At 41.4% G+C, this 461,373-nt stretch carries 342 protein-coding genes, 5 tRNA genes, 3 rRNA genes, 1 other RNA gene, 11 pseudogenes and 3 riboswitches (1 of these 365 running past the window's edge); of the genes and pseudogenes, 123 read left to right on the plus strand and 239 right to left on the minus strand.

Going from position 1 to position 461,373, the window contains the following annotated elements; translation table 11 throughout:
- Positions 1-102 precede the first annotated feature (102 nt).
- The 7 genes from NQ505_RS21580 to ccsA all read left to right on the plus strand — a co-directional run bounded on the left by NQ505_RS21580 (position 103) and on the right by ccsA (position 9,440).
- Positions 103-1,443, plus strand: a complete 1,341-nt coding sequence (locus tag NQ505_RS21580; protein ID WP_008999703.1) for a hypothetical protein — start codon at positions 103-105, stop codon at positions 1,441-1,443.
- 26 nt (positions 1,444-1,469) lie between these two features.
- Positions 1,470-2,624 (plus strand): imelysin family protein, encoded by a 1,155-nt coding sequence (locus NQ505_RS21585; RefSeq protein ID WP_008651745.1) that lies wholly within the window; start codon positions 1,470-1,472, stop codon positions 2,622-2,624.
- A 110-nt stretch (positions 2,625-2,734) separates the two neighbouring features.
- Positions 2,735-4,165 (plus strand): di-heme oxidoredictase family protein, encoded by a 1,431-nt coding sequence (locus NQ505_RS21590; protein ID WP_004303731.1) that lies wholly within the window; start codon positions 2,735-2,737, stop codon positions 4,163-4,165.
- Positions 4,166-4,192: 27 nt separating this feature from the next.
- On the plus strand, positions 4,193-5,407 hold the full coding sequence (locus NQ505_RS21595; RefSeq protein WP_004303732.1) for a porin: 1,215 nt from the start codon (positions 4,193-4,195) through the stop codon (positions 5,405-5,407).
- A gap of 23 nt (positions 5,408-5,430) precedes the next feature.
- On the plus strand, positions 5,431-6,144 hold the full coding sequence (locus NQ505_RS21600) for a hypothetical protein (protein ID WP_008999702.1): 714 nt from the start codon (positions 5,431-5,433) through the stop codon (positions 6,142-6,144).
- 21 nt (positions 6,145-6,165) lie between these two features.
- Positions 6,166-7,320, plus strand: coding sequence for a Rid family hydrolase (locus NQ505_RS21605; RefSeq protein ID WP_008999701.1), 1,155 nt, complete (start codon positions 6,166-6,168; stop codon positions 7,318-7,320).
- Between the two features lie 20 nt (positions 7,321-7,340).
- Complete coding sequence (gene ccsA / locus NQ505_RS21610) at positions 7,341-9,440, plus strand: cytochrome c biogenesis protein CcsA (RefSeq protein WP_008999700.1); 2,100 nt, start codon at positions 7,341-7,343, stop codon at positions 9,438-9,440.
- A 318-nt stretch (positions 9,441-9,758) separates the two neighbouring features.
- On the opposite strand, the gene NQ505_RS21615 is transcribed toward ccsA, so the two are convergent.
- From NQ505_RS21615 to NQ505_RS21630, 4 genes are all read right to left on the minus strand, one after another.
- Positions 9,759-10,367: a TetR/AcrR family transcriptional regulator gene (locus NQ505_RS21615; protein WP_004300131.1), complete on the minus strand. Its 609-nt coding sequence runs from the start codon at positions 10,365-10,367 to the stop codon at positions 9,759-9,761.
- A gap of 17 nt (positions 10,368-10,384) precedes the next feature.
- Positions 10,385-12,121 carry an ABC transporter ATP-binding protein gene (locus NQ505_RS21620; RefSeq protein WP_004300132.1) on the minus strand — a complete coding sequence of 579 codons (1,737 nt, stop codon included), beginning with the start codon at positions 12,119-12,121 and terminating at the stop codon, positions 10,385-10,387.
- Positions 12,114-13,886, minus strand: a complete 1,773-nt coding sequence (locus NQ505_RS21625; protein ID WP_032853656.1) for an ABC transporter ATP-binding protein — start codon at positions 13,884-13,886, stop codon at positions 12,114-12,116. Before NQ505_RS21625 ends, NQ505_RS21620 begins: the two co-directional genes overlap by 8 nt.
- A gap of 311 nt (positions 13,887-14,197) precedes the next feature.
- Positions 14,198-16,504 (minus strand): family 20 glycosylhydrolase, encoded by a 2,307-nt coding sequence (locus tag NQ505_RS21630; RefSeq protein ID WP_008999698.1) that lies wholly within the window; start codon positions 16,502-16,504, stop codon positions 14,198-14,200.
- 184 nt (positions 16,505-16,688) lie between these two features.
- On the opposite strand from NQ505_RS21630, the gene NQ505_RS21635 reads away from it, so the two are divergent.
- Positions 16,689-17,603: a cation diffusion facilitator family transporter gene (locus NQ505_RS21635; protein ID WP_008999697.1), complete on the plus strand. Its 915-nt coding sequence runs from the start codon at positions 16,689-16,691 to the stop codon at positions 17,601-17,603.
- 335 nt (positions 17,604-17,938) lie between these two features.
- On the opposite strand, the gene NQ505_RS21640 is transcribed toward NQ505_RS21635, so the two are convergent.
- The 14 genes and pseudogenes from NQ505_RS21640 to NQ505_RS21700 form a co-directional block, all read right to left on the minus strand.
- Positions 17,939-20,278: a TonB-dependent receptor gene (locus NQ505_RS21640; protein WP_008999696.1), complete on the minus strand. Its 2,340-nt coding sequence runs from the start codon at positions 20,276-20,278 to the stop codon at positions 17,939-17,941.
- 113 nt (positions 20,279-20,391) lie between these two features.
- Complete coding sequence (locus tag NQ505_RS21645; RefSeq protein WP_032853655.1) at positions 20,392-20,733, minus strand: hypothetical protein; 342 nt, start codon at positions 20,731-20,733, stop codon at positions 20,392-20,394.
- Between the two features lie 124 nt (positions 20,734-20,857).
- A pseudogene (locus NQ505_RS26275) lies at positions 20,858-22,174 on the minus strand (TonB-dependent receptor plug domain-containing protein); the annotation flags it as partial.
- 342 nt (positions 22,175-22,516) lie between these two features.
- Positions 22,517-23,179, minus strand: a pseudogene (locus NQ505_RS26280) (TonB-dependent receptor); the annotation flags it as partial.
- Positions 23,180-23,263: 84 nt separating this feature from the next.
- The gene (locus NQ505_RS21655; RefSeq protein ID WP_004317845.1) at positions 23,264-23,644 is read right to left on the minus strand and encodes a hypothetical protein; all 381 of its coding nucleotides are present in this window, start codon (positions 23,642-23,644) and stop codon (positions 23,264-23,266) included.
- A gap of 46 nt (positions 23,645-23,690) precedes the next feature.
- A complete protein-coding gene (locus NQ505_RS21660; protein WP_004303746.1) occupies positions 23,691-25,289 on the minus strand; it encodes an aspartate:alanine exchanger family transporter in 1,599 nt (532 codons plus the stop codon).
- Positions 25,290-25,397: 108 nt separating this feature from the next.
- Positions 25,398-26,237, minus strand: coding sequence for a ChaN family lipoprotein (locus NQ505_RS21665; RefSeq protein ID WP_232293024.1), 840 nt, complete (start codon positions 26,235-26,237; stop codon positions 25,398-25,400).
- 40 nt (positions 26,238-26,277) lie between these two features.
- Positions 26,278-29,142 (minus strand): M16 family metallopeptidase, encoded by a 2,865-nt coding sequence (locus NQ505_RS21670; RefSeq protein WP_008999693.1) that lies wholly within the window; start codon positions 29,140-29,142, stop codon positions 26,278-26,280.
- Complete coding sequence (locus NQ505_RS21675) at positions 29,129-30,325, minus strand: DUF4929 family protein (protein WP_008999692.1); 1,197 nt, start codon at positions 30,323-30,325, stop codon at positions 29,129-29,131. Before NQ505_RS21675 ends, NQ505_RS21670 begins: the two co-directional genes overlap by 14 nt.
- 28 nt (positions 30,326-30,353) lie before the next feature.
- Positions 30,354-31,799, minus strand: a complete 1,446-nt coding sequence (locus NQ505_RS21680) for a RagB/SusD family nutrient uptake outer membrane protein (RefSeq protein ID WP_008999691.1) — start codon at positions 31,797-31,799, stop codon at positions 30,354-30,356.
- 12 nt (positions 31,800-31,811) lie between these two features.
- Positions 31,812-34,877 carry a SusC/RagA family TonB-linked outer membrane protein gene (locus NQ505_RS21685; protein WP_008999690.1) on the minus strand — a complete coding sequence of 1,022 codons (3,066 nt, stop codon included), beginning with the start codon at positions 34,875-34,877 and terminating at the stop codon, positions 31,812-31,814.
- Positions 34,878-34,977: 100 nt separating this feature from the next.
- On the minus strand, positions 34,978-35,880 hold the full coding sequence (locus NQ505_RS21690; RefSeq protein WP_008999689.1) for a cation diffusion facilitator family transporter: 903 nt from the start codon (positions 35,878-35,880) through the stop codon (positions 34,978-34,980).
- 80 nt (positions 35,881-35,960) lie between these two features.
- Positions 35,961-36,341: a thioesterase family protein gene (locus NQ505_RS21695; protein ID WP_008999688.1), complete on the minus strand. Its 381-nt coding sequence runs from the start codon at positions 36,339-36,341 to the stop codon at positions 35,961-35,963.
- 18 nt (positions 36,342-36,359) lie between these two features.
- On the minus strand, positions 36,360-37,241 hold the full coding sequence (locus NQ505_RS21700) for a hypothetical protein (RefSeq protein ID WP_008999687.1): 882 nt from the start codon (positions 37,239-37,241) through the stop codon (positions 36,360-36,362).
- Positions 37,242-37,437: 196 nt separating this feature from the next.
- On the opposite strand from NQ505_RS21700, the gene NQ505_RS21705 reads away from it, so the two are divergent.
- The 7 genes from NQ505_RS21705 to NQ505_RS21735 are packed head-to-tail and all read left to right on the plus strand — an operon-like array spanning position 37,438 to position 47,225.
- Positions 37,438-38,334, plus strand: a complete 897-nt coding sequence (locus NQ505_RS21705; RefSeq protein WP_032853653.1) for a calycin-like domain-containing protein — start codon at positions 37,438-37,440, stop codon at positions 38,332-38,334.
- Between the two features lie 15 nt (positions 38,335-38,349).
- Complete coding sequence (locus tag NQ505_RS21710) at positions 38,350-39,033, plus strand: HmuY family protein (protein ID WP_008999685.1); 684 nt, start codon at positions 38,350-38,352, stop codon at positions 39,031-39,033.
- The gene (locus NQ505_RS21715; protein ID WP_008999684.1) at positions 39,030-41,177 is read left to right on the plus strand and encodes a TonB-dependent receptor; all 2,148 of its coding nucleotides are present in this window, start codon (positions 39,030-39,032) and stop codon (positions 41,175-41,177) included. Before NQ505_RS21710 ends, NQ505_RS21715 begins: the two co-directional genes overlap by 4 nt.
- A 38-nt stretch (positions 41,178-41,215) precedes the next feature.
- Positions 41,216-45,562, plus strand: coding sequence for a cobaltochelatase subunit CobN (locus NQ505_RS21720; RefSeq protein ID WP_008999683.1), 4,347 nt, complete (start codon positions 41,216-41,218; stop codon positions 45,560-45,562).
- Positions 45,563-45,568: 6 nt separating this feature from the next.
- Positions 45,569-46,282 (plus strand): hypothetical protein, encoded by a 714-nt coding sequence (locus tag NQ505_RS21725; RefSeq protein WP_008999682.1) that lies wholly within the window; start codon positions 45,569-45,571, stop codon positions 46,280-46,282.
- Between the two features lie 9 nt (positions 46,283-46,291).
- Entirely contained in the window at positions 46,292-46,900 is a 609-nt protein-coding gene (locus tag NQ505_RS21730; protein ID WP_007761763.1) for a MotA/TolQ/ExbB proton channel family protein, read from the plus strand.
- Positions 46,887-47,225, plus strand: coding sequence for a DUF2149 domain-containing protein (locus tag NQ505_RS21735; protein WP_004300151.1), 339 nt, complete (start codon positions 46,887-46,889; stop codon positions 47,223-47,225). The genes NQ505_RS21730 and NQ505_RS21735 overlap by 14 nt, the downstream gene beginning before the upstream one ends.
- Positions 47,226-47,810: 585 nt before the next feature.
- Here the strand turns inward: NQ505_RS21735 and NQ505_RS21740 are convergent.
- Together NQ505_RS21740 and NQ505_RS21745 are read right to left on the minus strand one after the other, a co-directional pair.
- Positions 47,811-48,479, minus strand: a complete 669-nt coding sequence (locus NQ505_RS21740) for a bifunctional 4-hydroxy-2-oxoglutarate aldolase/2-dehydro-3-deoxy-phosphogluconate aldolase (RefSeq protein ID WP_008999681.1) — start codon at positions 48,477-48,479, stop codon at positions 47,811-47,813.
- Between the two features lie 61 nt (positions 48,480-48,540).
- Positions 48,541-49,566, minus strand: a complete 1,026-nt coding sequence (locus NQ505_RS21745) for a sugar kinase (RefSeq protein ID WP_007752090.1) — start codon at positions 49,564-49,566, stop codon at positions 48,541-48,543.
- A 253-nt stretch (positions 49,567-49,819) separates the two neighbouring features.
- On the opposite strand from NQ505_RS21745, the gene NQ505_RS21750 reads away from it, so the two are divergent.
- The gene (locus NQ505_RS21750; protein ID WP_008999680.1) at positions 49,820-50,884 is read left to right on the plus strand and encodes a LacI family DNA-binding transcriptional regulator; all 1,065 of its coding nucleotides are present in this window, start codon (positions 49,820-49,822) and stop codon (positions 50,882-50,884) included.
- 30 nt (positions 50,885-50,914) lie between these two features.
- On the plus strand, positions 50,915-52,405 hold the full coding sequence (locus NQ505_RS21755) for a UxaA family hydrolase (RefSeq protein WP_008999679.1): 1,491 nt from the start codon (positions 50,915-50,917) through the stop codon (positions 52,403-52,405).
- A 64-nt stretch (positions 52,406-52,469) separates the two neighbouring features.
- Here NQ505_RS21755 and NQ505_RS21760 read toward each other — a convergent pair whose 3' ends face one another.
- From NQ505_RS21760 to NQ505_RS21775, 4 genes are read right to left on the minus strand one after another with little or no spacing between them, the layout of a single operon-like run.
- On the minus strand, positions 52,470-54,074 hold the full coding sequence (locus tag NQ505_RS21760) for an MFS transporter (RefSeq protein ID WP_008999678.1): 1,605 nt from the start codon (positions 54,072-54,074) through the stop codon (positions 52,470-52,472).
- Positions 54,071-55,141: an HlyD family secretion protein gene (locus NQ505_RS21765; RefSeq protein WP_008999677.1), complete on the minus strand. Its 1,071-nt coding sequence runs from the start codon at positions 55,139-55,141 to the stop codon at positions 54,071-54,073. The genes NQ505_RS21760 and NQ505_RS21765 overlap by 4 nt, the downstream gene beginning before the upstream one ends.
- A 14-nt stretch (positions 55,142-55,155) precedes the next feature.
- Positions 55,156-56,475, minus strand: coding sequence for a TolC family protein (locus NQ505_RS21770; RefSeq protein ID WP_008999676.1), 1,320 nt, complete (start codon positions 56,473-56,475; stop codon positions 55,156-55,158).
- Complete coding sequence (locus tag NQ505_RS21775) at positions 56,456-56,896, minus strand: MarR family winged helix-turn-helix transcriptional regulator (protein WP_004300160.1); 441 nt, start codon at positions 56,894-56,896, stop codon at positions 56,456-56,458. Before NQ505_RS21775 ends, NQ505_RS21770 begins: the two co-directional genes overlap by 20 nt.
- A 252-nt stretch (positions 56,897-57,148) precedes the next feature.
- On the opposite strand from NQ505_RS21775, the gene NQ505_RS21780 reads away from it, so the two are divergent.
- The 3 genes from NQ505_RS21780 to creD are packed head-to-tail and all read left to right on the plus strand — an operon-like array spanning position 57,149 to position 59,424.
- Complete coding sequence (locus tag NQ505_RS21780; protein ID WP_004303838.1) at positions 57,149-57,748, plus strand: hypothetical protein; 600 nt, start codon at positions 57,149-57,151, stop codon at positions 57,746-57,748.
- Positions 57,749-58,045: a winged helix-turn-helix domain-containing protein gene (locus NQ505_RS21785; protein WP_004300162.1), complete on the plus strand. Its 297-nt coding sequence runs from the start codon at positions 57,749-57,751 to the stop codon at positions 58,043-58,045.
- A 26-nt stretch (positions 58,046-58,071) separates the two neighbouring features.
- Positions 58,072-59,424: a cell envelope integrity protein CreD gene (gene creD / locus NQ505_RS21790; RefSeq protein WP_008999675.1), complete on the plus strand. Its 1,353-nt coding sequence runs from the start codon at positions 58,072-58,074 to the stop codon at positions 59,422-59,424.
- A 414-nt stretch (positions 59,425-59,838) separates the two neighbouring features.
- On the opposite strand, the gene NQ505_RS21795 is transcribed toward creD, so the two are convergent.
- The 13 genes from NQ505_RS21795 to NQ505_RS21855 form a co-directional block, all read right to left on the minus strand.
- On the minus strand, positions 59,839-60,360 hold the full coding sequence (locus NQ505_RS21795) for a DinB family protein (RefSeq protein WP_004308071.1): 522 nt from the start codon (positions 60,358-60,360) through the stop codon (positions 59,839-59,841).
- A gap of 61 nt (positions 60,361-60,421) precedes the next feature.
- Positions 60,422-61,102 (minus strand): RNA polymerase sigma factor, encoded by a 681-nt coding sequence (locus NQ505_RS21800; protein WP_032853663.1) that lies wholly within the window; start codon positions 61,100-61,102, stop codon positions 60,422-60,424.
- A gap of 9 nt (positions 61,103-61,111) precedes the next feature.
- Positions 61,112-61,555: a GNAT family N-acetyltransferase gene (locus NQ505_RS21805; RefSeq protein WP_008999674.1), complete on the minus strand. Its 444-nt coding sequence runs from the start codon at positions 61,553-61,555 to the stop codon at positions 61,112-61,114.
- Between the two features lie 264 nt (positions 61,556-61,819).
- The gene (locus NQ505_RS21810; RefSeq protein WP_008999673.1) at positions 61,820-64,117 is read right to left on the minus strand and encodes a glycosyl hydrolase family 95 catalytic domain-containing protein; all 2,298 of its coding nucleotides are present in this window, start codon (positions 64,115-64,117) and stop codon (positions 61,820-61,822) included.
- 38 nt (positions 64,118-64,155) lie between these two features.
- Positions 64,156-66,753, minus strand: a complete 2,598-nt coding sequence (locus NQ505_RS21815) for a glycoside hydrolase family 2 protein (protein ID WP_008999672.1) — start codon at positions 66,751-66,753, stop codon at positions 64,156-64,158.
- 100 nt (positions 66,754-66,853) lie between these two features.
- Positions 66,854-68,038: a family 16 glycosylhydrolase gene (locus tag NQ505_RS21820; RefSeq protein WP_008999671.1), complete on the minus strand. Its 1,185-nt coding sequence runs from the start codon at positions 68,036-68,038 to the stop codon at positions 66,854-66,856.
- Positions 68,039-68,066: 28 nt separating this feature from the next.
- The gene (locus tag NQ505_RS21825; RefSeq protein ID WP_008999670.1) at positions 68,067-69,737 is read right to left on the minus strand and encodes a RagB/SusD family nutrient uptake outer membrane protein; all 1,671 of its coding nucleotides are present in this window, start codon (positions 69,735-69,737) and stop codon (positions 68,067-68,069) included.
- Between the two features lie 24 nt (positions 69,738-69,761).
- Complete coding sequence (locus NQ505_RS21830; protein ID WP_008999669.1) at positions 69,762-72,527, minus strand: SusC/RagA family TonB-linked outer membrane protein; 2,766 nt, start codon at positions 72,525-72,527, stop codon at positions 69,762-69,764.
- Between the two features lie 32 nt (positions 72,528-72,559).
- Positions 72,560-74,404, minus strand: coding sequence for a RagB/SusD family nutrient uptake outer membrane protein (locus NQ505_RS21835; protein ID WP_008999668.1), 1,845 nt, complete (start codon positions 74,402-74,404; stop codon positions 72,560-72,562).
- Positions 74,405-74,415: 11 nt separating this feature from the next.
- Complete coding sequence (locus tag NQ505_RS21840) at positions 74,416-77,538, minus strand: SusC/RagA family TonB-linked outer membrane protein (protein WP_008999667.1); 3,123 nt, start codon at positions 77,536-77,538, stop codon at positions 74,416-74,418.
- Positions 77,539-77,867: 329 nt separating this feature from the next.
- On the minus strand, positions 77,868-81,815 hold the full coding sequence (locus NQ505_RS21845; RefSeq protein ID WP_008999666.1) for a hybrid sensor histidine kinase/response regulator transcription factor: 3,948 nt from the start codon (positions 81,813-81,815) through the stop codon (positions 77,868-77,870).
- A 227-nt stretch (positions 81,816-82,042) separates the two neighbouring features.
- Positions 82,043-84,106, minus strand: a complete 2,064-nt coding sequence (locus NQ505_RS21850; RefSeq protein WP_008999665.1) for a glycoside hydrolase family 16 protein — start codon at positions 84,104-84,106, stop codon at positions 82,043-82,045.
- 268 nt (positions 84,107-84,374) lie between these two features.
- Entirely contained in the window at positions 84,375-84,722 is a 348-nt protein-coding gene (locus NQ505_RS21855) for a winged helix-turn-helix transcriptional regulator (protein ID WP_008999663.1), read from the minus strand.
- 166 nt (positions 84,723-84,888) lie between these two features.
- Between NQ505_RS21855 and NQ505_RS21860 the strand changes: the two genes are divergently transcribed.
- The 20 genes from NQ505_RS21860 to NQ505_RS21955 all read left to right on the plus strand — a co-directional run bounded on the left by NQ505_RS21860 (position 84,889) and on the right by NQ505_RS21955 (position 111,534).
- Entirely contained in the window at positions 84,889-85,416 is a 528-nt protein-coding gene (locus NQ505_RS21860; RefSeq protein WP_008999662.1) for a DJ-1/PfpI family protein, read from the plus strand.
- A 497-nt stretch (positions 85,417-85,913) separates the two neighbouring features.
- On the plus strand, positions 85,914-87,545 hold the full coding sequence (locus NQ505_RS21865; RefSeq protein ID WP_008999661.1) for a GAF domain-containing sensor histidine kinase: 1,632 nt from the start codon (positions 85,914-85,916) through the stop codon (positions 87,543-87,545).
- Between the two features lie 220 nt (positions 87,546-87,765).
- Complete coding sequence (locus NQ505_RS21870; RefSeq protein WP_008999659.1) at positions 87,766-89,067, plus strand: Na+/H+ antiporter NhaC family protein; 1,302 nt, start codon at positions 87,766-87,768, stop codon at positions 89,065-89,067.
- A gap of 106 nt (positions 89,068-89,173) precedes the next feature.
- Positions 89,174-89,728: a 30S ribosomal protein S16 gene (locus NQ505_RS21875; protein ID WP_008999658.1), complete on the plus strand. Its 555-nt coding sequence runs from the start codon at positions 89,174-89,176 to the stop codon at positions 89,726-89,728.
- A gap of 177 nt (positions 89,729-89,905) precedes the next feature.
- Complete coding sequence (locus NQ505_RS21880) at positions 89,906-90,901, plus strand: GntR family transcriptional regulator (protein ID WP_008999657.1); 996 nt, start codon at positions 89,906-89,908, stop codon at positions 90,899-90,901.
- Positions 90,902-90,968: 67 nt separating this feature from the next.
- Entirely contained in the window at positions 90,969-92,744 is a 1,776-nt protein-coding gene (gene fucI / locus NQ505_RS21885; protein ID WP_008999656.1) for an L-fucose isomerase, read from the plus strand.
- Positions 92,745-92,874: 130 nt separating this feature from the next.
- Positions 92,875-93,513 (plus strand): class II aldolase/adducin family protein, encoded by a 639-nt coding sequence (locus NQ505_RS21890; protein WP_004308079.1) that lies wholly within the window; start codon positions 92,875-92,877, stop codon positions 93,511-93,513.
- A gap of 17 nt (positions 93,514-93,530) precedes the next feature.
- The gene (locus NQ505_RS21895; protein WP_008999655.1) at positions 93,531-94,961 is read left to right on the plus strand and encodes a rhamnulokinase; all 1,431 of its coding nucleotides are present in this window, start codon (positions 93,531-93,533) and stop codon (positions 94,959-94,961) included.
- Between the two features lie 6 nt (positions 94,962-94,967).
- Positions 94,968-95,360, plus strand: a complete 393-nt coding sequence (locus tag NQ505_RS21900; protein ID WP_008999654.1) for an L-rhamnose mutarotase — start codon at positions 94,968-94,970, stop codon at positions 95,358-95,360.
- A 19-nt stretch (positions 95,361-95,379) separates the two neighbouring features.
- Positions 95,380-96,690 carry an L-fucose:H+ symporter permease gene (gene fucP, locus NQ505_RS21905; RefSeq protein WP_004300178.1) on the plus strand — a complete coding sequence of 437 codons (1,311 nt, stop codon included), beginning with the start codon at positions 95,380-95,382 and terminating at the stop codon, positions 96,688-96,690.
- Positions 96,691-96,932: 242 nt separating this feature from the next.
- A complete protein-coding gene (locus NQ505_RS21910; RefSeq protein ID WP_032853651.1) occupies positions 96,933-97,484 on the plus strand; it encodes an RNA polymerase sigma-70 factor in 552 nt (183 codons plus the stop codon).
- Positions 97,485-97,540: 56 nt separating this feature from the next.
- The gene (locus NQ505_RS21915) at positions 97,541-98,527 is read left to right on the plus strand and encodes a FecR family protein (protein ID WP_008999652.1); all 987 of its coding nucleotides are present in this window, start codon (positions 97,541-97,543) and stop codon (positions 98,525-98,527) included.
- Between the two features lie 144 nt (positions 98,528-98,671).
- Positions 98,672-102,010, plus strand: coding sequence for a TonB-dependent receptor (locus tag NQ505_RS21920; protein ID WP_008999651.1), 3,339 nt, complete (start codon positions 98,672-98,674; stop codon positions 102,008-102,010).
- A gap of 4 nt (positions 102,011-102,014) precedes the next feature.
- Complete coding sequence (locus NQ505_RS21925) at positions 102,015-103,610, plus strand: RagB/SusD family nutrient uptake outer membrane protein (RefSeq protein WP_004300183.1); 1,596 nt, start codon at positions 102,015-102,017, stop codon at positions 103,608-103,610.
- A gap of 24 nt (positions 103,611-103,634) precedes the next feature.
- Positions 103,635-104,669, plus strand: a complete 1,035-nt coding sequence (locus tag NQ505_RS21930; RefSeq protein ID WP_004325674.1) for a glycoside hydrolase family 18 — start codon at positions 103,635-103,637, stop codon at positions 104,667-104,669.
- Between the two features lie 14 nt (positions 104,670-104,683).
- On the plus strand, positions 104,684-105,919 hold the full coding sequence (locus NQ505_RS21935; RefSeq protein ID WP_004317800.1) for a DUF1735 and LamG domain-containing protein: 1,236 nt from the start codon (positions 104,684-104,686) through the stop codon (positions 105,917-105,919).
- A 27-nt stretch (positions 105,920-105,946) separates the two neighbouring features.
- A complete protein-coding gene (locus NQ505_RS21940; RefSeq protein WP_004317799.1) occupies positions 105,947-107,500 on the plus strand; it encodes a BT_3987 domain-containing protein in 1,554 nt (517 codons plus the stop codon).
- A gap of 685 nt (positions 107,501-108,185) precedes the next feature.
- Positions 108,186-109,883, plus strand: coding sequence for a response regulator transcription factor (locus tag NQ505_RS21945; RefSeq protein WP_004300188.1), 1,698 nt, complete (start codon positions 108,186-108,188; stop codon positions 109,881-109,883).
- Between the two features lie 174 nt (positions 109,884-110,057).
- Positions 110,058-110,717, plus strand: coding sequence for a DUF4840 domain-containing protein (locus tag NQ505_RS21950; protein ID WP_004300189.1), 660 nt, complete (start codon positions 110,058-110,060; stop codon positions 110,715-110,717).
- Between the two features lie 124 nt (positions 110,718-110,841).
- Positions 110,842-111,534 (plus strand): DNA alkylation repair protein, encoded by a 693-nt coding sequence (locus NQ505_RS21955; protein ID WP_022199559.1) that lies wholly within the window; start codon positions 110,842-110,844, stop codon positions 111,532-111,534.
- Between the two features lie 121 nt (positions 111,535-111,655).
- On the opposite strand, the gene NQ505_RS21960 is transcribed toward NQ505_RS21955, so the two are convergent.
- Genes NQ505_RS21960 through potA form a run of 4 tightly spaced genes read right to left on the minus strand, consistent with a single transcriptional unit; the run spans position 111,656 to position 116,010 of the window.
- Positions 111,656-112,987, minus strand: coding sequence for an ABC transporter substrate-binding protein (locus NQ505_RS21960; RefSeq protein ID WP_008999650.1), 1,332 nt, complete (start codon positions 112,985-112,987; stop codon positions 111,656-111,658).
- A 31-nt stretch (positions 112,988-113,018) separates the two neighbouring features.
- Complete coding sequence (locus NQ505_RS21965; protein ID WP_004297655.1) at positions 113,019-113,813, minus strand: ABC transporter permease; 795 nt, start codon at positions 113,811-113,813, stop codon at positions 113,019-113,021.
- Positions 113,807-114,607 carry an ABC transporter permease gene (locus tag NQ505_RS21970; protein WP_004308090.1) on the minus strand — a complete coding sequence of 267 codons (801 nt, stop codon included), beginning with the start codon at positions 114,605-114,607 and terminating at the stop codon, positions 113,807-113,809. Before NQ505_RS21970 ends, NQ505_RS21965 begins: the two co-directional genes overlap by 7 nt.
- An 11-nt stretch (positions 114,608-114,618) precedes the next feature.
- Positions 114,619-116,010, minus strand: a complete 1,392-nt coding sequence (gene potA, locus NQ505_RS21975; protein ID WP_004297652.1) for a polyamine ABC transporter ATP-binding protein — start codon at positions 116,008-116,010, stop codon at positions 114,619-114,621.
- 138 nt (positions 116,011-116,148) lie between these two features.
- Here potA and NQ505_RS21980 point away from each other — a divergent pair, with 138 nt between their 5' ends.
- Positions 116,149-117,252, plus strand: a complete 1,104-nt coding sequence (locus NQ505_RS21980) for a TlpA disulfide reductase family protein (protein WP_004308092.1) — start codon at positions 116,149-116,151, stop codon at positions 117,250-117,252.
- A gap of 210 nt (positions 117,253-117,462) precedes the next feature.
- On the opposite strand, the gene NQ505_RS21985 is transcribed toward NQ505_RS21980, so the two are convergent.
- The 30 genes and pseudogenes from NQ505_RS21985 to NQ505_RS22140 form a co-directional block, all read right to left on the minus strand.
- Positions 117,463-120,027, minus strand: coding sequence for a glycosyltransferase family 1 protein (locus tag NQ505_RS21985; RefSeq protein WP_004297649.1), 2,565 nt, complete (start codon positions 120,025-120,027; stop codon positions 117,463-117,465).
- Positions 120,028-120,064: 37 nt separating this feature from the next.
- A complete protein-coding gene (locus NQ505_RS21990; RefSeq protein ID WP_008999648.1) occupies positions 120,065-121,726 on the minus strand; it encodes a glycogen/starch synthase in 1,662 nt (553 codons plus the stop codon).
- A gap of 202 nt (positions 121,727-121,928) precedes the next feature.
- Positions 121,929-122,393 (minus strand): V-type ATP synthase subunit K, encoded by a 465-nt coding sequence (locus NQ505_RS21995; protein ID WP_004297644.1) that lies wholly within the window; start codon positions 122,391-122,393, stop codon positions 121,929-121,931.
- A gap of 74 nt (positions 122,394-122,467) precedes the next feature.
- Entirely contained in the window at positions 122,468-124,285 is a 1,818-nt protein-coding gene (locus tag NQ505_RS22000) for a V-type ATP synthase subunit I (protein ID WP_008999647.1), read from the minus strand.
- Positions 124,282-124,887 (minus strand): V-type ATP synthase subunit D, encoded by a 606-nt coding sequence (locus NQ505_RS22005; RefSeq protein WP_004297640.1) that lies wholly within the window; start codon positions 124,885-124,887, stop codon positions 124,282-124,284. Before NQ505_RS22005 ends, NQ505_RS22000 begins: the two co-directional genes overlap by 4 nt.
- 116 nt (positions 124,888-125,003) lie before the next feature.
- Positions 125,004-126,323 carry a V-type ATP synthase subunit B gene (locus NQ505_RS22010; protein ID WP_008999646.1) on the minus strand — a complete coding sequence of 440 codons (1,320 nt, stop codon included), beginning with the start codon at positions 126,321-126,323 and terminating at the stop codon, positions 125,004-125,006.
- Between the two features lie 29 nt (positions 126,324-126,352).
- The gene (locus NQ505_RS22015; protein ID WP_004303858.1) at positions 126,353-128,113 is read right to left on the minus strand and encodes a V-type ATP synthase subunit A; all 1,761 of its coding nucleotides are present in this window, start codon (positions 128,111-128,113) and stop codon (positions 126,353-126,355) included.
- 17 nt (positions 128,114-128,130) lie between these two features.
- Complete coding sequence (locus tag NQ505_RS22020; RefSeq protein ID WP_008999645.1) at positions 128,131-128,973, minus strand: DUF2764 domain-containing protein; 843 nt, start codon at positions 128,971-128,973, stop codon at positions 128,131-128,133.
- An 11-nt stretch (positions 128,974-128,984) separates the two neighbouring features.
- The gene (locus NQ505_RS22025; protein WP_008999644.1) at positions 128,985-129,575 is read right to left on the minus strand and encodes a V-type ATP synthase subunit E family protein; all 591 of its coding nucleotides are present in this window, start codon (positions 129,573-129,575) and stop codon (positions 128,985-128,987) included.
- Between the two features lie 434 nt (positions 129,576-130,009).
- Positions 130,010-130,120: ribosomal RNA gene (gene rrf, locus NQ505_RS22030) — 5S ribosomal RNA — on the minus strand.
- Between the two features lie 77 nt (positions 130,121-130,197).
- Positions 130,198-133,077, minus strand: a 23S ribosomal RNA gene (locus tag NQ505_RS22035).
- A gap of 156 nt (positions 133,078-133,233) precedes the next feature.
- Positions 133,234-133,310, minus strand: a tRNA-Ala gene (locus NQ505_RS22040).
- A 58-nt stretch (positions 133,311-133,368) separates the two neighbouring features.
- Positions 133,369-133,445: transfer RNA gene (locus tag NQ505_RS22045), tRNA-Ile, on the minus strand.
- A gap of 186 nt (positions 133,446-133,631) precedes the next feature.
- A 16S ribosomal RNA gene (locus NQ505_RS22050) occupies positions 133,632-135,156 on the minus strand.
- The 16S, 23S and 5S rRNA genes sit together here with 2 tRNA genes alongside, the layout of an rRNA operon.
- 1,315 nt (positions 135,157-136,471) lie before the next feature.
- Entirely contained in the window at positions 136,472-138,532 is a 2,061-nt protein-coding gene (locus NQ505_RS22055) for a SusF/SusE family outer membrane protein (protein WP_232293036.1), read from the minus strand.
- Positions 138,533-138,589: 57 nt separating this feature from the next.
- A pseudogene (locus NQ505_RS26285) lies at positions 138,590-139,770 on the minus strand (metallophosphoesterase).
- Positions 139,771-139,786: 16 nt separating this feature from the next.
- Positions 139,787-142,936 (minus strand): annotated as a pseudogene (bglX, locus tag NQ505_RS22070) (beta-glucosidase BglX).
- 19 nt (positions 142,937-142,955) lie between these two features.
- Positions 142,956-145,619, minus strand: a complete 2,664-nt coding sequence (locus NQ505_RS22080) for a RagB/SusD family nutrient uptake outer membrane protein (RefSeq protein WP_009000087.1) — start codon at positions 145,617-145,619, stop codon at positions 142,956-142,958.
- 26 nt (positions 145,620-145,645) lie between these two features.
- Positions 145,646-148,474, minus strand: coding sequence for a SusC/RagA family TonB-linked outer membrane protein (locus NQ505_RS22085; RefSeq protein WP_009000086.1), 2,829 nt, complete (start codon positions 148,472-148,474; stop codon positions 145,646-145,648).
- A gap of 29 nt (positions 148,475-148,503) precedes the next feature.
- Positions 148,504-150,261, minus strand: a complete 1,758-nt coding sequence (locus NQ505_RS22090) for a RagB/SusD family nutrient uptake outer membrane protein (RefSeq protein WP_009000085.1) — start codon at positions 150,259-150,261, stop codon at positions 148,504-148,506.
- A 5-nt stretch (positions 150,262-150,266) separates the two neighbouring features.
- Positions 150,267-153,692: a TonB-dependent receptor gene (locus tag NQ505_RS22095; RefSeq protein WP_008025355.1), complete on the minus strand. Its 3,426-nt coding sequence runs from the start codon at positions 153,690-153,692 to the stop codon at positions 150,267-150,269.
- A gap of 148 nt (positions 153,693-153,840) precedes the next feature.
- The gene (locus NQ505_RS22100; protein WP_004310276.1) at positions 153,841-155,013 is read right to left on the minus strand and encodes a FecR family protein; all 1,173 of its coding nucleotides are present in this window, start codon (positions 155,011-155,013) and stop codon (positions 153,841-153,843) included.
- Positions 155,014-155,075: 62 nt separating this feature from the next.
- Positions 155,076-155,621: an RNA polymerase sigma factor gene (locus tag NQ505_RS22105; RefSeq protein ID WP_004296671.1), complete on the minus strand. Its 546-nt coding sequence runs from the start codon at positions 155,619-155,621 to the stop codon at positions 155,076-155,078.
- 57 nt (positions 155,622-155,678) lie between these two features.
- Entirely contained in the window at positions 155,679-156,869 is a 1,191-nt protein-coding gene (locus tag NQ505_RS22110; protein WP_004321143.1) for a clostripain-related cysteine peptidase, read from the minus strand.
- A 90-nt stretch (positions 156,870-156,959) separates the two neighbouring features.
- Positions 156,960-157,361, minus strand: coding sequence for a hypothetical protein (locus NQ505_RS22115; RefSeq protein ID WP_004296669.1), 402 nt, complete (start codon positions 157,359-157,361; stop codon positions 156,960-156,962).
- A gap of 77 nt (positions 157,362-157,438) precedes the next feature.
- The gene (locus NQ505_RS22120; protein WP_009000084.1) at positions 157,439-158,062 is read right to left on the minus strand and encodes a murein L,D-transpeptidase catalytic domain-containing protein; all 624 of its coding nucleotides are present in this window, start codon (positions 158,060-158,062) and stop codon (positions 157,439-157,441) included.
- Positions 158,063-158,196: 134 nt separating this feature from the next.
- Positions 158,197-159,057 (minus strand): RNA polymerase sigma factor RpoD/SigA, encoded by an 861-nt coding sequence (locus tag NQ505_RS22125; RefSeq protein ID WP_002561589.1) that lies wholly within the window; start codon positions 159,055-159,057, stop codon positions 158,197-158,199.
- 184 nt (positions 159,058-159,241) lie between these two features.
- A complete protein-coding gene (locus NQ505_RS22130; protein ID WP_004296667.1) occupies positions 159,242-160,777 on the minus strand; it encodes a trypsin-like peptidase domain-containing protein in 1,536 nt (511 codons plus the stop codon).
- A gap of 219 nt (positions 160,778-160,996) precedes the next feature.
- Positions 160,997-162,148, minus strand: coding sequence for a dipeptide epimerase (locus NQ505_RS22135; protein ID WP_004327219.1), 1,152 nt, complete (start codon positions 162,146-162,148; stop codon positions 160,997-160,999).
- A gap of 4 nt (positions 162,149-162,152) precedes the next feature.
- Positions 162,153-163,133: an NlpC/P60 family protein gene (locus NQ505_RS22140; RefSeq protein WP_009000083.1), complete on the minus strand. Its 981-nt coding sequence runs from the start codon at positions 163,131-163,133 to the stop codon at positions 162,153-162,155.
- A gap of 98 nt (positions 163,134-163,231) precedes the next feature.
- On the opposite strand from NQ505_RS22140, the gene rnpB reads away from it, so the two are divergent.
- From rnpB to NQ505_RS22155, 3 genes are all read left to right on the plus strand, one after another.
- Positions 163,232-163,617: RNase P RNA component class A (gene rnpB / locus NQ505_RS22145), an RNA gene on the plus strand.
- Between the two features lie 112 nt (positions 163,618-163,729).
- Positions 163,730-165,049, plus strand: coding sequence for a YihY/virulence factor BrkB family protein (locus tag NQ505_RS22150; RefSeq protein ID WP_004296663.1), 1,320 nt, complete (start codon positions 163,730-163,732; stop codon positions 165,047-165,049).
- A gap of 51 nt (positions 165,050-165,100) precedes the next feature.
- The gene (locus NQ505_RS22155) at positions 165,101-168,385 is read left to right on the plus strand and encodes a S41 family peptidase (protein WP_009000082.1); all 3,285 of its coding nucleotides are present in this window, start codon (positions 165,101-165,103) and stop codon (positions 168,383-168,385) included.
- A gap of 213 nt (positions 168,386-168,598) precedes the next feature.
- On the opposite strand, the gene NQ505_RS22160 is transcribed toward NQ505_RS22155, so the two are convergent.
- From NQ505_RS22160 to pstC, 6 genes are all read right to left on the minus strand, one after another.
- Positions 168,599-169,144: a nitroreductase family protein gene (locus NQ505_RS22160; RefSeq protein WP_008777194.1), complete on the minus strand. Its 546-nt coding sequence runs from the start codon at positions 169,142-169,144 to the stop codon at positions 168,599-168,601.
- Between the two features lie 32 nt (positions 169,145-169,176).
- Positions 169,177-169,779: a riboflavin synthase gene (locus tag NQ505_RS22165; protein ID WP_004303876.1), complete on the minus strand. Its 603-nt coding sequence runs from the start codon at positions 169,777-169,779 to the stop codon at positions 169,177-169,179.
- Between the two features lie 375 nt (positions 169,780-170,154).
- A complete protein-coding gene (phoU, locus tag NQ505_RS22170; RefSeq protein ID WP_004296659.1) occupies positions 170,155-170,844 on the minus strand; it encodes a phosphate signaling complex protein PhoU in 690 nt (229 codons plus the stop codon).
- Between the two features lie 55 nt (positions 170,845-170,899).
- Positions 170,900-171,658 carry a phosphate ABC transporter ATP-binding protein PstB gene (gene pstB / locus NQ505_RS22175; protein WP_004296658.1) on the minus strand — a complete coding sequence of 253 codons (759 nt, stop codon included), beginning with the start codon at positions 171,656-171,658 and terminating at the stop codon, positions 170,900-170,902.
- A gap of 8 nt (positions 171,659-171,666) precedes the next feature.
- On the minus strand, positions 171,667-172,542 hold the full coding sequence (gene pstA, locus NQ505_RS22180; protein ID WP_004321179.1) for a phosphate ABC transporter permease PstA: 876 nt from the start codon (positions 172,540-172,542) through the stop codon (positions 171,667-171,669).
- A gap of 1 nt (position 172,543) precedes the next feature.
- Positions 172,544-173,740, minus strand: coding sequence for a phosphate ABC transporter permease subunit PstC (gene pstC, locus NQ505_RS22185; protein WP_009000081.1), 1,197 nt, complete (start codon positions 173,738-173,740; stop codon positions 172,544-172,546).
- Between the two features lie 177 nt (positions 173,741-173,917).
- Between pstC and NQ505_RS22190 the strand changes: the two genes are divergently transcribed.
- The 4 genes from NQ505_RS22190 (at position 173,918) to NQ505_RS22205 (ending at position 178,747) form a co-directional block, all read left to right on the plus strand.
- Positions 173,918-174,730, plus strand: a complete 813-nt coding sequence (locus NQ505_RS22190) for a PstS family phosphate ABC transporter substrate-binding protein (protein WP_004310267.1) — start codon at positions 173,918-173,920, stop codon at positions 174,728-174,730.
- Between the two features lie 48 nt (positions 174,731-174,778).
- The gene (locus tag NQ505_RS22195; protein WP_009000080.1) at positions 174,779-176,518 is read left to right on the plus strand and encodes a glutamine--tRNA ligase/YqeY domain fusion protein; all 1,740 of its coding nucleotides are present in this window, start codon (positions 174,779-174,781) and stop codon (positions 176,516-176,518) included.
- A 102-nt stretch (positions 176,519-176,620) separates the two neighbouring features.
- Positions 176,621-178,072, plus strand: a complete 1,452-nt coding sequence (locus NQ505_RS22200; protein WP_117515045.1) for a tetratricopeptide repeat protein — start codon at positions 176,621-176,623, stop codon at positions 178,070-178,072.
- A 30-nt stretch (positions 178,073-178,102) separates the two neighbouring features.
- Entirely contained in the window at positions 178,103-178,747 is a 645-nt protein-coding gene (locus tag NQ505_RS22205; protein WP_004296652.1) for a DedA family protein, read from the plus strand.
- 170 nt (positions 178,748-178,917) lie between these two features.
- Here the strand turns inward: NQ505_RS22205 and NQ505_RS22210 are convergent, their stop codons facing one another.
- On the minus strand, positions 178,918-179,802 hold the full coding sequence (locus NQ505_RS22210) for a DUF3078 domain-containing protein (protein WP_004296651.1): 885 nt from the start codon (positions 179,800-179,802) through the stop codon (positions 178,918-178,920).
- 198 nt (positions 179,803-180,000) lie between these two features.
- Complete coding sequence (tpx, locus tag NQ505_RS22215; RefSeq protein WP_004296650.1) at positions 180,001-180,501, minus strand: thiol peroxidase; 501 nt, start codon at positions 180,499-180,501, stop codon at positions 180,001-180,003.
- A 137-nt stretch (positions 180,502-180,638) separates the two neighbouring features.
- Here tpx and NQ505_RS22220 point away from each other — a divergent pair, with 137 nt between their 5' ends.
- The 4 genes from NQ505_RS22220 to NQ505_RS22235 all read left to right on the plus strand — a co-directional run bounded on the left by NQ505_RS22220 (position 180,639) and on the right by NQ505_RS22235 (position 183,441).
- Positions 180,639-181,202 (plus strand): HdeD family acid-resistance protein, encoded by a 564-nt coding sequence (locus tag NQ505_RS22220; protein ID WP_009000078.1) that lies wholly within the window; start codon positions 180,639-180,641, stop codon positions 181,200-181,202.
- Between the two features lie 83 nt (positions 181,203-181,285).
- Positions 181,286-181,765 (plus strand): DUF4494 domain-containing protein, encoded by a 480-nt coding sequence (locus NQ505_RS22225; protein ID WP_004296648.1) that lies wholly within the window; start codon positions 181,286-181,288, stop codon positions 181,763-181,765.
- 6 nt (positions 181,766-181,771) lie between these two features.
- Entirely contained in the window at positions 181,772-182,440 is a 669-nt protein-coding gene (locus tag NQ505_RS22230; RefSeq protein WP_004296647.1) for a YggS family pyridoxal phosphate-dependent enzyme, read from the plus strand.
- A 23-nt stretch (positions 182,441-182,463) separates the two neighbouring features.
- The gene (locus NQ505_RS22235) at positions 182,464-183,441 is read left to right on the plus strand and encodes a dihydroorotate dehydrogenase-like protein (RefSeq protein WP_009000077.1); all 978 of its coding nucleotides are present in this window, start codon (positions 182,464-182,466) and stop codon (positions 183,439-183,441) included.
- A gap of 119 nt (positions 183,442-183,560) precedes the next feature.
- Here the strand turns inward: NQ505_RS22235 and NQ505_RS22240 are convergent, their stop codons facing one another.
- Entirely contained in the window at positions 183,561-184,886 is a 1,326-nt protein-coding gene (locus NQ505_RS22240; RefSeq protein WP_004296645.1) for a PhoH family protein, read from the minus strand.
- A gap of 131 nt (positions 184,887-185,017) precedes the next feature.
- On the opposite strand from NQ505_RS22240, the gene NQ505_RS22245 reads away from it, so the two are divergent.
- Positions 185,018-186,508, plus strand: coding sequence for a bifunctional folylpolyglutamate synthase/dihydrofolate synthase (locus tag NQ505_RS22245; RefSeq protein ID WP_009000076.1), 1,491 nt, complete (start codon positions 185,018-185,020; stop codon positions 186,506-186,508).
- On the opposite strand, the gene NQ505_RS22250 is transcribed toward NQ505_RS22245, so the two are convergent.
- On the minus strand, positions 186,476-186,850 hold the full coding sequence (locus tag NQ505_RS22250) for a RidA family protein (protein WP_004303886.1): 375 nt from the start codon (positions 186,848-186,850) through the stop codon (positions 186,476-186,478). The two genes, NQ505_RS22245 and NQ505_RS22250, sit on opposite strands and share 33 nt — an antisense overlap.
- Positions 186,851-186,945: 95 nt before the next feature.
- Here NQ505_RS22250 and NQ505_RS22255 point away from each other — a divergent pair, with 95 nt between their 5' ends.
- The 3 genes from NQ505_RS22255 to NQ505_RS22265 are packed head-to-tail and all read left to right on the plus strand — an operon-like array spanning position 186,946 to position 192,554.
- A complete protein-coding gene (locus tag NQ505_RS22255) occupies positions 186,946-188,562 on the plus strand; it encodes a formylglycine-generating enzyme family protein (RefSeq protein ID WP_009000075.1) in 1,617 nt (538 codons plus the stop codon).
- A gap of 21 nt (positions 188,563-188,583) precedes the next feature.
- Entirely contained in the window at positions 188,584-189,252 is a 669-nt protein-coding gene (locus NQ505_RS22260) for a hypothetical protein (protein WP_009000074.1), read from the plus strand.
- Between the two features lie 20 nt (positions 189,253-189,272).
- On the plus strand, positions 189,273-192,554 hold the full coding sequence (locus NQ505_RS22265) for a CHAT domain-containing protein (protein WP_009000073.1): 3,282 nt from the start codon (positions 189,273-189,275) through the stop codon (positions 192,552-192,554).
- Here NQ505_RS22265 and NQ505_RS22270 read toward each other — a convergent pair.
- From NQ505_RS22270 to NQ505_RS22295, 6 genes and pseudogenes are all read right to left on the minus strand, one after another.
- On the minus strand, positions 192,529-192,822 hold the full coding sequence (locus NQ505_RS22270; protein ID WP_009000072.1) for a RyR domain-containing protein: 294 nt from the start codon (positions 192,820-192,822) through the stop codon (positions 192,529-192,531). The two genes, NQ505_RS22265 and NQ505_RS22270, sit on opposite strands and share 26 nt — an antisense overlap.
- A 22-nt stretch (positions 192,823-192,844) precedes the next feature.
- A complete protein-coding gene (locus tag NQ505_RS22275) occupies positions 192,845-193,912 on the minus strand; it encodes a RyR domain-containing protein (protein ID WP_009000071.1) in 1,068 nt (355 codons plus the stop codon).
- Positions 193,913-193,916: 4 nt separating this feature from the next.
- The gene (locus tag NQ505_RS22280) at positions 193,917-194,489 is read right to left on the minus strand and encodes a sigma-70 family RNA polymerase sigma factor (protein WP_004327231.1); all 573 of its coding nucleotides are present in this window, start codon (positions 194,487-194,489) and stop codon (positions 193,917-193,919) included.
- Positions 194,490-194,493: 4 nt separating this feature from the next.
- Positions 194,494-196,752 carry a hypothetical protein gene (locus NQ505_RS22285; RefSeq protein WP_009000070.1) on the minus strand — a complete coding sequence of 753 codons (2,259 nt, stop codon included), beginning with the start codon at positions 196,750-196,752 and terminating at the stop codon, positions 194,494-194,496.
- Between the two features lie 127 nt (positions 196,753-196,879).
- Positions 196,880-197,385 (minus strand): annotated as a pseudogene (locus tag NQ505_RS22290) (DUF805 domain-containing protein).
- A gap of 137 nt (positions 197,386-197,522) precedes the next feature.
- Positions 197,523-197,882 carry a hypothetical protein gene (locus NQ505_RS22295; protein WP_009000068.1) on the minus strand — a complete coding sequence of 120 codons (360 nt, stop codon included), beginning with the start codon at positions 197,880-197,882 and terminating at the stop codon, positions 197,523-197,525.
- 152 nt (positions 197,883-198,034) lie between these two features.
- Between NQ505_RS22295 and NQ505_RS22300 the strand changes: the two genes are divergently transcribed.
- The 4 genes from NQ505_RS22300 (at position 198,035) to NQ505_RS22315 (ending at position 201,733) form a co-directional block, all read left to right on the plus strand.
- Positions 198,035-200,359: a DUF3987 domain-containing protein gene (locus tag NQ505_RS22300; protein WP_009000067.1), complete on the plus strand. Its 2,325-nt coding sequence runs from the start codon at positions 198,035-198,037 to the stop codon at positions 200,357-200,359.
- A 256-nt stretch (positions 200,360-200,615) separates the two neighbouring features.
- Positions 200,616-201,104 carry an HU family DNA-binding protein gene (locus NQ505_RS22305; protein ID WP_009000066.1) on the plus strand — a complete coding sequence of 163 codons (489 nt, stop codon included), beginning with the start codon at positions 200,616-200,618 and terminating at the stop codon, positions 201,102-201,104.
- 70 nt (positions 201,105-201,174) lie between these two features.
- Positions 201,175-201,273, plus strand: coding sequence for a smalltalk protein (locus tag NQ505_RS22310; RefSeq protein ID WP_004303901.1), 99 nt, complete (start codon positions 201,175-201,177; stop codon positions 201,271-201,273).
- Positions 201,274-201,289: 16 nt separating this feature from the next.
- On the plus strand, positions 201,290-201,733 hold the full coding sequence (locus NQ505_RS22315) for an N-acetylmuramoyl-L-alanine amidase (RefSeq protein ID WP_009000065.1): 444 nt from the start codon (positions 201,290-201,292) through the stop codon (positions 201,731-201,733).
- A 64-nt stretch (positions 201,734-201,797) separates the two neighbouring features.
- Here the strand turns inward: NQ505_RS22315 and NQ505_RS22320 are convergent, their stop codons facing one another.
- The 29 genes and pseudogenes from NQ505_RS22320 to dnaN all read right to left on the minus strand — a co-directional run bounded on the left by NQ505_RS22320 (position 201,798) and on the right by dnaN (position 234,315).
- Positions 201,798-202,031, minus strand: a complete 234-nt coding sequence (locus NQ505_RS22320) for a DUF4248 domain-containing protein (RefSeq protein WP_004296628.1) — start codon at positions 202,029-202,031, stop codon at positions 201,798-201,800.
- Between the two features lie 423 nt (positions 202,032-202,454).
- Positions 202,455-203,264 carry a glycosyltransferase gene (locus NQ505_RS22325; RefSeq protein ID WP_009000064.1) on the minus strand — a complete coding sequence of 270 codons (810 nt, stop codon included), beginning with the start codon at positions 203,262-203,264 and terminating at the stop codon, positions 202,455-202,457.
- A 196-nt stretch (positions 203,265-203,460) separates the two neighbouring features.
- Positions 203,461-204,171, minus strand: coding sequence for a glycosyltransferase (locus tag NQ505_RS22330; RefSeq protein WP_009000063.1), 711 nt, complete (start codon positions 204,169-204,171; stop codon positions 203,461-203,463).
- Positions 204,172-204,330: 159 nt separating this feature from the next.
- Positions 204,331-205,500 carry a hypothetical protein gene (locus tag NQ505_RS22335; protein ID WP_032853704.1) on the minus strand — a complete coding sequence of 390 codons (1,170 nt, stop codon included), beginning with the start codon at positions 205,498-205,500 and terminating at the stop codon, positions 204,331-204,333.
- On the minus strand, positions 205,481-206,326 hold the full coding sequence (locus NQ505_RS22340; protein WP_009000061.1) for a glycosyltransferase: 846 nt from the start codon (positions 206,324-206,326) through the stop codon (positions 205,481-205,483). The genes NQ505_RS22335 and NQ505_RS22340 overlap by 20 nt, the downstream gene beginning before the upstream one ends.
- A gap of 114 nt (positions 206,327-206,440) precedes the next feature.
- Positions 206,441-207,211: a glycosyltransferase family 2 protein gene (locus NQ505_RS22345; RefSeq protein ID WP_009000060.1), complete on the minus strand. Its 771-nt coding sequence runs from the start codon at positions 207,209-207,211 to the stop codon at positions 206,441-206,443.
- Between the two features lie 61 nt (positions 207,212-207,272).
- Positions 207,273-208,214 (minus strand): DUF6492 family protein, encoded by a 942-nt coding sequence (locus NQ505_RS22350; protein ID WP_157179088.1) that lies wholly within the window; start codon positions 208,212-208,214, stop codon positions 207,273-207,275.
- Between the two features lie 45 nt (positions 208,215-208,259).
- On the minus strand, positions 208,260-209,582 hold the full coding sequence (locus NQ505_RS22355; RefSeq protein WP_009000058.1) for a glycosyltransferase family 4 protein: 1,323 nt from the start codon (positions 209,580-209,582) through the stop codon (positions 208,260-208,262).
- Between the two features lie 145 nt (positions 209,583-209,727).
- The gene (locus NQ505_RS22360; RefSeq protein ID WP_009000057.1) at positions 209,728-210,687 is read right to left on the minus strand and encodes a hypothetical protein; all 960 of its coding nucleotides are present in this window, start codon (positions 210,685-210,687) and stop codon (positions 209,728-209,730) included.
- Positions 210,688-210,689: 2 nt separating this feature from the next.
- The gene (locus NQ505_RS22365) at positions 210,690-212,213 is read right to left on the minus strand and encodes a lipopolysaccharide biosynthesis protein (RefSeq protein WP_009000056.1); all 1,524 of its coding nucleotides are present in this window, start codon (positions 212,211-212,213) and stop codon (positions 210,690-210,692) included.
- A 6-nt stretch (positions 212,214-212,219) separates the two neighbouring features.
- Positions 212,220-213,140 (minus strand): NAD-dependent epimerase/dehydratase family protein, encoded by a 921-nt coding sequence (locus tag NQ505_RS22370; protein ID WP_009000055.1) that lies wholly within the window; start codon positions 213,138-213,140, stop codon positions 212,220-212,222.
- A gap of 2 nt (positions 213,141-213,142) precedes the next feature.
- Entirely contained in the window at positions 213,143-214,216 is a 1,074-nt protein-coding gene (gene rfbG / locus NQ505_RS22375) for a CDP-glucose 4,6-dehydratase (RefSeq protein WP_009000054.1), read from the minus strand.
- Complete coding sequence (locus tag NQ505_RS22380; protein ID WP_009000053.1) at positions 214,213-214,614, minus strand: WxcM-like domain-containing protein; 402 nt, start codon at positions 214,612-214,614, stop codon at positions 214,213-214,215. Before NQ505_RS22380 ends, rfbG begins: the two co-directional genes overlap by 4 nt.
- 3 nt (positions 214,615-214,617) lie before the next feature.
- Positions 214,618-215,394, minus strand: coding sequence for a glucose-1-phosphate cytidylyltransferase (rfbF, locus tag NQ505_RS22385; protein ID WP_009000052.1), 777 nt, complete (start codon positions 215,392-215,394; stop codon positions 214,618-214,620).
- A gap of 7 nt (positions 215,395-215,401) precedes the next feature.
- Complete coding sequence (locus NQ505_RS22390) at positions 215,402-216,460, minus strand: nucleotidyltransferase family protein (protein WP_009000051.1); 1,059 nt, start codon at positions 216,458-216,460, stop codon at positions 215,402-215,404.
- A gap of 17 nt (positions 216,461-216,477) precedes the next feature.
- Positions 216,478-217,106 (minus strand): annotated as a pseudogene (locus tag NQ505_RS22395) (acetyltransferase).
- A gap of 7 nt (positions 217,107-217,113) precedes the next feature.
- Positions 217,114-218,262, minus strand: coding sequence for a LegC family aminotransferase (locus NQ505_RS22400; protein WP_009000049.1), 1,149 nt, complete (start codon positions 218,260-218,262; stop codon positions 217,114-217,116).
- Positions 218,263-218,270: 8 nt separating this feature from the next.
- Positions 218,271-219,479 (minus strand): polysaccharide biosynthesis protein, encoded by a 1,209-nt coding sequence (locus NQ505_RS22405; protein ID WP_009000048.1) that lies wholly within the window; start codon positions 219,477-219,479, stop codon positions 218,271-218,273.
- Positions 219,480-219,700: 221 nt separating this feature from the next.
- On the minus strand, positions 219,701-221,107 hold the full coding sequence (locus NQ505_RS22410) for an undecaprenyl-phosphate glucose phosphotransferase (protein ID WP_259826282.1): 1,407 nt from the start codon (positions 221,105-221,107) through the stop codon (positions 219,701-219,703).
- A 16-nt stretch (positions 221,108-221,123) separates the two neighbouring features.
- Positions 221,124-222,248: a Wzz/FepE/Etk N-terminal domain-containing protein gene (locus NQ505_RS22415; protein WP_009000047.1), complete on the minus strand. Its 1,125-nt coding sequence runs from the start codon at positions 222,246-222,248 to the stop codon at positions 221,124-221,126.
- A gap of 14 nt (positions 222,249-222,262) precedes the next feature.
- Positions 222,263-224,677 (minus strand): SLBB domain-containing protein, encoded by a 2,415-nt coding sequence (locus tag NQ505_RS22420; protein WP_032853703.1) that lies wholly within the window; start codon positions 224,675-224,677, stop codon positions 222,263-222,265.
- Positions 224,655-225,251, minus strand: coding sequence for a UpxY family transcription antiterminator (locus NQ505_RS22425; RefSeq protein WP_004325374.1), 597 nt, complete (start codon positions 225,249-225,251; stop codon positions 224,655-224,657). Before NQ505_RS22425 ends, NQ505_RS22420 begins: the two co-directional genes overlap by 23 nt.
- Before the next feature lie 357 nt (positions 225,252-225,608).
- The gene (locus NQ505_RS22430) at positions 225,609-226,553 is read right to left on the minus strand and encodes a tyrosine-type recombinase/integrase (RefSeq protein WP_009000043.1); all 945 of its coding nucleotides are present in this window, start codon (positions 226,551-226,553) and stop codon (positions 225,609-225,611) included.
- 360 nt (positions 226,554-226,913) lie between these two features.
- A complete protein-coding gene (locus NQ505_RS22435; RefSeq protein WP_009000042.1) occupies positions 226,914-228,620 on the minus strand; it encodes a serine protease in 1,707 nt (568 codons plus the stop codon).
- Between the two features lies 1 nt (position 228,621).
- Positions 228,622-229,365 carry a 23S rRNA (guanosine(2251)-2'-O)-methyltransferase RlmB gene (gene rlmB, locus NQ505_RS22440; RefSeq protein WP_004297025.1) on the minus strand — a complete coding sequence of 248 codons (744 nt, stop codon included), beginning with the start codon at positions 229,363-229,365 and terminating at the stop codon, positions 228,622-228,624.
- Between the two features lie 41 nt (positions 229,366-229,406).
- Positions 229,407-231,068: a DNA repair protein RecN gene (gene recN, locus NQ505_RS22445; RefSeq protein ID WP_009000041.1), complete on the minus strand. Its 1,662-nt coding sequence runs from the start codon at positions 231,066-231,068 to the stop codon at positions 229,407-229,409.
- A 33-nt stretch (positions 231,069-231,101) separates the two neighbouring features.
- Positions 231,102-232,310, minus strand: coding sequence for a bifunctional phosphopantothenoylcysteine decarboxylase/phosphopantothenate--cysteine ligase CoaBC (gene coaBC, locus NQ505_RS22450; protein WP_009000040.1), 1,209 nt, complete (start codon positions 232,308-232,310; stop codon positions 231,102-231,104).
- On the minus strand, positions 232,310-233,089 hold the full coding sequence (locus tag NQ505_RS22455; RefSeq protein ID WP_004297028.1) for a 3'-5' exonuclease: 780 nt from the start codon (positions 233,087-233,089) through the stop codon (positions 232,310-232,312). The genes coaBC and NQ505_RS22455 overlap by 1 nt, the downstream gene beginning before the upstream one ends.
- 101 nt (positions 233,090-233,190) lie before the next feature.
- Positions 233,191-234,315 carry a DNA polymerase III subunit beta gene (gene dnaN, locus NQ505_RS22460; protein ID WP_009000039.1) on the minus strand — a complete coding sequence of 375 codons (1,125 nt, stop codon included), beginning with the start codon at positions 234,313-234,315 and terminating at the stop codon, positions 233,191-233,193.
- Positions 234,316-234,468: 153 nt separating this feature from the next.
- On the opposite strand from dnaN, the gene NQ505_RS22465 reads away from it, so the two are divergent.
- Positions 234,469-234,843, plus strand: a complete 375-nt coding sequence (locus NQ505_RS22465) for a DUF3127 domain-containing protein (protein WP_009000038.1) — start codon at positions 234,469-234,471, stop codon at positions 234,841-234,843.
- A gap of 104 nt (positions 234,844-234,947) precedes the next feature.
- Here the strand turns inward: NQ505_RS22465 and NQ505_RS22470 are convergent, their stop codons facing one another.
- The 5 genes from NQ505_RS22470 to NQ505_RS22490 form a co-directional block, all read right to left on the minus strand.
- The gene (locus NQ505_RS22470) at positions 234,948-236,522 is read right to left on the minus strand and encodes a DUF3352 domain-containing protein (RefSeq protein ID WP_009000037.1); all 1,575 of its coding nucleotides are present in this window, start codon (positions 236,520-236,522) and stop codon (positions 234,948-234,950) included.
- A gap of 83 nt (positions 236,523-236,605) precedes the next feature.
- A complete protein-coding gene (locus tag NQ505_RS22475; protein ID WP_009000036.1) occupies positions 236,606-237,364 on the minus strand; it encodes an MBL fold metallo-hydrolase in 759 nt (252 codons plus the stop codon).
- A 158-nt stretch (positions 237,365-237,522) separates the two neighbouring features.
- The gene (gene murB / locus NQ505_RS22480) at positions 237,523-238,515 is read right to left on the minus strand and encodes a UDP-N-acetylmuramate dehydrogenase (RefSeq protein ID WP_009000034.1); all 993 of its coding nucleotides are present in this window, start codon (positions 238,513-238,515) and stop codon (positions 237,523-237,525) included.
- Positions 238,516-238,562: 47 nt separating this feature from the next.
- Complete coding sequence (locus tag NQ505_RS22485) at positions 238,563-239,411, minus strand: DUF4348 domain-containing protein (RefSeq protein ID WP_009000033.1); 849 nt, start codon at positions 239,409-239,411, stop codon at positions 238,563-238,565.
- A complete protein-coding gene (locus NQ505_RS22490; protein ID WP_004311497.1) occupies positions 239,411-240,364 on the minus strand; it encodes an NAD-dependent epimerase/dehydratase family protein in 954 nt (317 codons plus the stop codon). Before NQ505_RS22490 ends, NQ505_RS22485 begins: the two co-directional genes overlap by 1 nt.
- A 136-nt stretch (positions 240,365-240,500) precedes the next feature.
- Here NQ505_RS22490 and kbl point away from each other — a divergent pair, with 136 nt between their 5' ends.
- Together kbl and NQ505_RS22500 are read left to right on the plus strand one after the other, a co-directional pair.
- Positions 240,501-241,694 (plus strand): glycine C-acetyltransferase, encoded by a 1,194-nt coding sequence (gene kbl, locus NQ505_RS22495; RefSeq protein ID WP_004304022.1) that lies wholly within the window; start codon positions 240,501-240,503, stop codon positions 241,692-241,694.
- Positions 241,695-241,896: 202 nt separating this feature from the next.
- Complete coding sequence (locus NQ505_RS22500; protein ID WP_004304023.1) at positions 241,897-242,304, plus strand: DUF2721 domain-containing protein; 408 nt, start codon at positions 241,897-241,899, stop codon at positions 242,302-242,304.
- A 31-nt stretch (positions 242,305-242,335) separates the two neighbouring features.
- Here NQ505_RS22500 and NQ505_RS22505 read toward each other — a convergent pair whose 3' ends face one another.
- From NQ505_RS22505 to purU, 10 genes are all read right to left on the minus strand, one after another.
- Positions 242,336-244,600: a sensor histidine kinase gene (locus NQ505_RS22505; protein ID WP_009000032.1), complete on the minus strand. Its 2,265-nt coding sequence runs from the start codon at positions 244,598-244,600 to the stop codon at positions 242,336-242,338.
- Between the two features lie 155 nt (positions 244,601-244,755).
- Positions 244,756-245,235 carry a ferritin gene (locus tag NQ505_RS22510; RefSeq protein ID WP_004304025.1) on the minus strand — a complete coding sequence of 160 codons (480 nt, stop codon included), beginning with the start codon at positions 245,233-245,235 and terminating at the stop codon, positions 244,756-244,758.
- Between the two features lie 141 nt (positions 245,236-245,376).
- The gene (gene lysA, locus NQ505_RS22515) at positions 245,377-246,537 is read right to left on the minus strand and encodes a diaminopimelate decarboxylase (RefSeq protein ID WP_009000031.1); all 1,161 of its coding nucleotides are present in this window, start codon (positions 246,535-246,537) and stop codon (positions 245,377-245,379) included.
- Between the two features lie 78 nt (positions 246,538-246,615).
- The gene (locus NQ505_RS22520; protein WP_009000030.1) at positions 246,616-247,935 is read right to left on the minus strand and encodes an aspartate kinase; all 1,320 of its coding nucleotides are present in this window, start codon (positions 247,933-247,935) and stop codon (positions 246,616-246,618) included.
- A gap of 13 nt (positions 247,936-247,948) precedes the next feature.
- Entirely contained in the window at positions 247,949-248,677 is a 729-nt protein-coding gene (locus NQ505_RS22525) for a cell division ATP-binding protein FtsE (RefSeq protein ID WP_004297044.1), read from the minus strand.
- Positions 248,678-248,718: 41 nt separating this feature from the next.
- Positions 248,719-249,330 (minus strand): bifunctional phosphoribosyl-AMP cyclohydrolase/phosphoribosyl-ATP diphosphatase HisIE, encoded by a 612-nt coding sequence (gene hisIE, locus NQ505_RS22530; protein WP_004304029.1) that lies wholly within the window; start codon positions 249,328-249,330, stop codon positions 248,719-248,721.
- Positions 249,331-249,394: 64 nt separating this feature from the next.
- Positions 249,395-250,147 (minus strand): imidazole glycerol phosphate synthase subunit HisF, encoded by a 753-nt coding sequence (gene hisF, locus NQ505_RS22535; protein ID WP_009000029.1) that lies wholly within the window; start codon positions 250,145-250,147, stop codon positions 249,395-249,397.
- A gap of 103 nt (positions 250,148-250,250) precedes the next feature.
- The gene (hisA, locus tag NQ505_RS22540; RefSeq protein ID WP_009000028.1) at positions 250,251-250,970 is read right to left on the minus strand and encodes a 1-(5-phosphoribosyl)-5-[(5-phosphoribosylamino)methylideneamino]imidazole-4-carboxamide isomerase; all 720 of its coding nucleotides are present in this window, start codon (positions 250,968-250,970) and stop codon (positions 250,251-250,253) included.
- Between the two features lie 18 nt (positions 250,971-250,988).
- Positions 250,989-251,579 carry an imidazole glycerol phosphate synthase subunit HisH gene (gene hisH / locus NQ505_RS22545; protein ID WP_008643438.1) on the minus strand — a complete coding sequence of 197 codons (591 nt, stop codon included), beginning with the start codon at positions 251,577-251,579 and terminating at the stop codon, positions 250,989-250,991.
- Positions 251,579-252,436, minus strand: coding sequence for a formyltetrahydrofolate deformylase (gene purU, locus NQ505_RS22550; RefSeq protein ID WP_004297049.1), 858 nt, complete (start codon positions 252,434-252,436; stop codon positions 251,579-251,581). The genes hisH and purU overlap by 1 nt, the downstream gene beginning before the upstream one ends.
- 442 nt (positions 252,437-252,878) lie before the next feature.
- Between purU and NQ505_RS22555 the strand changes: the two genes are divergently transcribed.
- Both NQ505_RS22555 and NQ505_RS22560 read left to right on the plus strand, forming a co-directional pair.
- Positions 252,879-252,952 (plus strand) — tRNA-Asp (locus tag NQ505_RS22555).
- Between the two features lie 55 nt (positions 252,953-253,007).
- Positions 253,008-253,081: transfer RNA gene (locus NQ505_RS22560), tRNA-Asp, on the plus strand.
- 218 nt (positions 253,082-253,299) lie between these two features.
- On the opposite strand, the gene NQ505_RS22565 is transcribed toward NQ505_RS22560, so the two are convergent.
- From NQ505_RS22565 to NQ505_RS22595, 7 genes and pseudogenes are all read right to left on the minus strand, one after another.
- Positions 253,300-253,722: a GNAT family N-acetyltransferase gene (locus NQ505_RS22565; protein WP_004311505.1), complete on the minus strand. Its 423-nt coding sequence runs from the start codon at positions 253,720-253,722 to the stop codon at positions 253,300-253,302.
- 64 nt (positions 253,723-253,786) lie between these two features.
- Positions 253,787-254,365 carry a Crp/Fnr family transcriptional regulator gene (locus NQ505_RS22570; protein WP_004321275.1) on the minus strand — a complete coding sequence of 193 codons (579 nt, stop codon included), beginning with the start codon at positions 254,363-254,365 and terminating at the stop codon, positions 253,787-253,789.
- 105 nt (positions 254,366-254,470) lie between these two features.
- Positions 254,471-255,034 (minus strand): flavodoxin, encoded by a 564-nt coding sequence (locus tag NQ505_RS22575; protein ID WP_009000027.1) that lies wholly within the window; start codon positions 255,032-255,034, stop codon positions 254,471-254,473.
- A 98-nt stretch (positions 255,035-255,132) separates the two neighbouring features.
- Positions 255,133-255,222 (minus strand): annotated as a pseudogene (locus tag NQ505_RS22580) (sugar O-acetyltransferase); the annotation flags it as partial.
- 39 nt (positions 255,223-255,261) lie between these two features.
- Complete coding sequence (locus tag NQ505_RS22585) at positions 255,262-256,089, minus strand: carboxymuconolactone decarboxylase family protein (RefSeq protein ID WP_009000026.1); 828 nt, start codon at positions 256,087-256,089, stop codon at positions 255,262-255,264.
- An 11-nt stretch (positions 256,090-256,100) separates the two neighbouring features.
- A pseudogene (locus NQ505_RS22590) lies at positions 256,101-256,469 on the minus strand (putative quinol monooxygenase); the annotation flags it as partial.
- 143 nt (positions 256,470-256,612) lie between these two features.
- On the minus strand, positions 256,613-257,176 hold the full coding sequence (locus tag NQ505_RS22595; RefSeq protein ID WP_009000024.1) for a response regulator transcription factor: 564 nt from the start codon (positions 257,174-257,176) through the stop codon (positions 256,613-256,615).
- Between the two features lie 334 nt (positions 257,177-257,510).
- A riboswitch (purine riboswitch) is annotated at positions 257,511-257,607 on the plus strand.
- A gap of 10 nt (positions 257,608-257,617) precedes the next feature.
- On the opposite strand from NQ505_RS22595, the gene NQ505_RS22600 reads away from it, so the two are divergent.
- Positions 257,618-258,151, plus strand: a complete 534-nt coding sequence (locus tag NQ505_RS22600; RefSeq protein WP_009000023.1) for a phosphohydrolase — start codon at positions 257,618-257,620, stop codon at positions 258,149-258,151.
- A gap of 56 nt (positions 258,152-258,207) precedes the next feature.
- Here NQ505_RS22600 and NQ505_RS22605 read toward each other — a convergent pair whose 3' ends face one another.
- Positions 258,208-259,206 carry an aldo/keto reductase gene (locus NQ505_RS22605; RefSeq protein WP_009000022.1) on the minus strand — a complete coding sequence of 333 codons (999 nt, stop codon included), beginning with the start codon at positions 259,204-259,206 and terminating at the stop codon, positions 258,208-258,210.
- Positions 259,207-259,231: 25 nt separating this feature from the next.
- On the minus strand, positions 259,232-259,798 hold the full coding sequence (locus NQ505_RS22610) for a flavodoxin (protein WP_009000021.1): 567 nt from the start codon (positions 259,796-259,798) through the stop codon (positions 259,232-259,234).
- 236 nt (positions 259,799-260,034) lie between these two features.
- Here NQ505_RS22610 and NQ505_RS22615 point away from each other — a divergent pair, with 236 nt between their 5' ends.
- The 3 genes from NQ505_RS22615 to NQ505_RS22625 all read left to right on the plus strand — a co-directional run bounded on the left by NQ505_RS22615 (position 260,035) and on the right by NQ505_RS22625 (position 266,409).
- Positions 260,035-260,934: a helix-turn-helix domain-containing protein gene (locus tag NQ505_RS22615; protein ID WP_032853721.1), complete on the plus strand. Its 900-nt coding sequence runs from the start codon at positions 260,035-260,037 to the stop codon at positions 260,932-260,934.
- A 639-nt stretch (positions 260,935-261,573) separates the two neighbouring features.
- The gene (locus tag NQ505_RS22620; RefSeq protein ID WP_009000019.1) at positions 261,574-265,785 is read left to right on the plus strand and encodes an acyl-CoA dehydratase activase; all 4,212 of its coding nucleotides are present in this window, start codon (positions 261,574-261,576) and stop codon (positions 265,783-265,785) included.
- Between the two features lie 3 nt (positions 265,786-265,788).
- Positions 265,789-266,409 carry a TetR/AcrR family transcriptional regulator gene (locus tag NQ505_RS22625; protein ID WP_004304037.1) on the plus strand — a complete coding sequence of 207 codons (621 nt, stop codon included), beginning with the start codon at positions 265,789-265,791 and terminating at the stop codon, positions 266,407-266,409.
- An 82-nt stretch (positions 266,410-266,491) separates the two neighbouring features.
- On the opposite strand, the gene NQ505_RS22630 is transcribed toward NQ505_RS22625, so the two are convergent.
- The 10 genes from NQ505_RS22630 to NQ505_RS22675 form a co-directional block, all read right to left on the minus strand.
- A complete protein-coding gene (locus NQ505_RS22630; RefSeq protein ID WP_032853700.1) occupies positions 266,492-266,914 on the minus strand; it encodes a pyridoxamine 5'-phosphate oxidase family protein in 423 nt (140 codons plus the stop codon).
- Positions 266,915-267,007: 93 nt separating this feature from the next.
- The gene (locus NQ505_RS22635) at positions 267,008-267,886 is read right to left on the minus strand and encodes a helix-turn-helix domain-containing protein (RefSeq protein WP_009000017.1); all 879 of its coding nucleotides are present in this window, start codon (positions 267,884-267,886) and stop codon (positions 267,008-267,010) included.
- A gap of 124 nt (positions 267,887-268,010) precedes the next feature.
- A complete protein-coding gene (locus NQ505_RS22640; protein WP_009000016.1) occupies positions 268,011-268,559 on the minus strand; it encodes a Crp/Fnr family transcriptional regulator in 549 nt (182 codons plus the stop codon).
- Between the two features lie 40 nt (positions 268,560-268,599).
- Positions 268,600-269,964, minus strand: a complete 1,365-nt coding sequence (locus NQ505_RS22645; protein ID WP_008648610.1) for an MATE family efflux transporter — start codon at positions 269,962-269,964, stop codon at positions 268,600-268,602.
- Between the two features lie 236 nt (positions 269,965-270,200).
- Entirely contained in the window at positions 270,201-271,766 is a 1,566-nt protein-coding gene (locus NQ505_RS22650) for an STM4011 family radical SAM protein (protein ID WP_009000015.1), read from the minus strand.
- Positions 271,767-271,777: 11 nt separating this feature from the next.
- Entirely contained in the window at positions 271,778-273,055 is a 1,278-nt protein-coding gene (locus tag NQ505_RS22655; protein WP_009000014.1) for an STM4012 family radical SAM protein, read from the minus strand.
- The gene (locus tag NQ505_RS22660) at positions 273,052-273,906 is read right to left on the minus strand and encodes an STM4013/SEN3800 family hydrolase (protein ID WP_009000013.1); all 855 of its coding nucleotides are present in this window, start codon (positions 273,904-273,906) and stop codon (positions 273,052-273,054) included. Before NQ505_RS22660 ends, NQ505_RS22655 begins: the two co-directional genes overlap by 4 nt.
- Complete coding sequence (locus tag NQ505_RS22665) at positions 273,893-274,903, minus strand: STM4014 family protein (protein ID WP_009000012.1); 1,011 nt, start codon at positions 274,901-274,903, stop codon at positions 273,893-273,895. Before NQ505_RS22665 ends, NQ505_RS22660 begins: the two co-directional genes overlap by 14 nt.
- 3 nt (positions 274,904-274,906) lie before the next feature.
- On the minus strand, positions 274,907-275,980 hold the full coding sequence (locus NQ505_RS22670) for an STM4015 family protein (protein WP_009000011.1): 1,074 nt from the start codon (positions 275,978-275,980) through the stop codon (positions 274,907-274,909).
- A gap of 202 nt (positions 275,981-276,182) precedes the next feature.
- The gene (locus NQ505_RS22675; protein WP_008774604.1) at positions 276,183-277,319 is read right to left on the minus strand and encodes an OmpA family protein; all 1,137 of its coding nucleotides are present in this window, start codon (positions 277,317-277,319) and stop codon (positions 276,183-276,185) included.
- A 430-nt stretch (positions 277,320-277,749) separates the two neighbouring features.
- Positions 277,750-277,971, plus strand: a riboswitch (cobalamin riboswitch).
- A 129-nt stretch (positions 277,972-278,100) separates the two neighbouring features.
- Here NQ505_RS22675 and nrdD point away from each other — a divergent pair.
- Complete coding sequence (gene nrdD / locus NQ505_RS22680) at positions 278,101-280,194, plus strand: anaerobic ribonucleoside-triphosphate reductase (RefSeq protein WP_009000010.1); 2,094 nt, start codon at positions 278,101-278,103, stop codon at positions 280,192-280,194.
- Complete coding sequence (gene nrdG, locus NQ505_RS22685; RefSeq protein ID WP_004297064.1) at positions 280,178-280,663, plus strand: anaerobic ribonucleoside-triphosphate reductase activating protein; 486 nt, start codon at positions 280,178-280,180, stop codon at positions 280,661-280,663. Before nrdD ends, nrdG begins: the two co-directional genes overlap by 17 nt.
- A gap of 90 nt (positions 280,664-280,753) precedes the next feature.
- On the opposite strand, the pseudogene NQ505_RS22690 reads toward nrdG, so the two are convergent.
- Positions 280,754-281,785: pseudogene (locus tag NQ505_RS22690) on the minus strand (alpha/beta hydrolase).
- A 12-nt stretch (positions 281,786-281,797) separates the two neighbouring features.
- Complete coding sequence (locus NQ505_RS22695) at positions 281,798-282,985, minus strand: aldo/keto reductase (RefSeq protein WP_009000009.1); 1,188 nt, start codon at positions 282,983-282,985, stop codon at positions 281,798-281,800.
- Between the two features lie 222 nt (positions 282,986-283,207).
- Between NQ505_RS22695 and NQ505_RS22700 the strand changes: the two genes are divergently transcribed.
- Positions 283,208-284,131 carry a helix-turn-helix domain-containing protein gene (locus NQ505_RS22700; protein WP_009000008.1) on the plus strand — a complete coding sequence of 308 codons (924 nt, stop codon included), beginning with the start codon at positions 283,208-283,210 and terminating at the stop codon, positions 284,129-284,131.
- Positions 284,132-284,190: 59 nt separating this feature from the next.
- Here the strand turns inward: NQ505_RS22700 and NQ505_RS22705 are convergent.
- Positions 284,191-284,702 (minus strand): annotated as a pseudogene (locus NQ505_RS22705) (alpha/beta hydrolase); the annotation flags it as partial.
- Between the two features lie 598 nt (positions 284,703-285,300).
- Here NQ505_RS22705 and NQ505_RS22710 point away from each other — a divergent pair.
- Both NQ505_RS22710 and NQ505_RS22715 read left to right on the plus strand, forming a co-directional pair.
- Entirely contained in the window at positions 285,301-286,173 is an 873-nt protein-coding gene (locus NQ505_RS22710; protein WP_232293031.1) for a cache domain-containing protein, read from the plus strand.
- Between the two features lie 96 nt (positions 286,174-286,269).
- Positions 286,270-286,521 (plus strand): hypothetical protein, encoded by a 252-nt coding sequence (locus NQ505_RS22715; RefSeq protein WP_198286893.1) that lies wholly within the window; start codon positions 286,270-286,272, stop codon positions 286,519-286,521.
- 212 nt (positions 286,522-286,733) lie between these two features.
- Here NQ505_RS22715 and NQ505_RS22720 read toward each other — a convergent pair whose 3' ends face one another.
- Complete coding sequence (locus tag NQ505_RS22720) at positions 286,734-287,114, minus strand: aldo/keto reductase (RefSeq protein ID WP_009000003.1); 381 nt, start codon at positions 287,112-287,114, stop codon at positions 286,734-286,736.
- A 317-nt stretch (positions 287,115-287,431) separates the two neighbouring features.
- Here NQ505_RS22720 and NQ505_RS22725 point away from each other — a divergent pair, with 317 nt between their 5' ends.
- The gene (locus NQ505_RS22725) at positions 287,432-289,189 is read left to right on the plus strand and encodes a 1-deoxy-D-xylulose-5-phosphate synthase (RefSeq protein ID WP_009000002.1); all 1,758 of its coding nucleotides are present in this window, start codon (positions 287,432-287,434) and stop codon (positions 289,187-289,189) included.
- A gap of 67 nt (positions 289,190-289,256) precedes the next feature.
- On the opposite strand, the gene NQ505_RS22730 is transcribed toward NQ505_RS22725, so the two are convergent.
- Positions 289,257-290,162, minus strand: coding sequence for a helix-turn-helix domain-containing protein (locus tag NQ505_RS22730; RefSeq protein WP_009000001.1), 906 nt, complete (start codon positions 290,160-290,162; stop codon positions 289,257-289,259).
- A 154-nt stretch (positions 290,163-290,316) separates the two neighbouring features.
- Here NQ505_RS22730 and NQ505_RS22735 point away from each other — a divergent pair, with 154 nt between their 5' ends.
- A complete protein-coding gene (locus NQ505_RS22735) occupies positions 290,317-290,988 on the plus strand; it encodes a YczE/YyaS/YitT family protein (RefSeq protein ID WP_009000000.1) in 672 nt (223 codons plus the stop codon).
- A 109-nt stretch (positions 290,989-291,097) separates the two neighbouring features.
- Here the strand turns inward: NQ505_RS22735 and NQ505_RS22740 are convergent, their stop codons facing one another.
- From NQ505_RS22740 to NQ505_RS22750, 3 genes are all read right to left on the minus strand, one after another.
- Positions 291,098-294,349, minus strand: a complete 3,252-nt coding sequence (locus NQ505_RS22740) for a S41 family peptidase (protein WP_008999999.1) — start codon at positions 294,347-294,349, stop codon at positions 291,098-291,100.
- Positions 294,350-294,366: 17 nt separating this feature from the next.
- Positions 294,367-295,188: an MBL fold metallo-hydrolase gene (locus tag NQ505_RS22745; RefSeq protein ID WP_008999998.1), complete on the minus strand. Its 822-nt coding sequence runs from the start codon at positions 295,186-295,188 to the stop codon at positions 294,367-294,369.
- 148 nt (positions 295,189-295,336) lie between these two features.
- Complete coding sequence (locus tag NQ505_RS22750; RefSeq protein ID WP_008999997.1) at positions 295,337-295,876, minus strand: flavodoxin family protein; 540 nt, start codon at positions 295,874-295,876, stop codon at positions 295,337-295,339.
- A 248-nt stretch (positions 295,877-296,124) separates the two neighbouring features.
- Here NQ505_RS22750 and NQ505_RS22755 point away from each other — a divergent pair, with 248 nt between their 5' ends.
- Complete coding sequence (locus NQ505_RS22755; protein WP_008999996.1) at positions 296,125-296,814, plus strand: Crp/Fnr family transcriptional regulator; 690 nt, start codon at positions 296,125-296,127, stop codon at positions 296,812-296,814.
- 151 nt (positions 296,815-296,965) lie between these two features.
- On the opposite strand, the gene NQ505_RS22760 is transcribed toward NQ505_RS22755, so the two are convergent.
- The 15 genes from NQ505_RS22760 to NQ505_RS22825 all read right to left on the minus strand — a co-directional run bounded on the left by NQ505_RS22760 (position 296,966) and on the right by NQ505_RS22825 (position 313,103).
- Positions 296,966-298,246, minus strand: coding sequence for an alginate export family protein (locus tag NQ505_RS22760; RefSeq protein ID WP_008999995.1), 1,281 nt, complete (start codon positions 298,244-298,246; stop codon positions 296,966-296,968).
- A gap of 29 nt (positions 298,247-298,275) precedes the next feature.
- Positions 298,276-299,067, minus strand: coding sequence for a cytochrome c biogenesis protein (locus NQ505_RS22765; protein WP_004297090.1), 792 nt, complete (start codon positions 299,065-299,067; stop codon positions 298,276-298,278).
- Positions 299,064-300,299, minus strand: a complete 1,236-nt coding sequence (locus NQ505_RS22770; RefSeq protein WP_004304069.1) for a cytochrome c biogenesis protein ResB — start codon at positions 300,297-300,299, stop codon at positions 299,064-299,066. Before NQ505_RS22770 ends, NQ505_RS22765 begins: the two co-directional genes overlap by 4 nt.
- Positions 300,300-300,311: 12 nt before the next feature.
- Complete coding sequence (gene nrfA / locus NQ505_RS22775) at positions 300,312-301,793, minus strand: ammonia-forming cytochrome c nitrite reductase (RefSeq protein WP_008999994.1); 1,482 nt, start codon at positions 301,791-301,793, stop codon at positions 300,312-300,314.
- Between the two features lie 39 nt (positions 301,794-301,832).
- The gene (nrfH, locus tag NQ505_RS22780) at positions 301,833-302,432 is read right to left on the minus strand and encodes a cytochrome c nitrite reductase small subunit (RefSeq protein WP_004297093.1); all 600 of its coding nucleotides are present in this window, start codon (positions 302,430-302,432) and stop codon (positions 301,833-301,835) included.
- A gap of 162 nt (positions 302,433-302,594) precedes the next feature.
- Positions 302,595-303,086: a DUF4625 domain-containing protein gene (locus NQ505_RS22785; RefSeq protein ID WP_004309723.1), complete on the minus strand. Its 492-nt coding sequence runs from the start codon at positions 303,084-303,086 to the stop codon at positions 302,595-302,597.
- A complete protein-coding gene (locus NQ505_RS22790; RefSeq protein ID WP_004326654.1) occupies positions 303,083-305,242 on the minus strand; it encodes a TonB-dependent receptor in 2,160 nt (719 codons plus the stop codon). The genes NQ505_RS22785 and NQ505_RS22790 overlap by 4 nt, the downstream gene beginning before the upstream one ends.
- An 87-nt stretch (positions 305,243-305,329) precedes the next feature.
- Entirely contained in the window at positions 305,330-305,644 is a 315-nt protein-coding gene (locus tag NQ505_RS26250; protein ID WP_004297096.1) for a hypothetical protein, read from the minus strand.
- A 145-nt stretch (positions 305,645-305,789) separates the two neighbouring features.
- A complete protein-coding gene (locus NQ505_RS22795; RefSeq protein WP_004326653.1) occupies positions 305,790-306,410 on the minus strand; it encodes a hypothetical protein in 621 nt (206 codons plus the stop codon).
- A 271-nt stretch (positions 306,411-306,681) separates the two neighbouring features.
- Entirely contained in the window at positions 306,682-308,928 is a 2,247-nt protein-coding gene (locus tag NQ505_RS22800) for a hypothetical protein (RefSeq protein ID WP_004326652.1), read from the minus strand.
- 213 nt (positions 308,929-309,141) lie between these two features.
- Positions 309,142-309,261: transfer RNA gene (locus NQ505_RS22805), tRNA-OTHER, on the minus strand.
- 198 nt (positions 309,262-309,459) lie between these two features.
- The gene (gene rsgA / locus NQ505_RS22810) at positions 309,460-310,548 is read right to left on the minus strand and encodes a ribosome small subunit-dependent GTPase A (RefSeq protein WP_004297109.1); all 1,089 of its coding nucleotides are present in this window, start codon (positions 310,546-310,548) and stop codon (positions 309,460-309,462) included.
- A 217-nt stretch (positions 310,549-310,765) separates the two neighbouring features.
- On the minus strand, positions 310,766-311,467 hold the full coding sequence (locus tag NQ505_RS22815; protein WP_004321318.1) for an SIMPL domain-containing protein: 702 nt from the start codon (positions 311,465-311,467) through the stop codon (positions 310,766-310,768).
- Between the two features lie 85 nt (positions 311,468-311,552).
- Positions 311,553-312,155 carry a DUF1062 domain-containing protein gene (locus tag NQ505_RS22820; protein WP_004304101.1) on the minus strand — a complete coding sequence of 201 codons (603 nt, stop codon included), beginning with the start codon at positions 312,153-312,155 and terminating at the stop codon, positions 311,553-311,555.
- A gap of 108 nt (positions 312,156-312,263) precedes the next feature.
- A complete protein-coding gene (locus NQ505_RS22825; protein WP_004326651.1) occupies positions 312,264-313,103 on the minus strand; it encodes an RteC domain-containing protein in 840 nt (279 codons plus the stop codon).
- Between the two features lie 393 nt (positions 313,104-313,496).
- On the opposite strand from NQ505_RS22825, the gene NQ505_RS22830 reads away from it, so the two are divergent.
- Positions 313,497-313,772: a putative quinol monooxygenase gene (locus tag NQ505_RS22830; protein ID WP_004297114.1), complete on the plus strand. Its 276-nt coding sequence runs from the start codon at positions 313,497-313,499 to the stop codon at positions 313,770-313,772.
- A gap of 67 nt (positions 313,773-313,839) precedes the next feature.
- Here NQ505_RS22830 and NQ505_RS22835 read toward each other — a convergent pair whose 3' ends face one another.
- The 3 genes and pseudogenes from NQ505_RS22835 to NQ505_RS22845 form a co-directional block, all read right to left on the minus strand.
- Positions 313,840-314,256 (minus strand): pyridoxamine 5'-phosphate oxidase family protein, encoded by a 417-nt coding sequence (locus tag NQ505_RS22835; RefSeq protein WP_004321324.1) that lies wholly within the window; start codon positions 314,254-314,256, stop codon positions 313,840-313,842.
- An 81-nt stretch (positions 314,257-314,337) separates the two neighbouring features.
- Positions 314,338-315,162: a helix-turn-helix domain-containing protein gene (locus NQ505_RS22840; RefSeq protein ID WP_004297116.1), complete on the minus strand. Its 825-nt coding sequence runs from the start codon at positions 315,160-315,162 to the stop codon at positions 314,338-314,340.
- Between the two features lie 37 nt (positions 315,163-315,199).
- Positions 315,200-315,370 (minus strand): annotated as a pseudogene (locus tag NQ505_RS22845) (ammonia-forming cytochrome c nitrite reductase subunit c552); the annotation flags it as partial.
- Positions 315,371-315,680: 310 nt separating this feature from the next.
- On the opposite strand from NQ505_RS22845, the gene NQ505_RS22850 reads away from it, so the two are divergent.
- Entirely contained in the window at positions 315,681-316,277 is a 597-nt protein-coding gene (locus NQ505_RS22850; protein WP_004297119.1) for a 3'-5' exonuclease, read from the plus strand.
- 74 nt (positions 316,278-316,351) lie between these two features.
- On the opposite strand, the gene uxuA is transcribed toward NQ505_RS22850, so the two are convergent.
- The 5 genes from uxuA to NQ505_RS22875 all read right to left on the minus strand — a co-directional run bounded on the left by uxuA (position 316,352) and on the right by NQ505_RS22875 (position 320,460).
- Positions 316,352-317,521 carry a mannonate dehydratase gene (gene uxuA / locus NQ505_RS22855; RefSeq protein WP_004304108.1) on the minus strand — a complete coding sequence of 390 codons (1,170 nt, stop codon included), beginning with the start codon at positions 317,519-317,521 and terminating at the stop codon, positions 316,352-316,354.
- 63 nt (positions 317,522-317,584) lie between these two features.
- Entirely contained in the window at positions 317,585-318,397 is an 813-nt protein-coding gene (locus NQ505_RS22860) for an SDR family oxidoreductase (protein WP_004304110.1), read from the minus strand.
- Positions 318,398-318,418: 21 nt separating this feature from the next.
- Positions 318,419-319,492 (minus strand): substrate-binding domain-containing protein, encoded by a 1,074-nt coding sequence (locus NQ505_RS22865; protein WP_008999993.1) that lies wholly within the window; start codon positions 319,490-319,492, stop codon positions 318,419-318,421.
- A 390-nt stretch (positions 319,493-319,882) separates the two neighbouring features.
- Positions 319,883-320,170, minus strand: a complete 288-nt coding sequence (locus tag NQ505_RS22870) for a YtxH domain-containing protein (protein ID WP_004297124.1) — start codon at positions 320,168-320,170, stop codon at positions 319,883-319,885.
- A gap of 44 nt (positions 320,171-320,214) precedes the next feature.
- Positions 320,215-320,460, minus strand: a complete 246-nt coding sequence (locus tag NQ505_RS22875) for a GlsB/YeaQ/YmgE family stress response membrane protein (protein ID WP_004304114.1) — start codon at positions 320,458-320,460, stop codon at positions 320,215-320,217.
- 207 nt (positions 320,461-320,667) lie between these two features.
- Here NQ505_RS22875 and NQ505_RS22880 point away from each other — a divergent pair, with 207 nt between their 5' ends.
- Positions 320,668-321,870 carry an MFS transporter gene (locus tag NQ505_RS22880; RefSeq protein WP_008999992.1) on the plus strand — a complete coding sequence of 401 codons (1,203 nt, stop codon included), beginning with the start codon at positions 320,668-320,670 and terminating at the stop codon, positions 321,868-321,870.
- A gap of 102 nt (positions 321,871-321,972) precedes the next feature.
- On the opposite strand, the gene NQ505_RS22885 is transcribed toward NQ505_RS22880, so the two are convergent.
- Both NQ505_RS22885 and NQ505_RS22890 read right to left on the minus strand, forming a co-directional pair.
- Positions 321,973-323,454, minus strand: coding sequence for a RagB/SusD family nutrient uptake outer membrane protein (locus NQ505_RS22885; protein ID WP_004326649.1), 1,482 nt, complete (start codon positions 323,452-323,454; stop codon positions 321,973-321,975).
- Positions 323,455-323,468: 14 nt separating this feature from the next.
- Positions 323,469-326,597, minus strand: coding sequence for a SusC/RagA family TonB-linked outer membrane protein (locus tag NQ505_RS22890; protein WP_008999991.1), 3,129 nt, complete (start codon positions 326,595-326,597; stop codon positions 323,469-323,471).
- Between the two features lie 157 nt (positions 326,598-326,754).
- On the opposite strand from NQ505_RS22890, the gene NQ505_RS22895 reads away from it, so the two are divergent.
- The 6 genes from NQ505_RS22895 to bioD all read left to right on the plus strand — a co-directional run bounded on the left by NQ505_RS22895 (position 326,755) and on the right by bioD (position 333,963).
- Complete coding sequence (locus NQ505_RS22895) at positions 326,755-327,864, plus strand: DUF4421 domain-containing protein (protein WP_004304122.1); 1,110 nt, start codon at positions 326,755-326,757, stop codon at positions 327,862-327,864.
- Positions 327,865-327,956: 92 nt separating this feature from the next.
- Positions 327,957-330,371: an adenosylmethionine--8-amino-7-oxononanoate transaminase gene (gene bioA / locus NQ505_RS22900; RefSeq protein WP_008999988.1), complete on the plus strand. Its 2,415-nt coding sequence runs from the start codon at positions 327,957-327,959 to the stop codon at positions 330,369-330,371.
- Positions 330,372-330,592: 221 nt separating this feature from the next.
- Positions 330,593-331,747, plus strand: a complete 1,155-nt coding sequence (locus NQ505_RS22905) for an 8-amino-7-oxononanoate synthase (protein WP_004326645.1) — start codon at positions 330,593-330,595, stop codon at positions 331,745-331,747.
- Positions 331,744-332,406, plus strand: coding sequence for a DUF452 family protein (locus NQ505_RS22910; protein ID WP_004297134.1), 663 nt, complete (start codon positions 331,744-331,746; stop codon positions 332,404-332,406). The genes NQ505_RS22905 and NQ505_RS22910 overlap by 4 nt, the downstream gene beginning before the upstream one ends.
- A gap of 64 nt (positions 332,407-332,470) precedes the next feature.
- Complete coding sequence (gene bioC / locus NQ505_RS22915) at positions 332,471-333,313, plus strand: malonyl-ACP O-methyltransferase BioC (protein ID WP_008999987.1); 843 nt, start codon at positions 332,471-332,473, stop codon at positions 333,311-333,313.
- The gene (bioD, locus tag NQ505_RS22920; protein ID WP_004297136.1) at positions 333,310-333,963 is read left to right on the plus strand and encodes a dethiobiotin synthase; all 654 of its coding nucleotides are present in this window, start codon (positions 333,310-333,312) and stop codon (positions 333,961-333,963) included. The genes bioC and bioD overlap by 4 nt, the downstream gene beginning before the upstream one ends.
- Before the next feature lie 106 nt (positions 333,964-334,069).
- Here the strand turns inward: bioD and NQ505_RS22925 are convergent, their stop codons facing one another.
- The 4 genes from NQ505_RS22925 to NQ505_RS22940 form a co-directional block, all read right to left on the minus strand.
- Complete coding sequence (locus NQ505_RS22925; RefSeq protein WP_008999986.1) at positions 334,070-336,427, minus strand: PAS domain-containing protein; 2,358 nt, start codon at positions 336,425-336,427, stop codon at positions 334,070-334,072.
- An 88-nt stretch (positions 336,428-336,515) separates the two neighbouring features.
- Positions 336,516-337,040 (minus strand): biotin/lipoyl-containing protein, encoded by a 525-nt coding sequence (locus tag NQ505_RS22930; RefSeq protein WP_004297139.1) that lies wholly within the window; start codon positions 337,038-337,040, stop codon positions 336,516-336,518.
- Positions 337,041-337,069: 29 nt separating this feature from the next.
- Complete coding sequence (accC, locus tag NQ505_RS22935) at positions 337,070-338,581, minus strand: acetyl-CoA carboxylase biotin carboxylase subunit (RefSeq protein WP_004304129.1); 1,512 nt, start codon at positions 338,579-338,581, stop codon at positions 337,070-337,072.
- Positions 338,582-338,659: 78 nt separating this feature from the next.
- Entirely contained in the window at positions 338,660-340,204 is a 1,545-nt protein-coding gene (locus NQ505_RS22940) for an acyl-CoA carboxylase subunit beta (RefSeq protein ID WP_004304130.1), read from the minus strand.
- 249 nt (positions 340,205-340,453) lie between these two features.
- On the opposite strand from NQ505_RS22940, the gene NQ505_RS22945 reads away from it, so the two are divergent.
- From NQ505_RS22945 to NQ505_RS22955, 3 genes are all read left to right on the plus strand, one after another.
- Positions 340,454-341,041 carry a DUF3575 domain-containing protein gene (locus NQ505_RS22945; RefSeq protein WP_008999985.1) on the plus strand — a complete coding sequence of 196 codons (588 nt, stop codon included), beginning with the start codon at positions 340,454-340,456 and terminating at the stop codon, positions 341,039-341,041.
- Positions 341,042-341,065: 24 nt separating this feature from the next.
- The gene (locus NQ505_RS22950) at positions 341,066-342,517 is read left to right on the plus strand and encodes a DUF3868 domain-containing protein (protein ID WP_008999984.1); all 1,452 of its coding nucleotides are present in this window, start codon (positions 341,066-341,068) and stop codon (positions 342,515-342,517) included.
- A 92-nt stretch (positions 342,518-342,609) separates the two neighbouring features.
- Positions 342,610-344,109, plus strand: coding sequence for an L-lactate permease (locus NQ505_RS22955; RefSeq protein WP_008999983.1), 1,500 nt, complete (start codon positions 342,610-342,612; stop codon positions 344,107-344,109).
- Positions 344,110-344,568: 459 nt separating this feature from the next.
- Here the strand turns inward: NQ505_RS22955 and NQ505_RS22960 are convergent, their stop codons facing one another.
- On the minus strand, positions 344,569-347,109 hold the full coding sequence (locus tag NQ505_RS22960; RefSeq protein ID WP_008999982.1) for a hypothetical protein: 2,541 nt from the start codon (positions 347,107-347,109) through the stop codon (positions 344,569-344,571).
- Positions 347,110-347,583: 474 nt separating this feature from the next.
- Between NQ505_RS22960 and NQ505_RS22965 the strand changes: the two genes are divergently transcribed.
- From NQ505_RS22965 to NQ505_RS22990, 6 genes are all read left to right on the plus strand, one after another.
- Positions 347,584-349,428: a collagen binding domain-containing protein gene (locus tag NQ505_RS22965; protein WP_232293030.1), complete on the plus strand. Its 1,845-nt coding sequence runs from the start codon at positions 347,584-347,586 to the stop codon at positions 349,426-349,428.
- Positions 349,429-349,550: 122 nt separating this feature from the next.
- The gene (locus NQ505_RS22970; RefSeq protein WP_032853697.1) at positions 349,551-352,730 is read left to right on the plus strand and encodes a SusC/RagA family TonB-linked outer membrane protein; all 3,180 of its coding nucleotides are present in this window, start codon (positions 349,551-349,553) and stop codon (positions 352,728-352,730) included.
- 36 nt (positions 352,731-352,766) lie between these two features.
- Positions 352,767-354,821 carry a RagB/SusD family nutrient uptake outer membrane protein gene (locus tag NQ505_RS22975; protein WP_008999978.1) on the plus strand — a complete coding sequence of 685 codons (2,055 nt, stop codon included), beginning with the start codon at positions 352,767-352,769 and terminating at the stop codon, positions 354,819-354,821.
- Positions 354,822-354,861: 40 nt separating this feature from the next.
- Positions 354,862-355,668, plus strand: coding sequence for a DUF3823 domain-containing protein (locus NQ505_RS22980; protein ID WP_008999977.1), 807 nt, complete (start codon positions 354,862-354,864; stop codon positions 355,666-355,668).
- A 95-nt stretch (positions 355,669-355,763) separates the two neighbouring features.
- Entirely contained in the window at positions 355,764-356,960 is a 1,197-nt protein-coding gene (locus NQ505_RS22985; RefSeq protein ID WP_032853696.1) for a glycoside hydrolase family 76 protein, read from the plus strand.
- 200 nt (positions 356,961-357,160) lie between these two features.
- A complete protein-coding gene (locus tag NQ505_RS22990; protein WP_008999975.1) occupies positions 357,161-358,810 on the plus strand; it encodes a glycoside hydrolase family 32 protein in 1,650 nt (549 codons plus the stop codon).
- Between the two features lie 411 nt (positions 358,811-359,221).
- Here NQ505_RS22990 and NQ505_RS22995 read toward each other — a convergent pair whose 3' ends face one another.
- Genes NQ505_RS22995 through NQ505_RS23005 form a run of 3 tightly spaced genes read right to left on the minus strand, consistent with a single transcriptional unit; the run spans position 359,222 to position 362,478 of the window.
- Positions 359,222-360,328, minus strand: coding sequence for an AAA family ATPase (locus tag NQ505_RS22995; protein WP_008999974.1), 1,107 nt, complete (start codon positions 360,326-360,328; stop codon positions 359,222-359,224).
- Between the two features lie 2 nt (positions 360,329-360,330).
- Entirely contained in the window at positions 360,331-361,038 is a 708-nt protein-coding gene (locus NQ505_RS23000; RefSeq protein ID WP_008999973.1) for an RNA ligase family protein, read from the minus strand.
- Between the two features lie 42 nt (positions 361,039-361,080).
- Positions 361,081-362,478 (minus strand): RtcB family protein, encoded by a 1,398-nt coding sequence (locus tag NQ505_RS23005; RefSeq protein WP_008999972.1) that lies wholly within the window; start codon positions 362,476-362,478, stop codon positions 361,081-361,083.
- A gap of 513 nt (positions 362,479-362,991) precedes the next feature.
- Here NQ505_RS23005 and trxA point away from each other — a divergent pair.
- From trxA to NQ505_RS23020, 3 genes are all read left to right on the plus strand, one after another.
- Positions 362,992-363,489 carry a thioredoxin gene (trxA, locus tag NQ505_RS23010; RefSeq protein WP_004300547.1) on the plus strand — a complete coding sequence of 166 codons (498 nt, stop codon included), beginning with the start codon at positions 362,992-362,994 and terminating at the stop codon, positions 363,487-363,489.
- Between the two features lie 216 nt (positions 363,490-363,705).
- Entirely contained in the window at positions 363,706-364,923 is a 1,218-nt protein-coding gene (locus tag NQ505_RS23015) for a radical SAM/SPASM domain-containing protein (protein ID WP_008999971.1), read from the plus strand.
- A gap of 19 nt (positions 364,924-364,942) precedes the next feature.
- Positions 364,943-366,193: a glycosyltransferase gene (locus NQ505_RS23020; RefSeq protein WP_008999970.1), complete on the plus strand. Its 1,251-nt coding sequence runs from the start codon at positions 364,943-364,945 to the stop codon at positions 366,191-366,193.
- A 108-nt stretch (positions 366,194-366,301) separates the two neighbouring features.
- On the opposite strand, the gene NQ505_RS23025 is transcribed toward NQ505_RS23020, so the two are convergent.
- The 10 genes from NQ505_RS23025 to NQ505_RS23070 all read right to left on the minus strand — a co-directional run bounded on the left by NQ505_RS23025 (position 366,302) and on the right by NQ505_RS23070 (position 380,825).
- Positions 366,302-367,450, minus strand: coding sequence for a metallophosphoesterase (locus NQ505_RS23025; RefSeq protein WP_008999969.1), 1,149 nt, complete (start codon positions 367,448-367,450; stop codon positions 366,302-366,304).
- 20 nt (positions 367,451-367,470) lie between these two features.
- Positions 367,471-368,637 (minus strand): metallophosphoesterase, encoded by a 1,167-nt coding sequence (locus tag NQ505_RS23030; RefSeq protein WP_008999968.1) that lies wholly within the window; start codon positions 368,635-368,637, stop codon positions 367,471-367,473.
- Between the two features lie 24 nt (positions 368,638-368,661).
- Positions 368,662-370,119 carry a RagB/SusD family nutrient uptake outer membrane protein gene (locus NQ505_RS23035; RefSeq protein WP_008999967.1) on the minus strand — a complete coding sequence of 486 codons (1,458 nt, stop codon included), beginning with the start codon at positions 370,117-370,119 and terminating at the stop codon, positions 368,662-368,664.
- A 26-nt stretch (positions 370,120-370,145) separates the two neighbouring features.
- Positions 370,146-373,523, minus strand: a complete 3,378-nt coding sequence (locus NQ505_RS23040; protein WP_008999966.1) for a TonB-dependent receptor — start codon at positions 373,521-373,523, stop codon at positions 370,146-370,148.
- 10 nt (positions 373,524-373,533) lie between these two features.
- Entirely contained in the window at positions 373,534-374,703 is a 1,170-nt protein-coding gene (locus tag NQ505_RS23045; protein WP_008999965.1) for a FecR family protein, read from the minus strand.
- A gap of 84 nt (positions 374,704-374,787) precedes the next feature.
- Complete coding sequence (locus NQ505_RS23050; protein ID WP_004304159.1) at positions 374,788-375,336, minus strand: RNA polymerase sigma-70 factor; 549 nt, start codon at positions 375,334-375,336, stop codon at positions 374,788-374,790.
- 64 nt (positions 375,337-375,400) lie between these two features.
- Positions 375,401-376,117: a LytR/AlgR family response regulator transcription factor gene (locus tag NQ505_RS23055; protein ID WP_004300562.1), complete on the minus strand. Its 717-nt coding sequence runs from the start codon at positions 376,115-376,117 to the stop codon at positions 375,401-375,403.
- The gene (locus NQ505_RS23060; protein ID WP_008999964.1) at positions 376,114-377,193 is read right to left on the minus strand and encodes a sensor histidine kinase; all 1,080 of its coding nucleotides are present in this window, start codon (positions 377,191-377,193) and stop codon (positions 376,114-376,116) included. Before NQ505_RS23060 ends, NQ505_RS23055 begins: the two co-directional genes overlap by 4 nt.
- Complete coding sequence (locus NQ505_RS23065) at positions 377,190-378,266, minus strand: sensor histidine kinase (RefSeq protein ID WP_008999963.1); 1,077 nt, start codon at positions 378,264-378,266, stop codon at positions 377,190-377,192. The genes NQ505_RS23060 and NQ505_RS23065 overlap by 4 nt, the downstream gene beginning before the upstream one ends.
- Positions 378,267-378,347: 81 nt before the next feature.
- The gene (locus tag NQ505_RS23070; protein WP_008999962.1) at positions 378,348-380,825 is read right to left on the minus strand and encodes a TonB-dependent receptor; all 2,478 of its coding nucleotides are present in this window, start codon (positions 380,823-380,825) and stop codon (positions 378,348-378,350) included.
- 278 nt (positions 380,826-381,103) lie between these two features.
- Between NQ505_RS23070 and NQ505_RS23075 the strand changes: the two genes are divergently transcribed.
- On the plus strand, positions 381,104-381,583 hold the full coding sequence (locus NQ505_RS23075) for a hypothetical protein (protein WP_008999961.1): 480 nt from the start codon (positions 381,104-381,106) through the stop codon (positions 381,581-381,583).
- Between the two features lie 135 nt (positions 381,584-381,718).
- Here NQ505_RS23075 and NQ505_RS23080 read toward each other — a convergent pair whose 3' ends face one another.
- The 12 genes from NQ505_RS23080 to NQ505_RS23135 form a co-directional block, all read right to left on the minus strand.
- Positions 381,719-382,309 (minus strand): sugar O-acetyltransferase, encoded by a 591-nt coding sequence (locus NQ505_RS23080; RefSeq protein WP_083852332.1) that lies wholly within the window; start codon positions 382,307-382,309, stop codon positions 381,719-381,721.
- Between the two features lie 20 nt (positions 382,310-382,329).
- Positions 382,330-382,872, minus strand: coding sequence for a hypothetical protein (locus NQ505_RS23085; protein ID WP_032853717.1), 543 nt, complete (start codon positions 382,870-382,872; stop codon positions 382,330-382,332).
- A 113-nt stretch (positions 382,873-382,985) separates the two neighbouring features.
- Positions 382,986-384,548: a calcineurin-like phosphoesterase C-terminal domain-containing protein gene (locus NQ505_RS23090; protein WP_008999958.1), complete on the minus strand. Its 1,563-nt coding sequence runs from the start codon at positions 384,546-384,548 to the stop codon at positions 382,986-382,988.
- Between the two features lie 11 nt (positions 384,549-384,559).
- The gene (locus NQ505_RS23095) at positions 384,560-386,737 is read right to left on the minus strand and encodes a BACON domain-containing protein (RefSeq protein WP_008999957.1); all 2,178 of its coding nucleotides are present in this window, start codon (positions 386,735-386,737) and stop codon (positions 384,560-384,562) included.
- Between the two features lie 20 nt (positions 386,738-386,757).
- Complete coding sequence (locus NQ505_RS23100) at positions 386,758-388,089, minus strand: sialidase family protein (RefSeq protein WP_008999956.1); 1,332 nt, start codon at positions 388,087-388,089, stop codon at positions 386,758-386,760.
- Between the two features lie 18 nt (positions 388,090-388,107).
- Positions 388,108-389,568, minus strand: coding sequence for a RagB/SusD family nutrient uptake outer membrane protein (locus NQ505_RS23105; protein WP_008999955.1), 1,461 nt, complete (start codon positions 389,566-389,568; stop codon positions 388,108-388,110).
- A 22-nt stretch (positions 389,569-389,590) separates the two neighbouring features.
- Positions 389,591-392,767: a SusC/RagA family TonB-linked outer membrane protein gene (locus tag NQ505_RS23110; RefSeq protein ID WP_008999954.1), complete on the minus strand. Its 3,177-nt coding sequence runs from the start codon at positions 392,765-392,767 to the stop codon at positions 389,591-389,593.
- A gap of 56 nt (positions 392,768-392,823) precedes the next feature.
- Positions 392,824-394,056 (minus strand): MFS transporter, encoded by a 1,233-nt coding sequence (locus NQ505_RS23115; RefSeq protein WP_004304167.1) that lies wholly within the window; start codon positions 394,054-394,056, stop codon positions 392,824-392,826.
- A 6-nt stretch (positions 394,057-394,062) separates the two neighbouring features.
- Entirely contained in the window at positions 394,063-395,703 is a 1,641-nt protein-coding gene (locus NQ505_RS23120) for a sialidase family protein (protein ID WP_008999953.1), read from the minus strand.
- 116 nt (positions 395,704-395,819) lie between these two features.
- Entirely contained in the window at positions 395,820-396,731 is a 912-nt protein-coding gene (locus NQ505_RS23125; RefSeq protein ID WP_008999952.1) for a dihydrodipicolinate synthase family protein, read from the minus strand.
- A 35-nt stretch (positions 396,732-396,766) separates the two neighbouring features.
- Positions 396,767-397,783, minus strand: a complete 1,017-nt coding sequence (locus tag NQ505_RS23130) for a hypothetical protein (protein ID WP_008999951.1) — start codon at positions 397,781-397,783, stop codon at positions 396,767-396,769.
- A 47-nt stretch (positions 397,784-397,830) separates the two neighbouring features.
- Positions 397,831-398,583 carry a FadR/GntR family transcriptional regulator gene (locus NQ505_RS23135; RefSeq protein WP_004304171.1) on the minus strand — a complete coding sequence of 251 codons (753 nt, stop codon included), beginning with the start codon at positions 398,581-398,583 and terminating at the stop codon, positions 397,831-397,833.
- A gap of 296 nt (positions 398,584-398,879) precedes the next feature.
- Here NQ505_RS23135 and NQ505_RS23140 point away from each other — a divergent pair, with 296 nt between their 5' ends.
- Positions 398,880-399,443: a prolyl-tRNA synthetase associated domain-containing protein gene (locus tag NQ505_RS23140; RefSeq protein ID WP_008999950.1), complete on the plus strand. Its 564-nt coding sequence runs from the start codon at positions 398,880-398,882 to the stop codon at positions 399,441-399,443.
- Positions 399,444-400,069: 626 nt separating this feature from the next.
- On the opposite strand, the gene NQ505_RS23145 is transcribed toward NQ505_RS23140, so the two are convergent.
- The 4 genes from NQ505_RS23145 to NQ505_RS23160 are packed head-to-tail and all read right to left on the minus strand — an operon-like array spanning position 400,070 to position 405,771.
- Positions 400,070-402,490, minus strand: coding sequence for an ABC transporter permease (locus tag NQ505_RS23145; protein WP_008999949.1), 2,421 nt, complete (start codon positions 402,488-402,490; stop codon positions 400,070-400,072).
- Positions 402,487-403,203: an ABC transporter ATP-binding protein gene (locus NQ505_RS23150; protein WP_004304173.1), complete on the minus strand. Its 717-nt coding sequence runs from the start codon at positions 403,201-403,203 to the stop codon at positions 402,487-402,489. Before NQ505_RS23150 ends, NQ505_RS23145 begins: the two co-directional genes overlap by 4 nt.
- A 12-nt stretch (positions 403,204-403,215) precedes the next feature.
- Positions 403,216-404,463: an efflux RND transporter periplasmic adaptor subunit gene (locus NQ505_RS23155; RefSeq protein ID WP_004300612.1), complete on the minus strand. Its 1,248-nt coding sequence runs from the start codon at positions 404,461-404,463 to the stop codon at positions 403,216-403,218.
- Between the two features lie 6 nt (positions 404,464-404,469).
- Entirely contained in the window at positions 404,470-405,771 is a 1,302-nt protein-coding gene (locus tag NQ505_RS23160) for a TolC family protein (RefSeq protein ID WP_008999948.1), read from the minus strand.
- A gap of 326 nt (positions 405,772-406,097) precedes the next feature.
- Between NQ505_RS23160 and NQ505_RS23165 the strand changes: the two genes are divergently transcribed.
- From NQ505_RS23165 to NQ505_RS23180, 4 genes are read left to right on the plus strand one after another with little or no spacing between them, the layout of a single operon-like run.
- Complete coding sequence (locus NQ505_RS23165) at positions 406,098-407,462, plus strand: sigma-54-dependent transcriptional regulator (RefSeq protein WP_004300616.1); 1,365 nt, start codon at positions 406,098-406,100, stop codon at positions 407,460-407,462.
- A gap of 5 nt (positions 407,463-407,467) precedes the next feature.
- Positions 407,468-408,721, plus strand: a complete 1,254-nt coding sequence (locus NQ505_RS23170; protein WP_008999947.1) for a sensor histidine kinase — start codon at positions 407,468-407,470, stop codon at positions 408,719-408,721.
- Between the two features lie 57 nt (positions 408,722-408,778).
- On the plus strand, positions 408,779-409,804 hold the full coding sequence (locus NQ505_RS23175; protein WP_004300618.1) for an AI-2E family transporter: 1,026 nt from the start codon (positions 408,779-408,781) through the stop codon (positions 409,802-409,804).
- 56 nt (positions 409,805-409,860) lie between these two features.
- Positions 409,861-411,033: a glycosyltransferase gene (locus tag NQ505_RS23180; protein ID WP_008999946.1), complete on the plus strand. Its 1,173-nt coding sequence runs from the start codon at positions 409,861-409,863 to the stop codon at positions 411,031-411,033.
- A gap of 30 nt (positions 411,034-411,063) precedes the next feature.
- Here NQ505_RS23180 and rimI read toward each other — a convergent pair whose 3' ends face one another.
- The 4 genes from rimI to NQ505_RS23200 form a co-directional block, all read right to left on the minus strand.
- The gene (gene rimI / locus NQ505_RS23185) at positions 411,064-411,513 is read right to left on the minus strand and encodes a ribosomal protein S18-alanine N-acetyltransferase (protein WP_008999945.1); all 450 of its coding nucleotides are present in this window, start codon (positions 411,511-411,513) and stop codon (positions 411,064-411,066) included.
- A 2-nt stretch (positions 411,514-411,515) separates the two neighbouring features.
- Positions 411,516-412,982 (minus strand): RimK family protein, encoded by a 1,467-nt coding sequence (locus NQ505_RS23190; protein ID WP_008999944.1) that lies wholly within the window; start codon positions 412,980-412,982, stop codon positions 411,516-411,518.
- Between the two features lie 130 nt (positions 412,983-413,112).
- Positions 413,113-414,357 carry an ABC transporter permease gene (locus tag NQ505_RS23195; RefSeq protein WP_004300622.1) on the minus strand — a complete coding sequence of 415 codons (1,245 nt, stop codon included), beginning with the start codon at positions 414,355-414,357 and terminating at the stop codon, positions 413,113-413,115.
- Between the two features lie 82 nt (positions 414,358-414,439).
- The gene (locus NQ505_RS23200; RefSeq protein WP_004300623.1) at positions 414,440-415,639 is read right to left on the minus strand and encodes a pyridoxal phosphate-dependent aminotransferase; all 1,200 of its coding nucleotides are present in this window, start codon (positions 415,637-415,639) and stop codon (positions 414,440-414,442) included.
- 180 nt (positions 415,640-415,819) lie between these two features.
- On the opposite strand from NQ505_RS23200, the gene NQ505_RS23205 reads away from it, so the two are divergent.
- Positions 415,820-417,055 (plus strand): fucose isomerase, encoded by a 1,236-nt coding sequence (locus tag NQ505_RS23205; RefSeq protein ID WP_008999943.1) that lies wholly within the window; start codon positions 415,820-415,822, stop codon positions 417,053-417,055.
- Between the two features lie 26 nt (positions 417,056-417,081).
- Entirely contained in the window at positions 417,082-417,297 is a 216-nt protein-coding gene (locus NQ505_RS23210) for a hypothetical protein (RefSeq protein ID WP_004304182.1), read from the plus strand.
- A 1-nt stretch (position 417,298) separates the two neighbouring features.
- Here the strand turns inward: NQ505_RS23210 and NQ505_RS23215 are convergent, their stop codons facing one another.
- The 4 genes from NQ505_RS23215 to NQ505_RS23230 form a co-directional block, all read right to left on the minus strand.
- Positions 417,299-418,138 carry a histidinol-phosphatase gene (locus tag NQ505_RS23215; protein ID WP_004304183.1) on the minus strand — a complete coding sequence of 280 codons (840 nt, stop codon included), beginning with the start codon at positions 418,136-418,138 and terminating at the stop codon, positions 417,299-417,301.
- Between the two features lie 155 nt (positions 418,139-418,293).
- The gene (locus NQ505_RS23220; protein ID WP_004300627.1) at positions 418,294-420,162 is read right to left on the minus strand and encodes an ABC-F family ATP-binding cassette domain-containing protein; all 1,869 of its coding nucleotides are present in this window, start codon (positions 420,160-420,162) and stop codon (positions 418,294-418,296) included.
- A 1-nt stretch (position 420,163) separates the two neighbouring features.
- Complete coding sequence (locus tag NQ505_RS23225) at positions 420,164-420,964, minus strand: DUF3805 domain-containing protein (RefSeq protein WP_004311244.1); 801 nt, start codon at positions 420,962-420,964, stop codon at positions 420,164-420,166.
- Positions 420,965-421,104: 140 nt separating this feature from the next.
- Complete coding sequence (locus NQ505_RS23230) at positions 421,105-422,298, minus strand: hypothetical protein (protein ID WP_004321364.1); 1,194 nt, start codon at positions 422,296-422,298, stop codon at positions 421,105-421,107.
- A gap of 241 nt (positions 422,299-422,539) precedes the next feature.
- On the opposite strand from NQ505_RS23230, the gene NQ505_RS23235 reads away from it, so the two are divergent.
- The 9 genes from NQ505_RS23235 (at position 422,540) to NQ505_RS23275 (ending at position 434,844) form a co-directional block, all read left to right on the plus strand.
- On the plus strand, positions 422,540-423,229 hold the full coding sequence (locus tag NQ505_RS23235) for a response regulator transcription factor (RefSeq protein ID WP_004300631.1): 690 nt from the start codon (positions 422,540-422,542) through the stop codon (positions 423,227-423,229).
- A 27-nt stretch (positions 423,230-423,256) separates the two neighbouring features.
- Positions 423,257-425,038 carry a sensor histidine kinase gene (locus NQ505_RS23240; protein ID WP_004321367.1) on the plus strand — a complete coding sequence of 594 codons (1,782 nt, stop codon included), beginning with the start codon at positions 423,257-423,259 and terminating at the stop codon, positions 425,036-425,038.
- A 156-nt stretch (positions 425,039-425,194) separates the two neighbouring features.
- Positions 425,195-426,139, plus strand: a complete 945-nt coding sequence (locus NQ505_RS23245) for a DUF5106 domain-containing protein (RefSeq protein ID WP_008999942.1) — start codon at positions 425,195-425,197, stop codon at positions 426,137-426,139.
- A 676-nt stretch (positions 426,140-426,815) separates the two neighbouring features.
- Positions 426,816-427,016: riboswitch (cobalamin riboswitch) on the plus strand.
- Positions 427,017-427,198: 182 nt separating this feature from the next.
- Positions 427,199-429,244 carry a TonB-dependent receptor plug domain-containing protein gene (locus NQ505_RS23250; protein ID WP_008999941.1) on the plus strand — a complete coding sequence of 682 codons (2,046 nt, stop codon included), beginning with the start codon at positions 427,199-427,201 and terminating at the stop codon, positions 429,242-429,244.
- 19 nt (positions 429,245-429,263) lie between these two features.
- Entirely contained in the window at positions 429,264-431,276 is a 2,013-nt protein-coding gene (locus NQ505_RS23255; protein WP_008999940.1) for a YncE family protein, read from the plus strand.
- A 49-nt stretch (positions 431,277-431,325) separates the two neighbouring features.
- Positions 431,326-432,636, plus strand: a complete 1,311-nt coding sequence (locus NQ505_RS23260) for a DUF5074 domain-containing protein (RefSeq protein WP_008999939.1) — start codon at positions 431,326-431,328, stop codon at positions 432,634-432,636.
- A 218-nt stretch (positions 432,637-432,854) separates the two neighbouring features.
- Positions 432,855-434,228: a tryptophanase gene (locus tag NQ505_RS23265; RefSeq protein ID WP_032853692.1), complete on the plus strand. Its 1,374-nt coding sequence runs from the start codon at positions 432,855-432,857 to the stop codon at positions 434,226-434,228.
- Positions 434,229-434,308: 80 nt separating this feature from the next.
- The gene (locus tag NQ505_RS23270) at positions 434,309-434,611 is read left to right on the plus strand and encodes a GNAT family N-acetyltransferase (RefSeq protein ID WP_004300639.1); all 303 of its coding nucleotides are present in this window, start codon (positions 434,309-434,311) and stop codon (positions 434,609-434,611) included.
- 8 nt (positions 434,612-434,619) lie between these two features.
- Positions 434,620-434,844 carry a (4Fe-4S)-binding protein gene (locus NQ505_RS23275; RefSeq protein ID WP_008999937.1) on the plus strand — a complete coding sequence of 75 codons (225 nt, stop codon included), beginning with the start codon at positions 434,620-434,622 and terminating at the stop codon, positions 434,842-434,844.
- 161 nt (positions 434,845-435,005) lie between these two features.
- Here NQ505_RS23275 and NQ505_RS23280 read toward each other — a convergent pair whose 3' ends face one another.
- The 4 genes from NQ505_RS23280 to mutY form a co-directional block, all read right to left on the minus strand.
- Positions 435,006-435,638 carry a 4'-phosphopantetheinyl transferase family protein gene (locus NQ505_RS23280; RefSeq protein WP_008999936.1) on the minus strand — a complete coding sequence of 211 codons (633 nt, stop codon included), beginning with the start codon at positions 435,636-435,638 and terminating at the stop codon, positions 435,006-435,008.
- The gene (locus tag NQ505_RS23285) at positions 435,616-436,971 is read right to left on the minus strand and encodes a gliding motility-associated protein GldE (RefSeq protein WP_008999935.1); all 1,356 of its coding nucleotides are present in this window, start codon (positions 436,969-436,971) and stop codon (positions 435,616-435,618) included. The genes NQ505_RS23280 and NQ505_RS23285 overlap by 23 nt, the downstream gene beginning before the upstream one ends.
- A 77-nt stretch (positions 436,972-437,048) precedes the next feature.
- A complete protein-coding gene (locus NQ505_RS23290; RefSeq protein WP_008999934.1) occupies positions 437,049-437,528 on the minus strand; it encodes a single-stranded DNA-binding protein in 480 nt (159 codons plus the stop codon).
- Positions 437,529-437,634: 106 nt separating this feature from the next.
- Complete coding sequence (mutY, locus tag NQ505_RS23295; protein ID WP_008999933.1) at positions 437,635-438,669, minus strand: A/G-specific adenine glycosylase; 1,035 nt, start codon at positions 438,667-438,669, stop codon at positions 437,635-437,637.
- Positions 438,670-438,880: 211 nt separating this feature from the next.
- Between mutY and NQ505_RS23300 the strand changes: the two genes are divergently transcribed.
- Together NQ505_RS23300 and NQ505_RS23305 are read left to right on the plus strand one after the other, a co-directional pair.
- Positions 438,881-439,156, plus strand: coding sequence for an HU family DNA-binding protein (locus NQ505_RS23300; protein ID WP_004300646.1), 276 nt, complete (start codon positions 438,881-438,883; stop codon positions 439,154-439,156).
- A gap of 283 nt (positions 439,157-439,439) precedes the next feature.
- A complete protein-coding gene (locus tag NQ505_RS23305) occupies positions 439,440-441,014 on the plus strand; it encodes a ribonuclease E/G (RefSeq protein ID WP_004304193.1) in 1,575 nt (524 codons plus the stop codon).
- Positions 441,015-441,057: 43 nt separating this feature from the next.
- Here NQ505_RS23305 and NQ505_RS23310 read toward each other — a convergent pair whose 3' ends face one another.
- The 3 genes from NQ505_RS23310 to NQ505_RS23320 form a co-directional block, all read right to left on the minus strand.
- The gene (locus tag NQ505_RS23310) at positions 441,058-442,614 is read right to left on the minus strand and encodes an ATP-binding protein (RefSeq protein ID WP_008999932.1); all 1,557 of its coding nucleotides are present in this window, start codon (positions 442,612-442,614) and stop codon (positions 441,058-441,060) included.
- A 450-nt stretch (positions 442,615-443,064) separates the two neighbouring features.
- Positions 443,065-446,022 (minus strand): hypothetical protein, encoded by a 2,958-nt coding sequence (locus tag NQ505_RS23315; protein WP_032853691.1) that lies wholly within the window; start codon positions 446,020-446,022, stop codon positions 443,065-443,067.
- A 396-nt stretch (positions 446,023-446,418) separates the two neighbouring features.
- Positions 446,419-447,363, minus strand: a complete 945-nt coding sequence (locus tag NQ505_RS23320) for a tyrosine-type recombinase/integrase (protein ID WP_004311304.1) — start codon at positions 447,361-447,363, stop codon at positions 446,419-446,421.
- Between the two features lie 202 nt (positions 447,364-447,565).
- Between NQ505_RS23320 and NQ505_RS23325 the strand changes: the two genes are divergently transcribed.
- From NQ505_RS23325 to NQ505_RS23350, 6 genes are all read left to right on the plus strand, one after another.
- A complete protein-coding gene (locus NQ505_RS23325; protein WP_004304199.1) occupies positions 447,566-447,835 on the plus strand; it encodes a DUF4248 domain-containing protein in 270 nt (89 codons plus the stop codon).
- Between the two features lie 461 nt (positions 447,836-448,296).
- Positions 448,297-448,920 carry a hypothetical protein gene (locus NQ505_RS23330; RefSeq protein WP_004304200.1) on the plus strand — a complete coding sequence of 208 codons (624 nt, stop codon included), beginning with the start codon at positions 448,297-448,299 and terminating at the stop codon, positions 448,918-448,920.
- Positions 448,921-448,924: 4 nt separating this feature from the next.
- Complete coding sequence (gene dnaB / locus NQ505_RS23335) at positions 448,925-450,304, plus strand: replicative DNA helicase (RefSeq protein WP_008999928.1); 1,380 nt, start codon at positions 448,925-448,927, stop codon at positions 450,302-450,304.
- Positions 450,305-450,491: 187 nt separating this feature from the next.
- Positions 450,492-450,998 (plus strand): HU family DNA-binding protein, encoded by a 507-nt coding sequence (locus NQ505_RS23340; RefSeq protein ID WP_004304202.1) that lies wholly within the window; start codon positions 450,492-450,494, stop codon positions 450,996-450,998.
- A gap of 120 nt (positions 450,999-451,118) precedes the next feature.
- Positions 451,119-451,412, plus strand: a complete 294-nt coding sequence (locus NQ505_RS23345) for a hypothetical protein (protein WP_004304203.1) — start codon at positions 451,119-451,121, stop codon at positions 451,410-451,412.
- Between the two features lie 18 nt (positions 451,413-451,430).
- Positions 451,431-451,880 (plus strand): N-acetylmuramoyl-L-alanine amidase, encoded by a 450-nt coding sequence (locus tag NQ505_RS23350; protein WP_004304204.1) that lies wholly within the window; start codon positions 451,431-451,433, stop codon positions 451,878-451,880.
- A gap of 147 nt (positions 451,881-452,027) precedes the next feature.
- Here the strand turns inward: NQ505_RS23350 and NQ505_RS23355 are convergent, their stop codons facing one another.
- From NQ505_RS23355 to NQ505_RS23385, 7 genes are all read right to left on the minus strand, one after another.
- Positions 452,028-453,362, minus strand: a complete 1,335-nt coding sequence (locus NQ505_RS23355) for an ATP-binding protein (RefSeq protein ID WP_008999927.1) — start codon at positions 453,360-453,362, stop codon at positions 452,028-452,030.
- Between the two features lie 275 nt (positions 453,363-453,637).
- Complete coding sequence (locus NQ505_RS23360; RefSeq protein WP_008999926.1) at positions 453,638-456,205, minus strand: zinc-dependent metalloprotease; 2,568 nt, start codon at positions 456,203-456,205, stop codon at positions 453,638-453,640.
- Between the two features lie 42 nt (positions 456,206-456,247).
- Positions 456,248-457,219 carry a fimbrillin family protein gene (locus NQ505_RS23365; protein ID WP_004326593.1) on the minus strand — a complete coding sequence of 324 codons (972 nt, stop codon included), beginning with the start codon at positions 457,217-457,219 and terminating at the stop codon, positions 456,248-456,250.
- 52 nt (positions 457,220-457,271) lie between these two features.
- Entirely contained in the window at positions 457,272-458,912 is a 1,641-nt protein-coding gene (locus NQ505_RS23370; RefSeq protein WP_008999925.1) for a PKD-like family lipoprotein, read from the minus strand.
- Between the two features lie 9 nt (positions 458,913-458,921).
- Positions 458,922-459,647 (minus strand): DUF4843 domain-containing protein, encoded by a 726-nt coding sequence (locus NQ505_RS23375; protein WP_004304209.1) that lies wholly within the window; start codon positions 459,645-459,647, stop codon positions 458,922-458,924.
- Positions 459,648-459,659: 12 nt separating this feature from the next.
- Positions 459,660-461,219 carry a RagB/SusD family nutrient uptake outer membrane protein gene (locus tag NQ505_RS23380; RefSeq protein WP_004304210.1) on the minus strand — a complete coding sequence of 520 codons (1,560 nt, stop codon included), beginning with the start codon at positions 461,217-461,219 and terminating at the stop codon, positions 459,660-459,662.
- Positions 461,220-461,227: 8 nt separating this feature from the next.
- Positions 461,228-461,373, minus strand: partial view of a SusC/RagA family TonB-linked outer membrane protein gene (locus tag NQ505_RS23385; protein WP_008999924.1) — the end only. It continues 2,992 nt past the right edge of the window; 146 of the gene's 3,138 nt are visible here — the last part of the coding sequence; its start codon lies beyond the right edge, outside the window; its stop codon occupies positions 461,228-461,230.

The following is a 461,373-nucleotide window of genomic DNA, read 5'->3' on the forward strand; positions in this document are numbered from 1 at the left end:
TACCTACATATACTGAATTTAAGAAACAACTATGCCTAATATTAGGTATTGCCACATTTTTTAACCTCATCTAACTTTGCAGCCGATAAAATTATTAAAAAGATGAGAAAAATAACAGCAATCGTTATTCTTAGTCTCCTACCTTCTCTTACAATTCGAGCACAGGAGACAAAAGAAATTTCCAAAAGTAGTAATTCTTCTTCTACAGAAGAATATACAAAATTCCGTTTTGGAGGATACGGTGAAATGGTCGCTAATTTTAAAGATTATGGCATCAACCGTTTCTATGGAGGAAACGATGGTAATCCAAAGAAAAACAGGAATACCATTTCAATTCCCCGTTTCGTTTTAGCTTTTGATTATAAGTTCAATTCCAAATGGATACTCGGTGCAGAGATTGAGTTCGAATCTGGTGGAACAGGTACAGCTTTCGAATTAGAAAACACCGAAAACGGTGAATACGAAACAGAAGTTGAAAAAGGAGGTGAAGTAGCTATCGAACAATTTCACATCACACGTTTAATTCACCGCTCCCTCAATGTACGTGCCGGACATATTATTGTTCCGGTAGGATTGACTAACGCACACCATGAACCGATCAATTTCTTCGGAACTTCACGCCCGGAAGGTGAAACAAGCCTTTTGCCTTCTACCTGGCATGAAAATGGTCTGGAAATCTTTGGTTCTTTCGGAAAAGGGTATGCAAGCTTCGATTATCAAGCTATGGTGGTAGCAGGCCTGAATCCTAATGGATTCGATCGTAACACATGGGTAGGTAGTGGCAAACAGGGAATCTTTGAGGAAGACAACTTCACTTCTCCCGCGTATGTATTTCGTTTAGATTATAAAGGAGTTCCCAATTTACGTGTAGGTGCATCATTTTATTATTGTGCAGATGCAGGAGCCAACTCTGATAAAGAACAGACTTATGCAAGCTATGGAAAAATTCCGATAAGAATCTTCACCGCAGATGCACAGTATCGCAATAAATATGTAACGGCACGCGGTAATATCTTATATGGAAATTTAGGAAATTCATTAGGAGTAAGTCAGGCAAATGTCAAATTATCCAATAAATCGCCTTACAGCCGTCTGGCTCCGGTAGCGAAGAATGCCGTAAGTTATGCAGCAGAAGCCGGTATTAATATCCGCTCGGTCTTCGGAGGCAATAAAAAGATTCCGGTAATCTATCCATTTGCCCGCTATGAATACTACAACCCACAAGAGAAAGGGGAAAAAGGGCAAACGATGGAAAAACGTTGCCAAGTAAGTATGTGGACAGCGGGATTAAATTGGTACGCTTTGCCAAACTTAGTGATAAAAGCAGACTATGCAACCCGCCAGATTGGTACAAATAAAGTTTTTGGCGTATCAAAGTCATACAACAGTGAAAACGAATTTTCTATTGGAATTGCCTATATAGGATGGTTTATTAAGAAATAACAAATAATCAATTATTTAATTTTTATATGATGAAAACAAAATTCTTTTATGTCGCAGCCCTAATATTGGGATTAGCATTCACAACAACTTCTTGCAGCAGTGATGATGACAACCCAACAGTAGATCCTGCTAATATTGATTACACTCCTGAAAATGCATCAAGCTGGCATAACTACATGAGAAATGTAGCAGCACTTCTAAAAACAGATGCAACCAATCTCTACAACGCATGGAATTCAAGCTATAAAGGAGGTGAAAGCTATGCTTCCCTGTTCAAGGCTCATAGTGCCTCTCCTTACGCAAGCGCCTTGAGCTGTGTGGAAGAAATCGTGGATAAATGCGCGGAAATTGCCAATGAAGTCGGTACAGCCAAAATTGGTGACCCATACAACTTGTATAAAGCCGGAAATACTGAAGAAGCATTATATGCTGTGGAATCCTGGTACAGCTGGCATTCTCGTGATGACTATACCAATAACATTTATTCCATCCGGAATGCATATTACGGTTCTTTAGACGGTAATATAAATGCTAATTCTTTATCTACTGTTATCGCCGGTGTTAATTCATCATTAGATACCAAGATAAAGAATGCTATCCAAAAAGCAGCAAAAGCCATTCAGGATATTCCGCAACCTTTCCGTAATCATATTCCCAGTAACGAAACGGTAGCAGCTATGGATGCTTGTGCAGAGCTGGAAAGTATACTGAAGAATGACTTAAAATCCTATATTGCAAATAATAGCAACAATATCAATACGGACGCAGTACTTAATCCTGTAGTAACACAATATGTAGATGCAGTAGTAGTGCCTACCTACAAAAGTTTGAAAGAAAAAAATGACGCTCTCTACAATGCAGTAATAGCCCTTGCAGACAATCCGTCAAATAGTGCTTTTGAAACAGCTTGTGATGCTTGGATCACTGCTCGTGAACCATGGGAAAAGAGCGAAGCTTTCTTATTCGGTCCGGTAGACGAAATGGGACTTGATCCTAACATGGACAGCTGGCCTCTGGATCAGAACGCTATTGTACAAATACTGAATTCTCAAAGTTGGAGTGATCTCGAATGGAGTGAAGGTGATGATGAAGCTGCTGTCGAATCGGCACAAAATGTACGCGGTTTCCACACATTGGAATTCCTTCTCTACAAAAACGGTGAACCACGTAAAGTACAATAAAGCTTTATCTTAGCTAAGATATTATTGAGAAGTAAAGGTTGGAATTCAATGATCCACCTTTACTTCTTTGGTATGTTTAAAACATATTATTGAAACAAAGTCAATAAACAATGAATCACTTTCTAAAATATTCATTCTCTTTCTTTTGCCTGTTGGCATGCTCTGCCTGTGATGATGACGGAATTGACATATTGGATATCGAGATTCCGGAGGGCTATGCTCTATCAGCCGGAACATCAACTATTTTCTTGAATTCGTCTGTTGCTTATGACACGCCTGCAGATTGGATAACAGGAGCATACGATGTACGTTTCACCCGAGGCGACAGGCTATATGACGATGTACGTACAAGCAACAACGGGCATGGCGGCGGACTTGGCCCCGTTTATGCCGGTTATTCGTGCGGCAGTTGCCACCGGAATGCGGGACGTACCAAACCCTCTTTATGGACAGAGGGTGGATCGGGCAGCTATGGATTCTCTTCCATGCTAGTCTACATATCCCGTAAAAACGGAGCTTTCTTTCAAGATTATGGACGTGTGCTTCATGACCAGGCAATCTATGGAGTGCAACCGGAAGGCAAACTGTCTGTGGAATACACTTACGAGACATTTTCTTTCCCTGATGGAGAAGCCTACACGCTTTGCAAACCCAATTATACTATATCCGAATGGTATGCCGAAGAAATCAAACCGGAAGATTTGTTTTGTACCGTACGTATTCCATTACGCCATGTAGGCATGGGGCAAATGATGGCACTAGATCCTGTTGAAATTGAAGCACTTGCAGCAAAAAGTAATTATCCCGAATATGGAATCAGCGGACGATGTAATTACATCACCGAACGCGGAGTGAGAAGTCTGGGATTGTCCGGCAACAAAGCTCAACATGCCGATTTAACTGTAGAATTGGGATTCTCCAGTGATATGGGCGTTACCAACAGCCGCTATCCGGAAGAAATCTGTGAAGGACAAATACAAGTAAACCAAGGCAGCATGATGGGGCTTTCTTACGACCAACTGGATGTCAGCACAGAAGAGATGGAAAACGTAGATCTCTATATGCAAAGTCTTGGTGTTCCCGCCCGGCGTAATGTAAACGATCCGCAAGTAATCAAAGGGGAACAGAACTTCTATAAAGCCAAATGTCATCTCTGTCATGTGACCACTTTACACACTAAGACACGTGGTAGTGTTTTATTAAATAATACTCAACTCCCGTGGTTAGGCGGTCAAACGATTCACCCTTATTCTGATTATCTATTACATGATATGGGTTCTGAAATTATGGGAGTCGGACTGAACGACAACTATGTAAGCGGGCTGGCACGTGGAAACGAATGGCGTACTACCCCTCTTTGGGGAATCGGCTTACAAGAAAAGGTCAACGGACATACTTATTTCTTGCATGACGGACGTGCCCGCAATCTGACAGAAGCCATCATGTGGCATGGCGGAGAAGGAGAAGCATCAAAGAACTTATTTAAGAATATGAGTAAGGAAGACCGGGATGCGCTGATTGCATTTTTAAATTCACTTTAAACTAAAAGTAGTATATATAAAGTAATTATGAAGAGATTTATAATCATTGCCATGCTGACTGCCATAATGCCTTTGGCCGCTATGGCACAACATGAAGAAGATACAGAAAATGGTGTAGTATCATTAGCTGGAAGAGAAGGATTCACTATCGAAACCAAGAAAGGAGATTTTGTATTCAAACCCTATCTGCTCGTACAGACCAGTGCAAACTTCAATTGGTACGACGATGAAGGACTGGATAAAGCATACAATCAAGATAACATAGCCAACTCCGGATTTTCAGTTCCTTACGCCGTACTCGGATTCACCGGAAAGGCTTTCGATAAAGTATCTTTCAACCTTTCCATAAATGCGGCAGCCAGCGGAGGTGCATTACTTCAACAAGCCTGGTTTGATGTTCAACTGAAAAAGCAGTTTGCCATCCGGGTCGGTAAATTCAAAACTCCGTTTTCACATGCCTACCTGACAACACTGGGAGAAACATTGTTACCTAGTTTGCCAGTATCACTGACTGCTCCCGTTATCCTCCCCTATTCTTTGAATGCGGTAACACCCAATATTGGCACCGGATTCGATTTAGGTGTAGAGATTCACGGTTTGGTAGCTGATAAATTCGGGTATGAAATCGGTTTATTCAACGGTACGGGTGCAGCAGTAAATACAGCAACAAAAACATTTAGTGATGACTGGCACATTCCGTCTTTACTGTACGCCGGACGTTTCACCTATATGCCTAAAGGAGTGATGCCCGCTACACAGGGAAATCCGAACAGGCTGAATGAAGACAAAATCATGTTTGGTATTTCTACCTCTATCAATGTAGAAAGTGAAAATGAAAGTACCAATGATTATCGTGCCGGATTGGAGTTTGCAATGCTAAAGAACAAACTTTACCTCGGTGCTGAAGTCTATTATATGAATGTTGGCTTCACAAAAAGACAAAAGATTTCCGAGTCATATAATTACCTGGGCGGCTATGTACAAGGTGGTTACTTCGTTGCCCCCCGTCTGCAAGCAGCTGCACGCTATGATTTCTTCAACCGTAACGGAATGGACACCAATGGTTTTCTAAATATGCCAGCCGTGGGTATGAACTATTTTTTCAAGAACTGTAATCTGAAGTTACAAGCGATGTACCAGTATATTGCCCGTAAAGGTCATGATACCCAACTTGATCGGGATAACGACGATTTAGGTTTGGCAGTACATTCGGCCAGTATTCTACTTCAGTATACATTCTAAATAGCACAAGAAAGGATTTGTTTATGAAAAAATACATTCTTTTCGGGGGTTATCTACTGTTATTGGCATACATCACATCATGCGATGACGGACGTATTTACGAAAAGACAGAGACCCTATCAGAAGAAGGACGCACGCTGAAGATGAGCGGTAAGATCAATGGTATCAGTAAATGGCCCGATGGTTATAGTGTTGTAGTGGCAGGCTTCAGTGATGAGAGCGAGTATGCCGTTGTCACCAAAACAATTCCGGCGGTCGAAGATGATGAGATCCAGGTTACGATGACAGGAGTCAGTGATAAAGTAACCACTATTGAATTGTGCGTTATTAATAAATTGAGAAAACGAGTTATCAGTTTTCAGTCAATGGACGACCTTACAGCAGTTGACGACACCATCCTTATGGATGTGGGAACTGTAAATGTAGGTATGTACCATGGCATTCAAGAAAAAGTATTTAATACGACATGCGCACACTGTCATGGTGGAGGTAGTTCGGCAGCAGCCAACCTGTATCTGACAGAAGGCAAAAGTTACGAGGCACTGGTCAACCGCCCGTCGAAGAAAGTAGATGGCATGTTACTCGTCAAGCCGGGCAGTGCGCAAGAAAGCGTATTGCACACATTATTAAATACCACTATTAGTTCAACCTGGGGATACGATCACTCAAAAGAAATAGTATCATCCCCGATTTTGACCCTTATTGACGACTGGATCAATAACGGTGCGCAAGAATAAATAGTTATTTACCCAACTGATATGAACAACAAAAAACAACAGAATATTCAGTCTGAAAAGACGCTAACAGAGATTTTTAAATATAATGCAGGAGGAGAAGCTTCAGAGTATCATATTATCATTCATTCTACTAAACCGGAAGATACATACGAAGAACAGCTGAATGCAGTATTAAACACCTACGATTATTTACTTACCCAAGAATTGAAAGGAGCAGTTGCCATCCTCAAACGTTATTTCCTTAGTGACGCTGCCAATCAGGCAGATACACTACTGGCATTGACAACCGAAGGTTCGGACTGCGCACTTTCCATTGTGGAACAGCCCCCGCTGGACGGAACAAAAATTGCCTTATGGGTTTACCTGTTGACAGACGTACAGACACAAGTCTTACATAACGGGCTTTTTGAGGTGAAACACAGTGCCTATCGCCACTTCTGGGGCGGTAGTGCATTCAATCGTGCCGCCAATTCGGAATACCAGACCCGTCTATTATTGAATGACTATGTGATGCAACTCATGGAACAAGGTTGTAAACTGGCAGACAATTGTATCCGCACATGGTTTTTCGTGCAAAATGTAGATGTGAATTATGCCGGAGTAGTGAAAGCACGTAATGAAGTTTTCGTCACCCAAAACCTGACAGAAAAAACACATTATATTTCCAGCACAGGCATCGACGGCCGGCATGCCGACCCGAAAGTACTGGTACAAATGGATACTTACGCCGTAGCAGGACTGCAACCGGAACAGATTCATTTCCTCTATGCTCCTACCCATCTGAACCCAACTTATGAATATGGAGTAAGCTTTGAACGTGGCACGTATGTAGATTATAGCGACCGCCGACAGGTATTTATTTCAGGAACGGCAAGTATCAACAACAAAGGCGAAGTGGTATATCCCGGCAACATCCGCAAACAGACAGAACGAATGTGGGAGAATGTGGAAACCCTGTTGAAAGAAGCGGACTGCACGTTTGAAGATTTGGGACAAATGATTGTATATCTGCGTGACATAGCCGACTATGCAGTTGTTAAAGCAATGTATGACAAACGTTTCCCACATACTCCTAAAGTATTTGTTCATGCTCCGGTATGCCGTCCCGGATGGTTGATTGAGATGGAATGTATGGGAGTGAAAGAATGTAAGAATAAGGAATACGCTCCATTTTAATATCATAAAAGATTATACAGTTGAAAAGGTTACTTATTATCTTATATATCTGTCTGGTGGGACTACTCGCTGTGACTACTTTCGTAGAACAAGCGTATGGGACAGATTTTGTAGAAAGAAATATATATCATACATGCTGGTTTTGTTGTTTGTGGGGAACAATTGCCACCATTGCACTTGTTGCTCTCATCCGACGCGCTTTATGGCGACGGTTCCCCATATTGTTGTTTCATGGCTCCCTCCTCGTTATCTTGGTGGGGGCCATGATTACGTTTATCGGAAGCAAAAAAGGATACGTACACTTGCTTCCGGGGGCAACAATAGACAGTTTCCAGGAATCGGAAAGCGGCAGAAAAGCTGATCTGCCATTCACAATACAACTAGATAGTTTCCGTATAGCATACTATCCCGGAACAGAAGCACCGGCAGACTACATCAGCTATATCACCTACTCTCTTCCCGGACAGAAAAATGTTCTATTACACGAACAGATTTCAATGAATCGTATATTTACATCACAAGGTTTCCGTTTCTATCAGTCATCTTTCGATGATGACGGAAAAGGGAGCTGGCTGACTGTCAATTATGATCCATGGGGAACAGGAGTGACTTATGCGGGATATATCCTGCTCGGTCTCTCCATGATTTGGCTACTATTTTCCCGCAGTAGTGATTTCCGACGCCTGCTAAACCACCCGCTACTTAAAAAAGGAGGTGTATTTATACTGTTTATTTTCTGCCTTGCAGGTAACATGCAAGCACAAAAAAAACTCCTTCCTGCATTGAAACGAACACAAGCGGACAGTTTAGCACAGGAACAGGTTATTTATCACGACCGGGTAGTACCTTTCAACACATTAGCCCGTGATTTCATTCAGAAACTGACAGGAGAAGCTTCATATAAAGGATTGACACCTGAACAAGTGATAGGTGGCTGGTTACTTTATCCGGAAGTGTGGAGAAATGAGCCATTGATATACATCAAAAATACAGAATTACAGCATTTATTAAACTTACAAACACCTTATGCTCGATTAACTGATTTATTTGACGGTTCTGTTTATCGTCTCCGTGAACATTGGCAACGTGAACAAGGACAACAAAGCAAACTCGCCAAAGCAATCCAGGAAACAGATGAAAAAGTAGGCCTGATCCTGATGTTGGAAAAAGGAACATTCATCCATCCATTACCCACTGATGGCAGCGTGCAACCTCTCTCCGAACTGGAAGTGAAAGCAGAATTACTCTACAACCGGATTCCGTTCAGCAAGATTCTTTTTATGATAAATCTGTCATTGGGAGTGTTGTCTTTCCTGCTTCTACTTCATAACAGCCTGCAAAGAAATATCCTCTCGCCCAAAGCCAAAACGATTTCCCGCACAGCAGGAACTTTCTTTTCTGTTGCACTCTATCTTGCTTTCATATTCCATTTAGCAGGATATTGCCTGCGCTGGTACATTGGCGGTCGTATTCCACTTAGCAACGGTTACGAAACCATGCAGTTTATGGCTCTTTGTATTCTTTTGATAGCCTGTCTGCTCCATCGAAGATTCTCATTTATACTTCCATTCGGATTCCTCCTCTCCGGCTTTGCTTTGTTGGTCTCCTATCTGGGACAAATGAATCCCCAGATAACCCCATTAATGCCGGTGCTCGTCTCTCCATGGCTAAGTATTCATGTTTCATTGATTATGATGTCTTATGCCCTATTGGCATTCATCATGCTAAACGGAATACTGGCATTATGCCTCCGGAAAAAAGAATCGGAAAACAATGTCTCCGGAAACGACGCTATACAAGACAACCGGATAGAACAGTTGACGCTAGTCAGCCGCTTGCTGCTCTACCCTGCCACCTTCTTTTTAGGAGCAGGCATCTTTCTGGGAGCAGTTTGGGCAAACGTTTCCTGGGGACGATACTGGGCGTGGGACCCGAAAGAAGTATGGGCACTGATTACTTTTCTGGTATATGGAGTAGCCTTCCATTCACAAAGTCTGCGCATTTTCCGCAAGCCTCTATTCTTCCATATCTATATGATTCTTGCTTTCCTGACCGTCTTAATGACCTATTTCGGGGTAAATTATGTTCTTGGAGGGATGCATAGTTATGCAAACGCCTGAACCACTATATATAGCTAGTAATTGATAGAAGAATACCCATTTTAGGGGATTGCGGGAAAAGCGGAAAGCCCCTATCTTTGCAGTATCAGAATTAAATTAATTAGTCATAATTATATTACGTAGCCACATTAAAAATACATAGAAATCGGCCGAAGTGATTCACCCGCATTTCTTTTATTTGGTTGTTAAGTTGAAAAAACCATATAATGTATTCATTTTGGAATATGAATAGATGACATATTCTAAAAGAGGCAAGGACGTCCGGCTTGTGAAAGCCGGACGTTTTTTTATATCAGTAAGAGAATAAAGTGAAAGAGCTCATGCATTCATGAGCTCTTTCCAACCAGCCGTTTCAAAAGCGATATACTCCGCTATAAACTTCTCCATCTCTTCTTTCTTCACAGGATGCAACACCAGCTCTTCGAGCAGGGCAAACAACCATACCGTATTCAGGTGAATAAAGAAGTTAGTTATTGCTATATTGATATGCGGATATTTCTGCTTCATCCCTTGAAAAAAAACAGAAATCGTACGCGTCATCAAATCTGTATATTCAGAACGGAAGTTCTCCAAAACAGAACCTTGTGCCTGAAAAAGCAGCAACCGCAAACGGTCACGATGTTCAGAGACCAATCTGATATATTCCCGTACAGACATTTTCTGATAATCCGAATCCATAAAGACGTCTATCGTCATCTGATCTGCATCGTGATTATAAATCATAGCATACAGATCATTCAATACCGGTTTCAGAATCGTACGGAATATCTCATCCTTATTGGTGAAATAATGATAGATATTACTCACCGTCACCCCTGCCCTCGAAGCTATTTCACGCATAGAGGCATCCTTGTATCCCTTTTCCAGAAACACTTCTTCGGCTGCCTTCAAGATTCCCTCTTGTATATCTCCTTTCAAAAATTGCATAGTATCGCTGCTATTTATCAATTCATATTTGTAACCTGTCTGTTCACCATCCGGGCAAATATACCATTTTTCTTTTTCAATTCCTCCGGTGTTCCCATTTCAGCAACACTTCCATTCTCCAATACTACAATTTTGTCGGCATTGGCAACGGTTCGCATACGGTGCGCAATAATCAGCACCGTTTTGTTACGTACCAATTCAGATATACCTGCCTGTATCTTGGTTTCATTCTCAACATCAAGCGAAGCCGTAGCCTCATCCAACAGAACGATCGGAGCATCCTTCAACAAAGCGCGGGCAATGGAAATACGCTGACGCTCACCGCCGGATAATGTTTCTCCATTCTCACCGATAATCGTCTGGTATCCCTGCGGCATTTTAGTGACAAACTCATCACATTGTGCCAAGCGGGCAACTCTCCGGACTTCCTCATCCGTAGCATCCCGTTTGCCAATACGGATATTATCCATAATGGAAGCATTGAAAAGAACTACATCCTGAAAGACAACGGAATAGTTTTTCAACAAAGTTTCAGGATCAATCCGACTGATATCCTGCCCGCCGAGGGTAATCTTTCCCGACTGGATATCCCAGAAACGTGCCGCCAACCTGGCCGCCGTACTCTTGCCACTACCCGAAGGACCAACCAAAGCCGTTTTTTCACCTTGTCGGGCAATAAAAGACAAGTTATTCAGAATTTGTTTTCCCTGCTCATAAGCAAAGTCTACCTGTCTGAATTCGATATCATAACCTTGAGGAGTGAATTCGGTAGTCCCGTTTTGTACCGGCAATGCTTCCATCTCATTCATTCTATTGATACGCACATCCAAATAGAACAAAGCGGCAATATTATTCATCACCTCACTGACCGGAGCATACACACGCGACCCGATAACCATAAATATAAGATAGGTAAACAAATCAACCGTACCCGAAGCCAAGAGATTGGCACCAACGATAATAACGCTTGCCAGTCCGAGTTTCAATACACTTTGGGAACCGTTTACCAACATGCCGAGCACCAGTTCATTACGAGTCAATACCTTTTCATAGGTATCAATGCTCGCATCCAGTTTTTCCAGATAGTCTCTCTCCTGATTGTAGGATTTTATCTCCTGAATGGTATCGAGTCCTTCCTGGATATGTTCGGTCACCATCCGCTTGTTCAGATAATTACTTTCATTGCTTTTCTGTATTTCCTTCTTCGAGAAAAGAAGGATTGCGGCGGCAAGCGGCACTACCCAGAACAAAGCAATCGTCAACTGCCAGTTATAAAATGCCATGCCGACGGTAATAAGCAGAATACTGATAATGGAAGCAAATAACTGGGGAACCGCATGCGAGAAAGTATGCTCGAGATCAGTGCAGTCATCCATAATCGTGGCGGTGAGGTCGGAAAGATTCTTTTCGCCAAAGAAAGCCAGAGGCAACTTGCGAAGTTTTTCCGCCAATGAGATACGCCGGTTTGCACTCTCATCATAAACGGTGGTATAGGTACTACGATATTGCAATACCGCAAATATATACATGACTATCATAAAGACAATACCGAGTATGCTATAATAGAGAATACCATGCGTCACCGAAGCCGAAGGCTGAAACACAGGACGAAGATATTCCTCAAGAAAGAGAAAAACAAATACCGCCGGCAACATCAATACAATATCGAGCAGTGTAGTGAAAAACACACCTTTACAGAAATCTTTCGCTCCTTTAGTTGAAAGGGCAAAACGTCTTTTTATTACTTCAATCATTAGAAACCTCCTTTCCTATTGTCCAGCGAACAGATTGCTGGTATTCATTCCACATACGATAATAGATGCCTTGTTTTCCAAGCAGGTTGGCATGTGTACCTTGTTCCGCAATCTTCCCCTTGTCAATGACGAGGATATTGTCGGCATCAGTGATGCTTGAAAGACGATGAGCAATCATCAATACGGTTTTTCCTTTTGTCAGTTCTTTCAAGGCTTGCTGGATGAGATGCTCATTTTCGGGGTCGGCAAAAGCAGTCGCCTCATCCAGTACAATGATGGGAGCATTTTTCAGGATTGCACGTGCCAGTACGATCCGTTGCTGTTCCCCGCCGGAGAGATATGTTCCCTCCGTACCAATCTTCGTATTCAGTCCGAGCGGAAGTTTATTGATAATTTCCCGGCATTGTGCCATATCTACTGCCCGTTCCACTTCCTCCATTGTCGCGTCGGGATTACCATATTTGATATTTTCGAGCAGAGAAGTCTTGAACAGCTTTGTACTCTGGAACACGAAAGAAATATATTTCATCAGTTCTTCGGGAGCGATTTCTCTTACATTGATGCCACCTATTAAAACTTTCCCTTCCGTTGCCTCCCAGAAACGGGGAACTAGACGGGCAATCGTTGTTTTCCCTCCGCCCGAAGCTCCGACAAGAGCTACTGTGTTTCCTTGCGGAATAGTGAAACTAACATCATCCACCGCCTTTTGATTAGCTCCCGGATAGCTGAAGGAAACTTTTTCGAACTGAATACTGAATTCCTTTACCGGTTGTGGATGCTCTACAACAGTCAGGTGCTCATAAGCAACCAGATTCTCAAGACGTCCGATAGCTTCACTCGCCTGCCCCAAAGCCTGATTGAGATACATACTCTTCATGATACTTTGGGAGAATACAGGAGTAATGAGAACAAACAGGAAGAAATTAAGTAATACCGATGCATAATTACCTGAATAACCAATCAGCAAAATAGCCAACGGAGCAAGGAAAAACACAAAACCATTGATTATTACGGTATAGAGCGACATCGGCTTCTCCCACATTCGTGTATAGCCGAATACCATTTTATTATAATTCATGATACAGCGGTGAAAGTTCTTGAAAGAGTAAATAGTCTGCTGGAAAACCTTCACTACGGGAATTCCTCTCACATACTCTACAGCTTCGGTATTCATTTCCTCCAGAGAAGTCATGTAGCTTTTCATAAACTGCCGTCCTTCCGCATTCATCATAAACCCCATAACCAGCATGGCAATAATTACAGGGACGATACATGCCAGACCGAGTATCCAATCGAACACAAAAATCAGTATGGCAGCTACCAACGGCACTAGAAAAGTAGCCGCAAGGTCGGGCAACTGATGTGCCAGAAAACTATGGGTAACCCCTGCATTGTCATCTATAATCTTGCGAATACGTCCGCTCGTATTAATGTCAAAGAAGCCGAGAGGCATACGCACTATCTGGCGCATGGCTTCTTTGCGCAAATTCGATTCAACCCGAAAAGCTGCAAGATGCGAAGACATCAATGCGGCAAAATAAAGGACGATGCTCGCCACGGCCATGCCTGCCGCCCACCAGGCATACATCACCACATTACCGGAAGAGGTTATCTCTCCGTGTTCAAGCAGTTCTCTCACAATCAGCCAAATAAGGATATAAGGCAACATGCCCGCCAGGGCACTTAGGGCAGACAGCAGTATTGCCGCAGGCAAAAGCACTTTCCGTTTACCCATGTAGTTCTGAAGTTTTTTCAATGTACTCATAACGTACGTTCAATCTATATTAAGTTCGACAATCATTTAACTTATCGCTTGTTTTCAAAAAAGAACAATATTCGAAATCGTTCAAAAAAAAGAGAGCTTATATTTCTATAAGCTCTCTTCATCCCATTCAATCCGGTGCATGTGCACCTTTGATATATGATTAATCTCGACTCGTCTCTCACTGATTCGCATAAGTTTTCAATTATTTTCTGCAAAGGTACGGCTCGTCGGCAAGACGGACAATACCTAAAAATAATGAAATTTGCTATTCAGACTATAACGAATAAGTAATGATTGAAACAACAGAATAGTTATTCATGTTTCAGCCATGCACTTGGCAATACTTCTTTTTCACCTTTTTCATTCACCAGTTCCATCTGCAATACGCCTCCGTTACAATCGAAGTAACGTACCTCTATCGGATGAAGCCCGGCTTTCAAAGCCTTCTGCACAATAATCTCTACCGGCGAATGTGCTCCATCATTATCTCCCAACAATTCACCGTCAAGCATTAATGTGCTACCGTCGTCCGAGAGAAGGGCAAATGTATAGATACCATCGGCAGGAACTTCCAGATAGCCGGTCAATACCAGACCGATATTTCCTTTCACCTCTTCGGGAATGGATACCGATTCCACCACATACTCCCCTTTGACAGGAGCTGCATCCATATCCGCACAAAGATTACCACGGAAATCGTGCCATACTGCTTTCAAACCGGACTGCAAAGCAGCCGGAGCAGTCACCGCCTCCGCATAAGGAGCCTTTACATACTTGGTACGCACCACATCCGAAGGAGAGCCATCCGGACGGAAAGTACGGAAAGCGAAATCCGTAGTCTTCCCAACTTCCAAAGCGCCGTTATAAAGAGCTGATTCTTTGGTAGGCATACTGCCGTCTGTCGTATAACGTATTTCAGTACCGGGTAACGGACAAGTCAATTCCACAGTTGTTTCATCAATAAATGCATTCACTTTATAGAATCCCTGCAAGTCAGGCACCCTATAATTTACCCTCATCACATCCATCCGCTTAAATTGCGGAACAAGCTGACGATAGAATTCTTCGAGACCCGGTTTAGCTGCCGGCTCCGCCCAAGCTATTTCACTCAACGCTATCATACGGGGAACAATCAAATATTCAATGCGCTTCATTGTCGGAATCCATTCAGCCCAGAGATTCGCCTGCACACCCCAGATATATTTCTTCTGTTCCGGTGATAACCGCTCGTCTGCACACGGATCATACGCAAGTATTTTCTTTACTGAATTCTGATCCTGCGCATAATCGAAATAGAAATATTCATTCGGACAAGCAATCACTTTCTGCTTTTGTGCAGTTGCCGTAGGCAATGCATCTTTCGCCCAACTTCTCCACCATGTAATGGCAGCATCGGAAGATAATCCGTCGGATACCACTTCATCCCAGCCTATGAGTTTCTTTCCATTGGCAAGGAAGAATTTCTCCATGTCACGTACAAACCATGCCTGAAGTTCTTCTACCGAACCCAGTTTCTCCGTACGAATCCGTTTCTGACAAAGAGGACATTTCTTCCAGTTGGCTTTTTCCACTTCATCACCACCCATGTGCACATATTCATAAGGGAAAAGTTCAAAAACTTCTTTGAACACATTCTGACAGAACTCCAGCGTTGTATCTTTGCCCGGACAGATAGGAGAAGAGAAAGTTTCCCCCCACCCGATTAATCCGTCGCACGCCAATTCCGGATATTGACCGATAGCTGCCAGGAAATGTCCCGGCATATCAATCTCGGGAATGACATCAATGCCTCTTTGCGTAGCATAGGCTACTATTTCTTTTATATCATCATGAGTGTAATAACCTCCATACAGCGTATCTCCTTCCACAATGCGTATCTTATCTTCCGGAATCAGGAAATCGGTATTATCTTCTTCTTTCGCACGTGCCATACAGGTACGATCCTGCGTATTGAATTTACGCCAGGCCCCTTTTTCTGTAAGCAACGGGTACTTCTCGATCTCTATACGCCAACCCTGATCGTCAGACAGATGCCAGTGGAACTTATTAAGTTTATACAAAGACATCAGATCTAATACATGCTTCACTTCTTTTTTATTCCAGAAATGGCGGGAAGCATCCAACATAAATCCACGCCATTCAAACCGTGGCGCATCTTCTATTTGCACGACAGGGATAGAATAATTCTGTTTCTCTCCCTGCACTTCTATCGTTGCTGGAAGCAACTGGCGAATAGTAGTAATAGCAGAAATAATACCTGAATAGTCAGTTGCCTCTACCCGAATATACTCCGGCGTAGACTCAAGTTTATAAGAGCCGGGCTTTCCAACAGTATCCTTCAACTGAAAATACATATCTACCTGACTCTTATCAGTAGTGACTTCAACAGAAGACGATATGACATTCCGAAGAATTTCCTGCAGGTATCCGGCAGCCGGAAACAACGACTGATCGGAAACTCCGATCTTCATGCCATCTTTTAAAACAAACGAGCCCGACTGCTCGGTCAGACTAACGGGGGTAGGCAAGATTGCAATTTCTTGCTTGACGGTAGACGTACAAGAAGAAAAAACACAAGCTGACACAATGAGTAAAGAGCTACTTAATTTTTTGAACATGCGGTTAACTATTTAATAAATTAATTGTCCTGTTTTTAATTGACCATCTATATATAATACAACTAAAACGCATAAACTACTAAAAAGGCGAAAAAAGTTTTTTGCGACTTCATATCACAAACTCCTATTAATGTTTATCTTTGCTCCCCAATCCCATTACAAACAACTATAAAGAGTCACTTCAATGTCAAGAGAGAAAATACTAATCACAACCTCATGGATCAGCACAATTGGCAATGCAATCCTGTCCGCATCCAAAATCATAATCGGTTTATTTGCCGGTAGTTTAGCCGTAGTCGGCGACGGTATCGACTCGGCAACCGACGTCGTGATCTCTATCGTTATGATTTTTACGGCACGCCTCATCAACCGCCCTCCTTCAAAGAAATATGTATTCGGATATGAGAAAGCGGAAGGGATCGCAACAAAGATTCTATCACTCGTGATATTTTATGCCGGCGTACAAATGTTGCTATCATCCACAAAAAGCATCTTTTCAGATGAAGTGAAAGAGATACCATCGGCTATCGCCATCTATGTCACTATATTTTCTATTATCGGTAAACTCTTACTGGCTTCATACCAGTACAAACAGGGAAAGAAGATCAACAGTTCCATGCTGACGGCCAATGCCATCAATATGCGTAATGATGTTGTCATCTCAACAGGGGTCTTATTAGGATTGATATTTACTTTCATCTTCAAATTACCGATACTCGATTCGATAACAGGATTGATAATCAGTCTCTTTATTATCAAATCTTCCATCAGTATTTTCATAGATTCGAATGTGGAGCTAATGGACGGAGTGAAAGATGTCAATGTATACAACAAGATATTCGAGGCTGTAGAGAAAGTGCCCGGTGCCAGTAATCCGCATCGTGTCAGATCACGAATGATAGGAAATCTCTATATGATTACCCTTGATATAGAAGTAAATCCGGAAATCACAATCACGCAAGCTCATGAGATTGCCGATTCGGTAGAGAAAAGCATTATCAATTCGATAGATAACGTATATGACATTCTGGTACATGTGGAACCCGCCGGTAAATGTCAGACAGGAGAAAAATTCGGGGTCGATAAAGATATGGTTTGATCCATCTCTACACAGAGTTTTTTTCACTTTCCTCTATCACCTATCACCTGCACTTCTAAAAGCCTTTATTCATGGCACTTTTAGGGATGGTGATAGGTTGCAAACAACCTATCACCACATCTGTCACCTATCACCGCCCGATCAATCAATGATTAATAAGGAGAAAAGTATGAATCTCTATACGGCATATTAGTTTCACCCGCTTGAAACTGTTAGTTTCAAGGCTTGGAACTACTAGTTTCACACTGGGAAACCATCAGTTTCACGGCTTGAAACTAATGGTTTCAACGCAGGAAACAAAAAGTTCCAAGCCATGAAACACTTTTTCCAACCGATTAATAACTAATCTTCACCCCGGCAAAGAAACTTCTCGGCAAAGAAGGGCCGTAAATATAACCGGAATCCCGGTTAGCTCCTCTGTCAAAGTCCTTCTGATAAGACTCAAAAATATTCTGAACTCCGCCGTTTAATTGCAAATCAACTGTTTTGTATAACTTGAAGTCATAAGCCAGTTTCACTCCCAAATCAAAGAAACGAGGTGTTCTGATTGCTTCCGCTTTTCTTTCAGGCATTTCACCCAGTTCGGCATTCTCGGCGGTGATATCCATACGTTGCACCAACATCCTGCCGGTATAGGTTCCTGACAGAGCGATAGATAAAGGTTTGATGGGGGTATAAGTGGCAGTGAAATAACCGTATGTATCGGGAGTACGGAAAATCTTCTTTTCTGCCGGTGCATCGTCATGCCACTTATGCGGTTCATCGTACCGGCTACGTTGTAAAGTTAATCCCGCTTGTATTTGCAGGATAGAAAGATAAGCCACTTTACCTTCCAGTGTCAATCCCATCACTTTAGCACCGGGGCCATTGCTACGTGTTTTCACTAATATACCATCACCACGGTCGTAAGGTTCGCCCAATACAAAAACATCAGTCAGTCTCGTATAAAAACCCTCAATCAACAAATTCGTTTGGAATGCTCCAAAACGATGATACATATCTGCCGAGGCACTGAAACTTTGGGATTTCTCTTCTTTCAAATCCTTTGCACGCTCGATCATAGCCACTGTTCCGCCCACATTTTCAATATGCATATCCTCATCAAAAGCCTGCGGAGCACGAAATCCGGAAGAATAGCTTAAACGCAGGTTAATATTCTGGGTAGGATTAAAACGCAAGTTGGCACGGGGACTAAAGATCACATTATCCACCATATTATGCTTATCCAGACGACCACCAATCAGAATCCCCCAACGGTCGTTCTTCCATTCGTTCTGCAGAAAAGCACTGTAAATATTCACCGTCTGATCCGTGTGACGGTTATATCCCCACATGTTATCTTTTAGGCGGTCACGGTTATATTCAAGCCCTGCCGTGAGATCAGAAGGCATAAAAAAGCACTTGTCAAACGTATGTACGTATTGTGCACCACCCATAGCGGTTAAATCCGTTGTCTTTCCATAGGCTTTCAGAGGATCGTTACCCGGTCCGTAATAACTGTCCCGATCTGTATTGGCAGCCGATGCAAAGACACTTAGACGGTTCTTTTCATCCGGAGAGAAATAATCGAATTTCAAACTTCCACCATCAATAGAATGTTGCAATTGCTCCGCAATATGCGCTTCGTGAGGAGGACGGTTCAACATATCCCCTCCACGACGGAATTCCTGCATGTGGTGATATTCAAAGGTCAGTTTGGAATAAGTACTTGTTTTCAGATAAGAGCGGAAACCCACTGTCTGATTCTTCAATTTGGGCAGTTCGGTAAATCCGTCTCCGTCATAATCATATCCCGACCGATAACGGTTCTGACCAAAGATATACAATCCGGCACGATGATCGTCCGTCACCAATGAAACATTCAGTGAGGTGTTGTTATCGAATGAGGAGCTTCCTCCTAAAGAAGTTATGGTGTGTGACAGCTGACCGGAATTGCGCAAAGGTTCTTTGGTGATTATATTAATGGTTCCTGCAATAGCCGAAGAGCCGAACAAGGCGGAGCCTCCCCCACGCATCACTTCTACACGTTCAATCATGCTGGCAGGAATCTGTTCCAGTCCATACACTCCGGAAAGGGCACTGAATACGGGACGCGAATCTATCAGAATTTGCGTATATGGTCCGTCCAGACCATTGATACGGACTTGCTGGAAGCCACAATTCTGGCAATTTGTCTCCACACGCACTCCGGGCTGGAAGTTCAGTCCTTGTGATAAAGTGGAAGAGTTAGTGGTTTCAAAGAGTTTCAGGTCGACAACATTCACCAAAGTAGGAGCCATACGACGTGTCGTTTCACTCCGGTTGGCAGAAACTACTACTCCGTCAAGAGCAATTGCATCCTCTTCTATTTCAAAATCTTCTTCCAGTGTCTTTCCTTTTTTCAGAGTTACGTTGCGGGTCACTGTCTTGTAACCTACTGAACTAACTTCCAGTATAAAATTTCCTTCCGGCAAATTCTTCAAAAAATAATGTCCGGTAGCATCAGTCACGGTTCCTATGGTCGTTCCTTTCAGTGCAATGGTGATGTACGGAAGATGTTCTTTCGTTTTTTTATCCAGTACATGACCTATTATATTCGCATCGGATTTCTTCAGTTCAGGGTAGTCCGGACGTTCAGCCAATGCGTATGACAAGACACAGCACAGGCCGACCAGGACTAAAAGATATTTCTTCATTGTCGTTAGTCTTTTAATGTTTTAATTCGAAAAATAATAATAAAGGGAAAGGGAAGCAGCGATCGTTAATCGTTGATCCTAATACATAAATACTGTTCCCCCAAAAAGATAAACTAAGCGACAGGAGGTGCTCTAAGAGATATTACGCCCGGACAAGAACGGTAAAATTGCTCTATTTGCGGGCGGACAAACAGGATGCATAATAGAGATAAAGCAGCAACAGAGAATGTTGGTATCAAACCGCTGTCGGTCACCAACACATGACTCAAGAGATGAATTAGTTGGAATTCAACCGTCGTATGGCTATGTTCGCTGCCTTTTTTAAATGGATGTGAATGGACAATTGTAACCCCGTTGACCACATGGGAGTGAGTAAACAAAGTAATTCCTGCCATGTACGAGATAAACAGTACAGGCAGAAACCACTTCATTATATGTAGGTACAATTGTTTCATTCGGTCATCTTGCACATTTATTCTGTGCACCTAAGTCAAGGTTTAGTTTGTTTTTTGCAAAGATAAGGATTGTCTCCATGCAAAACAATCCCTATTTATGACGATTTTAAATCTTAATCGAATTTTAATAACTTATCTTCACTCCGGCAAAGAAACTTCTCGGCAATGACGGACCATAGATATAACCGGAGTCACGGTCAGCCCCTTTGTCGAAGTCGTTCTGGTAGGCATTGAAAATATTCTGTACGCCGGCATTCACCTGCAAGTTCATCGACTTGTAAAGTTTGAAATCATAGGCAGCCTTCAAACCGATATCGAAGAAGTCCTTCGTATTCACCGTTATCGGTTTTTCAAGGAATCCCGGAACTGGTTCGTGGGGAACCAGCATCGAACCGGTATATGTACCGGAAAGAGCGATAGATAATGGTTTTATCGGGGTATAGGTTGCTGTAAAATAACCGTAAGTATTCGGTGTACGCATCATTTTCTTTACAGCCGGAGCGTCTGGGTTCCATACGTGCGGTTCGCTGTAATGGCTCTGCTGCAAAGTGACTCCTGCCTGAAGCTGGAATTTAGTCAGGTATGCCATCTTTCCTTCCAAAGTCAGTCCCATCACACGGGCTCCCGGTGCATTGTAACGTGTACGTGTCAGGATTCCATCCACTATCTCTCCGTCGGTAAGGGCAAATACATCTGATAATTTTGTATAAAATCCTTCTACCAGGAAGTTAACCTGAAACGCACCAAAACGATGATAAATATCTGCCGAGGCACTCAAACTCTGTGATCTTTCTTCTTTCAGATTATCGGCCAGTTCAACCATCGCCACATTACCGCCCACATTCTCCACATGCAAATCTTCGTCGAAAGCCTGCGGAGCACGGAAACCGGATGAGTAACTGAAACGAAGATTGATGTTTTCTGTCGGGTTATACCGCAGATTGGCACGCGGACTGAATATCACATGGTCAATCAGGTTATGTTTATCCAAACGACCGCCAATCAGAAATCCCCAATGCTCATTCTTCCATTCATTCTGAAAGAAAGCACTACCGATATTCACTTTCTGGTCTACTGTACGGTGGTATCCCCACATATTGTCTTCCAGTTTATCCTGATTGAATTCTATTCCGGCAGTCAGGTCAGCAGGCATGAAGATACATTTTCCGAAACTATAGACATATTGCGATCCTGCCATCCAGTTTAAGTCGGTGGTGTTTCCGTAGGCATTCGGATCTTGGCCGCCACCATAATAGCTGTCACGATTGATATGCTGCGCTGATGCAAACACATTGAAACGATGTTTCTCGTTAGGTGAGAAATAGTCAAATTTCAGTCCTCCACCATTGATCGAGTGTTCGGTCTGTTCCGCCACATTCGCTTCGTGAGGCGGACGGTTCAACAAGTCTCCTCCCCTACGGAATTCTTCCATGTGGTGATATTCAAAAGTTAGTTTCGAATATGTCGTTGTTTTCAGGAATGAACGGAAACCGATGGTCTGGCCGTGTATCTTGGGGATTTCAGAATATCCGTCACCATCATGGTCATACGCAGAACGATGGCGATTCTGACCGAAGATATACAAACCGGCACGCTGGTCGTCCGTCACAAGTGATGCATTCAGCGCTGTACTGTTGTCAAAAGCATCGCCATCACCAATACCTGTAATGGTATGCGACAACATACCGGAATTGCGCATCGGTTCTTTGGTAATGATATTGATTGTTCCGGCAATAGCAGACGAGCCGAACAAAGCCGATCCGCCTCCACGCATCACTTCCACACGTTCTATCATGCTGGCAGGAATCTGCTCGATGCCATACACACCGGACAGTGCACTAAAAATGGGACGGGAATCGAGCAGGATTTGCGTATAAGGACCATCCAGTCCATTGATGCGCACTTGCTGGAAGCCGCAATTCTGACAATTAGACTCTACACGGACACCCGGCTGAAAGCTCAATCCTTGTGCCAAAGTCGTAGAATTGGTATTCTCAAAGATTTTCAGGTCCACCACATTCACCAGTGTCGGAGCCAGGCGACGGGTAGTCTCGTTACGATTGGCAGATACTACTACGCCATCCAAAGCAACTGCATCTTCTTCTATCTCGAAATCTTCTTCCAATGTGCACCCTTTCTTCAGCGTCACATTCCGTCTGACGGTTTTATACCCCACCGAACTAACTTCGAGCACAAAATTGCCTTCGGGAAGATTCTTCAAGAAATAATGCCCGGTAGCATCGGTCACCGTTCCGATGGTCGTACCTTTCAAGGCGACTGTTATATAGGGCAAGTGTTCTTTGGTGTTTTTATCAAGAATATGGCCAACGATATTGGCGTCTGACTTACGTAATTCAGGATGATTAGGATATTCATGAGCTTGTCCTTCAAGGGCAGGCAACAATGTGCAGCACAGGCAGACAAGCGAAAAGATGTATTTCTTCATTTTTCGTTTGTTATTCGTTTTCGATAAGTATTCACATGGATAGACAGATAATGCCCTACCTCATGCAAGGTACGGTATCATCATTCAAAGAATGGAGAAACGAATAGCCGGAGGTGCTCTAAGTCCCACTACCCCATGATACGGACAGTGATAGTGAGCATACGGCGAACGGCCGAGCAACAAATACAATAAGAAAGGAATAAAAAGGGAAAGAGCAAAAACTACGGCTGCACCGTCTGCCGTTAAATGAGACAGAAAATGAATCAGCAGCAGTTCGACTGTAGAGTGTTTATGTGCCGCCCCTTTCTTAAACGGGTGTGAATGGACGATTGTCACGCCATTGACCACATGCACGTGGGCAAAGAATGTGAAGCTTACCAGATACGACACAAACAGTATCGGTAAGAAGTAGCGTGTAATATTCAATAACAATCGTTTCACCTCGTTTTTTCTTTGAGGCGGCAAAGATACGAACTATTTATTTAACAATCAATGAATCTACAAAATTCTGTTAATATACCGCCGAAGCTATGATTTGAATAAATAGAATCAGGAATACCATGGCAATCGGATAAACAGTTGCGTAAGCTACGCTCGGTATGTTACTGTCCACCATTGAATCGGCAGCAGCAAGTCCCGGAGTACTCGTCATACCTCCCGTTATCGTTCCCAGCAAATCGAGCAGACTGATTTTAAATACCAGACGTCCGACAATAGCGGCAACAAGCATCGGTACCAATGTAATGGCAGCTCCTACTCCGAACATCAGCAATCCGCTTTCCTGGAAAGTGGCTACCAGATTTTTACCGGCAGAAGTTCCCACTTCGGCTAGAAAAAGAAGCAGACCTAACTGGCGCAACAACTGATTGGCAGGTCCGGACATAGACCAGATGATGGGGCCTGTCTTACCAATCGCACTCAACACAAGGGCTACCATCAATACTCCGCCGGTCAGTCCCGGAGAGAATGACAGACTATCAGAGAAAGATATATTTATTTTGCCGAACAGCACTCCCAGTACAATACCCATTGCAATGGGAAAGAAATCCGTATCAGACAGTTTCTTCGCATTGTTACCCAACAGGCGGGCTACTCCTTTAAGTCCTTCTTTCTCACCGACAACCATCAATTTATCGCCAAACTTCAAAGCAAGATCGGGAGATGGAGACAAATCAATACCGCTTCGACGGACACGGGTCACTGTACAACCAAAGTTTTTCTGTAAGTTCAAATCACCCAGTTGTTTATTTATCATGTCCTTTTTGGTCAACAGTAAAGATTCTATTTCCTGCGTTTTATCCAAAGGCAGTTCGCCTTCTTCTCTCTTACCGATTAACACAGCAAGCTGATTCAATGATTCTTCGCTACCTACGGCTTGTATGTAGTCTCCTTCACGCAGCACTGTATGGGCTGTAGGAATAGATATTTCATCATTGTGCTTCAGACGGGAAATAACAGCGCCCGTCATACCGCGTGCATTAATTTGCATCAGGTTACGGTTGAACACATGCGAATTGGTGACACGGTAGATACAAGTAGTCAGTTCTGGAAATTGTCCGCGACGTTCTATCTCCAGGCGACGGGCTTCTTTATCCAAATCTACCCGCATAATTTTAGGTAACAGTTTGACAAACAGAATCACGCCGATTACTCCAAACGGATATGCGATACCGTAAGCAATGGATGCCAAAGGAGAATTGGTACTGTCAATAGCAACCGCCAGACCCGGCGTACTGGTCAACGCACCGGCAATCAGACCGACAATACTCGGTGTATCAATATCAAATGCGTACTTCAACCCGACTGCGGTCAGGCAGGCGGAACAAATAATAAGCATAGTAATGAGAATGAGCGTCTTTCCCTTACTACGGAAAGAATCGAAGAATCCGGGCCCTGCCTGAATACCGATAGTAAAAATGAAGAGCACCAAACCGAAGTTTCCTAATTCTTTAGGAATGATAACACCAAAATGCCCGAAAAGAAGGGCAATGAAAATAACTGCCGACACATCGAGAGATAATCCTCTGATTTTTATTCTTCCCAGCATAAACCCTAATGCGACAATCAGGAAAAGGGAAAAATAAGAGGAATGCAATAAGTCAGTAAACATAAAAATAAAGGTTAGTTAGTTTAAGGGCGCGAAGGTACAAAAAAGTCTCCAGACGCACAGCATCATGGAGACTTTTATGAGTTTTACTAACCTGATTCCTTTACTTTCTTAATAACTGGTTACCATATCTTCCGGTACACAGATATAGAAATCCGCACGACCTTTATTTTCTTCATCCAGTTTATCCGTGTTTTCCTGACGTACGGAAGTAACCGTCACAACGCTTGTCCCGGGACGATATTGAAGTAGATAGGGAATAATCCCACCTTTCCAATCGGAATGATAGCTTCCATTAATATGCAGAAATTTATCTTTCATATTGTGAGCTATAAACCACCCCATTGTAGCATCCTTTACAGCCTGTGCCTGTGCCAACTTATAATTATCTCCGGATTTTTGTCCTCCCATCATATTCATCATGCTAAAAGCTGCCTCACTCTCCTTTTCATCATAATTGAAAGAAATGGGCAAAGGGGCAATGTATCTTTTAGCCTCATCTGACAGTGAATCCAGCACTTCAAGTCCCCCGTTTTTCACTGCATTGGCATAACGGCGGGGTACATTTGTGGCAATAAACGGAATCTTATTCTCTTTAGCAAAATAGACTACCGGAGAATAATCCGTACTATAATTAGGCCACAAACGCGCCTCTTCTTCAAAACGATCGTAAGAAATTTTACGCTGCAAATATTCATTCAGGATCAGTTGGTTATCGCTCTCCATCATTTCTTCTCCCAACATCAGTTTATCCTTATGAATATGGTAAAGGGAACGGGTTATTTCAAATTCCATCCAGTGAGTGATAGGGCAATTATGCATCTCTCCTAGGAAAACGACATCATACTTTCCCAGTTGCTTTATCAACTGGCTGTAAGTAATTGCTTTCCCCGCATTATCATATAACACGTAAGCAGGCTTGTCCACTCCTACCTGTGCACAGGTAACCATTTGCAGGCAAAAACACCCCAAAAATATAACTAATAAACGCCTAATCATTTGTTGTTTCATTCTTTAATTTATTATTACTCAAATATAATAGCACATAATTATCCAAGTCAATCCATTCTTTGAAAGCTTTACGCAACTCAACCGGAGTTATCTCATCAAGACATTGTTCGTATTGTTCAAAGTCAGCTAATGATTCCCCATTTTTAAGTAATCCGACTAGTGTGGTACGCCATGCTGCCGGTGATTTTTCATTCAATGCTTCACGTTTTGCCAAGAGGAAAGAGCGCTTGATGGTTTGTAATTCCTGTATATCTACTTCTTCTTCCTTTAGCCTCTGAAGAATTTCTTTCAGCAAACGATCTATCTGCCCCATATTCCGATTATCAGCAGAAGCATTTATGTCAAAGTAGAATGTACCCCACGGGATTCCTTCATAAAACAATGAAATATAAGGAGAATAGACCAATGACTCCCGCTCACGCAAGACCGAAATCAGGCGGTTACGAATTACATCTCGCATCAATTTCAACATGAGTGTGTTCTTTTGGCAAGGCTGGTAATGACCGTAAAGTAAATAATCAAACAAGGTTTGCGTCTCGTTATCATTAGGAAATCCCTCTATAAGGGTTTTATCCGGCAATTCAAAATTAGGATAAGAGTATTGTACCGTATTTCCTGAAACCGGAATTCTTCCGAATACAGACACAAACTGGCGCATGAGCGAATCCGGATTGAAACTACCACATACAACATACGTAGTTCCTTCGGGACGTGTATACAATTTCTTATAAAATCCGGCTATAGAATCGAGGTTCAACCGTTCTGCAAAAGAGCGAATAGATGGACGCGTAATAGATGCTCCCATCAATTCATTGATACGGGCAGACAACTGACGCCCTGAATCTCTTTTCAGCATTTTCTCCAACATGGTTTCTTTCCCTTCATTCTGCATCAATCCCTGACGTATCTCTTCAAAATCTTCGTATTTCAGTTCAGGATCAAAAATCTTCTCATAAATCAAGTTGAAGAATTCCGGTGCATTAGCAGTGGAAGACATTCCCATAAAACCATGCCAATGATTTTCCATAGCTACAGTGATTGACATTTCTTTCTGAAAAAGATATTCGGAAAAAATCTGACCGTCTACTTTCGCAATACCTCCCATATCGATATATCCTCCAACCCCCTCTAACAAAGGATATTCTTCGTCGGACAAGGAAGAAGTGCCGAGTGGAGCGAAAGAAGTCAGATATAAGGTACTGTCAGCATCCTGTGTGGGCTTCATAATTAAACGAATGCCATTTTTCAGCTTTACTTCCCTAACCCCCATTTCATTATAGACATTGATATGAGCAATCATCGTAGCATCAAAAGGAGGGCGAATAGCCAAACAAGCGGGTGTTTCTACCGGCACTTCCTTTTTCTCTTCCTGGCGAACATAAGTATAAGGTGTACATGCTGCTCGCTCACCTTCTGCCCACGCTTCAGCTATTTCCTGTTTTGTCAATGGCATTCCCAAACCCGGATGAGAATTACAGGCAACAAGCATGGCTTGCTTCTGATAAATAAGCCATTCTTTTAACAGTAATTGCAAATCGTTATTTTGCACATGTAACATGGCTTCTTTCAATTGCTTCCGCTCCGCCGGAGCAGTCATATAACGATCACCTGATATCACATAATCAGTAAAATCATCGCAGAAATAAATAGAAGAACGCGCATCGTCAGGATTGCCTTCAGATAGCTGATTGCAGAATTGTGTACGGACATCTGCCAGTTCCTCCTTGTCCCATCCTTCACGAATCAAACAGTTTAATTCGGCTACGGCAGTAGTTATAATACTTAGTATTTCGCTCCTGTCATTTCCCTCTACTGCCAATACCAAATGATTCTTATCGCTCAAATACCAGGAATCAGATAGATCCGCTTTGATGTGACGCTCCCGAAAGCGCTGTGTTATTGCCCGAAGCAGTAAACGTCCGGTTTCTTTCTTGACAGCATCGTTTATAGTGCGTTCAACGACACAAGGATGAGGAATCATCAACTCCACTTTCGTATGGTTACGTAACGAATCTCTTACTTCCGATATTTGAATACCTTTCGCATACTCCAACGGATAAATGCGGAAATCTTTAGCCACACGTTTCTTTAATGAAGAGAGACCTGCTTTTATCTTAGCCTCTATCTCATTAGGAGAAATATCTCCCACTATCACTAATGTAGCCAGTGAAGGAGTATACCATTTATTGTAATATTCTTTGAGTACTTGAGGGGTCACTTTACGAATATCATCGGCAGTACCCAAAGGTATATGGTTTCCAAAAACACCCTGTCCAATCTTCAACTGATAGAAATCATCATTGAGATCATAACTTCTCAATTCCTCCAGAATGATTCCTTTCTCATTCTCCACTTTCTCCGGAAGAAAAGATATTCCGTCGAGCCAGTCGCGTATAATCAACAACGAACTGTCAACAACAGCCTCCTGCCCATGATCTGTGGGGACAGCAAACATATAGATAGTACGATCGTAGCCTGTGAAAGCATTGATATCAATTCCGTATTTCACTCCCTTAGATTCCAGATAACTCACCAATGAACGTTTGGGGAAATACCTGGTTCCACCAAATGCCATGTGTTCGAGGAAATGAGCACATCCTTTCTGATTCTCCGTTTCCTGAACAGAACCGACACGCATAATCAAACGGAACTCTACTCTTGAAGCAGGAACTGCGTTTTTTAATATTAAATAATGCAGTCCGTTAGGCAAATACCCCTCTACAGTTCCTTTTGGAAGGGAAATCGGAGCAGATTGCGCATACCCAGGTATATACACACACATAGCAGCTATTAAAATAGCTGCTATGGAAACATACTTATACAAGTTCTTATTATTTCTTCTCATAGGTCACTGTTACATGAGTATATCCACCGGCATTCGTGTGGTCTATCAAAAATTTAAAGGTCATCTTTTTAGCAGTAAAATCAATACTACCGGTAGACTCTTCAAAATTTTCCGGATCTCCCCAACCATCTTCGTCAATACCTGTATTGCACAAATAATAATCGGGTTCTGCCCTTCCCCCCTGTTCATAGATTTCTTGAGCAGTTGGATCTGTTTTCATCAACTCTTGTTGCCGGGTCCATGCACTAAAAGTATATGAGAACGGAACTGCTTTTATCGGATCACCATAAGAGTCTGTTCCTTCTCCTATATAGTCTACAGTGGCAGTAGAAGAAGTAATATCTTTAAGTTTTATACCGTTCAATGATGCGGAGAAGCTTTCATTGGTATCTTTATTCCAATTAATCTGTTCCATCAAGGTCTGTGATGCCGGTGACTCTGTCCAATACTCGGAGTCTTCGACCGTTTCGGCACGAAATACCCAATATAGATATTCGGTTAATCCCATCGGGTTGTCCACCATTTTCAACACAGGCATTTCAGCCGTAGCCTCCTCACTCAAAGTAATAATTGTTTTCCCGTCGTATTCTTTTGTGAACGCTTGAACAAAAGGAGTTAAATATCCATCTGCAGGACTATTTACCACTGTGTGACAAGAAACGATTCCCAGCCAGTCTGTCAAATCAATGTTATATTTAGTTTTATAGCCTTCAATCAATGCCAATTGTTCTTCGGAAAGTTCAGGTATCTGCGGATCGGGTTTCACACGCACACTTAACACTGCATTCAAAGCCATATTCTCTACAGGAATAGTAGAAATGCCAATCTGAAAATAAGTATCTACAGCCAACAGATTTTTCTGATTGGATACAACTTGAAAAGTCGCTTTCTTCTGACCGGCCTGAATAGTCACCGGATTATTTACCAATTTTAAAATACCGGCTTCGTCATCCAATACCTCAAAATTAAGTGTAACATCCTGCTCACAAGCTGTAGTAAGATCGACATTTACCGTGAGGGGAGTTGCTTCCGCTTCTTCAATCACCGGATTTTCTGCAGATAAATAAATCTTATTAACGCCTGTATACCCGGTATCTTCTTTATCATCTCCACACGATGTGACAAGAGACAACAGGAACATTCCCATTGTATAAACAAACAGTTTCTTCATTTCTTTTTTCATTTTATTGATTCGTTTATAATTAAAATTATCAGTTCTCTATTTTTGTCCAACCTTCATTCTGTGATACATTCTCATTATACAGATATTCTCCTCTCGGAATGGGGAAAGTCCAACGGTAATCATCCGCCTGAACACGTTTGTCTGTTGCCATCGTACCGGAAGTATTCCAATCGGACAGTACTCCCTTACGACATCGCTTCAAATCAAAATAGCGTTCTCCCTCTCCTACAAACTCTTTCCATTTTTCCTGAAAGATAGCCTTTAGTAGCGGCTCGCCGGACAACTGCGTATCCAGCAAAGTGGCATTACGCTGTTCCAAATACCGGTTCATCACCCCGACAGCTTGTCCATCGTGCCCCTTTCCGTCACGACAGTATGCTTCCGCCAGAATAAAACAGGCACCAGCCACACGATATTTATTGATATATTGCAGCTCTATCTTCTCCCAGTTCATTTTATTATATTTACCCAAGCAATTCTCCATCGTCGTGTTGCCCAATGCATCATCCGTCATTTCTTTGGTAAATACAGATGCTCCCGAACGAATATCTCCATCAGCATACAAGGTTATCAGGGAACTATTCACTGTCATGTAATCCCCTTTATGTGTATCATAATTTATACCGGTGTAATAGCTGCTGTTTGTAAACAAAGAAAATACCCGTTCTGCACAGGACGAATTGCTCCACAATGTAGCATACACCGTTTCACCAAGTACATCATAGCCACCTTTTTCATCGATCACCTTTTGTGCATACTCTGCCGCCTGCTCATAATTATGAGCATACAGTTCCAATTCCGCCCACATATAATAACCGCTATACTGTGAAAACCAATAAACATCCGAAGGATTGTTCTCCACCATCAAGGCCTCCTTGAGCAACTCACGAATAGCAGTCACACATTCCTCAATGCTCGACCGATACAGAAATCCCAATTCCAGCTGATCCTTCAATATGATTCCATCCTTTTCCGGCCCGTCTTCATAATCCGGTGCAAAAAGCCGGAGAAGATTGAAGTAACAATAAGCTTTCAACAATTTCGCTTCGCTCACCACTGCTTGCAGTGCTTTCGTCTCTTCAGTTGTAGATACCGATATGCCATCTACACGTTCCAACACTGCATTCGCTATAGCTACCGCTGCATAATAGTCAGACCAGATGGAAACGGCGAGATCTTCTATGGGTTGCGTCTGCCATTTATAAAGATTATTCAAACTCGCATCCCGGGAAATCCAGGAAGTTGTTTCAAAATCATCGCCTAATACCGATAAGTCAAATTCCGGACTTGGCAACTGCTTGTAAGCAGCAGCTAACAACTCACGGGCAGTATTCGGCGTTGTTATGGCATCCGGATCCGAAAACTGATTTTCATACGGAATATTCAATGAGCAGGCAGTGAAACAAAGTGTCAGGAAAAGACTGCCTATCACAGTTTTGATCCGACTTTTATTTATCATTTTTACAATCATCATATCCATCCATGTTTAGAAAGTCAAACTCAAATTAATGGTTAACACTGGCTGCATCGTACCCGCCAACGAACCTGTTTCCGGATCAGATTCCTTATAAGGAGTAATCATAAACAGATTGGATGCCTGGAAAGCAACGTTGGCATATTTAATGAAATTACAGTTCTTCTCCAGAAATGTGTGCGGAACACGATAGCGCAATGACACCATTGACAGTTTCAGATAATCACTCTTTCCAACAGTTTCCGTATTCGGATAATCCAGTGAGGCGATAGCCGAAGAACTGTAGAAAGGAGAATGGTACGTCTTCCCTTCATCTCCTTTCTCAAACCACATATTCTGCAATTGCCCTTTTATGGCATTTTTATTAGCGTCATCGGAAGAGCGGACGTATGAATAACTATAAGATTTAACTCCGCCAAATACATAATAGAAATCCATATCCAAATCAAAATCACGATAAGAAAAACTTAAATTGAATATACCACTGTAAGGAGGGGTCGCATGACCCAAAGCTACAATGTTCTCTTTCGACGGATTTTCCGTGGCTGGTATTTCGCGCCCGTCTGCTCCCTGAAATACGGGAAGACCTGTAATCGGGTTGATACCCAACGACTTCAATCCATAAATCATATCATACGATTTTCCTACCTCATAATCAGGAATAATAGCTTCTTCACTTGCATATAAGCGATCGGCATAATACAAATCGACTACCTTATTACGATTGTACGCCAGTGATCCGCGTAGCGAAAGACGCCAATCAGAAGTATCAAGTACTTTCAGGGAAGCACTCAATTCGTAGCCTTCATTACGCAACACGCCAATATTGCGTTTCATCGTGCTGAATCCATTAGACAGCGGAACCGGAACATCAAGCAAAGCATCGCTTGTCTCACGCCGGTAAATGTTGGCGTCCAAAGTCAGACGTTTGAATAGTTCAACCGACAAACTAATATCCGTAGATGCCGTCTGCTCCGCTTTCAGATCGGTATTATAAAGTGCGAGTAACTGCAGGAGACGTGCATTTCCATAATAATCAGTCGAATAAGAAAAAGTACCAATCGTTGATGAAGCAGACACTCCCGCCAGATTAGCCATTCGCCCGTAAGAAGCCTTCAAGTTCAAACGGGAGATTACATTATTATCTTTCAGAAAAGGATACTGGCTGATCGTCCATCCCAAACCGATAGCCCATGCGGCATTCCAACGTTTGGATTCAGGAAGGATAGAAGAAGCGTCCGCTTTGTAGGTCGCGAAAAGATCGTAAGTATTATCAAAACTATATCCCATCACCAGCCCCAACCCCAATTGGGCAGTCTTTTCCTTATAAGAACCGACCACTGGTTTTCTGTTACCGGAAATAGACTGGTTGATAGCGGATGGTGACATTTGCGTACCCACTCCGTATCCTGTAATAGAAATATTATCCGCATCCGTCATATAATAATCCATATTCCCGCCAATAGTAAAATCATGTTTCTCCGCAAATATCTTATTATAAGTGATACGGACATTCGATGAAACATTCGTTGTCACGTTTTTCTCTTTGGAGAGCTTTCCACGCTCTGCTTCATCCACCCCGCTGTTTCGTTCGCTGATAGAAGTAGAAGGCACCAGCGTCATGCCTTCATTCAAAAGCATATCAATACCTGCTACAGCATCGATACTCAATCCTTTCAGAGGTTCCAAATTCAAACTCCCACTTACTCCACCGCGTTTATCTGTCGATTTACTGTTGTACTGACTTAACAAATCATTATAAGTGTAATCTGAAGTTTCATTAGAAAAAGAAACTAATTTTCCCGTCTTTGTTTCATAAGGATTGAGTTGATAGATCAAATCGGTAGGAGAATATGAACTTCCATTCGGCGTATCTGTTTCAGAATATCCCGCATTGGCACTTAATGACAAATATCCCACCCTACCCAGTTGCTGGTCAAGGCTCATAGTGGCAGTAAAACGATGTGTATCATTCCCCGGCACACGTCCTCCTTGCTGGGCATAATTGGCGGATACATAATAAGACGTTTTTTCCGATCCGCCTCTGACACTCAGATTATGACGTTGATAGGTATTTAAATGAATCAGTTCGTCGAACCAATCAGTATGAATGGTGCGCAAAGAATCGAGTATTCCCTGCCCTTCGGCTATCATTTGGTTCAAATTCGGATCATTGGCGAAATACTTCCTATAGTAATCCTCACTGTACCGATAACCGGGAGTAGAACGATTTTGTAATCGGCGCTCCAGTTCCAGTTTCTCATCCGTATCCATCATCTCGACTCCCCTGCGTCCACGAGTAGTAATACCCATATTGAAACTGTAACTGGTAGTTGTACGTCCATCGGGATTCCCGCGCAAGGAAGTGATTTCTATTACTCCATTGGCGGCTTTGATACCATACAAGGCACATGCCACAGCATCTTTCAACACCTTAATTTCTTTAATGTCCGCCGGGTTAAGGGTCATAAAGGCATCGGATGAGATTACCTGTCCGTCCATTACATATAGTGGTTCATTTGCAGCATCCCCTTCACGGAAAGACGAGTTTCCACGAATACGAATTTCCGGCTTTGAGCCCAAATCACCTGTATTGGTAACAATCAGTCCGGGAACACTTCCTTGCAATGCTAACGACATATCAATCATAGGTTTGCTATTCAGACGTCCCATATCTACATTCTGCACTACACCGGATTTTGCACGAATATCCAACTCATTGATATTCTGCCGTGCCACCACGACCACCTCATCCAATGATTTGGCATCCTGCTGCATAGCTGCATCCTGTACATTCTGTCCCGTATACTTTTCACGGACATCTTTCATTCCGATAAAGGAGAAGATAATCATGTCTCCTTTTTTCCATCTTCCACGCAACTGATAGCGTCCGTTAGCATCAGTCACCGTACCAAATTGAGTATTTCCAATACGAACCGTAGCGCCAGGAAGTGGTTCTCCCTGATGATCTGTGACCATACCGGTCAGCACAATGTCTTTTTGTTGGGCATAGGTAGCTTGAAAACTAATGGCAGAAATGAAAATAACTACAAAAAAAGAAATAATAAATGCTCTCATTTTAGCGTTTTGTTATAAACAATTATCCGGACCGCAAAATTAAATACTTAATGCAGCCCGGACAATCACAACAAATTGCTATATTATTTCTTAGTAATACCTAATAACAGTTATTTTTAGTTTCACAAGAGATACTTTTATCTTCAAATTCGAGTGTCACATGATGAATACCCGCTTCTTCCAACTTATTTTTAATTGAACATTTTATTTCTTCCATTCTCTCTACGTCATCAATGACAACATGGGCTGTCAGAGCAGTTTCCGTTGTGCTCAATGCCCAGATATGTAGATGATGACAATTCTCCACACCGGGTTGTTCCATGATAAGTTGCTGTATTTTTTGAGCATCTATCCCCACCGGCACTCCATCCAATGACAACCGGAGGCTATCGTGAAGCAATCCCCAGGTAGAGACAATAATAATAACAGCAATGCCAAGTCCGATAATCGGATCAATGATGCTCCATCCTGTATACGTAATAATAATACCGGAAGCAACTACACCGACAGATACCAATGTATCTGCTGCCATGTGCAAATAGGCTCCCTTCACATTCAGATCCTTATCTTTATCTTTCATGAAAAGCCATGCAGTAAGCGCATTGATGACCACTCCCACCCCAGCTGTCCATGCGATAGCGGAACCATCAACCGAAACCGGATGAAACAATTTGTCTATGCTCTCGGCAATAATAATGCCAACAGCAACCAACAGTATAACTGCATTTAATAAAGAAACAAGTATCGTGCTCTTCTTATATCCATACGTGTAACGACTATTAGGGTGAACTTTCTCCAACCGGAAGGCCAACATGGCAAGTACCAGACTGGCTACATCACCCAAATTATGCCCGGCATCGGAAAGTAACCCCAAAGAATTATAATAAAATCCTACTCCGAATTCTACTATGACAAAAGTTATATTCAGAGCGATGCCTATGATAAAAGCTTTATTGAGCGATGTCAACCGATGACTATGTTCGTGGTGATGATGAGGTTCCATATTATATATTGTTATTATATCTAATATACAAAAAACATCTTACCCGAAGATTAGTTCATCCCTTTCCACTTTTGGCAGTATTAACGACTGGCTAGTTTTTCCATAAACTTATTCCGGTCTACCACATAACGTATATGTGTTCCTTCACCAATTTTACCCTGTGAATCAGAGGCTACTACGGAAAATGTTAACTTTCGTCCCTCTACCTCAAGAAGTGTGGCTGTTACAAGAACCGTGTCTCCCAATGCAGTGGGTTTAAGATGTGTAGACTGAATCATTGCTCCTACCGTTGTATTGCCTTCCGGCAGTTGATCTTCAACAGCAGACAAAGCTGCATTTTCCATGAATGCTACCATAGCGGGAGTAGCAAGAACAGGGAGATCGCCTGATCCCATTGCCACTGCCAGATTTTCCGGTTTAACCACTACTTCCTTTATAAATTGCAATCCTTTTTCTAACATAATTTCTGATTCTATATTTTAGTTATGACTATTCTTCTTTTTAGCAGACTGGTAGAACAGAAATACCAACAGAGCTAAGAAAGCCAAAAGTATCGTAATCATCTCTGTTGTATATGCCATTGGTTCTACCCATATTTCATGAAAGATATTCCAGCGTCCCAGTACTTCTACAAAAGTCCAGAACACTACTACCGTAGCAATAGAAAAGCGCATGGCATATCCCCATTGAGTGATTTTCAACAGGCGTTTAAACATAAAAAATGAACCTGCCAGACAGCCGAAAGCAACTATAGCAGTAACAGGGCTATGCTCGCCGACAAAATTCTCATCATAACAGAAAAGTAGCACGAGATAGCTCGTCCACATGATGAGATTTAACTCCATAAAAGTAACAATCGAGGTATGACGTGTCATCGGCCGTACTACAATCGTGGTGGTACTCTTACGGAAAAAGACTTTTTGAAGATAGGTAAAGAAGTCGCATCCGCTTTTTATACTGAAAATGTAAATCAGCATAAACATCACCCAAAAGCCGAAGGAGGAAGGCATGATTAAATATTCCGGTTTTGTCACGACTTCACCGGCAGCGTTCAGCAATGGTTGCACTTCATAACGATGTGCATAATATACGTAGATAAACTCTACCCATCCGGTCCAGAAGAGTAGTCCTCCGAATAATCCCCATAACGTCTGTCGTGTATCTCCTTTTGCAAACACTCCAATAATCACCATCACCAGACCTACTGCTCCCATCGTGAAAGCCGCATAGTGAAGAGCTGTGGATGAGAGCACATGCTCCATAAAAATCATTAATGCATGCCCCAACGGCATAGTAAACAATACAATCAGGAAAGAAGTAATCCCTGTCAATACACTTTTTCTACTGTAGCCGCCTTTCATTTTCTTCTCATTTTAATTTTTTAATCATCAATTTAGTAAAAGACTGCAAAAATAACGAGTTAATCCACTCCTCCCAATACCTACATATAATTAAAGCCTCTCATTTTTTCATTTCTTTTAGGTATTTCCCCCGTATATATATCCCCGTAACTTTGCAGCTGGAAATTTAATTAATCATTATCTATCAAAATTAAGTATGAAAATCTTAAACTTTTGGATGGTTGCCCTTATGGCACTATCTCTTTCTTCTACTTTCGTTTCTTGTAGCGACAACGACGACGATGAACCTAACCTTGCCAAAGAAATAGCAGGAGCTTATAAAGGTTATTCAGTCGGCGCATGCAATATGTTCTCTGATTATTTGTTGGGTGATGAATCCACAGCAACAATCACTGCCAACGAAGATGGTACCATCAATTTGGTATATAAATCCGGATCTGGAGATTTCACTCTGAATAATTTAAAACTTTCTTCTAATAAATCTTTCAGCGGTTCCGGTGAAGTTGCCATGTCTATGGGCGGCAGCACAGGCGGTAGCTACGACTACACATTAGAAGGTAGTGTAGATGGTTCTAAAGTGTTAAGTTTGAAAGCCAATGTTGATATTCCTGTACCTATGGGAAAAATGGAGATTGATTTCATACAAGGAGAAACTCCTGTTGGTTATTATATAAAAGATACTTATGAATACCAAACTAATTTATCCCTTTCAGTCACCACTCCAGGAGGAAATACCACTGAATCTACTGAGGATTGCAAAGTTATCATCGAAAACCCAACAGGCAGTACAGTAGATGTTACAATTAGCGGCTTCAATAACACAAGCGGTTCTATGAATTATTTTGAAAAGTTCACCGTAAAGGGAGTAAATGTTACTAAAGCAAACGACGGTAGTTACTCACTCAATATCGGTAGCTTTGAAGCAGACACCCAAAAGACTACAGGAGAAATTCTGGCAATCACCGGTACGAGTTTAAGTGGTACAGTTAAGTCAGACGGAACAACTACTATTACTGTAGTTTTTAAACCAGGAAGTATGCCATGGGACATTACAGCAGATTTTACTGGAAGCAATACTAACAGCGCACAATAAACGATTAAATAAGCAATGAAAAGAAGCAGGAACGCTATTTTCAAATATACTATAGTACTGGGAGCGGCAATGTCGCTCTCTGCTTGTAATGGAATATTTGAAAATATTTATGATGCCCCCATCGAAACGGAGATGGAAATCAAGGAGAATAGCTTTTCACAAGTCAAGACTGTTGAATATACAGAATGGGCCTACATTAACCTTTCGGAACGTACAGTTACCACCGTTAAAATCGGAGAGGAATATGAGAGTCAAATTCCTGATAAGTGGGATTTCGCTATTCATCGTTATGATATAAAAACCAACGAGGGTGCTGCCTACAAAACAACTTACACAAGTATCGACGAGTTTAAAGCAACAGGTAAACTGCCTAAAGCGGAAGATTTTGTAGAAGATGAATGGACAACCGATAAAATAGCCATTGACATGTCGGGCATGATGGACGGAAACATTATCTACACAGAGTCTTACCGTAATGCTGTTCTTTCCAGTTGGCTGGACGTTAATACCGCAACAATGCCTCCGGTATACACCATGTCAAACCAAGTTTTTTTGATACGTTTGAAAGACAATACATACGCAGCGATCCGTTTTACCAACTACATGAATGCCAGAGGTCTAAAAGGATATATTGACTTCGATTTCCAGTATCCGCTTGAGTTCGAGGACAACAACAATGAAACTAATCAACAAGAATGAAACCTACATTTATAATCTCATTATTGCTTTTTTCATTTATAGCAACTTGCACCACATTAGCACAACACTCAACTTATCACATCAGCGGACGTGTAACTGATACAGAAGGGGAACCTCTCCCCGGTGCAACGATTTCCATCAAAGGTAAAGGAACCGGAACCGTCACATCCGTCGACGGCACATATACATTACAACTCCCCGGAACCGGTACATACCTCATCACCGCCTCGTATGTAGGCTATCAACCACAAGAAAAAAGACTGACTGTAGGGAAAGAGAAAAGACTAAGTTTCCGCTTATCGGAAGATCAGTTTGACCTGGGGACAGTGGTTGTCACAGGTACACGTACTCCCAAATTACTGAAAGATGCTCCTATCATCACTCGTGTAATCACAGCAGACGATATTAAGAAGGTAGATGCAACCAACGTAGGACAATTATTACAATCGGAACTGCCGGGCATTGAATTTTCCTATTCAATGGATCAGCAGGTTTCAATCAATATGCAGGGATTCGGAGGAAACTCTGTACTCTTCCTGGTAGATGGCGAACGTCTGGCAGGGGAAACTTTAAACAACGTCGACTACAACCGATTGAACCTCGACAACGTGGAACGGGTAGAAATTGTAAAAGGGGCTGCCTCTACTCTCTATGGTTCCAGTGCAGTAGGTGGCGTAATCAACATCATCACCCGTGATTCCGAGGACCCATGGAATTTAAATGTAAACAGTCGCTTCGGTGAACATAACGATCAACGATATGGCGGAACTTTCAGTTTCAAAGCCGGTAAATTCAACAGCCAGACGAATGTGCAACACACAATGTCCGATTCTTACGACGTACCGGAAGGAGATGTGACAACCATCTTCGGAAACCGCACATGGAATGTGAAAGAACGTCTTGTTTACAGACCGATTGAACAGTTGAAACTGACTGCACGCGGAGGTTATTATTTCCGCGAACGGGATAAGACCGGAGACAGCAAAGACCGTTATCGTGATTTCAGCGGAGGTCTGAAAGCCAACTATGATTTCAACATCATGAGTAATCTGGAAGTTGCCTATACATTCGACCAATATGACAAAAGTGATTATCTGACCTCATACAAATACGATGTCCGCGATTACAGCAATGTGCAACATAGCGTACGCGCACTCTACAATTACACCTTCAACGATAAAAACATTCTGACCGTAGGAGGAGATTATATGCGTGACTATCTATTGTCTTATCAATTCACCAACAATGGAAGTTATACCATGCACTCGACAGATGCATTCGGACAATTCGACTGGAACCCGACCGAACATTTCAACGTAATCAGCGGGGTACGTTTCGACTATTTCTCACAATCTAACGTACGTCATATATCTCCGCACATCGGGCTGATGTACAAAATAGCCAACTGCTCCCTCCGTGGTTCATACTCACAGGGATTCCGCTCTCCTACCCTCAAAGAAATGTATATGAACTTCGACATGGCAAATGCCATGATGATTTATGGTAATCCCGACCTGAAATCGGAGACGAGCCATAACTTCTCGCTCTCGGCGGAATATACCAAGAACCGTTACAATTTTACCGTTTCGGGATATTACAACCTTGTCAATGACCGGATCGACCTGACTTCATTCCGCGACACTGACGGAAGATGGGCACAGCTATATATCAATACAGAGAAAGTAGACATCGCCGGTGTAGATATCAACGCCTCCGCCAAATATCCTTGTGGTCTGGGAATACGTGTTTCTTACGGATACCTCCACGAGTTTATGCGCGACGGACAAATGAAATTCTCCAGTACCCGCCCACATTCAGCGACCGCACGTATCGAATACGGCAAATCATGGGATAATTATCAATTCAATCTTTCCCTGAACGGACGTGCGTTATCCAAAGTAGAAACCAATAAATATGTGGGCAATAATCCGGATGAAGGGACTACCGGAGTGACTTATCCGGGATATACGATGTGGAACCTGACGTTGACACAAGGGATCTGGAAAGGAGTCAGCCTGAATATGGCCGTCAACAACATATTTAATTATGTTCCAAGCTATTATGACGCAAACTCTCCTTATACCCGGGGAACCAACTTCTCCATCGGACTTGCATTAGACGTAGACAGGTTCTTTAGAAAATAGAAAAGATAAAACTACATACAAAGCTAAAAATAAGAGAAATGAAAAAGAAAAGTAAAATCATCTTAGGTGTATGCATCGTTGCTGCAGCTCTGATAGGGATGTCCGTATGGAATACCTGGTTCAGTCCTACAAAGATTGCTTTCATCAACTTCCAGACCATACAGCAGGGAAGTATATCGAAAGCCAACGACAATTCATCCATCAAACTCAGTGAAGTATCGCTCGACAACCTCGACCGTCTGACCGGTTACGACATGGTATTCATCAACGGAATGGGTCTGCGTATCGTCGAGGAACAACGTCAACAGATACAACAGGCTGCCGACAAAGGTATTCCTGTATATACTTCCATGGCTACCAACCCGGCCAACAACATTTGTAATCTGGACAGCGTACAACAGAATCTGATACGAGGTTATCTGACCAACGGAGGAAAAACCAACTACCGGAATATGCTGAATTATATCCGTAAAGCTATTGACGGTAAAATCTCTTCCATACCGGAAGTGGAAGACCCGGCAGAAAGACCCAGTGACATGCTCTATCACGCCGGACTCACCAACCCGGATGATGAACTGGAGTTCCTCACCGTGGCAGATTATGAGAAATTCATGAAGGACAACCGTCTTTATAAAGAAGGAGCACGTAAAATCATGATAACCGGACAAATGGCTGATGCCACCGGACTTATTGAGGCTCTTGAAAAAGAAGGTTACAATGTTTATCCGGTTCAGTCAATGACGAAATTCATGTCATTTATTGACGAAGTGCAGCCAGACGCAATCATCAACATGGCACACGGACGCATGGGAGACAAAATGGTGGATTATCTGAAAGCTAAGAATATCCTCTTGTTTGCTCCGCTCACCATCAACAGTCTGGTAGACGAATGGGAGAAAGATCCGATGGGAATGGCAGGAGGATTTATGTCACAAAGTATCGTGACTCCGGAAATCGACGGTGCCATCCGTCCTTTCGCTCTCTTTGCACAATATGAGGATGAAGAAGGATTGCGCCATTCGTATGCAGTACCCGAACGCTTGAAGACTTTCGTATCCACAATCAACAATTATTTGAATCTGAATACTAAGCCGAACAACGAGAAGAAGGTAGCTATCTACTATTATAAAGGTCCGGGGCAAAATGCATTGACCGCTGCCGGTATGGAGGTGGTTCCTTCCCTATACAATCTTCTGGTCCGCATGAAACAGGAAGGATACAACATATCCGGTCTGCCTGCAAATGCTGAAGAACTGGGTAAAATGATACAGGCTCAAGGCGCTGTGTTCAACTCTTACGCAGAGGGAGCCTTTAATGACTTTATGCAAAAAGGACATCCCGAACTTATCACCAAAGATCAATATGAAAGTTGGGTGAAAGAATCACTCCGCCCTGAAAAATATCAGGAAGTGGTGGATGCTTTCGGCGAATTCCCCGGCAACTATATGGCGACTAACGACGGTAAATTGGGTATTGCCCGTCTGCAATTCGGGAATGTAGTCTTAATGCCACAAAATGCTGCCGGAAGCGGAGACAACTCCTTCCAAGTGATTCATGGCACTAATATGGCTCCTCCTCATACTTATATTGCTTCCTATCTGTGGATGCAACATGGTTTCAAGGCTGACGCACTGATCCATTTCGGTACACATGGAAGTCTTGAATTTACTCCCAGAAAACAAGTGGCATTGTGCAGCAACGACTGGCCGGATCGCCTGGTTGGAGCAGTTCCGCACTTCTATATCTACTCCATTGGTAATGTTGGTGAAGGAATGATGGCTAAACGCCGTTCGTATGCCACCATACAGTCGTACCTCACTCCTCCTTTCCTTGAAAGCAGTGTGCGTGGTATTTATCGGGAGCTGATGGAAAAAATCAAGATTTACAATAACTCTCACAAAGAGAATAAAGATCAGGCATCATTAGCTGTCAAAACACTGACTGTGAAAATGGGAATTCACCGTGATTTAGGTTTGGATAGCATTGCCAACAAACCATATACGGAAGATGAAATCGCCCGTGTAGAAAACTTCGCAGAAGAACTGGCTACCGAGAAAATCACCGGACAACTCTACACAATGGGAGTTCCTTATGAAGCGGAACGGATCACTTCTTCCGTCTATGCAATGGCTACAGAACCTATCGCATACAGTCTGCTGGCTCTTGACAAGCAACGTGGTAAAGCGACAGATGCCGTTAGCAAGCACCGCAGCCTCTTTACACAACAGTACTTGACTCCTGCTCGCCATCTGGTAGAAAAGTTGCTCGCTAATCCTGCACTAGCCACAGATGAACTGATTTGTCGTACGGCCGGTATCACCGCACAGGAACTAGCCAAGGCTCGTCAAATAGAGGCAGACCGCAATGCTCCGAAAGGTATGATGGCAATGATGATGGCTGCATCGGCAAAGAGTGAACAATCCGACGAAAAGAAAGCAGGTAAAGGACATCCGGCATCTGTCTCCAAAGAGGGTTCTCCTCATGGTCAAATGCCCGAAAGCATGAAAGAGGCCATGAAGAAAATGGGCGCCAACATGGATCCTGAAAAAGCAATGGAAATGGCTAAGTCTATGGGAGCAAGTCCGGAAGCATTGAAGAAAATGGAAGCCGGAATGAAAGCTAATAAAGAAAAGCCTCAAGGTATGGCTGCCATGATGGCCGCTATGGGAAAAGCTCCGAAAGAATACAGTAAAGAAGAAATCGAACTGGCACTTGCCATCGCTGAAGTAGAGCGTACAATCAAGAATGTAGGCAACTACAAGAACGCACTTCTGACAAGTCCCGAAGAAGAGTTAAGCAGTTTGATGAATGCATTGAAAGGTGGATACACCGCTCCTACTCCCGGAGGTGATCCGATTGCTAATCCGAATGCTTTACCAACCGGACGTAATATGTATGCTATCAATGCTGAAGCAACTCCTACAGAATCCGCTTGGGAAAAAGGTATCGCTTTAGCCAAACAAACGATTGATACTTACAAGCAACGTCACAATGATTCAATCCCACGTAAAGTGAGTTATACTCTCTGGTCTTCCGAATTTATAGAAACCGGTGGGGCTACTATTGCTCAAGTACTGTATATGCTGGGAGTAGAACCTGTTCGTGACGCATTCGGCCGTGTCAGTGATCTAAAACTGATTCCTTCAGCCGAACTGGGACGTCCACGTATCGACGTAGTAGTTCAGACTTCCGGACAACTCCGTGATATCGCCGCTTCCCGCCTCTTCCTGATTAACCGTGCAGTAGAAATGGCTGCGGCAGCGAAAGACGACAAGTTTGAAAATCAGGTAGCCGCCAGTGTGGTAGAAGCTGAAAGAGTGTTGACCGAAAAAGGTGTCAGTCCGAAAGATGCCCGCGAAATGGCTTCTTTCCGAGTATTCGGAGGTGCTAATGGCATGTATGGTACAGGAATTCAAGGAATGGTGGAATCCGGCGACCGCTGGGAAAGTGAATCGGAAATTGCAGATACTTATCTCAACAATATGGGAGCCTTCTACGGTGACGAAAAACACTGGGAAGTCTTTCAGAAATTTGCCTTTGAAGCAGCATTAAACAGTACTGATGTTGTCGTTCAGCCCCGCCAAAGTAACACTTGGGGAGCATTGAGCCTCGACCACGTATATGAATTTATGGGAGGTATGAATCTTGCCGTACGCAATGTTACCGGTAAAGACCCGGACGCTTATCTTAGCGACTACCGGAACCGCAACAACATGAAAATGCAGGAACTTAAAGAAGCAGTCGGTGTAGAAAGCCGTACAACGATTCTGAATCCTACCTATATCAAAGAGAAAATGAAAGGCGGTTCTTCTGCTGCAAGCGAAGTTGCCCAGACTGTAACGAATACGTATGGCTGGAATGTGATGAAACCTACTGCTATCGACAAGGAACTTTGGGATAACATATATGATGTATATGTCAAAGACGAATACAAACTGAATGTAAAAGACTTCTTTGAAAAACAAAATCCCGCAGCTTTACAGGAAGTGACTGCCGTGATGATGGAAACTGCCCGCAAAGGATATTGGAAAGCTTCTCCGGAACAACTCTCCAATATTGCCAAGTTGCATACAGACCTTGTCAGACAGTTCGGTCCTTCGGGTAGCGGATTTACCGGAGACAATGCCAAATTACAGCAGTTCATCGCCTCTCAAGTAGATGCGCAAACCGCAGCCAACTACAACAAAGAACTGAAACAAATGAAACAAGCCACCCTGGACGGAGAAGCAACCAAAGGAGGCATGGTATTGAAGAAACAATCGAGCGATGCCGTACAAGGAGCACAGGAAGAGCAAAACTCTTTGAATGGAGGCCTTATCGCAGGTATTGTTCTGGTAGCATTTGTTGTCATGCTGCTAATACTTAAAAAGAAACGGAAAAAGTAATGTAATATGGAGTTAATCATTCACATATTAATGCTGTTTATCGTGATTAACTGCAGTTTCAAACTCAGTTTCTGGAAACTTTGGCAAACCGTAATATACAGCCTGATTGCCGGTCTTTTTGTGACCGGCACCTGGCAGTATGCTATTCTCCAGTCAAAGACACAGATTGCTGATTATCTGCAGAACACGGAAGCATTGCAAAACATGGCTATTATCATAACGCTTGAGTCAGCACTCTGCTTCGGCTATTGCGTGGCTTTCCTGCGCGGACTTTATGGTAAGAAGAATTTATGGTGGGCGGAATTACTTCGCTGGTATCCCAGCTTGTTGCTCTTCCCCGTATTATTCTACTATCTCACAGAAGCTATCTTCCGGTTACCTGGCGTAGACTTTTCAGTGACAGCCTGGTCACTTGCAGGGATAGTGGTTATCGCCATCCCATTATTAAGCCGGCTGATGAAGTATCTTGTACCCGAAGACGATCTCCGGTTAGAAGTTCATTTCCTTGTCAGCTTATTCATCTGTATCCTCGGACTACTGACCACTGTCAATGGGAAAACGACCTATGCTGCCACCGAAGAGGCGCTCAACTGGAAAGCTATTATCTTGTCCATCGGTCTGTTCGTTGTCCTGTTTCTTATCGGATTCGCCTGGAACAAGCTGAAATGGCCTTTATTACAACGTAGAGAATTAAAAAAAAGAAGTAAAATCAATCAATAAAATATATATATGGAACTCATTTCTAAATTATTATTCTGGGTAGCAAACAGTTTACTTATACCCGATATCATTATTTTGCTGTGCCTGTTCGTTCGCTCACTTATTTTGATCGGAGGCACCTACAACATGTACATGACCAAACGTAAAAATGACAAAGCACTGGACCAACTCATTAAAGATGCACGGATAGACGATCTGAAAGCAGCTTTACCCGACAAAGACAATTCACTATATATGGGTTATCTCCGCGATCTTCTCTACCATCCGGCCAGTGCAGATTACTCAGACTTCCTGATAACAAAATTCGAGAATGAAGCAGAGAAAGATGTGTCTCTTTCTAAAATGTTGGCTAAGATAGGTCCGGTTCTCGGATTGATAGGAACATTGATTTCCATGAGTCCGGCACTTGTTGGACTTTCTACAGGAGACATCTCCGGAATGGCATATAATATGCAGGTAGTATTTGCAACGACTGTTGTAGGTCTGGTTATTAGTGCTGTAGGATTGATATCCATGCAGTTCAAACAACGTTGGTATGCCAAAGATGTCAACAACCTCGATTATGTATCAAGAGTATTAAACGAAACAACCGGAGAACCCAATAATGAAAAGAAATAGAAGAGTCAGCAAATTCCTCAAAGAAGAGGATACCGACCCGCTAAGTGTAGTAGTAAACCTGTTCGACGTGGCGATGGTATTTGCCGTGGCATTGATGGTAGCAATGGTGATGCACATGAATATGACGGAAGTTTTCGGACAGGAAGATTTCACCATCGTGAAGAACCCTGGTAAGGAAAATATGGAAATCATCTCCAAGGAAGGAAAGAAGATCAATACTTACAAGCCTTCCGGTCAGAAAGAGGAGGATTCAGGAAAAAGAGGAAGAAAAGTGGGGATAGCCTACGAACTGGATAACGGTGAGATTATTTATGTTCCGGAATAACCATTAATAAGTATATTTCCTACCAATAATCAATAGTATCGGGCAGGACAATCCTATTCAGGCATTGTCTGCCCTTTATTTCTTTCATTTTACATTGATAACTATCAGAACAAAACATGGTTTCTTCTTTATCAAAACCCGACAAAAGACATGCACATTATCGCAGAAATCTACTAATCATCTGCCTGTTATTAGGCATCGTCCTCTTTACTTTCTGCTTTTTGTTTTGCCAGCATGATAGTCAGAATATGGACTGCGATTGCTTAAGATGCTTGTTAAGTGCTCCTCCCCAAGAGGGAGAGTATCTCTACAACCGTTATCTGCTCCTCATCAGTGTTCTATGCTTCTTATTAATATTCCTGCCTATTTATATATTCGAACATCGGCAGCATATAAAAAGGAAATAAAAAAACAAGCCACCGAAATGAGTCACTCATTCCGATGGCCTATCCCCTTTAAACACCTTTAAACAAAATGAAAATATGCCTCATATACTAACTAAACTAACTAACCCTCGAGGCATATTTTAAAAGAGGCTGTCGCATCAACCTCTTTTTATTATAGATAAGCTTTCGCTCTCTAATCTTATTTACGAGCTTCGGCAATATAACCGAGAGCTTCTTTACATTTGGCAGTTACATAAGCCCAGTCTTCTGCTGCCACCTTATCATTCGGGAACAGTTTAGAGCCCATACCTACACAGAATACACCGGCTTTGATCCATGCAGTCAGGTTTTCCTTAGTAGGTTCTACCCCACCTGTTACCATCAGCTTAGACCATGGCATCGGAGCCATCAAGCCTTTTACAAAGTTAGTTCCATAAACATCACCCGGGAATACTTTGCAAAGATCGCAACCTACTTCCTGTGCAAAACCAACTTCCGATACAGAACCGCATCCCGGAGTGTAAGCAACCGAACGACGGTTACATACCTTAGCTATTTCAGGATTGAACAACGGACCTACTACGAAGTTAGCGCCCAGTTGCAAGTACATAGCAGCAGTAGCCGGATCAACGATAGAACCGATACCAATTGCCATTTCAGGACATTCTTTTGCTGCGAACTTAACGATTTCAGCAAATACTTCCTGTGCAAAGTCACCACGGTTTGTGAATTCGAAAGCACGAACACCACCGTCATAACAAGCCTTTACTACTTTCTTTGCAACTTCTGCGTCTTTGTGATAGAATACAGGAACCATTCCTGTAGAGCCGATCTTATTTAATACGGCTATTTTATCGAATTTTGCCATCTTATTATTTACTATTTTAAAATGAATTGACTTTATAAACTTTCAACTCTCTATTACCTATTTATCTCTGTACGCGACCGCTTGCGTCACCACCAGCCAATGCTTCTACTTCTTCTACAGAAACAAGGTTGAAGTCACCATTGATAGTATGTTTCAAAGCAGATGCAGCAACTGCAAATTCAAGAGCAGCACCCTGATTAGGTTTAGTCATCAAACCATGGATAATACCACCGGAGAAAGAGTCACCACCACCTACACGGTCGATGATCGGATCGATATCATAACGTTTTGAAGTATAGAATTCTTCACCGTTGTAGATCATAGCTTTCCAGCCGTTGTGAGTAGCAGAGAAAGATTCGCGCAAAGTAGAAACTACATATTTGAATCCGAATTCTTTCATCATTTGCTGGAAGATACCTTTGTAACCTTCAGCATCTGTGTGACCAGCTTCAACGTCAGCATCCGGTTTGAAGCCCAGACAAAGTTCTGCATCTTCTTCGTTACCGATACATACGTCTACAAACTGCATCAACGGTTTCATGATAGACTGTGCTTTTTCTTTAGTCCACAGTTTCTTACGGAAATTCAAGTCAACAGAAACAGTTACACCGTGACGTTTTGCAGCTTCACAAGCCAGACGAGTCAACTCGGCAGCCTTGTCAGAAATAGCCGGAGTGATACCAGACCAGTGGAACCAGTCAGCACCTTCCATGATTGCATCAAAGTCGAAATCAGCAGCGTCAGCTTCAGCAATAGCAGAGTGAGCACGGTCATAAATAACCTTGCTAGGACGCATAGAAGCACCTGTTTCCAAGTAGTAGATACCTACACGGTCGCCACCACGAGCAATAAAGTCTGTCTTTACGCCATATTTACGCAATGCGTTAACAGCAGACTGTCCAATTTCGTGTTTCGGTAATTTGGTTACGAAATAAGCGTCATGTCCGTAGTTGGCACAGCTTACTGCAACGTTAGCTTCACCACCACCATATACTACATCAAAAGAATCAGATTGAACAAAACGAGTATTACCCGGAGTTGATAATCTAAGCATGATTTCGCCTAATGTAACGACTTTCTTTCCCATAATCTTATGTTTTAAATTCTAAGTTATTAATATTATGAACTTTCAATTTATCATTTCAGCCCTATTTTAGGGGTTAACACATTGATTATATGACCGTTAATCTATAAGATAACTAACATCACATACCTTTCGTGTACGGGCACAAAGATACAACAATTTTCGTAATTACAAAAATTGTTATATATTTGTATCGAAAATATTAAGATTATTATTGTGTGCGAGCACAAAAACCTATATAAATAAAGGTTATCGTATGAATAAATTGCCCGAAAGGATCAGAATCAAAGACATCGCCCGTCTAGCAGATGTATCAGTGGGAACAGTAGACCGCGTTATTCACGGACGTAGCGGAGTATCGGAGGCCAGTAAGAAACGCGTAGAAGAAATTCTGAAGCAGCTTGACTACCAGCCCAATATGTACGCCAGCGCTCTGGCTTCCAACAAGAAGTATACGTTTATCTGCCTTTTGCCGGAGCATCTGGAAGGCGAATACTGGACGGCTGTAGAAATCGGTATTCATGAAGCTATCGCGACCTATTCGGATTTCAATACTTCGGTGAAAATCAACTATTACGATCCATACGATTATCATTCATTCGTCAACGCCAGCGAAGCCATCCTGGCCCTGCAGCCGGACGGAGTGATGGTAGCTCCTACCGCTCCGCAATATACGAAAGGATTCACCGATCAGTTGCAGGCACTGGATATACCTTATATATATATAGACTCCAATATTAAAGAGGTTCCTCCCCTCGCCTTCTTTGGTCAGAACTCACGTCAAAGCGGATATTTCGCTGCTCGAATGATGATGTTACTGGCACGGGAGGAAAAGGAAATTGTGATTTTCCGCAAAATACATGAAGGAATTGTAGGATCTAATCAGCAGGAGAACAGAGAAATCGGTTTTAGGCAGTACATGAAAGAACATCATCCGTCTTGTACTATACTGGAACTTGACTTGCATGCCGAACGCAACGACGAAGATAACGAGATGCTGGACGAATTCTTCCGCACTTATCCGATGGTTAAGAACGGAATCACTTTCAACTCTAAAGCCTACATCGTTGGCGAGTACCTGCAAAGCCGTGGAAAGAAAGACTTCAATCTGATAGGCTATGACCTTCTGGAACGGAATGTCACCTGCCTGAAAAAAGGAAGTATCTCCTTCCTCATCGCCCAGCAGCCGGAACTGCAAGGAGCCAATGGCATTAAAGCTCTATGCGATCATCTTATTTTCAAGAAAGAAGTGACTCGTATCAACTATATGCCCATTGATCTGTTAACAGTAGAGACAATAGACTATTACCATAGCAAATAACAACAAAGTACAACTTTACAAGTACATTACATGGAAACAAAGTATTTAAGAATTAATCCTGCCGACAACGTTGCCGTTGCCATTGTTAACCTCCCGGCAGGAGAGCATCTTTCTATAGATGGCATTGAGATTACATTGAACGAGGATATTCCTGCCGGACATAAATTCGCACTAAAGAATTTTGCGGAAGGTGAAAATGTAATCAAGTACGGTTACCCGATCGGACATGCACGAATGGCAAAGAAACAGGGTGACTGGATGAACGAAACGAACATCAAAACCAACCTTGCCGGATTGTTGGATTACACGTACAACCCGATTCAGGTTTCTTTAGATATTCCTCATAAAGATCTTACTTTCAAAGGTTACCGTCGCAAAAACGGTGATGTAGGTGTAAGAAACGAGATATGGATTATCCCGACTGTAGGTTGCGTAAACGGTATCATCGGACAACTAGCCGAGGGGCTGCGTCGCGAAACCGAAGGTAAGGGAGTGGACGCCATCGTCGCTTTCCCACACAACTACGGTTGCTCGCAACTTGGTGACGACCACGAGAATACGAAAAAGATTCTTCGTGACATGGTGCTCCATCCCAATGCAGGCGCTGTATTGGTAGTAGGCTTGGGATGTGAGAATAACCAGCCGGATATATTCCGTGAATTCCTGGGCGAGTTCGATGAAGACCGCGTCAAATTTATGGTTACCCAAAAGGTAGGTGACGAATATGAAGAAGGAATGGAAATCCTGCGTGATTTATATGCAAAAGCCTCTAAAGACGAACGTACCGATGTACCTTTGTCCGAACTTCGTGTGGGATTGAAATGCGGTGGTTCTGACGGTTTCTCCGGCATTACGGCCAACCCATTGTTGGGCATGTTCTCCGATTTCCTGATTGCACAGGGAGGTACAAGCGTATTGACTGAAGTTCCGGAAATGTTCGGCGCAGAAACGATCCTGATGAACCGTTGTAAAAACGAAGAGCTGTTTGAACAGACTGTCTATCTGATTAATGACTTCAAAGAATACTTCCTGTCACATGGAGAGCCTGTAGGTGAAAATCCTTCTCCGGGCAACAAAGCCGGTGGTATCTCTACTCTGGAAGAAAAAGCACTGGGATGTACCCAGAAATGTGGAAAGAGTTATGTATCCGGCGTAATGCCTTACGGCGAACGTTTACAGAAAAAAGGACTCAACCTGCTTTCTGCTCCGGGCAATGACCTGGTTGCAGCCACTACTCTTGCAGCAAGTGGATGTCACATGGTACTTTTCACCACCGGACGCGGTACTCCTTTCGGCACTTTTGTTCCGACCATGAAGATTTCCACCAATTCAACCCTGGCTAAAAACAAACCGGGATGGATTGACTTCAACGCCGGTGTGATCGTAGAAAACGAACCGATGGAAAAGACTTGTGAACGCTTCATTGATTATATCATCAAAGTGGCAAGCGGTGAATTCGTAAACAACGAAAAGAAAGGCTATCGCGAAATTGCTATCTTTAAAACAGGGGTAACCTTGTAAACAATGATAGAGTTGCTATCCTCCACTCAATAATAAGTTGAACGGGATAGCAACTCTTTTTTTGTTATACCATATCATCGCCTGTTTTCTTAAACGTAACGCGGATTGTTTTATGGAAAGGAATAAAACGAGAAATCACAGCTATGACAACAGATATAACCAACAAATAACCCAGAATCTCTTTCAGTGCCAGCAACAGGCTTTGTTGTTGTAGCGTATTATATAAGGAGTTGGTTGCCAACTGCGCAGCCTCATCATACGGATGTCCCTGTGTCATCGCATTGTTCAGCGACTGGCTATAGCGTGCTGACGACAATGGATCAGCAGCTGTTATAGTCTCCGACAAAGAATACATATATTTTTGTTGCAGTCGGTACAGTACATTACTATAAAAAGAAGTCGCCATGATAGGTGCCAACACGGAACGGAAAATAATCAGGAAGAAAGCATTCGACAATAAGTATTTCGGATTCAAGTCTTCCACGGCAAACAGGGCAAAAGCAATAATCAAAGTCAACATACCCAAACCACGAAAGAAGATAGGCAGGTAGAGCATCTCATACGTACTATCCGGAGAAATGCCAAAATACAAAATGGCAAAGAAAATCACAAAGCAACTCATTCCTCCCGCTATCAGAAAACGGAAACGCCACCGTTGCCAGCGAAACCACCAAAAACAAATAAAGGCACCGACTACATATCCCGGAAGCAAATAAATATAAAGAGAATAGGTATGCGTAGTATCTACTTTCAGAATAACAGTCAGATAGTTAGTCAGCAAAGTGGTTGATGTACTGAAAAACATCACGAGCATCATATAAAAATAGCCCACAATTGCTTTGGGTTGGAATAAAGGAGCCAGACTTACATAAGGATTCTCCGAACGGCTCTGATACCAGATGAACAGTGCAATCAGCATAGGTGCTATGATGATATAGGCACAGATCTTGCCGGAAGCCATCCAATTGAGCACTTTGCCATAATTGATAACGTACATCAACATCAGCAACCCGGCTGAAATAACAAACATCTCACGGATATGCAAATCAGACCATGCGACAGCTTTTATGGGACGGTTATGCCGGAAACAGATGATAACAAACAGAATGGAAATCAAGATCAATACCATCATAAAGTAGTACATATACTTCCAGTTATAATGATACGCCAGTAAAGCCGTTACCAGCATTGAAGCTTGTCCCCCACCGTAAACCAACGGATAAAAATAAGAATAGAACTCGCTACGCACATTCTTCGGACTGAAAATCTTCTGGGCATAACGAATAAACCACAACATAAGAAACCCTTTCAAGAAACCGACAGCAAAACTACAGACAATCAAAATATCTGCGTTTTGCGTACGTGCACAAACCCAACTCAAGAAGAATTGCAGTACCAAATCAATCAATAACAGAGATTTCACGGAAAAGGCTGCCAACACCTTAGGAATAATCGGGTATGCGATAGCCATACCTGCCGAAGCAGCGTAATACCCCATCGTAATATCTTCCGAATTAGTACCCAGCGTGTTCGACACTTCCAGCATACTGCCTGTATACGAGCCATTGAGCATAGTGACCGGAAGAATCACGATGAAAATGCTGATAAGCCCAAGCCAATCGGGCACCCATTGACGAACAGGTGCCTCCAATTCCTTCATGGTAATCATTTGCGTAAAGCTTCTGTTTCCACCATCATCCCGGCTCTCAACTGTGCCATTTCTTCCGGAGAAACATCTTCCAAGTCGATACGCACAGGGATTCGCTGCTGCACCTTTACAAAATTGCCGGCAGAATTATCTGTAGGAACCAAGGAATATTTAGACCCGGTTGCCTCGGAAATTGCAGTGACTTCCCCGTGAAAAATCTTTCCGGGCACTGCGTCTACTTTAATACGCACCTGCTGGCCAATATAGATATTAGCAATCTGCGTTTCTTTATAATTAGCGGTAATCCACTTGTCCTTGTTACGCACCAAATAAGAAATAGTCTGTCCGGTCTGCACATATTGACCGGGTTCAAGCGTACGCCTACCCATATATCCATCATAAGGGGCAGTGAGAACCGTATAAGACAGATTCAGCTTAGCCAAATCCAGGTCTGCTTCTTTACGCAAAATGGCAGCCTCCGTACCGGTTGTTTTCTTACTTGTCTCCGCATATTGTGATAATGCCGCCTGTTTCTGTGCAACTAATGCCTGATAACGTGCCTTTGCTATCTCATAAGCAGCTTTCGCTTGCTCATACTGTTGTTCCGGAACAGATTCTTCTTTCAACAAACGTTCAAAACGATGATAATCCTGTTCCAATTGCCAGAGTTTCGCTTTCGCTTCAGCGATGTTGGCATCCTGTACGGCAATATTCGTATGGGAAGTTTCAATACCCGAATGAAGAACATCCTGCGAGCCATGTGCATCCAACAATGCAGCTTCCGCTTCCTTTACCTTAATCTGATATTCACGATTGTCAAGCACCAGCAGAGTATCTCCCTGATGGACATATTGATGTTCCTTAAAACGAACCTCCTTGATATAACCCGAAGCCCGGACATTCAAAGGAGCTACATATTGATCTACAAAAGCATCATTAGTCACTTCGTAATTCACATAACGCCAGAAGTAATTAGCAGTCCACCAAAGTCCGGAGACAGCCAAACAGACACATACTAAATTTAAAACGATATTACGAACTCTTACTTTTTTCAGTTTCTTCTGTTTTTCTTTCCATTCAATTGCCATATCTGTTCTGTTTATTAAAGACGTCCACAAGCCTTCTGAAGTTGATAATAAGTATAAATCACACGAGTGCGTGCAGTGACCAACTGCAATTCCACATTCAAACGGACGGAATTCGCATCAAGTAAATCAGTCAGGATAGCCAGTTGATTCAGATAACGATTCTGCATAATACGGTAATTTTCTTCCGCTTGCCGGACAGACAGTTTTAGAGCCTCTACCCTCTGCAACGCTTCCCTGTGGCGTAAAAATGCCGAACGTACATCCATGCGGATTCCCTGCATTTTCTGTTCTTCTTCATTCTTCCGCAAAGACACCATCAGTTTGCTCTCTTTTACTTTATGATTGTTCTTGTACAGTGAAGATAAAGGATAGGAAACCGATACTCCCACATTCCAGTTATTGTTATACATATCCGCCAATGTACGTGAAACGGGACGTGCCAATGTATTCGATGCATATAGCGACACACTGGGAAGAGATAAGGATTGGGCAGAACGGATTTCATTCCTTGCCAATTCTGTCTGTGCGCGAAGCAGCCTCATCGCCGGATCATTTTCATACGCCTGAACAATATAGTCATCATAGGACTGCAAAGCAACTGCCTGATAGAGAATGGTTGTATCCGGTTGTAATAACAAGTTCTCATCCTGCCCCAACAAGATATTGAGTTGCTGCGATACAAGCGCAATGCTATTTTCCGCTTCCTCCAAAGACAGTCGGTCATTAGTCAGCTGCATTTCGCTCCGCAATACATCATTATTGGTAATCAGCCCCTCTTTTTTCATTCGCCGGATATCGCGTAACCGGAGTTCCGACTCTTCAATATTCCGTGTCAGTATCTCATGCTGCTTAAACAGACTAAACAAGTTCATATACTGATTGAGTAACCGTAACTTTATTTCCGCCTCATCAGTCAACGTTTGTAGTTCGGCAACTTGTTTTTCTATATCCGCTTTATGAATAGCACTTCGGATTTTACCACCCTGATAGAGAGGCTGTGCCAGATCAATCGCATAATTTTGTGACCAGTCCGGTGCTTCCGGATATGAAGGATCGGATAATCCCCGTTCCCAAACAACAGGCTGCCCTACAAATCCCCCTTTCAGTCCGATCTGCAGTTCCGGTAACTGTGCAAACCGTGCGGTCCGTATCCGCTCCTGCGCCATAGATTCTTTCATTACATCCGCCTGAAGTTGCAGACTATGCTGTACCCCCCGTTCAAAAAGCTGATCGATAGTGAGAAACAAAGAATCTGTTTGTGCATTTATGGATTGAGCAGCCAAAAACAGGCTAGATAAAACCGCCCCATACTTCTTATACATTTTCAAGTACATCGCATACACTCTTTAATTCAGACAACATAGTTTCAATGCTCTCTATACCAACAATTTTTTCTGCATATACATAAACCTGATCGAGAATCGGACGAATCTGTTCTTTAAATTCTTCCCCTTCGGGAGTCAGGAACACCAGTTTATTACGACGGTCGGCAAGATCTTCTTTCCGATGAACATACCCTTTCTTTTCCAGATTATTCATCAAATTGGTGAGACATGCCTTATCTTTTGCAATGCGTTCCGCCAATATCTGCTGACTAATTCCCTGCTCATGCCATAAACTACTTAATACCTGAAGCATCTCAAACGTAATACCCGCATTATTTTTTCTCAATGTCCGTTGCATAGACCGGCGGAAAGCCATACGGGTACGAACAATCTGCAACATGAGTTCTCTAAACTCTGCTCCTTCTCTCATTTTCTATACTCTTTTTACCTGTTTCGTTTCGGCGGCAAAGTTAGGTATTTCCTCCGAATTAGTCAAACGTTTGACTAATCTCATTTTCAAACCCTCTTTATATAATTTCTGACTATTCGTTCATTCACCTATTAAACAACTGTATATTAACGCCTTATCATACCATTCAAATATTTATCATTAAAATATTCAGGCAAAAAGTTTGTTCATCTGAAATCTTTTATTTTACTTTGCATTACAAAGTACTTTTATATGGATAAAGATAAAGCATTAGAATCGGTAAATGAGATAAAAGAGTTGATGGAAAAGTCGTCCAAGTTTATCTCTCTAAGTGGTCTCGCTGCAATCATGGCGGGCATTTACGCATTAGCTGGCGCATACATCGCTACACAAGTTATTACCCCGGGCACACATTTAATTGTTGCTCTCGAACTAATGGCTATTATAGCTTCGCTCGTATTGGTAGCAGCTGCGGTCACCGCCTGCATCCTGTCCTATTATAAATCCAAGAAGACAGGACAGAAATTTTTCAGCCGCCTCACCTACCGGGCATTGTGGAACTTTTCTCTTCCGATGCTGACCGGAGGTGTTTTATGCATCTCCATCATGATGCATGAGTATTATGACATCCTGGCTTCCGTCATGCTTTTATTTTACGGACTGGCACTGGTCAACGTATCCAAGTTCACTTACTCCAGTATCGTATGGTTAGGATATGCTTTCATTTGCCTGGGAGTCGTAGATTGTTTTTGGGAAGGTCATTCACTGCTGTTCTGGACCATCGGTTTCGGCGGTTTCCATATTCTTTATGGCATATTGTTCTATTTACACTACGAAAGAAAGAGATCATAAATGATAGAAGCATTCCAATATATTAATAAAGCATTCGAAAGCAAGGTCCGGCTCGGTATCATGGCTATTCTGATGGTAAATGAGGAAGCCGACTTCAATTTTCTGAAAGAGCAGCTCTCTCTGACAGACGGCAATCTTGCCAGCCATACCCGTTCCCTGGAAGAACTGGGATATATCGTATGTAACAAAAGTTTTGTCGGACGAAAGCCACGGACTGTTTTTCAGGCAACCCCGCAAGGCAGAGAAGCTTTCAAATCGCATATTGAAGCCTTAGAGAAATTTCTAAAATCAAAATAAATAATTCATCAAAACACTACTGGCTTATGGACGCTTTCAATGAAAATTCAAATGAGCAACAGGCACAGCAACCTATAGGATGCCTCCACCGTTTCTCCAAAACAATCAAGGTTGTCATCATCGGATTATTAATCCTTCTCCTGATGATACCCATGTTCATGATTGAGAATCTTATTTCCGAACGGGGACGAACCCAGGAAGAAGCTATCGACGAGGTAAGTGAAAAATGGAGTCTTGCACAGACCATCACTGGCCCTTACCTGAATCTCCAGTATCCGGTTGTCACTGAAAACAACGGCGAGAAGAAAGTTTCCATCAAAGACCTGATACTTTTTCCTGACGAGCTTATGGTCAACGGGCAACTGAAGACTGAAATCCTGAAAAGAAGTATCTATGAGGTCAATGTATATCAGTCGGAACTGACATTGAAAGGGTCATTCAGTTCGGAAGAATTGAAAAAGAGTAGAATAGACATGGACCAGTTGCAATTTGACAGGGCAGCTATTTGCTTGAACCTAACCGATATGCGGGGTATCAGCGAACAAATCAGCATCACCTTGGGAGATTCTGTTTATATATTCGAACCGGGTATGGACAACAGAGGAATAGCTAACACCGGAGTTCATGCGATCGCTAATTTGTCGGAATTGAAGCAGAATAAAAAACTCCCTTATGAAATAAAAATCAAACTGAAAGGTTCACAGTCACTCAACTTTATTCCGTTGGGTAAAACAACCCGTGTAGATCTGAAAGCCAACTGGAATACACCGAGCTTTACCGGAAACTATCTGCCTAACAACCGGAATATTACGGAGAAGGAATTTTCCGCGCAATGGCAGGTTTTAAACTTGAATCGGAATTATTCGCAGGTGATGGCTGACTACAACACCTCGAACATCAAAGATATTGAAAACTCCAGTTTCGGTGTGAATTTCAAAATTCCGGTGGAACAGTACCAGCAGTCCATGCGCTCCGCAAAGTATGCCATTCTGATTATCCTACTGACTTTCGGAGTGATCTTCTTCACTGAAATCATGAACAAGACCCGTATTCATGCCTTGCAGTATTTATTGGTAGGACTAGCTCTCTGTCTATTCTACAGCCTGCTCCTCTCTTTCTCAGAGCACGTCGGTTTCAACCCGGCCTATTTGTTATCTTCTGCACTGACTATTATACTGGTAGGCGGCTATATGTTCGGAATTACCAAGAAAAAGAAACCATCATTAATCATGTCCGGCCTATTGGCTATACTCTATATTTATATCTTTGTTCTTATCCAGCTGGAGACTTTCGCATTATTGGCAGGCAGCTTAGGACTGTTTATCATTCTGGCAATAGTGATGTATTTTTCAAAGAAAATAGACTGGTTTAATGAATAATCGGCTTTTCTATTGAAACGCTTGACAAATGGCTTTTTATTTTGTATCTTTGAGAAAACAAAAGCAATAAGAGAAATGAAAAATCTAGGAAAAATAGAGACATAAAGAACCTTTAAACTGATACATTTTAGTATTAGTACAGATATATCATAGGGCAATGATCTAACGATCATTGCCCTATTTTGTTTATATTTTTACTTAACTCATTCTATAGAATCTCTAAAAATGCTCAAAATAGTTTTTAATAAACTCTGATACCGTTTATTATAAACTATCAAAAAGTTTATTATAAACCGAAAGTACGTTTATTAAGAACGTAGTCTGTAATTGTAAAAAATAACAAACGTGTTTCATACAATAGAAGATTACAAATAAGCGAGTTTATTTATACAGTAATATAAATAAACACATTTCTTATTTCATCCAAACAATCGGATAACCTAAGTCTCTTTTGATAGCTTCCATTTCTGCACTGTGCCACATTTCATGTTTAAAGCTCCACGACAATGCTTCATATTTAGTTTCCGCAACAGGATGTTCAAACGGAAGAGGTTGCAAGCACTCTGCCAAAACATCATCATTCAGAGTTTCCAGATTTTCGATACAGATCTGATGAACTATTTCCATTTGTTCTCTCAATTCAGCAACAGAAATCAAGCCCTTTTCTATGGAACGATGTAATGTCCCCATGCCATTAAACATTCTATTATATTTTTGGATAGGCACTAATCGTCCTACCCTTTCGTTCACCCCGGTAATAGCTGTCAGTGTATGGAAATTCTGCGAAACAAGCAGATGTCCCACTTGCCAGATAAAGTTAGAATCTGTTCCTTCAGGAATAACATACCACAAATCTTCCGGCAATTCAGACATCAAACGATTCACAAATGTGCGAGCTTCTACAATCTGCTCCTTTAAAAAGTCAATTTTACTCATAACTATATGTTTTTAAATTATACATATAGTTAGTGGAAAGGTAAATGAGCTTTGTGACAACTTACTGCAAGAATTTCTCCCAATAATTTTTCCTCGGCAGTTCTTTTTCAAACTTCCTGTATAAATCGGCAAGCCTCATCATTCGTTGCACCATTGCATATTCTTTATCCATATCAATAGAATATACCGGTTTGCAAATACGGCATTTACAAGCACCATCGGGATTATACAACGGGCAAGTATCATTCATGAAAGCTGTGATTTTCTGAATGGAACGATTATAGACTTGCCGTACATTACTTTCTTTCCATTCCATGATTTCGCCAATCTGCCGATAAGGCAACCCGATGTTTTCTCTAAAGATAAAAATCAGACGAGCATCATTATTCAGACAATGATTTAAAGCGGTAATACACCAGTCGCACCTTTCTTTAATCCATTCCCGCTTCGCTTCTTCCCCACCGGAATATCCGATTTCCGGCAACGAACGGAAATATTCGATTTCCGACATTTTCACCTGCTTTTCACATGCTGCATATCTGCCAATAGTGCGACGAGCGACAGTATATATCCATGTAGAAATCTCCGAATCACCTTTAAAGCCACTGAAGCTTTTACAAAGTTCATACCACACTTCCTGTGCCGCTTCACGAGCGATTTCTTTATTCTGAATCATCCGGTGAGCAATCGTGGAAATCATATTTCCATATTCTTTCACCAAATAATTGATATCTATTTCCATCATCACACACTACAATGTTTTCTTCAAATATATCATATCCACCAACTGCATATCATCCTCATACATCGGATGATCGTAGTTATCTGTAAAGAAATTCTTTATCCGGTGAGAAATTGCAAAACCGCAATGTTCATAGAAAGATCTGGAAGAAGGCACATCTCCTGTACCCACCAACATTTCAGAACACTTCCCCTGATAATATTCAAATAAAAACTCGATTAAACGTTTTCCATATCCCTGGCGTTGGAAGAAAGGAACAGTAGCTATATTCTTGATTTCATAAATACCTTCCCCCTCACGTGTCACCACACAAAGAGCTTTCAGCCCGTCATCATAAAGAACAAACATGTCACCACGTTCCAAATATCGGTCAATCATACTTTCTTGTTCATCAGCCAAGAGTAATAAATCGAGGAATTCTTTTTTATCTGAAGTTATTAGTTTTATCTCCATATTTTAAAATATTGAACGTTGCAATAATCATGTATCTGTATCATTATATTTATTCAATCAATATAAGAGCTTGTTGCAAAGATATAAATTTTCATTTAATAAAACATCTAAGCAAGTTAGCATATACCAATGTATACATAACAAAAATCTCCACGTTTCATAAATTATTAATTCCTTTCAGAGGGAAAAGCTGTTTACTGAAACGTGGAGACATTACACTAAAATATATACTTCAAGATACTAATAAAGCTGATAAACAACCATTCAATATATTTTTGAAACTGAAATATTATAAATTTCCCCTTTCTTAGTTGGAAATTCAATCAACCCTCCTTTAATTAGAGAAATCGGAATCCTTTTCCCACTACTATTTTCTACTCTTGCAATTAGTCCTTTAGGAGAATATATTCTGCACTTAAGTCCCGAACCTGACAGGACAGAACATTGTGTAAGCCACCCTGCATTCCATTTCATTGTAAAAGTAAAATCTCCTTCTGTACGCAAGCCGGCCACACTTCCATCACTCCATGCCAAAGGCAATGCAGGCAGTAAATGAATAAATCCTTGATTACTTTGTAAAAGCATCTCTGCGATGCCGGCAGTAGCACCAAAGTTACCATCAATCTGGAAAGGTGGATGAGAATCAAATAAGTTTTCATACACTCCACCTTTAGAGTTATCCATGCTAATGACTGTCAAGGTAGAAAGACTAAGCGCGGACTTCAACAAACGATAAGCATGATCACCATCGAAAAGGCGTGCCCAACAAGCTATTTTCCATGCACGGCTCCAGCCTGTACCCATATCCCCACGGGATTGAAGGGTCACTTTTGCAGCGTCAGCCAATAAAGTATCCCGATGATAAGAAATTTGATTTCCGGGATACAAGGCTATCAGTTGTGAAAGATGACGGTGGTCATTCCCCTGAAAATCCAGTTTCCCCTTATCTTCTTTCCATTCTTTTATCTGCCCCCAAGAACCAACGGAGACCCCATTATCTAACTTCCGGAATTTGTCTGCCAATTCCGAAACAAACACATTATCTATCTGTATATCAACCTTTTTCAATGCTTCTACCGCATGTAATGTTTCATTAAAAAGTTGCCAGACAAGCTGTTGAGCATAAGCTACCCCATCTTCCCAAGGTCCTTGTTCGGGCGACCATTCATCGGGAGCAACCAATTTCCCGTCTTTATTTTCTTTCAACCTGTCAAACCAATACTTACAAGTACTTTGCATAACCGGGAAAGCAATATTGCGCAAATACTCCAAATCATTATTATAAGCATAATGTTGCCACAGATGTGTACAGTACCACGCATTAGCAGGACGATTGATATTCCAGTCAGAATAACCGAATATATTATTCTGTGTTTTTATCGTCCAACCTCTAAGTCCTTCCCCCTGTGCAATCCGCCGCCAGCTTCCATTGGGCTTGCCTACAGCTTCTACTGCAATATACTGCAAAAAAGGCAAATGACACTCCGGCAAATTAGTAATTTCAGCCGGCCAATAATTCATTTGAATATTAATATTACTATGAATATCACATTCCCAAGGTGGTGTATTATCAGCATTCCAGATCCCTTGTAAGTTATTCGGCAAGTTCATGCCTCGGGAAGAACCGAGCATCAAATACCGCCCGTATTGGAAATAAAGCATATCCAAATAACGGCTTTCTTTATGATTACGTACCAATTCATCTGTAGGATATTCCGGCATATCCGCTTGTAAATCCAACTTCACTCTGCTAAAAAGAGACTGATAATCCTTCAAATGGATATTCTTCAAAGCAGCATAGTTTTTCCGTGAAGCATTGGAAAGGCGGGTATATAGTTCCTTATGTAAATCCTCCGAAGATGTACCTAAATAATCTGTAGCTGAAATATTAAAGTTAGTACCGGCAACCAATAATATAGTCACCGCATCCGCATCACAGACCGTTAGCCGGTTATCCACGACAGATAGCTGTCCTTTCTCATTCAGGACTTTTACTTGAGCGTCGTAAGATAACAAATCCAGTTGTCCCTGTATCCCAAGAATATTCTTATTAACTGATAGCTGACCGAAATGAGAATCTTCCAAACGGACGGAAAGATTCAAACGTCCTTTCATCCCCGGTGTAGTAATACGCATCACAATCACCCTGTCCGGATAACTGGCAAAATACTCTCTGCGATACTTTACACCATTCATTTCATAACTTACCGAACCGATCGCATTATCCAAACATAACTCCCGACAATAATCAACTGCCTCCCCGTTATGTTCCGCAAAATCAATATATAAGTTCCCGAAACTCTGATAAGCCCCACGCTTCGTCTCACTTCCCGTCCAAAGGGTTTTCTCATTAAATTGGAGACGTTCGCACGCTATCCCGCCAAAAAACAGACCACCCAATTCACCATTTCCAATGGGCAAAGCAGAAGTCATCCAGTTTTGTGCCGGACGAGTATACCACAACTTCATAAGAGGCTGTTCCGCATTAAGCCAGAAAGCTGAAACAAAAGTCAGCAAAAGAGAAAACACACCTTTTAACATAAATATCTTATATTGCTTCATATATACATATTATTGCATCAAACAGAACTCTGAAAATATTACTCACGTACCACACCACTGACTTCTACTTCAGCAATAGCAGCGGGAGACTTATCGACAAAACTGATACGAATAAACCTCCCTGTAACAGGCGCCTCCTGAACACTAAATGTGATATCGGTTCTTTGCTCTACAACCCTACCGTTACGTCTATCCAGCACTGTCTTCCATTCTTTGTTATCATCCGAAACCTCTATCATATAGTGGTAAATAGCAGCTTTGGGGAAATGTACGCTGATAGTACGTAATGTCAGTCCCTTTTCTGTATCCAACATCCACCATGGCGAATAATCCTCACCAGTAGCTTCCCAGAAAGTATCCATATTCCCGTCGGCAGCAAAACCTGCACTTTGTTTCCCCCGCAAACTACTTGCGAATGTCGGATTGTTTCGTCCGAAAGTCTGTACAACCGTTTCATGATTTTCAGGTGCAAAACGTATATAAGGACGTTCTTTCACTGTTGGTGTCACTCCGGATTCATAAGCGTATTTACCTGCAAAATTTATCTCTATGCGTACCGACTGCAATCCGGGAGAAGTTGCCTCTATCACTGATTTTCCAGCATAATAGGAACGAAAAGCAATGGCCGCCTGTCCATCTATCATACGAATATCACTATCTTTCTCAAACAAAATAGAACTCCCTGTTGGAAATTCTCCCGGTCCGGAAATTAGTTTCAAATATACCGAAGGAGAATTATTCAACAGTTTTCCAGCCTCATCAAGGACGGAAACCGTTAACAAAACATCATCCGTACCGTCAGTAAGAACATTTTCCGTTTTTGTAGCTTCCAATTTCAGTCGCGCAGGTATGCCCTCCACAGGCCACACAGGAGGAGCCACTTGGGTATATTCATTACGATACCAGTACCATGAGCGCTTAGGAATACGGAAGTAATCCACAATCCCCATTTTACCCAAAGCACTTCCGGCAATGCTACCATGATCGAAACCGCACCAAATAGCCTGACCACTTCTCCATGAACGTCCCTTCCAACCATCATCTTTTTTCAAATCCCCCCACCCCGGTCCGTATTCTCCCGGACGGTCGGCAGTGGTGCTGCCATATTCGGACACAACATTAGGAATCCCCGGATTCTGAAAATCGGTCTGTGTCGCTCCGTCACCATTATATCCGGCAATGTCACCTATTTTATCAATACGTTCTTCCCCTAGCGGACGTTGTGCGCCTCCTACAGCCGCAGGTCGTGTAGGGTCTAACTGGTGTGTCAGGTCTACCATACGCTTTAATAATCTGCGTACTCCCGGCATTGTTTCCGGTGCAGAGAAAAAAGCCTCGTTACACATACTCCATACTATGATAGAAGGATGATTACGATGAATGCGTATCATCTCACGTAACTGCTGCAAGGCACTTTCCTCAAAACCCGCCTCATCTGATTTAGTCACAGGATATGCGCTCGAATTCCAATACCCGTCAGGTTTATAGCCTCCTATCCCCCAGAACGGAGCTTCCGCCCAGAAAAGCATTCCCAACTCGTCACAAGCTCTCGAAAACGCTGGTGCGTGCGGATAATGTGAACCTCGAATCAAATCAAATCCCGCCTCTTTCATCACGCTGACATCACGATACATAGCAGCTTCCGTCACGGCATCTCCCCAGCCTGCCTGATCCTGATGCACATTAACTCCGCGGAAATAGAGATGCTTACCATTCAAAAAGAAACCTCGATCAGCCGTCCACTCAAACCAACGAAAGCCAAAAGTCGTCTCCTCCTCATCTATCAATTGTTCCCCCTTATAAAGTTTACTGGCTATCTTATATAAAACAGGGGTAGACAGATTCCATAGTTGCGGTTTATCCAATGCTTCCGTAGTCTGTGATATTTGCCTGCTACTACGACCTGCAATGGTTTCCTTAGTTTCCACAGAAGTTACAATTTGACCATCAGGAGCAAGTACTTGTGTCAACAACCGGTAAGTACCCTCTTTTTCCTCACTGTTACACACCTCTGTCTTGATATTCACTGAAGATGATTTTCCCTGATTTTTAGCCAGGTCCGGCGTTGTTACAAAAGTACCATACCAATCAATATGCACCGGAGATTTCAAAACCAGCCGGACATTCCTATAAATCCCACCGCTGAAAACATGTTCGCCTGCACGAGGAGCCACATTAGGTTTCCAATAATTATTAACCCGTATCGCAAGTATATTATCACCAGCCTTTACCAAAGAAGAAATATCAATTGAAAAACCTGTATATCCTCCTACATGCTTGCCGGCCAGCTTTCCGTTAACAAAAACTTCCGCTTCCTGAAATACACCATCAAATTCAAGGAATATTTTCCGGGAAAGTTCGTTCGCTGTCAACTTCAACGATTTACGATACCAGCCATATCCCACATAAAAATCTTTCGACATAAAATATGGTATGCTGAAAGAATGGGGAAGTCCGACCTGCTCCCACCCCTCATCATTAAAAACTTGCCGTTCCGCTCCCTGATGGTCTCCCCGGGTATATTTCCACTCTCGATTCAGATTAATGATTGTTCGTGGCGAAAGGAAATTCTGTGCATAAAGCAAACTACTCAAAAACAGAGAAAAGAAAAAAAGAATCTTTTTAGTTATCTTCATCGAATCTTATTCTAGTTTAAACAATATGTTACCTTAAAAAAAGAGGGGGCAATCTTAATGACCGAAAATGCCCCCGCAAAAAATAATCTATAAAAAACAGTTACCTGAAAACAGACAAAGGTGTACATCTATCCGAGTAATTTCCGGCGGCGTCCAATGCTCTTACATAGTATTTTACCTTATCATCGGAAGATACACCGTCGATAACAAACTCACAATCAGTTGTTGAACCAACAAAACGACCTCCTTCCTTATAGATATCGTATCGATAAATTCCTTGATTATCAGTAGAAGGTTGCCATTGTAATGTACAGGTTGTGGCTGTTTGTTTCAAAACCTTAAGTCCTTCCACCATAGAAGGCTTCACTAAATCCGGCTTCTTCTGATATACCCTGAAATAGTCCACCTCAAATGCATAATCATCGACAAGCCCTGCACCATGATTCTTAATAGCAAGATTGAGCATCATAAATTGCGGATTGTGAAAAGCGATAGAACCGTCACCATTTCTGAATTCATCAATATTAATCCAATTTCTTAATTCATCATCGACATATAACGCTATCGACTCTTCATCCCAATCCATCCTGTAAACATGATATTTATTCATCCAATCTTTGTCTTTCTTCTGATAATAAGTGACAGGAGTGAAAACAGATTTCCAGTTCTGCGCCCATGCATCATGTGGATTATCCGAGCTTACACAAAAATTAGTGGTAAGCACAGGTTCCTTTCCATTCCCCAAATCAGCCAGATAATATTCCATCATATCAATCTCACCATTACTAGGCCAATTCTTATTGTACCCGCAAGTCCAGACAGCTGGAAACGCCCCGTCTGCCGGATGAATTCTGGCACGTACTTCGATACGTCCAAAAAGGAAATGACGTTTATCCTTTCCCAGAATGCTGGCAGACGTATATTCCGAATATTCCGTATTCTTCCGGTAATCACCGGAAGAAGCATCATAAAACTTATTCTTGACCCGTTCTTTTTTCCCGGTTATCAACAAACGCCCGTCTTTGACTACCGCATTTTCCCTGCGATAGTACTGTAACTCATTGCCGCGAATAAATCCTTCTTCAGCCTGCCACAAGTCAGGGTTTACTACCCCGTCAACATTGAATTCATCTCCCCAGGCATATTCATAACCGGCAATTTGCCGTATCGGATTCGGGTCAGGCTGATAGGGATTAACAGGCGGATTATCTCCATACGCAGAAAATGTACTGTTGAAGGCTCCACCAATCATCCCTAACGCTATTACCAATTTATATATTTTCATTTTATCCATATTTATAAAATCCAATCAATCATTCCCAACCCGGATTTTGAATCAGATTACGATTCTTATACATCTCCGATTGAGGTATAGGATAGAAATACATCTTATCCTCCCATATTCTGTCAGAAGTAGAAGTATAATCAAACAGATTACTGTTACCGTCTTTTGTCACTGTCACCCTTTTGATAGTCACACTTTCCGGCCCTATTTTCCAACGACGAATATCCCAAAAGCGATGATCCTCAAACGCCAGTTCTGCCATTCTTTCTTTGCGCAAAGCCCTTCTGAACAGTATTTTAGAAGACACATCTTCCGCCTTCAACAAAGCGATACCTAAGCCGCTACGGCCTCTTACTTTATTAATAGCTTCAAGAGCAGTCATATTCAAACCTTCCCCCGGTGCCATTCCTTCCGGACCATACGCCTCATTCATCGCTTCAGCATAAATGAGTAGAATTTCCGCATAACGGAATAAAGGAATCGAATGTCTTGCAGTAGTAGTACTGTTTGCCGTCAGACTGATACTCGTATTGACAAACTTACTCAAATAATAGCCGGTACGTGTAGCACCTTGTTGTGGTAAGCCATTAGCTCCTCCAATCGAAAGATCCACCTTTTTCCCATAAGCAGTATTACCTCCCTGATACAAGACCGTATATCCGAGACGAGGGTCACGATTTGCATAAGGATTCTCCTCTACCGGAGATTTTCCATCCTGCAAATCAAAAGCATCCACCAGATTTTGGGTCGGACAGTTACCTCCCTTGCCACCTTCCACCCCCACCGGAAAGTTGGTGCGTTCGAAATCATTGTTATCCCCTATACGTTTTGCCAGAATCATTTCCGCCTTCTTAAAGTTATCCGCCCCCAGCAATTCCCCAAAGGAAACCAACGATAATTTCCAACTGCCCGCATTATCAATCAGCACCTTGGCAGCCTTTGCAGCCTTTACCCATTTTTCAGGATTCGTTTCGGCTTCTGAATTATTCAGAGGGCTTGCCGCATATAACAAAGCTCTTGCTTTCAGAGCTAAAGCAAACTGTTTTGTCAAGCGCCCGGTTTCATTATCATAGTTTCCGTCATACAATGCCGGGAGTTTTCCTTCTGCCGCCACTTCATCACATTCTGCTACAATAAAATTGATAATTGTCTGATAGTACACAGGCTCCTGCCGATTTGCCTCCTCTTCTGTAAGAAGCTCTTTTATCAGAGGAATCTTATTATAACGCTTCACCAATTCAAAATAGAAATAAGCGCGGAGAGCTTTCACTTCCCATTCCAAATTCTTGTACTTACGCATTATCTTTTCGTAATTCTTATCGTATTGAAACTGTTCCCAAGTCTTACCTGTACCATTTTGCAAATAATCATTACACAGCCGAATTGCTTTATAATATGATTCCCATTTATCATCTACGGTATTCATAGCACTCCAGCTACCATCATAGAAACGTCGGATTGTTGACGAAGGCCATACATACTCTGCTTCATCACATCCTGCCGAACGCAAAGCACCATCCACATCAGATGTTCCACCAGGCAGATAAGCATAAATGCCCGTTACAAAATCTTCATTTGACCAAGTGATATTAAATACCGAATTCTGGTCGTAATCTGAATTTTCATTATAATCGAGGAAATCATTGCATGAAGAAAACAACACCATCAATGCTCCTGCTATCCATATATGTTTTTTCATATTCATTATATCTTTATAGTTGCATTAGAAACCGATTGAAAATCCTAATTGAACGGACGAAGGAATAGGAAGGGCATTCCCCATGGCCTCCGGGTCACAGATGTCAACATGGTCAAATAAAGTAAAATCAGAAGCTCTGACGTACAGTTTGACCGAATGTAAAGGTGTGGTTGCCAGCAGTTTCTTGGAAAATTTATAATATAGTTCTGCGTGACGCAGTTTCAAATATGATTTATCAGTCAACCACACTGTGTTGTTGGTGAAATTATTAGCATTGGCTCCTTGTGACAAACGCGGATATTTTGCTTGCTGGTTCTGGGGAGTCCAACGATTCTCATAATAATATTGCGTCAGTGACGTATTATTCGACAAAGGACGGAACAGACCAGCAGTAGAAGCAATATCGGAATAATTGCCAACCCCCTGAATCAAGGCATCTATACCAAAGCCCTTATATTCAACACCCAAATTCAGTGAATAATAAATTTCCGGTGCCACACTGCTATAACCAATTGCCTTCTTATCGCGTTCATCAATTATCTTATCTCCGTTCAGGTCTCTGAATTTAATATCTCCAGGCTTCACCTCTCCGAACATTTGTACAGGGCTATTCTTGATATCCTGTTCATCTTTAAAGAAACCGATAGCCTCGTATCCCATTATCTGCCCGACAGTTTGACCAGTAGTTCTCATCCATTCATACGGCTGGTACTCTTCCCCCATTTCAATTACTTTACTACGATTAAAGGAAAAATTGCCTCCAACATGAAAGTTCAAGTTACGAATCTGTTTATGATAATTAATTCCTGCCTCAAGACCTTTATTCTCAACTTTCCCTAAGTTCTTGTAAGCATTAGCAGCTCCCATCACGCTAGAAATATTCCCTGGTGTGATAAACATATCGGAACGTTTCTCCTTAAAAAATTCTACCGTCACGTCAAGAGCCTTGGCAAAAGAAAGATCCACTCCTATATTAGCTTTCGAAACCTTCTCATACGTCATATCCATAGTCGGCAAGTGCCCTTCACCTAATCCGCTGAAGCTACCAAATTCGCCTCCCAAGATATAACCGTTTGCCCAACCATACTTACGGTTCCACAACAAAGATTCCGGAGCAACATCACTACCTGTTAGTCCCCATGAAGCACGCACTTTCAACAAATCAATAAACGAAACGTCCTTCAAAAAATCCTCATTTGAAATAACCCATGCGGTAGAAACTGCAGGAAAATTTCCAAAACGATGAGAAGGCGGCAAGGCGTTAGAACCATTACGAGAAAAAGCGACGTCAGCAATATACTTACCATCATATACATAATGGACATGTCCCACCAAATTAATCTGGTTACGTGTATTATTCTGTCCGCTCCAAACAGTTTGCTCCCTCGAAGCAGCCAAAGTGAGGTTCACCCCATGCTTTCCCCACATATTATTATAATTGACCCGTCCCCACAAATTCAAACGACTTTTCTGTCCTCCTACCGAACTATTAAAGTTATCTGTCTTGTTTTGCCCCCGTAATGTATAGTCATCAGCAGAGGAAGGATGCGCTACATTAGCCACAGCATATGCATAACTCATCGGATAGTTATCCCAATATTCACAGAAATTATCATAACCGATACGCACATCAACAGACAAGCCTTTCAGCAACATCCCCAAATCCTGGCGGATAGTGGCATCAGCAAATAACTGGCGGGAATGACTTCGTGCATATCCTTTCGCCGCCACCTCCGCAACGGGGTTACGTGTCCACATATCGCTACCACCCCATTCTCCCTCGGGAGTCTTTACGGGAAAAGCAGCAGAAGGAGTAGTGTAAATCAATCCCATCAAATCGCCTGCTCCAATTCCAGGACGGTTGTGTTCGGACAACATACCGTTCATTTTAAAGAATAATTGCGTACTTGAAGTCAGATCTACATCTACATTGGTACGTACATTCAACTTCGAGTATTTATGCTGTGACGAATAATCCCCTTCTATGTTATCAGGCTTCATAAAACCTTTACTTTGCAAATAATCCACTGACGAGAAATACCTTACATACTTTCCTCCACCACTTAACGTAACAAAAACATTATCGATAGAACCGGATTTTTTCAATATTTCGTCCATCCAGTCAACGTTACCATAACGCGGATCACCATTCTTGATTCCATTAAGCTGGGTTTCATCATATCTGGCTCCCAGTCCGTCGTTTATCAATGCTTCATTCATGGCCAATGCATAGGTATATCCATCAGCCATTTTGGGAAGTCCGTGTAACATATTAAAATGATGCTCGTAGTTCACGCTGATATCTATTTTCTTTCTAGTTCCTGTTTTGGTGGTTACTACCATCACACCATTTGCACCCCGCAATCCATAAAGAGCCGTAGCTGCGGCATCTTTCAATATCTGCACACTCTCTATCTCTTCTTTCGTGATAGACCCCAAATCTCTTTCGAAACCATCCACTATGACCAAGATAGAATTACTTCCCGTAGTATTCACCCCGCGAATCATTGTTGTCGGTGTATTTTCCCAGATAGTTCCTCCGGCCTGAAGGACAGTTAGTCCCAGTCCTTTTCCAAACAAGGCATTCAATGGATTGGTAGCGGCACTCTTCATCAGCTCTTCTCCGGTAATTTCAGAAATAGCAGCTGAAGACTCACTCGCTTTCACCGTCACGCCATAGCCCAGATTCAACTGCCGTTCCTCCTTCTTTACAAAAGCACTGTCTTCCTGGGCATAAGCATTCAAACTGGAAAGCAGTAATAAACACGATAATTTATATATGTTTCTCATATAGCCAAATTCTTTATAATTATAACCATTGATTACCAACCTGGATTTTGATTCAAATATCCTTTATTTATTTCCACAAACGGGAACGGAGTGAGATACCACTTCGGGGTAAAATAAACCGTACCGTCATCGCCATCCTGAATATATCTTTTCTTAATCTGGAATTTTTCATAAGAATAAGATTTCTTATCATCGCCTCTACGAATACGAAGACCATGCAAGGGCTTACGAAAATCTTCCGCCATTTTCCAGCGTATCATATCATAGTAACGTACATCTTCAGCGCCAAACTCCCTGGCACGTTCGTCCAAAATCTCTTTCCGTAATTGTTCCTTACTCAATCCAGTCTGCAAGCCCGAAAGTCCGACACGTCTGCGCACTTTATTGATATACTCATAAGCATCATTTCCCAAAGCATCTCTTTCTGTTGCCCTATCCAACTCATTTAATGCTTCAGCATAACTCAGGAAAATCTCGGGAAGGCGTAAATAGGGCCACTGATCTTGTTTCCCATTTTGAGAACTCAAATCCAGAATATATTTGTAAATACGGAAGCCAGTAAACTTACTACCATCCGATACTGTCTCCGAAGACATACCTTCACGTCCGCCAATCCACAACTCTGCTGGATGATCTCTTCCGAACTCCGCATTATTCACTAAACAGTTCTCATATAAACGAGGGTCTCTATTTTTAAACGGGTCTTCCTCAATATATTTATCCTTACGCTGCTGTTCCCAAAAAGAGGCGTCAAAAGGAGTACCATCAGCATAAGGGAAAAGATTTACATATTCTAGTGTGGGAACGAGAGCGCCATATTGTCCGTAAAAATGCAAATAAGAACAGTTGTCATCCCAATTCCATGAAACCGTAGCACGTTGGCGGGTATCAATCAATAGTTCACCGTTTGCCCTCTTATAATAAGCATCCTGATATGCTTGGCGCGGATTGGACGCATTGGTTACCAATTGCCAGGGTTCGCCTTCCTGACTGTTACGAGACATAAACAAACTGCAAGCATCAACTACATCTCTCCATAGTTGGTCGTCTTTTCCACCAAACCATACTTGCTTTTCTGCTATGGCTGCCGCGCCTGCCTGTTCCGGATAAAAAGGTTGATTGTCATTATACAATGGACTAGCCGCAAACAGCAGTGTCCTGATTTTCAATCCCAGTGCAGCTGCACCAGTGAAACGTCCCGCCCAATTTTCCTGTTCGCTACTATCCAATGCCCACGGTAATACTTTATAAGCTTCATCACATAATTGAACTATAAAATCCAATGTTTGACGCAAGGTTGCCCGGGGAATCTTAAGTTCCTCATTCGGATCTAAAGCATGGTCGAGTAAAGGTACTCCACCGAAGTTCTTAAACATATCCGAATAATGGCAAGCAATAATCATCTTTGCCTCAGCCTTCAAACGCTCTTTTTCCTCATCAGTAATACCGGGTGTCTGACCGACATTTTCTATAAATAACCAAGCTTTACGGATTCCTGTCCACTGTTGTTCACCGTCCGAATAGGAATATACACAATCATTGGCAGCCGAATTAGAAGTAAACTGTCCTGTATAATATGTATTGTACACAGTACACCAAGTCAATCCACAGGTAAAACAGTCGGTCAAGGCATCTATTGCCCCCATCCCCACTCTGTTACCTTTCGCACTCCAATCCAGTACACGGCCATAATATAAAGTACGATATGCATTCCATAGAAAATCACGAGTATAGTCAGGATTACTAAATACATATTCTTTATCCTTGTCCACACTGGGAGCTTTGTCCAAAAAAGCATCTCCTACTTTAAATTCGTCTACACACGAAGTTGACAGAAGAAAAGATGCAAGGAGCAAACTATTCAATATTCTCTTCATAGTTATCATTTTTAAAAGCCAACATTTACACCAAAGTTAACAACACGCATTACCGGATACTTGGGCACATTACCATTCAAAGATTCGGGATCCGAAATCTTCAGTTTATCCAAAGTCAACAGATTATATCCTGTTATAAACACACGCAGCGTTTCCATTCCGATATGTTTCATAAAAGGTAACTGAAAGTTATATCCCAGTTCTATATTTTTCAAACGTAAGTAACTGGCGTCTTTGATCCACAATTCAGAATCGCGATAGTTATTATTCAATCCGTCTATACTGGCACGGGGCAGTTTTGCCGTAGCGGCTGTTTCTTCCGTCCATCTGTCATCATACATATACTTCAACAAAGCTCTATAATTGGAACCACCTGCCGGAGTTCGGAATTCATCACGCAATACACGGGAAGTTTTAGTCGCTCCACTCCACATCATACTAAAATCGAATCCTTTATATTCAAAACCGATAGTAAAGCCACCATTCAACAATGGATAATTCGGATATCCGATAGCCGTTTTATCATTGTCATCAATCACTTCGTCACCATTCAAATCTTCATAAACCACATCACCCGGTTTTAAAATATAGTTATGGTCGGCTACATTTTCCATTCCTTCATAATAAAGTCCTCTGACCTTCAGTCCGAAAGGCTGTCCCACTGGATGTCCGGTTTTTAATGTATATTCATAAGGTGAGGGAACTTCGTCCTGGTATACAATCTTATTCTTTGCATAAGATATATTAAAATTAGCCCAATAACGGAAGTTGTTAATCTTATGGTTCCATTTCAAGTTTACTTCCACTCCTTTGTTAGAAACCTCACCTAAATTCAAGACCGGTAATGCCATAGCATGAATGACGGGGTCTGTATTGGACTGTGCCAGGATGTTTGTACGCTTCTCTAGAAAATAGTCGACACTACCACTCAACTTTTGATTGAACAATGTAAAGTCGATACCATAATTCTGCTTTGCAGACTTTTCCCAACTTACCCCCGAATTACCGAAACTACTCTCATACGCACCATTTGTCCAACTCTTCCCGGTACCAAACTGATAACCATTTCCCAATTGATAGCTATTAGGCAAATACAGGAAACGAATCATATAATCACCGCTACTATAATAGCGGTCGTTACCTACAATACCATAAGATGCACGGACTTTTAAGAAATTAAGAATTGAATTATCTTTCAAGAAGTCTTCTTGTGTCAATACCCAACCGCCGGATACTGCCGGAAAGAATCCATAACGATGCCCCGGAGCAAAATTTTCAGAACCGTTATAACCGACATTACCTTCTATCAAATATTTATTGTCATAATCATATGTGACACGTCCTACCAATCCTACATATCCTCTGGGAATACCGGGCCATCCACTATTAGGATAATATGACTTACTCTGATTATATAACGCCAAAGCCGAGAAGTGATGCATTCCAAAATCACGTTTCCAGTCAAAACTAGCTTCAGCATACCAGTCACGGGCTTTTCCCAAACTTTCGCCATAGCTAATCACTCCTTCTTCACCGTTCTGTATATAAACTATTTCATTCGGATCACTGCCTGCAGGTTGTTCTGCCCATGTAATATCTTTCCTGTACCAAGGCTTATAATAAGGTGCGGAAGTCTTACGGGTTTTCGTTTGATTATAGCTACTATTATAAGCGAATTTAATTTTAAAGTTCAATCCTTTTGTCAGGAAATCCAGCTTTTGACTCAGAGCCAGGTCAAGGTTCAGCACATTTGTCGTTTTGGTACTATATCCCCTTCCGTACGTATTATACATTCCGTCCGCATAAGACACATTTTCTCCCAGTACCGGTATATACTGTTTATTTCCTGTAATCCATTTGCCATCAATAATACCCGGTCCGCCAAAAGGTAATGCCCAATAGATATGGCGGAATAAGTCATCCAAATTATCTCCTCCCTGCGGATAGTTCCTTTTCTCTACACGGCCGCCCAGGTTTACTGTCAACAAAGTGGTTTTAGTGAAATCGACGTCCAAATTGGCACGATAATTATAGCGGTTATAATTAAAGTTACCATCATAACGTGAGTCATAATTTTTAAAGAAACCTTTTTGGTCAAGCATACCCATCGATACAAAGTAACGAACGCGGTCTGTACCGCCTGATATATTCAGATTTGCCTGTGTTTGGGGAGAGGTAGATTCAAAAAGTACTTTCATCCAATCGGTATCCGGATAAAGAAGCGGATTGGAATGAGTTCTGAATGCTTCCACTACATCTGATCCGAATGGTTCCTGTTTGTCATCATGCCGATAAGCTTCATTTATAAAGTCAGCATATTCATAACTATTGGTGAACTCCGGCAAACGGGTAGGTGCCTGAATACCATAAGAAAACGAAGCATTAATTTTGGCCTTTCCTTCTTTACCACGTTTGGTAGTGACAATAATGACGCCATTAGCACCTCGTACTCCAAATACAGCTGTCGATGAAGCATCCTTCAAAATAGTGACACTTTCAATTTCATTCGGATCCATCTGAAAGAAATCACGCTCCACCCCGTCAACAAGGTACAGAGGTTTGGCATTTGCCGAATTGAGTGTACTCATACCCCGTACAAAAATTTCCGGGTCATCTCCACCCGGCTGCCCAGTAGATTGCACGGATGAAACCCCTGACATGGCACCTGCCAACATATTACCAATACTTGCTGTCGGAACTTTCAACAGGTCTTTCGTATTGACCGAACTAACCGAACCCGTCAGAGTTATTTTCTTCTGTGTGCCGTATGCCACCACTTGTACCTCGTCCAATAGCTGACTGGAAGATTTCATCGTCACTTTTAGCATAGTTTTCCCTTTTATCGGAACTTCCAAAGTTTCCATTCCTACAAACGAAAATTCCAATATTCCTTTCATGTCACTAACCTGCAAAACAAAACCACCAGTCAGGTCTGTAACGGTACCTGTCATAGCCCCTTTCAGACGAACAGTAGCCCCTATAACCGGCTCTCCGGTATCATCTATCACCTGACCGCTAATCTTAGTATTCTGTGCCCAAAGTGTTCCCGGCAGGATTATCATTAATAAACAAACTAAACGCATTTGCAGAAAGGCTTTATGCATATCAGAAAGCCCTAAATCCAAATATTTCATACATTATTATTTAAGATTAAACAATAGGTTTAAATCGTTGATTGTTTTGGGAAATACCCGATGAAATCTTAAAAGATTGTCCTTCATAAGAATTTGATTTTATTAATTAACAACTACACTCTTACTATCATTTTTTGGTACCATTTGCTCTGATAGCTGATTCAAAAGTAGGCATATTATAAAAAAGAAACAGGGCGAAATCTTCCTTTTTTGGGGTAAAATCCGCAATAATCAAAAAAAAGAAGCTGTAACAGTATCCGTTTTCACTTTGACCGCCACAGCTTCATTCCAGAAATCCGTCTTCTATCGGGATTAATCTCTCATCCTCGTTATAAACGCATTACATATTGCTTAGGAGACACCCCTACTTTCCGTTTGAAAGCTGCTCTAAAATTTTTCAAATCGTTGAATCCGCACTTCACTCCCACAGTACTTATATTCGTCTCTCCTTCATTGAAATATTGCACAGCCTTAAATATCCGGTACTCGTTAATGAATTCAATCACCGACATACCTGTCACACTTTTTACTTTTCGATATAAGGTAGAATGGCTCATTCCTAATTTCTCTGCAAAAGTCAACACATCAAAATCCGCATCAGTCAGATGATTATCAATTATCTCACGACATTTTAACAAAAAACGTTGTTCTTCTTTTGAATAATTCTTTTCTGTATTAGAGATATGGTTGACCACGGCAACAGACTCCGACTGAGACAAGAGGTTATCTATCCGTTTCCTTAAATACTTCAAAGAAACAGGTTTTGTCAGATAAGCATCAGCTCCACTGTCGAACGCAGCCATTTTATCATCTTCAGACGTTTTTGCCGTAAACATAATGACTGGAATATGAGAAAGTTTTTTATCGCCTTTCACCAAACTCAAAAATTCCATACCGTCCATCTTCGGCATCATCATATCACAAATTATAATATCAGGCAATGCTTCTTGAGCAATCGTCAACCCATCCACACCATTACTCGCCTTCAATATTTTAAAATCCTTAATCAGGAACCGTTCCAATATTTCCACAGTCTCCCGCTCATCATCAATTATCAATAACGAATGTATGGCAGTTGGCAATTGAGGAGATACAAGTTCATTCTGTCTTGAATCGGTTTCATTGAAATCAATAATGACAGATTTTTGTTCCAACTGCTCAACCACTTCTTCCACGTCCTTTTTGGGTATGCTAAACATGAACTTTGCCCCTCGCTCTGGCTGACTTTCCACCTTCACTGTCCCTCCATGTAACTCTACCAGATGCTTTACAAATGAAAGTCCGATGCCATCACCCATAGCAGACGCCCTCGAAGGGTCTACCTGAAAGAAACTATCGAAAATAACATCATGATATTCTTCAGGAATTCCGATGCCATTGTCTTCAATCGTGAACAGGACAGCATCTTCCGCATCATCAATAGAAAAAATGATTTTTCCTTCTTCGGAAGTATATTTAAAAGCATTGGATATTAAATTGGATAAAATAGATTCTAACTTCTCTGCATCAAAATCCAATTGAATCACAGTTTTCGACGGTTGGAAATAAAAAAGAATATTCTTCTGCTGACAAAGTGCTTCATAATCTATCGTCAGATCCTTACAAAAAGCAACCACGTTGAGCCGTTGGGTTTCCAACTTTAATTTACCGGACTCCAACTTACGGAAATCGATAATACGACTGATTAATTTATTCAACCGCATCGCATTACGATACATCGCTGACAAATATGACTTGGGTACCTGTACCGGTCCTTTAGCCGAAGACATCAATTCCTCTAAAGGTGCAGTAATCAAGAATATAGGAGTACGCAGTTCATGAGTAATATTAGTAAAAAAAATTAATTTAGCCTCACTGATACTCTTTGCCGTATTTTTTTCTATTTCTTTCAAGCGAACCATGTGCTTTATACTTAATTCATGCTGGTAAAACCATAATACGAGTACCAATATCCCCAATATAATGATTCCCCATAAACAGAAAGCCCATCCTGTCTGCCACCAAGGGGGAGTGATAATTATTTTAAGACAGGAAGCTTTTTCATTCCATTTCCCATTACTATCGGACGACTTTACATAGAATAAATATTCTCCGGGCGGCACATTAGTATAAGAGACTTGGCGATGATAGGATATTTCCTGCCAGTTTTTCTCAAAATTCTCCATAAAGCAAGAGAAATTGATTTTATCCGGAGATACCAGTTCAGGTGTCGAAAAATGAATAGTGAAGAAATTCTGATCGTAAGGAAGACGAATTTCCTGTGGATGATCGCCATATAGATTAATCAATTCTTTATCATTATTCAATAACTCAAGCCCTGTGAAATAAACGGAATTCGCACGTTGGCTGTATTCTATTTCCGAAGGATTAAACCAGACCAACCCTCCTGTTGTTCCAAAATATAATATATCCTCTTTACGGGAACAAGCATTATAATTGAACTGCACCAACGATAAATTATCTTCTTTGCCAAAACGCACAAAAGTTCCCGTAGCAGAACTATAACGAAATAAACCATTGTCTGTCCCTAACCATATATTACCGTACTGATCTTCCTGCATACTTACCGTACTTTGTGAAGTCAACCCAGTCGACTTTCCACATGAAGTTACTGTTTCTGTTGCTTCGTCCAATTTATAAAGCCCGGAATATTCTGTAGAAAACCACACACAATGATTTGAGTCAATAAAGATATACCGTATTATATTACTATCAATAGGAGTCTCCTTTGAATCTTTAAAATAATGCTTCAATATCTTTCCTGTTACCCTATCCATTTTGTACAATCCGCTATTTGTACAACTAAGCCAAGCCACATTATCATCAAATACAACCCCAGAAGCATAAACGCCATTTAACTCGCTGATTGTTATAAAAGTTTCTGTTTCCTTATTAAACAAATAGACACCTTCCCCAATAATCCATATATACCCCCGTCCATCATCTTTTATCTCCCAAATGCGATTCATGTTCATGCTCCCATCTATAGAAGGCAATACAAAGTTCTTAAACGAATGTCCTGCCAGAGAGAAACGGCACAATCCCCTTCCATAAATCCCTAACCAGATATATTGTTCATCTCCTGATATAGACAGTATGTTATTACCTGCTATCGAACTATTTCTAGTTGTATAGGCTGTCACCCGCCCGGTACTCTGGTCGTAAACATTCAACCCACCTCCGTCAAGCCCAATATACAAATGATCTTTTCCCGGATAAATAGCCGTCACCACATTATGTGTTATCTGTTTATTTGCCATCGTCAGAGTTTTGAACCAATTATAGTGAACAGAAAACAGGTTCACCCCTCCACGATAAGTTCCTATCCAGAGATTCTCATTACGATCAACAAACAAAGAATGAATGGCATCACTGCTAATATTACTGTTTTCAGGCGTATAAAAGTTTTCTTCCTTGGTAGAAAAAGTTGCTAATCCGTTCCCATCTGTACCGAAAACTGTTTCATCCTTATAATCGATAACAGACTTTACATCTGAAGGAACAGGTTCATCCAACTTCCTGATTTCCAGACTATCGTTAACACTAAATACTTCACTATTATATCCAATGCCGTAGCCTATATAAATCCTATTTTTATTCTTGCTATAATATATGACATTATCACTCGACATTTTTTGAGGAATATTCAACCGGCCCACAATTCTCCCTTTCTCAGGTTCAATCAAGCATATCCCTTTAGTCGTATGCGCCAGCAACATACCATCTTTGTATAGCGCAATGGCAAGACAAGCCATATTTGCTTCATAATCACACTTTTCAAATGTCTGATTATCTCTCAATACAAACAATTCACGGGAAACATTCAATACAAAAACTTTCCCTTTACTCATCACTATATTCTTAATCGGCCTTGTCATCAATTGGGTTTCTCCAGTAGAAGCACGTTGTATGCAAGGATAAAAGCGATTTTCTGTATATGAATAAAAATTTAATCCTCCCTCAGTTCCTACCCACATTCCGTTTTCTACAGGTAATAAAGCCTCGATATGATTATTGATAATGGAAAGGCTGTCATTTTGCTGATGAGTAAAAACAGCAAAATCAACTCCGTCAAATCTACATAAGCCATTAAAAGTACCCAGCCAAATAAAGCCCTGCTCATCTTGAATTATACATTTCACTGTATTATTCGGTAATCCGGTCGAAATATCAAACACTTTAAAATGCTTCGCAAATAATATAAAAGGGAATATCAAACAAATAAAGAATAAAAGACTTCTCCTCATTTTCAATATATCATTTATCGGTATTTTCATAGTATCTTTATTTATTCCCAAAAATAAGCATTTGATTCAATAAAAAAAAGGCATAATTCATCTTTTACAAGTAGAAAATCGTCATTATGACCAATTATTGGTATTTTTCGACGTATATTATTAAAGCTTATTTGAACTCCCCCTTCACTTTTTGGGAAAATTCAAACAAGCTTTTCCTTAATAACCTTACGATGGAATATTATCTGACTGATTCCATCTCAAATTACTTATTCTTTTTCATATAATTCCCAATTATCCATTTGTACTACAGTATTTGAAGACCAGTTATGAAGTGAACAATTTCCTGTGGAAGCAGTTTCAGCCATAAATTCCTGTTCAAATTGAATCCACTCACCCCTCGTATTAGGTATCGAAAGTGCCAAAGAACTATCACCAACTTTGACTTTACCTAAACCAAACTCAAAACCACTTCCAGTAGTTTTAATTTTAGCACGGAGTACATAAGTCGTATTTGGCGTCCAAGTAACCGGGAACTGCAATTCACCATTGCCACCGGTTATCTGAATATATTTACCCCAATAACCGCCAGTGAGAACACGTAAACTACCCCAACTAGCATTTCCCCATGAACCATCAAAACCTGGTAGAGATTGATCAAGTTCTATCGGCAAACTTTCCATAGTCCCATCAGGTACTAAATTACCTTCATGAAGTCCACCTCCTCCTTCTGGTCTCACTGTTACTTCATTCACATCCGAATAATTTCCCACTCCGTCCAACGCTTGAATATAATAAGTCATTTCCGCTCCCGGAGCAACTTCTACCTCCGTAAAACTTGTAGTAGTTGTTGACCCAATAAAATAACCACTACCGATGCCTCCTCTATAAAGATCATAACGCAACAATCCCGCACCGCCCGTATCTATAGAAGGTTTCCAACTTAAATTCACCAATCCATCTTTAGATTTTGCAGTAAAATTTGTAACTTTAGAAGGCTTCTGATGGTCAATCACTTTCTGATACAATCTGAAATAATCCACTTCGAACTGTATATTTTTAGTTTCACTCAGGTCTATTCCTCTACCTTGATCTTTCAAAGCCAGATTGAGCCACATATATTGAGGATTGTGAAAAACAATACTACCATCTTCATTCAGGAACTCTTCAACTTTTATACTATTCCTCAATTCATCATCCACATATAACTTGATCTCTTTTTCATCCCAATCCATACGATATACATGATACTTTTTAATCCAATCAGGATCTTTAAGTTCATAATAAGAAAGAGGTGTCCATCGCGAGTTCCAGATAGCCTCCCATGGCTGTTTCTTACCTGCTGCAAAATTACTGGTCAAAGATTGCTCACCATTATGTATATAGAACTCCATTATATCAATTTCTCCGTTTAAAGGCCACTCCTTATTATTTCCACAAGTCCAGATAGCAGGGAAAGATCCACTGGAAGGATCTATTTTAGCCCGCACCTCGGTACGTCCAAACAAGAAAAAACGTTTCTGATTTCCATTCATACTAGCCGAAGTATATTCTCCATACTCCCAGTTCATTCTATAATCTCCGGAAGTTGGATCATAATTCGGATTCTTACGTCTTTCTTTTTTCGCAGTAATCAAAAGCCGTCCATCCACAACGATAGCATTGTCTATTCCTTTCACATAGTTCTGTGGCTCATTTCCCCGCTTAAAGCCTTCTTCAAAAGTCCAAAGCTCTTCGTTCACAGAACCATCAATATTGAATTCATCCCCCCATGTATAATACAAACCATCTTTTATAGCCGGAATAGGACGGGGATCGGGCACATAAGCAAGTTGTTTGTCCAAATCATCCTTATAAACCGGCACATAAGCAGACATCAATAAAGTATTTCCCGCTTTGGCTGAAACGGAAAAGAAAAAAGGTTTTAACAAAGCCTCAAGTGGAAGTTTCATTTCAATAGTAATTAATCCCTCCGTCTCATTAGAGGAAACAACCTTTGTCACCTCTAAAGAAGAAACACTGGTAGTACGTGTTTGCACTTCTGTATAATCAGCAGTCACATTCTTGTCACCCGTTGCTTGATTCCACTCGTCTGCTATCCGTTCTGCGAGTCGGGCAGATAATGTTTTAAAATTTGCCGTGATATAAAATTCACCATCTTCCGCCCGATATTCAATAGAAGCTTTTCCATCCTCATAACGGGGCAAGAATACTAAACCGTTTTCCAAGTTTCCCAACTCATCAATACTGTTATTTACTACAGTATCATCATTATCACTGCATCCACAAAAGAACAGCACTATTAGTGCTACAATAAAAAATCTGTTTTTCATTGTGTAATAATTTAAGTTTTGAATCCGCTGAAACCAGCAATTCTAATAATAAATGATTGTTTTTAATTGTAATAGTCCACAACTTGAATCGTTGTGTTGCAATTGCGGTGTAAATATGGGAAAGATCAGGCTATAACGCGGGAAAGAAATATTCAAAAAAAAGGCTTTTTCCGTCATGAGGTATTTTTTCGCTATTTTTCTCTGAATACATAAATAAAAAAAGAAGAGGGCTACCCTAAATCAATGTTCTCAATCAATCTTTTACGAATCAATTATTGTTTCTATGTTTCAGGATAGTTTCCATATTCTCCAAAGCCCATCCCACCAGTCCTTCAATATGAGGAATCAATGTACCGCCTGTATCTGTCAGGCAATACTCCACACGGGGAGGTACTTCTGCATACACTTTCCGTTCAACCAATCCATCTGATTCCAAAGTACGCAATGTAACAGTCAACATTCTTTGAGAGACATCTTCTATCGTTTTATGAATATCACTAAAACGCATCGTACCATTGGCATTCAATGTAATAAGCACCAGCATCGACCACTTGTCTCCCAAGCGGCTAAGCACATCTCTTATCGGACAATTTCCCGTCGGATGAAAATTTTTCATTCTTTAACGTTTTGTATTTTATTGAGTTTCAGCAATAGTTACCTCTATGTAACTTCCTTATTTTCAAGTACGTTCTTGCATTTCTCAAACAAGAAAGATACATTTGCATCACAAAAGTAATAAACTTACTAATAATAACTATTGTTTCATTTAAATAATTATGATTATGGCAAAGAAAGTGGCAGTTTTAGCAGTGAATCCGGTAAATGGTTGTGGGTTATTCCAATATTTGGAAGCATTTTTCGAGAATGGCATTTCATATAAAGTATTTGCCGTATCGAATACGAAGGAGATTAAAACAAATTCAGGAATCAGCTTGACAGTAGATGATGTAATTGCTAATTTGAAGGGACATGAAGATGAATTTGAGGCACTCGTTTTCTCTTGTGGCGATGCAGTACCTGTATTTCAGCAGAATGCCAATAAACCTTTTAATGTAGATTTGATGCAAGTCATTAAAACGTTTGGAGATAAAGGGAAAATGATAATCGGACATTGTGCCGGTGCAATGATGTTTGATTTTACAGGTATAACCAAAGGGAAGAAAGTAGCAGTTCACCCATTAGCTAAACCAGCTATTCAAAACGGAACAGCTACTGATGAGAAATCAGAGATAGATGGTAACTTTTTCACTGCTCAAGATGAAAACACCATTTGGACAATGATGCCGCAGGTAATCGAAGCATTAAAATAATGTCGGCAACGTAGATGTAGAACAATAAATATAAACATTACTATATCAATCTACGCATCCCAATATGGAGAAGCATGTTCCTTTAAAAGAAACGGCGTGTTTCTCGGTGTGCAACGGGTCGTTTCTTTTAAAGGAACGACCCGTTGGTTTAAAAGGAAAAAAGCACATTTATTACGCATTAATAATCAACCATTTACGAATTCAAAAAAATCAAAGACTGACTAACTTCCTCAAACATTATTTAATTCAATAAATCTACACAAGTTTACCTCTTTATTTCTCTAATGATTGCTGTTAGTTTATTAAATTCCATGGGAAGTATCATTTATCACATTCTCTTTTCGTACCAAGAAAAAGAAAAACGGAACATTATAAAAAAACAAAAACAATATTCATCATTTTCTTTAAATCCGTATATTAGCAGCTTGAAGATTTGAAAGAGATAAACAGCATACTCCTTTCGAGCCTATATAACCAAACAAGATGCCAAAAACAATATGATCAAAGAGAGAGAGAATTACAATGCATTTTTACTTCATTTTTTAGAAAGATTGAATAGTTGTGACTCTATCGAGAAAAAAATCACAGAATCACTTACCGATATTTGCGAATACTATGGCTTTAAAAGAGGATTCATTTATCAAACTGATGGATTTCGCTACTTCTATTTAAAGGAAACTGTTGGAAATGAAGACAATATCCTGCGCCAGCGTTTTGAAATCAGTGAAATGAGCAGTCAACATGTTGCCCACGCAAATGGCAAAAACAAACCTTTTTATGCTTGCAGAACCCAAAAGGCTTCGTGGGATGATGTGGACATCATTGATTTTTATAGAGTCAATTCTCTACTGATCCGGCAAATTCAAGACTCCGAAGGAAAAATCATCGGATTTATCGGATTTGCAGACAAAGAACATGTAATATCTTTCACTGATGAAGAACTACAAGTGATTCACCTCATTTTAGGATCACTCTCTAAAGAAATAGCAGTACGGGAATATAAAGAAAGAGAAGTGCGGGCAAGCAAGACATTAAGCAGCATTATGAATAATATGGGAGTTGACATATATGTAAATTCTTTCGATTCTCATGATATGTTATATGCCAATGAATCGATGGCTGCTCCTTACGGAGGCATCGAACATTTTGAAGGAAAAAAATGCTGGCAAGCTCTTTATAAAGATAAAACCGGAGAATGTGAGTTCTGTCCTAAAAAACATTTAATTGACGAAAATGGACAACCTACCAAAGTCTACTCCTGGGATTATCAACGCCCGTTTGACAAATGTTGGTTCCGGGTATTCAGTGCAGCATTCGCCTGGATTGACGGGCAAATAGCGCATGTGATAACCAGTGTCGATATCAACCATCAAAAAACTATTGAAGAGGAACTAAGAGTAGCCAAAGAAAAAGCAGAAAACCTGGACCGCTTAAAATCAGCTTTTCTAGCTAATATGAGTCATGAAATCCGCACTCCGCTAAATGCAATTGTCGGCTTTGCAAGTCTGTTGGTCGAATCGGATAATAAAAAGGAACGCCAAGATTATGTCGACATTATGCAGGAAAACACGGAACTTCTTTTGCAGCTGATATCTGATATTCTCGATTTGTCAAAAATAGAGGCCGGAACACTCGACTTCACCATGGATCATTTGGGCATCAAAAGCTTCTGTGAAGATATAATACGCAATTACGATATAAAAGAAGACAAACCTGTACCTGTTCTGTTGGCTCCGGATTTACCTGAATATTATATTTATACAGATAAAAAGCGTTTAATGCAGGTTATTACCAATTTCATAAATAATGCTCTCAAATTTACGAATGAAGGGCAGATTGTATTGGAATATCACTATAAAGCAGAGAGCAATGAAATAGAATTTGCTGTTACGGACACAGGCATGGGGATTGCTCCCGATAAAGTAAATCAGGTATTCGACCGATTTGTAAAGCTCAACTCTTTCTCAAAAGGTACAGGCTTAGGCCTATCTATTTGCAGAAGTATCATTGAACATCTCGGCGGCACTATTGGTGTCGAATCCGAAATGGGAAACGGCAGTCGTTTTTGGTTTACACATCCACTGCGCTTAAATCAAAGAGAAAAAACAAAAGAAATCATCTCTAAATAAAAAGAATAAAGTTGAAAATCTGATAGATTGAAACCTTTTCAAGTCTCTCCTTGTTCTTCCTTATATGGTAATATATTAAGGTTAAAAACAAGGGGATTATTATGCTGCAACCCATAAATTATGAGTAAGGCTGCTTCATTTTTGCCACTTCCTACAAAAAACATTACTTTTGCACCGCTATTTTGATTTTAGAATAAAACAAATACCCCAACGTCTATTTATGACTGAAGAAAAAATACATAAAGACCGTCCCGGAAACTGGTGGGCATTGAGTCCGTTACTCGTATTCCTCTGCCTCTATCTGGTAACTTCTATTCTCGTCAACGACTTTTATAAAGTGCCTATTACAGTGGCTTTCCTTGTCTCTTCCTGTTATGCCATCGCCATTACACGCGGCTTGAAACTGGATCAGCGTATCTATCAATTCTCGGTAGGAGCCGCCAATAAAAATATCCTCCTGATGGTATGGATATTCATTCTTGCCGGAGCCTTTGCTCATAGTGCGAAACAAATGGGAGCAATTGATGCCACCGTTAACCTGACACTACAGATTCTTCCGGATAATCTGCTATTGGCAGGCATCTTCATTGCTGCCTGTTTCATCTCTTTATCTATCGGAACCAGCGTAGGAACTATCGTCGCCCTTACTCCCGTTGCCGTAGGACTAGCAGAAAAAACTGAAATAGCTCTCCCCTTTATGGTAGCCGTCGTAGTAGGCGGTTCTTTTTTCGGAGACAACTTATCTTTTATCTCCGACACCACCATCGCTTCGACCAAAACCCAGGAATGTGTAATGCGCGATAAATTCCGGGTAAATTCTATGATTGTCGTCCCGGCAGCCATCATTGTATTGGGAATTTACATATTTCAGGGATTGTCCATTACAGCCCCCACCCAAACACAGACCATCGAATGGATCAAAGTTATACCTTATATAATAGTATTAGGAACAGCCATCGCCGGAATGAACGTGATGCTCGTACTCATAATAGGTATATTGACAAGTGGCATCATTGGCATCGCGACCGGCAGCTTTGGAATTTTCGACTGGTTTGGTGCCATGGGAACGGGAATTACAGGAATGGGAGAACTGATTATTATCACTCTATTGGCCGGAGGGATGCTCGAAACCATCCGTTATAACGGTGGTATCGATTTCATTATCCGGAAACTCACCCGCCACGTCAATGGTAAAAGAGGAGCCGAACTAAGCATTGCCGCCCTGGTAAGTATCGCCAACTTATGTACAGCCAACAACACAATTGCCATTATAACAACAGGACCGATTGCCAAAGATATTGCCGTGAAATTCCATCTCGACCGAAGAAAAACAGCCAGTATCCTCGATACTTTCTCCTGCCTGATACAAGGGATTATTCCATACGGAGCGCAGATGCTGATTGCAGCGGGACTTGCCAGTATCTCCCCCATCAGTATCATCGGAAATCTCTACTATCCGTTTACAATGGGAGCATGCGCCCTGCTAGCAATTTTGTTCCGCTATCCGAAACGGTATTCGTAAAAAAGATGCGAAATGTTTGTCAATCAAAAGAAAAGCCGTATCTTTGTGCCCGCTATTACGAGATAATAGTATAATTCAAATCAATCATTAAAAACAATTATTTAAAATGGCAACTAGAATCAGATTGCAGAGACACGGACGTAAAAGTTACGCGTTCTATTCAATTGTAATTGCAGACAGCAGAGCACCACGTGATGGTAAATTTATTGAGAAGATTGGTACTTATAACCCAAATACCGATCCTGCTACAGTAGATTTGAATTTCGACGCTGCATTGGCATGGGTACTGAAAGGTGCACAACCAAGTGACACTGTACGTAACATCCTTTCTCGTGAAGGAGTTTACATGAAGAAACATCTTCTGGGCGGTGTAGCAAAAGGCGCATTCGGAGAAGCAGAAGCAGAAGCTAAATTCGAAGCTTGGAAAAACAACAAACAGTCAGGTTTGGCTACTTTGAAAGCTAAACAAGACGAAGCTAAGAAAGCTGAAGCTAAAGCACGTCTGGAAGCAGAAAAGAAGATCAACGAAGTGAAAGCAAAAGCACTCGCTGAAAAGAAAGCTGCTGAAGCTGCTGAAAAAGCTGCTGCTGAAGCACCTGCAGAAGAAGCTGCCGCAGCTCCGGCTGAAGAAGCTCCTGCAACAGAAGCTGCTGCTGAATAAAATTCAGCAGATTCCGAATAAGAAATTAGGAAAAAGCTATAATCCTCTCCGGTTCGCCGGAGGGGATTTTTTTATTACTTTATGCTATAAAACATAGCAAATAATTATTCTCTTTCAGAATAAAATGTCTTTCTTTGCATCAGCATAGTTCAGCACAGTATTACTCATTTTTACAGCATGAAACGAACTGATAAAAAGGCAACATTCGGACAACAGTCGAGCAAGGTTACGCAACTAGCGGATGCACTTAGCCAGGCAATCTCCAGGAAAGAATTTCTTGAAGGAGATTCTTTGCCTTCCATCAATCAGTTGAGTGCTCAATACGGAGTATCACGCGACACCGTTTTCAAGGCTTTCCTTGATTTACGCGAACGAGGGCTGATCGACTCCACTCCTGGAAAAGGATATTACGTGACGAGCCAGGTGACCAATGTTTTATTACTGCTCGACCAATACACTCCTTTCAAAGAAGCTTTATACAACAGTTTCGTCAGACACCTGCCTATTAATTATAAGGTAGACTTATTGTTTCATCAATACAACGAACGGCTGTTCAACACCATCCTCCGGGAATCCATAGGAAAATACAACAAATACATCGTGATGAATTTCGATAACGAGAAATTCAGCACAGTTCTCAATAAAATTAATCCCACTAAATTGCTACTTCTTGATTTCGGCAAATTCGAAAAAGAGAAGTATTCATATATCTGCCAGGATTTCGATGAATCTTTCTATCAGGCATTGCATTTGCTTAGGGAAAGACTGAAAAACTATCACCAACTTGTTTTTCTGTTTCCGAAAAGCCTGAAACACCCTCAAAGCAGCAAGGAATATTTCACCCGTTTCTGTCAAGAACAGGGATTTCTCTGTGAGGTTCAGGAGGACATCGAGAACCTGACAATACGCAAGGGAGTTGCCTACATAGCTATCAAGCAACAAGATGTAGTAAAAGTAGTGAAGCAAGGCAGATTGGAAGGACTGAAATGCGGAAAGGATTTCGGCCTGTTGGCATACAATGATATTCCTTCTTACGAAGTGATTGACGAAGGAATAACCTCATTGAGTATTGATTGGGAAATGATGGGAAATGAAGCAGCCAACTTCGTTCTCAATAATGTACCGGTACAAAAATTCTTGCCGACGGAAGTAAGGCTTCGAAAGTCGCTTTAATTTTTTTTGCAACATCGTCAGCACAGTTCAGCACAGACATTAATTAATCCTTTAATAGATAGAAACCATGAAAAAGTATCCGAAAATCGGGATTCGTCCCACAATCGATGGTCGCCAAGGTGGCGTTCGCGAAAGCCTTGAAGAAAAAACAATGAATCTGGCTAAAGCAGTAGCCGAGTTAATCAGCAGTAACCTGAAAAATGGTGATGGCAGCCCGGTAGAATGTGTCATTGCCGATAGTACTATCGGACGCGTAGCCGAAAGTGCCGCCTGTGCGGAAAAGTTTGAAAGAGAAGGAGTAGGTTCTACTATTACCGTTACTTCCTGCTGGTGCTACGGCGCAGAAACAATGGATATGAATCCTCATTATCCGAAAGCTGTTTGGGGATTTAACGGTACAGAACGTCCGGGGGCTGTATATTTGGCAGCGGTATTGGCAGGACATGCACAAAAAGGTCTTCCTGCATTCGGTATCTACGGACGTGATGTTCAGGATCTGGACGATAATACAATCCCTGAAGATGTATCGGAAAAGATTCTTCGTTTTGCACGCGCTGCACAGGCAGTAGCTACCATGAGAGGCAAATCTTACCTGTCAATGGGTAGTGTATCCATGGGTATTGCCGGTTCTATCGTCAATCCTGATTTCTTCCAGGAATATCTGGGGATGCGTAATGAATCAATAGACCTCACAGAAATCATCCGTCGGATGGATGAAGGCATCTATGACCACGAAGAATATGCCAAGGCAATGGCGTGGACTGAAAAACATTGCAAGACCAACGAAGGTGAAGACTTTAAGAACCGTCCTGAAAAGCGTAAAACCCGTGAGCAGAAAGATGCAGACTGGGAATTCATTGTAAAGATGACAATTATCATGCGCGACCTGATGACCGGAAACCCCAAACTGAAAGAAATGGGATTCAAGGAAGAAGCTTTGGGACACAATGCTATCGCAGCCGGTTTCCAGGGACAACGTCAATGGACGGACTTCTATCCTAACGGTGACTATCCGGAAGCTCTACTCAATACTTCTTTCGACTGGAACGGCATCCGTGAAGCATTTGTGGTAGCTACCGAAAATGATGCTTGCAACGGTGTAGCCATGCTGTTCGGACATCTATTGACCAACCGCGCACAAATATTCTCCGACGTACGTACATACTGGAGCCCTGAAGCTGTAAAACGTGTAACCGGCAAAGAGTTGAGCGGTGCGGCAGCCAACGGTATCATCCACCTTATCAATTCCGGTGCAACGACTCTCGACGGTTCCGGCCAATCATTAGATGCAAAAGATAATCCGGTTATGAAAGAACCTTGGAATCTGACGGACGCTGATGTAGAGAACTGTCTCCAGGCAACAACTTGGTATCCGGCAGATCGTGACTACTTCCGTGGTGGCGGCTTCTCGTCCAACTTCCTGTCAAAAGGTGGAATGCCTGTAACCATGATGCGTCTGAACCTGATTAAAGGCTTAGGCCCTGTCCTGCAAATTGCAGAAGGATGGACAGTGGAAATCGATCCGGAAATCCATCAGAAACTCAATATGCGTACAGACCCGACATGGCCTACCACCTGGTTTGTACCGCGCTTGTGTGATAAACCGGCTTTCAAAGATGTATATTCAGTCATGAATAACTGGGGAGCCAATCATGGCGCCATCAGCTATGGACACATCGGCCAGGACTTAATCACTCTTGCTTCCATGCTCCGCATCCCGGTATGCATGCACAATGTAGAAGAAGATCAGATGTTCCGCCCGGCTGCCTGGAATGCTTTCGGCATGGACAAAGAAGGATCAGATTACAGAGCTTGTGCAACTTATGGTCCTATTTATAAATAAACAAGTTTTTTCCGTCCTGTATAAATAAATATTTTAACTTTGCCGTTCGTAGGGACGGGGTCCCCCACCCGACACATAACAAATGTCGGGATAGCCCCGCCCCCCTACAGCGACTTAAATAAGTAACACTATGATTACTAACGAACATATTGAACAGTTCATTGCACAAGCACATCGTTACGGGGATGCAAAGTTAATGCTTTGCAGCAGCGGTAACCTTTCCTGGAGAATCGGCGAAGAAGCATTGATTTCCGGTACGGGTTCCTGGGTTCCCACACTTGGCAAAGAAAAGGTTTCAATCTGCCATATTGCCAGCGGCATTCCTGCCAATGGTGTAAAACCCTCTATGGAAAGTACATTCCATTTGGGGATTCTCCGTGAACGTCCGGACGTCAATGTCGTTCTCCATTTCCAATCGGAATATGCCACCGCTGTCTCCTGCATGAAGAACAAGCCGGCAAATTTCAACGTAACAGCAGAAATTCCTTGCCATGTAGGTTCGGAAATACCTGTGATTCCGTATTATCGTCCCGGCTCACCGGAACTGGCGAAAGCCGTGGTAGAAGCCATGCAAAAGCATAACTCGGTTTTACTGACCAACCACGGACAAGTGGTGTGCGGAAAAGACTTCGACCAAGTATATGAACGGGCTACTTTTTTCGAAATGGCTTGCCGCATCATTGTTCAATCCGGCGGTGATTATTCAGTGCTCACACCGGCAGAAATTGAAGACCTGGAAATCTACGTATTAGGAAAGAAAACCAACTAATATCCAGGCATATTACCATGAAAGATACCATCAAACACACTTATTTAGCAGCAGACTTCGGAGGCGGCAGCGGGCGAATCATCGCCGGCTTTCTTCTCAACGGCAGGCTGGAATTGGAAGAGATATACCGCTTCTCCAACCGGCAGGTCAAACTAGGCAATCATATTTACTGGGACTTTCCGGCTCTGTTCGAAGATATGAAAACCGGACTAAAACTGGCTGCACAAAAAGGATATGCCGTAAAAGGGATTGGTATTGACACTTGGGGAGTGGATTTCGGACTGATTGACAAACATGGAAACTTGTTAGGAAATCCAGTCTGTTACCGGGATGCAAGAACGGAGGGAATGCCGGCAGAAGTATTCAAGTGCATGGATGAACATCGACATTATGCCGAAACCGGTATTCAGGTGATGCCTATCAATACGCTGTTTCAACTTTACAGCATGAAGCAAAATCAAGATGCACAGTTGGAAGTTGCCCGGCAACTTTTATTCATGCCCGATCTCTTCAGTTATTTCCTGACAGGGGTAGCCAATAATGAATATTGTATCGCCTCCACCTCTGAATTACTCAACGCCAAATCACGCAACTGGTCATTCGATACCATACATAGCTTAGGTCTTCCCGAACATCTGTTCGGTAAAATCATTCTTCCCGGAACAATCAGAGGCACTCTGAAAGAAGATATCGCACGCGAAACTGGACTGGGTGCCGTAGACGTTATTGCCGTAGGTTCACACGATACAGCCAGTGCCGTAGCCGCTGTTCCTGCTGCAGAAAGTCCCATCGCTTTCCTTAGTTCCGGCACCTGGTCGCTACTGGGAGTTGAAGTGGACGAACCCATATTGACGGAAGAAGCAAGAAAAGCTCAATTCACCAATGAAGGAGGTGTAGACGGCAAAATCCGTTTCCTCCAGAATATAACAGGATTATGGATTCTGCAACGCTTGATGAGCGAGTGGAAAGCGTGTGGCGAGGAACAAAATTATGATATAATCATCCCGCAAGCAGCCGAAGCCGAGATTGATACAATCATCCCTGTAGACGACGCCATATTCATGAATCCGGAAAATATGGAGAACACGCTTATTCATTATTGCCGGAATCATGCTTTGCAAATTCCCCAAAACAAGGCAGAGACTGTACGATGTGTGCTCCAGTCATTAGCTTTCAGATATCGGCTGGCTGTGGAACAGCTCAACCGTTGCCTCCCCGCTCCAATCCGTCAGTTAAATATCATCGGAGGAGGATCACAAAATAAGTTGCTCAACCAACTGACAGCTGACGAACTCGGTATTCCTGTTTATGCAGGTCCGGTGGAAGCCACTGCAATGGGAAACATTCTAACGCAGGCAATGGCTAAAGGAGAAATTGCCAATCTTCGTGAATTGCGGGAAATTGTCACTCGCAGCGTTACACCACAAGTATATTATCCTAAAAAATAAAAGTATATGGAAACATCTAAAACCGGTTATCAGGTTCAATCTTATGACGTTCCCGTCAAACGATATTGCCAAACCCTTGATTTACGCGATTCTCCGGAACTAATCGCCGAATATCGGAAAAGACATAGCCAGGCGGAAGCATGGCCGGAAATTCTTGCCGGTATCCGGGAAGTTGGCATCCTGGAAATGGAAATTTATATCCTGGGAACCCGACTGTTTATGATCGTCGAAACTCCCCTTGATTTTGACTGGGACAAGGCAATGGAACGCCTGAACACCCTTCCCCGCCAACAGGAGTGGGAAGAATATATGGCTATCTTCCAACAAGCCGCACCCGGAATGAGTTCCGCCGAGAAATGGAAACCGATGGAAAGAATGTTCCATTTGTATAATACTTAAAAAAATACCAGAAACAACCATGAAACACACCAAGCAGTCCATCATTTCGAAAGATGGCATCAGTTATCTTATACCTTTTATTCTCATTACCTCCTGTTTTGCGTTATGGGGATTTGCCAATGACATTACCAATCCGATGGTAAAGGCATTCTCTAAAATCTTCCGGATGAGTGCCACCGACGGGGCATTGGTACAGGTTGCCTTCTATGGAGGCTACTTTGCAATGGCTTTCCCGGCTGCCATCTTCATCCGCAAATATTCCTACAAAGCAGGTGTTTTGTTAGGACTGGGTATGTATGCTTTCGGAGCCTTCTTATTCTTCCCCGCCAAAATGACAGGTGAGTACTATCCGTTTCTGATTGCTTATTTTATTCTGACCTGCGGATTATCTTTCCTCGAAACAAGCTGCAATCCGTATATTCTTTCCATGGGAACGGAAGAAACAGCTACCCGGCGATTGAACCTTGCACAGTCTTTCAACCCGATGGGGTCACTTCTCGGAATGTATGTAGCCATGCAGTTCATTCAAGCGAAATTGCATCCGATGTGTACCGAAGACCGCGCATTGCTTAACGACAGCGAATTTCAAGCAATCAAAGAAAGCGACCTTAGCGTCCTGATTGCTCCTTATCTCATTATCGGACTGATTATCGTAGCCATGTTGCTTCTGATACGATTCGTCAAGATGCCTAAGAATGGAGATCAGAATCATAGAATAGACTTCTTCCCTACACTGAAACGTATTTTCACCCAAACGCGTTATCGTGAAGGTGTGATTGCCCAATTTTTCTATGTAGGTGCACAAATTATGTGCTGGACTTTCATCATTCAGTATGGAACACGCTTGTTCATGTCACAAGGTATGGACGAGAAAAGTGCGGAAGTACTATCTCAACAATATAATATCATAGCAATGGTGATATTCTGTATTAGCCGTTTTATCTGTACGTTCATTCTGCGCTATCTCAATGCGGGTAAATTGCTGATGATTCTTGCTATCTTTGGAGGTATTTTCACTTTAGGTGTAATCTTCCTTCAAAATATCTTCGGAATGTATTGTCTGGTAGCAGTATCGGCTTGTATGTCATTGATGTTCCCTACCATCTACGGTATTGCCTTGAAAGGTATGGGAGATGATGCGAAGTTCGGAGCTGCCGGCCTCATCATGGCTATCCTGGGAGGTTCTGTTCTTCCACCGCTACAGGCGAGCATCATCGATTTGGAACAAATAGCGTGGTTACCGGCTGTCAATGTTTCATTTATTCTTCCGTTCATCTGTTTTCTCGTAATTATCGGCTACGGTTACCGCACAGTGAAAAGAAACTGGTAAAATACATATCTAAAAATAGTGACGGTATCACATTGGTATACCGTCACCATCTCACTCGAATAGTGACGCCATCCCTACTGGATAGCGTCACTATTTTTTTCCTTTTCACAGTTAAGAGTTCATAAAAACACAGAACTTGAAGTCGTTTTTTTAGTTTCCTTTTTCGCATACTAATCTTGGCTTCTTAGTATTGTTAAATTATTTACATACATTTGTCTCATACCAACAGACCTGATAAACCTATGAGCCAAAACCAAGACCCTATTCATCTAGCCCGCCAATTCGAAATTATATTTACCACGCACTATTCCGCTGTTAAATATTTCGCTATAAACTTGCTCAAATCTGAAGAGGACGCAGAAGATATCATTCAGGATGTGTTCGCTAAATTATGGACACAACCGGAGGTCTGGCTGGAAAACAAAGACATAGACCAGTATATCTACGCCATGACTAAAAACACAACTTTCAATTTCATCAAACGCAAAAGACTGGAACAATTCTATCAGGAACAATTATCGCAGAAATATCTAATCGAAGACTTACTAAAATCCGAAGATACTCTCGACCCTATCTATTATAAAGAAGCACTATTAATCATCCGTCTAATTCTCGACCGCCTTCCCGAACGCCGCAGAAAAGTTTTTGAAATGAGCCGCATCAACAATATGAGTAATATGGAGATAGCACAAGCACTCAATATTTCCGTACGAACTGTGGAACACCAAATCTATCTGACCCTGCTCGAAATAAAAAAAACTATTTTTATTGCATTTTTCCTGTGTTTCTTTTAAGTAATCCCCCATTTTCGATTGTGCTAATAGTGTAACCACTAAAAAGAACAGCGCAAATGAGGAACTTTTTTCAGAAAATACTGATATTATTTACCGGCAATAACTATCCGGAAGCTACTCAAAATGAATTCTATCAATGGCTGGTAGATGAGGATCATGCATCCCAGAAAGAAGATGCTTTGAGAGAGCTGTGGAACAAAGCGCAACGGCAAAAAAACGTGAAAGGAATGCAGAAGTCTTACGAGCGCCTGAAAAAACAGGAAGGTATTCCAACCGTACCCAAAGAGAGAAGAATTCGCCCAATACATATATGGCAATCCGCAGCTGCTATCTTATTCCTCCTGCTTGCCTCTTCGGTCTATCTATCGACTGTAGGCGCAAAAGCGGAAACCGACTTGTTACAGCAATATATCCCGATAGCAGAAATGAGAAGTTTGACGCTGCCCGATGGAACAAAAGTGCAACTCAACTCGAAAAGTACACTTTTATATCCGCAGGAGTTTACCGGAGATAGTCGTAGTGTATTCCTGTTAGGCGAAGCCAACTTCAAGGTTAAGCCGGACAAGAAACGTCCGTTTATCGTGAAATCCAATGATTTACAGATTACTGCGTTAGGTACGGAATTTAATGTATCTGCCTACCCTGAAAGCCAGGAAATAGCAACCACTCTCATTTCAGGCAGTATCCGTGTAGATTATAACAATCTGACAACAAGTGTCATTCTCCATCCCAACGAACAGTTTGCCTATAACAGAAACAATAAGAAATATGATCTCTCCAATCCGGATATGGACGATGTGACAGCCTGGCAACGCGGAGAACTGGTTCTGCAAAAGATGACGCTGACGGACATCATCAACGTATTGGAGCGAAAATATCCTTATACCTTTGTATATAGTATCAAGAACCTCAAAAACGACAGGTTCAGTTTTCGTTTCAAGGACAACGCACCACTCGAAGAAGTGATGGAAATCATCGTGAACGTGGTCGGACAAATGGACTATAGAATAGTAGAAGACAAGTGCTATCTGACAAGAATATAACTTTTTAACCTTATATGCCATGCAAAAAAATACCCGGAACAGAGGCCTCACTCCGTCCCGGATATGAAATCTGAATTCCCAATATTAGAGTTTACTCTACAAATTACCTCGAAATAATTTAGTCAATAACCTAATACTAAGAAAATGCTACAAATTTATAAATTTATAGTAGACAAGAAGACAAAGGGAAGAAGTTTTATGCTTTTTTTCTGTTTGATGCTCGCCACAACAGTTTCCCTTGCACAAAATGGCGCTAAAATCACTATTAAAAAGAATAGTATATCTGTGATTGAAGCACTGAAAGAAGTTGAAAAACAATCCGGTATGTCCGTAGGCTACAACGATTCCCAACTGAAAAACAAACCGGCCATCACCCTCAATATAGAGGCGGCTTCGTTGGAAAATGCGCTCGCTCAAATTCTCAAAGGTACAGGTTTCACCTATCAACTGAAAGAGAAATATATCATGATTATTCCGGAACAAAAGAAAGAAAGCAACCCGACCAAAAAGATCACCGGTAAGGTAGTTGATGAAAACAACGATCCCTTGATCGGAGTGAACATCAAAGTGGAAGGCACTGCCGCCGGATCTATCACAGACATCGACGGGAACTTCCTGATCGAAGCTTCCACCGGAAATACACTGACATTTACTTATATCGGTTATACTTCAGGAAGCATTAAAGTCACCAACCAGAATAATTACCGCATTCAACTGACAGCCGATACGCAACAGCTATCGGAAGTTGTAGTAACTGCTCTCGGCATCAAACGCGAACAAAAAGCATTGAGCTACAACGTCCAGCAAATCGGAGCAGACAAGATGCCGGAAATAAAAGACGCCAACTTTATCAACAGTTTGAGCGGAAAGGCTGCCGGCGTTGTCATTAATGCTTCTTCTTCCGGTGTGGGAGGTGCCAGTAAAGTGGTGATGCGTGGTACAAAGTCTATCGAGCAGAGCAGTAATGCGCTATACGTCATTGACGGTATTCCGATGTATAACTTCGGCGGTGGAGGCGGTACTGAATTTGACTCCAAAGGTGCTACGGAAGCCATTGCGGATATTAATCCCGACGATATTGAAAGCATCTCTTTCCTGACAGGTGCGGCAGCAGCCGCAATGTATGGCAGCAACGCTGCCAACGGCGCTATTGTAGTGACTACCAAGCGGGGACAGATAGGAAAACTGTCAGCTACTTTCTCAAGCAGCATGGAATTTATGAACCCATTTGTATTGCCCAAGTTTCAGAATCGGTATGGAACCGGTACACGGGGCGATGCGGAAGGTTCTCCCATATTAAGTTGGGGGCCTAAACTGAATCCGGCCAACCAAACAGGATATGAACCCACCGACTTCTTTGATACGGGAGCGGCTTACAGCAACTCCATCACCCTCTCGACAGGTACGGACAAGAACCAAACGTTCTTTTCTGCCGCAGCAGTCAATTCAGAAGGGATGATTCCGAACAATAGGTACAACCGATATAATTTCACATTTCGCAATACGACTCATTTCCTGAATGACAAGATGAAATTGGATGTAGGAGCCAGTTATATCATACAAAATGACCGCAACATGACCAATCAGGGAGTTTATTCCAATCCATTGGTTTCGGCTTACCTGTTTCCACGGGGCGATGACTTTTCTCTAGTAAAAGCCTTCGAACGTTATGACGAAGCACGTAAAATCAATGTGGCTTACTGGCCGCAAGGTGAAGGGGATTTGCGTATGCAGAATCCTTACTGGATTGCTTACCGGAACGTCCGCACGAATGAGAAAAAGCGTTATATGCTGAATGCCGGACTGACATACGACATTTTGGACTGGCTGAATGTATCGGCACGTATCCGCGTGGACAACACCGACAATACTTATCAGCAAAAGCTATACGCAAGTACGATCTCTACACTGACCGAAGGCAGTACCCAGGGACATTACACCATCCAAAAGGTGAACGAGACACAGACGTATGCCGACTTCATGGTGAATATCAATAAACGCATTGACGACTTCACGGTAGTAGTCAATGCCGGTACTTCATTGAGCGACAACTCCAGTGATTTACTGGGTTACGGTGGTCCGATTCGCGACACGGGAGTGCCCAACGTATTCAATGTATTTGATTTGGACAATGCCAAGAAACGGGCAACACAGGAGGGTTGGGAAGAAATGACGCAATCTATTTTTGCCAGTGCGGAAATAGGATGGAAAAGCATGCTGTACCTGACGTTGACCGGACGTAACGACTGGGCTTCCCAGTTGAAAGGCTCGAATCCTACTTCTTTCTTCTATCCATCGGTAGGTCTTTCGGCAGTAATCAGCGAAATGGTGACATTACCCAAAGCGATTGATTACCTGAAAGTACGCGGGTCATTCAGTTCTGTGGGTACCCCCTACCCGCGTTTTCTGGTACAACCGACTTACAGCTATGACCCTACCAAACAGGACTGGAACGCCAAAACCCATTATCCTATCGGCAAACTGAAACCGGAACGTACCGACTCCTGGGAAATAGGTGTGGACGGAACTTTCTTCAAGGATTTCAAAGTCAGTGGTTCATTCTACTATGCCAATACCTATAACCAGACATTCGACCCGAAAATCACCGTGTCTTCCGGCTATTCGACTCTTTATGTGCAAACCGGTTATGTACGCAATCTCGGTGTCGAGGGGCTACTCTCTTACGGACATACATGGCGCGACTTCGGATGGAACAGTAACTTCACTTTCTCCTGGAATAAAAACAAAATTGTGGAGTTGGTTAAGGACTATGTGCATCCCGAAACCGGAGAAATCGTCAACAAAGACCGCCTTGAACTAAAAGGACTGGGATATACCAAATTTATCCTGAAAGAAGGAGGCACACTGGGAGACCTGTACACGAATGCCGACTTCATACGTGACGATAAAGGCTATATCCAGATAGACAAAAATGGGGATGTCGCCAAAACGGATAATCTACCTGACATCAAATTAGGCAGCGTATTTCCTAAAGCAAACCTGGCATGGAACAACAGCTTTTCTTACAAAGGTATTTATGCGGGATTCCAATTAAGCGCCCGCCTGGGAGGTATTGTTTATTCAGCCACACAGGCTGCTCTCGACCAATATGGCGTATCCGAAGCATCTGCTGCCGCCCGTGACCGTGGCGGAGTACTCGTCAACGGACGTAGCTGGGTGAACGCACAGCAGTATTACGAGATTGTAGCTACCTCAAGCGGGCTGCCGCAATATTATACGTATAGCGCTACAAATCTGCGTTTGCAGGAAGCTCACATCGGATACACCATCCCCTGCAAATGGTTGGGTAATATCTGCGACATCAACGTCTCTGTAGTGGGACGTAACCTGTGGATGATTTATTGCAAAGCACCTTTCGACCCGGAAGCGATTGCCACAACAAGCAATTTCTATCAGGGAATCGACTACTTCATGATGCCCAGTACACGCAATTTTGGTTTTAATGTAAAGATTAACTTCTAAAACTATGAATACTCAAATGAAAGAATACAGAAAAGCAACCCTCCGACTGGCATACCTGCTAACGCTGATGCTATGGACGGGAAGTTGTATCGATATGGATATCAATCGTAATCCTTACGAGACAACGCAGGATGAACTGATGCGCGAAAACCATATCATCGGTTCGTCTCTAAAGAGCATGGAAGCATTGGTGGTCCCCACACAAGAGCATCTTTATCAATTTGTGGAAGCGATGTGCGGAGGAGCCTACGGGCGTTATTTTGGAGAGACGCGTGTGGGTTGGACTGAAAAATACTCGACTTATAATCCCAAATCGGACTGGTTGAAGGCTTCGTTCTCCGATCCTATCTCGGAAATGTATCCTTCCTACCGGGATATTATCAACCGTACCAATGACCCCGTCGCACTGGCATTCGCCAAGATTCTGCGAGTCGCTATCATGCACCGGTCTACGGATATGTTCGGACCGATTCCCTATACCAAAGTATTGGGAGATAAAACGGAAGGTGACGGCCTTAGTGCTCCTTATGATTCTCAAGAGGAGGTTTATGTGGCTATGTTCAAGGAATTGGAAGAAGCAGATGAAGCTCTGAAGGAGAATCTCGGTCTAAGTGCGGAAGGATTTAAGAAACTGGATAATCTTTATTATGGAGATGTGCGGAAATGGTATAAATACCTTCACTCGTTACAGCTTCGCATGGCCATGCGTATCGTTTATGTGAAACCGGAACTGGCCAGGGAAATAGCCGAGAAAGCCGTAGCCGCAGGTGTGATAGAGAACAACGAGGACAACGCACAACTGCATGTGGAGGAGAATCGTTCGGCTCTCTGTTTCAATGATTGGAAGGATTACCGGATAGCTGCGGAAATCGTTTCCTATATGCAGGGATATAACGATCCGCGTCTGGAAAAATACTTCACCCAGGGAAAGTATCAGGATGATACCGATTACTATGGGCTACGCATTGGTATTCTTCCTTCCAAAGTGACGGACGACGAGTTGATACAAACCTATTCCAACCGTTTGATGACTGCCAATGATACGTATATGTGGATGACTGCCGCCGAGGTCACGTTCCTTCGCGCCGAAGGTGCCCTGCGGGGATGGGCAATGAGCGGAGATGCCCAACAGCTATATGAGAAGGCGATCACCCTTTCCTTTGAGCAATGGGGCGCAAGCGGAGCAAGCGGATACTCCCAGAATAAAGCATTGGTGCCGGGGGCTTACAAAGACCCGAGAGGTACATACAGCGCCCAATCTCCGAGCAGCATCACCATTGCCTGGAACGAGGACAAGGAGAATACCCGTTTCGAAGAAAACCTGGAACGTATCATTACTCAAAAATGGATTGCCATGTTTCCTCTGGGCATTGAAGCCTGGTGCGAACATCGCCGCACAGGGTATCCTAAATTCCTTCCGATAATGGACAACAAGGGAGTGGGAATCACTAACCTGACACTGGGAATACGACGTCTCTCCTATCCTGCCGAAGAATATCAGCTGAATGCGGAAAATATGCTTGGTGCCCTGCGAAAGCTCAATGGAGAAGATAATGGCGCTACCCGCTTATGGTGGGACTGCAATCCGAATGTAAAATAATGTGGAACTTAAACCCAAGATACAATGAAACAGAATTCATTCATAAGTGTCATATTGACCGTAGCCTGCTCACTGATGTTCGTTGCCTGTAGCGACTGGACAGAACCGACACCGGTTGATTACAACCCTATATTTCCCGACGAACAAGACCACAGCTTGTATGAAAAATACGAGCAAAGTCTGAAAGAATACAAAAACCGGAAGCATACGTTAATGTTAATACGTTTTGCCAACAATCCGGGTACGACATTGGGCGAACAGGATTTCTTGCGTTCCTTGCCCGATAGCGTAGATTTTGTGGTGCTGACCAACGCTGATAATCTGTCCGTATATGATAAGGAAGACATATCCAAACTCAAACGAACCGGCACCAAATTTCTCTATTACAAGAATTTATCCGAATTCTACGACCAATGCGAAGAGACAGAAAACCTGGAAGAATTCAAAACGAAAATGAATGCGGCATTGAAAAACGGGGAGAGTGATGAATTTGACGGTTATTATGTGCAGTTTGGTCGTGCCGGAAGTATGATGCATGTCGATTTCTTCAATGAGGTAACGACGGCTATCCGGGAAAAACTTGCCGCTATCGGCGGTCCGAAAGCTAATAATGGAAAGTTGGTTTTCTTTGATGGCATCGTCACATTTACAGTGGATTATAGCGGAAGATACGAAGAGCCGTTCATCGATTTGGTAGACTATTTCGTGGATGGGCAAATTGTGTTGCTTGAAAGCTCACTCGAAATAAAACTGAATATGAGCCAACCTGTAGGTTTCTATGGAAAAATGCCCAAAGAGAAAGTGATAACGACAGCCACTCCTCCGACCGATGACGGTAAAACCGGTATCATCAGCCGGGAAGATTTGGATGTTATACAAACCTCGGAAGGGATGGCCTACATCATCAATCATTTCATCACAGGACTGGGTAACAATGGTCCGCTGGCAGGAGTTTCTATCTACAATGCCAATGAAGATTATCTCGCCACCGATGGGGTGACTAACTACCGCCGTATACGTGATGCTATCCAAAAACTGAACCCATCACCGATTAATTAATGAAAGGAGGAACTATGAAACGATATAAAATAATCATCTCTCTGGCTGCAATCATCTGCGGACTGATGATTGCCTGTGACAATACGGATTACAGTAATAAAGCACCATTCGACAACATGGTCTATATCAAGGAAGCCAGTAACAGCAATTCAGAAAGAGTGACTTTCCGAAATACGCTGAATGAACAGAAACGTGCCTTCAGCGCCAAGTTGACTTACCCGGCAGGAAAAGACATCGTAGTGAAGCTGAAAGCGGATCCCGGACTGATAAACGAATTCAATGCCCGGCACGGGACTGATTATGGAATGCTGGATAGTAAATATTATAGCCTGTCGAACAGCGAACTGATTATCAAAGCCGAAAAGAGTGAATCATTGATTGATACGATCTATTTTAATAACCTGTTAGATTTGGAGATTGATAAAACTTATCTGGTTCCGCTCACCATCTCTGAAACGTCGGGTGGCGTTCATCTATTGAACGGTTCGAAAACATTGTTCTATCTGGTGCGCCGTTCAAGCGCTATCACGGTAGCCGCCAACCTGAAAGACAATTATCTGGAAGTGCCTACTTTCCTCGACGAAGAGAAAAATGCCTGTCTGAAAGAATTAGGTCAGATTACCATGGAAGCACTGGTATATGTAGAGGACTTTACATACAGCGGACCAAGCAATACGGCCGGTGCATCGGATATCAGTACGATCATGGGAGTAGAACAGCATTTCTTAATGCGTATAGGTGATACAAGTTTCCCACGCCAACAGTTGCAGATGCAGGGACCGGACGGAGTCAAATTCCCCGCCGCCGACAGGGCTAAGTCACTGAATGCAATGACATGGTATCATATAGCGCTGGTGTACAACGCCAAGGAACATTTTATTGCCTATTATGTGAACGGACAACTGCAAAGTCAGGATATCTCTTATGGAAAAGGAGCTACTGTGGATATCTGTGGAACGCCGGATTGCGAATTCCAGATAGGACGCTCTTATGAAGATGAGCTACGGCAACTCAACGGTAACATCGCAGAGATACGTATCTGGAACACTTGCCGTACGAAAGAGGAAATCTGGACGAATATGTATAAAGTGGAAGATCCTGAAAACGAAGAAAGCCTGCTTGCTTACTGGAAATTTAATGAAGGTGAGGGAAACATTGTCAAGGACCATTCGAAACACGGATTCGATGCAGTATCTGCCGAACCTCTTGTGTGGCCGACGGGAATCGAAATTCCACAAATCAACAAGTAATCATTCACTTTAAAGATAACCATGGACATGAAAAGAAATATAAACTTCAAAAATGTTCTCTGCATGGCTGCCATTACATTAGTAACCGGCATGCTAGGAGGCTGCGAAGATAATTCCATTGCCACTCCCGTAGGTAAATTACCTAACGAGACGGCTTTAGATAATAACTTTGGCATGCTAAAATGTGATATGACAACCAGTGACCTGGAAATCACCATGACCAATACCAAGACTCCCGATTTTGCATTCTTCTACCAAACGGTGAAGCCGGTGGCACAGGACACCCGAATCACAATGAAAATCGACCTCGACTTAGTAGACAAATACAATGAAGAACACGGTACGGAATACCGGAAAATGTCTACTATCAGCATTGAGGGCATCAGTAACGATGGTGCAATGACTATTAAGGCAGGAGATACAATGTCGGATACTATCATGGTACGCCTGAATCCGCTAGGCACATTGCATGATTATTCTTTGCTCCCTATTACCGTAGAACTACCGGAAGAAAGCGGAATTCGTCCGTCACGGGATAGTAATGAAATCTATTACAAGATTTATTATAAACGCTCTACTTATCCGTGGTTGAGCCCGATGAAGGCTGATATGAAAAAGTACAAGATGGTAGGGTTTATTGATGGCGAAAAAGTCAACGCCTCCATTGCCAAAGAATTTATCATGGTATTATATGATAATGAAACATTCGGTCCCGGACATTATGAGTTATGGGAAACGTCGTGGTATGCCTATTTATATGACATCATTAATGTGAATGCCGCAACACTGGGATATGCGAATGGAAAAGTGACTCTGAACCAATCAGCCAATTTCAAAAAGCAGTTAAGCAATATGTCGTCACTCTCCAGCTATGGTATAAAGCGTTGCGTCACCCTTAAAGCAGAAGGGACCGGCTTGGGATTCTGCAACCTGACAGATGAGCAGATTACAGCCTTTGTAGCGGAAGTCAAGAAGCTCGCCAACTACCGTGTAGATGGCATTAATCTCATGGACGAAGGTGCCGAATATGGTATAAACGGACATCCGGCTGCCAATGCGACCTCGTATCCGAAGCTCATCAAAGCACTACGGGAATCTTTAGGCAAGACCAAACTGATTACAGTTACCATAACGGGTGATCCGGCCGGTTCACTAGCCTCCGAGGCTGCGGGTATCAGAGCAGGTGAATATATTGATTATGCCTGGACATGGGTAAATACCAAAATTATGAATCCATGGGAGGATAGCTCGATTGAAAAACCAATAGCAGGACTGGACAAATCTCAATATGGCGGTTTCAGCACCGACGAATATACGTTCGATTATGAAAATGACGAATCGTATCCGGAAACGTTACGAGAAAAGTTATATGACAAAGGTCTTGGCAAACTTTACATAATGCGTAATATCCCTTTCTGGTCGGACGCACTGGAAGCAACACCATATCATGCTAACATAAATGCAGGGGCAGCAGCCTTTTATAGAGTGGAAGGAGGCCATAAATATGAACCGGACATCAACTATTTGCATAATGGTAAATACAAGGATATGAAAGGGGATAAAAACTATTACGAGATGTAGAATTATCAATTAAACAGGGGAGGAAAAACAAATCCTTTCCTTACTAACAGGAGCTTATGCGCCTATTATCAGTAAAATAATATAACCGGAATTTTAACCATCTATTTGGTTAAAGTTCCGGTTTCACTATTTCCACCAAATATCATCAATTAAAATAATACAAAAACACAACACTTATCACCTACAAAACAACACCAAACAATAACAATACACCATTTGCCAATAACTCATCATTTATTTATTATACCAAATCATTACTTTTACTCCGCAAAAACAAACTATATTTCAATAAAGAAAATATGTTTACTTTACCTTAGGAATTACATATGAAAAAGCATATTGTGATACTGATAGCCCCAAAAGATTACAGTATCAAATACAAGATACGCCCACCACCGTCAAAGAATCTCTATTTAGTATTATATATTCAGAAAAAATGATCTATTAATTATTGTCACTTGGAGGAAATAGATATTCCTTAAAGAATGATTCAAGACGTAAGGATTTAAATCTGCATACGGAACTCGCTTTCTTAATATTGACCTTCAAAGAACAAATAATTTTGAGATTAGACTGTTTGAGTTTAGTAATGCCCTAAATCACACTCGTTGTGCATTTTCTCATCCCCCCTCAACTAAAAAGGAACAGAGGTATACAGTCCAAGTGACCTCAACAAAAAATAAATATGAAATACTTAATGATAACGTCACTATTTGTCTCTATTATAGATGCAAATATCTTTCACCAGTCTCACTTCTTCTTACTACTTACAGCCGGAGGTATTTCATTATATTGGCTCTTATCTCATTTTCTTACCCTCCATAAGGAAATCAAAATCTTAAAAGAAGAGCACCAATATTTCATGGATTCTTTTCAAAGCATTCGCAACCCTATCACACTCGTTCATACCCCTCTAAGAGCTGCTTGTGATGATAGTTGCCCCGAAGACATAAAGAAAATGTTATCACTAGTCATTCGTAATATAGACTGTCTTGATGAACACCTAACCAAATTAATGAATCTGCGACATCTGCTTATCTACTCCAAACAGATGGATATTGCCGAATATGAACTGGGAAACTTCATTAATAACAGAGTCCATTCATTGAAAAATTTCGCTACGGACAAGCGGATTAAGTTAGAAATAAAAACAGAGTTTAATTATGCCAGCGTTTGGTTCGATCAAAGTAAAATCTCTCCCATCATTGATAAATTCATAAAAAACGCAATAGAACATTCGAAACCTGAAGATAAAAGGATTATCTTTTCAATTTCTTCTAATTCCGAACACTGGGAACTTAAAACGTTCGATGCCAACAAGGGCAAATTGCTAACATGTTATAGGCGCCAAAAGTATCACTTGATTAAACCTAAACATAAATCAGAGTTCAAATATGCATTTGCCAAAAGTGTACTCTGCAAAAAATTAATGAAACTATGTGATGGGAATATTCTTATCAATCATTCAACCCACACTGTCTCACTAAGATTTCCTACAACAAATTCAGAAAGAAAGGTATCCGGATATAATATCATACACTCCGCAAAAAAGTCGGAAGAAAGAAAGACTGATACTTCATTGGGTAAGATTGCTCATAAAAAAAGTTCAATCAAGCCTACTGTTGTTCTCGCTGACAGTAATGAAGAATTCAAGTCTTATTTGGAAGAATGTTTATCAAAGGATTTTGATGTGAAAAGTTTCGGGAATGGCTCTGAAGCTTTAGAATGTATAAAAGAGAAATATCCTGATTTAGTGATTTGCGACCTTATGCTGCATGGAATGTATGGCTATGAACTGTCATCAAGACTAAAGACATCAGGAGAAACATCCGTTATTCCTATCATCCTTTACGGTTCACGTATAGATATAGGACAACGCAACAAAAGAGAAAGTTCCCTGGCCGACATCTTTTTATATGTGCCTTTCCACATCGAAGATTTAAAGATAGAAATGAATGTACTTATCAAAAACAACCGTTCTCTAAGAAGATCATTCTTGCAGACAGTTTTCGGAAAGCAGTTCTTGGAAAAGGAAGAAGAGAAAGTTTTAGATGATAGTAATTACACATTCATCAATCAAGTAAAAGAATTTATTCTAAAAAATATAGATAAGGAAAATCTGACGATAGATGAAATTGCCTCTGAACTGTATATGAGCAGAACTGCTTTCTTTAATAAATGGAAAGCACTGACGGGAGAAGCACCGAAGTATTTTATTTATCGTATTCGTATGGAAAAAGCACGTGAGTTATTGGAGAGTGGAAAATACTCTGTCCAGGTTATTCCTGAAATGATTGGATTGAAAAATCTTAAGAATTTCCGCCATAAATACAAAGAGTATTTCGGGATAACTCCAAGCAAGTCCATTACGAAAAAGCTATAAAATAAAAAGAATATTTTATAATTGAAGATCCCATGAACAGGGATCTTCATGGCAATACTCATATAAAAAAAAATATTCTATTTTTATTTCCTTATGCAGTATTTCACAAGTACCGGCATTTACTTTATGTACGTACACCTTAATTTTGAAATTAATAATCTAATTTAAAACAGTATGAAAATTATAACTGAAATAAAAAAAGCTTGTTGTTTTAATCGTTTTGCTTTCTTAGTAATGTCATTAGGCCTGATAGCCACTTTTACAGCATGTAGTAGTGATAACGATTCTGATATTCCCGTATATTCACTTAAAGATGTGGAAGGTAATTATTCCGGTAATATGCTGACAGAAACTGCTCCATCCGTCAATCCACAAAACTATTCCTTCAAAGAAGAACAGCCGCAAGGAGCCACAGTTACCGCTGAAGTAAAAGACAATCAGATTATGATAAAAAAACTTCCGGTTGACGATCTGATTAAAAGTATTGTCGGTGAAGAAATAGGCGAAATTATCATTGAGACTTTGGGTGATATCAATTACAACATTCCTTATACTGCAGCCTTTAATGATGATAGCAAAGGCTCCATTCTACTTCAATTAAAACCTGAACCTTTGGAAATAAAATACACGATCCCTACCCAAGTACAAACAGAGGGAGAGGAAGCTCCTCAAATTACTGTAAAAGTAACTATAGAAGCGGAAGAAAAGGGTCAATATACATATAAAGATAAAAAACTCACCTTTGTAATCAAAGCCACCCAAGTGGAAGTAGAAGGAGAGCCGCTTGAAAACTTTTCGGTTACCACATTCAGTTTCGACATGGTCAAAAAGTAACTGATCGGATAAACTTTCCCAACGTATTTTCATTATGATGGGAATTACCTCCAAAAAGAGTATGCCTGCACACAGCGCGCATACTCTTTTTTTATACCTTTGTGAAATAACCAACGATATGAAAATGACTACAACTGAAAATATCCGGAAAGAATTACAAACATTAGCAGATTCCAAATATCAGGAATTTCATTCTTCCCTCCTCCCGGGAGCAAACAACATTCTCGGCGTACGCATCCCCCAACTGCGGACAATGGCCAAAGAAATTATTAAGAAAGAAGACTGGCGTACATTTGTCGAATCAACCGATACGATTTATTATGAAGAAACAATGCTTCAGGGAATGATTATCGGACTGGCAAAAATGGAACTTGAAGAACAAATGAAATACGTAACGATGTTCATTCCCCGTATAGATAATTGGGCTGTATGCGACATATTCTGCAGTGAACTGAAAACTTCTGTGAAAAAAGGAAAAGAAAACGTATGGCAATTTATCCAACCCTATCTGAAATCCTCTAAAGAATTTGAAATACGTTTCGGAATTGTGATGCTTTTCCATTATGTAGATGACGCGCATATCGATTCGTTACTGAAATATGCCGACTCATTCAATCATGATGCCTATTATGCACGCATGGCTATGGCATGGATGATATCATTGTGTTTTATCAAATTTCCCCAAAAGACAATGGAGTATCTGAAACATAGCACACTGGATAACTGGACTTACAACAAGGCACTGCAAAAAACAATTGAGTCATTCCGGGTAGATAAGGACACCAAGGACATTCTCCGAGAAATGAAAAGACGATAAATACCAAGCACGGCGAACATCCTGCCATCAGCATTCTGTTCACCGTGCTTCTTATTTCTTACCGTAGATACCGCTTTTATTTTCCACCTAATTTATTTTTTGTTTGCAATCCGGAGAAACACTAATTCCTCCTGACCTTTTTCCTTCTGCTTCTACGTCTTTGTTGTTTCTGACGATTATAACGCTGCCACTTCTTATAAATCATCCAACCACTCATCAATGCAATAACGACGAAAATAAGAATAGTGATACCCACTCCCAAATTATCTCCTTTAATACGCGACCAAATATCAAGAACTTCTTTTGTCTTATCGCCAAAATCACGAATCATGGCACATCGTTCCACCACCTTACGATCCGGATATTGTATTTTATCAATCTGCACGCTGTCTGCACCCGGTCCGAAAAAGTAACTTAAATCGGAATAATAATGAAGAGTGGTGTCTATCTTCTCTTCCAGTATTTCGGGAGTAGCTATGGAACTTACATATCCGCAGAAATCCATATTCCGCAAGGCTATATCCGGACGACACATAAAGTTGATAAAATAACTGGCTGCTTCCGGATTCCTGGCATATTTCGGGATCACCCAACCGTCATACCAAATATTACTTCCTTCTTCGGGAACTTCATAATCCAAATCCACTCCTACCGCATTGGCCTCTTCAATCGCCCAGATTGCATCACCGCTCCAAGTCATATTCAGCCAAGCTTTATTTTTCGTCATCATTTCCTTGCCAAAGTCCGCTTCCCAGCCAGCAATGTTCGGTTTCAAGGCTTTTAAGTATTTTTCAGCCAGCTCCATCGCACGTGGAGAGTAGTCATTCATCAGTTCTTCCACTGTTACTGTTCCCTCCTTCAGTTCCTTTGCATGCGCATAGATCACGGCTGTTCCATAAGCATCACGATAACTATCCTTCATCAGGATCTTTCCGGCATACTTTTTATTCCAAAGGCAATCCCAGGACAGGGCTACCGAATCGGGCACATAAGCCCGGTTATACAGAATACCTGCCGTCCCCCACATATAACATACAGCATAGCGGCTGGCTTTTTCACCCGGCTGACTCAATTTATTAATCTGCTTACGAATAAATGGAGCCACATTATTCATGTAATTGGGAGAATGTGCAAAATTCGTGTCGATAGGTAGCAACAAATGCTTCTTCAGCATACGCTCGATGATGTATTCCGAAGGACAAACCACATCAAAATCTTCATGCCCCTTTTCAATTTTCGTCAACATGATTTCGTTGATATCGAATGTTTGGTAAACGATACGGATATTCTCACCGGTCTGTTCTTTATAATATGCCTGGAAATCCTCAAGTACACCTTCACCGATGTAATCCGCCCAGTTGTAGATTTTAAGAACCCGCTCACGAGGTTCACCGGAATTATAACATCCGGTCAAAGCCAATAAGAGTAGGATAGCAGGAATTATTCTTTTCATATTATTTACGTAGTAGCACATTTGTAGTCTATTAATCTTTTTTCTTCGTTTTTCCTGCCCGGTAATTGATTACAACCAATAACGCCAGTACCACGACAAAAATGATAGCCGAAAGCGGACGAAGTTCCGGAGTCAAACCTCCCTTGCGGGCATCGGCGTAAATATAAGTAGAAAGCGTTTCCAAACCTTGATTACCGATAGTGAATACAGTAACGGCAAAATCATCAATGGATAGTGTCAGTGCAAGCATAAAGCCACTAATCATTCCCGGACGAATCTCCGGAATTATGACTTTCCACAAGGCCTGCATAGGAGTAGCTCCCAGGTCGAGGGCAGCTTCATAAATATTCGGATTCATCTGCTTCAAACGGGGCAATACACTCAAAACAACGTATGGGGTACAAAAAGTAATATGAGCAAGCACTACGGTTGTGTAGCCTTGTGTGATCCCCAGAGATACAAACAAAAGGAACAAGGATATACCGGTGATAATATCACCATTCAGAATAGGAATGCTGTTCACAAATCCGATCGCTTTGCGTGAACGGGCTTTCAGATTGAATATACCGATAGCAGCGATGCTTCCTAATAACGTAGATGCCGTTGCAGCCAGTAGAGCGATAGTGATCGTATTAATCAATGCATTCATCAAAGAATGATGAGCACCGGTAGTGAATAACGAAGAATAAAGTTTGGTAGAAAATCCCGTCCAGTTACCCAACACTTTCGCCTCCGTAAATGAGTAGATCACAATAATCACGATCGGAGAATAAAGCAAGAGCAGCAATATCCACAAATAAGTCTGTGCAAATATCTTCTTTACCATAGCCCGCCTCCTTCATTTGAGTTTTCCTTATCATCGGTGCTGAACAGGGAAGTAGCAGCTATCAATAGCAACATAATGAGCGAAAGTGCCGCTCCATAGTTCCACATACTGTTATTGATATTTTCCTGAATCGTCGTACCAAAGAGTTTGATGTTATTCATCGTCAGCAACTCGGCAATGGCAAATGTCGATATAGTCGGCATGAACACCATCATGATACCACTCATCACCCCTGGCATGGAAAGCGGAAGGACTGCTTTCAGAAAGACTTGCACAGGATTGGCTCCCAAGTCTTGCGCCGCCTCGATATAGCTATGATCCATCTTCTGCAAAGTATTGTAGATAGGATAAATCATGAAAGGGATAAAGTTGTATACCATACCGAATATCAACGCTCCCTCGCCCAATGGCACACTGAAAAAGTCGAATAAAGCAACAGTAGCAAGGGTACGCACCAGAATATTTACCCACATCGGCAGAATAAACAGTACAACCATCGTCTTGGAACGGTTCAGCTTGCTGTTACTCAATATCCAGGCAGCAGGATAACCCAGTAAAATACAAACAAGGGTGGTAATAATGGCAATACCAATCGAATAGACAAAGGTATTGATTGCTTCGGGATGTTCGAAGAACTTCTGAAAATTGGCGAGTGTCAAATGACCGCTATCATCGGTAAAGGCATATACGACAATTAAGAACAACGGTATAATCACAAAGATCGCCGAAAAAATAATGTAAGGGAGAGTCCAACTCTTACGTGATGACAAAAAGACTATAAACCTCTTATTCACTTCCTTTCCTGTTAATCGGTTATTTTAACTATACGAATAGCATCTGGAGGGATGGTAATACCTACACGGTCACCGTCATCCCATACATCGTTCGTATCTACAAATACATTCTCGTCCCAATCTGACAATACAGTCAGATGATAATGGTCACCCTTGTAAAGGATGAATTTCACCTCACCCGTCAGCGTTCCGTCTTCTTCATTATCCTGAAGAATCACCTTTTCAAAGTCTACTTCCACTTTGACATTCGTATCGAAAGCGATTCCTTCCACCGGAACACATTCAAAGTTACAGCCCAGGAATTCCACATGAGTAGCATCCAGCAATTTTCCTTCGAATGTATTGCAAACACGCTCTTTCTTCATAATATGAATATCGAAAGGCTTCACCAACAAACCGACTTCAGCCCCTACTTCAAAATGATGGTAATCCTGCACCAAAAATTCATATCCGCCGCACAACACCGTCATTTCATAATGCACTCCTTTAAAAATAGAAGTCTCTACCACTCCTACTAACTGTGCCATTTCCGAAACGGGGAAAATATAAAGATCCTCCGGACGAATGACTACGTCCACCGGAACATTCTCGCCAAATCCTTCATCCACACATTCAAACTCCGTACCACAAAAACGTACGAGTTTATCATGAATCATGGTACCGTTGAGGATATTGCTTTCTCCAATAAAGTCCGCAACAAAAGCATTGATAGGTTCATTATAAATATCAATCGGCGTACCGATCTGCTGAATCTTTCCTTCACTCATCACGACAATCGTGTCACTTAACGTAAGTGCCTCCTCCTGATCGTGAGTGACGTACACAAACGTGATTCCCAAAGATTTATGCATTTCTTTGAGCTCCATTTGCATATCCTTACGCATTTTCAGATCGAGCGCTGCCAGCGGTTCATCCAACAACAACACTTCCGGCTCATTCACGATGGCGCGGGCAATAGCTACACGTTGTTGCTGACCACCGGAAAGAGAATCCACATCGCGGTATTCATAATCCGTCATGCCTACCATTTTCAAAGCAGCTTTCACCTTCTTCTCAATGGTCTGTTTCGGTGTTTTTTTCAGTTTCAGGCCGAAAGCGATATTATCATACACATTCAAGTGCGGGAACAAGGCATATTTCTGGAATACCGTATTCACCGGACGCTTATGGGGAGGAGTTTGTGTTATTTCCATCCCCGAAATTCGGATTTCGCCTTCCGAAGCTGTCTGAAAACCAGCAATGAGACGCAACAACGTGGTTTTACCGCAACCGGAAGGACCAAGGATAGTCACAAACTCGCCCTTTTTCACGTTCAGAGTCACATCATCCAATGCTGTTTTATCGCCAAAGTACTTCGATACATGGCTCACCTCAATGATGGATTTATCTTCTTGCATATTCATACTAAAGTTTGGGCTGCAAAGGTACACATTTCTGCGGTTTCCACCTACGTGTTAATCTAATATAACAGTGTTTTTCGATGCCCGACAGAAAAAAAATCTATCTTTGCATAAATATTTATTCACCAATTTTACAAAAGCATGAAAAAGTTTACTTATTTAGTTATTGCAACGGCAGCGTTAAGCATGGTAGCTTGTACTGGCGGAAACAAAGCCGGATACACTATTACAGGTACAGTAGAAGGTGCAAGCGATGGTGACACCGTTTATCTTCAGGAAGCCAATGGTAGAAATCTGACCAAACTAGATACAGCCGTTATCACCAAAGGTACTTTTACCTTTGAAGGCACACAAGATTCTGTGGTTAGCCGTTATGTCACTTGTGAAGTGAACGGAGAACCGTTGATGATCGACTTCTTCCTGGAAAACGGAAAAATCAACGTTGCCCTGACCAAGGATAATGACGCTGTTACCGGTACTCCCAACAACGATGCATACCAGGAAATCAGAGCTCAAATCAATGACATCAGCAAAAAAATGAATGCCATTTATGAGGCAATGGGTAATACATCTTTAAGTGATGAGCAGAAAGAGGCCAAACAAAAAGAAGGTGCTCAGCTGGAAGAACAATATGACAAAGCAATCAAAGAAGGCGTACAAAAGAATATCACCAACCCGGTTGGAGTATTCTTGTTTAAACAAACTTTCTACAATAACTCTACGGACGAAAATGAGGCTTTGTTGCAACAAATTCCTGCTAATTTCCAGAATGACGAAACAATCGTAAGAATCAAAGAGATGACTGACAAGCAGAAAAAGACTGCTGTAGGTACTCAATTTGTTGATTTCGAAATGCAGACTCCGGAAGGAAAGACAGTGAAATTGTCTGATTATGTAGGCAAAGGAAAAGTAGTATTGGTTGACTTCTGGGCTAGCTGGTGCGGTCCTTGCCGTCGCGAAATGCCTAACCTGGTAGAAACATACGCTAAGTACAAAGGCAAAAACTTCGAAATCGTAGGTGTATCTCTCGATCAGGATGGTGCTGCATGGAAAGAAGCAATCAAGAAGCTAGACATGACTTGGCCGCAAATGTCCGACCTGAAATTCTGGCAAAGTGAAGGTGCACAGCTTTATGCTGTAAACAGCATTCCTCACACTGTATTGATCGACGGTAGCGGTAAGATTATTGCTCGCGGTCTGCACGGAGAAGAACTTCAAGCTAAAATAGCAGAAGCCGTAAAATAACAAATCCAAAGAAAGGCTTTTCCAAAGCCCTTGAAATTTATACAAGGCTGTCTCAAATAGAAAATGAGACAGTCTTTTTTATTTGCGAGACTTTACGCCCCACTCTCCAAACAGATAAAAAAATTCAGCCCCTGCCATTCTCAAAGAATACAGGGGCTGAATATTATGTATGAAAGTGAGGGAGATATACTCCCCTACTTTTTCAAGCAATTAGATAAACCAACGTACGTAGCAGAAGTCCTGACGGTGTGGAAGTTCCGGATTCTTCGGGAACATACGGTAAGACACCTTGAAACTACCTGCATTTGACAAGCTGTGTTTAACCTGGAATGTATACAAGTCGCCTTCTTTCTTGACTACACTGAACGGTTCTACAGAGTAAACATGTTGTTTTCCATCTGCAGTTGTGTAAGTAGTAACCAATTCAAGTCCCACTGCATCATTCAAGCCTTTTTCATCGATAACGTAAGTAATAGTATATTCTTTTCCGCTTTCGATATCACCATTCTTCAGCTCTTCTACCTTGTCACAAGATACGATTTCAATAGAATCCCATTTAGCAACCACATCTTCTTTCCAAGCTGCGATTTCTTTTGCTTTTGCATTATCGTTAGCAGCCAAAGTCTGGAAACGTTTTGCCAGTTTGCAATAGAACTTGCTATAGTAATCATCCAACTGACGCTTCATGGTATAATGAGGAGCAATCTGTGCGATAGAATTCTTCACCACTTTGATCCAGCCTTCAGAATATCCCTTCTTATTACGTGCATAATACAACGGAAGGATTTCAGTTTCAAGAATACTGTAAATAGTAGCAGCATCCAGCTGATCCTGATGTTCCTGATTCTGGTAAGTACGTTTTTCAGTCAACGCCCAACCTGCACCTTCACGGTAACCTTCCAGCCACCATCCGTCTAATACGGAGAAATTGACAACACCGTTCATCAAAGCTTTTTCACCAGATGTACCGGATGCTTCCAACGGACGAGTCGGAGTATTCAACCAAATATCAACGCCGGAAACCAGACGACGAGCCAGTTGCATATCGTAATTCTCGAGGAAGATAATCTTACCCAGGAATTCCGGACGACGAGAGATTTCAATGATACGCTTAATCAAGCCCTGACCTGCTCCATCGTGCGGGTGAGCTTTACCTGTAAACAGGAATTGTACCGGATAATCAGGATTGTTCACGATCTTAGAAAGACGATCCAAGTCGGTGAACAACAAGTGTGCACGTTTGTAAGTAGCAAAACGACGGCCGAAACCAATCAGCAATGCGTTCGGATTGATCTTATCCATCAGTGAAACGATACGAGAAGGATCTCCCTGGTTCTTCAACCATGTATCGCGGAATGACTTACGGATATAGTCAACCAACTTATTCTTCATAGTCATACGAGTCTTCCAAATCTCTTCATCGGGCACATTGTAGATAGCTTCCCAAATCTTAGGATTAGACTGATCGAACCAGAAGTTTTCGTTGAAATATTTAAAGTATAATTCTTTCCATTCTGTTGCACTCCAAGTTGGGAAGTGAACACCATTCGTTACATATCCTACGTGGCTTTCTTCCGGGAAATAACCTTTCCAGATAGAAGAGAACATTTCTTGAGAAACTTTTCCGTGCAGCCAGCTTACACCGTTCACTTCCTGTGAAGTGTTACAAGCAAAAACAGACATACAGAAACGTTCGCCCTTGTCGCCCGGATTGTTACGTCCAAGATCCATCAAGTCATCCCATGAGATACCCATTCTGGAAGGATAACCACCCATATATTTGCCGAACAAACCTTCGTCAAAATAGTCGTGACCTGCAGGCACCGGAGTATGAACAGTATAAAGAGAAGAAGCGCGAACCAACTCAATAGCCTGGTCGAAAGTCAATCCAGTAGCTACATAGTCGCAGATACGCTGAACATTAATCAATGCAGCATGTCCTTCATTACAGTGATAAACATCTTTCTTGATACCCAGAGCTTTCAGAGTCAGGATACCACCGATACCCAACAAGATTTCCTGTTTCAAACGGTTTTCCCAGTCACCACCATAAAGCTGGTGAGTGATAGGACGGTCGAATTCGCTGTTCATTTCATTATCCGTATCAAGCAGATACAAAGAAATACGTCCAACATTCACACGCCATACGTTTGCATGAACAAAATAATCAAGATAAGGAACGTCAACTATCAACGGCTGACCATTGGCATCCATTACGCGTTCAATAGGAAGTTGACCGAAGTTCTGTGCCTCGTAGTTGGCAATCTGCTGTCCATCCATAGACAACGTTTGAGTAAAGTAGCCGTAACGATACAAGAAACCTACCGCACACAAATCAACATTGCTGTCGGAAGCCTCTTTCAGATAGTCACCAGCCAATACGCCCAGACCACCGGAATATATTTTCAGGACGCTGCTCAAGCCATATTCCATGCTGAAATAAGCTATAGATGGGCGTTGCTCATCCGGCTTCACATCCATGTAATCTCTGAATTTCGTATAAACTTCATTCATTCTTCTTAGAATCACCTTGTCTTTTGCCAGCGCTTCCAGCTTCTCATAGCTCATACGTTCCAACAACAGTACTGGATTCTGTCCACATTCTTTCCAAAGTTCCGGATCTAGATCTCTAAACAGTTCAGTCGCTTCAAAATTCCATGCCCACCAAATGTTGCGTGCGATTTCAGACAACTTCTCCAACTCTTCCGGTATACGTGATTTCACAGTAACCTCTTTCCAGTTGGGAGTATTCACATTACTAACTTTGATTTTCATAATGTTTTCGTTTACTTATTGATAAATAATTTCTTTCTTAACTCAACTGACGTATCCTTGCCTTACGCAAAGCGATATCATAAGCTTCATAATAATATTGTATAAAGTGCTTCCATAAAGCCTGCTCTGCAACTTCAGCAGCACGCTTACGGATTTCCTTCACCTCTTTATCAGTCTTATCCGCAAACAACGTAATCGTATCTTTGATACCATCCGCCACTTCCGAATAATTATAGTCCGAACGATGCAGCACTTCCACTCCATCATTAATGCCATGCTGGTTCTTCAGGCTGTTTACCCAAAGTCCGAATCCTGCCAGATCCGTAGTGATTGTCGGTACATGGAAAGCTACACTTTCCAGCGGAGTATATCCCCACGGTTCGTAATAAGAAGCATAGACACTCAAATCCTGCCCCAGCAATATATCATAATATTCTTTATTCATGATACCATCACGACCATCCAGATAACAAGGAACAAAAATCACCTTTACCTTATCTTCCGGACGATTGCCCATTCCCAGATATTTCAACATGTCCAACACCTGGTCATGAGTCATATTATGCAGCCAATGAGTGATAAACGGTACTTCGAGGGGAGTGTCGAACTTATCTTTGCTCTTCAAACGTGCCTGCAAATCCTCGCGAGGCTCTCCCACCCAACCGGGTACATTGATGAATGCCAACACATCCTTATGCAGTTTCTTATCCCTGTTCAAGCGGTTTAATGATTCCAAAAAAACATCAATACCTTTATTCTTAAACTCATATCGCCCACTGGTTCCGACAATTAACGTATCATCACCCAGATTTGTTCCCAATAATTTATTGGCAACACTAAGCATCAAGGTACGTGCGCGCTTACGCTTGCCGGTAAACGTGCTTCCTTTCGGCACAAAATCATCTTCAAAACCGTTCATCAGAACAACATCTGCCGGTTTATCCAGTAATTCCTTGCATTCATTATTGGTTATTTCACTCACCGTAGTAAAACAGTCTACATAATGTGCAGTCTGTTTCTCAATCGAGTGTTTCGATTGCATGTTCAGTTCCTGCGCCATCTGGTCGCCATTATAAGCAAACAGATAGTCATACAACGGCTTATGGTTACCGGCAATGGAACGACCGATAGACGTAGCATGGGTCGTAAAAATAGTAGCAACCTCCGGCACAGCTTCTTGTACATAAAGTGCTCCCATTCCAGTCATCCATTCATGTGCCTGATATACCACCTTATCCGTTTCCGTCAGGTTGTAGCGATAGAAACTCTCCACCACTCTTCCTGCGGCATAGGAAAACATAGAAGCCTCGTCGTAATCGCCATAGGCGTGTAACGAATCTACTTGATAACGATTCCACATTTCTGTGTATATATCGTCTTTCTTTTCAAAAAAAGGTTGGAAATCAACAAGAATGACTATGGGTTCACCGGGGATATTCCATCGTCCCACACGGACAGAAAGTTCGTCTTTCTCAAGCGCATGCTCTTTCCAAGCAGCACATAGGTTATCCGACTCGATGAATAGAGGGTTCTCTTTTCCTTGCCACACATCAGGACCTATGAAGAAAATTCTGTCGCGGAATTTTTCCTGTAATGTATTCGCCCGTGTCGACAAGACGGTATATATCCCTCCCACTTTATTACATACTTCCCAGCTGGACTCGAAGATATAATCGGGGGTTAATAAATCTTTTACCATATAATATATTAAAACTCTTTTTAGTATGCGAGTGCAAAAGTACACATTATTCTTTGAAAAATAATACTTTATACAAAAAATATGAGTTAAGAAGAGGAAAGAAACGTTGTCTAACAATGAAAAAAGAATATCCCCTTACACATGCAAAGCAGCATGTACAAGGGGATTGAAAGTCCTTTATAGGAAATATTCTTGCTAAAAATTATGCAACGAGTGCGCTACCAATCAAGAAGGTTGCAGCCAAAGCAACGATTGCATAGAGTTCGGGGAATACGGCAAGAATCAACGTATTGCTAAATACATTGTGTCCCTGTCCGATTGCTGCGATACCGTTTGCACAAACTTGTCCCTGACGGATAGCGGAGAATAAAGCAACCAATCCCAGAGCAATACCTGCACCAAGCACTGCTGATGCCTGGATAGGTGTAATTTCAGGAGTCAAAATACCGAAAATTGTCTGAAACATGAAATAACCTGCAAAACCATAAAGACCCTGTGTACCCGGAAGAGCTGTCAATACCAGGAAGTTACCGAATGCACTATCATTCTTCTTCAATGCTCCGATAGCAGCATTACCTGCAATAGTTACTCCGTAAGCACTACCGATGCCCGACAAACCAACCATAATCGCGATGCCAATGTAGGCGATAAACAAATTCATTTCCATAATCTTATTCTATTTTTTATTGTTTAATTCTTAAAATATTAATTCTCAATTTCTAATTCTTAATCTTCAAATTTTCAATTTCTGAACGGTTTGTACTCTTTGCCGCCTCCTTCATATCCGGAGTTCTTGAAGAACTCAACGAACGTCAGACGCATCGGGTGAACCATTGCACCCAGCACATTCATAAAGATATTGATGGCATGACCGATAACGAAAATCAGTACCATAACAATCGGGCCTGCTATTACATTATCCGGACTCATACCTACTGCCAGACTGTTGAATACTCCCGCCAAAATACCTCCGGAAAGTCCGAGGGCAAACAGACGAACGTAAGACAATACATCGCCAAGCAAACCGGTGACCATATTATATGAATCCCATAATCCCAGTCCGATATTCAGGAAAACATTCTTTCCCGGACTGTTATAAAGGAAGATCATAGCAGCCGAAACACCCAGAATAACCAAATGTACCGTACTTCCCATCGGCATTACCTCCGGCAACAAAGCCGAAACTGCCATGGAAACCAGCAGGATGATCCATCCGATAGTTGCCACTGCATATTTGAAACCAAACTGAATGGTCTGATTCACCGCCTTCAACACCATACCGAATAGTATCTGAATAGCTCCCAATATCAACGATAATTGGAACATATCATTGTTATCCATCAAGACGGCATGTTTCAGACGTTGAACAATCGGCCAGTTCAAATCGTAGATATTCGCTCCGAAGAACGTACCTGTCAGCAAACCGCAGAAGAATGTTGAAGCAGCCAATACCTGTATCAATGAAATGATCGACTTCATCGACGGAGTCACTTTCTTCGCCATCAACCGATAGGCCGTAGCTCCCAGGAACAGGAACACCCCATATCCGGAATCTCCCAGACAAAGTCCGAAAAAGACCATAAAGAACGGGGCAAAGAACGGAGTCAAGTCCAATTCATTATACTTCGGAAGCATATACAACTTACAGATCGGTTCGAACCAGGCAAAGAATCCCTTATTATTCAATCGAATAGGAACATTATCGCCCGGCATCGGATCGGTAATCTCATAATATACATGTGCGTCATTCAGGTAAGCCTCTATTTCCACTTGACTGAATGCAGGTGCCCATCCTTCAATTAACATCAGTTTGTCACCGGCAGTCTGTTCGGAACTTAACACCACCTTAGAGAACTCAATCTGGCTTTGCAGCTCTTTCAGAGCAGCCTTCAAGGAAGGAATTTCCGTTTCGGAAAGCGTAACCAGCTTCTTTTCATTCTCTTCAACGGCCTGTTCGGTCGTATTGTAAAGCGTTTCAAGGTGTGCCAAAGAGTATGCAGGTAATTTCGCCTGTTCTACATCCAAATCCACTTCCTGCCCGCCTTTCGTCAGAGTCACGAAGAATACTTTAGAAGAGATGCGGTTCACAATCATTGCATTGTATTCCGTTTCCCACTCTTCCTTGTAATTTCCTTCCGAACAGCTATAAAAACCGATTACATAACCGGCATTTTTCAGCTTCTGAACATTGTCCGGTTCAAAGTTGCCCCAGGCTTCCAGCGCTTCTTTCTCTTTGGCATAGCTTTGCAACTGCTGCGACAGCTTTCCATGCTCTGTTTGCAGGGCATCCACTTCATCCAGCACTTGCATACCACGGGCAGCCGTTCCGCCTTCCGTAGCAATTACGGCATTCTTTTCATGCTTCTGATTCTGAAGCAACTTCAAGGTAGCCGCCAAGCGATTGGAAAGACGAATATTCTCCTGCAACTCCGTGTTATCGGCAGCCCCCTGTTGTTTCTCCACAATATGGACTACCCCAAGTTCACGCAGACTGTTCAGGAATTCTTCATACTCTTTGTGATAAACCAGGAATGTGAGTTTCTTCATTTTTGTAATCATGCCTCTACCTCCTTCCTTTTTTCTTGATGGGACTTCATGATCTTTTGCGAAGATTTCGACAAGTTTTCTTCATCTTCCATGAATCGTTTGATCTTTCGCAATGCATCCTGATAGCCCGGTATCTGCACCTTCTCAAAAAGGTTCACCTTTTGAGTGGTCTTTTTCCTTGCATGTTCTAACAAGTTCAGCTTGGCGAGCATAAATTCACGTTCAATTGCCGTATGAGCCAGCTCTTCCAATAGATGGATACCGTCGGCATACCATTTGGGAGCATTAAACATACTGTACGGACGTATCTCGAATTCTACATTTTCGAGCAACGGTACGCGCACACCCGCAATCTTTTTCACGCCAAGATGAACATCATTCACCTTTATTAATGAAGCGTCAAACTCATTCCAAAGGGCGAACATGGCTTCATAGGCTTGAATTTGTTGTTCGAGCCTATCCTCCAGATCGGCAGCTTCCGTTTTACAGCGTTTCACTTCCATGCGGAGGGCGCTTTCCTTATTCTTAATAATAGGAAGCGTACGCACCCGCACTTTCAGTTGCTTTTCGAGCTGCTGAAGAGAGGTTTTGTTATATTGAAACTTTATAGCCATCTCGTTGATTTACTAATTTAACAATTTACGATCAGACGATTGAAATTACTTCTTATAAACATATATAATCCGTCCACTATCATCCTAATAGCAAATCGTCTAATTGTCTAATTATTTTATTTCTGCCAGTATTGATCCACCAAGTCTTTCTTGATATTCACTTCTTCCGGACGGAAATATTTACCGAACAAGCCCCAGGCAACGTCCAGCATTTCAGTAGTATCAAGATTGACATCAATAGCCAACAACTGATTGGAATAGTCCTTCGCAAAAGCCAACGTACGTTCGTCGTAGTTGGTCAGGTCAAAACCATTTTCCATCTTCGTCTTAGCGTTAGCGGCATCGGCATACAGACGTACAGCGGCATTCATCACTTGCGGATGGTCCTTACGTGTCTTCTTACCGGTTACCAGCTGTTTCAAACGAGACAATGAACGGAACGGGTCAACAATTACCTTACCGATATCACTATCACGACGCAGGAACAACTGACCTTCAGTGATGTAACCCGTATTATCAGGTACAGCGTGCGTAATATCTCCACCGGACAAAGTAGTCACCGCAATAATAGTGATTGAACCACCGGAAGGGAACTGCACCGCCTTTTCGTAAATCTTTGCCAAATCCGAGTAAAGCGATCCCGGCATAGAGTCTTTCGAAGGAATCTGGTCCATACGGTTAGATACGATTGCCAACGCATCCGCATAGCTCGTCATATCCGTCAATAGTACCAGCACTTTCTCATTATTATTTACTGCAAAATACTCTGCAGCAGTCAATGCCATGTCCGGAATCAACAAACGTTCTACCGGAGGATTTTCGGTCGTATTCATGAAACTCACGATACGGTCCAGCGCACCTGCATTAGAGAACACATTCTTAAAGTACAGGTAGTCGTCATTCGTCATACCCATACCTCCGAGGATAATCTTATCCGTTTCAGCACGTAAGGCTACATTTGCCATTACCTGATTAAAAGGCTGGTCGGGGTCGGCAAAGAACGGAATCTTCTGACCCGATACCAGTGTATTGTTCAAGTCGATACCGGCAATACCCGTTGCAATCAGTTCCGACGGCTGTTTACGTCGAACCGGGTTCACAGACGGACCGCCAATTTCCACTTCCTGTCCTTCAATGTCCGGACCTCCATCAATCGGATCACCGAAAGCGTTGAAGAAACGTCCGGCCAGCTGCTCACTCACTTTCAATGTAGGCGATTTGCCGAGGAATACTACTTCGGCATTGGTCGGAATACCCTCCGTACCTTCAAATACCTGCAAAGTGACATCGTCACCGGCAATCTTAACCACCTGTGCCAGTTTACCGTTCACAGTGGCAAGCTCGTCATACCCTACTCCTGTCGCTTTCAGCGAACAAGTAGCCTTGGTAATCTGAGTAATCTTGGTATATATCTTTTGAAAAGCTTTTGTTGCCATCTTTGATAATTAAAATTATAAATTAAAGATTATGAATTGACACTTCTTTCGGCAATCAATTCCTTCAGTTGTTTCTGGAATCCTTCATACTGTTCCGATTTAAACTTCGAGTAGTTCATCTGCTTACAGACATTAATCATCTTCTTGAAGTAATCCATTACTTCGTTGAAGTTATCAAAGTCAAATTCCGTATGACAGATGTCGATTATCATGTTCAGAATATCTTCCTGACGTTCCATCGGAGTTACCGCATCAATTTCATCAAAAGCATCCTGTTGCAGAATAACAAAGTCAATCAATTCTGATTTCCAGAAAATCACATGATATTCTACCGGTACACCATCATCACCGAGGATATTGATCTGTTCGGCAATTTCCTTACCGCGCTGTAAACGGGTTTTCAGTTCGTTTACCTTTCCAATCCATTCATCGTTGATATGACCTTTGATATACTCCTCAAATTCCGGGTATTCGATATATTTTGAATAAGAATCAATCGGATTCACTGCCGGATAACGTTTCTTATCCGCACGATCCTGCTCCAAAGCATAAAAACAACGAGCTACTTTCTTCGTATTTTCAGTCACCGGCTCCTTCAAGTTACCACCCGCAGGAGATACCGTACCAATAAACGTAATAGAACCCGTTTCGTCATTACTTAGTTTTACATATCCCGCACGACCGTAGAAGTTGGAGATAATAGCCGAAATATCCATCGGGAAAGCATCCGGCCCAGGCAATTCTTCCATACGGTTGGACATCTCACGCAAAGCCTGTGCCCAACGGGAAGTAGAATCCGCCATCAACAAGACTTTCAATCCCATGGAACGGTAATATTCCGCCAGTGTCATTGCTGTATATACAGATGCTTCACGGGCAGCTACCGGCATGTTGGAAGTATTCGCAATGATGATAGTACGTTCCATCAACTTACGTCCCGTATGCGGGTCTACCAGTTCGGGGAACTCGGTAAAGATTTCCACCACCTCATTAGCACGTTCACCACAAGCCGCAATGATAACGATATCCGCTTCCGCCTGTTTAGAGATAGCGTGCTGAAGCACTGTTTTACCAGTACCGAACGGACCGGGGATAAATCCCGTACCACCTTCCACAATCGGATTCAGCGTATCAATCACACGTACACCAGTCTCCAACAATTTGAAAGGACGCGGTTTCTCCTTATAATTCGTCATCGCACGTTTCACGGGCCATCTCTGAATCATAGTCACAGGAATATCATTTCCTTCTTCGTCTGTCAGGATAGCAATTGTATCTTCTATCTTATAATCACCTTCCGGCATGATTGTTTTTACGGTAGCCGTTCCTTTCATAGTGAACGGAGCCATAATTTTCAACGGCTGGAAGTTTTCATCCACCTGTCCCAACCATGCAGAAGCCTGCACTTTGTCGCCTACATTCGCCAAGGGTACAAAGTGCCATACACGTTCTTTATCCAACGGATATGTATATTGTCCTCTTTTCAGGAAAACTCCATCCATCTTGTCGAGGTCATTTTGCAGACCATCATAGTTTTTCGATAGCATACCCGGGCCTAATGTCACCTCAAGCATGTGTCCTGTAAATTCGGCTTCGGCGCCCACTTTCAGTCCACGTGTGCTTTCAAACACCTGGACATATACATGTGAACCTACAACCTTAATCACCTCCGCCATCAACTTATCGCCACCGGTCGAGATATAACAAATCTCATTCTGAGCTACCGGTCCATCAACGACGAGGGTCACCATGTTGGCAATAACGCCACTAACAGTTCCTTTTGTTGCCATATATTTTTTTTATTTTATTATCTGAATTCTGCAGGAATCTGCACTTCGTTCTTCAGCGATTCGATAATGCTTCTGAACAACTGATTACCTCTTTCCTTATCCAGTGAAATCCACCGTTCAATCATTTCCAGCTTCAGCAGGAAAGCGAAAATACGTTCGATAGTGAAATAGTCGAAGAAAATAGCATCCTCCATCCAATTCCACCGCAAAGCATCCAACTTCTTCTCACGCTCCACCAGTTCTGTAATCTCACTGATTTTCACTAACGATTCAAACACATCCACCTCACCAGACAATCCGAAATCGCGGGCACTCGATGTACGCAATGCTTCGCATACTTCCGTATTTCCCACAACGTTGGAAGCAATATCCCATTTAAATTTACGGCTAGTAAATGCAACAAGAATATTATTGATGTTCAGGTTGAATTCAAACCAGGCAGAAACGAACTTATTCCCACAGTTCATCGCATACTCATAATATAGAGCAGCCAGATGATCTTCGTGCAAAACCGTACTTTCAGCCGGAGTATTCAGATAATCAGTAATAAAAGTGGATAGATAGACCGGAAATTCTTTAGGACTGATTTCTCCGCCTTCTCTCAGAATAGAAATATATTCAGAGAGTTCTTCAGCAGAGTAGTTTCCCCGTTTGTCGATTTCCGCTTCTTTATCTTTGAGAAGTTTCAGCACATTTGCATTATCAAACTTCAGATAAAACAAGTCAATCAACTTCTGGTCTGAAGCAGACAATCCATCGTAGATTTCAGTTTTAAAATCGGCTACTGTATAGCTCAGTTTGCTGTCTTCCAACGAAAGTTCCGGCAAACCTGCTACCAAGTAATAGTACTTACTACTCATAGTCGCTTCTTTTAAAATAGCATTTCTACTAATTGAGGACGCAAGAACGCTTTGAAGTAATTCATGAATTCTTCTTCTCCGAAGTTCACCTTATACGAACCGTCCGCCGGAGAAACAGTGAACAGAGTTTTGATACCATTTACTTGCTGAATGGTCACCCCCTTGTCTAATAAAGCTTTTGCATGAGCTGCAAAATACTTTTTCAGTGATTCCGCATCGGCTGTTGAGATGACGATAGGCTCGTCTACACTCCATTTGGATGCCAATGCTACGATAAACGCATTCAGATAATCTTTATCCTGAGCGAAATCTTTCACGGAAGCGGTTATCAACTTGTCAGTTACCATTGTAGCCACCTCAGATTTGAGTGCATTCACAGCCTGACCGGCAAATAGTTTTAACTCTGATTTAGTATTCTCTGCCAACTCATCAGCAGATTTACGAGAGGAGTTTACAATTGATTCTGCCTCCTTGCGGGCATCCTCAATGATTTTCTTAGCTTCTTCCTGAGCATTCGCGATAAGTCTCTGCGCTTCCTCGTTTCCTTTTTCCACGCCTTCACGATAAATCTTATCGGTCAACTCTTGAATTTTGTTTTCCATATTAACAGGAGAATTTAGTATTATTACTATATTAACTTAACTGTGTGTCCTTTATCTGATTCTCGCCAAATTTACAAAAATCAATTTGATAAAAAAGAGAAAGAAGAAAAGAAAAAGAACCGTTTGCGAAAAAATCACAGTCCTACACCTATTTTGTTCCGATTTAGTCCTTTTCCTATTACTAAATGACACATTTACCGGATTTTTCAAGCCGGTAAACAAATATAAGAAATCCAAAAGACATTTGGAAACATGTAGATACTTAAAACGGCAAATGGGATATTAATACAAGATTAAATAACAAAAGCTATCGGTATTTCACCAAATTCATAAAAAACAGGAAAACAAGCTGGCGGAAGTTGAATATTAATAAAAACAGAAGTGATAAAACACAGAAAGCCCCTTGATTCATTTTGAATCAAGGGGCTTCTTAAAAACGGCGGCTACCTACTCTCCCACTGTTACGCAGTACCATCGGCGTGACGAGGCTTAACTTCTCTGTTCGGAATGGGAAGAGGTGGAACCCTCGTGCTATAACCACCTGAATAAGGTTATGACATGATGAAAAGTAAAATCCTAGTGTCTAGAAAGCTAAACGTATATACCCAACCGGTACATGTTCGAAAGAAAGTGAACGGGCAATTAGTAATGCTCGGCTTTGATGTTACCACCTTTACACCTGCATCCTATCAACGTCATCGTCTTTGACGACCCTAAGAAATCTAATCTTGTGGCTGGCTTCGTACTTAGATGCTTTCAGCACTTATCCAATCCCGACTTAGATACCCAGCAATGCACCTGGCGGCACAACTGGTAAACCAGCGGTCAGTCCAACACGGTCCTCTCGTACTAGTGTCAGAGCCACGCAAATTTCATACGCCCACGATAGATAGAGACCGAACTGTCTCACGACGTTCTGAACCCAGCTCGCGTGCCACTTTAATGGGCGAACAGCCCAACCCTTGGGACCTTCTCCAGCCCCAGGATGTGACGAGCCGACATCGAGGTGCCAAACCCCTCCGTCGATATGAGCTCTTGGGAGGGATCAGCCTGTTATCCCCGGAGTACCTTTTATCCTTTGAGCGATGTCCCTTCCATACGGAAACACCGGATCACTATGCTCTAGTTTCCTACCTGATCGACTTGTCTGTCTCCCAGTCAAGCGCCCTTATGCCATTACACTCTACGGACGGTTACCAATCGTCCTGAGGGCACCTTTAGAAGCCTCCGTTACACTTTTGGAGGCGACCACCCCAGTCAAACTACCCACCAAACAGTGTCCTCGTTTCTACGAGTTAGAACTCAAATAATCAAAGGGCCGTATTTCAACAGCGACTCCACAAATACTGGCGTACCTGCTTCAAAGTCTCCGGCCTATCCTACACATCAATTACCCAAATTCAATGTTAAGCTATAGTAAAGGTTCACGGGGTCTTTTCGTCCCATCGCGGGTAATCGGCATCTTCACCGATACTACAATTTCACTGAGCTCACGGTTGAGACAGTGTCCAGATCATTACACCATTCGTGCAGGTCGGAACTTACCCGACAAGGAATTTCGCTACCTTAGGACCGTTATAGTTACGGCCGCCGTTTACTGGGGCTTCAATTCAATGCTTCTCTTGCGATGACATCTCCTCTTAACCTTCCAGCACCGGGCAGGTGTCAGGCTGTATACGTAATCTTTCAATTTGGCACAGCCCTGTGTTTTTGTTAAACAGTTGCCTGGACCTATTCTCTGCGCCCAACTCTCGTTGGGACCCTTTATCCCGAAGTTACAGGGTCAATTTGCCTAGTTCCTTAACCGTGAATCACTCAAGCGCCTTAGTATATTCAACCCGACTACGTGTGTCCGTTTACGGTACGGGTACCTTAAAGATTAAGTTTAGCGGATTTTCTTGGGAGTATGTTTACACGCACTATTACCTTATTCCGAGGAATTTGGTATACTATCAGGTTCGACTCTTATCCTGGATTTGCCTGGGATAATCAACATCTACACCCTTCAACGGACTATTCCGTCAGTCCGCGGCGCTGTCACTCCTCCGTCTCCACGTCACTCTTTAAGGTAGTACAGGAATATTAACCTGTTCTGCCATCGGCCTCACCGTTCGGCTGAGCCTTAGGACCCGACTAACCCTGATCCGATTAGCGTTGATCAGGAAACCTTAGTCTTTCGGCGAGGGGGTTTCTCACCCCCTTTATCGTTACTTATACCTACATTTGCTTTTCCACACGCTCCAGCAAAGCTCACGCTTCACCTTCGACGCAGAGTGGAATGCTCCCCTACCGATCCTTACGGATCCCATAGCTTCGGTAAATTGCTTGATGCCCGATTATTATCCACGCCAAACTCCTCGACTAGTGAGCTGTTACGCACTCTTTAAATGAATGGCTGCTTCCAAGCCAACATCCTAGCTGTCTTAGCAATCTGACTTCGTTAGTTCAACTTAGCAATTATTTGGGGACCTTAGCTGATGGTCTGGATTCTTCTCCTTTAGGACATGGACCTTAGCACCCATGCCCTCACTCCTGGGATCGAACTACTGCGCATTCGGAGTTTATCAAGACTTGATAGGCGGTGAAGCCCTCGCATCTTATCAGTCGCTCTACCTCACAGTAGTAATTCCCAAGGCTGCACCTAAATGCATTTCGGGGAGTACGAGCTATCTCCAAGTTTGATTAGCCTTTCACCCCCACCCTCAGTTCATCCGGAAGCTTTTCAACGCTTATCGGTTCGGTCCTCCAGTTAGTGTTACCTAACCTTCAACCTGACCAAGGGTAGATCACTTGGTTTCGCGTCTACTCCTTCCGACTAATCGCCCTGTTCAGACTCGCTTTCGCTTCGGCTTCATGTCTTAAGACACTTAACCTTGCCGGAAAAAGTAACTCGTAGGTTCATTATGCAAAAGGCACGCCGTCACAACCGAAGTTGCTCCGACCGCTTGTAGGCGCACGGTTTCAGGGACTATTTCACTCTTCTATTCGAAGTGCTTTTCACCTTTCCTTCACAGTACTGGTTCGCTATCGGTCTCTCGGGAGTATTTAGCCTTACCGGATGGTCCCGGCAGATTCACGCAAGATTCCTCGTGTCCCGCGCTACTCAGGATACCACTACGCTTCGTTTAGCTTCGAATACCGGACTATCACCGTCTATGGTCCCATTTTCCAAAGGGTTCTTCTCACTAAAGTTCTTGCGATATCGTGGTCCTACAACCCCAATATTGCCGTAACAACATTGGTTTGGGCTAATCCCCGTTCGCTCGCCACTACTAGGGGAATCATTATTATTTTCTTTTCCTACAGGTACTAAGATGTTTCAGTTCCCTGTGTTAGCCTCTTGCTATGCAAGATGTCATTCCTTCAGAATGACGGGTTGTCCCATTCGGAAATCTTCGGATCAAAGGTTATTTGCACCTTCCCGAAGCTTATCGCAGCTTATCACGTCCTTCATCGCCTCCGAGAGCCAAGGCATCCGCCATGCGCCCTTGCTTACTTTCTTTCAAACGTTTTATTCTTATACTGGTATTGGTATGGGAATTGCTTCCTTCTATCAATATTGCGTACTCGAACACGTACGGTTTGATATATACTTTTAGCTCTTACTAAAATTTTACTTTTTGTACATCATGTCAAAGATCGTTTCTCTTTTCAGAGATGGTGGAGAATAACGGATTCGAACCGTTGACCCTCTGCGTGCAAGGCAGATGCTCTAGCCAGCTGAGCTAATCCCCCAAGAGGTTATCAAGAATTGCTGCATTCCGCTGACGCGTCATTCCTTCGTTCTTGAGCTTGGTAGTCCCAGGCAGAGTTGAACTGCCGACCTCTACATTATCAGTGTAGCGCTCTAACCAACTGAGCTATAGGACTAGTTCAACCTTGTCTACCTGTATGTTAGACTCGGCTTCTTTTTTCTCTTGTTTATCTCTATCTATACTTCTATAGATGGTTGATCTATATGTTATAAATAAACAAGTACCAGTAGTACAAAAAACAGAACCTTTAAAGTCTTTAAGTGGCTGTCACGTTTAGGTGACAGTTACGACATCGCTCCAGAAAGGAGGTGTTCCAGCCGCACCTTCCGGTACGGCTACCTTGTTACGACTTAGCCCCAATTACCAGTTTTACCCTAGGACGCTCCTTGCGGTTACGTACTTCAGGTACCCCCGGCTTTCATGGCTTGACGGGCGGTGTGTACAAGGCCCGGGAACGTATTCACCGCGCCATGGCTGATGCGCGATTACTAGCGAATCCAGCTTCACGAAGTCGGGTTGCAGACTTCGATCCGAACTGAGAGAGGTTTTTGGGATTAGCATCACGTCGCCGTGTAGCTGCCTTCTGTACCCCCCATTGTAACACGTGTGTAGCCCCGGACGTAAGGGCCGTGCTGATTTGACGTCATCCCCACCTTCCTCACATCTTACGACGGCAGTCTCTCTAGAGTCCTCAGCATAACCTGTTAGTAACTAAAGATAAGGGTTGCGCTCGTTATGGCACTTAAGCCGACACCTCACGGCACGAGCTGACGACAACCATGCAGCACCTTCACAAATGCCTTGCGGCTATATAGTTTCCTACATATTCATTTGCAATTTAAGCCCGGGTAAGGTTCCTCGCGTATCATCGAATTAAACCACATGTTCCTCCGCTTGTGCGGGCCCCCGTCAATTCCTTTGAGTTTCACCGTTGCCGGCGTACTCCCCAGGTGGAATACTTAATGCTTTCGCTTGGCCGCTTACTGTATATCGCAAACAGCGAGTATTCATCGTTTACTGTGTGGACTACCAGGGTATCTAATCCTGTTTGATACCCACACTTTCGAGCATCAGTGTCAGTAACAGTCTAGTGAGCTGCCTTCGCAATCGGAGTTCTTCGTGATATCTAAGCATTTCACCGCTACACCACGAATTCCGCCCACCTCTACTGTACTCAAGACTCCCAGTTTCAACTGCAATTTTACGGTTGAGCCGCAAACTTTCACAACTGACTTAACAATCCACCTACGCTCCCTTTAAACCCAATAAATCCGGATAACGCTCGGATCCTCCGTATTACCGCGGCTGCTGGCACGGAGTTAGCCGATCCTTATTCATATGGTACATACAAAATTCCACACGTGGAAAACTTTATTCCCATATAAAAGAAGTTTACGACCCATAGAGCCTTCATCCTTCACGCTACTTGGCTGGTTCAGGCCTGCGCCCATTGACCAATATTCCTCACTGCTGCCTCCCGTAGGAGTTTGGACCGTGTCTCAGTTCCAATGTGGGGGACCTTCCTCTCAGAACCCCTATCCATCGTAGTCTTGGTGGGCCGTTACCCCGCCAACAAACTAATGGAACGCATCCCCATCGATAACCGAAATTCTTTAATAAAAATATCATGCGATATTCGTATACTATCCGGTATTAATCTTTCTTTCGAAAGGCTATTCCGGAGTTATCGGTAGGTTGGATACGTGTTACTCACCCGTGCGCCGGTCGCCATCTCTTCTATTGCTAGAAAAATGCTGCCCCTCGACTTGCATGTGTTAAGCCTGTAGCTAGCGTTCATCCTGAGCCAGGATCAAACTCTTCATTGTAAAAGTATTTTTTATCATCGGTTAAGATGACTTTTTTGCTCTGTTCAGGACGCCGTAAATTTATTGACCTTATTCAAATACCTATTAGTCTTAACTGTATCGCTACTGAATAAGACAAGTATTGACGGTTCTATTTTTTTACTTGTACTACTTGTATTGTTTATCAATATTTCAAAGAACTTGTCGCTTTCGTTTTAAAAGCGGGTGCAAAGGTAAGGGCTTTATTTTTAACTACCAAACTTTTTCGGAAGTTTTTTTTCAGTTTTTCTTTTTACTCAATTTCTCTGGCTCTCTATGCGAAAGGGAAAGAATGTATGAAAGAATAACTCTTGCCAATTTTCTTTGCGAATCGGACTGCAAAGATAAGAACTTTATTTATTATAATCCAAACTTTTTCGGAAGTTTTTTGTTCTTTTCTTTAAGTATAATTCCACTTTTTCACTAAGTCAATTTTTCAAGGCTTTCTTCTCTTGGAAAGCGGGTGCAAAAGTACGCCCTTTTCGTATACACTCCAAATATATCAAACTATTTTTTCTAATTATTTTTGAATACATTTGCTAAAGTGCTGATGCATAACGATGTTGTAGAACATATTTTTTATGTATGGGGAAATTGTGTGCGGAAACGACGAGAGGGATACACATTATTATATCACACGCGGGCGCGTAAAGGCGAAAAAGGAAAAAGCAAGAAGATACCTGTAAGGGAAAAATCTGTTGTACGAAGGCTCACCAACTCAACCCATTTATTTAAACTTAGGTCAATACCTCCTTTTTTCAGATTACAGAGTGCAGAACGGAAATGTTCGAGAATAGTATACATTCTCGCTTAGTGATTAGTAAGGGCTCACCAATGTGAACAAATAAGCTATCAAATGTAGACAAACAAGCTCACTACTGTAAACAAGTCTATCTACTATAGTGAGCCCATAAGAAGCATTAAGAGTTTACAGAAAGATCATTAGGTATTAACCTATAATTGATGAAAGAATATAGAATAAGAGATGGTACTTCAAAAGCAGATACTAATGACACACTTTCGGCATTTATATGATAGAAAAAGGATCAAAATAGTGAGATATGAGATTAGTTGTTTACATCCAAACAGAAGTATATTTCACTATAAATCAACAAATTAAAAGTAAAACTAAAATAAAATAGGGTGAGGGTAAAAAGTTACCCTCACCCTACTACCACACGTTCCCTCACACCTTGCAACCACGATGAATAAAGGGATTGAACGAAGGTGTGAGGGTGTGAGGGTAAAAGTGATATAAAAATATAATCAGCTACAATTTTTCTTGGAGCAGACCGGGCTAAGGAACTACTATCGTTCCTTTCGCTGCCCTGAAATCAAGAGTTATTATAGTGTTGGCAGCCCATACATAATCTTTGTTCGGTTCATCCATGCCCTCTTTACGCAAATAGATTTCAAGAGTCTCCGGATTAACAGCATATTCGCGTTTCCAAGCACCAAATGAAGGATTAAGATTATCAAAAGCAGGAATATAAGGATGTATTCTGAAACGTCCTCCATTAGGTAAAGTAACAGAGAATGTTTTCCCATCGCTACTTTCCGTAAAAGGCAAGATCTTTTCGTTGTTTCCTCCGGCTGCCGTTCCATATCCATAGATTACAGGCTTTTGGATGGAGATGGTCTTCGAACCTAAATCAACGAAAATGATATAAGTACCACTCTGGGGGATAACCACCAGCCCTTCGTCAGAGATTTCGAAGCCCACATTATTAGTCAGTCCGGTAAACTCTCCATCACCAAATATCTTGGATGTAGAGAAACGAAGTTTAGTTCCGGCATTGAAATAATTAATATGTATCCATCGGTCGGCACTGTTCCAAACCTTATCTAATGAGATAACCCCATCCGAGCCCCAATTCATGTTTCCAAATTCATCGCCAACCATATAAATAGCCTTCGCTGTTGAGGGGACATCACTTGGAGAGGCAAAAGTCACAGCTATTTTACCTTTATCTTGAGAGAAATCAAGTTCTATTGGTATATTAGAAGCAACAGGAACCGGTTCCAGTGCAGCACCTACACCACGATAATAGATTTGTCCATTATAGATGTTGAATTCCATAGTGTTCCAGTCTCTATTGTTATAGTCGGAAGTTGCATACATCTGAAGATTGCCTTGTGTTGTAGTGACAGCAGAGAAATTCTGCCCGGAAAGATCGAACGATACTTCCTGTCCGTCAAAACACTCACCTATTCCATAAACGGCAGGTTTCTCAAAAGCTATAAGATTACGGTTCATATCTACATATACCAAATACAGGCCGCTTGTTTCTACCGTCGCTCTTCCGTTACTGCCTACAACATAATTGACATTTGTACCCAAAGAGGCAAAACTTTCTGCATCAGATTTTTCCGATGCCCATTTGATTCCCTGACCAGCATTGAAATACTTGATAGTCCAGAATGCACCATTGCCAAGCTGTCCCACAGGGGCCATCTCTACCACATTTGTCGAATTCCAGTTCCAGTTTCCAAATTCATCTCCAATCATGTATAGTTTCTCCGGATACCCCTCTGGTTCGGGTTCTATGATCTCATTGCCCGTCATCTTCGCAAAGAATTTGCCTGTCAAGACTTCATATTGAAGCGTTACTTTATACTCACCTTTGTTTTTAAGATTGAGCTGCACTTGCGACTGGTTGGTTAGTTCGGCATATTCTTCAGTTAAAACATTCATTTTTATACTTCCTCCCGTTCCGGTGTACATAGAAGAGAATGTATATTTCTCCGTATCTGTTTCCTTCACATCAAAAGATGTATTATCGGTATAATTAAACGAAAACTCTGCCGGTAATATCACTTCTAACTCGTCAGTGGACACCCAGGTAGCCACATGGTTAATATGGTCGTAAGACGGTTTTTGAAGAAAGAGTTCGTTTTCACCGTCTTCTGTCAGTTCGAATTTACTCGTCAAACGGAAATTGAATGGAACAATATTAACCTGTTTCAATATAGGATTCACAATTATCTGATACAATCCATCTTCCATTACTTTGAAACCGCCGGTTCCAAGAGCCAAAGAATAAGTTGACACCTCACTGTTGTCGTTTTGCAAAAGCGCTCCCTGCCCATAATAAACTGGTTGCCCATCCGGTCCGACTAAAGAGATATAAAAATCTCCGCCGGATGTCAGCCATGTGTTCAATGCGACCAAAGTGCCCTCTTTTATCACATTCATTTTACCATTGATTGCCTCTACCGAGAATTGGGACGCACTCCCCGTCAGATAGATACCTTCGGGAACATTGATTTCCCGTTCATAGTGTATCCCGTCGTCAGCACAACGACAGAAAATAAATGGCAACGAAAATACAAATAATAATTTTATTATAGTTTTCATCTTCATGATTACATTAAATTATAAATAACTATACTATTGGAATCTAATGGTATTTGACTAAAATTTCACATCAAACTGATGTTGCTTCTTGTCTTTTCCATTCGCTCCTACCACATCAATCACCATTTTTCCATCTTTTATCTTACAAAGCAGATAACTGTTATTATCATTGACAAGGATGGGAAAGTTGGCTTTATCGGGTTCTGATTCACGGAAATAATATTTATGAGTGTGTCCGGATAACATCAGATCAATTCCAGCCGTATTTAAAACGGGCAACAAGGTTTGCTGCAAATGATAGTTTCCATGCCAGTTGCCTATCGTCGGCGGGATGTGCAGGAATGCGATCCGAAGGGATGATTGCTTAAAATCGTTTTCTTCCACCACACTCCGCAACCATAGGGTTTCTTCTTCTCGGTAATTGTCATAGTCGGCAATACCGGCATACTCCAAATCCGAATCCGGCTTATCTTCACCGGAATCAAGAACAAGAAAACAAACCTTACCTATGTTGAAACGATAATAAAAAGTTCCGGTAGACGTAGGAAAATACTTTATCAACGCATCGGAATAAACTCCACGTGTTTCATGGTTTCCCCGATTGAAAACAATAGGCACTTCGGACGCAAACAATTCGACACAAGCATCAATATAATCTTTACATATCTGCTCCTGCCCTCTACCCATGACGACATATCTCCATTAAGCAAAACGAAATCAAGAGATTTGAAATCTACTTCCCGACACAGGGACTTCATATAGTCACTCCGTCCGTGAATATCATTTAATACCAGAAAGGAAATCTCTTTCTTCCGGTCGTCGAAAGTTCTGAATCTGAAAGGTTCTTGCTTGTATACATTTGAAGCAGCAATCAATCCATAAGTCACCCAGTCGCTCGAAGGCCAGGAGACAACTTCTCTCGAAAAGATCCGGTATCTGTATTCCCTGCCGGGTTCCAAATGTTTGATGCGTACACGGTGGATTGTATCATTGGCCCGCTTACGTCCGGACTCCGTATCGTAATGTCGCGGACGTTCCTTCCCATAGAAATGATCTTCACCGGCAGGTGCCACTTCCACCCACGAAAGGGCAGGTTTGTTTGTAGTCCATACCACTGTCACGCCGTCGGTACTCATATCACACAGGTAAGGACCGTGTGTGATCTTTATACTGTCACCGTCATGTGCGGAAAGCCGGGCGGCAAAGATGACAAAAAATACAATTATCCAATTTCTCATAGAACGGTTCCTCCTTCTAATTTATTAGTTTGACCGATATGGTTTGTAAATCATTACTGTTGCAGCCGGTCATAATTTCAAATTCACCGGGTTCTACCACGTAGTTCATGGCAGCATCATAAAAGCCTAAAGCTAAAGGAGAAATGTCAAACTGAACGGTCTTTGACTCCCCCGCTTTCAGGAATATTTTCTTGAATGCCTTCAACTCCTTTACCGGACGCACAACAGAAGCAACTTTATCATTCACATACAGTTGCACAGTCTCTTCGCCATCTCTGTCTCCGGTATTGGTTACTGTCACCGAAACGGAGATGGTCTCCTGTCGCGTATATTCTTTTTGGGTGCTCTGCGGAGCTGAATAACTGAATGTGGTATAACTCAAACCGTAACCAAAAGGATAGAGCGGAGCATTCGGAACATCGATATGCCGGGTGGTTGAGGAATGGGGCATATCTCCCGGACGTCCGGACTTCTTATAGTTATAGTAAACTGGTACTTGTCCCTCTACCCGTGGAAAAGAAATGGTCAATCTTCCGGAAGGATTATAATCACCGAACAGTATATCAGCAATAGCGGTTCCTGCAGAAGTACCTAAAAACCAGGTTTCGAGAATGGCCGATACGTTCTTGTCCACCCATTCGATAGACAGCGGACGCCCATTCATCAATACGACGACAACGGGTTTCCCTGTGGCAACCAGTTCTTTTATCAATTCTTCCTGCACACCCGGCAAATCCAGTTGGGCACGGCTTCTCGATTCGCCACTCATCAAAGCTTTTTCACCGACAACGGCAATCACCATATCACTTTTGGAAGCCAATTTCACTGCTTCTTTGAATCCTGACTTATCTTCTCCGTCAAAATCGCAACCACGGGCATATCCAACTTTCGTTTTGTTACCGCCGATTTTGTTCTTTATGCCCTGCAATACAGTCGTCACATGGCGATCTTCACCTCTTGCTCTCCACGAGCCCAGCAGTTCGGTCTGATTATCGGCCAGCGGACCTACCACGGCAATGGAACGGACATTTTTTGCCAGTGGTAATGTATGATTGTCATTCTTCAGCAGGACAGCCGATTTATGAGCCATGTCCAGTGCTGCATCCAGAAATTCTTTTTTCATGATTGTCTACGATTCGTATTCTTCATTACAGAATTTATATGGATCAGCAAACAGTCCCAAAGCATATTTGATATGCAGAATCCGACTGACGGAATTGTCGACATCTTCCATACTGATTTTACCGGCTTCTATCAGTTCTTTCATGTATTTATTATAGAGCCCATCCGTCATATCCATGTCGATGCCGGAATTGAAAGCCAGACGGGTAGCGTCTTTATCGTCTTCCGCCACTCCCTGCGCCACCAGCTGCTTCACTGCTTCCCAATCGCTTACCACAAAACCATTGAAATTCCATTGCCCTCTCAATAAGTCTTTGAGCAGGAACGGATGTGCGGACGCAGGAATACCATTTATATCATTGAAAGCACTCATAAAAGTAAGTACTCCCGCATCAATGCAAGCCTTAAAAGGAGGCAGATAAGTATCAAACAAAGTCCGTTCCGACATATCTACCGGAGCATAATCCCTTCCCGCCTGGGGAAGTCCGTAAGCTACCCAATGCTTTGCACATGCCAATACTGAATTATTCTCCCAAAGATTCCACTGAAAACCATTCACTCTTGCTTTGGCTATTTCACTTCCCAGGTAGGTGTCTTCTCCTGCTCCTTCCACTACCCTGCCCCAACGGGCGTCTCTTGCGATGTCGACCATAGGAGCGAACGTCCAATGTAGTCCGGCTGCCGAGGATTCAATCGCAGCAATCTTGGCAGCTCGTTCGATCGCTGCTAAATCCCAACTACACGATTCCGCCAAAGGAGTCGGAAAGATTGTCTTATATCCATGAATCACGTCCATCCCAAAAAGAATCGGTATCTTTATCCGGGAATGGCGCATATTCTTTTCCTGCAAATCACGCAATGTCTTTGCACCGGATATATTCAAAACAGAACCAACAAGTCCGCGTGCTATCAATGAATCGCTCAAATATTCTGATTCAGGACCGGTTAAAAGGGTACGGCCTACGTATTGGGATAACTGGCCGATCTTCTCTTCCACAGTCATCCGTGAGAGCAAATCTTTAACAAATGAATCCGCTTCCGGAGTATGAGGTAGTTTACTATTTCCGACGATCCGGGTATGCGGATCGCGAACATAAACTCTTATCCAATCAATATCGAAATCAAATTGCTGCAATTCCTCCGCAGGATAGCCGACGTCCAACTTGTCAAATGCTCCTACCTGCCCGGTGATAGCAATATCCCAAACTCTGTCCAGCCGATTCTCTTTACGAGCCTTAGTGATAAAATCAGTATATGCATCCCCCAACTGTGTACGGGTATGTATCTGGTAATTGACTTTATTATCTATCAGAAACGTAATGATGGCATGATTGTTATCAACAGGATCGGGATCTATCTGAACCGCATATACATGGAAATTATCTCCCGGCTTATCGTCTCCGATTTCAGTATATCGTATCTGACCTTTGGGTAGATTGATTCCCAACTTTTGCGTTTCCGAATTGAACAAATGCAAGGTTTGATTCGCTTTGGCCGGATAAGGATTTTCCCCGAAAGCTTTGGTAAAAAACTCCAGTATATCTATTTCGGCTACTCCAGCTCCTTTATAATGCCTCAACCAAAGTGCATTCCAAAGCCCATATAGATATGGGACTTTGGCTTTGATCTCTATGCGGCAGAAAAGAGGATAATATTTCTCCGTATCGGAATCTCTGCTGGACAGCGCTCCCGACCACCATCCGGTCTTGCTCTTCACACTGGGATGAACGGGACTGGGCGCATCTTTACTTTTGAATGAGCGAATTCGACAAATCTTCTCTCCTGTAGGAAGGGTTTCGATAAAGACCTGCTCCGGACGGTATGTCTGAAGCATGGCTTTATTTTCCTGATTATAGGTGGGTCGCCCCACTTTTTGGGAACCATATATTCCCCAATACCGGGAGTCAATCACATCTCCGTTAAACTCGTCTCCATCGTAATAAATCCATCCGGGAGGGGTTTCTGATGAAGGAGGAATAACGGTTTGGGCTTTCACCACCCCGATACAGCAAAATATGATTATTAGAATCTTTATTTTCAACATGATATTTCTTTTTAATGATTTACCAACCCGGATTCTGTTTCCAGTTCTTCAACTGCAGAATCTCACTTTCAGGTATGGGATACCAATACATTTTAGAATCAAACACTCTCTTTTCTACCACAGCACGGGAATAATCAAACTTCTCGACGGGATATTCCGGCTTTTCAGGAATCTCTGGTTCTGTTTCATCCCGGGTAAATACACGTACCCAATCTACATCCATCGAAACGTTTCTCAAATTGGCATTCCTGTCTTCGGGATAGCCGATACCATTTTCATTCTTTCCTCCGATTTGTCCGGTTATCGCAATGTCCCAGGTTCGCTTTTCTCTTCCCTCCGCTATTGCTTTGGTTATAAATGTATTATATCTGTCATCATAGTCAATCGTCTTGAATGTATTGGTTACTTTACCATCCAACAGGTAGCTGATGATAGCATGCTTATCCGGAGAAACCGGGTCCGGATCTACCTGAACGCCATACGTATGGAAGTCTGCTCCCGGATCAAAATCAAGCACTGTATGTCGTCCGTACCCATTCACGTTGATTCCCAGATTGCCTGTTTTATTATCATGCAAATGTAAAGCCTGGCTAAGCCGGCGGGGTGAAGCCGTATTCTCAAATTCCTTGACGAAAAACTCTTCAATGTCAAGTTCCGCAACACTGGCTCCTGCATAATGACGACACCACGGTCCCATCCATATACCATATATATAAGGTATTTTTGCACGAATCTCAATGCGGGAATGCAGAGGGTAATATTTCCCCTGATAACCATATTTGTCGGTATCCCGGCTGGACAAAGCTCCCGACCACCATCCTTCTCTCGTACTGGCAGTGCTTAATGTCGGAGCCGGTGGATTGTCGTCCTTGGTGGCTGCTATCCGGGCAAAGCTCAATCCGCCACTCCCTTTCTCAATCGTAATCTGTTTTTTACGATAAGTCTGGATATTTCCGGTGGGTTGTCCATACTGGGAGTTTCCTACCGGAGTGTCGCTTCCATACTGTCCCCAACATGAGTTGTTTATGACCAAATCATTGAATTCGTCCCCATCGTAATAATGCCATCCTTCCGGAACTTCGTTAGCCGGTATTACGGAATTCCGGGTAACAGCTCTTCGAGCCTGATTCTTACGGGTGATTTCAAGACCTAGCAAATCTCCTCCGAGTGTTTCTTGCGCAATCTTCCACCGTCTTACATCCCACGAACGATGTTCCTCAAATGCCAGTTCGACACGACGTTCACGCCGGATACGCTCACGCATTTCGTCTTGCGTCAATCCGGAAGGCAGATTCGGTTGTCCAGCACGGCTGCGCACTCGATTGACGTATTCTGCTATATCCGCATTTTCGGGATCGTACTCGTTCAAGGCTTCCGCATAATTCAGGTAAATCTCCGCTAAACGAAACAACGGCCAGATATGTCCCTGACTTCCTCCGCCGGTTTGGATATTCACATCTTCATTGAGGTATTTTTTCAGATAGAATCCGGTTTTGGTTGCATTGGTAACGCCCAGACCGTCTTTTCCACCGTCCCAATTCTCTACCGCCGTGCTTTTCCAAACGGAATCATTCAGCAGAATGGTAGCATTCAACCTGTCATCCCGGTAGAATTGCGGACGAACGGCATTTTCCTCATTCTCCCAACTAAAATAGCTACCATCTTTCATTTCATAAGAGTCTACCAGATTCAACGAAGGATTGATGCCGCCTACCCCACCATAACTGACAGGAAAGTTGTATTTTTCAAAGTCGGAACTGTTTCCGTAACGACGCATCAGAATAAACTCGGAATTCTGAAAGTTATTCTTGAATAAAGTGGCATAACTGCCATACAACGAATATATGCCCAGATCAATTACGTCTTTCGCAGCCTGTGCCGCAGCTTTCCATTTCTCCATATCGGAAGGAAGATCGCTTTCCGAAAGATTCTGCCAGTCCAGATACAAGGGACTGGCCGCATACAATAAAACTCTGCTTTTCAAAGCCAATGCGGCTCCCTTCGTTGCACGTCCCAAATCCGAATCGATTCCCCGTCCCGGAGTTAAATCGAGCACTTCGGCTACCTTATCACATTCGCTGGAGATGAATGAGATGCAATCGTCCATAGACGGGCGTGGAGTCTCCGAATAATCCGCATTGACGGATAGTGTAGAAGTAATCACAGGTACAGGTCCGAAACGCTTCACCAGCTCGAAGTGGAAAAACGCTCTTAAAAAACGGGCTTCATATTTCCACGTTTTCAAGTCATTCAGACGGTTCTGATATTCATTCTGATTATCCGGATCGAGTCTGTATTTATCCAGATTCACTCTGTCTACATTTTCTATAAATTCATTCGCAATACGAATTCCTGCGTAATACTTATTCCACAAATCATCCGGATTGGACCTTGAATTCCAGGCTCCGGTGTTGAAGTGCTGGATGTTGCAGGAGGCATTGGCATGTTCGGCATCATCGGTAGCGGCATCCAGCATAGCTTCGGAACCGATACGGTTGAAACCATCGGGCAGATACCGATAAGCATTGACCAGAAATTTGCTTGTACGTTCATAGGAAGTAAAGGTCATCTCGTTGTCAATAAACGAATCATACTCTCTGTCCAGATAATCACTGCATCCGGACAATATGCTGATAGCAGCAAGAGCATTCAATATGATAGATAAACCTATTGGGTATTTCATAATTATTATATTTTTGTTCTTACCTATTAAAAATCAATTTTTATTCCCAGGTTGTAGGAACGTGTCAACGGATATGTAATCAAAGAACTGCTTTCCGGGTCGGCCAATCCGTCAAGATGGCTCACGGTGAAAAGATTGCTCGCATTAGCATACACATACAATCTGGACAGTTTTATCGCTCTTGCTATTGACTGGGGGAAGGTATATCCAATCCGAATATTCTTCATTCTGAAGTAGTTTCCGTTTCTTTTCCAATATGTAGATGTCCGGTAATTGTTTTCAAATGTCCGGGTAGACAAACGGGGATAAGAAGCATTGGGATTCTCCGGTGTCCAGCTGTCGAGAGCCAGCTTTGAAGCAGAACCATTGTCGGTAAAGGAATAAGCCAACGGCCCACTCAAATAGATGTCTCTATTGGCAACGCCATGAAATAAAGCCTCAACGTCTATCCCTTTCCATTCAAAGCCTATTTTCAAAGCATAATTCCACTCCGGAATATTAGAATATCCCACAGGATAGGAGTCATTGGAATCGACTACTCCATCACCATTTTTATCGATATATTTTATATCACCGGGGTTTACTTCTCCAAACTGCGGTACCGGTAAATGTGACTTCAGACTTCCATTCGAGTCGAAATCACTCTCCTGATACAGTCCGTCAGCAACAAGTACAAAAGGAGTATTCACGGAACGCCCTTTACGATATTGATAATCGTAGAGTTTCACTTCTTCCGCCATATCGACAATTTCATTCTTTGCATACCACGCCGATGTTTCAACGTAATAGTTGAAGTTGTTTTTAAGACTGCTTTCGTACCTGATCGTACCCTCGAAACCTTGATTCTTTACTTTGCCTACATTCATATAAGGCAATATGTCGCCATAAGAGGCTCCAACAAATCCGGGAATAGTGGAATACGGCTGTGACAGGATATCATATCTTTCTTTATGGAAATAATCGAATTCTACCGACAGCCCTTTCAGTAAAACTGCATCCAATCCGATATTGAATACACGTTCCTTCTCCCAACTAATATCGGGATTGGCAATCATATCTGCCCGAAACCCGCCTGTTGATGACGACCCTGTACCTAAAAAATAGGAGCCGTTACTGCTATAAGTCTGGTCGAACAGATAACGTCCGTTCTCATTCTGATTGTTTCCAACCAGTCCGATAGATGCTCTTAGCTTCAAATATTCAACCCAGTTGATATTTTTCATGAAGTTTTCTTTCGACAGTATCCATCCGGCGGAGAAAGCGGGAAAGAATCCATATCTTTTTCCAGGAGCATAATCATCACAACCTGTATATGAAGCTGCAAATTCTCCTATGTATTTTTGATTATAAGAGTAAGTTACCCGCCCCGCATAGTTCAAGTATTTAATGTCATCACGACTTCCATATTTCTGATATAAATCAGACAGGAAAAAGATGCTGGCAGTGAGTTGATGTTGCTTGAAAACGCGATCATAATCCAACTGTGCCTTAAAGTTCAGACGACTCCAGTCTGTACGGAATCCTTCATCGGATTCCAAAGGAGAATCAGCGCCGTAGGGTGTATATAGCACCTCTCCCCCTGCTCCTTTGGAAAGGGAATAACGGGCATAATTCTGATTCTTTATAGATGAATCCGCCATATAGTTGTTGTAGGCAATACCGGCACTGACACTTAATCCCTTTGTCAGTTTCTCCAGATCGTATTTAGGCATAAAAATCAGTTGGAAAGTCCGGCTGTTTTCTTTATAAAGCCCTCTGCTGACGATATTACCGACCGGGTTGGTAAAAGCGGCATTTCCTCCATACGATCCGTCGGGGTTGTACACCGGAAATGCATTCGGAGCTGTTCTCCATATCGCTCCCAAAAGTCTGTTGGCAGAACTGCTGCCTCCGGGAATAGAGCGATTACCTACACTCCCGCTAAAATTGAGTCCGGTAGACAGGTGTTTGCTTATCTGGATATTCAAATTAGACCTGAAATTAAAGCTCGCATAATAGGCATTCGAGTTTTCCCGGCGTTTTTTATCGGTGTCTTTGTAGAAACCGATGTTCTGCAAAAGATTCATCATTACATAGTATTGCACCACATCTCCTCCTCCTTTAAAACTTAAATCAGCCATACTCAAAGGAGCTGTATTATTCAAAATGGCCTTTTTCCAGTTTACATTGGGGTAAAAGTAAGGATCGGTGTTGTTCTGATAGGCATTCAATTCCTCTGGAGTGTATAAACGAGGCAATCCGTCATTCACACGCACCTGATTGTATAAGGTGGCATAATCATACGCATTGATAGGATCGGGAACGCCCAACGGTTGTTGTATTCCCATTTGTAAACGGATACTGACTTGCGGAGCGGAAACGCATCCTTTCTTGGTTGTCACCAATAAAACACCATTTGCACCACGCATACCATATAAAGCCAGAGCCGAAGCGTCTTTCAATAATGTTACAGACTCGATTTCCGCAGTGGACAGACTTTCAATCGGGGCTTCGAAACCGTCGACATATACCAGCATTTTTTGTCCGCTTGCATAGGAAGTACGTCCCCGGAGGTAGAGATTCGCGATAGAGAAATCATAGCCGGGCTCTCCGCTTTGTTGCAACAATGTTAGTCCGGGAAGCTGTCCTTGCAGACTATTTCCCAAGCTTGCGGAAGTAGTTTTCAGCAAATCTTCCCCACGTATGGAAGAAATGGCACTTGTTCGCCTCCATTCCGGTTGTTGCCCATAGGCGACTTCTACAAGTGCAGAATCGGCTATGTGTTGAGCAAACAAAACGGGAGCATAAAAAGTGAGAATAGTAGTCAAAAGTATAGCATAACGCTTCCCTTTGTATATACTGTTTATTATTGTCATACCTTTTATTTTTAGTTGATTGAACATATTTACCATCCCGGATTCTGAAGCATATACCCTTTATCTATTTCGGTCTGCTTGATAGGATGTAAATAAGAACGGTCACTCCATAATCTGTTTTCAAAGACATAAGGTTTGTAATGTACTTTACCCGGTGCTCCTGTAACAGCGGAGAGCTGCAATCCATACATGGCACCTTTCATAACACCTTCATCATCGGCTATCAGCCAACGTCTTATATCCCAGAAACGATGATCTTCATAAGCCAGTTCCACGGCTCGTTCTCTTCGCAGTTTCTCCCTGAACTGCTCTTTATTCAAAGTGGAAGGAAAGCCCGGCATTCCGGAGCGTTCACGAACTTTCAGGACTGCATCGAATGCTTCTTTCGGGGGAGTTTCATAATATTCATTCAAAGCTTCTGCATAATTCAGATAGAGTTCGGCTACCCGGAAGACAATCCAGTCCATATTAGTGGAGTTGCGCGGAGCCGTTGCTCTTAGTACGCGAGGTACCCATTTGCGAACCAGGTGTTTCGTTTTATCATTGGCTACATTGTGAGCTCCACCGGGCAGAAAATTAAGAATTCCAATCTCTGTATTCCAGTTAGCTCCATGTGCTGCAATGGTTTGCGCAAAACGAGGGTCCAGTTCGTCGTACTTTTCAAGCAGATCATCGCCACCATCCATATTCCATGTTTGTTGGTTCCCGTCTTTTTTCTCATAGAAACGCACGAAATTGAAGGTTGTAAAAAGACCGCCGTCGCTCCAACTACTTCCCGCCCATGCCGGTATATTGCTTGTTATGGGATGACTGCTTGTTGTGAAATTCCGATATTTTTTGTTGGCCAGAATTATTTCTTTGTTATCGGGAGCAGTCCACACATGTTCGTAATTTGTTTCAGGTGTTCCCTCATCGTACAAGTCATAATAGCCAGAAGATTCAACAGCGGTAATGGCTGCCTTGGCTGCTTTAGCAGCTTCATTCCAGCGTTCTTTACTATAGTTTCCATATCCTATCAGGTCATTATTTCCACTTAAAGGAAGGTACGGATCGTCGGTATTGAACAAAGGACTCGCCGCATACAGGAGTACTCTGGATTTGAGGGCTAAGGCGGCTATCCTGTTTGCCCGTCCCACCAATATCGAATTCGTATAATAATCCGGTAATATGGAGGCAGCCCGGTCACAATCGACAAGAATGGAGTCTACACAATCGGAAAATGTATTACGGGGTAGTTTACCATCTTCCGACGGATTTATTCTACGGTGTATTATAGGCAGTCCACCATATCTATATACTCCTTCCCAGAAGACCAAAGCCCGCATAAAATAGGCTTCGCCTCTGGAACGTGTCTTAAAATCAACGTCTCCCGGATCATCGGGCACTTCGTCAATACGTTCAAGCACGATATTGCATTTTCGTAATGTCTGCCAACGGGTGTTGTGACGGGGGTCTTCATCCCAGTCTATGCTGCTGTTGTTATGATTGTCCACGTTCCACGAGGCATTGCCCTTCCCCCAGTTTGCACCTTGTTCGGCTTCATCACACGCTCCTGCCAGGGTTGAGGTTGCACACAATTTACGGTCGATCCCGCTACTTCCCATCGAGAACCCCAGCGGCATACCTTCTGCATAGATGCCTGTTATGTATTGTTCTGTCAAAGTCCTGTCGGCAAAGACACCGTCTTCATCCAAATCGACAGAGGGCGGAGCTTCCAGATAGTCACTACACGAAAACATCAATACAGACGACAGAAGTATTACACATATATATGTTATTCTTTTCATGATTATCAAAAATTTATATTAAGACCAATATTATATACTTTCTGCAACGGATATGTATTGATTTCAACATTTCCACTTCTCGAAGGTGCTTCCGGGTCCAGATCTACCACATCTGTCCACGTGAATAAATTGGAACCGTTGAAATATAATCTTACACTATTCAGGTTAAGCCGTTTGACAAAACCTCCGGTAAATGTATATCCTACTTCGAGGTTTTTCAATCGCAAATAACTGGCATCCCGTATCCAAAGAGTAGAAGGACGATAGTTGTGATCGGTTTCTCCGTTGGGATTCAGAGACAAACGGGGAAAGGTGATCTTTTCTCCTGCCTCATACCGTTCCTGTGTCCAACGTTCTTTTATCAGAGATTTCGCACTCTCTTCTCCTTTCGCGAAAGGCCACATCGACCGTCCGAAATATTTAATGGATACATTGTCGGCTCCCTGAAATAAGATGGAGAAATCAAATCCTTTATATTGCGCTCCGAATGAGAAACCGTAAATAATCTCCGGTACGGGGGTGTATCCTATCGGAACCATGTCGTAATCATCAATCACTCCATCCTGATTGACGTCTACATACTTGACGTCTCCCGGTTGCAACTGATTCCCGCTCCATGAACTTTTAGGACGGTCTAATGCATTGATTTCTTCCCACGAGTTATAGTATCCGTCAAAGATCAGTCCGAAAAACTGATTCTTTCTTCTTCCGGTAGTCATCTGATAATCATATCTCTTCTGCACTTCATCCATGTAGATGATTTCATTCCTCGCAAATGAATAATTGAAGCGTGCCCAATAATGGAAATCTTGTATATGATGTCTAAAATTAAGGTCCATTTCCCAACCGCGATTTTCCATTTCTCCAAAATTATATGCAGGAAGATTAGCACCTATAATCATGGGGGATGTTGATCTGTTGGCTAATATGTTATTTCGTTTTTCTTTGAATATATCAAATGAAGCAGTCAGACAATTATTGAACAGATTAATATCTACACCGACATTCATCTTTTTCGCCTTTTCCCAAGTCAGATCAGGATTACCGATTTTATTTTCAACAATCATCAGTGAAGTATACGGATTGGAAGCCAAACCGAAATTATACTTGTTCACACCCGAATCGCTCGCTGCTCCATAAGAAGACGGCAGATACAAAAATCGATCACCACCTATCTGATCGTTTCCTACCTCTCCGTAGGACCCTCTCACCTTTAGATATTTAACGATATTGTTTTTCGGAAAAAACTTTTCTTCACTGATGACCCAACCTAATGAAACAGCAGGAAAAAATCCGAACCGTTTGCCTTTGGCAAAATTCTCGGTTCCGTTGTATCCCATATTGAATTCTGCCAAATAACGGGAGGCATATTCATAGGTCAATCGTCCTACCAATCCCTGATAAGCATTAGGTACATAATATTGAAGGGAGGGGGAATAGTATTTACTCTGATTATACAGAATAAGTGCTGTCGTTTTATGAAGCCCGAAAGTTCTATTATAATCAATTCCAAACTCCATATATACTTTCCGGTTCTTATCCCATCCGGTACTTACAGACCAGATACTCTCTTCTGATTGGGGGATCAGATAGATGTAATCCGGATCTTCCGCATCACGGCGCGCAAGATAATAAGGAAAGGTTTTCGAATATTTCTTACGGCTGTAATAATAGCTATCATACGCGATACTCCCGTGTACGGACAAACCTTTGGTCAGCAAAGATGATAAATCATAATTCAGACGTAATGTTGTATTGATGTTATTTCTATTATCTTTCTGATAACCGTTGCTTAATAAGGTTTGCCAGGGATTGACGCTTCCCAATCCATCCTGTATGCGGACAATTTTATTGTCCACCAATCCCGGAGAGCTCAAGGGATTGGCGAAAGAAATAGCTTGCCAGATTCCACTGTTACCGGAGCCCGGAGTAATCACTCTACCTATCTGGGCGGCCATTTGAACAGTTGCCGAAAAGTCCCGCGTTATCTGAAAATCGAAATTAGTTCTGAAGTTATAACGGGTGTTACGGGGATTTACATCATGATCCGAATCTATCTTGGTATGTTTATAGATACCGGTCTGATCGAAATAACTTCCCGATATAAAGTATTTCACACGTTCTGTACCACCCGAAAGGTTGATGTTATGTTGAGTGCGGGTAGAAAACTTTCTAAGAAAATCGTCTATCCAGTTAGTGTTCGGATGCAAAATCGGATCAAAGCCATTTCTGTACAATTCAATATCTTTATCCGTGAATTTCGGTTGGTAGGTAGAACCCGAAACCCGGGAGTCATTTTCTAAAGCTTCATTGTATAAAGTTGCATAATCCGCACTATTCAGATAACTGGGGAGCTGGGTAGATTGCTGCAAAGCAAAATTACCCGAATAGCTCAACCGGGGACGCCCTCTTTCCCCTTTACGGGTAGTAATTAATACTACGCCGTTAGCTCCCTTTACTCCATAGATCGCTGTTGCCGAAGCATCTTTAAGTATATTCAATGATTCAACTTCATTCGGATCTATGCCGTCAAAATTAGTTCGTTCGATGCCATCGATCATTATTAAAGGAGCCGTGTTGTCTGTAAATGTACTGACACCTCTGATTAACAGACTGGAAGCGTCTTCGCCGGGAGCACCACTTCTTTGAAAAGCAATCAATCCCGGCATTCGTCCTACCAGCATGTTACTAATATTGGATTGTTGTGTCTGTACCAGTTCTTTCCTCGAAATAGAAGCGATAGATGCTGTCACACTTTCTTTCTTCTGCTTTCCGTAGCCGACAACAACGACTTCCTCCAGACTTTGCTCGGCTTCTTTTATTTCAATAGAAAGCACTTTATTGTCTTTTACAGGTACTGTCGTCGTGACATAACCGATATAACTGATTTCCAAAACTGCATTCGGATTTACAGATAAGGCAAAGCGCCCGTTTATATCGGAAATTATGCCGTTAAATGTACCGACTTCCTTGATATTGGCACCGATAATCGGTTCTCCTTTTGTATCGGTAATAGTACCGGTTATTCTCCGAGGCTCCTGTGGCTGCGAAGAAAGATTCTTTTTCACTGCCGTTTTTCTCTTTACAACAATCTGTTTTCCATTTATTTCATATACCAGATTTGTCTTTTCAAACAAGGCTGACAATTTTTCTGTGATTGTCTTCTTCCTGGATAGATCTACACTGACAACTTGATTTAAACTAGGTCGGATATCTTTCGAATAGATGAAAACGTAGCCTGTTTCTTTCTCTATATCTTTAAAATATTCCAGTAGAGTCCCTTTCTTTATATCATAGAGTTCGCTCGTTCCATTTCCATTAGCGAGAGTTACATTCGCTATAAATAGAAAAATAACAAAAAATTTCACAAACAGATATGATTTACAAAGAAAATATGCCCTATTTGCATGATTGTAATAGGAATTTTCCATATTTTTGCGTATCAATTTTTAGGTTTTTCATAAGTAATTGAAAAATTTAAATCTCACGGGTTCGGAAGAGTTGCCTCTCTTCCGAACTTCTTTTTTACAAAGGCTTCATTTCTGTGGTTTATTCATAGGCATTAATTTTTTAGGGTTATTACTCGATTTTTATACTTCCCGCTTCAATTGTACACTGGACATCGTACAGCAACGAGAAGGTTTTCATGACTTGTTCTATATCATCAAATAAGATAAGTTTTCCCATTGTACACTTTTGCGCAACTTCCGGCGTACATGTGATAGATACATTATAGTAGCGACTTAGCCGTTGGATAATATCTTTCATTGTCTCACCCCGGAACTGAAGTACGCCATCTTTCCATGAAATATAATCGTAAGCATTTACTTCGTCGATGCCGGATATTCCATCACTCAACTTAAAACGCTGATTAGGCAAAAGGACAAAATCTTCATTGGAGTTTGCTTTTACATTTACTTTTCCTTCTACCAACACCACGGATTGCAATGCATCATCAGCATAGGCAGACACATTAAACTTTGTTCCCAATACATTAACTGTCAGTTGGGGTGTCTCTACATAAAAAGGCCGGGAAGTATCTTTGGCAACTTCTATATAAATCTCTCCTTCTACTTTTATCCTGCGTTCGCCCGGACCAAAAGAGGAAGGGAAACGTAATTTACTTCCGGAATTAATCCATACTTTCGATCCGTCTGCCAATACAATGGATGAATGGCTACCATAAGGAACTATCAGTGTATTTTGTTTTCCGGGTTGAACCGCTCCCTCTTTGATTATCTCTGTTTCCTTACCATCGGATTGAATAGTAATATTGCTATCATAAGTAATGACGGCATTATTCTCTATCTGAATCGCTTCCGCATCATCTCTTATCAGCATTACTTTCTGATACAGAGTATCTGCTTTCACATTGACAAGCAGATCATCAGCAGTTCCGGACGTCTGAAAAGAATGAATCAACCAGAAAGAAACAATACCTAATATTAGTACACAGGCGGCAGCATAACGGGTAAATAAGATAAAACGATGTCTCTTATCACGACGCTCCATGCTTGTCTCTATACGTGCCCACAATCTTTCTGATTCTTCGGGTAAGCGCTGAACCGGATTCAGCCGGGCAGATAATATGATTTTGCGGGCCTCCTGTAGGGATGCTTGATCTTCGGGATGCTCTTTTTGATAATTAACCCACCATTCTTCCGATTCCTGGGTAGGAGCCAGACACCACAATATGAAGTCTTCATTTTGTAGCCATTGTTTTGTCGATTCGGGTATTCGATCTGAATGCATACTCGTTCTTTTTACGGTTTCACTTTAAAAACACGCAAAGAACAAAAATACCCCCACGAAAATTAAAGAAAATAACCGAAAAGGAAAAAATAAATAATTTGAGGCTGAATTTTACGCATTTGTTCGATAGCCCGATACACTAATTTCTGTGCTGCTTTAGGTTGTATTCCCATCAATTTCCCGATTTCCTCATAGCTAAGTCCTTGGGTATAACGAAGATATACAGCCTCCCGTTGCCGGTCTGTAAGGCTATCCAGCATCTTTTTCAGCTGTTTTTGCATAGCGGCTCTTTCTTTTTCTTCATCTATGAGTTCAAAGCCGTTCACTTCAATAAGGAAACTATAGTTATCAGAACCTTCTTCCAGAAATTCGGTATTCATTTCTTTTTTCTTAATGGTCCGAATCCGGTTCTTCAAACAGTTCAACAGATAGAACTTCATATTCTGACTTTCCCAAAGTTTGTGCTCACGCTCATATAAATGCAAAAAAACATCGTGAATGGCATCTTCTAAAAGTTCTTTACTAATGCCAAAAGCAATGCCGTATGAAAACAAATCGTTCTCATACGTCTCATATAACCACTTATATAAGGATTGCTTATTCTTCACACTATCTTCACAAAAAGTTAGAATCCTATCTTCTAAAGAATATTGAAATGGTAATTATCACCAGCCTGTCTCATCCCATCCGGCAGCGGAGTACCATTGTATCGACTGACGATAAAAAGGATTTATCTCCTCTTCATACGACTGACGAAATATATAAGTAGAAAGTCCTGCAGAGCCATTCATCGAGAAACTACCGCCATAACTGGAGTAATTATTAGGAGTAGTCTTCCAATAAACCACAGCAGCATCATAAGCAGCTTTCCAAGCCTCATATTCGCTAGTCTCACTACCTAAAGAACGTATTAATCCATCAAAATCATAATAATACTTACTGGACCGACAATCATAACAGAGTATGCCCGATGTGGCTATCGCTTGTCTGCCCTTAATATATTTCGGAATAATCTCACTACTGCTTTTAGCCAGTTGTTCCAACATGGAAGTGTTCACTACAGAAACAGAGACTCCTGCCGTCCAGGGATCACCTAAGCCCCAATTATATGGCAATTTGCCAGTATAAAGATTTTCATCTGCATAAAATTCAAAATATGCCTTTGCTATGTCCGTAGCCGATGCATTATTGGCAAACATAGCCGGAACTACTTTCTGATATGGAGCACCCGGTGCGGGTATCTCTGTCGGAGAGCCTATTATGTAATCCGCATGTTCCTTCAATTCATTGACCACCTCAACAGATTGCATAAAGCATGCATCGAAAAGAAGAAAACTCAAATGAGGCGCATTACGCAGAACATCTTTTAACTCGGAAATATCCATGTAATTTGAACCACCATCCTGTCCCCACCAACGGGTTTTATTCTGCGATTTTGCCAACCATCCTTCTCCATGAGACCACAAAACCAACCCATAACTCTGTGCCGGATATTCAGAAAATGCCGTGTTGATAACCTCCTTCATCTTAGAGACATCTACAGAGTTTCGTCCTTCATACGTAGCGATTACCTCCTGTACGACATTCTTCTTTTTATCCTTCTTCAATCGAATTAGTTTAGGACTTGATCCGGTATCAATGTATACGAGTAGGTTATAAGAGTTATCATCTACAGACTGCATTCCCTCTGTCATTTCCGCCAAATCCTCTGTGGCAAAGCTGCGAAGAGAATTGTCACCTGCTATATAAACAAGAACTGTACGCATCTGGACTCCTCTTTCATCATCGTCATTATGACAAGCGATTACCAGCATAGCCAAACACACAAACAAGGAGAATATTTTTATCTTTTTCATTAGATTTCAAGTTTATTACGAGGCAAAGATAAAAAAATAAGAGATGCAAAGCTGCATCTCTTATTATATTAACAATTTAACTATTGCTTATTATTCTTCCGGTTTCGTAAAGTGGAATTTATCAGAATCAATCCGCGACACCGTCATTCTATTATTTTTCTTGTATTTATTCAGAATCTTCGTTGCTTCTTTTTCTAATTTCTTCTTGTTTTCCGAGAAGTAAATCATACATGTACTATTCTGTTGCAACTGGTTATCCTCCAGATAATTCTTCAACTGATAACTATACAACTCACGGTGAGACAAGAAGCCTTCCTTGCTAACCTTCGCACTATCTAATATCTGAATGTCCGTGAAATAGACTACTGTATCCGTAAATGAGGCAGAAATTCCAAAAGCATAAACCGGTTTAGAGTGGTCTTTTTTCAAGGAAAAAGCGGAGCACATGGTAAACACAAGTGCAATTGCAAATAGTATTTTTACGTATTTCATATCATATAATTTTTAACCTTGCAAAGGTAACAAAAAAGAGGAGATTACCTCTATTTATCTCAAATAAATAGCATTTCTTAGTCATAGACCCATAGCAGGACTGGTTTCTTTTCCGCTTTGAGCAACCCGTCAACTTTCCTCATCACTTCATCGGATATTACAGGACACCCTTGACTGATTCCTAACGGAAGATGCAAAGGATACACCTCTGTTTCCGGCAACGGAGTATAAGAATGCAACACGATATACCGCTTGAAAGCATTATCATTCGTCGCTTCCAATCCATGTAATTTATAATGAATATTGATTCCCCACTTGCTATACGACCGGATACCCACCTTGTATTTCCCCAAAGAAGAGCAATAACTACCTTCCACATTGCTGAATACAGGCTTGGACACAGTGCTATTTTTCCCATATCCATGAGCACAGAGACTGGCATACTTCACGGAATCTCCTTTGAAATCCCATACAAAGAAACGCCTTTTACCAGAATGAATACTGAAATCTACCAGAAAGCAATAATTCGTATTATATCCGTTCTTATCACAATAAGCCTTTCCCGCCTGTGCTTTTTCCCGCAAACGCTGCTCTACTTTAGCAGGCACCGAATCAGAAGAGGATACCGCACATCTTGCATACGCCACCAGCCCTGCTCCCAAAGCAATAAGAACCAATGATATTAAAACTGACTTTTTCATAAAACTCACATAGTATAAGATTGAATTATAGAATGGGGCTTATGTAAAAAGTCGCATAAGTACATTCTTCTATATGAAAAGTGCGACTTATGCGACTCAAATTCTTTTTTCTTTCAGAAACTGATATTCCTTACTTATCCCAAGTAAGATTTGAGCAATTTACTACGATTACTTTGTCTAAGTCTTCTAATTGCTTTTTCTTTAATCTGACGAACGCGCTCACGTGTGAGGCCAAATTTATCGCCGATTTCTTCCAATGTCATTTCTTGCTGTCCGATACCGAAAAACATCTGAATGATTTCTTTTTCTCTATCGGTTAACGTAGAAAGAGCTCTATCAATTTCCCTCGCAAGAGACTCATTAACCAGAGAGCGGTCCGCCATTGGCGAATCATCGTTAACCAACACATCCAACAGGCTGTTATCCTCCCCTTCCACAAAAGGCGCATCCACCGAAATATGACGGCCGGATACCTTCAGCGTATCAGAGATTTTATCAACCGGAATTTCCAGTTCGTCTGCCAACTCCTCGGGAGACGGACGCCGCTCGTTTTCCTGTTCAAACTTCGAGAAGGCTTTGCTGATCTTATTCAGCGAACCTACCTGATTCAACGGGAGACGAACAATACGCGACTGCTCTGCCAATGCTTGCAGAATAGACTGGCGAATCCACCATACAGCGTAGCTAATGAACTTAAATCCACGTGTTTCATCAAATTTCTCGGCAGCCTTAATCAGTCCTAAATTGCCTTCATTAATCAAGTCAGGCAAACTCAAACCTTGGTTCTGGTACTGTTTAGCCACAGATACGACGAAACGAAGATTGGCACGTGTCAATTTTTCCAATGCTACACGGTCACCCTTACGAATGCGTTGAGCGAGTTCCACTTCTTCCTCGACAGTAATCAGGTCTTCACGGCCGATTTCCTGCAAATACTTATCAAGAGAAGCGCTCTCTCTGTTAGTGATACTTTTGGTAATCTTTAGTTGTCTCATTCTTTAAAAACAGATTTGGAGTGCAAAGTTACGACAAATAATTTGTTAACATACAAAATTAAGTAACTTTTACACTATATTTTTCATCTAATAAAACAAAAAGAGATGCCGACAAGTTGATTGGCGGCATCCTTTTTCTATTTCATTAGCTTATCCTGCAATCTTCTTACCTTATTTTTATATATTACTCTTGAGTCAGATCGACAGCGAAATATCCGCGTTTACCTGATGGGAACACACCGGTCAGGAATAATACCTGGTTCGGAGACTTAACAGCAGCTTTCATTACTTCTTCCAGATCGCTGACTTTGCGCATCGGCTGGTCATTAGCTTTCAGGATAATGAAGCCTTTACGAACTCCTGCATCTGACATCTTACCGGAAGAAACTCCTGTCACTTGCAGACCGTAACCTAGATTCAATTGCTTCTTCAAGTCATCCGGCAACTCTTTGAAAGCAGCTCCCAGGATTTCCATGCCTGCATCCTTCACGATCTTGGTAGTACCTTGCTCGTTCTTCAACGTTACTTCAACGGTCTTTTCCTTCTTATCGCGCATCAGTTTTACTTTCACCTTATCACCCGGACGATGTTTAGCAAGTGCTTCCTGCAAGTCAGCCATATTGGATACTTTCTTATTATCCACACCGATAATTACGTCATCGACTTTGATATCAGCTCCGGCAGCAGAACCATTCTCTACGATTTCAGAAACCCATACTCCTTCTACAACACCCAGTTCTTTAGCTTTATCTGCCAATGTCTTACCGGATTTGTCAATCGGTTGACGGTCGTCCATCAAACTGCTACCGATAGAGCCACCACGAATACCGAGCAATGCACGTTGTACTGTTCCATATTGTTTCAAGTCGGCAATTACTTTCGTCATAATGCTGGTCGGGATAGCAAAACCGTATCCTGCATAAGCACCTGTCGGAGAAGAAAGCACTGAATTGATACCAACCAATTCACCTTTGGCATTTACCAGTGCACCACCACTGTTACCCTGGTTGATGGCAGCATCCGTCTGGATGAATGATTCTATACCACCATTATATACTCCCAGAGAACGGGCTTTTGCACTTACGATGCCGGCAGTTACAGTAGAGTTCAAATTGAACGGGTTACCTACTGCCAATACCCACTCTCCTACTTTCAACGCTTCGGAATCTCCCACCGGAATAGTCGGGAAATCATCACCCTCAATTTTCACCAGCGCAAGGTCGGTGCTAGGGTCAGTACCAATCACGCGTCCCTTAAACTCACGGTTATCATTCAGTTTCACACTGATTTCATCCGCACCTTCAATCACATGATTGTTCGTTACGATATATCCATCCTTCGAGATGATTACTCCCGAACCAAAACCTACACGAGGTTGAGACTGTACCTGACGTTGCTGTCCGCGTCCATCACCAAAAAAGAAATCGAAAATGTCCGGCGCTTGCTGAACAGTTCTTGTTTTAGCTTCTTGAGTAGACCTTATATGTACGACAGCATGAAGTGAATTCTCGGCAGCCTGTGTCAAATCAACAGGTTGAGCGTTCACAGCGTCAAAAGCAGCCAATTTGACATTGGGATTCTGCTTGAACATCTCATTAAAAGATGTTTCTTTTGCAGATTCGTTAGATTGCAACAATTTGTAAGTTGTCAATCCTGCAACTCCTGAGCTAAGAAGAATGATTGCTCCTACTCCCAGAATGTTCTTTGTTGTCTGTTTCATGATTTATAATTCTTTAAATTGTTAATATTCGACATTGTTTTAACTTTTACGACGTTAAAATAATAACAAATATCGTTCACTTATTCTACTTGTCACTCTTTTTTGTCCACTTTTAACAGAGAATATTTAGAGCTTAACAGCGGTTAACGACAACACCTGACAAATTTACATTCGTTGTATGTCAGATGGCTTTAACACTCTGACATTCATTCAGTAAAGTCAGATTTTCATGACACCGATTCCAGGTAAGTCATTCAGAGTGATCTTTCCTTTCACCACTTCCACCCCTTTAAAGCGATCATTAGAGATAAGCAGGTTGCCATCCAGGTCGGCAAAATCCACTAATGGCGAGAACTGTGAAGCTGCAGAAATAGCACAGGAAGTCTCTGTCATACAGCCCACCATGACACGCATGCCGAGTGCATGAGCCAATGTCACCATCTTCCATGCTTCACGCATACCGGTACACTTCATCAGCTTTATATTGATTCCCGTGAAAGCGCCTTTTAAAGCGGCTACATCTCCCAGACGCTGCAAGGATTCATCCGCAAATATCGGTAGCGGGCTCTGTTGCGTTATCCAGGCAATATCCTCTAGCTTCTCCTTAGGCATGGGCTGTTCTATCATCACAACGCCTTTTTCTTTCAGCCAATGAATCATATCGAGCGCGTATTGGCGGTCTGCCCATCCTTGATTGGCATCTATCGCTATCGGAAGGTCTGTTACCGAACGAATGGTTTCAATCATCTCCTTATCATTGTCCCGTCCCAGTTTCACCTTTAATATATTAAACTGATCGGCACACTCTTTTGTTTTCGCCCGCACTACATCCGGCGCATCGATGCCTATCGTAAAGGTAGTGGAAGGTGTCTTTTCTTTGTTCAATCCCCATATCTTATACCAGGGAGCGCCTAATAGTTTCCCTACCAGATCATGAAGGGCGATATCTACCGCAGCTTTCGCTGCCGTATCCTTTGGCGAGAGGCTGTCAACGTATGACAAAATATCATCTAGCTGAAAAGGATCACTAAACTGTTCCAGATTCACTTTCCCAAGGAAATTCATCACAGACTCTACTGTTTCTCCCAAATAAGGAGGCATAGAGGCTTCTCCATATCCCGTCACGCCTTCATATTCTATTTCTACCTGCACATCGGGAGTTGTTATACGCGAATAAGTGGCAACTGTAAACACGTGCCTCAACTTCAATTCATAAGGGAAAAAAGTCATTTTCATCTTCCCTCCCAAACCGAGCTTATTTATATGAATGGTAGAAAGCAACGATTCTCCGGCTAGTGCCTGACGGGCTACTAACCCCGAACTGAAAGCAGCCAAAGCTGCCGTTTTCAAAAAATCTCTCCTGTTCTGCATTCTTTTATTGATAAAAGGGGTTCTTATTTGTGGTATTCATTCCTTTCTCCTTATTTATATAAGGTAAGAAACGGACAGCAAAAAGTAAACGCTTCGTGTTGAATTCATCATAGTTTTGATCCGCAGGATTCATGCTGCTGACGTGCACATCTCCCAATGCGTGGATAAACTGCTTGTTTCCGAGGTAAATGCCGACGTGAGAAATACCTTCTTTACGTTCCGCAGTCGCTTTCCGGCCGAAAAACACCAGATCTCCCCGTTTGACATTAGAGAAGTCAGGAGCAATATCGATATGTTCGCCCACATAGGCCTGTTGAGAGGCATCTCTCGGGATAATAATGTCATGCATAAAAAGTACGGTCCGTACCAGTCCGCTACAATCCACTCCCTTGGAAGAGGTTCCTGCCCATAGATAAGGAATTCCCATCATCGAGTAAGCTGTTTCAATGATACTTTCAACATCTTGTTTCAGTGAAGCTCGCCATTCCGCTTCCGGTTGGGAAATGGATTTCGAAAGATATGCTTTCCGTCCGTCGGGATAAGACACTTGATAGAAATGTCCTTTGCTCCCCTCCCACTTCAAACGATTGCCCGCAACAACATCGGATACGGGTTGGGAACTCTCATCCGGTTTCTCATACGCAAATCCGTAGTGCGAGGTAACCACTATCTTTTCTGCCCGATTCCATTCATCATACCGTTCTTTCGACATGGGGGTAATTACCATCCGGTGCACCCATCCGATATAATCATCCGGTGTTTGTATCTCGTACCAACCGTTATACTGAAGCACCTTGACCGGCATTCCCAACAATGCCTGCGTACTCATGCCGGAAGTAAATTTGCCTTCCTCGCGCAAATTGCAAACTGAAATATGTACTACCCCATAAGCCGAATCGGCAGGCATGGGACGTATTTCCTGTGCTTTCAGGCTAGCTGCCATCATCGCCAGGAAACAATAGAAAAGGAGGATATTCTTCTTCATTAAAATCTATTTTAATGATAGCAAAGTTAGAAATTATTTCTATTTGTGATACTTTCTTTGGCTAAAACAAAATAAATGACGTATTTTTGCAGTCTAAAGCAGTTGGCCGGTCTGTCGCGTGCATGTTTCGTGCAGGAGGAAAGTCCGGGCAACATAGAGCATCCTACTTCCTAACAGAAAGCTGTCCGCGAGGGTAGAGTAACGTAGAAGAAAATAACCGCCGCTCCTTTCGGGGAGAGGTAAGGGTGAGAAGGTGGGGTAAGAGCCCACCAGTCGCATGGCGACATGCGGGCTGTACGTCTTAGGAGTTGTAAGGTCATGTAAACCGGCGTTATGAGAGTTGCTCGCTCCATGTCGGAGGGTAGACCGCTAAAGTGTCGTGGTGACACGCCACTCAGATAAATGACAGGCACCTGATATAATTAAAGATTAATAATCGGAAATTATATGGGTACAGAACTCGGCTTATAGGCTGACTGCTTTTTCTTTTAATTATCCATTTAATTACAAATGACTAATGGATGAGGATCGACTGTTCGAGCAAGTCTGTTGTAATCAGTAATTAGTTGCTTGCAATTAGTAATTAGCGAAGAACTATGAAGAAGAAAATCACCGATATATGGAAGTTTCTTACGTATGACATCTGGCGCATTACGGAAGACGAAGTGACCCGAACCAAGTTCTCACTCTACAATATTATAAAGACCGTCTATCTTTGTATCAATCGGTTTACCAAAGACCGGATGGCCAATAAAGCTTCTGCACTTACTTATAGCACATTGCTTGCCATTGTACCGATACTTGCCATCCTGTTTGCCGTAGCGCGTGGTTTCGGGTTCGACAACCTGATGGAACATCAGTTCCGCAACGGTTTTGGAGGAAATACAGAAACAACGGAGGCCATTCTCTCATTTGTCAATTCCTATCTTTCACAGACCAAAGGAGGTATTTTCATTGGAGTTGGTTTGGTAATGTTGTTATGGACGGTTATCAATCTGGTCAGTAATATTGAAATCACCTTCAACCGTATCTGGGAAGTGAAAAAAGCACGATCCATGTATCGCAAGATTACGGACTATTTCTCCATGTTCCTGCTGATGCCGATTCTGATCGTGGTATCCGGAGGACTTTCTCTGTTTATGAGCACCATTCTCAAGCAGATGGATGATTTCGTCCTGCTCGCTCCTGTTATGAAATTCATGATACGGCTTATTCCTTTTGTCCTGACATGGCTGATGTTCACCGGGCTGTACATCTTCATGCCGAACACGAAAGTGAAATTCAAACACGCTCTCATTGCAGGTATTCTGGCAGGGTCTGCTTATCAGGCTTTTCAGTTCCTGTACATCAACAGCCAGTTGTGGGTGTCAAAGTACAATGCCATTTATGGTAGTTTTGCCGCACTTCCCTTATTTCTGCTTTGGTTGCAAATATCCTGGACAATCTGTTTGTTTGGAGCCGAACTGACGTATGCCGGACAGAATATCCGCAGCTTTAGCTTTGACCAGGACACCCGGAACATCAGCAGACGATACCGGGATTTTATATCCATCCTGATTATGTCACTCATAGCCAAACGATTCGAAAAGAACGAACCGCCCTATACGGCTGCAGAAATATCGGAGGAGCATCAGATCCCCATCCGACTGACAAATCAGGTACTTTATCAGTTACAGGAAATAGAATTGATTCACGAGGTTGTTACCGACGAAAAAAGCGAAGAAATCGGTTACCAGCCTTCAATGGATATCAATCAACTGAATGTGGCTGTCCTGCTGGACCGTTTGGACACATACGGCTCCGAGAATTTCAAAATAGACAAAGACGAAGAATTCAACGACGAATGGAAGGTGCTGACCGAATCCAGAGAAGAATACTATAAAAAAGCAAGTAAAGTATTACTGAAGGATTTGTAGGAAAGTCAAACCTTAAATCGCGAGAATGAACTTAACACAATATTAGAAAAAATGAAAAAGCTACTGCTAAGTGCATTTGTCATCTGTCTAGCAGGGACAAGCATTGCACAAGAATCTCCTTTATGGATGCGCCACTGCGCTCTTTCTCCAGACGGAACCACCATTGCATTTACCTACAAAGGAGACATCTACACGGTACCGTCAACCGGCGGACGTGCCACACAAATCACCACCAATCCGGCTTTTGATACGGAACCGGTATGGAGTCCCGACAGTAAACAAATTGCCTTTGCATCGGATCGCATGGGAAGTCTCGACGTTTTCGTCGTATCCAGTGAAGGAGGAGCACCCCAGCGACTGACCACTCATTCAGGCAGTGAGAAACCTGTTGCCTACAAAGACAACAAACACATTTTATTCACAGCCAACATTGCTCCCTCTGCCGAAGATGCCGGGTTTCCTTCCGGCCAGTTCCAGCAAGTGTACGAGGTAGCCGTGACGGGAGGACGCCCCGCTATGTTCTCATCCATGCCAATGGAGTGCATCTCTATTAATAAGGAGGGAGTGATGCTCTATCAGGACAAGAAAGGATACGAAGACTATTGGCGCAAGCATCAGGTATCCCCTATTGCCCGTGACATCTGGACATACACTCCCGGGAAAAAACCTGTTTATCAAAAACAAACTACTTTCGGAGGTGAAGACCGCGAACCGGTATGGAGTCCTGATGGTAAATCATTCTATTATCTAAGTGAAGAGAAAGGTTCCTTCAATATATTCCAACGTACTCCCGGAACCACCACTTCCCAACAAATCACTTTCCATACAAAGCATCCCGTACGTTTTCTAAGCATTTCAACCACCGGCACACTCTGTTATGGTTATGACGGCGAAATTTATACACTTACTCCGGGCAAACAACCCCAAAAGGTAAATATAAGTATCCTGGCAGACAAGAATGACAAAGATATTATCCGCCAAATCAAATCCAACGGGGCTACCGACATCGCTGTATCTCCCAAAGGAAAAGAAGTCGCATTCATTATGCGCGGTGATGTTTACGTAACCTCCATTGACTACAAAACAACCAAACAAATCACCAACACACCCGATCAGGAACGTAACATCAGTTTCGCTCCCGACGGACGCACACTCGTCTATTCTTCAGAACGCGATGGATTGTGGCAGCTTTACACTTCCACCATCGTACGCAAAGAGGAGAAACAATTCACCTATGCCACAGAATTGAAAGAAGAACGTTTGACAAACTCCAAAGTCGCTTCTTTCCAACCACAATTCAGTCCTGACGGTAAAGAGGTTGCTTTCCTCGAGAACCGTACCGCTATCCGTGTCATCAATCTAAAAAGCAAGGCTGTGCGCACAGTGATGGATGCCAAATATCAATATTCTTATGCCGACGGTGACCAATGGTTCCAATGGAGCCCTGACAGCCAATGGATTCTATCAGACTTCATTGGCATAGGAGGCTGGAATAATAAAGACGTCGTTTTGCTGAAAGCCGACGGAAAAGGCGAAATGGTCAATCTTACCGAAAGCGGATACAGCGACAGCAACGCCAAATGGGTGTTGGGTGGAAAAGCAATGATATGGAACAGTGACCGTGCCGGATACCGTAGCCATGGTAGCTGGGGAAGTGAAGACGACACCTATATTATGTTTTTCGACGTCGATGCCTACAACCGCTTCCTGATGAGCAAAGAAGATATTGCCTTACTTGAAGAAGCGGAAAAGGCAGAGAAAGCAGAAAAAGAAAAAGCCAAGAAAGAAAAGGCAGAGAAGAAAGAAGACACTAAAGACAGTAAGAAGAAAACGAACCAGAATGAGAATGCGAAAAAAGACAGTACGGAAGTGAAACCTCTTACATTCGATTTGGAGAATCGTTTTGACCGCATCGTCCGTCTAACTGTAAATTCTTCCCGCCTGGGTGACGCTGTCATGAGTCCGAAGGGTGATATTCTTTATTACCTGGCAGCTTTTGAAGGAGACTACGACCTTTGGGAGCATAAACTGAAAGAAAATACGACTAAAATATTATTGAAAGGAGTTGGCGGCGGCTCACTCATACCGGATAAAGAAGGAAAGAATATCTTTATGTGCACAGGTGGCCGATTGAAGAAAATAGAGATTGCCGGTAGCAAAATTACACCGATAGAATTTGAAGCATTCTTCGATTACCGTCCTTATGATGAACGCGCATACATCTTCGACCACGTTTGCCAGCAAGTAAATGACAAATTCTATATTGCCGACTTGCATGGAGTGGACTGGAAAGGATATAAAAAAGCATACGAACGCTTCTTGCCCCACATCAGCAACAATTATGACTTCACGGAAATGTTGAGTGAATTGCTTGGCGAATTGAATGGTTCCCATACCGGAGCCCGGTTTGCAGCAGGAGGCAGCGCAATGCCTACCGCTACTCTGGGAGTCTTTTACGATGAGTCATACGACGGTGCCGGGTTAAAGATCAAGGAAATCATGAAGCAAAGTCCTTTCACCCAGAAAAAGACAGAAGTGAAGGCAGGTTGCATCATTGAAAAAGTAGACGGCACAGCGATTGAAGCCGGTGCTGATTACTTCCCGTTATTTGAAGGCAAAGTCGGACGCAAAGTAGTACTTACCGTATACGATCCTTCTACTAAAAAACGTTTTGAAGAAGCAGTAAAAGCAATCAGCTATGGAACCCAAAGCGACCTGCTTTACAAACGTTGGGTAGAGCGCTGCGCCAAGAAAGTGGAAGAGCTTTCCGGCGGACGCATTGCTTATGTACATATTAAAGGTATGGACAGCCCCAGCTTCCGCAAGATCTATTCCGAACTACTCGGCCGTTATCGTAATAAAGAAGCCGTAGTGGTAGATACCCGCCATAATGGTGGCGGATGGCTGCACGATGATGTAGTCACCTTACTTAGTGGAAAGGAATATCAACGTTTCGTGCCACGCGGACAATATATCGGCAGCGATCCATTCAACAAATGGCTGAAAGCCTCATGCATGCTAACTTGCGAAGACAATTACAGCAATGCTCATGGCACTCCTTACGTATATAAGACTCTAGGTATTGGTAAACTGGTAGGCGCCCCGGTGGCAGGCACGATGACCGCCGTGTGGTGGGAACGCCAGATAGATCCGTCTATTGTATTCGGTATCCCGCAGGTGGGTTGCATGGATATGCAAGGCAACTATCTCGAAAATCAGACCTTGCAACCTGATATTCTAGTTTATAACGAACCGGCAGCCAGCCTGAAAGGAGAAGATGCACAACTGAAAGCAGCAGTAGACTACCTATTGAAAGATTTGTCAAAAAAGAAATAAATATAGCATTATTGATGCCGCCGGAAAAGCGGCATCAATAACACGCTAACTATCAACACCTTAAAAAAGCCATTTATTGGTTTTAAAGAAACAGGTCGTTCCTTTAAAAGGAAAGCATCGTTGGTTTAAAAGGAACGTCCCCTTCCTTTAAAACCAACGATGCTTTCTGTTATATGCTTATCCTAAAGGGCTAAGAATATAATTATTTTTCAATCAATAACGATTGTATGAAATCACCTTTTCTTTCGGCTTCCTTATCTTCTTACGTTTTTCCTTTGCCGGATAGCCAATGACAATATCCAGCAATAAACGTTTCGAAGCAGGAATACCGGCAAGCTGTTTCAGCTCTTTTTCATCGAACCAACCCAGAATACAAGAACCCAAACCTTCGGCTTCAGCTGCCAGAGAAATATGAGCAGCCGCTATTCCAATGTCGATCAACGGAAAATGCTTGCCTTTTACCTTTCCGCCAAGCAGGGAGGTTATATTAGCAGATTCTTCTACAACCAGAATATGCACGGGAGCATCTTTGGCAAACTTATTCATTCCCAAGCCAGCAGCAGCTTTCCCGGCTTTTTGAGCCAGTTCCTTGTCTGTGATGACCACAAACCTCCAAGGTTGTGCGTTGCAGGCTGAAGGCGCCAAACGTGCAGCTTCAAGTACCCGTTCCAACTTTTCCGGCTCCACCGGACGTTCTTTATCATACGAACGGTCACTTTGACGAGCCTGCACCAATTGAAGAAAATCAGTATATGCCATTTCCAATCCTCCAGTCACTTATTTATATTTTCTTATTTATATTGAATCATCCGGCTGATATACTTGCCGATAATATCGAATTCGATATTTACCACACTGCCAATCTCAAACGTATGGAAGTTCGTATGCTCGTATGTATAAGGAATGATAGCCACCTGGAAAGTATCATCCGTCGGATTACATACCGTCAGGCTAACACCGTTCACAGTCACCGAACCTTTATCCACGGTGATATATCCGCGTTTCGCCATCTCCTTGTCAAACGCATATCGGAATGTAAAATACCAGCTGCCTTCCGCATCCTTAATATCGATACAAGTAGCAGTCTGATCCACATGTCCCTGAACGATATGTCCGTCCAACCGACCGTTCATCATCATGCTACGTTCAACGTTCACCTTATCCCCCACTTTCAACAAACCGAGGTTAGAACGCTCCAACGTTTCTTTCATGGCAGTCACCGTATACGTATCATCCGTCAGAGTCACTACCGTCAGGCATACACCATTGTGAGAAATACTCTGGTCGATTTTCAACTCATTCACAAACGAACACTTAAATGTAAAGTGTATATTCTCCTGGTCTTTCACCAGTGCTACCAAAGTAGCATATTCTTCTACGATTCCAGAAAACATAATTCTATTTGCTATTTACGATTTTACAATTGAAAGTACTCTCTTAATGCAAGGGTCAAAGATACGAATAAGGAAGCAGCTTAGAAAATAAGAGCAAAAAAAAATGGGGCTTTTCACAAAGCTCCATTTTTCAGTTTTCAATAGGTATTAGTTTTTTTTTAAGGTAAAAAGATTGTTTTCAGGATAACGGTGCAAATATAGGCGGTTTTACCGATACTATCCAAATTATAAAACATGTCATATAACATCTTTTTGAAAATTCTTTAGATTTATTATCATTTGAAGCAAAATCTCCTGTAACTTGTCCGTTACAGGAGACAAATATAAGATAATTTTTTAAGGAGCCCTAATTTCTGTTTAAAAATCGGCAGAAAATTACTTTTCCGGGTAATTTTCATCGGTTTTTCCACGATGTTTTAACACTTTGGCATCAATGAAGAATACAATCTCCTCGGCAATGTTGGTAATATGATCTCCCGAACGTTCCAGTTTACGGAACACGCTGACTAAATCTACGCAAGTATGTACAGCTTCCGGATGTTCGATAATATAGTCTGAAAGAATCCCTGTTGCATCCGCATTGATTTCATCTAGCAAATTATCCTTAGCAAACACTCCTGCCGCCAAATCATTACTCTCTTCATTCAAGGCACGTTTTGCCAGTTCCAGCATCGACAACACCTCTGCCTGCATCTCTGCCAGGCGAAGACGAGACAACAGCTCCGCATCCAATACCGGTTCTTTGCAACGAAGTACAAAACGGGCGATCCCTTCCGCAAAGTCACCCAAACGTTCCAGATTTGTGTTAATCTTCAACATAGCCAACACAAAACGAAGATCAATCGCCACCGGATTATACAATGCGATAATATCTTCCACATCACTATCTATCTTCAATTCAAAAGCATTCACCCTGCGCTCGCGAACCATCACCTGTTGAGCCAGCTCCTTGTCAAGGGTCAACACAGCCTCTCCGGCACGGTCAAGCTGGTTGTACACCAAGGTCCACATTTCATCAATTTCCTTCTTCAATAGGATGAGTTCCGATTCTATAAACTTTACCATAGTCTATTATATATAAATGATTAATATTCTATCAATTGGGTTCCAGATACCCGGATTACCCAAAACGTCCCGTTATGTAATTCTGGGTAGCCTCTTTCTCCGGATTGGTGAATATCTTTTTCGTCTGATCGAACTCCACCATTTCTCCCATATAGAAAAACGCCGTCTTATCACTGACACGGGCCGCCTGCTGCATATTATGCGTAACGATTACAATCGTATAATCCTTCTTCAGTTCATGAATCAACTCCTCCACTTTCGCCGTAGAAATAGGATCGAGCGCAGACGCAGGTTCATCCATCAGCAATACCGAAGGAGAGACAGCCATCGCACGGGCGATACAAAGACGCTGCTGCTGTCCGCCGGACAGTGCATAAGCCGATTCCTTCAACTTATCTTTCACCTCATCCCAAAGAGCCGCTCCTTTCAATGTTTCCTCCACACGCTGGCGAATGAAAGCATTATCTTTTATTCCGTTCACACGAAGTCCGTAAGCCACATTCTCGAATATGCTTTTCGGGAAAGGATTGGGACGCTGGAACACCATTCCCACATTCTTGCGGAGTTCGTCCACTTCCACGCCTTTCGCATAGATATTATGTCCGTCGATACGGATTTCTCCCTCCAGACGGGTAGCAGGAATCAAATCATTCATCCGGTTGAAAAGCCGGAGGAAAGTAGATTTGCCACAACCGGACGGTCCGATAAAAGCAACAACCGATTTTTCCTCAATCTGCATGCTGATGCCCTTCAATGCATGAAAGTCCCCATACCAGAAGTTCACATCACGCGCATCTATTTTCACTGTATCCATATACTAATTTAGTTCGTTTTTACTCTTTTCTCAAAATACTTTCTCAAGGCATTAGCCAGCAGATTCACCAACAGGATAATCATAATCAATACCAATGCCGTGCCATAAGCCAGCGGCAGTTGTGCCTCCATATCCGTTCCACTGGTGGAAATCACATACAAATGGTAAGGCAAGGCCATACACTGATCCAAAATGCCGGTAGGAAGTTGCGGCAGGAAGTATGCGGCACAAGTAAACAGAATCGGCGCCGTCTCTCCCGAAACACGTCCCAAGGCGAGAATCAACCCAGTGATAATGTTCGGCATACCCATCGGCAGAATAACGTGCCATATCGTCTGCAACTTCGTCGCTCCCAATGCCCGGCTACCTTCACGCATACTGTCGGGAATGGCTTTCAAGGCTTCCTCCGTTGTCCGGATGACCAAAGGTACGCAAAGCAAACCTAATGTCAAAGAACCTGCCAGAATACTATCACCAAACCCCATATAATTGACAAACAGCGCCATACCGAACAATCCGAATACGATGGAAGGAATACCGCTCAAGTTATTGGTCATCACCCGGATAAAGCGTACCAACCTGCCTTTCGGCGCATACTCATTCATATAAATCCCACTCATCACCCCTATCGGAAATGCAAACAGCGCACTTCCCACCATCAGGTAGAAGGTACCGACAATAGCCGGCCAGATACCGCCACCTGTCATTCCGTCCGTAGGAGCCGAAGTGATAAAATCCCAACTGATAGCACCGATTCCCTTATAGATGATAAATCCCAGAATCGCAAACAATATCAATACAATGCAAAGACTCAACAACCGGAAAATCCCGAAAGCAAATTTCTGCGAACGGTGTTTAGCTTTATTATTACTCCGTATTTCCATCTTATTTACTACGTTTTAATCCTTTAGAAGAAATATATTCCACACTAAAGTTGATAATCAATGTAATGAAGAACAGTACGACACCCAACAGGAACAATGCCTGATAGTGCGGACCACCTGCAGGAGCCTCTCCCAGTTCGGCGGCAATCGTAGCCGGAATGGTACGTAAAGGCTCAAGAATAGTTGTCGGAATCACAGCCGCATTACCGGTCACCATCAATACCGCCATCGTCTCTCCGATAGCACGTCCGATGCCAAGTACCACGCCGGATGTAATACCCGAAATAGAATAAGGAATTACTACCTTATATATAGTCTGCCATTGAGAAGCCCCCAACGCCAGACTCGCTTCCCGCATTGCACGCGGACAGTTACGCATCGCATCTTCCGTCACCGTTATGATGGTGGGCAATGCCATAATGGCCAGTACGATACTCCCTGCCAGGCCGCTCTCTCCCACCGGAAGATTAAACAACTTCTGAATCAACGGAACGATGACAATCAACCCGAAAAAGCCATAGACCACGGAAGGAATACCGCTCAACAGTTCGATAATCGGTTTCAGCCAGTTCCGCACTTTCGGGTTTGCCACTTCAGACATATAGATAGAAACCGAAAGCCCGAACGGCAAAGCAAAAAGAATGGCGAACAGACTCACCCACAACGTACCGGTAATCAACGGCAGGAAGCCGAATTGAGCTGCCGGAGTGGCCGTAGGAAACCATTCGGCACCCGCAAATACATCTTTCACGGAAATGGTGTTATCCTCTATGAAATGCACCGCGTCCGGATGAACAATAAACTTCTGCGGAACAAAAGCTACGATACCCGGTGTTTTCTCCACCAGTTCCGTAATCTTGTCGCCTACATATTCATAAGCAGGTCCCAACTCCTCTTCCGTATAATATTGCGTTATATCCTCCAAACGAAAAACCCGGATAGGGAGATCTTCCCCACCGAGTTCCTTCCAGTTTGTGATCTCCTCATCAAAAACATTTTTTATCTGTGCAGGGCTCAACACACTAACTTTGTTGCTCTTATTCAGCGCCAACACATATCCCTCTTCAATCACCTTACTCTTGAACAGCCCGAAAGCTTCCGTGAAAAGGAAGAGTACAATCAGCAGAATAGTAATACTTGTCACGAAACCGCTACAAGTCAACATTCCTTCTATAATCCTTTCAAATACCTTTTTCATACCTACTATGATTTCTGATGCAAAGAAAGCGTCTCTTTATTAAGGAGGTGTGACTAACGTTTGAAGGAAATGTTTCAATCATGTTACGTTTGTGTTACAAGTATCATTTCCATTCCGGATGAAATGGAAATGTAATATCCGATTGCTTAATTTGCAAAGTCAATAAAAAGAAGAAATATGAAAGTGAGAAGAAACTTATTAATCGCCCTTTCCTTACTCTCGCTCGGTGCCAACGCACAACGTATAAAAGGTAGCGACACGGTACTGCCTGTCGCACAACAGACAGCAGAGCGGTTTATGAACCAGCATCCGGATGCCCGTGTCACTGTAACCGGTGGCGGAACCGGTGTGGGTATCTCCGCTTTAATGGATAATACAACGGACATTGCAATGGCTTCCCGCCCGATCAAGTTCAGCGAGAAGATGAAAATTAAAGCGGCGGGAGAAGAAGTAAACGAAGTGATTGTTGCCTACGACGCCCTCGCCGTGGTGGTACATCCCTCTAATCCGGTGAAACAGCTGACCCGCCAACAACTGGAGGATATTTTCCGGGGGAAGATAACCAACTGGAAACAGGTAGGCGGAGACAACCGAAAAATAGTAGTCTACTCGCGTGAAACATCGTCCGGTACTTACGAATTTTTCAAAGAGAGCGTACTGAAAAATAAAAACTACATGGCAAGCAGCCTTTCCATGCCGGCAACAGGTGCTATTATCCAGTCTGTCAGCCAGACCAAAGGAGCTATCGGATATGTAGGACTGGCCTACGTGTCTCCCCGTGTCAAAACGCTTTCCGTGTCTTATGACGGAAGCCACTACGCCACCCCTACGGTAGAGAATGCCACCAACAAAACCTACCCTATCGTCCGGCCGCTTTACTACTATTACAATGTAAAAAATAAGGAACAAGTTAGCCCCCTGATTCAGTTTATTCTTTCATCCGACGGACAGGACATTATAAAAAAGAGCGGTTATATTCCGGTTAAATAAAAAAAATGTCCTACTTTTGTAGCCTAAATACAGATAACATTAACCGTTATGACAGATATTAAAAACGAAGAAGCAGGCGAAAAGAAAAGCTTGAACTTTATTGAACAGGCAGTAGAGAAAGACTTGAAAGAAGGTAAAAATGGTGGAAAAGTGCAGACGCGTTTCCCGCCCGAGCCCAACGGCTATCTTCACATCGGCCATGCCAAAGCTATTTGCCTTGATTTCGGCATCGCAGAAAAACACGGCGGTGTATGTAACCTTCGTTTCGACGACACAAACCCTACCAAGGAAGATGTGGAATATGTAGAAGCTATCAAAGAAGATATCCAATGGCTAGGCTACCAGTGGGGAAATGAATATTATGCTTCCGACTATTTCCAGCAATTATGGGATTTCGCTATCCGCCTGATCCAGGAGGGAAAAGCATATATCGACGAACAGAGTTCCGAACTGATTGCACAGCAGAAAGGTACTCCTACCCAAGCGGGTGTGGAGAGTCCTTACCGGAACCGTCCTATCGAAGAGAGCCTCGAACTTTTTAAGAAAATGAATAGCGGCGAGATCGAAGAAGGCGCTATGGTGCTCCGTGCCAAGATTGACATGGCTAATCCGAATATGCACTTCCGCGATCCGATTATTTACCGTGTAGTGAAACACCCGCACCACCGTACGGGTACTACCTGGAAAGCTTATCCGATGTATGACTTCGCCCACGGACAGAGTGACTTCTTCGAAGGAGTGACTCATTCTCTGTGCACACTTGAATTTGTGGTACACCGTCCGCTTTACGACCTCTTCATTGATTGGTTGAAAGAAGGAAAAGACCTGAACGACAACCGTCCCCGTCAGACTGAATTCAACAAACTGAATCTAAGTTACACCCTGATGAGCAAACGTAACCTGCTCACACTGGTGAAAGAAGGATTGGTAAACGGATGGGACGACCCTCGTATGCCGACTATCTGCGGTTTCCGCCGTCGCGGTTATTCACCGGAGTCCATTCATAAGTTTATCGATAAAATCGGATATACCACTTACGATGCCCTGAACGACATCGCCCTGTTGGAAAGCTCTGTCCGGGATGATTTGAACAGCCGTGCTACCCGTATATCTGCAGTAATCAACCCGGTTAAACTGATTATCACCAACTATCCGGAAGGACAGGTTGAAGAACTGGAAGCAATCAACAATCCGGAAGATCCGGAAGCAGGAAGTCACCTGATCGAGTTTAGCCGCGAATTGTGGATGGAGCGCGAAGACTTCATGGAAGACGCTCCCAAGAAATATTTCCGCATGACACCGGGACAAGAAGTACGTCTCAAAAATGCTTATATCGTGAAATGTATCGGTTGCAAGAAAGACGAAAACGGTGTAATCACAGAAGTATATTGCGAATATGACGCAAATACCCGCAGTGGCATGCCGGATGCGAACCGCAAGGTGAAAGGTACGCTCCACTGGGTAAGCTGCAACCACTGCCTGCAAGCAGAAGTACGTTTGTACGACCGTCTGTGGAAAGTGGAAAATCCACGTGACGAACTGGCCGCCATCCGCGAAGCAAAAAAATGCGAAGCACTGGAAGCCATGAAAGAAATCATTAATCCGGATTCATTGAAAGTTCTGCCCAACTGCTACATAGAGAAGTTCGCAGCTACCCTGCCTCCACTCTCCTATCTGCAGTTCCAACGGATCGGTTACTTTAATATCGACAAAGAATCAACCCCGGATAAACTAATCTTCAACCGTACAGTAGGGTTGAAAGACACATGGGGTAAGATTAATAAATAACTAAGCTTTCAAGCTTAACTTTACAATGGGGCTGTGTCAAAAGGATCATCATCTGAACTTTTGCAACAGCCCCATCTTAGCAATTAAAAATCTAAAAGTAAAATGGGTAGAAAAAATTCGCCATCAGCAAAAAAGGAACTAGTCACACTAATCACAAACTACGAAGAAGCAAAAGCAGAAAACCGACAACTTTATCTGGATGCTGACCAATTGGCCGACATCGCCGACTGGTATGCCTCCGAGCGAAAATTTGAAGAAGCACAAGAAGTAATCACTTATGGACTTAAAATACATCCGGGAAACACAGATTTGCTTATAGAACAAGCATATCTTTACCTGGATACCCAAAAGCTGCAAAAAGCAAAAAAAGTAGCGGATTCGATTACCGAAGAATTTGATTCCGAAGTGAAACTGCTGAAAGCCGAGCTATTGCTGAATGGAGGAAAACTGGAGGAAGCTCAATGGCTGTTAAGCACAATAGCGGATGCCGACGAGCTGGAAACAATCATTGATGTTGTATTTCTCTATCTGGACATGGGATACCCGGACGCAGCCAAAGAATGGCTCGACAGGGGTAAATCCCGTTATGCCGAAGATGAAGAATACATGGCTCTCACAGCCGATTATCTGGCATCGACCCATCAGGTAGAATCAGCCATCACCTATTACAATAAACTCATTGACAAATCTCCGTTCAATCCGTCCTACTGGATGGGACTGGTGAAATGTTACTTTGTCCAGGAACAAATAGACAAAGCCATCGAAGCCTGTGATTTTGCATTGGCAGCCGACGATCAGTACGGGGAAGCTTATGCCTACAAGGCACATTGTTTCTTCTATCTGAACAATTCGGATGATGCCATCGAGAATTACCAAAAGGCGATTGAGCTCAAAGCCATTCCCCCCGAACTGGGTTATATGTTTATGGGAATATCCTACGGTAATAAAGAAGAATGGCAAAAAGCTGATGACTATTACGACAAAGTGATCGAACGTTTTGAAGAAGACGGAGACAAGCAGTCTATTTTATTGATAGACACCTATACCAGCAAAGCATTCGCCCTGTCTCACCTGGAAAGGTATGAAGAGGCTCACGAACTATGCGAGAAAGCCAAAGAGATAAACCCGAACGAGGGATTAATCTATCTGACAGAAGGGAAACTATACCTGGCAGAGGAACTGGAAGACGAAGCTGCCATCTCTTTCGAAAAAGCGATAGAGATCAACCCGAACATAGAAATGTGGTATATGATTGCCTCTGCTTATTCGGAAAGTGACTATCTGATCGAAGCGAAAGAATACTTTGAAAAAGTGTACCAGATAAATCCGAAATACGAAGATGTGACGGAGAAATTGAGTGTTCTTTGCCTCATGCACGGTGAAATCGACAACTTCTTTAAATATAATAAGGAATGTGAGCACCCACTGGAAGAAGACATGATCCTGGATCTGTTGAACAGCCCCGAACATAGAGAAGAAGACGAAAGGACTCTCAAAGAAGTGTGGGAACGCATGAAAAAAGAGAATAAGAAAAAAACAAAAGGAAAAAAATAAATCAATTTATAAATTCTATCCTCAAAAAACATGGAATCAGTAGCAGAACTTCTTAAATGGGTATTAGAAAACTTGAACTATTGGGTAGTCACTATTTTTATGGCTATCGAAAGCTCTTTTATTCCCTTCCCCTCGGAAGCCGTAGTACCCCCTGCCGCATGGAAAGCTATGGCAGACGACAGTATGAATATCTTTCTCGTTGTCCTATTTGCAACTATAGGAGCAGATATCGGTGCATTAGTTAATTATTACCTGGCACGTTGGTTGGGTCGTCCTATTATCTATAAATTCGCTAACAGCCGTTTAGGGCACATGTGCCTTATTGACGAAGAGAAAATACACCATGCAGAAGAATATTTCAGAAAGCACGGTGCAGCCTCTACTTTCTTTGGCCGTCTTATTCCGGCTGTACGCCAACTTATCAGTATTCCCGCAGGGTTAGCCGGCATGAAAATAGGTCCTTTCCTGCTTTATACAACTCTCGGCGCTGCTATATGGAACAGCATATTAGCTTTGCTCGGATACCTGATTTACCGTTTTACAGACCTCAAAACGACTAACGATGTCTATGTAATGGCCACCGAATACAGTCACGAAATCGGCTATGTCATTATAGCAGTGGTGGTAATTGTAATCGTTTTTTTGGCTTATAAAGGGCTGAAAAAAAGAAAATAAGTAGTAAAATACTCATTGCAAAGCCACAGAGGACGCAGAGAACACAAAGCAAGAACATAGAGTTACCGGGGCATCCATTATTGTAAATCGGCTATTACCCGTTAAATTCTTACTTCTTTGTGTATTCTACGTCCTCTGTGGTTTATTTTTTTGTGGTAGATAAGAGCTAATTAGAAATTAAACTGAACTCCTACTCCCAATATCTCTTTAAATTGCACACGAGCACCTTTTGTACCATCCTTTTGCACGATTTTCACATCATCGTCATACATCAGGTTAGTAGTAAGTGTGGTTGAGAACCATTTATTGATAATCATATTTACTTGTACTTCCCAGTTCACATCTATATTCAGCGGCTTATGCAGATAATCGGAATATAGATCCAAACGTGAATATACCGTCATATTTTTCAAGAATTCATATTTGGCTTCTCCTTTCAAGTTAGCACCGAAGCTGGATAATAGATGTTTGCCCGGATCCACTCCATAAGCTCCTTCGTCAGAGAGACGGTCATTGAGTACAAATGTTCCGCGCCACGCAGCAGGAGACAATACAACGGTAAATATCTTACCCGGATCATACGTAAAGCCCAAACCGGTAGTCAAATAGGCAGGAGCCATAAATTCGGAGATAGCAATGTCTTTATTGACGGAGTAGTCATATCCTGGAGAAAACTGTGTCTGGAAAGTGGCAAACGCACTGGCATACCAACTTTTGGCAATAGCATAGCCATAATTCGTATTCAAATAGATTTTATCATTTGCTTTCCTGGTTCCGTCGTCACCGGTCTTATTTAATCCATAAGCCAGTTCGATACGATTATTCCACAGATGTTTTCCTTTCTTATAATTAATCTGATAAGTGCCCTGCAAGTCAAAGGCAACGGAGTTATCACCTCCGGCAGCCCAATTAGTGAGGCTCACTTGCGTTAGTTTCAGTCCGGCAAATCCTTCTTTTGTCCAGGGAGAAATTTGTGTACTATCGGCAGTTTGGGCCGACAAGGTTCCAACGCCCATACATAACAGGGCGATGAATAGAGTTTTCATTTTGTTCATGATAGTTGAGGTTTAGTGTAGAAAAAACACAACCTAACAAGAACGGAGCCTTGGCAGTTTACCAAGCCTTTTTACCAGTTCCCATTAGGTCAAAATCTTTAAGATAAGTAGCAGGCTTAAGTATTAAGTATTAGCCATATTCGTTTATTAGCTGCAACTAATAGTTAATACCTAATACTTAATACTCCATATTCTATATTACTTTACAGCAGCTAAGGCTTTGTCATAATCAGGCTCCTGGGTGATTTCAGGAACAAGTTCCGTATATGCAATTTTGCCATCTTTGCCAATCACAACTACCGCACGCGCCAAAAGTCCTGCTAACGGACCATCTGCCATACGCACTCCGTAACTTTCGTCGAAATCAGAGAAGCGGAAATCAGACAATGGAATTACATTTTCAATACCTTCTGTCGTACAGAAACGGCCGTGTGCAAAAGGAAGATCCTTAGAAATAGCCAATACTACCGTATCTTTCAATCCGGCAGCCATTTTATTAAACTTACGTACAGAAGTTGCACATACGCTGGTATCCAGACTAGGGAAAATATTTAAAATCACATTTTTACCATTTAAATCTTTCAGAGAGAAAGAAGATAAATCTGTTTTTACCAGCTCGAAGTCAGGAGCTACCTTACCTACTTGTATAAATTCACCGATCAGTTTCACCGGTTGTCCTTTGAAATTTGTTGTTGCCATAATGCATGTATATTTAAAATTTACTTTATATAGGAAACAACTATTCCCCCAAATATGTTCACGGAAAACCTTTTCTAAATTCAATTTGTTATTCCTCAACGAAATCACTCTAGTGTTCAATTTAAAATATAAAATGTATGGAAACTGTATTCAATGAGATTCAACATTCAGTAAAAAATTGGTGGACTTCTCTTCTTTTGGGAATCGTGTATATCATTGTAGCCCTTTGGCTCATGTTCTCACCCGTAAGCACCTATGTAGCTCTAAGTATCATTTTCAGTGTATCGATGCTGATAAGCGGTATTCTGGAAATCATCTTTGCTCTTAGCAACCGGAAAGGTGTCCCGAGCTGGGGATGGTATATCGTAGGAGGACTCATCGACCTCGTTCTGGGTATTTACCTGATTGCCTATCCGATGGTCAGCATGGAAGTTATTCCTTTGATCATAGCCTTCTGGCTTATGTTCCGAGGGTTCTCCTCCACCGGCTATTCCATCGACCTGAAACGTTACGGAACCCGCGACTGGGGCTGGTACATGGCTTTCGGTATTCTTGCCATCCTGTGCTCTCTTTTAATATTATGGCAACCCGCCATAGGAGCGCTCTACGCAGTGTATATGATTTCTTTTGCTTTCCTCATCATCGGACTTTTCCGTGTCATGCTTTCATTTGAATTAAAGAATCTGCATAAAAGAAAATAAAAAGCTTTCGGCACTTACTTTGGGATTTTGTTTATCTTTGTAGGCAATTTACATAAATCAATTAATTAAAAAGGAAGAAAATTATGGCAATGCATACATGGTTTGAGTGCAAGATCCGTTATGAAAAAGTAATGGAAAACGGAATGCAGAAGAAAGTAACTGAACCTTATCTTGTTGACGCACTCAGTTTTACAGAAGCAGAAGCACGGATTATTGAAGAAATGACTCCGTTTATCTCCGGAGAATTTACCGTTTCGGATATTAAACGTGCCAACTATAGCGAACTTTTCCCTAGCGACGAAGAAAGTGCCGACCGCTGGTTCAAATGCAAACTTATTTTCATCACTCTGGATGAAAAAAGCGGTGCTGAAAAAAAGACTTCCACCCAAGTACTGGTACAAGCTGCCGACTTGCGCGACGCAGTCAAGAAGCTGGATGAAGGAATGAAAGGAACCATGGCAGATTATCAGATCGGTATGGTATCCGAGACTCCGCTCATGGATGTATATCCTTACAGCGCCGAACCGAATGACAAACCGGAATTTGATCCATCAAAAGCATAAGTAACAATGAGTATTGCTGACAATTTAAAGCAAGTGCTGGCCGAACTCCCTCAAGGAGTCCGGCTGGTTGCTGTCTCAAAATTCCATCCCAATGAAGCGATAGAAGAAGCATATCAGGCGGGACAGCGTATTTTTGGAGAAAGCAAAGTGCAGGAAATGACAGCTAAATACGAAAGTTTGCCCAAAGACATTGAATGGCATTTCATCGGACACCTGCAGACGAACAAAATCAAATACATGATACCATACGTAGCGATGATTCATGGAATTGATAGTTATAAACTGCTGGCCGAAGTCAACAAACAAGCTGTCAAAGCGGGACGTACAGTGAACTGCCTATTGCAGATTCACGTTGCGCAGGAAGAAACCAAATTTGGTTTCAGTCCCGAAGAATGTAAGGAGATGTTGAATGCCGGAGAATGGAAAGAGCTGACTCATGTACGCATCTGCGGATTAATGGGGATGGCCAGCAACACCGATTGCATTGAACAAATCAACCGGGAATTTGGTTTACTAAATAGGCTCTTTAACGAGATAAAAACAACTTGGTTCATCCACTCCGATACTTTCTGCGAGCTGTCGATGGGAATGTCACATGACTACCACGAAGCCATTGCCGCAGGAAGTACGTTGGTACGGGTAGGAAGCAAGATTTTCGGAGAACGAATTTATTAATCAGGAGTAAAAAACATATTGCTATGACCGATTTAAAAACTACTTTCGCAGGGCTTTCCCTTAGAAACCCTATCATCATCAGTAGCTCGGGGCTGACCAACAGTGCCGGCAAAAACAAAAAATTGGCCGAAGATGGTGCCGGTGCAATTGTTCTGAAATCACTGTTTGAGGAACAGATCATGCTGGAAGCAGACCAACTGAAAGATCCGGCTTTCTATCCGGAAGCCAGTGACTATCTGGAAGAATATATCCGTGAGCACAAGCTATCCGAATACCTGACTTTAATAAAAGAAAGTAAGAAGGTATGCCCCATTCCTATCATTGCCAGCATCAACTGCTACACTGATTCCGAATGGATTGACTTTGCAAAGATGATTGAAGAAGCCGGTGCCGACGCATTGGAAATCAATATCCTTGCCCTGCAATCGGAAGTGCAATATACATACGGTTCATTCGAACAACGCCACATCGATATTCTCCGCCACATTAAAAAAACAATCAAGATACCTGTAATCATGAAACTGGGTGATAACCTGACAAATCCTGTGGCATTAATCGATCAGTTGTATGCCAACGGTGCAGCAGCAGTTGTTCTCTTCAACCGTTTCTATCAGCCGGACATCAATATCGAAAAGATGGAGCATATTTCAGGCGAAATATTCAGCAATGCTTCCGACCTCGCCATTCCGCTTCGTTGGATCGGAATTGCGTCTGCAGTAGTAGACAAGATCGACTATGCAGCTTCCGGTGGTGTTGCCAATGCAGAATCAGTAGTGAAAGCTATCCTTGCCGGTGCTTCGGCTGTAGAAGTTTGTAGCGCAGTCTATCTGAATACAAATGCATTCATCGGAGAAGCCAACCGCTTCCTCTCTGCATGGATGGAACGCAAAGGATTCAAGAATATAGCTCAATTCAAAGGCAAACTGAATATTAAGGATGTTCAGGGTGTTAATACATTCGAACGTACACAGTTCCTGAAATATTTCGGAAAGAAAGAATAAGGAAAAAGTATACTAAATCAATAAAGAAACGGTGAACAAATTGTGCTATTTGCAACAGGATGTTCACCGTTTACTTTTTTAATCACTTATTAATTTATCTCGCTTAGCAGAGAAATCTGTTATAACAAGTTGCTTGCCAGTTCACTCAATTCACTTCGTTCACCTTTCAGCAAATTGACGTGTGCAAAGATATTCTGGTCTTTCATACGATCAATCATATATACCAGGCCATTGGACTGACTATCCAGATAAGGTTGGTCAATCTGCTGGATATCTCCCGTAAATACCATCTTCGTACCTTCGCCTGCACGGGTGATGATTGTCTTTATTTCATTCGGGGTCAGATTCTGCGCTTCGTCAATGATGCAATACATTTCGCTCAAACTACGACCACGGATAAATGCCAGAGCTTCAATCACCAGCTGCTCGCTTTTCTGCATATCTTCTATGCGCTTCACTTCGGTAGAGTTTGTAGCAAACTGACGTTTTATGACGTTCAGGTTATCAAACAACGGCTGCATATAAGGAGCTACTTTTTCCTGTGCGTCTCCCGGAAGGAAACCGATATCCTTATTGGAAAGCGCCACAACGGGACGTGCCAGCAAAATCTGTTTGTAATCCGTCAGCTTACCCAAAGCAGCAGCCAAAGCCAGCAATGTCTTACCTGTTCCCGCTTTTCCTGTCAGAGCCACCAGTTTGATGTTCGGGTCATTCAGAATCTCAAAAGCAAAACTCTGTTCCGCATTCCGTGGTTCGATTCCATAATTCTTACCCTTCATCACACGGATAATAGAATGGGTAAAAGGATTGTAGCGTGCCAATACACTATTCCGGTCACTCTTCAATACAAAACATTCATTGGGATGAATCAAATCCTTAAAGTCAAATTCACTCAAGTCAATGCCTTCCTTTGAAGAATAAATACGGTCGATCAATGCCGGATCTACATTTTCAAAAATCTCATTAGATTTCTCGAACACATCTACATTTACCACCTTATCCGTAATATAATCTTCGCAAAGCAGACCGATTGAACGGGCTTTCATGCGCAGATTCACATCTTTGGTCACTAAGATAGATTTCATTTTCGGATACTTGTCGGTCAGGTATTCGGTTGCCGCCAAAATCAAATGATCGGGTTTCTTTATAGGAAACGATTCCCACACTTTGGCAGCCGGCACATTACTTGTCACGACAAACAGACGTCCCAATCCTTCGCCAAGCTTCACTCCGTCGGAGAAAAGCTCGTCGCTTGTCAGCACATCCAATTCGCGCACGAACTCACGAGCATTGAAATTTATCTGCTCGTTTCCTTTTTTGAACTTATCCAGTTCTTCGAGTACAACAAGAGGGAGGTAAATATCATTTTCCTGAAAATTCTTCAAGCAATTGTAGTCGTGAAGAATAACATTTGTGTCTAGCACAAAATTTTTCTTAGTTCCCATGATTTCTTAGATTTAAATGTTGATATTTGCAATCTCATTCGCCAATCCCCCATTTATAGTCAGATTGACGGTTCTAAAGATAAACAAATTAGTGGGCAATAAAGATTGCCCGACGTTAAATATTATAAAACATGGACTATCAGAACACTTTAAAGTACTTATATGAGAGTGCACCAATGTTTCAACAAATAGGAGGCAAAGCATATAAGCCTGGTTTAGAGACCACACACCAATTGGACGAACATTTTGGGCATCCTCATCAACAATTCAAGACGATACATATCGCCGGAACCAATGGAAAAGGATCCTGTTCACATACCATCGCAGCCGTATTGCAGTGCGCCGGTTACCGGGTAGGACTATTCACCTCCCCTCATTTAATCGACTTCCGCGAACGTATCCGTATCAACGGTGAGATGATACCGGAAGAGTATGTAGTCAATTTCGTAGAAGAGCATCGCTCTTTCTTCGAGCCGCTGCACCCTTCATTCTTCGAACTGACCACCGCTATGGCATTCCGTTATTTTGCCGACCAGAAAGTAGATGTAGCAGTTATCGAAGTAGGCATGGGCGGAAGATTGGACTGTACGAATATCATCCATCCGGATTTGTGCATTATCACCAACATAGGCCTCGACCACACCCAATATCTGGGTGACACGCTGACGAAGATTGCCAAAGAGAAAGCCGGAATTATCAAAGAAGGAGTTCCGGTCGTTATCGGCAGAGCCCAAGGGGCAGTGAAACGTGTATTTACCATGAAAGCTAAAGAAAAGAATGCGCCCATCGAATATGCCCGTGAAAATGCCCGGTACTGGGACATGGAAATAGTTCCTTATTCGAAATTGCAAGAAATAAGACCGATGATGGACAACACAATTCAGAGCATGCACGAAATGATCGAAGCAATGGACGAACAATCAGAAGAAGAGGCAAACCAGATGCGGCAAGCATTACTCATGTTAGACCTGTCAGACAGTCTACATACGCTAGATCAGATACTCGACAAAAGAAAAGATGCTATCAAAATCCACAATGAGATGTTTCCTTTCGGACTTTTCACAGAGTTGAGCGGAGCTTACCAATTCGAAAATATGTCCACCATCCTAAAAGCCCTTGCGACACTGACCCGTCTGAACTACAACATCAGATCCCAGGACTATCGCGCAGGTCTTGCAAACGTATGTCAGCTCACCGGTCTGATGGGGCGTTGGCAGAAAGTACACAGCTATCCGGATATTATCTGTGACACGGGACATAATGTTGATGGAATCGAATATATCCATGTACAGCTCAATGCCATTCACAAAACCTTCGGTCAGGAGATCCATTTTGTATTCGGCATGGTCAATGACAAAGACATCCGAGGGGTTCTGCGAGCATTGCCGAAATATGCCACCTATTATTTTACCAAAGCAAGCGTTAAACGCGCGCTTCCGGAAAATGAACTACTGGCATTGGCAGAAGAAGCCGGATTGAAAGGTACCACCTACCCCACTGTTGTAGAAGCTGTACAGGCGGCAAAAAAGAACTGCCCCCCCAAAGATCTGATCTTTGTAGGAGGCAGCAGTTTCATTGTCGCAGATTTGTTAGCGAACCGCGATACACTCAATCTCTACTAACGCATCCTTTGGCAGAGCTTTTACGGCAACCGCCGAACGTGCCGGAAAGGCTCCGTCAAAATACGTGGCATACACACCGTTCATCCCTGCAAACAGGGACATATCCTGAAGAAAGACAGTGGTTTTGGCAATGTTTCCCATTGTCAATCCTGCTTCTTCAAGAATGTGTTTGATATTCTCCAACGACTGGCGAGCCTGTCCTTCTATCCCTTCAGCCATCTGTCCCGTAGCGGCATCAATAGGCAACTGACCGGACACAAATACCATACCATTGGCTTCTATCGCCTGACTATAAGGGCCGATAGCCCCCGGAGCTTTCTCACTGCAAATTACTTTTTTCATATATATTTCTTTTTTCTGTTTACCGAATTTCAAAGATAAAAATAAATTTCGAGTAAGATTGACAAATCTGTTTCTTTTTATTATCTTAGCAGCTGATGAGCAAGCATAATTACGACATATTCATAAGTTACCGTAAAAGATGTTCGGGCGACAAGCCTGAAATGCTACAACTGATGCTGGAAGAATCCGGATTCCGCAAAAGGGTGAGCTTTGATAAAGACAATTTAAACGGTCGGTTTGATGTTGAGTTGATTCGCCGTATTGATGAGTGCAAAGACTTCATTATGTTTATGGTGCCGGAGACGTTTACAACGATCCGCCCGCTCAATGAAGAAGCGGTCGAGACAGGCGAAAAAGCAACATGGGACATGGAAGAAGTGGCTTTCTACGAACGGATGGCATCCTTGACCTATGAAGAGTTTGAAACAGAAATTAAGCAGATCAGCCGTACCGGAGAAATCGATTTTGTCCGGATAGAATTAGGCCGTGCGTTACACCGCCGGAGTAGAAGCCCCAAACAGATAAATATCATTCCGATTGCTCCGCAGGAAAGTGAAAGCTATGATTTCGCCACCCTGCAACTACCACCGGACATTAGCGGATTAAAAGACTTTCAAGCTGTATTTTACAGTAACTCACGAGTAGCCCGATTCAAAGATATAAAGGGTGACCTCCTGAAACAAATGTTGTCAAAACCTTCTTATGTATCTGCTAAATGGCTTGTGATGACTTTCATTGCTCTATTATTAATAGTAGCAGGAAGCAAAACTTATACTTCCATCCAAAGAACGGCAGAACAAAAATTGGAATTCAAGGATTGTCGCACTTATGACGATTACAGTAGTTTCATAAAGAAAAACCCGGACAGTTCTTTGAAATCTACATGCGACTCCATCCTGCATGAATTCAATGCACTCCGAAATGACGGACGCGCCTCCGTAAACAACACCGGAAACAGGGATATAAAAGACAGAGAGAAAGAATGGGTAGACGTAAAATGGAATCCCACAATCACACTGCCCCAGCTCCGCTCCCTGGTGGACATGATGAATAATATGCTGCTGATTCCGGCCAAAAACAAAGAATTCATCATGGGGAAAACTATGGGAAAAGGATATGACTCACCGCAGCACACCGTTGTATTAAGTTCCGATTATTATATGTGTAAATACGAAGTAACACGTTCGTTGTGGTATGCCATTATGAATGACTCCATTGTTACGGAAGAAGGCATGCTGCCTATGACACATATAACGTGGAATGATGCAGAGGCCTTCACCAAGAAACTGAACAAGCTCACCGGTTTACCTTTTTCCCTCCCTACGGAGGCGCAATGGGAGTATGCAGCCGCCGGAGGCGAAAGCTATCCTTATGCCGGTTCAGACAACATTCGTGATGTAGCCTACTATGCCTCCAATGCCAATGAACGCCTGCATCCCGTTGGCGAGAAACGCGAAAACGGATTCGATTTATACGACATGTCAGGCAACGCCGCCGAATGGTGTACAGACTGGATGAGCCGGTATGAAAATACACGGGTCACAGATCCCCAAGGTCCGGCAGAGAATCCCGGACACCATAAAAAGATAGTGAGAGGAGGCAGCTACCTGGCCAACGAACGTGATATGGACATTCGCCATCGTAGCGTACAGACTTACGATACATCAGAACCACATATCGGATTTCGTGTGGTACTTAATCCTATTCAATAACACTATGAATGCAGAATAAAAATGAGCAGGAAAACTATTTTCAGAGTATTCATCCTCCTGTTTTTTTCCATCGGAGGGCAAATGAGTGCCAATGCACAGACAACGACACCCTTTGAAACGGTGTTCGACGCCTGTAAGAAAGCATGTGAAGCATTGGACGGCGGCTTTGCCAGTGGCGAACAACTGCTGGCAGTAAGCAAAACGCTGCGTGATGCAGCCCCTATCCCATTAACCGTCAAACAAACCCAGGGCGATGTTTTGAGCCTGAAAGGACATCTGGTATTTGACTACGAATTCATTCAAGCCTGCGTTGATAATGAAACAATCTATGAAATTGCGGACAAGTATGCAGCAGAAGCGAGGATGAGAGGTGATAAGGACTCCGCCAACAAAGTAAGATTAGATACCAAAATGGTGGCTGCCGGTCAGACCTGTACTTTCGAGATTCCGAGCTGTTCGGGAACCTCGCAGATAGGCTGTGTGGCAGAGGTGAATCGCTCTTTCAGTTGGAAAATAAAGACAATCGGTTATCAATCGAAAAGTGAACGGGAATACAAATGTAATGACAGTGTCCGGAAAGGTCTTCCTTTCCGTAAAGAAAAGGTTAGCTCGGACGAACGGTATAAAATCATCGTCTCGATCACCAATAAAAGCAAGAGAGACGGGAGCTTTGCCTTGATCTTATTTTAATCCACTAAAATCTCTATTATATGCGACAATTCATTCTATCTCTATTAGCCTGTCTATGTCTGACAGCCTACTCACAGACTGCAAGCCAAGCCGACCTACTGGTTGAAGAAGCTCAAAAACTAGAAAGTAAACAAGATTACCCAACTGCCATTACCAAACTGAAACAAGCGGACGAATTATATGTCAAAACGGGAAAGACACAGAGTGCGGAACGCGCTACCTGCCTGCACATTCTCGGCCGCTGTTATCTGAATCTGGAACGTCCCGAAGGACTAACCTATACACAAATGGCAGCAGATATGCGCAAGACCATACTGGGCGAAACAAATATCAAATACATTTCCTCCCTGAACAACACAGGACTCTACTACCTGACTGTTGCAAAAGACTATCCTAAAGCAGCAGAAATTCACAGCAAGACATGGGAATTGTGCAGTCGCATTCAACCCCGTCCCGAACAGGCATTCATGTTTCATATCAATCTCGCCCGCTGCTACATAGCTTTAGGAGAAATGGACAAAGCAAGTGCCATCGTAGAAGAAGAAGTAGCCATCAGTAAAAAGATGTATGGCGAAAAGTCCCTTTCAGTAGCCCGTCAACTCCAGCAGATAGGTTCGTTGTACTACCTGTCGGGACGTAAAGATGTAGGAGTCACTTATTATGAGCAGGCCTTCAACATCTTTCCTGACGATTCAAAAGAATACGAGCAACTTCTCGATTGGATATCATCCATCTACCTGGAGCTGAACAATCAGCCGAAAGTATTGGAATACATGAAATTGGCAGAAGCTCACAATAAAAAAGAATTGGAGAAGCCTTGCGACGAGCCCGTTTGCCTGACCGAACGTGCACAGTATTTTGCCAGTATAGGTGACAACGACAAGGCAAGGGCACATTTTCTGGAGGCTTTAAAGAAATGCGATGTGAATACCCATAAGGAGATCGTTTTTAAAGTACGCCACAACTATGCGCAATTTCTCTCCGGAATACAAGATCACGCATCTGCCGGCGAATACTACGAACTGGCAGCAGACATCCTTCGCAGCAATCCTGCCGAACAGACTAAATTTGCATTGGAATCTTATCTGGGCGGACTCAATTATAGCATTGCTGCCAAGTATGAGGCCTCCAATCGTATGCTCAATCAGGCACTGTCGGTTTATGCACAGATGTTGCCGGACAGACTGGACAAATATGTAGACGCCTCCATTGCATTGTGCCGTAACTACGGATTCACCAAGGAATATGGAAAAGCCCTCGAAATACTTGCAAAAGCCGAAAAACAGCTTCCGACGGGTGATAAGTCAGATAAGATGGGGGAAATCCTCCGTTCCAGAGGCAGTATCTTATACCGACAGAAACAATATGCAGAAGCAGCAGCAAACTACCAACAAGCTGCAGACATTTACAAAGTTCTTCCCGGCAGTGATGTAAAATATCAGGATGCACTTAGCAGTCTGAATCGTTGCCACACCATGATGGGCAATGAGACAGCAGCCAGGCAGACAGAACAGGATGCCGAACGTCAACGAATGGCGGTTTTAAACAGGCTATTGAAAGAGAATCTTGAACAATTGGACGCTTATCGCCTGCAATGGGGAGAAGACGGTTTGATGTATGTCTCCGCATTAGGGACTATCGCTGACATCTACTATACCCAAGGAGAGACCGACAAGGCATTAGCCTATATGGAACCTTTCCTCTCCGGTGAAACAACCGCACTGCGTAATCTTTTCCGTCTCTCGAAAGCCGATGAACGCCTGGCATTCTGGAAGGATATCCGTTCCTCACTGGACAGTATTCCTCTCAGTGCAGCTAATATCACCGCAACAGGTACACCTGAACAAAAACAACGTTTTGCCCGGTTAGGTTACGATGCATTATTGTTTTCGAAAGGTATTATGCTCAATTCGTCTATTGAACTGGAGTCTCTGATCCGCGCTTCGGGAGATAAATCCCTGCTCGACCAATACAACAAGGCTACCCTCATGGCGGAACAAATTTTATCCATGCAAAGTGAACTCCCGAATGCAGCCAATCAGACGGAAGCACGGAAAAATATTATCCGCCAGAAAGAGGAGTATGAACAGTTGCAACTGGACTTGATGCGAAAATCTACTGATTTCGGCGACTATACCCGTTATCTTTCCGTCAAATGGCAAGACGTACAAAAGCATCTGCATGGAAACTCCATCGCCATAGAATTTGCTCTCATAGACGATGAATTACTAGCTCCGGACAAACACCTGGCCGCTTTCGTACTTCGTCCGGGCGACGTGTCTCCCACCGCAATCAAGTTAATGAGTCAGGAACTGCTATCGAAAGAAATGCAATCACCTACGGCTTTTACCGCAACCGAAAACAGGGCACATTTCTGGAAAGCGCTGGATGAATATATCAGCAAAGCGGACACTATTTATTTTTCACCAGACGGGATACTTCATCAGCTACCCGTAGAATATCTTCCGTATGGAGCGGGTAACCTACCGTTAGCATTCCAGAAAGCCGTCTATCGTTTATCGTCAACAAAAGAAATTGCACTTGACAGAGCTTCGCAGAACTACTCATCAGCCGCACTTTTCGGAGGATTAGACTACGAAATGGCTTCAACCAAAGTTCGCAATATTGTTTCTACAGATCATAACTCCGGGAAATTCCGTAACGGACAGAATGGGTATCATGAGTTACCATATACGCTCAATGAAGTAAATAACGTAAATTCCCTGTTGAAAGAAAAGAAGATTAAAACCAATCTATTCGTAGGTGAAAACGGAACGGAAAAGCAGTTCCGGGCACTCGACGGCAAAGCTGTTTCGTTGATTCACATAGCTACTCACGGAGACTATAAAGAATTGAAGCAACGTGAAGCTGATGATGCGATGAAGCATTGCTTCCTGATTATGTCCGGCGCCAATGCCACGGAAGAGAATAACGACGGACTGCTCCGTGCGGATGAAATCAGTACACTAAACCTCCGCGGTTGTCGTATGGTTGTTCTTTCTGCCTGCAACACCGGTCAAGGTACTCTTGGTGCGGATGGTCTTTTCGGTCTTCAACGAGGCTTCAAAAATGCAGGAGTACAAACCATCCTCATGACACTTTCAGCTGTTGACGACCAGGCCTCCATGCTTCTCATGACTAAATTCTATGAGAACATCATTTCAGGGTTATCCGAACGACAGGCTCTTATCAAAGCGCAACAGTACCTTCGTGAGAACGGATATGCAGACAGTAAATATTGGGCACCGTTTATCTTGTTGGATGCAGGCAGATCGCCTATTCCTCATCCTTCGAGATCTTGAACCCTAGTTTCATAATCAGTCTCAAGGTTTCCACCGAAGAATTTCTGTCGTACACCTTTTCTTCTTCAGGTAATTCTTCATACGGAACCAGACACGGATGCTGCTTCAACACATCATCCCGCTTTTTTCCATACGTCCAACCTTGCTCTATTCTGGTTTTCGACCAGACTTCATGAACATTCTTAGCCATCTCTTCTACCAGGTATTCCAACTCCTTCGGGAGTTGGATATGTCCTGTATCCACCGGATTGGGAATATACTCTTTCATTTTATGATTCATTATTTATATATTAGCGGAACAATTTCCAATCTATCTTTTTACCACAATGACTGCAATAAATTTGGTCCATAAAAATAGATGCACCACATTCACAGACTTTGGCATCGCCTTCATTCTTCAATTTTCTCATCAGCTCATTATGAAGAGCCGTATCGCCCCGTTTGATAATACTATACCCCAGCTTTTTCATTAGCTTGATCGTATCAAACGCCATACGTCGATCATATTCTTTTTCCGAATAAGGAAGCATGGAATAAGGCACCATGTCCGGAGTCTCTTTCTTCTCGTCATCCCTCTGCGGTCCATAAGTCCATCCCTCTTCCTGGCGCTGGTCGGCCCAGACTTCGTGCGCATTTTCAGCAATGGCTTCACGCAATTCAATCAAATCAGTGCTCAATTCAACATCTTCCAGATCAATGGGACGCGGATTATAATCCAGATCAGGCACTTTCACCCTCGCCAAATATGCTTTCGCATCATTCCATGCCGCAATAAAGTGATCCTTGGGATAGGCCGTACTTTCCTCTCCTGTTGCAGGATCATAAAGCGTCACTTCCTCTTCATTTACGTCAAGCACTACTGCTGCATGATAAGCAATTTCCTCCTCGCTATTTCCCGGCAACCGGCAACTGTTTACCACCACAATCGCATCATGTCCGGCCTTGAGGGCACGTATGACACTGTCAATACTGGAACCATAACTGCGCATCACAATCAATCCGCGTTGTTCGAGCAGGCGACCTACACTATGCAAAGGAGTTCCCCTCTCCCTCAGCCAACTATTATTCCTGGCCTCCTCCGAGAGTTCGTCCGAATTATATTCAATCTTTCTACGTTTCAAAATAAACTGCTCACACTGGAAATCACAAAGATTACCTTCCGATTTGGCTGCCATCTGCGCCATTGGCAGGAAGTCCGTTTCTTCATCATCAGCTCCCATCATGGCATCCAACTGTTGGGACAAGATAAATTCCTCTTGCAAACTTTCATCAGTCGCCAGATATTCAAGTACCAAAGCTGTTTCTTCAGCATTCGTCTTACCTTCTTCAAAAGCAGCCAACAATTCTTCGGTTATCATATTTTTATCTTTTGTTTTCATACTTCTTCTTATCATTCATAGCTAAGTGAGCCAATGCTGCCAGCGCACGCTTTTTAATATTGTACAGATTAGCAACAGTTATTCCCATAGATAATGCTAAAAATTCAGGTTCGACCTCTTTGAGTACTAATTCCCTGATGACCATCACATACCGCTTATTCGACATCAGATCGAACAAACGTTCCAAATCAATCTTTGCGGCTATTTTCGATTCAGAGTCGTCTATTTCTTCTTCATGATTCTGCTCATAAAGAGGCTCTTTACTCTCGTCTTCTATCATCTGTTCACGTTTTTTCTGTTCCCGGAAAAAACGGATTGCCACAATCTTAATCCATGTTCCAATGGTGCTACGTCCCTCAAAATGACGAAGAACGGCAGCATCATTCTTCATTAGATGATAATAGAGTTCGCTGATACATTCATCGTAATCAACCTGGTAATCAAATATCAGCTTAATTACATTGATAAACAACGGACGATATTTTATGTTGAAAAACCAATCGGTGATTTTTTCATCCCGATTGATTAATCCGTCGACTATTTCCTGATCTGTCATATAGTTAGTTCTTTTTCAATCTAAAACTTAGCTCAACCACACACTGGTCATAAGGGATGGTTTCCGGATATTTACTTCTTAAAATATCATTATCGACGATGCATTTATGCTTCTTCTGCTGAAAGTCTTTATCTCCGTCACACGTTACAAATCCTTGCAGTTCCATACATGCATTCCAACGCAAATGTTCGCACTTACTCAAATTATCAAATAATGTACTGGAAACAACGTCACAAACCTTAGAATAGTTCAATGTATGGGCATCACGCTGCGTCAGCTCAACCATCTCTTTCAATCTTTCCTTATTATCTTTGCCATCCTCTCCCATGGCCCCGGCTAAAAACTTTTTGGTATCGATATGCCATACATTAGCCCTATCCTGCTCTTCCTGATAAGTCAATTTAATTTGTGCATCCAAGCAATGCTCGTCCCGCAATGCCTCTCTACGCGCATTCCATTCTTCTTCCGCTGTTTGCTTCAGGCTTTCCTTCGCTTTCTTCTTCTCTTCAATTTCCTTCTCATTCGTTTCAGGCATTGCGTCAATCATAATTTTCTGATATGCATAATAAAATTCCTTTGCCAATACTTCAAGCACATCTGTCGATACCACATCGTACGAGAATATTTCTTCCTGCGCTCCAAAAGTTATGATTACATCCCGGGTATTGCCATAAATATTAAAATACTCTTTTATTTGCTTCAGCTGAATGGTGTTGCAACTTCCATTGACGCGCAGATAAATCCTAAAATCATTGAAACAATCCTTTCTATATCGATAGGCATATTCGTAGAGATCAATCGCCAATGCCATCCCTTCATTATCATTTCCTATAGCAATTACAACATAGTTTAGATCATGAATGATTTCAGAGAATTTTTCCCAAAAACGTTCGGAATGGATAGACATTTCTTCACACCATTCCAACTCATTTTTCCTCTCCTTCAAGGCAGGTGCTTTCATTAAAAAATCACCTTTCAATTCATCTATATGTTCATCAACCACATATATTTTTTGAGGGTTCCTATTGCCATTTACATCGATCAATGCCCCAAACTCATATAGAAAACGAAATGCGTCACGTCCGGTTTCTCCAAAGCCAATAATCATCGACGTAAAAGGTTTCTTTACACAAGCCTTCGATGTATCGACATCTACAAAATTCACGGGGTGATTCCTCACATTCTTTTTTAATTGCAATACAGCAAGATTAGACGAGTCGATTATATGAATCTGATGTTTCAACCCATCACATATTTCCAACTTCTGGTTCTGGTTGTTCTTACGCGCATGGCAATAAATCTGAACCTGATTATGGACTCTATCTTCTTTACATTTCGCTATTTCCTTAAAAACAGACACCGCCTCCAAATTCAGTTCTTCATTGGGAGACAAGAAATAGAAAGTTGCCTGCGGGTACTTCTTGATTAGGTTTCCCAATCTCCTCAACCCGAGATATTTGTATAAATCAAATTCCGATTTGACTTTATCTATAACCCGGCCTGTGATTCCAAATTTAGAGTTAACCAGTATGCCGTCAAGCTCTTCTATCTTTTCTATGAATTTTTCAGTTCCGTCATGAGACGAATTAAAGAAATGACTGAATGTGAACCGGCCATGAGAACTGCTTTCATTAGCAGAAAGCAACCTCACAAAAATGAATTTACAATTCTCCCATCCTTCTTCATTCTTCCCCTTGGGCTCTGCCGCTTTTTTTCTTATGCTGTTAGCCAGCAATATCGCATTATCATTGACACCCCAGAAAATAAACAGCCGGCATTTCTTCTTTCTTGAAAGATTCGCCGCACATAACCGCACCCATGAGATGAATCTGAATCCTAACAGTTTGATGATAAAAACCGCACTCACTATAACGGCCAGGAAATGTATCACAGAAAATATCGTCATGTAGAAAGGATCATGATGCAGATCTTCAGGAACCTCCAAAAGATCGGAATGCGAAGCGAACATTTCCATAGAAGACAGAGCAGACCTAAACGCCAACGCTATCGAATTACTGTCACTCCCTCCCTCATTAAAAGCGTACCAATATATCAGGAAACCTGCAATAAATACCGTACCTGCAATCCATTTCAGGTTATCCACTAAGAATTTCCGTTTCTTAAAAAGCAGGTATACTAAACCTATCCCGATAATGATTAACAAAAGGGTAGAATATCCCCATTGATTTAAAAAACAAGGGTCTGTCGCGTGCTGTGCATTGCATTCACCAGTTTGAGAGATTACTGTGCTTAACATATACATATTCGATAGATTGATTATTTATTCTACAAATTTATACAAAATATTGAATAACAAACAGGTTAGTAATAAAAAAACCTCCTGCAAAACGAATTTTGCAAGAGGCTTTCTTATTTCTTCTTTAATAAGATTATTCAGCTTTTTCTTTATTCTCTTCCGCTGGAACTTCTGCAGGTGCGGGAGCATCTTCTACCGGCTTGTCAACTTTCACCTCTTCTCTTGAAACGTTTACAGTCACATTTACAGAAGCAGGCTGTGCCTGATATGGCATACGGTTTTTCGGATCTGCCCCATAAGGATTAGGACCTACCGTACCATCTGCAAACAACATATACAATGCAAAAATCCAACCAACGATAGGTACACAGCACAACAAAATCAGCCAACCGGATTTGTTTAAGTCGTGCAGACGTTTCACACCCTGTGCCAGAGAGAACCAGATGGAAGCAATCATAGCAGCAAGACCGATCAATAAACCAAATACTGATCCCCCGGCCGATCCGCTGGCAGCACCCAACACAAATGTACCTACACCTAGTGCCCATGCAATACTAGAAACTACACACCGATAATGCCCGACAGGAAATATTCAATTCTACGAATACGCCCGTCAAATGAGAAAGGAGCTTTGAACATAATTTATTAAGTTTATATGAATAAATAAGTGAGATATTCTCTGTGTTTCTCAATATGAAAGCAAAGATATAAAAAAAATTAAATAAAGAAAGAAATCAGGCAAAAAGAATAAAAAAATGCCCTATTTCCTGTAGAAATCACAATTTCACTCCATCCCAATGCATCACTGCCACCCATTCTGTCGGCTGACAAGTTCCGCAAGAACGGTGCGGAACCGTAGCGACCACCAAGTCACAATGGGAAAACAGTACGATTCTTAACTTCTTCAGCAACATATCCATCTGAATAATCAAATGAAGATATTTCGTCATACACCGGATCACCCGTACATACTGATAAATGCACATATCCTCTCCCCGCCTTATCTCCCCTAATGTTTTAGGAGAGACAGCGAATTCGCTTATGAAAAAACTGTTACTGAAAATACGATCCGCACTCATTAAAGTCAATACCAAATTGCTTAAGAACTCATAAGGTTCCTGTTTTTCTTTTGCCATGTTATTCTATGATTAATAAATTATAATATTTCATTTTTTATTTGCTTTATCAAGTACTATCCACATAGGGAAGCAACCCTATTTTTAATATCCCGACCTTTGTTCCCGTTATCTGATAATCAGGTAGCACAACCTTACAAAAACAATTTTATATGAAAGTTTTAGAAGAAATCAAAGTATCGGTTTACGAAAACGTGTATTCCAAAAAGCCTAAAGTCATGTCTTTCCTTGAGGTCATCATCATGTGTATTCATCCTGTTTATGCAACGATCATCAACTCTATCCGCCGATATCATGCGGAAGGCGACCATGCCGCCGCACAGAAATTGAAGAATCAACTCCCCTGCTTCACTCCGGCAGGCACATTTGACGGAGCGCATGCCATCAAACATTTTCTGCTCCCCAGCCATATTGTCGGGCTTGATTACGACCATGTAGCCAATCGCCTGGAAGTTATTCAACGATGCGCGGCAGATCCTCATACGGTGGCAGCAATAGAAAGTCCGACCGACGGTGTGAAAGTCTTCGCCTATGTGGAAGGTATCGGAGGCCGCCATCGTGAGGGGCAACAACTGGTGAGCCGTTATTACAACCAGTTGCTCGGATTGGAAAGCGATCCGGCATGTAAAGATGAAAGCCGCCTCTGTTATTTCAGCTATTCCCCCAACGGTTATATTGCCAGTCTCTATCAGGCATTTGTTCTGGAACCGCCTGTGAAAGAAGCAAAATTTCTTTCTGAAAATGAAGTACTCCCTCCCTTTCCTCTTCAAAATAATCCTCCGGAAAATGTATCTGAAGAAGAAATCTCTCAATTTATTTCGTCCTATATTTTCTTTCATCCGCTAACAGCCGGTCAACGCCATTCCAACGTCTTCAAACTTGCCTGTGAAGCCTGCCGCCGGCACTATCCCCAGAAAAGCATATTACGCGAACTTACCGCATTTTTCGAACACACGGATTTTCGTCCCGAAGAGCTAACAAGTGTTTTATCGTCTGGATACAAACAAGTTAATGAACATGCATTCACTTCCACCCCAGCCAATGAGCCCTCCTTTCAAAAGGACATAAGGACAAAAAGACCTTATGGTACTACAGAAAATTCCGATGCCGACGACGAAGCCTATTGGTTGGGAGAGGAATTCCGGAAGGGAACTCCTTTATTTCCCCGAAGTTTGTACAATAATCTTCCCGATTTACTGAATGACTGTATCATTGAAGACGGAAGCGAACGCGAACAAGATGTCGCTCTCCTTTCCGATCTCACAGCCTTGAGCGCAGCACTTCCACAGACTTTCGGAATCTATAATCATAAGAAATACTCCACGCATATATTCAGTGTCATACTTTCACCTGCCGCCAGTGGTAAAAGCATCGCCCAAACCGGACGATACCTGTTGGAGGAAATACATTCAGAAATTCTTGCCACCAGTGAATCCATGATGAAAAACTACCAGACTGTACATAGCAATTGGCAATCAGAATGTCAAAAACAGAAAAAGAAAGGAGATGCATGCTCCGAAGAACCGCAAAGGCCTCCTTTCAAGATGTTATTCATTCCTGCCACCACCAGTTATACCCGCATGCAAATGCAGATGCAGGACAACGGTCCACAGGGAAGTATCATTTTCGACACGGAAGCACAAACGCTATCCACAGCCAATCATCTGGATTGTGGCAATTTCGATGATATGCTCCGCAAGGCTTTTGAACACGAAAATATAGAGTCTTCCTACAAGGCCAACGGCCTCATTCCAATCTATATACGCCATCCCAAATTGGCTTTGCTGCTGACGGGTACTCCCGGACAAATAGACGGCCTATTGAGCAGCTACGAAAACGGATTGCCCAGCCGCACCCTGATTTACACTTTCCGAGAGGCTCCGCACTGGAAAGAGATGGGCGATGACTGCATCTCGCTGGAAGATTCTTTCAAACCGATCGCGCATCGTGTTTCTGAATTATATAACTTCTGCCTGGCTCATCCGGTTCTTTTTCATTTCAACCGCCTGCAATGGAACCGTCTGAATGAGATTTTCTCACGTATGCTGTCCGAGGTGGCATTGGAAGGCAACGATGACCTCCAAGCCGTAGTGAAACGCTATGCTTTTCTGGTGATGCGCATCAGCATGATCCAGACCCGTATCCGGCAATTTGAGGCAACCGATCTTTCTCCCGAGATTTATTGCACGGACGCTGATTTTGAGCGTTCTCTTCAAATCGTTCTATGTTGTTACGAACATAGTCGGCTGTTGCACTCATCCATGCCGTCTCCTTCGGTCCGTCCACTGAAGAATCCGGACACTATTCGTAATTTCGTTCAAGAGTTGCCCGACAGTTTCACGACAGATGAAGCGATTCAGATTGGCGCAAAATATGATTTCAACCATCGTAAGGTAACACGTCTGCTAAAATCGCTTAATGGAGTAAAAATCAATAAGATATCCCATGGTTCTTACACCAAGATGAATGAGCAATAGTCACATCTGTCCTTTTTGTCCTTTTGTCCTTTTGAAGAGTGCGGAAAAACATCGGGAGATTTGAAAAAAACATCTCAATGATTGAAATCAAACATTGGGAAGTTTCGATACAAATCTCCCGATGTTTTTTCTTTTTATCTGTGCGCCTGTGTGCGTCATTATGCGTCATGCCGCTTTCCCGATGTAGTACTTTTGTCATGTAATCGATTACAAGGCTATTAAACAATTAAAAATTAATGATTTAAAATTAAAAATTATGGCACAGAATTACACTCTCATGGCTCGTAAGAACCTATTGAAACCTAATGAAACTCCGAAGTTTTATGCAGTGGCACGTAGTGGTCGTAAAGTGACGGTCAAGGAAGTTTGCAAACGTATCACTGAACGTTCTTCTTACTCCAAAGGGGAACTGGAAGGTTGTATCGGTGAGTTTTTGCTCGAAATCGTCAACGTACTGGATGAAGGAAATATCGTCCAGATGGGTGACCTGGGTAATTTCCGTATGAGTATTAAGACCGGTACTCCTACCGATACGGCAAAGGAATTCAAGGCATCGTGCATCAATAAGGGCAAAGTGCTCTTTTATCCGGGTAGTGATCTCCGCAAATTGTGTAAGACGTTGGATTATACACTGTATAAGAGTGATTCTTCCACTGATTTGGATAAAGATCCGCTTCCTGATGATGGCGGTGATGATAATCAGGGAGGTTCCGGCAGCGGGGAAGCTCCGGACCCGGCAGCATAATCAACCGGTTGTTGACTGGTTCTTGAGTTCATAATGTATCAGTAGTATTTATTCTTTAATTCAAATTTATATGAAAAAGCAACTTTGGAAAAACATTCTCCAGTTTATCGTAACTATCGCGACTTCGATCATTTCGGCTATCGGTGTAACGTCCTGCGTGGGACATTAATCTCCTGCTGACCGATATGGAAAATTCAGAAGAAAGCTATCTCCCACGTGAGATTAAGTTGTTGGTGATTCATTGCAGCGCGACGCGCTGTAATGTTTCCTTCACCGTAGAGCAGCTTCGACAATGTCATCTACAACGAGGTTTCAAAGATATAGGGTATCATTTTTACATCACCCGTAATGGAGAACTTCATCATTGTCGCCCGGTATCGGAGCCGGGCGCGCATGTGCGAGGTTTCAACCGGCATAGTATTGGAATTTGCTATGAAGGTGGTTTGGATGAAGAAGGTCGTCCGGCGGATACGAGAACACAGGCGCAGCGCTTTGCGCTACTTGACTTGTTGACGATTCTCAAACATCAGTATCCGGATGCGCAAATCCTGGGACATTATCAGCTTAGTGCTTCGATTCATAAAGCTTGCCCATGCTTTGACAGTCGAAAGGAGTATATGGATATATAAAAAAAGAACTACGGGAGTTGGCGAAAGTGCAGTCTCCCGTAGTTCTTTTTTATGTTTATATCACTTATAGTTCTCCCGGCTTTCCCAAGTAATAGGTAATAAGCCGTACTTCTCTCACAGAAAATGCCTTTGTCTTCGGATGAAAGTCAGTAGATAGTATCTCATTCATCAGCGGCTTGCATCTCCGCATCCACCTCCGGAGTTTATTGACCGAAGCACGAATCGTCAAATCTGGAAAATACATCTGGGCTAACTCTTGTTTATTATAACATTTCACTACAAAGTCTGAATGTTCCATCGTTTCTTTATTACCGTTTTCTATGCTATAAAGTTACAAATATTTCAACATATAAACAAAGAAAACTGATATTATTATCCAGTATAATGAGAGTAAAAAAAATATCAACGATCTTCACAGACAGTTGATATAGTGGGAAATTCACATCGGCTTTAACCTCCGATGTCAGGGCGTAGATCAGAAATGTACCGTCGTACGATTTCCAATCCACAATGTAGGAGAATCATGCCCTTACAGCATGAAGCTAGGGACCTACATTTTTTTCATCTCACATACGAAACACTCACGTGTTTATTACATCTCAACATTTTATTTTATACCATATCTTATTAATTCATTGTATAATTATTAGGGCGGTGTCCATGATTACAGCAATCTGTCTTTTATCTCTAAAGTCCACGAAATAAAATAATCATGAAAAAATTATTTATAATGTAACTCCTTTAATAAATTACGATTCCATAGTTTACGCTCACAGTCAAATATCCACCCCCATTTATTGAAATACTTAATTGCATTCTGAATGTGTATCTTTAGCATTTTTTTATTCTTATAAGATGCCGCACGATGAGCATGTACAATAGTAACTTCCGGCCAAAACATCGTCCGATAATATTTATGCATTCTTCTAGTAATATCAATATCTTCAAGATACATAAAAAAGCGTTCATCAAATAATCCGACCTTATTAAAACAGTCTGTGCGGAAAAACATAAAACTACCTTGATGATAAGGAATATCTATGGCCTGCGTATGATCATTAAACTTTAGTAAATATCGTTCATCCATTCTACTTATCATCTTCTTTGGTAAAAACCTACGAAAAATAAGATTGACAGGTGTAGGTAATAATCTACATGTATATTGCATCTTCCCATCTGGATATATAATATTAGGCTGTACTTGAGCTACATCTAAATTCTCATTCATATACTCAACCAATTGTTCCAACACCTTCGGATCGAAGTAGACATCAGAGTTAAGAACTAAATGATAGATCGAACTTGAACTCAAAACTTTCCTCAAAACTTGATTATGTCCAGTACCATATCCCACATTCTCACTACTTATATATTCTACATTAGCATAATTCAAACAAAAATCCTGAATATACTTTTCATTTGAATTATCAACGATGTAAATTTTTAAAACAAGAGGAGATTTTAATGATTGTAGGCATTTAGTGAGTTCTTTCACATCGGTCTTATAAGTAACAATAGAAACTGTAATCATTTTATATAAGTATAGAATAATTCAACATCTGCAATCTATTTTTAGGGGATAAAAAAAAGAAAAATAAAAACATCACTTCATTACAAAAGCAGTGAGATCAAGAATAAGATAATGTAGATATATCACTAATAAGCTAGATTGTTATTTTCTACCACTACAACCAATTCTAAATCGATACCAATCAAAATATTCAATTTCATTTTGCTTTTATAATACGAAAAATTGAGTTATAAAATATAATCCATCGATACCTAATTCTAAAGCTCCATGACCACCCACTTTTTTCTCCTGATGACGACGCATTGTTACCGTGACGACGATACCACATTAATGACTCATCAATCAATATTCCACGGAATTTCAAATGGAGTATAGCAGCTGCCCACATATCGTGCCATAATATATTCTTCGGAAATGGAAGTATAAACTTCAATGTATCACTCTTGAACGCCATAGTACATCCCAAATAACGCATTTTCCACAAATTCTGCCAGTAGCCATATCTTGTCTTTCTCAAAGTAAAGAAATCTATACCTTGCGATATTAAATTACTATCAACCATTTCAGCATTATGAACCACAAAATCATAATTATCAAATGCCTCCATCACTCTTTTAACCTTCCCTGGCATCCATACATCATCTTGATCACAAAGAAATATATAGTCTCCCGTTGCATGTTTTATAGCGTTTTCAAAATTAGACACTACACCATGTTTTCCATCATTTTTATAAATCCTAATCCGAGAGTCATTAAAAGAAAAAAGAATATTCAAAGTAGAATCTCTACTTCCATCATCTGAAATAATAATTTCATCATTCTGAGATAGTTGTAATAAGATAGAATATATTTGATCTTTTATAAATGCTCCACCATTATAAGTAGCAATGCATACACTTATAGACATTTTTTATAAGTTTTAAAGTCCAACATAACCCTTCAACATTATGAATGACAGCAATTATCACAACGTAGAAAGATAGCAGCTAACTTTCATAAATACTAAGACATTAATATTTGTATTTTTATCAATATAGATATTATATGAAACGCTATAGAAACAATACTAATTTTTATCATATCGTCCATGCTCCATATAAGTATACATGTAAATTAGAACAATCATTCCTGTAGAATTAATCAAATAAGGATTAGTAGCAGATGCAAACATATAAATAGCCCCCCCTATAGAAATAGGAATTCCCAACGGATATACAGCCTTTTTTTTCCACAAAAAATATATTGGGTAAAAACAAACAAATAATATCACCAAACACCCTATACCATAGAAACGCAGTAATTCTAAATAAGTCCATTCCATCAGTGGAACTTCACTACCAAATCCTTTGGAATATACCATACCTCCTGGTCCCATTCCAGTAATATAAACCTGAGGAGATTTAGATAGTAACTGATAATAAGTCTCCATATGATCTAACTTAGTTTCGTTAGACGACTCTTCATCAGTCATCAGATTGTACATAAGCATAGCCAATATGCAAAACACAAATGGAATTATTATATGAAAGAGCCATCTATGTGTACACCAAATCCGATATAATAAAGCACCTCCAATAATCATTATTATCGACAATAAACAAGTTCTGTTTCCACCACAAAAAAGAGCTGTACAAAAAAGTAGAGATAGAAAGAAATTCATTAATCTATTTTTACGTTGATTGAGTAATTTAAAAACATTCACACAAGCTGGTATAACAATAAAAATCAATGGTGTATAATAAACAGACACAAACTCACGCCCCAAAAAAGTCCTTTCTGACAAATAAATAACAGGAGGTTCCTTAGAGTATGCAAACTCTTCAAGTAAAATTCTCAATTCTGGAAAGTTTAAAATAATAACATAACATATAATTGTTGCCACTGATAATAAAATGGAAGGTAACCAGATTATTTTATTAATATTAATATATTTATCCCATAACAACAAACTTAACAAAAAGAATGTCGTCAAATATTGTTGTAAGAAATTCACTTCATGGTTAAATCCATATAAGCGTCCCCAAAGAAAAGACAACAACGAAATACACTCTATTATGCATAAAATTTTTAAATACTTAATATTTATTTTTTTGCCATATAAAAGCAATAGACATAAAAGAAGAAAAAGAAACAAATTTAACTTCATTCCGGTAAAAATATTCGCAGCATCAAATATGGCAACTGTCACGAATAAATTCAATACGAAATTTAATATTCTATTTTTTCTTATTACCATGTAAATTTCCGATTTCGGATTTACCTAATAGATAGTTAGTCACATATACACTCAAGAAAGAAAAACTATGTGTTTGCCATAATAAATGAACAGTTCTCTTTATTGTGACAAAGAAATATGAAAAATAATCCAGTAGGTGTTCTCGTTTACAAGCCAAAGCACAATATAAGAATATTTTATACCTCATCATCAATTTACTTAAATTTTGCTCCTCAATGGAAAAGTCCTGTAAACACACAATTTCCCCGATTGCATAAAATTTTGGATAAATCTTTCTAAATTTCTCCATAAATCGTATATCTGAAAAATCTAGCATTACTTCCTCATCATAACAACCTACTTTATAAAAAGCATCTACATTAATCATTATCCCACTATTAATCGGAGCAGCTTCCTTAAAATCCAATATGCCTGATTTTATTATAGAAGAAGGATGAGATCCTTTACAAATATAACGGGTAGGTGAAATATAGCGACCATCAGAAATTTGATGAATAGGAACAAACATCTTTATAGCTGGATAGTTCATAATTGACTTGATATATACATCAATAGCTCCAAGTGGAAATGTAGTATCCTGATCCAAAAGCAGCAACCAATCAAAATGTGCATATCGTGCATATTGAGCTGCTGTATTATATGCCACACCCAATCCACGATTTTGAGGATCATGCACATATATTACATTCTTACCATGTACTTCTTGGGGAATAGAAGAATTATCATATACAAAGATAGGTTCATTTCTATCCTGCAGTAATGATTGATAAGATTTTGAATCTTCTAGTTTACATTTATAAAGAACTATTACATAAAGGATTTTCATCAAAATAACAAATATCTTAACAAGTTTATTTTCTTATCCAACATATATATTGCGCATTATAAATTAATGGATAGACTACTATCGCTACTAAAAACTACCACTCTCAAATCTTGTTTATTCTTTATTTTCAAGTCTCTTTTTATTATAAGTGCTTTTCAGCGATTCCTTAATAAAATACAAATTGCGAATACATTTTCCAATATAATACGCTAATCTCCCCACTGAACTAAACACTAGACCACGAAAATCTCTTTGAAAAATTTCATCATGAGCATTCGCACTTATCCCTGTCATATCATAAAGTGTTATGATCTCATCAACATATATAAAACAAACTTTCTCCGCCAATAAATTTAGATTATAAGCATAATCCGCATATATCCTATATTGAATATCATAAGAATGAGTAGTGTAAACCACCTTAGGGTAAAAAATAGCCTGATGTGAAACATTAGTAACAGCCCATTTTATTTTGTTAAATTGTCCCCAATGCTTTGTACCCCTTCCCTTAAATAATACACTCCCATAATACACTGCATCAAGATCTGTTATTTGGCTTACAACATTTTTAATCACATCATTCGTATAAAACAAATCATCAGCTCCCATAAAAATTAAAAAATCACCAGTAGCTACCTCAAGCGCTTTATTCATTGCATCGTAAATACCCTTGTCTTGCTCACTCAACCAATAACTCAATTTGTCAGCATACTTGCTAATAATATTCACTGTACCATCTGCAGAAGCACCATCAATAATGATATACTCTATATAAGGATAGCTTTGGTAAAATACTGACTGCATAGTTTCTTCCAATGTAGCCGATGCATTATATGTGACAGTTACTACACTAACTTTCATGATATACTTTCTCTCTATATCCACACAATAGACTTTATAGTAATTACAGATCTAAATGAAAATTATATATTTATATACAATTGGATTATTTCTTCTTAATCTTATTTTTCAAAATTTTCAATATTTCATGAGGAGAACCCGCCAAAAAAATATCACGCAACTTAATAATTCTAATTTTCTGTTTATACCATAAGAAAGGAATATTGTAAGGAAATACAGGTTGATCATATATTTCAAAAGATGCCATATCTAAATCCATACTAAGCCGACTCAATATATAGTCATTTATATAACGACCACGAATATATCCAGCTGCCCGAAAAGTATTCAGAGTTTGAACAGAATAGAAATTTGGATATTTAGACCATACAAAAGTACCATAAGTCTCAAATTCAGAAAAATAGGGTCCTTTCTCTCTATGTTCCAAATCAAATTCACATGCATTAATACATTTTTCTACCCAATCTCCACCTTCTACATCTTTATTGAAATTTATTACATTAAGTAATTCTTTCATAATTGTAGAGTTAAACATCATGTGTTCTGCGATAAAAGAAAAGGAAGCTATTTTCTCCAAACCAAGCAATCTCTTTAATGTATGAAAATAAGCTGGATGAAACTCACGTTTCATTGTAAATCTAGGCTTCCCCAGCTCATCAAAATACTGAATATGAGACAATGGCAAAGTATCTGCATCCCAAGACAAATAATACTCTTTAGCATACTCTGTTTGGGCAAACCCCATCTTTAAGAATTGCTGAAAATACCATCCCTGCCCCTCATAAACTTTTTTATTTGCTAAATATTGTTTTATCTGATCATACGAAAGTTCATTTATTATATTATTTTCATTTAGCAGCCTCACTAAATTATCCGATTTCAACAACTTTTTAAACCTTGAAAAATTCTGCTCATTCGTTATAATATAAATAAATTCAGCATCAGTTAGGTATTTCCTAATATAAGAAACGACACGAGGTAGAAAATCACAATCCTTTGTAGCAACAGGTATTATGATATCGTACATTTTTTTTCCCATATGCTTATCACAATGATATTATAGTTTTTCATATTAATATACTGATTCAACTAACTTTGCTGGTATCTCACTCCCATTATGAAAGTTTTCATAGACACTATGATAAATATCTGTTAATCGATGAGTAGCTTGGTTAAGCTCCCAAATATTAGTATAGAATTCACGAGCTTTTTTAACCATAGACCTTCCTAATGTTTCATCATTAACTAAACGAAGCATATTATTTGCCATATCCTGATAATCACCTATATCTGAAAGTAAAACAGCCTCACCATTATCATTAATTCGAGGTGTACCTTTAGTTTTAAATGTAACCACAGGTAATCCCAATATAATACACTCTATTATTGTACCTGATATTAAATCTATTTTAATAGGAACTAACCCATAACGCGACTTGATAACTTGCTTCAAAGCATCAACATGTGTTGGTAAATAGCCACTAAAAGTAACGTTTTTTTCAATACCCAATTCTTTAACCCTCTCCATTAATTGTACATAAGTAGATACTGAATAATCTCCAATAATATTCAATGTTAGATTAGGATTATCTTTATATGCTAAACCAAATGCCTCTACGGCATCAGCTCCTGCTTTGGAAATATTAGCTGCATAATATACAAAATCAAATTCTTTTTTTACATTAGTATCAATGTCATATTTCGGCATAAAAAATGTATAACGCAGAAATTGGGCAGTCGGATTGTATCCAGCTGCAACCTCCCTATACCAATAAGAATCGTGAGCGATATAATGACAATGCTTAAATAATGCTTGTTCTACCTGCACATTCTCCTCATAAATACGAGATTCCATAGGATAATTCTTTAAAAAATCAGGATCAGATAATGCAGTCTGCAACGTTAATATAAATGGCACTTTATTAATATCAAACTCCAAACCTACAAGAGTATAAAAGGGACACTCAGCACCAATCATATTTATAACATCAGGATGAATCTCATTAACAATCTTCTTTATCATCGAGACATTATGACGAAATCTTTTAAATATATCTTTTTTAATATGCCCTACAGACATTATTTTCGCCCAAATTCTTCCTCCCCCTGTTTGCCTAAAGCAGTGATAATGTATATTATTCACAACAAAATCGGTACGCTTTCCTTTTAAACCTGGATGCGGAATAACGGCATGCAGTTCTATATCATTAACTCCTTCAAATTGTTGAAATAACAATGTATTCCAAATACTATAATCGCGATAATTACTTATCGGAAGCCCTAACAGTCGTTTTATTATATTCTTTAGTTTCCAATTATCCAAAGAAATATGTTCTCTGATAGTAATATTAGAAACATGGCATATCAATGCTACCTTTAGTTTTTTTCTTTGCATGAATCTTATTTTATTCCTAACTCTGTAGATAAGATCTTTGAGAAATTGTCACTTCCGTCGTGAAAAAGATGACAAGAATCCCAACAATCACAATACTTTTTAATGTTTCCAAAATGATAAAGAGAATAAACCCATTTAAGCAATATTATTTATAACAAGAAAAATATTTCAATATTCCTTTTATTGGTCTTACAACTGGTCTAACCAATCTTTTCATCCGACTTTTCAAGCTAAAAGGATAGTTGAATAGTATATTAAATGACAACTCGTCATATACTTTATTAGGAATTACATTTATTATTTTATTAGTAACTTGATAATTTTTCTTTTCTAAATCAATAGATTTATTTGTAGCATTCTCTTTTCCCGGAGCATGTGTTCCAACAATCCCAACATTTTGAACAAGATGTTCTATTGGAGCTACAACATAAGTTTTTTGTCGAATACAATTCAAACTAAACATGTAATCCCAACAATGTGTCTTATTTAAAAAATCATATATATTTTTATAATAGGACTTCCAAAACTTTACTTTCCTAGTATCGCCTATAAAGTATTTCTCAAATATATGTTCATTCTCAATTATATGCTTAACGTCAATATTAAAATCTGCATTTATCCAACGATCACGCCATGAAGCCCATCCAAACATAAAGAAACTAGAAGTAATGACATGATCAGCCCCATCATAATCTAACCCTTCAACATAATTATCTCCAGATATAACACAAATGCGCTTATCATTCTTGTACTTATTAAGAAAATGTTCGCAATACATAAAAAAGGCTTGGGATGGCACACAGTCGTCTTCCAGTACTATTGCCTCTTCCTCATTTCTAAATACCCAATCTATAGCACCAAAGGTAGAAACATAGACATCAACATATTCATCACGAAAAAAAGTATATAATTCACAATCCCAATCAATCTCTTTTACCCATGAACGAATTTCTTCATTATTCTTCATTTCTTCAGGATAACCGATTCGTGCTTTATTACTATAAAAATATAATTTCTTAGGTTGTGCTTTTTTTATTTGCTCAAACACTTGCCGCGCATATTTTGGACGAGCAAAAGTTTCAAACAAAACCGCAGTATTGACCATAATTACAAGTGTTTATTCAAAAATTTATTATTGATAACTGACAAGATTAAAGCTTTCTCTTCAGCTGACAAGCCGAAAGAATAGACCGTAAAACATGTATAGGCAAATGAAATCAACGTTGCAAACAAAACGTTCAAATTTTCCTCTAACAACAAATAATGTAAAATACCATAAGGTAACACTATCATGGCTATTCTTAAAGAAGGGTATATTGTGAACATCCAATAGCTCATAAAATCAAATGCAGATATTTCTCGCATAATAAAGCACTGGCAAATGAGAATTATAACATACATAAATACATTCATCACCATAAGTAGATAAGGCGGATAACCAAAGTGAAATAATATTGCACTGATAGGAAGTGCTATTAGCGTGAGTGTACTATAAATAATCTGATTTTTACGAATTTTACCTGATGCTTGTATTGCAGCATCAAATCCATTCGCCAAACACCAAAGCATACCATTAACTATCATAAGAATAGTAAATTCGTAAACATATTCAGGTACCTCAACCAACCATATTTTCAATATACCTTGTAAATTAAGAATAATCGGTACTATAATCAAACTAAATAGCAAAAATGAATATTTAGAAATGCTATAAACAATTGAAATGGATTTTTGTGCATTAGTCCCAGCTTCCTTCATTATCTGCGGAACAGCAGCTTGAGATAAATTACGAACAAACAACATAAGGTAGCTATATACCTGATTTGCTATACCAAATGCAGCATTAAGTGCTAGACCAAAATATACATTTATAATATTTGATGCTACCTGTACTTGTGCCACACAGGCTATTGCTCCCAAAATAATCCATATAGAATAACCTGCAACCTCTCTATATAGTTTTTTGTCTGAAACCCACTTATACCTGATATCATCCTTATTAAAATGTAAATTATAAAGAATATTAGAAATAAAGATAATTAAATTGCTGATGAATATAATCACACAATATAATCGCAAATGATTATAATCGGAATATGACATCCAAAGGATTAGGGAAAATTGAATAAACGTGCGCACTATTTCAATTCCAGAAGTAAAAAGAAACTTTTCTTTTACCATAATAAGGCTGGAATATGGAATACCAATAAGTGAAATAATGGCAGTCAACAGACTAAAATAAAAAACAAAATAAGCATCAGCAGGTACGGCATTCTCCAAATTCATATAATGATTAATGTAATAAACACCGCTTGGACCACCTATAAACAGTAGAAATATAGCCATGAGTATAAAAATATTTATGCTCAGAGAAAATACCTTTGCTACATCTTGATTATTCTTTTTTCCTAATTCTACTGCCAAATATCTATAAGAAACTGATTGTAGAGCAATACCTGCAGAATTAATCATTACGACAATACTACCTACTACATTATAGAGACCATAGTTGGTAACACCAAGTGCATTAAGTACAATTCGAGAAGAAAACAACCCTACAGCTATAGACACGAAAAGCTTAACATATAATGCTATCGTATTAACTGTTATTCGTTTGTTTTCTGGAGTCATGCAATACTATTGTTTTTGTTGAAGTGCCTCTACAAGCGTAGTTGAAGGTAACATATTCAATGCGTTTTTTAGTTTCATGGCATTCAAACGTAAGCATCTAATATTTCCATCTCTACGCGCTTCTTGTCCAAAATAAGAATCTTTGCAAGGAACATCAAAAAAGTCAAACAATGTTTCTATAAGTTCACGAATAGACTGAAACTTTCCTCCTCCCATATTATATACCCCCGATGGTAAACCTGAATTTATGGATTTAGAAATGATGTTGAACACATCTTCCATAAGGATAAACTCTCTCGTTTGGGTTCCTGCACTAAAACGTGGTTCTTCCGGATTCAGTCCCTGCTTATATGCCTGTAAATATTGTAAAACGTATGGAATTAAGCGAGTACCTGGTTTAAAATCATCATACGAAAACATATTAGGTAAAATGAAATGCCAATAAGTAAAATCTCCCCAAAAACTTGCCATATAACGACTATACAAACGCTTAGAAAGTGCATAATCATTGGTTACTGGCAACAAGCTACAAATAATCTCTTCTTCCGTAAAAGCCTTTCCATCCTCATTATTCACACCTATTTCCATGTAAGAACCAAAAGATATATAAACACCATTATAACTCTGTTTTTTTAGATTAAGCGTGATATCAATGGGCACTTGTACATTTAGTTGATACATTAGCTCAGCATCTGTATTAAGTGCAGCTTGAACACCCGCACCAGCTGCATAAATAATCACATCAGAATCTATCAAAGGTATTACATCTAACGAAACTTTCACTAAATCAACATGTGTAAAAGTTGTACATGAATATCCTATGGGGGTACCCAATCCATAAACATCAACCTCATTCTTCAAATCCATAAAGTATTTGGTAAGAGCAACAGACAGCATACCATTAGAACCAATAATTGCTATTTTCATAATTACTTTAGAAACGTATTAATTTCCTTAACACATAGTTCGTAAACATCTTCGTGCATATAATTCTTATACCAATCGACTACAAGCTTTATGCATTGGTTCATGTCCATTCGGGGGGTCCACCCTAGACGAGTCTTAACCTTATTAATATCAAGCATCAGAAGACTTGCCTCATGCAAAGCCCCCAAATTAGAAGAGTCACGAAGTTCACCTCTCCCATAATTCTTAATAATCTCTGTTGCTACTTCCCAAACAGTAGCAACAGAATCTGTTTCCGGTCCAAAATTCCAACCTTCGCAGTATTCTGTAGGTGCATTCCACATCTTTTGTGCAAGAAGCATATAACCGCTCAATGGTTCTAGTACGTGTTCCCAAGGACGCACAGCTTTAGGAGAACGGATGTCAATTGGAGTTCCTTCTTCAAGTGCCTTGATGCAGTCAGGAATTATTCGATCAAGAGCCCAATCACCACCTCCAATTACATTACCAGCACGGACACTAGCTATCGATTTCCCATGTTTATCATACTGTGCCGGATTAAAGAAACTTCTCCGCCATGAAGAAATTGCTATCTCACAAGCTCCTTTTGATGAACTATAGGGATCATATCCACCAAACGGATCATCCTCTTTATAACCATCACACTGTTCCTTATTCTCATAACATTTGTCAGTAGTAACCATTACACCTACTTTCACACTATCAGTTGCTCGAATAGCTTCCATTATGTTGATGGTACCCATTACATTTGTTTCATAAGTTTCAACTGGAATATCATAGCTTAGCCGTACTAAGGGTTGAGCTGCAAGATGAAACACAATATCCGGCTGGTATTTTACAAAAATTTGTTTCATCTTCTCACCATCACGAATATCAGCACGGATATCAGCCGAAATTTTATTACCGATTTTACTTAAAACGTAATTATCACGATTTGTAAGTGGTTCCTTAGCTATACCAATAATCTCCGCACCCAATTCATGCAACCAAATACTCAGCCATGAACCTTTAAAACCGGTATGACCTGTTACAAGAATTCTTTTATCTTTATAAAAACTATTGAATATATCGATCATAATTGATAAGTTATAGTATCAGAAGGGTTATATAAAAGATCTGTGTAAGCCAATACGATAAAGTTATCATTACTTACATTTTCAAATATATGTGCTACATTATTGGGTACAAACACCAAAATAGCCTCTTCAAGAGACATCATTATTTCCATCTTTTCATGTGTCTCTATATCTTCAAGCTTCAGTTTAGCCTTACCCTCAATAACTGTAAACCATTCTACAGCTCTTGGATGATAATGCCCTCCTTTTGCCTGCCCCTTTGTACCCATAGTTAAATAAACTTCTCCTGTATGAGAAGGTATATTCTCTTCTGTTCCAGTAATTGCCTTGAAGAACCAACCCCTTTCATCTTTAATAAGACGACGAGGAATAATTTTTATTCTATCTTTCAACATCATATATTACCACTTTTTCCAAGGAGCCCTCTCTAAATCAAGAAGCTTCTCAAGCATTTCCATCTCACGTTTGTTGTCCATACACTGCCAAAATCCTTTGTGACGATACGACATTAATTCCCCCTTTTCTGCTAGTTTAACAAGAGGATCACGCTCAAATACTGTAGAATCATTTTCGATATAGTCAAAAATCTCTGGATTAAGAACCATATATCCAGCATTGATAGAAGCTCCATCAGAAATTTCTTTCTCACGAAAAGACTTCACTGCATTATCACCACCAATATCAAGCACTCCCTTCTCCTGTCTCAGTACAACTGCTGTTAGACTCGCTATCTTTCCATGCCCCTTATGAAACTCCAATAATTTATGAATATCCACATCGCAAACAGCATCTCCATAAGTCATAAAAAAAGATTCATTGCCTATATATTTTTGAATTCTTTTGATACGCCCTCCTGTCATAGTGCTAAGACCTGTATCAACCACTGTTACTTTCCATGGTTCACAATGGCTCTCATGAATAGTCATTATTTTTTTTCCTTCAGTATAATCAAAGGTAACATCACTATTATGTAAAAAATAGTTAGCAAACCATTCCTTTATATATTGCTGACGATAACCTGCACAAATTATAAACTCAGTAAATCCATAATAGGCATATTCTTTCATTATGTGCCATAAGATTGGTCTACCACCAATCTCAATCATAGGCTTGGGTTTAAACTGCGACTCCTCTGAAATACGTGTGCCAAACCCTCCAGCTAGAAGAACAACTTTCATATAGGTACTATTGATTTATCATTTTTAAATACTCCTTCCAATCCCCCATATCCATCCAATCTTTTTGGCTAACAGGATATACACCTACACGCCTATCTTCATTCTTAAGCTTCTTAATTAAATGCGTTATATGAAAGAAGTCATCTGGAATATCATTTAAAAGGCTTGGCTCTAAAATATAAAGTCCAGTGTTTATTTTGAAAGTCAAATTAGGTTTTTCTTCGATTGTCTGTAATAGTCCATTCTCTCCAGTTACAATAGTACCATAAGGAATAGAATATGTCTTTAAAGCAGCAACAACAGTTAACTCATTCTTATTCTGACGATGATAATCAAGAATTGAAGCATAATCTTCATCTATCATAATATCACAATTAGAAACAAAAAAAGTCGAACTTATTTGATCTTTTAATAACCTAAGACTACCAGCAGTCCCCATTGGTTTATCTTCTTGAAAATAAATCAATTCATAATCTGGATTAGCTAAAAAATCAAAGTAGTTCTTTATAACATCAGCTTTATAATTTACAGAAAAGTAAAACTTATGACATCCATACGAAACAAAATGATCCATAATGCTTTCCACAATTGTTTTCTCACCAATTGGAATTAAAGGTTTTGGATAAATATTAGTCAAAGGCTTCAATCTTGTCCCCTTCCCTCCCGCCATAATTACAACAGGCAAGTTGATATTTACAGATTTAAAAGCACGAGTTTGAAACAATTCTTCCCACAAAATAACATCTACCAATTCTCCATTCTCATCCAGGACAGGCATACATTCTATACGCTGCTCGATCATCTTATTTTTAATATCTATTTTTTCATCACTAATGCTTGCATATGTGAATTTATTACGCATTACTACTTCAATAGATGAATTCATTGGAATATTTTTTATAACAGCCCTCTGTATGTCTCCAATACTTACAACACCTTTAAAACTATTTTCTTTAAAAACTAAAAGTAATTTTGTCGATATGCGTTCCATTAGTAGCAAGCTATCTATTATGCTTTTATTTATATCGATAACTCGTTGCTCTATTTTTTTTGAATACTTTTTCATCTAATAATCATAATAAATTAAAGTATACTCATTGTTGAATTATTAATATAAACACCTGCCTTCAAGATATTTTTTCGTATAAAGCTATCAGCACTAATAATTACTTTATCACATATTGCAATACCATTGATCAGTACTGAATGGCTGCCAATAAATGAATTTTTACCGACTTTACAATCTCCATTCACCATTACCCCTGTGGAAATATGACAATAATCACCAATCACAGTATCGTGTTCAATATTGGCAAATGTATTGATAATGCACCCTTTTCCAACTCTAGCTCCAGCATTAATACAAGCCTGATGTAATACCACGGTACCTTCACCTAATTTTGCATATCTTGAAATATGAGCAGTGGAAGCTATAACAGTAGCTAAATGTCCTCCTGCTTTTTCTATCTTATCATGAAGGTGAATACGAAGAGAAGCGTCTTTTATAAATCCTAAAGTTACTATAAAATCACAATCTTCTGTATATAAGAAAATATCATCATCTGTACCTATAATAGTATAATCAAGAACTTTCTCTCCTACACGAGAAGAAATATCCAATATACCTTTAATAGTATAACCTGCACTTTCAGCAGCTTCTATCACAGATTTACAATGACCACACCTCCCACTAAAATCAAAGAGCGCTCCATTATTCTGTTACAATCTAACACTACTAGGTATATTAACAACTCTATCTGCAAACCAAATAGTGTTTCTCAAACCGTCATTTTCACAGTTCTTAAACATTGGAAGTCGAGTCATTAATTCCCAAATTGGACGGGTCATTACTCCATTATCGTTTGTATATTCCAAAAATTCTAACTGGGCAGATTTGTCTTTTAGAATAACCACATTCAACCAATAATTTGAAAAACAGCCTTCCGGTTCTTCAAAAAAATCGATACCATCTACTTTTTTAAAAAAATCAGCATATTCTTTAGCAATCTTACGCTTACTTTTTATAAACTCATCCAAACATTCCAATTGTGCACATCCAATAGCTGCATTAATATTTGGCATACGATAGTTGTATCCAATTTGATCATGAACAAACTTCCAACGGTGAGGAACCTTTGCTTGAGTGGTAATATGTTTTGCCAATTTACCCAATTCTTCATCTTGGAAAAGTATCATTCCTCCACCTCCTGTTGTGATAGTTTTATTCCCATTAAAACTAATAGCGCCTACTTTTCCAAATGTTCCTGTATGTTGACCTTTATACTTACTTCCTATACTTTCTGCAGCATCTTCCACTAACTCTAGATGATATTCAGCACAGACTTGCACCAATTCTTCTATACGAACAGGATGCCCAAAAGTATGCATAGGAACGCATGCTTTCACTCTACGGCCTGTATTCTTATTATAGCATTCACCATTTCTAATCACGGAATTTTTCCTTAGCCATTCCTTCATAGAATCAGGAGATAACCCCATTGTTGACTTATCTACATCTATAAAAACAGGATATGCCCCTATATAGCTTAGAGCATTACAAGTAGCAACAAATGTCAAAGCCTGTGTTAAAACCTCATCATCACGTTCAACTCCACAAAGCATCAAAGATATATGGAGAGCATTTGTTCCACTAACGCAAACCACAGCTTTCTTTGCCCCGGCATATTCTGCCATTTCTTCTTCAAAACGGTCAACAAATTTTCCAACACTTGAAACAAATGTAGTATCTATACAGTCTTCCAAATATTTCTTTTCATTACCAACAAATTTCGGTACACTCAAAGGAACAAAGTCTTTTGTACCATAAAGCTCATGAATAAAATCTACTACTTTAGCAAGGTTTACCATAACTTCAATTACATTTTTTGGTCCAAATTCTTACCTTTTTCTTCATGCTCAAAATTGGGGATGAAACGTTTTATAGCTTTTACCACTTCCTCCTTTGTAAAATCAGGATCAGCAAAAATGGTCTTCATCTCATCAAAAAAAGTTTCAATTTCAGACATTGGCCTTTTTTCAACTTCTTCAATTACCCCTAAGCTAGCAAAACGATCCATATTGATTTTTTCTCCTGGCACATAAAATTCTTCATATGTTTTTTCACCTGTGGTATCACTTTTGAAAAAAACAACAGGATACTCTTTATCATTAAATTCCATTTTAGATGCAAATTGCTTTGCTTCTTCATCTGTTACAAAATCTTTCTTATCATACCCGATTGCCTTTATATATTCATCACAAATTGAAGAGAAAGTCAACATCTGTTTTTCTCCCAATTTAGGGAAAAAGATTTCACCATTCTTACCCAATATACAGGCTAACATACATATTTGCCCACTCTCTTCTGGAGAAACAAAGTAACGTTTCACATCGGTAGGTGCAGCTAAAGGTTGTTTCTTCGTGACACGCTGTAACCATCCATCTGGTAAAGATCCATTAGAGAAAGCTACATTTGCAAAACGAGCTGTTGTCACTTTAAATTTAGAAGTATACGCCATAATCATATCTTCCATAATACGTTTGCTAGCTCCCATTATATTAACCGGATTAGCAGCTTTGTCAGTAGAAACACAAAAAAAATGCTTTGGGGGATAAATTGTCAATAAATCCAAAAATCTTTTAGCTTTAATATCATTATTCTCAATAAGTGCTTGTACTGAATACTTATCCTTTTCACTACGAACATGCTTATGAGCAGAGAAATTAGCTACAATATCAAAGCCTTTTTCATGACAAAATATTCGTTCAAAAATAGGATCGTCAAAGTTCAGTGTATATGTCCGATATTCAGTGGGAATATACATTCCATATGTTGAACGTAAATCACGCGTCAATTCCACTAGTCCATTTTCATTCAGATCAATCACTATTAATTTAGACGGTTTAAAAGGTAGCATAGCCCTAATAAAAGAAGAACCAATAGAACCAGCTCCGCCAATTACACAAACACTCTTATCTTCGATCTCTGTTTGAAGTACTCTTTTATTAGCTTCAATATCTACAGCAAATATGCTTGTCGAACGGCAAACAACATGATCTGCAATAAATTTTTTCAAATCAAACATATATTACAATTTTATTTTTTGTAGACAACCAATCACTTTATGTCCTGGATTGATAAATCTCATATCCTCAACAAAAGACTTTTTTGACAACAAAGAAATGTTAATTTTCCATCGATAATATTCAATATATATTTGTCTACGTTAAACATTATCTTCAAAACAGCAAACTATAAATTGTATCAATAAATCCAACATTTACCATAAAATTTTTCATTTCCTCTCTAGTATGCATTCTTTTCTCCTAAGGCCACATTTACTATAGTCTTATAAATTATATATAAATCTAGAAATATTGTCCAATGCTCCATATACCAAATATCAGCCTTCACACGACCTTCCATCTGTGATAGTTCTTTTGTTTCACCACGAAAGCCATGCGTTTGTGCCCAACCTGTCACACCAGGCTTAATAAAATGACGCACCATATACTTATCAATCAGCTGTGCATAGGTTTCCGTATGGACTAACATATGAGGACGAGGCCCTACTATCGACATATCACCTTTAAAAACATTAATAAGTTGTGGAAGTTCATCAATATTAGAACGTCTAAGAAAGTCTCCAAATCGTGTTTTTCGCGGATCATTTACAGTTGCCTGCTTGCTATCTGCTTCCTCATTCACCCTCATGGACCGGAATTTATAACACTTGAAATCTACCCCATTCAAACCAGTCCGCATTTGTTTAAATAATACAGGACCAGGAGAAGTCATTTTTATGACGATTCCTACAATCAGATAAACAAGTGGGAAAATTGTAACTAAAAAAATCCCTGATAATACAATATCAAATATCCGTTTTAATAAACGATTCTCCATTTTACTAAGTGGCTCATATCTCAAATTCAGAATTGGCATATTACCTACCATACTATGCCAGATACGGCGAGGGAAACCTTTACAAACATTAGGAACACCATGGAAATAAAGCAAATGATTCTCACAATAATTCATAACAGAAACATTATAACGCCCCTGATCCATTGATAATGAACAGAACACATGCTTTATTGCTTTTTTTTCGGACATAAAATCTATAAAACTATCAGGGTTACCTAAATAAGAACATTGAGATGAAAGAGCATCATTAGGTCCAATATCAAAATAGCCTACAACCTCATAAATAGATGCCAAAGAACTCTCCATTTCTTCATAAAGCATTTGCATATTATTACCTCCACCAATAAAAACGGCATAACGCTTGTGTTTACCTTTGGTACAATAACTAATCAGTGAATGACGAATAATGATACGATAAATACTCAGAACGACAAAAAGTATAAAAAAATAAATAACAAAAAAAAGAGGAGAAATGATCGAGATTCCACTAAATGCCATGATACATGCCCAGAATACTGAAAATGTTACAATATTCTTCAGTACACGTAGTACAAGCTGATCAGCACGAATTTCCCTGCTATCCCAAGCTTTCCCACGAGATGCAGAACATGCCAAATAACAAAGACTAAGTGAAGTCATCATCAAAGAAACTGTACAAGAAAAAGGCGAATATCTGAATGTCTTCTCCCAAAAGAGAAAAAGAAAAAACAGACTGAAATTCAAGATAATCAAATCTCCCAAAACCGCAATAAGCTCTACTACTTTATTTATCTGATTAGTTGATGCCATATCTCAACAATTGATATTAAGCTCGTATTTCTTTAAACTTATTCAAAAAAAATTCTCCAAACAACTTCCCTAAAAGGACAATACAAACAGATAGGAACATAAACACCAATACATATACCTTTTTACTAGTCCCTGAAGATTTCAACGGTACCACTGCTGGCTCTACAATAGCAAATACGGGCTTCTCCTCCTGGACTTTAGCTCTGGCAACCTGAAGTTGATTTGCAACTTGACTATAAACCTGATAAGCAAGGGTCATATCGTTTTGCAATCGTTCTTGTTCTGCACGTACACTTTGCAAAATGATATCATCGTGAGAATCTATATAGTTAGCATATGTTTTTTGTGCAGCATAATACTCCTGCTGTCGCTCTTTGAATAGTTTTTCCAAATATGCACAATCCTCTTTTGCCTTAAAAGTACGGTAACCTATGATATATTCCTGTAATTTCTTCACAACAGAATCGGCAACTATTGCAGCTACCTTAGGATTTTGCAACGTTACAGTAACAGAAGTTATGGATGTCTTCTTATCTACAGAAGCAGTAATCATATTTTTCAAGGCTTCTATTTTTTGAAACTCTTTATTAGATAGTTCAATTGTACCTCGATTTAATTTATTAAAAGCAAATGATTTATTTTCCTCAATAAATAACGACTTTACTCCACCAATTATCATACCAGGGAATCCGATTACATAATTCCACCAAGGAGAAGATTCCTCATCCAAATAGGTGTTTAAAGTCATAGGTTCGTCTTTCAACGTAGGTATTTTCATTGTAGAAAGCTCTAATAAAAAAGGAGTAGAAGAGACAATATCAGCAGACAAAGAAGCATTTAAAGCATCAGTTCCATCACTTGCAGTAACTCCATTTCCTAAAAAAGAAGCAGCTAAGCCTGATAAACCAGCACCTTTACTACTTCCCATCTCTGGAGAAAGAGTTACTCTAACTGTATACTGTTTGGGAACACTAAATGCTATAATAAGGCCAATAATCCCCCCTATTCCTACTGCTTTATATATTGTCCTACGAAAACTTATAATCTTACGAACAATCTCCTTCAAATCAATCTCTATTATCTCATCTTTGGATTTATTAGATTCAAAAGACAATTTATTATCTATTCGTTGGTCCGTCATAAGAATATAATATATTATTTCTTTATTAAGTTAGCAATAGAAGCAACCATCATTCCCAAAGTACTAAATGTAGTAGCATAACCTAAAATATTACCCATATTAGTCTTTTTCTTGGCTTTACTAGGCACAATTATCTCACATCCCGGTTCGATCTGCTTCTTACCACTACCTTTCACCTTAGTTACCTGACCATTCATATAAACGATGAATTTCTTACTCTTCTTTGCATTTTCAGAATAGCCACCGGCCTGATTCAAGTAATAATCCATATCTTCACCCTTTATATAAGAAACTGTATTCGGAACCATTACAGCACCATTAATTGTAACCGTATTATTATTTTTCGGAATGGAAATCACATCACCCTCACGCAAGACAATATCTGCTGTACTTCCAGGGTTAGCCAATGCTTTCTCCAAATCAATACCGACTGTAAAATGGTCCTCTACACGAACACCCAAAGAGTCCATCATAGCTTCACCCAACTGTCGACTCATCAAGCGGATCACATCACCCATGCGTTTCTTTTCACTTGCATTGGCCACACGAGTCAATTTGGCACCACGTAAATAAGCATAATTCGTTGCACCTCCCGCTTTATTGATTAAGTCCGAAAGACGTTCTTCACGACTGGTCATAGCATAAGAGCCTCCGAACAGAATTTCACCTTCAACAACTACATTCTGTTGAGCCTGATAACCCGGACTACGACGTACATAAACTTCATCGTAAGGTTGAAGGACAAAGCCGGGAGTTCCATCTACAATAAAACCTTCTTTTAGGGAGAATGTATATATCTGGCCGATAGTATCATTATCCACTGTACTACGAGGATTCTTAATTCTACGGGATACATCTACACGAACTACAGAAGCGGCTTCACGTAATCCACCTGCCTGAATAATCAAGTCTTCAAGGGTCATGTTATCCGCATAAGGATAAGAATCCGGTTTGGCTACTTCACCGTGGATTACGACGTTGCCTCTGTCTTCCAGGTCATGAATACTCGGAATATAAAGGATGTCGTTTTTCATCAGGATGATGTTTTGGGAAGTACCGTCCATGATGGCTTTAATGTCTACTGGAACAACTTCGGTAGTCAGATCTTCACGCTGGCGGTAGAGAACGGCACGGTTTAAGAAGGCATCACCGGTCAGACCTTGAGCTTCGTTTACCAGTTCACGGACAGTATTCAGTTTTCCATTCAACTGGTAGATGCCGGGACGATAAACGGCTCCGCGAATTTCAAGTTTGTTGATGAAGCGGTTAAGGATGGCTTCAGCGGTCACAACATCACCGTTTCGCATTTTATAGACACTATAGTCAAGGTCTTTGACTGTGTTTACTTCATATTCCTGTCCGTTCTGACGTACGACACGCAAGGAACGGGTGTAGGCGTCGGCTTCAAAGCCACCGGCATAGCTGATAAGAGTGGATAGACTCTCATCCTTTTTCATTTCGAAACGCATTGGGCGTTTCACTTTTCCGTCGATCTTAACCAATACGTCATAGGCAGGAACTATTACTACATCGCCTTCCTGAAGACGGATATCATCCTGAATGTTTCCTTTCATGATAAATTGGTAGACGTCGATCGTGGCGATATTTTTGCCGTTACGTACCAGCTGCACATTGCGAAGGCTTCCTATGTCACTGACTCCACCTGCACGGTAAAGTGCATGAAAGACTGTGGCAAAAGAAGAGAGGGAGTAAGTACCTGGTTGGACAACCTCACCCATTACATTGATCTGGATAGTACGTATGCTGCCCAAAGTCAGACGGATGTCCGAAGTGGGATCATTCGCATTATTAAGACCATTATATATCTTGTTTAATGTCTTTTTGAGATAGTCATTGGCTTCAGCAATGGTCAATCCGTTCAGGTTGACAGGACCTATTTTTTGAATATTGATCGTGCCGTCAGGAGAAATCTGTTGGCGGATAGTGTTCTGGCTGGCTCCCCAGATATCGATAATCACTTCATCACCGGGACCCAGACGATAGTTCAAGGGAGTGGCGATGTTGACGCTGGGTTCAAAAGTCAGGTTACGGGTGTTGAAAATATTTCGTCCGAAAACCTGATTGCCACGTGCGAGGTCTTGAGTGCTCGGGTGGTCTTCCAGCATATCGGAAGTGTTTTCTTTCATTTCCTCACGAAGGCGTGATTCATTGACATCGGTACCCGTTGCATTGGAAGCATTAACATTGTTTTGTTGTTCATACAGTTGCTTCACACGAGTTGCCTGTTCTTTGGTCACACCTCTACGTGCCAGTTCAGAAGCTAGTTGTTTTTGTTCTTTACCTTGGCGGATGCCATCCTTTACATATTCAAGAACTTGGGAGTCGCTCATGCTTTGAGCCATTAAAGGAGAAAAAACTCCCAACAACAGAATGAATAGAAATACGTTAAATTTTCTTCGTGTTGTCATTGGTGATCTTTGTGGGTTCTACATAACCGATTGGCATATCTACACAAGCACAGCCAAGCATATTTAAACGAACGGCAATCTTACTCTTCCCGCCTACAGTCACAAGTTCGCCAACAAGTCCACTCAAAGGACCTTTTATGACACGAACTTTCTCACCACGCGCTAGTGGAGTATCATTCATACAGACTGCTTCTTCGGAATAATCGAGCATGAAACGGAAACGTGCCATCTGCTCGTCAGGAATAACGGCAGGAGTGCTCTCTCCACGCATCACCATATAACGGCTGACCGTAGAAAATGAAAGGACTTCCATACGTTCTTTTGGATTGACATGTACAAAAACCATCATTGGGAGTAAGACCGTATCAACCATCTTACGACGGTCACTCCATTGATGAATTTGCTGCTGAACGGGAACAAAAGAATCAATTCCCATCTTAGATAAACGCTCGGCAACTTTCTTCTCGTGGTGCATTCGAACGAGTGCTACATACCAGCGTTTTGAGTGTGCTACGCCTTCCCCTGTCCCACTACTAGGCCCGGCATTTACTGATTTCGGTTTCGTTAAAATCATATTTTTTTACCCCATGTTCATCCGTTACTTCTTAGGTAACGGACAACACACATATAGAATACACATCGCTGTGAAAAAAGGAAAAAAATCGATTATGAGGGAATATAAAAGCGGGCACCTAACATTCAATATAAAACATTCTTGAATTTAGGTAATAAAAAGCCTTTGAGCATGAAGATGTTATCCTTCATGTTCAGATAGATTCATGTTGCATATTTTAGAGAAAAAGGAAAAAAAGAAGTTTATTGTTTGTTTGCTATTAATATTTTTACCTATCTTTGTAGCGAATATAATTCCGTTACCTAAGAAGTAACACCAGCATTAAGTCCCTAATCCATAATGCTTTAATAATATAAATCAGAGCATTTTAAAATTACAAACGTAAGAATAATTCAATTTATTTACTTTTGTTCTTTCTTCCAATTCAAAACCCTTTAAATATATCTGTGTTGTTTTAATAGATTTGTGTCCTAGTGATTCGCTAATCATTTCGATAGGTACACCTCTGTACTTAGCAGTCGTAGCCCAAGAATGACGAAGCGTATACGACGTGACGGGCGAATGTAGCCTTAATTTTCTGGACAGGCTTTTCAACTCATTATTAAAACGTCTCAAAGCTGACTGATACTCACGATAGGCTCCTTCTTCATTCCGCTTGTACGCTCCGCTTAATATCCAGAAAAGATAATCTGGATAGCCGGAACTCCGGGCGTCAGATTTATTATACAATCCCCCAATTGCATTCTGCGCTGACTCCAGCACTTCTATACTCATAGGAGTACCGGTCTTGGTACGATTGTACTTCAAAAGCCCCCGCTCCAGATTAGACTTTTCCAAATGGGCTAAATCAGAAAAAGGCATTCCACAAAACTGAAATAACAGATTGGCAATGGCCTGCGTCCGACGAAGCTTTTCCGATTGAGGATCTTTGTTTAATAGCATGTGAAGTTCGCCGATCGGGATAGCTTTCTTCTGACGTGTGTCCACCCCGGTAAAAACATCCCGGAACAAACCATGTACATAAGGAGCCTGATGCATATCGACACCACGATTGTAGATACTACGCAACATACGCATATACGTAGAAATCGTATTGGGCTTCAAACGGGAAGCCATCAGATAGTTGCTATACCTCTTTAGAGTTTCACGGTTTATCTTACTAAACGTGATGGATTGAGTTCCACAAAACTGCGAAAAAGAACGAATAGCGTGTTTATACACATGGGCCGTAGAATAACGACCCTCTTGTCGCAAACAATCGATGTAATTGTTTGCACAAATAGTAAATCGATTTTTTTCCATAAATTATAACTTATCTCATACGTGTTATTAAAAACGTGCGGAATATAGTAAGATTATAGATAAAATGAACCACAATTTTAAATTTACTTACTGTTTTAGATAGAATTTCGAATTATTTCTAAAAAAAATAAGTGAAGCCATGCAGTATTTTCAATAACCGTGCATTTAACTTATAAAAGAGGAAAAAAAGAGAAATCAAACCATATATCATTAAAACCTACAACCTGAGCTTAACAAGTGAAGTGGGGAAAAATAAAAAGAGAGAGAGTTTTTTATACAACGTCCCCAAAAACGAGGAATCCCTGCCAATTTTCGAGTTGGCAGGGATTCATTTTTTTTATCTTCAAGAAGATGATCTTTTTACTTGCAGTATTTGGTTATCAATTCATCTGCATTCGGATCACCCAATTCTTTCGCTTTCTTAAAGTTGCCGCAAGCTTCATCTGTCTTCTTCAGCTGTATCTGGCAAAGTCCCAATAAACGGTAAGCCTCACCATATTTGGGATCAGTCTTCAATATATTATTCAAAATCTGAATAGCTTCTTCATACCGTCCTACACGGAGGTTTATAACTGCATGCTCTGCCTGATAGGTGAGGTCTGTCGGATTCATCTCGATGGCCTTGGCAATATCGTCTAAAGCGCGTTGAAACTGACGGGCTTTCAAAGCTGCCTGTTCGCGATAATAATAGAACACGTCGTTCACTTCTCCCTTGACTGCCGTATGGTAAGCATCATAATCGAGCATTGCATTTCTTGCCTGGTCGGCATTCATATTCATCTGTGCACGTTCCAACAAGTATGGAGCAAAGTCGGCTGTAATTGGTTGCGGGCAACGGGCAATACAGCTATCCATTAAGGCCACCACTTCTTTCGGATCCCCTTTCAGCAGTTCCTTCGTTTTGGCAGCACTAAAGAAAGTGGCCGGAGAAGCAATATTGCTGGCATTTACCTTTTCATAAGCAGCCAAAGCACCGGCATAGTCTTGTTGGGCAAACAGTATATCGCCTTCCATTTGAGTGTAAATTGGCAGCGGATCAATAGCAATTGCCTGACGGACATTCTTCAAAGCGGTGTCATACGTCCAGTCTTTGTAAGTTTTCTCCGGCTTCGATAATTGATAAGCATACATTAGCTTACCTATATTATAATATACATCATCTTTCTTCTGGGCTACTTTCAGAGCCTGATTAAAGTCGGCAACGGCTTTATCATACCAAGTCTGGTCGTCTTTACCTTTAGATGCATAATAATTGGCACGACGGAGATAACCATCTGCATTGGCAGGGAACTGGCGGATGAAGTCATCCAACAGCTTTTCATAGTCCTCGCCCGAAAGGCTCGAAGAGGCCATGAACAGATATACTAATGCCTGATCTTCCGTTTCGGGTAAACCTTTCCGGATACCAATGCTTTTCAAGGCAGCGTCTCCCAAAGAAAGAGCACTGATTTTCTGCGACATGGCAAAAGCTGCTCCCGCCGCATAGCAAGTAGTCACCGTATCGATACCGGATGATTTCTGCGCAATACCAAATACCTGACCTTCCGCATTCATCACCGGACAGCTCACCATCTTATCTTTCATATGCATGCTCAATGTATAATAATGGTATTCTCCGGCTACTTTGGAAACATCTTTCACCTTACCATTAACACAAGCAATGCTTTTCTGCGTAGAATAAGGAAGCATCCATGCTTCGGCTCCTGCCACCGGGGCTGTTTTGGCAACAATCAGCGCAGGCACTTTCTTCTCGGTGATAGCCACACGGAACTTAATGACATCATACATATCATTCGCTCCAAGTATCAGGCTGACCGGCATCTGCTTGCCTTCGGAAGTAATCACTACCGCACGTTCAGCTCCTTTAAAAAGAGTATAATCTGATAAAGCCAATCCGTCTTCGGACACAAAGAATCCGTTTCCCGTATTCAGCATTTTATCATTCTTGTCATAAGTCACTATTGAGAAGACTGCACGTTTTGCCTTCTCTACCCATTTTGGGGTTTGTGCCATGCTTCCTTGTACCAGAAAGAAAAGCAGTAAAGGTAGAATTAAAATCTTCTTCATATCAGTCATTGTTTCTTTGTTTCACAGCTTCGTAAATCAAGATACCGGCAGCTACAGAGACATTCAAGGATTCGATAGTGCCCAGCATCGGAATTTTTACCCATTCATCACAGAGGGCAAGGTTCTCATAAGAAACTCCTGTATCCTCCGCTCCCATTATGATGCAGAGGGGACCTGTATAATCGGCCTTGGTATAGTCATAATCTCCTTTTTCGGTAGCAGCCACAATGCGGAAACCACTGTCTTTCAGATATTGCAGAGTCGAACGGAGGTTCTGTTCACGGCATACCGGAAGAGTATGTAGTGCTCCTGCCGATGTTTTCACGGCATCAGCATTGACCGACGCACTACCCCGGACAGGAATAATCACAGCATCGACAGCTGCACATTCGCAGGTACGTGCAATCGCCCCGAAATTGCGTACATCAGTCACTCCGTCGAGCATAACAAAAAACGGATTTTTTCCTTGCTCAAACAAGAAAGGAACAAGATCCTCCGCTTTCTGATAAGTCACAGAAGAAATGAAGGCGATCACTCCCTGATGATTTTTCCGGGTAATACGGTTGATACGCTCTACCGGAACACGCTGAACAGGTATCAGCGTACCTTTCAAAGCTGCAAAAAGCTCCTTGGAAAGATCACTTTGAATATCTTTCTTCACGAGGATCTTATCTATCTCTTTTCCAGCCTGAAGGGCTTCTATCACGGCACGAACGCCGAAAATCATTTCACTTTTATCTAACATCTGGTTGATTTTCTATTTTACTATTTACTATTCACTATTTATCAGTTGCGGGCAAGCAGGGATTTGGCATTGCTAAGGGCAGCTTCGGTGAGAGTGGCGCCACTAAGCATGTGAGCTATTTCCTCTACTCGTTCTTCGTCAGTGAGACGGCGGATATGGCTGTTGGTTTCCGTATCGCTATCTTTCTTGTATACCTTATAATGAGCACGCCCACGGGCAGCAATCTGCGGCAGGTGGGTGATACTGATTACCTGACGGTTGCGGTCGCCCATCTCCTGCATCATGTCCGCCATACGATCGGCTATTTCACCGGAGACTCCGGTATCTATTTCATCAAATACGATAGTCGGCAGCTTGACGGCCCCGGCAATCATTGCCTTGATAGAAAGCATGACACGGGCAATTTCGCCTCCTGAAGCTACGGAAGAGATATTCTGCAAGGTGCCGTTCTTATTGGCGGAAAACAGGAAGTTGACTGTATCTTCTCCTTGCAATCCCGGCTCTTTCTTCAGTCCCATTTCTATCTGGAAACGAACATTCGGCATTCCTAATGGAATCAACCGGGCAGCCAGCTGTTTTTCTACTTCACGAGCAGCTTTCGTACGGGCTTTGGTCAACACTTCTGCCTGTTGTTTCACTTGTTTATATTGTTCCTCTTTGCGAGCAGTCAGTTCGGCGATACGCTCATCATAGGAAGTGATGTCCGACAATTTGCTGCGGTATTCATCCGTTAGCGTTATCAATTCGTCAAGGGTTTGTGCCCGATGTTTCTGCTGTAAGGAATAAATCAGATTCAACCGTTCATTCACTTCGTCCAGACGGACCGGATTGAATTCAACGGAGTCACTTTGTAAAGAGACTTCGTGCGAAATATCTTTCAGTTCGATATAAGCGCTCTCCATACGTTCGGTAAGTTCCTTGGCCGGCTGATATACTCTTTGTAGATTATTCAGTGTATTCAGACTGTCTTTCAGATAAGAAAGCAATCCACCTTCATCCGAAGCAAACGACTGTTCCACCCGGTAAAGTCCGGCTTTTATCTCTTCTGCATGACTTAATGTTTCAGCTTCCTGCTCCAGTTCTTCCTGTTCGCCCTCCACCAAACGGGCTTCTTCGAGCTGTTCGAGTTGGAAGCGAATATAATCTTCATCGGAGCGGCTTTTCTCTGCCAGCGACACTAATTCAGCGAGTTCGCGATCTGTCTGTTTCCATTCGTCATAACACAGATGGTATTTCTCCAATGCAGCATCATTATGTGCCAGAATATCAAGTACATTCAACTGAAATCCTTCTTTATTAAGCAGCAGATTCTGATGTTGCGAATGAACATCTATCAGTTGTTCGCCCAGCTCTTTCACTTGTGCCAGCGAAGCAGGAGTATCGTTGATGAATGCCCTGCTCTTACCGGAAGACTGCACTTCACGACGCAAAATGCACTCTTCATCATATTCCAGCTCATTTTCTTCAAAAAACGGGCGCATACCATAAGCAGATATATCAAAACGTGCCTCTATGATACACTTGGAAGCTCCGTGGCGAATCGCTTTCACATCGGCACGCTGTCCTAGCAGGAGTCCGATAGCTCCCAGAATAATTGATTTTCCGGCTCCCGTTTCACCTGTTATAACGGAAAAGCCTGTTTCAAAACTGATATCCAGTTTTTCTATCAATGCGTAATTCTGAATGTATAGTGAACGTAACACCTTCTATTTTAATTAAAAATTAAAGATTAAAAATTAAAAACCGGGAGACAGGGTGGCTACCAGACGGTCGATGATGTCTTGGGCTACTTCCGTCTTCGGCTTCAGAGGATAGTCTGTACGACCTTTCCTGTCGATGATACTTATTTTATTGGTATCATGGCGGAAACCGGCTCCAGCATCATTCAACGAGTTGAGCACGATAAAGTCGAAGTTTTTGCGTTCGAGCTTTCCTTCGGCATTCTGCTGCTCATTATTGGTTTCGAGGGCAAAGCCAACCAATAACTGATTTTTCCCTTTCATTGCTCCTAAATTGGCAGCGATGTCTTGTGTTGCCTGAAGATGGAGGGTTAGTTCCTCTTCTTTCTCCCGCTTTATCTTCTTGTCGGCCACTGTTTCCGGACGATAATCGGCTACTGCCGCGCAAAGAATACCTGCATCAGCATCTGGAAAATAAATTTGTGCAGCCGCATACATTTCTTCTGCTGATTCCACATCTACACGCCGGATACGGGAATGTTTCGTTTTGAGCTGCACAGGACCTGTTATCAATGTCACCTGTGCTCCACGACGGGCACATTCTTCTGCTAATGCGAATCCCATCTTTCCGGAAGAATAATTGCCTATGAAACGCACCGGGTCAATCTTTTCGTAAGTCGGTCCGGCTGTAATCATCACTTTCTTCCCGGATAGTTCGTCACTCGAAGCGAAGAATTCATCCAATACCCGGATGATGTTTTCCGGCTCTTCCATACGTCCCTTTCCTACCAAGTGGCTGGCTAATTCTCCTGTTCCCGGCTCGATAATGTGATTACCGTAGGAACGCAGTATATCCAGATTTTTCTGGGTGGCGGGATGGGCGAACATATCGAGGTCCATTGCCGGAGCAACAAACACGGGAGCTTTTGCCGAAAGATAAGTTGTTATGAGCATATTGTCGGCTATTCCATTGGCCATTTTGCCGATAGTAGAGGCAGTGGCAGGTGCAATCAATACAGCATCCGCCCACAATCCGAGATCGACGTGGCTATTCCACGTTCCGTCACGCTGGGCAAAAAACTCACTGATGACCGGTTTGCTGGTCAAAGCCGAAAGAGTGATGGGAGTAATAAATTCTTTTCCCGCCGGAGTAATTACGACTTGCACTTCCGCTCCCTGTTTTATCAGTCCGCGAATGATATAGCACGCCTTGTACGCGGCAATACTGCCGGTAATTCCAAGAATTATTTTTTTTCCTTTTAGCATTATTTTGTAATCAAATTACTCATTTCACGCAAACGGATTTTTGTCAATGCCGCCTTAGTGTTCAGCGTGAAATCACTATTCAAAATCCAACTGTAATATCCGGGATCTTTCTTCAAAACCTCGGCTACAGACATTCCTTTATATTTTCCGAAGTTGAATACTTCCACCCCATTATCATCGTACACCATGCGTCCGGCAAAGTCTACATTCTTGCTGAAACTTGAATAATCTGCCAGGAACGCAATATCATTCTGAAGATCGGAGTAACGGTCGAGTTGTGCTTTCAACACTTCGTAAGTGGCCCGTGTATCTGCTTCGGCAGTGTGTGCATCTTCCAGATTTTTGTCGCAATAGAATTTGTACGCAGCAGACAGGGTGCGTTGTTCCATTTTGTGGAAGATCACCTGCACGTCTACAAATTTGCGTTTCGTCATATCAATGTCCACTCCGGCGCGAAGGAACTCTTCGGCAAGGACAGGAATATCAAAACGATTGGAATTAAATCCTGCCAAATCGCAACCTTCAATGTCCCTGGCTATGTTTTTCGCCACTTCTTTGAAAGTAGGGCAATCGACTACATCGGCATCATAAATACCATGTATAGCAGAAGATGCTTCCGGGATATGCATTTCAGGGTTGATACGTAATGTTTTTGCTTCTTCATTTCCATTCGGATATACTTTCAGATAGCAGATTTCAACAATTCGGTCTGTGTTGATATTGGTTCCAGTTGTTTCTAAATCAAAAAAAACAATGGGATTTTTCAGGTTTAATTTCATTTCTAATTATTTTTTCCACCACAGAGTAACACAGAGTTCCACAGAGTGTTTTATGTATTTATTGCTCTGTAGAACTCTGTGTTATTTTGCGGTGATTACTATTAATCATTTAGCATCATCGGCATCAGCAGCATCAGCAGGTCTTCGTTTTCTTCCTGCTCTACCGGGATGATTACTCCGGCACGTGAAGGATCTGCCAGTTCGATGATTACTTCGTCTGCTGAAATATTGTTCAGGATGTCGATGAGGAATGTCGATTTGAAACCGATGCTCATTGCTGCACCTGCATACTGGCAAACTTGTGTTTCTTCAGCAGAAGTAGAGAAGTCAATATCTTGTGCGGAAATCACAATCTGGTTTTCCTGCATACGGAGTTTAATCAAACTGCTTGCCTGCGATGAGAAAATAGACACACGACGCAAAGCTCCTACCAACTGTTGACGGTCTACGGTCACTTTGTGCGGGTTGTTCTGCGGAATTACCGAGTTGTAGTTCGGGTAACGTCCTTCAATCAGGCGGCAAACCATCCGGTAGCTTTCGAGCATGAATACAGCATTACGTTCATCGAATTCGATCGTCACTGTGCCTTGTTCTTTCGGCAAAAGATTCTTAAGCAAGGTAGCCGGTTTCTTCGGAAGGATAAAGGCTGCACGCTCGTTACCTTTGGCTGCCAATGTCTTGCAACGTACCAGTTTATGACCGTCTGAAGCAACCATTGTGATGTCTTCTGTGGTAATATCGAAATAAATACCGTTCATCACCGGACGAAGTTCGTCATCGGCAGTAGCAAACACCGAACGGTTGATACCTCCCAGAAGTACACTTGCCTCCATTTCTACACGGACTGCATTATCACCCAGTGTAGCCGATTGCGGGAATTCATCCGCATTCTGCCCCATCAGGCTGTATTTTCCGTTCTGGTACTGCACTGTTATTTCATAATTATCCGGATTGATTTCAAATGTAAGTGGTTGTTCCGGGATTTCTTTCAGTGCATCAAGCAATGTTTTCGCTACTACGGCAAAACGCCCGTTCGTATCGCTTTCATTCACTTCTACGGTAGTCACCATCGTTGTTTCACTGTCGGATACAGTCACAGACAATGTTCCGTCTTCCAATTCGAAGAGGAAACAATCGAGAATTGGCAGCGCATTTTTTGAATTAATCACACGGCTGATGGCCTGTAAATGGCTGGAAAGAGCAGTACTTGAAACGATAAATTTCATATATTTTCGTGTATTTAAGTTTTAAATGTTCTATCGCACAAAGTTACGAAAAAAGATTTGGGCTGCCCAATAAAACAAAAGAAAAAAACAGGCATTGTGTGAGGGATATTACTAAAAAATTGTAACTTCGCCCCAGAATTTAAAATTATCGCAATGGAATTTACAGGAAAAATCATCGCTATCCTCCAGCCCAAAGGAGGAGTTTCAAAAGCTACCGGCAACGAGTGGAAAGCGCAAGAGTTTGTTATCGAAAGTCACGACCAATATCCACGCAAAATGTGCTTCGAAGTATTTGGGGCAGATAAAATAGATCAGTTCAACATTCAAATGGGCGAAGAACTGACTGTTTCATTCGACATCGATTCTAACCAATGGCAAGACCGCTGGTTCAACAGAATCCGTGCATGGAAAGTAGAACGTGTCAGCGCAGGTGCCCCAATGGCTACAGGCGGTTCCGTTCCTCCCGCAGCTCCGTCGGCAATGCCGGAATTTACTCCGGGCGACGCAAAAGACGATCTGCCATTCTAAACCGAAAGTCATTCGTCGGACGAATAAGCATAAAAAAACTCCCGATAGAATTTAATTCTGTCGGGAGTTTTTTTTATAGAATGATTGTATATAAACCACGGTTTTTATTCTGATTTATATTTCAAAACAATATTGGGATATACTACTCCATCGGTACAGGCAAACTGGACAAAGAGTGTAAAATTACGGAAAAAGTCTGCATTGCGTAGGAAGAAATCCGGTACGAAACGGACGTGATTTTCCGATTGCCGGAACACGTGATCGAAATCCGCCATTAGCATAAAATGATATGAATCGGACAGGTGATCCATGCCCGTCTGATAAGCCATTGCCCCATTAAGCACTTCCCCTTTATCCAGTTGGCGAATATAATGCGACAGGCTATCCTCATCCGGAGCGAGTAACAAACGTCCGCCATAAAATGCTGCATACACATCCAAAGTCGGTTCAACAAAACTGGTCAGTTGTTTAAACAATGTTGTTTGAGGCAACCGATAGACCAAGTATGCCTTATTTACAGTATAACAAAAAGTAATACGGGGAGTTTTTCTTCCTTCATCTGCCGGAGCAGTATTGACAAGGGCACGAAGCATCCTTTCAGCTTCCGTCACATCTGCCACAGACAGGCTCAAGACTGCCGCTGCATCCTGCAACGTATCTTCACGCTGGAAGAGACAGACAACCAGGTCTTGCCCGGCATTTTCCATCAGATAGCGAGAAAATTCCTTATCTCTATTCTGCACTTCACTCGTGCGGACTGCCCCGTTCTGCTCCTGCGCATTTCCATAAGAAAGCAAAGACGCCCAGTCCGTAATTCCCTGTCTGCTAAAATAGAAAGCAGTGGAGGGCAGTGCTTCACCCGGGAAGCCTTTGACTGATTGCTGCTGGCGAAGTTGGTTTATAAAGGCAAAGCAAGTGTCTGCATCATGAGTGATGCCAGAGAAATAGATAAAATCATCTTTCATCTTCATGTCAAATTCCGTCCATCCCATCATCCCTTTCATACGGGTATAGATTGTGGCGGCCGCTGCACTTTTTTTCGGAGCACGCACTCCTGTAAAGGTAGGGTCATCCGCCAATGATTTGTCACTCTTATATGCATCAATAACGTTTTCAATCAGTTTTTTCTGAAAACTTAATGTCATAAAATCAGACGTCAGATAGCAGGCTAGAAAATCACCATCTGCCATCGGGTAAATGATTATTTCCTCTCCTTTGTAAACAAACGTTTTCGGTGGATAAAGCGAAGATATATATTTACGCACAAACCTGTTCACCAATTCCTTATCCCCATTTCCCAATCTACAATAAAGTACCTGGTTCCGTTCGCTATCCGGTTCGTGGAAACTAATCAGCATCTGATTCATTTGCCGACTCAAGCCATGGGGAGTATCTTCCGAGAGGGCATAAAGGCTTTGTTTCAGATAAGAAAAAAGTTTGGATACATAAAGATATTGCTGATTTTTACTACAAGTCAGATCATCGACCTCTGCTACAAATTCGAGCACATCATCGGTAACAAATACGGCTGAAGTGGTGGATGGAACCAATTCATAAAGATTAAAATCTTTCTGCCCTTCGGCTGCCGACAGTCTAAAAAAAGAGTACAATGCGAAACCTGAGCACAAAAGTACAACAGAAGACGTGATCGCTATTTTCACTATCGTACGAAGTTTCATAATATTCGCTGTTTATCGGCTAGGTGCAAAAATAATAATTTCTACAAAGAAAACAAAACTTTTGCTAAAAATTTCACCGATAATCAAAGATAGATATCCAATCCGTCGAATGCCAGGTGAATATTTTCCGGAAGGCTCTTTTCAACCTTCGCATGCAAGCCCATATCATGACTCATGTGTATAAAGTACGTCTTCTTTGCCTGAATGCACCGCGCCACTGCCAATGCTTCTTCCAAATTCTGATGAGTAGGATGCGTGGCAATCCGAAGTGCATTCACTACCAAAACATCTATTCCCGCCAATTGTTCATAAGATTCTTCGGGCATGGTCAGCATATCAGTGATATAACCTAATTGCCCGATACGATACCCCAGAATAGGCAATCGGCCATGCATCACACGTAAAGGAAGCACCTCCGTGTGGTTAACAGAAAAGGCCTGCCCCACCGCGATTTCCTGCAAAGGAATGTCAGGAACTCCCGGATAACGATGGTCAACAAAGCAATAGGGCATACGCAAGCGCAAGCCTTGCGCCACATAATTTTCCGCATAAATAGGCACTGAACCAAATCGGCAAAACGGACGCAAATCATCCAACCCACCCACATGGTCATAATGTTCATGCGTAATGAGCACACCATCTATCTTCTCAAAAGGAAGATGCAATACCTGTGTCCGGAAATCCGGACCGCAATCTATCAAAATCCGCGCATCATCTGTCTCGACAATAGCAGATGCGCGCAATCGGTTATCTTTCGGATCGGTAGAAGTACAAACCGGACATGTACAGCCGATTTGGGGGACTCCCGTCGATGTTCCACTTCCAATGATTCTTACTTTCACTTGTTTAATTGAGAATTGAAAATTGAGAATTAAAAAATAATAGTTGAGAATGAGAAATTTGGAATTGAGAACGAAAAAAAGAAAGGTTATAGAGTATTTCTACACCTGAACACTTTTCATTATTCATATAGCTATTCTTCATTCTCAATTTTTACTTCTCAATTTATTAAGTTAACTTCCGGATGAATATCAATGCCGAACTTCTCACGGACAGAGGCTCGAACTGCATCTGAAAGCGCAAGGATATCGCTACCTTTTGCTCCACCAAGATTCACTAACACCAATGCTTGTTTATCATGCACGGCAGCCGGGCCTAAAGCCTTACCTTTCCAGCCGCATTGGTCGATCATCCATCCTGCCGGAATTTTTACCCGACCATCCGCCAGTTCATAGTAAGGTATCCGGGGATATTCCTGCTGCAGGGCTTCCAGTTTTTCTTTCGGCACAATGGGATTCATAAAGAAGCTGCCGGCATTTCCCATTACCTTCGGGTCGGGCAACTTGCTCTCACGAATATCAATTATCACTTTCCGTACAACAGAAAGCGTCAATGCCGGATATTTTTCAAGCTCCTGACGAATGGTTCCATAATCTAACGTATAATGTTCTTTTTTACTAAGTCGAAAACGGACATAGGTGACAAAAGCCGACTTATTTTCCGGACGTTTAAAGATACTGTTGCGGTAGGTATATCCACACTCTTCCACCGAATAAACGCGTTCTTCAGCTTGAATGTTCACCGTTTCCACAGCTGTTATCAGATCTTTCACTTCAACACCATAAGCTCCGATGTTCTGTACCGCGCTCGCTCCGACCTCACCGGGAATGAGTGACAGGTTCTCCGTTCCATACCATCCATGTTCTACGCAATATGCAACGAAGTCATCCCATACTACCCCCGCTCCCACTCGTACCGATACAGAGTGTTCATCTTCCTCCGTCACTTCGATTCCTTCAATGCGGGAATGGAGTATCAATCCGTCGTAATCTTTGGTAAACAGCAGGTTACTGCCGCCACCAATATGCAAAAAAGGTGTCACAATGGCACCTTGCACAATCAGCTTCTTCAGTTCTTCAACCGAAGAATATTCTAAAAAACGAGCGGCACTGACATCGATGCCGAATGTATTGTAGGGCAAAAGAGAATACATATATTTTTAGTTATAAGTTATACTGTTATAGTGCGTCGTAACCTGTATCAGATACTTGTATCTTCAAACTTATACAATTCCCATTCTCCGGCTTTCCGGCGGAAATAAAGGATATTGGAAAAACCATTCCCGATACCTTTCAACGCCAGGATTTTCGTGGGCGAATCATCGTCATTCCGCTGTCCGTAATTAATATTAGAAAGGCGGTCGACAGGAAGTACCGGTTTGAAGGCAAACCACTGATTAAGGTCGAGGGTTGTCTCCAGAATAGAGAAATCATCGTCCGGATCGGTGGTTACAAATGCCAACGGCTCCCGCACACGCTGACTCTGAAAAAGACTATCCGTTGCAAAATGTCCGAAAAACTCAACAAAGTTTTCATTATCACTTTGCTCAATGGGCCGCAGGTTGATTGCCTCCAGTATCCATGCACCTTTGATACGTTCAAAATAGTATCTTTTCACCATTCGTGTTTTCACGAACATCCACTCTACCTGCACAGAAGTGAGGGAGGTATCTCCTACTAAATCCATGTCTTCTTCTCTATCAAACAGCAGTGTATAATAATGCTGTTTGGTAAACAAGTCATCATGCTTCCAGTTGCGTTCCTCGATGTTTGACTTCTTATCTCCATTGTAGTAGGGCAATGGAAATTTCACACGCTGACGCTGTAACACATCATCGGAAGCAAAATTGTAAATAAAATCATCGAAAGATTCATCCGCCCGTATAGGCTGCGGATCTTCCGGCGATTTATCATGGTGGCTAGAATCGGCTATCTGCCGGACTGAATCCACCTCTTTAGTAATAGATGCGAAGGGGTCAATATTTGTTTTCTTGTTTCCACAAGAGCTCAATATACCGAGCAGTATGACCCCTGCAATTAGTTTTTTCATTATTTCAGTTTCTCTCTTAACTTTTCAAGCATATCCACCGTCATGCTTTCCAAATTGTAGGCCGGCTTCCATCCCCACTCTTCACGAGCACAGGTATCATCCAGACTATCGGGCCAGCTATCGGCTATGCGCTGTTTCAAAGGATCTATATCATAGATCATCTCAAACTGCGGCACATGCTTCTTGATAGCTTGATATATCGTTTCCGGGTCGAAACTCATGGAAGCGATATTGAAAGCATTGCGGTGTATCAATCTTGCCGGATCGGCTTCCATCAGTGTGATTGCTGCATTCAGCGCATCCGGCATGTACATCATATCCATTAAAGTGCCTTGCTTAATGGGGCACACAAACTTTTCTCCTTTCACTGCCGAATAGTAAATATCGACAGCATAATCGGTCGTACCTCCTCCCGGAGGGGTCACATTCGAAATAATGCCCGGAAAACGGACAGCACGGGTATCGACACCGTATTTATTAAAATAGTAATCACTCAACAACTCTGTCGTTACTTTAGTGACTCCATACATGGTACGCGGACGTTGAATGGTGTCCTGCGGTGTTTTCGTGTGAGGCGTACTAGCTCCAAACGAACCGATAGAACTCGGAGTAAACACTGCGCACCCTTGTTCACGTGCCACTTCCAGCACATTCCATAATCCATCGATGCCTATTTTCCAAGCCAGCTTGGGTTTCGACTCGGCAACTACGGACAACAGAGCAGCCAAATTATAAATCGTATCGATGTGATACTCTTTTACTACAGATGCAATCGCCTCGCCGTCCGTTACATCAGCTATTGCCGACGGTCCCGACTCCTTTAATTCCCCTTTAGGTTCTGCACCCGGAATATAACCAGCTACTACATTTGCATTTCCGTAACGTTTCCGTAGCTCCATCGTTAGCTCCGACCCTATCTGTCCGGTAGCTCCAATAATCAAAATGTGTTCCATTTTTTCTTCTGACTTAGAATATCAAGCTTAAATAGTGCGCAAAGTAAGCACTTTTTTTTCAGATTTTAATCAAAAAGACATTGTTATTCCAAGAAAAATTGTGTCCTTTGCAATATAACTTAATCACCCAAACACTATGTACGGTAAAATGCAAGAATATCTCCGCCAAACATTGGCTGAAATCAAGGAAGCCGGACTTTATAAAGAAGAACGACTGATTGAAAGTGCGCAGCAAGCTGCCATCACTGTAAAAGGTAAGGAAGTATTAAACTTCTGCGCAAACAACTATCTAGGATTGTCCAATCATCCCCGATTAATCAAGGCTTCGCAGGAAATGATGAATAACCGTGGATACGGAATGTCGTCCGTCCGTTTCATTTGTGGAACACAAGATATACACAAAGAACTGGAAGCTGCCATCTCGGACTATTTCCAGACTGAAGACACAATTCTGTATGCTGCCTGCTTCGACGCTAACGGCGGTGTATTCGAACCACTTTTCTCTGAAGAGGATGCCATTATCTCGGACTCGCTAAACCACGCTTCTATCATTGACGGGGTACGTCTTTGCAAAGCGAAACGTTACCGTTATGCCAATGCTGACATGAAAGACTTGGAAAGATGTCTGCAAGAAGCGCAGGCACAACGTTTCCGTATTGTTGTTACGGACGGTGTGTTCTCAATGGATGGCAACGTAGCTCCGATGGATCAGATTTGTGATCTTGCCGAGAAATACGATGCGTTGGTAATGGTGGATGAATCCCACTCTGCCGGTGTGGTAGGTGCCACTGGTCATGGCGTAAGCGAGTTGTATAAGACTCACGGACGTGTAGATATTTATACCGGAACGTTAGGTAAGGCTTTCGGCGGTGCACTGGGAGGATTTACCACCGGGCGTAAAGAAATCATTGATTTACTCCGTCAACGTAGTCGCCCGTATTTGTTCTCCAACTCATTGGCTCCGGGTATCATCGGTGCAAGTCTTGAAGTTTTCAAGATGCTGAAAGAGAGCAATGCATTACATGATAAACTCGTCGAGAATGTAAACTACTTCCGCGATAAGATGACGGCTGCCGGATTTGATATTAAACCGACACAAAGTGCTATCTGTGCTGTTATGCTGTATGATGCGAAGTTATCCCAGATTTACGCTGCACGTATGCAGGAGGAGGGCATCTATGTGACAGGTTTCTACTATCCGGTAGTGCCGAAAGATCAGGCCCGCATCCGTGTACAGATTTCTGCAGGACACGAAAAAGCACATCTTGACAAGTGTATCGCTGCCTTTATCAAGGTAGGTAAAGAGCTCAACGTATTGAAAGCGGAATAACTCCGAAACAAGGTTTCCTTGCGGAATCTATATTTTAGGCGCGGATTACACGGATCGCACAGATTTCACGTATCTTACACAGTTGCTTTATAACAAGCTTCATTCTAAAAAACGTATAATACGTGAAATCTATGTAATCTGCACCTAAATTTTCTTTTATAAAATGAATTTTGAACCGCTACTTGACTACAAAAAATAGATTATGGAAGAACTGACCCTCACTACTCCCGCCCTACTTTTCTCGGCAGTTTCATTGATTTTGTTGGCTTACACCAACCGTTTCTTATCGTATGCCCAACTTGTGCGCCAACTGCGTGACCGCTACGTGGAGAACCCTTCGGATATCACTGAAGCTCAAATCGAGAATTTACGGAAACGGTTGAACCTGACCCGTACAATGCAAGGACTGGGTATTGCAAGTCTTTTTCTTTGCGTAGTCAGTATGTTTCTTATTTATATCGGACTGCAATTATTTTCTGCTTACGTATTCGGACTGGCACTGATTCTGTTGATAGCCTCTCTAGGCGTATCTTTCCGCGAAATACAGATTTCCACCCGTTCACTGGAGATTTACTTGGGAACGATGGAGAAAGGGAAAAACAAAAAATAACACGGTTGACAATCCCTCCTATTAAGTTTTATCAAGACACTACCCGGCAAGGAAGGACGACCGTAAAGCGACTTCCCTTGCCTACTTCGGATTTGAGTTCAATCCTTCCACCCAGTTTTTCTATAATTACCTGACAAATAGAAAGCCCCAATCCTGCTCCCTGTGAGAATTCGTTCTGTTTGTAGAAACGGCTGAAAATCATCCGTTGTTCTTCGCGTGGAATACCTCTCCCAGTATCTTCTACGTAAATCCGCACACGCCCCTCATCCGGCAGATAAATATACCCTAATTTGATATATCCGGTTTCCGTAAATTTACTGGCGTTATTCAAGAAGTTTGTTAGAACTTGTATCAAGCGCTCTCTATCCACATTAATTTCCAAAGGTATATTATCCACTTCTTTCAGGAATTCCAGGCGTGGAGCAATCAATACCTGATGAGTCATATAAATGTCATCAATCAGCTCTCTCACCCTACATTTCTTAAACGAGAAAGACATATAGCCTGATTCGATACGAGAAAGCTCCAGAATATCGTTAATCAATTTGAGCAGCAACTCGCTGTTCTTATTAATAGTGCCGATGTATTCTTCGCGTTCTACAGAACTCAATCCATCTTCCAATGCCAGAATATTGGCAAAGCCAACAATCGAATTAAGTGGAGTACGTATCTCATGGCTCATATTTGCCAGGAATGATTGTTTCAATTCTGCCTTTTCAGCGAGTAAGCGTGCAGCTTCCAGTTCCTCCTCACGATCTTTTATATCTTGTATGTTAAGCAGCAAACCTGCTGTTTTATATTCACCACCCGAAAGCTGTTTAGTAGTATAACGAAACTCCCACCACTGATAGCCTTTACCGTCGAAGTTACAAAGTTCCTGCACAATTTTTTTATGAGCACTTTTCAGATTTCGCCAGTTGAACTTCACTCCCTCCCAATGATCAGGATGAATAAAGCTCATGAATTCCTTAAACGAAAGTTGTCTAGGATTTAGCCCTTGCGACGCCCAGAATGCATCTTCAAAAACAAAACAACCCTTATCCAATCTCCAAGCATACGTCATTCCACCCTCAATGGCTAATGACAATGTTTCTTTTTCATCAGCCAATGCTATAAGAGCCTGTTTTTTCCTCATCTGTTCCCGAAGATATAGCCACCAAAGAGAAGCAAAAAGTAAAATCAGGAAAAGAACAAATGAAGCAACTAAGGCTCCCCACAAAAATGGATATTCATCTCTGAACGGAATATTGATAATACGATATTTAGCAGGAATACTTTCCTTACTCAAACCAATTTGCGTCATTGTATTCCAGTCTACGACATACTCTTTCCGGCTTTCAACAATGGGTATATCCGAGGGACTTGCGCCCTGCAATATGCGAACGGCAGTTTTCACCTCTTCTTCTACCTGAATAGGCAGCGAAGTGATATATCCACCCAACAACTTCTCACCAAACCCAAAGGCTTCATTAATGGCTGTCAGACTAGGACTACCACAGATACTCCCAATATTAATAGTGGTGTAATCACGTTTCAACTGGATATAACATTGATCGCGGTAACTCCTGTTCAAAACCCACATAAAAGTAGCATCCGAATGATTTCTGGCATTACGCAAAGGAATAGCCATGAAACGGGTATAACCATCTTCCTGTACCAAACGTATTTGTTCTTCAGGAGAAAGCTCGGGATTATCTATGAATCCGGTCACTTTATGTCCTTTAAACTGCTCCTTTGCATCTCTTCTGATTTGTCTGTCGATATAGGTAGTATCGAGCATGGTAAACAAACGAACGTGCTCACCGAAAAGCTCTTTTGCCACACTGATATTCTCATTAAAGGCTATCTTGTCATGGAAGCCTGTCACGTTGGGATGATGTTTCAGTAATCCCCAATTCGGATAATTGACACCACCAAAAACCACAGGCACTTCTTTCGCCAACTGAATTCCGCATTTCATCAATGAATAAGTAGCCTGGTCTTCATTCACCAGAATCACTTCCGGCCGCCAGTCTTTCGATACGGAATCAACCAGAAAGCGCATCCGTTCGAGTTCCGGTTCCTCCCAATAGGACTCACAGTCTAAATAAACGGTACGAATATCAGCATCAATTTTCTCTTTTTCAAATTGCTCCGCTATCATCCGGTTAAATTCCGGATAAGCCGCATAAGTCTCCTCATAAGAGTGGACAACTAAAATACGTCGTTCCTCTTTTTGAGAACAACTACTCACCCCTAAAAGGAGCAATAAAGATAAAAGGAGCAATCTTATAATTCCTCTGTTCAAACCATTCATTTATAATAACTGGGATTAATTTCTCTCTGACTCGTAATACAAAGGTAGTTTATTTTCGAACATAAGCCAAATAAGTGAAAAAAAAGAAGCTGCCTGAAAAGGAATTCAGGCAGCTTCTATCATATATTAAAGAACTATTTTTCAGAGTAGCATCATTAACGCTGTCCCAATTGTGAGTCTACAAAGAAAATTCCGGTATCACCAGCTTTCTTGATTTTATCAACAATGCCTTGCGCAGTAGCTTCTTCTTCTACTTGTTCGCGAACAAATCCCCACAAGAAATCCTGTGTTGCTTTATCCTTTTCAGCAGCAGCTACGTCTACCAGCTTGTCTACCAATTGAGAAACATGACATTCATGTTTGTATACGTGTTCGAATACTTCCAGAGGAGTACCCCATCCGTTAGGAACAACATCTATTTTATCTACTTTAGCAGTTCCTCCACGTTTGATGATATAATCTGCCATTGCATAAGCATGTCCCATTTCTTCCTGGGACTGCTTTTTCATCCAATGAGCAAAACCGCTGAAACCTTCTTTCTCAAAATAGAAAGACATTGCTAGATACAGGTTAGCAGACCACATTTCAGCAGTAATCTGTTCGTTAATTGCATTCTGTAATTTTTCTGAAATCATAATCGTATTTTTTATTAAGTTGTTAATGTAGTTTCTTTTTGAACTCATTACAAAAATAACAAGCTTTCAGTTAAAATTGTTCCATGCACCCTATATTTTTAAACTACATTCACATTTTGATTGTAGCGGTTCATTTTTTACTTACACCAGTTCGTCGGAAGTATATCCTTTCGGCAGTTCACGACAGTTGTATCTGGAAGCCATTATTTCACCATAAGCACCAGCAGAACGAAGGGCTATCAAGTCACCACGCTTCACTTTGTTCAGGTCAATCGCTTTTCCGAAAACATCCGACGATTCACAGATCGGTCCTACTACATCGTATGCTTCCAACGGTTCTTCGGAAGTAATATTCTCCATTTTATGGAATGCCTGATACAGAGCCGGACGGATAAGATCGGTCATACCTGCATCCAGAATGGCAAATTTCTTCCGTGTGCCTTGTTTTACATACAGAACCTTAGAGATTAAGGAACCGCACTGTCCTACAACTGCACGCCCCAATTCAAAATGCAAGGTCTGATAAGGACGCAGTTTCAGTTGTCCGGCATAGGTAGCGAAGTAATCTTTGAAGTTCGGGATAGCCTGACGATTGGGATGTCCGTAGTCAATTCCCAAACCACCTCCTACATTAATATGTTCCACCAGAATTCTGCGAGCTTCCAATTTATCCTGTAATTCATTGACACGATTACAGAGAGCTACAAAATCGCCCATATCCAGAATCTGTGAACCAATGTGGAAATGAAGCCCGATAAACTTTACGTTTTTCATCTCCTGTGCCACATCTATCACCTTGTCCATATCCTGCATGCTGATACCAAATTTATTTTCTGCCAAACCGGTAGTGATATTTGCGTGAGTATGTGCGCCTACATCCGGATTGATACGGAAAGCAACATTAGCCACCTTATTTTGAGCAGCAGCCAATTCATTGATTACTTCCAGTTCGGGAATAGACTCTACATTGAAACAGAAGATGCCGTACTCCAGCCCGAGATTGATTTCCCAGTCTGCTTTACCTACTCCTGCAAAAACAACTTTATTGGCCGGAAATCCTGCACGGATAGCGGCACGAATTTCTCCACCGCTCACACAGTCGGCTCCCATTCCGCTCTCACGGATGATGGTAAGTACTTTCGGGTTAGCATTTGCTTTAACAGCGTAATGCACTGAATAATTAGGATATTTGGCAACCTCATGGTTAATAGCCGACAATGTATCGCGCAGCACTTTGGTATCGTAATAATAGAAAGGTGTCTGCAAAGTGCGGAATTTATCGATTGGAAATATTCCCTTCATAATTCGAAAAACTTGTTTAGTTGGTTAAAAAAGAGCGCCTTTATCAGTTCGGTAAAAGCGCTCGTGTTATTTGTGGAATTACTTGCCGTTGAAAAGCATATCGCTCAACGATTGTAAAGCTACTTTCTTATCACACTCCCGAATGAGGAAGGAGATGTTGTAGTTACTTCCTCCAAACGAGATCATTCGCACCGGTATATCGCGCATCGCATCGAGTGCTTTTGCTTCAAAACCGACATTTTCCCATTCAAGATCACCTACAACGCAGATGATACACATTTCTTTATCAACGGTTACTGTTCCGTATTTCTTCAGGTCGTCCAGAATCTCATTAAGATGTTTCGTGTTATCTATCGTAACAGATACCCCGACCTCTGACGTACAGATCATATCGATAGATGTCTGATAGCTTTCGAAGATTTCGAACACCTTACGCAAGAAACCGTGAGCCAATAACATACGGCTGGATTTGATCTTAATAGCGGTGATATTATCTTTTGCAGCTACTGCCTTGATCTTGCCTTTTTCCGTATCGTTAGAAATCAGCGTGCCCGGAGCATCCGGATCCATTGTGTTCAACAAACGAACAGGGATATTGGCATATTTAGCCGGCTGGATACAAGTAGGGTGCAGGATTTTTGCACCGAAGTAAGCCAATTCGGCGGCTTCTTCGAAGTGAAGCTGACGAACCGGAGCAGTCTTGTCAACAATACGCGGGTCGTTATTGTGCATACCGTCGATATCTGTCCAAATCTGGATTTCGGAAGCGTTTACTGCGGCTCCGATCAGAGAAGCAGTATAATCACTACCACCACGTTGCAGGTTGTCTATCTCACCGTAAGCATTGCGACAAATAAAACCTTGCGTAATGTAGATTTCCGTATCCGGATAAAGATCCAGTTGAGCACGCAATTTATCCTTAATATATACGGGATCCGGTTCTGCGTTCTTATCAGTACGCATGAATTCCAAAGCCGGAAGCAACACGGACTTCACACCGCATTCCTGCAGGTAAAAGTTTACCATCGCCGTAGAGATAAGCTCTCCCTGTGCCAAAACCACTTTCTCTTCGAACAAAGTGAAAAGGTCTTTAGTATAGGAGCGGATGTAGTCGAAGTGGGATTTGACAACTTCAAGACCTTTCTGTTTATATTCCTGGGTTGCAAAAAGCTCATCAATATGCTGTTTATATTTTGCTTCCAGCTTATTAATAATCTCGTTGGCACCCTCCGGATTCTTCTTATACAGATAGTCCGAAATTTCCACCAATGTGTTTGTTGTTCCTGACATAGCAGAAAGAACAACAATCTTCTGTTCACCATCGGTAATCAATTTGGCTACTTCCTTCATGCGCTGAGCAGAACCTACGGAAGTTCCTCCAAACTTTAAAACTTTCATTTTCGTTACTGTTTTAGTTATCTATATTTAAATCTATTTCTATTGTTCTCTGTCTGGGCATATATTCATCAGTCACATCTACAATCTGATGGTCGGCACAACGATATACCCTGCCCGGATAATCTTTCAACAGTTGCAAATTGTGCGTCGTCATCACTACCGATGAGCCGGATTCGCAGATATTGTGCAACAATTCAACGATGGCTTTACCTGTTTCCACATCCAGATTTCCTGTTGGTTCATCCGCCAGGATGATAGCCGGAGAATTGAGTACGGCGCGTGCAATCACAATGCGCTGCTGTTCGCCACCGGAAAGTTCGTTCGGAAGTTTATAACCTTTGTTGGACATTCCCACCAGTTGAAGCACTTCTTCAATACGCTCCTGTATCTCCTGTTTGTTTTTCCAGCCTGTGGCACGAAGCACAAATTCCAGGTTATTATATACAGTACGATCTGTGAGCAGCTGAAAATCCTGGAATACAATGCCTAACTTGCGGCGCAGTTGCGGGATATGCTTACGTTTGATAGATCGCATATTATAACCCAGCACTTCCGCTTCACCGTCAATTACATCCAGTTCGCCATAAAGAGTCTTGAGCAGACTCGTTTTTCCCGAGCCTACTTTTCCGATCAAATAGACAAACTCTCCTTTGTGCAATTCCAGATTTACATCACTTAGCACACAGAGTTCCTGTTGATGGATTTCTACGTTCTTATATTGTATCAACGCCCCGTCATCCATGCCGACTCCCGTTTTAATTTTTAATTTCTAATCTTTACTTATTAATGCTTCTTCCATGTACTGCTATGTCTTTCCTGCAGTTCACGTGCAAGATCTTCGATGCGATAGCCTTTTGAAGCAAGCAATACAATCATGTGATAAATGAGGTCGGCTCCTTCGTAGATCAAACGTTCGTCAGTACCGTTCGTTGCTTCGATCACTGTTTCCACAGCTTCCTCACCTACTTTTTGAGCTATCTTATTGATTCCCGACTCAAACAGACTGGTCGTATAAGAACCTTCGGGCATCTCTTCGTGACGCTTGTCTATGAAGTCCTGCAATGCTTTCAGGAACATGACCGGTTCTTCGTTTTTCTCCCCCCAACAAGTATCTGTGCCTGTATGACACACAGGACCTACCGGATCTACTTGAATCAATAATGTATCATTGTCGCAATCAGCCTTTATAGATACAACATGAAGGAAGTTACCGCTTTCTTCACCTTTTGTCCATAAACGATTCTTCGTACGGCTAAAGAATGTAACTTTTCCGGTTTCCACCGTTTTATCATAAGCTTCTTTATTCATGAAACCCAGCATCAAGACCTTACGTGTCTCATTGTCCTGTATGATAGCCGGAACGAGTCCGTTCATTTTATCGAAATCCAATTCCATTTTTATATAAGTTCTAATTACTATTTCAATTTACAATTACTATCTATCGCCTACGAATGTTTTTTTACCTGATGGTAATTCCTTCGCCGCAAAGATACGATTTTAATTCGGGAATTTTAATTTCTCCGAAGTGAAAAACACTGGCAGCCAATGCAGCATCTGCCTTTCCCTGTAAAAAGACATCACGGAAGTGCTCCTTACAGCCCGCACCTCCCGAAGCTATGATGGGAATGGAGAGTTGATCCGCTAAAGCGGCAAGTGCTTCATTTGCATAACCGGCTTTTACACCATCGTGATTCATGCTTGTGAAGAGTATTTCTCCTGCTCCGCGTTCCTGTGCTTCTTTAGTCCACTCGAACAGATCTTTATCCGTTTCGATGCGTCCTCCGTTCAGGTAACATTTCCAGCCGTTTTCGGTCTGTTTGGCATCTACAGCCAACACACAAACTTGTGAGCCGAAATTCTTTGCTATCTCGTCAACCAACCGGGGATTGCGGATAGCGGAAGAATTGATAGAAATCTTATCTGCCCCTGCATTCAGCAGACGGTCTACATCACTTAATTCATTGATTCCACCACCTACGGTAAATGGGATATTGATATTAGCAGCAATCCGTTTTACCAATTCCGTAAAAGTCTTACGTCCTTCATGGCTTGCAGTAATGTCCAGGAAAACAAGTTCATCCGCTCCCTGTTCACTGTAAGCACGACCTAGCTCCACCGGATCACCGGCTTGGCGCAAGTTGACAAAATTCGTTCCTTTCACGGTTTGTCCGTCTTTTATATCCAGACAAGGTACTATTCTTTTTGCTAACACAATCCTATTTTATTTATTGTTCAACAATTTATAATCTATATTCCTGAAGCTCGATTCTTATCTTCCTTATAATAAAGGTATCTTATTTATTCCGATACGCTCATTATAGAAAGATTCTCAAATCTTGTAAGGTGATATGTCCTTCGTATAATGCCTTACCGAAAATAACTCCGGGAACACCGGCCTCATCCAAGGCAACAATATCATCCATCTTGCTCACCCCGCCACTAGCCATCAGATAAAGGTCAGGGAATTTTGCCAGCATCTCTTTATATAAATCGATAGAAGGGCCACTCAACATTCCGTCACAGCTAATATCCGTACAGATTACTTTTCGTATACCTTTATCTATATAATTTTCGAGAAATGGAAAAAGTTCACAGGCACTTTCATCTTTCCAACCATTGACGGCTATCTTATGTTCTTTTACATCTGCCCCCAAAATAATCTTCTCACTGCCGTATATTTCCAGCCAATGACAGAATAATTCCGGATCTTTCACTGCAATGCTTCCTCCGGTTACCATCTGCGCACCGCTCTCAAAAGCAATTTTCAAATCTTCATCACTCTTTACTCCCCCACCAAAATCTATGACGAGAGAAGTGCGTGCAGCAATCTGTTCCAACACCCGATAGTTAACGACATGATGAGAAGCAGCACCGTCCAAGTCTACCACATGAAGCCTGCGAACACCGTTCGCCTCAAACTCCTTAGCAACTTCCACCGGGTTCTCATTATACACCTTTTTACTATCGTAATCTCCCTGGGAAAGGCGTACGCACTTTCCGTCAATAATATCAATGGCTGGAATAATTTCTATCATCTATTTACTATTTGTATCTTAGAGGTTTAAAAAGTTTGTCAGAATCTTCTCTCCTGTCTTACCACTTTTCTCCGGATGGAACTGGGTAGCATAAAAGTTATCTTTATGCAGCGCAGCACTGAACGGGTGAATATAGTCAGTTGTAGCAGCAGTAAAGTCGCAGGTCGGCACATAGAAGCTATGCACAAAATAGACAAACTCTTCTTCGGTGAACCCTTCAAACAATTTGCTATTCGTTTTTCCAATGGTGTTCCATCCCATGTGCGGCACTTTATCCTCATGTTTCTGCGGGACAAAACGTTTCACATCCACATCAAAGATATTCAAACAATCGACTTCTCCTTCTTCGGAATACCGACACATCAACTGCATGCCGAGACAAATTCCAAATACAGGCTGACGGAGATTCTTTATCAGTTCGTCCAGTCCCGTTGCTTTCAAGTGGTTCATGGTAGTTTCCGCCTCTCCCACTCCGGGAAAAATAACTTTATCAGCCGACTGGAGTTCTTCTTTATCAGCAGTAATCACCGCTTCTACCCCCAACCGTTTTAAAGCATAATCCACAGAACGAATATTGCCGGCATTGTATTTTACAACTGCTACTTTCATCAGCTAAATATTACTGTTTTATTTTTATAAGCCAAAACTTTGCGCTCGATGTGCTTCTGCACTGCACGCGAAAGAACGATTTTTTCCAAATCCTTTCCTTTATTTACGAGGTCTTCAATAGCATCTTTATGAGTAATGCGCACTACATCCTGTTCAATAATCGGTCCGGCATCCAGTTCTGTCGTTACATAATGACTAGTTGCACCAATAATTTTCACCCCTCTCTGGAAAGCTGCGTGATAAGGCTTCGCCCCTACAAACGCAGGAAGGAAAGAGTGATGAATATTGATAATTTTATTCGGATAAGCATTAATCATCTGTTCGGAGATCACCTGCATATAGCGTGCCAATACAATAAATGTAATCTTATGTTTGGCAAGCAGTTCCATCTCTTTGCGCTCCTGTTCTTCTTTCGTCTCCTTGGTGATAGGGAACAGATAGAAAGGAATTCCGAAACGTTCTGCTACGTGCTGCAAATCCGGATGGTTACTTATAATAAGAGGTATCTCTACATTCCACTCTCCTGCCGTATACCGGGCTAGCATATCGAAAAGACAATGTGACAGCTTGGATACGAAAATAGCCATACGTGGTTTTACATCAGAAAAATAAAGACGAAAATCCATTTCATATTTTTGCCCGTAGAGTGTTCTGAAATAATCTTCAATTTTTTCCTGTGGAACCAGAAAATCTTTCAGTTCCCATTCAATACGCATGAAGAAGATGTTCTCTACATGATCTACATACTGATCCAGATAGATAATATTTCCTTTGTTTACCGTAATAAAGTCTGTCACTTCCGCAAGGATTCCCGGTTTGTCGGGACAGTGCAATAACAGTTTGGCTGTTGTCATCATTCTTTTTACTAATTAACGATTCTAGGCAGATTATTTTCTACCTTTCTAATTTTAGTCCGCAAAAATAACGATTTATTGCAAAATTACGAATTATTCAAGCAGAAAGTTGATATAAAAACGGTGATTTCTTACAGATAGAAAGATATCGGGAGCTATTTTCAATGAAAAGAATGACAAACTTTAGGATAGTGACGCCATTGCCTTCGGATAGTGACGGTATTCCATCGTGATAGCGTCACTATAATGACCGGATACCGTCACTATCCGAAGAGAAGAAAAATGAATATTTTTTTTCATTACAAAAGTACTCAAAATGAGACACTAAGCATTTTTCTCGTTTTTTCTTGAAAAAAACTTTTCTCAAAACGCTTGCAGGTTTACAAAAAACAACTACCTTTGCACCCGCAATCGAGAGAGATGCAGATTAATAAATTGAAATTCTGGTGCGTTAGTTCAGTTGGTTAGAATACATGCCTGTCACGCATGGGGTCACGGGTTCGAGTCCCGTACGCACCGCTTCTTTCACTAAGAAGCAGAGAGAAATATAAATGAGTTAATCCGATTAAAATTTGGTGCGTTAGTTCAGTTGGTTAGAATACATGCCTGTCACGCATGGGGTCACGGGTTCGAGTCCCGTACGCACCGCGAAAGCAAATAGTAAATTAAAGCAAAGCTCTGAAATTCAAGAATTTCAGAGCTTTTTTCTTTTTCTTCACTTCATTTAAAACAGAGTTTAAGTAGGCGATAGATGTGTCCATTCAAACTCTACAATGATTTTTTAACCAATCATTTTATTCAAATGTAACATTACATCTTCAATTAAAGGTACCTATACTAAGCATCTGTTTATAATTGAACAGAGACTACAACTGCATGTGTAAAATAGGATATTCCTTACCTTCTCCGTCCAAATTCGACCTTTTATATATGTTAAAACCCATATATTCATAAAAACCGACAGCTTGAACATTTTGCTCATTCACATCAACTTTAGTTACTTGCAAATTATCTATGGCATAAGTTATTAATTTTTTTCCGATTCCTGCGCCTCGATACTTATTGTCAATAAATAACATTTCAAGATTTCCTTCTGCAATTCCCATAAATCCGATTAAGATTCCCTCTTGTTCAAATCCGAATAGATTAACATACTGAAAATATACCGGAAGTCGTTCCTTATAATATAGAAAATCTTCCTCTTTAAGAAAATCATGTGTACTCAATACTGCACTTTCCCAAATTTCCATCAAACGTGGATAATCCGTAACTTTAATTTTTCTAATCATACTTGTAATTGCAATTTAAAGCCGCAAAGTTCGTTACTTATACATTCAAAACACTGAACCCAAGTTAAAAAATACGTTTACGGATTCTGCTTAGTGCTTGCGGTGTGATACCCAAATAAGAAGCTATATCTTTTAATGGTATATAGTTTAATGTAATACCATATTCTTCCATCATCTGTAGATAATACTGTTCAGGAGAATATTTAATCAAGTCGATATTTCTTTTCAAAAGTTTATTCAACAATATAGCATTTAAATCTTCAAATACAGTTTTTACTTTAGGGATAGCGGTATATAGTTCATTTACTTGCTTCTTGTCTATTCGGTAAATAACACTATCTACAATTGTTTGCACATTAAATGCAGACCTAGTTTGTAATGTAAAAGATATGTTTGACATTGAAAACGTACCCTCTTTACAAAACCAGAAAGTTTGTTCTTCCCCGTTATGATTTAAAAGCCAACAACGTAATATTCCATCAAAAACGAAATAACTATACCTCTCTGTTTCTCCTTCCTTAATCAAAAATGTACCTTTACTAACTAATATTCGTTCAAAATATTGGTCGAATAACTTAAACTCTTCCCAATTAAAAATATTAGTACTAAAATTAAATTCTTTAAGTAGTTTTTCTAAAAGCATAATCTAAATATGATTCGTAATATACTTACTCATTTAATATATTCACTATTACTTCCGCCCTATTTAACTTCTCATATTTAGTGAATATATTTTCAGTAGCCATCTTTATATTACTCCTTTCGCCCACTCTCCGGCCTGCTTGACACTTCCGTTCAACAATCGGCTTTCTCCCCATACGATTTTTGGATAAAGTTTCTTGAGTTGTTTTACACTATTAGTTATCGAGCTTCCTCCGGAAGTAGCAAATGGAATAACGGTTTTACCGGAGAAATCATATTTCTCAAGGAATGTATTGACCGGACGCGGACATAAATTCCACCATATCGGGTAACCAAGGAATATCACGTCGTAATCTTTCAGATTAAGCACTTCTCCCCCCAATTCCGGACGTGAATTTTCAGTCGTCATTTCAATTGAACTACGGCTACTCTTGTTGTTCCAGTCGAGATCTGCCGAGGTATAGGCTGTAGCGGGAGTTATCTGATAAAGTTTGCCGCCAACCGTTTTTGCAATGGCATCGGCGGCTTTTTCTGTAGTTCCAGTACAAGAGAAATAGGCAACCAGGATTTTCTTATCGGACTGTACATTAGTATCCGCTGTCTGATTCTGCGCTTTTGATGAGCAGCTAAAGCAAAGGAGACTCATAAATATGAATATAATCTGTTTCATTTTATTTTGATTTTAAATATTTCTTATCATTAATTAGTTTAGACATTATCACGATGGAGTAACCCCACAGGCGTTTTCATTCTTCCATTACTTTGATAATTGCTCATATCGTCCATCAAACGATGTATTTCTTCTGTATTAAGCGCTTTGCGCGTCTTTACATATTCCTTAAATTCCTCGGTAGTCATATTATTTCCTTTCAAAAGATAAAGCAGGATTAGCAAAAATCATCGTTTAGTCTGTTTGAGTTTGTTATACTCGTCATCTGTAACCGGTTCAAGCCACTCATTGTAAGTGTTTTCACCGGAAACTTCGAAAGCCAGATGAGCAAACCAACTGTCGGCAGCAGCTCCGTGCCAGTGTTTCACATTGGCAGGAATATGGATAACCGTACCAGGCAGAATCTCTACCGCCGGTTTACCTTCTTCCTGATACCAGCCTCGACCGGCTACACCGATAAGCATCTGTCCGCCACCTTTCGTTGCACGGTGAATATGCCAGTTATTGCGGCAACGCGGTTCAAAAGTAACGTTAGAGATATTCACCTGCTCGCGCGAAACCGGAGCAAGATAACTGTTACCAATAAAATACTGTGCATAGGCTGTATTGGGTTCGCCAATAGGGAAAATCATCTCACGCTGGAAAGCTGTTTTGGCATCCTCACCAACAATATCTTCAGACCATACTCCTTTTGCCAAATTGAACGCTGCCCACGCTTTCGGCCAACCTGCATAGAAACCTATATGAGTGATAATCTCTGCGATCTCCGTGCGAGTGATGCCGTTCTTCTTCGCCGACTGAAGATGATAAACGAGCGAATTGTCCGTGATTCCCATACTGATAAGGGAGGTAATGGTTACTAAACTGCGGTCACGCAGACCGAGTTTGTCAGTGCGGCTCCAAACTTCTCCAAAAAGAACATCGTCATTGAGTTCCGCAAACTTGGGGGCAAACGTTCCTAGCTGGTCACGTCCTGCCGTCTGTACTATCTTTTCTTGTGCCATAACATTGAGTGTTAAAATACTAAATACTGAAAATAAAAGGAGTTTATTCATAATCATTTCGTTTATTGAATGAAGTTATTAATGCAATTTGCGGGGTTAAGCGGCGTTTGGTCAGAGAGTACGAGAGTCTTAACCATGTGCAGCGTTCCTTGCTTGTACTTTTGAAAATGCTCCGATGCAATATGAGATTTATAAGCCTCCTGACTCGCGTAAGTTTCAAGAATAGTTATCCTGCCAGGATTCTCTTTTTCGCTGACGGCATACATAGTCAGCACTCCCGGTTCAGTACGCAAGGAGACTTCACCCACTTCGGTCGCATATTTCATATATTCTTCAAGATACTCCGGATAAACCTCGATTTTCGATAGCCGCACAATACCGTCAGCCGCCATAGGTAATTTGGCGCACATACCAGGCTGCTGTTTTATATCCTTTTTCCCTGTCATACTGCATGATAACATAACGAATAAAGACAAAACACTTAGAATTGTTTTTATCATCATCTTCTATCTTTTCATTGTTAAACTTCTGATTGCAAATTTACTGCGATAAAATGAATGGAATTGTATATCAATTACGGATTTTTGTACCCAAATCCCCGATTCTGCAATAAAGAACCGTACATAATTCGAATGAAATGAATTATATTGCCAATAAAAAACAACAACAGATCATATTCCGATTTGGTAAGCTCCACCTGCGTGTCGTTCACCATAGCCAACTTATTCAATAAATCAATCCGGATTCCGTTACTCTCCAATATATTATTTGCCGAGAACTCTTTTCGACGAATGATAGCATAAATACGCATACTCAATTCAGGCAAATGGAAAGGCTTGGCAAGATAATCATCCGCGCCTATCTCCAACCCTTTCACCTTGTCGTCGAGCGAGTCTTTTGCCGATACGATTATCACGCCTACCGGATTACGCTGCTTCCGAATATCACGCAGAATGTCGAGACCATTTCCACCCGGTAACATCAGGTCTAGCAATATGCAATTATACTCATACATATTTACTTTCATTTTAGCATCCTCATACGTGAACGCCTGCTCACACAAATACTTCTCACTGCTGAGATATGCTACGATGCTGTCCGAAAGGCTCCGTTCATCTTCTATAATCAATATCTTCATAGCTTCTGAATTTCATTAACAATATCACTCTTTGCTATTACAAATTTAATTATTTATTATCGGTTCGTTCTCTCTTTTTATAAATTAACAATATCATACCCGGCAATACCAGCAGAAGCAAGGGCAGCCCGACAGTAAATCCGCCTATAACAGGCCACTGCCAACAGTTGCTGTATTTGTGCACCAAGGTCGATACCGAGAGTTAGAGACATGAGTAGGAGTAGGTCTGCACAATCGTTCCTTCAGCCAGATCTTTCGGACGTAACTGCTTCATAGTGTCCTATAGCAAAATGCAACACAGGTAAGAGTAACATTAGAGTTATACCAACTAATTATTATATCTTTGCACCCATGTTATATATACTTGTAATTGGACAAGCGTTTCTACAAACTACCGTAAATAGTTACTTATAACAGTCAATTCAAAAAAATACTATAGTTATGAGTTACATTACAACTTTTACGGGGAAGCATTTCGACCCCATCCACCCTGTTCCTGAAAAAATTGATATGAAAGACATCGCTCATGCCTTGTCTTTGATCTGTCGTGCAAACGGTCATACCCGTTTCTTTTATTCTGTTGCCCAACATTCTATCACATGCTGCAAAGAGGCTAAAACACGAAGGCTTTCCAACCGTATACAGTTGGGGTGTTTGTTGCATGACAGCAGTGAAGCTTATATGTCAGATGTGACACGTCCGATAAAAGCCAAACTTACTGAATATCTTAAATTCGAAGATCACCTGCAAAATATGATTTGGAATCATTTTATTAGCGAACCTCTCTCGGATACAGAAAAGAAAGCAATATTTGAAATTGACGACGAGATGCTTTCTTATGAATTCATACACCTTTTGCCTGAAAGTATTTCTGACGATTATAAATTCATTTTATCCAGACCAACATTAGAATTTATAAACCCTACAATCGTTGAGGATGAATTTATAAACTTAGCTTCAGGCATTCACTTATAGAAATGAAAAGTTGAAATATCTCGCAGACAATTTCAAATAAGTAATTCTGCTTAATCCTATCTCCCCACCCGTGACTGCAACTCTGCCGGATAGCGTTCTCCCGAAAGAATGATCCGGCTAAGGCCGTCATTTATATGCTCCATTTCTTCTTGGGTATATTCCACATCAGCAGCAGCTATATTTTCCGTCAGATGTTTCAGACTACGACTACCCGGAATAGAAACAATCCAAGGCTTTTGTTCTTTCAGCCAGGAAAGGGCAAGCTGGGCCGGAGTAACACCTTTTGAAACTGCCACTTCTTTAATAAAATCAACTAATTGTAAATTTGCGGCAATATTCTCCGGAGTAAAACGAGGCACAATCGTACGGAAATCTCCCTGCCCGAATTTAGTATTCTCATTGATAGCCCCAGTAAGAAAGCCCTTTCCAAGCGGACTGAACGGAACAAGACCGATACCCAATTCTTCAAGAACCGGCAACAAATCAGTCTCGGGATTTCTCCAGAACATGGAATATTCACTTTGAACAGCAGTCAAAGGTTGTACAAGATGAGCACGTCTGATAGTCTGAACCCCGGCTTCAGAAAGTCCCCAATGTAGGATCTTTCCCTCCTGAATAAGTTCACCGATCGTACCCGCTACCTCTTCAATAGGCACTTCCGTATCTACCCGGTGCTGATAATACAAATCAATACGGTCAGTACGCAGGCGCATTAATGAACCTTCTATCGATTTCCTGATTTGTTCGGGGCGACTGCTTTGATATTGCTTGCCTTGTTCCGAAAGGTAAATTCCAAATTTAGTAGCAATTACCACTTTATTGCGGATGGGAGCCAATGCCTCTCCTACCAGTTCTTCGTTATCATGAGGGTTATCCACTGTTCCATAGATTTCTGCTGTGTCAAACAAAGTCACACCTTGTTCATACGCCTGACGAATCAGCGAAATCATTTCTTTTCTATCAGATGCCGGACCGTATCCATGACTCATTCCCATGCATCCCAAACCGATAGCAGACACCTGAAGTCCACTATTTCCTAATTCTCTATACTTCATAACACTATACTATTTATATCTGTTGTTATTTTATTATTCCAATTTCCCTCAACCAACCTTTCGCTCCACTTGTACTGCCCGTAGAACCAAAACCTTTCAGATGTTCAGAATCCGGAGTAAGTTCTACTATTTTAGCCAAGGTTTCATCACGGTAAGTGGCTGCATAAGTACAGAAGGGTACAATGATTTTTCCCTCCAAATTGTATTCTTTACTTTCAAGAAATGACCATATCGCCATTGGAGCCGTATGCCACCACACCGGACAGCCAACAAAAACAATATCATAATCATCCATATTCTTAACAACGTCTTTTAATGGAGGACGAATACCCTTTTCCAATTCCTCTTTTGCCACCTCCGTACAAGGAGTATAATCCGTTGGATAAGGCGTAACGGTTTCAATAGAAAACAAATCGCCACCTGTAAGTGAAGCAATCTCCTCCGCCAAACGTTTTGTAGTACCTCCCCAGCTAAAGTAAGCAACAAGGATTTTCTTTCCACTCACCTGGGTGACCGGTTCATCACTTTGGGTACATGAGTAAGAGCTTAATGCTACTAAACACATCAACATAATCAATACTAATTTTCTCATCTTCAATTTCATTTTAGTTATTACCTTTCGATGATGCAAAGTTACCGGGATAGAGAAAGTAACACAATAGACAAATTACTGATATTATAACCATTTTTACTAAGCACACGATATTGCAGATCAGCACACTAACACGAATTACAGAATATCAAACACAAATTACTGTTTATGGCATATCCCGTATGGTATTCTCATTGAAAACCTTTATTTTTGTTGTGAAACAAAAGAATATGAATATGGAGAATATAATTAAACTGGAAACTATCCAGGAATATAACAGACTTCTAGGTGCAGAGACCCTGCATCCTCTGGTTAGTGTAACCGATTTCTCTGCACTCCAATCCCTCAAGCACTATCGAAAGAATTTCGGCTTTTATTGCGTCTTTTATAAAGAACTAGGTTGCGGTGTGCTCCAATATGGCCGTAACAAATACGATTATGAAGACAGTACGTTAGTTTTCATCTCTCCGGGACAAATAGCCGGTGTGAATGATGGCGGTGAAACTATAAACCCCAAAGGTCTTGTGCTTATGTTTCACCCCGATTTGTTATATGGTACTCCCCTTGCCCGCAGAATGAAAGACTATACTTTTTTCTCTTACGAATCTAATGAAGCTCTTCACATGTCTGACCGGGAACGCCGGATCATCTTGAACTGTTTTCATGAAATACGGGAAGAATTGGAAAATGTAATCGACAAGCATACCAAACAAATTGTGACTTCCAATATAGAGACCTTGCTCAATCATTGCGTGCGTTTTTACGAACGCCAGTTCGTCACTCGTGAAGTAGTCAACCATGATTTACTAACCGAATTCGAACTGATACTTCAGCAATATTTCAATTCGGACAAACCCTCCGAGATCGGTTTGCCCTCCGTACAATATTGTGCTGAGCAGATGCACCTTTCTCCCAATTATTTTGGAGATCTGGTAAAAAAGGAAACCGGAAAGTCCGCACAGGAATATATCCAACTGACCATAATGGAAAGAGTAAAAGAACTATTGGTTGAAAGTAACAAAACAATCAGCGAAATAGCATACGAACTCGGTTTTAAATATCCCCATCATTTAAGCAGGGTATTTAAGAAAGTCATAGGAACTACTCCCAATGAGTACCGCGCACAAGCTGGATAAAAATCAGATATTAGAAGTAAAGTTATTCATCTGTTTTAAGACCGATAAACTACTTTTCTCATCAGACTCTTGACAAAGGACTTTTTATGTTGTATCTTTGAGAAAAGAAAAAGTATAAGCAACATGAAAATAGTAAGAAATAATCATACATAAATCATAAATAATCTGATATTTTACAATACCACTCCTATACGATATGGGGCAATAGTCGAATGATTATTGCCCCATTTTGTTTATAATTCAGCTTAAAATCTCTCGTCTGATTCTAAAACTGTTCTACAATAGTTTATAATAAACTCGAATACCGTTTTACTAAAACTATCAAAAAGTTTATTATAAACAGAATCCGGGTTTATTAAAAGCCACGTTTCCTTTTGTCAAAAATAGAGTAAACAAGATTTCTAGGATTCACCATAAAAGATCTGCTACAACCTTACAAGTAATATAAGCATACAATCATTCATTTACTTCTTTATTTACACAATCGTTTTCCTCCCTCACATTCCATCTTTCTTTTTTCCCAATTCGTTAATTAAACCCAAAACTTCAATTACGATTTGCCGTATCTACCATATTTTTACATACATTTGCGTCTGACACAGGTGTCAAACATGAGGTCTAATTTAAGATGTTTGGTATATGAATGCATATAAAGTGGGTTTAGATATAGGCTCTACTACCGCCAAGATGGTAGTATTGGACAAAGATGGAACTACAGTCTTGTTTTCCGGATACAAAAGGCATCAGGCAAAAATACAAGAATGTTTACTCGGATTTCTTTATCAAATAAAGGAACAGTTGGGTGATATTCCTTTATCTTTCCATATTACGGGCTCTGTTGGAATGGGAATTTCAGAGAAATGCTCTCTGCCGTTTGTGCAAGAGGTTGTAGCTGCAACAAACTATGTGCACCGGGAGCATCCGCACACAGCCACTATGATCGATATTGGAGGAGAAGATGCGAAAGTTGTTTTCTTTCAGGACGGACAGGCTACAGACCTGCGCATGAATGGAAATTGTGCCGGCGGAACCGGGGCTTTCATTGACCAGATGGCTATTCTGCTTGGAGTCTCCATCGACGAATTGAATGAACTAGCACTTCGTTCCAATCAGGTATACTCTATCGCTTCACGCTGCGGAGTATTCTGCAAAACGGACATACAGAATCTGATAGCCAAAAATATATCTAAAGAAAATATAGCAGCTTCCATTTTCCATGCAGTAGCCGTACAGACCACTGTCACACTTGCACGCGGTTGCAATATCGTAGCTCCGGTATTACTCTGCGGTGGCCCATTGACTTTTATTCCGGCCCTTCGGAAAGCATTTGCCAACTATCTGAATCTGTCACAAGATACAGATTTCATATTACCGGAAAAAGGAAATCTGATCCCTGCCTGGGGAGCAGCATTGGCAGAGAACAATGAAGAAAGTATTCATCTCTCCAACCTGATACAGGTAATAGAAAACAAACTAAGTGTTACCTCACCTTTCCAGAGTGATCTTTCTCCTATATTCGACAGTGAGGAAGAATATCGGTCATGGAAAAAAGAAAAAGACCAGTATAAAATTCAATATGCCAGTCTGCGTCCCGGATTACAGGAAGCAACTATCGGCATAGACTCCGGCTCTACTACCACCAAAATCGTAGTACTCGACAACAATCATCGTATCCTTTACTCCTATTATCACGACAACAACGGAAACCCTATAAAAACAGTAGAGAACGGCTTGCAGAAACTATATGAAGAATGCCGGAGACGAGGAACTACCCTGCGCATAAAAGGAGGATGTTCTACCGGTTACGGAGAAGATCTGATAAAAGCGGCTTTCCACATGGATGCGGGAATCATTGAAACCATCGCTCATTATGCTGCTGCCAAACATATCAGCAAAGAAGTTTCTTTTATCCTGGATATTGGAGGGCAGGATATGAAAGCCATCTTTGTGAACGACGGAGTAATCAACAGAATCGAAATCAATGAAGCCTGTTCCTCCGGTTGCGGTTCTTTTATCAGCACATTTGCGCAATCGCTGGATTACAGTGTGGAGGACTTTGCCAAAGCAGCTTGTTTTTCGCAAGCACCATGTGATCTGGGTACACGTTGCACAGTCTTCATGAACTCCAAAGTAAAACAGGTACTTCGGGAAGGAGCGTCCGTAGCGGATATAGCTGCCGGATTATCTTATTCCGTTGTTAAAAACTGCCTGTATAAGGTTCTGCAATTAAAAGACACGGAGATACTTGGCGACCATATTGTCGTGCAGGGAGGAACCATGCGTAATGATTCCATCGTACGAAGTCTGGAAAAGCTGACCGGGAAACAAACCTACCGCAGTAACTGTCCTGAATTGATGGGTGCTCTTGGTTGTGCCCTATATGCCAAGCAAATCGAAAATGCCCGGGTGACGAAGCTGAACGAGATGCTCCAATGGGCACAATATACTTCCAAGCAACTTCAATGCCGGGGGTGCGAGAACCAGTGTGCCATCATGCGATATACGTTCAACAGTGAAAACCATTACTTTTCCGGCAACCGATGTGAGAAGGTGTTTTCCAATAAAGGAAGCCATGCGGACAAAGGCATCAATACGTATGATAAAAAGCTGGAATTATTATTCGACCGGAGCGCAGACATTCCACAACCCCTATTCACCATAGGCATTCCACGTATTCTGAACATGTATGAGGAATACCCTTTCTGGCATACCTTATTTACTGCTTGCGGCATTCAGGTACAGTTGTCGGAACCTTCTACATTCAGCAAATACGAGACTGCTGCCGGCATGGTGATGTCTGATAACATCTGTTTCCCTGCCAAACTTGTGCACAGTCATATCCGTAACCTGACGCAACAAAACGTCAACCGGATATTTATGCCGTTCGTCGTTTTCGAGAAAAAGGATAAGCAACAGCAAAACAGCTATAATTGCCCCATCGTTTCCGGTTATTCGGAAGTCATCAAAAGTGTACAGGAAGAGAATATACCGATAGATGCTCCGACTATCACCTTCAAAGATGAAACGTTGCTGTATAAACAATGCAATGAATATCTAAAATCTTTGGGTATCAGGGATGAGGTATGCAAAAATGCCTTCTCACGCGCATTACAGGAACAATATGCCTTCGAAGAAAAAATTGCTGCCTATAATCAGGAAGTTCTGAACGAGGGACGGGAAAAACACAAACTGATTATCTTACTCGCCGGACGCCCTTACCATAGCGATCCACTGATACAGCACAAAGTTTCGGACATGATTGCTGCGATGGGAGTTTATGTGATAACTGATGATATTGTCCGTCAGCAGGAGATTTCATTGGAAAAAACTCATTACCTCTCTCAATGGGCATTTACCAACCATATTCTGAAAGCAACCAAGTGGGCGGCAATGCAAGAGGGTGATATACAATATATGCAGATGACTTCTTTTGGCTGCGGTCCGGATGCTTTTCTTATAGATGAGGTGCGTAACTTGCTGAAACGATACGGCAAGAATCTTACTTTGCTCAAGATAGACGATGTTAATAATATCGGCTCCATCAAATTACGAGTCCGCTCGTTGGTGGAAAGCTTGAATTTCAGTTTGAAACATTCTCAAGCGAAAGATCCCGAGCCATTTGTTTCAACTGCTCCTTTCACCAAGAAAGACAAAAAGAAGAAAATCCTCGCTCCATTCTTTACGCCTTTCATTTCACCACTCATTCCGTCCATCATGAAAGTGGCCGGATATGAAATGGAGACTTTACCGTTGAGTGACACCGCATCTTGCGACTGGGGATTGAAATACTCCAATAATGAGGTATGTTATCCGGCAACATTGATTGTCGGCGACATAGTAAAAGCCTTTAAAAGCGGACGTTATGATCCTGCCAATACGTGCGTTGCCATCACACAAACCGGTGGACAATGTCGTGCCAGCAACTATATTTCACTGATAAAAAAGGCATTGATTGAGAATGGATACACCAATACACCGGTGGTATCACTTGCTTTCGGCAGTGGTATTGAAAATGAGCAATCCGGTTTTAAAGTAAACTGGCTCAAGGTTTTGCCAATCATACTTGCGTCTGTGTTATACAGTGATTGCATTGCCAAATTCTATTATGCAGCTGTCGTTCGTGAGAAAGAACGGGGACAGGCCGCCCGTCTGCGCGATCTTTATCTGGATACAGCACAGCCCATCATCCAGAAAAATAAACCGGAGGACTTGTTGAGCTACTTATATCTCGCTGCCAGAGACTTCAACAAAATCTGTGAACAGAGATCCTGTCACAAAGTAGGTATTGTTGGGGAAATATTCCTGAAGTTCAACCCTTTTGCTCAAAAGGACGTCACCTCATGGCTCATCAACCAGAAGATCGAAGTGATTCCGCCACTGATAAGTGATTTCTTCATGCAGGGATTTGTCAACCTGAAAGTGAGACAGAACCAACACTTGCAGCGAAAACTCACTCCCGACTTTGTTATCGACTGGTTATACAAGAAAGTCCAGAAGCAGATTAATAAAGTGAATGAAATCGGCAAAAATTTCAATTACTTCACGCCGTTCGAATCAATCTTTGAAAAGGCAGAAAAAGCTAAACAAGTCATTTCCCTGGGCACCCAGTTTGGAGAGGGTTGGCTGATATCCGGTGAAATACTATCCTTTGCTTCCCAAGGAGTCAATCATGTCATTAGCCTGCAACCTTTCGGGTGCATTGCCAATCACATTGTAGAAAAAGGAATAGAAAAACGTATAAAATCGCTGTGCCCTCAAATGAATATACTATCTTTAGACTTTGACAGTAGCGTCAGCGATGTGAACATAACAAACAGATTATTACTTTTTATTGACAACATAAACAACTAAATTATGGCTACAACGGAACATAGCGATTTAGAGCAGCAAATAATAAAAACTGCCCAACAACTTTTTATAGAAAAAGGATTTGTGGAAACCAGCATGAGTGATATTGCTGCAACGGTAGGAATCAACCGGCCCACTTTACATTATTATTTCAGAACCAAAGATAAGATGTTCAAAGCCGTATTCGGCTCGATAGTCATGTCTTTAATGCCGAAAATACAGGATATAGTAAAACAGGATATCCCATTTATGGAGCGACTGAGCATGATTCTGGATGAGTATATTGAGCTTTTCACAAGTAATCCCTGTCTTCCCAGATTCATTTGTGGGGAAATACAGCGTGATGTAAACCACTTGCTTGCCACTGCAAAAGAACTTCAGTTCGGAGATGCTTTATCCCAAGTGAAAGACAGTATACTGACAGCAATGGAAGACGGTAAACTTAAAAAGGTTCCGATACATATTGTATTTCTGACTGTCTACAGCCTATTGAGCTATCCATTTCTTGCCAAGAACCTGATAGTATCTTTATTCTTGGAAGATGAAGCCGCTTTTGCAGATTTCCTGCAAGAATGGAAACAAAACATCATCAACCAATTGCAGAACTTATTGTGTTATGAGGAATAGTATAGACACTATAAAAACAAAAAGAGACTGAATATTCAGTCTTTTTTTGTTTATTACCATTCCAATCATCCCATCTTACACACTATCCGACCACAAAATCTTCCGATTTAAAATTACTATAGAAACGTCCTGAAACAGCAGTAAACTTCAATACACAGTAATCAGGATCCGTCACTCCCTCCGGATAATACATGGTATCTCCCTCCTGCCAGATCATCTCTTTACTGGCACTATCCGTCAAGACCTCCATCATACCGCGTAGCATAACCCCTCTAAAGAATCTCGTATCACAGAAGTAGATACATGCATGGTTGTTCTCCCGGTATTGCGCCACACGCATGGACGAAGTATTTGTTGTCAGATAAATCGTTTTTATCCCCTTTCTTTTTCTGGGTTGCAACATTGCTTTGATGGTAGGAAATCCTTCACCGTCTATCGAACCGATAAAAGCTGTTTTCAGCTTATCAATCATGTTGCCTACTGTTTTTTCCGCGTCTCTCATCATTTTACTTTTTTATTATTGGTTTATTATCTGATGCGAAAGTAGAGAAATGCCAGGAAAGCAATGCAATAAAAAGAAAGGTAGAAATAGCACTTTTTACGGTTTGTGTGCCTTACGATATAATAATGGAGTTTCTCCCGTATGCTGCCGGAAGCTACGGATAAAATAAGAAACCGTTGAAAAACAGAGTTCAAATGCAATATCAGCTATAGGAAAGTCCGTATAAACAAGCAGCCTTTTAGCCTCTTCCATCACCTTGCCCTGAATATATTGTTTTGCGCTGAACCCCATGGTCGAGGTTATCATCTCATTGAGATAGTTAGGAGTAATGCAGAGCTTATCCGCATAATATTGAACCGAATGTTGCTCTTTTGCATGTGTCGCAACCAAATTCATGAATTTACTTACATGATTATTGGAAACTTCCCTACTTCTGCCCTCCTCCATCGAAGTCATTTTAAGATAAGCACGATCCAACAACATCAGGACTTCATAAAGCAATGCTCTCAAAACGTGTACATCGCCCTGTTGATACGAATCAATCTCCATCTTTATATCATGCAAGGTTTCAAGTATGCGTGTATAAAGCTCATCAGACAAATGTAGTCGCGATGAAAAACTTTCTATCTGAAAAAACGAAAGATGCCGTACAAACAAAGAATCTTTAAAGAGGGAAGACAAAAATTCTTCTTCGAAAATCAGAGCATACCCATTGATGATATGATGAGTATCCCAGTTCCGGATTTCCCCCGGTTTAGAGAAAAGGACGTCACATGGAATTGCTTCATAGGTTTGGTTATCGACTGTAAAAGCTCCCTTACCTTCTGTTATGAAAGTAATATCATAATAGTTGAGAGTGTGGACAGTACTTTTAGCCAGGAACTTCTTCACATACTTCAGTTCTACTACATCGACCAAAAGTTCACTCCCATACTTATGCTTATAAAAAGTATATCGAGGTATTGAGTTTTGCATTCAGAATACAAAAATAGTATTCCTTACCAAATAATCCAAAGACTTTTCAAAATCGATTCGATCGAATAAGCCATGAACCATCTGATAAGGAATACATAGAAAAAATATGTCTAGGTTATATTTCCTATTTAGAACTTCCGGCCAGATACCCCAAACTGGTTACATCTACCCCCAAGTAATGATTAATGTGCTTCAATGGCACCCTGTACAGAATATCCGGGATTTCCGCCAATAAAGAGAGATACCTTTCCCTTACTGTCAGTTTGCGGGCACTCATATCCTCTTCCTCTTTAAAGTAAAACTGATACTCCATCAGTTGACGGACCAGATTCGCAAATGAAATTGAAGATGCACACAACTCTTCAATCTCCTCTTCACTGATGTAATAAGCAGCACATTTCGTCAGTGTCTTGATAGAATACTGACTTGAATTATAGCATAACACAGCATCACCCGCAGAGAAAAACCGGTTGGTTCTCTCCTCTCCTTCATGAGTGGTATATGTATGCAAAATACCGGAAACAATAATGTACAAGCTCTGCTCCGGCATTGTGGCAGAAGCAATCGTTTCTCCTTTATCCAGATACACCATTTCCATTCGAGCCAACAGCTCTTTCACTTCTCTTTCATCCACCTGATACTCAAAACAGAGTTTCTTCAAATAAGCTTCCATACAAAATAGATTTTAGTTAATATATGTCACTTAAAAACACCTAATTCGACATAGCAGGCATCATTGTGCCTCTCAAATATAATTTCCTTTGGGTATATCGTAAATACCAGATACAAATCAATAATGAAACGACCGTTGAAATGGGTGGAGCAAATCCCATGATAAACAGCGACGAGCTATCTATCTGGCTGAACCAGTATGACAACGGTATACGGAACAGGAAAGTGGCTATCAGACTGTGAATCATCGGGAATAACGAGTTTCCTTGTCCGCTGAAATAAGAATTAATGCAGAACACGAAACTAACCACGATACAGTCGATGCTATACCCTCGCAAATAATCTGCCGCCATTGCCACCACAGCAGCATCTTTTGTAAAGAAAGCAGTAAGAGTCTCCGGCAGGAATTGCGAATACACGCAAACTGACACACCGAAAACAAGAGCAATCCCAATCCCCGAAGCCAGACATTTATTCATTCTCTTGATAAGTCCCGCTCCATAATTCTGTGCAGTCATGGTTGCCACAGCCGATGATATAGCCATCGGAGGCAGCATAGCAAACACGATGATTTTCTCAACAACACCCAGGGAAGCAGATGCAATGACTCCCATCTGATTGACAATGACAGTGATAATCAAAAAAGAAACATTGATTAAAGCATCCTGCAAAGCAATAGGTGCTCCCAACACCAAGATCTTTTTAGACAGATTCCGGTTCAATCGAATATCTTTCCGTGAAAAGTCAAAATGGAATCCGTGCCGGTATAAGAACCAGAGCGCTATTCCAAAGCTGACTCCTTGTGCAGTTACAGTAGCGATAGCCGCTCCCGTAGCCCCCCAATGGAAATAACCGACCAATATAAAATCGAGCACTATATTTATCACACATGCCAGCCCAACAAAATAAAGTGGTGTTTTAGAATCACCCAGTCCACGCAAAATACCACATACAACATTATATCCCACTATAAACAGAATACCCAGAGAGCATACCAAAATATAGCTTTTCGTATCTGCCATAGCTTCTACGGGAGTATGCATCAGTTCTGCTATCCGACCATGAAAAAGTACCATGACCAAAGTTAGCACTACGCCGGTTATTGAAAACAACCATACGGAAGACCCGATAGTAAAAGCTACTTTCCGATTGTCTTTGGCTCCGGTAGCAATAGCAATCAGCACTGTTGTCCCGGTGGTAATACCCAGAATAATACCTGTTATTGTCTGCATCACCTGACTACCAATAGCTACGGCTGCCACACTTGCCGAATCATCATATTGTCCGACAACAAAAAGGTCAGCCCCGCCATAAAGTGCCTGAAGTACATTAGCAATTAAAAAAGGTACTGCAAACTGCAACAATACCTTCGGTACGCTTCCTTGTGTCAAATCTAACTCTTTCATAGTTTCTTCGATACTTTTCCTCTTTATCTTATTTTGTTACAACATAAAAAAGTGCCGGACAAGCGAATGATTTGCACCATTCATCTTATCCAGCACTATAATTATTATTATAGCACCCTCCGATGAGGATTTTTATGCCTGTCCCTATTTCAGGGCTGCAAATATGGGCTTTGTTTTCATAATTACCAAATTTTAACCGGTTTTTATTTTCTTATGGAGGTGTAACTAGCTATATATCAACTATTATCAGACGAGGTTTGATCTATAGGATCTCCGTTAGAAAAACGAAAGAAAGCTGCCAACCGATCCGGATTCAGCGTATAACGTGCGCGTTCTTTTAATAAGGGTTCCGCATTCATTACGGCACAGGAATGAGAAACCACGGACATCATCGGCCAATCCTTTAACGAATTTCCTACAACTAAAGTGTGTTCAGAAGCTAAACCCAAAGCCTTACATAACTGAATCACCCCCTCTTTTTTACTTGCTTCAGGATGAATGACTGTTATCAGCGGAGCTTTATGAAAAATCTGGCAGGGATTCTCTTTCAACCGGGTAAGAATAGCTTCTCTCTGTTCTTTATCACGTACCAATATACTATACTTGTAAACCACTCCTTCATAACTATGAATAGTGACTTTTGCAGATTCTCCATATACCTCCGGATATACTTTCACCGGCAAACACCTGATCTGGCCCGAATAAGATAATAAACCTCCATCTGCAAACACTCCTCCCCTGAATAAATCGAAAAGAGCCTTTCCCAGCTTTTTCTTCGCCTGCTCCATCGACAGAGAAGTGGCAAGATATAAGGAAACGGACTGTGCCATATATCGCAAAGCGTTAGCATAACTTTCAGGAACTTTTCCCTGTGAATCAGTCAGTGTTCCATCCACATCAAAGAAAACAGTCGTAATAAGTGGCTTGTCAGGTATTCGCCAGAACGCCCCTTCTCCCATGATTCGATGTAAAGGGTGATTGTTCAGGTTACTAAACGCAATATAACAATCACAAACCTTCCTCTCGCAAGATAGCGGCACAACAGCTCCATCACCTTGATAAAAATTACCAATCTTCACCCGGCTTCGGGGACAAGCATACATATCCCCTTTCCAATCGATAAAACAATTATTCCTTCCTCCTGCACAAACTTCCCATTGTGCCGGAGCATTTTTCAAGTCATACTCAAAAAGATTATCCAGTTGACTGAAAAACTGAATATCTTCCTGACTTAATGGTGCCCTTAACCCCTGCATAGCATTAATGAATAAATAAATATCCGGCAAAAGAGTATTCCGTAAATCATTGAGTACGGCCTTTGCAGAGGGATTTCCTACCGCTCCGGCACATACCTGTATTCCCGCATGATGGAGTATATGAATCTGATGCGCAAATTTCTCTACCGAAGTCATCTCTGGATGAAAACTGGCCCAGAGCCTTATCTTACTTATCATCGTGGGAGTCACACGAATCTCATCAAGCCAGTGTTTAGCCGGAAAAGAAAGATTAGTCTGACAGGAAATTCCAGCCACCTGTGGCAATGCTGTCAAATGCATCATTCCTTTCCGATAATAACGATGGATCAATGCTTCACCGTAAGGAATAATAAATAACTGCAACGGCTCCCCTTTCCATTGTTCAACAGCTGCTATAAAACGATTCCATGCCTGTTCATCCTGTGTCGTATCTGCCAGATGCGACTTCTTGCCGAAAGGGCAATAAGAACAGGTATAGTTGCAGCTATTCAATTTGCCGCGATAATATATACGCCTGAAGGAAAGTAAAGAGCCTTCGTTTTCCATTTCTATTTCGTTCAATAAGAATAAGTTTCCATCAGTTCTCTTATTTCAGGAGTAATAAACAACTGACCAATATAATCGGAGTATGCCATTCCTTCGGAGGTCAGACAAACACGACCGTTATCCGTATCTTCTATCCATTGCCGTTCAGCTAACTGTCGGAACAACGGCACATTATCCGGTGATTCTCCAAAGCGACGCTTATATTCGGCCTTATCAAGCCCCATATAATACATCAGATTTTTAATGATGAAACGTTGTCGCTGTTCTTCCTGCGAAAGAATAAATCCATTACGAGCCACTGTAAAATCAGTAGTGCCCATATAATCATCTATCTCTCCGGCAATACAACGCTGGCAAACAGTATACCGGGTGGCATAATGCAAATTACCCAGGTAACTGCGTCCACCGGAGCCACACGACAGCATCACTTCATCCCCACATGAGATTTCCGCATCAGTAGACGGATGATGAATAAAACGCCGCATCGAAGTTTGTAGAAAACCTCTGTCTTTCAACAAATCACAAGCGGCACAATACATCTGAAAACAGACATCGTCGGATTCCCGCTCCGTGATAGCCGTTCCCGGTCGTACATATAGCGGATAGATAAAGAGTTCGTTAGGCTGAAACAGAAGAGCCTGTTCCAATGAATAAAGAAAACTGGCTACAGTTTGTCCTTTGATTCCGTAAATCAAATCAATATTAAAAAATGGGAATTGCCTCTTCCGGATAGCCTCCAGCGCCTGATTAATCATGTCTTGCCGGGGACGTCTTTTCAAAGCTGTTAATTCTTCGTCAAGGAAACTCTGTACGCCAATACTCACACGAGCCACTCCTGCTTGCTTCAACAAGTCCAAACGAGCAGGATCGGCATATTCCGGCGATGTTTCTACGGAAGTAAAGGTATGTGAAGGATGCACTCCGAATAAGGCAGCCGTATCCAATAGGTATTCCAGTTGAGGAACAGTGAGGAGCAACGGTGTGCCTCCTCCAATGGCGAAACTATCAAATGTCAGTCCGATGGTGAGTGGAGACAACTGTTGCGCCTGCTTGTGAAGAGTTTCCAAATAAGTTGCGATATAATCCGCACGATTTGTTTGCAGAGAAAACAGATTGCAATATCCACATTTATGACTACAAAAAGGAATATGGAAATAAAGCGATGCTTTCTGTCCTTCCACCTGTTTCAGGTAAGGAACCAGCGAAATCGGGGACGGAAAAGAACGATAAGCAGTTTTATGTGGATAACTATACATATAGTCTACATATCGTGGTAGCGGTTGATTCATTTTTTCGTTAAAATAAAGTGTTTGTAAGGGACTGTATAAACCGTTTCGTGAGATATGCAATGATATTCATATCCATCCTCTCCATAGCAAGTGCCATGATCGGAAAGAGCAATCACCAGCGTATTTCCCCGTTTCTGAAAGGCCTGAAATAAACGGGGTAGCTGACTGTCGACATATTGCAGCGCGGCAGCGTGTGATTCCTTATCATCCTTCATTTTGCCTTCCACATAATGACAGTTCGGATAATGAATAGCAGAAAAATTGATATACATAAAAATCCGTTTGTCCTCCGGATAGTTTTCGAGTTTCTTCAATGCAAAATCAATTTGTTTTTCAGTACTATCGGGTGCCGTGCATCCAAAGGTCGGCAGCCAATAACTTTTAGTAAAGTAACCGGGAAACACACGCCCCAGTTCATTACGCTTGCTGAAGAAGTTCACCCCTCCTATACAAATCGTTTCATAACCTACATTGGCAAGGCTTTGCACAAAAGTTGCTTCCGTAAACGGATAACTTCCCGCAGGCGGAATACGTCCCGTACCAGCTTGCACAGGGAAAAACAACCACTTACGGCTGCGTAGCGAATGAGGTTCCGCCGGAGAAGGCAGAAATCCTGCAAAGATGGCAAAATGAGACGGGTAAGTAAAATTTCCCGGCGCATGTCTTTTTTCCCATTCTCCTCCGTGACTGTTCAGTACCGGTGTTCTTCCTGCCGCTTCTTCCTCCTTGCTGACATCATAACGCAAGGTATCAAAGCAAAGCATCAATATATCATGAGTACCCACCACCTGATTCATATCCAGATTCGGATTTTGGATCTGTTCGCCAGCCGGCAGTTCATCTATTTGCATGGTTATATCTCTTTTTTATGTTTTTTATCTGTTGAATATAAATAGAATTATGAGCAAACATATCCTGATACACATGATCTCCCTGTCCGTTGACTTCTATTATATAAGGTATATCTGTTCCTCTCTCCATCAGGACATCCACTCCGGCATACTGCAAATCCAAGGATTGAACCGCTTCCTGACACTGAAAATAGACTTGTTGCCGCACTACTTCCGGCAAAGACAATTCGTTCCACCAATGTGCCTTATTGTTCAGATGCAGATTGGTTATGCTTCCTTTACTACATCTCACAACGATATAATCAATTTCAGATTCCCGGCACACTACCCGGAGATCATAATTCTCTCCCTGCAACTGCTCTTTAGGAATCCATTCTTCTAAAATAGCTTCTGTTTGCATCACCGCTTCCGCCAACGGGATCATCTCTTTTTCCGTACTCAAACGGTGGATACGTTTGGTGTTATGAATGACTCCATCCACTTGTTGCAAGGTAGTATAGACTACCCATTTATTCCGGTTGGGTTGATAGCGAACAGCCATAATGCCTCCCGCCCCCGAACCGTAACGGGGTTTCAAAAAGCATCCTCTACCGCAACCGGCAAGAAGCTCTCTCAACTCATCAAAAGAATGGGGAGAAGGTAACATCGGAGTCACTTTCAAACCTCTGTCCATCAGCACTTGTTTAGTCTCCTTTTTATCAAGAGCACGTAACAAAGCATGGGGAGTATTCAAAAAGGACACGTCATCAGATAGCCTCATCTCGCCCAAACGTTGCAGTGTTTCCTTATATGCCTGATTCAACAGCGCATATTTCTGGAAATCCGTTTCATCGCTTACACAAGGTTCCAGTTTGATAACTGCCTGCCGTAATTGCGGCAAGCAGTTAAAAAGTTCCCCGTAAGTCATAAAACGAACTTCCGTCTGCAAGTGTTTGCCTGCTTCAATAAAGTATTCTATACGTTTGGACAGAGAGTTGCTGACAACGATTATCTGCATCTCCTATTCTGTAATCATCGGGTAATACCACAATTCACCATCATATTCATCCACCTCTTCAGTTTCAGCAATATCTATTTTCATAGGAAGATTCTGCAGCTGTTTCTTCATATCCTTGCTCAAATAATTGTAGCGCATATTGATAAACTTCAAATGAGCGATCTTATCCATATTATCCAGCAATAATTGGGCACCTTCATCTTTGAGAGTACCGGCCGAAACATCCATTGTTTCAAGTTGGGGAAGAATATCCGACTCCAGGAACATTTCTACAATCTTGTCCTGTTCTTCAGAATTGACGATCCCCAGATAAGTCAGCTTCGGGAAACGTTCTTTGGAGAACAACGGACGGAATATCTCAATATCAGCTTCAAATCCATAATCTTCCACACCAACATATAGAATCAGTTTTTCCAGATTGGGGAAATCAGAACCAAGAATATCTTCTACCACTTCAGTAGGCAGGCCACCACTGATAATTTCCAGTGACCGCAACTCCGGCCGTGAAGTCTTTCCCAAACGCAGATTATTGGTTCCTTTGATTTTCAGATCCTTCAATTTAGGCATGGCATCGAGCAGCGGACTAATATCAGCTTGTTCAATCCATGAAATCTCCTGTTCTTCCTGCTCAATATCTCCCCAGAACAAGCCTTCTATTTGTGCGAACTTCTCCTTATTTTCAATCATTCCCTGTAATAAGGCAGAACAGTCGCCACCCTCATAATCCCAACAACCGATTGTTATTTGTTTATATTCAGAGAGATGTTTATCTTTCAATATCTTATCCAGAAGATTCACATTGTTTTCATACTCATCGTAACTCAAAGTATATTTCTTGGCTTCCACTTTCATTTCACGTGCGGTTTCTTCAGTAGTTTCCACATACCCTTTTTTGGTCTTTTCCGCAATCAGTTTGCCGGCTGCTTTTTCAGCCTCTTCAGTCGTTGCGTAGTTTTTCACTTGTGTTTGTCCATCGGTCCCCAACTTACCATAGTTTACAGTAACATCTGTTCCGACTACATCTATACTCCAGAATTTCTGCGATTTAAAATCTTGAAAAACGAATACTCTCTTCATAATACAGTTTTTAATGGTTGATATTTGCACACTCAACACAGAACGCGCATGAACAATACCTGCAAAAATAACCATTTTATGTAATGTACAAAGAAATCTGTTTACTAAACTTTCAGAGTATTCAAAAAATACAACCCAAGATATGCAACAAAGGCTGCCTTTTGGGGCAGCCTTCATTATTCTATTTCTGTAATATATCAGTTTAATCTTCAATAGTACATATACTTACACGGTTCCAATCCGGTTCAGTAAACATATCGCCTACACCCTGACCTTCGGCAGTGATACGAGATGCACTGATTTTATACTTGTTGACCAGGATCGTTTTTACAGCTTCTGCACGTGCTGCGGCAATTCTGGCATTCACTTCAACACTACCTTCCGGAGAAGCGTATCCCTTAATAACCACTTTAGAATCAGCATATTTCTTCAGGTAAGAAGCTACACGTTCCACATTAGGAAGTTGTGAAGCGTCAACTGACGATTTACCTTGTCTGAAAGTAATTATAGATTCGGGTACACGGGCGGTTTTCACTACAGTCTCCACCGGAACCACTTTTGTGCGGCATGCTTCAAGTTCTTCCTGCAATCCGTTGATACGTTGGTTTGCATTGCTGATCTCACCATCTTTGTTGTTTACATCTGCACGAAGTGCATTGATTGAAGAGTTCAGTCCGTCAATTTCGGCTTGATTATATACTCTCACTTTGGCAAAATGATGTGTTCCGTTACTTGTCTTAAAGTGATATGTCAATCCGGCTGTCAACTCAAAACCTGCGTTATTAGCATTGAAACGGCTCTTTGTTTCAGGGTAAGTACCTTGCATATCATACACAATGGCAGGTTTGATTCCTAATGTCCATGCTTTACTTTCACCCAAGTTGAAATTGAAATTCAATCCCAAACGCGTAGACCAAGAGTTCTGATCGCCATCGCCATTCACATAATAATGTAACCAACCCATTCCGGCCACAGCTTCCACTTCAAACAAACGAGGTTCGCCAGTGTAACTTGCAAATAGATTCATCAAATTGACTTTACCCAATACGCTGACATCCGAAGCATCGAAAGCCGTTTTACTGGATGTGGTATTGATATATCCCATTCCTTGGAATCCCAAACCGAAGATAGGAGTTAATTGCTTTGAGACTCCCACTCCAAAAGTGGGACGCATACCTTTAAAGAAAGCACTGTGAGTAAGGGGAGTGACTCCACCGGCATTTACTCCGACAGACCAATTATCTGTAAGTTTGGTACCTTCTACAACTGATTGGGCATTTGCTACTGTAAAGCCACCCAATATAAAAGCTAATAAAATAATAGATTTTCTCATATTCATAAGTTTTAAATGTAATGTTTTATCTGCTAAATCATTAGAAATGTATTGTTTGTTCATGTCTAACTTTCTAGTTCATTTTTTAATTCGTTATTCACTTTAAACAACATATCGTATCAAATATTAGTTCGCAAGCCATAAGCCCTATTAACATCTATTATGCTTTCGAAAAATCTAAAATATGGAAACATCAATGCAAACGCCTCATTCCCTGAAGAGAAAGGGATCCCAACATCGCTAACCATTATGCATCTTGTTTCGTTATTCTACACTTTCATTCATCCATCAGGCAGGAAATACATAAACCGGACTCTACTAAAATACGAAGAATAGAACATAAACGGAAAGTTATCAGGTTGTTAATGCCATATATCGTTCTGATAAAGAGCGAATATTTTTCTTCCTTTTCAATTGGAATCTTGATTTAATTTCTAACTTTGCCGCCAACATCGGTTTCCGAAATGGCATTATCACCAGACGGAATTAAAAGGGAATCCAGTGAAAATCCGGAACTATCCCCGTAGCTGTAAGTTTTATCTCTCTCATAAAAAAGAGAAATGTTATGGCATTCATTTGCCACTGATTCATGAAACGGATCGGGAAGGCGCCACAACAAAAACAAGTCAGAAGACCTGCCGATAAAATTTCCGTTATTCCAGGCTTTCGGGTGAAAGGCAATAGAACGAATCGTATAGGTCCATTTTATTACAAGTCTCCAGAAATTGTCGTGCATGAATAACTATGTAGGCACTAAATCTATTTTGTTAATTCTTAAAATATAGGTATGATTAGTTCGGAGATATTCATTATCAAAAGAGACGGGAAAAAAGAAGCTTTTTCCCTCGACAAAATCAAAAATGCCATATCCAAGGCATTTTTATCAGTAGGTAGTTTTGCTACGCAAGATGTGATAACCAATGTGTTAAGCCGTGTCAGTATCAGTGACGGAACAAACGTAGAGGAAATCCAAAACCAGGTGGAAGTCGCCTTGATGGCAGAACATTATTACAGCGTGGCCAAAGCGTATATGCTGTATCGTCAAAAACATTTGGAAGACCGTGAAGTCAGAGACAAACTTAAATTCCTCATGGATTATTGCGATGCTTCCAACCCTGCCAGCGGTAGTAAGTACGATGCCAACGCCAATGTGGAAAACAAGAATATCGCCACACTGATAGGAGAACTGCCCAAATCCAATTTCATCCGCCTCAACCGCCGCCTGCTGACAGACCGTTTGAGAGATATGTATGGTAAAGAGGCTTCCGACCGTTATTTGGAACTCCTGAATCATCACTTCATCTACAAAAATGATGAAACCAATCTGGCGAACTACTGTGCCAGTATTACCATGTATCCCTGGCTGATAGCAGGAACAACAGCAGTAGGAGGCAATTCTACCGCCCCGACCAATCTGAAATCCTTCTGCGGAGGATTTATCAACATGGTATTTATCGTATCCAGTATGCTAAGCGGCGCATGTGCCACTCCTGAATTCCTGATGTACATGAACTATTTCATCGGTTTGGAATACGGACAGGACTATTATAAACACCCTGATAAACTGGCAGACTTGTCTCTGAAACAAAGATCGATCGATAAAATCATCACAGACTGTTTCGAGCAAATCGTATATTCCATCAACCAGCCTACGGGTGCCCGCAATTTCCAGGCAGTTTTCTGGAATGTGGCTTATTATGACAAGTATTATTTCAATAGCCTTTTCGAGCACTTTGTTTTCCCCGACGGAAGCAAACCCGACTGGGATTCGCTTAGCTGGTTGCAGAAGCGTTTTATGAAATGGTTTAATAAGGAGCGTACACGCACCGTTCTGACATTCCCTGTAGAGACAATGGCACTCCTGACCAAAGACGGCGATGTACTGGATAAGGAATATGGCGACTTCACCGCTGAAATGTATGCCGAAGGACATTCATTCTTCACCTATATGAGTGACAATGCCGACTCTTTGAGTAGCTGCTGCCGTCTGCGTAATGAAATACAGGACAATGGCTTTAGCTATACATTGGGAGCCGGAGGAGTCTCTACCGGTTCGAAGAGCGTGTTGACCATCAATCTGAACCGTTGTATACAGCATGCTGTAAAATCAGGTATTCTCTACCCTTTCTTCTTGGAAGAAGTAGTAGACTTGGTTCACAAAGTACAGCTTGCCTATAATGAGAACCTGAAATTATTGCAGGCAAAGGGTATGTTGCCTTTGTTTGATGCAGGCTATATCAATATGAGCCGCCAATATCTGACTATCGGTGTGAACGGACTGGTGGAAGCAGCCCAATTTATGGGAATCGACATCAACGACAATCCGAAATACGAGGCTTTTGTGCAGGAGATTCTCGGCATGATTGAGAAATACAACAAAAAGTATCGTACCAAAGAAGTACTTTTCAACTGCGAAATGATTCCTGCCGAAAATGTGGGTGTGAAACACGCGAAATGGGACAAGGAAGCCGGATTCCAGACTTACCGCGAATGTTACAACAGCTATTTCTATATTGTAGAAGACAAATCGCTGAACATTGTCGATAAATTCCGCCTGCACGGGCATCGTTATATCGAGCATCTGACGGGTGGTTCGGCTTTGCACATGAATCTGGAAGAGCATCTTAGTAAAGAGCAATACCGGCAGTTGCTTCGTGTTGCCGCTACCGAAGGTTGCAACTACTTCACATTCAATATTCCGAATACAGTATGTAACAAATGCCATCATATCGACAAACGATATTTGCATGAATGTCCCGAATGTCACAGCGAGAATGTGGATTATCTGACCCGCGTCATCGGATATATGAAACGTATCAGCAATTTCTCCCAAGCACGGCAAAAGGAGGCCGATTTAAGATATTATGCTTCGGTACGCTGATTATGATATTGTTTTTCAGGAGATACCGGATGAGGTGACATTAGCCATCAACCTCTCCAACTGCCCCAACCATTGTAAAGGGTGCCACAGTGCATATCTGATGGAGGACGTAGGAGAACCGTTAACGGAAGAAAGTCTCTCTACCCTGCTCGGTAAATATGGAAAAGCGATCACCTGTGTCTGTTTCATGGGCGGTGATGCTTCACCCGCAGAAGTGGAACAACTAGCTGCTTTTTTACACAAGCAGACCATCACTCCGGTAAAAGTCGGATGGTACTCCGGGAAGAGCAAGCTGCCGGAGCACTTTGATGTATCTCATTTCCAATATATAAAGTTGGGACCTTACATCGAGTCTCTGGGAGGATTAAAATCTGAAACGACCAATCAACGGTTGTACCACATAGAAAATGGAATAATGGAGGATATAACTTATCGTTTTCTCCCCCATCATTCCAAAAAGATTTCTTAATAAGAGAAACGCTCAAACGGATGCTGTTTTTACCGTTTGGGCGTTATTTTTTATATTTTCATCGGCTTATGTGTTAAGCTGCTTGTAAATTCAATCTAATCCTTTTTCATGTAACCATTTTGAGAGATGATTGGCTACTTCAATGTTGTTTAGGTCGGAAAAAGGAAAATGTGTATTACCATACAATCCCACTTCGGGCAAATGAATAACCGTTACATCGCCACCAAAATCATTCAGCATCTTTGCCCATTTGCGCATAAGATGCAGACGACGTGTCCATTCATATAATTCGGGACGTTCATTCGTTTCCGGCAAATTATCGCCGAAATAAACGATAATTGGAATCTTCGTAAACTTCATAAAGACGGACATCGGCACTTCAACTCCTTCTGTCTTTCCTGATAGTGTCATCACCTTCCCTTCTTCCGGCATTTCTCCTTTTGGGAAAGGGACATTTGTTCCCGGTTCATAAGCGACAATTGCCTTTATATTTTTTGTTTTGGGAAGTGTCAGCCAACCGACACCACCACCCTGTGAATGAGTTACAAGAACGGCTGTTCCTATTTGATCGAATAGGGCAGCGTAAGCATCCGAGAAAACATCGAGGTCAATAGAGCCTATTGTAGGCGTCATCTGGCGAAAGTATTGATTGAGCGCCTCTTTGTCGTGACTGAACTGCACGCCCTCGAAATAGTCGGGATATATTCCCACCCGAAAGCGGTTGAACCATTCCTCTTCGTCAAATACAGGAGACAGAGTAACGGTTTCCGTGCTACGTCCGGCATTACCACGCCGCGGCTGGTCTACCAAATAGGTAGAAAATCCACGCTACAAAAAGATATTCTGAAAACCCTCCCGTCCATCAGGAGTAGTTTCCCACGTTTTGGAAAACTGACCTATACCGTGTGCAAATACAAGAGGATATTTTCGCGCATTCACAGGTTTCTGATAGAACACATAGGCATGGTCGCCATGATAATTCCGTCCCAAAGAATCTGTCATGACAGAACCACCCACTGCGAAACTGCCTTGCTCCTCTATCAGCAGTATATTTTCATCACGAGCTTGACACCCCCACAGCAGAGCCATCATAGCCATACATAAAATGATTGTCCATCGCATAACTTTTCCCTATTATTTCTGTACTTTCGATTCTTGTAAAGCATCATATCTGCTACCCACCACAGGAATAGCGGCAATGGCATTTTCTAATTCCTTCATTTCTTCCGGTGTGAATAGAATCCCCGATGCCCGCAGGTTCTCCTCTAAATGCGAAAGTTTCGTTGTACCGGGAATGGGCACAATATATGGTTTCTTATTCATCAACCAAGCTAATGCCACTTGCGCAGGGGTAATGCCTCTTGTTCTGCCAAAAGCATTCAGTATCTCTACAATACGCATATTTTGCCGAATGGCATTAGGTTGGAAACGAGGTAGAGTTTGACGGTTGTCGTTCGTTGGATCAAACATCGTATATTCGTTTATCATGCCTCCGAGAAAGCCTCGATTGAGTGGACTATAAGGTACAAAACCAATACCCAGTTCTTCACAGACAGGTAACACGCTCTCTTCTACCGTGCGGTGCATAAAATGGTATTCGCTCTGAATAGCTGTAAGCGGACATACAATATGTGCACGACGAATCGTATCTGCATTCACCTCACACATCCCCCAATGCAGAATTTTCCCTTCCTTTATCAGTTCCTTAATCGTCTCGGCAACCACCTCAACAGGTGTATTCGGGTCACTTCTGTGCTGATAAAATAAGCCGAGTGTTTCTACTCCGAGATTGCGCAGAGAATTTTCACATACACGGCGGATATTAGCGGGCGAACTATCCTCTTCTGTTTTCACCTGCACACCATTCACGAACTTATGTCCGAATTTCGACGAAACGAACACACGACTGGTATAACCGTTCAATGCCTTGCCTATCAGGATCTCGTTCTTGTGATAACCGTAACTTTCGGCTGTATCAAACAGGGTTACCCCCCGTTCTATTGCCTCGCGAACCAATCGGATACAAGCCTTTTCGTCGGGTGACTGACTACGGTGATGATTCAGTCCCATGCAACCGAATCCCATAGCTGAAACGGTAAACGCCGCATTACCATCGCCCAACGTGCGGGTTTCCCGAACGGTAGCCAATATCGCCGGAATCTTTGCCGGAACGACCGATTTGCCATTTATAGCCTTCTCAGCCGCCGTTACTTTCTCAAATGTCGGAGCGATGCAAATTGCCGCACCCGCCAATACCGTTCTTTTCAGAAATCCGCGACGGCTCATTTCCATATTACTGATACTGTCTTGTTCCTTTTTCATGCCTTTATTCCTTTAATTATCAATTTTATATCGGCAAAAGTACAGCATTGATACTATCTAACGTGTATCAATTCTACAGATTAAAAGACCAATTTTATCGCTTAAAACAACCTATCTGTAAATTTGGTAATAATCTTCAGAATTTTGATACATTACGTCTTATTTTTATATACTACTTTTGCCGGAAAAGAAGTAATTTTGCATATAAGTAAACGATAGGTTATGAGTGGAATAATGAAAATAGATACCGTCCAGCAGTACAACGATTATTTCGGAGTAGAAACCTACCACCCGTTGGTTAGTGTGATTGAAGGAAAGAAAGCGAAACCATTACGATTTTGCAGAAAATTATATAATGTCTATGCCATATTGCTGAAAGATACAAATTGCGGTAATCTGAAATACGGACAGAGTATCTACGACTATCAGCAGGGCGCAATGTTATTTCTTGCTCCCGGTCAGTCAATGGGTTCAGAAGATGACGGTCTGTTACATCAGCCGGAAGGATGGGCATTGGTTTTCCATCCTGAACTTCTGCGAGGTACCCACTTGGCGAATATAATGAAAGAATATACCTATTTTACATATAATGCCAATGAAGCCCTACACTTGTCAGAACAGGAGCGTCGAACGGTTATTGAGTGCATGGAGAAAATTCGCACCGAATTACAATTTCCCATAGACAAACATAGTAAATCGCTGATTATAGATAATGTCAAACTGTTACTTGATTACTGTATCCGTTTCTATGACCGACAGTTTATTACTCGTGAAAATGCCGATAAAGACATTCTGACCCGCTTTGAGAATCTTTTGGATGATTATTTTTCATCCAACGTACCGGCAGAGCAAGGTATGCCGACGGTACAATATTGTGCGGATAAGCTTTGTCTTTCGGCCAACTATTTCAGTGACTTATGCCGTAAAGAAACAGGAGTATCCGCTTTGAAACACATTCAACAGAAAGTACTTGACGTGGCCAAAGAGCAGGTATTTGATACAACCAAATCCATTAGCGAAATATCATACGAATTAGGATTTCCATACCCACAGCATTTCAGCCGCTGGTTCAAAAAGATGACAGGGTGCACACCTAATGGATACAGACAAAATCCAATCCAATTAAACATCTCACCGACAAAGTAACACTGCTAACTTTACATACTCAATAAACTGACAATTATTTTATTATTTCAAAGCCCGCTTCAACCTATTCGTCTATCAACCGCTGTCGCGGACATGCAATATTGATACGAATAAATGAAAAATTCCAGCTTATTAAACGGGATAAGACTCACACGGTCGTAAAGATCTACGTGTTCGGCACCGGGTACTATGTACAGCTCTTTGGGTTCAGCGGCCAATTGATAAGCGTCTTCACTAAATTCACGTGAGTGGGCATTCTCTCCGGTGATGAAAAACATGGAGCGGGGTGAAATAGTTTTAATATCTTCGAAAGGGTAGAATTCATAAAACTCCCGTTCGATCGGACTGGACGTTATTGTCAACTGATGTACAGCGTCACTGGTATATTTAGTTTCCCCACCCAAAAAATCTGTATAACGCTGTTCTGCCGCTTCAGCCATTATTACTTTCTCTGTTCCAACGTCAATGAGTGATTTAATCCATTACGGTTGGCCGCCCCCATATCATACATACTGATTGTTGCAATGGCCTTAAGACTAGGGGCTATTTTCGCTGCACTGATAGCAAAAGTTGTTTTTAATTACATATCCATATCATGAGTTAAATATATCACTTTAAAATTTTCGAATATTAAGCATGGCTTTGCCACATGTTTTTTAAGGAGCCACTCGTTCCTTTAAAAGGAAGAGGGTGTTCCTCGGTGTCGAACGGGTCGTTTCTTTTAAAGGAATGACCCGTTGGTTTTAAACCAAAATCCACGGATGTAACCAACTGGTTCTCAACTTCTTATAAAATCATATTTCCGTCTACACAAGCCATGGGATCTTATTCAACAAGCGAGACGGAAAATGCTGTTAAAGGCAGCATTCGACATATCATAAATTTAAACATTAAAAAGACATTTCCATTCATCTCACCCACTTCACACTCATCTACCACTTCTTACAACAGTTATCCTCCCTCATCCGCAAGGTGTCTCCTGAAGAGAAAGTGGAAATACAGCATTAACTGTAGTCCTATACGCCCCCAGAAAAGATAAGAAACCCAAAAAAAATTCCAAAAAAGTTTCCTGATTGAATTTAACTATACAAAATAGCAATTTTCGGGTCGTTAAAGAAAAATGGTTGTCGTAACTTTGCATCATCGAAATAGAGAACCACTATTGCATCATGAATAAAAAACTAATTATCATGTTGTTGGCTATGCTTATAGCCGAAACGAACAACTTATTTTCGCAGAGTATGAGCAAAAGATTAGAAGAAACCCCGCAGTCAGTTATTGCCAACGTGCATAAGGCTGCCCGATTGCTAAAAGAGAAAGGTAGTGAGGCTCTCGCCGTACTTACCGATCCGAAGTCCGAATTCAATGACAGAGATGCGTATCTCTTCATTATTGACGTGGATAAAAGCCTCGTAGTTTCCAATCCCCGCTTTCCGGAACGTACCGGAGGCAATATCCGCGAGCATCTCGACTGGTCGGGAAAGCACTACGGTGTAGAGCTGTGCGAGATCGCTATGTGTGGTGGTGGCTGGATAGAGTTCGTATGGCCGAAGCCGGGAACGGAAGAGGGCACGCGCAAGGTGTCCTATATCTACCCGATTCCGGGTATGCGCTACACGATATGCGCAGGCATCTATAACAATACCATGACGCTCGACGAACTGAACACCCTGACCGGACATGGAAAAAAGAAAGTGGCGGTCATTTTCGAGGTGATGCCTACTGCCAAAGGAAAAGCGAACTATTTCAAGATGGGTGCAGCCTTGAAGGAAGAGTTGCTACGGATGCCGGGCTTCATCAGCGTGGAGCGTTTCGCCAGTGTGAACAACGAGGGCAAGTTCCTTTCGCTATCGTTCTGGGAGAGTGAAGAAGCAGCGGCAGGCTGGCGCAATCAAGTGAATCATCGTCAAAACCAAAAGATGGGACACGATAAGCTGTTCGATAACTACCGTATTTCCGTAGGTAAAATCGTGCGCGAATACACCGACCAAAACCGTAGCGGGGCTCCCGACGATTCCAATGAATATCTTGGTATCAAATAACGTATGGAGCAATTTTTTCTATACGGAGAAAGGGAAATCGCCTATCTTAAAAGCAAGGACAAACGGCTCAGAGAGGTAATAGACAAGGTGGGCATAGTGAAAAGGCGGGTAATACCCGACCTTTTCACTGCGCTCGTTCATTCGATTGTGGGGCAGCAGATTTCGACCAAAGCGCACGAAACGATTTGGAGGAAGATGAGCGATGCGCTGGGCGAGGTCACTCCCGAAAAGGTGCTCAACCTCCCGCCCGAAGCTTTACAGGCAATGATAAAATATGACAGTGGTGATGCACCACGAATACAGCATTTCATGAAAGTTCATGACTTTGCTGCAACCATAGATGTGTGAAAACTTGGCTGAAGAAACGCAACTCATCCTCGAAGCCGCTTCGATACTCTGCATTATTAGGATGCTCGCTACATGCTATCCAAACGAAAGCTAGCAAAACGACAAAAGAATATATTAAAAATAGTTTCAGGCTGATTATTGGTAGCCAAATCTTTCTATTTACACACATACTCTTATCTATTTACTTGACTATAAAACTATTACTTTGAAGTTTAAAAGTCATATTTCCGTGTACATAAATCATACACAAAATCCGGGTTGTCAAAGTCATCGGCAACAGGTTTTCCTATATCACAAGTGGCAAGTAACTCCATATCTTCATCCAACAATCTAAAATCCAACGAATTGAAATTTTCTTCTATTCGATTTCTATGTACTGATTTAGGGATAACAATAATCCCTCGTTGCGTCAACCAGCGTAACTCAGCTTGAGCAACAGTCCTATTATATTTTCCAGCCAATGCAGTCAGCACTTCATTCCTGAAAAAGTCATGTTGCCCCTCGACAAAAAGTGACCATGCTTTTATCTTGATTCCTGTCCAATCTGTATAATCTTTCATTGCTTTCTGCTGATGAAATAAATGCGTTTCCATCTGAGATTAATAACCGGAACAATTTTATGATGGACGATCAAGTCTACCAAACGGGGAATATGCAAATTACAAACTCCAATAGCACGTATACGTCCCTCATGGTACAACTCCTCCTATTCAAAAAGCGTGTTGGTTGCACGCCCAATGAATACAGAAGCCAGGTTTTAGCTCTTAAAAATTAGTACCTTTATTGAAGGGGAACTGTAATATGGGTAAATTAATCCGTAATTCATATACAAACAGATTTCAATTCCTGCAGTATCTTTGCAGTGTCATAAAGAAATAAGTAAAAACATTATTTAGAAAAACTGTTTGATATGTATTTAGAAAATATTTATTCTCCTGCAGATGTTAAGAAACTGTCGGAAAAAGAACTAAACGAGTTAAGTGGAGAAATCCGTGCAGCACTCCTGCAAAAATTAAGTGAACATGGCGGGCATTTCGGACCTAATTTCGGAATGGTGGAAGCAACGATTGCTTTACATTATGTATTCAATTCGCCCAAAGACAAAATTGTATTTGACGTATCGCACCAGAGTTATGTACACAAGATGCTGACCGGTCGTAAAGATGCGTTCCTTCATCCGGAAAAATACGACAACGTATCAGGTTATACCGAACCGCAAGAAAGTGAACATGACTTCTTCATCATCGGACATACTTCCACTTCTGTCAGTCTGGCCAGCGGATTGGCAAAGGGACGTGACCTTACAGGCGGCAATGAAAATATCATAGCCGTCATAGGGGATGGTTCTTTAAGCGGAGGTGAAGCTTTCGAAGGATTGGATTATGTAGCAGAGCTTGGTACTAACATGATTATTATCGTTAATGACAACCAGATGTCTATTGCCGAGAACCACGGAGGATTGTACAAGAATCTGAAAGAATTACGTGACAGTAACGGCCAGTGCGAATGCAACTTCTTCAAGGCAATGGGACTGGATTATATGTATGTAAATGATGGTAATAACGTACAGGCATTGATTGAAGCTTTCTCTAAAGTGAAAGATATTCAGCATCCGATAGTAGTACACATCAATACATTAAAAGGTAAGGGTTATGCACGTGCCGAGCAAGATAAAGAGACTTACCACTGGCGTACTCCATTCAATGTAGAAACCGGAGAAGCAAAAGTGAGTTATGAAGAAGAAGATTACAGCGAGGTAACCGCCCAATACCTGCTGAAAAAGATGAAGGAGGACCCGCGTGTGGTAACAATCACTTCTGGTACTCCCACCGTTCTGGGATTTACTTCGGACCGCCGTCAGGAAGCAGGCAAGCAATTCGTAGATGTAGGCATTGCCGAGGAACACGCAGTAGCTCTTGCTTCGGGCATCGCAGCCAATGGTGGGAAACCCGTTTACGGAGTATATAGTACATTCATCCAACGCTCCTACGATCAACTTTCACAAGACCTTTGTATCAATAACAATCCGGCTGTTTTGTTGGTCTTCTGGGGTACGTTATCCGGAATGAATGATGTGACTCATCTCTGTTTCTTCGATATTCCGCTTATCAGCAATATTCCTAATATGGTTTATCTGGCTCCGACTTGTAAGGAAGAATATATTGCCATGCTGGAATGGAGTATCCACCAGAATGAACACCCGGTTGCTATCCGTGTGCCGGCAACAGATGTAATCAGTAGTGGAGAACCGGTAGATTCCGATTACAGCATTCTCAATCGTTACAAAGTTACTCATCGCGGTTCGAAAGTGGCCATTGTGGCTTTGGGTTCATTCTATGGATTAGGACAGTCGGTTGCATCACTTCTGAAAGAAAAAGCCAATGTCGACGCAACACTCATCAATCCGCGTTACATCACCGATGTAGACAACGAACTGATGGATGAACTGAAAGCAGATCACGAGTTAGTGATAACATTGGAAGATGGTGTATTGGATGGCGGTTTCGGTGAAAAAATTGCCCGCTACTATGGTGCTACAGACATGAAAGTCCTGAACTATGGAGCTAAAAAAGAATTTGTAGATCGTTTTGATTTACAGGAGTTTCTCCGTGCCAATCACTTGACAGATGAGCAGATTGTAGAAGATATCACAGCACTTATCGGTTAAAATCAAACCCATTCACTATATATCCAATAGGTTGATGTATATTGTCGGTTAAGACAATTACATCAACCTATTTCATTTCGATATGAAGTAACAATCCTTTCCGATAATTCAACGGAGTTTGTCCTGCATTCCTTTTGAAGAACTTACAAAAAGCTGCCGCATCACTAAACCCTAACTTGGAAGCAATCTCACCAACCGTAGATTTTGTAGAACTCAACAAGGTACGCGCTTCCATAACCAACAATTCGTTTATAATACTATTGATAGTCTTACCTGTTCCAGCACGTACAATACGGGCCAGGTACTGCTCACTGATAGCCAGTTTATCCGCATAAAAGCTCACAAAATGTTCTTCCCTGAAATTCCGGGTAACCAATGCATGAAACTCCTGTAAAACGTGGTCTTTACGGCTGACCTCTTTTTTAATAATTGTCTTTCGGGAAAGAAAATCAGCTATATCAAGAAATAAAGCATTGCACGCTGCCTGTATGCGCCGGAAAAGAAAATGATGTTCAATATTCAGCAGGCGCATCAGCACTTCCAGTTCCTTACGGATGATTTGGGCTTCGTACTCTGTCAACTGTATCGTATATTGTTTATTCTGCCTCATTGTCGCCAATAAGATGGCCGTTATTTGTGTCAAATAAGAATCGTCTGTCCGCATAGATTCGGAAAGGGCAAGAGTAATAAACTGAATATCACGGCTTGAGTAAAGATGCTCCGTGAGGTAATTTGCTCCATGAATAAGCAACATATTCGGCTCTATCGCAATAAACTCTCCATTCAGCAGAATCTCCGAACGGCCTTCAAGAACGAATATCATATAAAGTTCCCGATTGAAATAACATTCATTTGCCGGATAACTTCTGTCTTTATATTCACTCCTAAAACAGACTACCTCCTCTTTATAATGAGGAAGTTCCGGATGCTCCTTCAACAGCTGCGTATTATCAAATATACGAGATTTTACCATTTACATCTTCTTTTTATGACGTAAAAATACGATTTGTTTCGGATATGACAAAAAGTGTACGGAATTAGATAATCTATTTCAGAGTAAAAAACGGGACCTTTGCATATCCTTTTCAATGCATGAAAGGAAAATAAATAAAGGAGGTCAAAAAGGTATGGAAATGAAAGATGTTTTCAAGAGGTATTTAGTATTTGTTATCGGACTCTATTTTTTAGCGGCAGGCATTGTATTGATTATACGCTCGGCACTAGGAACTACTCCCATATCGAGCATCAATTATGTATTAAGCTTGAATAGTCCTTTGTCATTGGGTACTTGCACCTTCATCATCAACATGGTTCTTATCCTGGGGCAATTCTGGTTAATCCGAAAGAACAGAACCCGGCAGGATATTATTGAAATTCTTCTTCAAATGCCGTTCTCTTTTATCTTTTCGGCATTCATTGATTTTAATATGATGCTGACAAGTGAACTGCATCCCGCCAATTATGGCATGTCAATCGCTTTATTACTTACAGGATGCATGGTGCAATCTATCGGAGTAGTTCTCGAACTTAAACCGAGAGTAGCCATGATGAGTGCAGAAGCATTCGTGAAATATGCGTCCCGCCATTATAACAAGGAGTTCGGAAAGTTCAAAGTCTATTTTGATATTACTTTGGTTACGTTGGCCGTAATTCTCTCTCTCTTACTGACACAAGGTATTCAAGGAGTACGTGAGGGGTCGCTCATTGCAGCCTGCATAACCGGATATATCGTGAGTTTCCTGAATCAAAAGATAATGACGAGAAAGACCCTCCATAAATTATTACCAGTCTGGAAGTAAATCCTGCGTCAGTTTTAAATAAACACCTTATAAAAAAGTCGCTTCTTTGAAAGATTCAAAATCTTTTCAAAGAAGCGACTTTTTATTTCATCTATAATTATACTTGTATTTACTTCTTCTGCTTATCTATTTCTTTCAGAAGTTCATCGACAGCCACTTTTAATTGGGTATCCTCTCCCTTAACGACCATCTCCGGATCATTAGAAACCTTCACATCCGGTTCCAACTGGGTGTTTTCCAAATAACTGCCATCAGGCAAACGATAGCCAACGATAGGAATACCAAAGACGAGTGAAGGATCTTGTAAAGTTTCCCAAGACACGCTCGTCATTGTACCCGGAACAGGCATACCGACAAGTTTTCCTATATTTTGATGTTTATATACCCATGGAGTTCCATGTGCATTCGAATAGTTGGCTTCACATTGCAGCATAATAGACGGCTTGTTCCAACGACGGCTTGGCATGTCACACGCTTCACGTCCGCGGACTACTTGAGTGAAATATTTCTGACCGCTGAACAGTATTTCAATATCTTCGTGCAAACGACCACCACCGTTGAACCGGGTATCAATCACAATTCCATCACAGTTGTTATATTTTCCCAGAATATCCGAGTAAACGGTACGGAAACTGTCATCTCCCATGGATTGAATATGAACATATCCCAAACGTCCTTTCGACCATTTCTCAACATCTGCCGCCCGCTGTTTCACCCAACGTTTGTATAACAACCCATTCAGCTGACCACTCGTAACCGGCATCACTACTTCTTCCCAACGTTCTTTATTTTGCGGATTGTAGATTGAAATCAAGGTCTTCTTCCCTGCTTTATTATTCAATAGACAAGTGATGTCATGATCGGGAGTTATTTCCTCACCGTTAATCTTTTCAATGATACATCCCGCTTTTACTTTGGTACGCGAATGGTCGAACGGACCTTTCTCGATAATTTCGGCAATCTGCATCCCTTTTCCCTGATAATCCCAGTCGAACAGAAGCCCCAGATTGGAAGTAACATCACCTTTACCTTTGGGAGAATAGCGTCCTCCAGTATGTGAAACATTCAACTCGCCCAACCATTCACTCAATAGTTCTGCAAAATCATAATTGTTATCAATGTGAGGCAGGAACTTGCGATAAGCATTAGTCATGGCATCCCAGTTTACCCCGTGCATATTGACATTATAAAAACGTTTCTGATGTTGTTTGTACACATGGTCAAACATCGCTTCACGTTCAGCTGCCAAATCCATTTTCATTTCAGCCTGATAACTGATTGATTTCAAAGCATCCGACTTGGCATCCATCTTTTGCATATTACGGCTTCCCAACAAGAAAATATCTCCTTTTTTATCCAGCATCAGCGATGCCCATCCGGTATTGAGTTTATGCAGACGCTTTGTCTCTTTCTCACGGAGATTCATTTTCCAAAGGTCATATCCATCTTCGAAAGCAGAGAAATAGTAGAGGTCCTCTCCATCTTTGGATAGTATGGCACTGCCTAAGTCAGAAGAGTTGGGAGTCAGACGTACGATACGGTCTTCAATACCGTTAAGCTCGACTACTATATCTTTCTGGTCTACTTTTTCCTCATCCGCCTTCTCCTTATCACCGTCTTTCTTCTTGTTATCATCTTTCTCCTTTGCTTTCTTTTGTTCCTTTTCAAGTTCCTTGAGCAATTCGAAATCTTCCTTGCTCAAACGGTAACGATCATAAGCATCCTGATTGAGGAATACCAACATAACATCCTGTTGCGATCCCCAGGAAGCATGTGCACGCATACCATAACGTTCGGTCTGGAAAAGAATGGCATTTCCATCGAGTACCCAACGCGGAGAACCGCTGATGTATCCGCTATTAGTCAGATTGGTTATCGCTCCTCCCTGTGCACTGACAATACCTATATCCGAATAAGGATCGTGACGGTTGCCGATAAATTCAAGAGTAAACCATTTGCCATCCGGTGACCATTCGTAGTCAAATCCACCTCCGGTATTATACCATGTAGAACCGTCCGTCACCTGACGTACTTTCTTCGTTTTCAAATCGAGTACCATCAAACGGTTGCGGTCTTCGATAAAAGCCAGCTCTTTACCATCCGGCGAATATTGCGGATAGGCACGTTCTACCGTTTTGGACGGTAATAAAACTTCCTCCTCAATAAGAGTGGCATTAGGGAAATTAGGGTCTTCCTTACGGCTTATTTTTGCAGTGTAAAGTTGCCAATTACCGGTGCGTTCACTGGCATAAACCAGCGTCCGGTTGTCCGGAGCAAAAGAGACGGAAGCTTCTTTTGCAGGAGTATTTGTGATTTGCTTGGTTGTAGCATAGTCAGTTGAAGTTACAAAGACGTCACCACGTACAATAAAAGCAACCTGTTTGCCATCCGGAGATACGGAAGCGGAAGTGGCTCCCTGTGAGAATTTAAGTGCAGCAACCTGCTCATCATCGTCACGGACAAGTTCTACTTTTACTTTTTCCGGACGGGCACCGGGTTTCTGGGTATAAAGCTCACCGTCATAGGTATAACACAAAGTTCCTTTATCGCTGACAGACAAGAAACGTACCGGATGAGTCTTAAAAGTAGTGACAGCCTTTACTTCTTGTGGAGTATTCAATGGGAAAGTATACACATTAAAAGAACCTCCATTACGTTCACTCAAAAAATAGACTGTATTACCATCAGGTGCATATACAGGATTACGGTCCTCCCCTCCCCGGTTTGTCAGGTTCGTATGTTTTCCGGTTTGGGTATTGTATAACCAAATATCTCTCGTAATGGATGAAGTGTGATGTTTTCTCCATTCATCCTCAAAACCTTTGCGGTCCTGATAAAGAAAGTTCTTTCCTGCTTTATCAAAACAAACGAGTTCGGCGGGAGTTGCCAATACTTGTTCGGTACGCCCTCCGTCTACAGAAACTTTGTATAATTCTGTCATTGCTCCCGTAGGAAACAAAGCGCTGTTTGCAGGATCTTGTATGGAAGCGGAGAAAAGGACATACTTTCCATCCGGTGTAAAAGCCGAGGGAATTTCCGATGCGGAATGGTAAGTCAGTCTCCGGGCGACACCTCCGTCGGCAGGCATGATGAACAGGTCGAAATTTCCATTCCGGTCACTGGCAAATGCGATTTGTTTTCCGTCGGGAGACCAGACGGGATTGGCTTCATAAGAGGCTTGTGTGGTAAGTTGAACGGCAGTTCCTCCTTGTGCGGGAACTTTATAAATATCTCCTTTATAACAGAAGACAATCTCGGTCCCATCCGGTGAAATACGTGCATCACGCATCCACAAAGGAGTAATTGCATAGCTGGATAATGCTGATAATACCAGTGCTAACGAAGTTATTAGTTTCTTCATATCAATTTATTATATATTTATTCCGAAAAATCAGTTTGAATTAGTTTTCCCGTGTAATTATAGAATGCTTTGTCACCAAAATCTTTGAAAAAGAAAGCGTATTTATCCACTCCCGTACAATGACAAACGCCAATTTGCCGGGGAAGGTATTCCTGCAAATAATCTGCAATGATCTGATATTTTTGTTTTTCCGCATTATGAATGTGAAAACCTCCGAGAAGTAACTTGCAGGGAGATTCAGGAAATGCAGCCCGAACGGTACGCAAGATATTGGTGATCCCCCGGTGAGAACAGGCGCTCAACACAGAAACTCCTTCCGGTTCCACTAACACCATTGCCAATTCATCCTGAAAGGTATCCGGTATTTTGCAACCATCTTCTTTCTGAACCCAGAAGCGTTCAAAATGGGTATCCTCCTCATTGATAATATCAATAGATGGAAAAAGAAAGACTCCGGGAAGCAGTTCGGTCTGCTCTGTGATAAAGCGAAAACGGGAAAGATCAAGATTTTGCGTATGCTTCATTCCATTCTCGCGTTCATCCTTGAATTTAGGAAAAAAGATTTCACGTTTACAGACAACGGTTGCCTGTGTATTCAATTCCAGAAAATAACGCAGTCCACCCGTATGGTCACTGTGACCGTGAGATAATATTAAATAATCAACTTTTTGTAAATCAATGTGCAACAGACGGGCATTACGGATAAACAAGTCAGATGCTCCCGTATCGAAAAGAATTCTATTCCCTTGGAACTCAATATAGAGAGAAAGACCATGCTCTGCCTGCAATTTACGTCCATAGACACAATTCTCCACAAGAGTCGTTATTTTATAGCTCATGACGTTTAGTTATCAAACAAATAATGTAAAATAAAAAGTTCTGCCACAAAATTATAATAATTCTGTGGCAGAACAAGCAATCTAATCAATTAAAATTCTTGACTTTTCAATCTTTCTGATTGAATCCTTATTTTTATCCTTCAAAAGGTTATACCATTTTTCCCATCTTGTAAGCTTCCTGCATATAGGGAGTATCTTTAATTTCCCCTACCTTCCATGCACCAATTCCATAAACCGTTCCCTTTTCCTGCGGTCCTTCCAGACAATCGAGGAAGCCACGGAAACCATCAATGGTACGTTCCATCATTGCTTTATCGTTTTCCGCAGCCGCAATAATGAAATAAAATTCCTTATTGGTTATTTCCGTATAACGTGCACAGCAGCGGTCGATCATAATCTTCATCTGTCCGCACATGGTATAAAAATAGACCGGAGTTGCCATCACAATCACATCTGCAGCAATCATCTTCTCTACAAATTCCGCTGCATCATCTTTCTGCGGACAAGGTTTGCCGTACATACTGCAAACACTGCACCCCGTACAAGGATGAACTGTTTTGTCTTTCAGAAAAATCTTCTCCACTTCATTACCTGCTTCGAGAGCACCTTTCATAAATTCATCACATAATAAATCAGAATTACCACCTTTACGTGGACTGGATGAAATAATCAAAACCTTTTTAGCCATAACTTTACTTTATTACTTTTTATTTTCAGAATTCTTTCTATCAACGATTCACTTTGCAAAAGTAGAGAAATAAAAGTATATCGAATGTAGATAAATTACAGAGAAAGATACCTAAATTACAGTTTCCATATTTTACTGGTACTTTTTCTCTGTCTCTTGTATATATTTATTCAATAAATAGATCTGAAAGTTTTTTTCACTAATATATAATTCATATCTTTGTTCAGGATACGAACAATATAATACTAATGAAGAAAATACTACTGACCGACTCACATAAAGAAAAGCTGTTTCAAATCCCTCTCTTCCGGGACTTACCTCTGAACATCAAACTTTCTTTGCTTGAAAAGCTGGAATTTGTAGTCTATGCAGCAGAAAAAAAAGAGATCGTTGTAACACAAGGTACTCCATGCAATAAACTATACGTATTATTGGAAGGCAAACTACGCACAGACATTATTGACGGACTTGGAAACGAGGTGATGATTGAATATATTATCGCTCCACGCACCTTTGCCACTCCGCATCTCTTCAGTTCAAACAATACATTGCCCGCCACTTTTACCGCTCTCGAAAACAGTGTGGTATTGATGGCAACCAAGGAATCGACCTTTAAGGTTATCAGTCAGGATCCACAGGTTCTTCATAATTTTCTTTGCATCGCCGGTAATTGTAATATCTGCACAGTGTCCCGTCTGAAACCTCTTTCACGTAAAACAGTGCGGGAAAGATTCATTGTTTATCTATATGAACATAAGAAAAAAGATTCATTGGTGGTAGACATCATGCATACTCAATCCCAACTTGCCGAATACTTAAATGTATCACGTCCCGCTCTATCTAAGGAAATCAATAAGATGATTAAAGAAGGACTTGTCACTATGGAAGGAAAACGAATAGTGATTTTAGATCAAATAACTTTAGAGAAATATCTGTAATAATCTATTCCATAACAATAAAGATAATTATCAGGGAAATCTCTAAAACAAAAAATCATCCTTACTGCAATATGTGTAGTAAGGATGATTTTATAAACTCAAAACTTTTCAAAAATTCTCTCTCTATTTAATTCTTATTATTTCCTTGGAGTTACCATTTTACAAACAATATTTTCGGATTGATATTCAATGATACCCAACCCCAGTCCTGCCAGCTTTTATGATTGCCCGTTTTCACAGCATCCATTGTCTTCGTGCCACGCATAAAAGAATATCCGGCAGAGAGTTTCACATCTTTCATGATTGACCAGTTAATCTGATAATCAACTTCCGAACCTAATGATTTCTTTAAGTCCTGAACTTTAACTGCTGTACTAAAGTAATGGTAATTAAGTTCCATATCTACCTTGTCAGATAGACGGAAACGACCTCCGATACGAGCATCCATCAATCCCGGTGCATAACCGTTTGCAAATGTAGAAGCATAAAAATAATCCATTGCTCCATAGAATTTATGATGGGTTCCATAAAGAGGATCAAAAGCCTTATACTTACCGCCATTTCCTTTATCACCGCTTAAATAATCAAAACTAGCCACGGCTCCCCATGTCTGATTAAACGTATAGGCGGCTTGTATGCTTCCCATCAAAGCTGAAACTTTCTCCGCAGCTTTATTCTTACCCATCTGATAGTAGAAAGCACCATCCAGATTCCAGTTACTATTCTTATAAGTGAGGTAAGTACCCATTGTTTGTAAATAGCGGGTATGAGAATCATCCGTGGCTTTATCCCCCGTTTCCAATCCCAGATTCATAAACAATAAAGAAGCTCCGAACGGAACATTGTCCGCTTTATAATGATACCAGACGGTTTGCATATTCTTATAAGGCTGTCCGGTAGAAGAATCATAGTAAGTACCTCCACTTGTTCTATTGTCATTATTCTGGTTAAAAGCAAGAATCAGATGGACTTCATTATTTTTGTTGGCATATCCCAGCTTCAATGCATCGTGGTAACGGCCCGCTACATTCCAATCCAGTCCTCCCAAAATACGTTCATCATCATAAATCAATGACTGACGTCCCAGTTGAGCAAAGAACCCTTCACCAAAGTTCAGTTTCGCCCAAGCCTCATTCAACATAAAACGCCCATTCTTCTCAATCTGCGGGTCTTGTCCCCAAACCCCGACATGCTGTGCCGACATCTTTAGTTCCAGATCCGAACGTTTATAATCCATCGAAAGGCGTGCACGGTTATTGATGAAAGATGTAGGAGCTACCCCTTCATCCCGTGGAGTCAATGCACCATTCCGATACTCCGCACGAGGTCTGATTTGCATAGACATCGTAAATTCATTCTCTTTCTCCGTGTTTTGTGTATATGCCATGCTTGGCAATAGCATAAGCAAGAATGACCAATAAAGTGTTTTCATTGATATTGAAGTTTAAGTGATTCGATATTTCAATTTAAATTATAAGTATGCACACTGACTCCTTGCGCGGCCGGAAGGTAATTGATTCCATACCAGCACATTTGCAACAGGACAAATGATACTAACAGAATAATCAACGCAGGACGTGCCTTCAATGGCTTGCCCAATCTGAAATGGATATACACCAGATAAGCGAACCAGGTAGCTGCCGCCCAAGTCTCTTTCGGGTCCCAAGCCCAGTAATGTCCCCAGGCTTCTTTTGCCCAGATAGCTCCGGTAAGCATACCTAATGTCATAAATGCCAGACCTACATAGGTGAGGTTGTCACACAAATCCATTTCTTTCCGTTCAATCTCCTTCTTTTTGAACCAAAGCAGATAGACGGCCATCACCGTCGCCGCTCCCAACATAGCATAAGCAAACATATACACAATGACATGAGGGGCAAACCACGGGCTTTGCAAAGCAGGCATCAACGTCTTATTATGAATCTCCGGTTTGAAGATATTGATACAAATAAAGACCAATGAAAGGATGCAACTGAAACTTAAAATCCATTTATACTTCCAGCGTGCATAGGTTATCAATCCCGCCAACGGAAGGAAGAAAGAATACCACAGCCGTGTCTCTCCCATTGTCCGCATCGGAGGACGTTCTAATGAAATCCACATTCCGATAATGAAACTGAAGAAAATAGCCAGACCTAAGAAAGTAAATCCATAAGCCCATCCCGTTTTTGTACCTTTCCAGGCAGCAAAAGCTCCCAAAGCCCAACAAACCAGTGCGGCTATTGCAAATAGTATAAAGTATTCCCAACTCATGCTTTGTCCTCCTCTTTCCTCTTTTGTGCGCTGACAAACAGACAGATGGCTCCTGCCATCATCATTATTATTCCTGTGTAAACAACCGGCAACCACGGATCGCGAACCAACTCGAAGACACTGATATCGCTCCATCGTCCCTTTGTTTCATCGTAACTAAGTTGATAAATTTTCCAACCTTCTATCTCCATCGGGCGGTTCACTTCAATGGTTCCTCCCGTGATCGTTCCTTCTTGTGTGTAAATCTTCACTTCCGATACAAATCGCTGCGGTTCCCGTTCCGGCATTACAATACTGGTTAAAGAATCCAGCCGGATTGCCTTATAGGGAAAAAGAAAACTACCGCAACTTACCCATCCCTCTTTGGTTGTTTGATTCTTCTGATTGACTGCTTTCAGATAGACAGCATAAGTCGCTCCCATCGAATGAAATTCAGTAAACTTCAAAGTATCTTCGGTAGCCACAGAAGCAGCCATCGGAATAGATTGCTCAATAGTTAGCTGCCAGTCCTGCAAGCTGCCATTTGTCACTCCCTCTTCCAACAATACATGTACAGGAGATTTTTCGGGAAGCGTACGGCCGGTTTCATTATCAATCAACATCAGTTTCGGAGGATATTCGTCGATAGTGAAATCCTTCAGTTCGATAGCCAGCGGAAGTTCAATCAGTTGACCTTTATCATCCGTAGCCCGCCATTCGGCACTTCCCATCCGGGTTGTCATTTTCAACCTTTGCATATCGGCATTTCCCAAAGTGGCTGTTATCAGTGCAATAAACAATCCGATATGATTCAGTAGGAAAGAAATCCTGCTGATCTTCAAAGAGAAACCGGTGCGAAGGATTGTCAGCCCCAAGGCGGTGACCATCCAAAAGTAGAGCAGGACAAAAGGCCAGGAAGAAATCATCTGCGAAAATCCCAGCAGATCAGCCGGAGCATGACCGGAAGGAGCCTGCCGGATCAGTCCCATCACTACCGTCATGCCGACCACCCACAATAGAGACGAGACAGCAGCGGAATAATGACTCAACCATCCGAATAAATAGACACGTTTGCGAAGAAGGTGCATGGCTACCAAAGCAATGATATAAACCACTAACACAATCACATTGACCGGACAGGCAAACAGGTCCCAATGTATGGCTCCCACTGTCATTTGCAGCAATAGCCCTATCACCAGTAATCCTGCGCCAATCACCAGCCCTTCTTTATAACTCCATGGTTTGCTCCACATATATAAATTCTCTTATTTCTGTGCCAGACGGCCGTTTTCTTTCGCTTTCTCCAACCATGCCGGAACAGTTGTTTTCAGGAATTTCTCCTTAGCCGCTCTTTCAGCATCCATATCCAAGCCGATATATTCCTGTGCTTTTGCCTTTGTTGAAATGTCCGGCATCGGAACATCTCCCGTATATCCATTCTTTGCCAATACTTTGGATACAGCCAGACGGGCTTGCATGGCACGATCCAATCCATGAGAAAGAATTCTCTGAATTTCCTGCGGTGCGTGGAAAGAACCTCCGTGTGAAGCTACTCCGAAATCCCAACGCCATTGTGCCTGACGAATCAGTGCGAGCACATCTTTCATCTGTGTTTCTGTAGCACCCTTGTCCCAGGCAAATTTAGCTTCGATATGTGCTTTTGCCAATTCCTGTTCCAGACGGTTACGGATTTCATTCGCTTTACGTTGGCGTTCGTACACATTATTACGTAAAGTCTCTTCACTTTCGTGGTGACAAACCTGACAGGTGCGGTCAATCATAGCCAACGGGCTTTGGATATGGTGATCGCTGAATTTCACACCACCTTCACTCTTATACGGCATGTGACAATCGGCACAAGAAACACCTCTCTGTCCGTGGATACCCATCTGACAAATCTCATAGTCAGGATGCTGTGCTTTCAGAATCGGAGTACGGCTCAATTTATGAATATAATCATAGAAACCGGCCTCATCATAATAAGCCTCCATATCTTCTACCGTAAAACCTTTGTCCCATGGGAAAGTCAGATACTTACCATCCCCTTTGAAATAATATTCCACATGACATTGTGCACATACCAATGAACGCATCTCCTGCGGAGTAGCTTTAGTGATGTCTTTACCCTGACGTTGGAAAGCCTCTATCAAAGCGGGACGACTGATATGAAGATTCATTGTTTCGGGATCATGACAATCGGAGCATCCGATAGGATTCACAATTTCAGCGCCCATAGCCCCCCATTTATTGTTATAGAAAGAATCGACACCTAATGCCTCCATCATACGGGGAACATCCGGACTCTTACAAGTCCAGCAGGTAGACGGTTGAGGACCTTCAGTCGGGCTCATGGGCGAACCGGTACGCAAAGATGCCGTAATATCCTCAATGGCATGCATGTGTCCCCGTGGAGTGGAATAATCTTTTGAGAAAGCATATCCCGCCCATAGAATCACCATTTCAGGACGTTTTTCCAAAGCATCTACAGCAATATTCCCATTAAATTCACTCTCAAAGTCAGTCTTTGCAGTCTCCGTCCAAGTCTGGTATTCACGGGGAAAGTCATCCTTAAACAGTTCATTTCGTGCTTCAATCCCTTTGATAACGTTTTTACGGTTATTGAAAATGCTGGCAACTTCCGCCCTCCGTTCCATCAACGCAGAAACGCATAATCCCAAAACAAATACAACGACCATTGAACCTCCGAACAACAGCCATCCTTGCCATGATTTTAATTTCTTTTCCATTGTATATCGGTTTTATTATTTTATTACGTATTTCATTTCTTATTTATCTTTCTGATTCACCATCTTCCGGAGCCATTCGGGAACAGGCGATTCCGGAAGAGGAACAATCGCTCCCGGAGTACCGGACAGGGAATTCTTTCCACCATGAGGAACATCACGATGGCAATCCCAGCAAGCCTTCCCCTCTCCTACCTGTGACATCATATAATCAATCTTCCCCGTCTTCACAAATTCCGTATTGAGTTGTGTATGACAGCGGATGCAATTATTCATAATCACTTCGGAACTGGCTTCATGAGCCTGAATGACCTGCGGCTCGCTTTTGGTAAGAAATGCAGCCACGTGTTTCATACCGTCCATACCTTTAAAGGTCCATTTCTTCACAGCATTTTCATGCGGCACATGACAATCATTGCAAGTGGCATTCCGGGCATGTGAACTATGGAACCAGGTTGCATAGTAAGGAGTCATAATGTGACAATTCACGCATGCAGCCGGGTCATCTCCAAGATAGGTATGCGCCCGGAGCATATACATAAACAGTGCTCCTCCACCCACAATAACACCGCCAATGATGACAGCCGCTACCTTCCATTTATAAGAAGGAAAGAGTCGATTTATTATTGGAAACTTCATCATACGAAAAAGTATTTTTCACAAAAGTAAAGGATTGGAAACAAAAAAGGTGTAATAGATATTACACCTTTCGAAAGAAAAAATACTCATTACGTAAAAAAACAGAATGGGAATGTGTCAAACGTCCCTTTTTGACCTCACCTCATTCTTTCTCTATGTATTGTCTTATTCATCATGGTGATGGTCTTCGTCTTCCACCTCATTACTTAATTTGATATTGCGTGCGATATAAGATTCGTTACCTGCGGCATCCGTGCAATAAACCATCAAATGATAATCTCCTGCAGTAGCATTGGCCGGTATTACAATATCGTGATGATGAATATGGGCGGTTTTCTGTCCGGACACATCGTAGGATCTGTTGAAACTAAAATCTACTGTTTCCTGTGCAGCCCTGCTATTACCTCCGTGTGAATGGTGGTCGAAATTACTATGAATTTCAATCTTATAGGATTTCAGCATGACATCATCCGACAAATCCATTTCAAAATGAACCCCATGTTCGTTTCCTATCTCCAAAGCCTGACCTTCTTCCGGTTCGTGAAGTTCAATCAGAGGTTTGGTCGTATCACTGGAGTCATCATTATCACAAGAGGAAAACATGAAAGTAACTGTTGCCAAAAGGCTAATCATTGGGAGATAAAATTTATTTTTCATTTCAGTAATTTTTTAAATGGAACTTTGATTAATATCTGGAAGTTACGTCCCGGTTCGGGGATTTCAACTTTCCTGTAAAAACTAAGATGATTGTAATATCGGGTATCGAATATATTCCGGGCGGTCAGGGTTATTTCAATCTCATTGTTTCCACCTATCGGAATATTCAATGAACCACCCAGATGAAAGAGATTTGCTCCGGCTGTACGGTCTTCGTTACGGTCCACTCTATTTTGCCGGGCAATGCTCTGCCATTCTGCATACAACATATACCAATTCTTTTGCCAGGTTAATGTATTGCGCATAACAGGAGGTGGCGAGAAACTCAATGGAATATGTTCATCACAATTATAGGTGTAAACGTATTCAGCGGAAATCCGATAATTGAAGTTGCGCAGAAAATCAACATCTACGGTAGCTTCAGTTCCTGCAAATAGCGCTTCTGCTCCGGTATAGCGATAGATTTGTCCGGCATGAGGCAATACAGACCACTCTCCAGTAGGACGCAGAAAGATGTAATTGCTGAACCAACTGACAAATGGAGAGACGGAGAAAGAAATTCCCCGGTACTTCAGATGATAAGAAGCGTCCAGTTGCCAGCCTTGTTCGGACTTTAGGTTTGCATCTCCCTGTTCATGGCGGAAAGTGCCGTGATGTACACCGTTGGCAGCCAACTCATTCGCACCGGGCAGGCGGAAACTACGCCCGATATTCACCTTTACCAGATGTTTGTCGGAGGGAGTCCATACCAATCCCAGAGAAAGAGAATAATCACCGTAGTGCTTATTCACAGAGTGACTGTTCCACTTGTAGAAGTCTATCTGTTCCGGATCATAGCCCTGTTTCCGAAGATAATCGGCAAGGTAAGTATCTTCATGCGAAGAGATATTCATATATCCGTAGTCATATCGCACTCCTCCGCTGACTGAAAACACATTGTTGGGTCTGTATGTCGTAAGCCAAAGCATTCCGGTAGTGGAACGGCGATATTCAGGCAGTAAAAACGAATAGCCGGAAATGTCGTTCCGTTGATGTTGTCCATCCCACCCCAATATATGTTCCCACGAAGAAGAACCAATAAAACGAGCTTTCACCGAAGCACTGAAAGTGTTCAGATTAAAAGCAAGTTCCTTATCGGGGTCTTTCTCCGGTGCGGGTTGCGAACCATAGTGAGTATGGAAAGCACTCCACTCTTCACGGTGATTGTTCTGGAAACCTAAATCGCCTGACAAGATCAGTTTCTCCCATGCATATTGCTGGTGGGTGGTCACTTTCAGGTGATTCACTTTACTGAATGGCAATTCAATATTACGGCTGTCTCCATCATCTTCCACACGTGACGCATCGGGTATGCCATGTGCCCCCGGAAAGAATCCCGTCTTTTGATATACATTACTCACAGCATAATTCGCTTTATAGGCTCTTCGTTGATATTGGGTAAAAAGTCCGATATTGCGTTCAATGCCTGCTGTATTCTTGAGTTTACGCCCATATATGGGAATTCTTTGTGTCAGGTAGACAATAGAATCCGTCGGAATACGATAGTCACCGAAATGTTGTTCCGAATAACGAATATGGGAGTACCAGGCATTCTTCCTGATTCCCAGCATCAGTGATCCTCCGATGGTTCCATTGACTGATTTACCCAGCAGTGTGACATCTCCGAATACACGATTATCAGCAGGAACAGCCGACGGAACAACATCAATCACTCCTCCCATTGCATCACTGCCATAAAGCAGTGAGGAGGGTCCTTTCAATACATTGACTGCTCCGATATTGAAAGCATCCAGTTCTAGTCCGTGATCGGCTCCCCATTGTTGTCCTTCCTGTTTGATTCCGTTTTCCAATACAGCAATCCGGTTGAATCCCATTCCGCGAACCATCGGTTTGGAGAAGCCCGAACCAATATCCATTGCCTGTACTCCGGGAATATTCTCCATCGCCTGCATGAAGTTTCCTGTAAAATGTTTGCGCAAAAAATCCTGATCGGCTACATCAACCGTAAGGGCAGACTTTTTCGCTTGACGTTGCTGGTACGTTTCGGTTACCACAACATCAGGCAAAAGCATGCTCTTGATTGAATCGGATTTCTGTGCATGGACGGATAAGGTTACAAATAGCCCTATTACGCCCGAAATAATTCCGATACGCATCAATTACAATCTTTTATTTAATGTGTAAAATGAATGTAAGGATAGATTGAAAGCCAATCTATCTCCATTGAAAATATGAGTATGTAATCATGCGACCGGAGGCCCGCGTAAATGATGCGAATAAGTTCGTTTGCAAACAACCTTATCCTGGTAAATAATCGGCTCGTAGGGCACGAGCGTCAGTGTGCAATGAAATTCTATCGGTTGAGGTTCAGTAAAGAAAGAAAGGGAGTATTGGCAGATCGCACAATCATCAGATGATTGGTGAGAATGCTTTGCATGGGAACACGACTTTTCATCCTCACTTCCATGATAGTGAAAGGTCTTCACTACAAAGAAGGGAATGAATGTCATGAATAACATCCATGCTATATATACCCTTATATTTTTCTTTTGATACATTCTCCCTCTATTGATTAATAGAATAGCGGGACAAATATAACAGTATGAAAAATAATCAGCAAGTTATACATCTTAATATGTGTTACCGTGAATGACAAAAAACACAAAGCTGTCAGTAACAGCACGAGGATTTTTTAGTTGATTATCATTCTTCATGTTGCCAGACATAAAACACGGTTCTTCCAGCTCCACGTTTACGAAGAATCCCTTTCTCAATGAAAATATTCAAATCATCTATTGCTTTCAGCCGGGAAAGTCCGGTCAGGCTACTATATTCCAATCGGGTAATACCACCATTTTTCTTTAGAAATTCCTGTAAAAGCTGTTGGCGTTGCTCCATAGAAAATTCCACTTTTTGAGAAGAGTGTTTGGATTTGTCCACACGTTCCAACTCTATTTCACGCTTAATCTTCCTTTTGAACCCTTTGGAAGTGCGCAAATGCACGTTATCAAAACAGATTGATTCGGCACGAATCTCACGTTTAGTCATTACTTTATGCGTACATTTCAAAGAGATGCTAAAATGCCCGAGTTCGCCAAGTTCTACAACATATCCTTCTGATAAAGCTTCGGCAAGTTCATCGATCACAATTCCTACCACTGCATCTATCACATTATAATTAAATGTTTGGGAAGAGTGGGACACACGTTCCAGAAACTCTTTTTTCGAGTAGGTTCCGCTTGGGACAATGCGGGCATGAAGCGGTTGTTGTTCTCCTGTATTCTGAACGTCCGGTGTCTCATATAAATCATACTTTGCACTCATAAGTATCTTCGTTTTATTAGGTTTATGTATTTATACTCCTTTTGACTAACATTTAATCTCTTCAATACGAGAAGTTAGTCCTAACTATACATAAAATTAATCGTCTGACTATAGTTTCTCTTTCGTCTGACTATAGTTAGACGAAAATTAAACTACAGTCAGACGAAAAGTACACTATAGTCAGACGATTAATCTATCGCATACAAAGGTATAACTTTATGCGATACGACCTTTAAATCTTAGGAGGAAAAAGACAATTCCTCCCAAGAATTTAATCACCCAACAGTAATTTAGTCACAGCGGCAGTATTCAATGCCCATTCACGAGTATATATCTCGTCCGCTTCCGGAATATCAACTAACTTCAATCCCTGTGCCTGTGCTTTGACAGCTAACAGTTCACCAACAGTTGTTTTCGCTTCCAGCTTATCCAGATACTTTTCAATGGTCTGTGTATCCAAAGAAAGAATCGTCTGTCCACCAAAAGGTATTTCCAGCCAAACGATTTCCCGTTCTTTCACTTTCAGAACTCCGAAAACAAGCCCTTTCTGCAAACTTTGGGAAATACGTACCTGATGTTGTACGCAAGAAGGATCGTAAGCTACTCCTGTTCTTTCCGATATCTTCATTGGATAGGCAGAGTTCATCCAACCTACCACCAGATTAGGAGAGATAGTCCCGTTGCTATATGCATTGCAAGTGAAAGCGACATATTCCGCACCTACACGGTTCAGTTCATTCAAATCCAGCTCGATATATTCAGCAGTACCTTTCTTATTAGGAATACTTCGGATATCCCCGCTATGTTTAGCGCCAATAGCTTGCAAGTTGAAGAAGGAACAAACTTCTGTTGTGGAAGGCAAAGTGATATGACAACTCAAGTCCATGTCAAGATGCTGTGCCGGAAGCCCTTTTCCCCACTGCATAAACAATCGCACTTTATCCCCCTTTACCGGGAAACGCGTTCCCTGCAAAGCACAGGAAGTATCCTGAATTGTTTCGCTACGATCGCCGATAGCCAACGGAATATGGAACAACATAGGGTCAATATACATACTTTTGTTTTCACTTTCGACAGTTGCACTGGCGAAACGGGCAGCTACGACTTCCTTACACAAATCCTGTACATCCTTCACCATCGCTTTTAGCTGATCCTCCATATACAGACCCACCAAATAATGTGGTTCTATCAAAAGAGCATTCCCCCCTAAAGGTTTCACCATTCTCTTACGTCCCGGTTCAAAGTAGCTCTCCGCATACATACCCAAAGTAACTACCAAACGTGCCGGCAACAAATGAACCACTTCTTTAAATGCAGCCAACGTCTCTTCCGCTCCGAACCAAAGCATATTCGCAAATAAAGAACGTGCAAACATACCCGGTCGCTGCTTTAACAAAGCAAATGTCTGTTCCGCATCCGCCTTCAAACGGTTGCGCTCCACTTCTCCCTGCCAAACGGTATATGCCTCGCGGTAGAATATATCCATCAATTCCTTCAAATTTCCGAATTCCGGCTTACGGGCATATTCCGCCAGACGCAACGCACGTATCATACGTACCCACATCTCTCTTTTCGGATGCATGATTTCGCAAGCCTTCTCCGGAGCCATTGTCAGGTTGTTCAACCAAAGAGCTACCATTTTACATTCACGACGCGTATATTTCAACTTCAACTCCTCACGCTTCGCTTGAGCTGCCGAACGACTTTTATCCAAAACTCCACATATATGTGTGTTGTTTCTACCTGTTTTACGGATAATAGTCTTAGGCTCTATGATTTGCAGGAATCCGGTTTTCTTATACCACAGATAACGCAATATATCATTCGGAGTAGAGAAATAGATTTGCGCTTCCTGCGCTCTATCCTGTTCCACCAATGTATCTATCACCAACATCAATGTCTCCTTCATTTTGATTCCGACTGCCGGTAACGGAAGTTCGCCAAGCATTATTTTCAAGCTATCCGCTTGTGTGGTATCAAGAGCTGTACGCGATTCAAGCAAGTCACAGAAAAAAGCATTCAGCTCCTTGTCCTGCCAAAGTTCCAGCACTTTCAGTTTACTTCCCTGTCCGAAATATTCCATAGTAGCCGTTTGGAACGGGGTTCCGCAGAACGGACAACCATTGTATCGTTCCATAGGGAATGTATTATCAGGGATCACGTGTCCGCAAGGTAGTTTAACGCCTTTCTGGCTATTAAACAGGTTAGCGATCCATGTAACCAGATGATCCAAGCGCGTTTCTCCGGTAGGTACATCCCACCCTTTCACCAATGGAGACCAGTTTAGCGTCACGCCCAATGCTTCTTTCATCACCTGAAGAATCATCATCTGTTGAGTCGGATATAACTGATTAATGGCATGCAGCAGTTCTTCGGACAAGCTATATCCTACTTTACGGAGTTGGGCTACCAATGCAATGGTAGTCGAAGTCAACTCTTCCTGCTTTTTCTCTTCTTCTATCAAAGGCAAATAGATTGCATTCTGCCTGATAGACACTTTCAACAAATCTTTATTCATAACTTTGTTTTTTTAAGTAAGGTAATCGGAAGACTGTGAATCAATGGAGCATTCCTGCGGTTTTGAAGTAAGTCTTCCTTGACCTTAGTTGATAAAAAGAGGTAGAACAGGCCGGATTCGAACCAGCGTTATCCACCGTTAAGAAGTAAGCCCCGGTTGACCTCATTTCAGATAATCCCGAAGCTGCTGTCCTACCTCTATATTTATTTTTTGTGGAGCAGGCCGGAGTCGAACCGACGACCGTCACAGGATAGAAGTAAATCTTAATTGACCTTTTTCATCAGGATAATCTCAAGATTATGTATGATGCTCTACCCACTGAGCTACTGCCCCTTTACGAAACAGGAAAACTGATAATCGTATGAGTCAATATCTTAACAGGATGTATGGAAGTAACCCGTACTTGACCTGTTTTCTTGTTTCTTCGACAAAGATAGATGCAGTGGTGCGCAGCCTTTTTGCGCAACTAAAACTTTTTTGCTCTTTTAAAGAAAAAAATAAATTCCAATACCTGCATCGTTTAAATAGAAATCAGCGATTTGCCTTACGATTCTTTACTTCTTCTACAAGTTTTGTAAAGGACTTCTCCTTTTTACGTTTCTCATGTTCGGAAGCTGAAAAGTGCCACGCTTCCCGGCGAAGTTTCAGATAGCTTGCATAAACTTTATAATCTAACACACCGCTATTGACTGCTTCTAAAACAGCACAACCCGGTTCGTTGATATGCTTGCAATCTTTGAAACGGCACGATTCTGCATAGTCAGAGATTTCAAGTACTTCGGCCAGTGAGTCTGGATTGTCGATAACCAAGCCAAATTCACGCACACCCGGAGTATCGATTAAAACACCCGAATCATTCATCAATACCATTTCCCGACGGGTTGATGTATGCCGGCCTTTTCCTGTGGACAGGCTTATATCGGAGGTAAGCAACACAGATTTTTCACAGAGTGCATTTACCAGAGAACTTTTCCCGACACCCGAAGAACCGACAAACACAACAGTTTCTCCCTCTGATATGGATTCCCGCAACCGGAGAATCGTTTGGGGTTGATGAATGCTCGTAAAAAATACGGGTATCTGATTGGAGATATGATTTATTTGTTCTTCAACACTCTGCCTGTCAAAATCTAAATCGGATTTATTAAGTACCAATACAGGCTTGATGTTTTCTTCTAATACCTGAACCATAAAACGTTCTACTCTGCGGACATTGAAATTATCGTCAAGACTCTGCACAATAAATGCTTTATCGACGTAAGAAGCAATGGCCTGCTTATCGGCAACTGTACCACTTTTCTTGCGATACAATGTCCGCTCACGAGGTAGCATATAGACAATAATCCCTTTATTCTCATCAAATGGTTGAAAAAGCACCCAATCACCCGTACAGGGTAATTCAGCATCAGATTTCCCATACATCATGTTTCCCGTGAGTTCACACTGAAACAATCCGTTTTCGGAAACGACCTCGTAGCAGGTACGATGTACTATGGATATACGTCCATGAGGAAGAGTGCTGTAGAGTGATTCTTGTTTTAGTTGGCTTAGTTTATCATTCCAGCCATACCAGTTTAAATTAAAGTCGAATTTGTGAATTGTTTGATTTTCGTTATTCATGATCTTAATGTATACAGCGTACACGTTACAAAGCACCACGATGCTTTTAGCACCCTTGTACGCAAGTTAAAAATTGAAATTATAAAGACATAAAGAGTACTCCCGGAAGGAATCATCCGAGAGCAAACGAAAGGACAATCTGTATCAGAAACACAGATTGTTTACTAAACCAAATCCGATTTATTATTTCTTGTCATGCGACAAAGATAGACTATTTTTATTTAATGGCAAAACGAGCCATCATTTCATACCGTAGCTTGATAACCCGGTACTGCTCGGTAGCTGCCGCACCCATGCTTACATTGCTCTGCGCTTCGAAAGGAAGATAACGGCTTATGTTATTATCGGCAGGTTCGATGATACGAATCACTTCACCCAACTGCTGCCCCATCGCTTCCACCAGATAAGATGCTTTCTCACGGGCAGCCTTCAGTGCTTCAATCTTACCTTGTTTCCGATACATTGGCAAATCCTTATGTTTGAGTTCTCCGATGCGCATGGACTCAATTCCCCACGTATTGACTGAACGAATAATAGAGTTAATCTGCTCAAAATCCGTAAGCCGGATATCCAATTGCTTACCTATCAGAAACTCCTTTCCTCTCTGACGCCAATAATCTCCTATTTCCTGTGTGCGGATAGCATCATCCGTTATTCCTATTTTGCGCAAACTTTTACGCAAATCTTTCTCTATCATTGCCAATGGCACTTTCGTATGAAAATCTTCTTCTTTTTTTGATTTACCGGTGTATTCTTCTTGCCAATACTCCTTAATCTGAACCAGAAAATGAATCTCATCCGGAACGACTTCTATTTCAGAAGAACCGGTCACTTCAACGTATCGTCCATCACTTTCCTGTGCATTCACAACGATACTCCAAGTAAACAAAACAAAAGCTAATAAACATACCTTTTTCATATCTTCCATCTTAATAGTACAACCTCTTTTACAGAATGCGAATTATCATTTCACAAAGCTATTAAAAAAAACTGTAAAACCGATTTTATCCCAAGAAATCAATCAGGCTTTTTCGATCCATCAAAATAGTATCGCCATTCTTTACCTTACACTTGGAAGATGTTTTGCCGGAAAGTAAAGAAATATACCCTTTTTCAAACAGCAGCTTCAAGCGGGTACTGGAAAGAGGCAGACATCTTTTTATCAATGAGGATAATTTAAGGCTCAAGTCGAAATCACACTTGACTTGGATACTTATGATCTCACTACTCATATTCAGGATGTCTTCTAAAGAGACGGTATTTATCACCTCATATTCAACACTGTCATAATCTAATTGAAGATTATTCCTACTTGCCACTCCGGCAGAAAAGGCATATTGCCAGGCAACTTCCCTGTCATTCATAGAAAAGCTGTGAAAGAGCTTTTTATCAATCAAGTCGGGTTTAGTTCGTGACAACAGAGTCATATTACAAGTGTTATCACATTTCACACATCTATAAATCAGCCAGACATCAATGTTTTTCTTCTGTGCATTCATCCTGAACTTATCACTGCAATAAAAGCGGTCACTATCACAGTGACTGCATTTCTTAATTAATAAGGGGCAATTCTTCACCCTTATCTCCCATGTAAATGTTGTTTCCATAACTATACAAAAGCGATTATCTTTCTTTGTGAATCAATTATATTTCTCCGCAAAGTTGGATAATAGCCATTTGTATAATTCACAAGATGTCACAAGACGCCCTGAAATTTATCTGTCAAGCTCATCCATCATCTTTATAATCTGTTCTTTCAACTTATCCAGAAATTGGGTTCTGCTTTTCTTTCTATTCCTGATTTCCAAGAATATACGATAAAAATCACCTATCTCGATATTAAACAGTGTTTCGCAACAAAAAGCAATGTCTTTCAAACTCGTATTTCCATTACTAAAGCATTTACCTGCATACAAGGCGTAGATAAACTCAACCAAAGCAACTTTACTGTCCGTCCATTGCAACAGTTTACTGTCTACAATGGAAGTGAATTTAAGATGAAGTTTCTCTGTCAGCTGCTCTATTTCCTCCGACACATATTCTATCAAGCGATTATTCGCCAGAATTTCTGCAACACTCGAGTCATGCAAGGTGGTAAAAGAAATATCTCTATCCAGTAGATGACAATGTATATCAGAAAGAATATCATAATTCTCCCGAATAAAATAGCGGTTATCAAGCTCTGTTCGACCGGCACGGTAATATTCATAAAAGTCATTATTCAAAAATGATTTTTGCAGGTTCTCCAATTCAATCTTCAGATATCTGCATTGGGATGACAGAGATTTGTCGATACGATTCTTTTCAATCTGATACAAACGGACATAAAACATCAACAGACCGGAAATCTGCGGTTTCGAGACTTTAAAGAAAAGAATCTCTTCTTCAGCACTTCGAAACTGATATCCGGCAACAGTTGTTTTCAGCGAGGTCAGTGAAACCTGTACGACACCAATGATCTGCCTGATTCTATCCAAAGGATCAACCGTCTGAAGCTCAATCCTTTTTATTTCTTCTTCTATGTTCAGCTTACTATTTCTTACGAAATTTTCCATTCATTCTCAACGCACCCACCACTCCCATCTGATTAGCATAAACCGGACTAAAAGCCTGAATACCTTAATTGCATCAGTTTTGAAAAACGATGCAGTGAATAATAAAAATGATAAAATGAAAAACCTGTTCAAGTATAGAACTACTCAAACGAAAGAAATTAGCCTGTGGTTTATGAGGCTAATATTAAGCTATAACAAATTTAAGAATTGTGCCCAAAATCATTGCTTTTAGAATTCAGATGCAAATATAATTGTTTTTTTAGGATGACATGAAGTTTATATGAATTTTTGAAATAAACTCACCAGAAGTATAGAAAAATAGTATCTTTGCCTCCGACTTTTCACAGATACTGTGAGAAAGCAATTCTTTTAATTATATAAATAAAAAAGACTATGATCAGATTAAATGTTTTTGTTCGTGTAAACGAATCCAACCGCGAAGAAGCAATAAAAGCGGCAAAAGAACTGACTGCCTGTTCTTTAAAAGAAGAAGGATGCATTGCTTATGATACTTTCGAAAGCAGCACGCGTCCTGACGTTTTCATGATTTGCGAAACTTGGCAGAATGCCGAAGTATTGGCAGCACACGAAAAATCTCCTCATTTCGCTCAATATGTAGGTATCATTCAGAAATTGGCTGAAATGAAATTGGAAAAATTTGAATTCTAAATGAATTACGAGGCTGTTCGAGAACAGCCTCATTAAATCCGCTATTCCTCTATCTTTCCGAGTAGAATTAGTCGAGTTTCTTATGGATAAATGTTCCTTCAATCCAATAAGTTGCGTGATTCGATTCAAATTTCAACAAGACATAGCCGGGATCAGTGGGACCACCGGGAAAATGATCGATAAACCAATCCTGCCAAAGTTCCTGCTTCATCTTTTCGTCAGTTACAACTTCCACTTTCCCCGTTAACGCCACGCTGTCTCCTTTATCCTGAAAGCATAATCCTGCTTTCGGATTCGATAAGAAATCAATTGTTTTTAGTGAATCTGCTCCGGTAGACATCCAGATAGTGGAAATTCCTTCTGCCAGGATTTTGCTCATCGGCACAGGACGGGGATAACCTTCTTTATTCACAGAAGCAAGGGTAACTACTTCACATCTCTGCAACAATTCTGTTGCTTTCTCTTTCATTGTTTTTGTGGTCATAAATTGATTGTTTTTTATTAACCTTGCAAAGGTAACGGCATATCTTCCCATTCTATTGTAAAAAAGCGACTTTTACCTAATCTATCTTTGTGGTTCGATATAAGTAAGTGTGGTTTCTTCCGGAACGGTTAGGGAAAGAAAAGACGCAGGAGTATTGCCGGACATCGACTTAATCTCTTTTGAAAAATGCGCTAAATCATAGTATCCTGCATCAACTGCCGTAGTCAACAGATTGGCTGATGTTGTGGTTCTCAACAATTCCACAGCATTCTTAAATTTAACAATACGGCTGTATTCTTTAGGAGTAAATCCGGTATAATGCTTGAACTTTCTCTCAAAATGACGCTGACACAAACAGACATCATCCATCAAGCTGCGAACTGAACGTTTTCCTTTGGAATGATTAATCATGTTCACTGCCATAGCGACATGAGAATCGGCAGGCTGATAATGACGCGCCAAATATGCCAGCAAATATTCTTCCACTACTCGTATTCGATCTGTGACATGCTTCTGCTCACCTAATTTTTCAATAAAAGTGTCATCAAAAACAGCCTTCATCTCATTAGTACTGACTCTGCTATTCACAAATTCGTGTAGAGGCAGGTTTGTAAAGCAAGACAAACCACAAGGTAAAAAACGAACGCCAAACATGTGAATCGATTCTGTATAAGTGACGAGTTCCGAATATTTTGTCATAGGTCCTACAAAATAGGAACGATAGGGTTGCATAATCAGACTCCCTTCTTCAACAGCATTAGCCACCTCTCCCAGCGTAAATATAAAATCGGTACAACCATCCGGCAGAATATGGATGCGCATACCATAATCCGGATTGCCCTTAAACTCCCAATAGCTATCAATGTAGGGAACAAGTAAATGAGAAGGCTGATATTCTGTATACATGGATCTATTTTGTACGCAAATATAGCGAAAATAAATTCTAATCAACGATGCGTCCGTTTGCCTTTGCCTTTTGAAGCCATTCAGGGACAATTTCTTCGAGAAATTTATCTTTGCCTACCTTTTCGGCAGCCATATCCAAACCGATATATTGCTGCGCCTTTTCTTTCGTTGTGATATCCGGAAGCGGAACATCACCAGTATATCCGTACGTTCAATTTGAAGGGGTCACTTTCAGCTGGACAAAAGGGATCAATTTAGATTGGATTCAGGGGATCAATTTGATTTGGACAGGAGGGGGCAAATGGTCCCGGATTTTCCATTTTGTCCATGCCTTTGGTTTATGTCGAACAAAAATAGTGTAAATTCTTTAAAAGAAGAGTTTTTTATTGGAAATGTTTCCCCAAAGTCCATTTTAATTCAATTTTTAGTAAAAGGTTTCTATTTGCCAATCCTGTTACTATATTTTCTCCAACCTCATTTTTTATGCTATATTTGTATCCGAAAAAATAATAGAAACGATGATAAACTTTGCAGCTATCGACTTTGAAACAGCCAACGGCAAACGTACCAGCGTATGCAGTGTTGGGGTTGTCATCGTAAGGGAAGGAAAAATAACGAATAAAATCTATCGTCTGATCCGTCCCCGCCCCAATTATTATACGCAATGGACCACAGCTGTTCATGGCTTAACTTACGACGACACGATGGAAGCCGACGAATTTCCGGAAGTATGGGCGGAAATCAAACCATTGATAGACGGTCTGCCACTTGTAGCGCACAACAGTCCTTTTGATGAAGGTTGTCTCCGGGCGGTTCACGAATTATATGACATGACTTATCCTGATTATAAGTTTTATTGTACTTGCCGTACTTCGAGGAAAGTCTTTGGAAAAGATTTGCCCAATCATCAGTTGCATACGGTAGCAGAACGATGCGGATATCATTTAGAGAATCACCACCACGCACTGGCAGATGCAGAGGCTTGCGCACAAATAGCTTTACTTATTATTCCCGAACCGAAAAAAGAAAGAAAAACAAAGAAAGCTGATAAAGATATACATGTTGGAGATTTATTCGCTTCACTTATTCCTCAACCAGTGAAAAAGAGCAAATGAAAAACACTACAACTATTATTTCAATCAATAATAGCCGTAGTGTTTGATAATAAAGTGCTAACTATGTACTTCGATTAGAGGATAGATTTTGCAATACCCATTTCCAAGCCGCGAAGTTCAGCCAATCCGCGAAGACGGCCCAGGCAAGAATATCCCGGATTCGTTTTCTTTTTCAAGTCATCAATCATTTGATGTCCGTGGTCGGGACGCATAGCGATAGAGCATTTACGACGCTGTTGTAGAAGAATAAGGCTCTTCATTACGTTGTACATGTCTACATTTCCTTCCAAGTGATTAGCTTCGTAGAAGTTTCCTTCCTCGTCACGTTGTGTACTGCGCAAGTGTACGAAGTTCACACGGTCGCCAAAACGCTCCATCATACCTGCAAGATCATTGTCGGCACGCACACCGAAAGAGCCTGTACACAAGCAGAGGCCATTAGATTCGTTAGGTACGGCTTCAATCAATTTCTTGAAATCCTCTTCCGTACTCAAAATACGAGGCAAACCTAAGATGGTATAAGGAGGATCATCCGGATGAATCACCAGTTTCACTCCTACTTCATCGGCAACAGGAGCAATTTCTTTTAAGAAAAAAATCAGGTTGGAACGAAGCTTCTCTGCATCAATATCGTCATAACGATCTAATGCTTGCTGAAATTGTTCTACCGTGAAACTTTCTTCCGAACCCGGAAGTCCGGCAATCATATTACGAACCAACAATTTCTTGTCGTCTTCGCTCATCTGCTCAAAACGAGCTTTCGCTTTAGCTATTTCTTCCGGAGTATAGTCTTTTTCAGCATTCGGACGTTTCAAGATGAAAAGATCGAAAGCTACAAAAGCTGCTTTTTCAAAGCGGAGTGCTTTAGAGCCGTCCGGCATTGTATAGGCAAGATCTGTGCGGGTCCAGTCCAATACAGGCATGAAGTTATAAGTAACTACCATCACGCCACACTTCGCCAGATTACGGATACTTTCCTTATAGTTTTCGATGTATTTCATAAAGTCGCCCGTCTGTGTTTTGATATGCTCGTGTACAGGTACACTTTCTACCACAGACCATGTCAGACCCACTTCTTCAATCATTTGCTTACGCTTCATGATCTCTTCTACTGTCCACACTTCACCATTTGGAATGTGATGAAGAGCATTTACTATACCAGTAGCGCCTGCCTGCTTAATATCCCACAAGCTAACCGGGTCGTTAGGACCATACCAGCGCCAAGTTTGTTCACATAAATACATATTATTCTTTCCTGATTACAAGTTACTAATTATGATTAAAAACAGAATGATATCATCCCAATATTAGATAGAGAATGCATCAAATCCACCGTCGATAACAGCTACTGTACCTGTTACGAAGTTAGAAGCATCGCTAATCAAATAATGGATTGTTCCATAAAGGTCTTCCGGTTCACCGAAACGGTTGAATGGAGTATGAGCGAGAATGGTCTTTGAACGATCGGTCAGAGAACCATCCGGATTAGTCAATAATGCACGATTCTGATCGGTCAGAAAAAATCCCGGAGCGATGGCATTTACACGCAGACCGTTACCGAATTTCAAAGCCAGTTCACCAGCCATATATTTAGTAAAGTTGGCAATAGCTGCTTTTGCCGCACCATAACCTACCACACGGGTCAATGGACGAAGAGCCGATTCAGAACAGAAGTTTACAATAGAACCTTTCTTCTGTTCTACCATAATTTCAGCAAATACCATTGTAGGCAATACTGTACCGAAAAGGTTCAGATCCACCACTTTCTTGAATGCATCAATCTGCAAATCGAAGAAAGTCTTATCCGGAGCGATAGTTGCACCTGCCATGTTACCTCCGGCAGCGTTCAACAATACATCAATACGGCCATAAGCCTTCATGATTTCTACTTTGTTACCTTCCAGCACTTCCTTATCCATTACATCCGTGTAAAGGAACATAGCTTCATTTCCTTCGGCTTTGATACTGTCTACCAATGCTTTTCCTGCTTCTTCACTTCTATCGAGCACAACTACTTTTGCACCTTCCTTTGCGAGATACGCAGCAATACCTTTACCTAAAATACCAGCTCCACCGGTGATAACAACTACTTTGCCTTTTACGTTAAATAATTCATTCATAGTTCTTACAAGTTTATATGTTTATAATTTATTGTTCAGATAATATTTCAGATTCTCTTTAAAGAGAATATCGATAGGCATCAAATTAACCTTTTCACTGCCCTGTTTGAACAACAGATGATTACACAATGATTTAATACCATCATATCCCTGACGCTCCGGACGCTGCGCAATCAATGCGGTTATCACACCTTCGGAAAGCAACTGTGTATTTCTCCCGATAAGGTCATAACCAACCAGTTTGACAGACTGCATTCCTCTCGCTTTCAGGTAATTCCCTAAAATATAGCAAGTTGAATTAAAAATAACAGCCCCATTTATATTCGGATTAGCTTCAAATATTTCATCCAGCTTCATGAAGTTATACACTGAATCATTTATTTTCAGCTCTACTTCATGCAGATTTCCGTTGAACCCTGTTTCCGTGAGATAATGGCAGAAACCTTCGCGCCTGTTCTTTCCCTGATTAGAGTCATTCTTCCCACTATGAATAATTCGCGCCATCAATATATCGGAAGACGAAGAAAGCCGGTCCATCAACAATCTGGCAGCAATCACTCCGGCATCATAAGACTCCGTTCCGAAATAAGCCAGTTGATGTTGCCCTCCAATGTTGGAGTCAACATACACATAAGGTATTTCATTCCTGTCAAGTTCCTGCGAAAGCCGGATAACAGAATCCGTAAACAAAGTCGCAATCAATACACCATCTACTTTCTCATTCAGCAGATTACGGATGATATCATCAAAAGTCTTGTTATTATATTGATCGAAAAAGAGTTTGGTAATGGTGATGTTATACGATTCCATTTCCGACGCTGCTTTATCTATACCTTCCGAAATAGCTTCCCAATACTCTCCCTGAACAAAAGAAGGAGTAATCGCTAGAAGATGATATTGCTTTTTGGAGGCCGCCAATGAACGTGCCATCAGATTGGGCTGGTAATGTACCATCTCCAGAATCGCCTGTACCTTTTTCCTGTTTTCTTCAGATACCCTGCCACGATTATGGATTACACGATCTACCGTGCCAACAGAGACACCTGCCATCTTAGCAATGTCTACAATCCGAATATTTGAAAACTCTTTATCCATTTATTGATAAGTATCTTGTTTTTCATCGACAAAAGTAAAATGAATTATTGAATTAAGCAATAGTGTGTGCGCACACACATAATATACAACAAAGAACATATTATTAATAATCAACTAGTTAACTAGAACAACCAGGAAGTATACATGTTGTTAAACATAAGAAAAAGTAAAGATAGTATAGAGAAAAAAGCATTTATCAGATGAGAAATCAGAGGGAAAATAGCTTTTGATTCTTGAAGGAAGTGAAAATAATGGGGAAGATACACCAATATGTGTTCGTGCACACATCATTCAGATAGTGACTGATGAGGCTAGAAATAAAAGATTAAACGTATATAAAATAAAACAGGTAACCGATTCTATTTAAATCGATTACCCGTTTTGGAGTTCTTATTTCCCCCACTTATCTTTTGCTTTTCCGGCCACTTTATCGGCTTCATCTGCTACTTTATCAGCAATTTCCGCACCGGCTTCTACTGCTTTAAGTCCAAGATCCACTGCTTTTCTTTCAGCATGAGCAGCAGCTATTTCAGCATCACGACCTATGCGATGGATAGCATTATAAATTTCACTTTCTAATTGTTTTGCTTTTGCTGTACGTGAAAGACGATAAGCTACTGCGCCAAGGATTGACCCAATTCCGAGTCCAATCCAGAAATTTCCATGTCTACATTCCATAATCAAGTTCTGTTTTTAGGATTAAAAATAAATTATATAAATATCTATTTAGATTTCGAGAATAAAGAAGCAATCCACAATACAAGGATAGCTCCTACGGTGGAAGTTATCAAACTTCCGATCAGTCCTGAAGCTGCCAGTCCGAAAAGGGCAAACACCCAACCGCCCAGTACACCTCCAAGAATACCAAGTAATAAATTTATAACAAGACCAAAACCTCCGCCGCGCATTATTTTACCTGCGAGGAATCCAGCCACAATACCAATAATGATATACCATATAAAGCCCATATAATCCTCCTTTTTTATTTAACAACAGTAGGTATGAAGAATAGTTCAGTCACTCAAAACTGAATTAACGACAATTTACAATCCTTAGTCTTAGAGCTTTATTCCTATCATATTGAATTAATCACAGCAAATATATATTGAGAAACGGGAAGTTTCCGTACCTTTGCAGCCGATTTTTCAGGAACACTTCAATAGTAAATAGGTATTATGGTACAGAATCAGGAACAACCCGTAGGAAAAATTACATTTTCCATTTTGATTGCATTGAGTCTTTCGCATTGCCTCAACGATCTTTTACAGTCGGTGCTATCAGCATCTTATCCTTTATTTAAAGATGATTTAGGACTTAGTTTCGCGCAAATCGGACTTATCACACTAGTCTATCAACTTTCCGCTTCAGTTTTTCAACCGATTACCGGAATTTTCTTTGATAAGCATCCCGTCGCGTGGTCATTGCCTATCGGAATGAGCTTTACACTGATTGGTTTGATAAACTTAGCATTCTCTGATAATCTATACTGGATATTAGCCTCCGTATTCTTAATCGGAATTGGCTCTTCCGTACTGCATCCGGAAGCCTCCCGTATCACGTTCCTTGCCTCCGGCGGAAAACGTGGACTGGCACAATCACTCTTTCAGGTAGGTGGTAACTTCGGAGGTTCATTAGGCCCTTTGCTGGTTGCTCTGTTGGTGGCTCCTTATGGCAGGCAACATCTCATCGTATTTGCATTTGTGGCTTTAGCTGCTATCGGAGTGATGTACCCAATTTGCAAATGGTATAAATCATATCTAAACCGGATGAAAGCACAGACTGTCAGTGTCAGAAAACCAGTTCATCTTCCTTTGCCTATGGATAAGACAGCCCTTTCAATCGCGATATTGCTGATTCTGATTTTCTCCAAATATATTTATATGGCAAGTCTCACCAGTTATTATACTTTCTACCTGATTCATAAATTCAATGTAAGTGTACAAGATTCGCAGCTATATTTATTTATTTTCCTGGTAGCTACTGCTATCGGAACATTAATTGGCGGACCTGTCGGTGACCGTATCGGTCGGAAGTATGTGATTTGGGCTTCTATTTTAGGAGCTGCCCCATTTAGCTTACTAATGCCACATGCCAATCTGCTGTGGACTATTATCCTTAGCTTCTGTGTGGGATTAATGCTTTCTTCCGCTTTTCCTGCCATATTGCTTTATGCACAGGAATTGCTTCCTACCAAGCTCGGATTAATATCAGGGTTATTCTTTGGATTTGCATTCGGGGTGGCTGGTGTAGCATCTGCTGTACTCGGTAATTTAGCGGATAAAACGAGTATTGAATATGTATATAATATCTGTGCTTATATGCCGCTGCTGGGATTAGTCACGTTCTTTTTGCCTAATTTAAAGAAGCAGAAAATATAAATAAAGCTCTTTATAAAAAAGAAAGAAAACGACCGGTATGCATCGTCACGACGTATACCGGTCTACAAGTTAAGGTCAAAGTCAAAAAATTAAGAGAGCTATTTATATGTTAGGGTTAGCGTTTATTTCTTTCTGGGGAATAGCATACAAATAATAGGTGCTATTTACTGTAAACGGTTTACCGTTCGGGAAGTTAAGGAACCAATGTCCCAGAGGATTTCGTTTTTCAAAGCTACCACCCTCCTGCCAGCAATCGACTTCAGTCTTCTGCATTTCATCAGATAAAGCAGTACGTACTACGGAACCCTGTGTACGAAGTACATCTGTAATACCGAATCCCTCTCCCCAAAGTTCGCGGCGACGTTCCATCAGAATCTCATTAAGAACATCTTCCTGTGATTTCCCTGTCACGTCATAATCTCCCACTCCACGGGCATTGCGCAACGTATTCAATGGAATGACAGCCTGATTCAAAGCTACTCCATCACGAACTTTCGCCTCCGCTTCTATCAAATACATTTCAGAAGCACGCATCAAGACCAGATCAGCTGTATCATCTGCACGCATGTGGAATTTCTTATATCCCAGATACCCTTCACGCATCCACTGAAACAAAGGCAGACGAATGTCACCCTCAATAAAGGTATCTTTTAGATGAGGATCGGCCATAAAGCTACTATAAGCTCCGACGTATGTTGCATCCAGATAATAGAAGTTGTAGCTGGCATCCGATTGAGAAGGTATTTGAGGAAATCCCCATATCCATTCTTTATTGGAAATATTATTGAAGCCTTCGTATTCGGCTGTCGTTGTCATCAACGTATATCCTGTACGTGCGGCTTCAGCTGCTTTCGCTGCTTCTTCCCACTGCCCTGTCAACAGATAAGCACGAGCCAAGAGGCCATCCACTACGGCAACATTCGGTTTGAATTTCTGGTTATCACCACTCCTTACATAGTTCTTCAAATAATCCTGTGCCAGGTTCAGATCATCAAAAATACGCTGATAAACCTGTGCCACTGTTGATTTTCCTTTCGGAACTGTCGAACTATTACTCGGTTCGGTATATATAGGAACACATGGAGCATCTTTATCTTTCAGATAAGTAAATTGATAATGCTGCACCAAGTGTAAATAACAGAAAGCACGCAGCGCCAATGCCTGTCCCTGCGCCTGCCGGAGTTCCTCCGAATCTCCCTGAATGGAAATGGCAGTATTACAGTTATCGATCGTTTTATATATCAGATACCAAGCAAATTCTGTTCTATTGTTTGAAGGTAACGCTATATCGTTAAACTGATACGAAGAGTTGAAACCGTATTTCGGACGGGAAACAATATCACTTGCCATCATGTCATCCAGACACTGAAGCGCCCGATAACCGATATTGGCATAAGTACTTGAATAATCAAACAGATTATACCAGGCACCATTCACAAGTGCCGCTGCATTTTCGGGCACAGGTACTTTTTCTGAACTTACCGCATCCGTTGGGTCCGTATCCAAAAAACTGCTGCTACAACTCGTTGCCAGGAAAAGTCCGGCAACTGCGGCAAGAATGGATTTAATTTTTATTTTTCTCATAATTTAGTCTGAATTTAGAAAGAAACGTTGATACCTCCGGAGATCGTTCGCATAGCCGGATAGCGATAATAAGTGATACCGGTAATTCCCTGTTCAGGGTCTAGTCCCTGATTCCGGTGAATGGTAAACAGATTATCTCCTTGTACATATACCTGTACACTGCTCAATGATAACTTACTAATCCACTGTTTGGGTAAGTTATAGGAAAGAGTCAGGTTTTTCAATCGCATATACGAATTATTCTGCAAAAAACGGGTAGAAGCCGAGTTCCAGTTATTAGTGGTAGTACTCAAAGCGGGAACATCTGTATTACGATTGTCGGGAGTCCATCTTTTTAGAATCTCCGTCGACCAGTCACGTCCTTCCAGACTTCCGTTGTGCAGGATCATTGTTATATCACGATTGTAGATATATCCACCGATACTATAAGCAAAGATGGCAGAAAGATCAAATCCTTTCCAGGAAAGAGAGGTATTGAATCCACCGTATACCTTCGGGAGAGATGATTTATTGACGTAATAATAGTCAGCCGAACCGTAATCGTTTGTTGTGACACGTTTTCCGGTCGGATTGTGATTTTCATCTTCTTCATCCATATACCACAACGGATCTCCGTTCTCCGGATCTACTCCCGCCCACTCTATCATATAGAAATCATAAACAGAACGGCCTACCTGCAACTTGTTCACACCACTTTGCGGCATATCTTTCAAAGGAAGATCCGTCACCTTATTCTTATAATGTGTCAGATTCATACCCAGTTTCCATACCCAACCATTCTGATTGATAATCGTTCCGTTCAACACCATTTCTATACCTGTATTCTTCAAGGCTCCTACATTCTCGTCAATAGAACCATATCCCAGGGAAGGAGCTATCGGACGTGAGTAAAGCAAATCTTTCGAACGACGTGTAAAGAAGTCAAACGAACCGGAAAAACGGTTGTTGAACAGGGAGAAGTCGATACCCACGTTAAAGTTGAGGTTCGTTTCCCATTTCAGGTTCGGGGTCGCCATACGGTCGGACACTAACGCATTTTCTCCCAGATTGGAAACAATGGTATAAAGCCCTTTACTCGCATAATACGTACCCAAGTTATCGTTTCCCTGTGCACCATAGCTCATTTTCAGGGTTAAGGCAGATAACCAGTCGGAAGTGCTTGCCATAAACTCTTCCCGGTCGATACGCCAGGAAGTACCCAGCGACCAGAAATTTCCCCAGCGGGTTTCGGGTGCAAAACGTGAAGAACCGTCGCGACGATAAGATGCCGAGAAGAAATATTTATTCTGATAATCATATAACGCTTGCGTCAGATAACCCACCAATGCATAGTCGATGCGATATCCCGAACCTCCGGTCAGCTGTGAACCGACTACCAATTCCGGCATATCAGGCTGCGCCATTTTGGAACGTGATGCCGTCAGTTCATCGTAGCGGTAAGAATAAGCCTCCACACCGGCAAGAACATTAAAATGATGTTCACCAATTGTCTTGTCATACGTAGCGATATTGTTCCACGTCCAGGAGAAAGTGCGGGTATTCATCCTGCTGACACCGCCTCCGTTCTCTTTAGCCGGACCTAACTTCGGATTCGTATAATCCAATGTATTATAATTAATCAAGTCAAAGTTAAAACTTGTCTTGAATTTCAGTCCTTCAATAATCGTAGCTTCCAGAAAAGTACGACCGGAAACTTCATCTTTCATTCGTTCCGATTTATCCAAAGGCAAAGTAGCCGGAAGGTTCCAGTTTGCCATCGAACCGGAAGGACGATAAGAACCGAAGTCATAAATACGATCTCCACTCTCATCCAATTTGTAGCTACCATCCGTATTCATTTCATAAATGGGATAGAATCCCGGCATGGTACGTCCTGCGGTAATCACATTACTGGTTTTGGAGTCGGATGAAACTGGATAGTTCTGCATGGAATGTGCGAAACTCAAATTGACGCCTCCTTTCAACCAGGAAGTCATCTCGCTGGTGATATTGGAACGGAGATTGAAACGCTGGTAACCGGATTCGAGTGCAATACCTTTATCATTCAGGTATCCGGCAGAAAAGAAATACTGATTCGCTTTTCCACCTCCGGAAACACTTAGATTTAACTCTGTGCGAAGTGCCTGTTGCTCCATGGCGTCACTCCAGTCAGAATTCCATAACGAACGGGCACCTGCCACCAGCTTTCCATCTGTACCGACCGGTTGCGCATATTGAGGACCATAGGGGTTCGGGCCACCTCCCATTAATTTCGTTACCAAGTCTTTGGATGCTTGCGTGGCGGCAGTTGCCGGAGTATAATCCGCACTCTTGGCATACTGATTGCGAAGTGCTTCCCAATATAATTCAAAATATTGGTCGGTACTGACACGATCATAATCACGCACGGCACGGTTGGAACCTCCTAAGGAAGCTTTCACCTTTACCGTTGCTTTGGTATTTTGATCTCCCTGCTTGGTGGTGATAATAATCACTCCATTCGCACCACGGGAACCGTACAAAGCAGCAGAGGCCGCATCTTTCAATACTGTCATCGAAGATATGTCATCCGGATTGATAGAGTTCACACTACCATCAAACGGTACACCGTCCACTACATAAAGCGGAGCGCTGGAAGCGTTGATAGACCCGATACCACGAATACGGATTTCCGCATCCGTACCCGGCTGCCCACTTGCCGCACTTGCCTGTACTCCGGATACCGTACCCTCTAATATACGTGATATGCTGGAAGTCTGTAACTTTTCAATCTCACCTGCTTTCATCGTCGAAGCTGCTCCGGTAAAACTATACTTTTTAGCGGTAGCATAAGCTACTACCATTACTTCTTCCAGTTCCTTACTTTCCGATTCCAACGTGACATTAATCACACTCCGGTTATTCACCGGTTGTTCTACTGTTCTCATTCCTACAAAACGGAACACTAAAGTACCGGTAGCAAGAACCTCAATCGAATACTTTCCATCAATATCGGTAATGGTGCCGGAAGATGCTCCTTTCAATTGTACGGAGACACCAGGCAAAGGTTCTCCTTCAGAAGTCACCGTGCCTGTCACGCGTTTCTCCTGCTGTGCTTCCGCATATACTATATTTCCTACAAAAAGCAGAAGAGACACGACTAATAAACGTAAATAGATTCTCATAATTTTGTGGCTTAAGATTTATTTGCTTGTTGTAACTAACAGTACATTGAACTTTTTTGTTTAGGAAACGAAACATTTTTTAGAAGATTGCTAGTATAAATCAACGAAAGGTAGTACATTCGTGAAACAAAAAATATCTATACCAACAAAGAACCACATGGGGAAACGGGTTATTCTATATCTTTTTCTGTTATTTTCACTGTCCTTACAGGCACAGACTGAAGAGAAAGTCTCTTTAGGCAACGATAGTACAGAAGTAGATTCCACAGCAACCGCCAAGCCAAGTGCTTTTAAAAGAGCGATCAAGAAGTTTATGAACTTCAGTGATTTCGATACGCTCTATATCAGTCCCAACCGTTATAACTATGCGCTGATGGTTACTCATTTCAGCAACTTTGAGTATTATTCTATCACCAGTGAATTGCCGCAGCCACAGAAACTTAGTTTTTCTCCCAACCCGCACAACAAGATAGGATTGTATTTCGGCTGGCGATGGATTTTCCTGGGATGGTCTGTAGATGTGAACGATATTTTCAAAAAAGGTACCCGAAAGAACAGAGGAACAGAATTCGATCTTAGCCTATACAGTTCCAAACTGGGTGTGGATATCTTCTATCGCCGCACTGGTAATGATTACAAAATACATAAAATCAGAGGATTTTCAGACGATATCCCCTCCAACTATTCCGAAGATTTCAGCGGAATAAAGGTAGATATCAAAGGACTGAATCTATATTATATCTTCAATAACCGTAAATTCTCCTATCCTGCCGCATTCAGTCAGTCCACCAATCAACGACGCAATGCAGGTACATTTATTGCAGGTTTTTCCATTTCAAAGCATCATCTCGACTTCGACTATACAGCACTTCCGGGATTTATCCAGGAGGCGATGAATCCTGCCATGAAAGTCAAGAATATTAAATACACCAATGCCAATATCAGTTTCGGCTACGCCTACAACTGGGTCTTTGCCCGCAACTGTCTGGCATGCCTGTCTCTCACCCCTGCCATTGCCTACAAAGCTTCCGATGTGGACGCAGAAACAAATGAAGCAAAAGCATGGTACGGTAAATTCAATCTGGATTTTCTGGTTCGGGCAGGGATTGTCTACAACACAGGCAAGTATTACGTAGGTACTTCTTTTGTTGGAAAAAACTACAATTATCATCGCAACAATTTCTCTGTCGACAATGGATTCGGTACTCTCCAAATATATGCCGGATTCAACTTCAACACCCGCAAAGAATACAGGAAAAAGAAATAATTCCACAGAAACTAGAAATCATCAACTTGCTTGCTTATCCAAAGAATCTTTGTACATTTGCCACGTTCTAACGAACAAAAGTAAAAAAATCAATGAAGCAACAACGCCACATACAGACCACACGCGCTCTTCTTTCCCGCTTTCGCTACTGGGGAAGAAAGAACTATGCTGCCTTTGCAAGTATGGGACGCGAATTCCAAATCGGTCATCTGCATACCAATGTAGTAGACGTTGCTCTTCGTAAGCAGAATGCTGCACAAACTATCCCTTATCATACATTTATGACACTTCAGGAAATCAAAGACCAAGTGTTGGCGGGTATCGACATATCACCCGACCAAGCTGCTTGGCTAGCCAACATGGCTGACAGCGAGGCGCTTTATGCCGCCGCGCATGAGATTACCGTCGCGCGTGCTTCACACGAGTTCGACATGTGTTCCATCATCAACGCCAAGTCCGGCCGATGTCCGGAAAACTGCAAATGGTGTGCACAATCCTCCCACTACCGGACTAAAGCCGAGATTTACGATCTCCTTCCCGCTGAAGAATGTCTTCGACAGGCCCAATACAATGAAGCCCAGGACGTCAACCGATTCTCCCTCGTTACCAGCGGACGAAAACCATCTCCCAAACAGATTACCCAACTTTGCGATACAGTCCGTTATATGCGTCGACATTCGTCGATTCAACTTTGTGCTTCTCTGGGACTGCTCAATGAAGAAGAATTGCGTTCCCTGCATGAAGCAGGAATCACCCGTTATCACTGTAATCTGGAAACTGCCCCGTCTTATTTTTCCAAACTCTGCTCTACGCATACGCAAGAACAGAAACTGGCTACTCTCGATGCAGCCCGTCGTGTAGGCATGGATATCTGTTGCGGAGGTATCATCGGCATGGGAGAAACGATGGAACAACGGATTGAATTTGCTTTCACATTGGCAGAACTGAATGTTCAATCCATACCTATCAACCTGCTTAGCCCGATTCCGGGAACTCCACTGGAAAATGAGCAGCCTTTAAGCGAAGAAGAAATACTCAAAACCATCGTTATCTTTCGTTTTATCAATCCAACCGCTTTTCTGCGTTTTGCCGGAGGACGTTCACAGCTTTCTTCCGAAGCGATGCGCAAGGCATTATATATCGGAATTAACTCGGCTATCGTAGGCGACCTATTGACAACACTCGGCTCCAAAGTATCGGAGGACAAAAAGATGATTCAAGAAGAAGGTTATCATTTCGCCGGTTCCCAGTTTGACCGCGAACATATCTGGCATCCGTACACTTCGACTACCGATCCGCTTCCTGTCTACAAAGTGAAACGGGCAGACGGAGCAACCATTACCCTCGAAGACGGACGGACACTCATTGACGGAATGTCTTCCTGGTGGTGTGCAGTGCATGGATATAATCATCCGGTATTAAATCAGGCGGCAAAAGAACAATTAGATAAAATGTCTCATGTCATGTTCGGAGGACTGACGCATGATCCGGCCATTGAACTGGGGAAACTATTATTGCCTTTGGTTCCTTCCTCCATGCAGAAAATATTCTATGCAGATTCCGGTTCGGTAGCCGTAGAAGTGGCACTGAAAATGGCTGTACAATATTGGTATGCCGCAGGAAAACCGGAAAAGAACAATTTCGTGGCTATCCGTTCCGGCTATCACGGTGATACGTGGAATGCCATGTCTGTATGTGATCCGGTGACGGGTATGCACAGTCTTTTCGGTTCGGCATTGCCTGTACGTTATTTTGTCCCGTCCCCCACTTCCCGGTTCGACGGAGAATGGAATCCGAAAGATATACTACCTCTACAAGAGATGATTGAAAAACATTCAAAAGAGTTAGCGGCGCTTATTCTGGAACCGGTGGTACAGGGAGCAGGCGGGATGTGGTTTTATCATCCGCAGTACCTGCGCGAAGCAGAAAAGCTTTGCCGGAAGCACGATATTCTTCTTATTTTCGATGAGATAGCAACGGGATTCGGACGAACCGGTAAACTTTTTGCTTGGGAACATGCCGGAGTAGAACCGGATATAATGTGTATCGGTAAAGCACTGACCGGAGGATATATGACACTTTCTGCTGTATTGACCAGCAACCGGATAGCAGATACAATCTCTAACCACACACCGGGAGCTTTTATGCACGGACCTACATTTATGGGGAATCCACTTGCGTGTGCAGTGGCTTGCGCTTCCGTTCGCCTGCTGCTCGAATCCGGTTGGCAAGAGAATGTGAAGCGAATCGAAACTCAACTGAAAGAAGAACTAGCTCCTGCACGGGAATTTCCGGAAGTGGCTGATGTACGAATACTCGGAGCCATCGGAGTCATTGAGATGAAACGTCCGGTAAATATGGCCTATATGCAACGAAGATTTGTGGAAGAAAGAATCTGGGTACGTCCCTTTGGCAAGCTGGTATATCTGATGCCGCCTTTCATCATCACTTCGGAACAATTAAGCGAACTGACTTCCGGCTTACTTAAAGTTATTCAAAAAAGATGACAGATAAGAAGAATATTACCAGATTTTCACCCAAGAATCTGTTCCTCGGTGAGCAAAAGGGTGTTCCTCGGTGAGGAACGGGCCTTTCCTCACCGAGGAAGGATGCCTTGGTCGGTGAGAAACTTTCGGGATACTTCTTTAGACAATAAACATCTTATAGACAACTGATTACGCTTTCAACCATCCATATATCGAATACTTATTACTTAAAACAATAATTCATGACATTAGAACATATAAACCAGGAACTCCAGACCTTGAAAGAGAAAAAGAACTACCGTTCTCTCCCACCGCTTATTCACGAAGGACGAGATGTTCTGCTGAACGGACAACGAATGTTGAACCTATCTTCTAATGATTATCTCGGGCTGTCCAATGACATTTCATTGAGGAAGGAATTCTTAAAAACACTCACCCCTGAAACATTCCTGCCTACTTCCTCCTCTTCCCGGTTACTGACCGGCAATTTTAGTGACTATCAGAAGTTGGAGCAACAGCTAGCCACGATGTTCGGAACGGAAAGTGCACTTATATTCAATAGTGGTTATCATGCCAATACAGGAATACTTCCTGCCATTTGCAATACTCACACACTGATTCTTGCCGACAAGCTAGTGCATGCAAGCCTGATAGACGGAATTAAATTATCATCAGCTAAATGTATTCGGTATCGTCACAATGATATTTCCCAGTTGCAACGACTGATTGCTGAAAATCATAACGCTTATGAGCAGCTTATTATTGTTACCGAAAGTATCTTCAGCATGGATGGCGATGAAGCTGATCTTCCCGCTCTCATTCAACTCAAAAAGAGTTATTCCAATGTTCTTCTTTATGTAGATGAGGCTCATGCTTTTGGTGTACGAGGAAAAAAAGGATTAGGATGTGCCGAAGAACAGGACTGTATCAACGATATAGACTTTTTGGTAGGAACATTCGGAAAAGCCATTGCTTCGGCAGGTGCCTATATTGTCTGTCGGCAACTCATTCGGGAATATCTTATTAATAAAATGCGCACGTTTATATTCACCACCGCACTTCCTCCTATCAATATCCAGTGGACTTCGTGGGTGTTAGAACGCCTTTCAGCTTTACAACATAAGAGGGCTCACCTGCTACAAATCAGTGAAAAGCTAAAGGTAGCCCTTACAGCCAAAGGATATAATTGCCCATCGGTGAGCCATATTGTACCTATGATTATAGGAGCCAGTGAAGATACCATATTGAAAGCAGAAGAACTCCAGCGCAAAGGATTCTATGCATTGCCCGTCCGTCCACCTACCGTACCCGACGGAACTTCACGTATCCGTTTTTCACTGACAGCGGACATCACTGAACATGAAATTGACCAACTCATCAAACTGATAAACGAATGAAGCAGCATTTTATCATAAAGAATAATCAGAAGCATCTATTGCTTTTCTTCGCCGGTTGGGGGATGGACGAAACTCCTTTCCTGACCATTCATCCTACAGATAAGGACTGGATGATTTGCTATGATTACCGTTCATTAGCATTTGATACCGACTTATTGGAAACCTATTCCCAGATTACACTTATCGCCTGGTCGATGGGAGTCTGGGCAGCTTCGCAAATCATGAAGCAGTACCCACATCTGCCTGTCTCCCAAAGTATCGCCATCAACGGCACCCTCTACCCCATACACGAAACCAAAGGTATCGCTCACTCTATTTTCGATGGCACACTTCAAGGGCTGAATGAACAAACCTTGCAAAAATTTCAAAGAAGAATGTGTGGTTCAATAGCTGACTATAAAACTTTTCAAACCATATCCCCCCAGCGTCCGATGGAAGAACTCAAAGAAGAACTTGCCGCTATACAACAACAATATTTATCATTGCCGCCCTCTGATTTTAAATGGCAAAAAGCTATCATAGGAAAAGGCGACCGCATTTTCCTCCCGGATAACCAATATTTGGCATGGGAAAACCAAGTGGACTCTCTTGAACAAGTGGAAGCGGCACATTACCAACAAGAGCTTTTTAACACGATACTCATGCAGCCGGAGAACTGATGCATCCATCATTTTAAAATAAAGTGATTATCAAGTATATCAGCCTATTAAACAAATATTGATTATGAATAAACGACTAATCGCAGAACGTTTTTCAAAAGCTATCACTACCTATCCAAAGGAAGCAAACGTGCAACGGCAAATAGCAGGTAAAATGATTCGTTTGCTTACAGAACACATACCTTCTCCCTGCTCGAAAGTAATTGAATTTGGCTGCGGAACCGGTATTTACTCCCGTATGCTACTCCAAGCCCTCCGTCCGGAAGAGTTATTACTTAATGACCTTTGCCCCGATATGAAATATTGCTGTGAGGACTTATTAATGAAGAAGCAGGTTTCTTTTCTTCCGGGAGATGCCGAAACAGTCTCTTTCCCCACCGAAAGTACATTGATAACTTCCTGCTCCGCCTTGCAATGGTTCGAATCACCGGAAAACTTTTTCGAAAGGTGTAATACCCTACTCAATAATCAGGGTTATTTTGCTTTTAGCACTTTTGGAAAAGAAAACATGAAAGAAATACGCGAACTTACCGGCAACGGACTTCCTTATCGTTCACGGGAAGAGCTCGAAGTAGCTTTGTCACCCCATTTTGACATACTGTATTCAGAAGAAGAGCTTATCCCGCTTTCGTTCGAAGACCCGATAAAAGTACTATATCACTTGAAGCAAACCGGAGTCAATGGCTTATCAACGCAATCCTCTCCTACCGGAAAACAAGAGAACGATTTGTGTTCATCAGACAACAATTCAAAAAATAATTTTAAGAACAATCTCCCCCAACAACAATGGACTCGTCGTGACTTGCAACTCTTCTGTGAACGTTACACGCAGGAATTTACTCAGGGCGCTTCTGTGTCCTTAACATATCATCCCATTTATATCATCGCAAAAAAGAAAAAAGTATGAAACAGAATGTATATTTCGTAAGCGGTATCGACACTGATGCCGGAAAAAGCTATGCCACCGGCTTTCTAGCTCGTGAATGGAACAAGAATGGCCATCGCACCATCACCCAGAAATTTATTCAAACGGGAAATGTAGGTCATTCCGAAGATATTGACCTACATCGGCAAATCATGGGAATCCCTTTCACCAAAGAAGACCAAGAGGGACTAACCATGCCGGAGATTTTCTCTTATCCCGCCTCTCCGCATCTTGCTTCCCAGCTAGATAACCGTCCCATCGACTTTGATAAAATAAAACGTGCGACCGAAGAATTGAGTGAACGGTATGACTCTGTTTTACTCGAAGGAGCAGGCGGCCTTATGGTTCCCCTCACTACTGAACTTTTAACCATTGACTACATCGTCCAAGAAAAATATCCGCTTATCTTTGTTACTTCGGGCAAACTGGGGAGTATCAATCATACCCTGCTTAGTCTCGAAGCAATACAAAAACGCGGCATTGTACTAGATACCGTATTATATAATTTATATCCTACCGTAGAAGACAAGACAATTCAGAATGATACAATGGAATTTATCCGAACCTGGCTGAAAAAGTATTTTCCGGAAACGAAGTTTATACTGGTTCCGGAAATAAAAAAGAATCTATAGAAAAACAATCACCGACTACTTTCACTCGACAACAATCGTACTCTTTTGTGGATTATGGCTATCATAAGTAACTTTCACCGGATACATATAGCCATAATCCCTTTTTTTAAACAGTAGTCGAATATTTATCTAAAGCCTTTCTCAATGTTCTTTCCGAAATCGGTTTGGTCACAAAGTCATTACAACCCATCTCCAATGCCAATTCTTTATCCGCCTCAAAAGCATAAGCCGTCAAAGCAATGATCGGAATTTCTTTAGAATAAGAGCGGATAATATGGGTTGCTTCCAGTCCATCCATACGCGGCATTTTTACATCCATCAGGATTAAGTCCGGTTGGTACTGCTTATACATTTCGATAGCTTCCACTCCGTCTTTAGCCCAAAGCAATGTATATTCCCTGCCAATCAGATTCTTCAGCAAGATAAAATTGCTCTCCACATCTTCTGCTACCAGAATCTTCTTAATCTGTTGTACACGATTGACTGTATTTCCTTTAGATACCACTTTCGACTCTTTAAAGAATTTACCATGCTCTCCGGTTTCTTCATAAGGGATCGTGAAATAGAATGTGGAGCCTTTACCCAGTTCGGAAGTCACCCCTATTTCTCCACCGATTTTTTCGATAATCATCCGACAGATAGACAGACCTAATCCTGTCCCTTGGGCAAAAGAGTTCAGTTTGACAAAACGCTCGAAGATATGATCTACCTTTTCCGGTTCTATCCCTATTCCTGTATCCTTTACATACACACGAATATCTTTATCCATTCGTCCAAAACCTAAACGGATCTCTCCTTCATAGGTAAACTTACTTGCATTAGTCAGGAAATTCGTTATCACCTGCATGATACGGTTCTGATCTCCCTCCATGAGCAAATCCTCCTCCTCATTATCAAAAACAAGAGTTACCCCTTCTTTCACACGTTCTTTATGAACAGTATAAATTGTTCGGCAAACCTCTCCCAGATTCATTGGACGTTTGATATATTCCAGTGTTCCGGCTTCTATCTTCGATAAATCCAGAATATCATTAATCAATTGCAACAAGATATCCGAATTCTGATTGATAATACCCGAATAGAGCTTTTTCTCTTCAGCAGTTTCGGCAGAAGGCAATAATTGGGAGAATCCTACAATGGCATTCAGCGGGGTCCGGATCTCATGACTCATGTTAGCAAGGAAAGCACTTTTCAATCTGTCGGATTGCTCCGCTTTAATCCTTGCCTTGATTAGTTCCTGCTCAATATTCTGAAGATTAGTAATATCCCACGAAATGCCAATCAGCAAAGGTTTACGTCCCTCCATCGGTACGAGTGCTTTCAAAGTTTGCACGATACGTGCTTCTCCATTAGCGGACAGATAAGTTTCCTGCATATCAATACGCTTATGAGTCTGGAGTAATTCCAAATCATCCTTACGGAATTTCTCCGCGTCTCCGTGCACCGGAAATATCTCATAATCCGTATGCCCGATAGCTTTAGATGCCGGAATACCCGAATGATCGGCAAATGCCTTATTCCAATATAAATATCTAAGATCATCTTCCGGATCTTTCACAAACAAATAGACCGGAATATTATTTAAAATGCCATCTAATAACAGATTCAGTTCACGGAGTTCATCCCGTTTCTTGATAACATCGGTAATGTCCTGCGTAAAGAACCAGGTGAGTTCCTGATTATTTTCACGAATCAGGAAAGTAGATACCTGATGTACTCTCTCCTTCGTATGCCCGTAAGGTATATAAGCCGCCCGATAAGCCAGACTTCCTTCATGATCGCGTATCACCTGGAGCTTTTGTTCCCATGCCTCCTTGTTGGTCATAGAGACACGCAAATCATATATTTTTTGTGTACCCAACTCCTGCGTTACACCGTATTCTTCTATAAATTGCTTATTTGCATAAACCAGCGTTCCATCTTCCGCCACAGCAAGAATACTGTCACTCACCTTATCAAGCACACTTTTAAAAACTTCCAATTGTCTTTGGGTAGCCACTCGTTCCGTTATGTCACGACACATAATCAGCACGTATTCCTCATCCAACGGAAAAATACGGTTCTCGTAATAATGGCGTTCACCATTAAAATCCAGTTCGTGATGTGCAGTTGAAACAGTTCCGGTGGTGATAGCATGACGCATATTGGAGTGAATATTCTGATATGCTTCCGGTGGAACCATATCCTGCATACGCATCCCTCTAAAATCCTTGTTTGATATTCCTACATGGTTGGTTTCCTCATTGGAAACAACTTCAATACCTACCTCACTCTGATTGAAGACAGTCAGCATATCGGGAAGAGAGTCTAGTATTCTAACAGCATATTTTTCTTTAAAACTAACAGGACGATCGTTATATTTCTCATCCCTAAGGGTAGAAAGTTCTTTTCTAAGCTGCTCGTTTTCTTTTTTAAGTGCTTCTAACTGTTCTAATAATGCTTCTTTGCTTTGTTCGATGCTCATAATGTAACGGTGTAAATACGTACTTATCTGCCAAAAGTAAATATTTTTTTGAATAAAAGCACGTATTTACCCCGTTTTTTTCAAAGAATTACTCAATTACCATAATCCGGTCGTTCAATCCCACCTTCATGCCATCTTCCACGAATACTTCTTTCACAACTCCATCCGTCACCGAACGTATCTCATTCTCCATTTTCATCGCCACCAATACACAAAGCGGATCACCCCGCTTCACGAGATCTCCTTTCTTTACATACGTCTTCAGAATAACTCCCGGCATCGGTGCCTGTACCACCTGACGCCCTACGGATTCAGCAGCAGTGCGGGCATTATGTATCTTCTCCATTTCTCCCTGCAATTCAATCTGATAAAGCTCCCCTTTATTCATAATCGTATATGAATTATTGGAAGAAGGAGAAATCTGCACTCCATGCGAGTGGTGATCGATGATGATCGAATGGATAGAGTCGCCACCCATGTTATAATCGACCTCATATATCTTACCATTGACTGCAATCTTCTTGATTGGCCCGTCCTCCAGAATTTCTACCTTATATTCACTGTCCGGCATATCCTGGAGCTTGGCGTAATATGTAGCTAATGTTGTACCCATAATCTGTTCCGTTATTTATTAGTCTCAAATCAATAATTATTAGCAGTCATCTGCAATTTACCATAATACTTCCAGAGTGATTCTCCTACTACCGGGAGTGTTGTTGCACGGGAAGCCGCTTCTTTCTCGCGCTCGTAATGTCGCACTGCGGCAGCAATGACAGCCACTGTCGGATCTGTATTCTGACGACGTTTCAGGTCTTCCTTATCGAAGCGTGTATCAATAAACGTCGTGTCATATTCACCTTTCAGGAAAGCCGCATTCTTCAATACACGTTGATGGAAAGGAATCGTCGTTTTGATTCCCAGAATCTTATACTCGCGCAGAGCACGTGCCATATTAGAAATGGCCGAAGCACGGGTACGTCCCCAACAACAAAGCTTTGCAATCATCGGGTCATAATGCAAAGAGACTTCAAATCCCGCATAAGCGGCACTGTCAAGACGCAGGTTACGTCCCTCGGGAGCTTCACGGACAGTAATCACACCGGGAGAAGGCATGAAGTTATTCTCCGGATCTTCGGCGTAAATACGACATTCGATCGCTGCTCCGCTAAACTCAATATCATCCTGTTTGTAAGGTAATGGATTTCCGGCAGCAACAGTTATCATATCCCGTACCAAGTCAACGCCTGTGCACTCCTCCGTCACAGGATGCTCTACCTGCAAACGGGTATTCATCTCGAGAAAATAGAAGTTCTGGTCCTTATCCATCATAAACTCCAATGTCCCGGCACTGTAATAACCTATTTTTTTACAGGCTTCCACAGCTACCTTCAACATCTTCTTTCTCGTCTCCTCTTTCACAAAAGGAGAAGGACTTTCTTCTATCACCTTTTGGTTACGACGCTGAATGGAACATTCACGTTCATACAGATGAACGACATTTCCATACTTATCTCCCATGATCTGAACTTCGATATGATGCGGATTCTCAATATATTTTTCAATATAAACCGCATCATTGCCAAAGGATGTCCCTGCTTCGGATTGCGACAAACGGAGAGCAGTTTCCACCTCTTCTTCCGTACGTACCAGACGCATACCTTTTCCTCCACCTCCCGCAAGTGCTTTCAGCATAATGGGATAGCCAACTTCATTAGCTACCTTCTTCACTTCATCAATGCCCTGTACGGGTGTTTCGGTTCCGGGCACAATAGGCAATCCTGCTTCCCGCATAATCTTACGGGCCTCCGTCTTGATTCCCATTTTGGAAATAATATCCGCACTCGGTCCGATAAAAATCACTCCCTCTTCTTCGCAACGGCGGGCAAAATCCGCATTCTCCGACAGGAAACCATATCCCGGATGAATAGCGGCTCCGGTCTTTTTGGCAATGGACAATATCAATTCCGGCTTTAGGTAGGAGGTATCTTCGGGCGATTCGGAGATGCAATAGGCTTCTTCCGCATAACGCACGTGCAAAGCTCCGCGGTCTACATGGGTATAAACAGCCACTGTCGAGATATTCATCACCCGACAAGTCCGAAAGATGCGCATCGCTATCTCACCCCGATTGGCTACTAATATTTTTTTTATCATAATCTTTTTCTTTTTAGAAGTCAAAACTTAAAAGAGCAATTTAATAATTTTAGGCACGGATTTAATCCATAAACAGGCTTACAGCGGTAGATTAGAATGTTTCTTAGGAGGATTCGACTGCCGTTTGTTGGCAAGCATCTCGAAACTTCGAATCAACCGCAAACGGGTTACTGCCGGATCGATCACTTCATCCACATATCCCAGTTCCGCCGCCCGGTAAGGATTGGCAAACTTTCCGCGATAATCATCCTGAAGTTCTTTCCGTTTCTCTTCGGGTTTCTCGGCTTTATCTATTTCCTTACGGAAAAGGATATTCACAGCTCCATCCGGTCCCATCACCGCGATTTCGGCGGTAGGGAAAGCAAGATTTACATCTCCACGGATATGCTTGGAACTCATCACATCGTAAGCACCACCGTATGCTTTGCGGGTAATAACCGTCACTTTCGGCACCGTAGCCTCACAATAAGCATAAAGTAATTTTGCCCCGTTACGGATAATTCCGCCATATTCCTGATCGATTCCCGGAAGGAATCCCGGAACATCTACCAGTGTCAGTAAAGGGATATTGAAAGCATCACAGAAGCGGACAAAACGAGCGGCTTTGATAGACGCATTGATATCCAGTGTACCAGCAAGCACCAATGGCTGATTAGCCACCACTCCCACCGTTTTTCCATTCAGGCGGATATATCCCGTCACAATATTCGCAGCATATTCTGCCTGAAGCTCGAAGAAACTATTATCATCAGCCACCGCTTCTATCATCTCTTTTATATTATACGGCTGATTCGGATTGGACGGAATCAAATCTGCCAGTTCCGGAGTCAGGCGAGTCGGCGAATCGCTGGTCGCTACAAACGGAGGCTCTTCCATATTATTCCCCGGCAGATAGGAGATCAATTCACGAATATAATTGATGCACTCAATATCGTTTTCCGCAGAAAGATGGGCTACACCGGACTTTGTCATGTGCACGCCTACTCCACCGAGTTCTTCTTTTGTCACTTCTTCCTGTGTCACGCTTCTCACCACATCCGGTCCTGTAATAAACATATAACCGGAGTTTTTCACCATCAAAATAAAATCGGTCAATGCAGGAGAATAAACAGCACCACCGGCACAAGGTCCCATGATTGCGCTAATCTGTGGAATCACTCCGGATGCCATAGAATTGCGCAGGAATATCTCGGCATATCCGGCCAAAGAACGTACTCCTTCCTGAATTCGTGCACCTCCCGAGTCATTCAATCCGATGATGGGTGCTCCCATCTGCATGGCCATGTCCATCACTTTACAAATTTTCTTAGCGTGCGTTTCCGAAAGAGCTCCTCCAAATACGGTGAAATCCTGTGCGAATACATAAACCAGGCGCTTGCCAATCATACCATATCCCGTCACCACCCCGTCTCCGGCAAATTTCTGCTTTTCCATACCGAAATCGGTACACCGATGGGTTACCAACTTATCCAGTTCGATAAACGAACCTTTCTCCAATAATAAATCGATGCGTTCACGGGCGGTCAGTTTGCCCACAGAATGTTGTTTTTCAATGCGAGCGTCTCCGCCGCCTTTTTCTGCTTTCCTGTTCAGTTCTTCCAGGTTGCTAATAAGCTCTTTCATAGGCTGTAATTATTAAAGTTGTATGTGTGTGTAAAAATAAACAGTAATAAATGAAATCATTGTCATATTGATTACACAAAGGTACTTTTATATAATGAACGCATCATGCGTGGAAATTGTTAGCATTTATGCCTTAAAACATCTTTATCCATTTATTTAGGGAGCTTTTTTTTGCAGGTTGCGACAACAAACTTCTCCGCTTTTCTGTTTATCGCTTATCATTTTTAATAAAACCTATACCCTAACAAAATGAGAACAATTAAAATCTTATTAGCAGCCGGTTTCCTGCTCGTGTTCGGTACAAGTATTCATGCACAGGTACAACGGAATGAAACCTATCTACCCAAATTTGCCATCAAGACCAATGCTCTCTATTGGGCCACTTCTACGCCCAATTTAGGAATCGAAGTGGGATTGGCAAAGAAACTGACTCTCGACATATCCGGTAACTACAATCCGTGGAAGTTTGGTGACGACCGTCAAATCAAACATTGGCTCGTTCAGCCGGAATTACGCTATTGGCTCTGCGAACGTTTCAACGGAAGTTTCTTCGGTTTGCACGGACATTACGGAGAAATGAATGTCAGCAATCTGAATATATTCGGAATGGGACATGACCGTTACGACGGCAATCTGTACGGAACCGGTATTTCCTACGGATATCAATGGATCATAAGCAAACGATGGAGTATGGAAGCTACCATCGGAGTGGGATACGCCCGTCTGGAATATGATAAGTATGCTCGTGGTGACGGAGGTGAAAAGTTGGGACATAACACCCGCAATTATTTCGGTCCGACCAAAATCGGTCTTAGTTTCATTTATGTCATCAAATAATCGAACTCTCTAAAACTTACAATGATGAAAAGAAAACTTATTTATCTATTTATAGCTTTTGCAGCCGCCATCCTACCGGCTCATGCACAAAAATTCCTGAACGATGCGCTCACTCTCTCGAACGTATCTTTATGGCAACAAGGTAACTCTCTTTATGTCGGCATGACCTTCGACATGAAGAATCTGACAATAGGTTCCGCCCGAAGTTTAAGCCTTATTCCCCTGCTGACGGACGGACAGCATAATGTACCCTTGCAAGAAATCATCGTCAATGGTAAAAGACGCGAAAAAGCATATATCCGTAGTCTGGCAATCACTAAGCAAGAACCTACCGCCATTATCGTTCCTTATAATAAAAGGGAAACTTTTAATTATACGCAGGTGATTCCTTACAAACCCTGGATGGCTAATGCCAGTTTGCAACTTGTAGAGAATCTATGCGGATGCGGCAATTATCAGGAAATGAATGCACAGGAACTGATTACCAATGATGTATCTACCGAAGCCAAACGTTTAAGTGCCATGTCTCCTATCATTGCCTATATTCAGCCAACCGTAGAAGTGGTCAAAAACCGTAGCGAACAATATGAAGCTCATCTGGATTTTCCGGTCAACAAATCGGTGATCCTTACCGACTTCATGAACAATCATGCTGAATTGGTGAATATCCATGCCATGTTTGACAAAATACAGAATGACCGGAACCTGACTGTGAAAGGTATCAGTATCAAAGGTTTCGCCTCGCCGGAAGGACCTCTTACCTTCAATGAACAGCTTTCCAAAAAACGTGCGGAAGCTTTGAAGGATTATCTGGTTAAGAACGAAAAAGTGTCTTCCAAACTATATAAAGTGACTTTCGGTGGAGAAAACTGGGATGGATTGGTAAAAGCACTCCAATCTTCTTCGATGAAGGAGAAGGAAACATTCCTGAACATCATCAAAAATACAACTGACGATGCCAAACGTAAACAGGAAATCATGCGTGTAGGCGGCGGAGCTCCTTACCGTAGTATGCTGAAAGAGATTTATCCGGGATTGCGTAAAGTGAACTGCAAGATTGACTATACCGTTGTCAATTTCGATGTTGAACAAGGCCGTATCATTATCCGGGAAAATCCGAAATATCTTAGTCTGAACGAAATGTATCAGGTGGCCAACAGTTATCCGAAAGGCAGCAAGGATTTTGTTAATGTATTCGATATTGCTGTACGCATGTATCCTACTGACGCCGTAGCTAACCTGAACGCAGGAGCCGTCGCATTATCACAAAAGGATTTGGATGCAGCAGTGAAGTTTATGGAGAAAGCCGATCACAATACTGCCGAGTTCATCAACAATACCGGAGTCTACAATTTCCTTAACGGAGACATTAACCGTGCCATGGCCGCATTCGAGCAGGCAGCAAAGCTAGGTAACGAAGCTGCCCTTGCCAACTTAAAACAATTACAACAAATTTTAAGTGTGAAGATGAAATAAACAGAAAAATCTATTTATTCAACCGACCAAAGTGGGGCGTTCGTTTGTTATATCAATAATAAACGACGTTCCACTTTTTAAATCTGATAATTATGACCTTGATCCTTGCTGTTATTCCGGTGTTACTGTTGATTATACTGATGGCATTTTTTAAAATGTCAGGTGATAAAAGTAGTATCATTTCTCTGATTGTGACGATGCTGATTGCTCTTTTCGGCTTCGCTTTCTCGGTAGACAATCTGTTTTACTCCTTTTTATATGGAGCATTAAAAGCTGTCTCTCCTATCTTAATCATTATTTTGATGGCTATTTTCAGTTATAATGTATTGCTGAAAACTGAAAAGATGGAGATTATTAAACAGCAATTCGCTTCTATTTCTACCGACAAAAGTATTCAGGTGTTATTACTGACTTGGGGATTCGGAGGTCTATTGGAAGCTATGGCCGGCTTCGGAACAGCAGTAGCTATTCCAGCGGCAATTCTTATCAGTCTGGGATTCAAGCCTATCTTTTCGGCAACGGTGAGTCTGATTGCCAATAGTGTAGCCACTGCTTTCGGAGCAATCGGAACTCCGGTATTAGTATTGGCCAAAGAAACGAATTTGGACGTATTGCATCTTAGTACGAATGTCGTATTGCAATTATCCGTTTTAATGTTCCTGATTCCGCTGGTTCTACTTTTCCTTACTGACTCCAAACTTAAATCGCTCCCGAAAAATATATTCCTGGCTTTATTGGTAGGCGGAGTCTCTTTAGCCAGCCAATATGTGGCAGCAAAATATATGGGTGCTGAATCTCCGGCCATAATCGGCAGTATTCTTTCTATTATCGTAATCGTTATTTATGGAAAACTTACTGCATCCAAAGAAGAGAAAGCACGAAAAAGTCATCTGAAAACGAAAGATATATTAAATGCATGGAGCATTTATTTACTGATTCTGTTTCTGATTATTCTGACCAGTCCGCTCTTTCCGGGATTGCGTCATACTTTAGAGAACAATTGGATTACGAGAATCAGTCTGCCTATCAATGCGTCCACCGTCAATTATACTATTTCCTGGCTGACTCATGCCGGAGTATTGCTTTTCATCGGTACTTTTATCGGTGGATTGATTCAGGGGGCTAAAGTAAAAGATCTGTTCATCGTTCTTTGGAATACCGTGAAGCAGTTGAAGAAAACATTCATTACGGTTATCTGCCTCGTGGGGTTATCTACTATTATGGATAGTTCCGGAATGATCGCTGTGATTGCCACAGCACTGGCTACGGCTACCGGAAGTTTGTATCCGTTATTTGCTCCGGTTATCGGTTGTCTGGGAACATTTATCACCGGAAGCGACACCTCTTCCAATATCCTTTTCGGAAAGTTGCAAGCAAACGTTGCAGGGCAAATTCATGTTAGTCCGGATTGGTTGTCCGCTGCAAATACGGTAGGCGCCACAGGTGGTAAGATTATCTCTCCACAAAGTATTGCCATTGCTACTTCTGCGGGAAACCAACAGGGAAAAGAAGGGGAAATACTGAAAGCGGCCATTCCTTATGCGTTAGTGTATGTGGCGATTGCCGGAATTGTTGTTTATATTTTCAGTTAACAAACCAAAAGTGCATAAAGAATAAATAGAGATATGAAGCAAAAGCCATTTATCCCTTCACCCCTTCACCTTTCCCTGTTCATCGGTGTTTGCGGGTGAAGGACAGCCCTTCACCAAGAGTTCACTCCCCTATTTCATTATAGCAAATCTAATTTTCATTATAGCAAATCGGAATATGCTTATAGCTAAATGCAGTATGCTCATAGCATTTATTTTTCTTCCTGATAGTTGAAACAAACATTGGGATATTTATTTTAAATACGCTAAATGATTGAAACAAACTCTTTGATTTTTGTAAAGCATCGCTTTAAGTAGGCTAAAGCTATGCTTTGCATACTCTAAAGCATAGCTTTATATTCACCAAACAAGTACACGAGGAAAGGGCGGGTGAATCAGCTATCCTTCACCTTGTATATACCTATTCATCAGCCTTTACAACAAAAGATGAAGGGGACAACATCATACCTTTTTTTGTATATCAGTAAATGAGTAAGGATATTCTGTATTCATCGTATTCATATATTCGATACTGAATTTTAAATATTGCACTTTTGCCTCATTTACCATATTCATTTTTGTCAGAGACTGAATTGCATAACAAAGAGCCTCATCATTTATAGGATCAATATAAAATAAACTCTCACAAAGTGCAACAACTATCTTATACGCTTCTTTTTTAAAACAATTTTCGATCTCAATCAATAATACCGGTTCTAATTTTTGCTCAAGATTTCCTTTGAAAGAATCGAACTCTGGCATATCAATTGACCGAAGAAACTTCCCGCGAGATACAATTCCAATTAGTTCTGTCGCATTTCCTCCAGTATTATTTATCATCAAAAGTTTGACGCAAGCAAGGTAATCACAATAAAATTCATCCGTGTATTCAATCCTGAACAAACCTTTATCATATACAAGTTCAATTCCATCAATTTCTTTTAAGATTCCTCTTACATGATTAATGGCAACCCCACGTGAATTTTTCACCTTATCTTCAGATTTACCGGGCCAAAACAATTCACTTAGCCTTTGTGATGAGATACCTCCTTTAGGGCTATATTGAAGAATTGATAAGAATACCTGTTTTAATTTGGTACTAAACATATAGGTTATATCCTTATTCTGTCTGTCACGTACCATAAACTCCCCAAACAAATAAACGCTATTAGCTTTTACTGAATTTTGTTCCAAAGAAGTAGAACATTTTACATTTACTGGATTTATAACAGTTTTTTTATCATTTGCTCCTTGTTTCTCATGGGAACGACGTCTGATAAAAAAGATCAAAGCAGATATAATTACTATAACTAATAATATAAGTAATGCTATCAATATTTGGAAAGTAAATTCACTATTTCTACTGTGAGGTTTGTATGCACTCAATGACGCATGACTTATCGGAGGAAAAGCCAATGAATACACACCTACACTGGAAGATATATCATCGTCGTCAAATTCCTGAACCACCGCAAAGAGTTTATTGAGTTTGTCACTATAATACAAATTAGCTTTCGTTTTTATCTTTTCGGAACGTATAGGTATAGAGTCACCTAATATTTGAAAAGCTCCGTCTTTGAATGCAAAACGATATAATTTGAGATAAGTATTAGAACAATGTTCCGGATAACAAAGCGTATAAAAATAAGAATCATCCTGAATAACCATTTCTCTTACAGGAACTATGTTTTCTCTATTCCATGGTATTTCCCACAGCTTGGAAACCGTGTTATTGTTCAAGTCTACTTTATGTAAATCATAAAAATATTGACGTCCCACTATTTGTTCGCCTGATTCATTACCCATACCTCCATATATATAGAGAGAATTGTCATCCTTACGGTATCCCATTGATGAAAAATAGCGTGGTTCTATCCGGTCTCCTTTCAAAACTACCGAGTCCAGTCTGTTTTTGTTATAATTATACACATACAGTTCTTTACTATAGTATATGTCTCCAAAACCGCCAAATATGAAATGCCGTTCATTCTCCCGATCATAAGCAACACTATGGTGATGAAGCTGCATGGGTAAGTTTTCATTGCTCACTACAGTCCATTCTTTCGCTCGCAAATCCAAAGTTGCAACTGTTGGTTTGCCAGCATCATCTACATGAACTTCATATACATAAAGTTTATTAGCCCCACTATTCCAAAAATTTGTTCCCAGAAAAATATCGATAGGACACTTATTTGCAAGACTATTACATATTACGTCACCCGAGTACAAATTATAGGTAATAAGAGTATCTTTATTAAATATGTAGATATTATCCGTAAGATCATCAAAATTATAGCCTGCTACACTAGAAGATGTAAACTTATACTTCTGTGTCCAATTATAAGACTCATTTATAAGCCATTTCGGATTACTAACTTGTCCGAATACTTTTCCCTCAATAGAGTGAACCTCCTCTCCTTCACTTTCATCTAAAGGAAAATTGTACTGTTGTTTATCATCAAAAATTACAAGTTGTCTTATTGAGAAAACTGGCACATCAATCATATAATCACTCTTTCCAAAATATATGTCTGGAGTCCATTTAGAAGGTAACTCAAGGTTGTGTACAAAAAAATTTTGTTGTTTGATTGCAAGACATAAAGAATCTTTTTGTAAATCAAATTTTATTGATACTTGAAACCAACGAGATGCTACTAAATCCTTAGTCTCAAATTTGGCAGCAATGAGACTATTCTTTCCTTCTTCGTTTAATTTAAACACAGAGAATATACCATCGTTATAATAAGATAAATTATATATCTTATTATTTTCATTCTTTATCCTAACGATATAACCTAAACGAGAAGGACGCGTTAATGACATTTCAAAACTTATATTAAACTTATCCGAAAACTGAATAGGCGTATCATTAAAAACATTATAGGATGTACGCTCATCAATGGGATAATCATTCCCTTTAAATTCTAATCCTTGCCCGTATAAGGTCGATGATAAGAAAAATATACTTATTATAGCTATGATATGGCAAGATGACAACTTCATAATATTTTATTTGTGTGTTTCTAATCAAAGAATTGAATGCAAATTTAAAATAAAATATCAAATTGCAATAAGCTTAACACCTTTAATATTCATTTTTTTTTCAAAATTATTCTCCAAGAAGAAATAATCATAACTAGTATCTCTCCTATTTTTAAATAAACCACTATTAAAGAAGCGCTTAGTTCCACAGAGATATATCCAGGTATCATATTTATAGAAAAAAAGCTTCTGTATATGTTTACATTAATAAAAAACAATGAACTCTCAACATTATTGATATATCAAAATATTGACTTTAAATGGCAAAGATTAATGTATTTCCTAGATAAATAACCGCTTTTTAACCTATAAATTAACCGTCATGCTCTTTTTTTGCTAAAAATTATACAACGAATTATAATGCATATAAAAATCAAAAAAAAGAAAAACACATTTGACAATTCCGGTAAACTTACAATACATAGATATTTAATTATGAAAAACAAAAAACTTTATTTTGAATTGCGTATGAAACTAATGAAAAACTTACGAACGTTTACGTTCTTTATGTTAGCGGGAGCTATCGCTTTCACAACTAGTTCGTGTAGCGATGACGATGATTCGACCAAGTCCGACTATGGTACTGTAACAGGTATGGTAACTGACGAAAACAACACGCCTATCAATGGCGTTGCAGTTACTATTTCTGATGTCGAAGGTTCTACAGCTACTGGTGCCGATGGAAAGTACTCTTTCTCCAATGTACCTATGGATAAACGTACCATTACATTCACCAAAAAAGATTATCTGACTACCAGCGCAACTGTTTTAGCCGGCAAGTTCGATGCTAATAAAGTAGCATCTATAAGTATTCAGATGCTAAGTGCAGCAGCAAAGGTTATGGGTACTGTAACTGATGCTAAAAACAACAATGCTCCTCTTGCAGGGGTAACAGTAAAACTGGGGTCATTGACTACAACTACCGACAATGATGGTACATACTTATTTGAAAGTCTCATTATTGATGATTACTCTATTACATTTAGTAAAACCGGTTATGTAGCGGTCTCAAAGGATATCAAGAAAGCCCAATTTATAGATAAGGTAGCTACTCTCGATATTCGTTTAGGCGGCATAGAAGTATTACCAGGTTTGACGGCCGATGATTTGAAAGAGGCTGATAGATGGCTTTATAATGAATACAGAGGTGGACGAAATGGCGACAGTTATCCTCATTGGGATTGGTCGACTGATTATATGTGTACTTTAAGTTTCTGGGGTAATATGGAAGAACAGAATGAAGGTACAACTTTAAGAATCAGAAATACAGGTGACGAACAAAAGAATCCAGCTAATCTGGATGCATTTGACTCTTATACTTATGGCAGCAAAAAAATCACGGAAGATAACAAAATTTTGTCATTAAGAATCCGCACCCATAATGCAGATGACAAAACACCAGTGTATTTTGGAGTACAAGTAGTAGATCTTTCTGCAGCAGAACCTGTAGCTGTAAAAGTTGGAGAAACCCAAACCTGTGGTTCGCAAAGTTATACTGATTATGATTTCGACTTAAGTGACTATGTTGGAAAAGAAGTTATTATAGCTATCGGAATCTATCGTACCGCAACAGGTGATTATTGGAAGCAATTGGTTCTTCGCGCCATACGCTTTGCTCCACAAAAAGTTGAGGGCTGGAACTGGTTACCAGGTGCAACTATCACTGGTTTGGAAGAATGGAAATTAACCGCAGAAATGGTTCGTTCAACAATGGTTCAAACAGCTAAATCATTCACCGGAATAAGCCCTATCGGGGGTAATAGAGACAATTATTATGCAGCATACCGTGCATGGCGCGATGTGAATCATATTGCCTACTGTTGGTCATTTATGCCGACAGTAAAAGACCCTGAAGTATTCCCCAGTGAAGGCTATTTGATAAAAACAACAGGCAACGGAGGTGCTAATACCAACAAACCCGAAGCTTATTTCTATGCAAAATTTGCAATAGCAGAAGGAAATAATAAATTGACGTTGAAAACCCGCACATTTGGTAGCCAATGGACATTCTTCAAACTTACTGCTATTAAGGAAGACGGAACATTTGTCAACTTAACACCAACATCCAATACAGCTCAAGAAGCAGCAGCTGCAGAAGATGGCTGCTGGAAGTTTAAACATGGTTTAGGAGGTGCAGATACCCCCAATGCGTATGCTAAGTTTGTATACGACTTATCTCAATTTAATGGCAACAACGTAGTAATAGCTATAGGCGTATTTAATGGAGAAAAGAGCAGCGATGAAAATAAGTTGGTATTCCACAGCGTCGAGTTTAACTAAATAAACAAGGATTCGTTCCTACTCGAATCTTTTACTTGTCAAGCTTTTAACTTGGCTAAAGATTCGAGTAAGAACCGGTTCATACCGAACAAAAACATAACTAAATTTTAATAATTATCATTATGATGAAAACACAAGGTGTAAAAAAGATGCAATATCTGTATTCCTGCATTCTTATGGTGTTTCTTCTGACTTTGAGTTCACCATCGTGGGCGCAAAAAAGAACCATAACAGGTATTGTTACAGATGAAACCAATGAACCTGTAATCGGGGCCAATGTTGTAATCAAGAACACAACTATAGGGACGATAACCGGCATAGATGGTCAATATCGTATTGAAGCTCCAGATAATGCTACTTTAGTATTCTCTTTTATAGGCTATAATTCTATAGAAGAAAAAGTGAATGGACGTACACAAATCAATGTTTCTATGAAATCCAATGACATCACTCTTAGTGATGTAGTGGTTGTGGGATATGGTGTACAAAAAAAAGTGAGCCTTACCGGTGCAATAGCAGGAGTGAGAAGTACCGACCTATTGAAAACAAAAAATGAGAATCCGCAGAATATGCTTACCGGTAAAATCTCTGGAGTACGCGTATGGCAAAAAAGTGCCGAACCCGGATCTTATAGTAATAACTTTGATATTCGTGGATATGATGCTCCATTGGTCATCATTGACGGTGTTCCTCGTGACGTGCAAGACTTCCAGCGTTTGAATGCTAATGACATTGATGATATATCTGTACTGAAAGATGCTTCGGCTGCTATTTATGGGGTACGTTCTGCCAATGGTGTTATATTAGTAACTACTAAAAAAGGCTCAAAAGAGGGAAAGACAAAAGTCTCATACAATGGTTCCTTTACCATCCAACAGCCATCTGACATGCCTAAACTGTCCGATCCGTATGGAACAATGATTTTATATAATGAAAAGGCGATGAATAAAGTAGATGGTGGGAATATTATATACGGTGAAGATCAGTTCGAAGCTTTCCGCAATGGTTCACGCCGAGCTACAGATTGGAATTCATTAATATTTTCAGATCACTCTCCTCAAACTCAACACGATATCAGCATCTCAGGAGGAAATGAAAGGACCCAATATTATATAGGTATGGGATATTTCTATCAGGAAGGATTTTTCAAATCAGGAGATTTGAATTATGAGAAATATAATATTCGTTCTAACATCTCGACAAGAATTCTTAAAGGATTGACTTTCGAACTCAATCTTAGTGCTTTCCTCGATGAACGAAATTCTCCTTATTACAGTTCAGTCGATATTATTCGCAACTATTGGTCGCAAGGGGTATTGTATCCAGCATATGCCGATCCAGAAAATACAATGTTAAATTACAAAGGATTAGAATTGGAAAATAATACGGTTGCCTTCATGACTTCCGACGTGTCGGGATACAAAAAGAACAAACAGAAAAATATCCAATCTTCAGCATCACTCAATTATGATTTTGGAACAATAACACCTGTCTTAAAAGGCTTGTCAGCAAAAGCATTGTTTAGTTACGATTACCGATTGGACAACAATGAAAGTTACCGTAAGGAATATTATCAATATGCTTATGATGATTTGACCGATACCTATACTCAAAAATTGTATAACAACAGTTCTCCGAGCAATCTCCTTCGAAAAATGTACGATAAACAACAGACTCTGGCTCAGTTAATATTGAATTATAATCGCACATTTGGAGAACATTCCATAAGTGGATTAATCGGTTGGGAAACTCAGAAACGTCAGGGAGATAACTTCTATGCCCAACGCAATCTTGCCTTCAGCGTTCCATATCTTTTTGTAGGCGAAGACACTGCCCAACAAGGTGGAATGTATTCGGGTAACTCCGATCTTTACGAGGAAGCTAATTCAGCTTTAATAGGTAGAATAAATTATGCTTACGGAAGCCGTTATTTGCTTGAAGCACAATTCCGTTACGATGGATCATCTAAGTTTGCCAAAGGACACAAATGGGGGTTCTTCCCTTCCATATCAGCAGGATGGCGTATCTCTGAAGAGCCGTTTTTCAAATCAATATCTGCTCTTTCTTTTGTGAATCAGTTGAAGGTACGTGCCAGCTACGGTGTATTAGGAGATGATTTAAGTAATAATTGGAATTATGAATGGGCACAAGGATATAATTATCCTGCTACCAGCGGAAATGCTGAAAAAGGGTATTATAATCAATATGCTCCCGGCTTCGTCTTTGGCGATAAATTCGTTTATGCCGCTTCACCGAAACCTCTTCCTAATGAGGGTATCTCATGGTACGAATCAAGAACATTCGACATTGGTGTAGACTTTGAGGGATGGGATGGTTTATTCGGTTTTGTAATTGACTATTTCGACCGCCGCCGCAAAAACATGTTTGCCCGCAGTAGCGGAGACTTACCAACAGTGGTAGGTGCTGAAGCTCCATTAGAGAACGTTAACAGCGACCGTCAATTTGGTATAGACCTGGAGCTTACACACCGGAATAAAATAGGAGATTTTTCTTATAAGGTAAAAGCAATAGGTACTATTACTCGTAGAAAACACATGACTGCAGTCGATAAAGGTCCTTGGTCCAGTTCTTATGACAGATGGCGCAACGATAATTTAAACAACCGTTATCAAGGCGTTCAATTCGGTTATAATTCAGCAGGACGTTACACTGATTGGAATGACATCTGGACATACCCTATTTATAAAGACAGAGATATACTCCCTGGAGATTACAAGTATGTAGACTGGAATGGAGATGGTGAAATCAATGGTCAAGATGAACATCCTTTTGCATTCGATCAAACACCTTGGTTAAATTACAGTTTGAATTTGGACTTCGCGTATAAGAATTTTGATCTGAACATATTATTTCAAGGTTCTGCCCTCGGTTCAATGGAATATAAAGAACCTTTATATAATATATGGGGTGAAAATGGCGGAGGTGCTTTGGAGCAATTCCTCGATCGTTGGCATCCGACAGACCCTCTGGCTGACCCCTACGATCCGAAGACTAAATGGGTAAGCGGTCACTATGGATATACGGGCCATTATCCAAAAGGGAACTCTGAATTCAATCGCGTCAGCACAGCTTATTTACGTCTTAAGAGTATAGAAATTGGCTATACCCTTCCTCGGATAAAAGCTTTGTCGACCATGAACCTTCGCATATTTGCCAATGCCTACAACCTGTTTACAATAACAGGCGTGAAATTTGTCGACCCGGAACATCCTGACGACGATTTGGGTAGAATGTATCCGTTAAACAAAACCTATACAGTAGGAATGTCTCTTTCTTTCTAAGGTTTTGAATAAAAAATAATTTAAAATATTATCTATATGAAAAAGATATTTATATTATCATTGTTTAGTCTCCTATTATTCAGTGGTTGCAATGATCTGGATATTGCCCCCAAGAATCTCATTACCGATAAAGACTTAATAGGAAGTGAATCGGGAATGGATATTTACATGGCACGAATGTACAGTAATATGCCTTTCGAGGATTTTAAATATATGGCAAGATGGGGATTCAATTTCAGTTCCTGGCTAGGTGCAATGGGTATTGAAGGCACAGGTGAGGCTGTTGGCAGAGATGACATCTGCAAAACCTTCACAGGTGAAGATACTCAATATTGGGGAAAATCATTTCCTTTGTTGCGTGATGCCAACTTTCTAATTGAAAACCTGCCGAAATACGCAGATAACTTTGCTGGTAATGTTTATAATCACTATATGGGTGAGGCTTATTTCGTAAGAGCTTTTGTCTTTTACACAATGGCAAAGCGCTATGGTGGTGTGCCGTTAGTTACAAGAGTAATACAATACCCGGCTGATGAAAGTACGCTGGAAGTTCCCCGTTCGTCGGAGGAAGAGACATGGAACCAGGTGTTATCTGACTTTGACACAGCCATATCACTGTTAAGTAACAAACCGTTAAAGGATGGCTATTCAAGTAAATACATCGCATTAGCATTCAAATCTGAAGCGATGCTATACGCAGGGTCCGTTGCTAAATATAATGAGAAAGTTCAGGGACGTCTTACAGGATTAGGACGCAAAACCGGTGTACGTGTTATCGGATTCGACGAGAGCCGGTGGGAAGACGTATCTAAAAAATATTTTACAGAGGCTTATAAAGCAGCCCGTGAAGTAATGATAAATGGCGGTTATGATCTATATAAGAAAAAATGGGCTGCAAACGATAAAGAAGCCCAATATCAGAATATGGTAGATATGTTTAGCGATCTGACTAGTCCGGAAAATATATATGTAAGAAAATACATATATCCAACCATCACACACGGATATGACGCTTACAGTGCTCCACTAATATTCCGCGCTCCGCTATCATCTGAAACGTGTCCGACTCTTGATTTTGTAGAATTATTTGATGGCTTCGAACATTATGCTGATGGAACAATGAAAGTAACTGACGGTGCTTCCAACACTGATGGTAATTATCTGCTGTTTGACACACCGATGGATTTCTTTAAAAATGCGGAACCTCGCTTACGTGCCTATGTGATCTTCCCCGGTGATATGTTTAAGGGTAGAGAAATTGAAATCAGAGCGGGAATATATACCGGAGCAACTCCAATCAAACCTTTTTTCAATGATTACTCTTTTGCCAATGCCGATACTCACTATCAGGATTTAAATGCATATACCGGCAAGCCCAAAACATTATATCTCAGTCCTAAGATGGAAAATCAGGAAGTTGTAAAATATGAAGGTAAAGATATGACTGCAGGCGGAGAAAATGGTCCGTTCTATGACCAGGGAGAATCGGCAATAACCGGATTTTATGGACGTAAATGGCTAAACCCAGATCCATCGTTTGCAGCAGGCGAAGGAAAATCAGCACAACCTTTTATATTGATGCGTTATGCTGAAGTTCTGCTCAATGCGGCCGAAGCAGCAATAGAGTTATCTTTAGCCGGAGTAACATCTCCCGATGGAAAAAATCTTCTCCAGCTGGCAACCAAAGCGGTAAATGATATCCGTGAACGTGCAGGAGCTACTCTGTTGACAAGTAACCTGACAGCTACAGAAGGAGGACGTGACATCGTACGGAAAGAACGTCGTAAAGAATTAGCCTTTGAACATAAGACTAAATGGGATTTGCGTCGTTGGCGTGTACAAGACTACAATAATAGAAGCGGATTCTGGGGTGAAACAAGAGATAAAGATAAGTTTAGCAGTAATTCCCGCTACCGTTTCCGTGGATTATATCCATTCTTCTCAACGCAAGCTGGTAAATACTTCTTTGACGCTCGTTTCCAATGGACTTCAAACAGAACTGCTGACTACAGTACTATTGACTACTACTTCGGAATACCGGGTGGAGAAGTAACGAAGAGTCCGCTAATCGATCAGCAGCCTAACCGATAAAAGATAAGTGATATAAAAAACTAATTAAGAAACATAGAATATGAAAAAGATAACATTTTGTACCTTATTATGTGCACTGTTCACTTTCGGTTCCTGTGACATGTTCAGCGTTGACAATTATGATGAACCAGCGGAAACATTGCAAGGTGAAGTAGTAGATGTAGCTACAGGAGAAAAAGTGCTGACCGACCAAGGCAGTGAAGGTATTCGTGTGCGCTTGACTGAACTCAGTTGGGGTGATAATGTTCAGCACAACCCAGATTTTTATTGTATGCCCGATGGCACATTCCAGCATACAAAATTATTCAAAGGCACATACAATATCCGTATTGATGGTCCATTCATACCCCTAGTGCGAGAAGATAACTATGGAGTGCCTTTAGCTGATGAAACGATAGAGAAAGAAATATCAGGCATAACAAAAGTACGTTTTGAAGTAGAACCTTTCTTGAAAGTAGTCCTCATAGGTGAGCCGACAATCAGCAATGGCAAAATAACAGCAAAAGTCAAAGTAACGAGAGGTGTTAGCAAGGAGATTTTCAAAGAAAAGATTGAACCTCTAGGAGAATATAAAGACAGCTTTTTGAATATGACTGACATACAACTATTTGTGAGTTATTCTTCAACTGTTGGATATAGAGCACGAGACGATCGTTGGTCTAATAAGATAGAGTACACTGGAGCAGACTTTGAACCTCTTTTTGGAACGGAAGTTACCATCAAATCCAACGGTACAATACCTTCAGGCAGAACAGTATTTATACGAGCAGCTGCCCGTATAAACTACGAAACAGAAAGTGTCCGTCGCTGGAATTACAGTGAACCGATGGAAGTCTTAGTTCCGTAATTATAGATTAAAACAATCCTATTTTGAAAAGAGGTTATCCTCTTATCCTTACGTGGATAACCTCTTTCATAAATTTCATGTATAAAAAACAAGTTATGAATAAAAATAAAATAATCATCGTTTTCAGTTGGATATTAGGGGCCATGTTATTCGGGTGTTCCGATTCAGATGCCAATGAAAACAACAATTCCGGTGATAAAGGATTTACATACAGTGATGTAATTACAGCATACGATTCGTTTAATGAGTACTTATTCCAAGATTCCCGCCAAGTTTATCGTAGAGATGCAGGAAGTGGAATATCGGAGATTGCCGTAGGTTGGACACAAGCCATGATGTTTGATATGACGATAAACGCCTATAAACTCACAGGTGATAAAAAATATATGGACCTGATGGAAAGGCATTTCGAGGGATGTTCTAATGAGTTTACATTCGATTGGTATGATTACTCCCACTGGGATTTATATGACGATATGATGTGGTGGGTCGGTTCGTTAGCACGTGCATACTTGTTGACCAAAGATGATAAATACCTGAAAATATCAGAAGATGGGTTTTATAGAGTATGGAATGGAAAGCCACAATCAGAAGGAGGACATCCTTTGGATAAAGGTTCGTTCGATCCGAACAGCGGGGGCATGTACTGGGACTGGAAATTTGGTCGTACAGGGAAAATGGCATGCATCAACTATCCAACTATCATAGCTGCAATGGAGTTATATAAGGCTACAAACAACTCCGAGTATCTGGAAAAAGCAAAAACCGTTTATAAATGGGCTTCGGAAAATTTATTCAATCCGGTAACAGGTGCAGTAGCAGACTCTAAACATGATGGAAATGCTGATGCCGCTTGGACAATGCTTGTTTATAACCAAGCCACTTGCATGGGCTCTGCAGCCATGCTTTATCTTGTGACGAAAGATCAGACTTATCTAAATCATGCAAAAGCCGCTATGGATTATATTATAGCAAAGAAGTCAACAGCAAATAAAGTTTTAAGGCCGGAAGGTAATCCATCTCAAGAAGAATTAACAGACGAAAAAGGTATTTATAATGCCATCTTAGCCCAATATATACCTATTTTAATTAATGATTGCGGGCAAACCCAATACACCGAATACATAGAACGCAGCATCAATCTTGGCTGGAAAAATCGTGACAAGGAACGAAATCTGACTAATAAGTTCTTGGAGCGAGCTCCATTATCAACATCACCCCTGTCTTCTTATACAGCTTCCGGTATTCCTGCACTAATGCTAACTTTTCCGAATGTAAAAGACCGGAAATAAAGAAGTTTCATATATATATCCCTGTATGAGGGAATCAATAGGTAAATTATAATAATCATTTGTGCCTTTAATGTCTGTCTCATTAAAAAGCACAAATGATTTTCTTTATAAAGATAGAGGAACTTACTGAAAAAGACCCAAAAACACATATATTTGTCAGTGATTCCAAAGATTCAAATAGGTTATAATATAAAAACAGCATGAAATTACTTATTCAAAAAGCTATATTAGCCAATATTCTTCTTTTTATAGGCTATTCACTTTCAGCAGGAGAAATCAAAATAAAAATCGATAAGAGATATTTAAATATCCCTGTTTCTCATAAAGAGGACCGACATAAAATGACTTTTGAGGTAAAAGGCCAACCTGCCCTATCGGTTGTTATACGCCTTGCTCCCGATGAAGCTGATTATTGGGTATTTAAAGATGTTTCCAATCTGAAAGGGAAAACATTGACAATCAGCTATGAAGGAAATGAAAAAGGATTAAGCAACATCTATCAGGATGACAATATTAAAGGAGAGGACAACTTATATAAAGAGAACAACCGTCCTCAATTTCACTTTACAACCAAAAGAGGCTGGATCAATGATCCTAACGGACTTGTATATTATGATGGAGAATATCATCTTTTTTATCAGCATAATCCTTTCGAGCGAGAATGGGAAAATATGCATTGGGGACATGCTGTAAGCAAAGATTTGGTACATTGGGAAGAATTGACAGATGCCTTACATCCCGATCATTTGGGTGGAATGTTCTCCGGTTCGGCAGTCATAGATTATGGTAATACTGCCGGTTACAATAAAGGAGACACTCCGGCTATGATTGTTGCATATACAGCCGCCGGACCTGACAAGCAAGTACAATGTATTGCATATAGCCTCGACAAAGGACGCACATTTACAAAATATACAAATAATCCTGTGATAGACTCCAAACATATCTGGAACAGTCACGACACGCGGGATCCTAAAATATTCTGGTATACCTCCGGAAATCATTGGGTAATGGTATTGAATGAACGCGATGGACACTCCATATACACTTCGCCCGACCTGAAAAACTGGAAATACGAAAGCCATGTTACAGGTTTCTGGGAATGTCCCGAACTTTTTGAGTTGGCAGTAGATGGAAATCCCAATAATAAAAAATGGGTAATGTATGGAGCTACAGGTACATATATGTTAGGTTCATTTGACGGCAAAACATTTATCCCGGAATCAGGAAAGTATTTTTATACCAAAGGAAGTCTGTATGCAGGACAAACATATACTAATATACCCAACAGTGACGGGCGTCGCATACAAATTGCCTGGGGACGTATTTCACACCCAAGTATGCCTTTTAATGGAATGATGTTATTGCCCACAGAATTAACTCTTCACACAACAAAAGAAGGAATTAGGCTATTCAGTAATCCGATTAAAGAAACCAAGCAATTATTTACTCCTTTGAAAAAATGGGCATCTTTGACATCTGATAAAGCAAACGACCATCTTAAAGAATTTCGCAATGCCGAAACTTTGAGAATCAAAACGACTTTCAAACTATCTCATGCTACAAGTGCCGGCATTGACCTTTTTGGTCAGCGAATCTTAGATTACGATATGAATGCAAATACAATCAACAGTGTGTTTTATTCTCCCGAAGATAGAAACAGTATGGAACTTACAGCCGATATTTACATAGACAAAACTTCCATCGAAGTATTCATAGACGGAGGGATATATTCCTATTCAATGGGAAGAAAAGCAGCAAACAACAATCAGGATGGAATCCGCTTTTGGGGAAATAATATTGCCGTAAAGAATCTGGAGATTTTTTCTGTGAAATCCATTTGGAATTAAAATGAGGTTATTCAATAAGTCTTCTAAAATGAACTTTCTCTTGCCACAGTTGCTTGTTGCAAGAGAAAGTTTGCTATCCATATAAATGCACCGGCTCATCTATTAATAATAAACTTTCTTTTGCTTACTAGTAAATTTGTATTTAGCCAATACCAAACTTGCAATGCACTAACAGTAAACTATAAATAAAGCTTTCATTTATATAATTAGAAGCTTTGTTTTTATAATTGCAAGTTTCATTTATAAAAACAGAACTTGCAATTATAGATTCCAACTAATGAGAAATAACTTTCCTCCCTATCCTTTAGAAGTTTATAATTAATAGAAAGGAAGTTTTCCCTTAATGTCCTGCAAATGGTTTGCAGTTAGTTAGCGGTTGACTTGAAAAAGCTATAGTATAGAAATCTTTGCTTATACCTGATATACGACTTCATGCGCTTCCGCCAGTTGAGGAACCTCCAGTTTATCCAACATTTTATCTAAAACAGATTCAGGAAGTGCATATTCCCTGCTTTTATTTTGTTGACGCCAAATGTGGTATGGTTGTTCCAGATAGACTATCTTTACTTTTGCACCATAATCAACAAACAAATCAATCAATTGAGCACGCATCTGACGAGTTATGTTAGTAGCATTCCAAACAAAGTCCTGACCTTTGCGGAGATACGTTCTGGCTTCCTCTTTCGCTGTTTGCACTACCCATCCATTCGCAGACTTATCCGTAGGACTCAATTTGTGTTTTCGACGAATGACGTCCAAACTCACCACCGGAACATCTATGCCAGCAGATTGAATATAATAATCCTTCCCCATTCCCGGAAGTCCCGACAACATCGTCACTTCACATTTAAACTGTTCGTGAGGGACATAATCAATATAACTGTCTTCAGTATGGAAGTAATGAAAACGTGCATAATCAGTGGCAAATCCTCTTGGTTTCTTCCAACAATCCTGTTCACGGCAGAAAATCTCAAACAATTCCAGTGCTTCCAGCAGTTCATTCATATCTTCACAAATGCGTCCTCTGATATCAGCGTCGGCCAACATCTTTAGTAATAAAGTATCTACCCGTAAAGAAGCTTCACAGAGTTTCTTCACAGAGTCAGGCTTCTCCATCAGCCAAACAGGTAATCCATGATACCGGACTAAAGATGCAATCTGTTCCCGGATATGGAATGGAGCAGGACAATCCCGGTATAAAATAGTGCGGACAGTGTACTCTCCTTTTCTGGCATGTCCTTTAGCAGATACCCGCCCCTCTCCTTCATCCACGGAAGTTGAACGTTTTTCAACATCATGCAACAAGGCAGATGTCCAAATGATTTCTTTCTCCAAAGTAGAAAGAGAATGATAAGCGGAAGACTGCTGCAATGCCTCCAACACCATACGGGTATGTTCGGCTACACTTCCCTCGGCATGATAACGAATATCCTGCTGAACAGTATTCATTTCGCGCACCCACTCGAACAGTTGTTCGAGTGAGCACCACGATTTATCTTCTATCAATTTCCAATTCATCTTTATTCCTCCTTTTCATTATTAAATTCCCAAACAAGCGGGGCACGCTTCCAGTTACGTGTCCAATGCTCGTCTGTTTTAACATGTCCTTTCCGCACATACTTAAATACATTATGTGCAAATTCGCTTACCAGATATTCTCCGACATTGCGGCTGACTACTCCCTCACGGGTACAAACCTCTTTCGTCCACGGTTCACAAGAGCCGAAGATAGCCGGTTCTTGTGACATACGGATGATTTCCTGTTTTAATAGTTCCGGTGTCAAACCGGAAACAGACTCTATCTTCAACTCCGGAACAGTAGGAAAGTCGAATAAAGCTGCATAAAACTTTACTTCTTCCCACGACAGCCACTGATCCATACAGCGGACTGCAAAAACATAAAAATGCGTTTCTAATCGCTGATATTCTATGGAATGTACGGCATATAGATTCTCTCCAAAGATTTCTATATCACCCAAATCATTCTTTATCAATTCCCAACGCTCACGCAGTTGCCTCGTCCAAGGTGAAGTAGTAGGAGCAGCATGCGAACGGGCAAAAACACCCCACTGACTTAAACAATTATTCTCTCCATCCAGCTTCTCGGTATGCACCAATGTCCGAATCCGTTGGATGTCCTCCCAATACGTATGGTTAATCCGGTCGTCACTAGTCGTTCCGGGAGAGAACGGATAGTGATAAGTGCGATCATATTTCTCTGATATCATTTCTTTCTTTTTTTTAATTAAATACTAATTTCTTTCATCACATCACTCCTTATTCATTCGAACGATGCGAGGCATAAATTTACCCTGCACTTCCACCAGCGTTTCCTGTGTATACATCACTCTGTTAATATCTTTATATGCCAGTGGCATTTCTTCCACGCTCCCACCAATCAAAGTCACTCCCGCCTGCGACAGTAGTTTCTTCAAAGCCGATTGCGTAAAACTATCTTTTGCCTTCTGGCGGGACATCGCCCTGCCGGCTCCATGAGAAGCCGAATTTAAAGCAGCTTCCATCCCTTTGCCACAAACCAGATAACCTGCAGTAGCCATGCTACCGGGAATCAATCCCGCTTGTCCTTTCTGTGCCGGAGTAGCTCCTTTGCGATGCACGATTGCCATACGCCCCGGTGCTATTTCCTCTCTCCAAGCGAAGTTATGATGGTTGTTGACATTAGCGAGCGGCTTCAACCCTAATGCTTTCGCCAAATTCAAATGAATTCGCTCATGACAGGCACGGGCATAATCACCTGCCAGATCCATACTCATCCAATACTCCTGCCCCGCTTCAGTGTTTAAATCCAGCCAGGCAAAATGCTGTGCTTCACGGGGAAGCCTGCACACTTCACGTGCCAACAGGCTGTAATGTTTGGCAATGGCAGCTCCCAATCCTCGTGAACCGGAATGTGACAACAATGCCAGATAATTTCCTTCTGGAAGATTCAACACGTTATTTTCTTGCAGAGCGATCTCGCCGAACTCCACAAAATGATTGCCACCACCGGAACTCCCCAGTTGACGTACTGCCTTTCCATGCAAATCTCTCAACAAAGGCGTCAAACGGAATTCTTCCCTATCCAACACCTCATGTTCTTGCTCAAAACCCAATCCGCCATCCATACCGAAATGAGTGAAATCTTTCAAGGCTTCTTTCATCTGATAGGTATATCGTTTCAGGAAGTCAGCGCTGGCATCAAATACCGTCAGGCTCATCCGACAACCGATATCAACGCCTACGGCATACGGAATCACTACATTATCCGTAGCAAGCACTCCACCGATAGGTAACCCGTATCCGGCATGAGCGTCAGGCATCAATGCTCCGGCCACCGTTACAGGTAAGCGCATAGCCAGGTTCATCTGTTGTTTGGCAAGCGTTTCGATAAATTTACCTCCATAGGTTTTATACATCAACGGCTCATCCAATAAATCATAAGCTATAAACTCTTTCGCTATGATAGTAGGCGAAAGGCGTTCGGCCAGCTTATTCCAAATTTCATTATTTTTGTAAGATTCGGGATGCTCGAGTATATCGCTCAATGTCATTTCAATCTGTTCTTTAGTGTCGTATTTGCAATGTTTGCTCACAATGTCCACTACCAGACTACGGGCAACATTATCCCGGTATCCCAGTTTGCTTAAATCTTTTAATCGTATTCCCATACTCTTTTTTCGTTCGCATACAGCATTCCCTGTCGGCCTCACCGGCAGACAACAATGCAATACACGTGATACCAATGCTTTGGATATGGATATGAAATACCTCACCACCGCATTAAAGTGATTAATTTAAAATATAAAAAGTGATTGCAGGACTAATCAACGATTACCGCTTGTTAGTAGAATTGCGGTCAATATAAGAACCATAAGTTCAGTGTAAAAACAATAAGTTGCAAAGCCTCATCCTCTCGACGAGACAACTTAGTCCTAATTTGAAAATATTATAGCTCCAACATAATTAATACCCTTTCCATCTGTTTTTAAAGGGTGAATACTCATTTTATCGCGGCAAAAGTAGTGCTTATTTTTATTTCCTCCAAAGAATAATAGACAAATTTTAGCGTTCAGTAACTATCCGAGGGAAGTTTTGCCAAGAGTTTCTGTCAAATTGCTATTTTTTACTCCCTTTATATCCCCTATCTTTGCAACAGAGAAAACAAAAAGAAAGAATAGTATATGAAACTAATGAAAGGTTTATTGAGTGCTTTTGCCGTTATATTGGCAACCACAGCTTGTGCAGGCAACAGCGGAGAAAATAAAAAGAGTAATGAATCAACAAAGGAGGACAATAAAATGGAAGTAGTAGCATTAAATAAAGCCGATTTTTTAAAGAAAGTATATAATTATGAAGCCAGTCCGAACGATTGGAAATTTGAGGGCAGCCGTCCTGCTATCGTAGATTTCTATGCTACCTGGTGCGGTCCATGTAAGGTGATGCACCCGATTCTGGAAGAACTGAGCAAAGAATATAGCGGTAAAGTAGATATCTACCAGATTGATGTGGACAAAGAACAAGATCTAGCAGCGGCATTCGGTATCCGCAGCATCCCTACCTTATTGATGATTCCGATGAAAGAGGAACCTAGAATCATGCAGGGAGCTATGCCCAAAGACCAGCTTAAAAAAGCAATTGATGAATTTCTTCTGAAACAAAATAACGAAGCAAAGCAATAGACTTCGACTTTTTTCTCGTCATGATGACTACCCTCTATTCGTCTTTTGAAGATGGATAGAGGGCTAGTTCTTTATAATAGGTTGCCTTATGGTATTCATTTACAGCGAAAAGGTAAGAATTTTACTTTTCACCGCTGGACTTCGAATTGAAGATTTATGTACTTTTGTCTCATATAGATATGTATTAGCCAATAATTAAAGCAATATTCTAATAATATGAAGACCAAGCGTACAAGAAGTTCTTTTCGTTCTATGAATTCGGAAAGAAGGTTAGAGTCCATCTTTTTATTTGTTACCGGAAAATGTAATGCCAAATGTGCCATGTGCTTTTATGCCAATGATATGGCTAAGAAAGAAAAGGATTTGACTTTCGAAGAAATCAGGAAAATATCAGAGACGGCCGGAGAAATCAACAAGTTGTGGGTATCTGGAGGCGAGCCGACGCTCCGGGAAGATCTTCCTGAAATTCTTGAAATGTTTTACCGCAATAACCAAATCAAAGATGTCAATATGCCGACAAACGGACTGAAGCCGGATCGTGTCATCGAATGGGTGAAACGGTTCCGCATCAACTGTCCGGATTGTAATATCAATGTCAGCATCTCACTGGATGGATTCGGAGATACACATGATACACAACGAGGGGTACCGGGCAATTTTTATAAAGCGGCAGATACCATACGGAAAGTAAGCGAACATTTTAAAGACGATGGAAAAGTATTGCTCAATGTAGCCACGGTTATCACTAAATATAATATAGACCAGATTAATGATTTCATGACGTGGATGTATGGACGTTTCCATTTATCTACTCATACGATTGAAGCAGCCCGTGGCGTCACCCGCGAAGACGGAGTCAAAGCATTGGACGAATCCACCCTCCGACAGATTCAGGATGAAGCAGCCCCTATATATAGAGCTTATGCCAAACGAATGGTGAGTAGCACTTCCGGTTTGCGCAAACCTATCACAAAGTTCTTCTATATAGGTATTATCCGAGCTTTATATGATATCCGGGCAAGTAATATCGACCAGCCAACTCCCTGGGGTATGGACTGTACGGCAGGAGAAACGACATTGGTTATTGATTATGACGGTCGATTCCGTTCCTGTGAATTGCGTGAACCGCTTGGCAACGTGAAAGATTACGATTGCGACGTACAGCAAATCATGCAAAGTGAAGCTATGAAGCAAGAAATAGAAGCGATCGGACATGGATATAAAGCAAACTGCTGGTGTACACATGGTTGCTTTATCACTTCTTCCTTAACTTTCAATCCTCGCAAAATGATTAAGAAAGTATATAAAGGTTATCGTGAAGTGAACAAGCTCGACAAACCCATTGATTTCGGCGAGGACAATATGTCTAAAATGGAAGAGCATTACCACCTCGACCGGGAAAAATTACGTCTGCTCGGCATTATCCGGAATTAATCACTATAAGCGTTCCGCCATGAAAATACTTTTGGTTACCAGAGGATCACAAGGAGATATCTATCCTTATCTGACCATTGCCTCCGCGCTGATAAAACGAGGGCATCAAGTCACATTGAATCTTCCACAAATATTTGAAAAAGAAGCAAAAGCATATCAGCTGGATTATGTCTTACAGGATTTTGATGATATACAAGGAATGGTATCGAAAGCAGGAGAGAAATCGGAAGGAGCCAAACCTTATCTAAAGTGGATGCGCGATGTGATTGACGTACAGTTCAAGCAACTGATTCCTCTACTGAAAGAGCATGACATACTGATAGCCACCAACTCCGAATTTGCAGCAGCCAGTGTTGCTGATTATTGTCAGAAACCATTTATCCGAACTGCCTTTGCCCCTTTTATACCCGGCAGGCATATCCCCCCTCCTATCTTCCCTTATCCAAAGCCTCATCCAATTTTCACTCCCCGGTTTATCTGGAAGCTGCTCAATATCGGCAACAACTATATGACGCAGAAAACCATTAATAAGAACCGGGAACAGTTAGGACTGAAGCCTTTAAAGAACTGCGGTTATTATTCCACAGAAAGAGCCTTTAATTATATGCTGTACAGCCGTTATCTCGGTAATACAGATCCCGATTGGAAGTATAAATGGGATATTGGAGGATACTGTTTCAATGACGCACTACACTATGATACGGATGCCTATCAGCAACTTCTGGATTTCATTCAGCAAGAACAAAGACCTGTTATCTTCTTTACATTAGGGAGTTGCAGCGCAAAAGAAAGCGATGCTTTTTGTAATCGGTTAATCCATATCTGCCGACAACTGAATTTCCGGTTGATTATCGGCTCCGGCTGGTCGGGTACAGGAAAGTCCTTAGCAAACGATAAGGATATCTTCCTATTGACACACACCATTCCGCACAGTCTGATATTTCCTCACTGTGATGCTGTCATGCATCATGGAGGAAGCGGAACAACACACAGTGTAGCCCGTGCAGGTAAACCACAAGTTGTCATGCCGCTAATCATCGACCAGCCCTATTGGGCTTATCGTGTTCTACAGTTGGGAATAGGACCGAAATGCATCAAAATCAATAAAATTTCCGACCGGGAATTAAAAGAAAAAGTGAATGATTTAGTAACTAATCCCATGTATAAAACAAAAGCAATGGAATTAGCCAAACAAATCCGCAATGAAAAGTCTGTGGATAATTTCTGTGATTTTATAGAATCTGTGGTGATGAAAAACAAAAACATATAAATGAATACATTTATATAGAATACCAAAAGCCACAAGAACAATAAAGGTTTGCAAGTAAATTACTTTCATTATACCTCTATCGTTCTTGTGGCTTTAGCTTTGAAATTATTATAGTTTCCTCTGAACACCGTCGTCACCAACGACGTAATAAACTCCATTGTCTATCAATATAGCCCGTCCACGCTTTTTCTTCCGATTCTCCTTATTGTCAACATTGACAGCGATCACTTTACCATTATAAAAGGTTGAAATATCCTTGAAGATAGTGTGCCCCACAAGGATATGTTTTACCATATAACGATCCAACATCATTTGTAAAGAGTCCTGTACCAACGGTTTATACTTGGGATCTTCTCTCACCAGGCCGCGATACCAGATCGGACCGTCATTGCCATACAGAAAATCAGTCAATGGAGAAAGTGCCTTACGCTCTTTTTTGCTCATGAAAAGTGCCCGGCTCATTTCCTCGTTCACAGTGGGGATATTCAAGTCCTTATCATAGAATAATTTTCCTAATCCGGCATGTACATATAAATCGGTTCCAATGATTTGCATTGTATTACGTGTTGCAAGCCAACGGCCCAATTCGGTATTTGTGCCGAATAATGAAGGATATTCCACTCCCAGTTTTTCTGCCAGCAGTTTATATTTATCTTTTGTATAGCGAAGATCGTTAGACAACACCAAAGCCTCATGGTTTCCCAAAAGGAAAGAGACATGACCTCCCGCTTTAACCGCTTCGTCTTCTAATTTATAGAACAGCCAGAAGATCTGCAGTACATCCTTGCCACGGTCGAAAATATCTCCGATAATCACCAAATGATTACTACCGAAATTCCACTGATAGTTATCATTAATCACTCCGTTTCCTTGCAACAGGCTAATCACACAATCCAGCCGCCCATGAGGATCGGACATCACAAAAACTTTTTCCGGACGGGTATATTGCCACTCCGGTCTTTTCAATGGATGGAGTTTTACATCAAATGGATACCGTCCCTCATGATCCGTCACACGGAAACTGAAATCTTTAGGTAATGTCGCATAAGTCTTGTCTGTAATCCGTCCTTTCTTATTGACATTAATAACCCGTGTACTACCGTCTGCCTGATAGAGTATATAGGGTCCGTCACCAGACAATTTCTCTTTTTTCTCTTTCTTCTTATCTCCTGAATGATAAGTTCCGGCCTGAATGCCGGAACTTATTAAAACGAGAACAAGAGTAGAAAGAAATAATCTCAAAAAACGAGTGCTCATATTCTTTTCTTTCTTGAAATTTATTTTTTAATCGTTACTAATTCTCCTTCGTCATTGATGGCTTTAATATCATCTCCTTCAATAACCACGGCACGAGTCTCTTTTTCAAAAGCCTTGGGATGATTAACACAAATATCATATACCTTTTTATTATAGGTATACTTCACACGACTATTTTCCGTATGACCGATAATAATACGTTTGACATCATATTGAGCCAGAAGTTTATCTACATCCGCTTCCTTTATCGGACTGTACTCACTGCCAGTCTTAACCATTCCACGATACCACAACGGACCGTTATAACTATCACTATAAAGGAAATCGGCAATATCCGGATATTGTTTTTTCCGTTCCTCTTTTGAAAGGTAAATGCTCTTGCTCACCAGTTCATTGATTTCGGGAATCGTCTCTTCGCGTTCCATAAACGCCTTACTCAATCCTGCATGAACATAAAGGTTTTCACCTACAATCTGAATGGTGTTTTTAGAACGCAGCCAGTTACCCATCACATTCGTCAGTCCCCACATCTTTCCATAAGTCATGTTCATCGCTCTTTGCGAAAGAGTGTTGTACTTGGCATACGTATATTTCAGATTATCACGCATTATCATTTCTTCGTGATCCCCCAAGATGGTTGTCACTCTGCCGCCAACAGCTTTCGCCTCAAATTCCAATTTGTATATGAGCCATAAAATAGGAAGTACGTCTGCTCCACGATCGAAAATATCACCATCAATCACCAAATGGTTACTGCCATATATCCATTCATATTTATCATTAATCACTTCCCCTGTTTTCAGAATAGCGGCAAACAAGTCGAAACGCCCGTGAAGGTCGGATACGGCAAATGTTTTAGCATACTCGGTACGGTCTTCCCATGCCGGACGTTCAAAATTCTCAATCTTATTAATGGGTACCTGAAAAAGGAGTTGATTATCATCCGAATACACATCCAGTTTCAATCCGGCCGGCAATCCGGATTCTTCACGAATGTTCAATGCATTATCTTTAGTCACTTCCAGAATTTTAAGTCTACCGTTTTCATAGAAAAGGTAAGGACCATCATTACGGAAATGAGTGATTTCAGCTATATCCGGTCCCACGGGAGTCAGATCTTCCCCGCACGAATAAAAGGCCGTGATGAACAAACCCAAAAGGAAATAGATGCTATATATCTTTTTCATAATTTCTATACGTTAATGCGTTAATTAATGCAATTCATATTCCGGATTCTGAACCATATTCTCATTGTACTCCATTTCGTGGTTAGGAACAGGAAGAACGATTTTATAATAACTCCAATCAAACTCTACCGCTTCATTGGGAACTTCGCTCAAATAATCTTCACGTATCACTTTCTTGTTATTTCTAAGTAAATCAAAGAAACGTTGTCCCTCTCCCCAGAATTCAATGCGACGCTGTTCAAGCACCAGATCCAGGTTTATATCTTCATCTGCCACGGCATCCAGATCCTTATCCGTACGTGCATAAATAGGTTTCAGATACTTGCGCGTATTAGGTATATCATTCTTCTTAATCGCAGCTTCAGCTGCATTCAGATAGAGTTCCGACAGACGGAAAACCGGGATATTGGCATCTTCATACGATTTAGAACCTTGTACCGGATATTTCAAGCAATAAGGTTTACTGCTACTTGCCGTAGACACCATCTGACTACGAACATCATCGGAATTGTCTTTCATGTAGTCTTTCCAATACTTTTCGGTGGCTATCAGATTATATTTGGTGCTAAGATAACCGATGGATGATTTTCCCGGACTATCAGTAGTCAGATTCACAATTTCGAACAACAGTTCACTATTGAACGGAGTAGCCCATATCTTGGCATATTCATCATTGGTCCACAACTTATAGCCTTGTTTTTCCGCACCTTTGATAGCTTCGGCAGCCACATCGTATGCCTCTTTGTCATTCCCCATATAGAGATAAACCCGGCTTAATAATGTCATTGCCCCCCATTTATTGATCTTACCCTCTTTCTTTACCGGACGAAGCAGCTTCACCGCATCTGTCAGGTCGTCTGTGATGGCCTTATAACATTGGGCGGTCGTATTGCGGGAAGGTTTGATATTCTTATCTTCTACCACTTTATCAATAATGGGCACAGCCAGTGATGCCCCGTTATCTTTCAGATAAGGATACCCGTAAATACGTGTCATATCGAACAGCAACAAGGCACGTATTGCCAAAGCCTCTCCTTTCAAGTCATTATAATACTCCTGCTCTGTCAGCTTCTCCAGTTTCGGAGTTGTAATTTCCCGATCGGGAACAAGCTTTATCTTTTCAATATCCCGGAATAAAATGTTCAGGTTCTTACCAATACCGTAGTACATCCCCCAGAAACCACTAGGTCCATTCGTCTTATTGTACTTGAATGTATAGAAACTGACATTGGTGCTGGAAGACTTATAAGATTTCATGTCATCTCCCCTCAAATCACCATAACAGAACATATCTGCTCCATAATAACTGGATGACTGCATACTGCTGTATGCACCGTTCAGCACAAATTCAAAATCTCTTAATTCGGTCAATGAACCATCAGTTTCTATAGCTGTGGAAGATTGCAAATCCAACCAATCATTTCCGCAACTACTCAATAAGGTTGCAAAGACACCTAAAGCTATATATTTTATCTTTTTCATACTTATTCATTTATAGATTAATGCACTTAGAATTTCACTTCCAAACCGAATGTATAAGTTCTCATCGGAGGAGTATCCCAACTAGGTGATGAACCCGATTCGGGGTCAATATAATCGTATGCCGCCCAAGTTAACAGGTTATTGCCCGATGCATACAGGCGTATATTGTCTATACCCACTTTCCGGGTCCATGTCTTCGGCAGTGTAAAACCGAAAGTCAGATTCTTCAGACGAACATAATCTCCACTGTATAAACGACGTGTGGTAGCATAATCAGTCATGGAAATTGATCTACCGACTACAAAACGTTCAATACTCGTTTCATCCCCCTCCTTCTGCCAGCGTTTCCGGTAATAAATAGGAATATTCAGTGTTCCGTCGCCACCGTGTTCCAGTTTGCCTGCCGCGCCGTCATAGTTCCATGCCCCAAAAGAGAAATTCACGTTAAAATTCAGATCAAACCACTTATAAGAGATGCTGTTACCCAGTCCACCGGTGATAGTAGGATCGGCACATTGCAGTACCACTTTTTCCGCACTACGCGGATCTTTAGTAGTTTCTTTGTTCAGGTTTCCATTTTCATCCGTCGTATTCTTATAGAACATCGGCTCACCGTCTGCCGGGTCGATGCCTGCAAATTCAATCATATAATAGGTAGAATAGGGCAAACCTACCTTATGAATAGATGTTCCGCTGGTTACTTGTTTCAAATCTCCGTCCAACTTCAGGATTTTATTGGAATTATGTCCCAGATTCAAACTTGTGCTCCAACGAAAATCTTTTGTCTCGATATTAGTTGAACGAATTTCCAATTCATATCCCTTGTTTTGTAATTTACCAATGTTGGCAAGATAACTTGAGAAACCTGTTGCAAGAGATAATGGCCGGCTGTAAAGCAGATTTTTCGTTGTACGGACATAATATTCAAATGTAACATTCAGTCTGTTATCGAAGAATCCCAGGTCGATACCGGAGTTGAAGTTATAGTTGGTTTCCCAAGTCAGTTCCTTGTTTTCCAGTTGCGACTGCGTGATACCCGGATTATCGTTATAATTACTGGTCAGACTGCTCAATCCCATATATCCATAATAAGAAGACGGCAGAGTTCCGTTCACACCATAAGAAACTCTAAGTTTCAGGTCGCTTAACCAGTTCTGAAGAGGTTTCATAAAACTCTCGCTACTCACTCTCCATGCACCGGACAACGACCAGAAATTTCCCCAACGATTCTCTCTCGCCAATCGCGAACTTCCGTCTGTTCTCCAACTCGCTCCCAGATAGTATTTGTTGTCATAATCATAGTTGGCACGCGTAATATAAGAAACAATACGCGTCGTACTGTTAGAACCTCCCATACTCTGATACACTACACCATTGTTGACTTCCGGTTTATCCCAGCGTGCAAAATTAGAGATAGTAGTTCCCAATCCATCCGACTCCTTACTGTTGATTTCATAACCAGCCAAAAGGTCCAGATTGTGTTTTTTCTTGATCTTTGTCTGATAAGTCAGAATATTAGACCATGTCATATTGGTAATATCATTATAATCTTTGCTGAAACGTCCGTTATCATCGTCACCGTCACTGGTACGCGGGTCTTTCCATGCACGAGACTTGTTCATCACAAAATCATAACTGAATGTAGACGCAAACTTGATTCCTTTCCAAATGTCGAATGATGCATATACGGTATTGAAAGAACGAGTCGCATATTCTCTCTTAAAATTATAAGAATTTGATAACATCGGGTTACGGTCATCCAATTTGATTAATGCACGGTTCCAGGTGCCGTCTTCATTCCATATAGGGTCAGATGGTGTAGCTCCATTACGCGTACCGTAAATTGGAGAAGTATACGATGTACCCTCCGAATAAGTATCCTGATTCACTTTGGAGAACTGTATCTTTGCACCGATATTCATCCATTTAGCCATCTGATAGTCTACATTCAAACGTGCAGAAATACGTTCCAGACCGGAGTTTATCGTAACACCATCCTGCTTCATATAGCCGATAGATGTATAGTATTTAATCTTTTCCTGTCCGCCGGAAGCTGAAAACTCGTAATTCTGGTGGCTACCGTTACGGAACAGATAATCATCCCAATTCACAAAACCACACCAAGGGATCGGTGCATACTGGTCAATATTTGAATCGGCATAAGCCCATGCTTCATTCTCGGTCATCCCCTGATAAAGTCCTACCTCATCATCGGTCTTACCGCTATAAGTTAAAGCATAATTTCGAAGCCCCTCGTGGATCAGGTTACGACGTTCCTGTCCGCCCATCAATTCGCGGAAAGGCATGGCAAAATTAGAGAATCCCCAATCCGATTTCAATTTAAAGACCGGTTTACCTGCTTTTCCTTGTTTCGTGGTAATAATGACAACGCCATTCGCTGCACGCGAACCATAAAGTGAAGCAGCAGCGGCATCCTTGATAACAGTGATGCTTTCAATATCCGATGTATTCAAAGTAGACATTACATCCAAACCGGAATCACTACCGGATGCACCAATATTACCCGACAATACAGGAACACCATCCACTACATACAGCGGAGAATTGGAGGCATTGAACGAACCCATACCACGGATACGGATGGACGTTGACGAACCCGGTATACCCGAACCGGTATTTACGCTGACACCGGGAGCCGCCCCCTCCAACATCTGTTGGAAAGATACATTAGGCACATCTTTCACAGCATCTGTCTTTACGATACTAGCAGAACCTGCATAAGCCGATTTCTTGAAAGTACCATATCCCGTTACAATCACTTCGTCCAACAGGTTATTATCCACTTTCAGGATTATGCTCATCGGCTTGCCGGGAGTTGCAACTACCTCCTGTGACGTATAACCGATATAAGAAACCATCAGAGTCACTTTCTTGTCTGTAACTTCCAGATGGAAATTACCGTCCATATCAGTCATCATACCGTTAGTTGTACCTTTCACGATGACATTAGCTCCGATTATCGGCTCTCCACTATCTTCAATTACTTTCCCTGTAATCGTATATTTCTCACGTGCAACAGTTTCCGTCCTAACGGGTTCAGCCTTACGGATGGCAATTACTCCATCATGAACCGTATAAGTCAGTCCGCTATTTCGCAGGCATTTGTTAAGCACTTCAGAAATCAGTTCATTCTTCACATCCAGATTTTCCACTCTGACTTTCTTCGCATCATTTGTGCTGTAGATAAAGGTAAAGTCCGTTTGTTTCTGAATTTCCCAAAGAACTTCATTCAATGTTACATTTCTGAATTTGGCTGTAACTGTGGTCTGTGCGAATATAGATGCGCGCATCAGCCCTGAAGTTGTAATACAGAGAAAAAGGAACATCATACAAAGACGTTTTCCATATTTCCCAAATCTGGCAACATTACGTAGTTTTTCCATAAAACAGGGATTAATGATTAGTGAATATTTTGATAGTTTTTCCTTCTACTGTGACAGTTACTCTACCCGTTTGCTCCAACAATTTCACCAATGGGGTAATCTCATTATAACGGTTTACATAGCAACCGAAGCGTAACTCCTTGGTCGCCTCATTCTCATAGACTACATCCATATCATACCATCTGGCAAGAGTTTTCATGATGTCATCCAATCGCTGGTCCTTGAAATTGATCTTTCCATGTATCCATGAAGTATAAAATGCAGTATCTACATTGCGTACATTGATCTGGTTGCTGCCCGGAGTAATACAAGCCTGTTCCGATGGTTTCAGAATCCGGTTGCTTCCATTTTCAGTCTGTACTTTTACCGAACCGCTGACAAGTGTAGTTTGATATTCTTCGTTTGCGTAAGCTGATATATTAAAAGTAGTTCCTAATACTTCTATTTTCATCCCTTTGGTTTGTACAATAAAAGGCTGTCCGGTTTTGCTTACTTCGAAATAGGCCTCTCCCTCCAATTCTACCAGACGGCAATCCTGTGCAAACTGAACAGGAAAGCGGATGGAACTCATGGAATTCAACTGTACTTTACTTCCATCGCTCAACGTCAGCTGATATTCACCACCACGAGGAACGTTTACCTTATTATATGCAAGTTTTTCGGATGTCCGGGCGGGAGCCTGCTGATAATTCAATGCTGTAGAATCCACCTGAATGACTGTACCATCTTTTTCTTTCAATTCCACGCCGGAGGTAGACTTCAAATCAATTGCTTCTCCATTATCCAGAATAAGAACGGCTTTCTTACCACCCGGAACAATTTGTTCCGCTACTTGAGATAACGGCTGGGGTTCATTACTGCTCTTATATATTGCCACAGTAGCAACAACCACCGGAAAAATGAAAATAGCAGCATATTTACATATATTCAGTATCCGATGTCTGAACCGATGGCGTTGGATTTTTCTTTGCACTCCCTCCCATCCGTCCTCTGTATGGAAAGTTTGCCGCTTCTGCATATTCTGCTTTATGTTCTCTTCCTTGCAGATTTCCCGAAAAAGGCGTTCGTTTTCGGGCGATTCATTTCTCCACCGGGTCAGTTCCGCCTGTTCTTCTTCCCCGATTTCATCAGATAAGTATCTGGCAATGAGTCTTGCAATATAGAAATGTTGGTTTATCATAATTCACATGTTTTAATCGTTGTTTATACTAAAACAGGTGAATTGAAAATCAGGGTGTATTAAAAATGTTTTTTTTAAAAGAAACTATAAAAAGTAAAAAACCAGATAGTAATAGTCTTTCAAATATACGCGTAATTTACGGTAGGCAATCTTTTTCTGGGAGTGTACCGTTTCGCCGGAAATATTCAGTGTTTCAGCAATTTCCGGATTGCTTTTTCCCTCAAGTGCCAGTTGCATAATGCTTTTCATCTGCGGTGGCAGTTTTTCAATGGCATCCACCAATATCCGGTAACTTTCTTCTGCTATGACCTTGTCTTGAAAAAAAGAGTCTTTACTCATTTCCTGAACTTTCTGTGCATACTCGTTCATGACCTTGGTATGTTCCAGTTCATTCAAAGATTTATTGCGTACCGACGTGTAGAGGAATGATTTAATCTGATGCACATACATGAAATCATCGCGTAACTGCCACAACTTCACAAAACACTCCTGAACAATATCAGCCGCTAATGCATCATTTTCGACATACTGATTAGCAAACATACATAGAGATATGTAATATTTGTCGAATATAGAACGAAACTGCGTCTCATCAGTTAACTTAATACTAATATAGTCTGTTGTGCCAATCACGTATTCTTTATTTTGGTTACAAATATACCATTTGAAAATTATGTAACCAAACAAAAATGAAAAATCACAATCTTTGTTTCATTACAAAACCTTCAAAGAAGTCGTCCCGGTAACTATTACCGATAGCAATTTCATAGGATTTTATAAATATATCATTATTGTCAAATGACTCGATATGATCGGTATTGACGATATAGGATTTATTCACCCGCAAAAAAATAGATTTTGGTAATAAATCGAATATGGCTTTCAGGCTCATGCGAGTAATGATACGCTGGTCGTTCAGTTGAAGAATGACATAATCTTTCAATCCCTCAATAAAGAGAATATCGGAGAAATTCACCTTGAAATACCGGCGCTCTGCCTTTACGAAGAAATATTCAGCGGCAACAATCGTTTCGATAGCTTCTTTCTCTTCTTTCAATAATAGAGAATGATAGGATAACGCTTTATCCACCGCCTTTTGAAAACGTTCCGCTTCGACGGGCTTAATCAGATAGTCGATTGCATCTACTTCATAGCTATCCAACGCATATTCTGTATAGGCTGTGGTGAAAATGACCAGTGTCTTTTTGGAAATTGTACGGGCAAACTCTATTCCTGTAATCCCAGGCATCTGAATATCCAGAAAAACCAGATCGACTCCCTGTTGCTCCATAAAGTCGGAAGCAGTTGCAGCACTGTTAAAACTGCCTATCAACTGGAGGTTATCGGATTCTTCTATCAATAACTTCATGGCCTCACGTGCCAAGGGTTCATCATCTACAATGATACAATTCATAATGTTATACTTAAAATTACAGAATAGAGATTTTCATCTTCTCTTTGTTCCAACTTATAATGTTCAGGATACAGTAATCCTAACCTACGCTGAATATTGGCAAGTCCGATTCCACCGACTTTACCCTGCTGGACTGCAACAGCCGGTTTAGAATTCTCACACCGGAAATCCAGTCGGTGAGCATCCACCTTAAAAAAGACATGGACATACGAAGAATGCTCACTATCAAAACTATGTTTCACCGCATTTTCCACAAAAGGAATGAATAATAAAGGCTGAATCCAAATGGAATCCACTTCTCCCTCCTGCCTCAACGTAAACTGGAAATTGTCACGGCGTATCTTTTCCAAATTCAGATAGTCATTCAGAAAACGGATATCCGAAGCCAATGAAACTCTTTCACGCGAACTGTCGTTAATCTGATATCGTAGCAAATCTTCCAGTTTGAAAAGTACTTTGGAAGCTTCTTCCGGATTTCTCTTTATCAGAACATTGGCATTATTCAGCATATTGAAAAGGAAATGCGGGTTAATCTGATTCTTCAGAAATGTCAGTTCGGATTGCAAAGTAGTGGACTCGAGTTCGTCAATACGCAGGTTATAACGCAACCAATGGGTAAACAAGGATATGGCTGCCGAACCTGCGGTAACAAAACCGATGGTCAGTATCCCCGAAAAAGTATTAATGAAAGTAGCGAATCTGCCAGGATCTTTTCCGGGCAGAATTACTTCAAAGAGTAATCCCTGGGTGACTGAAAGGAAGATGATGACTACCAAATTCGTCAGGACAGCCGCCAGGACATAGTGCCCCAAACGGTTCTTCAACAGAAAACAGGGTACTAATATATACAGGTTCATATAGATTACCGTATTAATGGAAACAAAATATGCCAGGAATCCACCAAAACGCCGCCAAAAAGAAACTGACTGCAAAGGTTCGTACCAAAAGACATTAATAGTCATCAAAAGAACTATTATTTGCAGTAACAGATGTCTACATGTCCGGTAATGAGGACTTAACAGAAAAGCTGTGACACTTTTATCTTCCATTCTTCTATGTTCTGTATTCAGGTTCATACTTCACCTCCTTTCAATTCCAACCAGATGCTTTCTGTCGTCAGGAATAGTCTGTAACGATTGCCATATAATAAGTTCAGTCTTTGGCGGATTCTTTCAAGTCCTTTATCTTCCAAAAGATTCACTTGTAGGCAAAGACAAGTGAATATAATTGTGTTCTCTTCTACTTTCAAATGGATTTTGAGAGAAACAGGGATTGATATTCGCTGTTCGTTAATTGATTTTACAATATATTTCACAAATGGAATAAAAAGCAAGGGTGGAACTAGTGTTCTATTTACTTCTCCATCCGCAAGCAGCTCATAATTGAATGGCGTCTGGGAATTCTGTTCCAAGGTCAGGTAATTATTCAGGAAATTAATTTCACTACTAAGCAACACCTTTGTTCTGCTGCAATCATATAGCTGATAACGAAGTAGTTGACTTAATTTCATCAGCATCTTCGAAGCTTTTTCCGGTTCGCTCAATGTCAGTTCCCCCGAATGATGCAATGTTTTGAAAAGAAGTTCGGGGCTGACTTGTTCTTTTAGCTGTTCCACTTCCGAAAGAACGTGAACCTTTTCCATTTGTGAGACACGTTGATGATCTATCATCCATTCTTTCAGGAGAACGGTCATTGTTCCTCCTATCATGCAGAGTGTGGACAACATGAAAGAAGATATATAATCCATCACTATAGGTATGGAGAAATAGGAGGCACGTTCGTAAAATTCCGGCCAGCAGGAATAAGATACATATTCCGTTGCCATTTGTATTGCCAGGGCAAGCATCATTGCTACTGAAAGTAAGGATATGTAGGTTAGATAGCGTCTTTTCAGCAAAAACTTTGGAAAGAGCCAGAAAAGATTCAGATAAATAACTCCTATATAAGTCAGTAGATATAAGAAAGTGAATGTATAAATCCATCCTCCCAATATATCCCGATAATCGAGGAATATAATAAAAACCTGATTGAATGATATGGTAGCCAACACCATAATAAGCACCAGATAACGCGCCCATCGAAGTTCCGGACTAACGAGGAATCGATATAATAAAGTAGATTTATTGTCTGTTGTTATTGTTTCAGCCATCGTGTATTTAATCAGGGAAGATGTTTTATCTCCGGGGACGAAGATAAAACATTTTTCCGGTTGGACTTCTATATCGGTTATTTAAAATTCAAGTTTATAACTCACATTTGTCAATGTTGTAGAACCGTCACTAACATCAATTTTTCCAGTTTTCACATTATATTCATGTCCATAGTATTCTTTCGCACCGGTAAAGTTAAGTCCTTTCACTGCAAACTCATGAGAGACTTTCTTCTTGTTGATGCGGTAACTCACGGTATAGTTGCCGATAAGCATGGGAGAATACTGTTTAGAAAATGCTTTCGTTTCGTCATACTGTACCTCTTTATCAGGATGATTCATCGTTGCTTCCCTGTCAATCGGAGAATACCGGTCACCTCCTTGTAAGGTCAATTTCAGATTGATGCTAAGAATATTCTGTCTGTTACGTCCCAGCATCCATTCCTTTCCAATCAGTCCGTTGATGACATAATTCCGATTAAACTTCGTATTGTACCACACACCGTCTCCACCCCGGTAGCGGGAATCGAAAAGAGAACCGGAAATCATGTAATAGAGTCCTTTTTCCAGGAAACGTTCTAAAGTGATGTCAATACCGATGTTGCGTCCTCTTCCTTTATTAACCAATGCGTCTTCCACATAGAAATCAGAACGGTTGAGTACGGAATAAGAGCTGTCAGCCATCACAGGCACATCATGGAGAAATTGGATATAAGGTTCTATTTTCAGATTCATGCGATCGGATATTTTGTATCCAAAAGATAACATGACGTGCTGCGCTTTGGTGAAATCGAGTTCCTTGTTGACGGATTTGTCTCCTGTACTTTTCGTTTTCACAAAATAGACGTCCATTTTCTCCATACGGCTGTACATACCATAAGCCAGTGCGAAAGTTGCTTTCGGAGTAGCTTGCCATTTCAAACCAATACGGGGTTCAACAGACCACTTATTATTCAGGGTTAGAAATTGCCCGTAAATACCGGCATTGAGCGTCCAACGTTCCGTCAATCCTACAGAAGAACTATTGTAGGCAGATATCAGACTCGTATTGCCTTTTCCTTGAGATACGGTTTCCAGTGATTCGGCTTCATAAGGAGCAATGGCAAGGTTCATTTGATAGAACATGGCATTATACGTAAATCCTGTCTTATTAGTAAAACGGTTACTGAATTTACGGTTGAAAGTTGAAGTCAGTATCAAGTTGGTATGTTTCGAGTTAAGATCCATGTAGGGAGTAGATTCCAGAGAGTGGTTAAACATGGTTGCTCCTCCGTCCAGTTGTGAATAAGTACCGGCAATAGTGGTTTTCAATGATGCGTCATTGTTGAAGAAATAACGGTGGCTGATACCTCCGGCAGCCATATACTGTTTGTCTTTTGATTCGCTACGGTCGCTCATATATTCCCATTTATCCGTATTCTTTTCAAAATCACTGCCGAATTTATCAATCAGGCTGGTTCCCCAGACAGAGAATGTTCCTGCTTTCTGTGTCGGGAAATTCAGTTTGAAGTTCAAGTCCTGATAGTCCATCTTTCCGCCCTCCAAGTTCAGAAGTCCTGTTGTGGAATACCGATAATTGAAAATATAGGATGCTTTGTGCTTCTTGCTTAACGGTCCTTCGGAAGCTACATCAATTCCCATGATGCCCACTTGAAGCGTATTCTCATTCTTCTGGTTATTGCCATTGCGCAAATTCATATCAAACACACCGGATACCGCATTTCCATATTCTGCCGGAAAAGCTCCGGTAAAGAAATCGGAATTACCCAATACCTGCGAACTAAGAGATGAAAGTATCCCTCCACCCAATGTGGCAATATCCGCAAAGTGATTCGGGTTCGGAATTTCAACGTCTTCCAATCGCCACTGCAACAGATGGGGAGCATTGCCATGAATGGATATTCCATTGGAAGATACACTGGGGGCCACTCCGGCAAAGGAAGATACCAAACGGGCAGGGTCGTCAAAACCTCCGGCATAGCGGCTCGCTTCTTCCACACTCAACATACGGGCTCCGGTAGTAGCCATCTTATTCATCGCCTCCTCTTTATTGGTCCTGGCACGAATCACTACTTCATTGAGTTCGTTTACACTTTCTTTCAAAGGAATTTCCAGATAAACCTCCTTGGCGGAAGTTACCAGTATCTCTCTGAAAATACCCGGTTCATATCCCATAAAGGCTGCCTCTACCGTATGCCGTCCAACAGGAACCTGTGGTATGCTGAAACGCCCGAGACTGTCTGTTATCGTACCAGTTCCCTCTTTTTCGGATAATCTCACCGTTGCATACGGTATCGGGTGTTTTGAATCCCCGTCAATAACCATTCCCCGGATTGTCTGTACCGGCCGTCCTTTTCTCTGCGGTGTCTGACTAAACGCCACTGCGGATACCAACAAAGCAACCAACAAAAGTATCCACCCGCCATAACGATGTATTTTCCGGGTTAACTCTTCACTAAGAATTCTTTCAAAGATTTTGAGTACTGCGCTGCATTCATCTGCGGAGATACCTGACTGAATAGATATTTTTTCTAATAATCTAGTTTTATTCATCTTCATGATTTTATTCTGTTTTTATTTCGTCACGAAGATAGAGTATAGAAGATTGCCGATTTTTGAAATGAGACGAATGCATCCCGTTTGTAGACAAAACGCAAAATTGATAAGACGAAAAAATCATTCAATCCATAAAATCTTACCAGAAACAGAGCCTTAAAAAAAATAAAACTCCAGATATTCTGTTTTTAGAAAAAAATTTCTACATTTGCCAAATCAATATACAGCAAAACAACAATAGTGGCTTTATAGCGACACAATCAATTTAATATTTATAAAGTATGAAAAAGTTTTTATTTGTTTTGGTGGCCTTTATCACCATTTTTATGACTAGTGCTGAAGCACGCCGTATAAAAATCAACGTTCCGGCTAACATTCCTAAAGTCGCTACTTTGCCGGACAGTTCCTATTACAAGACAGATGACGGTTCACATTTGGATCTGGGTTATATCGAGAAAGATGGTAGCCGTGTATTAGTGCTGTTTTCAGAATCCAAACCTGACACCTATTATGATATTCCCAACGATTTTATAGAAGCTCTTCAGAAAGACCTCAATGTAGAGGATCTTACCAGTCTCATTCCAGAGCCATCTTTCTGGGATAAATGGGGAGGCAGCATTCTAATCTATGGCTTCGGTGCATTGATCGTTATCGGTATAATAAGTTATCTGAAAGATTTTATCTTTGGTATCCTCAGACTAGGCAAAAAGAAAAAAGAGGAAGAGGACGAAGAAGATAATGATTCGAAAGCTAACAGCTAACGGTTCATCCTAAGATTAAGTCGGGCAACTCCTATTCTGGTTAGTTGCCTTACCTATATAAGAAAAGTCACATCACTTTTAGAGGACATAAACCGTTCTGAAAGTGATGTGACTTTTTTAATAGCACACGCCAACCTACCCTAAAAAGTCGGTCTTATCTTTATCCGTGATCTCCCGAATTACTTTACATGGAACTCCTGCAGCGATCACATTTTCCGGCACATCCTTAGTCACTACACTTCCTGCTCCGATTACCGAATTTCTTCCAATGGTAACACCACCCATAATATGGACGCCTGCACCAATCCAGACATTATCCTCAATCACAATCGGACGTGCATAGCAACCTCCCATAACGCGTTCCCGAGCATCAAGTGCATGATTTGCAGTGTACAGCCCGACACGTGGTCCCAACAAGACATTATCCCCTATTGTAATAAGATTCCCATCCAACATGATGCAATCAAAATTAGCAAAGAAGTTGTTTCCTATAGTGATATTAAATCCAAACTCACACCGGAAATTGGGTTCGAAGTGAACATTCTCCCCAATGCCTTTCAACATTTTGCGTAATAATGCTTCACGAACCTCTTTGGGTTTTCCATAAGTAGAGTTATAATCATTAGTCAGAAAAACGACTTGTTCTCTTCTCTGAACCAGTTCTGCAGACAAATCATTATACATAGTCCCCGACAACATTCTTTCATACAATTCTCTATTTTCCATATCTATATCATAATGATTGATTAAAGTCCTTTTGTAATCACTGGTAATCCGAAAAAACCTTTTTGTAAAGTTAGTATCTTTGGTGCACCTGCCTTGGTTTTATTATAAGTGGAAAGTGACACATGCAATTCTTCCACAGCTCCATTCTCAAAAGCTACCTGCAAATAGTATTCCTTATGTATGCCATCCGAAACATAACGATGCCTGCCTACTCTACGGGTCTTCTTGTGTGTTTCTACATATTTTTTCTGTACCATCACTATTTCTTCGTGTGTGGAAGCAGGATCGGCAAACCAATAATTACCGCCAAGAAACAATACATAACTGATGGCACCGATGCAAGCCAAATGACACAAACAATTAATTACTTTATCATCCATGGTTGTCAGCCATATCCATTTCTTATAAAACGGGATAGTAGCAAGAGCAATCAAAAGTGCCATTCCAACAGGTATCCACCAGGCAGTCAGTGTATCTTCGTATATTACATAACCTAGTCCACACGAAGCAATAAATACCAAAAGCATCAAAATACGAAGTGTTATAACAAACAGATTTTTCATTATACTATCATTTTGTATGCAAATATAAAAATAAGCAACAAAAGACAGGCATAATATCATCTATATCTGTTTTTTTGACTCCAGCCTATTCGACTGGAGTCAGAAAACTCTATTTATTCCATATCCCAAGAGAATTTCTTTGGTCTTTTCATCATCGTTTTATAAACATTGCCAAACCCATCAGTAATGCGAATACTTATAGGACTTTTGGCATTAGCTGCTTTCACTTTAAACATATGAGAGTTGTAATTAGCCAAGAAAGCAGTAGGTCTACCGGGCAACGCATCTTCGTCACTTCTAATTAAACGATATAGAGGGTCACGGGTCCAACAATGAGAAACATCTAAAGAACGCCCATTCTCTGTAACCTCTATTTTCCAGTCAGGATCCCAATTATAAATGTTTATCAATATTTCATTAGAATCCTTGCTCCCGCCAAATTGTTCTGGGACACAATTCAAATCATATACAAAGAATTGGCTCTTCTCCAAATCTCTTTCAGCAGCCTTAAACTGCCATTGGAGATTATCACCTTTTACTTTTATAATCCAATATCCGGCAGGAGAACCGTCTTCACTAATTAATCGACTAGTCTCTCCATTTATTTTCCAAGAAACAGCAGACGCGGAAGGTAAATTATGAAGAGTGATATTATCACCATAAACATAATTACTACTTCTGTGTGTATGTCCTGCGAAAATCTGAACCTGATTAAATTCAGCAAAACAATCCAAAAATTCTTTTGCATTCTCAAAGTCATAGTCAGTTTCCAACACTCCATTTTTCATGCCTGTGTATTTTAATGGAGGAACATGCATACCTACCATAATGGGAGTATTCTTCGGCATAAAAGACAAATCTTTTTTTATCCATTCCATTTGTTGGTCATCTATACGATAGGTAAACTGATAATTCAGCTTCCCATTCTTTTTCACCGGACCACCTGTTATGATATTATCCAGTATCATAACATGCCACGCACCAATATTAAAAGAATAGTAATTAGGCCCTATTACATCTTTATAAACTGATTCACCATAAAAATCCCAATCGGATATATTCTCAATCACCTTGCGTTCATTATCATGATTGCCCATGGCATGATATACGGGAATAGGAAAATCTTTCATCGTTTCCAAATATTCTGGTAATGCATAATGATTGATATGCCATTTCACATCAGTAGTCATATCACCCAGGCATATTGCATAAACTGGTTTATTTGCGCGGGCTTTTATTTGTGATACAATATCTGGATAAAAAGTCTTTCCAAATTGCGGTAAGTCATTGTCAACACGGTCATTTGTCAGATGTATATCCGTAAACATGAAAATTTCACAATCCTTATTTTCTCTTTTAGTCAGATGGAAGTTCACAGTGTCCACTTCACTATATCCCTTCTTCAAACGAGCAAAATGATTCGGAATAATGCCTATATGATCTACTTCATAGTTACCTGGAACAGAAATAAACACATATCCGTCTTCTTTCTTCGAATTAAAATGGAAATATCCTTCAGCATTTGTCTTCACTACTTCTACTCCATCAGAAACAAGAACATTGGAAACGGGTTTCTGACCACAAGTAACTTTTCCTACGATATTGTCAAATGCTACGGCATAACTGCCGTAAGCACTCAACATATATATTATAAATAATAATGTAAATGTTTTCATAAATATCAATTCTAATAGTTTTTAATACAACGAACTGTTTGGGCAAAAGACCTAGCCTGTGCTATACAATAAATTCTAGTATTTCCATCTAAAGGATCAAAATAAATACCTGAAGAACTTACATCCCAGCAAGTAGCGGCCCAACTATACAGATTTATTCCTTGATTAACTAGTTCACCGGTTTTATTATTACGTCTACCGGCTGCCGGAAAATAAATAGTTTCCATCCCTGTTGTTGCAGAGTTAAAGATAGCCGAAGCAGACGATAGTTTAGCATCGGCACTTTCACCAACAAAGTCACTCTGTGCATTACCGGACAATCTGTCAATGCGAAGATAAATACCGGAGTCCGTCTTGATACGACGTAATCTCAAATAGTACGCACCATCAGTCTTATATTTTTTAATAGCATAAATAGTAGCCTCATCTTTAGCAGATGTCACATAAAGCGCATCATAAAGTGTCCCGGTATCATCCAATATCTCCGCTGAATTTATTTTAAAATCAACGTTACTAAAATTACCAATGCCTGCAGAGTTTTTATATGGTAAAATCGTCTGATATTCTCTGTAACTTGGTACATGATAACCTTCTGGACAAGGGTTTCCCAAACTTCCTGTCCTATCTTCCCATGTTGTAGTTTTGTCTGCAACAGAAACGGCTGTATACCAATCCGTCGAGGATGAAGATGAAACTATAAATTCTTTCATGCCATGTGCCTGCTGTATCGTTATCCCCGGATCACTAACTACAATACCAACTGTTCCAAAAGTTGGGAATGGAACATTCCTTCCCCATTGATAATAATAACCATAGGTATCTGAATGAGTTATATTTTCTTCTGTTAAAGGTAAAATAGCTCCCAAATTCCGGTCTAACCATTCCATACCATTAAACGTAATGGTAGAAGGCATCAATTGCTGAACTATTTCCACCGTTTCTTTCTTCTTCCCAAGACCGATTGTAAATGAAGCTGTTCGTTCCCTACCGGTAGTATTATCTTCCAAACAACAAACCCTCACAAGATTTTCCTCCACAGTAATACTATACCAAGATTCATTTCCCTGTTTCTCCACACTCACGGCTCCCGCCATATTAGTAGCCCAGAAAATTTCATATCCCCAGAATTTATCAGCTGTGAATGGGAAAGTCATTTTATTATTTTTCAGATGCACACCGCTAATAGAGAAATTACCATCAGACCAGTTAGGTACAAACTCCGCTTCCACTTCATTCCCGGATAATGACAAAATCATGTTAAAGAGGTATCCCGGATACATCGGATTAGAGCAAGGAAACTCTTTCTCGAAATCAACCCCATTCTTTTTCCCTTTTATCAGCACAGTCACTCTATAGTCAGCTGACGCACTGCTGGTACCCGGAGTATACAAAAGATATAACTTATCGGGAATCATTTCCTCCAATGCTCCGTTATCCAACATATTCACCTCATAGTTGACAAAACGCGATGTCTTCTTACTATAATCATTAATAAAAGGATAAGCACTTTCCGGTACATTCTTCAATTGCACGGAAGAAATAAAAAGTCCGTTTGTTTCAGAACCTGCTGCTTTATTCTTTATATTTATCTTCGCATATTGCGGAGCTAAGGTTATGCCGACATTCTCCATATCCGCGTTAGCAATCAAGGCGTTTCCCATCATGACAAACGGAGAGGTCTGCTGCTTATCCGCTTTTATAGAAAAATCATTGATAAATTTATCATATACGGTCACATCGGAGAAATCTGATTTTGTACTCTCTGCCAACGAACACAAAACAGGATAACTAACCTTATCATTGGCATTGGCTATTACCACTACCCGTTTCGTCCCACCTGTAGGCAAAACAATATTTCTATTCCCAATCTTAATACTCTGATTATACGGTACCATTTCAGAAGCATCCGGTGTAATATTCATTTCTTTATATTCCAAATAGTTTCCGTCAGATGATACCTTGAAAATAAAGAGATCATACTTTTCCACTTTCAATTCTCCGGCACTAGCGGCAACTTGGTCAGGAGTCCAACTACCAGCCACAAATAAATCCAGATTGATACTTACCTCGGAAGCACCGCTATCTGCCTTGCCTAATGTGTCTATATCCTTATAGTCCACTTCACATCCTATAAACAACACAGAAAGAAGTGCCACCAAGCATGTGATATTTATTTTTATTATCTTCATAATTACTACTCGTTTATTAATTAAAGATTCAACTTATCCCCTAAAAGAGAAGGAGGCACTCTGTAAAAGCTTATTTGCTCATTAGGATTTGCCTTTCCAAATTTACCGGAACCATTTTCATAAATGACACATACCGAACCATCTTGTAAGGTAATAATATCCGAATAAGCGGCCCGTCCACTCCAGATAACCAGCGGGGTAGTCCAAGAGATACCTCCGTCAATGCTCTTGGATATACAAAGATTGGAACGCGAAGAAGAATGATGGGTATTACTCAATAACAAAGTATTACTACGATTCTTATTTATAGGATAATTGACAATAGAACCTTGACACCCAGGGTCAATCAAATCCTGATTGACAACAGACTTCTCCCACGTAGCACCTCCATCCTTACTAACAGCTGAAGCTCTATACTCAGAAGGCAAATCGTTTCCGTTATTATCTTTCACTACCCGACGCATATTAATCAATAAACTTCCGTCCGCAAGTTCAGTCAGGCTCGACTCATTCCCTCCTATCTCCGTTCTTCCTCCCAATTGCCAGGTAGAACCGTTGTCATCAGAATAGATAATATGAGAATAATTGTCCTTATTACCATTATCCCGATGGTTAGCTGAAATAATGATTCGTCCCTTTTGAGGAGCAAGCTGCTTTTGAATACCATGACAAGGTCCTGTAGCATACCAACTCCAATCGCTTTTTTTCAATCGGCTTGTCAAATCATATTGAGTGCTCCAAGTTTGTCCGTCATCATCCGAATAACAATAAAACACACGCCTGGTATGACCGTCAGAAGTAGATGAAACGAACTTGCTTTCCAATTGATTGGGATAACGTCCCCAACACCAAAACAAATATATTCTTCCCGTAGATTCAACTACAACAGGTGCCGGATTCCCACAGGTATTATCATAATCATCAACGACAGTTATCATATTGTCCCACGTCTTTCCACCATCCGTAGAACGTTTGACAGCTAAATCAATATCACCCAAATCTTTAGTACTTCCCACCGGAACAACAGGAAATTTATCCTCATTTCCCTCATAAAAATCAGCCTTAGTATTACGAGCTTCACAAAATGCAAGTATCGTTCCTTTTTTAGTTACGGTAAGTGCCGGTATCCGGAAATAAATATGATTATCTTTACCAGCCTCATATACAATACTTTCCACTATTTCACGATTATCCGGATAGTTTATTTCCGGATCTTCGTCTTCCTTTGGATCATCTTCTGTCGGTTCCTCCGGAATTACGATCCCCGAATTTGGACCAAATTTCAAATCATCTCCACAAGCTGTACATAAAATGGAGAAGATAAATAATGAGTATAATAATCTATGTTTCATCTGATTTCGTATTAATTATTAGTTATAGCCAATAGTTTGACGAATATTCGGATTATTCTCAAAGCAATCTGAAGAGATAGGCCATAACAAAATGTTGGTTTCATTTTGTCTTCCCAGTAATGACGGTATCTTAGTAAATACATATCCCATACGGATATAATCCCACCAGCTTTTACCTTCAGCAGCAAACTCTTTGAGCCGTTCATTAAATATGGCTTCATTTATTTCTTCTTTAGTAAGAGTAGACGGATAGTAATTTTCTTTTCCGTAAGCCCGTTGAGCAATCTGATTCAGATAAAAAAGAGGAGTTCCATTCAACTCATTTTCTATTTCAGCTTTAAAGAGAAGAGCTTCAGCATAACGATATATAGGAATATCTGATGTAAAGTAACGCGTATTATCTGTCCATTCACCCGTAAACTTATTAATCCAGGAATAACTGTTACCGGTTTCGGGAATAGTGAAGACTGTAAAAGTCGTTGTTGTACGAGCATCCTCACTGATTTCATTAATTAACGTCTGAATCGTACTACTTAAAGAATACCATTGGTCTTGACTTCCTGTTTTTACATTATTAGCATCCCGGTATTTCTTATCGTCTGTATATTTACTATCCGGAATCAGATAACTTGCCGGGTAACCACCTTCAGCCTCATCACGTTCAAAGTGCATAGTAAAGATAATTTCCGCACTGTTCTTACTTTTTATATCGAATATTTTTGAATAATCAGGAAGCAATGAATAAGTTTTATTCCCCAATACATTATCAACTGCTTCTGAAGCTCTAGTCAACGCATCTTTTCCAACATTCCTACATTTATACATCCATAGGTAATAGTCAGTAGCCAACATATTGATAGCAGCTTGCGAACCTGTAGTACGGTCTGTAACAGAAGCGGGCATCACTCCCAAAGCTGCTTCTATATCATTCTTCACCTGCTCATAGAGAAGTGTTGCATCTACTCTTGATGGCATCATATCACCTTCGTCCGACTCAATCCCTTCAAGCATCAATGGAGCGTCTCCCCATACCCTTACTATTGTGAAATACATGTAAGCTCTCAAAAAGTAAGCATTTGCTTTTATCTGATTACGCAAATTCTCATCCTGAAAAGTAACTTCATCCACATATTTGAGAATCATGTTACAATCATTGATACTCTTATATAAAAGTTCCCAGCTAGTTCCCTTTGTTTCAGACGAAGTAATTTTGTTACTGACTAATGCAGTTCCATTAAAACTGCCAAGCCCCGGACCAATTAGCCCTGAACGGAAATCACCCCAATAACTCAAATTTGTCTTATATGCATTCCTGAAAGAATAAAAAGATCCATACATGGCAGCTTTCATATCACCTTCATTTTCCCACATATTTTCAGAGTTTATGGTACTTTTCTGTATTACGTCCAAATCTCCGATACAGGAAAACAATCCCAATGGCAACAGAAATAATAGGAATTTTATTGTGTTGGTTTTCATTTTTCTTGTTTTTTTTAAATGATTAAAAAGTAACCTTTGCTGCGACAGACAGACGTCTCACTGGAGGATAATTACTATATGAACTATTATAAGTAGAAGCTGTTCCTATTTCAGGAGAGATTCCTTTCACAGCCGTAAAATAATAAAGATTACTACCAGACAGGGTCAATTGCAAATTTTCAATGCTAATCTTCTGCATCCATTTTTTAGGGAACCTATAGCTTAAAGCAATATCCCGGATACATAGATAGTCACCTTTATATGTAAATACGTTTGAAACTCTGTTGAAGTTACCTTGTCCAGTTCCCGAATCATTTGCCCAGAACTTGGCATACCGAGTAACATCTCCGGGTTGTTTCCAGCATTTCTCTACATCTTTGGCTAATGCATAATTCGTAGAGAAAGTAGCATAAAAATATCTGCTAAAACTTTCATCATAGATAGAATGTCCTAACGCATAATCCAGATAGACACTCAAAGACCAGCTTTTATAAGTAAAGGTATTGCCAATGCTTCCGGTCACAGTCGGCTCGGTTGTTCCCAAACAAAACAAATCTTGATTTTTCGTTATCACTCCATCTTTATTTCTGTCAGCCCAAATATAGTCACCTGCAAATTTTCGACCTGCAACAGTCGTTCCATCTTTATAATTAAATCCTCTTGCCATCTGATCGTATTCTGCTTTAGCAGCTTCCTCATCTGTCTGATAAATTCCAATAGCTTTATATCCGTAAAAACGATATAACGGCTCTCCTTCTGCCAATCCGCCAAAAAATGTTCCATTACCATTAGAGTATATCGGATAGTCGCTCGTCCCCGTGCGATTCTTTGCCATTCCATTGTTAGGAAGTTCCAATACTTTATTCTTATTTTGTGAGAAAACAAATTTAGATTCCCATTTGAAATCTTTTGAATCAATGTTTTGCGTTGTCAGCTCTAATTCATATCCCCAAAAACGTACAGAACCCAAGTTAGTCTTTATAGACGCATAGCCGGTAGTATTCGGCAAACTCATGTCATACAATAATTTTTTGGTCTTTTTATTATAAAAATCGAACGATAAATAAACACGGTTATTCAATACTCCCAGTTCAAGTCCCAAATCCATTTGGGTAGTAGTCTCCCATGTCAGATTTTGATTAGGCAGAATTGTTCCTCTTACAGCAGCATTGCCATTGTATTTATAGGTAGCTGTATATTTTCCAAGAGCATCATTAACTCCGATTCCATTATTTCCTGTAGTACCATAACTAAATCGGGCTTTCAAATAATCCAGCCAATGCATGTCTTTCATGAATTCTTCCTCACTAATAATCCATCCGGCAGACATACCCGGAAAAAATCCCCAACGATTGTCCTTCACAAATTTAGAAGAAGCGTCATAGCGTCCAGTCAAAGTGAGTAGATATTTTTCTTTAAAATTATAATTAAATCTTCCAAAAAATCCTACTTCTACGTCCTTGCTCATAGTAGAGGAACCCAATGTTTCCGCTGATGCATCAATCGTGGTTATCTTATCACTACTACCTCCCGTACCGTAAGCATACAGTTTTTCATAATCTCTTTTCTGATAAGCATAACCTACCATGACATCCACATTATGTTTTTGTTGTATACTGAAATTATAACGGGTATATAGTTCTGTTTTCAATCGGTTTGTTTCAGTCCATGTAGAAGTTGCCTCACGAGCTTGCGAATAATAATTCGACCGCATAAACGTACTTTGTTTGTTCGTTGTATCATAATAAGACCCCGACAGGTTAACAGACCATTGTGGTAAAATTTGCCATTTCAGGTTTCCTGCTAAAGAAAGATATTTAGTTATATCGGAATCATCATTATAATAATTATAAAAAATAGGAGTCTGCGAGGTAGCATTGTAGCCTTGTGCCGGAGTGCCGTCTTCCATATAGACTATTTGCGTTGGAGTAGCTGATAATCCACGGGAAATGGCATCTCGTTGATTAGCATAAGCCTCTGATGAAGTTCGTTGAAAGTTTACATTGATATTGGCAGTCAGGTTATCGGAAATTTTCGCTTCAGCATTACTTTTTAAGTTAAACCGCTTGTAACCGGTTGCCAGTCCGACACCGCCATCATCCGTGTATCCTACACTGGCATTATAGCGAATTATATTACTTCCACCGTCTATATTTAAATGGTAGTTCTGCCAAAGAGCCGAACCAAACATTAATCCCTGCCAGTCAGTATCACAGAACATTAATGTCTTTGAAGGATCCAAAGGATCGGGCATTGTTTTCCAGCCATTGGGAAGTACATCTCCTTCATTGTAATAACGGGTGGAGTAAATACTGCTTCCTGTATTGGCAGATGATACAGAATAACCGGAACTTTGATTCCATTGTGGAGACGGACTGATAGCAATAGCCGGTCTTAACACATTGATATATTCTTCTGCATTTAAGAAATCACGTAAAGTTTCCGGTTCCTGATAGGCTACACTCGCTTCGAACGTGATTCTGGGAGCACTATTGAATTTGCCTTTCTTTGTAGAAATTAAAATAACTCCATTTGAACCTCGTGCACCATATATAGCTGTGGAAGCAGCATCCTTCAACACATCTATAGAAGATATATCCTCCGGAGTAATATCATTCATGCTTCGTTCTACTCCATCGACTAACACCAAAGGCTCATTGCTTTGGGTAATAGAAGAACCTCCTCTTACCTTTATAGAGAATCCTCCACCGGGAGTATTATTTGTTTGTACCACCCGAACTCCTGAAATTCGTCCTTTTAGCCCCTCCACTGGGGAAGAGATAGACATATCACTCAACACATCCCCTTTTACTTTAGAGATTGAAGAAGTAATCGTCCGTCTGGAAGCCTCTCCATAACCTATAACTACAACATCAGAGAGGGCAACTACCCCACTTCTCATTGTTACAATAATATCCTGCCTACCTTTGATATCAACTTCTTGCGTATCCATACCAATGTACGAGAATATCAATACTCCGTTAGCAGGTGCCTCAATGGTGAATTTACCATCAACATTTGTTATTGTTCCTCCCTCAATGCCCTTGACAAGAACCGAAACCCCTATTAACGGTTCTTTAGCATCATCCAGAACTACTCCTTTCACTGTTATCTTTTTAGGACTTGTACCCGACTGGCCAGGCGCAGCCTGAACCAAAGGATACCATAAATAGAGAAACATCAACAAGATTCCTACCATATGAGTTATCCTGTTATAAAAAAAATGTGCATTTAACATAACTAAAAAATTAAGGATTAATCTTTCATATCAATCGTTTTAGGTCGCAGACAAGTGACCAAAATGACCAGCATAACAAATACCAGTATAGCAAGCAACGCAAAATCGCGTCCCAAATGTCCGGCATCCATCGACTCACCCAGAAGGCTCGTAATAGTAGCTCCGGCAAATACACCACACATATTCATAATACCATAGGCAGTTGCCCTGTAACGTGCAGACACAAACTGACAGAGAATAGGCATATTATTTGCGTCAAACATACCAAAACCTATCCCAAACAGCATAGCCCCCATCACCAGTGCGAAAATAGAATGACCATATCCGATAAACAACAAGGAAGGTATGATAAGCCCCAAACCCATAGCACCAGTATATACTCTTCCACGTACATTTTTTAATACCCAACGGTCGGATATATATCCACCTGCCAACACGCCGAATAGTGAGGACAAAGCTATAGAAATAGTAGACATAGGACCTGCTACCGAAATATCAATAGATAAGCTGTCAGAGAAAAGAGTCGGTAACCAGTTCTTTGCCGCCCAACCCGGGGTGCCCGGTACACAGAAATAAAATAAGATAATCCAGAAAAAGACATTGGAAAATAACATTCCCAAACTCTTCAATACAGGAATCTTTTTCATCTTCTGATTTTCAGATACACTTCCTCTCTCTTTATCACGCAGAAGAAATGCCAGAATAACACCATAACCCACACCTATAATACCAAACCAATGGAATGTTGTATGCCAGGAATAGATTGCTGCAAAAGTAGCCCCAAATCCACCGATAGCCTGTCCCACATACAACCCTGTCATATGTATTCCCACAGCCAACGAACGAGTCTTATCTTTATGAAAATCGGCAATCAATGACAAAGCAGCAGGTAAATACAACGCTTCACTAATTCCCATAATTCCACGCAACCAGTAGAGTTGATTGAAAGTGGTGGCATATCCCATCAAGTAAGTAACTCCTGACCACACACACAGACTACCTACAATCAACCATTTGCGGCTCATACGATCACCGACAATCCCCGATAAAGGACTCATCAGTCCGTATACCCACAAGAATACAGCCATCAGGCGACCGAAATTGGCTGCTGATTCCAATTCCCGCACATCCTCCATCATTGGAATTCGCATAGTGGAAAGCATTTGCCTGTCCATATAATTCAACAAGGCAACACCCCACAGCAGCCCAACCACTACCCAAGGATATATATTTGAAGTTTTATTATTCATGTCCGTTTACTTTAAAATCTCTATTAAATTGATTTTTATAAAAGCTAAATCCGACTGACTACTCTCATATAATATACCTATTGAATTTTCATCTATGGATGTAATGCAGGAATATCCGGCACTACGATATTGGTCGAAAAGAATCCAATGTTCTTCCGGCCAAGTCATTCCATCATCAAAACTAACCTTTAAAGTCAGATTATCTCTTGTCCCATAATTATTCGGATTTACAAACAGAAGCATGCTTTTCTTCTTTCCTTCTTCCATATACTCATGTCGATGCAGACTTGCCATACAAGTAGGTTCTACGAGTGCTCTCCGTGAAGTTGGATGTTCTTTCCAACTTTCTCCCAGATCAATAGTTGTGCAGATTCTACGACCGTTCACGTCTTTATTTCCTCTGTTCCGGTTATCACGCATGTTCAACATCAAGGCGCCGTCACCCAATTGTACGACACTACATTCCGTAACATCCTGATATGCAGGATTATTGGTCACCCACGTCTTTCCATGATCTTTACTATACGTAATATTCGAGAAAGGAAGCCCGTTTTCGTCACGTCCTTGTGTAGGAAATACCAACGTTCCGTCTGTCAACGTAATTCCCTGTCCGGGTGCAGGTGCAAATAACCACCATTCAGGGCGTTTCGTCTTTGAGGTTATATTATCCGGAAAGCCCCAGCTAAGACCATCATCCGTACTTTTTGCTATCATAAACTGGGAAGTTTCTTTTAGCCCTGTTCCTGGTTGAGAACCTCTACCTTTCCATTGATGTGTCCAGTTCGTACTGTTTTCATTCAGACCTTCTATCCACTTTCCGTCTTTATCCAGCAGACCGTGCATCCATAATCCGGCTACATAAATATCACCAGTATTTTTATCTACTAAAATACAGGCATCACTCACTCCATTGTATTTCTGTGGTAAACCTCCCCATTCCCCCATATCCAAAACAGTTTGAATGGGTTGCCAGGTTACTCCCTTATCTGTACTACGATGAAGAGCAATATCTATATTTCCCTGCAAATCACGAGGATAATCATAGCGGGCATCAAAAATGGCCAATAAAGTGCCTTTATTACTAGTAGCTAATCCTGGAATACGTGATGAGATACATCCATCCTGTCCTTTCTGTCGTACAGCTACTCCTACTCGTAAAGGTTTACTTGTTTTATCCAAAATTTTCAGATTGCCTTTCGTGGTTTTCACTCGGTTACAATTAACCTGAACACGATGATCCAGTGAAACCGTATCTTTCAACGTTACGGCTACCCAAAAAGACAAAGAATCCTGATTAACCTGCACTTCATTAGTAAATGACATTTTTTGTGTAGCGGGAAGTGCATTACAAAGTAAACGAGACGTATCTATCAGTCCATTTTTCTTCGCACCATATATGGCAACAGAAACAATATCTGCCACATTCGTGCTCCCCAATAAATCCAGATCTATTTGCCGGATAACATAAGGTTGATTATCTGTCCTGATTAAAGTTATCTTCATTACAGGATTTGCCGGTTTCTTTACCAACACAGGAATAACAGGTCTCTCCAGTACCCATTTTATGTCTTTACCTAAAGATGTGACTGGTGACACCAATAACAAAATCATCGAAAATATGATAAATATTTTCTTACTTACTTTCATAGTATCTTTATTTTAGGTAATTTTGAACGCATTTAACTAGATTGGAGGGGATAGACAGAAAGTAAAGTAGCTTACCCCAGCAATACACTTTTACTGTCATCTCCTCTTTATTATTTTCAGAATTCAAAGAATTTTATAGCGTCCAAATCACCTCTTAGTTTTTCATATTCATCAACAGAAAAAGGTTTTATCGGCAACCGGCAAGAACCGCAATCAATACCTATCAGCTTCATAATCGCTTTGCCACCGCGCACTCCGCCACCATATTTAATAATAACCTCCACGGTACGTATGGATTTTATCTGATTGTGGCGAGCCGTTTCCAAATCGTTCATTTTCATTGAATCAAAAATAGCCTGATAGACATTAGGTATATAATTATACGTACTCCCAACTCCTGCTACAGCTCCCATAGCCAAGCCAGAAATAAGAATTTCATCATAACCATGCAATACTTCAAACCGATGTTGCTCCAACTCTATGCAAACTCCCATCTCCATCAGGTTATTATGAGTAAACTTAGTACCCACCAGATTAGGTATTTTCTTTTTCCCTTCTACCAAAAACTTATCCACCGGCAAATTAACCCCTGTAATCGATGGCATATTATAATAATAGAAAGGTAAGCCAGCAGCAGAGTGGCAAATAGGTGCAAAAAAATCAACTAATTCATCTACTGTTCCCGGTTTAAAAAAAGAGGGAGCAATTGAAGCAATAGCATCGGCCCCTACTTGTGCAGCATGGCGTGCCAGTTCCATTGCACTTCGTTGACAGTTTGAGCCTACATGAGCTATGACCTTGAATCGCTTACGGGCAGAAACGAGCCATTTTTCAAGAATTAATTTACGCTCATCGATCGTCAATGAAGAAAATTCACCGGTTGTGCCGCACACAAATATCCCTTTGATAGGAGTCGATGCTATCCAATCAGCATATTTATCAATAACAGATAAATTTACGTCCCCATTCTCATCCAATGGGGTGAAGGTGGCCGCAACCATACCTTCCAGTTTTTCATAATTGTTCATAGTGCATTTAATTAGATTGTTATTTTACTTTATTTTCAGAAAGTTCCTTTCAAAATTAAGGGAGTTCGTATACCAGGTTGTATTTCACCGCTTACCACGTAAACGTCATTCCCCATATAAACCGCATTTGTCGTAACAGGAATAGGATAAGGGCAGTCTAAAGAATCCACCAAAGAATTTGTTTCTGTACTGATGACTCGTAGCTTACGGCTAAATCCCGGATGCTCGGGAGATGTAGGTAGTATTTCTTCAACTCCTCCCAGTAGTATTATCTTATCTTTTTCATATGGAATAGCAGTCCCCGCCATTACAGGAAAATTACCAGCTATTTTGCTCCATTTCCTGCTACCTGGTTCATATACGTACCCCTCCGTATATTCTACCATCACTTCATTCGGAGCATAACTCCTTCCACTAAAAAGATAAAATCGTCCTCCCTGAACCACACTTACCGCATAGGCGAGCGATGGTCCCTCCCAACCGGGCATCTTCTGCCATCCTTTTTCTTTATGCAATAAATCAAGCATATAAAAATGATTGGTCGACTGTTCATTTGTCATAGTTTCCTGCCCCCCAGCAATATAAATACAGTTATCCCCAATAGCCCCCGTTGCATTTGCCAACGGAACCGGTAAAGCCGAATAACTAACAGAATCTACTACAAATGAAACGCCCTCTTTTTTTATGAGAAAAACTTTATCGCTACATTGCATACGATCGCATCCTCCAATACATAATAACCCTTCCGGCAAGCATATCGAAACTCCATAAGCTAATGGGCTGTTAAGGAAATCATCATAAACAGTCCACTTATCCATGTGCAGATCATAACTATATAAAGTAGACCACCAAGTTTTAACTCCTCCCTCCCAAGGATATTTATCAGGAAAGTTGGCTCCTCCCAGCACTAGTAATTTATCCTCTACTATTCCTGAGTATGCACCAGCCAATCCAACGTTTTTCAGCATACCGGTACATCCCGGAAGTAACAATGAGTTTTCCCATTGCATTACTATCTTATTTTCTCCTTTTCTCGAACAAGCCGTATTCATATATGATAAAATTAAAGATAAATATAAAATAAAAAAATACAGTTTTCTCATATACTATCTATCCTTTCTTCTTCGTTTTTCTCTGCCATCAATTCCAGACTCCGGTTCACTTTAAAAATCTTATAAACCTCAAAATGTCTTTCAATGGCATCACGATAGCCTTTCTCATCTCCTTTTCTTATAAAATCCAATAAATCAGCATGAGTAGCTATTCTGCCGCTTTTACTCATCTCTATATTTATAGGTTTTAAGTAGTCTTTGAACTTTTCTTTCACATAGACAAGTATAGGATGAATGATTTCCTGAAATTCAGATATTATTTTATTTCCCGTAATTTTGTATAGTTTTGTATGAAAAGCCGATTCGCTGATTAACGCATACTCGTTATTCTCGAAAACAATTCCCATTTTCACAATCTCGCTCAATTCCTCAATATCTTTAGGAGTTATCTTACGGAAAATATCACTTGATATTCCTATTTCAAGTGCGATTCTGAAATCCAATAAATCCAAAATTGTTTCTTCACTCAAAACACGAGGATCTATCACTCTTTTCATTCCACCTAAAATGGAAGGTTCAGTCAAAACCATTCCCTTACGAGGGCGCGCATGAATCAGTCCCATCATTTTCAAACGGCTCAAAGCTTCTCTGACAACACTTCTTGCAACTCCTAATTCTGCGGCCAGATTATTCTCATTGGGAATAGAATCTCCACATCTCAAATCATTCTTTTTAAAGTAGGTAAGTAAGCTGTCTTCTACCTGATCGATCAATGTTGTTTGATTAATTTCTATCTTCATATTACTAGATTTTATTATTTGTATTATTTGTCTGACAAATAATACAAATGCAATATTAAGAGATTTTTTTTAGAATACAAGGGCATTATAATAAGAAAATGTACATTTATGTTGAGAAACATACTTTTAGTACATATTGAGCTCTCATTTAGAACAATAGCAAGAGCAGAGATACTCATTTTAAACATAGTAGCGATATCTACTTATTATAGTGAAGGTATAAATTCATAAGATAGGATACCCCCAAAAATAAGCAATTAAAGATACAGACAAAATCACATATAAAAATCTAGGTTATGTCTATTGTATCTTTTATCTTTGCAACAATCAAAAAAAGCGATTATATGAGTCCTGATTCAGAATATACAGAAACACATGAGAATAAAATCTATGCCACTCTTGACAAACTGGGAATAGCGTATCAAAGTCTACACCACCCAGCCATAATGACTATAGAGGAAGGAGCAGAAATAGCCCAAAAGCTAGGTTGTACTTCATGCAAAAGTCTGTTTCTGACTAATAAACAGCAAGAATACTTCATGCTCTTATTGCCTGCAAATAAAAAATTGAAAACAAAAGAACTTGCCGGGCAGATAGGTAGTTCCCATCTCTCTTTCGCTTCCGAAAAGGCAATGGAAAATCTCTTGTGTACTTTTCCGGGGGCTGTCAGTATTCTAGGTCTTATCTACGATAAAGAGAACAAAGTACAGCTCCTGATTGATAAAGAAATTCTTGAATCAACATATATAGGATGTCATCCATGCGTAAACACATGCAGTCTAAAAATCAGGTTGGAGGACATTCTTAAAATACTATTGCCCAAAATCAGTCATCAGAATTTTAATATCGTGGAGTTATAATCCGAAATTACAAAGTCGTACATTCTGCAAAAAAAACGAACATTTAAGCTAGTTTCACGACTTAATTAAAGTACATGTCTTGTTCCTCGGTGAGAAACACATCGTTGCACACCGAGAAACGGGTCGTTCCTTTTAAAGGAACGGGGCTTTGGTTTTAAACCAAAAAACAAGCCATATAATCAGCTAAATATCAGCGTATTATCAGATTGCTATTCCAACTAATAAGCATATTGGAATTTTATTGACAACTTACGATAGGATGGGAATGATAGAATAACAGAAAGGATAGAAAAATTCATTTTAAACATGGTGACGGTATCCACTTATGATAGTGACGGTATATTCGTGGGATAGGGTAACCATCCCGACCGGATAGTGACGCTATGTTTTTGCTGGGAAAAGAGCATAAAAAAAGGCTATCTATCCCAGACAGCCAATCTTTTGTTAACCTTAAATCTAATACTATGAAAAACACATTGCAAAGATACGAACTTTCTGCATATCTCCAAATTTTCAGGCTCAAGTAGCGTATCTTATAACATGGTTTAATAGAAGTAACAGTTTCGTTAACATTTAACATAAATCCATCGGATATTAACAAATATCCGATGGAGTAGATTCAGAGATTACTCATATCGCAATGAACGAGCAGGTTTGCTCATTATTATTTTCATTGTCTGGAAAGCCACTGTCACAAATGAGATAAACAGCATCAGCAATACAGGTACTATAAAGAACCACGCTTTGAGATCGGTACGGAAAGCATAATGACTTAACCAGGCATTCATACTAAACCAAGCTACCGGAAGAGCTATAACAACTGCAATCAAAATCAACTGGAAAAATCCTTTGACCAACTGATAGAAAAGATTCCAGCGGGAAGCTCCCAACACTTTACGTATTCCCATCTCTTTGGTGCGGGTGGAACAGGAAAACATGACTAATACCCAAAGTCCGAGACAGGAAATAAAGATTGCCAATCCGGTGAACGAACCGATCATCGCTCCGAAAACCTCGTCTTGCCGATATTGGTGGTCGAAGAACTGATCGAGGAAGAAATAATCAAAGCTGGAATCCGCGAAATACTGATTCCAGATCTCTTGCACTTGAGATACCAGTTCACAGGGATTTCCGGAAGCCATCACAACAGAGATATAACGCTGGGGCAACCAATCAATTTTATCTTTATGAATCAGCATGATAGGTGTATAGTTCTTGCTCAACGCCTGCTGATGATAATCTTTCACCACTCCGATAATCTGCATCGGCGCATCAGTACATTCCACTGTTACCAACTCGCCTATCGCCTCATCATTGGAAGCAAATCCCAGATTACGTACAGCTGTTTCATTAATCACCAGTTTATCGACATCATCACCATATTCTTCGGAGAAACTTCTTCCGGCTACTATCTGCAAACCGTATGCATCCGCATAATCAGGATCACAAGCCAGCATCTCATAAAGACGGTTCTGCTTCAAAGCGTCATTGGTGCGACGATTGGAAAGGAATGTGGCCACTTCTTCGCCCGGCACGGCACCGGAAAAAGTAACCCGATGGACCAGAGGAAGACGCGCGATTGCTTTTTTCATTGCTTCCAACTTGATATTCTGCCCCTCTGTATGTCCCGGAAACTTAACCACTAATGTCTGGCTGGTTTTCACTCCCAAAGATTGATTGCGCATAAAATTCAGCTGTGCAAAAACAATCAATGTAACACAAAGTAAAATCATGGAAGCTGTATACTGGACAACCACCAGTACCTGACGGGTTCGGTCGCCTGACTTGCTATGCAAAAACTTCCCTTTCAACAAGGTTATAGGTTTGCGATTCAACAAAGCCAATGCCGGATAATACCCGGAAATAAATATTCCGGCTATAAAAACGAGAACCAGCAAAATCCACCAGTAATCCATGAACCAGACAGAAAACGTAACTGTACGTCCTACCAATTGGTTGAAATGTGGAAGAACCAGTTCTATTAATCCCACAGCTAATATGAAAGCTATCAGATTCATAACCAAGGCCTCAAACAGGAATTGATAAATCAACTGTTGGCGGAAAGCTCCCACTACCCTGCGCACTCCCACTTCTTTAGCACGCTCCATCGAACGTGCTACGGTCAGATTGATATAGTTAATCCAGGCAATAGCCAGAATAGCGACAGCCGCAAAAATCAGGGCGATCATAGCAGAACGATTTCCTTTGGTTTCCGTCTCATAGCCTATCTGTGGGGTGAGATGTATATCTGCCAAGGGAATTAAAGACACGCCCCACGTCTTATTTTTCAGTGCTTCCTCTGTCTTGTATTTCTCCGCCATCACAGGAAATTCTTTTTCTATCTCCGCTTTTCTTTCCGGTGAATCGAGCAAAACATACGTATAGGCTTCATGCTTATACCAGTATTCCTGCATATATTGAGGCAGAGAGGCATAGGAAATCAGAAAATTATAATGAATGTGTGAGTTGGAGGGCATTTCTTTCATGACTCCGGTCACTTCGCACGATACTTTATCATACGTTCCGGTAAAGATCAGAATTTTGCCGATAGGGTCTTCATCTTTGAAATACTTACGGGCAATACGTTCGGTGATTACCACTTGCCGGGGCATGGAGAGACAAGTCTTTTTATCCCCTTTCAGAAGTTCGAAATCAAAAAGACGGAAGAAGCCCGGATCGGCATAGGCTATCTGATTCTCCCGTAATGTCAGTTCGCCATATTTCACAATCTGCTCCGGTTGGAGATGGGTAGCGATACGGGTATAATCTTCGATTCCGGCAAGATTCTCTTTCATGGCCGAGGCATATCCGAAAGAGCTGGTCGCCCAGTAATCGGTCAGGACTTCCCCTTCATGAAAAGTACTTTGCACCCGATAGATATGGGCATATTTCGTGTGCATTTTATCAAAGCTGAACTCAAAAGTGACATAGGTTAGCATCAGTAATGCCGATGCCATTCCGATTGCCAATCCAAAGATATTGATGAAACTGAACTTCTTCCGCTTCATCAGATTCCGATAGGCACTATTCCAGTAATTCCCTATCATACGGTTTCGTTTTTAGATGACGTTTTCTTTTCCAGCGGACGGTTGATGTTTTCGGCTACAATCTGTCCGTCCAATAGTTGGATGACCCGGTGTGCATACTTCGCATCCCGCTGTGAGTGGGTGACGATAATGATTGTGGTTCCCTGACGGTTGAGTTCGCTCAACAGTTCCATCACTTCGATGCCATTCACCGAATCCAGATTTCCGGTAGGTTCGTCGGCCAGCAGTAGTTTACATTCGGTCACTACGGCACGGGCAATGGCTACACGCTGTTGCTGTCCGCCGGATAACTGCTGGGGATAATGATTCGCACGATGTAACAGGTTGACTTTTTCGAGCACTTTATTGACTCGTTCTTTCCGTTGGAGAGTCTTCATACCCAGATAGACAAGTGGCAGTTCCACATTCTCATACACGGTCAGTTCGTCAATCAGGTTGAAACTCTGAAAGATAAAGCCCAGATTGCCTTTCCGCAAAGCAGTCAACTGGTTTTCAGTCATTTTATCGACTTGCTTCCCCTCAAAAAAGTAAGAACCGGAAGTCGGAGAATCCAATGTACCGAGAATATTCAGCAAGGTGGATTTGCCGCATCCTGACGGTCCCATTATCGCTACAAATTCTCCTTGTTCCACCTGTAAGGTGACATCATTCAATGCTTTTGTCTGCACCTCTTCTGTGGTGAAAAGCATAGATAGTTTTTCTGTTTTAATCATAATAATTATTCATTATTTTAGTATTAGTTTCTCATTGTCTCCAAATAATTCATACCCGGATATGATTACTTTCTCACCCGGAGACAAACCGTCTGTCACCTCGTAATACAGTGGATTCTGCCGTCCTATCTTCACAGGGCGCCGCGTGGCAAATGTACCACTTTCATCGACAACGTACATCCATCGGCCCCCGGTAATTTGAAAGAATCCGCCACGGGGAACCAGAATAGCTTGTGCCGGATCACCCAATTGCAGGTTTATGTGATAAGTCTGTCCGGCACGGATATTCTCCGGTCGTTCGGATATAAAATTGAGGTCTGTACGAAACTGACCGTCTTTCACTTCAGGATAAGGTTTAGTCACTTCCAGTTTATAGGTTCCTCCGTCACGGGTAAAGTCGGCAGGAAGTCCGGGAAGTACCCGTTCTACGTAGTGCTCGTCTATCTGTGCCTGTACTTTAAGGTCGGAAGTGATGATTTGCCCGATATGTTCGCCGGCAGAAATAGATTGCCCGATTTGCGCATTCAGGTTTCCTACCTGTCCGTCAATCGGAGCTTTCACTTTCAGGTTTTCCAAACGCTCACGAACCAATGCCAAGCTCCGTTTCATATTACGTATATTCTCGTCAAGACTGCCTATCTGACTTTCCCGAAAAATATGATCCTGCCGGATACGTTCGTCAATAACAGCCAGTTGCTCTTTGGCTGCTATATATTCTTCCTCTGCCTGGCGATAGTCTTCACGTGCTATCAGTTGTTCGTTTACCAAACGTTTATACTGCTCATAACGGCGTTGCTTCCCGATAAGCTCTTTATTCAGGCCGATACGTTCTTGTTTCAGTTGCAGTCGTTCCTGCTCCATACTAATCCGGGTATTACGCAACTCGTTTTCCTGATAAGCAAGATCGGCTTCACTCTGCATGATACCGATATTGAGCAATGGGTTGCTAAGACGCAGAATCACATCACCGGCCTTTACCATAGCTCCCTCTTCTTTCAGGCGCTCTTCCACACGACCGCCCTCGATGGCATCCATATAGATAATCCGGCTAGGCATGACCTGACCAATCACACGGATATAATCACTGAACTCGGCCTGCTCGACAGTAGCAATTGTCAGCCGGTCTTTCTCCACTGCCATAGAAGAAGCTGTATCTCTGAAAATAAAATAGGCAATCACAGCAAGTCCGAGCATTACCCCACCGACCCAATAAAGACGTTTGCGATTGATGCCGGGTTTTCGTTCAATAAGTGTATCCATAATGGTTTATAAAAAAGTTCCTTGTCGATAATATTTTTCTAGTTTCATCATCATTTCTATTTGCAAGCGTACACGAACCAGTTCTGCTTTGGCAGCAATAAACCGGTTACGGGCTTCCATCAGTTGAAAGACGGAAATCAATCCCTCTTCCCATTTCCGTTCGGATTCTTTCAGTACCAGTGTTTCAGCGTCAAGTTGTGATAATGCCTGCTGATGTTCACTATATCCGGTGTGAAGAGAAAGGAGTGTTTGCTCAATATCCGTATATAATTGTTGTTTTTCAAGTTCTTCTTCGTTTTTGAGCCGATACATATTCAATTTCAGCTTGCGCTGATTGGTCAAACGTTGCAAACCGCTTAGCAGGGGAAAGGAGATGCCAACACCCACATATTTTCCTATATTATCACGCAATTGTCTGGCCGAGAAAGCTGTATTATAATAATTGGAACCGACGGTGAAACGAGCAAAGACAGAGGGTGAGAAAGCTCCTCCCGCTATCGCATACTCTTTATGAGCTGCTTTTTGTTTCAAATCAATCATACGTATGGAGGGCAATATTTCGATAGATTGTGCGTATAGAGTTTCCACAGTCGAAACAGAATATGGTGGTAATTGGGATGCTGTAATCGTATCCAGAATAGCGAGTGTGTCGCCCGGCTGGATATTCATTAATTGTTTCAGATGCAATAAAGCGATCCGACTGCTATTTTCGCGCGACTGATAACGATAAATATCTCCCTCCCGGCGTGCTTTCACCTCCTGTAAATCGGAAGCTGATTTCAATCCCAGTTCCACGAAGACCTCTGTCTGTTTCAAATACCTTTCGCTCAACCGGCTTTGTTCCAAAGCAAGATCGAGCAATTTTCTCTCCAGAATCAGTTTGTAATAAGCATCCGTCACCTGATAGGCCAGTTCATTCTGTTTCTCTTTCAGATCCCATTCACTACGTTCTTTGTTCATTTTCCGGAAACGCACCTGATTGATACGCGAAAAGCCTTCAAATAAGGAAAGTGTCATATCAAGTCCCACCGTTCCCTCTTCAAAAGATTCACTGGTATACCCATTGGTGTCAGGATCCAGCGAACGTCCGAATCGTTTGCCTGTTTCCGCATTAACCACTATGTGCGGCAGGAAAGCACCGACAGAAGCTATATAATCCGCTTTCGTTTCCTTTATGCCGATAACTCCGTTACGTACAGCCGGATTCTGTTTATAAGCCAAACGAATGCAATCGTCCAAACTCATAGCGGATTGGGCTAGCAGGAAAACCGGCACTGAAAGCAATAGTAGTAAAAGAAATCTTTTCATCCTTTATAATATATGATTGTGTGATAGCAGGATGATAAAAGCAAATGCAATGCCACAAATCATAAATAATTGATTATAAAACAAATAGAAATTACATAATTCTTCCACCGTCCAAAAATTAAACGCCCTAACGTCCAATAATTGGACATTACCGAGAGAATCCCTCTATTCTACCCCATTCTAACTCGTTCTGACTCATTCCAGCATAAACTTTGTATGAAAACGTCTAATTATTGGACACTCCCTTGCAAAGAAAATCAAAAACAGATACCTTTACCCGGAAACTTAAAAGGAACATTCAACGGACAGAGCCCCCAATCTTGCGTATGGAAACAGGAACGATTTTAATTGTAGACGACAATAAGAGTGTATTAGCCTCACTGGAGTTATTACTCGAGAATGTGTTCAGCACAGTCCGCACAGCTGCCAATCCTAATCAAATCACGACCATCTTATCTACCACTCCGATTGATATTGTGATTCTGGATATGAACTTTTCAGCAGGAATCAACAATGGTAACGAGGGACTGTACTGGCTGAAACATATCCATGAAATCCGCCCTTCACTGCCCGTTATTATGCTAACCGCCTACGGTGATGTAGAATTAGCCGTTAAAGCACTGAAGAATGGTGCAACAGATTTTCTACTAAAACCATGGGATAACCACATACTGATACAGAAAATAAAGGAAGCCTATCAAAACAATCGTCCAACCCATCATAAAAACTCTCCCAAATCAACCCAGAAAGCATCCGGTGATGAAAATCTGAATAAGTCAGAAATGTTGATCGGTCATTCCCCTGCAATGCTACAGCTAATTAAGGTAGTTACTAAAGTCGCCAAAACCGATGCCAATATCCTGATAACCGGAGAAAACGGAACAGGAAAAGAGATGTTAGCCAGGGAAATACATCGCTTATCTTCACGAAACACCCGTCAGTTACTTAGTGTCGATATGGGGGCTATCAGCGAATCGCTCTTTGAGAGTGAACTCTTCGGACACGAACGTGGAGCGTTTACTGATGCTTATGAAAGCCGTCCGGGTAAATTCGAAGCCGCCAATGGTGGTTCGCTTTTTATGGATGAAATCGGAAATCTCCCTCTTGCATTGCAGGCCAAACTACTGACTGTACTACAAAACCGAAATATCACCCGAATCGGAAGCAACAAAGTGATTCCCGTTGATATCCGACTCATCTCCGCCACCAACAAAGACATACCGGAGATGATTAAAGAAGGTTTGTTCCGCGAAGACTTATTCTATCGCATCAATACCATCCATCTGGAAATTCCCCCTTTGAGAGAACGGGGAGATGATCTATTATTATTCATCGATGCTTTTCTTCATCGCTTCGCTTCCAAATATCAACGACCGGAAATGCGAATGCATGAGCAAACGATTGAAAAGCTACGCTCCTATCATTGGCCGGGCAATATCCGGGAACTGCAACACACCATCGAAAAGGCGGTTATTTTATGCGAAAGCAACGTGATACGTCCTAAAGATATTCTGGTGAAACAGACTTGGAAACCACAGACAGTCCAAGCGGTGCCCAATCTGGAAGAAGTGGAACGACAAGCCATCGAGACGGCCATCTTGCAAAATAATGGAAACCTGACTGCTGCGGCCGAACAACTTGGTATCAGCCGACAAACGCTCTACAATAAACTGAAACGATTTAAGCCCTAAGCCGTATGCTATTCAGCCGACATATATATTGGACCACATTAGGACATATCCTATTTATTCTTGCTACCGCAGGAACAGGTCTATGGCTCATTATTTCCCAACAAGGAGTGGTAATAGGGATATTACTGGTTATCTGCTCCTTGTTTCAGATTGGAAGATTAGTGAATAAGCTAAACTCTTTCAACCAAAAATTACGCCTTTTCTTCGATGCGATAGAAGACAAAGACAATATGCTCTATTTCCCCGAAAACAATGTCAGCCGGGAACAGGAAATGCTGAATCGTTCACTCAACCGTATCAATGCCCTGCTCATCCGAACTCAAGCTGAATATTCAAAGCAGGAACATTTCTACCGTTCGCTATTGGAAGAAGTCCCTAGCGGTGTGTTGGCATGGGATTCTTCCGGAAAAATAATGATGGCCAACAGTGCCGCACTGACTTTATTGGGATGCCAGCAACTAGCCCAATACGACCAACTGAAACCTATCCTGCAGGAAAAAGAGAAGAAAGAACGACTTAGTCTGTCTCAAAACCAGATGAAATTACAGAACGAAACTATTACCATCTTATCCATCAAGGATATCAGCAATGAACTGAATGATAAAGAGAGTGAATCATGGAACAAGCTAAGCCACGTGCTTACCCACGAAATCATGAACACCATTGCTCCCATCATCTCCCTGTCGCAAACATTATCCGCATATCCGGACAACAGCGAAAAAACACTTCGCGGACTTCATATCATCCAGGCACAAAGTGAACGCCTGCTGGAATTTACCGAATCTTTCCGTCGTCTCTCCTATCTGCCCCAACCGGAAAGGAAACGGTTTTCACTAACAGCCCTCCTGCAAAATCTGCAAGAACTCCTGTCTACCGATTTTCAGGAAAATCAGATTCATTTCACACTTACCTGTCAGCCGGAATTCATCGACATGGATGGAGACGAGAACCAGCTATCCCAAGTCCTGCTCAATCTCCTTAGAAACTCCATTCAGGCGTTAGACGGAAGAACAGACGGAGCAATCGAAATTTATGCATCTCGGGATGAGCATATATCTATCGACATCACAGACAATGGTCCCGGTATCCCCGATGAACTGCAGGAAAAAATATTCATTCCGTTCTTCACCACCAAATCCGAAGGAACCGGTATCGGATTAAGTCTCTGCCGACAAATCATCCGTAACCACAACGGTCATTTGTCTATTTTGGAAAGCCGTCCCGGTAAAACAATTTTTCATATCGACATTTCACTGTAAAACAAACCTTTCACGGCCTTCGAGTGTTTATTATCATATAAACGAATTTTACACGATATGAGCACCAAAGAACAATACTGGAAATATTCCCTCATTGTCATCATCCTGTTTATGGGAGTCATCATCTTCCGCCAAATCACTCCTTTTCTGGGGGGATTGCTGGGAGCACTCACCATCTACATTCTTGTACGCGGACAGATGAATCATCTGGTAGAAAAACGAAAGCTGAAACGAAGCATCAGCGCACTGTTGATTACCGCAGAAACGATTTTCGTCTTTCTTATCCCTTTGGGATTGACTGTCTGGATGGTGGCAAACAAGTTACAGGATATCAATCTGGATCCACAGACCTATATTGCACCTATTCAACAGGTAGCAGAATTCATCAAAGAGAAAACAGGATACGATGTATTGGGAAAAGATACGCTGTCATTCATCATGTCCATACTTCCCCGTATCGGACAAATTATAATGGAAAGCATCAGCAGCCTTGCCATCAACCTGTTCGTCATGATCTTTGTGCTTTACTTCATGCTGATTGGAGGAAAAAAGATGGAAGCTTATGTCAATGACATTCTGCCATTTAATGAAACCAATACGCAGGAAGTCATTCACGAAATCAATATGATTGTCCGTTCCAATGCTATCGGCATTCCCTTACTGGCTATCATTCAGGGAGGCGTGGCTATGATAGGCTATCTGCTTTTCGGAGCACCCAACATACTGATGCTGGGATTCCTGACCTGCTTTGCAACCATCATTCCGATGGTAGGTACGGCATTGGTATGGTTTCCTGTAGCCGCTTATCTTGCCATCAGCGGAGACTGGTTCAACGCCATCGGGCTTTTTGGCTATGGAGCTATCGTCGTATCGCAATCGGACAACCTTATCCGGTTCATCCTTCAAAAGAAGATGGCGGATACACATCCGCTTATCACTATTTTTGGAGTAGTCATCGGTCTGCCGATATTCGGGTTTATGGGAGTCATCTTCGGTCCGTTGCTGCTTTCATTATTCTTTCTTTTTGTGGATATGTTCAAGAAAGAATATCTCGACTTGCGAAATAACCTCCCATCGAGATGACGGAACTACCGAAAAATTGTGTACTTTTGCGGCTGTAAAAACGACACTAAAATTTGATGGAAACATTTACATTCAATACTGTCGAACTGATTCTTTTATCGGCGGCAGGTATTCTTTTTATCATTCAGCTCATTTATTATTTCGGCCTGTACAATCGAATACATGTCCACAATAAGGCTGTAGGCAAAGAAGAGGCGCATTTCATACGAGAACTGCCTCCACTTTCTGTGATTCTCTGTGCACGCAATGAGGCTGAAAATCTTCGTAAAATTCTACCTGCCATTCTGGAACAGGACTATCCACAATTTGAAGTGATTGTCATCAATGATGCTTCCACAGATGATACCGAGGATATACTGGGAGTGATGGAAGAAAAATATCCTCATCTTTACCATAGTTTTACGCCCGAAAGTGCACGCTATATCAGTCATAAGAAACTGGCTCTAACGTTAGGCATCAAAGCCAGCAAACATGACTGGCTCGTATTTACGGAAACAAACTGTATGCCCGCCAGCAACCAGTGGCTAAAACTGATGGCACGTAATTTCACTCCGCAGACCCAAATTGTGTTGGGATATAGCGGATACGACCGCACAAAAGGATGGTTGCACAAACGTACTGCATTCGATACTTTGTTCCAGTCTTTGCGCTATCTGGGATTCGCGCTAGCCGGAAAACCTTATATCGGTATCGGACGCAACCTGGCTTACCGGAAAGAACTATTCTTTCAACAGAAAGGTTTCTCCAAATACCTGAATCTGCAACGTGGAGAAGATGATTTATTCATTAATGAACTAGCTACCTCCTCCAACACCCGTGTTGAAACAGACTTCAACGCTACCACACGGATACAGCCCGTATATCGCTACAAAGATTGGAAAGAAGAAAAGGTTAGTTATATGGCTACTGCCAGATTCTACCACGGAATACAGCGTTACCTCCTGGGATTTGAGACATTCTCCCGTTTGTTATTCTATATTGCCTGTATCGCAGGTATCGTATTCGGGATTCTTAATTTCCACTGGCTGGTGGCAGGCATCGCATTCCTGATCTGGCTATTGCGCTTTACAGTACAAGCTGTCATTATCAACCGCACGGCAAAAGAAATGGGTGGAGGACGAAAATACTATTTCTCGTTACCTGTTTTCGACCTTATCCAACCTGTACAGTCATTGAAGTTCAAACTCTGCCGTTTCTTCCGGGGAAAAGGAGATTTCATGAGAAGATAAACCGGATTTCGTGAGAAGACAGACTTATTGTTAAATCAATCGCTGCATATAAATAGCATCCGAACCATCGTGATAATAGCATGGCTTTATTCCAGCAGGAATAAAGCCATTTTTCATATATAGTCCGATAGCGGAAGTATTGGTCACTTTCACTTCAAGCGTAATCTTTGCAGCCTTACATTCACCGGCCGTCTGAATCGTCTGGTCCATCAATACCTGCCCCAGTCCTCTTCCTCTATAATCCGGATGAACAGCTATCGAATAGATTCTTAAATAGCGAGTTCCCCCATGAAATAACAGGGAGACATAAGCGATCACCCTATCCGCCTCCATCATCACATAGAAAGTTCCTTTCGAACGGCTTATCAGATAGGCAAACTGCTCTTTTGAAAAACTGTCTTCCCGGAAACACTCCCACTCTATTTCCAAAATAGCGGGAATGTCTGCCTGCTGTGCTTTACGGACGATTATCGGCTCCATAATCAATAATGTTTTGTTTCTAGCACTTGTTCAAAGTGATTCAACAAACGGTAATACATTTCATCACCGATAATGGCATCTTCCAGTCCATGATCGATGCTCGGATTGTCATTGATTTCAATCACATAAGCCCTATCATCCACCATTTTCAGATCGACTCCGTATAACCCTTTTCCTATCAGATTGGCAGCCTTTACAGCTGTATCCAATACCACACGAGGCACCTGATAAATAGGAATCGTATCTACCAATCCACAACGGCTTCTGCCCGAATCATAGTGACAGTAAATTTGCCAGTGTCCTTTTGCCATATAATATTTGCAAGCATAGAGCGGTACACCGTTCAATAGACCGACACGCCAGTCAAATTCCGTTGGAGTAAATGCCTGTGCCAGCAAGATTGCCGATTTTTCAAACAGTATCTTCAGACTGGCTTGCAGTTCCTCTTCGTTCGACACTTTTTTCATACCAATGGAATAAGAGCCATCCGGTATTTTCAGGATAAAAGGAGCACCTACCAGTTCGCTTATCTGTTCAAACGAATGATGGTTGGATTGAAAAATCAATGTAGACTTAGGAGCAGATATCTTTTCCTTCTCAAAAAGTTCTTTCAGATACACTTTGTTCGTACACCGAATGATAGACAACGGATCGTCAATAACAGCCATTCCGTTTTGTGCAGCCAACTGTGACAAATGGAATGTATAATGATTGAGTGAAGTTGTAGTACGAATAAACAAGGCATCAAATTCGAGCAAACGGATAGCATCATCTTCGGTTATCATCTCCACATGGATGTTCATTTTCTTAGCTACCTCCGTCAATTTGTGCAGAGCACCTTTATTGCTGGGAGGAAATTTCTCCTGTGGATCGACCAATACAGCGAGACTGTAACGGGAAGCCTTTGCCGACTTCGGTGCACGCCATATTTTCTTGTTAAAGTTATCCAGCGTATTGGCAAAGAAATCCTGCTCTGCATCATTAAGCTGATTCAGGGGAAGAAAATGAATGCCCTCGATCTGATTTCTGGGATGAGTATTCAAAGCCACTCTTAACAATGGGCAAGGGTAATTCTCGAAAATAAAACGCGCAATCCGTTCCAGACCTTTTTCCCGGCATTTGCCAAAGTAAATATTCAGGTACCAGATATCATCCTTGATGTCATTCTTCTGTATCCATTGATAACAAAGGGCTTGCAGACTACGGTCCATCCGCACCCCCGTTCCAGCCTCCATTTTGTTGATGATATCAACATCCGGAATGACTTTCTGTCCTCTCGTTTGGGCTAGCAGCGAACAGTAATACCCTTCAGAGTTATAGCTGTAATCATTGCTAAGATTAATAACTAACTTCCGGTCTTTCTCCACCGGCTTGTTTTTTAGATAGTCGGAAACAGTCAGGACACTACTTGTCTCATAATACGGTTTCCAGTCATCCAGATTATCCAACAGAATTAACACATTATTCATAATGGTTAAAAATTAAACCTACAAGAGGATATTAAGTAAATTGGGCGCAAATATAGACATATTATTCACTCCACATCACGCAATAGACCAAATTATTTTTGCAGTAAAAATCAGATAGGAAAAAAGAGGATTATTCGTATCTCATGGAGCTTGCCGGATTGATCTTAGTGATAAGAAATGAAGGACCAATCAACATCAATACAGATGCACACAAAGTGCCCAAATTAATCAAGATAAAAAGTAAAACATTAAAAGAAACTGGAACAGTATCTACATAATAAGTCGCCGGATCAAGTTTAAAGAATCCGAATTGAGACTGAAGGATACAGAATGCCAAGCCAATGGCATTGCCCCAAAACATTCCTTTGCCAATCAAAAAGACTGCAAACCAAAGAAAGGTTCTGCGAATCGTGAAATTATTGGCTCCCAATGCTTTTAAAATCCCAATCATATTGGTACGTTCGATGATAATAATCAATAAACCGGAAATCATGGTGAAGCCAGCAACTCCTATCATCAAAATCAGAATCACCCATACGTTCAAATCCAATAAATCAAGCCAAGCAAAGATTTGAGGATTCAGTTGTTCGATGTTACGCACATAATACACACCTCCCAACTCATCTTGCCTGTTGTCAATATCAGTTGCGATCTCATAGGTTATATCTTCCAGTCTATCATAATCTTTCACCTGTAATTCCACACCGGTCACCTGTTCCGGTTGCCAACCGTTCAAACGATTCACCAGATTAAGATCCGTCAGTAAAAAGAGGTTGTCGTATTCGGAGAAATTCGTCTGATAAATTCCGGCAATCGTCAGGCGACGAGCGCGAATATCATCCTGTATATAATAGGTATATATCTTATCTCCCAGTTTCAACTTCATTTTAGTTGCCAACGCTTTCGAGATAAGTACTTGATTGGTAGAAACTGAATCACTGAAAACAGGAATCTCCCCTTCTACCAAATACTCTTTTATAAAATGGGGGTCAAACTCCGGACCTACACCTTTCAACACCATTCCTTGAAAAGCGTCATCGGTCTTAATCATACCCGGTTTGGTAGAGAAACGCTGCACATGGCTTATCTCCGGATAATCAGCAAGAGCAGTCATCATACTGTCTCCTACCACAATGGGATGGGTTTCGTAAGAACTGACCGCATCCAAATTAGTTATCTGGATATGCGACCCGAATCCTATAACTTTATTTCTCACTTCACTTTTAAACCCGATGACTACCGCCACTGCAATAATCATTACGGCCAAACCAATAGCAATACCCGCCATGGCAATGAGGACCGCAGGACGTGACACCTGCTTTCCGCCATCGCTTTCACGATAGATACGCCGGGCTATGAAAAGTGATAAAGACATTTGTTTAAGTATTAGGTATTAAGTATTAAGTGTAGCAGCAACAAACACCCCAGAAACTACGGTTAATACTTAATACTAGAATTTATTCCGTTCTTCCCGGATACACTTCCAAAGCCTTCTGCAAGACAAAAAGTGCACGGGTTAAATCTTCTTTTTTCAATACGTAAGCAATACGAACCTCATTGATTCCAGATCCCGGAGTGGTATAGAAACCGGAAGCCGGAGCCATGAATACAGTCTGACCTTCATACTCAAAATCAGAAAGACACCATGCGCAGAACTTATCGGAGTCATCTACCGGAAGTTTGGCCACTGTATAGAAAGCTCCCATCGGAATGGGCGAATAAACACCGGGAATACGGTTCAAACCGTCAATCAGACATTTACGACGTTCTACATACTCATCATACGTTTCGCGTGAATATTCTTCCGGAGCATCCAAAGAAGCTTCTGCAGCAATCTGTCCAATCAACGGAGGACTTAAACGAGCCTGACAGAACTTCATGACAGCATCGCGTATCTCCTTGTTTTTGGTAATCAACGCACCAATGCGGATACCACATTCGGAATATCGTTTTGATACCGAATCAATCAGTACTACATTATTTTCAATACCTTCCAGATGGCAGGCAGAAATATATGGAGAACCGGTATATATAAACTCACGATATACTTCATCAGAGAAAAGGAATAAATCGTACTTCTTTACCAAGTCACGAATCTGATTCATTTCACGACGTGTATACAAATAACCGGTAGGATTGTTTGGGTTACAAATAAGAATCGCTTTCGTACGCTCATTAATCAGTTCTTCAAACTTCTCTACTTTCGGAAGGGAAAAGCCTTCTTCAATGGTCGTAGCAATAGTGCGAATCTTTGCTCCGGCAGAGATTGCAAATGCCATATAGTTAGCGTATGCAGGTTCCGGAACGATAATTTCATCTCCCGGATTCAGGCAGGAAAGGAAGGAAAAAAGTACGGCTTCCGAACCTCCCGATGTAATGATTATATCGTCTGCTGTAAGGTTGATATTGAACTTTGCATAATATCCCACTAATTTTTCGCGATAGCTACGATAACCTGCACTGGGGCTATATTCCAGCACTTTACGATCAATATTGCGTATCGCGTCAATCGCGGCCTGAGGAGTGGGCAGATCAGGCTGTCCGATGTTCAGGTGAAACACATGGACTCCGCGTTGCTTGGCAGCGTCTGCCAAAGGAGCCAGTTTTCTGATAGGAGATGCAGGCATCTCGTTTCCGCGAATGGATATGGTTGGCATAATTTTAACTACAAATTACTAATTACTATTTACTTTTTCTACTTGGAGCTGCAAATGTACGCAATAATTTGAATACAGAGACATAAAAACTTTAAAAACCTTAGCAAGGTTAAAATCGTTATGGTAAATTGAAAAGAAAGCTATACATTTGTCATACGGAAAACTTAAAACAATATCATAATGACCATACACCTTATCTCATTCGCTTCAATACTTCACAAACAAGTCTCGCTACGTAGCTCGCACGAAGCTATTTTGAGCGAGATTGAAAAATATTATACTGTAAAGTTCGTCGACCATCAAGATATGGACAAACTTAGTAGTGACGATTTCAAAATCATTTTCGTCGCTACCGGTGGGGTGGAAAGACTGGTCATACAGCATTTCGAAAACCTCCCTCGCCCCGCCATTTTACTGGCAGACGGCATGCAGAATTCTCTTGCTGCCGCACTGGAAATTTCCACCTGGTTACGGGGACGCGGAATGAAAAGTGAAATTCTGCACGGTGAATTACCGGCTATCATCTTACGTATCCATACACTTTATAATAATTTCCAGGCACAACGTTCCTTGTTCGGCAAACGTATCGGAGTCATTGGAAGTCCTTCTTCCTGGTTAGTTGCCAGTAACGTGGATTATCTGTTGGCAAAACGTCGTTGGGGAATCGAGTATGTAGATATTCCATTGGAACGGATTTATGAACAATTTAAACACATTACGGATGACCAAGTCGGAGCATCATGCGCGGCTGTAGCATCGCAAGCTCTTGCCTGCCGCGAAGGAACTCCCGAAGATTTAATCAAAGCGATGCGATTATACCGGGCGATAAAAAAGGTCTGTCAGGAAGAAAATCTGGAAGCGCTGACATTAAGCTGTTTTAAACTGATTGAACAAATCGACACTACCGGATGCGTGGCATTATCTTTATTGAATGATGACGGGATAATAGCAGGTTGTGAAGGAGACCTTCAATCTGTATTTACACTATTAGCAGTTAAAGCACTTACAGGTAAGGATGGATTTATGGCAAATCCTTCCATGATTAATTCCCGTACGAATGAGCTAATATTGGCACATTGCACCGTAGGTCTCAAACAAACGGAGAGATATATTATCCGCAATCACTTTGAAACAGAAAAAGGAATTGCCATACAAGGGCTACTTCCGACGGGGGATGTAACGATCATAAAATGTGGCGGTGAATGTCTGGATGAATATTACTTGTCTACAGGAACATTGACTGAAAACACTAATTATATTAATATGTGCCGTACACAAGTGCGCATCCGCATGAATACTCCGGCCGAATACTTCTTAAAGAATCCACTGGGAAATCATCATATTATGCTTCATGGTAACTATGAAGATACGTTGAACGAGTTTTTCCAGGCAAATGCTTGCAAGAGGACGGAATAAAGGCATCTATAAAAAAAGAAAGATTTATGATAGGAGAAATTACATGTGCTATAAATAGAGTTGAAGAGCAAATAGAGCAGCTCTTTGACGAAAAAGAGGAGTTTATCATGGCCTATGAAGATGCGCTACCTAGAACTATGTATCTGAAGAAGTTGACTGAAATTGATTCACGAATAGACGAGCTAAAGAAAACGTTGATTTCGTTGAATGAAGAGAAACAAGAGATCCTGGATATGGAATAACTTATCCTATGGGAATATCTTCCCATTTCCCCCCATGCCATTCTACCACCGAAGTAAAACCTGCTTTCTTCAAAGCGGCTAACCCTTCGAAGCGGGCATTGTTTATTCTTTCAGGGTAGTGCGCATCACTATTCACCTGTACCCGAATACCCAATTCTTTCAGGAAAGGGAAATAACGTTCATTCGGATAGAATGTACCCAGCTCATGATAAGACTTGGTATTGATTTCCACCATATAACCACGTGCGGCAATCACCGCGAAGTAATCGCGGACCAACGTGTCATACCATGCTTCATCAAGCAAACCCGGACGATAACAGGAAGCGTTATAATGCATCTTGTCAGCATGACCGACAATATCAAATCCTCCCAGCTCTACCATACGGAGCAGGTTCTTATAATAAAGGTGGACAACAGAATCCAAGTCACCATCGAAGTGCCTGTCTACCAATTGACGGAAAAGATCTGCCGGGGTATCAATATCTACGATTTTCCCTTCTGGAGAATACAACATATGCACAGAACCTATCCGGTAGTCAAGTGGTAGTTTTTGAAAACAAGGCAAAGAGGGATTGTTTTCTTCATTCAGGTAGTCAATTTCGAGACCGATGGCAAGCTCTATCTTACCTGCATATTTCTTTTTCAGACGAGAGAATTCGGAAAGGTAATCTTCCATTCTATCCCACTCCATCGTCCATGCGGTAGAAAATGGTAGTGGAGCATGAGAAGAAATGCCATAAGAAGTAAACCCTTCGCTGATAGCAAAACGAATAAAATCGTCCATATTGGCTCGTCCGTCGCAATACAGGCAGTGGCTATGATAATTGGTTAGGTTTGTCATACTAGGTTATATTGTCTGGGGGTATATTATCATTATTTGGTTATCCGGGAATATAATAAACTATACTTGTGCCATCGAAGTGGCACAACTGTGCCAGCATGTTGGCACTGCTACGCCAAAGAGGTGGCACAAAGGTGCCAATATAGTGGCACGAATCAGCCTTCTATTTCGCTAAGTTCCAACCAACGCATTGTCTTTTCGTCAATCATATCATTGACTTCGGGCAAACGTTTTGACTTTTCAGTCAATTCGTCAACGGAAAGTGTGCCGCTACAAAGAAGTTCCTCAATTTGTGTTTTTTCAGCTTCCAGTTCGGCGATTTCTTTTTCCAGTTGCTCGAATTCACGCTTTTCTTTAAAGCTCATCTTACGCTTGTCGTTCAGACGGACACGGGCGGTCTTTTCTTCCTGCGGCTTCTCTGCTTCTTTCTCTTTTTGTTCCTTTGCTTCTTTCCAGTTACGATAATCACTATAATTTCCGGGGAAGTCACGAATATCTCCCTGTCCGTTGAATACCATCAGGTGATCTACTACTTTATCCATAAAGTAACGGTCATGGGAAACGACAATCACACAGCCTTTGAAGTTTTGGAGATATTCTTCGAGCACATTCAGCGTGATAATATCGAGGTCATTGGTAGGCTCATCCAATACCAGGAAGTTAGGATTACGCATCAGGATGGTACAAAGGTAAAGACGGCGACGTTCTCCCCCACTCAATTTATAGACATAACTATGCTGGGTTTCAGGAGTAAACAGGAAATGCTGCAGAAATTGAGAAGCAGTCAGCTTCTTTCCATTGCCCAATTCGATGACTTCGGCAATATCCTGTATCACATCAATTACTTTCATCTGTTCGTCAAACTGAAGTCCGTCCTGCGAATAATAACCGAAACGAACTGTTTCGCCAATATCCACTGTTCCGCTATCAGGCTTGACTTGTCCCATCAATATCTTGATAAAAGTAGATTTTCCGGTTCCGTTATTTCCTACAATTCCCATCTTCTCATAACGAGAGAAGATATAAGAGAAATCATCCAGAATCTTCAGATCTCCGAAACTCTTGAAAAGATGGTCGGCTTCGAATATCTTGCTTCCGATATACGATGCTTTCACTTCCAGCTTTACATTATCAGTATTAAAACGCTGCTTCGCAACCTTTTCCAATTCGTAGAAAGCATCTTCCCGGTAACGAGCCTTATGTCCGCGTGCCTGCGGCATCCGGCGCATCCAGTCGAGTTCTGTACGATACAGATTATTGGCACGCTCTATTTCCACGCTCTTAGATTCAATACGTTCCTGACGCTTTTCGAGATAATAGCTGTAGTTACCTTTATATTGGTAGATTTGTTGATTGTCTATTTCGATAATCTCGGAGCAAACACGATCAAGGAAGTAACGGTCGTGAGTCACCATCAGCAGGCTAAGGTTGGTACGACGCAGGTAATCTTCCAACCATTCGGTCATATCCAAGTCCAGATGGTTGGTCGGCTCATCAAGGATTAACAGATCCGGTTCGGTAATCAAAGCGTTTGCCAAAGCAACACGCTTCAGCTGTCCGCCGGACAGTTGCTTCACTTTCTGATCGAAATTACGGATTTTAAGTTGTGAAAGGATTTGCTTGGCTTTCTGTTCATACTCCCAAGCTTTCTCCTGATCCATACGTGCCAAGAGGTTTTCCAATCCCGGATGACCTTCGGTTTCCATGCAGCGTTCGTACTCCTTTATCAATTCCACCGTGCTGTTACCATGATGGAAACAGGCTTCGAGCACTGTCAGTTCTTCGGGATATTGCGGATCCTGTTCCAGGTAATCCACCCGAAGATCACGACGAAAAACAATATTACCGCTATCATAACCTTCCTTTCCGGCAATGATATTCAGTAAGGTAGTCTTTCCACTACCGTTCTTTGCTATTAATCCTACCCGCTGACCTTCGGCAATGCCCAAAGATACATTTTCAAAAAGAACCAAGTCACCGAAAGACTTGGTCAGGTTATCTATCTGTAAATAAGGTACTGCCATTTTAATCCAAACACTTCTTATATTCTTCTATTACATTGCAAGGCTCTCCCGCCTTTACTTTACTCCAAACGAGCTTCATCGGGTCGATGGTCCGATCTTTATATTGGAGAACAGGAGCTTCCCGGTTGCCGTCAATCAACGTTTTCCATTCCATGCCATCCACTTCATTTGCCAGAATTGCACAAACAGTGATACCAATAGCCAACCATTCCTCTTTCTTTTTCAAACCAATCTTACCGCTGTCAATCACTTGTTGAAGTTTCTCCAAGTCCTCTTCTATTCCTTGAAAATCCTTTTTCAGTTCCTGCTTCACAGTAGATACCACCCATTCATATCCCTCATTAATCAAATAAATTTCAGAAAGACGTACAGGAATCAATTCAGCAGGATACTTCTGCCCTTCTTTACGTACCTCCAAAGTAGCGATTACATCTTCCGCCTCCTTCACAACTCCACCTTTAGGCACGGTGAAAGAACATTCAAAAGCAATATCGTCAACGCCTGTAATCCACAAATGGGAAGTATAATAAGTTCCCTCCTCCTGAAACATTTCTTTACTATACGCACATTCCCACGTTCCGACTTTCACCAATGAAGCCGAATCGTTCTCTTTCAGTTCCTGCCGGATGGCATCTTTGCCATAACCGGCTTTTCCTTTAAATGCGGATATACGAAAATTCCCCGTCCATACATCGGGATTATAGAAAAGAAAAGAGCCTTCGCCATCTTCAAACTCATTCCAGTCTGATGGATAGTTCATAGAAAACCATGCTCCGGGAGAGATAAATTTCTTGCCTTGCATCCTTTTACTTTAAATGATTACTTGGCAAAAATACAAAAAAAAGTAATTAGTGGTTAGTGATTAGTGATTAATTCCATTCGGAAAGAAAGTGCTAACCACTAGCCGTTAATCACTAAATCACTAAACGTTAATCACTAAATCTACTTTCCTATTGGCTGTATTTTCCTCCGCACATCTTTAGAAATCTCCAGAAACATATAATTCAATTTCCCGGAATGAATACCTTCTTCGTTCTCCTTATACTTCTTATTAGCATATTGCTTCGATTTCTCGAAAGTCAATAGCGACATTTCATTCTGCGACTTGCCTACCATTGTGGAGTCCAGCTGTTCATCCGGGAAAAAGTCATCCAGATCGACATCACCAATCATTGTTGTTTCCAGGAAGTTCTTATCAGTATGTGAATTATCGGTATAATACCCCACAAACATGTGTCCCGGCGTACGTACCAGAATAGGATCGATATTTATAGCCCGAAGCAGTGATGCAAACAGTACGCTACCGTCCACACAATTAATCTGCGAAGATTCCAGTGCATCATCAAACGTACGAACCCGCTGCGAGAAAACAACATTGCTCGAAAGGCTGGTGTTGGAAACAGAACTGTAACGGAATTTGCGTTTCTGCAATATATTCCAGAGAGCATACACCTGCTTGTCCACCGCCCCTTTAGCCTTACTCTGATAGCCTAAGAAGCGATTGACAATACGAGTATTCAGTGCTTCGCGAAGCAACTGGTCAATCATCGGATTCTCTTCATTGACATAGGCAGCAAAGAAAATACTTGTATCATGGAATTTGGTTCCATTCGATACATACCCCAACAGACATTCATTGATACTGCGCACAGAGAATGTACGCACCCGTTGCCCCAGATCTTTTCCATTCATCTCGACAGTAATAGCCACACTTACCGGTTCTGCCTGCACCTCATTTTTCAGAGCTTCATAGTTCCAGATGATATCAGGATAAATCGTATATTCCGTTCGAGGCTTGTTTAGTACAAATTCCGACACCGAACGGGAGAAAAAAGGCGTTTCAGCCACTTCAATCCGTACCCGGCTATAGGCTGTCTTCGACTTCACCCGAACAGCAATACACGATTTCGGATTCCCCAAATAATTAGAATCCGACGGAACAATCACCTGCACATCAGTAGTGGCAACAGACAAAATCGCTGACGGAAATATATTCCCGCCCAGATCATCCACAATCTCAAAACCGGAATTGAATGAAGTATATTTAAACACAGACATACCGCCAAGGAGAATTAACAGTACCACCACCGATCCTATTATTTCTTTCCGATGCCGTTTTAAGTCAATTTTTATCATTATTTGTAGTTTCTATAATCAAACGTTTCTATTGTATCTCGCTAACAAAGATAACAAATAGTGAGCGGTTTTTCCTCTTACAATCAACAAAAACTTCCATATTCCTCATCAATTCTCGGAATTCCCGGAATGTAACACGATTGTAACGTCCGTTTCATCTGCCCGTAACAAAGTCTCCTCATCTTTGCAAAGGATAAAATAAAAACGTAACTTTGTCATATCACATTAATACATACATCTTATGAACGATTACCGTATTCTAGTTGTCGACGATGAAGAAGACCTCTGTGAGATTCTGAAATTCAATCTTGAAAACGAAGGTTATGAAGTTGATACTGCAAACTCTGCTGAAGAAGCAATGAAGATGGACATCAGCAGCTATCACTTGATTCTCCTCGATGTGATGATGGGAGAAATCTCCGGATTCAAAATGGCGAACATCCTGAAAAAAGACAAGAAAACAGCTAAAGTGCCTATTATCTTTATCACAGCAAAAGATACCGAAAACGATACTGTGACCGGATTCAACCTGGGAGCAGACGATTATATTTCAAAACCTTTCTCGCTGCGTGAAGTCATCGCCCGTGTGAAAGCCGTATTAAGACGCACAGTAACAACGGAAACGGAAAGAGTCCCCGAACGTCTTACTTATCAGTCGCTCGTTATTGACATCACAAAGAAAAAAGTAAGTATCGACGATGAAGAAGTGCCATTGACCAAAAAAGAATTTGAGATCTTGCTTCTGCTGGTACAGAATAAAGGACGTGTATTTTCCCGTGAAGACATCCTGGCCCGCATCTGGAGTGACGAAGTGTACGTGCTCGACCGTACTATCGACGTAAACATCACCCGTCTACGTAAAAAGATTGGGGTATACGGCAAATGCATTGTCACCCGTCTCGGATATGGATACTGTTTTGAAGCTGAATAAATAATTATGCCGAATTAAATAGTTATTATGAACCTGCCTGTAACTCAAAAGCATTTTCTTTCTTTTAGCCGAAAACTTTTCCTTTCGGTTATTTCACTATTCCTGGTATTTGCCATTTGTTTTATTGCGTACCAGTATCAACGTGAACGGGAATATAAAATAGAACTGCTAAACACCAAACTGCAAGATTACAATAGCAGGCTCTACGAACAACTGGAGAATCAACCTCTTGACAGTGAAATCATCGACGGTTATATCAATAACCATATCCTGGAAGACTTGCGTGTAACCCTTATTGATGCTCAAGGAAATGTTGTTTACGACAGCTATCCAAGTCATAATAACCAGATGGAGAACCACCTGAACCGTCCGGAAGTACAGAAAGCCATAAAACATGGCAACGGATATGATGTACGCCGTACTTCCGAGACAACCGGAGTTCCCTATTTCTATTCGGCCACTCATTATAAAGATTATATTGTCCGTTCGGCTTTACCTTACAATGTCAGCCTCATCAACAACCTGCAAGCAGACCCGCACTATTTATGGTTTACCGTAATCGTGACCTTATTATTAATGATTATCTTCTACAAATTCACCAACAAACTGGGGACTTCCATCAGCCAGCTCCGTGAATTTGCGATGCGCGCCGACCGGAACGAGCCTATCGAAATGGCTATGCAATCCGCCTTCCCGCACAACGAACTGGGAGAAATATCACAGCACATCATTCAAATCTACAAACGACTGCACGAAACCAAAGAAGCTCTCTACATTGAACGTGAAAAGCTAATCACCCACCTTCAAATCTCACACGAAGGACTAGGTATATTTACTAAAGACAAAAAAGAGATTCTTGTCAACAATCTTTTCACCCAATACAGCAACCTGATTTCAGACTCCAACCTGGAAACAACAGAAGAAGTCTTTGCCATCAGCGAACTGCAAGAGATCATTCATTTTATCAATAAGAATCAGCAAGAACGTTCGAGAGGAAAAGGTGAAAAACGAATGTCTGTCACCATCAATAAGAATGGACGGACATTTATCGTAGAATGTATCATCTTCCAGGATGCCAGCTTCGAGATTTCCATCAACGACGTTACCCAGGAAGAAGAACAGGTTAGACTCAAACGCCAACTGACCCAGAATATCGCCCATGAGTTGAAAACTCCCGTCAGCAGTATCCAAGGGTATTTGGAAACCATTGTCAGCAATGAAAATATTCCACGCGAGAAGATCAACGTATTCCTCGAACGTTGTTATGCACAAAGCAACCGTTTAAGTCGGTTATTACGCGACATCTCCGTACTCACCCGCATGGATGAAGCCGCCAACATGATCGACATGGAACGGGTAGACATCAGTGTGTTGGTAGGTAACATCATCAACGAAGTATCGTTGGAGCTTGACGAAAAACATATTACAGTCGTCAACTCCTTAAAGAAGAGTATACAAATCAAAGGAAATTACTCACTACTTTATTCCATCTTCCGTAATCTAATGGACAATGCCATCGCATACGCCGGAAGTAATATCCAGATCAATATCAACTGTTTCCGTGAAGATGAGAATTTCTACTATTTCAGCTTTGCCGACACAGGTATTGGAGTATCTCCCGAACATCTGAATCGTCTCTTCGAACGTTTCTACCGGGTAGACAAAGGTCGTTCACGGAAAGTAGGTGGAACAGGACTGGGATTAGCTATTGTGAAGAACGCCGTCATCATCCACGGTGGCAGCATCTCCGCCAAGAACAATCAGGGAGGCGGGCTGGAATTTGTATTTACATTGGCAAAGGAGAAGTAAAATCAGGAGTTACCTGCAAAACTTGTCTAATCAAAAAAACTAACAGAAGAGAACGCAGCAAAATAAAAGGAAGAAAAATTCTTTGAATAAAGTAGAAAGGACATTATCTTTGTCACCAATGTAATCTACATAAATTCAATGTAATAATTGTTAGTTATGAAAACAAACATCCATATTCTTCCAGCTATATGCATCCTTTGCTTTTGTGCCTGCAAAAGCGGCAACGCTTCCAGTCTGAACAAAAATGATGTAATACAAGACACCATTAAAACCTTTACATTGCCTGCCATCCCCCCAATGATGACAGCCCCGGAACAACGGGCAGACTTTCTGGTAAAACACTATTGGGATAACGTCAACTTCGCCGACACTAATTACATCCACCACCCCGAAGTGACCGAACAAGCTTGGGCGGATTATTGTGACATACTGAATCACGTCCCGTTGGAAACTGCACAAGAAGCCATGCGGAAAACAATCGAACAAACGAATGTAGACAAAAAAGTATTCACCTACATCACCGACCTGGCGGATAAATATTTATACGACCCCAACTCCCCCATGCGTAACGAAGAATTCTATATTCCCGTATTAGACGCCATGTTAGCTTCTCCCTTGTTAGAGGAAATTGAGAAAGTACGTCCTAAAGCCCGCCGGGAATTAGCACAGAAAAACCGTATCGGAACCAAAGCCCTGAACTTCAGCTACACATTAGCTTCCGGCGCACAAGGCTCCCTCTATCAACAGCAAGCCGACTATATCCTCCTATTCATCAACAACCCCGGCTGTCATGCCTGCACAGAAACAATAGATGCCCTGAAAAACGCACCTATCATCAACCGACTTTTGGGACAAAAGAAACTAACAGTCCTCTCTATCTACCCTGACGAAGAGTTGGACGAATGGAGAAAACACCTGAATGAATTCCCCAAAGAATGGATCAACGGATACGACAAGAAATTTGCCATCAAAGAACAACAACTATATGATTTGAAGGCTATTCCTACCCTCTACCTTTTAAACAAGGAAAAGATCGTGCTCCTAAAAGACGCCACCGCACAAGCTATCGAAGAATACCTAACTAATATTGAATTAAAGTAAAAACGGTGCAGAAATGAACTAATTCATTTCTGCACTGATTGTAATTATTCCCTTTATGTGCTATAATTATTCCGGAGTTATACTAAATATAATCACTCCGGATACATATATTTATTCGTCGGACTATAGTCCGACGCAAAGTTAACTATAGTCTTTCTTTCGAAGCACTATAGTCCAACGAAAGAGAGACTATAGTTCGACGAATTAATATATGCATATCGAGATATTATTTTCTACAGAATTGGAATGTAAATTTAGTACTTGAATTCCTTGTCTAAAACATTTGATTCATATCGGTGCAGTAAGGAACAAAATAGGTGGATGCCGCTGCATCCACCTATAAGAAACTACCAATTATGTTTCAATAAATCTGTTTCATACGTCCAACGTTGGACATAGACAAAGATACTTTTTAAAAGCTAATCTTATGTCAAACAAATAAAAAAAGGCGGGCAACTCAATACCCGCCTCTAAAATCCGCTAATTTGGTAAATTTTGTAATAAGTGGCAGTCTCATTTACAAAAATACAAAAAATATCGAAGAAAACAAGTAAGAAGCAACAAATAATCGGTCCTTGCACGACTCCTCCAATCTCGTTCTTTTTGGTTCTTTTTCTTTCGTATCAAGACGAAAGAAAAAGAACATCCCCCAACTTGGAAAAAACAAATAAACTCCCTATCTTTGTCGCGCATTGGTTTGCGACTCCCATGCGGGGGAAGCAATTAAAAGGGAATCAGGTGTAAATCCTGAACAGTCCCGCTGCTGTAAGTTCCATGCATGTTACAAGCAATTCACTCATTGCCACTGGAGACTAATCTGGGAAGGCGTTTGTAACAGGAATAAGTCAGAAGACCTACCATGCAATTATGTTTCACTGCTTTCGAGGAAAAAGCGTTGAGTCTAATGAACCGGACAAGTCGTCTATCATTTCATTCATCACTCTAATTCAGAGAAAGTGTGTTAAAACGAATAAACTCTGCCAAGTTTATTTATGCGTGTCCGGTCGAAGGGATTTCGCCCGGACACTTTTAAATAGCAACAGACAGAAAAAGAACTAAATGAAAGAGAGAACATTTAAGAAAATGATCTTTGCAGTATTCTGCTGCCAATTCTTATCCATACCACTTTTTGCACAACAGCAAAAGGTAGATACGACACATACATATTCTATTCCTGAAGTAACTGTATCAGATATCTATCAGACTCGCGAAGTACGTTCTACCGCTCCCCTGCAAGTATTCTCCAAAGACGCTCTGAAAAACCTGCACGCCCTGCAAGTATCCGACGCAGTGAAACACTTTGCCGGAGTGACCGTAAAAGACTACGGAGGTATTGGCGGACTAAAAACTGTATCCATACGAAGCTTGGGAGCACAACATACCGCTGTTGGCTATGACGGAATAGCCCTAACCGATTGCCAAACGGGACAAATCGACATCGGGCGTTTCTCACTCGATAACGTTGACCAACTCTCTTTAAGCAATGGTCAAAGCGACAACATTTTCCAGCCCGCCCGCTTCTTTGCAGCAGCAGGTATACTGAATATACAAACCCTCACTCCCCGATTTGAGAAAGAAAAAACAACCAATATAAGTGCATCTTTCAAAACCGGTTCATGGGGGCTGGTCAATCCCTCCATACTATTAGAACAACAATTAAACTCCAAATGGACGGTATCAGCCAATGGTGAATGGATGTCTTCCGATGGACATTATCCATATACCCTACACTATGGAGATGCAAAAGAAGATCTGACCTCTCGTGAAAAGCGAAAGAATACAGATGTGCAGACTTTTCGTGCTGAAGCGGGACTTTATGGCATTTTTTCAGATAAAGAGCAATACCGACTTAAAGCATACTATTTTCAGTCGTCCAGAGGATTACCCAAAGCCACCACTCTTTACAATGACCATTCTCTACAACAATTGTGGGATAAAAATACATTTGTGCAAAGCCAATACAAAAAAGAATTCAGCCGCCAATGGGTATTCCAATCTTCTGCCAAATGGAACTGGAGTTATCAGCGTTATTTGGACCCAGACACTCCAAATTCTAAAGGTAAGACAGAAAACAGTTATTATCAACAAGAGTATTACCTCTCTGCTTCTGTCCTCTACCGGATGTTGGACAATCTTTCATTCTCTCTTTCTACAGATGGAAGCATCAATACAATGAATGCTAATCTTAATGAGTTTGCACAACCTACACGTTATTCATGGTTGACAGCTCTTGCGGGGAAGTACATGAATGATTGGCTAACAATCTCCGCATCAGCTTTAGCAACAATTATAAACGAGGATGTAAAAGAAGGGGGTAGTGCCGGCAACCATCGTAAATTAACACCGTATATAAGTGCTTCATTCAAACCATTTTATCACGAAGAATTCCGTATTCGCTTCTTTTATAAAGACATTTTCCGTTTACCTAGTTTCAATGATTTATATTATCAGGAAGTGGGAAACACTAAATTAAGACCGGAAAACGCACGACAATATAACGTAGGTCTGACATATAGCAAAAACGTATGTCCGTTCTTACCTTATTTATCTGCTACAATCGATGCATATTACAACAAGGTGACAGATAAAATCATCGCCTACCCAACTAAGAATCTTGCCGTATGGAGTATGAGAAATTTGGGTGAGGTTGAAATCAAAGGAATTGACGCCACAGGTAGTTTATCTCTTCAGCCCTGGGAAAGAATCCGTATTAATCTCTCCGGTAATTATACCTACCAACAAGCTTTGGATATAACTAATTCTGACCCCACTACCGAAGCAGGGAGGACTTACAAACATCAGATAGCTTATACTCCCCGTGTATCCGGTTCAGGACAAGCCGGTATCGAAACACCGTGGATCAATTTTTCGTATTCATTCCTCTTCTCCGGGAAACGGTATGTGCAGAATGAAAATATAGCCGAGAATAGTATGGAGGGTTATAGCGATCATAGTATTTCAATAAGTCGCAGTTTTCACATTCTAAAAACTCATACTTCAGTCAGCGTAGAAGTACTAAACATAGCCAACAAAAACTATGAGATTGTGAAAAACTTCCCCATGCCAGGGCGCTCCGTCAGAGCAACTTTAAATATTAAATATTAAGAATAAAAGCAGGTAAATTATGAATATAAGAACAAAAATATTATATATATGTCAGACACTATTTTGCGCATTCCTGCCACTCTTCGTAGCCTGCGATGACTTAGAAGACAAGCCGACTTCAACAACCATAGATGGTAATATTACAGAAACCGGAACAGCCGAAATATACATATTAAGTGAAGGTTTGTTCAACTTGAACAATAGTTCATTAGCTAAATATTCATTCAAAAGCAACAAACTAGTCAAAAACTATTTTAAAGACTTGAATAAGCGTGGGTTAGGTGATACAGCCAACGACATTGCACTCTACGGAAGTAAATTGTATATTGTAGTGAATGTATCGAGTACCATTGAAGTGATTGACTTCCAAACAGGTATATCGATCAAACAAATCCCTATGTTTACAGATAATGGAAGTTCCAGACAACCACGCCATATCGCTTTCTATGAAAACAAAGCATATGTATGTTCGTTTGATGGAACAGTAGCACGTATTGATACGACTTCGCTGCAAATAGAAAGTTTCACAAAAGCCGGAAGAAATCCGGAAAACATTTGTGTGAAGAATAAGAAATTGTATGTCTCCAACTCTGGAGGATTAGACTATTCGGAAGGATTAGGGGTAGATAATACAGTCTCCGTTATCGACATCGCATCTTTCACCGAAATAAAAAAGATAGAAGTTGGTCCTAACCCCGGCTGTATTTTACCAGGACCAGACGAAGCGGTCTATGTGGCAACTTATGGAAGCAATATTGCAGACGGAGATTTTAACTTTGTGAAGATTAATAGCCAGACGGACGAAGTAGAACGCATTTATAACGAAAAAGTGATGAACTTTGCCATCGATAATAACAACATAGCTTATCTATATAATTATAATTACAATACCGAAGCATCGTCTATCAAAGTACTAAACTTAAGAACCGGAGAGACGATACGGGAGAATTTCATCACAGATGGAACTAAGATTAGTACTCCATATAGCATTAATGTCAACCCTTATAGTGGTAATGTGTATATCACAGAAGCATATAGCTATACGATAACCGGAGATGTATTATGTTTCAATACAAACGGTCAACTATTATTCAGATTAAACCGTATCGGTCTCAATCCCAACAATGTCATATTTAGCCAAAAAGCATCGACTGGTGATAGTGACGGAGAAGAATCCGACCCGAATGCCCCCTCTGCTTTTGCCAATAAAGTATTGGACTACAATCCGGCTCCCAGTCAATATATGAATACTGTTACCACAGCTTATAAAGAGAATTATACCGCTGAAGAGGTTAGAAAATATGCAGAAGAACAATTGAAAGATACCGATCTATGCTTGATTAGTCTTGGAGCATATGGTGGCTATATCACAGTAGGATTCGATCATACCGTTCCTAATGTCCCGGGTGAATACGATCTTAAGATATATGGTAACGCATACTATGATATGTTCGGAACATTGACCGGTGCTCTCGGGGGAAGCTCTGAACCAGGTATTGTATTAGTGTCCAAAGACACTAATGGAAATGGATTAGCAGATGATGAATGGTATGAACTGGCAGGAAGTGAATATAACTCTCCTGCTACGACCAAAAATTATACAATCACATATTATCGCCCATCCTCTCCGAAAGAAGATGTTAAGTGGACTGACAATAAAGGTAATGAAGGATATGTATATCGGAATGATTACCATACAACAAATTCTTATTACCCAGCATGGATAAAGGAAGATCAAATCACATTCCATGGAAGTCGTCTGAAAGATAATACAGTGAATGAACCGCGTGAAAATATGCCCGAACATTGGGTGGGTTATTGTTATGCCTGGGGATATGCCGATAATCATCCAAATGGAGAAGAACAATGTAAATTCAAAATAGACTGGGCAGTAGATAAGAACGGAAATCCTGTCGTATTAGATGGAATCGATTTTGTAAGAATCTATACAGCAGTCAACCAAAGTAGTGGATGGATGGGAGAAATCTCCACAGAGCTACAGGCCGTTGAAGATTTACATTTCAAGAAATAGAAAGACAATAAACTATATATAATTTATTAATTTAAGAAAAATGAAGAAAATGAAATTCTTAATCAGCCAACTTTATCTGTTGGCATTATTCGCACTGCCATTTGTTTCAACATCATGTAGTGATGACGATGACAATAGCACAAAAATAGAAATTACCAGTTTAGGTGTAGAAGATGGAACTACTATAGTAACAGGACAAATTATTCAACTTGAAGCTCAATTAAGTAACCCACAAGGAGAAGTTCATTACTCATGGTCAACAGCTGGAAAGGAAGTCTCTACCCAAAGCACTTATACTTTTCAAAGTGATGTCACAGGAACTCACACGATAACGCTAACTGTAACAGCCAACAATGAAGCGCAGGAAAAAAGTATTAATATAATAGTCGTTAAACCACCATTCTATGTTATTAATGAAGGTCAAGGCAAAGGTTCTGTTAATAGATACAAACAGGAACAATGGCAATATAATATAGTAGAAGGACTAGGAGTAACTTCAACTGTAGGTATTATCAATAACGGTTACATGTACATCGTTAGTAAAAAAAGTCCTTTCCTTGTTAAAATGAATTTGGAAAATAACCAAGTTGTAAATAAGATAGAAGCCGGGTTGGACCAAAATGCACAAGGACAAAACTTTTGCATTGTTAACAATGAAACTGGTATTCTTACAACTAGTAATGGAGCATTCAAAGTTAATTTAAAGCAATTGACATTAGGTGAAAAGTTATCAGGTTTAGATGCAGTTAGTAGCGATAACGAAGATGTATATAAAACAGACAAATACATATTCATTAGCAGCAAAAACACAATTAAAGTATATAATACCAATGATCTTTCCTTTAAACAAGACATAGCCTACCAAATAAAAACAGGATTCGCCCAAACCAAGGATGGTACATTATGGGCCGCAAATGGTAACAAATTAATTAAAATCAATGTAGAGACATTAGATCATGAAGAAGTTGAATTACCTAACGGACTAAGTGTTTTTTATAACCAGTGGGCCTATACTCCTACAGGATTATGTGCATCTATAACAGAGAATGCATTATATTTAGTACAAATGGTTGAAGAAGGTTACAGTGTATATGGTAAGAACATTTATAAATATAATGTAGAAACAAAAAATGCTACCCTATTCTTCTCTGCTCCTGCTGCTGATAAATCGGTATATGGAGCAGGTGTTCAAGTCGATCCCAGAAATGGAGATGTATACATTATCTATACAGAAGACGGATGGTCGACACATTATTTAAATACTAATATTTACATAGCAAATGGAGTCACTGGTACTCAGAAAGAAGTAATTGATTATACTGGAACTTATTGGTTCCCATCGACTATAGCCTTTCAATAAACATAGTACTACATTAGAAATTATCCTATAATTTTAAAGAGTCAGATATTCCCAATGGAAGTCTGACTCTTTTCATTTCTCCATCCACTATATTTTGATTTCCTACTATTTCACAAAGAGGCATCCGCATCAGCCACAACTTACAAAAAGTCATCATATATTTGTTAATCACGCAGATTTTAGCTACATTCGTCGATCTAAACTATAAATCTACAACAATGGAATTACCTTTTGCTGAATCATGGAAAATCAAGATGGTAGAACCCATCCGGAAAAGCACACGTGAAGAGCGTGAGCAATGGATTAAAGAAGCACATTATAATGTCTTTCAGCTCAAATCAGAACAAGTTTATATAGATCTCATCACCGACTCGGGAACCGGAGCGATGAGTGACCGCCAATGGGCGGAAATGATGCTAGGTGATGAAAGCTATGCCGGAGCAACCTCATTCTTCAAGTTGAAAGAGATGATTACGAAACTAACAGGATTTGAATACATCATACCAACCCATCAGGGACGTGCCGCTGAAAATGTTCTTTTCTCTTATTTGGTACATGAAGGAGACATTGTGCCCGGCAACTCACATTTTGACACCACCAAAGGGCACATCGAGGGACGTCATGCCATCGCATTAGACTGCACCATCGATGCAGCCAAACAAACCCAACTAGAAATACCGTTTAAAGGAAATGTAGACCCTGATAAATTACAGAAAGCCCTCACAGAATACGCTGAACGGATTCCTTTTATCATCGTCACCATCACCAACAATACAGCCGGAGGACAACCCGTCTCCATGCAAAACCTGTACGAAGTACGTGCCATCGCCGACAAATATGGCAAACCCGTACTTTTCGACTCTGCACGTTTTGCCGAGAATGCCTACTTCATCAAAATGCGCGAAGAAGGTTACCGAGACAAAACTATCAAAGAAATCACACGGGAAATGTTCTCTCTTGCCGATGGCATGACAATGAGCGCCAAGAAAGACGGAATCGTCAATATGGGCGGATTTATTGCCACGCGGCGTGCAGACTGGTATGAAGGTGCAAAAGGCTTCTGTGTACAATACGAAGGCTATCTTACCTACGGAGGCATGAATGGACGGGATATGAACGCCCTCGCCATCGGACTGGACGAAAACACCGAATTCGACAACCTCGAAACACGTATCAAACAAGTGGAATACCTGGCAAAGAAACTGGATGAATACGGAATCCCTTACCAACGTCCGGCCGGAGGACACGCCATCTTCATTGATGCGCCTAAAGTGCTGACACATGTTCCTCAAGAAGAATTCCCGGCGCAGACGCTAACCGTAGAGCTCTACCTGGAAGCCGGTATCCGTGGATGCGAAATCGGTTATATCCTTGCCGACCGTGATCCGGTGACCCATGAAAATCGCTTTAACGGCCTTGACCTACTTCGCCTCGCAATCCCCCGCAGAGTATATACCGACAATCACATGAATGTAATAGCTGCCGCCCTCAAAAATGTATATGAACGCAGAGAAAGCATCACTCATGGAGTACGTATCGCCTGGGAAGCTCCCTTAATGAGACACTTCACAGTTCAATTGGAAAGATTATAAACTTGGAGAATATTTGTTCGCGTAAAACAAAAGTGTTCCCCAAGTGTTTATATTATAATCGAACTTAATACGTAAAAATTATGGCAGAAGATTATAAATTAATAGACAACGAAGAAAAACATCGGTATGAGTTTCAGATCGATGGCAAAATAGCTGAAATAGACTATATCAAATCAAACAATGGAGAAATATACCTTGTACATACCGAAGTACCCGCCTCATTAGGCGGCAAGGGAGTAGGTTCACAACTTGCGGAAAAAGCATTGGCAGACATCGAGCGACAAGGTCTACGCCTGGTACCGCTTTGCCCGTTTGTAGCCGGATATATTCACAAACATCCGGAATGGAAGCGAATTGTAATGCGTGGTATTCATATTAAATAAATACATATATGGGAAAAAAAATTGAATATACCAATGGTGAACTGACCATTGTATGGCAGCCTGAATTATGTCAGCATGCCGGAATATGTGTAAAGATGCTACCTAATGTTTATCATCCCAAAGAAAGACCCTGGGTACAAATCGAAAATGCGATAACAGAAGAATTAATTGCACAAATCAGCAAATGTCCGTCAGGAGCATTGAGCTATCGACTTAATAAAAAAGAGAAATAACCCAATAGTGAAAGACTTCGCTTGAAAGGCTTTGAATTCATAAAAATGAGATTGCTTCAAAATAAAAAAATGAGGCAGTCTCATTTTTCATTTTAGAAAGACACGACATTCGGACCATGATAACACACCGAGAAAAGAGCTTCACATACTTCTTCGTCCGTTCAATTCAATGTCCACGTCAATACAAAGTCCGGACAAATACGATAACCGACAGAATAAAGTTCTTGCTGCTCCGTAGCCAACTCCTGAACCTGAAACATCCCCTCCCCTTGAGGAATAAAATGCGTCAGCCGGAGTTTACGAAGATCAGCATCCGCATTTTCCATCCGCTTGAAAACAGCTTCCTTTGCCGACCAATGCAATAGCAGCCCCCAGGTTATATCTCCCTGATAAGATTCTACTTGCTCGTCAGGACGGACATAGCGGTCGGATACCTTGTGAACCCGTTGGGCATATTGCTCAATGTCAATGCCTACCGGAACCGAAGAAGCAAGCATCACTGCCACATAACCTTTCGTATGAGAAATACTGATAAAAGAAGAATGATCTGTGAGATAAGGTTTCCCCTCGGGAGAATAACCAATTTCCTTGTCTTCCTGCAACATGGAATACAACAGAACACGAACCGACAACCATTCCATCTTACGACGTTCGGAGACAAAGCGATTCAATTCCTGCTCACAGAAAGCTCTTCGCGCACCGGGCAAAAGAAGCAATAAAGCATCCAAAGACTCTTCCATCTTCCAGACAGCCCACTGTATACCATTTGTCTTATACTGCAGAAACAACGCCATCTTCCACTTCCTTCGGCAGAATTGTAAACTTAACTTTCAATATACGGCGACTATCCATCTCGAGCACTTCAAACTCATAATTGTGATACGTCACTTTCTCATGCAGCGCCGGGAATTCACCTTTAATTTCGAGCAACATACCTGCCAATGTATCTGCATCTCCCACCACCTTTTCAAATTCGTCTTCGTCTACTTTTGCAATCTTATAGAAATCCGTCAATTGCGTTTTCGCTTCAAATATCCAGGTATGGTCATTCAAAACAACGTATGTACGCTCTTCATCATCGTATTCGTCGTGAATCTCACCTACAATCTCTTCGATAATATCCTCCATCGTTACCAGTCCGGAAGTTCCTCCAAACTCATCCACTACAATAGCAATATGAATCTTATTCGCCTGGAAGTCACGCAGCAAATCATCAATCATCTTCGTCTCCGGCACAAAATAAGCCGGACGAATCAATGACTGCCAACGGAAATTATCCCCCTTATTGACATGAGGCAGAAGGTCTTTAATATACAGCACCCCTTTGATATTGTCCCGTGAACCGGAATAGATAGGAATACGTGAATAAGCATTTTCAATGATACATTGCATCACCTCCTTGAAAGACGTACGAATATCCAAATCGACCATATCCAGGCGTGATGTCATCACCTCCTTCACGGTTTCCCCACCGAAACGGATAATTCCCTCCAGAATATTATTCTCTTCAGAAAGCTCCGCTTTATCCGTCAGTTCCAACGCGTGCGACAGTTCATCCACAGAAATATTGTGACTCTTCTTCACAAAATGCTTATTCAGAAAAGTTGTCGAACGCACAAGCACAGTAGCTATCGGACGGAATACCTTTTCCAGAAAGTAAATTCCCGGTGCCGAAAAACGGCAAAAGGCCAATGTTTTCTGTGCCGAATAAATCTTAGGCATAATTTCACCGAACAACAACAGGAGGAAAGTCAGGATGACGGTCAGTATCAGGAACTCTGCCAACGGAGAATGGAAAACAAACACATTCATAAAGAAGAAATTGCAGAGCATGATAATGGTCACATTCACAAAATTGTTCGTAATCAATATCGTCGCCAAGAGGCGTTCTGAATCACCCAACAGGGCACTTATTTTTTCATCGGAAGGATGATTGTGTTCATCAATATCATTCCGGTCGGAAGGAGTAAGTGAGAAAAAAGCTATTTCGGAAGCCGAAGCAAAGCCGGAAGCAAGCAGGAGCACACCTGCCAGCGCTATGGCAATAATAGCAGAGATAGAAGGAGTGTTTACGGTAATACCGTTGAAAATGTCAGCCAATTGGCTTAAATAACCATCTGAGTCCAAAGAGTTTATATTTTAGTTAAACAAAAGATAATGTGCCAATGAGTTAGAAAAAATCGATTGGCACACTATCACATTATTTAGAACGGCAAATCATCTGCCGGATTATCTTGTACAGGTTGCGCCTGCGACTGCTGCGTTTGTTGCGGCTGGCCGGCAACCGGTTGTTGCTGCTGTCCCATAGCAGGCTGTCCGGAAGCAGAAGCTCCCGCACCCAGGTTAGCTCCTTTCGGAGACAACATTTCCATATTATCCACATAAATTTCGGTGATATAGCGCATAGCACCCGACTGGTCGCTGTAAGAACGCGTTCTTATCTTCCCTTCCAGATACAGTTTGTCACCTTTGTGCACATATTTATCTACAATCTCTGCCAAACGGTTAGATGCAACGATATTATGCCACTCTGTTCTTTCGGGAATCTGGGTTCCATTAGCCAACGTATATCCACGATCCGTCGTAGCCAATGGGAAAGTTGCCACTGCCGAACCTGTATCGAAGTATTTCACCCGAGGATCTTGTCCTACATTTCCTATCAATATCACTCTATTTACTGACATATCTGTATCAAGTTTATGATTCTTAAAATTAAATCTGCTGCCAAAATTAAACAGAATAACAATAGGATGCAAGAATTTTAAGTATTAAAGTTTTAAGTATTAGGTATTAGGTATTAATTAAGTTTTGCACCAGCTTTGAAATAGCGTACTGCTCCAGTTCCTCCACTTTTATTTTCCGGAAGTTACCGAAAGAAGTCAAATTTTCAGATAATGTTACTTCATACAGATTAGCATAAATCACTCGGTGAGACAACACATGCTTCACTTCCCTGCAAACTGAACGCACCACCGGCACTTCCCCCGATGCAAAGAATGCACGGAATTCCGGCAAAGCAAGAAACTCTTCCTCCGAAAGAGCCGTCGGAGTCTCTATCAATGGCAATTCGAACAGATTCTTCCAAATATCATTTCCTGTTCGTTTATTTATAAAGGTATACGCGCCCGCACGTACATAAATATAATTGAAGTAACGGTTGGTAGTCTTTGTTTTATGCTGTTTCACCGGAAGCTTTGTCACTAACCCCTTCGAAAGTGCCGAGCAACCGCCTGCCAAGGGACAAAACAAACAGTTGGACGACTGCGGAGTACACTGAATCGCTCCGAAATCCATTATTCCCTGATTGTAAACAGCCGGATGCTTCTTATCCAACATCTCATCTGCCAATGCTGCAAAAAGTTTCTTTCCTTCCGTCGAATCAATCGGAGTATCTATACCGAAATAACGTGAAAGCACCCGATACACATTACCATCCACCACCGCATAAGGCATACCGTAAGCAAACGAACAGATAGCTGCCGCCGTGTACCCCCCCACTCCTTTCAGAGCCAGCACTTCCGGATATGTTTTCGGGAAAACACCATTCATGCTTTTGGCGGCAGCATGAAGATTGCGGGCACGCGAATAATACCCCAACCCCTGCCAATACTTCATCACCTCGTCCTCATCCGCAGCAGCCAAAGTCTGTACATCGGGAAAACGCTTGATAAAGCGAAGAAAATAATCATACCCCTGCGCCACCCGCGTCTGTTGAAGAATAATCTCCGAAATCCAGATCAGATACGGATCGGCAGACTCCCTCCAGGGCAGTTCACGTTTATTCTCTTCATACCACTCTACAATCGTTTTCGTAAACTCGTTCATATCCTCATTCCTAATGTATTATCTAACATTTATCTTGTATATCCTACTCAAAAGGCACACAAAAGTAACTCTTTTAGCTCTAAGAAAACCCTATGCCACTATTTTTTTAGAAAAATGTGCAGAATATATTTTTTTAGGAGCTTAAAAAGCTATATATTTGCAGTCCAAAAAATTAGCAATAACATAGTAATAATATTTTTTTTAAGGAAAAATGACTAAAGCAGATATTGTAAACGAGATTACAAAGAAAACTGGGATTGATAAGCAGACAGTTCTTACAACAGTTGAGGCATTTATGGATGCAGTAAAGGATTCACTGTCTAACGATGAGAACGTATACCTGCGTGGGTTTGGTAGTTTCGTAGTAAAGAAAAGAGCACAGAAAACTGCTCGTAACATTTCTAAAAACACTACGATCATTATTCCGGAGCACAACATTCCGGCTTTCAAACCGGCTAAGACATTTACAATTTCAGTAAAGAAATAATAAACAAGAGTATTAACCCATAAAATGTGAAGCTATGCCAAGCGGAAAAAAGAAAAAAAGACATAAAATGTCTACGCACAAGCGTAAAAAAAGACTAAGAAAGAACAGACATAAAAGCAAAAAATAATTTTTAAGTCTGGATCACACAGAAATAAAGAACAAACTTGCGAAGCTAATGTCTTTCAAGTTTGTTCTTTGTTTAAGTAGCTAACCCAAAATGAACAATTTGTCAAAAAAGTTGTTCATATAAACGAGATTCAATCAATAATAAGGAAACAAAACAGTGACAAATGAACTAGTAGTTGACGTACAGCCCAAAGAGGTCTCCATCGCCCTTCTCGAAGATAAGAGCCTGGTGGAACTTCAAAGCGAAGGAAGAAATATTTCTTTCTCTGTGGGCAATATGTATTTGGGACGTATCAAGAAATTGATGCCCGGACTGAATGCATGCTTTGTAGACGTCGGTTACGAGAAAGACGCTTTCCTTCATTATCTAGACTTGGGTCCTCAATTTAACTCACTCGAAAAGTTTGTAAAGCAGACTTTAAGCGACAAAAAGAAGCTGACCTCCATCAGCAAAGCAACCCTGCTTCCCGACCTTGACAAGGATGGAACCGTATCCAACACCCTCAAAGTAGGACAAGAAGTAGTGGTGCAAATCGTTAAGGAACCGATCTCCACTAAGGGACCGCGACTGACGTCCGAAATTTCGTTTGCCGGACGCTATCTCGTACTGATCCCTTTCAATGATAAGGTTTCTGTTTCACAAAAAATTAAATCGAGCGAAGAGCGCGCCCGCCTTAAACAACTGCTGATGAGCATCAAGCCTAAAAACTTTGGTGTCATTGTCCGCACGGTAGCCGAAGGCAAACGCGTAGCCGAACTCGACGGAGAGCTTAAAGTTTTGGTTAAGCATTGGGAAGATGCGATGGTAAAAGTACAAAAAGCCACCAAGTACCCGACGTTGATTTATGAAGAAACCAGCCGCGCCGTAGGTTTGTTGCGCGACCTCTTCAACCCATCATTTGAGAATATTCACGTCAACGACGAGGCTGTGTACAATGAAATTAGGGATTACGTATCACTGATTGCGCCCGACCGGGCTAATATCGTGAAACTGTACAAAGGCCAACTTCCCATTTACGACAATTTCGGTATCACCAAGCAGATTAAATCATCGTTTGGTAAAACAGTCTCTTACAAGAGTGGTGCCTATCTGATTATTGAGCACACTGAGGCGCTTCACGTAGTAGACGTGAACAGCGGTAATCGCACCAAGAATGCCAACGGGCAGGAAGGTAACGCACTCGAAGTAAACCTGGGAGCCGCCGACGAGCTGGCCCGCCAACTGCGATTAAGAGACATGGGTGGTATCATTGTCGTGGACTTCATCGATATGAATGAAGCCGAAAACCGTCAGAAGCTTTATGAACGAATGTGTGCCAATATGCAGAAAGACAGGGCACGGCATAATATTCTGCCGCTTAGCAAATTCGGGCTAATGCAGATTACACGCCAACGTGTGCGTCCGGCAATGGACGTCAACACGACCGAAACCTGCCCTACTTGCTTCGGCAAAGGCACTATCAAGTCGTCCATTCTTTTTACGGACACTTTGGAGAGTAAAATTGATTACCTGGTCAATAAACTGAAGGTTAAGAAATTCTCGTTACACGTCCATCCGTATGTTGCCGCTTATATCAATCAGGGACTCGTTTCTCTGAAACGGAAGTGGCAAATGAAATACGGATTCGGTATCAAGATTATTCCAAGTCAAAAACTCGCATTCCTGCAATATGTGTTCTATGATACACATGGAGAGGAAATCGATATGAAGGAAGAAATCGAAATCAAATAGACAAAAGGCGGCTCGTTAGGTACGGGTCGCCTTTTTGTTTGATCTATTTCTCTTCCACTATCCACTTTTCAATATTGCGGGTTTCCGCACTGAAATTTACTCCTATTTTAAAAAGCTTCCGTCCATCCATCTCGAAAGGAAGAGCATAGTGCTTGTCGTTTATCTGTTGTAAAGCCTCTTCTGCCGTACCGTTCAGTTTAAATTCCATGATATAGATGAATTTGTCTGTCTGCAAGACAAGGTCGATGCGCCCTTCGCTTGTATGATATTCCACTTTGGTATAGAAGCCGACTAGTTTAAAAACAATGAAAAGCACGTTCTCGTAATGCAATTCCTGATCGCGAATCACTTCGTAGGTGGTATCAGCAAAGAAACTTTGTAAACGACGGAAGAAAGAGCTGTAATCGCCGGAACGTACTTCACGAACAAATTTCTGAATTTCAAACGGAGATTCTACCTTATTTACATTCGCATAATAAGGAAGCAGGAAACGGACAAATCCTTCTTCTACTTCACGATTCGGGAAACCTAACCGATACATTCCAAATTCTTCATCATACCCTTTAATAGTGAGATAACCACTCTGATAAATCACCGGAATGGGATTAGTAGATTCAGAGTCTATGCTATTCAATACTTGGGCGTCGGTTTCTTCATGCGTCATCCGCTCCAAGTCATAATGATGTTTTTGCAGCAATTTCACCAGATAGGTCGGTGTGCCCGTTTCAAACCAATAGCTGCCAAATTCTCTATACTTAAAAGCATTGAGCAAACTAAACGGATTGTACATGCCGATTGAATTGTGTGTAAAGTGATAGCCGTCATAACATTCTTTCAATTCTGCACAGAGTTTATCATACGTCACACCTCGAACATCAGCAAATTCATGAAGCTCGGCATCCAAAGTATCATGAAGTTCCTGATCGCTAACCCCACAGATTTCAACATAATCTTTTCGCATGGATATATCGTCCAAGTTGTTCAAGTCACTAAACACACTGACTTTGCCAAACTTTGTCACACCGGTAAGGAATGCAAACTTGATGCAACCGTCCATTGTTTTAAGCGCTCCATAAAAAGGCTTTAATGTATTCCGAAATTGCTTTTGCAATTCTTCATTACCGATGGCTTGCAACATGGGTTTGTCATATTCATCGACAAGAATAACCACACGTTGCCCCGCCAACTTACAGGCGCGCTCTATGATACCGGCAAAACGCAAAGAAAACGAACGTTCGGACGGCTCGGCACCATATAGTTTTTCCCATGCTGTCAGCGATTTATCAAGTATATTATCCAGACTTTCGGATGTATCATATTTCTCGATATTAAGGTCCAGATGCAGTATAGGATATTTTATCCAGTCCTTTTCCAGTTTTTCCACAGCCAGCCCTTCAAACAGTTCTTTCTTTCCTTGAAAATAGGCCTCTAAGGTGGAGACGAGCAGACTCTTTCCGAAACGGCGCGGACGACTCAAGAAGTAATAACTTCCAGTCTTTACCATTTGATACATCAGTGCTGTCTTATCAATATAGAAATAACCGTCATTACGAATTTTTTCGAAATTCTGAATGCCGATCGGATAAATTTTATGGCTCATATTCTCTTCTTTTATTAATCAATGCCTTTCTTGCAAAGATATATATTTTTAATAGAACTCTTTGTCATAGCAAGTGAAAAGATTCTTTTCAACAATTCATTCTGCACATTTACCAAGAAACTTAGGAACGATAAAGTAAGAGGAGGATGACTACACAAAAAGATTGAAAAGCCCGGACTTTCGCAAGCCCGGGCTTTCTGTATTCTCTCAAAGCATCTCCTTAATTTATAGGGAAATGGGGTACTAGTATTAAAGATTTTAGCGTACTAGCATAATATAAGGAGATACATTTGGAGTAAAGATAAAAGGGATGCCAGTGGGAAATCAGGGAAGGCATCCCTTTTCTAATAGAAGAACAAAGATAGAAGGATGGACTTTCACAAGCTGTGTCCTTCGCTTTGTTCTGGGGTAAAAATATCTTTTTCACACATAGGTGAAGAAGGGTTTTATTTAAATAGCGTCCGACAATTCTGTCGGATCTATTTTCACTGTAACCGTTTTACCAGCAGCATAATTATTAATTGTTCCCCAACGTGATTCGGCAACAATATTAACAACAATGCTAACTTCAGCTTTCAGCTGCTTTCCTGTATTGGTAAGAGTCAAAGCACCCGTATTCTTATCTAAAGTAACATATTTAGCTTGAGTGGCATCATCTAATTCGAATGTAGGAGCTACAAATCCGAATATACCCAATGGAGCTGCTCCCCATTTGTCACCAGCTTTTACTTCCTTACCTGCTTCCCACATTTTCTCTTTATTAGAAGCTTTCCATATAGCTCCTGTTGCAAGTTGAGCAGTTGCATCCAATTTATCACTACCAATCTTCACTGTTGCATCAGTCGGGCCAGTCCATTCACCACTAAGATCAGCAAGAGTAAAGGTTGTTTCTTTAGAAGTTACTAATTCTATATCTTCGCCAGCCGCATTTTTAGCAATAACCTTAGCAACAACTACTATAGCCTTAGCAGGAGCAGGGTTAGAGTATGTATTATCCACTTTCAAGACATTATCTGCAAGGCTAACACCGGTGATCGCATTTTTCAGTGAGAACTGAACAGTAGCACCTACCTTTTTAGCATTGTCCACAATCGTTGCATAGTTCGCAAAGAGAGAAGGGATTTCCATCATGAAATTCATAGATGTAGGCTTGTCTGCCGGAAGAAGATTTGCGGTCAAAGCCAAACTTGATCCACCAGTAATAATCTTATCATCATACGTCAATGTGTAATCAGCACCTGTTACCTCAACTGTAATTGATGGTTTCAAAGTGAAGTTCTGTACATCAGATACCTTTACTTTTACTTCCGGTACATAAGTACCTTTTACTGTACCCTTCGGAACTACAATTTCCAATTCGTTTGTAGTGGTTTTATCTTTAAATCTCAAATATACTCCTTCTGCAGCTTTAAAGGCAAAATTCTCTGCTGGCAATTTTTCATAAACTTCCTGACTAATACCAATATCAGTACTACCACCAGTTGTACCATAAGAAACTGTCACATCAGCTACTTGTTCTTTTGTTCCATCAAATTTAACTGCCGAAATAGTTGGAGAAACTTCCGGATCTGTCGATGCCGCTTTAGCGGTAACATCAGCAAAAGCAGTAACTTTCTCGAAATCAGTACCAGTGATTGTTACAGTAGCCTTTGGTTGGGCTACTTTACCATTAGAATCAGCAGTATAATTTTTCAACTTCAGGACACCATTCTCAATGGTATAGGAAGCCGCATCATCGCCCTCTACCTTATATGTTACTACGAACTTCTCGGCATTCACACTGCTTGCCATTGTTTCATCAGCAACATCATCACCAGCTCTATTTTTACCAGTAATCTGAAGAACAGCTCCCGTTGCATAATCTACAACTGATAGAGGTTTATCATAAAGAATATAATCAATTTCTTTATTCGGTGATTCCACTTTTACATCAGTAATCGCTCTATAATCCGAAATTACCGGGAAATAGTTCGAACTGATATTAGTCAGATTCTTGCTTTGATCTTTAGCGATAAGATTCAGACTAACAGCGAAACTCTTGTCCGTTGAAGTAGAAATAGTAAAAGTAACGATACCTGTAGCTTCGTCTACTTCCGTTTTCTCAATGTTATAAATCTCGGCTGTGCGGGTCTTAATTTCCTGTCCGTCGAACGAAGGAGCATAATTCTCTGCGAAGTTGGCAGCAGCCGTTGCAGGAGAAATACGGAATTTCATCTGGATCGGTTTTGTTTCAGCTACCAATTTATTATCGTAGAAATAAGACATAAAGATGATTTTACCATCTTCATATTCAGGAACATAAACTACGCTCTGAATCTGATTTTCAAGTGCTGTGATACGAGTTTTTAATGCAGTAAACTCTCCATCTACCCCACTTTTATAAGTAGCAAGATAGGCTTCTACTTTATTATCAAAATCTGCTTTAGTAGCACAATAGCCATAGCTAGCTTTGATCGTAGAGATTTCAGTCAATACTGCCGCAAAATTTTCATAACCACCACCAGCTAAAGCTGCCTCGATAGTTGTTTTAAATGTAGTAAGCGTAGTGATATTACTGGTAACAGTTTGGTAAGCAGTTGCCTGTTCACTCTTATAAGTTTCAAAACTAGTACTCAACGTTGCTAATTTATCGTCTACACCTTTGATAGCAAGATTGATAGCAGAGGTTTCCGCCAATACCTGTGATTCAATAACCTCGTTTACATATTTAGCAATAGAGCCATTGTCTTTCAGCAACTCCAGAACTTCGTTATCAACCAATCCTGCAAGTTCAGAATGGGCTACGTAAGCAGTCAAATCATCCTTCGATGCAGCGTTTTGATTGAATGTTTCCAATGCGGTGATTCTGCCATCCAATTTTTGCAGTTCCAAGATATTAGCTTGTATCTCAACAATAGCAGCCGCATTATTGTCAGCCATATCTTTTACAGCCTTCAATTCATTCTTAGCTTCTGCCAGTTCATTTGCTAATTTTTTCAGGTCTTCGCTAGATGCAGCACCAGCCAATTTTTCTGTCAGGTCGGCAACTTTAGCTTCCAGATCTTTTTTCGTTTCGTTCAAAGTTCCCTCGATTGAGTTTACTTGTTTTGAAAGTTCGGTAATCTGGTCGCCCAATGTTTTAATAGTACTTGCATCTGCTTTGTTTTCCAACGCAGTCTGCAACGCTTCTACTGTTTTCAGCAAATCCTGTACTGCCTTGCTATCCGCCTTACCATCAATAGCAGTTTGCAATTGAGTCTGCAAAGTTTGAATGGCACTAGATATGGCCGCTTTCATGTCCTCTGTGCTCACCGGATTAGTGGACGTAACTTTATCAATCTGCTCTTGCAGATTTTTGATGTCATCGTCATAGTCCTTACAACTCGTTACAGTTGTACTAACCGCAAGCGTCAATGCCCCAAAAAGCATTACCCTAACAAATTTTTTCTTCATAACTACTTAAAAATTACATTAATAATATATTATTAAACACTAAGTTTCAATAATAGCCGCCCGTTACTTCGTAGGTAACGGATAAACCTTTGTACCTGCTCTTTTGGAGTAGTCAATACTGAAAAATAAGACGATAAGCAATGAAACATTTTTACCCCTGCTTCTGAAAGGCAGTAGAGGGAGGGAAATCTTTTGCAAAATTTAGAAGTTAACAAAGTCCTAATACAAAGAATCCGTGTGTTTTATTTGTTTAATTCCTCTTTTGAGTAGTTTATTAGAAAAAATGTATGATTTCGTTTGGTTGTTTTAAGAAATATGCTCATATTTGCACCGATATTTCAACCCGTTACCTACGAAGTAACAGAGTAAAAATCAAGCACTTGCACCCATCACCGAGCGTTTTACAAAGTCGAGCACCTGTTTATTTGCTTCATCAATTTTCTTACTTCGAAAAGGTTTCAAATAAGTTTCCGTTACAGTGATAGACGAATGTCCCATTGCTTCGGAAATAATGCCCGGATGAATTTCGCAATAATACGCAGTCGTCGCCCAAGTATGACGTGCGGTATATGAGCTCAACCGGTCTTTGAGTCCAAGCAGCTTTCCCACCAGTTCCAACTGATAGTTAAAATTGCGCAGAGCCAGTTGATATTCCCTATACGCCATTGGCGAACCTTCGTCACTGTGAAGAATCGGGAATAAATAGGGCGACTGCTCCTCGCGACTCATATACTTCCGTAAAAGAAACATCGCTTCCGACGTCAACGTCACAGACAGTGGACGCCCCGTTTTACGACGACGATAGCTAATCACATTCCCCCGGAGATCACTCTTACGCAGATAAGCCAGATCGACAAAAGGCAGCCCCCGGAGCAGGAACATCAGGATGAACAATTCCTGCGCACCCCTCATGGCAGGAGTAACCGCATCCGACTGCAACAGACGGGCAAATACCTTCTTCATATCCTCCGCATCCAATGCCCGACGACGGTCCGCCCGCGTACCTGTATATACGGAGCGAAACAAATGCGGCACATAAGGCGCTTTCCGAAGATCGACAGCACGATTGTAAACCGCACGCAACGTGCGAAGATACGTAGACACCGTGTTCCAGCTACACCCACGAGCACGAAGGCTACCCTCAAAATGCTTCAACCACTCCGGAGTTATTTCCGGGAACGACAAACAACCGGAACCCTGAAAAGTAAGAATCGCATTCAAACTACTTCTATATACATGAGCAGTCCCTAAATTCCCACTCTGCTGCAAATCAACAGCCACTTGTTTCATAAACGAAGTAAAACTTTCCTTTTTCATTAAAAAATAATTTAATAATTAATATTTACTAATTTCACAATTTACTTTAGTAAAATACGAAAATATATATACAAAGATTTATATATATAAAATTATAATATTAAAAACTGAAATATTCACATTATCTATCAAATTTATTTTTATACATTTGCGCAGTTTTTTAAACAAATAATCATTTTAATTACTAAAAAACAACAAAGTTATGAACAACAATGAACCAGCTGCCGAACACTACAGCATCAATGGATTCAAGTATTTCTCCGAGTTGGCGAAAGAATATTTTCCAGATCTGGCAAACGCCTCTTCCGCCAGCAAAAAAATGCGCAAACGCATCAAAGCAGACAAGACGTTGAACGAACAACTGGCTGCCGCGTATTACACCTGCCAAACAATCGACATCAGTCCCGAAATGCAACTAATCCTTTACCGCCATTGGGGACCTCCCCACATTGACCTGCCGACCAACGTTTAATTACGTAGTAGAAAACGAAAACATCGACAAGGAATAAAAAGAAAATCGAACTATATATTTTTAAATATATCATTTATCTTTTTATTGTTTATTATGTATTCCACTTTGCGTTCACCACTTTTTTCGGAAAAGAAGATAACTATCATTTATACAGCTATTTACAGAAAGAAAAAAGCGTTCCACAAAGCGTTCGGCAAAATGACCGTTTTTTTCATTCCAAACAGAGCCTCCGAATCCTCCCAACGAAGGCTCTGTTTATCTCCGGCAGAAGTTCTATCAAACACAAACAGAGCATCCGTTTCATCTCCTGATCGCTTCTTCGCCCCATGAAAGAAAACAAAAATACAACAACTTACGTACCACAACTATTCTTCTTCGTCCACACCCGTCCACAAACAGACACCCCCCTTGCAAACCGCACGGGAATAGCGTACTTTTACAGAAAATTTAAATAACACTCAATGAAAAATTTCAATTTTCAAGCCATGCTGAAACATGGTTTTCTCATTATCCCTAAAGCCTTACTACAGCAGCAGATAGAGGACCGGCACATGCAAGAAGGAGAAATAGAAGCTCTCCTGAAAATTCTGATGAAGGTCAATTATTCGGATACACTCTACAACGACCGTCAAAATAAAAACTGCCTGTGTAAAAGAGGCGAAAGCCTGTTTAGTTATCGCGACTGGAGCCACATCTTCCACTGGTCTGTCGGAAAAGCCTTCAGGTTCATACACGAGCTTGCCACGCTGGGAATTATAGAAATCATCTCTCACCCCAACAATTCCTCCCTGCATATTCGTGTCGTCGAATACGATAAATGGATGGGAGTTCCCGATAGCGACAAGCAGAAAAAGAAAGCCGTCAACGAAAAGTTTCACCTGTTCTGGAATGAATTCCACAGCATCACACAGCTCCCCAAAGAGAATATCGCCAAAGCACAACGCGAATGGAAAAAGTTGGGCGACAAGGAACAGCAACTCGCCATCGACAGGATAGAGGAATATTATTTCCACCAAACGAACATCAATTTCCTTCTCCATGCCGCCAGCTATTTATCCAACAAAGCTTTTCTTAACGAATACTGATAATATGAATACCGAAAACAGAGTTTCGCCACAGGCTCCCGAAATAGAAGAAGCTATCATCGGCGCCTGCCTGATAGAACAGGGAGCCATACCACTGGTAGCCGACAAGCTGCGTCCCGAAATGTTCTACGTCCTGCGCCATCAGGTTATCTATGCCGCCATACTGGCCATGTATCATGCAGGAATAAAGATAGACATCCTCACCGTAAAAGAAGAGCTTTCCCACCGTGGAAAGCTCGAAGAGGCGGGCGGACCGTTCGGCATCACCCAATTGAGCAGCAAGGTGGCAACCTCCGCCCATCTTGAATATCATGCGCAGATCGTACACGAGAAATACCTGCGACGCGAAATGATTCTGGGGTTCAACAAACTCCTCACCTGTTCGCTAGACGAAACGATGGATATTGACGACTCACTGGTAGACGCGCATAACCTGCTCGACCGTCTGGAAGGCGAATTCGGCCATAACAACCACATGCGCGACATGGATGAACTAATGACCGCCACCATGGTAGAAGCCGAAGGACGTATCGCCAACAACAAAAACGGAGTAACCGGCCTCCCTACCGGACTGGCGGATCTGGACCGCATGACGTCCGGACTACAGAAAGGCGAGTTGGTGGTGGTCGCCGCCCGTCCCGGCATAGGAAAAACGGCATTCGCACTACACATGGCACGAAGCGCAGCAATGGCAGGGTATGCCGTAGCTGTCTACAGCCTCGAGATGCAAGGGGAACGACTAGCAGACCGATGGCTGACAGCGGTCAGCGAAATCAGCGCCCGCCATTGGCGATCGGGAACCGTCAGCCAACAGGAACTCGTAGAGGCACGCACAACAGCCGCTGACCTCAAACGCCTGCCGATACACGTAGACGACAGCACATCGGTCAACATGGAACATATACGTTCCAGCGCGCGACTGCTGCAAAGCCAACATGCGTGCGATGCTATTATTATCGACTACCTGCAACTCTGCGACATGACGACCGGTCAAAACAACCGCAACCGCGAACAGGAAGTGGCACAAGCCACCCGCAAGGCAAAATTGCTAGCCAAAGAACTGAATGTACCAGTCGTACTGCTTAGCCAGCTAAACCGCGAATCGGAAAACCGCCCTGCCGGCCGTCCCGAACTGGCTCATCTCCGCGAGAGCGGAGCTATTGAACAGGATGCAGACGTCGTCATGCTGCTCTACCGTCCCGCCCTTGCAAGGGTGACGACCGACCGGGAAAGTGGTTATCCCACCGAAGGTCTGGGAGTAGTCATCATAGCCAAGCAACGCAACGGAGAGACAGGAAACGTCTATTTCAGACATAATCCGGAAATGACCAAGATCACCGAATATGTCCCTCCGTTAGAGTATATGCTGAAACATGCCAAATAAGAAACAGTTACACTAATAATATACAATTTTATATTACAACATATAGCATAAATCATTTTCTCATTTTATTTCATTATACATACAAAATATATAGCAAAACACTTGACTTTCCCTCTCATATTTCGTATATTTGTAATGTCGTAAGGACAGAGAAAATTTTATTACTTAAACCTTAACTTTTTATTGTATGAATGTATTAGTGGAGCGCTATCAGCGCAGAAAGTATGTGAATCAACCGGATTCACAGATGTTGTATTATGTACGCCAGAAATCGGGCACAGTGAGAGTGATGGACATCAACAAGCTGGCGGATGCCATCGAAGCGAACTCCTCGCTCACTGCAGGAGACGTGAAGCATGCCATTGAGGCTTTTGTCGAGCAGTTACGCCTATCGCTTACCCAGGGCGACAAGGTGAAGGTTGACGGATTGGGTACGTTTCATATCACATTGAGCAGCGAGGGGGCAGAAAAAGAGAAAGATTGCACGGTGCGCAGCATCCGCAAAGTAAATGTCCGTTTCGTGGCGGACAAGGCGCTTCAATTGGTAAATACGAGCCATGCCACTACCCGAGGCGAAAATAATGTCGATTTTATCCTGGCAGCAAAGGGCGACGGAGAAGGTGACGATGACGGAAATAGCGGTAGCGGTGGAAACAGCGGCGGAAGCGGAGAAGCTCCGGACCCGGCAGCTTAATCTTTAAAACAGCGCCGCATGGATATTACGGAGTGATTTCTACAGTTACTCTCCATGCGGTTTCTGTTTTCTTCTACATTTATTTTTTAATTCTCAATTTTCAATCCTCAATTTATTAAAATGCTTGATAAAATCATAGAGATCATTATAACGATCCTGCCCTTTCTGGGCAGTAACCGCAAAAAGCGCAAAGTAATGGCGCAAGAAGTAAAAGAGTTCAGCGAACTGGTGAAAGACCAATATACTTTTCTGATGCAGCAGTTGGAAAAAGTGTTGAAGGATTATTTCGACCTTAGCTCGAAAGTGAAAGAGATGCATACGGAGATATTCTCATTAAGAGGTCAGCTGGCGCAGGCTGCCACCTTGCAATGCATCCATAAAGAGTGCTCGCAACGTAGCATGGCGGAAGCCTGACAATGAACGGTCTTATCCATGAGAACTATCAATCTAATAGTAATCCATTGCTCCGCCACGCGCGAGGACAAGAGCTTCACGGAATATGATCTGGATATCTGCCACCGCAGGCGCGGATTCAACGGAACGGGGTATCATTTTTATATCCGCAAGAACGGTGATATAAAGTCTACCCGTCCGATAGAAAAGGTCGGTGCGCATTGTCGCAGTTTCAACAAGGAAAGTATAGGTATCTGCTACGAAGGAGGACTCGACTGCATGGGACAACCGAAGGACACACGCACCTGTTGGCAAAAACACTCTCTGCGTGTATTAATTCTCACTTTATTGAAAGAGTATCCCGATTGCCGGATATGTGGACACCGGGATCTTAGCCCCGACCTGAACGGAAACGGCGAGATTGAACCGGAAGAATGGATCAAAGCCTGTCCTTGCTTTAATGCTGAAAAGGATTGGGATAAAGTCTAAAAAAATTAGCTTTATTATAATTTAGGCACGGATTACACAGATTGCACGGTTAGTGCTATGCTTGTACAAAGCAACCGTGAAATCCGTGTTATCCGTGCCTAATCTTTAACTTATGATTTTGCTAGACTACGCGTTATCAAAGGCCGTTTAGAACCGACGTAATATGCTGTCTAATTTTCCAACGAGGTAAAAAGGTAGATTTATCAATTTGAATTCTTTTCCGTCTGCCGTCTTTACCTCATCCACAGCATAAGGCTGCGACCATATTCTGACTGCAACTGTCTGCATAGAGTGATTCATAAAAGAATGTAAGGAACGTAAGTGGGCGTTATGCCCTGATTTGACTTCAATGGGATAAACCATAGAATCCTGCCCCCACACATAATCGACTTCTGCATTAGAACCACTTTTATTACGCACCCAGAAACAACGTTTCTGACTGACTTTATCTGTCAGTGTCAACAGTTCTTGCGCTACAATCTGCTCCGCTATCATACCACGCCAAGCATCCATTATATCTTTTGCTCCCAAAACCTCTTTCTGTACCTGTGCCGCATAATTCACCAATCCTGTATCTAGCCAGACCAGTTTGGGCATACGCTTTATTTCAGGAGTGGCCGGAACTTCCGTTGCCGTAGTCGGATAAACTAATTCCAGCAACATCGCCTTTTCCAATAAACGAAAAGCCTCTCCCACTTCCCGGGCATTATAAGACGAACCTGCAAATCCTCCTAAAGTTATAATTTGTCCGGCTTTATGCCATCCTTCTTTTAATATAAAGCGAATCACTTCCGGAAGTTGTTTTCCCAAAGCATATTTTTCCACATCATCCCGGTAGCCTTGCAAAAGAGTTTCATAAGTGGACTCCAAGGATAAAATATCCCTGCGCTCCGCATAGAGTTGCACAACTTCCGGCATACCTCCAATCAACGTATAGATATTAAACAATAACATCAAACGATCATGGAAAGCGAGAGTGATTTCAGGCTTATCTAAAACGGATAATAAAGGTTCTTCTCCAACAGCACCCAGAAACTCGCGAAATGAACAAGGACGCAATGCCATATATTGCACCCTTCCCACCGGAAATGAAACACGTACATCTATCAGGTTTTCTAATAATGAACCGGCAGCAATTACATAAATATCAGGTAATTCTTCATAGAAATAGCGTAATAACGCTACTGCCTTTGCTGAATTTTGAATTTCATCAATAAAAAGTAATATAGTTCCTTCATTCCTTATCTTTCCACAATGTGCAAAAAATAAAGGCATCAAATCTTTTAGAGACACATTCAACTCAAATAAGGATGCTGCCTCCCGTTTCTCCAAATTCAAATACAGGTAATTGTCAAACTGCTTTCCAAATTCGTTGACTACCGTTGTTTTACCGACTTGCCTTGCTCCACGCAATATCAAAGGCTTTCTATGCGTATCATCTTTCCATTTTTCCAGATGAAATAATATATCTCTTTTAAACATAAAACCACAAATTTATTGATTTTCAGCAACAAAGTTATAAAGAATTTCCAAAGATGGGGCAAAACACCATTGATTTTGTTTCAAAGATGGGGCAAAAGTCTATCGTTTATGTTCCAAAAATGGGGCAAATCCGCCTAATACTGTCGTAAAGATGGGGCAAAAAGAACGTATTTACAATCAGCTAATCTACAAATTAGACGACTTACCATGTACTAACTCCAATCGTACATCGTAAATCGTCTAATCGTAAATGAACTTAATCGTAAATTATTTTTCTACTTCACGTCGAATGCAGCATCAATCAACGCTTTCAAGTTCAGATAATGACTTCTGTATATTCCACTGGAAGCATTTGCCGCATTGGTCAGGTCTCTTCTAAGATCAGTCAACTGTCCGCGTGCAATAGTCGGTGCTTCAGAAGGGAAATCGAAAGCTACGAGCGAATAACCACCCAGACTTCCGAGCGAACCGGAACTGTTCTTCGGTTTATCAAGCATTCCAATCAACGCATTGACATAAGTCTTTTGCAAACTACGTTGGGAAGCATCCGGTTTCTTTCCTCCTTGCATATCGCTCCAGATACTCTTCTTCAAATCACGGAACAAATCGTTGGCTGTGTATGCCTTCGCTCCGTTGACCAGTTCGTTGACCGTCATCTTATCGAGTGTGCGGCTGCTAAGCAGTTGTTTCAATGTACTGCTCTGTACACGGTAGATCGAATTGAAAGTATTGATACCAGTTCTTTCGGACAGTTTATCATCCATCAGCCAGGTCGGTGTGGTAAACAGTTCCTTGTTCAGGAAGTCGACCGCTTTCTTCTGAATATCCTTCGGAACATATTCCACCGCTTTCATGTCTGTCTGTTCCACAGAAATCGGATTGTGGTAGATACCGGCCACATTGGTAGCCACATGGCCCATGTACAAGTCGAATTGTCCCACCACATTCTGATACAAACGGACAGCTTTCATATAACCTTCGTTCGGTTCATAAGTCCAGTTCATGATTTCAGGCATCACGCGTTTCAGGTTTTTGATACCATACGAACTTGCCAACATGGCATCGTCTCCTAAATCCTCACTTTGATTGCGGGGATCGTTTCTGTCGAGTTCCGTTCCGAACGTATAGCGCTTGTCCTCCCGCAGCTTCTCAATGATCCACTTATTCAAATGAGGTATTTCGGCTTCCGCCGTTTCATATTCAGGCATCCAACGATAGCCCCATTCAATCGCCCATTTATCATACATACCGATACGGGGGAATATTCCCGAACGTGAAACGTTGTCTTCCGGCTGTGCCACATAGTTGAAGCGTGCATAGTCCATGATAGACGGTGTATGACCGTTGGCTTCCACCCATGCTTTGTCTCTAAGTTTCTCTACCGGGACGGTATTGGAAGAACCGAAGTTATGACGTAATCCTAATGTATGTCCCACCTCATGGGAAGATACAAAGCGCACCAGTTCACCCATCAGTTCATCGTCGAACATCGGTTTGCGTGCTCCCGGATCAATGGCTCCTGCCTGCACGATGTACCAGTTGTAAAGCAGGCTCATCACATTGTGATACCAGTTGATATGCGTTTCAAGAATTTCACCGCTGCGAGGGTCGTGCACGTGAGGTCCGCTTGCGTTCGGAATATCGGAAGGCTTATACACGATAGCCGAATGGCGGGCGTCTTCCAAGCTCCAGGTAGGATCGTCCGTCGGTGCTTCTTTGCCGAAGATTGCATTTTTGAATCCTGCTTTCTCAAAAGCGGCTTGCCAGTCGTTCACTCCCTGAATAAGGTACGGAACCCATTTCTTCGGAGTGGCAGGGTCGATATAAATGATAATCGGTTTCTTTGGTTCCACCAATTCGCCACGCAGGTATTTCTCGCGGTCTTCGTCTTTGGGTTCGAGACGCCAGCGGGTGATATTCGCTTTATACTTCACTCCTTGCGGATTCTCGTCAAAATCCTTATAGCTCACAGCAAAGTAACCTACCCGGTCGTCGTGCAATCTCGGTTTCATCGGTTCCTTGGGAAGTAATAGCATAGAGCTGTTCAGTTCGTAAGTCAACGGAGTGGTAGAGGTGGCAAAGAAAGCTGCCAGCAGTTTCTCAAATCCACTGCCTCCTCCTTTCTTCCGCTGGAAGGTACGCACGGTACGTATTTCGATGTTTTGCGGAAAGGCTTTCAGTGTGTCGATATAACTGGCGTCGTCTACCATGCTGCTCGCTCCGATGTTGTCTTTCACCCGGCTGGTGAATGAAAACATTTCGTTGTCCTTACGGATATAGTCGGTCATGTCGATCACGTAGTTGGTAGTTTCTCCTTCTTTGCGGACAGTTTTCAGCGGGAAGGTGGCCACAATGGGTTGAACATTGGAGTTCAATACGGCCTGATACATGCCCAGTGTATCAGCAGAATGTTCGAGATAAGAGATTTCACGCACGAACAGTTTGTCGCCGCGTCCTTTCTCGAAACGGATCACTTCGTCGCTGATGTAATCTCCCGGATAGCCTACTTTACGTTTCTGCGCGTCTACCGGTGCTTTCACAACCCTGTTCACAATCAAAATATCACGTCCGAAAAGAGAGTCGGCTATTTCGAAGAAATATTTACCATCTACGTAATGCACTTTAAAAAAGCCATCCATTGTTTTGGCTTTGCCGGTGATTACTTTTGCGTAAGGTTGCAGAGCATCTTTCTTACTCTTGGCAATGGAGTCAGCCTTGGCTTTATCCACCGCTTCCGTCTTGCTCTTCTTTTTCTTCTTTTTCTTGAAGATGTCCGTCGATTGTGCTCCGGCCAATGGGATAATCATTGCCAGAATCATCAGAATTGAAACTAATTTCTTCATGCTTTCTTTTTTAATATTTATATACAGATACAAAGATAATAATTATTCGATACCGGCAATATCTTTCATATTCAGGTTATTATCCGTCGACCAGAAACCTGTTTTAGGTTTGCCTGAAGTCGTATATTCCTGTCCGCCGATTGTCAGCGTAAATTTATAGGTATAATTCATCCCCTCTTCAAAGGGAACGGCAACCATCATGTAAGCAGTTTCCAGTGAGGCCGGAAGCCCGAAAGCCGGAAATCCGGCATTTACCACCAGGCCGTCGGGAATGTTATAAGTGACGCTGTTCAAAGGAGTACCACTGATTTCACCGGTGGCCAGATTAACGGTAGCTCCGTCTGCATAAGACAGGGGATGTTCGTCGCAGGTTACCACAATTTTAGTGCAGGTTTTTCCAGCTAAAGCATCGGGACATTCCAGTGCGGGCAAGGTGAGCTGTGAAAACAGAGATTTGAATTCTCCCAAAGTAACCGTAGCTGCCGAATAACTGGAAGTGGTGGCCGAAGCGTATGCAAAGCTATATTTACGATTAGGCATAAATTCGGATGCATAGTATTCCTGCACTGAAATGTTTGGCAAGGCTACCGTTTTGTAATCTTGTGAAGCTGCACTATAAGGGGTATATGCATAAATCGTGTGATCGCCACTTTTAAATCCTGCAGACAGTTCGGAAGAAGGATTCAAAGTCACCTCATCGGTCACATAATCCTCTTTGTCATAGGTGATGTAGGTCTTGCCCTCATATTCCATCATAGTAGCTTTGGCTACTTCCGACGGAGCATACGGCAAGTTTTCCTGCGGTTTGCCGTCAGACAATACGTATATTCCTATCTTGTCCGCTTCAATCCATCCCTGGCTTCCATGAGAGTACACATTATAGGCACCGGAAACAGCTATTTTTCCTACTACAGGAATGTCTATATCTTCTTCACCATCATCATCGCTGCTGCAACTTACTGAAGACAACGCCAAAGCCACACAAGTGGCAAAATAAAACAGTCTATTTTTCATACTTTTCTCGTTTTAAATGATTAATTATTTACTGATAGGTTATTTTCTTTTTCTAATATTCTCCTTCATAGTTCGTGCACCACACCATCCCTTTCACATTGCCAAAACCGGTGAAAGTCTGTAACTTCAGATCGGGTGAAAAACCTTCGAAAAGGCGTACCATCTGGCTCTTGTTTACGTCAATGACGGTGATATTTCCATTTTCCTGCGAAAGCGCCAGCCGGAAGTTAGGATCAGTGCTATTCCCTCCGTAGCCATAGAACTCGCAAACGATGGGGCTTCCGCTGATGCCGGTGATACGGCTGTCCGCTGTGTAAGCCAATACGTGATTGCGCATCTGCATACTGTACACATAGAGGTTCTTATCTCCATCGGTAAAGTAGAAATAGGGATTCTTCTCAAAGTTGGAGGACATCTTGATAATGCTTTGCGGAGTCAATAAAGAGCCGCCACTGAATCCGTATTGGTCTGTACCGGTGATAAGGTGGGAGTTATTATCCATTCCTTTCACAGCAAACTCATGCAGATTATAATTCCCGGTTCCCTGTACGTCGATCAATGACACATAGTTTGCCCAGAAAGTCAATCCGCCATTGGAGGCAACATCTATTTTTTCGTAAGCACCTATGGCAAGGCAGCGGGTTCCCGCTCCCATATCGTTCACCCGCAACACTCCGGAGGGGACTTCCAAATCCTGATCGTATGTTTTGAAGTAGACAATGGCGGGAGTATAAACTGCTCCCCATTGTGAATAATGTGCAATACCGATGAAACGGGCATTCTGCTCATCATACAAGATGCAACGTTCTTCATCGGCACACCAATAAGTGACATTGTGGAACGGTGCGAAGCAAGTGATGCGGCTGCCTCCCTCAAACTCATACGGCATGGCACCGTACTTCCCGTAATAAGGAATCGCTTTATTGTCAGTGCCTACGGCACGGATATACACTTCCCCCTGTTCGGAGCAAATCACGTAATATTCTTCTTTGAAAGCGAGGTCCATTATCTTCAAGTCATCCGGTTCTTTACGGTTCTCGAATTCGTCGGCAAGCCACATGTCTTTTTGCAACGAATTACCGTCCAGCGTGACACTTCCACTGCCCTGATTTATCAGGACTTTCGGTAAGCCCGAAACGTAGGAACCGGAGATAGAGCCTAATACATAATAGTAGTAGATTCCCTGCGGATCTGTACCTAAACCACCTTCGATGGTGCTCTCCACATTGTGCGTCACCCGAAAGGCCGGATTGATGAAAGACAAGGCAGATTTTCCGTCTCCCTTATCGGAGAGAATCATCCAGCCCCAGTCGAAACTATTCTTTCCCGTCAGGGTGTATTTATTGCTGATATACGTTTCGTTCGTTTCCTTATTGATTACTTTCAGTATCAGTTCGTATGTCCCGCCTTTCTCGAACTGGTATTTCAGATGATAGCCAGTGTAGATCAGTTCACGGTTCAAGTACCATTGGACGGTGAAAAGTTCGTCTACGTTTCCGATGTCGGTTGAGAAGTTGACGGGAGCATCCATCTCGAAAAGGTCGCCTACCATAAATGTGTAGTCCGACGAAGCGGAGTTCACAAAAGAGACTTTGGTAGAGTTTGTATAGCCATAGTTTCCCAAATCGTCATAACAGCCGGTTATCACGAGAAGCTGCAGGATTGAAATGAATAGTATTGTTTTTCGCTTCATAGTTTATTGTCAGTTATCGAGAATGGTTTCATACAGCGGTGTCACTCCATCTGTATCATAATATTGGTAATTGCCTTGCTGCCACTGGTCTTTCCACCAAGCCTTGAAGTCGGCTATCAGATTGACAAACTCAATGCCGGTGTATTTATCCAATGATTCGAGTATCTCGCCATCCATGAAAATGATAAAAACACGGTATTTCATATCCGAGTATACTCCCAGATTGGCCGCTGAACTCTGGCTCCACCACACAGGGCAGGAAATCCGGTCGGTCACTTGAATCGTGACGTATTGATATTCTGCCGGGCCTACCAGACAGTTTTCCACTGCATCCAGCGAAAGGGTAAGTGTATATTCTGTGTTGAGCAGTGCTTCATTACGATAGACGGTGACTTCGTAGGTGTCTTCTGCCAGTCCTTTATGGAAGATGCCGGAAGTCAAAGGGGCATAATCGATGCCGGAACGGGCGGTGCTCTTCTCTCCCACTGCGGAAATATCACAGGTAGCATTTTCTTCGAGCAGGTAGCCAAGAAGTGTCATTTTCACTTTCACGGTTCCTTCCCGAAGCAAGGGTGCATCCGTAGCAAAATTGAATGTTATTTTCTGGGGAGACTTATCGTTCATGTAAGTAAAATAGACGTAGTTGTCTCCATGATAAACTTCCAGTTGCTCTTCGCTGCAGGAGGCGAAAACAAGCAGCAGGCAGAAGGTGGTATATGTCAATATTCGTTTCATCTTATCCGGGCATTAGTTGGTTGTTTCACTGGTAGGCAATGGAAGTACATAAGAACCTGTCATGTTGATTTCTCCTTCCTCGTCGGAATCGGGCACGGTGGAGAGGTTCATCCGTTTGTAGGTGTAGAAGGTTCCACCTTCGCCTATCATTTCTTTCCGTATATCGAGCAGTATTTCGGCATCCAGTTGTTCACGGGTGCTGACTGTCAGACTAAGGGTACGTTCAGCTCCACGGGCTTTTCGAACTGTTTCGAGGTAGTTGATTCCTTCGGTTATCTTGCCATTATAGCTACTGATCTCCGCCAGGATATGACAGATTTCACTGAACCGGATCACTGGTATCATCGGATTCTCCATTGCTTCTACTACTGATTCTACGGAAGGGTTATACTTCAGTGTGTAATACTTCGACTGGGTTTCATTGGTAGTCCCGATCAGGTAGGTGAGCCGATAGTCGGTATATACGCCCGTATTGTCCGAAGCAAACAGGGAAGGGATATTTGCCAACGGCAAACGGGTGGTTGACGAAGAAGAGGAAGAGCCCCATACGGCCTGTTCATAATCCGTAGCCAGCTGTTTCTTGTACAAGCCGAACAATATGTCGTGGGAGACTTTTGTATATCGGGAATTGAGATTGCAAGTAATGTTCTCTCCTTCTGTAAAGCCTATCCACCGTTTCTGCTGATAATAGGTGTTGTAAAGTTCTTTGGCGGCTGTCTCGGCATTCTTGTAGTAGGCAGGACCGGCATAGATGCAGACACGGGCTTTCAACCCCAGCAATGCCAGATAGTTGAAGCGGATGCCACGATACCAGAAGAATGCTCCCATATCGTCTATATAGGAACCGGAGTTGAAGCGGTAGCGGGCATTCCATTCGGGAGTAGGTTCGTACATTTGTGAAGCGTACATCGCTTCGGGATGGTATTCGGTGTCAAACTTACGCAGAATGTCTTCCGCTTCGAGCAGGTCTTTCAGGACTTTCTCGATAAAATCGGTAACGGTACATTTTTCTACCACTGCGGCTTCGTATTTATCGCGGTAAGGAAGATAGGCGCCCGAAGGATTGGTTGCCGTTGCAGGAGCAAACAAGCGAAGCAGGTCAAAATGCATCATGGCTCTTAATGACAAGGCTTCGGCGTAAATGAGGTTTTTCTCTTCTTCTCCGTATTCGAACAAAGAGATGTCCGTGGGCCGGATGTTCTCGATGAGCTTGTTCAGGTTGGCTATCACTTTATAGCCTTTTTCCCAGATAGCTGTCACGACGGGTTCGGTGTCGACCGTGTTATAGATAAGTTCGGAAGCGTCGGCATACATCGGAGAGATGGTTCCGGCCTTTTGATTGTATTGCTGGGAGATGGCACTAAGGAATCCCCAGCTTAGTTGCTTACCATAAAGTTCGTCGGACGCCAGATTGGTGTAGATACCATTCAGGGCATTCCGGTAGCCGAAACCGGTGGAAAACAGATCGTCGTCGGCTATCGCATTTTCTGGTGTTACGTCCAGCCAGGCATTGCAGGAAACGGCTAACATTCCTGTCAGGGCTATTAGTATATGGCTGATTAGTTTCTTCATTTGTATGGTTAGAATATGATGTTAGTAGTCAGATTGAATGAACGCGAATAAGGATAATCCAGTCCCCGTTCCTGACGGATGGTAGACCAATAGAACAGGTCGTTCATCGTGAACGAAAGACGCAGGCCGGACAGATGGAGTTTCTTTAATTGTT

The organism is Bacteroides sp. D2, assembly GCF_025147085.1.
Lineage (GTDB): Bacteria > Bacteroidota > Bacteroidia > Bacteroidales > Bacteroidaceae > Bacteroides.

Excerpts from the sequence above, each read along its gene's own strand:
- NQ505_RS21580 (WP_008999703.1), top strand. The coding sequence starts at position 103 with ATGAGAAAAATAACAGCAATCGTTATTCTTAGTCTCCTACCTTCTCTT.
- NQ505_RS21585 (WP_008651745.1), top strand. The coding sequence starts at position 1,470 with ATGATGAAAACAAAATTCTTTTATGTCGCAGCCCTAATATTGGGATTA.
- NQ505_RS21590 (WP_004303731.1), top strand. The coding sequence starts at position 2,735 with ATGAATCACTTTCTAAAATATTCATTCTCTTTCTTTTGCCTGTTGGCA.
- NQ505_RS21595 (WP_004303732.1), top strand. The coding sequence starts at position 4,193 with ATGAAGAGATTTATAATCATTGCCATGCTGACTGCCATAATGCCTTTG.
- NQ505_RS21600 (WP_008999702.1), top strand. The coding sequence starts at position 5,431 with ATGAAAAAATACATTCTTTTCGGGGGTTATCTACTGTTATTGGCATAC.
- NQ505_RS21605 (WP_008999701.1), top strand. The coding sequence starts at position 6,166 with ATGAACAACAAAAAACAACAGAATATTCAGTCTGAAAAGACGCTAACA.
- NQ505_RS21615 (WP_004300131.1), bottom strand. The coding sequence starts at position 10,367 with ATGCAATTTTTGAAAGGAGATATACAAGAGGGAATCTTGAAGGCAGCC.
- NQ505_RS21620 (WP_004300132.1), bottom strand. The coding sequence starts at position 12,121 with ATGATTGAAGTAATAAAAAGACGTTTTGCCCTTTCAACTAAAGGAGCG.
- NQ505_RS21625 (WP_032853656.1), bottom strand. The coding sequence starts at position 13,886 with ATGAGTACATTGAAAAAACTTCAGAACTACATGGGTAAACGGAAAGTG.
- NQ505_RS21630 (WP_008999698.1), bottom strand. The coding sequence starts at position 16,504 with ATGTTCAAAAAATTAAGTAGCTCTTTACTCATTGTGTCAGCTTGTGTT.
- NQ505_RS21635 (WP_008999697.1), top strand. The coding sequence starts at position 16,689 with ATGTCAAGAGAGAAAATACTAATCACAACCTCATGGATCAGCACAATT.
- NQ505_RS21640 (WP_008999696.1), bottom strand. The coding sequence starts at position 20,278 with ATGAAGAAATATCTTTTAGTCCTGGTCGGCCTGTGCTGTGTCTTGTCA.
- NQ505_RS21645 (WP_032853655.1), bottom strand. The coding sequence starts at position 20,733 with ATGAAACAATTGTACCTACATATAATGAAGTGGTTTCTGCCTGTACTG.
- NQ505_RS21660 (WP_004303746.1), bottom strand. The coding sequence starts at position 25,289 with ATGTTTACTGACTTATTGCATTCCTCTTATTTTTCCCTTTTCCTGATT.
- NQ505_RS21665 (WP_232293024.1), bottom strand. The coding sequence starts at position 26,237 with ATGGTTACCTGTGCACAGGTAGGAGTGGACAAGCCTGCTTACGTGTTA.
- NQ505_RS21670 (WP_008999693.1), bottom strand. The coding sequence starts at position 29,142 with ATGAGAAGAAATAATAAGAACTTGTATAAGTATGTTTCCATAGCAGCT.
- NQ505_RS21675 (WP_008999692.1), bottom strand. The coding sequence starts at position 30,325 with ATGAAAAAAGAAATGAAGAAACTGTTTGTTTATACAATGGGAATGTTC.
- NQ505_RS21680 (WP_008999691.1), bottom strand. The coding sequence starts at position 31,799 with ATGATGATTGTAAAAATGATAAATAAAAGTCGGATCAAAACTGTGATA.
- NQ505_RS21685 (WP_008999690.1), bottom strand. The coding sequence starts at position 34,877 with ATGAGAGCATTTATTATTTCTTTTTTTGTAGTTATTTTCATTTCTGCC.
- NQ505_RS21690 (WP_008999689.1), bottom strand. The coding sequence starts at position 35,880 with ATGGAACCTCATCATCACCACGAACATAGTCATCGGTTGACATCGCTC.
- NQ505_RS21695 (WP_008999688.1), bottom strand. The coding sequence starts at position 36,341 with ATGTTAGAAAAAGGATTGCAATTTATAAAGGAAGTAGTGGTTAAACCG.
- NQ505_RS21700 (WP_008999687.1), bottom strand. The coding sequence starts at position 37,241 with ATGAAAGGCGGCTACAGTAGAAAAAGTGTATTGACAGGGATTACTTCT.
- NQ505_RS21705 (WP_032853653.1), top strand. The coding sequence starts at position 37,438 with ATGAAAATCTTAAACTTTTGGATGGTTGCCCTTATGGCACTATCTCTT.
- NQ505_RS21710 (WP_008999685.1), top strand. The coding sequence starts at position 38,350 with ATGAAAAGAAGCAGGAACGCTATTTTCAAATATACTATAGTACTGGGA.
- NQ505_RS21715 (WP_008999684.1), top strand. The coding sequence starts at position 39,030 with ATGAAACCTACATTTATAATCTCATTATTGCTTTTTTCATTTATAGCA.
- NQ505_RS21720 (WP_008999683.1), top strand. The coding sequence starts at position 41,216 with ATGAAAAAGAAAAGTAAAATCATCTTAGGTGTATGCATCGTTGCTGCA.
- NQ505_RS21725 (WP_008999682.1), top strand. The coding sequence starts at position 45,569 with ATGGAGTTAATCATTCACATATTAATGCTGTTTATCGTGATTAACTGC.
- NQ505_RS21730 (WP_007761763.1), top strand. The coding sequence starts at position 46,292 with ATGGAACTCATTTCTAAATTATTATTCTGGGTAGCAAACAGTTTACTT.
- NQ505_RS21735 (WP_004300151.1), top strand. The coding sequence starts at position 46,887 with ATGAAAAGAAATAGAAGAGTCAGCAAATTCCTCAAAGAAGAGGATACC.
- NQ505_RS21740 (WP_008999681.1), bottom strand. The coding sequence starts at position 48,479 with ATGGCAAAATTCGATAAAATAGCCGTATTAAATAAGATCGGCTCTACA.
- NQ505_RS21745 (WP_007752090.1), bottom strand. The coding sequence starts at position 49,566 with ATGGGAAAGAAAGTCGTTACATTAGGCGAAATCATGCTTAGATTATCA.
- NQ505_RS21750 (WP_008999680.1), top strand. The coding sequence starts at position 49,820 with ATGAATAAATTGCCCGAAAGGATCAGAATCAAAGACATCGCCCGTCTA.
- NQ505_RS21755 (WP_008999679.1), top strand. The coding sequence starts at position 50,915 with ATGGAAACAAAGTATTTAAGAATTAATCCTGCCGACAACGTTGCCGTT.
- NQ505_RS21760 (WP_008999678.1), bottom strand. The coding sequence starts at position 54,074 with ATGATTACCATGAAGGAATTGGAGGCACCTGTTCGTCAATGGGTGCCC.
- NQ505_RS21765 (WP_008999677.1), bottom strand. The coding sequence starts at position 55,141 with ATGGCAATTGAATGGAAAGAAAAACAGAAGAAACTGAAAAAAGTAAGA.
- NQ505_RS21770 (WP_008999676.1), bottom strand. The coding sequence starts at position 56,475 with ATGTACTTGAAAATGTATAAGAAGTATGGGGCGGTTTTATCTAGCCTG.
- NQ505_RS21775 (WP_004300160.1), bottom strand. The coding sequence starts at position 56,896 with ATGAGAGAAGGAGCAGAGTTTAGAGAACTCATGTTGCAGATTGTTCGT.
- NQ505_RS21780 (WP_004303838.1), top strand. The coding sequence starts at position 57,149 with ATGGATAAAGATAAAGCATTAGAATCGGTAAATGAGATAAAAGAGTTG.
- NQ505_RS21785 (WP_004300162.1), top strand. The coding sequence starts at position 57,749 with ATGATAGAAGCATTCCAATATATTAATAAAGCATTCGAAAGCAAGGTC.
- creD (WP_008999675.1), top strand. The coding sequence starts at position 58,072 with ATGGACGCTTTCAATGAAAATTCAAATGAGCAACAGGCACAGCAACCT.
- NQ505_RS21795 (WP_004308071.1), bottom strand. The coding sequence starts at position 60,360 with ATGAGTAAAATTGACTTTTTAAAGGAGCAGATTGTAGAAGCTCGCACA.
- NQ505_RS21800 (WP_032853663.1), bottom strand. The coding sequence starts at position 61,102 with ATGGAAATAGATATCAATTATTTGGTGAAAGAATATGGAAATATGATT.
- NQ505_RS21805 (WP_008999674.1), bottom strand. The coding sequence starts at position 61,555 with ATGGAGATAAAACTAATAACTTCAGATAAAAAAGAATTCCTCGATTTA.
- NQ505_RS21810 (WP_008999673.1), bottom strand. The coding sequence starts at position 64,117 with ATGAAGCAATATAAGATATTTATGTTAAAAGGTGTGTTTTCTCTTTTG.
- NQ505_RS21815 (WP_008999672.1), bottom strand. The coding sequence starts at position 66,753 with ATGAAGATAACTAAAAAGATTCTTTTTTTCTTTTCTCTGTTTTTGAGT.
- NQ505_RS21820 (WP_008999671.1), bottom strand. The coding sequence starts at position 68,038 with ATGAAAATATATAAATTGGTAATAGCGTTAGGGATGATTGGTGGAGCC.
- NQ505_RS21825 (WP_008999670.1), bottom strand. The coding sequence starts at position 69,737 with ATGAAAAAACATATATGGATAGCAGGAGCATTGATGGTGTTGTTTTCT.
- NQ505_RS21830 (WP_008999669.1), bottom strand. The coding sequence starts at position 72,527 with ATGAGAAACATATATAAATTATCGTGTTTATTACTGCTTTCCAGTTTG.
- NQ505_RS21835 (WP_008999668.1), bottom strand. The coding sequence starts at position 74,404 with ATGAAGAGAATATTGAATAGTTTGCTCCTTGCATCTTTTCTTCTGTCA.
- NQ505_RS21840 (WP_008999667.1), bottom strand. The coding sequence starts at position 77,538 with ATGAAATATTTGGATTTAGGGCTTTCTGATATGCATAAAGCCTTTCTG.
- NQ505_RS21845 (WP_008999666.1), bottom strand. The coding sequence starts at position 81,815 with ATGAAAATACCGATAAATGATATATTGAAAATGAGGAGAAGTCTTTTA.
- NQ505_RS21850 (WP_008999665.1), bottom strand. The coding sequence starts at position 84,106 with ATGAAAAACAGATTTTTTATTGTAGCACTAATAGTGCTGTTCTTTTGT.
- NQ505_RS21855 (WP_008999663.1), bottom strand. The coding sequence starts at position 84,722 with ATGAAAAATTTTCATCCGACGGGAAATTGTCCGATAAGAGATGTGCTT.
- NQ505_RS21860 (WP_008999662.1), top strand. The coding sequence starts at position 84,889 with ATGGCAAAGAAAGTGGCAGTTTTAGCAGTGAATCCGGTAAATGGTTGT.
- NQ505_RS21865 (WP_008999661.1), top strand. The coding sequence starts at position 85,914 with ATGATCAAAGAGAGAGAGAATTACAATGCATTTTTACTTCATTTTTTA.
- NQ505_RS21870 (WP_008999659.1), top strand. The coding sequence starts at position 87,766 with ATGACTGAAGAAAAAATACATAAAGACCGTCCCGGAAACTGGTGGGCA.
- NQ505_RS21875 (WP_008999658.1), top strand. The coding sequence starts at position 89,174 with ATGGCAACTAGAATCAGATTGCAGAGACACGGACGTAAAAGTTACGCG.
- NQ505_RS21880 (WP_008999657.1), top strand. The coding sequence starts at position 89,906 with ATGAAACGAACTGATAAAAAGGCAACATTCGGACAACAGTCGAGCAAG.
- fucI (WP_008999656.1), top strand. The coding sequence starts at position 90,969 with ATGAAAAAGTATCCGAAAATCGGGATTCGTCCCACAATCGATGGTCGC.
- NQ505_RS21890 (WP_004308079.1), top strand. The coding sequence starts at position 92,875 with ATGATTACTAACGAACATATTGAACAGTTCATTGCACAAGCACATCGT.
- NQ505_RS21895 (WP_008999655.1), top strand. The coding sequence starts at position 93,531 with ATGAAAGATACCATCAAACACACTTATTTAGCAGCAGACTTCGGAGGC.
- NQ505_RS21900 (WP_008999654.1), top strand. The coding sequence starts at position 94,968 with ATGGAAACATCTAAAACCGGTTATCAGGTTCAATCTTATGACGTTCCC.
- fucP (WP_004300178.1), top strand. The coding sequence starts at position 95,380 with ATGAAACACACCAAGCAGTCCATCATTTCGAAAGATGGCATCAGTTAT.
- NQ505_RS21910 (WP_032853651.1), top strand. The coding sequence starts at position 96,933 with ATGAGCCAAAACCAAGACCCTATTCATCTAGCCCGCCAATTCGAAATT.
- NQ505_RS21915 (WP_008999652.1), top strand. The coding sequence starts at position 97,541 with ATGAGGAACTTTTTTCAGAAAATACTGATATTATTTACCGGCAATAAC.
- NQ505_RS21920 (WP_008999651.1), top strand. The coding sequence starts at position 98,672 with ATGCTACAAATTTATAAATTTATAGTAGACAAGAAGACAAAGGGAAGA.
- NQ505_RS21925 (WP_004300183.1), top strand. The coding sequence starts at position 102,015 with ATGAATACTCAAATGAAAGAATACAGAAAAGCAACCCTCCGACTGGCA.
- NQ505_RS21930 (WP_004325674.1), top strand. The coding sequence starts at position 103,635 with ATGAAACAGAATTCATTCATAAGTGTCATATTGACCGTAGCCTGCTCA.
- NQ505_RS21935 (WP_004317800.1), top strand. The coding sequence starts at position 104,684 with ATGAAACGATATAAAATAATCATCTCTCTGGCTGCAATCATCTGCGGA.
- NQ505_RS21940 (WP_004317799.1), top strand. The coding sequence starts at position 105,947 with ATGAAAAGAAATATAAACTTCAAAAATGTTCTCTGCATGGCTGCCATT.
- NQ505_RS21945 (WP_004300188.1), top strand. The coding sequence starts at position 108,186 with ATGAAATACTTAATGATAACGTCACTATTTGTCTCTATTATAGATGCA.
- NQ505_RS21950 (WP_004300189.1), top strand. The coding sequence starts at position 110,058 with ATGAAAATTATAACTGAAATAAAAAAAGCTTGTTGTTTTAATCGTTTT.
- NQ505_RS21955 (WP_022199559.1), top strand. The coding sequence starts at position 110,842 with ATGACTACAACTGAAAATATCCGGAAAGAATTACAAACATTAGCAGAT.
- NQ505_RS21960 (WP_008999650.1), bottom strand. The coding sequence starts at position 112,987 with ATGAAAAGAATAATTCCTGCTATCCTACTCTTATTGGCTTTGACCGGA.
- NQ505_RS21965 (WP_004297655.1), bottom strand. The coding sequence starts at position 113,813 with ATGGTAAAGAAGATATTTGCACAGACTTATTTGTGGATATTGCTGCTC.
- potA (WP_004297652.1), bottom strand. The coding sequence starts at position 116,010 with ATGAATATGCAAGAAGATAAATCCATCATTGAGGTGAGCCATGTATCG.
- NQ505_RS21980 (WP_004308092.1), top strand. The coding sequence starts at position 116,149 with ATGAAAAAGTTTACTTATTTAGTTATTGCAACGGCAGCGTTAAGCATG.
- NQ505_RS21985 (WP_004297649.1), bottom strand. The coding sequence starts at position 120,027 with ATGAAAATCAAAGTTAGTAATGTGAATACTCCCAACTGGAAAGAGGTT.
- NQ505_RS21990 (WP_008999648.1), bottom strand. The coding sequence starts at position 121,726 with ATGGTAAAAGATTTATTAACCCCCGATTATATCTTCGAGTCCAGCTGG.
- NQ505_RS21995 (WP_004297644.1), bottom strand. The coding sequence starts at position 122,393 with ATGGAAATGAATTTGTTTATCGCCTACATTGGCATCGCGATTATGGTT.
- NQ505_RS22000 (WP_008999647.1), bottom strand. The coding sequence starts at position 124,285 with ATGATTACAAAAATGAAGAAACTCACATTCCTGGTTTATCACAAAGAG.
- NQ505_RS22005 (WP_004297640.1), bottom strand. The coding sequence starts at position 124,887 with ATGGCTATAAAGTTTCAATATAACAAAACCTCTCTTCAGCAGCTCGAA.
- NQ505_RS22010 (WP_008999646.1), bottom strand. The coding sequence starts at position 126,323 with ATGGCAACAAAAGCTTTTCAAAAGATATATACCAAGATTACTCAGATT.
- NQ505_RS22015 (WP_004303858.1), bottom strand. The coding sequence starts at position 128,113 with ATGGCAACAAAAGGAACTGTTAGTGGCGTTATTGCCAACATGGTGACC.
- NQ505_RS22020 (WP_008999645.1), bottom strand. The coding sequence starts at position 128,973 with ATGAGTAGTAAGTACTATTACTTGGTAGCAGGTTTGCCGGAACTTTCG.
- NQ505_RS22025 (WP_008999644.1), bottom strand. The coding sequence starts at position 129,575 with ATGGAAAACAAAATTCAAGAGTTGACCGATAAGATTTATCGTGAAGGC.
- NQ505_RS22055 (WP_232293036.1), bottom strand. The coding sequence starts at position 138,532 with ATGAAAACTATAATAAAATTATTATTTGTATTTTCGTTGCCATTTATT.
- NQ505_RS22080 (WP_009000087.1), bottom strand. The coding sequence starts at position 145,619 with ATGAAATACCCAATAGGTTTATCTATCATATTGAATGCTCTTGCTGCT.
- NQ505_RS22085 (WP_009000086.1), bottom strand. The coding sequence starts at position 148,474 with ATGACAATAATAAACAGTATATACAAAGGGAAGCGTTATGCTATACTT.
- NQ505_RS22090 (WP_009000085.1), bottom strand. The coding sequence starts at position 150,261 with ATGAAAAGAATAACATATATATGTGTAATACTTCTGTCGTCTGTATTG.
- NQ505_RS22095 (WP_008025355.1), bottom strand. The coding sequence starts at position 153,692 with ATGGAAAATTCCTATTACAATCATGCAAATAGGGCATATTTTCTTTGT.
- NQ505_RS22100 (WP_004310276.1), bottom strand. The coding sequence starts at position 155,013 with ATGCATTCAGATCGAATACCCGAATCGACAAAACAATGGCTACAAAAT.
- NQ505_RS22110 (WP_004321143.1), bottom strand. The coding sequence starts at position 156,869 with ATGAAAAAGATAAAAATATTCTCCTTGTTTGTGTGTTTGGCTATGCTG.
- NQ505_RS22115 (WP_004296669.1), bottom strand. The coding sequence starts at position 157,361 with ATGAAATACGTAAAAATACTATTTGCAATTGCACTTGTGTTTACCATG.
- NQ505_RS22120 (WP_009000084.1), bottom strand. The coding sequence starts at position 158,062 with ATGAAAAAGTCAGTTTTAATATCATTGGTTCTTATTGCTTTGGGAGCA.
- NQ505_RS22125 (WP_002561589.1), bottom strand. The coding sequence starts at position 159,057 with ATGAGACAACTAAAGATTACCAAAAGTATCACTAACAGAGAGAGCGCT.
- NQ505_RS22130 (WP_004296667.1), bottom strand. The coding sequence starts at position 160,777 with ATGAAACAGACAACAAAGAACATTCTGGGAGTAGGAGCAATCATTCTT.
- NQ505_RS22135 (WP_004327219.1), bottom strand. The coding sequence starts at position 162,148 with ATGCAGAACAGGAGAGATTTTTTGAAAACGGCAGCTTTGGCTGCTTTC.
- NQ505_RS22140 (WP_009000083.1), bottom strand. The coding sequence starts at position 163,133 with ATGAAGAAGAATATCCTCCTTTTCTATTGTTTCCTGGCGATGATGGCA.
- NQ505_RS22150 (WP_004296663.1), top strand. The coding sequence starts at position 163,730 with ATGAAGAAGAAAATCACCGATATATGGAAGTTTCTTACGTATGACATC.
- NQ505_RS22155 (WP_009000082.1), top strand. The coding sequence starts at position 165,101 with ATGAAAAAGCTACTGCTAAGTGCATTTGTCATCTGTCTAGCAGGGACA.
- NQ505_RS22160 (WP_008777194.1), bottom strand. The coding sequence starts at position 169,144 with ATGGCATATACTGATTTTCTTCAATTGGTGCAGGCTCGTCAAAGTGAC.
- NQ505_RS22165 (WP_004303876.1), bottom strand. The coding sequence starts at position 169,779 with ATGTTTTCTGGAATCGTAGAAGAATATGCTACTTTGGTAGCACTGGTG.
- phoU (WP_004296659.1), bottom strand. The coding sequence starts at position 170,844 with ATGGTAAAGTTTATAGAATCGGAACTCATCCTATTGAAGAAGGAAATT.
- pstB (WP_004296658.1), bottom strand. The coding sequence starts at position 171,658 with ATGGATACAGTGAAAATAGATGCGCGTGATGTGAACTTCTGGTATGGG.
- pstA (WP_004321179.1), bottom strand. The coding sequence starts at position 172,542 with ATGGAAATACGGAGTAATAATAAAGCTAAACACCGTTCGCAGAAATTT.
- pstC (WP_009000081.1), bottom strand. The coding sequence starts at position 173,740 with ATGAAAAAGGTATTTGAAAGGATTATAGAAGGAATGTTGACTTGTAGC.
- NQ505_RS22190 (WP_004310267.1), top strand. The coding sequence starts at position 173,918 with ATGAAAGTGAGAAGAAACTTATTAATCGCCCTTTCCTTACTCTCGCTC.
- NQ505_RS22195 (WP_009000080.1), top strand. The coding sequence starts at position 174,779 with ATGACAGATATTAAAAACGAAGAAGCAGGCGAAAAGAAAAGCTTGAAC.
- NQ505_RS22200 (WP_117515045.1), top strand. The coding sequence starts at position 176,621 with ATGGGTAGAAAAAATTCGCCATCAGCAAAAAAGGAACTAGTCACACTA.
- NQ505_RS22205 (WP_004296652.1), top strand. The coding sequence starts at position 178,103 with ATGGAATCAGTAGCAGAACTTCTTAAATGGGTATTAGAAAACTTGAAC.
- NQ505_RS22210 (WP_004296651.1), bottom strand. The coding sequence starts at position 179,802 with ATGAACAAAATGAAAACTCTATTCATCGCCCTGTTATGTATGGGCGTT.
- tpx (WP_004296650.1), bottom strand. The coding sequence starts at position 180,501 with ATGGCAACAACAAATTTCAAAGGACAACCGGTGAAACTGATCGGTGAA.
- NQ505_RS22220 (WP_009000078.1), top strand. The coding sequence starts at position 180,639 with ATGGAAACTGTATTCAATGAGATTCAACATTCAGTAAAAAATTGGTGG.
- NQ505_RS22225 (WP_004296648.1), top strand. The coding sequence starts at position 181,286 with ATGGCAATGCATACATGGTTTGAGTGCAAGATCCGTTATGAAAAAGTA.
- NQ505_RS22230 (WP_004296647.1), top strand. The coding sequence starts at position 181,772 with ATGAGTATTGCTGACAATTTAAAGCAAGTGCTGGCCGAACTCCCTCAA.
- NQ505_RS22235 (WP_009000077.1), top strand. The coding sequence starts at position 182,464 with ATGACCGATTTAAAAACTACTTTCGCAGGGCTTTCCCTTAGAAACCCT.
- NQ505_RS22240 (WP_004296645.1), bottom strand. The coding sequence starts at position 184,886 with ATGGGAACTAAGAAAAATTTTGTGCTAGACACAAATGTTATTCTTCAC.
- NQ505_RS22245 (WP_009000076.1), top strand. The coding sequence starts at position 185,018 with ATGGACTATCAGAACACTTTAAAGTACTTATATGAGAGTGCACCAATG.
- NQ505_RS22250 (WP_004303886.1), bottom strand. The coding sequence starts at position 186,850 with ATGAAAAAAGTAATTTGCAGTGAGAAAGCTCCGGGGGCTATCGGCCCT.
- NQ505_RS22255 (WP_009000075.1), top strand. The coding sequence starts at position 186,946 with ATGAGCAAGCATAATTACGACATATTCATAAGTTACCGTAAAAGATGT.
- NQ505_RS22260 (WP_009000074.1), top strand. The coding sequence starts at position 188,584 with ATGAGCAGGAAAACTATTTTCAGAGTATTCATCCTCCTGTTTTTTTCC.
- NQ505_RS22265 (WP_009000073.1), top strand. The coding sequence starts at position 189,273 with ATGCGACAATTCATTCTATCTCTATTAGCCTGTCTATGTCTGACAGCC.
- NQ505_RS22270 (WP_009000072.1), bottom strand. The coding sequence starts at position 192,822 with ATGAAAGAGTATATTCCCAATCCGGTGGATACAGGACATATCCAACTC.
- NQ505_RS22275 (WP_009000071.1), bottom strand. The coding sequence starts at position 193,912 with ATGATAACCGAAGAATTGTTGGCTGCTTTTGAAGAAGGTAAGACGAAT.
- NQ505_RS22280 (WP_004327231.1), bottom strand. The coding sequence starts at position 194,489 with ATGACAGATCAGGAAATAGTCGACGGATTAATCAATCGGGATGAAAAA.
- NQ505_RS22285 (WP_009000070.1), bottom strand. The coding sequence starts at position 196,752 with ATGTATATGTTAAGCACAGTAATCTCTCAAACTGGTGAATGCAATGCA.
- NQ505_RS22295 (WP_009000068.1), bottom strand. The coding sequence starts at position 197,882 with ATGGCAAAAGAAAAACAGGAACCTTATGAGTTCTTAAGCAATTTGGTA.
- NQ505_RS22300 (WP_009000067.1), top strand. The coding sequence starts at position 198,035 with ATGAAAGTTTTAGAAGAAATCAAAGTATCGGTTTACGAAAACGTGTAT.
- NQ505_RS22305 (WP_009000066.1), top strand. The coding sequence starts at position 200,616 with ATGGCACAGAATTACACTCTCATGGCTCGTAAGAACCTATTGAAACCT.
- NQ505_RS22310 (WP_004303901.1), top strand. The coding sequence starts at position 201,175 with ATGAAAAAGCAACTTTGGAAAAACATTCTCCAGTTTATCGTAACTATC.
- NQ505_RS22315 (WP_009000065.1), top strand. The coding sequence starts at position 201,290 with ATGGAAAATTCAGAAGAAAGCTATCTCCCACGTGAGATTAAGTTGTTG.
- NQ505_RS22320 (WP_004296628.1), bottom strand. The coding sequence starts at position 202,031 with ATGGAACATTCAGACTTTGTAGTGAAATGTTATAATAAACAAGAGTTA.
- NQ505_RS22325 (WP_009000064.1), bottom strand. The coding sequence starts at position 203,264 with ATGATTACAGTTTCTATTGTTACTTATAAGACCGATGTGAAAGAACTC.
- NQ505_RS22330 (WP_009000063.1), bottom strand. The coding sequence starts at position 204,171 with ATGTCTATAAGTGTATGCATTGCTACTTATAATGGTGGAGCATTTATA.
- NQ505_RS22335 (WP_032853704.1), bottom strand. The coding sequence starts at position 205,500 with ATGGTAATAAGAAAAAATAGAATATTAAATTTCGTATTGAATTTATTC.
- NQ505_RS22340 (WP_009000061.1), bottom strand. The coding sequence starts at position 206,326 with ATGAAAATCCTTTATGTAATAGTTCTTTATAAATGTAAACTAGAAGAT.
- NQ505_RS22350 (WP_157179088.1), bottom strand. The coding sequence starts at position 208,214 with ATGTACGATATCATAATACCTGTTGCTACAAAGGATTGTGATTTTCTA.
- NQ505_RS22355 (WP_009000058.1), bottom strand. The coding sequence starts at position 209,582 with ATGCAAAGAAAAAAACTAAAGGTAGCATTGATATGCCATGTTTCTAAT.
- NQ505_RS22360 (WP_009000057.1), bottom strand. The coding sequence starts at position 210,687 with ATGGTCAATACTGCGGTTTTGTTTGAAACTTTTGCTCGTCCAAAATAT.
- NQ505_RS22365 (WP_009000056.1), bottom strand. The coding sequence starts at position 212,213 with ATGACTCCAGAAAACAAACGAATAACAGTTAATACGATAGCATTATAT.
- NQ505_RS22370 (WP_009000055.1), bottom strand. The coding sequence starts at position 213,140 with ATGAAAATAGCAATTATTGGTTCTAATGGTATGCTGTCTGTTGCTCTT.
- rfbG (WP_009000054.1), bottom strand. The coding sequence starts at position 214,216 with ATGATCGATATATTCAATAGTTTTTATAAAGATAAAAGAATTCTTGTA.
- NQ505_RS22380 (WP_009000053.1), bottom strand. The coding sequence starts at position 214,614 with ATGATGTTGAAAGATAGAATAAAAATTATTCCTCGTCGTCTTATTAAA.
- rfbF (WP_009000052.1), bottom strand. The coding sequence starts at position 215,394 with ATGAAAGTTGTTCTTCTAGCTGGAGGGTTTGGCACACGTATTTCAGAG.
- NQ505_RS22390 (WP_009000051.1), bottom strand. The coding sequence starts at position 216,460 with ATGAAAAAGTATTCAAAAAAAATAGAGCAACGAGTTATCGATATAAAT.
- NQ505_RS22400 (WP_009000049.1), bottom strand. The coding sequence starts at position 218,262 with ATGGTAAACCTTGCTAAAGTAGTAGATTTTATTCATGAGCTTTATGGT.
- NQ505_RS22405 (WP_009000048.1), bottom strand. The coding sequence starts at position 219,479 with ATGTTTGATTTGAAAAAATTTATTGCAGATCATGTTGTTTGCCGTTCG.
- NQ505_RS22410 (WP_259826282.1), bottom strand. The coding sequence starts at position 221,107 with ATGGCATCAACTAATCAGATAAATAAAGTAGTAGAGCTTATTGCGGTT.
- NQ505_RS22415 (WP_009000047.1), bottom strand. The coding sequence starts at position 222,248 with ATGACGGACCAACGAATAGATAATAAATTGTCTTTTGAATCTAATAAA.
- NQ505_RS22420 (WP_032853703.1), bottom strand. The coding sequence starts at position 224,677 with ATGACAACACGAAGAAAATTTAACGTATTTCTATTCATTCTGTTGTTG.
- NQ505_RS22425 (WP_004325374.1), bottom strand. The coding sequence starts at position 225,251 with ATGATTTTAACGAAACCGAAATCAGTAAATGCCGGGCCTAGTAGTGGG.
- NQ505_RS22430 (WP_009000043.1), bottom strand. The coding sequence starts at position 226,553 with ATGGAAAAAAATCGATTTACTATTTGTGCAAACAATTACATCGATTGT.
- NQ505_RS22435 (WP_009000042.1), bottom strand. The coding sequence starts at position 228,620 with ATGAAGAAGATTTTAATTCTACCTTTACTGCTTTTCTTTCTGGTACAA.
- rlmB (WP_004297025.1), bottom strand. The coding sequence starts at position 229,365 with ATGTTAGATAAAAGTGAAATGATTTTCGGCGTTCGTGCCGTGATAGAA.
- coaBC (WP_009000040.1), bottom strand. The coding sequence starts at position 232,310 with ATGCTAAAAGGAAAAAAAATAATTCTTGGAATTACCGGCAGTATTGCC.
- NQ505_RS22455 (WP_004297028.1), bottom strand. The coding sequence starts at position 233,089 with ATGAAATTAAACCTGAAAAATCCCATTGTTTTTTTTGATTTAGAAACA.
- dnaN (WP_009000039.1), bottom strand. The coding sequence starts at position 234,315 with ATGAAATTTATCGTTTCAAGTACTGCTCTTTCCAGCCATTTACAGGCC.
- NQ505_RS22465 (WP_009000038.1), top strand. The coding sequence starts at position 234,469 with ATGGAATTTACAGGAAAAATCATCGCTATCCTCCAGCCCAAAGGAGGA.
- NQ505_RS22470 (WP_009000037.1), bottom strand. The coding sequence starts at position 236,522 with ATGAAACTTCGTACGATAGTGAAAATAGCGATCACGTCTTCTGTTGTA.
- murB (WP_009000034.1), bottom strand. The coding sequence starts at position 238,515 with ATGTATTCTCTTTTGCCCTACAATACATTCGGCATCGATGTCAGTGCC.
- NQ505_RS22485 (WP_009000033.1), bottom strand. The coding sequence starts at position 239,411 with ATGAAAAAACTAATTGCAGGGGTCATACTGCTCGGTATATTGAGCTCT.
- NQ505_RS22490 (WP_004311497.1), bottom strand. The coding sequence starts at position 240,364 with ATGGAACACATTTTGATTATTGGAGCTACCGGACAGATAGGGTCGGAG.
- kbl (WP_004304022.1), top strand. The coding sequence starts at position 240,501 with ATGTACGGTAAAATGCAAGAATATCTCCGCCAAACATTGGCTGAAATC.
- NQ505_RS22500 (WP_004304023.1), top strand. The coding sequence starts at position 241,897 with ATGGAAGAACTGACCCTCACTACTCCCGCCCTACTTTTCTCGGCAGTT.
- NQ505_RS22505 (WP_009000032.1), bottom strand. The coding sequence starts at position 244,600 with ATGAATGGTTTGAACAGAGGAATTATAAGATTGCTCCTTTTATCTTTA.
- NQ505_RS22510 (WP_004304025.1), bottom strand. The coding sequence starts at position 245,235 with ATGATTTCAGAAAAATTACAGAATGCAATTAACGAACAGATTACTGCT.
- lysA (WP_009000031.1), bottom strand. The coding sequence starts at position 246,537 with ATGAAGGGAATATTTCCAATCGATAAATTCCGCACTTTGCAGACACCT.
- NQ505_RS22520 (WP_009000030.1), bottom strand. The coding sequence starts at position 247,935 with ATGAAAGTTTTAAAGTTTGGAGGAACTTCCGTAGGTTCTGCTCAGCGC.
- NQ505_RS22525 (WP_004297044.1), bottom strand. The coding sequence starts at position 248,677 with ATGGATGACGGGGCGTTGATACAATATAAGAACGTAGAAATCCATCAA.
- hisIE (WP_004304029.1), bottom strand. The coding sequence starts at position 249,330 with ATGGAATTGGATTTCGATAAAATGAACGGACTCGTTCCGGCTATCATA.
- hisA (WP_009000028.1), bottom strand. The coding sequence starts at position 250,970 with ATGATAGAAATTATTCCAGCCATTGATATTATTGACGGAAAGTGCGTA.
- hisH (WP_008643438.1), bottom strand. The coding sequence starts at position 251,579 with ATGAAAGTAGCAGTTGTAAAATACAATGCCGGCAATATTCGTTCTGTG.
- purU (WP_004297049.1), bottom strand. The coding sequence starts at position 252,436 with ATGATGACAACAGCCAAACTGTTATTGCACTGTCCCGACAAACCGGGA.
- NQ505_RS22565 (WP_004311505.1), bottom strand. The coding sequence starts at position 253,722 with ATGATTAGAAAAATTAAAGTTACGGATTATCCACGTTTGATGGAAATT.
- NQ505_RS22570 (WP_004321275.1), bottom strand. The coding sequence starts at position 254,365 with ATGCTTTTAGAAAAACTACTTAAAGAATTTAATTTTAGTACTAATATT.
- NQ505_RS22575 (WP_009000027.1), bottom strand. The coding sequence starts at position 255,034 with ATGAAACAGATTATATTCATATTTATGAGTCTCCTTTGCTTTAGCTGC.
- NQ505_RS22585 (WP_009000026.1), bottom strand. The coding sequence starts at position 256,089 with ATGAATAAACTCCTTTTATTTTCAGTATTTAGTATTTTAACACTCAAT.
- NQ505_RS22595 (WP_009000024.1), bottom strand. The coding sequence starts at position 257,176 with ATGAAGATATTGATTATAGAAGATGAACGGAGCCTTTCGGACAGCATC.
- NQ505_RS22600 (WP_009000023.1), top strand. The coding sequence starts at position 257,618 with ATGAGTTACATTACAACTTTTACGGGGAAGCATTTCGACCCCATCCAC.
- NQ505_RS22605 (WP_009000022.1), bottom strand. The coding sequence starts at position 259,206 with ATGAAGTATAGAGAATTAGGAAATAGTGGACTTCAGGTGTCTGCTATC.
- NQ505_RS22610 (WP_009000021.1), bottom strand. The coding sequence starts at position 259,798 with ATGAGAAAATTAGTATTGATTATGTTGATGTGTTTAGTAGCATTAAGC.
- NQ505_RS22615 (WP_032853721.1), top strand. The coding sequence starts at position 260,035 with ATGGAGAATATAATTAAACTGGAAACTATCCAGGAATATAACAGACTT.
- NQ505_RS22620 (WP_009000019.1), top strand. The coding sequence starts at position 261,574 with ATGAATGCATATAAAGTGGGTTTAGATATAGGCTCTACTACCGCCAAG.
- NQ505_RS22625 (WP_004304037.1), top strand. The coding sequence starts at position 265,789 with ATGGCTACAACGGAACATAGCGATTTAGAGCAGCAAATAATAAAAACT.
- NQ505_RS22630 (WP_032853700.1), bottom strand. The coding sequence starts at position 266,914 with ATGATGAGAGACGCGGAAAAAACAGTAGGCAACATGATTGATAAGCTG.
- NQ505_RS22635 (WP_009000017.1), bottom strand. The coding sequence starts at position 267,886 with ATGCAAAACTCAATACCTCGATATACTTTTTATAAGCATAAGTATGGG.
- NQ505_RS22640 (WP_009000016.1), bottom strand. The coding sequence starts at position 268,559 with ATGGAAGCTTATTTGAAGAAACTCTGTTTTGAGTATCAGGTGGATGAA.
- NQ505_RS22645 (WP_008648610.1), bottom strand. The coding sequence starts at position 269,964 with ATGAAAGAGTTAGATTTGACACAAGGAAGCGTACCGAAGGTATTGTTG.
- NQ505_RS22650 (WP_009000015.1), bottom strand. The coding sequence starts at position 271,766 with ATGGAAAACGAAGGCTCTTTACTTTCCTTCAGGCGTATATATTATCGC.
- NQ505_RS22655 (WP_009000014.1), bottom strand. The coding sequence starts at position 273,055 with ATGAATCAACCGCTACCACGATATGTAGACTATATGTATAGTTATCCA.
- NQ505_RS22660 (WP_009000013.1), bottom strand. The coding sequence starts at position 273,906 with ATGCAAATAGATGAACTGCCGGCTGGCGAACAGATCCAAAATCCGAAT.
- NQ505_RS22665 (WP_009000012.1), bottom strand. The coding sequence starts at position 274,903 with ATGCAGATAATCGTTGTCAGCAACTCTCTGTCCAAACGTATAGAATAC.
- NQ505_RS22670 (WP_009000011.1), bottom strand. The coding sequence starts at position 275,980 with ATGAAGAGAGTATTCGTTTTTCAAGATTTTAAATCGCAGAAATTCTGG.
- NQ505_RS22675 (WP_008774604.1), bottom strand. The coding sequence starts at position 277,319 with ATGAATATGAGAAAATCTATTATTTTATTAGCTTTTATATTGGGTGGC.
- nrdD (WP_009000010.1), top strand. The coding sequence starts at position 278,101 with ATGATTAGTTCGGAGATATTCATTATCAAAAGAGACGGGAAAAAAGAA.
- nrdG (WP_004297064.1), top strand. The coding sequence starts at position 280,178 with ATGCTTCGGTACGCTGATTATGATATTGTTTTTCAGGAGATACCGGAT.
- NQ505_RS22695 (WP_009000009.1), bottom strand. The coding sequence starts at position 282,985 with ATGAAAAAGGAACAAGACAGTATCAGTAATATGGAAATGAGCCGTCGC.
- NQ505_RS22700 (WP_009000008.1), top strand. The coding sequence starts at position 283,208 with ATGAGTGGAATAATGAAAATAGATACCGTCCAGCAGTACAACGATTAT.
- NQ505_RS22710 (WP_232293031.1), top strand. The coding sequence starts at position 285,301 with ATGAATAAAAAACTAATTATCATGTTGTTGGCTATGCTTATAGCCGAA.
- NQ505_RS22720 (WP_009000003.1), bottom strand. The coding sequence starts at position 287,114 with ATGGAAACGCATTTATTTCATCAGCAGAAAGCAATGAAAGATTATACA.
- NQ505_RS22725 (WP_009000002.1), top strand. The coding sequence starts at position 287,432 with ATGTATTTAGAAAATATTTATTCTCCTGCAGATGTTAAGAAACTGTCG.
- NQ505_RS22730 (WP_009000001.1), bottom strand. The coding sequence starts at position 290,162 with ATGGTAAAATCTCGTATATTTGATAATACGCAGCTGTTGAAGGAGCAT.
- NQ505_RS22735 (WP_009000000.1), top strand. The coding sequence starts at position 290,317 with ATGGAAATGAAAGATGTTTTCAAGAGGTATTTAGTATTTGTTATCGGA.
- NQ505_RS22740 (WP_008999999.1), bottom strand. The coding sequence starts at position 294,349 with ATGAAGAAACTAATAACTTCGTTAGCACTGGTATTATCAGCATTATCC.
- NQ505_RS22745 (WP_008999998.1), bottom strand. The coding sequence starts at position 295,188 with ATGAGCTATAAAATAACGACTCTTGTGGAGAATTGTGTCTATGGACGT.
- NQ505_RS22750 (WP_008999997.1), bottom strand. The coding sequence starts at position 295,876 with ATGGCTAAAAAGGTTTTGATTATTTCATCCAGTCCACGTAAAGGTGGT.
- NQ505_RS22755 (WP_008999996.1), top strand. The coding sequence starts at position 296,125 with ATGAAGAAAATACTACTGACCGACTCACATAAAGAAAAGCTGTTTCAA.
- NQ505_RS22760 (WP_008999995.1), bottom strand. The coding sequence starts at position 298,246 with ATGAAAACACTTTATTGGTCATTCTTGCTTATGCTATTGCCAAGCATG.
- NQ505_RS22765 (WP_004297090.1), bottom strand. The coding sequence starts at position 299,067 with ATGAGTTGGGAATACTTTATACTATTTGCAATAGCCGCACTGGTTTGT.
- NQ505_RS22770 (WP_004304069.1), bottom strand. The coding sequence starts at position 300,299 with ATGTGGAGCAAACCATGGAGTTATAAAGAAGGGCTGGTGATTGGCGCA.
- nrfA (WP_008999994.1), bottom strand. The coding sequence starts at position 301,793 with ATGGAAAAGAAATTAAAATCATGGCAAGGATGGCTGTTGTTCGGAGGT.
- nrfH (WP_004297093.1), bottom strand. The coding sequence starts at position 302,432 with ATGATGAAGTTTCCAATAATAAATCGACTCTTTCCTTCTTATAAATGG.
- NQ505_RS22785 (WP_004309723.1), bottom strand. The coding sequence starts at position 303,086 with ATGAAAAATAAATTTTATCTCCCAATGATTAGCCTTTTGGCAACAGTT.
- NQ505_RS22790 (WP_004326654.1), bottom strand. The coding sequence starts at position 305,242 with ATGCGTATCGGAATTATTTCGGGCGTAATAGGGCTATTTGTAACCTTA.
- NQ505_RS26250 (WP_004297096.1), bottom strand. The coding sequence starts at position 305,644 with ATGTATCAAAAGAAAAATATAAGGGTATATATAGCATGGATGTTATTC.
- NQ505_RS22795 (WP_004326653.1), bottom strand. The coding sequence starts at position 306,410 with ATGAGTGCAAAGTATGATTTATATGAGACACCGGACGTTCAGAATACA.
- NQ505_RS22800 (WP_004326652.1), bottom strand. The coding sequence starts at position 308,928 with ATGAATAAAGATTTGTTGAAAGTGTCTATCAGGCAGAATGCAATCTAT.
- rsgA (WP_004297109.1), bottom strand. The coding sequence starts at position 310,548 with ATGAATAACGAAAATCAAACAATTCACAAATTCGACTTTAATTTAAAC.
- NQ505_RS22815 (WP_004321318.1), bottom strand. The coding sequence starts at position 311,467 with ATGAAAAAGGTATGTTTATTAGCTTTTGTTTTGTTTACTTGGAGTATC.
- NQ505_RS22820 (WP_004304101.1), bottom strand. The coding sequence starts at position 312,155 with ATGGAAACAACATTTACATGGGAGATAAGGGTGAAGAATTGCCCCTTA.
- NQ505_RS22825 (WP_004326651.1), bottom strand. The coding sequence starts at position 313,103 with ATGGAAAATTTCGTAAGAAATAGTAAGCTGAACATAGAAGAAGAAATA.
- NQ505_RS22830 (WP_004297114.1), top strand. The coding sequence starts at position 313,497 with ATGATCAGATTAAATGTTTTTGTTCGTGTAAACGAATCCAACCGCGAA.
- NQ505_RS22835 (WP_004321324.1), bottom strand. The coding sequence starts at position 314,256 with ATGACCACAAAAACAATGAAAGAGAAAGCAACAGAATTGTTGCAGAGA.
- NQ505_RS22840 (WP_004297116.1), bottom strand. The coding sequence starts at position 315,162 with ATGTATACAGAATATCAGCCTTCTCATTTACTTGTTCCCTACATTGAT.
- NQ505_RS22850 (WP_004297119.1), top strand. The coding sequence starts at position 315,681 with ATGATAAACTTTGCAGCTATCGACTTTGAAACAGCCAACGGCAAACGT.
- uxuA (WP_004304108.1), bottom strand. The coding sequence starts at position 317,521 with ATGTATTTATGTGAACAAACTTGGCGCTGGTATGGTCCTAACGACCCG.
- NQ505_RS22860 (WP_004304110.1), bottom strand. The coding sequence starts at position 318,397 with ATGAATGAATTATTTAACGTAAAAGGCAAAGTAGTTGTTATCACCGGT.
- NQ505_RS22865 (WP_008999993.1), bottom strand. The coding sequence starts at position 319,492 with ATGGATAAAGAGTTTTCAAATATTCGGATTGTAGACATTGCTAAGATG.
- NQ505_RS22870 (WP_004297124.1), bottom strand. The coding sequence starts at position 320,170 with ATGGAATGTAGACATGGAAATTTCTGGATTGGACTCGGAATTGGGTCA.
- NQ505_RS22875 (WP_004304114.1), bottom strand. The coding sequence starts at position 320,460 with ATGGGCTTTATATGGTATATCATTATTGGTATTGTGGCTGGATTCCTC.
- NQ505_RS22880 (WP_008999992.1), top strand. The coding sequence starts at position 320,668 with ATGGTACAGAATCAGGAACAACCCGTAGGAAAAATTACATTTTCCATT.
- NQ505_RS22885 (WP_004326649.1), bottom strand. The coding sequence starts at position 323,454 with ATGAGAAAAATAAAAATTAAATCCATTCTTGCCGCAGTTGCCGGACTT.
- NQ505_RS22890 (WP_008999991.1), bottom strand. The coding sequence starts at position 326,597 with ATGAGAATCTATTTACGTTTATTAGTCGTGTCTCTTCTGCTTTTTGTA.
- NQ505_RS22895 (WP_004304122.1), top strand. The coding sequence starts at position 326,755 with ATGGGGAAACGGGTTATTCTATATCTTTTTCTGTTATTTTCACTGTCC.
- bioA (WP_008999988.1), top strand. The coding sequence starts at position 327,957 with ATGAAGCAACAACGCCACATACAGACCACACGCGCTCTTCTTTCCCGC.
- NQ505_RS22905 (WP_004326645.1), top strand. The coding sequence starts at position 330,593 with ATGACATTAGAACATATAAACCAGGAACTCCAGACCTTGAAAGAGAAA.
- NQ505_RS22910 (WP_004297134.1), top strand. The coding sequence starts at position 331,744 with ATGAAGCAGCATTTTATCATAAAGAATAATCAGAAGCATCTATTGCTT.
- bioC (WP_008999987.1), top strand. The coding sequence starts at position 332,471 with ATGAATAAACGACTAATCGCAGAACGTTTTTCAAAAGCTATCACTACC.
- bioD (WP_004297136.1), top strand. The coding sequence starts at position 333,310 with ATGAAACAGAATGTATATTTCGTAAGCGGTATCGACACTGATGCCGGA.
- NQ505_RS22925 (WP_008999986.1), bottom strand. The coding sequence starts at position 336,427 with ATGAGCATCGAACAAAGCAAAGAAGCATTATTAGAACAGTTAGAAGCA.
- NQ505_RS22930 (WP_004297139.1), bottom strand. The coding sequence starts at position 337,040 with ATGGGTACAACATTAGCTACATATTACGCCAAGCTCCAGGATATGCCG.
- accC (WP_004304129.1), bottom strand. The coding sequence starts at position 338,581 with ATGATAAAAAAAATATTAGTAGCCAATCGGGGTGAGATAGCGATGCGC.
- NQ505_RS22940 (WP_004304130.1), bottom strand. The coding sequence starts at position 340,204 with ATGAAAGAGCTTATTAGCAACCTGGAAGAACTGAACAGGAAAGCAGAA.
- NQ505_RS22945 (WP_008999985.1), top strand. The coding sequence starts at position 340,454 with ATGAGAACAATTAAAATCTTATTAGCAGCCGGTTTCCTGCTCGTGTTC.
- NQ505_RS22950 (WP_008999984.1), top strand. The coding sequence starts at position 341,066 with ATGAAAAGAAAACTTATTTATCTATTTATAGCTTTTGCAGCCGCCATC.
- NQ505_RS22955 (WP_008999983.1), top strand. The coding sequence starts at position 342,610 with ATGACCTTGATCCTTGCTGTTATTCCGGTGTTACTGTTGATTATACTG.
- NQ505_RS22960 (WP_008999982.1), bottom strand. The coding sequence starts at position 347,109 with ATGAAGTTGTCATCTTGCCATATCATAGCTATAATAAGTATATTTTTC.
- NQ505_RS22965 (WP_232293030.1), top strand. The coding sequence starts at position 347,584 with ATGAAAAACAAAAAACTTTATTTTGAATTGCGTATGAAACTAATGAAA.
- NQ505_RS22970 (WP_032853697.1), top strand. The coding sequence starts at position 349,551 with ATGATGAAAACACAAGGTGTAAAAAAGATGCAATATCTGTATTCCTGC.
- NQ505_RS22975 (WP_008999978.1), top strand. The coding sequence starts at position 352,767 with ATGAAAAAGATATTTATATTATCATTGTTTAGTCTCCTATTATTCAGT.
- NQ505_RS22980 (WP_008999977.1), top strand. The coding sequence starts at position 354,862 with ATGAAAAAGATAACATTTTGTACCTTATTATGTGCACTGTTCACTTTC.
- NQ505_RS22985 (WP_032853696.1), top strand. The coding sequence starts at position 355,764 with ATGAATAAAAATAAAATAATCATCGTTTTCAGTTGGATATTAGGGGCC.
- NQ505_RS22990 (WP_008999975.1), top strand. The coding sequence starts at position 357,161 with ATGAAATTACTTATTCAAAAAGCTATATTAGCCAATATTCTTCTTTTT.
- NQ505_RS22995 (WP_008999974.1), bottom strand. The coding sequence starts at position 360,328 with ATGAATTGGAAATTGATAGAAGATAAATCGTGGTGCTCACTCGAACAA.
- NQ505_RS23000 (WP_008999973.1), bottom strand. The coding sequence starts at position 361,038 with ATGATATCAGAGAAATATGATCGCACTTATCACTATCCGTTCTCTCCC.
- NQ505_RS23005 (WP_008999972.1), bottom strand. The coding sequence starts at position 362,478 with ATGGGAATACGATTAAAAGATTTAAGCAAACTGGGATACCGGGATAAT.
- trxA (WP_004300547.1), top strand. The coding sequence starts at position 362,992 with ATGAAACTAATGAAAGGTTTATTGAGTGCTTTTGCCGTTATATTGGCA.
- NQ505_RS23015 (WP_008999971.1), top strand. The coding sequence starts at position 363,706 with ATGAAGACCAAGCGTACAAGAAGTTCTTTTCGTTCTATGAATTCGGAA.
- NQ505_RS23020 (WP_008999970.1), top strand. The coding sequence starts at position 364,943 with ATGAAAATACTTTTGGTTACCAGAGGATCACAAGGAGATATCTATCCT.
- NQ505_RS23025 (WP_008999969.1), bottom strand. The coding sequence starts at position 367,450 with ATGAGCACTCGTTTTTTGAGATTATTTCTTTCTACTCTTGTTCTCGTT.
- NQ505_RS23030 (WP_008999968.1), bottom strand. The coding sequence starts at position 368,637 with ATGAAAAAGATATATAGCATCTATTTCCTTTTGGGTTTGTTCATCACG.
- NQ505_RS23035 (WP_008999967.1), bottom strand. The coding sequence starts at position 370,119 with ATGAAAAAGATAAAATATATAGCTTTAGGTGTCTTTGCAACCTTATTG.
- NQ505_RS23040 (WP_008999966.1), bottom strand. The coding sequence starts at position 373,523 with ATGGAAAAACTACGTAATGTTGCCAGATTTGGGAAATATGGAAAACGT.
- NQ505_RS23045 (WP_008999965.1), bottom strand. The coding sequence starts at position 374,703 with ATGATAAACCAACATTTCTATATTGCAAGACTCATTGCCAGATACTTA.
- NQ505_RS23055 (WP_004300562.1), bottom strand. The coding sequence starts at position 376,117 with ATGAATTGTATCATTGTAGATGATGAACCCTTGGCACGTGAGGCCATG.
- NQ505_RS23060 (WP_008999964.1), bottom strand. The coding sequence starts at position 377,193 with ATGAACCTGAATACAGAACATAGAAGAATGGAAGATAAAAGTGTCACA.
- NQ505_RS23065 (WP_008999963.1), bottom strand. The coding sequence starts at position 378,266 with ATGGCTGAAACAATAACAACAGACAATAAATCTACTTTATTATATCGA.
- NQ505_RS23070 (WP_008999962.1), bottom strand. The coding sequence starts at position 380,825 with ATGAAGATGAATAAAACTAGATTATTAGAAAAAATATCTATTCAGTCA.
- NQ505_RS23075 (WP_008999961.1), top strand. The coding sequence starts at position 381,104 with ATGAAAAAGTTTTTATTTGTTTTGGTGGCCTTTATCACCATTTTTATG.
- NQ505_RS23080 (WP_083852332.1), bottom strand. The coding sequence starts at position 382,309 with ATGGAAAATAGAGAATTGTATGAAAGAATGTTGTCGGGGACTATGTAT.
- NQ505_RS23085 (WP_032853717.1), bottom strand. The coding sequence starts at position 382,872 with ATGAAAAATCTGTTTGTTATAACACTTCGTATTTTGATGCTTTTGGTA.
- NQ505_RS23090 (WP_008999958.1), bottom strand. The coding sequence starts at position 384,548 with ATGAAAACATTTACATTATTATTTATAATATATATGTTGAGTGCTTAC.
- NQ505_RS23095 (WP_008999957.1), bottom strand. The coding sequence starts at position 386,737 with ATGAAGATAATAAAAATAAATATCACATGCTTGGTGGCACTTCTTTCT.
- NQ505_RS23100 (WP_008999956.1), bottom strand. The coding sequence starts at position 388,089 with ATGAAACATAGATTATTATACTCATTATTTATCTTCTCCATTTTATGT.
- NQ505_RS23105 (WP_008999955.1), bottom strand. The coding sequence starts at position 389,568 with ATGAAAACCAACACAATAAAATTCCTATTATTTCTGTTGCCATTGGGA.
- NQ505_RS23110 (WP_008999954.1), bottom strand. The coding sequence starts at position 392,767 with ATGGTAGGAATCTTGTTGATGTTTCTCTATTTATGGTATCCTTTGGTT.
- NQ505_RS23115 (WP_004304167.1), bottom strand. The coding sequence starts at position 394,056 with ATGAATAATAAAACTTCAAATATATATCCTTGGGTAGTGGTTGGGCTG.
- NQ505_RS23120 (WP_008999953.1), bottom strand. The coding sequence starts at position 395,703 with ATGAAAGTAAGTAAGAAAATATTTATCATATTTTCGATGATTTTGTTA.
- NQ505_RS23125 (WP_008999952.1), bottom strand. The coding sequence starts at position 396,731 with ATGAACAATTATGAAAAACTGGAAGGTATGGTTGCGGCCACCTTCACC.
- NQ505_RS23130 (WP_008999951.1), bottom strand. The coding sequence starts at position 397,783 with ATGAATACGGCTTGTTCGAGAAAAGGAGAAAATAAGATAGTAATGCAA.
- NQ505_RS23135 (WP_004304171.1), bottom strand. The coding sequence starts at position 398,583 with ATGAAGATAGAAATTAATCAAACAACATTGATCGATCAGGTAGAAGAC.
- NQ505_RS23140 (WP_008999950.1), top strand. The coding sequence starts at position 398,880 with ATGTCTATTGTATCTTTTATCTTTGCAACAATCAAAAAAAGCGATTAT.
- NQ505_RS23145 (WP_008999949.1), bottom strand. The coding sequence starts at position 402,490 with ATGATAGGGAATTACTGGAATAGTGCCTATCGGAATCTGATGAAGCGG.
- NQ505_RS23150 (WP_004304173.1), bottom strand. The coding sequence starts at position 403,203 with ATGATTAAAACAGAAAAACTATCTATGCTTTTCACCACAGAAGAGGTG.
- NQ505_RS23155 (WP_004300612.1), bottom strand. The coding sequence starts at position 404,463 with ATGGATACACTTATTGAACGAAAACCCGGCATCAATCGCAAACGTCTT.
- NQ505_RS23160 (WP_008999948.1), bottom strand. The coding sequence starts at position 405,771 with ATGAAAAGATTTCTTTTACTACTATTGCTTTCAGTGCCGGTTTTCCTG.
- NQ505_RS23165 (WP_004300616.1), top strand. The coding sequence starts at position 406,098 with ATGGAAACAGGAACGATTTTAATTGTAGACGACAATAAGAGTGTATTA.
- NQ505_RS23170 (WP_008999947.1), top strand. The coding sequence starts at position 407,468 with ATGCTATTCAGCCGACATATATATTGGACCACATTAGGACATATCCTA.
- NQ505_RS23175 (WP_004300618.1), top strand. The coding sequence starts at position 408,779 with ATGAGCACCAAAGAACAATACTGGAAATATTCCCTCATTGTCATCATC.
- NQ505_RS23180 (WP_008999946.1), top strand. The coding sequence starts at position 409,861 with ATGGAAACATTTACATTCAATACTGTCGAACTGATTCTTTTATCGGCG.
- rimI (WP_008999945.1), bottom strand. The coding sequence starts at position 411,513 with ATGGAGCCGATAATCGTCCGTAAAGCACAGCAGGCAGACATTCCCGCT.
- NQ505_RS23190 (WP_008999944.1), bottom strand. The coding sequence starts at position 412,982 with ATGAATAATGTGTTAATTCTGTTGGATAATCTGGATGACTGGAAACCG.
- NQ505_RS23195 (WP_004300622.1), bottom strand. The coding sequence starts at position 414,357 with ATGTCTTTATCACTTTTCATAGCCCGGCGTATCTATCGTGAAAGCGAT.
- NQ505_RS23200 (WP_004300623.1), bottom strand. The coding sequence starts at position 415,639 with ATGCCAACCATATCCATTCGCGGAAACGAGATGCCTGCATCTCCTATC.
- NQ505_RS23205 (WP_008999943.1), top strand. The coding sequence starts at position 415,820 with ATGACCATACACCTTATCTCATTCGCTTCAATACTTCACAAACAAGTC.
- NQ505_RS23210 (WP_004304182.1), top strand. The coding sequence starts at position 417,082 with ATGATAGGAGAAATTACATGTGCTATAAATAGAGTTGAAGAGCAAATA.
- NQ505_RS23215 (WP_004304183.1), bottom strand. The coding sequence starts at position 418,138 with ATGACAAACCTAACCAATTATCATAGCCACTGCCTGTATTGCGACGGA.
- NQ505_RS23220 (WP_004300627.1), bottom strand. The coding sequence starts at position 420,162 with ATGGCAGTACCTTATTTACAGATAGATAACCTGACCAAGTCTTTCGGT.
- NQ505_RS23225 (WP_004311244.1), bottom strand. The coding sequence starts at position 420,964 with ATGCAAGGCAAGAAATTTATCTCTCCCGGAGCATGGTTTTCTATGAAC.
- NQ505_RS23230 (WP_004321364.1), bottom strand. The coding sequence starts at position 422,298 with ATGATAAAAATTGACTTAAAACGGCATCGGAAAGAAATAATAGGATCG.
- NQ505_RS23235 (WP_004300631.1), top strand. The coding sequence starts at position 422,540 with ATGAACGATTACCGTATTCTAGTTGTCGACGATGAAGAAGACCTCTGT.
- NQ505_RS23240 (WP_004321367.1), top strand. The coding sequence starts at position 423,257 with ATGAACCTGCCTGTAACTCAAAAGCATTTTCTTTCTTTTAGCCGAAAA.
- NQ505_RS23245 (WP_008999942.1), top strand. The coding sequence starts at position 425,195 with ATGAAAACAAACATCCATATTCTTCCAGCTATATGCATCCTTTGCTTT.
- NQ505_RS23250 (WP_008999941.1), top strand. The coding sequence starts at position 427,199 with ATGAAAGAGAGAACATTTAAGAAAATGATCTTTGCAGTATTCTGCTGC.
- NQ505_RS23255 (WP_008999940.1), top strand. The coding sequence starts at position 429,264 with ATGAATATAAGAACAAAAATATTATATATATGTCAGACACTATTTTGC.
- NQ505_RS23260 (WP_008999939.1), top strand. The coding sequence starts at position 431,326 with ATGAAATTCTTAATCAGCCAACTTTATCTGTTGGCATTATTCGCACTG.
- NQ505_RS23265 (WP_032853692.1), top strand. The coding sequence starts at position 432,855 with ATGGAATTACCTTTTGCTGAATCATGGAAAATCAAGATGGTAGAACCC.
- NQ505_RS23270 (WP_004300639.1), top strand. The coding sequence starts at position 434,309 with ATGGCAGAAGATTATAAATTAATAGACAACGAAGAAAAACATCGGTAT.
- NQ505_RS23275 (WP_008999937.1), top strand. The coding sequence starts at position 434,620 with ATGGGAAAAAAAATTGAATATACCAATGGTGAACTGACCATTGTATGG.
- NQ505_RS23280 (WP_008999936.1), bottom strand. The coding sequence starts at position 435,638 with ATGGCGTTGTTTCTGCAGTATAAGACAAATGGTATACAGTGGGCTGTC.
- NQ505_RS23290 (WP_008999934.1), bottom strand. The coding sequence starts at position 437,528 with ATGTCAGTAAATAGAGTGATATTGATAGGAAATGTAGGACAAGATCCT.
- mutY (WP_008999933.1), bottom strand. The coding sequence starts at position 438,669 with ATGAACGAGTTTACGAAAACGATTGTAGAGTGGTATGAAGAGAATAAA.
- NQ505_RS23300 (WP_004300646.1), top strand. The coding sequence starts at position 438,881 with ATGACTAAAGCAGATATTGTAAACGAGATTACAAAGAAAACTGGGATT.
- NQ505_RS23310 (WP_008999932.1), bottom strand. The coding sequence starts at position 442,614 with ATGAGCCATAAAATTTATCCGATCGGCATTCAGAATTTCGAAAAAATT.
- NQ505_RS23315 (WP_032853691.1), bottom strand. The coding sequence starts at position 446,022 with ATGCTTTTTGGGGCATTGACGCTTGCGGTTAGTACAACTGTAACGAGT.
- NQ505_RS23320 (WP_004311304.1), bottom strand. The coding sequence starts at position 447,363 with ATGAAAAAGGAAAGTTTTACTTCGTTTATGAAACAAGTGGCTGTTGAT.
- NQ505_RS23325 (WP_004304199.1), top strand. The coding sequence starts at position 447,566 with ATGAACAACAATGAACCAGCTGCCGAACACTACAGCATCAATGGATTC.
- NQ505_RS23330 (WP_004304200.1), top strand. The coding sequence starts at position 448,297 with ATGAAAAATTTCAATTTTCAAGCCATGCTGAAACATGGTTTTCTCATT.
- dnaB (WP_008999928.1), top strand. The coding sequence starts at position 448,925 with ATGAATACCGAAAACAGAGTTTCGCCACAGGCTCCCGAAATAGAAGAA.
- NQ505_RS23340 (WP_004304202.1), top strand. The coding sequence starts at position 450,492 with ATGAATGTATTAGTGGAGCGCTATCAGCGCAGAAAGTATGTGAATCAA.
- NQ505_RS23345 (WP_004304203.1), top strand. The coding sequence starts at position 451,119 with ATGCTTGATAAAATCATAGAGATCATTATAACGATCCTGCCCTTTCTG.
- NQ505_RS23350 (WP_004304204.1), top strand. The coding sequence starts at position 451,431 with ATGAGAACTATCAATCTAATAGTAATCCATTGCTCCGCCACGCGCGAG.
- NQ505_RS23355 (WP_008999927.1), bottom strand. The coding sequence starts at position 453,362 with ATGTTTAAAAGAGATATATTATTTCATCTGGAAAAATGGAAAGATGAT.
- NQ505_RS23360 (WP_008999926.1), bottom strand. The coding sequence starts at position 456,205 with ATGAAGAAATTAGTTTCAATTCTGATGATTCTGGCAATGATTATCCCA.
- NQ505_RS23365 (WP_004326593.1), bottom strand. The coding sequence starts at position 457,219 with ATGAAAAATAGACTGTTTTATTTTGCCACTTGTGTGGCTTTGGCGTTG.
- NQ505_RS23370 (WP_008999925.1), bottom strand. The coding sequence starts at position 458,912 with ATGAAGCGAAAAACAATACTATTCATTTCAATCCTGCAGCTTCTCGTG.
- NQ505_RS23375 (WP_004304209.1), bottom strand. The coding sequence starts at position 459,647 with ATGAAACGAATATTGACATATACCACCTTCTGCCTGCTGCTTGTTTTC.
- NQ505_RS23380 (WP_004304210.1), bottom strand. The coding sequence starts at position 461,219 with ATGAAGAAACTAATCAGCCATATACTAATAGCCCTGACAGGAATGTTA.